This window comes from Sphingopyxis sp. 10G20-10, from assembly GCF_057365075.1.
In genome coordinates this window covers 674,844-1,133,725 of record NZ_CP195117.1, presented here as the reverse complement: position 1 = coordinate 1,133,725, position 458,882 = coordinate 674,844, and the positions used below count along the sequence as shown (strand labels likewise).

The following is a 458,882-nucleotide window of genomic DNA, read 5'->3' as shown; positions in this document are numbered from 1 at the left end:
GCGCGTCTGATATTCGGTGCCATCGGTCATCTTGACCGTGATCATATGATAGGCGGGGTGCAGATCTTTTTTCATTCCGGGCTCCTGTGCCACTGGTTACCGACCAGCATGCGTGAGACTATGCGCCCCTTCGTCAAAAACGGAGGGTCGCGAAGCGGCGTCCCCTAATGGGTGGCGCCTGTTTTGGCAAGTGTCCGCCTCGTCTTTTCCGCCAAAGCGAAGACGGGGTCGCGCGAAAGCCGGCTATTCGCTCGGCGGATCGGCAATCATGGCGGTGAACTGACATTCCGCAGCCAGAACATCGCCCAGCATGGCTTTGCCTTCAAAGCGGCAAATGCTGCGCTTGCTCTGGATGATCGTCGCGTGCAGATCGAGTAGGCATCCCGGCTCGACTGGCTTGCGGAATTTCGCCCCGTCGATGGCCATGAAGTAAACCAGCTTGCCCGACCCGGCCAGACCAAGCGATTCGATCGCGAGGACGCCGGCGGCTTGCGCCAGCGCCTCGACAATCAAAACCCCGGGCATGATCGGGCGGTCGGGAAAATGGCCCTGAAAGAAGGGCTCATTCATCGTCACCGCTTTGACCGCGTGGATCGAGGTGTCTGGCACCATCGACACCACCCGGTCGACCAGCAGCATCGGATAACGATGCGGGATCAGCGCCATGATCCGACGGATGTCCGCCGGACCTTTGGCTCCTGCCGTTTCGCTTCCGTCCGTCATGGCTTAGCGGGACGTCGGCGGCGTCGTGGTGGGCGTGGTCGCAGCCGGCTGACCCTGCGCGGCGCGCGCGGCGTCCATCAACTGCTTGTTCCGCTCTTCAACCAACTGCCCAGCCTGATATCCGGCAGGAACAGCGGTCGAAACATTCGGCAGGATACGGTCGAGTTCGGTCACCACTGCAGCTGTAATGTCGACGTTATTTTCGCGCGCCAGCACCGCATCCGGGTTGAGCAGCAAATCAACCTTGCGCGCGGCCATCGCGGCCTTGATGGCCTCGTTCATACGAACGCTGATCTGATCCTCGACATAGGCGAGCGCCAGATCGACGGGCGCGGTCAGCGTTTTCAGTTCCTGGGTAGCAGAGGCGCGCTTTTCTTGCACGGCTTTGGCTGCTGCCTGAAGGCTGGCCTGATTCTGCGGGGTCTTCTTCGCTTCTTCATTATAACGCGCGATCAGCACGTTGATTTCGGCCTGCAGCGTCTGCGCCCGTGAGTTTTGCTGATCTATCAGCGATTTATAGGTCGTTTCAATCTGATCGGAAGCCGTCTTGAAAGCGTTGGAACGGGCCGCAGCGGCGCGGACATCGGCAACGCCAATCCCCGTCTTTGACTGGGCCATGGCGGGGGCCGACATGATCGGCGATACGGACAGGCTGGCCACGGCGAAAGTGGCGGCGACTAATAGCTTTTTCATCAGAATTGGGTTCCTACGTTGAAAGAAAATCTCTTGGTGTCATCGCCCAGCTCTTTCCGAAGCGCATAGGCAAAGTCGATACGGAAAGGGCCGAACGGCGATTTCCAATTGACGCCCGCGCCGATTGACACGCGCGGTTTCCAGGAATCGCCGAAGAAGCGCTCCTCGAAGGGTTGCAGTGCGGAGAATCCGGCTGGGCAGACATTATAATCACCGGCCGGCGTAACACTGCCGTCAGGGTTGGTGACGGAGGCCTGCGTACCGAATTGCACCGTTCCTGCCGCCGAATCACGGCAGAGGAATTTGGTCAGTCCATCGCTGGGATCACGGAAATTCGCCAAGGTCGTCAGCGTTGGCTGACGAACACCGAACACCGAACCAACATCCAGGAAGATCGAAGGCCGCAGACCCAGTTCTTTGGCGCCGCTGCCGAGTGGAATATCCATCTCGATGCGTCCCTGATAATAAGCACGGCCACCCAGTGCGTCATCAACGCGACCGTTGCGTCTGTCGACATCGGTATTGAGGATCGGGTTTGCCGGATCAGTCAGATCGACATTGCTATAGCGAATGACGCGCGGGCCAACGCCGCGAATATCAAATCCGCGCATTTGCGGCTCGCCAAGGAAAAAGCGGTCGGTCAGCCGAACCTTGTCGCTGGTCGGCGTCGGCCGCCCGCCAAATGGAACAATATACCCGCCCTCAAGCGAGGTGCTCAGGATGAAATTGCTACCCAGATTGAAATGCTTACTGCCAGACAGGCGCGTGCGAACATATTTAACGCTGCCGCCCAGACCCGCAAAATCCTGGCTGAGGGACAAAGCCTGTCCGCGTGTCGGGCGGATGCGGTTGTCGCGATCATCATAGGACAATGTGTAACCGAGCGACGAAGTCGTGCGCGTGCCAATAGCATCACACAGATAGCGGCCCGCAACCAACGGGTCGCACTGATCGCCAAAGAAATAGATATTCCGGTCGAGCGTCACATCATCAAGGCTGATATTATAGCGTCCAAAGAAGGACATAAATTCGGTCAGCGGCACACCGGCATTCAACTGAAACCCTGTCGTGATCTGCTGGAATGTTGTCTGGCGGTTGTTGTTGATGAAGTTGAACGAGTTTAAATCGCGGCGGAAAACGCTGCCGCCCACCGAGATATTGCGGTCGAACAAATAGGGTTCAGTAAAGCCGAGTTCGACCGATTTGGAATAGCTTGAGTAATTGACCGACGCCTGCAGCTGCTGACCCAGTCCACGGAAATTGCGCTGCCGTATCGAGGCCTGGAGCAGGAAGTTCTCAATCGACGAGAAACCGGCAGACAAGGAAAGCTCGCCGGTCGGCTTTTCTTCGACATTGGTTTCCAAGATGATGCGGTCGGGGGCACTGCCCTCCTTGCGTTCGATCTCCAGATTTTCCTGGAAATAGCCCAGGCTGTTGAGCCGGTTCTCGGTCCGCTTGACGCCAAAGCTGTTGAACGCATCGCCTTCGTTCAGGCGGAATTCGCGGCGAATAACCTTGTCCTGTGTCAGCGTATTGCCGTTGACATCGACGCGCTCGACATAGGTGCGCGGGCTTTCAGCGACGTTGAACGTGATGTCCATCGTCCGTGTTTCGGGATTGCGATGGAATTCGGGATTGATGTCGGCAAAAGCATAGCCAAACAGGCCGGCCGTTTCGCTAAGCGAGTCTACCGTATCTTCGACCTGTTTGGCGTCATACCAGTCGCCCTCTTTCATCGGCAGCAACGCTTTCAGCGTCTCCGGTTTGAAGTCCCGCAATTCGCTGTTCACATCGACCTTGCCGAACTTATAACGCTCGCCCTCTTCCACCACATAGGTGATGATAAAGTCCTGCTTGTTGCTGGTAAGTTCTGCCACGGCCGAAATCACGCGGAAATCGGCATATCCGTTCTGCAGGTAAAAAAGCCGCAGCTTTTGCTGGTCATAGGCCAGACGGTCGGGGTCATAGGTCGTATTCGACGACAGGAATGTCAGCAGACCCGCTTCCTTCGTCGCCATTTCGCCCTTTAATTCGCCATCCTTGAATTTCTCATTGCCGATAATGTTGATCTGGCGGACCTTTGATTTCGGCCCTTCGTTGATTTCAAACACAACATCGACGCGATTCTGGTCGAGCGTGACCATCTTGGGATCGACCGTCGCAGCAAAGCGGCCCTGACGCTTATAAAGTTCGATGATTCGCGCAACATCGGCGCGCACTTTCGACCGGGTAAAGATTTGACGCGGTGCCAATTTGATCTCGGGCCGGATCTTTTCTTCTTTAAGCCGTTTATTCCCTTCCAGGATAACACGGTTGATCACCGGATTCTCGGACACCTGAATGGTCAGCGCGCCCTTGTCGTCGCTAATCTGATAATCTTTGAACAATTCGGTCGCTGCCAAATCCTTCAAAGCCTGATCGAGCACCGCGCGATTATAGGTTTGGCCGATGCGCAGCCGCAGATAGGACAGGATGGTTTCGGACTCGAGACGCTGGTTGCCGGTGACCGTGATCGATTTGATTGTCGCCGCTGCGGGAACCGTAGCCTCTGTAGTCTCGATGAGAGGCGGCTTGACGTCTTGCGCCAGCGCCGGGGTGACTGGCCCGGCCAGCATGGTCCCGGCAAGAAGGAGCGTCGCCATCCGCGTTCGCGCCGAAAAATTATTTGATGCCACGCTGTTCATCCCGCAAAAAAATTCACAAAAGCGACAATCCGCATATCTCGGCGAATTGCGCGCACTCCCTGCCCCACTCCGGCTATCCAATCAAGCGGGCGATCCTGTCCCACAGGCCGAATGAGCCCAAATCATTGAAAGTTACGACCAGCATCAGTGTGACAATCGCCACAAAGCCGAATCGAAACGCCCATTCCTGCGCCGCGACCGGTGCCGGACGCCGCCGGATTGCTTCATAGCTGTAAAAAAGCAAATGGCCACCATCCAGCATGGGCAATGGCAACAGGTTGATGAACCCCAGATTGATGGAAATGAAGGCGACAAAGAAAATCAGCGCCGCAACGCCCATGGTTGCCATTTCACCCGACTGCTTGGCGATCCGCAACGGGCCACCCATTTGCTTGATCGATCGCTGGCCGGTGACGAATTGGACGAGCACATTGCCGGTGAGCCGAACAATGCCATAGGTCTGGGAAATACCGCTCTGCAACGCATCCAGTGGTCCGACTGCCGTGAAGACCGGCTCGCCTGAACGAATACCGATGATGGCGCGCTCGCTCTTGTTCCCAAAGCGATCCGTTTCCGAAATTGTCCGCGGACGCAGGGTCAGGTTGAACTGACTGCCGCCGCGTTCAATCTCCAGCTTGGCGGGCGCGCCCAGATCAAAGGCGATCGCCATCGGAATATCATCAAATTTATCCATATCGCGGCCGTTGATGCGCACAATGCGATCGCCGACGCGCAGATCGGCCTCTGCGGCGGCGCTCTTTGCCTCGACAGCGCCAATCACGGGCGGCGTTTGCGGAACGCCATAGGCAAAAGCGAAGGCCGCAAAGATCAGGATCGCGAACAGAAAGTTGGTCACCGGCCCCGCCAGCACAATCAGCGTGCGTTTCCAGACCGGTTGCGCCGGGAAACTGTGCGAACGGGCTTCATCGGGCAGCGACTTCCAACCGGCATCGGGCTGGCTAACCGCATCGCGGTCGCCCGCAAACTGGACATAGCCGCCCAGCGGCAACCAACCGATTTTCCACACCGTCCCGCGCTTGTCGGTCCAGCCCAGCAGTTTGCGGCCAAAACCGATCGAAAAGGCATCGGCCTTCACCCCGCACCAGCGCCCGACAATATAATGCCCATATTCATGCACAAAAACGAGCGGCCCCAGCACCACCAGAAAGGCGAGGATCGTCAGAAAGAAGCCGGGGGATTCAAGCATGTTCAAATCTGTCTACAAATTGCTGCGCGGAGGCCCGCGATGCCGCATCGACACTGAATATGTCCTGAAGCGAGGTCGGCGCGGCGGGGGCTGGCGCATCGAGAACGTGGCGGACCGTATCGATTATTGCGGGAAAGGCAATGCGCCCCGCCAGAAAGGCCGCGACCGCCACTTCATTGGCGGCGTTAAGCTGTGCCGGCCTCGCTCCGCCCTCTGTAATCGCGGCGCGGCAGACAGCGGTGGCGGGAAAGCGGACCTCGTCGGGCGCTTCGAAATCAAGCCGACCGATGGTCGCCAAATCCAGCGGCGCGCAAGGCGTCTCCATCCGTTGCGGCCAGGCGAGCGCACTCGCGATCGGAATCCGCATATCTGGTGAGCCCAGTTGAGCCAATGTAGAGCGGTCGCGAAACTCGACCAAGCTGTGGATCACCGATTGCGGGTGGACGAGGATTTCTATGCGGTCGAGACCGACCGGAAACAGGTGGTGCGCCTCGATCAGTTCGAGGCCCTTGTTCATCATCGTCGCCGAATCGACGCTGATTTTGGCCCCCATCGACCAATTGGGATGCGCGACGGCCTGACTGGGAGACACTTTGGCCATATCGGCGGCACTCATCGTCCGGAACGGCCCGCCGCTTGCGGTCAGGATAATACGCCGCACCTCTGCGATAGATGCTCCGGCGAGGCATTGGAAAATGGCATTATGCTCTGAATCGACGGGCAGGATAGTGGCCCCCGACGCTTGCGCCGCCGCTGTCATCAGCGCGCCCGCCGACACCAGCGCTTCCTTGTTGGCGAGCGCAACATCATGCCCCGCCTCCAGCGCCGCCATCGTCGGCGCCAGCCCCGCACAGCCGACAATCGCCGCCAGCACCAGATCGGTAGGGAGGCGTGCGGCATCAACCAGGGCATCGGCCCCCGCTGCGGTGGCGAGGCCGGTACCGGCCAGCGCATCCTGCAACGCGCCATGCTGATTTTCGTCGGCGATCACGACCAGATCAGGGCGAAACTCGCGCGCCAGCACGGCCAGCGCCTCGACATCGCTGTTGGCGGTCAGCAGCGTCAGTTGCCAAGCCTCTGCATCACGGCGCACCAGATCAAGCGTCGATTTCCCGACCGATCCCGTAGCACCGAAAAGCGAGAGGCGGCGTGTCATGGCTTAACCGATCACCCGCACAGCAAGCTGACCCGTCGCAGTCAACATGCCCAGCAAAATCGCCACCGGAATCAATCCATCGACCCGGTCGAAAATGCCGCCATGCCCGGGAATAATCTTGCCCGAATCTTTAACCCCGGCGCGGCGCTTCATCGCGCTTTCGGCAAGGTCCCCCAACTGCGCGATCAGGCCCACCAGCAGGCCGATCCACAAGGGGATGCCAATGATGTCGGCGCGGTCGCCCAGCGTCGCCCCGACGACCAGTGCGGCGATCATGCCGCCGATCAGGCCCGACCAGGTTTTGGACGGGCTGATGCGCGGGGCAAGGCGTTTACCGCCAAAGGCGCGTCCGGCAAAATAGGCCCCTATATCGGTCGCCCAGACCATGGCAAACACCCACAGCGCCACGGTGAATCCCAGCGTGTCGCGGATCAGCCACAGCCCGCCAACCGTTGCGGCAATCACCACCGCGCCAAGCAGCAGCATCGCCGCGCGGGTGCCGCCGCTCAGCGCCATGGCTTTGGTCAGCCCCAGCCACTCGGCAACCATCAGACCGCCGCCGACGAGCAACAGCGCGGCAAAGGCCAGCCCGCCGAACCACAACGCCGTGGCGGCCAGCGCGACCAGTATGATCGCTGAAAATACACGGACGCCCAAATCAGATTTCGCCGTCGCCATCGTCACAATCCCCCAAAGCGGCGCTCACGCCGCGCAAAATGCTCCAACGCGGCCTGAAGGTCGGCGGGCGCAAAGTCCGGCCACAGTTGGTCGACAAACAACAGCTCGGCATAGGCCGATTGCCACAACAGAAAATTGGACAGGCGCACTTCACCCGACGTGCGGATGAGCAGGTCGAGCGGCGGCATGTCGGCGGTGTCGAGGTGCGCGGCAAAGCTTTCGGTCGTAATCGGCCCCGCCGCCGCCGCCGCATTGGCCGCGCGCACCAGTTCATCCTGCGAACCATAGTTGAGCGCCACCGCCAGCGTGGTCCGGCTATTCCCTTCGGTGCGGCGGATCGCGCCTTCGATCAATTCCACAACGTCGGGTGCCAAGCCGCGCCAGTCACCAATGACCTTCAACCGGACATCATTGGCGGCAAATTCGTCAATATCGCTAAGGATGAAGCGTTTGAGCAGCCCCATGAGGTCGGACACCTCTTCCTCGGGTCGTTTCCAGTTTTCCGACGAAAAGGCATAGAGCGTCAGCGCCTCCAGCCCCATATCGGCGGCGGCGCGCACGACTTTGCGCACCGCTTCGACGCCGGCCCGGTGTCCGGCAATGCGCGGCAAATGGCGCTTTTTGGCCCAGCGTCCGTTACCATCCATGATGATGGCGACATGGCGCACGCCGTGGCTGACCGGCTCGGTCACAATTCCTCCCCGCCGGAAAAGCGGATCAAATGGGCAGCGATGCCGACCCTTGTCACTCGCCCAAAATTTCCTTTTCCTTGTGCGCCGCCGCGGCGTCGATGTCGGCAATCGTTGAGTCGGTCAGCTTTTGCACTTCGGTCTCGTGGCGCTTGCGATCGTCTTCGCCGATTTCCTTTTTGGCTTCATCGGCTTTGAGCATATCCATGCCGTCGCGGCGGACATTGCGCACCGCGACGCGCGCCTTTTCGGCATATTGACCGGCCAGCTTTGACAAATCCTTGCGCCGCTCTTGTGTCATCTCTGGGATGGGCAGCCGTAGCATCTGGCCATCGACAATCGGATTGAGGCCGAGTCCCGCCGACCGGATTGCCTTATCGACAGGTTGGACATTGGATTTGTCCCAGACCTGCACCGACAACATACGCGGTTCGGGTACGCTGATCGACGCCACCTGATTGAGCGGCATTTGCGAACCATAAACTTCGACGGTCACCGGATCGAGCAGGCCCGAATGGGCACGACCGGTGCGCAGACCCGACAGGTCATGCTTGAGCGATTCCAGCGCGCCCGCCATGCGTCGTTCGAGGTCGGGCTTGTCATATTTTGCCATTGTATTTCCTCTCTTCGCGTGGGCGTTTAGGCGTTTCCGGCGGCATCGCCAACCACTGTTGCAACACCTTCGCCAGCCAACACACGCGCCAGATTTCCGGGTTCACGAATGTTGAACACCACAATCGGGATTTGATTGTCGCGGCAAAGCGCCACCGCACTTGCGTCCATCACTTTCAGATTATCGGCGAGGACGCGGTCATAGTTTAGCCGGTCATACCGCACCGCCGCCGGATCCTTTTTGGGATCGGCGTTATAGACGCCATCGACGCTGGTGCCCTTGAACAGGGCATCGCATTTCATTTCGGCGGCGCGCAAAGCGGCGCCGCTGTCGGTGGTGAAAAACGGACTGCCGACGCCCGCCGCAAAAATGACGATACGGCCTTTTTGCAAATGGCGTTCGGCGCGGCGACGAATCACCGGCTCGCATACGGCATCCATCTGAATCGCCGATTGGACGCGGGTATCGACCCCCAGTTGTTCGAGCGCGTTTTGCATCGCCAGCGCGTTCATCACCGTCGCGAGCATACCCATATAGTCGGCGGTCGCCCGGTCCATGCCTTTGGCCGCGCCCGCGATGCCGCGAAAGATGTTGCCGCCGCCAATAACGAGACAAAGTTCCAGCCCGCGATCCTTGGCCGCCTTAACCTCGGCCGCCATGCTGGCGACCGTTTCGGGGTCGATACCATACTGACCACCGCCCATCAGCGCCTCGCCCGACAGTTTCAGCAAAATGCGTTTCATGCCGGGCAGTGCCATGGTCTGTTTTTACCTTTGCAAGGGATTGAATATGCGAATGGCGCGCACCCTAGTGAAGGCGCGCGCCATTGCCAAGCAGACAGCACTGCCAAAGCATCGCAATTCGATATTAATTTAGGCGCCGGCGGCAGCGGCGACTTCGGCGGCGAAATCGCTTTCTTCCTTGGCAATGCCTTCACCCAGCTGAAAACGGACAAAGCCCTTCAGCGTGATGCTTGCCCCGACATCCTTGCCAGCGGCGGCAACGACTTCGGCAACCGGCGTCTTGTTGTCCATGACGAACAGTTGCGACAGCAGGGCATTTTCCTTGCGGAATTTGGCGATGCTGCCGTCGACCATTTTCGAAACAATCTCGGCAGGCTTGCCCGACTGGGCTGCCTTTTCCTCGGCGATGGCGCGCTCACGCGCAACCAGATCGGCGTCGAGATCATCGCCGTTCAGCGCCAGCGGATTAGCGGCAGCAACGTGCATGGCCAATTGCTTGCCCAGCGGTTCGAGCACATCGGCGCCCGCACTGCTTTCCAGCGCCACGAGGACGCCGATTTTGCCAAGGCCGGGGGCTGCAGCGTTATGGACATAGCCGGTGACGATACCTGACGGAACGGTCAAGATCGTTGCGCGGCGCAGCGACTGGTTCTCGCCAATGGTGGCGATATTCTGCGTCAACGCTTCGGCCACCGTGCCACCCGCCGGATAAGGCGAAGCCGCCAGGGCGTCGATGTCGGTGATGTTGCTCGACAGCGCCGCATTGGTCACGTCGGAAACAAAGCCCTGAAACTGTTCATTCTTGGCGACGAAGTCGGTCTCGCTGTTGACTTCGACCATCGCGCCGCGCGCACCATCGGTGGTAACGCCGACCAGACCTTCGGACGCAACACGGCCCGACTTTTTGGCAGCAGCAGCAAGACCCTTGGTGCGTAGCCAATCGATCGAGGCTTCGACATCACCATTGTTTTCGGTGAGTGCTTTCTTGCAATCCATCATGCCGGCGCCGGTACGGTCGCGCAGTTCCTTGACGAGGGAGGCCGTGATTTCAGCCATGGTTGGTCCTTTCAAATAGAGGGCGGCCCAAAGGGGCCAGCCGCGGCGCCGCAGCCAATGGCGGCGTCAAAAGTCTTTGTGATGACCACGGCGGCGGCTGAAATATTTCAAACCGCCGCCGGATCAATCGAGCCCGATGTCAGGCTTCGCTTTTGCTTTCGGCCTCAGCAGGCGCTTCGTCCGCAGCGGGAGCCGCGGCTTCGGCGGGTGCTTCTTCTGCAGCTGCAGCGGCCTTGGCCTTCTTGGCCGGGGCTGCCTTTTTCGCTGCCGGAGCAGCCTTTTCAGCTACCGGTGCGGCTTCTTCAGCTGCCGGAGCGGCTGCTTCAGCTACTGGTGCCGCAGCTTCGGCTTGCACGGCTTCTGCCGGCGGGTTGACCATTGCGCCCAGATCTTCACCCTTGTCGACGCGGGCCTGTTGACCGCCACGCGTGGCCGCCTGGGCCACTGCGTCGCAGTAAAGGCGAATGGCGCGCGCGGCGTCATCATTGGCCGGAACCGGGAACGCAATGCCGTCAGGCGAAACGTTCGAATCGAGAACGGCCACAACCGGGATACCCAGAACATTGGCTTCCTTGATCGCCAGCTCTTCCTTGTTGGCATCGACGACGAACATCACGTCGGGAATGCCGCCCATGTCGCGGATGCCACCCAGCGACATTTCGAGCTTGTCACGTTCGCGGGTGCGGTTGAGCACTTCCTTTTTGGTGAGGCCCGAGGTGTCGCCCGAAAGCTGCTCTTCGAGCGTCTTGAGGCGCTTGATCGAGTTCGAGATCGTTTTCCAGTTGGTGAGCATTCCACCCAACCAGCGATGGTTGACGAAATGCTGACCCGAGGCGCGTGCAGCGTCAGCGATCGGGCCTTGGGCCTGACGCTTGGTGCCGACGAACAAGACCTTGCCGCCAGCGGCTGCCGACGCGGCAACAAATTCCAGCGCGCGGGCGAACAGCGGAACAGTCTGTGACAGGTCCATGATGTGGATGCCGTTACGCGCGCCGAAAATATACGGCTTCATGCGCGGGTTCCAACGGTGGGTTTGGTGGCCGAAATGCGCTCCGGCTTCAATCAAATGCTGCATCGTGACGACAGGGGCCGCCATAATCTTTCTCCTTCCGGTTAGTCCTCTGGAAAGCAAGAACCGGGGTCCGCAAGCGAATGACCCGGCACCGGTTTATGTGCGCCTTCCATGTGGAATGGCGGGGCCGATAAAGAAGTTGGGGCAGAAATGCAAGGCCCTGAAGCCTCATTTTCGTCACAAGCGTCGAGCGGCCCTATCGCGACTTATCGATAAAATGACTCCGTTCGCCGCAAAAGATTGGAGAACATATCATGAACATGCAACAAAATGCGTAACGGAGCCGTACTACCCACAGGTTTCGCAAACAGGAACCAGGAGAATAAAATGTTTCAGGTCGCTGCCTCACTGCTCTTTGTCGCTGCTTGCGGATTCGCTTTAACCGTCATCCTGTCCATGCTGAAAAGCAATGCCGATGCCATAGTGTCGGCGTTGATGGGTGAAGGAGCCTTTGCGGGCACTGCACTGCCGGTAAATGGACCGACCCGCCGCGCTCACGCAACGCGTCGAATCACATTTCCGTCTACAAGTTGCGCCCCGTCATTCGCCGCCAGCCGTTCGCAAAAATTCAGCCGCGCTGCCGCTTGACCTTGGCATAGCTTATCATGCTGAAGGGGATCAGCCCCACATAGACGATGCTGACCACCAACAGGGTCGGCCAGGGCGCGGTGACGAGCGCCGCCCCCAACAATCCCACACCCGCCAGCGCAAATAATCGCCACGACCGCCGTAGCCGGATCGACGACCAACTGTAGGTCGCAACGCTGGAAATCATCAGCAGCGCCACCAGCAGCACCCACGGCATGACGACATACCAGGCGCGGAAAATGTCGAGATCAGACACCAACCACAAATAGATCGGCACAAAAGCCAGACCAGCACCCGCAGGCGCCGGTATGCCAGTGAAATAGCCCGCGGCTTTATGCGGCTGGCTTTCCTCATCAATCATCGAATTGAATCGCGCCAGTCGCAGGGCGCAGCAGATCGCCAGCGCCAGCGCCGCCGTCCAACCGAATTTGGGCGCGTCGGCCAGCGACCACAGAAACATGATCATCGCCGGGGCGACGCCAAAGGCGATCACGTCCGACAGCGAATCCAGTTCGGCCCCAAAGCGGCTTTGCGCGCGCAGCAACCGGGCGATGCGTCCGTCGATACCATCAAGCACCCCGGCAAAGATCACGGCCGCCAGCGCCTTGTCCCATTCGCCGGCAATACCGAACCGCACGCCCGTCAGCCCGAAACAGAGCGCCAATAGGGTGACGGCATTGGGTGCAAAAGCGCGCAAGCTGATCCCGCGGATGCGGCGACCGCCCTGATCGGGCATAGGTCCGTCTGCATCGTCCATATTATTGGCCAACGCCGTCGCGCTCCTCGGCCACGCCCAACCGCGCGATCAGCGTCTCGCCCGCCAGCGTGCGCTGGCCCAGCAACACTTGCGGCGTCGTGCCGGCGGGCAGAAATACATCAACCCGGCTGCCGAAACGGATCAGACCGACCCGCTGCCCCGTCGTCAATTCCTGACCGATGCTGACAAAAGGCATGATCCGCCGCGCGACGAGTCCGGCAATTTGCGTAAAGCCGATTCGCACCCCGTCGGCGCGCTCGACAACAAAATGCTGCCGCTCATTATCTTCGCTCGCCTTATCGAGATCGGCGTTGATGAACTTGCCGGGAATATAAGCGAGCTTGCGCAATGTGCCCGCCACCGGCGTGCGGTTGATATGCACGTCGAATACATTCATGAAAATCGACACGCGCAGCATGGGTTCGTCACCCAAGCCGTCAGGTCCGTTGACCTCAGGCGGGGGCAGGACTTCGGCGATTTGCGTCACCAACCCATCGGCGGGCGAAATGATGAGGTCGGGATCGGTTGGTGTCACCCGCACCGGATCGCGAAAGAATGCGGCAACCCAAATGGTCAGCCCCGCCATCGGCCACGCCAGCGTTTCCCAAGCGAGAAAGGCAAAGCACAGGGTGATGATCACGGCGATCAACAGGAATTTGCGGCCTTCGGGATGAATGGCAGGCCAGCGCCACTTGATACCGCCTCCGGGGCGGTTGCTATGGGAAGATATGGACATGGCTCCTTCTAGAGCCGCCGCCTTGGGCTGACAATGGCATTCGCCTGTCATCCACCGCAACGCGCATCGGTGCCTCGACAGTTGAACAATTGCGCTGCATTGCCTAAGGCCGCGACAATTATTCCACTCCCCCACAGGAAAAGGCACAAGCATGGGCAAGATCAAGGTAGCCAACCCCGTTGTCGAACTCGACGGCGACGAAATGACCCGGATCATCTGGCAATGGATCCGCGAACGGCTGATCCTTCCCTATCTTGATGTCGACCTGCATTATTATGACCTGAGCATCGAAAAGCGCGACGAGACCGACGACAAGATCACCGTCGATGCCGCCAACGCCATCCGCAAACATGGTGTCGGCGTCAAATGCGCGACGATTACCCCCGATGAAGCACGGGTTGAAGAATTCGGGCTCAAGAAAATGTGGAAGTCGCCCAACGGCACCATCCGCAACATTTTGGGCGGCGTCGTGTTCCGCGAACCGATTGTCATGAAGAATGTGCCCCGCCTCGTCCCCGGCTGGACCGACCCGATCGTTATCGGACGCCATGCCTTTGGCGACCAATATCGCGCCACCGATTTCCTCGTCCCCGGCCCCGGCAAACTGCGGCTGGTGTTCGAAGGCGAAGACGGCACGTTGATCGACGAGGAAGTGTTCCAGTTCCCGTCACCTGGCGTTGCGATGGCCATGTATAACCTCGACGATTCGATCCGTGACTTTGCCCGCGCCAGCCTGAACTATGGCCTCGCCCGCAAATGGCCGGTCTATCTGTCGACCAAGAACACGATCATGAAAGCCTATGACGGCCGCTTCAAGGATCTGTTCGAAGAAGTGTTCGAGGCCGAATTCAAAGACAAGTTCGCCAAGGCCGGCATCACCTATGAGCATCGCCTGATCGACGATATGGTCGCTTCGGCGCTCAAATGGTCGGGCAAATTCGTCTGGGCCTGCAAAAACTACGACGGCGACGTCCAATCGGACACCATCGCGCAGGGCTTTGGCTCGCTCGGTCTGATGACCAGCGTGTTGATGACCCCCGATGGCCACACCGTCGAATCCGAAGCCGCGCACGGCACCGTCACCCGCCACTACCGTATGCACCAAGAGGGCAAAGCCACCTCGACCAACCCGATTGCATCAATTTTCGCCTGGACCGGCGGGATCAAGCATCGCGGCAAGCTCGACGGCACTCCCGAAGTGACGAAATTCGCCGAAACGCTGGAGCGCGTGTGCGTCGAAACGGTTGAGGGCGGCCAAATGACCAAGGATCTCGCAATCCTGATCGGCCCCGACCAGCCGTGGCTGACGACCGAAAAATTCTTTGAAGCTGTGGTCGATAATCTCGAAACCGCGATGAACGCCTGAACGAAGCAAATTCCATACGATAGGTAGCTAGCCAACGGCGTGCTGCTTCGCCTAAGACCGTTTCCATGGTGATGGAAACGGACAGTATGGCAATGGGCAATGCGCTGGTGGTGCTGGGCGCCGCTGGCATTGTTATTCCGGCCTTTTCCCGTTTTCGTATCACGCCGGTTATCGGTTTCATTCTCGTCGGCCTGCTCGTCGGACCCTCGGGACTGGGCGCGCTGGCGCATAATTACCCCTGGCTCCGACATGTCACCATCGGGTCGGTCGAAGAAATTGCGCCCTTTGCCGAGTTCGGCATCATTCTGCTGCTATTCTCCATTGGTCTGGAGCTGTCCTTTCGCCGCCTGTGGCAATTGCGCAAGCTGGTGTTCGGGGTCGGCGCGGCGGAACTGGTTGGTTCGGGGGTCATCCTTGGCGGCGCCCTGATGTGGATCGGTGGCTTTCCCACCCCCGCTGCCATGGGGCTGGGTATCGCCCTCGCCCTCTCCTCCACCGCGTTGGTTCTGCCTATCGCGGGGACAAGGTCGGCGGTCGGGCGCGCCGCTTTTTCGATGCTCTTGTTCGAAGATCTGGCGATTGTGCCGATCATCTTTCTGCTCGGCGCTTTTGGTCCCAATGTCACCGGCGATAGCACCGAATTGTTAATCCGGACGTTATGGCAAGGGGCGCTGGTTGTGGCGGTGTTGGCCGTCGCCGGCTGGTTCTTGTTGCCGCGCATTTTTGCGCAGGCCGCGCGCGCCAAAGATCCTGAACTGTTCCTTGCGGCCAGTCTGCTGGTCGTCATCGTCGCATCCTTGGCGACCGCGACCGTCGGCCTGTCACCCATCGTTGGCGCGCTCCTCGCTGGCCTGATGATTGCCGAGACCGAATATCATGGCGAGGTCGAATCGATTACGGCGCCGTTTAAGGGGCTGGCGCTCGGGGTGTTCCTGATCAGCGTCGGCATGGGATTGAACCTCGCCACCATCGCCGATCAATGGCCCCAGCTGATTGCGGCGGTCATCGGGGTGCTGATCGTCAAAGCCGTCGTCACGGCGACGCTACTGCGCTTTTCCGGCGCCCGGCGCGGCACGTCGGCCGAAGTTGGCGTCCTGATGTCCAGCCCGTCGGAAACAACCCTGATCGTCCTCGCCGCGGCACTTGAGGCGCAACTGATTGGCCGCAATACCGCCGAGTTCTGGCAGTTGGTCACCGCGATCGGACTTACCATCACGCCGCTTCTGGCGCGGGTCGGGCATGATTTTTCGCGGCGGATCGAAATGGGGAATGAGGATCCGCAAGCCGGTGAATCACCCGCAGGCCGAACGGTTATCGTCGGCTTCGGTCGCGTTGGACGCACTGTCGCAGAGCTGTTGCAAAAACATGGCCGTGCCTATGTCGCCGTTGACGCAGACATTGACACAGTGGCGGCGGCGAAACGCGATGGATTTGCCATCCGTTACGCCGATGTCGTTCACCCCGGCAGCATGAAGCAGCTGGGAATCGAATTCGCCGAAGCCATTGTCCTGACGATGGATGATCCGGTCCAACAGTTACGGATGACACGGCAGATGCGGCAGCAATGTCCTGAATTGCCAATCATCTCGCGTGCCCGTGACGCCGACCATGCCGCACTGCTTTATCAGGCGGGGGCTTCCGACGCCGTTCCGGAAACACTCGAAAGTTCCTTGCAACTGGCCGAAGCGGTGCTGCTCGACCTAGGCATCGCAATGGGTCCGGTTATTGCGTCCATCCACGATGTCCGCGCGAAACTGCGCCACGACATTATGACCAAGGGCAAATTGGCAAATGAACCCAGGCTGCGAAATATTCGCCCAAACAGCGTACCAAAGGGCAAGCCGGAACCAGACGAGGCGGTGACCTGAATCTTTCCGGCTATTGTCGGGTTATCGCGCTCCCGCCGTCACTCCTCCACCGCTCGCTTTGGCCTCTGCCAACGTCATGCCTTGCGGCAGCACCGCAATCGACCACCGCTTATCAGGTAACAGATAACGCTGCGCCAGCCGCTGCACATCGGCGGATGTGATGGCATTGATATCATCTTCCAGATTGATCGCCGCTGCCGCGATCCGAGGATCGCGCGTGGATCCTTCGAGCAGATACATCCAATAAACATTACCGGTGGACGCCCGCATCACCTGTTCGCGGATCGGACCAAGATTGCGTGCCAATTCATCGGCACTCACCGGCTTGGCGACCAGATCAGCGGCAATCTGATTGGCAATGGTATAGAAGCGGTCAACATCCTTGGGGGCCAGCAAGCTGCCGACCAGCAGATACCCACCGCTGTCGAAACCCGTCGGCCAATGGCTATCGACGGTCGGGCCATAGCTGGCCCCATCTTCGGCGCGCAGCCGATCGAACAGCCGGTCGTTGAATATGGCGGCAAGCACATCGAGGATATGCGAATCTTTTAAAGACGCAATGCCGCCGCTTGTCGGCCAGGCCATCATGGCTGCGGCTTGTCCCTTGTCACCGCGATGAAACGCAATCTGGGGAGTCTTGTTGGGTGCCGGAAACGCAATCTGCTTCCCGCCCATCGGCAAAATCGGCTGACGCGGTTTGAGCGCGCCAAATGTTTGCGCCAGCAATGTCTTGTAATCGACCGAATGCAGGTCGCCAAATATCTCCACCTCAATCGGACCGCTGGCGAGCAAGGGCTCCCAAAAAGCACGGAAGGCTTCGGGCGTCAGCGCCTCGATTGCAGCGCGGTCGGGCGCGGTCCAGCGCGCATCCTTATCGCTGAGCCAACCCTGCATATCGCGATCCAATACCGCATTGGGGGTTGCATCCTGAAGATCATAACCCGTCAGATAGCCAACGCGCATCCGCTCAACCGGCGCGCTGTCCCAACGCGGAAATTCCAGCTTGGCAGCCATGAGGCGCAACTGGTCGGCGAGGTCCGCAGGCTTGCTTTCTGCCGACAGTTCAAAGGCATCATCATCGACAGAAAAATTCATCTGAATCTGCCGACCATTGGTTAGCTGGTCAAAATCATTCTGTCCCCATGGGCCGATACCGCTGGCAATCAGCGCATAGTCGCCGGTCCAAAGCAGGTTTGGCCCTTTCGCCGGAACGCTGCGATACCCGCCACCAAAGCGGACGGTGACACGCACTTTGCCCGGCTCGACCAGATTGTCGGAAATCAGCGCGGTAACTCCGTTGGAAAACTCTATCCGTTGGGCACGCAAGCCAGCCATAGGCGTGTCGCTTTTGATGGTCCCCGGTGTCCCAAGCGATGGCAGTTGGTCCATGCTAACATCGCGGGCCGCCAAACGGTTGCCGTTATTGGCATCGATCGGAGCCTCCAGAGCGGCCTGCAACGTCGCATTGCCGCCCTTGATCGCTTTGGGCGTCGTCAGGATGACCCGTTGGGCGGGGGCGGAAAATATGGCTTTGCTGGTCGCCAGCATGACAGCCGGTGTCGCCGATTTTCGGATCGCGGCGAACATATCAACCTGACCCTGCGGATTCGTGACGGTTTCGCCAATATCGACCGCATGGACCAGATCATCGGCAAGGCTCGTCCCCGGCTCGTTGCGCGCATTCTCCAGCTCTTTGCGCAGAAAAGCTTCGATCTCGTTCGATTCGCGGTCAATATCGGCCTGCGATGGCGCTGTTCTTGTGGCATCAGCGATGACGGCCCGAACGTCAGTCAACGCCGCTTTCCAGTCACCCAGCGGAACAATCTGCGCCAATGTCACGTCGGCGCTGCGGCTGACATATTGCTGTTCGACCGTCGCAACCAAAAAGCTGCCGCCCGAGCGCGCTCGGTTCTCCAGCCGCCGGTTGACCAGCGCTTGCGCCAGAAATTCCAGATAGAGGCGCCGTGTATTTTCGACCGTGTCGATCCGCCTTATCCAAGGACGGACATAGGCGAGCGTCAGGGCGGTTGGCTGATTGGGCTCGACTATCTCTAGTGCGATGGGAGCCTTGGGGTCAGGCGTGCCGAAATCGGGCTGGGGCGGATTGGGTCCGTCTGCCTTCCAATCACCAAAATATTTGCCGATCAGACGAATAAATTCTTCGGTATCACCATCGCCCGCAATGACAACGACCGCGCGATCGGGGCGATACCAACGGTCGTGAAAAGCCAAGAGCTTGTCTGCCCGCGCCGCTTCCAATGACGCTGCTGTCCCGATCGGCGAGCGGTTACCCAATAATTGGCCGGCAAATAAGTGGGCGTTGGTGGCGTCGGCAATGCGTTTCTGCGGACCTTCCGATTCGCGCAGTTCGGACAGCACAACGCCGCGTTCGGCATCGAGCGCACTGTCGGTAATACGCGGTTCGCGTATCATTCCCGCGAACAAGCGCATACTCTCGTCAAGATTGGCGGGCGTTACACTAGGCAAATCAAGCTGGTAAGCCGTTTGGGTCGGGGTGGTTTGGGCGTTGGTGTCGCTGCCAAATGTCACGCCAAACCGCTGCCATATCCGTTTGGCTTCGCCATCCGGAACATTCACCGAGCCGCGAAAGGTGAGATGTTCAATCAAATGGGCAAAGCCGCGTTCCTGTTCGGTTTCGAACATCGAACCAACATCCATACGAACGCGGATGGATACTTGCCCAGGCGGCACGCCATTTTGCCGCACCGCATAGCGCAGGCCGTTCGGTAGAGTGCCGAATTTCCACTCGGTATCGCGCGGAATATCGCTGCCTTCATACAGCCATGACGCGTTTTTCGCCGCCGTTGTCGCATCGGCATCACTGGCCGTTGCCGCCACTGGCAAAAGGACCAGCGCGAGCGTTGCAAAACATGCCAATAGGCGGGAGGAGTGAAAGTGCGAGCGCACAGATAAGATCGTCATCATCCCCCCTTATCGCCTCTGAAGCTGACTCGCCACTGAACTGTCCAAGCCCTTGCCGAATGAAACTCTCCAGCTTAGCGATGGTTCGATGGAAAAAGACGCTCCCCCGATTATCGCTGTGGTTCAAATGACAAGCGGCATCGACGCCGTCGCCAATCTGGCGCTGGTCGATGCAGCGATGGCCGAAGCCGCGGCGGGCGGGGCGGCCATGGTCTTCTTGCCCGAAATGTCGATATTGCTCGATCGTGATCGCGCGCGATCAGACGGGACAATCGTTCGCGAGCAGGATTGTCCCTGGCTTACGGCGCTTTGCGATATGGCGCGACGCCACAGCTTATGGCTGCACACCGGCTCTATGCCGCTGCGAACCGATGACGGAAACAAGCGCCTCAACAGAAGCCATGTCATCGACAAAGAGGGTCGTATTCGCGCCCGTTATGACAAGATCCACATGTTCGACGTCGATCTGCCCACCGGCGAACGATGGAGTGAGTCATCCAGCTATCAAGGTGGAGATTCGATTGTGGTGATTGATACGCCAATCGGACGATTGGGCCTGAGCATTTGCTATGATCTGCGCTTTCCCGAACTCTTTCGCGCCCTCGTCGATGACGGCGCAACGCTGATCGCGGTCCCCGCAGCCTTCACCGTTCCGACCGGAGAAGCGCATTGGCATGTGCTGCTGCGCGCAAGGGCCATAGAAACCGGTTGCCACGTCATAGCCGCCGCTCAGTCGGGCGAACATGCCGACGGTCGCAGGACCTTTGGTCATAGTGTGGCGGTTGATCCGTGGGGCAATATCTTGGCCGAGGGCGGCGCGGTATCAAAGGCAGAATATGAGCTGATATTCGCGACCATTGATCCAGCAGCCACCGACATGGCGCGCCAAGCCATTCCGCTGGATCGCTCCCGCGCGATTCGCAGGGTTGATCTCTAGACGATCCAGATTCTGCTATCGGTGATGGCCATATTGCCGACTGCCTTGAACACAAGATAGGGCGCGCGCATATGCTCCGCCACGGGATGCTTAAACATATGTCCCGGACAGCAAAAAGGGGCCCGAACATAGTCCGAGCCCCCAATGTATATCTTGTGAGTTAAGCCTACGGGCTGGTCGGTTCATTGCTGCTACCGTCGGCAGCAATGATGATACCGGCGATCACAGCAGCTGCAGCCAAAATAGCAAGCAGGATACCGCTGCTACCTTCGAGGTCGCTTTTATCCTTCGCGGTCGCGACCGCGCGGGAATTGCTGGTAGCCTGAGCAGCCGATGCTGCCACCGGGGCCAGAACCAAAGATGTTGCGGCGAGGGAGACCGCAGCTTTCTTGAGTAAATTCATTTTATTCTCCATCCACTGGACTTCTTAAACTTAACGAATCGAAACGCCAGATTTCTCCGTCAGATCATTTCGGCTCAGACTGCTTAAGCTCACTATATTGCAATTGCAACGAAGTTTTTCCCTAAACAGTCATCCCTTAGGGAATTACTAATAACGCATAAGGTTCCATGATAAGACAAATTTATCCGCGGCGAATTTTTTCCAACCGCTCGCTGGTGGTCGGATAGCCCAAATTTCCCGGAATACAAAGGTGGGGAGCATCGTCGCGCTGTTCGATCCACGGCGTTATCAAGCGGGTCGGAAACGCGCTGGCATGGGCCGTAAAGCGTTCGAACGTCGGTGCGCTTGCCAATCGTTCCAGATTACGGCGGGTGGGAAAGATCACCGACACCTCCTCCCGGTTGGCCATAGCCAGCGTTTCGGTCGCGCTGGCCCAGAAAATATGGCTATGCTCCGCCACCTCGACTGTCAGTTCATGACGATGCTCGGGCGCCTCCACCGCAAAGAATCGCGTGTCAAAGGTGCGCGTTTCCTTGAAATTGGGGCACCAGCGGGCAAAGGGCACAAGCGCATCCAACTGCAGCTGTTGCGAACGACTGGCCAGCATGTCCGACATCAGTTCTCCGGCGAGCAGCGCCTTGCGGACCGAGCCGACCTCTTCTTCTTTTAACCCCGGCCAACCCACTGCGAGTCCCGTTTCCTCCAGCGTTTCACGCAGCGCCGCGACCCGCGCCGCGCCTTCACCGTCATCGTCGCGAAAGCCATGGCGCTCGGCCACAACATGGTCGTCGGGATCAACTCGTCCCCCCGGAAAAACGACCGCACCAGCAGCAAAGGCCATCGTGGTCGACCGTTTGACCATCAAAATCTCGTCGGCGTCGGCGCCCTTCGCTGGCCGCATGATAACAAGAGTCGCCGCAGGAATTGCGCCGGGTGGTGGGGTCGGGGGCGGAGTGGCTTCTTCCATGACGATGGCGATAGTCGGACCTTTGCGGCTTGTCATCCTTGCGCTCCGGCTTTGGCTACGCAATATGCAGGCAAGTGAGCAATCGGCGTGGCCATATGTGCGCCATATCCGTTACGTACTCCGTGAGTTTGGCGCTCTGGCTGACCATATCAGACAGCGAACAGGGGAAGTTTAGGTGTTGAATTTTGACGTGCTGATTGTCGGGGGCGGACATGGCGGGGCGCAGGCCGCGATTGGCTTGCTCGGTCAGAAATTCGCTGGCAGCATCGCCATCATCAGCGACGAATCCGAAATTCCCTATGAACGCCCTCCCCTGTCGAAGGAATATTTTGCGGGGGACAAGGAATTTGAGCGAATCCTGCTCCGCCCCGCCAAATATTGGGTCGAACGCGGCGTGACAATGTTGCTCGGCAAGCGCGTCGAGTCCGTCGACCCTGTCGCGCATAGCGTCACCACCGACACCGGCGAGACCATCGGCTATGGCAAGTTGGTGTGGGCCACCGGCGGCCATCCGCGTATGTTGCCGATTCCCGGCGGAGACCTTCCCGGCGTTCAGGGCGTGCGCACCAAGGCCGATGCCGATGCGATGAAGGCGGCGTCCGAAACGGCAGAACAGATCGTCGTCATCGGCGGCGGTTATATCGGGCTGGAGGCGGCGGCCGTGCTAAGAAAAGCAGGCAAGAATGTCGTCTTGCTCGAAGCGCTCGACCGCGTGTTGGCGCGCGTTGCGGGCGAAGATTTGTCGCGCTTTTTTGAAAAGGAGCACCGCGATCATGGCGTCGATCTTCGCCTGTCGGCGCAGGTCGAAGCGATTGAAGGCACCACCCATGCGACCGGTGTGCGGCTTGCCGACGGGACGGTCATCCCCGCCGATCTGGTGATCGTCGGCATCGGCATTGTGCCAGCGGTCGAGCCTCTGATCGCGGCAGGAGCCGAAGGCGGCAATGGCGTGCTGGTCAACGCATACTGCCAGACCAGCCTGCCCGACATTTATGCAATCGGCGATTGCGCGGCGCATGAAAACCACTTTGCCGAAGGGGTCGTCATCCGGCTCGAATCGGTACAAAACGCCAATGATCAGGCCAATGTCGTCGCCAAATCCATCTGCGGCACCGAAGCGCCCTATCACGCCATTCCATGGTTCTGGTCGAACCAATATGATCTGAAGCTGCAGACGGCGGGCCTGTCGACCGGCCATGACCAGACGGTGCTGCGCGGCGACCCCGCAACACGCAGCTTTTCGGTTATTTATTTGAAACGCGGCAAAGTGATTGCCCTCGATTGCGTCAACGCCACCCGCGATTATGTGCAGGGACGGATGCTGGTGACGGCGGGAATCTCCGCCGATCCCGCGCAGCTCGCAGATCCCGAAACGGTGCTCAAAACCCTGATTCCGGCCTAGTACAGCCTCCGAAAAAGCGTTGTTAAGTCACCCGATAGACTGACTTTGTCATTGATCTGGCGTGCCATCCGCTTCGTCGGGCGCCTTCATATCCTTGTCCATGTCGGCGGCGGTCGCCTCGATCTTGTTTTGCGCCTCGTCATAGCGCGTGTCGAAATCGGGCTCCTTCTGACAGGCAGAGAGAGCCAAGGGCACCAAAAATAGACATGGAAAGACTATAAGGCGTCTCATTAATAGTTCTTCTTATATCTAATACTGAAGTTGGTGACCCCCGACCCGCCGGCCTGGCTCAGGACTGACAATGCCCGGGTCAGGCTGATTTCCAGCTGTGTAGCGGTAAAGCCGCGCGCATCGGTGATGATCTCGATATAGATATCATCGGTCAGATATTGCCCCGCCGCCAGCGCGGTGCCGCGCCCCGATGCCTCGTCAGCGCCAAGGATACGCAGTCGGTCGATGCCGGTGGCAGAGCGCAGCTTGCCCAGCGGATTGAGCCCTCCCGAGCCCGACCCGCTCAACGCATTGAGCGACCCCGCCAATTGCACCGCCTGAATGGCCGACAAATTGCCAATCGAGCTTCCGAACAGGATGCGCGAGACAATTTCGTCCTGCGGCAATCCGGGGCTGGAGGAGAAGGCGATTTGCGGATTAAAGGCGCGTCCCGTGACATTCACGGTCACGGTCACATCATCAATATCGTCGTTCGCCGCCAAGGTGATGGTCGGGTCGATCGTCCGACCGCCGGTGAACCGCACGCGCCCTTCGGTGAGGGTGAACGAGCGGCTGGCAAAACCCAATGTTCCGCGGATGAGGTCAAAGCTGCCCGCCATCTGCGGTTCAGCGCTCGTTCCCGTGACGGTAAAGTCGGCGCGCCATTCGCTTTCGAGTCCCATGCCCGAGACATAAAGCTTTTCGGGCGCCGCCAATTCCAGATCGAGCCGGACGAGCGCAAACAGGCCGGGTGCGCGGGCTGCGGGTTCTTCACCGGTTATACGCTGACGCCCGCGCGGCGGCTTGAATCGCACACCCGTGAGTTCGGGAATCTGCGCAGCGCCCTGACGGACCAAAGCATAGCGGGTTTCGGGCAGGCGCAATTTGCCGGACAACAGCGCCGTCTCGCCCGCCTTTTTGGTAATCGCGAGCGTTCCCGTGGCGGTGCCCGACACCGCATCGCTGCGCGCCAGCCGCGCATTGTCGAGCGTCATGCGCACATCCATTGGGTAGCCGCTGTCGGCGGCAAGGCTGATATAACCCTGCCCTGCCACGGTCCCGTTGCCCGCCGTCGCCGTCAGTTTTTCAATCTCCAGCCGGTCGCCTTTGAACTGTCCCTGCACCGCCATATTGGACAGCCGCGTCCCGTAAGTGTGGTTTTCATAGACCAGATTGTTGCCGCGCACGATGCCAGCCAATGCTGGTTGCGATACCCGACCGGAGAAATCGGCAGCGAGGCCAACCGGTCCCGACACGCTCTGATCCGCCTGACCGACAAAGGAAAACAGGGTCTCGGCGGGACCATTATAGCGGATGCCGCCCGACAGCGGTGCCGCCATCAACCGCTCGGTCCACGTACCGCCACTCGGCGGGAGCGGGCGCAGCGAGGCGACTATGCGACCGATGACCGAGCCTCTTTGGCGAAGGATCGCGCGCGCTTCTCCGCCATCGGGCAACAGCTTGCCGACAAAATTGACATCGACCGGATTGCTGACCGCAATCGCCGTGGTGCGGGTGAAATCATCGATGTGCAATCGTGCGTCTGCGCGCGGGAAAGCACTGGCGCTGGCCTGCTCAAAATCGAGGCTGCCCGTTGCCAGTCCGCCCAGCCCCAGATCGGGCGCAAAAGCATTGGCGAGCCGCATGTTGAGTTTTTCCATGCGGCTTTGCAGCTTCAGCCCGTCGCCATAGGTTCCGGCCAGCAGGATATGGCCGCGCCCCATATCCAGCCGGGTAGGCAAAAGCTCATATCCGTCCTTGCCCGGAATGATTCGTGCAGGTGCGCTGGTCTTGAACCGCACGCCGCGCATCCGGCCATCCATCGCCACGCGCCACAAATCGGGTTGCAGGTCGGCATTGGCGGCGACGCGGAATGGCGCACCACTGACCCCTTCGGCCATCAGCTTGGCATGGCCGCGCCCGCCACGATAATCGATCAGCGCGCGCGCCACCGCAATATTGACCGCACCGAAACGCGTTTGTGCCAGTTGGACATCGGCGACGATTTCGGGTTTCTCATATAATATCGCCCGCCCGTCGATAATAGCCGATCCGATGGCGAGCTGCGCGGGGCCGGGGAAGGAATAATTATTGGCGCGCAGGTTGAACACGGCACGCTGCTTGTCGCCTGCGGCGTCCAGCCGGATGGTTCCGCCAAGCCCGTCGGCCTTTGCAGCCAGTTGTCCGGCGAAGGGGCCAGCCGCCGTTTGCTTCACGGCGCCCGATAATCCGATTCCGCCAAATTCGCCGTCATTGACCGTCAGGGTCAGCGGCCCTGCCGCAGTTGCGATGGTCACATCGGCACGTAGCGGACCATAATCGCTCTGCCCCGTCGCGTTGACGCGATAGCCCGCCGGGTCGCCTCTTATGTCGGCGACCAGTTTGGCAAGTCCAACCCCCAGTCCCGGCTTTTCAGCCTTTATGATCGCGTGCGGGTTGGACATCGTGCCCGCGACTTCGACCCCAAGCGGGCCATATTGGGTCGATTGTCCATTGGCGATCAGGTTGATCTTACCCGACGGAGAATAGCTGCCGCGTCCGCCCGTCACCCGCAACGCCGGAGCCGTAAGGCGCAAATTGGCAAAGCGGATAATGCCATCGGGTCCATAATTGACTTGGCTTGCCGCGACGAGATTGCCGCCGAGGAAATTGCGCACGCCATCGTTGAACAGCTTGGTCGACCGCGCGCGCACATTGCCGGTCAGCGCAAAACCGGCCGGGACGCTCTTCAAATCGACGTTGGTCTGAATGTTGAAGAGGCCGACACTTTCGACCCGATAATTGTCGATCCGGCCATCAATGGCGCCGGTATAAAGCCCGGTCGATGTATCGGCGACGAGCACAAGACCGGCGTTAATCCGGTCCGACCGGATGCGCATATTGTCCGACAGGATGCGTGTCCCGTCGATCGCCAGATCACCGGTCATCCGCACATTGTCGAGCTTGCCGCCGGCGACGGTGCCTAACCCGGTAATCCGTGCGGCTCGTGCAGTGACAGGGATTAATATATTGTCGGCATCGACGCGCGCCGCGCCCGCAAGATGCAGCCCTTCGATCCCCATGTCGTTCATGGTCAGCAGGCCAGCGTCGATGGTATAATCGGCCTTGGGCGTTTGAAAGCCCCCGTCGAGTGTCAGCCTTGCCCGCAGGTTGCGACCGGCCAGATTGGGGGCGAGTACCGATGGCTTACGCAGGGCAATGGCCAGGTTCAGCTGGTCATATTCATTGGCGGCCAGATCGAGTCCGCCATTGGTATCAAGCGTAAACGCATCGCTCGACACTTGCCCGTTGATTGCCGCATGGCGTTCCGCAAGCGCAGCAGTCATATTAATCGTGGTGACCGGACCCAGCAGCGCTGCCGTTGGCCCCGAAAACAGTCGCGCAATCCGGGTCGGGCCTTTGACCACGAAGGTGCCGTCGTGTGCGGTGAGTGTCAGTCGCGACAATTCACCGTCGCCCATATCGGCATTGAGCCGGCCGTTCCACGCCGCCCAGTCGCCCTTACCATCAAGCCGGATCGTCAGGGGCTCCTGAGACCCGATCAGCGCCGCCAGCACACCATCGCGCGGCGCATCGACCGCCAGGGTTAGCGCCAGCCGATTGTCATCCGGAACGGCATCGAGCACCAGATCGATGCGATCGCCGCCCGAGCGTTGCGGGGCCGCGACTGTCGCCCCCTTCAACCGGACCTGCGCGCGACGGTCGGCAATATGCGCGCTGCCAGACAGGCGCGCCACCTGCCGCGCGCCCGCCACAGGCGGGTCGGCAATGAAATTCGCAATCTCCAGCTTGCCGATGTCTATGTCATAATCGGGCAACCACGGTTCGTTGCTGGGCGGCACCGTTTTGAATATGGGCAGGCGTTGCAGCGTCACCGTCTCGGCATTGACGTTGCGGACATCGATATGACCGTTGATGAATTTGAACGGCCGCCAGTCGACCTCTGCGCGCGGGACGCGGACAAAAGTGCCTTGCGGGTCCGCAATCGTCAGCTCGCGAAGCGTCATCCGGCCATAGAGCGACCCCTCGATCCGCCCGATGCCGATTTTCATCCCGTTTTCGAATGTCATCGCTTCGATCTGTTTGACGACAAAGCGGCGTCCGGCGTCGGAGTTCAACCCGATGAGGAACAGCGCCACCAGCGCGACGAGCGACAGCAATATAACGCCAATCCCCTTGCCGACGCGCCGGGTAAGGCTGCTCTGGCGCGGTGCGGCTTTACCCTCTGGCGGGGCCTCCACCAAAGCCTCCTCTGCGGGGGGTGTTTTGTCCTTTGCGGCCATCAGAAAGCCTGACCAATCGAGACATAGATATTGATCCGGCTTTCACCCGGCATCCGGTTGATCGGCGTTGCCACATCGACGCGCAGCGGACCGAAATTGGTATAGAAACGTCCGCCAATGCCGACCCCGTATCGGATGTTGGAGAATTGCGGCGTGGTGCTTTCATACACCTGTCCGGCATCGACAAATCCGACAATGCCGTAATTGCCAAAGCGATAGCGCACTTCGGCGGCGCCCTCGTTCAGGCTGCGACCTCCGAGCGGATCATTGTTGGGATCGCGCGGCCCCAATTGCTGATAGCCAAAGCCGCGCACCGATCCGCCGCCACCGCCATAGAAACGCCGCGAGGGCGCAATATTGCTGCGCGATACGCCCTGAATCGTACCCAGACGGAAACGACCGGCCAGGACGACGGAATCGCCAACCGGAAAATAGCCCGTCCCGTCAACCCGCGCGCGGACATAGGGCGAGAACTGACCCTGCAGCGACCCCTCCGGTTGAATGAGCGTGGTCAGCCGAAAGCCCTTGGTCGGGTTGAGAAGATCATCGGACGTATCAAGGCCGACCTGACCATTCAGCCCCGCAATCGCATAGGTCCGACGATTGCGCCGCCCGAGCGCGAAGTCATAATCATCCTCGCTCGTCCCCAACAGTTCGACGCCAAAGGCATAGGTCAGCCGCTTTTGCCAAATGGGGGTGGAGTCATAGCTGACCTTGGCGGACAGCCGCCCCGTATAGGCCTCAAACGCATCATAATTGCTGTGCGATAGATTGGCCGCCACCTCGAACGTTCGGTCGCGCTGCCCCGCGTTCGCACGGCGAAAGGTCAAGCCCGCCCCCTGCTCGCGCGTCCCTGCCACACCCTGCGCAATCAAGGCGCCTTCGGGCGGGAACAGATTGCGATGGGTCCAGCTACCGACGACACGGATCCCCTCCCCCGTGCCATAGCCCAATGTGCCCGCAATCGTCCGCGGCGGCCCCGCATCCTGCTCGACCGCCATGGTGACATATTCGGTGCCATCGCCCGCATCGCTGTCGGTGCGTTCGGGCTGGATCGCGACCGTGTTGAACAGGCCGGTTGCCACCAGCGCCTGCCGCAGGTCATCGACCTTGCGGCTGTCATAAAGTTCGCCGCGTTTAAAGCGCGCCATCAGCTCGATATGGTCGGCATCGAACGCCTCGTCACCGCTGGTCGCGAAACCGCCAAAGCGTGCGCGCGGACCGATATCGACCGGCAGCGTATAGACGCCATCGCCCGTTTCCTGATCGAGCAAAATATCGCGTTGGCCGACGGCGGCAAAGGGATAGCCTTCTTGCGGCAGTGCCACCGCCACTTGCGCTTCGGCACCCTGAACCCGCGCGGCGATAATCGGTTCGCCTATCTGGAGCGCCAGATTTTTTTCGATCAGTCCCGGCGGCACGGTCGGGTCGGCGGTGACGATGATGTCGGACAAATGGAAACGCGTACCCGGCACGACGTCGATCACGGCGGTCAGCGTTCGGCCTTCTTCTGTTCGTTCGCGGTCAATACGCGTCGTCACCTTGGCATCATACCAGCCTTCCGACGCCAGAATGCGCTGCATCAACACGCTGTCCTCGGTCAGCCGCGCGCGAATTTGTGCGACATTGGCCGCTTTGCCCTTTGTATCACGCAGCGCCGAATAGCGTTTGAACTCTCCTGCCATATGGGCGGAGGTCAGGTCATCAGCCGCTTCCAGACCCGTGATCTGTGTCGCATAGCTGATGCTGACCGTTTCGCGATCGACTTCCTCCTCGGCAAAAGTAACCGGGGCGACCTCAAAGTCCGACAGGGGCGGGAGCGGAGCGGCCAGTTCGACATCGCGCACCGGCGCGTCGCCGATCTCCTCCACCGCATCCCCATCGGCCAGTGCCGGCATATTCAGCGGCGGCTCCTGCCCGTCGGCGGGCTTGGCACCGCTTTGCTCGGTCGCCATGCGCGCTTCGAAATCGGCTATCGATTCCAGCGGTTTGGCCAGTTCGGGATCATCGTCGGGGGAAAGCGCCGGAATAGTGTCGTTAAATTCTTCGTCGGGAATAATCTGCTCGACTACAGGCAGGTTGGCATCGGCGGGCGGTGGTGGAATCTCGACCTCCCCCGCGCGTAACATGTCGGGACCCGGAGGAGCCTGGACCGGGGGACTGGCGGGATTGGGCAAAGAAGTTTGAGCCAGAGCAGGCGCAGCCGCCAGCACGCAAAGCAGCATCGCAACACGCACACACCAACGCCTTGATGTGTCGCCATAATCTAGTCCGTTTTGCGGCTGTCCCAGCAACAATATATGGCCGCTTTCTCAATCCAGAGCCCAAAGAAGCCGAAAGTCGAGCGCCAAAAGAGGCAGTACCCACCGAATCTTCCGACCGTTGCAAGACCCCACACAATCATTGGCCAGACTGGCGCGCGGCGCAACCGTCTATTTCGCCAAATCCTTGGATAACAGGGATAAGCTGCAGATGATGTTAAGCGATGCTTTGTTACACACCCTCTGAGGGGTAAATGGTGCCCAGAAGAGGACTCACACCACTTTCTCCATAGCTGAACATATGTGCCTTTTTTCCTTCTATATCACAGAGATATGCATTGAATGAATTGAACATCGTTGAACATTGATTTTCACAATTTCGCATGCCAAAAGGTGGCCTGAAGGGTGGCCTCATTTGTTCGAGTCCCAAAATGCGAAAAGGTGGGCTGGTGCGCTATAACGCGCTTAATCAAATGCAGGCGAAGGCCCATGATGCAGGCAAATATGCTGACGGCCAAGGGCTGTGGTTGTTCAAGCGCTCCAAGACCGCTGGGAAGTGGATTCTTCGATTTGTTGTGAGTGGCAAGCGCCGTGAGATGGGCTTGGGCCGATGGCCAGATGTTACAATCGCTGAGGCGCGGGAAAGGGCTGCATTGGCGCGCAAAGAACTGCGCGACGGCATTGACCCGATTGCAGCGCGGGCACAGAAGCAAGAAGCTCCAGCGGCAGTTACCTTAGCTGAGGCAGCTCAAGGCTGCTTTGAAGCCAAAAAGGTTGAGCTTAAAAACGCGAATGCCCGGAAACGTTGGCTTGGCCTGTTAGAGCAACATGTTCTTCCTAAAATTGGCACAACGCCGATTGAAAAACTCGACCAACATCTGATCAAGAAAACGCTCGAACCAATCTGGCATACAAAGGCCGAGACGGCCCGCAAATCGCTTGGGCATATTGGCCAAACCCTAAAGTATGTAGCAGCACTTGGTTTAAATGTTGATATGCAGGCGACGCTCAAGGCGCGGGCTTTACTCGGCAAGCAAAACCATAAGACGGTTCATATTCCGGCCATGCTGTATGCTGATGCGCCTAAATTCTATAATTGGTTGCGCAGCCTCGATCATACTGCCGCCCTTGCCCTGCGTTTTCTCATCCTGACTGCTGCGCGAACGAGTGAAGTGCGGCTTGCGACATTTGATGAAATCGAGGGCAAAGTTTGGACACTTTCTCCAGAGAGAACAAAAACTGGTCGCGAACACCGCGTGCCATTGACCGATGAAGCATTGGCAGTGGTTGAATGCGCACGGTCTAGATCCGAGAACGAATTCTTGTTTCCAGCTTTGAGAGGAAAACCAATCTCTGACATGGCAATGTCGAGCTTTATGAAACGCGAGGGTTATGAGGCGCGTCCTCACGGCTTTCGAACGACTTTCCGAACGTGGGCCGAGGAAAAGACCGACACGCCGTTTGAGGTCAAAGAGGCAGCGCTGGCCCACGCCGTGGATGCTGGTGTGGTGGGCGCATACCAACGCTCTGATCGACTAGATAAGCGAAGAGTTCTCATGACAAAATGGACGAAGTTTATATCATCATAAGGTTGATCAAAGCAGGAAAGTCATTCCATTTTTAAATAGCTTTCTTTAGGTAAATAGCTTTCTTTAGGAATGATGAAACATTCTTGAAGATAATTTTCTCCTTCGAAGCGTAGCATTTCAACCATAACAGAATCCTGTCCCGTTTCTCGGCCAAAGCTATGGATGAATTCTACTATTCGATAAAAGTTTTTAGAGAAATTATCAGCGTCTAAAAGATAACTATAAATAAGAGTGGTATCTTCTACAACCACCACACCTCCATTCGTAACCCAGCCTCCTTTAGAAGCTGGCATACGTGTGCAACCACCGTTAATTTCTAGCAGCAGTCCGAAAGCTGCATCAATCCAAGTGCCTATGTCACGAACTGGACGGTTGTTAGAATCTCTGTCTGGTAGATAAATGAATATTTTATCAGCAAAGGAGCTATTGCCAACCGCCCCTAACATCTTTCCTATATCCACGACGCCCCCTTAACAGAAAACCGAGCCAAACTATGGCTCGGTTGCTCATCAATAACCTCTTCAAGAGATAGATTTATGATGCTTTGAAGTGATGTTCACAGATGGATGACGTCTGCTGAAAATCTTTTCTGAATTTATGGAAGAGTCAGGGAACTCTCCAGCAATATGACGTTTTTCTGCTTGTTCATTTATACGGGACAATAGCTTTTGCGCCGCACCAGATAATACTGGAGCATTGGACTTATCATAACTACCCGGCTTGATTCCTTGAACAGGCTTAAATTTGCTCATATTCATCTTTTTGGTCCTCCGTGCATGAACACCAGAATGCTTCTGATGCTCATCTCGTTGGACCAAACCGCTGATAAACTTTTTCGCTTTTCTAATGGAATTAGAAGGGGAATGATCGTTACTACGCATTTTCTTAATGACCACGATCACGCGATCTCCAGAAGTCGCAGACTCTAACGCTTCAGCAATATCTTTCTGAATACGCTTCTGACTTACACGGTTCTGCAGACCTTCGACGCGCCTATCGAAAACTATGCTACCTTCATCAAAGTCTATGTCTTTCTCAACTATTCCCAAAATCAAATTCCCAAACCCCAGATTACCAAAGATCGCCAAAATCCTAAAAGGCCATCAAATTTAAATTTAGCATAAATAGCACCAGAAACAAGTTTCTAGAAAAGTCACGCCATCAACCTCCTGATATATGGCCTAAAATATTCTAGCATCCGTCATATGTCGAACCTGCACAAACGAAAACACGCTCTCCGTCATCAAATCCACATCCTCCGGCGTATAACTATCTGCAGGCAAACCTGTTTTCTCATCGTAGAGAAAATCGTATATGCTCTGTCTAAACCCGTCTGATGTGCTTTGCTTAGCAAAGATGCCCTGCACGTCTTCCATGCGGGATTGAATGAGCTTCAACAGGTCAACCGAGACGGCCTTAATCTTGCGAATATCACTCTTCGATAGCTCTGGCTTGCGGAGCATATCGTAGATCGTTTTCTGCTCCTGCGTATCGAAGCCCTCGGCCACATATTCCAACTCTTCTTCCTGCATTTCGGCAGTCAGGCGCATCAACGCCTCAAACGTGGCCTCAATCGTGTTCTTGTCTTTTTCCTTGTTATAGTCGCTCACAATTTCATCAAAGCGCTCTTGGAAATCGGTTCGCAGCGGATTTTCCATCAGCATTTTGCGCAAACGCTTTTCAATGCTGTCTTTCAAATTCTGGACATCGGTTTTCTTCTGCGGGCTTTTTTCAAATTCCTTACGCAGCAGGTCGAAATTGATCTTGGAAATATCGAAGATTTTTTCATCCGAACCGGGATCGGCCTTCACGTCTATCGCTTCGCTGACAATCGCATTCAGCTTTTGGATGATCGCTGATGTGTCTGCGTTCTCGCGGTCGTCCTCCAGCATTTTATAGATGAAGTTGATCGCCTCGTAATCGCGCCGGAATTCTTGAACACCTTTGAATGTCAGACAGGCCTTATATTTTCGGAAAACAGCACGCGCGGAAATCTCGAATTTCTTGCGGCTTTCATCATCGACATTCACCGCCTCTTTGGCGCTAACCAATGCGGCATTTTTGGCTAAGCCAGTCGCTTCATGAAGCGATGCCAGGTCAAAGCCATTGCCTTGCAGTTGCTCCGTTACCAGCCCAATGGCTTCGCGAAGTTCGTCCAGCAATTCTTCTTCGGGATGCAGCGGATCGGTTTCGCCGCCGCCCTCGCCGGGATCGCCTTCGCCGGTGTGCCCTGCGAACGTAGCCAGTGCCTTGCGGAGGTTTTTGAGAATACCGCAATAATCGACGATCAGGCCGTTATTCTTCCCTTCCTTCACGCGGTTGGCCCGCGCAATCGCCTGCATGAGCGTATGGGCCTGTAATGGCTTGTCGAGATAGAGCGTGGATAGCGAAGGCACGTCAAAGCCGGTTAGCCACATCGCGCAAACAATCACGATGCGAAACGGATGATCATCCTTTTTGAATGCCGTTTCCACGTCCAAGCGCTTTGATTGGCCGTTAGCATCGGTGACGGTGAAGCCGTCCTTGATGAGCTTGCGGTGCGGCATAATGTCCAAATCCCATTTACGGAACTTGTCCACCTCGCCTTGCTCATCGCTCACCACGACTGCAATCTCGGTTTCCTGCATCCATGCAATCTGCCGTTTACGCGCCTGCAAATCCTGCTCATCGGTCGCATTTTTCAGATCACGCTCGCGATCCGCAATTTCAGCGGCCCATGCCTCGCCTATAAACCCGTGCATCCGAACGGCGGTGATTTTGTCGATGGCAACATACATTGCCTTGCCGGTTTCCCAGTTGGTGGAATAATGGCCTGCAAAATCCTCCGCGATGTGGCGCAGTCGCTTCTCCGCCGTCACCACATGATATTCGCGCTTGAGTTCATTTTCGAGCTTTGCCGAAACATCGGCGTCTTCAATCTCCGCTTCTTCAATCGCTTTGGCCAGCTTTTCGTTTAGCCCCTCGGCGGTCAGGCCCAGCTTGTCCCCGCGTGCATCATAATAGAGCGGCAAGGTCGCCTTATCCTCAATCGCCCGCTGGAAATCATAGGTGGAAACATAGCCGCCAAAGACGCGCTGCGTAATCTCATCACTGGTGAACAACGGTGTTCCGGTAAAGCCGATGAAACTCGCCCCCGGCAAGGCATTGCGCATATTCATGGCCAGCGTCCCATATTGCGTGCGGTGCGCTTCGTCGGTCATCACGATGATATTGTCGCGGTCGGAATAGCCTTCGCCTTCCTTCACCTCTGCATTGAATTTTTGGATCAGCGAAAACACGAACGCTTTATGCTCGCTGAGCATCTGTTTCAGCTCTCCACCGCTATCGGCACGGCATTTTTCTTTGTCATTATTGGCAAGGCCAACACCCGCAAAAGTCTTGTAAATCTGGTTGTCGAGATCGGTTCGGTCAGTCAGCACAAGGAAGGTGAAATCCCCGCCCAGCTTGCGGCGCACCTTTTGCGCGAACAGCGCCATTGAATAGCTTTTGCCAGAGCCTTGCGTGTGCCAGAACACACCCAACTTACCGTCACGTTCTTTGCGCTCGATGACAGATTGCAGAGCGCGGTTCACGCCCAGATATTGATGGTTCCGCGCCACGATCTTAGCGAGGGTTCCGGCGCTTTCATCAAACAGAATGAAGTTTTCAAACAGGTCTAGGAAATTGGCTTTGGTACAGGTGCCCTTCAGCAATGTTTCCATCTGCACCACGCCCTTGTCACCTTCGGCAAGGCGCTTCCAGTCGCTGAAATGCTCATATTTCGCGGTGATTGATCCGATCTTCGCCTCGATGCCATTGGCCAGCATCAGGAAGGCATTGAAATGCAATGCGTGCGGGATCGTGTCCTTATAATCGGCGATATTGTCTTCATAAGCGCGGCGCAGTGATTTGTCGGGGCGCTTGCATTCCACAAACAACAGCGGGAAGCCGTTTACAAAGCCGATAATGTCCGGTCGGCGGCGATGCGCCACACCGCGCACCCACATTTCGCGAACACACAGGAAATGGTTGTTTTCGGGATTATCAAAATCAAACAGGCGCAGGCGCTTCTTTTTAATCTCGCCGCCTTCATGATAGCTGGCGGTCACACCGTCGCGGATCAACTCATATTTCTCACGATTGGTCGCGACTATCGATTGAAAGCCCAGCGTATCGGTAATCTGGCGCAGCGCATGAGTGTAGGCTTCGTCCGGTAGGCCGGGATTATAGCGGTGAAGTGCCTCGCCAATATAACGGGTGAGCAGCACGTCACGGTCGCTTTTGCGGCCCAAAGTGCCTTCGGGGCCGAATGCCTCCTGATTATATGCATACACGCTTTCCCAGCCGAGCTGCTCGCTCAGGTAGTCGGCCATTGTCTGTTGGGTCAGCGTGTCCTCGTTGTAACTCATACTTCGATTCTACCATCCATTAGGCGCGGGAGTAATAAGTCTCGGGCCTTCACTGCCTGTGTCACTTGGTTTTGCAACTTTGAAATTTGTTCGAAAATCGGTCGAACTTGGTCGTCAAATTCCAAACCAATTTGGTCCGTAGGAACAGCTACTTTATATTTATCAAAACAGCTCGGCTGCACTCGCTGCCTCCCCGAAGATCCAACCATGCTTTTTATGGCAGCGTTCCGAAAACTCTCTTCCCGTGCCAGCAGGTAAACAAAATATCGGCTCACCTTATTTTTGCGTAGAACAATGAACTCTGTCGAACCGCAGGCAACTTCTCCATCATCGAGAAAATTCACGTAACCAGTTTTGCCGTTTTCCAAACAGGGGGTGATGCGCGCGAACACGGTGTCGCCATTTTGAAAACGAACGCCTGTTGGCTTAGTACGCATTTCAAACGTGGCTGGTTCAATGGACAACCCGCTTTCCGAAAGTGCCGCCATTGGGATCATACGAATTTCTTTCTCCCGATCCCAATCTGTCCTTTCATTTATTGAAATTGCCTCAGAAGCTACACAATCTTCCCACCCCTCCGGCACGCCGTCGATGATTTTGGTGTGTTCATGGCCGGGGAAGCGTAAGTGGACGAACCATTCGCGGTAAAGCAGCCGCGCCGCCTCTTCCAACAAAGCAATTCGCCGCCGATTATTCTCAATCAAATCATCATAGGCCGAGAGAATAGATGCGGTGCGTTTTTGTGCCGGGAGTTCAGGATAGCGCAATTTAACTGAATAAGCGTTGCTGCGATTCAACCCGGGCACTGCTGCATCAGAATTCATAGATGAAAGAGGCAAATTTTTGAGCTTATAGTACAGCCATTTTTTGTCGATTTCTTCCTTTGCGGGCTCGGCAAAATACACGGTATCAATAGGGAAAAAATCCCGATTTTCCCAGTAAACAGCGCCAACAGTTCCTTTCCTGCCAACAATGATTCCAGGCCCGTCGACAAGAGCCGTTTTATTTGACCCTACTTCGCCACCCGATCCATAAACCGGAAAGTCTCCAGCAACCCTACTTCTTTCCGGAAGTGATTTTCCGTAATTGAGAGTTGCAATGTCTTCAAGTTTACCGACTTGCCAACTCATACAATCAGCTCTTCAAAATTCTTTTTGATTATCGCTGCCAGCCCTACCGCCTCATCGTTCAGCCCTTCGATCTCGATATGAATATCGCGAAGCGCCTCTTCAAAATCGAAATCCTCATCCTCTTCTTCGGGTGCGACGCCAACATAGCGCCCGGGTGTCAGGCGCCAGTCATTGGCGGCAATCTCTTTGCGGTCCGTCAGCTTCACCAGCCCCTCAACATCGCTTAGTCCGGCATCAGGGAAACGGCTTTGCAGCCATTCGGCTTGGCCGACAAAATAGCGTGCCTGCTTCAGATGCTCGGTCACAAGGTGGCGCTCCGCATCCAGCGTATTCAGCCGCTTTTTGCCTTCCGCTGGCTTTGTGCCATCTGCCACCTCGCCGTCATGCACGCGGCCCGCCATTTTGAAAAAATGGTCAATGCTTTTGGTCAGCGCCTTGGCCTGATCTGCCAACGGATGTAGCGCGTCCGCCGAGGCCAGCATCACCGCATTATCGCGCTTTTTATTATCCCAATGCGCCGCCTTGGCTGCCTTAGCCGCTTTAGTCAGCGCCGCCATATCGACCTTTAATGTCTTGGCCAGCGCTGTTAGTTCATCATCCTTATGCGCTACCGTTACCGCATCCATCGCCGCGACCAGCGAGTCAAAGTCGGTGCTTTGCATTTCCGTGAAGGCGGTTTCTAGATAGCTTTCGACTAGCGCCAGAAAGCGATCCTGCTGCCCGCGATACAGCCAAACAATAGCCGCGATATTCTGCGCCTGTTCGGGCGTAAAATCGTAAATCTTGCGCGTGACTTTACGGAAAATATGTCGCGCATCAATCATCAGCACTTTGTCCCGCATGGCATCGGGCTTGCCTTTATCCATGAACCAAAGCTCACAAGGGACGGAGCGGGTATAAAAGAAATTGCTGCGAATGGCGATCATCACATCCATATCGCCGGTTTTTACCATAGCCTCGCGCACTTTGGCTTCCTGCCCGCCCGCAGACGAGGCTTGCGACGACATAACAATGCCTGCGCGGCCTTCCTTGGACAAATAGCTATGGAAGAATGACATCCAAACATAATTACCGTTGGAGACCTTGCCTCCCTTGTTCACGCCGGGAAGGCCAAAGGACAGGCGCGGATCGTCCTTGATTTTCTCCGCGTCGATCTCGTCCACATTGAACGGCGGATTGGCCATCACGAAATCGGCCTTGCCAATCATCGCGTGCGGGTCTTCGTAATAGGAAATGGCTTTTTGAATATCGCCTTCCAGCCCGTGAACCGCCAAGTTCATTTTGGCGAGGCGGATCGTGGTCGGGTTTTTCTCCATGCCATAAAATGTCACGCGCTCATTCGGGTTTTGCTGCATCCGTTCAATGAAATGCGCGGATTGCACGAACATCCCGCCAGAGCCGCAGGCGGGGTCAATGATCTTGCCGTGATCCGGCTCAATCACATTGACGATGGTTTGCACAATGGAAACGGGGGTAAAAAACTCGCCGCCATCATGCGCCTTTTGGTCGGCAAATTGGGTGAGAAAATATTCGTAAATACGCCCAAAAACATCGCCGTCCGCTTTTTTGAGAGCTGGGTCGTTGAAGGTGCGTAGAAGCTGGCCAAGATCATCGTCGCCCAGTTCTTGATATTCGGTTTTCGGCAGCGAGCCGTCGAGCGATTGGTAGTCCGCCTCAATGCTTTCCATGGCCGCAATGAGAGCGCCCGCTCGGTCGCCTCCGTCAGGTATGGCGACAAGCGCATCAAATTGCGCTTCGGGTTTGAGGAATATCGATCCGCGCTGCGAGAAATCTTCTTTCGTGAGCGGACGGGTGACGCCGCCGCGTGATGGCAGCGTTTCCTCAATCTCAGCCTTCACGCGCAAAAAGCGGCTGTAAGCGTGCCGAAGGAAGATTAATCCCATGACCGGCAAGAAATATTCATTGCTGGCAAAGTTGGAATTGGCCCGCAGGTGATCTGCCACTGACCAAAGCCTTTTTTCGATATCGCCAAATTGCTGCAAGTTGTTGCCCCTAATATATTCTTTTGTTGCTGAATGATTAGACATAAAATCGGAAATTGTCTTGGCATTATAGCCTATTTCGATGAAATCCTCTGCCCTTGGATTGATGAGGCTGCTTTTGCAGCAATGCAGCCCAAAAGCCCCTATTTGGAAGGTTGGTTAGTAGCATCCAACATCTCGCGGAGCTGATCAAAAGTTCGGTCTCGGTCTCGGGCTGGGGCACCACAGAGGACATTAGGGTCATTTTTCATGGCATCGAGCCAATTATGTGGCTCAAAATATACATCTTTTCCGATCACCCGGCGGTTCGGCGAGGCCAATTCGATGATTCCGCGTTTATCCTGCCCGAAAGCCAAGTCATGGCCTGTACAAAGGTTTTTTGCCAGTTCGGCCAAAGTTCTGAGGTGGGCAGCATGGCTGGCGCGATTTGCACCGTTTGAACGCTCAACCCGCAAAGCTTCCTCTTCAATCGCCAGTGCTTTCATCCTTTCGGTATGAGCGTCACGGTCGATCAAGCCATCAATAAGCGCGTCAGTCAGCCGGTTCTTACGATCTGCAAGATTGGCCATCTTTAACGCCCACGCCTTTTCACAATCGTCATTTTCCGTTTGGGCTGCCCAGCGATCAATCTGGCTTATAGCTTCTTCGAAGTTCGCTTCTGTCAGCTGAACGCTTCGCAAAAAGTCTTGCACTGCAATTGTCAGCGTTTCCTCGCGCACAGTCTTGGTGCGGCATTCTGCTGTTTTGCAGCGATAATAGACATGGCTTTTCTGAAGTTCGGGCACCATCGGTGCATCGCATAACCCGCAGCGAAACACCCCTTGGTAGGTATGATTGTGCCGAGTGACCTTTGGCCCGGACTTGCCGGACTTGACGTCTTGGACACGGCTAAACAGCGACGGACTGATCAGTTGCTCATGTACCCCTTGATAGGTCACTCCGGTTCGCTTGATATGGATCACGCCGGTATAGAAGACATTGTTGAGCATGGTTTCGAGACCGCACATCGATAGTTTTTGACCGACGCGATTAGTGAGGCCGCGTTGCTGGAGATGTGCCAGAAGGCTACGCAGCGAATGCCGTCTGGCCGCATATAGTTCAAAAGCCTCTTTCACGAGCGAAGCGCGGACCGGGTCGAGCGTCTTTGGCTTGCCTTTGCCATTGTCGAGATAGCCGATTGGTGCGCGGAATGGATACAGGCCTTGTTTTAGACGTCCATTCATACCCTTGATTGTTTCTTCACGCAGGTTGCGGATGAAGTCAGCGGCGACAACCGCTTGCACATCTGCGGCAAGCCTGCCCCCTCGCGAGCGGAAGTCCAAGCTTTCGGTCACGAAATGAATATCAATACCGGCATCGGCTAGGTCACCAATTCGTGCCCAATCAGTGAGGTTGCGGGCGGAGCGGTCGATCTTGTGAACGATGAGTCCCTGCGCTCGCTTTTGCTGAAGCTCTTTCACCATGGCGTTGAACAGTGAGCGTCCCCGTTTAGCGGCGGTTTCTTTCTCTTCGAACCACTTGGTGATGGTGAGATTATGGCGACTCGCAAAGGCAGTGATGGCTTCTCGTTGCGCCTCCAGGGAAACTCCTTCGCCTTGCTTGACGGTGGAGACGCGAATGTATGCAAAACACCTTGTCATATGTCGTCGTTATCGGACTCCGAATCTACCATATCCTCAGGATTCGTCGAATCACTTGCCCACGGCCAAGTGCCTTCTCGCATATGGCGTTCATAGGTGCGGCGGCAGATTTGCAAATAGGCATATAGTTTTTCGTCCATGGCCATAGTCTATCGATGCTACAGTTATGGCCTAGTCACCACTTTATGCGGATGATCAATGCTGGACGGGATGGGTCTTGGCGGAGAAAGCGCGGCTCTTCTGGCCCGCGATCATCAATTGAACCCAGACATGATAATTGGGTAGATTGATCAAGTTTTGCGTCTCCAATTGACCGAACTGGCGGCAAAAAGTCGGCGCATCGATAGCGCCAAGGCGAAACGCGATGATACTGCCGACATTTCCGAAGATCGCATCCAGTACTCCGGGTTCCAATTGGGAAAGGTGCTGATGGGCCAGCGTCAATGACAGACCGTATTTTCGTGCCTCGGCTAAAACAGAGGCAAAAGCCTCGGTCGTGAAATTGTGAAACTCATCAATGTGAAGCGCGAAGGGGCGGCGCTGTCCTTCAGGCAAGTCAAGGCGCGAGAAAGCGGCATTCATGAGGCTGGAGACGATCAGGCCACCCAGCACATTGGCATTATCATTGCCGATACGGCCCTTAGCCAGATTGATGATAAGTATCTGGCCACCATCCATGATCTGGCGAAAGCGCAGTGGTTGCTCCGGCTCACAAAGGGCAGTCCGCAGCAATGGGTGCGCTAGCAGCGCTCCGAGCTTGTTGGCGATTGGGGCCACGCCGTCAAAGGCGGTGCGGTAGTTCATCCGGCTGTATTCCCGCGTCCAAAACATCTGCACTTGATGGTCAGTAATCTGGGACACGACCTCGCGCCGGAAATCCGGCTCAACATAGAGCCGAATGACATCGCGCAAATCCGCTCGTGGTAACTCCAGCAATGCGAGCAAGGCGTAGCGCAACAGGTGCTCCATTCTTGCACCCCAGGCATCGGCCCATTGTTTCTTCAGAGCATCGATTAGGCCCGATGCTATCAGTGGGCGAAACCGCGCAGACACATGCGTGATCGGATTGTATCCATAGGAACTGCTTGGATCGGCAACATTCCAATAGATATGCTCGCGTTCAATCCGCTGCGACAGGCTCTCGGCCAAGTCACCGTGCGGGTCGATGAGGCAAAAGCCTTGGCCATTCAGCGCATCTTGCATTGCCAGATTGTGCAGCAGGGTTGATTTGCCAGTGCCCGTCTGACCGATGATGTACAGCGAATGCATCCGGTCAGCCTGCGTTATACCAAAGAGCCGGTCACCGTAGCGGTGATAGGCTTCACCTAGCATTGTGATGGGCGTGATATCGGGCATGGCAACATTGTGCGGTGCATTGGTTGGCACAGATAGCGACCACCAAAGAGGTGTTGCCGCTTTTGTGGCGTCTAGCGCGATAAGTGGGAATTCCGATATTCTTCCCTTGGGAATGACGGTCACATCACCACCAGCGCGTCATGGCAGAGACGGAAAGGTTTCACCTTTCCGTTATCTCGAATGGTCATGACGCGCTGGTGGTGATGTATGAAGATGAATATTGGCAGAGCCTATAAAGTGGTGACTATGCGCTTGATTTGGACTGGGTAAAATAGGAGAGGATTTACCAATTTAATCAATCAATTGTATGTCCACACAATTTGGTCTCGACCTGCGTTTGGCACGTCGAAAATCGGGCTTCACCCAAAGTGATGTCGCCCATCTGATTGATAGCCATCAATCAACCATTGCAGCCCTCGAAAACGACAAATGGCTACCGACGATTGAGCAAATCTGCCTGTTCTCTTTGATCTTTGGCCGTTCTTTCGAACATCTGTTTGCCGAACTCTTGGAAAATGGGCGCGCAAAACTGCGTAGCAACCTCTCGTCACTGCCACCGGCAACGGAAGGGCTAGCGATGACCCGCAATCGGGAGGCCAGTATAGAAAAGCTGCAAAGACGATCAGCCGATAACTCTAGCCGCCATGATGCCGATTAGGGTTCTGGCCTTCGCCGCGATCTCCGATCGCATCGGATTGGTCCTGCTCGTTGAAGGCAAGCTTAAAGATTGGCGCACGTCAAAGAGGGCGGCGCGATCATCAATCGAAGCTGCCGGATATGCGCAGAAGATGATCAACTTCTATCAGCCTGATGTGGTGGTAACCGAAAAAGTCTCGGGCCACCATAAAGGCAAAGAGACACGCAAGCTTATCGCCGCCATCGCGATGATTGCAGCGGAGAATTACGTGCTCGACGTCGCTGTGAAGCATCGCCATCCGCATCCCAGTAAATATGAGGAAGCGGAAGCTCTGGTGATGCGCTATCCGGCGCTGCTACCGTGGCTTCCGGTTAAACGAAGATTCTTCGATCATGAACCCCGATCGATACTGCTCTTTGAGGCGTTGGCATTGGCGGACCATGTAGCCCGCAGTCCTGCCGACCGATTGGCGGCGGAGATGTAACGGATAGTTCTCTGACAGTTCCTCATAAAAGGGCGGTGCAATGAGGCGTCGCCCTTTGTTGTTTCGCAAGCGCAGAGCGACTGGCCACCCAATAGCCAAAGACGATCTGCGCTTGCTGGCCGCAGGCCAGTTGATGCCCCATCCCGCAAAATTCGCCTGTTCCAGTCCGGCTGTAAATTGTTGCTGCCGGATAAATCAGGAGAACAAAGATGACGAATGAGAAGGTGGCGCGCATCCGTGCACTCAATGACCGGCTGCGCCGCACGGGCGTTGGCGGAATGATCATGCACACGTCCGGAGTCCATGATCTTGGCGAAGACGTTGTGAGGCAGATCGCTCATGCAGTGATGGCATTCGATGATTTTAGCGCCAACAATGATCCGTATCAGGAACACGATTTCGGTTCTATTGATGTCGATGAAAACAAGTTATTCTGGAAAATCGACTATTATGGCAACGATCTGGAATCGGGTTCGCCCGATCCTGCTGACCCTAGCGTCACAAAACGTGTGCTTACTATCATGCTGGTTGCGGAGTATTAATCCTGACAACCGGCTATGAGCCAAGCTCAGCTTGGCTCTTTTTTTATGGCAATCCGATCTTGAAGCTACCTCGCGGTGAGAGCTGCCATTCGTCGTTTAGCAACGCAGATAATGGCTTTGGCGGCACAAAAACTGGCCCAAAATCCATCCAGTGCTGGAACAGTTGATAGTCGTTTCCATGTGGGAAATGTTTAGCGGTTAGTCGGATCAGGCGTTCCATTCGCGTCCGGTCGCTGGTCACGTTGAGCACCAACATTGGTGCAGAAAGTCGAAGGTGCTTTCGATAGCCGGCAGCTTCAATGTATTCGGCATATTGCAGTAGATGCCGCTCGAAGCTCTTCCGATTGAAACTGGCCGAGGTCACCGGTTCGGTAGCCCGGTCAGCTTCAAGCGCGAAGAAGCGGAAACGGCTGCCGTGGGCGCTTCTGTATTCAAGACCAAACACGGCATCGGGCAGCAAATCTTTGGGATAGACATTGCCGCTTTTCGGGTCAGCGATTTGTGTTGGCCAGCGCAGCTCTACATCGGCCCGCGCCAAAATCTGGCTCTGCGGGATAAAGGCAATGTCGCTTCGCGCCAGACAGGCCAGTTCAATCGAGGCGGTGACGCAGCTGACCATGAGGCTGTGCAGCCACGGCCCGGACCGGGTTGGTTTGATGGTCACCCCGTGATCTGCCAGTGCAGCCAATGCCGCCGGGGCGAGATCATAGACCAGCTGATTGTATCGGCTGTCGATGGTACGAAATTGCTGTGGGGGCCGATTGAGATAAGTCCCGCCGTGCGGTGTACGATCCTCATTGAACAGGTCGGTCAGTCGTTCTTTGGCGCGCTTATCAGATTTGTGCGTTTGCCGACCGTATTCGAGCAAAAATGATGATGGCAAAGGGCCGTGTTCAGCCAGTTTGGAGAACCAAAGCAGGTCGCGCTCTTGCGGCGTTATTCGTTTGCCGGTTGCGCTGGGGCTCAGTCGGTTTCGGCGTCCAATTTGATCGTATTCCATATTGATCCTCATGCGGTGAGGATCAACCATCTAGGCGGGCCGACGCAGACTGTATCCGTGCGGCATTTTCAGCTGTGTTCCGTAGTTTTCATGTATGAGTTGGCTTGAGAAGCGCACAATTTTTTCGGGCCAACAGGATCAATCTTCAAAAGGTAGCTCAATGCCCATTTCTCGCAGCAGCATTCTGCCAAGATAGGAAATCTCAATCCTGCTTTTAAATGCTCCCGCCTTGGTATCAAACTCGGGAATTTGCCCCTTCTTCACCGTCCCAAAGTTTCTTTTGAGCAACCCTAATCGCAAAAGATGTTCCTTACCTAGATCATAAAGTTGGTTTTGTTCGATGACAGCCCGACCGGAGCCAAGTGCGGGAGGTTGCGGCCTGCTGACTGTATCCCATGCGTTTCGGTCGCCACCAGCATATGACCGGCCATAGGCGGTCAAAATAGTCGCTTGGTCTTCATCAATTTGAGCAAAAAGATCCAAAAGGCGTTTGCGCCGGATGGTCTCCGCTTCATCGCCCTCAAGACCTCGTGAAACTATCTCCACAATATTTGAAATGCGCTCCTGCGTTGTGGCGCGAGCAGCTTGAAAGCCGCCTCTTTCAATCAAATCAATTTTCTCTGGATTCTCAAGCGCCGTCTTTAAAGCCCCTCCTTCCATGGCGGACACGCGGGTTTCTAGGGCACGTAAATAGGCGACTATCCGCTCTTGCCGCTGGCCGGGTATGACTTCCGTAACTAACTCCCCAAGCAAACCTCCGGCGAAAGGCACAGCAGCCAATGCACCACGAGCGGCAGCAACAATTTTGTCCTTGTTGTTAGAGTCTAGATCATCGGCCATGCTTATCCCTCTCGCTTCTACCAGCCATCGTTCGGAGTTGTATCGACATGCCCAGGTGGTGGCCTATTAGCAGTCGGCGAGTCTTTTGGCTCGTCCGTTTCGGCAGATGGGGGCTGCTCTTCGCTCTTAGCTTCAGAACAATGCTCATCATCACCCCCGAGCTGTTCGTGATGTATCGCATAACGCTCGCGCATAATGGCTTGCAGCACCCTCCGCTCTGCATCCGTCATCTTCGGCTGGTCTTCCAGATAACCAAAGGGAAATTGAAGCGGCACGGCTTGTTTGGTTTGGCCGCGTATATGCGCGGCAAAACTACCCTTGCCTTGCGACTCAATGAACTCAGCTTGCGTATAAAGCATCGGGGCCAGAGCGCGGGCATCCTTGGCTGATACACCGCCAGCAAACTTAATCGCCGTATTGGCCGAAAAAGCCTCTTGGAGCTTGGGTTCCAACTGTCCGAGATACTGATGCGCCAGCACCATTCCGACATTGAATTTGCGCGCCTGAGCTAGAATTAGCCCGATATTACGGTCAAAATAATCCTGCGCTTCATCGATATATACAAAGGTTGGCACCCGGTCTTTGGTTTGGAGCGTGGCCCGTTCCTGCGCAGCCTGTGCAATCATCGCGATGAAGAAGCGCCCGAATATCTCGGTGCCTTGCTCCTTGAGCAAATCCTTGGCGGCATTGATCAGAATGACCTTGCCAGCGTTCATTTCCTTGAACAGGTCCAGTTTCGAGCGTGGATGAGAAAACATCCGCTCGAAGGTCTGGTTTTCCAGTATTCCCCACAATCGGCGCAACACTTGGCGTTTGGTTTGCTCAAACTCGCGGGATGCAAATTCGGTCTCGAAAAAATGCCGTGAGGTGCCCGACAATTTCGCAATATGCTCGGCAAATTTTACGTGGCTATCCGGCTCCATCAGTTCGCGTAGCGTGTGGATGGTGGCATCGGGAATATGAAGCATCAACCGCGTGACATAGCGGAATATGACATTCTGCTTTTGCGTCATCTGGGCATCGAGCAAAGTGCCCAGCACAAAATCATAGAGTTCCAAAATGCTGTTGATCAGCCGCTCACGTTCCAACGGTGCATAGCCTTGGAGGCGGTCCATACCGACATCGAACAGATTAAGAGATACCGGCCATTCCACATCGCTCGGATCGATGATGACGATTTTGTCATGCAACGGCCCACCCTTGGCAAAGACCGCCAGCTTGGCGATGTTGCGGATAAGATCGCCCTGACTGTCGAGCACAACGACCGAACATGGCTGGCGGATCATAGCGGCAATGTCATGAGCGATCAGATATTGAAGCGTTTGGGTTTTACCATGACCGGACCCGGCAACAATATGCTGATGCTCAAAGCGCGCCTGCTGCGGAATGATGAATTCAATCTGCTGGTCAAACAAGTCGAGCAAGGGGGTGCCGCTCAGATAGGTCGCCACTAAATGCTCGGCATTTTTGGCATCAAACTGTTCGGGCATTTTTGGGGCGCGATTGAAACTGGCTGGGTCGGCCGGGTTGCCGCCAGAGGCTGCAATCAGATTATGTTCGAGCTGGGCCGACAAGCATGTCAGCACGCCCAATTTAGCCAGTTCTTCAGAAAATCCGGTGCGGAGCATCTGGCCAACCACCTCGCCGGGGTCACCGATATTGTCGAGTAAACGAGTAGTGACTGAAATTCCGTCACTTTCAGGGCTGCCGAATTGCAGGCTGGGACAGGCGGAGTAGGTCGGCAACAAAAAGAGCCCAGCCGCATTGCGCAACGCAGGGCAGATGGTCTCAAATTGTTCAACCAAGCTCCGCTGACGGGTTATTTCTTCGCGGATGTCCCAAAGCTCGGCAATAGTGCGGCTTCGCGACCAATCGATGTCTGGCAATAAGAACAGACTATCATAGTCGAACAGCCGCTCTAGCAGGGAATAAACACGCGAAGCCTGCGGGTGATCGGTGGCAAAACCAAGATTGTGCAACAATTCAGTGGCCAAATTGTCGATTAGCAACTGTCGTGATGCACCATCCACCAATCCGGCAGCGCGAAACTGCTCAGTGAGCAACGCATAGTGCTCGCGGACTAAGGTTGCCTCGCTGGGCCGAAATAGGCCGTGAAGGAAGCTATGCACCCGCGCGCCGATGCGCCAAACCATATCAGAAGGCCCGCTGGATCAATTCCCGCGCTTGGTCTTTCGGAAGCGGCTCGATGGTGTGTTGCTCAACCCCATCCCAATGCTTGGCACTTTCCATAAGCTGACGGAACAATGCACTCGCACCCTCAATCCACGCTTCTTTTTTTGCCAGCTCGACCACGCTATAACAAGCAAAGTTCCGGCCATGCAGCAGATCCTTGACGTAAACCGTCTCGCGCCGTTCGTTCATATACAAATAGATCGCAGCAATCCCCGCTACGGCTCCGAATGCTAGACCCGTAGTGCCAGCCAAATAGACAAACAGAGCAGAAGCCAAGATAAAGACTAGCAGACCGCGCCTGAGAGCAGCACGCCATAGCTGGGAATCATCGGCGCCGATCAGAATGGACTCGTCAAATCGATAGCGATCAATCAATGCTCGCTCATCTTCGGTTGGTTCCAGTTTACTCCAAAGCTTGAAGTTGACCCGCCCACTGCTGCCAGACGTCTGCTCTCGTTTGAATAGTAGATCCATCTTACCCCCCGATTGATAGATTGTTTCAAACTGTGACGATTGAAAGATCAGTCAGCCGGGTCAAGCGAAAAGTGATTTGGAGGTTTCACCGGCGAACTACTCGGGTCACGGGCAATTCATAATATTTCTTGGAAGAATATTATGAAGTCGCGCCAAGTTGACCCTGAGCGGCGCGCACAGGTGGCAAGCCATGTGCGGCTATGTCTAGGGATCGGATTCGCGCCGGGATGGGGATAGAGAAACCCATCAAGCAATTACAATTTGATGCTCGTTGAACAATCCCTTTGCTATCAGTTCACCTTTAGTCGCCTCTGGCACTGGGGTAAAAAACAGAATTTTCAGATGCTGTTCGGCGCGAGAGAAGCACACATAGGCGAGCTTCCGGCCGCGCTCATATTGTCCTTCCGTGGGTTCGCCAGCAGTTCCCGGCGTTAGCAATTTAGAAAAGCTGTAAAGGTTCCAGTTGGCTTCAACGTCATCAAAAACCACCAGAACATTACGGTATTCTTCGCCCTTCACACCATGCTGTGTACTGTATGGTGTGTTCTCCCGGATGAAGTCCTGGTAAGCAAAGAGTTCGTCTGTAGGCATGGCAAAAAATCTGTCGGCCAGCCAATCGCCCTTTTCCTCACTGTGTACCTCGTCATCATATTCTTCGTCGCGAGGTGGCCTTGCAAGTTGCTCGGCAAGGCGATCAGACACACGTATCAACCCATTATCTTGACAATAAGCCAACACGTCCTTGGTGGTTGCTGCGCCCCAAATTTCAATCAACTCCTCAAGTTGCACCTTCGACTGGTCAACCATCTCTTTGAGTTTGCGGTTCGCATTGGGGCCATGCGAATCATACGCGGCGCTATTGGTGCGCAAAATGTCTATGACACGTCGGCTTTCTCCGTTGGCAGATGCCTCGATGAGCGGGCAAATGACTTTGAGGAACGGCTTTAGGAGAAGGTGTTCCCCTGCCTCATAATCATCCTGAGCTCGCTGCGAGGCGTATGGTCCGGTGAATAGCTGTTGCAGGCCAGAGAATTTCAAGCGTCTTGCGATCATCTGGCGCACGAGAAAGAGCCTGATTACATCAGTGCGTTCTGCCCAACCCCAGCCTTGGATAGCCTGATCCATTGCCACAAGTGCGCGGTCTAACTGGGCCTCTGAATAGCGCTTGCGTTCGCCTTCGGGGGCTTCCGCCTTAACCAAACGTATCTCCACGCTGCCATCCAATTCGGCGTTTGGGCCAGCGGCTACCTGTGTAACATCGGTCCTGAATGCATTCAAAAACTCGATCACTTGCGGTGAACAGCGAAAATTCTCGACCTTTGTGATTGATAGTCCGCCCTCTGGAGGGGCGAAATCTCCGGCCCTTCCCTCGTAAATCTGCTGCCACGGATCACCGAAATATCCGACCAGTGGCAGCCCAAGTTCTGCACAAGCTTGATTCAAACCTTCAACAATTGGCACGAACGTGTCCTGTGCTTCATCGACAAAGATGTAGGGGTAACGCACACCAATTAGGCGGCGAAAATTCAGTCGTTCGCGGAAAAGGTAACCAGCAATTTCGATAACGTCGTCATGACTCAACTTCCCATTCAGATAGTCGCTGAACGCGGCATCATCGTATGAGAATTGAGGGACGTCTGGGAGGGCAGCTAATTCATTTTGAAGCCTAGCGACCTTCTCCCGCGCCTTGCGCGCTGTTTTGGTGTCTTTGCCGGTATCATCATCGGCAGCCTTGGCTATCAAGGCAGGCAATCGAGAGTTTTGCAGTGCTTCGCGGATATCACGTTGAAATCGACTAATCTCGCCCCATAGAAAGCTGTGAAGCGTTGATACATAATAAAGATCGTCAAACCCTAGCCGTTGGCGAATGACATCAACGGCTCGATTGGTGAATGTGATGCAGGCGATGCGCTGGCCATTTTGACGCAGGGTAAAGCCATGGGTTGCTCTAATTTCGGCAAGGGCATCGACCAGCGATGTGGTTTTTCCCGAACCCGCGCCAGCAACCAGCGCAAAGCTGCGATGGGTTGCAAGGCACTCTCGGACGGCTTCATCTGCAGCAGTTTGGACGTGATCTGGCATAGCTATTGTTGCCCGGTTTCGACCGGGCCATGCAGTCTAACTTCGAGCCATTGAAGTCCTTCGGCGATGTAGGCGGGAACCTGCCAATCCGCATCGCTGGCGAGCACATCCATTGCGAAGTCGGTTTTTTTGAAGCTGCTCGATTTGATGCGGTTGTATATAGCTTCGTAGGCGTCATCGAGTCCCATAGGGATGGCAAGCCGGAGGTTCAACGTGCCGGCACGAAAGAGTTGGAAATTTTGATAGACGAAGGCCTCCTCCAAGGTACGCGGTCGCATGGCGCTCGCTGTGGCACCTTCCGCAACCGTGATTTCCTGCTGAAACGTGACGTATCGACCCCGTTCTTCGTTGTGCTTTTGGTTCGGTGTAACCGCCATCAATTCTGCAACAGTTTTCACTCCTAGAAGCTGCTTCAGAGATGCGTTTGAAGTGAGTGCGCCTAGAAAATCAGCGCGACACGCTGGGTGATTCCCGTCAGGATGAACAGAGTCGATATCGGTCACGATAAGATACGGGATACACAAAAACGACAGCAACTCGTCGAAGCGGTGGGCATATGCACCGCCAATCTCAAGCACGGTGAGATACGACGTCTGCAGTCGGTTTGCGGCTTTGTCTATCATCGTCGGCATTAAGAGTTTCTCTACCGAACCTTCAACCAGCACCGCCGCGTCGGCAAAAAACAAGTCGCAATGGGTCAAACGTAGGTAGCGTTTCAGGAACGCCAACGCCTCTTCCTGAGTAGCTTCCTGACCTTCAACTTCGACAGCAGTCGGTTGAAAATCTCGTAGGGAGTGAACCTGCGTGGCATTCAAAATCTTTGTAGCGTCTTGCTCTTCGCCGTGTAGATGGCAGCGCCTAAAATATCGCACCTTTCCGAACTCAGTAGCGTCCAGAATGTGTGAAGAGTGGGTGGTAACAATGAGCTGCGGAATCCAATCACCCGCATCTTCCGCTTGGGCCGATTGCTTGATCACATCCCAAATGTTGGTGATGAAGGTCTGCTGCACCTGCGCATGTAGGTGAACCTCTGGTTCCTCAATAAAGATGATTTGGCAGAGCGGACGATTCTGGGCAGTGCGAACCCATTGGGAATGGTAGTGCTTCGCCTGAATAGCCATGTAGATAAGGTTTTTGAATCCCAGCCCGTTATAGAGTTCCGGGAGTTCATGGCCTCGACCAGTATCGACATAGAGCAGGTCGGTATTGCCGCGCAGAGCAGTTTCAGGACTCAGCGTCGAGACGATTCGCAACTCACGGTCATTCACCGAAGGCACGCCAATGCCCTTGATAACGCCCATAATCCCAGAAAACTGCTCAGCGTAATGCGCGGTGAGTTGTTGGTTATTTTCGTCGATGACGCGGTGTGCTTCTTCAGCCACCTCCGGTCGTTCAAGATTCTTTTGATAAAATCCGGCGAATGCACTCGATAGCTTATTGCTGCGATTCCGTTCCTCGTCGTCGATGTTTCTTTGGGCATCCACGAAGTCGACACGAACGAGAGTTTGAAGCAGATTCCTGCCCTCATCCTTATCCAATGGTGTTGCTACTACACCTTCGTCGGAAACCTCAAGCGATGCATATGTAATTTCGAAATGTCGATTCAGCTCACTATCGTTGGCAAGAAAAGTAGAGAGCGTCTTTTCCAGCGGCTCCTCTCCCTCTTGGGGGTAAGCTGCTAAGTATGCCTCGCGCAGTTTGGCAGGATCGGGGGTAGCGTAACGCAGTCGAACGCCTAGGCGGTCGAAGTCGTTTAATAAATTGGGTAGCAGCGCAATCGCCCGCCCATATTCGATAGTGTCAGGATCGACCTTAAACCAAATGTCCAGTTCAATTGCAGGTAAGATATCTGCTGCTCCACCTGCACCAAAGGCGTCAAAATCGGCCATTCGAGCGACCGAGAAATCGTAAATTCGGAATTTACGCTGGCCAAGAAAGCATCTGAAAATTGCAGTCGCTGAGGTCTTTCCGCTATTATTTGGTCCAACGAAAACCGTCTCACGTTCTTCGACCCCCGCCGATATATTCTCGAGTCGGCGAAAATTCCTTATATCGATGCGATCAATTTTCATGCGAGTTGTATCCGGTTACTCTGATGATTGGATATACTGCAATAATACGCGAATTTCTATTTGTTGTCGCGTGACAAAAGGGTGGCCAGGCTTGCAATCCCGGCCACCCGCTCCTTCAAGAGGAGTGTCGGTTTGGTTCTTCGCGGCGATCCAACCGTTGCTGGAGCCAATCGAGCACTTCATCCTCAACCCACCCCACTCGGCTCGGGCCAAGGTGTACCCGCTTGGGGAATTGCCCCGCCCTTTCCAATCGTGCGACGTGTTGCGGTGAGTACAAAATTAGCTCCTTAAGCTGACGCTTTGATAGTATCCTCATCACGATATTCCCTTAGAAGGGAGCATCGCGATGCCCCGGTTACGACAATACCCCGAGGTGTCGTGACGGTATCAGGATCGTGGAGACTCGCCAATCGGTGAAATATGTTGGCACATAACGGTTCAGGTCATCGCCCGTACAAGGGTGGCCAGAAAGGTGGTCTAAAATTCAATCCTTTCTGCAAGATATTGAATTTTCACAGTATTCTAAAGAAAATGGTGCCCAGAAGAGGACTCGAACCTCCACGACCTTGCGATCGCCAGCACCTGAAGCTGGTGCGTCTACCAATTCCGCCATCTGGGCACGGGGTAGGAGCGGGCGCTTAGCGGCGACTTGCTTTGCTTGTCAACAACGCTCGGCCCGCGACGAACGATTTTTCGCCTTGTTTGCGCCTTATCGACCAAAAAGCGGGCCATCGGGTCGTTGCACCCCTTGCCCGTCGCATCGCTTCGCGGCATGGGGAGCCATGACCGGCACCATTGAAGCGCAAACCAATCAGGACGGACAGGCATAATGCAAACAATCGACGGCAAATTGGTCACGGTGTTGGGCGGCGGAGGCTTTGTCGGGCGCTATGTTGTCCAGCGGCTTTTGACGCTTGGCGCACGGGTGCGGGTTGCGCAGCGCGATCCGCGCGCCGCTACTTTCCTTCGGCCGCTTGGCGGACTGGGGCAGACCCAATTTGTTGCGATGGATGTCCGCGACGGTGCCAGCGTTGCCCGCGCGATTGCTGGCAGCGATGTCGTCATCAATCTGGTGGGCAGCTTTGACAATATGCAGTCGGTACAGGCCGACGGTGCCGACCATGTCGCAAAGGCCGCCGTCGCGGCGGGGATTAAAACGCTGATCCATATGTCGGCGATTGGCGCCGACCGGAACAGCGCGTCAGCCTATGGCCGCAGCAAGGGCGAAGGCGAGGCGGCGGTGAAGGCCGCATTCCCCACCGCGACCGTGCTGCGTCCGTCGATCATCTTTGGCCGCGAGGACCAGTTCATCAACCGCTTTGCCGCAATGATCCGCATGGCACCGGTCATCCCTGTGATCGCGCCGGCAACGAAATTCCAGCCCGTCTATGTCGGCGATGTTGCCGACGCCGTCGTCGCGGCGTTGACCGATGCCGATGCGGCGGGCCAGACCATCGAGCTTGGCGGGCCGCAGGTTTTGAGCATGGCCGACCTGCTGCGCTGGATTGCCGATGCCATCGGGCGCAAGCCGATGTTTGTCGATGTTCCCGATTTTGCCGCTGCCTTTCTTGCCAGCGGCTTGGGATGGATGCCCGGCGCGCCGATCACCAAGGATCAATGGCTGATGCTGCAATCGGACAATATCGTCGCTGACGGCGGTGGCGGGCTGGCCAGTCTGGGCGTCACACCAACCGCGATGGCGACAGTCGCCGACGACTGGCTGGTGCTCTATCGCAGGCATGGCCGGTTCGGCCAGATGGCGGCTGACTAATCTTCGCCCTACCCCCGTCCAAAGAGCCAGCGCTGGCATAGGCTTGCCGGTGCGGGCAACGCTCCAAACCTCCTCCCAGCGACGACCCTAACCTTCATACAGGATTGTGCATGACCTCCCTCCATTTGCTGCAAGTCATCCTCATCGCGATAATCGAGGGGCTGACCGAGTTTCTGCCCGTGTCCTCGACCGGCCATATGGCGCTGGCGGGCGAGCTGATCGGCTTTACCGGACCAGCCGAAGCCAGCTTTATGGTCATCATCCAGCTCGGCGCGATCCTGGCCGTGTGCGTGGTTTATTGGAAGCGACTGTGGGCGGTGGCGATGGGGCTGTTCACCGAACGCGATGCCCAATTGTTCACGCGCAATGTGTTGGTCGCGGTCGTCCCGTCGCTCATCCTCGGCGTGTTGACCTATAGCGCGATCAAGGCCGCCATCGGCACCCCCGCCATCATCGCGTGGGCACTGATCGTCGGCGGTATCGCCATTTTGATTATCGAGCGCCTGCCCCACCGCAACACGACCACCACCGTCGAAGGAATGCCGTTAAAGGTCGCCATCGGTATCGGCATGGTCCAGTGTCTGTCGTTGATCCCCGGCGTGTCGCGATCGGGCGCCACCATCATGGGCGCGCTGATGTTGGGGGTCGATCGCAAGACGGCGGCCGAGTTCACCTTTTTCCTTGCCATCCCGACGATGGTCGCGGCAACCGCCTATGATTTCTATAAAAATGTCGACAGCTTTCAGACGGGCGACATCACATCGCTGGGCATCGGCTTTGTCGTGGCGTTTCTGGTGGCGCTCGCCGTGGTGCGCGGCTTTGTCGCCTTTGTCGGGCGGTTCGGCTTTGCCCCCTTCGCCTGGTACCGAATCGCCATCGGATCGGCGGCGCTGATATGGCTTGCGGTTAGATAGGGCCGAAACGGTATTAGTTACGTAATAATCTTTCGTCAAATCTGACGATTTCTCCAAAAACTTCAAATTTTAGGACATAATAATTGTCCTACTTTGCGAATCCGCCGTGACAATAGCGGCAGCGCGGTGCATTTGCCCCGGTAACAAGGGAATTTTGCAAATGGCCGCCAAACGCATGTTACAATTTGTCGAACACGACCAAAGCTATCCGGACAAGCGGACAGCCGAAGAGCGTGCGCGCGATTTTCGCGAGATTTCGGAACGCTATCCTGCGGACGATGCCGACGCCCAGGCGGCGCGTTGCTCACAATGTGGTGTGCCCTATTGCGCGGTCCATTGCCCGCTGCACAATCATATTCCCGACTGGCTGAAACTGACCGCCGAGGGGCGGCTGCGCGAAGCCTATGAATTGTCGAACGCGACATCGACCATGCCCGAAATCTGTGGCCGCATCTGCCCGCAGGACAGGCTGTGCGAGGGCAATTGCGTCATCGAATTTTCTGGGCATGGCGCTGTCACCATCGGCAGCGTCGAAAAATATATCACCGACACCGCCTGGGCCGAGGGCTGGGTCGAACCGCTGGATGTTGGCCGCGACACCGGCCAGTCGGTTGGCGTCATCGGAGCAGGTCCCGCTGGCCTCACCGCCGCCGAATATCTGCGCTGTGCCGGGCATGAAGTTCATGTCTATGACCGGCATGATCGCGCAGGCGGATTGCTGACCTATGGCATCCCCGGCTTCAAGCTGGAAAAAGACGTGATCATGCGCCGCGTCGACCGGCTGATCGAGGGCGGTATCCATATCCACACCGGCTTCGATGTCGGCAGCGACGCCACGCTGGAGGAATTGCGCCACAAACATGACGCGATTCTGGTTGCGACCGGCGTTTACAAACCGCGCGAAATTTCACTGCCCGGCGGCGATGCCAAGGGCGTGATTCCTGCACTCGATTATCTGATCGCGTCGAACCGCAAAGGCTTTGGTGACAGCGTCCCCGCCTTTGACGACGGCAGCCTCAATGCCGATGGCAAGCATGTCGTGGTGATCGGCGGCGGCGATACCGCGATGGATTGTGTCCGCACCGCGGTTCGCCAAGGGGCCAAGTCGGTGAAATGCCTCTATCGCCGCGACCGCGCCAATATGCCAGGCTCGCAACGCGAAGTCGGCAATGCCGAGGAAGAAGGCGTCGAATTCGTCTGGCTGTCGGCCCCCGACAGTTTTGTCGGTGGCAAGACGGTCAAACAGGTAAAGGTCGCCGCCATGCGCCTTGGCGCACCCGATGCCAGCGGACGCCGCAGCCCCGAGCGCGACCCGGGTGGCGAGAGCGATCTGCCCGCCGACATGGTGATCAAGGCGCTGGGTTTTGACCCCGAAGACTTACCCCATATGTTCGGATCACTCGACCTCAGCGTCACCCGCTGGGGCACGCTGCGCGTCGACCATCAAACGATGATGACCAGCCTGCCCGGCGTGTTCGCGGCGGGCGATATTGTCCGCGGTGCCAGCCTGGTCGTCTGGGGCATCCGCGACGGGCGCGACGTCAGCGAACAAATGCAGAAATGGCTGAAGGCCAAGGCCGCGGCTGAGAAAAAGGCAGCATGACGATGACCTATTTCCCTACCCCCGAACATGAGCGTCTCGCCAACGAAGGCATGTATCGTCCTGACTTTGAATCCGATGCCTGCGGCGTCGGGCTGGTCGCGGCCACCGATGGCAAGGCGTCGCGCCGCGTTGTCGAGGCGGCGATCGAGGCGTTGCGCGCGGTGTGGCATCGCGGCGCGGTCGATGCCGATGGCAAGACCGGCGACGGCGCGGGCATCCATGTCGACCTGCCGATCCGTTTCTTTGACGATGCGATTGCCGCATCGGGGCACAAGGTGCTGCCGAACCGGCTGGCCGTCGGGATGATCTTTCTGCCGCGTACCGATTTGAACGCGCAGGAACATTGCCGGACCATTATCGAAACTGAAATAATCGACGCCGGTTTCACCATCTATGGCTGGCGGCAGGTGCCGGTGGATGTGTCGGTGATCGGCGACAAGGCGCAACGCACGCGCCCCGAAATCGAACAGATTATGGTCGCCGGACCACTGCCCGACGCCGCCTCGCTCGCCGAGTTCGAAAAGCAGCTTTATCTCGTTCGCCGCCGGATCGAGAAAAAGGTCATCGCGGCGCAGATCGCCGACTTTTATATCTGCAGCCTGTCGTGCCGTTCGATCATCTATAAAGGCCTTTTCCTCGCCGAAAGCCTCTCGGATTTTTACCCCGACCTGACGAACAAATTATTCGAAAGCCGTGTGGCGATTTTCCATCAGCGCTATTCGACCAACACCTTTCCGCAATGGTGGCTGGCGCAGCCGTTCCGCTGCCTAGCGCATAATGGTGAAATCAACACCATCCGTGGCAACAAAAACTGGATGAAAAGCCACGAGATCAAGATGGCGAGCCTCGCCTTTGGTGAGCATAGCGAAGACATCAAGCCGGTGATTCCGGCGGGAGCATCGGACACCGCCGCGCTCGACGCCGCGTTCGAAGCGCTGTGCCGCGCCGGCCGCGACGCGCCGACGACCAAACTGATTCTGGTTCCCGAAGCCTGGGGCAATGACGACACGATGCCCGAGGCGCATCGCGACATGTATCGCTATCTCGCCAGCGTGATGGAGCCGTGGGACGGCCCCGCCGCCTTGGCGATGACCGATGGCCGCTGGGCCGTGGCAGGGATGGACCGCAATGCGCTTCGTCCGCTCCGCTATACGCTGACTTCCGACAATCTGCTCGTCGTCGGCTCCGAAAGCGGCATGGTCCTGCTTCCCGAAGCCAGCGTCCGCAAAAAGGGCCGCCTTGGCCCCGGCCAGATGATCGCGGTCGATCTCGACAGCGGCGAACTTTTCGAAGACCGCGCGATCAAGGACAAGATTGCGGGCGCACAAGACTATGGCGCGCGGGTCAAAGGATTCCGGTCGATGGCCGATCTGCCCAAGGGCGGGCGAAGCACGTTGCCGGAATTTGACCGTCCCGAATTGCTGCGCCGTCAGGTCGCGGCGGGGCTGACGATGGAGGATATGGAACTCATCCTCGCGCCGATGGTCGAGGATGCCAAGGAAGCCATCGGTTCGATGGGTGACGACACCCCGCTCGCGGTGATTTCGGACAAACCGCGTCATGTCGCGCAGTTTTTCCGTCAGAATTTCAGTCAGGTCACCAATCCGCCGATCGACAGCCTGCGCGAGCGGCATGTGATGAGCCTCAACACCCGCTTTGCCAACCTCGCCAACATTCTCGACGAGCAGGGGCAAAGCGAGCATGTACTGGTGATCGATTCCCCCGTGCTGGTCGGCGATGATTGGGACCGGCTGCGCGCCTATTTTGGCGATGCGGTTGCCGATATCGATTGCACCTTCCCTACCGGAGGTGACGCCGCATCATTGCGCGAAGCCATCGCCCGCGTCCGCCGCGAAGCCGAAGATGCGGTGCGCGCGGGGCGCAGCGAATTATTTCTTAGCGATCAGAATATCGGCAAGGATCGCGTCGGCATGGCGATGGTGCTCGCCGCCGCCGCCGTCCACACCCATCTCGTCCGCAAGGGGCTGCGCAGCTATGCGTCGATCAACGTCCGGTCGGCGGAAATTCTCGACACCCATGCCTTTGCGGTGCTGATCGGCGTCGGCGCCACCACCGTCCATGCCTATCTGGCCGAAGCAGCGATTGCCGACCGACAATCGCGCGGTCTGCTCGGCGACCTCAGCCTGGTCGAATGCCGCAAACGGTTCCGCAAAGCGATCGACGACGGTTTGCTCAAAATCCTGTCCAAGATGGGGATCGCGGTCATTTCCAGTTATCGCGGCGGCTATAATTTCGAAGCCGTCGGATTGAGCCGCGCGCTCGTCAACGATCTGTTCCCCGGTATGCCCGCCAAGATTTCGGGTGAGGGCTATCAATCGCTGTTCATCAATGCGACCCAAAAGCATGAGGCCGCTTTTGACACGCGCGTTGCGACCCTGCCGATTGGCGGCTTCTATCGCCAGCGCGCTGGCGGCGAAACACATGCCTATTCGGCGCAGTTGATGCACCTGCTGCAAACTGCGGTCGGCACCGACAGCTATTCATCCTATCTGCAATTTTCGCGAGGGGTCGCCGATTTGCCCCCCGTCTATCTGCGCGATTTGATGGAATTCAACTTTCCGTCCGAAGGTGTGGCGCTGGAAAGCGTCGAGGCGATTACCGAAATCCGCAAACGCTTTGTCACCCCCGGCATGTCGCTCGGCGCACTATCGCCCGAAGCGCATGAAACGCTGGCCATCGCGATGAACCGCATTGGCGCCAAGGCGGTGTCGGGCGAAGGTGGTGAGGCGAAAACGCGCTACACGCCCTATGCCAATGGCGACAATGCCAACAGCAGCATCAAGCAGATTGCATCGGGCCGTTTTGGCGTGAATGCCGAATATCTGGGCGCGTGCGAAGAGGTGGAAATCAAGGTTGCGCAAGGGGCCAAGCCCGGCGAGGGCGGCCAGCTTCCCGGTTTCAAAGTCACCGAATTTATCGCCAAATTGCGCCACTCGACCCCTGGCGTGATGCTCATATCGCCGCCGCCGCACCATGATATTTACTCGATCGAGGATCTGGCGCAGCTCATCTATGACCTCAAACAGATCAACCCGCGCGCGCGGGTGTGCGTCAAGCTGGTCAGCTCGGCGGGCATCGGCACCGTCGCGGCGGGCGTCGCCAAGGCCCATGCCGACGTCATCCTCGTTTCGGGCAACACCGGCGGCACCGGCGCGTCCCCGCAAACCAGCATAAAATATGCCGGCACTCCTTGGGAAATGGGGCTGAGCGAGGTCAATCAAGTTCTCACCCTCAACGGCCTGCGCCACCGCATCCGGCTCCGCACCGATGGTGGCCTAAAGACCGGACGCGATATTGTGATTGCCGCCATTTTGGGGGCCGAGGAATATGGCATCGGGACGCTCAGCCTTGTCGCCATGGGCTGCATCATGGTGCGTCAGTGCCACAGCAACACTTGCCCCGTCGGCGTGTGTACGCAGGATGACAAGCTGCGCGCAAAATTCACGGGCACCCCGGAAAAAGTCATCAACCTGATGACCTTTATCGCCGAAGAAGTGCGCGAGATTCTGGCGCGTTTGGGCTATCGCAGCCTCGACGAGATTATCGGACGCACCGAGTTGTTGCGTCAGGTCAGCCGCGGCGCCGAGCATCTCGACGACCTCGATCTCAACCCCATCCTGGCCAAAGTCGATGCACCCGACAGCCAGCGCCGCTCGCAAGGCGGCGGCCGCAACCCTGTTCCCGACAGCCTCGACGCGCAGATTTTGGCCGATGCCAAGCCCTTGTTCGAACGTGGAGAGCGGATGCAGCTCACATACAATGTCCGCAACACCCATCGCGCCGTCGGTACCCGCCTGTCCGCCGAAATCACTGCGAAGTTCGGCATGAAGGCACTCGATGACGAGCATATCCATGTCCGCCTGCGCGGCACCGCCGGCCAATCGCTCGGCGCCTTCCTGTGTCAGGGCATCACGCTCGAAGTGTTCGGCGATGCCAATGACTATGTCGGCAAAGGACTTTCGGGCGGGCGGATCATCGTGCGCCCCACCGTATCGAGCCCGCTGGTCAGCCAGCACAACAGCATCGTCGGCAACACCGTGCTCTATGGTGCGACGGCGGGCACCTTGCTGGCGGCGGGTCAAGCCGGCGAACGCTTTGCCGTGCGCAATTCGGGCGCCAAAGTGGTTGTCGAAGGCTGCGGCGCCAATGGCTGCGAATATATGACCGGCGGCACGGCGGTCATCCTCGGTTCTGTCGGCTCCAACTTCGGGGCCGGGATGACCGGCGGCATGGCTTATGTGCTCGATGTTGACGGCAGCTTCGACGCCCATGCCAATGGAGAATCGATTGTTTGGCAGCGACTGGACAGCGCGGTTTGGGAAGCCGAGCTGCGCGATCTGGTCGCCGATCATGCCAAATCGACCGGCAGCAAATGGTCGAACGAAATATTGGCCGATTGGGACCGTTGGCAGGGCCAGTTCTGGCAAGTCTGCCCCAAGGAAATGCTCAGCCGTCTCGCCCATCCGCTCAGCGACAAGGCAGAGGCGGTCGCCGCCGAATAATCGTTCAGCCCTGCGAAAGCGTGGTGCATCTATACAGGCGGGGCGTCGGACAACGGTCCGGCGCCTCGCCTCCTTTTGCGCCCCAGAACAGGAGCTTCGTCATGACCCGTTTGACAGTCGTCGCCCTTCCTCTCGCCGCGCTTCTCGCACCGCTATCCGCGCAAGCCGCCGATGGCGATGCCGCCGGTGCCGTTGCGGCGCTGAATGATCCGGCGATGCAAGGCCGCCTCGCCGACACTGTTACCGCCATGGTCTCCGCCCTGATGCAGATCAATGTCGGCTCCATCGCGGCTGTGGTCGGACAGGTCGATCCCGAATCGCGTGCAGCCTATATTCCCGCCGACGCCACTCTCGGCGAAGTCACCGGACATGATGACCCCGCTTATGCCGAGAGGCTGGGCGATGGTGTCTACGCGACGACGCGCATGGCGGGCCGCATGGCCGCCTCGCTCGCGGCACTGGCGCCGGTGCTCAAAGACATGGCCCATGACATGAAGGCGCAATGGGATCTGGAACGCCGCGACCCGCGCCGCTAGATTCCGTTAAATTGACGTCATGACGGACGTCATAAGCGTTGCGCGCGCCGCCCCGCTGCCGCTATGTGCGCGCCATGTGGCAACTCTATCAATATCCCTTGTGCCCCTTTTCCCGCAAAATCCGGCTTTTGCTTGGCGAAAAGGGTGTCGGCTATGAATTGGTACGCGAATCGCCGTGGGAGCGCCGCGACGAATTTGTCGACCTGAACCCCGCCGGACGCACACCGGTGATGGTCGATACGACGCGCGGTGTCACGTTGATCGACAGTATGGCGATTGCCGAATATTTCGACGAAACGGTCGAGAGCAAGGCGATGATCAACGGCACCGCCACCAATCGCGCCGAAATCCGCCGTCTGACCGCTTGGTTCGATCAGGATTTCTATTTTGAAGTCACCGGCCCCTTGTTGTTTGAACGGATGCAAAAGCGCATCGTTCACCGCCAGCCGCCCGACGGAGGGGCGCTGCGTGAAGCGATGAAGGCCGCGAACACCCATCTTGATTATATCGACTATCTGATCGACCATCGCACTTGGCTGGCTGGTGCAACGATGAGCCTCGCCGATCTGGCCGCTGCGGCGCATATTTCGGTGGCCGATTATCTGGGCGGCATCGACTGGACCGGGCACGAACAGACCAAGGGCTGGTATTCAGGCCTGAAATCACGCCCCAGCTTTCGCCCGCTGCTCGCCGAACGGATGGAAGTCATCACGCCGCCCAAATATTATGAAGAAGTTGACTTTTAACGATTTACGAACTCCCCCTCCTTTCCGCTGATCCATCTCTTGAACGACTGGGTTATAGCGGGTGCGACCAGATAATTCTGGTCGGACAGTAAGCAGCCATTGGTACGCCCCCGCATCCAATGACTCTCCGGAGCTATGGCAAATCCGCCGCGTCGTTCTGTCCACAGATTCGCGCGGATTTCGATTAATTACCAATGGCGCAGGCAGGCTAGGCGATCTGCCTAGATACAACCATTTTTCGACCATTAATCTTTGTGGTGCTGGGTAAAGCTAGCTAATATGCTCCGAAATGAAGCAAAATTTTCCATCGCCAGCCAAGGCCGCCGAATTGGTCGAACGCCTTAGCCAGCGTCAACGCGAGTGTCTTTCCCTCGTCGGCCAAGGGCTGACATCAAAAGAAATTGGACGGACTCTATCACTATCCCCATCCACCATAGACAATCATCTGAATGTTGCGACAGAGAAGCTTGGCTGCTCGACGCGCTCGATTGCTGCCAGAGTGCTTGCGATCGCCGAAGAATATCTCTGCGTTTTAAACGCGCAACCGACGATAGCCGGTAATAATCGACATAATGACGATGCCAGACCGGAATATTCCGTCACTCTTATTGATACGAGCGGGCAAAATCATTCGTTGTTGCCGCCCTTCGGGGGGCGAGCCAACCGCGACAGCAAGACGCGGCGGATCCTGCACATCACACTAGTCGCAACCGCAGCAACCATGGCGTTTGCCGCAATCACTATAACCATTGCGGGCATAGTTCAGCTTTTCAGCCAATGAAATTTTTTCGAAAGCATCAACCGTCAATATCGACACAGGGAGACATTCGATGCACAATATCGAAAAATCGGTTGGTGGCGTGGTAGCTGCTGACACGCAGGCGACAATGACATCGGTCGATGCAACATTCCTTGCGCAAGCCAGAATGGCCGCCAGTATCGTCGAAGCCGCAACCGCTTCGGAACTGCCTGCGGGTGTGACGCAAGGCGCAATGAAGGCCGTCACTGATAGTATGTCGCATCTAGTGGCAGGGCGCACCGATTTGATCAAAGCGCTAGGGGAGCTGCAACACATTCAACGCAAGAGCAATCTGAATGAAACCAGTTTCGGTTGCCCGGGCGGATTGCCCAGTTCGGCGACTCTTGAATCAGAAAATTTTAAACAACGGCAATTCACAAGCTAGTTGATTACGAATTCGAACGAATGATACAAATTGCATATTATTTCTATCTTCTATCTGCGCTCGCGATAACGTCGTTCTATGGCAGTTTATCGGAGCGCAGATTTTGCCTGTTTTTGATTTTTTCGACTGCATTGACTCATTATTTTCAAAGCAGCGCAGAATTTCCACTCTATTTATATTATATCATTCCAATCGATTCTTCAATTCTACTCTATGTCTTTTTTCTCGCCCTAACCCACAATAGATTCTGGCCGATCTGGTTTTCCGGATTTGTCACAGTTGGTGTCGCTGCGTCCGTCAGCATCCTGGCCTTCGCATCGCTCAACCCGTTTGTCGTATTTGCGGCGAGCGCCTTTTGGTCGCTCCCTGCACTCGGCTGTATGGCTTACGGAACTTACCAAGATTGGAAATGCTGTCGTCGCTAAACGGGATTTCCAGAGGAATCTGCGGCTTTATGGTTGCCGGTCGTCATGTCGGCCATCGTGCGCTAACCAGATAATTCAACGCCTCACTACCGCCGAGCTTAAACCCCTTTGCGGGCGATGCCGACAGACCGGTGCGATCGATGACCTCCAGCTCCGCACTTTCGAGAAGCGCGGTCAGTTCTTCAGGACGCAGAAATTGATCCCAGTCATGCGTTCCGCTCGGCACCATGCCCAGCCGCTCAGCGCCCTCGACCAAGAGCAGTTTCGACAAAATGGTGCGGTTGGGGGTCGACAGGATCATCAGGCCATCGGGTGCCAGCCGCTCGGCAAGCTGCCCCACAAAGGCCGCCGGATCGCTGACATGCTCAACTACTTCCATTGCCGTCACGAGATCAAACTTGCCGCGCGCCAGCCCGGCCAGCTCGCCGGCATGATAGTGAATATCGAGCCCCTGCCCCTCCGCATGTAGTTTGGCCGCCGCAATATTTTCTGCCGCCGCATCGACACCCGTCACTGCCGCGCCCATCCGCGCGAGTGGTTCGCAGAGCAGCCCTGCCCCGCACCCGACATCAATGGCGCTCCGTCCGTCCAATGGCCTTCGGTCGCGCGTATCCCCGTGCCAATGCGCGTCAATTTGCTGCCGGATATAGGAAAGACGCACCGGATTTAGCCGGTGTAACATCGCCGAACTGCCCTTCGGGTTCCACCAATCTTCCGCCAGCGCACCGAAATGGGCGGCTTCGGCTGGGTTTATCGTTGCTTGTGCGCTTGAATTTGCCATAGCGCTTCCCTAACAGGACCGCGCCCCGCGCCAAAGGGCAATCTCAACAGGAAATGGGGCAAGATGGCACGTATTGTGATGAAATTCGGGGGCACGTCCATGGCGGGCACCGAACGGATTCGAACCGTCGCGCGCCTGGTCGCGCGCGAAGTTGCACAAGGCAATGAAGTTGCGGTCGTTGTTTCAGCGATGGCAGGCGAAACCGACCGGCTGGTCAATTTCTGCCGCGAAGCCAATCCGCGCTTTGATCCGGCCGAATATGATGTCGTCGTCGCCGCCGGTGAACAGATTACATCGGGCCTTCTCGCGCTCACCCTGCAAGCGATGGGCACGCCCGCGCGCAGCTGGCTAGGCTGGCAGCTGCCGATCCGCACCGAAGAGGCGCATTCGCGCGCGCGCATCACCGATGTCGATACCGGTGCGCTATCCGCCGCGATGGCCAGCGGCGAAGTGGCGGTCATTCCGGGTTTTCAGGGACTGATGGGCGATGGCCGCGTGGCCACATTGGGGCGCGGCGGGTCGGATACCAGTGCGGTTGCGGTTGCGGCAGCCGTGGGTGCTGATCGCTGCGACATTTATACCGATGTCGACGGTGTCTATACCACCGACCCGCGCATCGTCGCCCGCGCCCAAAAGCTTGATTATGTAACTTATGAAGAAATGCTCGAACTCGCGAGCGTCGGCGCCAAAGTGTTGCAGACGCGATCGGTCGGGCTGGCCATGAAGATGGGCGTCCGTGTCCAGGTGCTGTCCAGCTTTGTCGAGGGCGACGAAGCCCCGCGTGTCGGCACAATGATCGTCAGCGACGCAGAAATAGAGGAATTGCAGATGGAACGGCAACTGATCACCGGCATCGCCCACGACAAGAATGAAGCCAAGATCATCATCACCCGCGTGCCCGACCGGCCGGGTGGGGTTGCCAATATCTTTGGCCCGCTTGCTGCCGCTGGCATCAATGTCGACATGATCATTCAGAACGTCGGCCGCGACAAGGGCGAAACCGACGTGACCTTTACCGTCCCCAGTGCAGACCTGATCCGGTCCATCGACATATTGGAAGCCGCCAAGGACAAGATCGGGTTCAACCGCATCCTCAGCGACGACAAGGTCGCCAAGATCAGCGTCGTCGGGGTCGGCATGAAAAGCCATGCCGGTGTCGCCAGCACCATGTTCCGCGCCATGGCCGATCGCGGCATCAACATCCAGGCGATCTCGACCAGCGAGATTAAAGTCAGCGTGCTGATCGACGAGGATGAAATCGAGCTGGCGGTGCGCGTGCTGCACACAGCCTATGGACTGGACGCCGACTAGCCGCTCTCACCTAAAGGCGGCGCTCAAATCCTCATCTCCATCTATCCGCGCGCGTAGCGGCGGGGTACTCGCCATTGCCGCTTGCTGCCCTATGCTCCAGCGCCTAAAGCCCCGTCGCTGCTCCTTTTTTGCTGTTCACGGATTTTCACGCATGACCCAAAGCTCCAAAACCCAGGCCCTAATGGCGCGCGGCTGCGAATTGCTCGGCAGCGATTATGCCATATTATGCGGGGCGATGAGCTGGGTTTCAGAACGCAATCTGGTCAGCGCGATCAGCAATGCGGGCGGATTTGGCGTCATCGCGTGCGGCGCCATGACCCCCGAATTGCTCGACAGTGAAATCGCCGCGACCAAGGCGCTGGCGACCAAGCCGTTCGGGGTCAACCTGATCACCATGCACCCGCAACTGATCGACCTGATCGACATCTGCGCCAAGCATCAGGTCGGCCACGTCGTTCTGGCGGGCGGATTGCCCCCCAAGGGCAGTCTGGAAGCGATCAAGGCATCGGGGGCGAAAGTCATCTGCTTTGCCCCGACGCTGGCCATGGGCAAAAAGCTGATCCGCTCGGGCGTCGATGCACTGGTGATCGAGGGGATGGAGGCAGGCGGGCATATCGGCCCCGTATCGACCAATGTTCTGGCGCAAGAGATTTTGCCGACACTGGCCGAAGAAGTGCCGATCTTTGTGGCGGGCGGTATCGGACGCGGCGAGGCGATTGCCGCCTATTTGGAAATGGGGGCATCGGGGGTGCAACTGGGCACGCGCTTTGTCTGTGCAACCGAATCCATCGCTCACCCCAACTTCAAACGCGCCTTCATGCGCGCATCGGCCCGCGAAGCGGTCTCCAGCGTCCAGATCGACCCCCGGCTTCCCGTCATTCCGGTCCGTGCGCTCAAAAATGGGGGCACCGAAGCCTTCACCGCCAAGCAGCGGGAAGTTGCCAATTTGCTCGACAGCGGCGCAGTCGACATGACCGAGGCGCAGCTGCAGATCGAACATTATTGGGCGGGCGCATTGCGCCGCGCTGTCATCGACGGCGACGTCGAAAATGGCTCGTTAATGGCCGGTCAATCGGTCGGTATGGTAACATCGGAAGAGACGGTCGAGTCAATCATCGCATCGCTGGTGCAACAGGCCGACAGCGCATTGCACGCACGAGGCTGATTCGGCATAATAACAACGCTGGATTTCGGGCATTGGGTTATATCCGCCAGATATGGGGGCGGGGGAGTGATTGATGAATAACTGGGGTAAGATTCTTGTGGTGGGCCTGCTGGCAAGTGTTGCCGCCTGCGCGCCGACGCCACCACCATTACCGCCAGCGCCGCCACCAAAGCCGCCGGTCGTTTACGCCCCCTATCGCCCCCTGCCTCCCGGCAATGCTTCTCTGACTCAGATTTTGCCCGGGCGCGGAATTGATGGGCGTTTTATTACCGCGAACAGCGGGCTCACCGGCGAGCGTGCGTTTTGGCAGCTTCGCATCGGACTGAACGTCGCGGCAATCGGCTGTCGCGGGCTGGAAGAGGCCACGCTGGTGTCAGCCTATAACGACATCGTCAAAAAGCACGCAAGCACCATCCGGGCGACCGAAAATTCGGTTATCAAAGAGCTGGGCCGCGAGACCAAAACCAACGGCAAGGCGGCGCGCGACCGGCTTTCGACCCAATTGTTCAACTATTTCGCCCAGCCGCCCGCCCAGGCAGCCTTTTGCAAGACAGCCAATGAGCTGGCGCAAATCGTGGCGACATCGCCCAGTTCCGCCCTGGTCGACAATGCCGCCGCCCAATTGGCGCAAATCGACCAACCCTTTGTCGATTTTTACGAAGCCTATGCCAAATATCAGACCGACGCTGCGGCATGGGATGCCCGCTATGCCCCGGCACCGCCGGTCGCGGCGGCACCGGCCAATCCGCTGACCCCTGTCGATCCTGATACTACCCTCCCCCCAAGCAGCGGCCGCTGACCGGGGCGTATTATAGATCGGTCTAGAACGGACGCGGGAATTTCGCGTCGGGCAATAGCGTTGCGACTTCGCATCTGTTAGCAGGATGGGCCATGACCAACGCCCCTCCCCCTCCGTCTTCAGCGGCCCAGTCTGCGCGGAACATCCTGACCCGACTGCACGAGGTTATGGCATCACGCACGCACGCTCAGGCCAAGCTCAATCAGGTCGTCAACGTGATCGGCGAATGTGTCGATAGTGAAGTTTGCTCGATTTATCTGCTACGCGAAGGCACGCTGGAACTGTTCGCCACCCGCGGCCTTAACCAAGAGGCCGTCCATGTGACCCGCATGGCGACCGGCGAGGGTCTGGTGGGCACCATCGCCGCACAGATCGAGACGCTGAACCTCGACGAAGCCGCCGCGCATCCCGACTTTTCCTATCGTCCCGAAACGGGCGAAGAATTATTCCACAGCTTTGCCGGGGTTCCGATCATTCGTCGCGAGCGCGCGGTTGGTGTTTTGTGCGTCCAGCATGTCGACCCGCGCCGCTATGACGATATAGAGATTGAAACCCTGCAAACCGTGGCGATGGTGATCAGCGAACTGATCGCCAACGCCGACCTGATTGATACCACCGCCAACATCGACGCAGCAGAGGCCGATCAATCGAGCCAACAGTTGGCCGGGCAAAAGCTGGTCAACGGCATGGGCGCCGGCGTCGCCGTCTATCACCAGCCCCGTGTCCACATTGATCATACGGTCGCCGACGATGTCGAGGCCGAACGCCACCGCGTCTATGCCGCATTCGACAAGATGCGCGAGCAGATTGACCGCATGGCGAGTCAGGCCGATTTCGGCGCAGGCGGCGAGCATGAAGAGGTGCTCGAGACATATAAAATGTTCGCCTATGACGAAGGCTGGTCGCGGCGCATCAACGAAGCGATCGACAGCGGGCTGACTGCCGAAGCCGCCATCGAACGCGTGCAGCAACGCACCCGTATGCGGATGCGCCAGATTGACGACCCTCTGCTGCGCGACCGGATGCACGATCTGGAGGATCTGGCGAACCGGCTGTTGCGCATCGTGTCGGGCCAGATGGGGACCGCGGCGCAAATGGGACTGCGACAGGATTCCATCCTGATTGCGCGCAATCTGGGCCCCGCCGAACTGCTCGAATATGACCGGCGGCGTTTGAAGGGCGTCGTGCTCGAAGAAGGATCGCTGACCTCGCACGTCATCATCGTCGCCCGCGCCATGGGCGTGCCGGTGATCGGGCGGGTCCGCGATGTGCGCACCGTCGTTCGCGAAGGTGATATGCTCTTGGTCGACGCCACAGCCGGCACTTTGCATGTCCGGCCTACCCACGGCGTTCACGATGCCTTTGATGCCAAGCTGGAAATTTCGCAAAAGCGGCGGGCAAGCCTCGCCATGTTGCGCGACTTGCCTGCGGTTACCAAGGATGGCCACCCCATCGAATTGATGATCAACGCGGGTCTTCGCGAAGATGTCGGCGCGCTGGATCTGACGGGGGCGAGCGGCATCGGCCTGTTCCGGACCGAATTCCAGTTTCTGGTGTCGGCAACTCTACCCCAGCGCGAAAAGCAGCAACGGCTTTATCGCGATGTGCTCGACGCAGCGGGTGACCGCCCGGTCATTTTCCGCACTGTCGACATCGGCGGCGATAAGTCGCTGCCCTATATGCGCGTCGACAACGAGACCGAGGAAAATCCGGCGATGGGCTGGCGCGCGTTGCGTCTGGCACTCGAGCGCGAAGGATTGTTAAAGGTGCAGGCGCGTGCCTTGCTAGAGGCCGCCGCCGGTCGCACTCTCAATATTATGTTTCCGATGGTGTCGGAGCCATGGGAATATGAAGCCGCACGCGATCTGTTTATCGGGCAACGCGCCTGGTTGGTCAGCCATAGCAAGAAACTGCCTGCCGCGATCCGCTATGGTGCCATGCTCGAAGTTCCGGGGCTGCTCGAAACGCTCGATCTGATGTTGCCGCACCTCGACTTCCTGTCGGTCGGCACCAACGACCTCACCCAGTTCCTCTTTGCAGCCGATCGCGCCCATCCCCGGCTGGCCGAACGCTATGACTGGCTGTCCCCGATCGTCATGCGCTATCTCGCCCGCGTCGTTTCAACCGTTTCAGGGACAAAGGTCGCGCTAGGCGTATGCGGCGAAATGGCCGGGCGTCCACTGGAGGCGATGGCGCTGCTCGGACTGGGGTTTGAACGCGTGTCGATTACACCCGCCGGTGTCGGCCCCGTCAAAGCCATGATCCGCTCGCTCGATCTGGCAACGCTGCGCAAGGACATGCCAGCCATACTCGCCCACCCCACGGCGAACCCGCGCGGTCAGTATCAGGAGTGGGCCGACGCCCATGACGTCGATTTGGGGGATTAGTACCCGCTGATCCTGCGACGCATTACGCCGCTGTGGACGGCGCTTCTCCGCCATGGAACAACGACTTGTTAACCATTCGCTTTTAGCAAGAGGAAACGAATTGTTGGCGATTGGCGGGGTTTTCTTTTGTGAACATGTACACGCGCATTGGGGAGTTCGCTCCCGTCGGCGTTTCCCGGGTCGAAGGGCAACCCCTCGACATTGCGATTCTGTTGCCCTGCTATAATGAAGGGCTTGCCCTTGTCACGGTGATTGAGCGTTTTCGTGCGGCGTGCCCCCACGCCAAAATCTATGTTTATGATAACAACAGTTCAGACAATTCCGCCGAAATTGCCCGTAGCGCCGGCGCCATAGTCCGCCGCGAACCTCGCCAAGGCAAGGGCCATGTTGTGCGTCGGATGTTTGCCGACATCGAGGCTGACATTTACATCATGTGCGACGCCGACGAAACTTATGACGCGGCGGCCGCCCCGGACTTGGTTGACAAGCTGGTCGGCAGCGGCCTCGACATGGTGGTCGGCACACGGATCGACCCCGGCGGCAGCGCCTATCGCCCTGCCCATCGATTTGGAAATTGGATGCTCACCTCACTTGTGCGCACAATTTTTGGCGGCGGATTCAGCGACATGTTAAGCGGATATCGCGTATTTTCGCACCGCTTTGTCAAATCCTTCCCGCTGATGTCGCAGGGTTTTGAGATTGAAACCGAGCTGACGGTCCACGCCCTGCAGCTTGAAATGCCGACCGCGGAAGTGGCAACGCGATTCAAGGATCGGGTTGAAGGGTCCGAAAGCAAACTGAACACGATTTCAGATGGCATTCGCATCCTGTGGACGATCGCCACATTGCTGAAGCAAGAACGTCCGCTTTTTCTGTTCGGAGCAGCAGCATTGGTCTTGCTGAGCCTTTCGATGATGCTCGGATATCCGGTCATCACCGAATTTATGGCATCCGGCACCGTCCCGCGTCTTCCAACCGCAATATTGGCAACAGGGACCATGATCTTGGCATCGCTCAGCCTGTTCAGCGGCCTAATCCTGGACACCGTCACCCGTGGCCGCAAAGAAGCGAAATTACTGCGATATCTTGAGTTGTCTGGTGTCCATGCAATTGTGGGCCATGGTTGAACCGTCTAGGGCTTTGAACCGTTATCACCGGCACCTTGCCGCTGCGACCTTCGGAACGTTCCAGGCATGGCTAACAACATTATCGCCAATGTTGCGGGCACAGCGATGACCCGCAGCGCCAATATTCCCAAGATCACCGGCCCGACGGCGATACCGAGCAATTGCGCGACTGCGGCCCAGCCCCATTCGGTGATACCCATATTTCCGGGAGTCAAAGCTGCAAGAGCCGACCCCTGCACAACAGCAAACCCCCAGCAAGCCGTAACAGGAGTCAACATCGGCGCCACGAGCAGCAGAACGATGACCGAGCGGAGTCCCACAAAAATATAGCGCAAGACGCTAAGCTGAGTCAGCCATGTCGCCACGTCTGGCGCATCGAGTCCCCTGTCATGCGCGAACTGTAGCGCACCCTTCGCTCTGCCAGCGCCGGGCAAGGCAGCTGGCAGCAACCACAAAGCCAAACGCAGTAGGGGTATCTGGCGGAAAAGATGTCGCGCGAACAGTAGAAAAATTGCCATTGCAAGCGCGAGATATGTAATGATCGCGCCAGGCGAAGAACCTGCCATGAACAGACTCAAGCAAAAAATGGCACATAGTAAGAGGATCGCAACGTCGAACAACTGATCATAGACTGTGAGACTCGCGCCCTGAACGAAACTGCCGTCGAGATGTAACCGTGTAGCCAAGCCTCGGACTGCACTATTGGCTATGAAAATGGGGATAAGCTGGCCCACGAGCGCCCCGAATGCTGAGTAAAAGATCAACGTCGACAGACCGACAACCAAGCCGCCCGGACCGGCGATACGTTGTTGCAACAGCCTCCATTTGATTGCGCTGAGAGCCGCCTGCCCGCCGATCGAAACCGTCGCAACGATAAATAAAGTCACTCCATGTTCGCGAATAGGTTGCGCAATGTCCTGCAAGCGTAGTGTGCCGAAATGCATGACAAGGATGATCAGAAAAACAGCGAACAGCATGGCGCAGATCGCACCGCTCCACCGCCTTGCACTCACCTGTCTAAATCCACCTGACGACGCCGGAACAGTCACAAACATGATCCGCATGTAATCACAACAATCGCTTTCCATTTTTATGATAATGCCGATAAGGGCATATGCCGAAAGTCCTGATGATCGCCAGTCATTTCATCGGCCATGGAGGGGGGCTTGAACGCGTTGCCGACGATCTGGCGTGCAGGCTAGCTCAGGATTCACGTTTCGACGTCACACTGGCTGCGCATGGACAGAGTCCCACAGACGCAAATTATACAACGCTGGAACTACGAGCCAGTTCGATAATCGAACGTGCGACCGGCTTGCCTATCCTGTTTCCTCACCCCAGCGACCTTCATTCGCTTATGACGGCGGCGCGGCAAAGCGACGTCATTTTGCTGCACGACAATCTCTATATTGCCAATCTCATTGCGCAGTGGGCCGCACAAAGACGAGCGATCCCAACAATCTTGATCAAGCACACAGGTTGGGTGCATAGTCCGTCACTTCCAATGCGACTTGCCCAATCCCTTGCCAATCGTGCAATATTGGGGCCATCGCTGCGTTCAGCCACGCGCTGCGTCGCCGTTACGGCGGCAAAGCGGGACAGCCTGATTGACTTGGCTGCCGCCAAAGAAATCACTGTTATCGAAAACGGGATCGATACAGAGGCATTTTCACTTCAGGATATAGCCCGCGATATTGATGTGCTGTTCGTCGGTCGGTTCGTGGAAAAAAAAGGGATCGGCCTGATCAATCGCCTAGCAGCGACAATGCCAGAAACAATGTTTCTTTGCGCCGGCTATGGTCCGGCGTTGCCGCAACAATCGAAGGGCGGCAACGTCATTGTGATTGAACAGCCGGACGCAGCCGAAATCGCAGGAATCTATGCACGCGGGCGTGTTACGATTGTGCCTGCCCATACCGAGGGCGCACCACTTGTCGTGCCTGAGAGTCTCGCTTGCGGCACTCCTGTTATCACCAGCACCAGCGCGGCACATCCCATGCTGCCGATTGAAGCAGTCCTGCCAATCAATCTAGATTGGCCGTCAAATATCGTATCCTTGTGGAAAGAAGCGATCATCTCTTCCTTAGCAAAGAAAACAAAGCCTCAGGCATTGCGAGAAGCGGTAATAGAAAATTTTAGCTTACCCGTCATGGCGCGGCGCTACGTTGATTTAATCGAGGAAGTCATCAACATCTGAGTCTTATCATCATTTGATAAAAACGACCTGACAACCCGCGTATCTGAGCCGCCGAGCCAATACTCGATTGGTTTTATCGACAATCACAGGGCCGTGAAAGCCATAATATGACGCGATGGGCATAAACGCCGTGCTGCCAACAAGCGCCACCGAAACAGATGGTTCACAAAGAGACCGCATCATCGCAGAATCTATATTGTCACTAAGCAGACGAACAGGTTTTTTGTTCAAAAAGGGCGGATTAACTACTAGGTCGGCCGAGAAGGAAACATCTTGGCTGCCGACCATAACATAATCAGCGGCTGTCCGATCGATCCGTGCCGATAACCACGCGACAGGTGCATAGAAACTATGTGCCATCCATGCTTGGAGCGGCAACAATAGGATGCCGCCGACAACCGTTGTGCGAACCAGTAGCACTCGCCATTGACCAATATATCCGGGCAATTGCTTCCAGCCATAAATGGCGAGCAAGATCACATTGCCGATTACGCCGTGAAGATAGCGATAACCAAATCCATGGCCCTGATAGGGCAAAATTACGGTCATTATGACGATGGTGATCAAGACACTGCCGAGCAACCCAGCCGCCAATTTATTCTTTCGCACCGCTGCAACGCCAACAAGCATCAATGGGATTAGCAAAAGATGCTGCCATGCCACGAAACGCAAAAGATTGGACAGCATGTTAGCCCACCTTAAGCCGTCGTTTTTTGTGACGGCCGACAGCAAACGAGCCAGATAATCGATGTTGGCGCTTTGGCCCAACTCCGCCAGAGCATCCGCCCTCACCATCGGCGCGATCCAATACGGCCAGCTATACCAAAACAGACCTATCGCCGCATAACCAACAAGATAGAGGGCAGCGCGTCGCCAGTCCCGTTCGAGCAACAATAAAAACAGGATCGGTGCGGCGAACATGGGATGCATAAGTGGCTGGTGAAGGCCGACGGCTACAAAGCCCACAGCCAACGCGACACTGTCCATCGCTATTCGGCGGTGCAGAAACAACCACAACCACACGAGATTTAGCGTGAGATGCCCAGGCATGGCATAGGCGGTCATACCGTTAAAAAGAGTCTGCGCCGACCCAAAATAAAGGAGCAATCCGACAATTGCCGCCTCGCGATCTTCCGGCCAAATCTTCCGAATGCAGCCCCACAAAGCCAGTGCGCCAATGAACAGCATGGCCGGGCCTGTCAGCGCGGGCAGCGCAACAAGCCCAACGATCGCCCGGATGGCAGCATTCAAGGGAAGATAGTCAGAAACCCACGCGCCGCGATGCTCGGCAGGATACATGAACATGGTGTTGAGCGCGTCGGCATGATCGCGCCAGAACACAGGCAGGGGCGCGACAAGGTGGCCACTGGCAAAGACATTGGCGTCAAAGGTCGCCATTTGCTCGTCGCGGCTCATGTCATATCCGGACAGCACCCAATAATGTCCGGCGAGTGCAATCAATGCCATCACGCCGCCAACGAGCATGGCCAAGCGCCAGCTACCCGAAAACTCTGCGTTCGAACCGCGCAGTCGCAAAGTGCAAAGAGCAAGCAGCATGACGCCAGCAAGCAACAGCCAAAGATCCTGCCGATGCAGAAAGAACAGGGTCAGGCTGGTATCCGCTCCAAAGCCCCTTGCCAACACAAGTGCAGCGACGATGAGCGCCGAAAACCGCACGACCGTCAGGCGAGAAATACTCGCCCGCGATGTCTGATCGCTTAGCGTTTGCGCACCGATTTGCTGATTTTCATTCATCTGGACGGGCGTTGCACATTCATGCCTAATTTCGGGTTAAGATAATAGGCTTCACGCGCGCTTTCACGTGCCGAGTGTGCCGGATAAACCTCGCCGAAAATACATCTCGACTCTGCACTTTGTTTACTATATGTTCTCCACCCATTTGTTCAGGAGGACAACATGACTCAATCCTCGGAAACCGCCGCAGGCCAATGCCATTGCGGTGCCATTCGATATTCCATGTCGACACAGGTTGAGCATCATGCGCTGTGCCATTGTCAGGATTGCCGCCGTCATTCGGGTGCGCCGATGGTGGGGTGGGCGCTGGTGAAGCAAAGCGACTTTCAGGTGTCGGGCGAACCCAAAATCTATGTTTCGTCAGAGCATGGCCGTCGTCATTTTTGCGGCGATTGCGGCACAGGACTATTCTATACAAATGACGCCATTTTTCCGGGGATGATTGATGTGCAATCGGCAACGCTCGATGACCCCGCCCTGATCCCGGCTCAGGCGCAAATTCAGACCGCCGAGCGCATTGGCTGGATGGCAAAGCTCGATCAGCTTCCGGTCTTTGAACGCTACCCCCCGATGGATTAGTCTTCGCTGGGACGGGGCTGGCGACGTTCGGCCCACCACGCCATCCGTTCGCCGATGCGCTTTTCAAAGCCCCGGTCGGTAGGGACATAAAAACCCTGCGCCGCCAGGTCGTCGGGCCAATAATTGTCGCCCGAAAATCCATCCACTGCCTCATGGTCATATTGATAACCGGAGCCGTAACCCAAATCTTTCATCAGCTTGGTCGGGGCGTTGAGGATGTTCGCGGGCGGCGCGATCGAGCCGGTGTCCCGCGCCGTTTTCCACGCTGCTTTTTGCGCGGCATAAATCGCGTTGGATTTGGGGGCGGTCGCACAATAGAGGCAGGCCTGCACTATCGCCAGTTCTCCCTCGGGCGACCCCAGAAACTGATAGGCGTCCTTGGCAGCGAGGCATTGCACCAGCGCCTGCGGATCGGCGAGGCCGATATCTTCGCTGGCAAAGCGGGTGATGCGCCGCAGCACATAAAGCGGCTCTTCTCCGGCAACCAACATGCGCGCGAGATAGTAAAGCGACGCCTGTGCATCCGATCCGCGCATCGCCTTATGCAGCGCGGAAATAAGGTTGTAATGACCGTCGCGATCCTTGTCATACACCGGCATCCGGCGATGAAGCAGTTGCGCCAGCGCTGCGGGGTCGAGCGGCCCGGTCACATTCGCCGCGAGCAAAGTCTCCACCTGATTGAGCAAAAACCGACCATCGCCATCAGCACTGGCGATCAACGCCTCGCGTGCCCCGTCCGTCAATGGCAAGCTGCTCGTCGTTTCCTCCTCAGCCCGCTCCAGCAAGGTCGCCATCGCGCTCTCGTCCAACCGATGCAGCACCAGCACCTGCGCGCGCGACAGCAACGCCGCGTTGAGGGCAAAGCTGGGGTTTTCGGTCGTCGCCCCGACCAGCACGACCGTCCCGCGTTCGACATAGGGCAAGAACCCGTCTTGCTGGGCGCGGTTGAAACGATGAATCTCGTCAACAAACAACAGCGTGCGTTGCCCGGCACCCGCCATTTTTTCTGCTTCGGCAAAGACTTTTTTGAGATCGGCGACGCCAGAGAAGACTGCCGAAAGCGGGGCAAAACGCATCCCGACAGCTTCGGCAAGCAAGCGCGCTATCGTCGTCTTCCCGGTACCGGGCGGCCCCCACAAAATGATCGAGGCCAATTGCCCCGCCGCCACCATGCGGCCGATAGCCCCATCAGGGCCGGTCAGATGCTCCTGCCCGACAACTTCGGCCAATGTGCGCGGTCGCAATCGTTCGGCAAGGGGCCGCTGATGATCGTCCGGTGTGCCGTCTGTCGGCATTTCAGCAGGAAACAGATCATCAGCCATCACCCCGTCATCTCGGCTTCATCTGCTTTTGGCGGATCAGGCGCATATAGGTGTCGGCTACGGCCTGATTAATGGCATCCCATTCATATTGACTGCTTTCCAGTAGCGCCGCCGCCCCATGCTCGGCCCGAATTGCTCCATCTTCGCAATAAAGCTGGAGCCGATCGGCAAATTTTGTGATCGATCCGGGGGACACCAGAAAGCCGGTGGTGCCATCCTTTACGATGCTGGCGCTGCCGGTGGCGCGGGCGGCGACAACAGGCAGGCCGCACGCCATCGCCTCCAGCGTCACATTGCCAAAGGTTTCGGTAACCGAGGGGTTGAAGAGCATGTCAGAGGACGCAACCGCGCGCGCCAGATCCGCACCACCCTGAAAGCCGACAAATTTGGCCTTGGGCAGCCGTGATGCAAACCAGTCGCCCGCCGGGCCTTCACCAATCACCACCACATCATGCGGCACGTTGCGGCGGTTCAGCTGGTCGATGGAATCGGCAAAGACATCGAGCCCCTTTTCCATCACCAGACGGCCCAAAAAAGCAATCACCGGAGAATTTTCAGCGATTCCCAAGGACTGTCGCCACGCCAGATCGCGGCGACCGGGGTGGAAAATGTCGCGCTCCACGCCGCGCGTCCAGATGCCGATGTCATAGTTCATCCGCTGTTCGCGCAGCACCTGAGCGAAGGATTCGGACGGCGCGATCAGAGCGTCACAGCGCCGGTACAGCCGCCGCAGCCACGCCACCATGATCGGTTCCAGGAAGGACAGATTATAATAGCGGAAATAGGTTTCAAAGCGGGTGTGAACCGAACAGGCCACCGGCAGCCGCCGCCGCCGTGCCCACGCTGCCGCTTGCCGCGATACGCGGTCGGGACTGGAAATGTGCAGGATATTGGGGGCGAATTGCATCATGTCTTCGCGCACCCGTCCCGACAGGTGCAACGGAATGCGATATTCGGGGCGATTGGGAATCGCCATCGACGGCACACTGACCAGATCGCCGGTCGGTTCAAAATCAGGGTCATCGACCGTCGGTGAATAGACGCGCACTGCCGCGCCCTGACGCAGCAGATAGTCGACCAGACGATTGAGCGCCTTGTTCGCCCCGTCCACGGTCATGTTGTAATTGCCGCTAAACAGGGCGATGCGCAGGTCCGACATTTCCATGACCCGGCGGTAATATTATTGCGCGACAAAGGCAATCATATCGCGCCGGTCCGACCATCCCGAGCCGCTAGCCCGTAAGGGTCGGCGCTGTCACGCCATGATCGAATAGGGTTCGCCCGCTTTCTTGCGACACATCCGCTTTGACACGCGGGTTTCCTCACCCTCGATAATGGCAATGTCGGTAATCGACAGGCATTTGCTGCCGTTGGGCTCGGTATTGAGCGCGGTGATCGTTGACGAACCGCCGACGCCCTCACGGGTCGGGCTGGTCCAGTTGGCGGTCGCGCCGACTTCCTCTTTCTCGGTTACCTCGACCGTTGCAGCGGCGGCGACCTTTTGTTCTTTTTCATCGAGCTGACAGGCGATTTCGCGCACCAGCACCGCTCCGAACAGGCCCGCGACAGCGGTGCCGACGCCCTTCAGCCCCGCCGCGTTACCCGCGACGCTGCCCAGCAGGCCGCCCAAAGCGCCGCCGCGTTTGCGCGACCTTTTACATTTTTTGTCACTGTCGTCTTTGTCTTTGCGTGCGACTTTCTTGCCGCCGTTCTTGCCCTTTGCATCTTCGGCTGCGACTTCACTCTCGGCTGGCTTGGCGGCATAGACCGGCACAGGATAGCCATTACAGCCGGTGTTGAAGCAAAAGCGGTCGGCCAGATAAGCGCGGTCGGTCTGATATTGCGCTTCCATACCGCGATAGGCGGCAAGATTCGCGCCTTCGGGGTCGGACGCGGCATGTTCGGCCATCATCTTTTTATAGAAGGCGTCCTGCGTTTGAGGAGAATAATGCATATTGCCGCCGACTTTGTCGGAATAAAGCGCCGACAATTGGTCCTGATAGACGATCATTGCCTGTCGATAAGGCAGCATTTTTTCTTGGTAATAGGCATCAATCTTGACGGTACAGCTATTGATGTCGGCCGCCTTGTCGAACGGGGCCTCAATCTTCTGATAGTCATCGCGGCAGTCGGGATAGCTTGCGGTGTCGAGCATTGGCCGGGTCGGAAATTCGGGCAGTTGCGGCTCTGTTGCGGAAGGCGGAACATAGGCCTTGTCACCCTCCCCCGCCGCAACGGGTACGGTTGCGCCGGCAACGGGATCGCTATCAGTGGTTTGCCACGCATGGGCCGCCGCGCCGCCACAGAGTAGCAACGTTCCGACCGTAACGGACGTCATCCAATGTCGCCAAGCCATATCCATACCAAACCCCCATTTGCATCGCTAACCCCTATGACCTCCACCCGCAAGTCGGGCAATGCGCTGGGTCACAGTCGCACCACCCCTGGCATAGGGGCGACATTGTCTTGCGTCGGCCAATCGCATATCATTACAAATGGTCAGTCCTAATTGACCGGCGACGAGAGCGGGAGAGAGAGCGGATGCGCCGCTGGATGAAATCACTGACTTTGCTGAGCGCGTTTTTGGCGTGCAGCGCGGCGGCGGCACCCGGCATGGACCCCGATAATCCCACCTGCCCGACAGAACCAAGCTGGTCCACATATAAAACAATGGTGCTGACGCCCTTCAAGCGCAGCGGCGAAACCATCCTGCTGGCCGAAGGACGTGTCGATGCGGGGCTTCCTGACCGGCTGACCAAAGTGCTGGCTGACAATCCCGCGATCAGTGAGATATGGCTGCGGTCGCCGGGCGGCAGCGCCCGCGCAGGCAATGCGGCGGGCATGATCATTCGCAAGCTGGAAAAAGATGTCATCACGCGCATCCCGGCGGGATGGACCTGTTTCAGCGCGTGCAATTTCGTCTTTATGGGCGGACGGGCGCGGATTATCGATCCGGGCGGTCATTTCATGGTCCATATGTTCACCATGACGGGAGACCGCAATGCGATCCAGTCGAGCGTTGCACTAGGAACGGATGCGACCAAAGAACTGATCGGCGACGTCGAACAGGAAAGCGCACTGATGGCGACCGAGGACAATGATTTCCTGATCCGCATGGGCGTTTCGCGCAAATTGCTGTCCGATGTGATGTATCAGCAAAAGGCGGTCGCCTCGGCCGATGGCAACCGCTCAACCCGCCGCTGCCTGACGCTGAAGGAAGCGTTGACCTATAATGTCGTCAATCGTTCGAACGACTGACCGGAGCCTCCAGATCGACGACCAGCGGCGGATGCAGCCGCAAATGATGCACGCGCCGTTCGTCGGCCTTGGTCACTTCCAATCGCCAGCCACTGGAGTGGAGAAGGACTTCGCCTACTTCCGGAACATGACCCGCCAGAACAGCCGATAGGCCGCCGATCGTATCAACATCTTCTTCGACCTCGGCGAGGCGGGGATCGATAAATTCAGCGACATCGTCGAGTTCAGCGCGCGCATCGGCTTCCCAGCAGCCATCTTCGGACGCAACGATCAAGGCCGTGGGTTCGTCGTCATGTTCATCCTCGATCTCGCCAACGATTTCCTCGACCAGATCCTCGATTGTCACAAGCCCCTCGGTCCCCGAATATTCGTCAATGACGATGGCCAAATGGGTCCGCTTGGCGCGCATTTCTGCCAGCAGATCGAGCACGCCCATCGATTGCGGGACATAGAGCGGCTGGCGGATCAGCGTGGACAACGAAGGCGGGTCGCGCCCTTCGGCCAGCACGACGAACACATCCTTGATGTGGATCATCCCGATCACCTCGTCGAGGCTTTCGCGATAAACCGGCAAGCGGCTATGCCCGGCCTCTGCAAACAGCAGGACCAGTTCGGCAAAAGCCGCACTTTCGGGAATGGCGATGATGTCGGCGCGCGGCACCGCGACATCGTCGACTGTCTGTTCACCGAAGTGGAGGAGGTTGCGCAGCATCTTGCGCTCGATGGGGGACAGATCGCCCGTCGCACTGTCTGACGATGCCCCCGTGCTGGCCTCTTCCTCGGCCTCATCAATGACATCTTCGATTTGTTCGCGAAGGCTGGGCTCTTTAGCTCCGTTAAACAACAGGGTACGCAAGCGCGCCCACAGTCCGGCGCTACTATCGTCTTCCGTTCGGTTCGATGATCCCTGGTCGTCCGGCATGGCTAGCGAAATTATCCCGTTTGAAACTGCCTCAACTGGCGTCCGCATATGGATTGGCGAGGCCCAGCGATGCAAGCGCTTTCACCTCTATCTCTTCCATTGTCGTCGCGCTGACATCATCCTGATGGTCATAACCGACCAGATGCAGCGCGCCGTGCATCATCAAATGGGTCGCATGGTCGACAAAGCTGATGCCTTTTTCCTCCGCCTCGCGGGTGCAGGTTTCGCGCGCCAGCACAATATCGCCCAGCAAAATTTCGCCGTCATCGGTGTTTGCCAGCATGTCGAGCAGGTCTGGCTGCACTTGCGGGAACGACAGGACATTGGTCGGCTTGTCCTTGCCCCTAAAATCGCGATTGAGCCGTTGCACCTCTGCATCGTCGGACAGGCGCACCGCGATTTCGACCAGCGGTGCGGCGTCGGCCAGCATCGCATAAGGCGTCATCCTCAACACCGCGGCGACGGCCTCGGACGCGCGGGCGTCCCAGTCGAGTGTTTCGGGCCATGGCGTCGCCACCTGGGTTTCGACGGTCAGCATGGGTGGGCGCGGACGTTTGTGATCATTTCACTCCCCATCGGGATCAGAATAGCCGTCCGGAGAAACGACAGATATTTCTGGCATTGTGCAGCAGGTCCGAGGCGGTTCAAAATATAGCTCATCGTCTCACGCTATCGCGGAGCGATGCACTAAGACAGCGAAAAGAACGCTGAAGCTTGTCCGTTCAGGCTCGGAAGGAGGGCGGTGTTGTCGGCCTACGCACCTTCTCTTAACCATTGGGGCGCACAATTGCCGCATGTTCGGACCGCGAATCACCACCGTTTTTGTCAGCCGCTGGCGCGCGCTGTGGTTTGCGGCGTCAATGTGCCTGCTCGCCTATTGCTCGGTGCCACAGCAAAGCGCAGCGCCTCCCGCCAACAGCGATGAGGCGATTGCCCAGGCGGCGTTCGGCGACGATCCCTTCGCGCAAGGGGCGAACGCGAAAAAGACGGATACGCACAGCATCACCGAAGCCGCACAGGGCGACGATGTAAAGCAGGTGCAAGATCTGCTTGCCCAGCTTCCCGCGTCCTAACAGGCCCCTGCTTCCGCGATAGCGACAGCTCTCGGCCGGGCTTGCCGTTATCGCCATTCCGTCATAGCCTAGCCATTCGTCCCGACTAAGGGAGTCAGAAGGGAGGCCATAATGAAATTTTTGGATGCCTATAGCGAGCAAGCCTATGCTGTGTTGCGTATCGTCAGCGGGTTGTTGTTCATCGATCATGGGCTGCAAAAATTCTTCAATTTCCCGGTCGAGTTTCCGATGCCGCTCAACCCCATGCTGATGGCGGCTGGCGCGATCGAGCTGGTCGGAGGAACCTTGATCGCCATCGGGTTGTTCACCCGCCCATCGGCCTTTGTCGCCAGCGGCATGGCTGCCGTCGGTTACTGGATGGTGCATGGATCAAAGGGACTGTTTCCTATCGCCAATGGCGGCGAAACCATCGCACTTTACTGCTTCATCTTCTTGCTCATAGCCACGCGCGGTGCAGGGATATGGAGCGTCGATGGTGCGATGAAGAAATAGGGCACGCTCAGGCGCAGCGGTAATAGAACTGCCTACGCCCCCTCGCCCTCATAGGCTTCGACGATCCGGCCGACGATGGGGTGGCGGACGACGTCGGCGGCGGTGAAGCGGGTGACGGCGACGCCTTCGACGCCCTCTAGGCGGCTAACCGCGTCGGCGAGACCCGAGGTGGCGGGGATGGGAAGATCGACCTGTTTGGGATCGCCGCACACGACCATGCGGCTGTTCATGCCAAAGCGAGTGAGGAACATCTTCATCTGCGGGATCGAGGTGTTTTGCGCCTCGTCGAGGATGATGAAGGCGTCGGCCAGCGTGCGCCCGCGCATGAAGGCCAAGGGCGCAATTTCAATCTCTCCGCTGGCAATCCGCCGCTCGACCTGCTCGGCGGGCAGGCAGTCATAGAGCGCATCGTAAAGCGGGCGCAGATAAGGATCGACCTTCTCCTTCATATCGCCGGGCAGGAAGCCGAGCCGTTCGCCCGCCTCAACCGCCGGACGCGACAGGATGAGCCGCTGGACGCTGCCGGTAATCAGCTGCGCCACCGCCTGCGCCACCGCCAGATAGGTTTTGCCCGTCCCTGCGGGACCGAGAGCAAAGATGACCTCGTCGCGGGCCAGTGATTGCATATAGGGGATTTGGGCGGGCGAGCGCGGCACAATAGTCTTTTTGCGGGTGCGGATCATCACCGCCGGACGCTCTGTTTTTTCGTGGCGGATAATGCCATCAAGGGTTGGTTGCGCCGACAGGGCGATCACGGCGTCGACCATGCCCGCGTCAATCTCTTCGCCCTTTTCAAGCCGGTTATACAGGCCGGTCAGCACATCCCGTGCGCGCGCCGCCGCTTCGGCCTCCCCCTCTATCTGCACGCGATTGCCGCGCGCCGAAATATAGACGCCGAGGCGGTTTTCGATGGCGACAAGGTTGCGGTCAAATTCGCCGAACAGCGGGCCGAGCAACTGGGCGCGTTCGAAATCTTCCTCTAGCTGGACGCGGTCGCCAGGGGTCGCGGGGATCGCTGGCTCTGCATTTTGGGGGCGTTTCGACATCAGGCCATTTCCGCCATACGCACTTCCGCTCCCAGACTGTTCGGCCCCGCCGAGTTAATGTGAACGTCGACCATATCACCAATGGCAAGACCGGGCGCGATGACATGCACCGATTGCAGCCACGGCGATTTACCGATGAGCTGCCCCTCCAGCTTGCCTTTGCGTTCGAGCAAGAGCCGCGTCGTTTTGCCCAGTGTTGCGGCGTTGAACGCGGCCTGCTGTTCGTTGATCAGCGCCTGAAGCCGTTGCAGCCGCTCGTCCATCACCTCTGGCGCGATCTGATCGTCCATCGTCGCGGCGGGGGTACCGGGGCGGCGCGAATATTTGAAGCTGTAGGCCTGCGCATAGCCGGTGGCGCGGATGATATCGAGCGTGGCCTCGAAATCCCCATCGCTCTCGCCGGGAAAACCGACGATGAAATCGCCCGAAATCGCAATGTCCGGGCGAGCGGTGCGGACGCGGTCGATGATGCGCAAATAACTGTCGACGCTATGGCTGCGGTTCATCGCGGCGAGGATGCGGTCGCAGCCCGACTGCACCGGCAAATGCAAAAAAGGCATGAGTTCGGGCACGTCACCATGCGCGGCGATCAACCCGTCGGTCATGTCGTTGGGGTGGCTGGTCATATAGCGGATGCGCTCAAGCCCGTCCTCGTCGGCCAGCGCGCGGATCAGGCCGTCGAGACCAACGGCGCGGCCATGGTCATCTTCGCCGTCCCATGCGTTCACATTCTGCCCCAGCAACGTGATTTCGCGCGCGCCACCCGCGACCAGACTGCGTGCCTCGGCGATCAGATCGGCGAATGGACGGCTGATTTCAGCGCCACGGGTGTAGGGAACGACGCAATAGGTGCAGAATTTGTCGCAGCCTTCTTGCACCGTCAAAAAGGCGGTGGGGCGCTGACCTGCGCCGCGTTTGGGGAGCGCGGCAAATTTCGACGCGGCGGGCATATCCAGATCGACGGGCTTTTCGCCCTTTGCGACCCTTGCCAGCATGTCGGGCAGGCGGTGATAGGCTTGCGGGCCGACAACAACATCGACGGTCGGGGCGCGGCGGATGATTTCCGCGCCTTCGGCCTGTGCAATGCAGCCGGCGACGGCAATTGTCGGGCGCGAGCCATCGTCGCGTTTCAGCCGCCCGATGTCCGAATAAACCTTGTCGACAGCTTTTTCGCGGATGTGGCAGGTGTTGAGAACGACCAGATCGGGGTCTTCGCCCGGCCCTGCCGCGACCATGCCGTCCTGTTCAAACATTTCGGCCATGCGATCGCCATCATAGACATTCATCTGGCAGCCAAAGGATTTGATATGGAATTTTTTGGGAGGAGTCGCTGTCATGGGCGGCGCTATAGGCGCTTCGCGGACGCAGAGGAAGAGCGGGTGAGCTCTGCCATTTTTTGCGCTATCGCGGCACGGCAGGATTCGGAAATTTCCTTGCGATCCTCGGTCTGCGTTACGGGCAGAACGTCCAGATAATGGATGATAAGGTCAATCCCGCGCGACCGCCCCATCAACCGCTTAAAATTGCTGACGCCATCTTCGGGGTCCTGCCAGCTGATGTCAGCAGCCTCGGCATATTCCAGATAGACCGGTTGGATACGCACGCCCTCTGGCGGCGGAGACACCGCCTGAAACAGCGCTGGGCGAAAGGGGAGCAGCCCCTCACCGGTGCCGGTCGTTGCTTCGGGAAACAGGGTCACGGGAAATCCGCGTTCCAGTTCGTCACGCAGCGAATGGGCCTGCGCTTTCACCTGACGCTTGGCGTCTCGCTGAACATAGATGGTGCGGTTCTGGTCGGCTAGCCAGCCGATAAGCGGCGTGGTTTCCACTTCTGCTTTGGCGACAAAGGCCGCGCGCGCCGCGCCGCCAAGCGCCAATATGTCGAGCCAGCTGACATGGTTGGAGGCGAACAACACGTCACGCTTTAATCGCGTGCCGGTGGTGGCCACCCGCAGTCCGGCGATCCATCCGACCGCGTTCAGAAACGCCATCACCATCGGCGACGGTCGGCCCACGGCGCGGTAACAAAGGTGCGGAACGATCAGGAACAGCAACACAAGCGCCATCGCGGCAAGCCGGATTGCTGCGCGCCAGTTCAGGGCAGACGGTCTAGTCGCGCTTGCGATCGAGGGAGACACCATAAAGCTCCATGCGATGATCGACGAGACGATAGCCCAGCCGTTCGGCGATAACCTTTTGCAACGCTTCGAGTTCGGGATCGACGAATTCGATCACCTTGCCCGTTTCGACGTCGATCAGATGGTCATGGTGCGCCTCGGGCGCGGCTTCATAGCGCGAACGACCGTCACCGAAATCATGCCGGTCGAGAATCCCCGCCTCTTCGAACAAGCGGACAGTACGATAGACCGTGGCGATCGAAATGCCGCTGTCGACCGCCGATGCGCGTTCATACAGCGTTTCGACATCGGGATGGTCCGCCGAATCCGAAATGACGCGCGCGATGATGCGGCGCTGTTCGGTGATGCGCAGTCCCTTTTCATTGCACAGGGCTTCGAGATCGATGTTACCGGTCATTCAGGCCTTTCCAAAGGTGCTGCGATACTCTGTCCTGTTATATGGTGCCCGCGCACATAGAACAAGGGCGACACCATGCGGCGTCGCCCTTGTTTCAATTCAGGCCAAAAGACGGTCAGGCTTTTTTCTTTTTGCGACCACCGCCGCGTCCTTTGGTGCCAAGCCCGATTTGCTTGGCCAACACGCGCCGCTTTTCGGCATATTCGGGCGCGACCATCGGATAATCGGCGGGCAGCCCCCATTTTGCGCGATAATCGTCGGGCGTCATGCCATAATGCGTCATCAGGTGGCGGCGCAGCATTTTCAGCTTTTTGCCGTCTTCCAGACAGACAATATGGTCGGGCTTGATCGACGAACGGATGGATACCGCGGGAACAGGTTTTTCCGGCTCTTTTTCCTCGGCACCCAGCGACGCCAGTGCTGTGTGAACATTATTGATCAAAAGAGACAAATCAGAAATCGCAACGCTGTTGTTACTGACATGTGCAGCAACAATGTCTGCTGTTAGGGTTACCAGCATTTCTGCTGTATCGGCTTGGTCCGACATCATCACATCCTTTTAGTTTGAGACCCACTGCGCGAAGCAAATTTTATATTTTACAGGGAATTCTGCGCACGCAGGAAATTCCTGCCGATTTCTATAGCAGGTTGCAATGCCTTTGTCTGCCCAACTGCTCCTATTTAAGACAAACGCATGGTTATTGCGTCACGCACTTTTCCGTCAGCACCTTTATAATAGTCACTTCTTCTTCCGCATTCCGAAAAACCGCATCGATTATATAGAAAAATCGCATCATTATCGGCGCGCATTTCGAGGAAAAGATCTTCCGCACCATGATCGTGCGCCCATGACTTCCAATCTTCTATCAATAGCTTAGCCAGACCTTTGCCGCGTGCCGACGGGTCGACCGCAAGCAACAACAACTCGCTTTCCGGGCCAGCAATGCGTGTTGCAGAGAAACCGAAGACCTGTTTGTCGACCCAGGCCAGCCGCAACCGCGACGACGGCAAAGCAAAAAGCGTAAGGAGTTGAGCCCGCGACCAAGCTTCGCCAAAGGCGGGATCAAAGGCCGAATCCATGACGCGCATGATCGCGGAAAAATCGCCGACATTGGCCGTCGAAAGCGTGATGGTGCCGGTCATGCCTCGCGCAATCCAGGGCTTCCCGCCATCGGCTTGGCATCGGGCGCGCGACCATAGGTCGGGCTGGGGTCGCCATCGAGCGCCGTATCGGGCAAGCGAAGCAGCGATCTGGCATCGGGCAGGGCTTCGAGCAGCTGACCAAAGCCGCGCCGCTCGACAAAGGCCTGTGCCCGGTTACCGATGATGAGCGCCCCGCTTTCGGCAATCGCCTCTTCGGGCACGCACGACTGCAAAGGGGCCAGTGGGGAAAGGTCGGCGCCGAATGGCTGAACGAACCATTGGCCATGCCCACCCTCCATCACGACCAGCGCTCCATCGGCGGCTGCAACGGCATCGGCGGCGCCCGCCGCGACGAGCGCCAGCGTCGAAAAGCCGCGCACCGGAACGCCCCATCCCAGCCCCAGCGCCCGCGCCGCGGCGACCCCGATCCGAACCCCGGCAAAACTGCCCGGGCCGCAGCCGACAAGGATGCGATCCGCGCGGCCGCCCTCTTCCAGTTCAGCGATCAAGGGCACAAGCCGTTCAGCATGACCTCGGCCGATAATCTCGTGGCGAAAATCCAACACTTGCTGCGAATCAACGAGCGCGACCGAACAAGCCTCGCTCGCCGAATCAATGACGAGGCGGCGCATGTCAGGCGATACGGTTGAAGCGGTCGAAGTCGGGACGCGGGCTGCGCTCGAAGATCGAGGCCGGATCGCCATAGCCAAGCGTCGCGATAAAATTGCTCTTCACGCTGGGTTGGTCGGCAAAAAAGGCCGCGTCGACGGCGTCATTGCTGAACCCCGACATCGGCCCGGTGTCGAGCCCCAGTGCGCGCGCCGCAAGGATGAAATAAGCGCCCTGAAGACTGGAATTGCGAAAGGCTGTCGTCTTGGCCAGCTCGGCATTGCCATCAAACCAGCTTTTCGCATCGGTGTGCGGAAACAGGTCGGGCAGATGATTGTAGAACTCATGGTCCATGCCGATGATCGCCGTGACCGGCGCTTTCAGGATTTTTTCGCCATTGGCGGGCATGGTCAGCGGTGCCAGCTTTTGCTTCGCCTCATCACTGACGCACCAGATGATGCGCGCAGGCAGGCAGTTGGCGCTGGTCGGGCCGAACTTCATCACATCCCAGATCGCAGTGAGCTGATCCTGCGACACCGGTTTGTCGAGATACCCATTATAGGTCCGCGCAGTGCGGAACAATTGGTCAAGGGCGCGGTCGTCCAGCGGCTCGCTCATCGGGTCACTCTCCTGAAACGGGGATGGGTCAGACGGCGTGGACAGCCGTCACTTCGGGAACATAATGTTTCAGCAGCGATTCAATACCGTTTTTGAGCGTCGCTGTTGAAGAGGGGCAACCCGCACAGGCACCCTGCATCTTGAGGTAAACATTGCCCTTGTCGAAACCGCGATAAATGATGTCGCCGCCGTCATTGGCAACCGCCGGGCGGACGCGGGTTTCGATAAGTTCCTTGATCTGGTCGATGATGTCGGCGTCTTCAGGATCATCTGTCAGCCCGTCACTTTCTGCCGGAACGCTGATCCCAGCCGCGCTGCCCGCGTTTAACAATGGCATGTCGGCCAAAAAATGGTCCATCACTATGCCCAGCACATCGGGCTTGAGGTCGGGCCAGGAAACACCGGGGGCAGCGGTCACCGAAATAAAGTCGCGGCCAAAAAAGACGCCGGTGACATCGCCAAGATTGAACAATGCGGTGGCGAGCGGCGAGGCCTCTGCCTCTTCGGGTGTTGCAAAGTCGCGCGTTCCCGCCTCCATCACCGCCCGACCGGGCAGGAATTTGAGCGTCGCAGGGTTGGGCGTAGATTCGGTTTCGATAAGCATGGGCGTCATGTGGGATGCCGTCGCCCTTTGTGCAAGCCACATCGGGCGGCTATGCGGCAAATATGCGTCACTTTTCCCATCATGCCTGTATCGACTGGTCGGGCGCCCGCGGCGAACGCCAGCCCGGAATTGCCGTTGCCGGGGCGACCGGCGCTGGTGCGCCCCAGCTATTGCGAGCGGGGCATCGTTGGTCGCGGGCCGAGATACTTGAATGGTTGCAGCAACTTGCCCTTGATCACACCGACATATTGGTCGGCGTCGATTTCTCGGCGTCCTTTGCCTTTGCCGACTGCGGGGTCTATTTTCCCCAATGGAGCGACAGCCCCGCCGATGCACGCACGCTCTGGGCGCTGGTCGAGCGATTGACGGCGCGTGATCCGCATTTCGAATGCGGCTCCTTTCTCGCTCATCCCGAAGCGCACCGCCATTTCCGCCATAGCCGCGACGATGTCGGTGATTTGTTCGGCACCGGCATCGGTCGATTGCGCCAGGTCGAGCATCACCAGCGCGCAACCAAACAGGCGAATAGCTGGAGCAATTTCAACCTTGTCGGCGCGGGACAGGTCGGCAAGGCCAGCCTGTCGGGGATGCGCCTGCTCCACCGGTTGAGCCCGGTGTTTGCCGTCTGGCCGTTCGATCCCCTGCCCGCATCCGGCCCTGTAATGGTGGAAATCTATACCAGCATGGCCGCACGCGCCGCAGGTGTGGCAGCAGGACGCAGCAAGATCCGCGACGGCCAGATGCTCGACACGGCCCTAGCCGTCCTCGGCTCGCCGCCTGCGGGTCATCGCGGGCCGATCAGCGACCATAGCAGCGACGCCATCCTCACCGCGGCATGGCTGCGCAACGTCGCCGACGATAGCGTCCTATGGTCGCCACCTCTGCTCACCGATACGATTGCACAAACCGAGGGCTGGACCTTTGGCGTAAATTAAAGCAAATGGCGCGGCGATGATGCCGACTTAGCTCAGCTGGTAGAGCAACCGCCTTGTAAGCGGTAGGTCGTCGGTTCGAGTCCGACAGTCGGCACCAGTTGCAATTTAAAACCTATCTGTTTTTGCTCGATAACCCGCAGAAAAGCTGGTACAATTGGATATCGGTCGTCCAACATGTTCTCACTTTGTCTCATGGTAACTCGGCAATTTGGGACCACATAGAGGGGGACCATCCTCAAACGCATCTGGTGGCCCCAAATGTTATCCGTAACTCGTATCCGCTCTCTCAAGCCCAAAGATAAACCATACAAGGTCAGCGACTGCAGAGGTCTGTTTCTACTCGTGCAACCATCAGGCGCCTTGCTTTGGCGCCTCAAATATCGCGCCCATGGCGTCGAGCGGAAGATTTCGCTTGGCCGCTTCCCCGACGTCTCGCTCAAGCAGGCTCGCGACAAGCGCGACGAAGCCCGAGCGAAACTTGAGGACGGCATCGACACTTATATAGAGATGCGTCAGGCGAAGCTCGAGGCCGAACTCTTGGCCGCGAACACTTTTCGCATAGTGGCTGACGAATATATTGCAAAAATGGAGCGTGAGGGCCGCCGTCCGGCGACTTTAAAAAAAGCGCGCTGGTGCCGAGACCTGCTTGGCGTTGAAATCGGCCGAATGCCGGTCGGAACAGTGTCGCCCCACCAACTTCTCGCGGCACTCCAACGACTCGAACGCCGCGGTCTCCATGAGACAGCGCAACGCACGCGGGCTTTCGCCTGCCGTGTCTTCCGTTACGCGATCGCGACGCTACGTGCCGAGCACAATCCCGCCGACGTGTTGCGAGGCGCGCTCACCTCCCCGAAGCGCAAGCATTATGCAGCTATTATAGAGCCGGACGAGGTTGGCTGCCTTCTTCGTGCGATCGAGGATTATCAAGGTCGCCCCGAAACGCGACTCGCGCTTCAACTCATGCCGCATGTCTATTTGCGGCCAGGCGAACTGCGCAAAGGCGAATGGAAGGAAATTGATTATGAGGCGGCCGTTTGGCGCATCCCTGCCGAACGCATGAAGATGAAGGTCCCTCATGCCGTTCCACTGTCCTTACAGACAATCACGCTTCTTAAAGAATTAAGGTCGTTGGAAAATTCGAGTAAATATCTGTTTCCGGCTTATCACAGCAGCCAACGGCCAATGTGCGACGGCACGCTTAACACGGCGTTGCGACGACTTGGCTATACCAAGGAAGAGATGACCTCGCACGGCTTCCGCGCCCTGGCGAGCACCTTGCTCAACGAGTCGGGGCTATGGCACCCCGACGCAATCGAGCGCTCCCTCGCTCATGCTGAACCCGATCGCGTTCGTGCCGCCTATCACCGCGGTTCTCACTGGAATGAGCGCGTCGAAATGGCACAATGGTGGTCGAATTATCTCGAACAACTTCGCAACGGCGCGCAGATCATCCATCCAGCCTTTGGAGCTGCAAGAATAGGAAAATTTGGCAGGTCTTAATCCCCAGACAGGAAGCATCCGCTTCTAAATCTGTTTGAGTCGCCTAGCATCAGTCGTGGCAACCTAGCGGAATGAGATAATTGTTATGAACAGCCGTGCCGCGCGTCACAACAATCAAGACGACTAGCTCATGTTCTTGCGCGCTGCTGCGAAGGCACGGTCGCTTGCAAGGAAGCACTCGAGCATGGCGGGAATGATATGCGCAACGCTCTCAGCTTTCCCATAAACGTTTTCGTATAATGTGGCATAATCGTCCAACGCGGCCTTAAGATCCGGGGTCAATATAATTGTCAGTTTTGCCGGCGTGCGGTCAGGCAGGCGTGAAAGTTTGAGGAGTGGCGCGGTCATTGGTCCGTCCTTATCCATGGCCTCAGCACTAAATCCTTGTGAACAACGATTCTGAGCGGCCAACCGGGGCGCACTTTTAGCGTCGGCTGCACATCGAGATTTCTCACAACCAGTTGATCCCCTGCCCTCGCTCCGCTCTGCTGCGTGGACTGACGGATCGCGCGTACGAGATCGCTTTCACTATTTCCCCAACCCACTTCGGTTCCAACGCCGAGCAATGTCGATAGCGCGACGCCTTTCAGGAGCTGCCATGTGTGGCGATCAATCCGATCGGACAAACCCGCATAGCCCTGGGTGTCGGTTGACGGTACATTGTCGATGCGGATCGATGCGCCGTCGGGCAGAATGATACGCTGCCAGACGACCAGCGCCCGACTCTGTCCGAACGCTACAACGCTGTCATAGCTGCCGATCAACCGCGAACCCTGCGGGATGAGCAAGGTCTGCCCCGTCACACTGTCATAGGCATTTTCGGTGACTTGGGCCGTCACCAGTCCCGGAAGGTCTGAGTTTAAACCCGTGATCAGGCTCGCGGCAATAATGCTACCCGCCTGGAGGGTCCAGGGTGACTCGGGGTCGCGCAGCACATGCGGATTGAAATCAACATCGTCACTGGTGCGACCTACAAGCGCATTCTTCCGCTTCTGTCCGTTGGGATCAGGCGCGTCGTTCGATGCTGGCACCAGATTATCCGCGGCCGTCCGGGCCGAAATGACCGTCGACGGCGCGGAGTTAACGGCACCAGATGCCAGTTGCAGCATGACGCCGGATTCGCGCGCGGAGCGCCGTTCAGCAGCGACACGTTGTCGCTCTGCCTCAGCTTCCTGGACTGCCCGGGTTGCCGCTTCGGCTGCGGGATCGGGCTGCTCTGCCATTGCCATTGCGCGCTGATGGTCGAGGATAGGCTTACCAAGATCACCAGGAAGCGGCGAACCCAGTTGCGGTATGGCATCATAACTGGTCGGCGCGTCCGCCAGCACCTCGGAGGAGGCCTTGGTCGGGAGCTGGACGGGGTCTCGGTCTGTTAGTATCACGTCCATCACAGTGGACTTGAGTGCGAACCAGGTGACACCGGCGAGCGCTGTCGTACCGATCGCGGCGATCATGATGATCGTCCCGCGTTTAAATCGCGTCACCCGTGCCGGACTTGCCCGAAGAACAAGCGTTTCCGGATCGGCTTTGGGGGGCGCTTTCGAGGCGATGTCGGCGGATTCCCCATCATCGGGCTTGGACTCGATCTCTTTCACAAGCCCCTCCTCCGCTTCGGCGCAGCCCGCGTGGAAGACGTCGCGGTGATACGGACAATCTTCTGCTTCTTGCCGCCAAGCCGCAGCTCGGCTGCGGCAAACAGACGGTCGACAATATAATAGCGCCCGGCGACGCGATAATTGACGAGGCTTGCCTCGCCACCCTCACCAATGACGAATAGGGGCGGTGCTTCGCCCACGCTAAGCGTAGGGGCAAACTGGATATAAGTCTGACGACCATCGTCGAAGGCGCGTAAGGGGCGCCATGCCGGTTTATCGCCTGATATGTCATAGTTGAAATTGAGGCTGTCCACCGCGAGACCTGATGCGAGCGGCCGTGCGGCGTCTGCCGCTTCGCGCTGACGCCGAATGGCGATCAGCTCATCCTGCGGGTAAGTCCAGCTGATCGCCGCCATCGCTGCCCGCGCCGTGCTTTCGAGCGCCAGATGATAGACGCGGCGGTCAGTAGAAATCACAAGATTGGTCCGAAGCCCCGCTGAAAAGGGCTTCACCAATATGTGGGTGCGTTTGGCTTCACCGCTGCCGCTGGTCGTGTCACCGACCGTCCAGCGCACCGTGTCGCCCGCCGCCACCGACGTGAGCGTTTCGCCGGGCTGGAGTGCGATATCGGTGACGCGCTCGGGCGCGGCATAGAGGCGATAGAGGATGCCATCGGCAAAGGGGTAGACCTGGACCGCATTCACATAGCCGTTGTTCGTCGGCTCGCGCAGTGCAGCACGGTTTGCGGCGGCCACGCGGGCAGAAGGCGTGGAGGCTCCACGCGCTTCGGTCGCGACGGGCAAGGCGAGCGAGGACAGACACATCGTCAAAATGAGAGATCGGATCATGATATCGTCCTTTCAGGGCTTTGCGGGAGTTTGCTTTCCCCGAGATTCGGATCGAGCGGCGAGCCCGAGGGGATCGTCATGGGACCCAGATCCTCCTGCTGCGGCGGCGATACGCGCGTAGGCGTTGATCGCTTGCGGCGTTCGGGCGTGATGTCGCTGGAGCGTTCAACAGGTGTGTCGAGCTCGCGGCTCCAGTCGATGGCATCGACATAGAGGCCGAGCGGATTCTTCCGCAGCATGTCGGCGGAACGCGGTGGCTGGATCTTGACCGTGACCATCGCCGTCCAGCGCGATGTGCCCGAAAGGCTCCCCCGTTCATAGGATTTCTCGATCCATTTGACCTGGAAGCTGCTATCCGACGCGCGGACCACGCTCGTCACCTGGATCGCTGTGGTTCGCTGTCCGATATCGGCGAACGGATGAACGGCGCGCGCATATTCACCGAGAAAAAGCGCTGCCCTTTCGGTCGCAAAATCATAGGCCGTCAGCCAGTTATCGCGCATCAGCACCGGATCGAGCGATTTCGACCGGATGTTCGAGATGAAGCGCCCAAGATGCCAGGAAATTTGTGCATCGCTGGGCTTATAGTCCGCCGCCACGGGCGCTACGGCGCGCGCCGCGCCGAGCGCATCGACCTCGACCACATAAGGCACGACGCGGCTCTGCATCGACTGCCAAACGAGCGCTGCGGACAATCCGGTGGTGAGCAGCAGCCCACCAAAGGCCATCAGTCGCCAGTTGCGTGCCTGGACGCGGGCTGAGCCGATGCGCTCGTCCCATAATTGTCCGGCGCGCTGATAAGGCGTTTCGGGCTCGGGCGTCCGTCCGTAGCGCTGGATTGCGCGTTTAAATCGCATAGATCAGTCCCTTTCTTTGATATCGGGGGTTGCGGAAGCGCCGCCTTTGTCGCCCCCTTGAATGGTATGAATCGCCATCTGGCGGCGGTGCCGTGCGGTCTGTGTGGCGTGGAGGTTGCGGGCCCAGGCGGGCGCGGCGTCGCTGCCAGAGCCAGACGCTGGCGTGGATGATCGCGTCGATGCAGACGACGCCGACGTCGTGCCGGCGTTCCAGGCCGCTTGGCGGCCGCTCTCGGATGCCGCGCCAATAGGGCTGCCGCCCATATGCTTTGCGGCGGTGCCTCGCGCAGCGGCCGCGATGCCGCCAAGCCCAGCTCCTATGCTCGTCGAGCCGGAAGTTTCCTGACCGAGTTTGTAAGCGGTGGATGCAGCAGATCCCATCGAGGTGCCAGCGCGGATGGCACCGAGTCCGGCACCGGCAGCACCGCGTACGGCGGCCACCGCCCCTGCCCCGCCCATGGCGATCCCGCCAGCAGCGAGGGCGGTTGTCGCGACCGCCGCGCCGGCGCCAAGCTGGGGAGCACCCGCGACAAGGCCTGAGGCGATGCCGGGACCGAAAATCGATAGTCCGAACATGGCAAGGCTCGCGAGCATCAAGGAGACGGCTTGCTCGATCGATACGTCGCCATCGGTGAGCGCACTGGTGAAGTCGGCAAAATAATTGGAGCCGATGCCGACGATGACAGCCAGCACCATGACCTTGACGCCCGAACTGACAATATTGCCAAGCACCCGCTCGGCAAGAAAGGATGTCCGGTTCCACAATGCGAAGGGCACCAGAACAAACCCGGCAAGGCTCGTGAGCTTAAATTCCAAAATCGTGATGAAGAGCTGGATTGCGAGGATGAAGAAGGCAATGATGACGATCACCCATGCAATCATCAGCACGGCGATTTGAACGAAATTGTCGAAGAAGGCGATCGGCCCTACCAGATCCGCGGCTTGCTCGAGCAAGGGGGCTGCCGCCTCGAATCCGGTTCCGGCAAGCCGGCCCGGCATCAGCAGGTCGTGGGCGGTGATGGTTCCGCCGCCTGCGGTCAGGCCGAGCCCGGCAAAGGAGCGGAAGATGATCTCGGATAATGTTGAAAAACTGTTCAGGATCAGTGCGAAGGCGCCGACATAAAGAATTTTCTTGAGGAACTTTCCGATCACATCATCCTCACCGCCGAGCGCCCAGAAGAGCCCGGCGAGCGTGATGTCGATGCCAATCAGGGTCGTGGTCAGAAATCCGACGTCGCCGCCCAGCAGTCCAAAACCGCTGTCGATATAGCGAATGAACGCGTCCATAAATTGGTCGATGACGTTGAGGTCGCCCAAATCGAAAATCCTTGTCGCAAAAAATCAATTCAAAATATGTCGCGGGATCCGGCGGCTATGAGAGGAAAAGCCGCTCAGAATCCCGCGACGGGTCGGCGCTGACCGGGAGCTAGGGACAGCACCGCCCTAGCTCATGGTCGCGGCGTGTAGGCCTTGCCGTCGCCAAGGAAACGGCGCGTCGATGCGCGCGCTTCGCGTTCAATCTGTCCGCGCCGCGCCTGCTCGATCGCTTGTCCGCGAAACTGCGCCGCCATCAGTTGCTGAATCTGGAATTGCTGCTTGGCTGTGAGCGCCAGCAATTGATTGGTGGACTGCTGCGCCTGCAAACTGCCTTCGGCGCCCTGACTTGTGGCAATGATCTGGCTCAGCGTCTGGGCGTCGTCGCGGACATTTTCGACAATCTGGCTTTGGACCCCCATTGTCTGCCGGAACGACGCCATCGCCGTATCGAGCCGCTGCTTCGCAGCGGCCACACGCAGGTCGCGATTCACAAGCTGGTCCAGAGTTTCGGGGAAGAGCTGGCGATAGCGCGCATCCAGTTGTTCGACGCGAAAGTCGATTCCTTTTGCCTGCCCCATCAGCCGGTCGATGTCAGCGAGCTTTTCGCGCAACTGATCAAGCCCGGGGAAGTCAATCCGTTTCAGGTTTTTGCCTTGATTGACAAGCATCTGCGCTTCATTCTGAAGACTCTTTATCTGATTGTTGATTTGGCTCAGCGTCCGCGCCGCGGTGAGCAGGTTTTGCGAATAATTGCTGGGATCGAACACGCTGATCTGCGCCGATGCCGGCGTACTCGACATGCCGACGCCCATGACAAGGGCAGCAACGGCGCCCAAGCATAGCAGGGCGGCGGCGACAGGATTACGGGCTTCATTGATCATCATATTTCTCCTTCTTGGGGGGCTTGGGGGTTTGGAAAATCGCCGAGCAGACCGGACGCCCAGCCCAAATCGCAGCTCTCCAGAAAGAGCTGCGCAAATCTGATCGGGTCGGACGATCTGATGCCTAGCGGGCTGGTTTCTTTCAGGATCGCATCGATGCGCTTCTGCGTCTCGGGGTCGGACGCGCCGCACAACGCAAGCGCGATCGGGCCCAAACCCAATTCGAACAAGCGGTTGCCGCGCGATGATTGGAGATAATATTGCCGTTTGGGCGTGGCCCGACTGACGAGCTCGATCTGGCGGTCGTTGAGACCGAAGCGCTCATAGGCCGCGCGTGACTGCGGCTCGACCGCCCGGTCATTGGGAAGCAGGATCCTTTGCGGGCAGCTTTCGATGATCGCAGGCGCGATCGTCGATTCCGCAATATCTGCCAGTGACTGGGTGGCGAACACCACCGCGACATTGCGTTTGCGCAAGACTTTGAGCCATTCGCGGATGCGCGCGGCAAACAGCGGATGGTCGAGAAATATCCAGGCTTCATCGAGGATGAGCAGCGTTGGCCGACCGGTGAAGCGTTCCTCGAGCCGGTGGAACAAATAGGTCAGAACCGGCGCAACCACAGCGGCATGCCCCATCAGCGCCTCGGTCTCGAAGCATTGGACGTCGGCAATGGCGAGATCATCTTCGGCAGCGTCGAGCAGACTGCCGTAAGGCCCTTCAATCGTATAGGGCGCGAGCGCCGACCGCAGCGCGGTAGATTGCAGCAGCATCGTGAGCCCGGTCAATGTCCGTTCCTCGACCGGCGCACTAGCAAGGTTCAGCAGCGCCGACCAAAGCAGTTCCTTGATCTCGGGCGTCACGACGAGTTTTTCATGGGTGAGCAGCGCGGCGATCCACTCGGCCGCCCAGGCACGCTCGTCGGGCTGGTCGATGTGGCGCAGCGGCTGGAAGGCGATCGCGCGGCCGCCCGTATCACCCTCCCCGCCAAGTCCGAGCGCATGATGCGCCCCGCCCATCGCCAGCACCGCAGCGCGCGCTGAAAATCCCTTGTCGAAGATATAGACCTGGGCATGACGGTAGCGCCGGAACTGGAGCGCAAGCAACGCAAGCAGTACCGATTTCCCGGCACCTGTCGGCCCGACGACAGCCATATGCCCGACATCGCCGACATGGGTGCCGAGCCGGAACGGCGTCGATCCGCTGGTTTCGGCATAGAGCAGCGGCGGACCGCCGAGATGGGTATTGCGCGCAGGCCCCGCCCAAACACAGGACAATGGCATGAGATGGGCAAGGTTCAGCGTATGGACGAGCGGCTGCCGGACATTGGCATAAACCTGCCCCGGCAGCGAACCAAGCCAGGCTTCTACAGCGTTGACAGTCTCGCGGATCGTCGTGAAGCCAAGCCCGTTGATGATGCGCTCGACACTGCGCACCTTGTCATCGGCGCGCGCCCGATCTGTGTCTGCCACGGTGATTGTTGTCGTGAGATAACCGAAAGAGACATGATCGCCGCCTAGCGCCTGCAAAGCGAGATCGGCATCGACCATCTTGTTGTCGGCATCGCTGTCGAGCAATTGCGCCGGTTGATTATACAGGACCTCGCGCAGCAACGCGGTCACCGATTTGCGCTTGTTGAACCATTGCCGCCGTAATTTGGTCAGCGCTTTGGTGGCATCGCTTTTGTCGAGCGCGATAAAGCGCGTCACCCAGCGATAGCCGAAGCTTTGGTGATTGAGCGCATCGAGGATCGCGGGGCGGCTGACATTGGGGAAACCAAGAATTGTCAGCGTGCGCAGATGCTGGTTGCCCAGCATCGGTTCGAGCCCTCCGGTCAGGGCTGTGTCGGCGAGCAATCCGTCGAGATAGAGGGGCGTGTCGGGCACCGCGATTTCGTGACGGCGGTCCGAGATCTTCGCGTGGAGGAAGGTCAACGTCTCGGCGTCGTCCAATGCCCGCGCTTGCGCCATGAACCCCGCCAGCAAATCCAGAGCGCGGTCACTCTCGGCGATAAAGGCGGCGAGCGTCTGCCGCCAGTCGCGACCCTTATGATCGTCGCTGCGTTCGATGAGCGCGCGTCCGGCACGATCCGTCTGATCGGCGGGCGGCATGAAGGTGAGCGTCAGATAGGTACGGCTCTCGAAATGCGCACCGGCATTTTCAAATCCGGCCCGCCGCTCCTCATCGACCAGCCAGGAGGCCGCATCGGGGAAATCGCTTGCGGGATAACCGAGCGCCTCGCGCCGTTCGGCTTCAAAATGCAGCGCCCAGCCTGTTCCGAAGCGTTTGAGGACATTGTTCGCCCGCGCGCACGCCGACACCAGTTCGGCTTCGGTCGCCGATTCAAGGTCGGGACCGCGGAATAGCGCGGTGCGCTGGAAGCTGCCATCCTTGTTGAGTAGGACACCGGGTGCAACCAGCGCCGCCCAGGGCAGATGATCGGCGAGCCTGTCCGCCTTCTGGCGATATTCGCCCAAGTTCAACATGCGAGCCTCAGCATGATAGATATCCTTTCTGCCGCAGATGACGGGTGAGAACGGGCGCGAAATCGGGATCACGCTTCGCCGCGAACACCGCAAGCGTGTGGCCGATCGCCCAAAAAGCGATGCCGGCGATCCATTGCTGCAAGCCGAGCCCGATCGCGGCGGCGAGCGTGCCGTTGATGATCGCAATCGCCCGCGGCGCACCGCCAAGCAGGATCGGTTCGGCAAGCGAACGATGCAAGGGCGCTTCATAGCCTTCGAGGGACTGGCCCCTGCTGTGGCTGACCCACGTCATGCGATGAGCGCCCCGCCGCCGAAGCTGAAGAAGGAGAGAAAAAAGCTCGAGGCTGCAAAGGCGATCGACAGCCCGAAGATGATCTGGATCAGACGGCGAAAGCCGCCAGCGGTCTCGCCGAACGCCAGCGTCAGACCGGTGACGATGATGATGATGACCGCGACAATCTTGGCCACCGGCCCCTGCACCGATTCAAGCACCCGCTGGAGCGGCTCTTCCCAGGGCATGCCCGAGCCAGCGGCATGGGCCTTAGTGGCCACAGTAACCGCAAGGCCAAGTGCGGTTATGAGCAGAAACGGACGATGGTCATCGAGGCGGGACAGGCGCATGGGTCATTCTCCTTGGGTGTTGATGTTGGAATCGGGGATAAGGTCGGCGATCGCATAACCGCCTTGCGCGTCGAGACCGGCGACGCGCGCCAGACCCGACACGCGGCGGGCAAGACCGCGCCCGGAAATGAAGACGATCATGTCGATGGCTTCGGCGATCAGTCGCCGCGGCACCGTGACCACGCTTTCCTGCACGAGGCTCTCGATCCGGTAGAGCGCCGAAAGCGCCGAATTGGCATGCACGGTCGCGATGCCGCCGGGATGCCCGGTGTTCCAGGCCTTGAGCATATCGAGCGCCTCGGCGCCGCGCACCTCGCCGACGATGATGCGGTCGGGGCGCAGTCGCAGCGTCGAACGGACAAGATCGGACATGGCGACAACGCCGGGCCGGGTGCGCAGCGCGACCACATCGCGCGCTGCACATTGGAGCTCGCGTATGTCCTCGATCAGGATGACCCGCTCGTCGAGGGTGCCCATCTCGTCGAGCAGCGCATTGGCGAGCGTGGTCTTGCCCGAGCTCGTCCCGCCGACGACGAGAATATTCTGGCGCTCGACGACGCCAAGCGACAAAATCCGCGCAGCGTCGGCGCACATAATGCCGCCCTCGACATAATCGAGCAGCGTGTAGATGCGCGCGGCGGGTTTGCGGATCGAGAAGCAGGGCGCGAGACTGACCGGCGGTAATATGCCTTCGAAGCGTTCGCCTGCCCCCTGTCCATGCGGCGGCAGTTCTGCCGACACAATCGGCGATGTGGCATGGACTTCGGTGCGGGCATGGCTCGCGACCAGCCGGATGATGCGTTCGACCTGCGCCGGATCGTAGCGCGTTCCGCTATCGATACGGCCCTCACCGAGGCGGTCGAACCGCAATATACCATCAGGATTGACCATGATCTCCTGGGTCAGGGGATCAGCGAGCGCTGCAACGATGGTCGGCCCCATCGCCGTGCACAACATCGCGCGCCGCCGTTCTGCAGATAAAACGCCGGTCATAGGGCGACCTCCGATTGATCGTCAGTGTCGATCGAGCGCTTGCCGCCCGCAATCTGGCGGCCTACCTGGGTCACGAACGCCTCGAAGCGCTCGCGACCGACCGCGCGCGCCGCGCTATCGGCCTCGGGCAACGGCGCCGTCACCATGAGCTGGTAGCGTATGAACAGCGACAGACTCTCGAGCAGCACGTCGATATCGCGCCGCGCCCGGCCAATCTCGCGGCTGATACGATCGAGCCGGCCTTTCACCAGATCATCGATCTCCTTGGTCCCGCGCCGGGCGAGCCAGGCGGTAAGTGCATCGTTGACGATGCCGCTTTTGGTCGCACCGGGCTTGGCAGCGAGCGCATCGAGCGCTTGGGACAACTCGCCGTCGATATAAAGATTCTGCCGCAACTTCATGGCCTGTCACAGCCCCGGCAGCGGGTCGTGCCCGCTGCTCTCGTTGATGCCATAGCCGCGCGCGATCGAGCTCAAGCCCCGCGCCTGATCCATTGCCTTTTTGTCCGTGGCCGGATCCTGTTCGTCCTGATCAGGAGCGAACATATCAAATTGCTTGGGCGCCTCGGGCTTCGGCGCACGCTCAGCGGCGAGCCCCGGATGGCGTTGCTGCTGCAGGCCGCCGCCCTCCCCCGACGCCTCCGTGGCTTCCTCCGACGGCTCCAGTCGCGCATCCTGTTTGCAGGCAAAGCTGCCCCAGTCGTTGGACCGCGCTACGGGCCGGTCGGCATAGCGGGATTTTGACAGGGCCGGTGGCGGCGCGAGGCGGTTTATGAAGTTCGCGTCTTCAAAATAGCGCAGCTTCTTCGCGCGGATCGGGGCCAGACCCGATACCAGAACCAGCTCGTCCGTTTCGGGAAGCTGCATCACCTCGCCCTGTGTCAGGAGGGCGCGCGCGGTTTCCTGGCGGCTGACCATGACATGCGCGAGCCAGGGCGCAAGCCGGTGCCCGGCATAGTTGCGCATCGCGCGCTGCTCGGTCGCAGTGCCAAGCGCGTCGGAAATCCGTTTCGCGGTCCGTTCGTCATTGGTCGCAAAGGCGATGCGGACATGGCAATTGTCGAGGATCGAATGATGCTCGCCATAAGCCCGCTCGATCTGGTTCAACGACTGGGCGATCAGGAAAGCGCGAATGCCGTATCCGGCCATGAAGGCGAGCGCGGTTTCGAAGAAATCGAGCCGCCCGAGCGCGGGAAACTCGTCGAGCATCATCAAGAGTTGATGCTTGCGCTCCCCCGTCGGTCCGCCCTCGAGCCGCTCGGTGAGGCGGCGGCCAATCTGGTTGAGGATGAGGCGGACGAGCGGTTTGGTTCGTGAAATGTCCGACGGCGGGATGACGAGGTAAAGCGAGACGGGGTGATCGCATTCGACAAGGTCGGCGATGCGCCAGTCGCAGCCTGATGTAATTGCGGCGACGGTGGGGTCGCGATAGAGCCCCAGAAACGACATTGCGGTCGAAAGTACGCCCGAGCGCTCATTCTCCGACTTGTTGAGCACTTCGCGCGCTGCAGACGCGACAACCGGATGGACTTTCGGCGCCTTTTTGGTCCCGAGATGATTGGTGGTCATCATCCGCCGCAAAGTCGCGGTGAAGGGCCGCTGCGGATCGGAGAGGAAGGTCGCCACGCGCGCGAGCGTCTTCTCCTCCTCGGCATAGAGAATGTGGAGGATCGCGCCGACCAGCAGTGAATAGGAGGTCTTCTCCCAATGGTTGCGGCGTTCGAGTGCCCCTTCGGGATCGACTAATATGTCGGCGATATTCTGGACGTCGCGCACTTCATATTCGCCGCGGCGCACTTCGAGCAGCGGATTATATTTGGCTGATCGTGGGTCGGTCGGGTTGAACAAAAGCGCATGGCTGAAGCGCGAGCGCCAGCCAGCGGTGAGCTTCCAATTCTCGCCCTTGATGTCATGGATGACCGCCGAACCGGTCCAGCTCAGCAGGGTGGGAATGACAAGACCAATGCCTTTGCCCGAGCGGGTCGGGGCAAAGGCCATGACATGCTCGGGGCCATTGTGGCGCAAATAGCGGTTGTTAAGACGACCCAGGAATACACCGGCTTCGCCAAACATCCCGGCGCGCATGATTTCGCGAGATTCGGCCCAGCGCGCCGATCCATAAGTGGTGACATGGCGCTGCTGCCGCGCGCGCCATAAGGATCCGACAATGGCGGCACCGCAGCCGATAAAGCCGCTCGCGCCTGCGAGTATCCCCGCTCTGTCAAAAACCTGCGGAGCGTAGGCGTTATAATGATACCACCATGGGAATAGGGCCCAGGGTCGATAGACCGGCATGTCGAACAGGTTGAACCAGGGCGACCCAAGCTGCGGCTGGTAACCGAGCATCGCTGCGCACCATTGGGTCGCGCCCCACACCCCCGCGATGACAAGTCCGAACACGATAATGATCTGACCGATAAGCAATTTGGTCGGGGTCATGGGCAAAGCTCCGCCCGAGGGGCAGACGGCCGCTCGGGTTCATGCCCACAAGGATCGGTTCAATTGCTCGCTGTGAAAACTACGGTCTCGACGCGCCACGGCGCGCCATTAAGCGCCAAACCACAGCCTATGCGCGAGTCTCACCCGTTCTGAAGCCTTGCGACCATCCGGAGGTCCTTGCCGATTTCGCGATTCGCCGCCGACAGGTCATTGCGCTTTCACCAGGGTCTCACACTGAATCTGCTCTAAACTCGCCGCCACGCCTCGCTGGTGCGTTCGACAGCCAATCTATCGGCGGGATATTGGGTGACGAGCGCAAAGGCTTCATCGGCGGGCGCATTGAGCCATATGTCATGATCGTCGGTGTGCAAAATGACCGGCATGCGGTCGTGAATGTCGCATAGCTCTTGGGTCGCATCGACCATGACGCCGGTATAGCAGTCGCCCCAAACGTCGGTCGGTCGCCATAGACCTGCCCATGCTGCTATTTCCTGATCGGCAGTGCTGATCCATGTGCGCGTCATCTTGCCCTTTGGCCCTTCGGCTTCGGCAAAAGCGGAAAAGGGGATGAGGCAACGCTGGGCGGGGGTTTCGAACCAATGCCGCCACATGCCGCTTCGCAGCTTGTCGTCGCGGGCATTGTTGACGGGTTTGGGCTTGCTGTCCGGCTTCATCGATTTGAGGCGGAGCGGGAAGCCCCAAGTCATTTGCTGCAAGATGCGTTTTCCGTCAGCTTCGCGCACGACCAAGCCGGGATAATGGGGGTAGGTTTCGCCGGGGGCGTTGATGCCGGTTGGCGCACTTGCCCGAAAATGATCAGCGACTTCCTGCGCGCTATTCTTGTTGGCGTATAGATTGCACATGCCGCGATGATGACGCGCTTGGCTCGTCTGTCAACGCGTCTGCCGCCATTCGCTTGTCGCATGACGCTTGACCAATGTTCCTCTTATGTTCCACTTAGAGGCTCCCCTTGCGAATCGAGCCATGCGACAGCCAGCCACCATTGAGCATCTCTATTTGGACTTTGACGGCTTCTTTGCGTCGGTCGAACAACTGCGCGATCCGTCATTGCGCGGGCGGCCTGTTGGCGTCGTGCCTTATGTGGGCGGGCGAAGCTGCATCATTGCCTGTTCGCGCGAAGCCAAAGCACGCGGCGTAAAGAATATCATGATGGTCGATGAAGCGCAGCGGATATGCCGCGACATCGTGCTGGTGCCGCAAAAGCCCGACCTATACCGACGCGCGCACAATGCGCTGGTGTCCGAAATCAACGCCGTTGTTCCGGTCGATCAGGTGAAGTCGATCGATGAGCTGTCCTGCCGACTGGACGAGGATCAACGCGCCGACCCCGCAGCACTGGGAACGGCGATCAAGCGCGCGATCCGCTATAACATTGGTGCTGCCGTGACCTGCTCCATCGGATTTGCGGCAAACCGCCACCTCGCCAAGATAGCGGGGGGCACGCAAAAGCCCGACGGACTGACCATATGGCGGCCGGGCGATATGCCGGGGCCGCTGCTGCGCGTTCCGCTGGAGGATATACCGGGCATTGGTCGCAGGATGGAAAAGCGGCTGATACGTGCGGGGATAACCGACACGGCGGCCTTTCTGGCGATGCAGCCCAAACATGCCCGCGCGCTATGGCGCAATGTGACCGGCGAGCGGCTTTGGTATGCGCTGCACGGCTATGACATAGAGGCTCCGCCAACCGAGCGCGGAATGTTCGGTCATGCCCGCGTGTTGCCGCCCGATGCCCGCTCGCTAACCGATGCCCGCACCATATCGCGGCTGTTGCTGGTCAAAGCGGCAAGGCGGGTTCGGCGTGCGGGCTATTATTGCGCCTCGCTGTCGCTTTGGATGCAGGGCTATGAGAAAAGCTGGTTCGACGCGATCACGCTGCCTCAGGTCAATGACGATCAGGCGGTGCTTCGCGCGCTGGCAACGCTATGGGACCGTCTGACCCCCAAGCCTGACCGCAATATCAAAATCATGCGGATCGGCGTCACGCTGGGCGATCTGACCCCGGCAAACCAGCGCCAGCTAGATTTCCTGCTCGATGACGACAGCGAGCGGCAACGATGGGAGCGGCTGGGCATGGCACTCGACCGGCTCAATATCAAATATGGCAAGACTGTTGCCAGCGTCGGCTTTTGGCAGCCACCACCGGGCGGCAATGTCGGGGGCAAAATATCGTTCACCCGAATCCCCAGCGGGGAGGATTTCTGGTGAACTGGCGCACCAATATCCAGGTGCTCGATCTGGACCCCGGCGACCGTATCGAGCTGACATGCCGCAAGTGCGGAAATATGCGCTGGCTGACAGCCGAGGAATTGCTGGCACGCAAAGCGGCGTATCGTTTGACGCTTGGCGAAGTCGAGCGCCGCGCACGGTGTCGGCAAAGAGGGTGCAAGGGGACAATGCGCATGGCGATGCCTGCCGATCACGACACGGCGGGTTTTGTCGGGGGTATCGCTTAGCGGCTTAGTGTCGCGCCCGATAGGCTGCGACTTCCGCAGAGCTGATATCGTCAGGATAGCATTTGGGGGATGCGCCCCCTGGCCTGCTCCATGCACTGCGGCCGCCGCACTTCGAACCATTGCTGGTTCTATTATATGGGCAAGGGCAATTGCCCGAGTAGCGCTGAATCGATTCCTTGATGATCTCGCGCTTGATCTCGGCGTCCGACTCTCTGGCAACACTGGGTTGCGCTATTGCGGCGCCTGATAGGACTGCCACAATCAATATTGTCTGTTTTATCATCCCCGCCTCAATGGGCGACCTATAGCGGAAAATAATGAAATATTCGACTCCTGCACCCCCAGAACAATGGCCCAATGCAGTATAGCCAATTGTACATCATCTGATTGCACATCGCCGTTGACAGAATATCATAGCTAACGCTTAACAGAGCGGCAGAGGATCATAGTCATGATTCGGGGGAGATTTTCATGAGAACAGCCGTCTTTATTGGCGCAGTAGCAGCCTTGGCTGCAATGCCCGCATCCGCTCTTTCAGCACAAGAAGTCGACGCCGCGCAAACGGCTCCCAAAACAATCACACTCCCGGTAAATTCGCTCGTTGAAGTGACGCCTTCTGTCGAAATCTCCTCGAAGAAGATGAAAGAGGGCACCACGCGCGACTTTCTTGTGGTCAATGATGTGTCGTATGAGGGCATTGTTATCATCCCTCGTGGTTCGCCAGTCACCGCACAGGTAACATGGAGAACGGGCAAGGGCATCGTTGGTAAATCCGCCAAGTTCGAGCTGTCATTTGATCGGGTCAGGGTAAACCAAGTCGACTATCGTCTTCGCGGAATGCACCGGCAGGAAGGGCGCGGCAATACAGCTGGTGCGCTGCTGGGTGCCGCGATCATCACCGGAAAGTCCGCCACAATGGTTCCCGGTCAAATCGTCAATGTCTTCACGGCTGAGCCCATCATGGTGACAAAATTTCGTTGATCGCCATTCTGCTGGCAACGGTTGTCCCTGCGGGAGAAACATTTGTCTGCACCCCTGTTAGGGTGTGGGACGGTGATGGCCCGATTTGGTGTGCGGAAGGTCCGCGCATAAGATTGTCGGGCATTGCCGCGCGCGAACTGGACGGTTCATGCAGGGACGGCCACCCTTGCCCCGGAGCAGACCCTATTGAGGCTCGCGATCACCTCGCACAGCTTGTCGGAAACATTATTGGCACGTCGCGTGAGGGGCATCTTCTTGTGAAGGGGCCAGCGATGCGCTGTCAGTCGGAAGGCAGCGGCAAGGGAAGCCGGACAGCTGCATGGTGTGTGTCACCTCGCTCCGGCGACCTGTCGTGCGCGATGGTGCGTGATGGATATGCGGCACGATGGGATAGTTACTGGAAGGGCCACCAATGCGGCTAACATCAATCCATAAGGACTGGCTTTGGGGCTTGACTGCGATTGCCTTCCTACTCTGGGTATTTGGTAATGTAGGCTATGCGCTGTGGGTGAGCTGATAGGAAAAAGCATAACGAGCGAGACTATAATTGCGTGAGAAATCTGGACCACTCAGATAGTTGACCCTCACGGCTCCGCTCGAAACTGGCCAGTGAAGTCAGCTTTAACCCCAGCTACGGGCCCACATGATGGCGTGACGGCGATCCTGAACGAGCGGCAAGTTGAAGGAGCGCCGATTGGCGGGCTGAACGGCGGCATCTGGCGAAACGGCAGCCATGCTCACCCTCATAGATGCTGCTCAAAATCCATACTGTAGTGCAGCACGCGAACAATCAGAACTTCGTCAGTCGTTGCCACATAGAATATGACATGGGCTTGCTGCCTGATGCGGCGAAGTTGTGGGGCGATGTCATCCGCGCTTCTGCCAAGGTGCGGATTATTGAGCAGGGAATCGAAACAAGCCTGCAATTGGCTTCGATATTTGCGCGCCTGTTCAATGCCGAACTCGGCAATAGTGTAATCTGCTATGTCGCCAAGATCGCTTGCAGCTCGTCTGCTGATGCGCAGCTCAGCCATTGCCCGAGCTGCTGCGCGCCTCCGCTGCCGCCCAGATTGCATCAAGGGACATGTCGCTGACGCCGCTGTCCAAACCCTCTGCAATGGCCTGCTTCAAGTCGGATAGCTTATTCTGCCCCTCTTGATCGCGGCGCAAAAGGTCGCGAATATACTCGCTGTCATTGGTGAAATCTCCGCGAGCAATCTGGGCCTTTATCCACGCATCCTGATTATCACTAAGTGTGATGGTTTTTCTGATAGTGGTCATGTGTTGCTCCTACAGCGCCATAGTATCATACTATTGGTGCAAGGGGCAATGGGGCAGTGGGCGAGACCACCGCTTTGTTGATGATCCTGATGGCCATAAATGGGCCGATTAAAGACGGTCTGCTTGTGGTGAGACAAGCGGCCAGAGCTGCCATTCCGCTTTGATCGCGCCGTCGGTAATTCCCGCGACAAATCTGACGCTCAATTCTTACACGCTATATGTCGCAATTTGCTCATTCGCCGCGTGTATCTCCGGCGAAAACCAAGACTTCATTCCGACAATAATTTCTCCAGTGCCTTTACTACGAACCGTGCGGACAGCGCGCAGCCATATTCATGATAACGGTCATCTTTGTGCGGATTAGCAAGATCGACGACGGTCTTTGCTGCTAGCGAAATACCACCGCCGTTGAAGAAATCGTGCGCCGCGAATAGTACGGAGGCGACCTCCATGTCGATACCGGCGACCTTTCTCCCCTGACTGCCGATCACGTCGCCTACCGTCTCGTCCGCCACCACTTGCGAGCCGGTCACCATAGGCTGCACTTGGATAGGCGCGCCGCCGATCTCCGAATGGAGCAGGCCTTGACGAAGCTCTTTCGATAAATCGTCGGTGGCCATCTGGCCGAGCACAGTCCGGCAGTGCGGCGGGGGTCCTACCTGCAGCTGATCGTGTTTGAGTTTGCCCTCCACGAACTTGCCGGCCTGATAATTCCAGCTGATGTCCGGAACAATCAGCGCGCCGAGTTCGGTCTCGCCCTCGCGGCCGCCGCAAATCCCCGACATAGCGACAGCTCGCGGGCGGAAGGTTTCGAGAGCGCGCGTCGTGACGATCGCGGCGCTGATCATGCCCGGACCCGGCTGGACCACGATCACTCCCCTGAGGTCGCCGATTCTGGCTTCCTGGCAGTCGAGGCCCTTAACAACTGACGTCTCGCCTATCGTTGCGTCGGTCTGCCGAAAGCCCTGCCGTTCCTTTTCTAGCGCGCAAACGATCAGGAAATCGAGCGACCGGGTGGAGAATGTCTCCTTGAGCTTCTGCGCGAGCGGCGACTTCCAATGGTCGGTCTCGTCGAACTGGATGACCGCGACATTGTGCCGCGCGAAGCTTTCGCGCGCGCTCCCAGCGATGTCGGGGTAGCCGGTCATCACGATCCAAGACGCGGTGCGGCCCGAGAGATGATTTTCGATGAGCTCGCACCATTGGCAGGTCGCGTCGACATCGGATCCGCCTTTGTGCTGCGGCATCACAAGATCGACGATGATCAGGTCGAAACGTCCCTTGCCGAGTTCTATGATCGCGTCGTTGACCGTTGGCGCCTCGACGATCTCGGCATCTTCGATGTCGATGGCGATGCCGACCAGCGCCTTGATCTTCTCCGCCTTCTCGGTGGCGTCTTCTGCAAGCAAAATCCTCAATTCTGATCCCCCATTGCCGCTATCAGTCTGTCTTTCCAGTCTTGGCTATCTTCATCGAAACGGATGACGTCGGCGACATTCATCACCTCATCCTTCTCGACCACCGCCTTGAATTCATCGAGCCGTACATGGCGCCGGTCATATTCGACTGTCGGATACTGGGTCAGAATCGCTACACGTTCCGGACGGTCGCTAAAGGCGAGGAAGAGCAGCACGTCGAGCCCGCCCACGGGCTGCGAATAGGTGTCTATAGCCCCGACCTCGCTCGTATGGCTCGGGATAGCCATGTCGAGGATGACGAAGTCGAATATATGCTCCTCAAGCGTGGCCATCGCGCTTCGGAGCGAGATCGCGCGCGTGATCTCCTCGCCATTCGCCAACGGTTCGACGGCCGCTGCAATCGCATTCATCTTGAAGGGCTCGTCTTCGACGATTAGGATTCTCATTCGACGATACCCGTATAGGGAAAGCGCATCGACACGCAGAGGCTGCCGGTTGGCACCCTATTGCTCTCCATAGTGAAAGAGAGGAGGCTCCGCTCGGCTTCCATTTTCTTGAGTTTGCGGATGCCGCTGAGGCCCTCGACGATATCCGCGCCGTCTGCACCAACACTTCCAGCCGCCTGCATCCGTGACAGGGCCTCGTCGGGGCAGGCCCCGGCTCGCACATCGCTTCTCACGGCAATTTCCAGCACTTGGCCGCTTCCGGAGTTGTAAAGTTCCGCCTTGATTGTCAGCATCCCGGGGTGCGGCCCGTGCTTGGCGGCGTTGCGCACCGCGATCGTCAGGGCGTCATAGACGGTGTAGTAAAGCGAGCCCGAGAGCTTGAGCTCTTTGTCTCCCTCGAAATCGAGCTCAGGGCTGAAATCCTCATATTCGTCATTCGCCTCCTGCAGCACCACTTGCAACACATGACCAAGCTCGGCGATTGGCGAAATATTCGGGGGCTTCTTAAACCACGAGATGACCGTGTTGAAATGATCTGTCAGCGTAAGATTGATCTGCTTTTCAAAACTGATGGCGCCGGCGTTGAACGGGTGATGGCGCATCTTGAACGTGCCGGTCTTGCTTCGGGCTTCGGCGATCGACGCTTGGACGCTTGCGAGCTCCAGCTCCAATATGAGCCAGCAATATTGCTCGATACGCTCGGGTAAGAGCAGGATTCCATGCTCCTTCTGCGCCTGCTCGAAAATGGCGTTGAGGCAAATGAGACAAGTTTGCCATTTGTCGTTGGTGTCGATCTCGGCGCTGATCATCCCATTCTTTTGCGTGGCCTTGTCGTAGAAATGGAGGCGCGAGGCAAGCGTATTGACGGAAGCGGAAAACTCCTCCCGCCAACTCCCATATTGCGCGGCGATTGCGGGCGGAGCGTCAATCTTGGCGACCTCGGGAATTCCGTTGAGGAGCGTGCCTCGCAGGGTGCCGTGCCGTATGCGGCGGCCAAGGAACGAGGCGATCCCATAGTCGGAGTTTTTGCAGAATTCGGCATAGCATTCAGTGATTGACAGCAGCGCGCGCGCAATGGGATTTCGGTGCGCGGTCAGAAACATCGTCTGACGCTTCGCCTTGTCGGTAATATCGGTCACCGGCGGCAGGCGCGGTTCGTCCTGTCGGATGAAATTCGAGAAATCGGCGAGCTTGTTCTGTTCGATCCACTGGCGGAAGCGCACCGCGTCGATGCTAATCCGCGCCTCGTTGATTGCCCCCCGCACGACAGCGATCTTCCGGTCTAGGCGGAGCTGCTTCGCCTTCTCCAGCGACATTTGGTCGCCGCTCTCGTCGGCATGCCATTCGAGCAGCCGCGCGCGCGTTTCATAGACCGAATTGGCGGTTTCCATAAGCAGCGGCATCTGGCTGAGCAGCGTCTCGTCGAGCAATGTTATAAAATATTGGACGATGTGCGGCTCGAGCCCCCTGACCTTCTCTATGAACGCAAGGATGTCACCGTCGTGATGCGCCCGGACATATCGCTGGAACTGGTCCTTGAAACCGAAGCTGTCCTTGGTCGCCGAGCTGTGCGCGCGCAGCAGCGTCTGCAGGATGAGCTTAACGAAGGGATCCGTCGCTGTACTCACCGCCCGCCGCAGTGTCGGCGTCGAAAGTAACCGGTCGACCTCGAAGGTGCGCCCCATCAGCAGCGCCATGGTTTCGGCGCTCATGCGAGAGAAATCGGGATCGTTGTCGCAGACCCAGATCAGCGCGCAGGTTCTCGCAAGCGCGCCGCTTCCCGCTGGCGAAAAGCGCGGGGGCAAGGCCTGGTAGGATGGATTAGTTTCCGGGGTAAGGTCCTCGACCCTGCCCGTACCCTCATAGAAGCGGCGGGCAAACGTGCGACCGCGGCCCGCGCGCTCGTCGCGGAAGCCGGGAATGTCGTAGATCGGCTGCACCGCCGCGCGAAACTCGCGGAACGAGCGATATTCGAGGAATGCTGGGGCCGCGCGGAAGGCTTGCAGGTCGCCATAGGGTTCGTCAGGTCCGAAATAGTCGAAGCGATGGTCTTCCGTGGCGCAGAGTCGCTGCCATGCCGCAACGATCGATGGCGACAGCTCGGGCAGATCGTCGCAGATTCCGAGATCGCGGTGACAGAGGATCGCCATCGCCGCGTCGGTCACGCTGATCTCATAATGCGCATTGATTATCGGCAGCACATCGGCCGGTTCCAGTGCGAGCGGCGCGAAGCAGAGCGAAGATATCTTCTTCGCGATACTGTCCTGCCGCGCAAGCCCGACAAAGTCCCGGAACCGATATTTGAGGTCGAGATAATTGAACTCATTTCCAATCGAGTCGATCATCGCCATGATCCCAAAATTCGGATCGTGGACGCCGTAGGAATCGACCAGTTCCACGCATGCGCGATAGGAAATTGTTTCCTTCGCCGAATAGCCGATGATGAAGGCGGCCTTCCGCGCAAAAGCGAGCGAATGACCGCATTGTAAGACGATCTCGGCGACAAGCGTTGCAATCACCTCGTCGAGGTGCGACGCGATCCCGATGTTCAGAGCTGCGAGCAGATCGAAGGCCGCGCTGATTTCTTCGGCATTCCTGTTGACCCGTTCACCGATGTATTGCAGCGCGATTGCGTCGGGCGGCACGAGCGACATGCCACGCGGCGACTGAAAGGGCGAGCTTGTCGGATTCTCGGGCAGGATATCGAGGTGGCGGAAGAGATTGTCCGAGCGCAGCAGGGAATCGACTTCGCGCAGATCGCTCAGGCTCACGCCTTCCAGTAACTTCGTGAGCGTCGATTGTGCCTCACTGAAGCTCAGACCTCGATTTAGCAACCCCCGCAAAAGCGACCGTGTTTTGAGCTCCTTAATATTTTGAATCGATGCCATGAGACTTCTTTTTAACCACACTGGAAAGTGCAAATATAGGCTGCTTCTAAGTCGAACCGAGTCAATAAGCCAAGCGAGGAAGCTGACATAAGAATTGGCGGCTCAGCCTCTCATCTTTACAAGCTTGAGATCACGCGGAGCGGAGCGCTGTAAGTGTCTAGCAGGTAATTTTCGGTAGCCGCGAGCAGATCGAGCTGCGCCGTGCCGATCGATGATTTCGCAAGACCGGGCTGGACGATCCAGACCCGATGTTCCAGGTCCATAACCTGCCATCGGCCGATCCAGTCGCGGATTTGGTCCAGCCCGCCGCGCTCGAAACGCGATGGCAGCCCATTTTCTGTGCGAAGCTGTTCGCGTTTGCGCATACGTTTCAGTATCCGGACCGGGTAAGTCATCCACCTGATCGACTTTTGCGCTTGTCCGCACACCTCGTAGAGATCGGCAACGCGATTGCCGGCCGCCTCCCCATGAGCATATTTCAAATGATATAGGTCGACCTTTAGACAATCGTCGACTTCACGCATGACGACGATGTCTGCAATCTCGCCGGTGCCGTCATCGTCGAATATCACCTGATGGTCGGGATCTTCGAGCAGCCAGTCGATGATGTGGCGCTGGATCGATTCGGGCCGTTTCTCGATACCCTGCGATTCAACCTTCAAGTCGACATCGCCCCAATCGCGTGGCGTTATCTTCGTCTCGTTGAAGCTTCGGCGCTCTTCTTCACGCGGTATTTTGTATAGCTCGTTCGCAATGAGAAAGTCGCCGTCAGAGAAAAAAATATGCGGCGGATCTTCGGCGAATACTTCGGCCAAAGGCCGTTCTTTCCCAAAAATGATCGAGACGGGTGGCCCATCGATTTGAGGATAGGCTACACCTTCGGCGGTGATCTCGACCCCAAAGGTGGCCTCGGCGCCGGGCGACACCAATTTGAAGCGGATCGGCGCATCTGCATCGAACCCGACAAGCTCGAGTTCGCAATCGAAAAACCCGATGGTGGTGTCAACGCCGCCAAAGCGGAAGGCGATCCTCTCCTCAAGGTTGATCAGAAACTCTTCGGGCCAGTGGATCGCCAGGGCCACCTTTCCCGGCGGACGTGCACTCAGCTGCTCCTGCTTGACGAGGTTACGCAAAAACGCGTCGGTCGCGATACTATTGTCAGTGACCTTGCGGCCGATGTCGCGGCACCATTCGATCCAGTCAGAAAAATCAGCGGCTGACTGCATTGCCCAGAATTTGCCCTTGGCCGAACAGCCGATGGTGCGCTGTCCTTCACCATTATAGCCGAGGCCGAACAGATTGGATTTGCGTTTGCCGCTGTTCTGCGCGTCGGTCAGCTGTGCCGCGATGTCCGACCCGGCAAACATCGTATAGCGTATTTTACGGCCCAATAGGCTGCTGAGGCCGAGGTTCATCAATAGCAGGCGGTTGATCCCGTCAAGCGCCCGGTAAACGATTTCGCCGGCAATCCGGCTAACCTTTTCTCCGCACAACGCCTTCGCCAAGCGTTCGTGAAGATCCTTCGAACGCGTGCTGTTGATATAGAGAAGCTGAGTGTCCTTGTCCCAATGAACCAAATAGAGATTCCACTCGACGTCGGCGACATCCTTTATCGTGCTCCAGCGGACCGGCACGTCCTCACGCGTGACAAAGATGGCGAGGTGTTCGGATTCATTGACCGTGGGGCCGCTATGGAGGGAAAAGGGCGGTAGTCCGTGTTCTAGCTCGTGCGGCCGCCATTCCTCACTTTCGGTACGATAGATAACGGTACTCATCTTGGGGATGAGGGTCTGAAGGGGAATGCCTTCCAGCACTTCTCCAAATCCAGAGATCAGCTCCGCGCGCTTGATCTGTTTGCCGGTTTTCGCGTCGCTCAGCACCTTGAGAAGGAAATTCCAGTCCGCATCTTCGGCGTATAGCGAGCGAAGGCTATCTTCGACCTTGGCCTGTTCGATATTGGCGAAGACGGTGGCATCGCCGATGTGCTTGGCATCACGAGTGAAACGGCCGGTGAATTGCAAGGTGATCGCGACGCTCTTGTGGCGGTCATGAAGTCCGGAGATTTTAAGCTGCGGCAGATCAAACCCTTCGCCGAGCATATCGACACACACGATGATACGGCTGTCGCGCGAGCGGAGACGGGCGAGCGCTTCTTCCTTTTCGGAAGGTTTCATCTGGCTGTGGATGATGACCGGAGAAAATTTACCAAGCTGCGTGCGGTAAAGCTTATGCAGAGCGATCGCGCGCTTGATGTCTCGGGCGCGTGCCATAACGAGATGATCACAACCTTTGCTGAGATCGGCCTCGAGCTGCGCTCCGACAAGCCGCACAATTTCCAGGTCGGCCTGCGCCTCTTCAAATCCTTGCACAGCCCGGAAATTGATCGGTTTGAAATAGCCCTCTTCCTGCGCCTTGCCGAGGGGATAGACGTAAATGAATTTTCCATCGACGCGCCGCCCGTCGGTTCGAAACGGGGTCGCCGTAAACTGAACTACCGTCTTGGCGCCGAACCTCCCCTTGAACTGCTGCCAAGTTTTAGCGGCAATATGATGCGCTTCGTCGATGAACAGGTGCGAGCAAAGCTCGGCCATGCGCGCTTGCACCTCTGGCGTGCACTGACCCGCGACCTGCATCGTCGTCACAACGACATTTGCGCGGGAGAATATCTCGGTGACTTCCTGAGGCGACGTTGGCCGTCCGTCGAGCACAGCGACCACAGGCGTTTCCGCCGTGGGAGCGAGAACTCCGGCATCGTGAAGAATACCAAAGCTCATGAATTTTTCAGCGATCTGGTCCCGCAAGTTTGCGTTAGGCACGACGATCAGGAGACGTTCGAGCCGGACCGCCGCGAGCAAGCTCAGCATGGTTTCGGTCTTGCCGGTCCCAGTCGGCATGACGATTGTGGCAGGTTGAGAGGTTACGCTCCAATGCGCCAGCGTGGCGTAAAGTGCCCCCATTTGCGGAGCCCTAAGTCCCTTCTCGACGATCTCGCCCTGCGCATCGCGAATCTCGCGCCGAAATGTGAAGGCGTCTTTCCACGATGCGCGCGCGCGCTCACAAATGGCACATGCTTCTTCGATGCTTAACTGTGCCGGCTTTCGCGCCGCACCGCGCACCCATTGAATTTGTCCGGCGAGGCTTTTTTCTGACAGATCGGCCTCGGTCACAAAATCCGGCGCGACGAGAATCTGTTCGAACGGCAGTTCAGCAGCCGACTTGCGAGGAAGGAAGAGCAATTTTCCGAAGGGTTCGACGTCCGCAATCAAACCTCGCAGACCGCGCGCTGAATAGCTTGCTAGATGCAAGCTGCGTACGAATGCTTTGGGACCACGCTTCTCTATCGACGAACGAAAGACGCGACCCTTGACTTCAATCTGCTGCGGCACGCCAATCGGCGTGGCCTGCGAGAACAAGTCCATTTTTTATCCCTCGCGTGACGGACTTTTGCCGCCCTCTCCCAGTCGCTAGAACTAGATGATTACGAATGAATTCACCATCCCAGATCACCAAATAATCTTCATATTCTGTTCCAATTTGAACAAATATCGCCTCGGTTGCACCGAATGCACTGTTGCGGCCGTCGTCCGGGAGGAAACAATAAAGCCGTATCGCGGCATGACGTTGCCGGTCATGGTCGAAGCGATCGTCCGGTTTCAGGAGGCACCCGCGTGCTAAGCAACGGCGTAAATGAGGCGCAAAGGAGACTGTCCGTCTTCAGCTCATTAAACGACGTACGACAGGATCGCACCGATTTACGAAATGCTCGGCCCGCCCCGCCCACGCCCAAAGCTCCAACTGATGCCGTCACCGCGTAAAATAGCCGTCACGCTCTTCCCCACCTGGCGAACCAACACGGGTCGCCAAGGCACAAGAGTAAATTCCCGCGACTTCTCGATCAGCGCCAACCGCCCGCTTATGGCGTCGATATGTCGTCTATAAACGCCAGCAATGCGAGTACCTCTTTCAGTCTCGGCGAATGGCATACCCAATTCTCGTGATAGCTGCACGCCCAGACGGCGCATCTCGCGGCGGCGGAGTATATCGATCATGTCGTCCCGATAGGAAATTTGCCCGCGTGATTCTTCGGCAAACCCTTGCGCGATCAGCCATTGTCGGCGACGCGCCAGCGCATCGCGCGCCTCGTGGCCGAACCCGGCGTCGCGCAACGGCAGCGGACCGGCGACGACCAGCTGCTTATCGAGCCAGGTCGCAGCGTCGGCATCGACCAGCTTTTCCAGCGGTAGAGGCGAAAGCGTTTCAAGTATCACGGGTCGGTCCTGCGCTCGCGACACTTCATAGGCGGTCGCACGCGTCAGATGGTTGGGTGCAATGATCCAGCTGCCGTCGGGTTCGCGTGTCACACCGCCCGTCTGCCGCCGCATCGCTTCGAGCCGTCTGACATGGGTTTGGGCAAAGGACTCGCTCGCGTTTGGGTCGTAGCGAAGATGGGCATCAATATCATAGCGCCCCTCATTGGCAGCAGCGACTGCGGCGACAGTGCGATCAGCCTCGCGAAAATCTGGGGTGACCGGCTCGATCCGGACGATCGCGCCATCGGCATGAGGCTCGACATTATCGCCCTTCCCGATCATCACATAGTGAGAGCGTCCATCGGTCGCTTCGACTATAAGATAATGACGGTCGTTAAGCTCATCCGACAGACCGCGATCGATTATGCGGCCGACCAAAGGTCGCGCATCGGATGCGGCAGGGTCATAAATCGTCTGATCGGCCAGCGCTGGCGCTGTATCACGTGCGCTATAGGCACGCTGCATTGTGCGGATGATGTCACCGCGCTCGCCCATGCGGCGCAGCGTATCGGCGAGATCGGGGTCCAAATGCCAGTGACTAGCGCCCATCTGTTCAGCAAGGCCGAGCCGTTCAAGCTTCTTCAGACGCCCCATACGGACGGTCTGATCGAAGGCCCCCTTAGCTGCGGAACTTGCTAGCCCGTGTGCATCGACGTCGCGCAACAATGCACGATCAATACTGGTCAGCCTTTCCGGCTCGACTTCACCACGAAGCTTCGTCAATATGTTGTCGGTCGTGCGCGGCCCGAGATCGATATCGATTAGCTCGGCGGCCCGCTCGCGCATACCTCGGGTGATATATTCGCGGGCGATGATCAAATCTTTGTTGCGATCATCCTTACCGCGCATAATGATGTGGGTGTGCGGATGGCCGGTGTTGAAGTGATCAACCGCCACCCAATCAAGCTTTGTGCCCAAATCCTCTTCCATCCGCGTCATCAAACGACGGGTCAGCGGTTTGAGATCTTCATATTCAGCGCCATCCTCGGGCGAGACGATAAAACGAAACTGGTGGCGATCAGCTGAAGCCTTGTCGAGAAACGTCTTGCCGTCGAGCTTGTCAGCATCGGCGCCATAGAGCGCGCCGCGCCCTCCATCGCGGGTCGTCCCATCGCGCTCGATATAACGTATATGCGCGCGGGCCGCGCCGAACCCCTTCCCCGCCAGCTTCACGATCCGCGATTTGATGATGACGCGGCGCTGACGGAAAGCTGCATAACGGTCACGGCTTCCGAGGACGCGACCGACCCCGGCGCCGCGCCCGATGCGACTGCCGTCGAACCGACTGCGACTAAGCTTACCGGCTCCGCCACGCGCAAGATTGGAAGCCGCGAGGACGCGGTGCAGGAACTTGCGCCCCTTCTTGCTGCCCTTGGCACGCATACGCCCCAGGCGGGGCTCGAAATCATCATCGCTCTTCATGCTGGAGACCGCAAAATAATGGCTTGAACCGTCAGCATGGCTCAGCCGAACGACGCTGAAAACCGGTGCCAAAAAAGGCGAGGAAATCTGCGGGCTAGCCCACCATGTGGCACCAGGAACAAACTCATGGTGCCAAAATCTCTCCAAATTGCTCCAAAAAAGGATGTGCAGACAATGGCTTATGGTGAAGGCTCCCGGAGCCGACACCATTGTTTTATCTTGCCATACGCGTTTCCACCTCCCAACCCCGCCGAAAACCGTCTCTCACGTCCAGTTGCCTGGGAACCCGAGGCAAAAAGAAAGGAGCGACGCTTGCCATGCGTCGCTCCTCAATAGTGCGCCATCGTCACGCTATGGCATAGGCCGCGCGCGCCTCCGATACGCTTCCAAAATGACGTGTTCCCATCATCCCCTGCGCACTGCCATCGCCATCGACGATCATCATCGCTACGAAATATTTGCCTTCAAGCCAGCCCCATATCGCGATCCGGTCCAGCTCTATTTCCTCCTCATCTATGCCCTCATAGGTGCCGGTCCAGCGCTCCTGAATCCGCGCATCCCAGTAAAAATCAATCGCTTCCGCTTCAAGAAATCGCTGCGCCAACGCGGTTCCTGCGCCGCGCCCAAACTCGATTTCCAGGCCCGAAACCAAGGCTTCCAACACGCGATCCGATGCCGCTCCGATGCTGTTATGTCCATTCATGACTTGCTCCTATTCTCTCCCCGAGCGTTCGAGGACATACTCTCGACGACGGGTGGCGGAGCGGCTGTCAGGGCCGCCGGAGCGATAGCGAAGGCGCCGCGTAGCGGCGGCGGAGGAACCGATTTTGTTGCTCAAAAACGAACAAATGCGCGCGCGAAGCGCGCTCCTACTTGCAGCAAAATTGGAGGGGCCGCCGGCCTTGATAGACGCTCCGGCAGCCGTCATGATTGGCCTTGCCGAGACGAGCCCTCCCCAACGCCTGCGGTCAGGATTTCGGCTTTTTGATGAAGAAAATGGGGTCCACAGGCGGGGTGGACTGAGCGCTTTCGCCTGCGTTAACAGATGTCGTACCAGTGACAAATATGAACGGCGGAGACGGCACTCTTGGCTCTATCATGGCCACCCCCGTCACCGTCCGCATATAGGCGACGGTCTCCTCCGGCAGCTGCGCACGCCCCTCCAGATAGGCGCTGTAACGCCCCGGTCCGGCATTATAGGCAGCAAACAGCCCGGGATAGCCGAACCGGTCATACATCAGCCGCAGATAATATGTGCCCGCCAATATATTGTCGCGCGGGTCGTGCGGATTCGGGCCAAGATCGAGCCGCGCGCGCATCGCGGCCCAGGTTCCCGGCATCAATTGCATAAGCCCCATAGCCCCTGCCCGACTGGTGATCGGGTGGCCATGACGAACCGTCCGCCCGCCGCTTTCGGCGCGAACCACGCGCTCGATCCATAGGGCAGGCAAACCGAACCGTGTTGATGCCTCGGCTATATAGGGCTGCCATTGCGCAACAGGATCGGCACGCGACGGCGATGAAAAGAGCAACGCGACGGCGACACCCGCGCATTTCAGCGGAGCCATAAGGGATGCGCCTTCCCGATGATGTCGCCGCGCGCGGTCGGCCCAAAATAGCGTCCGTCAAAAGATTGCGGATCGTCCGTCAGGAGGAGCATCGCCCCATCGCTCAGTATCGTGCAGCCGCGCCACCGGGGCATCGACCGTCCCAATCCGTCAGCGCGCAACCGGGTTGCGACATCGCGTCCGTTTACGAATATCTTGTCTATAGTCGCGCAAATCTGGTCGCCGGGTTCGGCCGCAACGCGCTTGATGAGCGGAACATTGGCAGGGAGATAGCGGCGGCGAGCCGCGAGGCTGCGCCAGGGCTCGGCAAGCTGGGCGACAACCATGTCACCGCGACGCAGCGGCCTGTCGGGCGACACGCGCCACAGGCCGATCGGGGCACTGGCGCTGGCATTCCAGAGGAGGCGCGGACGCGGCGGCATGAGTGCCATTGCGCCAAGCGCAGTGATCAGACTGGCGCAGATAGCAGCCCACCGCAAAAGGCGATGATGGCGAAGGCGTGCAGCGCGGAGTGCATTGCCGACGGGCCGAACTTCTATCTCACGCATCGTCGCCAGCCTCGCTGCGCTGCTGTGACCAGACATCCAGATCGTCAATATGATAGCGGACATGACGACTGTGACGACGATAGCGCGGGCCGGTGCCCGCAGAGCGATATTCTTGCAGCGTGCGTTCGGCAACGCCGAGATAATAGGCGGCCTGCGCCGGACTGAGATACGGCGTCCCTTCACGTGCGTATTTGGCCCGCGTGATTGCGGCCTCGTCCTTGTCTTTGGTCATGGCAAACCCTTTTGAGCGGCGCGGCATCATGCCGCGTGACGCGCTCTCCATGAGCCCGCACCAACACCGGCGGGAGGGTCGAAATAGACATGGCCCAAAATCGACCCTCCTATCCGGCTTGCGTCGATGTTCTATTTATGTTCTATCGTCATTCGCCGCCTGCACTGCGGCGATTCGACAGCGATGGAGATGGAAATTGCAGCATGATGTGCGGCTGCGCGCCGCCGCGCGCGCGATTTACGAGCACTGCTATCCGGGCGAGGAATGGGCACCGCTGGGCTTTGACGAAGCCGAACGCTACCGGACCATCCCCTATCGGCAGGCGGTCGGGGCGGCGCTCGAAGCGCGCGCTGTCCTTGCTGCGCCGGTTCAGCCCGAGTTATTCGAGGTCGCCTGAGAGCGGGTCAGTCGCCTGATAGGTGACGCTCAGCGATGTTTTTGACTTCGGTTTCGAGCATTTCGATGCGCTCAACGAGCCAGGCGAGCTCGGCACCGCTGATCTTGTAATGCGGACTATAGCGCGCGTTGACATAGGCTTGTTGCAGCAATTCGAAGCAACGGCGGGCAAATTTATCATCGCGCGGCCAGACCGGAATGAGATCGCGCGCGATGTCTTCGGCCTTGTCGCGGAGGAAGTTGATCTTGTGCGATTTTGGCGAATAGAGTGACAGAATGTGCAGCACCGTATGGTAGAAATGCTCGGTCGCCTGATGCAGCTGAAAGGCTGCGATGTTATTGAACCCCTGCGAGATATCAAATTTTCCGGTCACCAAGAACTGACGCGCACTGGCATACCATTTATCGAAATAGTCTTGCGCTTCCTTGCGCATTTCCGCTGGAGGCAGCGGCTTTGGCGTATCAAAATCCTGTGTTCCGAGCTGGTACAAAACCACCCCGTCGCGCACAATATCGGTAAAGAAGGGCCGTCCGCGCGACAGCTGAAAATTGACATCACCCAGGCTGTGAACGATCAGCCCGACGGGTGCCGAAAGGCGTTTGGTGATCGCATATTCGCGCAGAAAATGGTCTTCGGCCTTGTACCAATAGTCGATCGGATCGGTCAGCCGCTCGTCGTTGACGACGACAAATATGTCATAATCCGAATAATAGCCCCCCTTGGGATCGGCGACCCAGTCGCCGCGCGCATAGCTGCCGTACAAGATGACCTTGAGGATGCGGCCCTGCTTTTTCCACTTTTGAGTGGCAAGGCTCGTCGCATCCTCGAACTCGGCGAAAAGAATTTCGACGATGCGCTCGAGGTCGCGGCGTTTGCGGTCGGGAAGATGGTCAAGATCGGTTTTCATGTGCCTTGAATCCTAGCCGAATATTGCGCGCTGACAATCAAAAGGATGAGCCCCGCGTCCGCCGGAGCGGACGCGGGGCAGACCGTCAGTCGGCGGGATTCCAGATGACGGCGTAGGTCGCGTCATCATCCTGCCCTGCTGCACGGCCAAGGTTCGCGTAGAGGCGGCGCGGCCCGAACTCGGGAGCCGCGAGGCTCAGCGAGACATAGTCCTTGCCCGAGGCTTCGCCGGTGCGGGTCCAGCCTGCACCGATTTCGACGCCGTCCGAATAGACCCGATAGTCGGGCTGGATGTCGCCATTCTTGCTGCGGTTGGGGCGGATTTCGATGCTCGCGCGGATCGAAAGCGTTTTGAGTTGGCCGACAAAGCCCTCTTCGGGATTGCCGTTCACATAACCGATTGCAGCCATTGTTCGTCTCCTTCTTGGTCGCCGCCGGGGACCATCCCCGGTGCGTGGCGAGAACAAGGAAAGGGGCATGAGACGGTGCACGCACCCGCAGGGCCGCAGCGTTAGCGAAGGACGGCGGCGCGGGATTTTTTTGGGCGCGAAGCGCCACCGCGAGGAGACCGCCAGCGGCGGGCGGGGAAAAAAGTCGCGGGCCGGCGTTGCGGGGGCCGTCGCCCCGTTCCAGGTCGAGCGTCCGGCAACGGGAGGGTCTTGGCGGTGATGAAGGCGATAGAGAAGCTGGATCAACCGGCGTTTGTGAGCGGCCTTATCGAAAAGTCATGGCCAAAGACGCCGTTTCGAGGCAAGGGCTGCCCCGACCGCGAACCAAGCTACTGACGATCCTATGGGGCCGAACGAGCGGTTGTACTTGGGATCGGCGTTCGCGAGGAGGACATGTGACGGAAGTAGCAGTGCAAATTGTCTTCGCAGCCGAGGCCCGCGATCTCGCCACGCTTGCAACGCGAAGCGCCGAAATCTGGGCGGGTCTGGCACTCGATCACGAAGCCCTGTCGGCGCTACGACGCGATGGTCTCGACCCCGCCGCCTTCCGGCTTTCAGGGCCCCATCCCTTTGCCTTCGCATGTGTCGAGACGGACAAGATTGGCGTCACCGCACATGCGCCCGACCGCGAGGCTGCTGAAGCACTGCTCGACCTGTTTCGTGTCGCCTTTCTTCGCCGCCTGCTCGCCTAGCCAATGCAAAAGCCAGACTTATAGGCGCGGCGCCCTCCCCGATAAGGAGGCCGCCGGTGATTGCAGATTATCTGCCAGATTAGTCAGGCTCAAAGGCCGAAGCCATACGCGCCACATCGCGCGCATTTAGCCCGTGCGCGGCCGCACTGGCACGCCAGTTTGCGACGGCGGCCTGAACTTCTCTTATGATTTCGTGCGCGGCAGGTGGCTTTAGCCCGCATTGGCGCGCCATGCCGAGGGCGACGTCGAGCGACGCTCTATCGTCGGCCTCATCTATGGCGAGGCTCAAAATGCGCGGCTTCACGTCCAGCGGTGTCGGGTTCATATCATAGGCCGGTGACAGTCGCCACCCGCCTACACCGTCATAAAGAAAACCATGATTGCGCAGATGATCATCGGTGTTGGAAATCAGGATATTGAAAATGATGCGCCGCCATAGCTGTGCGCAATCCTGCTCGGGCTGCGCGCCATATTGACGGAGCGCATCGACAATCTCCAGATAACTATGCGCTTCATTATCAGCGGCCCCCAGCATCGACATCGCGGACAGAAACGGGATGCGGATGTCGCCGTCACGGTCGAAACGGCGCAGCAATAAAGCGGTGCGATCGGCAACCTGCTCCAACCGCCATATCGGCACCTCGATGCCAGCGCGGCTGGCAAGATCGAGTGCCACCGCCTCCCATTGCATGACGGGATAAGCATCATCGGCTTGCGGGAATTTGGCGATGGAGAGTTGACCTTGAAGATCGAGCACCGAGGCTTTGGCGCGCGCGCCGCCCAGCGATGAGCCAGGGGCAAGGATAAGCCGCAAATCGCTGTCGGTATCGCTATCGGCGGCAACGCGCATGGCGGCGTTCAACAATTCGCCGAGGTGAATGAGCGGCGGGATGTTTGCGTCGTCACCAGAGGCTAGAAAAGGACCATCGGGCGCTTCTTTGAAGCGCAGCGCGCCTTGGCGCGCGATATCACCGACACCCAGAAGATAATCGACTTCGGCCAAACTGCGCGGCGCGCGCGCCTCGGCGGTTGCGCTGCGGCGTTCCTCGCGCTGGATCAGATTGCGCCCCCAACGGTCGGGCGCCGAATCGCCGAATGCGCCAAATAAGGCGCGACCTTGCAACGTATGCTGCGGACCACCGCCGAGCATCAGGGCGGGCTCGAGCGCAAAGCGCGCTGGATTGGCGAGCCAATCGGCATCATATTCAAAAGTGGCGCTTTCGCGGTTTCGGGCGCGGCGCGCCCACAAGCGCCCGACAAAATGCGGAGTCCCTGCCAAATCTACATAGACCAATAGGTCGCGATCGCTCATGACAGCGTCGCGCTTCCGCGCTTGCTGACGCGCACGCGCTGGGGCAATCGCGCTTCGTCAAGCTGCAAGCCAACACTGTCGATGCTGATATCGGCAAGATCTGCAATCCGATCGCTCAATCCCAGAATGAACAGCACGGTGGCATAAACCCCGAGCGACACGCCGGGATCGCCCTGCTCGACCTTCTGCAAGGTGCTGCGCGCGACAAACGCGCGTTCGGCCATGAGCGTCATCGTGATGCGACGGCGCAAACGCGCCGCCTTGATGTCCGCACCAAGTTTGGCCAGAGCACGTTTGACGGGTAGCGGCATGGGGGGTGTCCTTCGCATATCAGCCTCCTTGACCGTTAATATAGGCACAAAGAGTGTTAATGTCCATTTAAACGGTCATACTGCTTTTCATTATGCGACTCTGTGCTTCACAGGACTTCAGAAAGCGGCTCGATTCTCATAGAAGTTTTGGAGCCACTCCGAGATGATAGGTCTATCTGCCTCAAGCCCGCTTTGTCTTCGACAGGATAACCACGCCGACCCTCTCGACAGCAAGGGATGTAGCTTTCATCGTCGAGGCGGCATCAAGCAGCCGCTTGGCTCCCCCCTCTTTTCCCTTTCTCGAAACGGGCCAAGGTCGCCAGGCGACCGTGGCGCGCGACAAAAAATCCATCGCGCCGTCCCGAGCCGTATCACGGCGAGGGGCGGCGCGATGGGACATTCCCCCACAAGCCGGTAGACCGCAAAATATGAAGGGCGGGCGACGGGTCGCCCGCCCTTCCCGTCATGCCGCTAGCGGCGGCCTCTGAACGACAGCGGCTGGCTCGCTCGCCTGTTCATCTTCATGACTTGCATTTGGCCCCGCATCTGGCTCGATATCAGGGTCCGCCATGATAGCGGGCGCAAGATCGGCGGCCAGCTGTTCAGACGCTGCAACGCTCGCAACCCCGCCCCGCATGGTATAAGCGGCGGGCGGAAAAGCCATCCATTTGGGCATCCACGGCGCGACTTTTGGGCGTCCGTTGGTGCCGTCCAGATGGTCAGCGATGATCGTTTTGAGCGCTTTCGCTTTCTCCTTTTCATTGGCACTTGCCACGTCTGCGCCCGCCACTTCGGTCAATATGGCGAGCAAGACGTCGCGGTCGCGCAACTGATCGAAGAAAGCGGCATCGGCTTGCCAGTGATTGAGCATATCGGTGCCCAAATGCACCCCGATGGCTTCGACGGCCTCGCTTCCCGCTTGCAGCGTTTCGCCCATGACAATCGCCACTATCTCGAGCAGCACAGGGTCGGGCAATTCGAGAAGCCGTGCAAAGACGCTGGCGAAAACCGGCTTGTGATAGCCCCCGCCGGTCACGGTCGGCTGCTCGGCGTCGAAACCGAGAACGCCCAGCACCGCGCGGCGCTGCTCGTCGAAGTGAGTCTCGGCAGAGCAGGTTTCGACGCTTTCGGCGATCTCTTCTTTGGGCGCACGCTGGGCCTCGACATCGACACGCCACAAATCCGCATTGGCGATGACATGCGCGAGCATCGCGCGCAGCGCGACATCGCCGCGCCGCGCGAGATCGGCCCGCACCGCCGCGTGACGATGGAGATCGATATAGCGGTTCATCGGCCCCGACACTTCGGGGCGAAGCGGCTTTTCGGGGGCCTCGCCCTTTTCGCCGCGCGACCGCGCCTCGGCTTCTTTGCTGGTCAGATAGGATTCGTGAAATATGACTTCGCCATTGTCGCGAATCTCGACATAGATACGCCCGCCGCTGCGTTTGGGAACATGGGCAAAATCCCACGAGCGGAACCAGTCGCCGCGCTCCATGACGATGACATCGGCCCATCCGTCCTCGATATAGGATGTTTTGCGCGCCTCAATCTCGGCCATTTGGAGCGTCCAAAAGACGTCGCTGTCGGCAAAATAGCGCTCGTCGCCGAACAAGTCGCTGATTATGGCCGCGCCCGATGCCTCGACATCGAACAGAGCATATGGGGCCGCAATCGCGCTTCCCCCGAACAGCCAGGCCTTTAACTGGTGGCCGGTCGGGCAAAAAGCTTCGCTGTCATCGAACAATGCAAGCCACGCCTTTTGCTGGCTTTTCGATGCAAGGGTGAGATGACGCACCGTCGCAGAATCGATCTCGCCGCCGCGATAGAGGGTGCGGATGCGCGGGAGCAAATTGCCGAGCGCAAGGATACGCTTCACCGTCTTCGGCTCGAACCCGAAAATGTCGGCAACCTCATCGACGCTGCGTCCGGCTTTCACCAGCGCGACAAAACTCTCCCATTGGCTGACCTCGTCGGGGTCCAGCCGCGCGAGATTTTCGATCATCGAGGCTTCCAAGGCATCGGCGTCATCGCCCGCGTCCAGAATGGCGCAGGGGAGCGGGCGCACGGTCCCGCCTTCGCGCACCACGGCATTGGCAGCGGTAAAGCGCCGCCGTCCGGCAACAATCTCAAAATGACCGGCTTGGCAATTGGGGCGGACGAGCAAGGGCACAAGAACGCCGCGCGACCTGACGCTTGGCAGCAGGTCGGCAACATCGGGGTCCTTGCCCTTCGCGCGCATATTGGTTTTTGCAATCGACAGCTTGTCTATGTCTAAAAAATCGAGTTTCATCATTCTTGCTCCTTTGCGAGCGCCGGTCCGTCATTTTTCAAAGGGGGGCGGACCGGCTTACTGACGGCGAAAACGCGCCGCCGCGTCAGCTGCCTTTCCCGCTCGGGTCAGGCAGAAGCTGGTCCTGCTTCTTGCGGCGAAGCGCCGCTTCGGCATGAATGATCGACCCCAAGCGCCGCGCGCTCTCGGTCCAGACCGAGAGCGGCGCGAGGCCATCGAAGGCAATATCGCGTTCGATGGCGAGCCCGAACGGGAGCCGCACGGCGGCGATCTCGGCGAGCGAAAAGCTGCCGAGTTCGGGGCAACCAAAGCCGAGATCGGCCAGCCCGAACAGCGTGTCGCCATCGGCGTCGATCTCGCTCGCAAGCCATGTTCCCGCACCAATGGGATTGAACAGTTTCACCACGGGAAACGGATCGAAACGGGTCTCGCGCGCGGCGTGGATGCGGCTGGTCAGCCCGTTGGCATTGAGCGCGAGGCGAAGATTTGTAGGAATGAGGGTCATGCCGCCATCTCCCGCGCCGCGCCGTCTGGGGCGGTGTCATCCTTGGGAGCCGCAAAGCCGAGCAGATAATCGGACGCCTTGCTCGCAAGGCTCGCGGCTTTGAAAATGGCCCGATTGTCGGCGCGCATGATGGCGAGCCATGACCCGATATAGTCGGCGTGGCGCACGGTTGGTGTGATGCCGAGCGCGGCGCACAGATAAGCGCTCGCAAGTTCGGCGCAAAGTTCCTCGCGGCCATAGGCTTGGCTGGCAAAACGGCCCTTCTGGTCGCGGTCGAGCCGCGAGGGATGGCCGGTCCAATGACCCAGTTCGTGGAGCGCGGTGCGATAATAATCGATAGGCGCATGAAAGGCCTGTTGCGGCGGCACCGCGACAAAATCACCGCCCGGTGAATAATAGGCCTCACCGCCGCCGATACGAAAATCGGCCCCGCTTGCGCTGATCAGCGCCTCGGCTTGCGGCAGGACCTCGCACGGTTCGAGCGTATGTTCACGGGCCGTGCAACGCGCTGGCAGTCCCTCGCATTGGTCAACATTGAAGACGGTGAAGCGCTTCAAAAAGGGGATGCCGCGCCTGTCCCCATCGCCGCCTTCAATAGGACCACCCGACGACGCGCCCTTCGCCACCTCGCCCCCGCCCTCGCCTTTGGGGGTGAAGCGCGCGGCATAGAAAATCGTGATGCCCTTCTCGCCCTTCTTCACATTGCCGCCAGCGGCGAGCGCTTGGCGGAAGGTCAACCAGCTTTGGCTCGCAAAATTGCCCCGCACGGCTGCGGCCCAAAGGATGAGGATATTGATGCCAGAATAGGAGCGGCTTGTGTCGACATTGCGCGGGAGTCCGGGCGCAAAGGCGGTCGCATCCCAAGGCTGCACCCAGGGCACCCGCCCCGCCTCGAGTTCGTCAATGATGCTAGCGGTGACCTCGTCATAAAGCGAGACGCGCGCCCCATCGCGGTCGCGGCCCCTTTGCTCGCGCGCGCTACTGCGCGCGCGGCTTGGCGATGGCGCGGGCTGAAACGGGGGTTGCGGATTCAAATCCATGGCTGCGTCTCCCTCTGACAAAAAACCGCCGCAGCCGGCCCCGGACAGCGGGGCGGGCGGCAATTCACGGACAGGGGGACCGCCTCCCGAGGCCAGCGCGCACCCGAAGGGCCGCAACAAAGTGGAGGAGCCGGGCGCAGCCCGGCTTGCGCGATGGCCGGGCGGTCCCAAGGCCGTGCGCCGCCCGCGCCGATGTCCGAGGTGCCAGCCCACAAAAATGTCGCCGCGCGGGATAGCCGCGCGGCGTCACCTGCAGGTCCTTCAGTTCATCCTGCTTCATCCTGTCTCATTTTGGTTGTTCGGGATCCGACAACCACCGCCATCTCGGCGAAGAGAAGTTCAAATCTTCCTGCAAAAATGGGCGGCCGATGCCGCCCAGTCCCCGCCCGCAGGGCAAAAAAGGCGCCCTTGGCGAGCCGCAGACGGGGCGGCGTGCGCGCGGGCCTGTGGGCCAGCCGCCGCCCCGCCAAGACAGCGAGCCAAGAGCGCAGGCGCGGCTATAAAAGCAGCGTGCGACCTCTGGCGGTGCTTGCCGCCGTCAGTGTGCGCTCTTTGCCAGGCCGCGCACCATTGCGATGAACCATGACGCCGCAACATTTGACCGAGCCCCGTCCAAGCGGGCGACGTCAGTGAGTCCGTGCGAATAGCGCAGCAAGGTTTCATTCAAGGCGCTGAACTGCGCGCTTTTCTCGTACCACAACGTAACACTGTCCATATCTAACCAGTTTCAAATGAAACCTTGTTGCATCGCGTTTTCGGCAAGCTATGCTGGCGGTGCATCGGGTGACAAGGCGCACGATGTCGGGCTTGAGAACCCGCTTGAACGACCAGATTCCATCGCCATCCTGCCGGGTGGCCGCTGCGCATGTCCAAGCCATATGGCCAAAGGCGGCGGCGCATATTCAAGTATGTTCTCGACACCCGGCTTCAAAGCCGCCTTTCCGCCCTGTGCGGAAAGGCGGAGGCCATGGATTACGACGACAATGCAACAGCCGCAGTCAACCGAATCTCCGGGAGCGACCCGCTTCCTCCCGACGACTGGGCGGGGCCTGGCGGTGGCGTTTGCGCGGCCACCATCTTCGGCGAACAGCGTCCGCGCCTTGCCCGTTTCTTCAGACGGCGCGCGCCAGCGCAGGATGTCGGCGACCTCCTGCAGGAATGTTTTCGCCGCCTCCTATCGAGCAGCGCTTATCCGCATGTCCTGGCCGAACAACCAGGCGCTTATCTGTTCCGGACGGCGCGCAATCTCCTCGCCGAACATCATCGTACCGACGAACGCCGCATGGCAGCAGACCATCACAGCTATGAGGAGCCCGAGATCGCTGGCCCCGACCCCCATGTCGCGCTCGAAGCGCGCGACCAGATGCGGCGCGTTGCCGACGCGCTCACCCGCCTGAAGCCCAAGACGCGCGAGATATTTCTGATGCACAGGGTCGATGGGCTGAGCTATAGCGAGATCGCCGCAGCCAAGGGAATGAGCGTGAAAGGCATCGAAAAACAGATTGCCAAAGCGATGGTCGCGATCCGGCGGGCGCGGACACAACAACTATGAGTCGACGCGAACAGGACGCCGCGGCGTGGTTTGCACGCATGCGCGGTCCCGACGCTGAGCGCCACCGCGCCGCCTTTGAGGCATGGCGCGGCGATCCCGAAAATGCCCGCGCTTATGCCGATGCCGAAGATGACTGGCTGATTGCCGGGAGCGTGGCCCCTGTCGATACAGGCCCGCGTCCCGCGCTGCGTGCCGCATGGCGACCGGCCCGATCGCATTGGGCCATGGCGGCTGCCCTCCTGCTCGCTCTGACACTCGGACTTAGCTGGTATTGGCAAATCTCTCCACAGAGCCCGCAGCTCGCAGATAAGGGCGCGAGACCCAATATGGTGCGGCTCGCCGACAGGAGCAATGTCTTGCTCATGGATGGCGCGCGTATCGACACGCGATTCTCCGGCAACGCGCGGCGGGTCATCCTGATCGGCGGGCATGCGCGCTTCATAGTGGCACATGACAGCAGTCGACCCTTCACGGTCGTCGCGAATGGCTCGGTAACGACCGCTCTCGGAACCATATTTGAGGTTGATGTTCGCCAACCCCACCCCCGCATCCACCTCATCAAAGGATCGGTCGAAGTCCGCGCGCCGGGAGGCACAGCCGTCCGCCTCGCTCCGGGCGAAAGCGCCGAGGTCGATGGCCCCGAAGCGCATCGCATCCCTGTGCTTGCTAGCCCTGTGGCGGCGACGATGCTCGAAGCCGACACATTGCCGCTTGGCGCAGTGATCGAACGCGCCAACCAATCGAACAAGAACATCATCCGGCTCGCCGATCCGGCGCTCGCCACGCGGCAAGTGACCGGTCGCTTCGATACCGCTGACGGCGCCTTGCTCGCGCGAAAGCTCGCGGCGGCGCTCGATCTGGACCTCGTCGACCAACCCGATGGTTTTCTGTTGCGCAGCAAGCTGAAAAAAGCGGGGGGATAATCGGCCCCCCGACATTTCCCCTTCCAGACGGCCAGAGAGGCCGCGAGGGAGGGAAAAATGCACAACAGGATCACTACAGCACTTCTGGCATCAGGATGTGCGGCAATTGCACTTTATGCGTCGCCGGCTTCGGCTCAGGACACTATACACGACTATGATATCCCAGCGCAGTCCCTTGGTTCGGCGCTGCAGAAATATTCCAAGGTGTCGGGCCGCGAGGTTATCGCCGACGCAGGCCTTGTCGAAGGTCACCGCAGCGGCACTGTCCGTGGCCGATTGCCCGCCGACGTCGCCCTCGCCCGGCTTATCGCTGGAACCGGTCTGACGGTCGACATCGTGGACGGCGCATTGGTGCTCCGGGCCACAAACGGCGGGACGAAGGAATCAACCGACCGATTCGACGACGCAATCATCGTCACGGGCACGCGCATTCGGGGGAGCGGACCAATTGGATCGCCCGTGACAACGATTGACCGCGAAGCGCTCGACCGCAGCGGTCGGTCCACATTGGCCGATTTTATCCAGACACTGCCGCAGAATTTTTCGGGGGGTGCGGCGGAGGCCAATGTTGGGACCACCGCGCGAGGCAATGCCGCGAGCAACACCGGCTACGGCACCGGAATCAATCTGCGCGGATTGGGAACCGGATCGACGCTGACCCTTCTGGACGGGGCGCGTCCAGCCCTTGGCGGCACGTCGGGCGCCTTTGCCGACATCTCGCTCCTGCCTTCGCTCGCTGTCGAGCGCGTCGAGATCCTCACCGACGGCGCTTCGGCCATCTATGGCTCCGACGCGGTCGCCGGAGTCGTCAACATCCGGTTTCGCAATCATTTCGAGGGGGCCGAAACACGCGCCCGTGCGGGCACCGCCGATGGCGATTATAGCGAGGTTCAAGTCGGCCAGCTCCTCGGCACCGCATGGAAGACAGGCCATATCGTTATGGCAGGCGAATATTATCGTCGCGGAAATCTTGCCTCTACAAAGCGCGCCTTTGCAACCGAGGATTTACGCCCCTTCGGTGGCCCCGATTTTCGCTCCAATTTCAACAATCCGGGAACGATCATCGCCGCCAATGGCCAGCATTTCCTGATCCCGACAGGCCAGGATGGGTCGGGTCTGACGCCTGCCCAGCTGATTCCAACCAGTGATTTCAACCGTGGCGACAGCCGCAAGAAGGTCGACATCCTCCCGCAACAGAAAAGCGTCAGTCTTTATGCGAGCGCCGAACAAGAGCTGAGCGATCATATCCGCCTGTTTGCGCGCGGGCTCTATGCGACGCGCAATTTCGAAGCCCGGCGCCGCATCATCGGTGTGTCCCAGCAAATCGTTACGCCTGCCAATCCTTATTATGTCGACCCGATCGGTACCGGCCAGAATATCACCGTCTATTATGACCCGGTGGCCGACTTCGGCCCCGAAGGTGTCCGCGGCAGTGTCAAAGCCCTGAACACCAGCTTGGGCGTCCGCGCCGATATCGGAAGCTGGTCGATCGAGCTCTCGGGTGGATATGGCGTGCAGCGCGAAGGGTATGACGCCGTCAATATTGCCCACCTCATTCGCCTTGCGAACGCGGTCGCCGCGACCGACCGGGCACAGGCGATCAACCTATTCGGTGATGGTGCGGTCAACGACCCAGCCCTCATCGACCGCCTACGCGGCAGCCTGTCGGTCCGAACCCGCTATCGCAACTGGACGACCGCGCTACGCGCCGACGGCAAGCTGTTCACGCTCCCGGCAGGCGACGCGAAGCTCGCACTGGGCGCCGAGTATCGCCGCGACAGCATTACCTACCTCCAGACATTCGATATCGTCTCGTCTGCACCGCAAAGCACGGGCATTCCGGGACTTCCTGACAAGCGCATCGTGAAAGCGCTTTACGGCGAGCTGGCCGTTCCCGTCTTTGATGCGGGCGAGAATTTCCCTGGGACGCTCAGCCTCTCGGCTGCCGGACGCTTTGAGGATTATTCCGACGTCGGCGATAGCGCCAATCCGAAATTTGGTGCGCGATGGGTGCCGTACCCCGGTATCGCACTGCGCGCTTCCTATGGTCGCTCGTTCCGGGCACCTTTTTTCGATGAGCTCGTCGGAACGGCCAATGCGCGTTACCAGACCTTCCGCCTCGCGGACCCGGCCTCACCAACCGGCCAGACCAATGTCCTGCTCCTGCTTGGCTATCGCCCCGATCTTAGTCCCGAGAAAGCGACGAGCTGGACGGCGGGGCTCGATCTCGAGCCGCGCTTCCTGCCGGGCGCGAAGATCAACCTGACATGGTTCGATATCCGCTACAGCGACCGGATCGCGTCGGCGAATAGTTTCCTCCAATCCTTTTTCGCGCGTCGCGACATCTATGGGGGTCTGATTGACGAAACGCCAGATCCAGCAACCGTGGCGGCCTATTTCGCCGACCCGAGCTTCTCGAATGCGATCGGTATCACGCAAGATCAGGTGGCGGCGATTGTTGATGCCCGAACACGCAACCTGTCACGGTCGACGGTGCGCGGTCTCGACTTCAACCTGGCCTATTCCAGACCGATCACAGACGGCAGCGTCAGCCTTTCATTCGGGGGCTCGCGGCTGTTCACGATCGACAACAGGCTCACCGACACAGCGCCCGCGAACAATGTCGTCGGGACGCTCGGAGCCCCTGTGAAGCTGCGCCTGCGCGGCCAGGCTGGCATCATGATCGGATCCTTCGATGCAGGTCTCGGCGTCAACCATGTCGCGAGCTACCGCAATCTGACCGTCACGCCTGTCGAACGCGTAAAGAGCTGGACAACGGTCGATCTCCAACTTGGCATAACCATCGGGGCGCCGCCCGAGCAGAATGATGGCCGCTCGCTCCGCCTGGCCTTCAGCGTGAATAATCTCTTCGACCGCGATCCGCCTTATGCCCAATTTCGCTCGGCCGGAGTGACCCTCGGCTATGACCCCGAGCAGGCAAGCGCGATCGGTCGAAACTTCGCCCTTCAGGCGGTGATCTCATGGTAATCCTCGCCGCGATGCTTGCCCTGTCGTCAACAACGACAAGCAGCGCCAAAGCCGCTCGCGCGCCAGTGAATTCTCATGACCTTGTCGAAGTCGCCGACATCATGGGTCCGCTCCTTTCGCCTGATGGAAAGCGCATTTTATTCCGCGTCAGCCGACCATCGGTGGAAGCCAATGATACGCGGCTTGATTGGTATGTGGTGGACGTCAACGGCGGCAAACCAATCCATGCCGGAAGTGCCGGGACCGTTCGCCACGACGGCGCGGGATCGGTGGCCGAGCAGCGACCGATATGGGATCCGGATTCGAGGGGATTTCGGTTTCTTGGACTCAACGACGGCGTAGTGGCCATCTGGCATTGGCGCGATGGCAAGGGCCTCCGCCGCGAAATTGTCGATCCTGCCAATATCGTCGATTTCAGCCTTTCGGAAGACGGGCGGGCGCTGCGCTTCACGGTTGGTGCCACGCGTGAGGCCGTCGCAGCCGCACAGAAACACGCCTATGACGGCGGTGTCCTTGTCGATGACAGCGTCGATCTCGGCCAGGCTCTCGCCGGCGGGGTTATCGAAGGCGGTCGGCGCATCATGCAGCGCTGGACGCACAACTGGTTTGATCGTGCACAAATACTCTGGGATGCACCGAAAACGGACAAGATTATCGACTTATCGCCCGCATCCAAGGACGCCGGACTACCTATGTTTCCTCGGCCATTGCCCAGACAAGGTCGCACGATCAAACTCGCGAAGGGCGCTCAGGCCGCGATCGAAGGCACTGGCGAGACGACGCAGCTTGTCGTCACCTTCGCCGACGGACGCCGCATCCTATGTGCGGCATCGGCTTGCCGCTCGCCGCGTCTCACCGCGATCGGCGCACGCCCGGGACATGATGAACTCCTGTTGTTCGAAAGGGCGGAAAGTGCACGCGAAAAAATATGGCGCTGGCGGATCGGCGATAAATCGGCACGACTCTTCACCGTCACCGATGGTGTGGTTCGAACGTCAATCTGGCAGGACCGCTGCATTATCGCGGACATTGCGATGGTCTGTGCCGAAAGCCTGCCGACGAGCCCACCGCACCTCGTCCGCATAGATTTTGACGACGCGCACCGAACGGTGCTCGCCGACCCCAATAGCGATCTGCGCGGACGCATCGACGCTGTGGCGACACCGATGCACTGGGCAAACGGCCATGATGGCATTTTACTAAAGCCCAGCGGAGCGAAAGGCCCATTGCCGCTGGTCATCCAATATTATAGTTGCGACGGGTTTCTAAAGGGCGGGGTCGGCAACGAGATTCCCATGCTTCCGCTCGTCGAGCACGGTATCGCCGTGCTGTGCATGGTCGGCAAAGCCCCTGTCGGAGGTCATGATACGCAAGCGAGCTATGGAGTGGCGCTGGAGGCGATCGATACGGCGATCGACCAACTCGCCGCGGCGGGCGAGATCGACCCAGACCATGTCGGCATCGGGGGCCTCAGCTTTGGCGCGACGGTGGTGATGTGGGCGGTTCGCAAGTCGAACCGTTTTGCGGCAGCGACGATTTCATCTAGCGTTATCACACCGCATTATTATTGGTCCAATGCCATACCCGATCGCGGATTTGTAAAAATGCTTCGCGACTTCTGGCAGATCGGCGACCCCGAAAGCGATCCTGATCGCTGGCATCTTGTCTCGCCGGTATGGGACATTGATGCGATCAACACGCCGCTTCTGATGCAGGTGCCCGAATCCGAGGTTCGCAATCTCGTCGAACTCCACACCAAGCTCAAGATTGCCGGCAAGCCCGTCGAACTCTTCGCTTTTCCCGACGAAATCCACATCAAATATCAGCCAGCGCACAAGCTGGCGGTCTATGAGCGCAACCTCGACTGGTATCGGTTCTGGCTGAGAGGCGAACGGGATTCCGATCCTGCCAAGGCGCGACAATATGTGCGTTGGGAACAGCTTCGTGCGGAGCGGACCTTGCCCGCTCACGCACGCTGAATCCGTGCCGGGCGCGTCCCCGTGGCGCCCGGCACGGCTCTTTCCATATCATTTGTCCAGTCTGCGACAGTCTCGCAATCAAACGAGGTTTGACCATCATGTCTGACCAAGGATGGATCGCGCCCAGCGTTCCGTATCAACGATATGCAATATCCTCATCATCGTGAGCGCATCGCCCTTCGTCCGTTCCGTCAGCAACGCATCGATCGCAGAGCAATCGATAATCCCTTCGCCTGCCAGCCAGCCCTCGAGCAGAAACGGACGCAGACGCTCGCGATGAGCCGCGTAGGCAGGGAGAAATAGCGACAATATACGCCCCTTGCTGCGCCGCGCGAGCACGATATCGGGTAGCGAGACACCAAAGGCTTTACGCGCGAGCGCCCGGTTCACACCGCCCTCCCCCCACTGCCAGCTTGGAACGCCAAGCCCGAACTCAACAATCGGCTGGGCGAGAAGCGGTGCGATCTTTGGTATAACAAGCGCCCGGTCATAACCGTCGAGGAAAGGCTGGATCAGCAACAGGTTCAGACCATAATATCGTTGTCCCCGTGCAACGCGCGCGCAGCCGTCACCCCAGGGATGCGGTGGTCGCCCAGCTCCATGTCGTCGCGACAACAGGCTGTTGTCGACTGGCCAGAATGGGGGCTTCATGACCAGCCCCCGAACCATGTGTCGAAGAGCATTCCAGATATTGTCGCCGGTAATCGCGGCCTGATCGGTCGCGGCGCGAAGAGCGGCACGCGGCCCCTCAAAGCGCAGTGCGTCGAGCGCCGGAGCAACCGATGTCTGATAGCCAAATACCCCGTCACCGCCGGTTCCTGAAAATATGGCATCGGCCCCATAATCCCGGGCGCAGGCGAGAAATTGCGCATCCTGCGGCGCGAGCAGTCCGAATCCGCCAGGCCTCACGCGCAACCGCCCATGCGGTGCGAGCGGGTCGGCGGGTTCGCTGGGCAACAACAGTTCAGCGAGCTCGATTCCGACCTGCGCCGTGACAGCGCGAGCATAGATCCGCTCATCACCATCGGGGTTGGTCGTGGCCATGGTTATGGCGCGCCAGGGCTGAGGCCTTCCTGCAAGACAAGCCGCGACAATACTGCTGTCGATGCCTCCCGAAAGTTCGAGTTGGATCCGCCCAAAGCGACCACCCCAAGCCGACACGACGCCCTCTACGACCTCGCGCAACGCGGCGGCCGCCACCCGCTTTGGTGGCTGCGTCGCATAATGCCAGGGCGACCAACTTGCGCCAAGGTGCCGAGAGCCTTTGAGCGAGGCGACTTCGCCCGGCAGAATTTCCTCGACGCCGATGATCGGCGCCCGCGGCCCGCGCAGATGTGGGTAGCGAAGATGGGCATCGACAATCGCCGGATCCGGTCGGTCGAGCGCAAAGCCCAAGGAACGGGCCAGCGCGAGATCGGTAAAGGCACAGCCGCCCACCTTCCGGTCCACCGTCCGGAACAGCGGTGGGCCCGTAACCGGCGAACGTAGCATATGCACCTCGCCCGACCGGTTCATCCAGAACAGCAGGTAATTCCCCCAGAGTTCCGAAATCGCCCAGGCTCCGTCGCTGTTTACGAGCAGATCGGCCTCCGTGACAGTCAGCTGGTGGCACGCAGTGAGATCGGAGCGGCGAAAAGCCCAGCCAATAAGCAACGTGCGGCTCGTCCACGCAGCGGGAAGCGCAGCATCCCCATATGCACGGGCCGCGCCGATCTGTCCGAGCTCGACGGCATCGCCAGACAATGTCCCGATGGCGCGCGGCCCTTCGATCAACGCCATCCGAAGGCTCACAGGCGGAATACCGGTTGATAGTCGGCAACGATAGCGATCGGGTCCGAGAGAAGCAGGCTATCATATTGAACCCAGGCGTGCGCCACGAAAGGGGACATACGGACGCCAAAATAGAGATCCGCAGATATGCCGCGACGCCATAGCGAGCGCGCAAGGGCCAGACTTTCAGGCACACAGAGCCGCCGTAAGGGAACAATCACGCGCGCCCTTTGGTAACCGCGTGCGATAAAAGCCGCTCGCGCTGCAGCTTGTGCTTCACGGCGATCGACATGGGATGACCGTCTGGCAATTTTGTCGCGAAGATGTCGCCAATAGGCAATCGTTGCTGCCAGCCCGCATAAACGCAGCATCGCGCCGGCTTGCAGGCGGAAGTACGCTGCTTCGACAAGGGGCAACGACCCACCAGGATCATTTGCCTCGAGGGCGCACGCCCGAAGTTCAGGCGCCTCAACGGGACACACAGTGGCACCTTCGCCGGCTGTCAGAAGGCGGTGCTTTATGAGACGCTTGATGGACTGATCATGCCCGCCCTGCCCCGTAGCGTTACCGATCGCACAGAGCGCACCAGCCTCGGGTGGGCCGAGCAAAAAATAGCGATCGGCTTTCAGGTCGAGTAATATGGCCTGGCGATCAACGAGGCCGAAGCTCACATGGGAGGGAAGATGATAGTCCATCTTGAATGAGAGGACGCGGCGCTGGGCGCCGCGTCCCCAGCCGTCATTCGGCCGAAAGGCCGCTGTGCGGCACGATGTCGAGACCTTCCGGTTCGGGGAAGGGACCTGCGACACCCAGCGTTTCGACGCTGGCGATGCCCAGTTCTACGATGCCGTCCTCGGCCATATCATTGCGGTCCATGGGACCCTCCTTCGTTGACGCCGCGATATTGCGGCACGTCCAAGGCTAGGAAGGCCGTTCGATATAGCCAGTTTATACGGCGATTATTCTACGAATGTTGTCCGAGCTTCCGCTCGGCTGGCCGAAGACGGAGCGCGACGGCTCCGGCCTGTGCGATACGACGGCGATGAAATTTTTGCAGCAAGCCACGCACTTCCGGCCAGCTTTCCTGCTGAAACGCGCGCTCCATCGCCGCGAGCGCATCAAGGCTAGCGGGGTCTGCTTCGATCTCCGCCCGGCGGAAAACATGGCTCCGGTCAACGAGATTCGCGATGGCATATCGCAATTCGCGATTAGGGGTGAGAAGCGCAATCGCGCGAAAAAGTCGCCCGATTCGCGCGATATAATCGTCCCCCTCCGCCGCACAGACCGGCCCCTCGAGCGACGTGACGCTGCCCGGCGCGCGTAGCGCAAGTCCGAGCAACAGTTGCGACCAGCTATAGAGATCGCGCAGGTCGTTCTCGTTACAGACAGGCTGGCGGAAGCCGTCCTGATGCCAGCTTTCGATGAGCCGTTCCCCGGTAAGCCGGTGCAAGGCATCGCGCACCGGGGTGGCGCTCGCCGCAAGTTCGCGCGCCAGATGCACCGGATCGAGCCGCGCGCCCGGCTCGATCTGGCCCGCCATGATGCGTGCCTTGATTTCGAGATAGACGCGTTCCATCGTCGCGCCCGGACTCATGATCGGATCTCCGCGTCGACGGCCGCTCGTTGCCCTGCAACATGTGCGGCGAGCAGCTCGGCCTGATCGGGCCGCAATGCATCGACCGCCGCCAGCGGATCAACGGGATAGCCGTCGAACAATAGCGACGGGCACTGGCCTTCAAAATTGCCGAGATTAGGGCGATGCTGGGCATAGCCCGCCAGCGCGGCGAGCGCGGGCGGAAAATCCTTCGCAATCTCGGGCGGATAGGCGAGCCACTGATTTTCATAGGGTTTGAGCCATCCGAGGCAATAGCTGGTGATCAGCGCGCGGCGCACAGCCTGACTCGCATTGCCGCCCGCGCCGTGCAAGGTTGATCCAAGAAAGATAATGGCATCGCCGGGATCGGCTTCGGCAATGATCGGATCCCCCGTCGGCGCGCTTGCCAGTGCCGCCGCGCCATGACTGTCGGGCCAGATGCGTGTTGCGCCATTGGCGCAGGTAAAGCGCGTGAGCGGCCACATGACATTGACAAGATATTCGACCTCACCATGCACGGCTTGCCACATATCCTGATCGCGATGCGGAAATTGCGCGAGCGCGCCCGGATGGATCTCGATGGCCTGGGTCAGGTTGAGCTGGACGCGGTCGCACCAGGGACCGAGCATGGTTTCGACAATTTGCGAAATAACAGGATTCAGGACCAGCCCGGCCACACGCGACGAGCGGATCAGGAGACGGCCGAAGCGCTTGGTACGCGCGCCGTAAAAGCCGCCTTCGCAAAAAGGGGTTGCCTCAAACCGGTCCGAAAGATCCGCTTCAATCTCGGCGATGCGGGTCGGCGCGACGAGGCCGCGTACTATGACATAGCCATGAAGAGCCAGCTGCCTTGCCGCATCATCGCCGCAGGAAGCCTGGGTGAGACTCTTGTCCATCCTAAATCTCCTCAGGCAGCTTCGGCAGCGCATGTTTGGGACGTCGGGACTGTGACATCTGCTGCAGATATCCCCGCAGCGGCGAGGCGCGCGATGACAGCGGCGTCGATATCAATTCGCAGCCCCGTCAGCATGCGACCATCGCACCGCTGGGCTTGCCCCAGAGCATAACAATCCCATCCGAAGGTGCGGATCTGTTCGAACCAGGAAAGTTCGGCAACGCCGGTGTAAGAGCCGATGCCATTCTCGAGCGCAAATCGGGCCAGCCCGACCAACAAGGCGTCGCGCGCCTCGCGGCGCAGATTGGCGCCGATCCTGCGCGACAGGCAGAAGCGCGTGATTTCCCATATATCCGCCCCTTGCGGGACAGTCCCGTCAACAAGTTGCGGGTAGAGGCTGTCGAGCAGAGCGGGGCGCGTTGTGGCTAGCAACCGCGCCGACGCAAGATGCGCGCCCGCACGATCGGTAACAATGAGGTAGACGGCTTCGCCGTCGTCGAAATGATCAACTTCAAAGCGCCCCGCCAGCACCGGCAGATCCCATTTGAGCAGATCGACGAAGACCTGCTTGCGCGCTTCGAACATCTCGCGAAGCGCTTTATGTTCCAAATCCCGGTTACGATGATCAACTATGCGAAGCATCCCATGTCTCCCTTGATGGATAAGAGACAGAGGATTTGAGCCGGAAAAATTTGTCCCGCTATACCAAGAAATGGGGGGTCAGCGCGCGGCGATCTCGCCGAAATGGAGGGTTCCGTCGAATAGCGCCCGGACAATCAGCATCCCGCGCGTGTCGGCGTCATAACGTTCGCGCGCATGGCGGATATGATCGACGACTGTCATATGACCGATGCCGAGAATGCGCGAGATCTCCCAGTCTGTCTTGCCGCGCGCGGCCCACAGCAGGCATTCGCGCTGGCGTTCGGTCAGACGCTGGTGCGGCTTGTCGGGCGCCCCGTAGACACGCCGCGCAGCTTCGAAAGCGAAATTTGCGATCGACTGCGCAAATATGAGCGCAGCCGCATCGGGTGTCTCGCCGCGCCGCCAGGCGAAAGAGCATGAGCCATGTGCGTCGCCCGGAACATGCGCCGGGATCGTCAATCCGTCACCGATACCATGCGCCCGCGCGCGGGCGAAGACGGTCCAGTCATCCGGAGCGAGCGGCGCGGATTGAAGCATGTCATGCCAGAAGAAGCCTGCCGCTGTTCGATGGCACAGGCGATGCACCGGGTCATGGACGCCCAGCCGCTGGGTGTCGAACCATATAGCCCATTCGTCAGGATAATTGTGGACCCGCAATCCTGTCCCGGGCGCGCCGAGAAAATCGACATGGTGGCTGAGGGCAAAATAATGGCAATCGAGGTGGCGGCAAACTTCGCCAAGAAGATCTTCAAGATCGGCGGCCACGGTAATGCGCGTAAAACCGTCCGCCATATGCTGGGCCGCGTCAAAAGTCGGCATTGTCATATTGCGAACCAACGCGGCGTTTCAAGCCGTCGCCGTCAGTCCGCCCTTTCGATCGGTCCGCACCGGCATTGGTCTCTCGAGGAACCACCGGGGCAGGATGAAAGGCCCCGCCGCAAATCACACGGCTGAAAAATATACGAGAGGCGTTTATCAGGACGCGTTGGAAATATTTCAACTATATTATGAACATATTATCTGATGGCAAACACCGGCGCACCCGACGGATCGCCCTGCGGGACGAACTGGCAGTCCGCCGGTCCTTACCGGGCGCTTTTGCAGGCCGACCGGCGCGCCTTTGCCTGGGAATGGCTGCGCCGCCACCTCCCCTATCGCGCGGCATGGCGAGATCGCTTCGTTCCGCCGACCGAATTTGGTCTGCTGGCTTATGAAGATCCCAATCGCGCAACGCCCGACGCACGTCCGATTTGGGCCAATGAAGCGGACCCGCAGGTCCTAAAGAGCAGACCGAGGTCGGGTTGCCTCCGGGTGGGCGACATGTTCGACATCAGATGCTTTGCCGATCTTGTTGCGGTGGCCGTGGACGAGAGCGGAACTGAACATTGGCTCTTGAGCGACGGGCAGTGGATGGTGCGGCTCGACCTTCATGACGGCACAATGCTTGGTGGACCGGTGCTCCTCGAACATCATCTCGTCGGCTTCGAAACGGCGGCACAAAAACTGGCTGCCCTCAGACAACTCGGCGCGCTCGCGCATCATGGCGACTTGCCGCCCTCGCTTCGTCCCCGCGAACGTCGCGCGCCGCGCTGGATCCTCGAACTGCGAACCGCCGATGCGCTCGCAGCAGGGGCCACGCAACAGGATATGGCGCGCATCTTCTTCGGGGCCGCGATCGCCAACTCACGCTGGCGCAGCGAAAGCGACTCCTACCGTTTACGCGTCCGGCGTCTGGTGCGCGCGGCCAATACATATCTTGACGACCCCTTCCTTGGGCCTTGGTTCCGATAACGCGTTGACCATAATGCCATATCGGGCAGCACAGAATATGTCCGTATCCTAACAAGGGGTCACCCAACGCCCATCCGCCTGGCAGTCCTGACCATCGTTCCGGTGGTCAGGCCGGGAGACGACGCATGGTTGATCTGACTGTCATCTGCGCCGCTACTATCGGCTTTGCGGTCATCGCCCATGTTGTGTTGGGTGGCGTTGATCTGGTCATCGACGCGGAGGAATTTGAGTAACGGGCAGCGAAAAACTTTGTCGAATTATTTTTGAGGGTTAGTCGTCTCGTCTGCGTATTGAGTGGGGGAATTTATGTAAAAATTTACCCTATAGTATTGAATTCACTAAATTTTCAATTTTCAGAAAATCACTATTGACTTGTATATACAACCAATGCTCTTTGACGGAAATCAGGACAGGGAGCATGAGATGAAAACGAAAACGACACTGCTCGTCGGAGCGGCAATGATGGTCAGCATTTCCACACCCGCCATGGCGCAATCGGATACAAACAACAGCGGTACCGAGGCTTCAAATGGCGCCAGCCAAAGTGATATCATCGTCACGGGTTCGCGAATCAGGCGGCAAGACCTCGCGGGCGTAGGCCCGGCGACCGTCGTATCTGCAGAGCAAATCGAAAACACCGGCATCGTCAACATAGAGACAGTCCTGCAGCGGCTGCCAGCCAATGCCGGTTTCGCCGGCAACCAGACGTCGGCCTATTGGACCAGTAACGGATATGGCACAGCACAGGTGAACCTGCGCGGTCTCGGCATCAAGCGCACACTCGTCCTCTTGAATGGCCGTCGCCTCGTAGCGGGTGGCACCGGAGCAAATTCGTCACCCGATCTTAATATGATCCCTGTCGTCGCGCTTGCACGCACCGACGTCCTCAAGGACGGGGCATCCGCGATTTATGGCGCTGACGCGATGGCAGGTGTCGTCAACCTCGTCACGCGAACCAACTATGAAGGCCTCGGCATCAGTGCACGCTATGGCATCACTGGTAAGGGCGATGGATCAGATTTTTCAGCCGATCTGATCTGGGGCATCCGCAATGATCGCGGCGGCGTGATGATTGCAGCGACCTACCAGAAAACCAGCGCGGTGAATATGGCAAGCCGAGCACCTTGTTCGCTCGCCGAAGTAACACCGGGCTCGCTGTCCTGTGTCAACAGCGCATCGACGATCGGCGGTCGCGCGGTGCTGCCCAATGGTCAACAGATCAACTTCAACCAGACCCCCGGCGGTGACGGCAATTTCTTTGAACCGTACAGCCCGGCAAAGCATAATTTCAATTCGGCGCCTTTCCTCAACGCCGTCAGCCCGGTCGAGCGCATCAGCACAGCCTTTTTCGCCGATTACGACCTCAGCGATAATATCACAGCATTTGGTGAGTTTCTCTACACCTTTCGCAAATCCAATCAGATCGCGACGCCAGGAACGCTCCGTAACCTCGCTATTTCGGCAAGCAACCCGACAAACCCGACCGGCCAAGACATCGTTCTGATCCAGCGCCGACTTGCCGAACCCGGCCCGCGGCAGTTTTTCCAAGAAACCGATACATGGCAAGGAACCTTTGGCCTGCGCGGCAAATTGTCCAACGACTGGGCATGGGAAGTTGCGGGCGCCTTTGGCCGCAACACCGCTGTGGATGGTTCGACAAACATCGCCAATCTCGAGCGCGTTCGCAACTCGATCGATGCTAGCAAGTGCAGCGTGACCGTTGGGGCGGCCATCCCCTGTGGTGATTATCTCGGTGCCGGTGACCTGACACCAGAAGTGCTTGATTACATCCTTTTCACATCGCGAGACCGCGGCGGCAACGAACTGGCGACGGTGACGGCCGACCTTAATGGCAGCCTCTTCGATTTGCCCGCCGGGCCAGTGTCGTTCGCGGCCGGCGTCGTCTATCGCAAGGAAAAAGGCTGGCGCGATCCCGACCCCCTGACTGTGCTCGGAATTGCCAATACCAACCAGCAAGATCCAATTTCAGGGTCGAGCAAAGCAAAGGAAGCCTATCTTGAGCTCTCGGTGCCGGTGCTCTCCGATGCTCCCTTCTTTAAATCGCTGACGCTCGACGGTGCAGTTCGCTATTCGGACTATAATCTTTTCGGTGGCGACTGGAATTACAAGCTGAGCGCCGACTGGAAGATCAACGACAGCGTCCGGCTGCGCGGCACCTATGGCACTGGCTTTCGCATCCCCAACGTCCCCGAATTATTTGGTGGCGTATCCGAAGGCAATCTGACAACGACCGATCCGTGCAGCCGCTATTCGACCAGCGGCAATGCGACCCTGATCGCCAATTGTCAGGCGACGGGTGTGCCTACCAATTATGTTCAGCTGGGCACCTCGATCCTCACGACGGTGGGCGGCAACCAGAATTTGAAACCCGAAAGTTCAACGACCTGGACGATCGGCACTGTGGTCCAGCCAAAGGGACTTGTTCCCGGCCTGTCACTCACCGCCGATTGGTTTGATATCGACATCAAGGATGCAATCCGCGCGATCCCCGGTTCGACCAAGCTTGCCGTTTGCTATGCCAGCACCAATCTTTCCAGCACATTCTGCGACGATTTCACCCGCAGCCCGCTCACCGGCGAAATCACGGCCCTCTCGGCGCAGCCGATTAACACCGGTCGAGAACAGATGAGTGGGCTTGATCTGGGCCTGGTCTACAACCGCTCAATGGGCGATGTTGCCGTTTCGCTGGACATCAACGCCACTTATCTCAACAAATATGTGATCAGTCCCTTTGTTGGCGGCGCCCCGATCCTGTTCGACGGCTTTATCGGTGGCGGCAATGGCGGATATCCGAAATGGCGCGGCTATGGCGTACTAACAGCCGCCAAGGATGGCATCATAGCAACATGGTCAGCCCAGTGGATCGGCGAGGCTACCGATTTCAACGCAGCGCCGGGCGATGTCGGGTACAGCACTCCCAACATCTTTTACCACAATGTCCAATTGGCCTTTGAAGTTGACGAGCGCACGCGCTTCCAGCTTGGCGTCGACAATCTTTTCGACAAGAAGCCCCCCTATATCCAGAGCTTCACTGACGCCAATACCGACACGATGACCTATGATCTGCTGGGTCGTCGATTCTACGTCGGTTTCCGTACCGCCTTTTGATCCGGGGAGAGGATTGGTGGCAAAGATACGCTGGCCGCTGGTTGTCAGACGTTTCCACAAGTGGATAGCGTTATTCGTGGGTCTTCAGGTCCTGTTGTGGACGCTGACCGGCTTTTACATGGTCGTCGTCCATATCGACACGATCCACGGCGACCATCTGGTGCGCGCGCAAGCCCCACAAACCTTTGACCTTACTCGCCTGGTGCCGCCGTCGCATATTGCGGCAGCGGCACCAGGATCATCCGAAATACGACTGCAACGTTATTTCGGCGCACCGGTCTGGCGTGCCGAAACCCCCGAAGGCGCGATGCTTTACGATGCCAAGGTAGGAACCCGTCTGGCGCCTCCGGACGAACGGCAAATTCGGGCACTTGCTCGGCGAATCTACACCGGCCAAGGCAAGATAGTCGCGGTCAAACTTCTCACTACAGCACCGATGGAAATGCAATCGCGGCAGCCCCCATATTGGCAGGTAGAATTTGAGGGCTGGAATCGGCCGACACTCTATCTTTCACCCGAAACCGGCGAGTTATTATCACGGCGCCATGCCCTGTGGCGGATATTCGATTTCGCCTGGATGCTCCACATCATGGATTATGACGAGCGTAGCGACGTCAACAATCCGCTCTTGCGCGTCGCGACTTGGAGTGCATTCGCCATGGCGGTTACAGGTGCCTGGCTCTTGATCTGGTCATTCAAGCGCCGCAAAAGGAAAAAGGCATGAAACGCCCTCGTCTAACGCCGCTTTTCTTTCGCCGTATCCACAAATGGGTCGGCCTGATTCTCGGCCTACAGTTCATCCTGTGGGCGCTTAGCGGATCGGTGATGGCTCTGCTCGACAAAGACGAAGTCGGCGGACATGCCATGGCCGCTGCCCAAGCGCCTCCCCTCCCGGCGGACATTGCGCCCGTCGATTTTGTAACGATAGCCGGGGCCGAGCCTATTTCAGGCATCGTGCTACGCGATCTGGCGGGACAACCCGTCTATGAGCTGGAAACAAAGCATGGCGTACGACTGGCCGATGCCATCACAGGAAAGCCCATAATCGTCGATGCTGCGATGGCAGGAGCGGTGGCGTCGATGATGAACGATTCACCGATCCGCAACACCGCGCTACTTAGCAAGCCCAATCTCGAGGCACGCGATTTCAACGGTGCCATGTGGCGGGTCAATTTTGCCGACGAAGCGAATAGCAGCGCCTATATATCCCAAGCAACGGGCCGATTTCTGGTTATGCGAGGCGATACCTGGCGAACGTGGGACTTCTTCTGGATGCTGCATAATATGGACTATATCAATCGGAAGAGTTTCAATCATCCGCTCATCATCTTTGTGGCATTCGGCGTGCTCTGGCTATCGGGGACCGGATTCTATCTCTTGTTCAAAAGTTTCAGCCGCGTTGATTTCCGCTGGCTGCGCCGTCGCAAAGCGCCTCATGCGAAACAAATAACGTCAGCCTCATAAAGGCCGATTCAGCGATCGCCGACCGAGTGGCTCGCCGATAGCTCGAAACGACTGCCCGGATGCGTCAGCCAAGCATGAGATACCAGCCGCGACCGGCTCCATGTCTTTCTTGTCATGACCAGAACAGGCTCATGCTCAACGAGACCCAATAAGCTGCAAATGCGCTCGTCGGGTATTTCAGCGCGAACACGGTGCTCGAAATGTTCGAGTGGCGCCACACGCGTCAGATATTCATTCGGAGTGGTCCGAGTAAAATCGATATTGTGATAGTCGGGAGCTATTGAGGCAAGCACGAAGCGCTCCTCCAACTGGATCGGTAATTCGGCTTCGTGATGGACGATGATGGAATGGAACAAACGCGTTCCTACCGCCACCTCAAGGAACGACGCCGTCGCGGCCGTCGCGATCTGCGCTTCGTTGAGGATCACACGAGCATAATAGTCATGCCCTCTTTCACGAATCTCTACCGCAATATTACGAATCTCGATCATCTGCCCGATCGGCTTGGGTTCGGCGACAAATGAGCCAATGCCGACGCGGCGCAACAGAACGCCCGCAGTTTGCAGCTCACGTAACGCCCGATTGGCTGTCATTCGCGACACGCTAAACTGCTCGACAAGTTCGGCCTCAGACGGAACACGGTCGCCCGGTTTCAACGAACCTTGGCGAATGGCGTCAGTAAGGAATTGCTTGATCGCTGCATAACGCGGCGAATTATGATCAGTGGACTCTTGTCGCGGTTTGAGAAAATCATTCAAATGCGGATTATTCAGCTGCCCCATAGTTCCAGTCTATATAGGCAAGAATCTCTGTCCGCCATAGCTTCGAGCACCCAAATATTCCGCAAAATTCGCGCTACTAACTGTTCTCAAGATATCGAGTATGCAACCAGTCCATCGGGTAGACCGTAGCGATGGCTTGTCGCGCATTATGGACCGCTCCAAAACATCTTCGTCGCGTAAAGGATGCCCGCGCGCTTCGACTAAGCTGTGGCCTATGTTCAGGAATAATCAAGTTGCGACAAGCAGATAGGTCAGAACTGACATAAATGAGAGCTCGTCGGCTGATACGAACAGGTCCGCCAAGGCGAGCCAATCAACAATGACGGAAAATACTATCGCCCATACCGCTAGACTGGTTCTACAGCGTCCCTGGCACCGCGGATGGATATCCAGAATATGATTGAGCCGATGGCAACAATAAGACCGGCAATCAGAAAATTGTCGGCTGTCGAGTGGCTAATCAACCAAATAGTCAGCAAAAATCCAATTGCTGGGATTGTCAGCCCTCCCCTCAATTTGAACTGACCCTTGTCCGCAGCAATTGTCTTTTCAATCTTTGGTAAAGACGCGATGCACAGAGCGTAGCTCAGCAGCCGAGCGAAGGTGCTAAGCGTAACGAGCCACACAAAGCCCTGACTGACAGCCAAACCCATACTAAAAACGCCGCAGAATAATATCGAGTTCACCGGCACCTTGCCGCGCTCGCTTACCTTGCCGAACCAGGCTGGCAGGCTCCCATCGCACGACAGCGCGAAGGTAAGCCGCGGCGCCGTAAGCAACGAAGTTAGGCTTCCGCCACCAACTGAGAATATAACACCTAACCCAAGGAGCAGCGCGCCTGTCGGGCCCATCAGCCTTTCGGCGACCTCGACAAGCGGCGCGTCGCTTCCACCCAGATCCGGTCCCACCGACACGACGACGAACTGGATGAGAGCATAGCATATCGAAATGGCGACCACCGTGCCAACCAGCGTTCTGGGTATTGCTGAGCGCGCATTGCGTGTCTCGCCGGCGGCAATAAGACTGAATTCAAATCCGATAAAGGCATACATCAGGACAAGCATCGTTTGACCGAGCGTCCCGGTGTCCGGCATACTTGCACCGGTTATGCCGCCCCATTCAATGGTCGGAATACCCACCAGAATCAGCAATGCCAGCGGTGCAATCTTCAAGACGCTGATGATGTAGACGCCCGCCATTCCCGCCCGGACGCCGATGATATTCAATAACGTAGCAAGAGAAATATAGCCGACAATCGCGGCGACGTTCAGGATCCCATATGCCAGCGGCGTCCAGAGGGCAGCCGCATAGCTGACAATGATATTTGCACTGGCCGCAATCGCGGCAACACGGCTCACATAGATCAGCAAGCCGGTTTGGAATCCGACATATCGGCCGAATGCGTGGGTCGTGTACGCGACCGGCCCGCCCGTAATTTCGAAGAAACCGGCGGTTCGCGCGAGGGTGAGCGCAACCGAAAGGATCAAAAGCCCGCAAAGGACAAAGACCCAAGGACTGAAATGACCGGTCTGCGCGATCGCGATCGCCGGCAATGCAAAAATGCCGGAGCCGATCACGCCATTCATCGCAATTGTCGCAACGCCAATCTTGCCAATTTCGCGCCGCAGGCGTGAGTCCGAGGCTGCCGTCTGTTTCATCGGCCATCCTCGACATCGGCAAGTTCCTTATAGCCGTTGGAGGTGGCAACCAGAGCGACCCTGTCGCCAGGCGAGATCATATTGTCTTTCAAGAGCCGTTCAAGCCCGGTGAGGGTCGCGGCCGATGACAGCTCGGCGAAACAGCCATGGCGGGCAAGGCGGGCCTGGTCGCGTGCGACTACCCTGTCATCGACAACCACGGAACCGCCGCCGGTGGCACGGATTGCTTCGATCGCCTGATAGGTGACGGTCGAACCGCCGATCGACGTCAATCGCGTCGTTCCAGGAAACGAGCCCGTTATCTTCTCGCCGCCCAACACCGCGCTGATCCGCGCAAATGGTTCGACTGCGAACAGCCGGGGCAGTGATTTGATCAAGCCCATCGCCTTGAGCTGACTAAAACCCTCTGCGAGACCCCAGATCAGATCACCTCTAGATGTCGGAACCAGAACGGCATCGACCATATCCGCACCAACATCTTCGAAGATTTCAAAGGCGATTGTCTTCAGCCCATCCAAACCGAAATGATTGCTGCCAACGGGCGGGTCCAAATAGTTTGTCGCCGGAAATGCTCCCTCATCCTTCACCATAGTGGCGATAAGTTGCCATCGCTCGAGACTTTCCGACGCCGTGACGATCTCGGCACCGGTCATCGCGATGGCGCGCCGATAGATTGGCGACAATGCGGGCGTCGTGACGATGCGGCACTTCAGTCCCGCAGCCGCTGCATAAAGAGCGAGGGATGCTCCGCCATTCCCGCTGGAAGCAGCGACTATTGTCGTCGCCCCCACATCGCGCGCACGTGTTACTGTCAGACAACTCATCCTGTCCTTGTGCGAGCCGCTAGGATTCTGGCCTTCATTCTTAATAAAGACTGCCGCCATATCCAGCTCATCCGCCAAGGACGAGAAATTCACGCAGGATGTTCCGCCTTCGCCCAACGAGACCCACGACGAATAGGGCATCAAAGCCGCGTATCGCAGCATCCCATGGGCGAGACGATTGCTCAGCGTGGAGGGAAATTCGCTATATTTCGACTTTAGCGTCGATGGCTCACCGCGCCCCATACAGGCAGGACAACCCTCAAAATAGTCTCCGATCGCCAATTCCATTTGGCATTGGATGCAGGAATATCCCGACAGCATCGGGTTAAGCCTATGACCAATTTTGCCAGAAGCGATGCCGCGGCGTTTTGGTTTAGGTGAAATTGATTGCGTCACGAACCGCCCCCGCTCCTTAAAGACCGGAGCCGGTCGAAAGCTGCCGAAAGATCAGCGACCAGGTCGTCGCAAGTTTCGAGACCCGCGTGGACACGGATCAAACTCCCCTCGTCGACCGGTTGGCAACTGCGTTCCGGCACGGGCCAGGCTGGCACGATCAGACTCTCGAATCCACCCCAACTGGCGCCCATCTTAAAGAGATTGAAATGATTGAAGAAAGCGGAGGATTCTTGTGGAGACATGTCGTCAAAGAGGACGCCGAACAGGCCCGTTGCCCCGTCAAAATCGCGTTGCCAGATCGCGTGGCCTGGGTCTGACTCAAGCGCTGGATAAAGCACATGGCGAACTTCGGGCTGCTGCTGAAACCAATCGATGAGTTTCAAGGCGTTGCGCTGGTGGCGCTCCAGACGCACATCGAGCGTGCGCAAGCCGCGATGCACAAGGTAACAATCGTCGGGCCCGACGCAGTTTCCCCAATAACGCGCCGCGTCCTTCAGCCTCCTGAATATTGCTTCGTTCGCAGCGGTCATCGCGCCAAGCATGACGTCGGAATGTCCCGACAGATATTTGGTCGCCGCCGCGATCGACACATCGATGCCATGCTCGATCGGTCGGAAATAAAGCGGCGTGGCCCATGTGTTGTCGATCAAAGTGACAATCTCGCGGGCACGCGCCACTGCGGTGATCGCAGCAACATCGGGCATCTCGAACGTCAGCGAACCGGGTGTTTCAAGAAAGATAGCCCGCGTATTAGGGCGGATCAAAGCGACGATATCACTGCCCACGCCAGGATCGAAATAGGAAACCTCGACGCCCATTGCGGTCAAGACATCATCGCAAAATCTGCGCGTTGAACGATAGACGGTATCGATGACCAAAAGGTGATCGCCTGACGACAGAAACGCCGACAGGCTTAGCGAAATGGCCGCCGTTCCGGAGGAGGTTACCACAGTCCTGTGCCCACCTTCGAGCGCGGCGATTGCTGCCTCGAGGGCAAACGTCGTTTCGGTCCCGTACAGACCATAGATAACGTCATCATAGATGCGGCTATGTCGCACCGTATAAGCTTCGACGCTATCATAGGTGATGGTCGAAGCGCGATGGATCGGAGGGTTGAGCAGTCCCGCCCTGTTCGCGGAAGGCGATCCCGAATGAATAAGATTGGTCATTGCCGACACCCTGTGGGAACGGTGACTATATTCGCCGCGTTTGGCGGTCTCGTCATGCATTATAATTGCCTTCTAAACTCGGTGCTTGCCCAACCAAACTGAAATGTCGCAGAAGCACCAAACAGGGCGCAAACTCTCGTCCTCCCGGGTTCAAATCTGCAACCGGGAGAAACTGCTCACGCCTTGTGCCCAGAGACTCCACGGTCTCAGCTAGCTTGAAACTTATCGAAGTCATTCCTTGCGCCCCCGTTTCAACCTTGGTCTATAACCAATAGTAATAACTTGGGAGAATCTTGGATGAATTTGCGTCAGTTGGAAGCCTTTCGGGCAGTCATGCTCACCCGATCGATCACTCAGGCGGCACATTCGATGCACCTGTCGCAGCCGGCGGTCAGCAAACTGATCGCCGACCTCGAATATGCCATCGGCTTCAAGCTTTTTGTTCGGTCGAAGGGTAGCGCCCTTACTGTGACGCCTGAAGCCGAATATTTTTATCTTGAGGTTGAACGCAGCTTCATTGGTGTCGACGCTCTCAAAAAGACCGCGGGCGACATCCGAAACCTCTCCACCGGCAATCTTCACATCGCGTCGCTGCCAGCGCTCGCCTTCAGCTTTCTGCCCCAGGTAATCCGCGTCTTTCGAAATATGCATCCCGGGGTTTCGATCCATCTCGACACGCATAGTTCGTCTACCGTCCGTCAGCTTGTTGCGAACCAGCAGTTCGATATAGGGCTTGCGTCTCGTGCGCATGAGATGGCGGGCATGTCCTCTAGTGTTTTCCTGCGTTCGGTCGGGGCCTGCATATTGCCTCCGGGGCACCGGCTCGCTGATCGCATCTATATCGAACCAGCTGATCTTGCTGGCGAACCCTTCATATCGCTCATGCACGGCGACCAGACGCGGCGACGTATCGACCGCATCTTCGAGGATGCCGGTGTCGAGCGCAATTTGGTGGTCGAGACGCAATATGCCATCACCCATTGCAATCTCGTGGCGCAAGGCGTGGGTTGTTCGATCGTCAATCCGGCAACCACGATCGACTTTCTGGCCCAAGGGCTTGTCGTTCTCCCGTTCCGACCGCGCATCGAGTTCGAATATCTGCTCAATACCCCATCGTTGCGTCCGCTTTCGCAAACGGCTCTGCGCTTCATATCGACCATGACGCAAGTCAGGGATCGCATGCTCGCGGAAGGTGCTTTTGGCGAGCCGCCAGTTGTCGCAAATCCGGATTAGGCCTCGATCAAGCACAGCGGACGCCAATGTAGCCGCACCGCTGGGAAGCCTTCCAAGAAGACGCCAGCACAAGACATGAAGCGCGCGTAGCTTGGCGGACCATCGAACAATCCTCCGCATATCTTGTCGGCACGAAGCCCGGTCCGCCAAATTGTTTTCTGATTTGTGACAATGGAAACCGGTCAGAATTTCGCCGTGCCACGGACGTACCAGAATCCGCCATTGAAGCCGATCGGAGAGAATCGCAGATATTTGAAACCATTACCGATTTGCGATGGCCGCGCCTCGCGATCCGGATAGTTGTTGAAAATATTACTTCCGCCCGCGGCCAAGGTGAAATTATCGGTCAGCCGATAAGATAGCTCGGCATCGACCAATATCTCTGCCGACCCTGTCTGATCATTGGCTAGATTGGGGCCATAATCGGTCCACTTGCCATAATAGCTCGCGGTCGTTGTGAATCCGATGCGGTCGCCATGATAGTTGAACGACACATTCCCTTTCCAGTTGGGGACGAAGTTTTCCAGCTCGAGCAACCGTTCGCGATCCCCTGCGATGAGCGGACCAGCCCGAGTGACCTTATTTTTGGTGTAGTTGACGTTGGCGCCCAGTGTTGCTTTGCCGTCGAACATATTGAAACCATAGGTGAGGACGGCATCGACGCCTTGCGTTCGGCTGTCGAACGCGTTGCCGAAGAACTGGATCGTCCGGAAATCGCCGCCGCCCGGGATGCCCGCTGCAACCAGCTGATCGCGCTGTGCCTGGGTCAGCGTGAACCCGCCCGACAAGCCAATGCGATTGTCCACCTTGATGTTGAAATAATCGAGTGTGAAGGTCAGCCGCGACGTCGGCGTCAGAACGATACCGGCGGCAATGTTGAACGACTTTTCAGGACGAAGCGGTTTGGCACCAAAAAGTTGCGCAACCGGATTGCTGGGTGATACGATACCGGTGATGAACGGTTGACCCGTAATCGCGTCGATATTCGCAAATGTTGAGGACACGTTTGACTGGCCAGGTGTCGGCGCCCGGAAACCGGTGTTGACCGAACCGCGTACCGCGATGGCATCCGAAAATTCAATGCGGCCATTGACCTTCCAAGTGAATGCCGAGCCAAAGTCTGAGAAATCCTCATAGCGGGCGGCGAGACCGCCACTTAACCAGTTGGCGAGATTGCCTTCGAGAGCCGTATAGGCCGCCCAATTGCTGCGTGAAAAAGTGCCGGCCTGCGAGGGCCCAAGGCCAGGAAAGCCGCTTGAACCCGCTGGCAATCCTACCCGGTCGGTCGGATCGGGGGTGTCGGGATCAAGAACCGATGCGAAGGGCCCCACCTGATAGGATGCGAGTTCACCTGGGGTCACTTCCCACACTTCACGGCGATATTCGAGACCCCCCGCTAGCGTCAGCGGTTCGGCCAATCCGAAATCGAGCGGATAGGTCAAGTCGAGGTTGGCGTTGCTCTCGCGCTGCTCGAGCTTGCCCGTGTCGAATTCAGTCGGCGACAACGGCCCAAGCGACGGGTTGACCGTGTTCGAAAGATGATAGTTGACGCTATTGCGACCATAGGTGCCGCTAAGGTCGTAGGTCAGGTCGCCCACGAGAGTGCCGCGCAGCCCACCGACGAGCGATGAATCACGGATCGTCGCGCTGAAATCGGGCGCAAAGCCGCCAGGAAATAGCGTTCGGAAAGTGAAGCGTGGTCCGCCGGGCGTTTGCGTGAGCGGGACGCTCGTGAACAGTGAGTTGGTGAGCGGGTTGCGATAGAAAAATGCCGTCGTCCCGGCGCTCCAGCTATAATTACCGAAGGCATAAAATTCCATCGTGTCGGTGAGGTTGACGCCGGCGTTGACAAAAATGCGTGCCGCCTCGGATTTGGGATTGCCTGTGCGTTGTGCAGGAACGGGTACGCCTTGAACCCCCATGTCGATAAGCGCCTGCGCGTCTGGCCGCTGGTTTTGCCGCGAAGTGATGCCCGAGTTGCTATATTCAGCGCTAATGTTGACGAAACCGTCCGGCGTGAACGGCAGGCCGATATTGCCCTGGATGAGCACATCCTTGCCGTCACCTTTATAATATTGGCCGTAACGGGCGATCAGGGTTCCACCCTCGCGATCGGTGCGCAACCGGAAATTAAGCACGCCCGCGATCGCATCGGAACCATAGTTTGCCGAGGCGCCGTCGCGGAGAACCTCAAGCTGCTGAATCGCGATCGACGGTATCGTCGCCAGATCGGGTCCCTGCGATCCACGGATATACGGGATGTTGGACAGTTGCACGGTCGCGCCGCGATGCCAGCGTTTACCATTGACCAGCACCAGTGTCTGGTCGGGTGGCAGTCCGCGCAAGCTGTAAGGCCGTGTGAACACCGAACCATCGTTGCTCGTAAAGCGTTGAACATTGAGCGCCGGCACCTGTTGACGCAAAATATCGGTTAAGTCGGATGAGCCTTGGCTGAGCAGTTTTTCCGAACTGATGATATCGATCGGCGTCGGAGACTGCGCGGCGGTCAAATCATTGCGGCGGGTGCCGGTCACGATGATTTCATTGCTCCGATCGGCGTTGGCCGGATCCGCAGGCATGTCCTTCGGCGACGCATCGGCTTCGTGCGCCTGCCCTGTCGTCGCGAGCCCCAACGCAAGGAATGATCCCGTCGCCATCGCCGCTGCTAAATTCGCTTTTCGCTTGGTCATGCTGATAGTCCCCTCCTCGGTAAGCCCTTCGTCTTCGCGAAGTAGCCGTGTGCAATCATCGAAGCGGTGATAAGCGGAAAGGGATCGAGACTCCAAGATAAATGCAGAGTCATTGCATCTTTCGACAAGGTTATAAGAAATTGTTATGGGTTGGTTATGCCCGAATGTCCCTTCTTTGCGGTTTCAGCAAACCAAACTGGACTTCCACCAATCGCCAGCCCCCAGACCCGTACCCCTCACGAGCGCATTGCTCCCCAAAGAGTCGCCACACGGACCAAACATTCGCAGAGGTTCGTTCCTTTACTGCGCCATGCTGCGGAGCGAAAATGGTCGCCCATCGACCTAGGTCTACATTGACAGATGTGGACGCGATATCGCCTCGATCTTTGGAGACCTGCAAAACGCCGTCAATGCCAAGGTTAAACTGCCACCAGGCGTTAGCGTCGCCTATACCGGACAGTTCGAATATATGAAGCGCGCCGAACAACGGATGATGATTGCCGTGCCCGCGACATTGCTCATTATTTTCATCCTCCTCTATCTGATTTTCAAGCGCCTCGACGAAGCGCTGCTGGTGATGGCGACGCTACCGTTCGCGCTCACCGGCGGGCTATGGTTGCTCTATCTGTTAGGCTATAACCAATCGGTCGCGACAGCCGTCGGCTTTATCGCCCTCGCAGGCGTCGCGGCGGAGTTTGGCGTTGTGATGCTGATCTATCTCAAGCAGGCGCTGGCCGACCGCGGGCCGAACCCGGATGGGGCACAAATCGAGGTGGCGGTTCGCGAGGGAGCGCTGCTTCGCGTCAGGCCCAAGGCGATGACGGTTGCGGTGATCCTCGCTGGCCTGTTGCCGATCCTCCTCAGCGGCGGCACGGGGTCAGAGGTGATGCGCCGCATCGCCGCACCAATGATCGGCGGCATGTTCACTGCGCCGCTCATCTCTATGCTCGTCATCCCGGCGGGATATCTGATGCTTCGGCGGCGTTCCGCCAAGGCCAACAAAGGAGAAACAGCATGATGAATAGTGAAATGCATATGTCCGCAGCTATGATAATCGGCATGGGAATTGGCTGGATCGTCGTGCTTGCGTTCCTGATCCTCGGAATTGCGGCGTTTATCAAATATCTGCGGTCGATGTGACCAAGTCGGTGATGAAACGGCAGCAGGGCGCGAACGTCTGACCTGCAAATTCCTTGGCAAATGACGAGTTCGCCGTGCGGGAACAGTTAGTCTTCGAACTCGCACAGCTCCATCTGGAGCCGTGCGGGAACAGATAAAGCGCAGGACCGCGAATCGTCCCGTGGTGACCATCGACAATGCTGTTATGGTCATGCAAGGGGCGTGAGCAGGAATCGTAAACCCAAGGCTCTCAGTGACTGAAGATGGCATCTTGTTTTTCCTTATTGTAGCGCTTCCGATTGCGACGCTATGTGGTGCTTACATATCGGGCGGGCGGCGATCGCGGACGAAATCGCTCATGCCGCACATTTACTTCGGGACAGGAATTGCCCTGTTTGCAGCATCGGTGGTCTGGCCGTTCGAAAACTTGGCCCGCGACAATTTCTTCGTTCATCAGATCGGGATACTCATCGCACGTATCGTAGCGCCAATGCTCGTTATCTTCGCCTATCCTGCGGCGACTCTCGTTCGCGGGCTTCCGCGTTTTGCCCGCACACACCTTTTGAAACCTGTGACGGCGGCCAGATCAACCCGTCTTGTCTGGCGCTGGTTTCGCATGCCAGCGCTGGCGACTATAATCTATATAGCGACCTTATATTTCTGGGAGCTGCCCATGATGCAGGCTCGCGCGATTTTGAGCGCCGAAGTCGGCGCAGCGATGCACCTGTCACTTTTTGCCTGCGGGCTCCTGTTCTGGGGCAGGGTGTTCGATCGCCGCCCGCAACCCCATGGCTTGAGTCATCCGACACGATTGATGATGCTCTGGCTTGCTATTTTGACGCAGATCCTTGCTGGCGCGACGATTACGCTGAAATCTATACCATGGTATTCTACTTACGCTCCAGCCGGTCAATTGGATATCGGACAGCAGCTAACCGTCGAGGCGATCGGTGGCATGACCATTTGGATTCCGAGCAGCGTGGCGACGCTTATTGGACTGATCATCGTTGTCGATATGTGGGGAAGGCACGAAACGCGGATGGATATTCGTCGAACCACCTGGTCGCCTTCAAACTCGGCGATTTTACTCTATCCTGAAACGGCGCGCGCGCTTCGCGCTTCGACCGCCCAAAAGAACCGAAAGCTCGCCCTCTCGATGCTGATGTTTGCGCTATTCATCGTGACCACGGCTTTTGCGACCGCGATTGCTTATCGGCTATCCTGAAAGAATATCGGGATTGTTCAGGCAATTTTCATGCGGAGACTTTCTTCGCCCCAAAGCATTTCCTGGAACAATATCCTCCTCATCTGACTTCAAATCGCCATCGAAAGTCGAATAGAGAGATAATTGTCCGTCACATCGGAAGGGCGATGGACCGCTAAAGCAAGGCCGATCGCTTCCAAGCTAGTCGGTCGGGCGCGGAATCTGCGCGATGATCGTGTCAGCCAAAAAGGGCCCTTCGCCCTCGCTCTAGCCAAATGGCCTCTAGCGCCAGAATCTTAGCGATAACAGCCCGAGTTGCATCAAATTTCTAAACCTAGAATCGAGTCTTCTCCTTCCACATCAACTTCCCATTTTTTTCATGTGACGAGCCCGAGTGTAGCCGCCCAAATGAGAGCGACGCCAAGCACGCCACGATAGATTACGAAAGGCCAAGCGGAAAAACGCTCAAGTACGCGCATTAAACCCCAAATCGCGCCAAAAGCTGAAATTGACGCAACGACAAGACCGACGAGAAGGATGAGCCAGCCGTCGAAAGATAGATGGGCGTTGTAAAGTTCCCAAAGCTCCTTTGCTCCCGCGAGCGCGATTGCCGGCAAACCAATAAGGAACGAAAATCGTGCCGCCTCCTGCCGCTTGAGACCAAGCGCAAGGGCTGCGGCTAATGTCGAACCCGAGCGCGATACGCCCGGTATCAAAGCCCCGATCTGGGCAATGCCCACGATCATCGCGTCAATGACGGTCACATTTTCGAGTGTCCGTCTGTGACGGGAGTAAATCTCTGCAAGCGCCAGGAGGATTGCCATGACGACAGAAGCCCAGCCGATGACTGTGAGTGTTCGCAGCGAGGAACCGCAGGCGTTCAGCCTACTTGACAACACCAAGCCCATCAGACCAATCGGGATTGTCGCAAGCAAAATCCAAAACGAAAAACGCAAATGTCGGTTCTGGTAATCTCGATGCGCCAAGGCGCGAATCGAACCCGTGGCCAACTCGCTCACGTCACTCCAAAAATAGCTGACGACGGCTGCCAATGCTGCAAGTTGCATGGCTGCAGAGAAAGCGGAGCCGGGATCCTGCCACCCAAGCAATGCCGGTACGATCCGCATGTGCGCGGTCGAAGAAATCGGTAGCAATTCGGTGATTCCCTGGACAACACCTAGCAAGGCGACCTTGGCATAGCCCAACGCCACAAATCCGGTGTCGACGCCATTTGTGCAAACTTCCGTCATATGTTCTTCTCTGTTGGCGAGCGCACCTCATATGCGTTCGCATTGACCTCGTGACACAAAATCCGACAGCGCATGCAGCAGGAGATGGAAGCGACCTGGCGTCGTCATCATGATGTCACCATCGATAAACCCGGTGTCCGGTGCGTGCCATAATTCGCGGCGCTGAGTGGTTTGCTGCTGAGCTGCACCCTAAACTCCAGCTCATCTTTGGCTCCGGCATTCACGGCACCGTCTCTGCCCCCACCGCCACGAGACGCACCCGGTCAACGATGTTGCCGGCGCGCGCGGCCATAAAAACATAAGGCGAACCTCTCGATGCGCCTTATGTTTAGCCCAGCACAGCCGAAAAGCCCTGCCGCGATCACCGCTATAATTCCGGCGGGCAATAGTGGTTGCCCCGCGAATAGCTCGCGAACCATCCCGAAGCTAACCCCGGTGCTAGAACCGAGCGTGAGATTTATAAATGGTGCGAACTCCATCGTGCGCGGTGGAGCAATGGCCGAGTTGTGGGTCAGCTGCTTTGTAACAATGTCGAGAGCGAGAGCGATGGCAAGCGCGGTGCCAGCCAGCGCGGCGCGGCGAAGCAAGATAACAGATGATGGCATAATCAGCGCGCCGCGCCGGAAGCAGCGACCTTAGGCGCCGCATGGGCACGCATCATAGCTTCAGATCCCCCTGATAGACCGTCGCGCACAAATGTAGCCTGACCACGGTCGAGTAAGCGAAGGCCATTCAGAACGACCAGCAACGATGCGCCGACGTCTGCAGCGATCGCACCCCATAGCGATGCAAAACCTACCAGCGTCAGTGCGGCGAACAACAGCTTCACGGCGATAGAAAACGCTATATTTTGATGGATGATCGCAAGTGTCGCGCGCGAATGCCGGACCAGCCAGGGAAGCTTTGAGAGGTCGTCGGACATGAGCGCGACATCGGCGGTTTCAATGGCAGCGTCGCTCCCCATCGCGCCCATCGCGATGCCGAGATTGGCCCGCCCCATTGCGGGAGCGTCGTTGACCCCATCGCCGACCATGGCCACGGACCCGTAGCGCCGCACCAAATCCTCAACGGCTGTTACCTTATCACTGGGCAGCAGTTCGGCGCGGACTTCGTCAATACCAGTTTGCATCGCGATCGCCTCTGCCGTCGCCCGGTTGTCCCCCGTGAGCATAACAACGTGTTTGATCCCGGCGCGGTGAAGTGCAGTGACAATGTCCTTCGCCTCAGGTCTGACGGCATCTGCGACGGCTACCAAACCCCAGACTTCATGACCCTCGCCTATCGCGACGATAGTACGACCGGCCTTTGAGAGTTCCTCGGCCCGATTTAGGACCATGTCCGATGTGATGCCTTGCTCGCCGATGTAGCGACGCGAGCCAAGCCATATTTCGCGACCGGCCACTTGACCGGTGACGCCTCGACCGATGATTGCCTGGACAGCTTCCGCAGGCTCGGCGGCGATCCCGATCTCAGCGGCCTTCGCTAAGATGGCGCGAGCAATCGGGTGCGCGCTTCGCGCCTCCAGGGCCGCCGCCAAACCGATAAGATCCTGCTCGCTGCGGCCTCCAAATGGCACGATCTCGACAACCTGAGGCTGTCCTTCGGTGAGCGTTCCGGTTTTATCCATGGCGATGGCTTTGAGACGCGCTGGCGTTTCGAGATGTGTGCCGCCCTTCGCTAGGACGCCTTGTTTCGCCGCACCGGCTAGCGCAGCCACGATCGTCACCGGTGTCGAGATCACGAGGGCGCACGGACATGCGATTACGAGGAGAACGAGAGCCCGGTAGAACCAGACTGCCCATGCATCACCTAAAAGCAGAGGCGGAATAAGGAAGATTGCAATAGCGAGTACCATCACAACGGGCGTGTAGACTCGAGCAAACTTTTCGACCCATTGCTCACTAGGCGCGCGACGGCTTTGCGCCGAACCAACCATACGGATGATTTGGGCAAGTGTCGTGTCATTCGCCGCTTTGGTAGTCGCCACCACAATAGCGCCCTCTCCGTTGATGGTGCCGGCGAAGACTTCGTCGCCCTCCGCCTTGAATATAGGGAGGCTTTCGCCGGTGATCGGCGCTTGATTGACCTCGCTTTCACCGGAGATAACCCGGCCATCTAGGGGCACCTTGTCGCCCGGTCTGACGATGATGCGCATGCCAACACTCACTTCAGCCGCAGGAACTTCGCGCTCGGAGCCGTCCTCGAACCGGACGCCCGCTGTCAGCGGCGCGAGTTCCATAAGCGCTGCCACGGCCCGACGCGCACGACCGAGACTCCACGCCTCAAGCGCAAGTGCCAGCGCAAAAAAGAATGAGACGGTAGCTGCCTCAAACCATGCGCCAATGCCGATCGCGCCCGCGACTGCGATCATCATCAACAGATTCATGTCGGGGCGTAGACGCTTGGCTGCGAGCCATGCCTTGGGAGCGACGTAGCGCGCCGCGCTAAGCACGGCGAGTGCGTAAAGGACCATGCTCGCCAGTGGTGTCGAGCCCAATGCGTGTTCGCCTGCTTCAAAAGCCGCGATCACCCCGCCGCCCAGCCAAGCATGGACAGCAAAGCCTAGCGCCGTAAACAGGCCGCTTGCGATAGTCAGCCTTGACTGCACCCGCTTGCGGCGCTCTTCGGTCTGCGCTTCTTCGCTATCGGTGCCTTCAGTCCATGGCTCGGCGCGCAGACCGGCACGTGCGACTGCTTTCTCGATTCGGGCTTCGAGAGCCGCATCCGGCTTCGTATCGATCGACATTCGGCCGTTGAGGAGATCGAAGGCGAGCTTTTCTTCGCCGACGAGCGGACCAACCTCGCGTCTCAGTGCAGCGACCTCGTCGGCGCAGTCCATGCCATGGATGCGCAATACGATTTGACCAAGAAGATGGGTCGGTATCTGTGGGCTGAGTGCTTCCTGCACCTGTCCCCCGCAGCACATCTCGCCTTCCGCCGATTCAGCGGGTTTCGCTGTGCCTGCCCGTTCTGGCTCCTGCAGGAAATGCGCATGCATTCCGGTCGTCGCGACCGCCCGCTGAATGCCGTCGATTGTCGAGGCGTTATCGGAGTGAACCTCCATGATGCCAGCTTGCGTATCGAAGGACAATCTGTCGTCGCCGCCCACGACAAGCCCCACTGCGGTGCGCAGTGCGCGAACCTCGGTCTGGCAGTCCAAACTTTCGATTTTGAACCGCAGGGAGCGCGAGGTGTTCCGTGTTTCAATAAGAATTTTTGTCATCGCATAATTACCGTGAGTTGAGGCCGGTGCAAAAGGCGTCCGCCGCATTGGGATGTGCTATACAATCTGTAGTCACTACAGAAGCAAGGGGTATCCTTCTGTCATGGCAACCGAACAGGATGATTTTCGAAGAACCGATGCCCGACCCGGCCCCAGGTTAATTCGCAAACGCTTTCCGTTTCTAGGTATGGTCGGTTGGCCCACCGGCGGGATAGTTATCGAGAGCGCCACAATCCGGTATAACTGCAGGTTCGGTTCGCGATCAGCCCGTGTAGAGGACAGAGAAATCTGCCCACTGAACGCGTGAACTTACGCGGAACGGGCAGGCTGTGATGCGCGGGTTTCGCTGGATAGCCGAGTGCGAGCGTTACGGTTCGTCGGTTGAATGATTCCCTGATCAGGACTTTTCGTCGGCCGGACCTGACGGGGAGCGGTGATCGGCCAGGACTTCAATGATCCGGCAGTCGGCGACTTTGCCGTTGGCACACGAGCCAATCATACGATCCAGCTCCTCCTTCAATCCCAGCAGACGTGAGATGCGATCGTTGACAGCGGCGAGCTGGTTCTGGGATATCCGGCTGACTTCCTCACAGGAAGCGTCGGGCATCTCCCTTAGGCCGAGCATGGCCCGGATGGCCACGATCTCGAAGCCGAGTTCGCGCGCATGACGAATGAAGCTGAGCCGCTGAACATCCTCTGATCCATAGAGCCGCCGCCCACTCTCGGTCCTGTCGGGCTTCGGGATGAGGTCGATCCGCTCGTAATAGCGGATCGTTTCAATCTTCACGCGGGCCCGACGGGACAGTACACCAATTGTAAACATCACTAGCTCATCCTGTAGCCACTACAGAATGGGGTAGCAAGCTGCTCGGAGCCTGTGAAGCCTGGAATTTCAATTGCAACCGATGCCCCATCCAGTATCCGTGCTTCAACCTTCGACATGAGAGAAGGCGGCGCATCAGAACGAGAGCCACTACGACATTGACGATCAGGGCAAATGCGGCGTTGCCACGCATTTGCCTGGCCTCGGCGACCGCTGCGTTGAGCGAACGCCGGGCCGCAAAACCGATAACATGCAAAGCTAGCGTACCGAGCAAGAGCTTTGGGTAAGTGCGGCGCGCTCCCTATTGCGCACTCCAGGCAAGCTCCACGACGCCGACGAGGGTGATCGAGCGCAGCGGCCCTGAGCGCTTGGCAGTCGGTGATCAACCAGCCGACGGTCAGTCATGGGTTCATTTATGCCGCATGCATTTAGTGTCGGGGCAAGCAGTTTTGAGACCAACTCAAAAAGCCTTACCGAGGCTTTGTAAGCCGAAACAAACTGATCGCCCCTGTCGGCGTTTGAATGACATGCTTGGGCATCACTATTTCTCCGGAAAGCTCACCCAGTATCTCTTCCAGCGCGCCATCGGCGTTTGGTTGGGTATCCTTCACGCCATCTATGCGCTGTACGGTCCAGCGAAACAAACGACGCATCGTCCGGCTTCGCTGATAAGCATAATCGGCGATGTGCAGCTCGCCGCCGGGCCGCAACGCATCAAACATGGCCCGAAGCCCGATGCATTTTTCCGCCAAGGGCATCTGATGAAACATCAGGCTGGAGACGGCCTTGTCATAATCTGCCGGGCTGCTTGCGGCATCGCGGACGAAACCCTGTCGCCATTCCACATCAATGTCCTTGGCTTCTGCCTTGCGTTCCGCCAGCGCAAGCGCTTCCGGATCGGGATCCAGCCCAATGACCTGGGCTTTCGGCGCCTTCAGTTTCAGCATGATCGCGAGTGTGCCGGTGCCGCAGCCGACATCAAGGATCGTTTCGTCATTGTTCGGGGCAACCTGAGCCAATAGGGCGTCTCGCCAAACGCGTTCGCGTGTTAGGCGGCGTGGACAAATTTGAGCCAGTATCTAGCTGATGCGATATGGACCATGGACAGGAAGCTCTCGGCGAGTTGATCGTAGCGGGTGGCGATTGCGCGGTTGATTTTCAGGCGACCGAAGAAGCGCTCGATCTGATTGCGCTCCTTATAGAGCGCCCTGTCATATTCGATTTTCACCCGCCGATTTGAACGACCCGGAATGACGGGCTTTATATCGCGGCTTGCAAGGTCGGCCCGGATAGCATCGGCATCGTAGCCCTTGTCGGCCAGGAATGCCTTCGGGGTCCGCTCCGGCAGGGCGATGAGCGTGTCATAGGCCTTGCAATCGGCTGCTTCACCGACCGTCAGGTGGAAAGCGAGCGGTCGCCCGAGGGCATCCGCCAGGCAGTGAAGCTTACTGGTGAACCCGCCCCGCGAGCGGCCAAGAGCGCGTCGATGAGTCCCCCTTTTCCGCCCGCTGCCGAGACGTGGGCGCGAACTGTGGTGCTGTCGATGCTGTAGTGACCCGTGTCCGCCATGATCTCGGCCAGCGTCACCGACACCGCTTCCCAGACACCGGCTTCGCTCCAGCGCCGGAACCGTCGGTAGATCGTGTTCCAGTTACCATATTTGGGCGGAACATCGCGCCACGGCGTGCCGCAGCGCAGCCGCCAAAGTATCCCATTGATGATCGAGCGGTTCTGCGCAGGCAGGCGACCACGGCCTCGGTTTACTGCATCAATCGGCAGCAACCCCTTCAAAACACGCCATTCTGCCTCGGTAAGATCGCCTCGGCTCAAACCTGCCTCCAAAAGGCAGCCTTGAATCAAGCACGCAGCAATACGTCAACCAATTTGTCCACGCCGCCTAGCAATCGAATCGCGAGGTCATAAGCCCAAGTGAATTCAGTTCGTCCTAGCGCTGGAGTAAATGACTGTTCCCCATTCTTCGTCTGGCTCATCTCAAGAAACTCGCCATAATAAACGCATAAATGTCGGCATGCCAAAGACCCGACAGCTTATAGTATGATACCATTTTGCTTTCTCCAATATTCAGTTGTTAAATTAAGTCTGGCTGTGCTGGCATACGTTGCGTTCTATTGATCGGAAACCCATCCCTATTAGCTCGTTACAAGAAATTGTCCCATCATTCCGGCGTCTTCATGCTCAAGAATGTGGCAATGGTACATGTACGGCAGGTCGGGATCGGTATATTCCTCGAAACGAAGCAGAAGGCGGACGGTTTCGCCAGGGGCGACCACTACCGTATCTTTCAAACCTTGTTCCGCGGTGTCCGGCTTACGGCCATCGCGGTTGAGGATGCGGAACTGCACGTCGTGAATATGGAAGGGGTGTGCCATCATCGAGGCGTTTTCAACCTGCCAGATCTCCGTCGTTCCAACCTTCACCGTTTCGTCGATCCGCTGCATATCCATCGACTTGCCGTTGATGGTAAATCCCCCGCCGCGCATCATCCCCATGCCCATACCCATATTCAGCACGAACCGCCGCGTTCTTACCGCGTCGGTCGGCTCGATCCGGGGAAGCAAAATCAGTCGGCTCGGCATAGAGATCGCCTTGCGCCTTTGAGCCGAAGGCAGGATATCGAGCGCGGTGAAACGCCGTGCTTCATCCATCATGCCCCCCCGCCGTTCGCCGCCCCTTCGCATTCCGCCATCCATCATGTCTCCGCGGGAATCGCGGCCCTCCCCCATCTCGCCGCCCATTCGGTCGTTGCCGCCGCGCCTGCCGCCGCCTTCCATACCTCCTCCCATCATCCCCATCATCCCCATGGTTTCGATACTATCCGCAAGAAGCGCTATGGGGCGACCATCACTCAGATCGACGACGATCTGCGCGCGCTCACCGGGGGCAAGAACGACGTTGGTCGTACGATATGGCTGTTCCAGGAGACCGCCATCACTGGCGATCTGGTTGAAGCTCCGCCCGTCCTTGAACGCGAACTTGTAGAACCGGGCGTTCGAACCATTGAGGAGGCGGAGACGCAAGAGGTCGCTACGCGCCTCGAATACCGGATCGACCGTCCCGTTGACGAGCAGTGTATCGCCTCTCATCCCCATCATGACAGCGTCCATCGACGTCGAATAAGCAAAGCTGCCATCGCGATTGAAGGCGCGGTCCTGAACGATCAGCGGAATATCATCGACGCCATAATCATTGGGCAGATCGAGCCGCTCGCTTTCGGTATCACGCACATAGATGGCGCCGGCCAAACCTTGATAAACTTGTGGTCCGGCGCGCTGGTGGGCGTGAGAGTGATACCAGAACATCGACGCGCGCTGCTTCACTTCGAAGCTTGGCGACCAGGTAGTGCCCGGCGCGATCGGCTGATGAGGCCCGCCGTCGGCACGTGCTGGCAGATGAAAGCCGTGCCAGTGAACGGTTGCCGTTTCGGAAAGGGCGCTGCTGACGTTCATGCGCACAGTTTCCCCAGCACGCATTTCAAGCGTCGGGCCAAGAAAAGGCTGGTTGATGCCCATCGTGGGTGTATCGACCCCTTCAAAAAAGCGAGACACGCCGGATTGGAGGTTCAGATCAAACGTTCGCACGCCATTTTGGAGAGCGCCCGCGTAGAGTTCCGGTATTAGCAGCGGGTTGCCGACGCTGGAGGAGGTAAGCATAGCTTGACCACCGCCGAGCAATTCTCGGCCGACCAGACCCCCGATCACGAGTGTGCCGCCGCCAAGCGCCACGACACCAAGTAGAGATCGTCTCTTCATCATGGATGTTCCTCCTGAGTTTCATGGGAAAAGGGCCAGTTTTTGCCGCTACCGCTCCAAAGCCGAGTGCGATTATGCTGATCCATATGATCTACGCAAGGAGCCGAAACCTTTTGTAAGCCACTGCCCCTTGCGCTGATGTTCGAAGTGAGGAGAAGCGTGATCGTCAGAAGCTTGCAGCCAGCCTCGTTGCGTTTGTTTGGGTCTAGACGGAAGGCCTCTTCAAATTCGGGCGATCCCCTTATGCCCATTCGCCATGCGAAGTCAGGGGGTCGCCGAAGCCGAACGAGGACGGCATCGGCCGACAAAATTGTTCCGGCTGCACCCTGATGCCAATAGCTGTAATTCAACCGCTTCGGGTCCACGGTATGACTCGCAAAATCGGTGCCGGGATGCCAGTCGCGGTAGCGGTCGACATCGAACAGCAGACGCCACACCCGTGCCAAGGGAACTCCCAGGGACGGCGTGCTAGCGTCGGTAAACATCGCGATGGCACCCTGCCCCGGCTCAGTGGAAATAGTCCCGCCTCACCCGATAGGGATGAGGCGGGTGGACACCGGTAACGGGGGACCACCGGCTCCGAGCTTGTAGGTTGATCATGCGGGAAAGTCCTGCGGCCACGCGGCCTTGCCGCCGATGATCTCGACCGCTTCGAGTGTGACAAGGCCGATGTCAGGCACATCCTTCACCATAGTTGCGAAGGATCGCAGCAAGGGCTCGGTATCGATGATCTCGATCACGACCGCGCGGTCGCTTTCGAGAACGTGCTTTCGATGGAGATGCGCCGAGCGGCCAAAGCCGAGCATCGCTTCGAGTATCGTCACGCCGGCGAGCTTTTGATCGCGGGCGAGTGCGGCGATGAACTCGAACACCCGCTGATCTCCTAAGAAGGCCGATTCATCGGTATAGATGCGCATCAGCTTGAATGTTTGTTCCATGTTTTTCTCCATCATTCGATCGTTGCAGGGACTGGAGCGATGTCTTCGGGTCTTTTGCGGCGCCACCCCCACTTCGTGCCGAGCACAACCTTGGTCAGCGCCGGAAGCACGAGCAAAGTCAATATCGTCGCCGCAATCAATCCGCCTATCACCACGGTTGCGAGCGGCTTCTGCACTTCAGCGCCAGTGCCCGTCGCCAGCGCCATCGGAACGAAGCCGATCGCCGGAACAAAACCGGTCATCAACACAGCCCGCATCTTGTCAGCCATCCCGGCGCGGATAGCCTCGGCCAAGGACAAACCATGTTGGAGCTGTTCGCGAATGGCGGTCATCACGACCAGACCATTAAGAACCGCAACGCCAGCCAGAACGATCAGGCCCACCGCCGCTGAAACCGAGAAATTGATCCCGGTGAGGGCGAGCGTGAAGATCCCGCCGGCAAGACCCAGCGGCACCGCCAGAAAAACCGCCGCCGCGCGGCCGAAGCTGCCCAGTGCCATGAACAACAAACCGAATATGCCGACAAAGACCAACGGCACGACGATCGCCAGCTTCTTCGTTGCCGCCTGCAGGCTTTCAAACTGTCCGCCCCATTCCAGATAATAGCCAGCGGGCAGATTAACCTGCGCGATCTTGGCCTGGGCTTCCTGAACGAACGAACCCGCGTCGCGCCCTTCCAGATTGACCTGCACCGCGATCCGCCGTTTGCCATTTTCGCGTCGCACCTCGTTTAGCCCTTCGGTGAAGCGGATCTGGGCCACTTGCGAGAGCGGGATTTGCTGTCGTGTCTGGCCGTCCTCTTGCGGCAGGAGCACCGGGAGCGTCCGAATGTCATCCAAATTGGTGCGGACCGCATCGGGAACCCGCACTATGATATCGAAGCGGCGATCCCCTTCGTATAAAAGGCCTGATTCCCGGCCACCCAATGCCGCTGCGACGGTGTCGGAAACCTCTTGAACGGTCAGGCCATAACGCGCGATCATGGCGCGATCGAGCTGGACGTCCAGCATCGGCGCCCCACCCACCTGATCGGCTTTGACGCTGCCCGCGCCTGGAATGGCCTGCAATACCCGCACCATTTCATTCGCCGCCAGCGACATTTTGTCGAGGTCGTCACCATAAAGTTTGATCGCGACATCCCCGCGAACGCCCGCGATCAACTCGTTAAAGCGCAGTTCGATGGGCTGGCTGATTTCGTATAGCTGACCCAGTTGACCGCCTGCAGCCTTTTCGATCCGCCGGATAACGTCCGCCTTGGTCTTGACGCCTGCCGGCCACTGGTCCTGCGGTTTCAGGATCACAAAGCCATCCGACACATTGGTAGGCATGGGATCGGTGGCGACCTCGGCGGTCCCCGTCTTCGAGAAGGCGAGCTCCACTTCGGGCAGTTTTTTAAGCGCTGCCTCAACCTTGCGCTGCATGGCCACCGACTGTTCGAGGCTTACCGATGGCACCCGCGTCGAGGCGAGCGCTAGATTTTTCTCGTCAAGTTGCGGGATAAATTCCGATCCCAGCATCCCGAACACCGGCAGCGAGGCCAGAAAAAAGGCAAAGCCTCCCAGAATGAAGGGCCATGGCCGGGCGATTGCCTTGTCCAGAAGCGGGAGATACCGATCCTTGGCTTTGCGGATCAGCCACACCTCTTTCTCCGAGACCCGTCCGCGTATCAGCAGCGCCACCAGCGCCGGAACGAGCGTGATGGCAATGACAAATGCCGCCGCGAGCGCGAGCATGATGGTAATGGCCATCGGGGTAAAGGTTTTGCCCTCGATGCCGGTAAACATCAGCAAGGGTGTAAAAGCCAACAGGATGATCGTTTGCCCGAAAACGGTCGGTTTGATCATAGCCTGCGCGGCGTGCATCGTCTCTTCCAACCGTTCGTGCAACACCAGCAACCGGCCTTCCGCCTCTTGCCGATGAGACAATCTGGCCAGACAGTTTTCAATGATGATCACCGCACCATCGACGATCAGGCCGAAATCGAGCGCGCCCAGGCTCATCAGATTGCCCGGGACGCGAAAGGCGTTCATCCCCATAGCCATCATCAGAAACGAAAAAGGGATAACAAGAACGGCAATAATTGCTGCGCGCCAGTTGCCAAGCAACAGGAACAAGGAGGCGGCAACCAACAGTGCGCCTTCGGTCAGATTGCGTTCCACCGTCCCCACCGTCGCGTTGACCAGCTTGGCGCGATCAAGGACAATCTTGACGTTAATGCCCGGCGGTAGCGTCTTCGCCACCTGGTCGATCTTTGCTGAAACATCCTGCGCAACGGTTCGGCTGTTTTCGCCAATCAGCATAAGCACGGTGCCGATCACCGCTTCCTTGCCATTCAGGCTGCCCGCGCCGGTCCGCAAATCGCCACCGATGCGGACATCGGCGACTTGCCCGACAATCACCGGAACGCTGCCACGCGAGGCGACGACCGCATTGCGAATTTGATCAACCGATCGCACCCGCGCATCAACCCGGACCAGATAGGCTTCGCCCTCGCGGTTGTAATAATTGGCTCCGACCGCCAGATTGGCCTTTTCAAGCGCCTCACCAAGCTCGCTGTAGGAAATGCCGAAATTGGCCAACTTTGTAGGGTCGGGTTCGACGACAAAGGTCTTGGCATAACCGCCGATCGAATCGACCCCGGCCACCCCGGAAACGGATTTCAGCTGCGGTCCCAATATCCAGTCCTGGACCGTGCGCAGATATCCTGCTTTGGCGACATCATCGGTGAGCAGATCGCCCTCAGGCGTCAGATAATTTCCATCGGGCTGCCATCCCGGTTGTCCCGCAACCTTTTTGGCTCCCTTTCCGTCGGGATTGTCAAAACCGACCGTGTACATCACGATTTCGCCAAGCCCCGTTGTCACTGGCCCGATTTGCGGTTGTACGCCATCGGGCAGGCTTCCTGTCGCCTGTCGTAATCTTTCGCCGACCTGTTGGCGGGCAAAATAAAGATCGGTCGATTCCGAAAAAATCGCGGTTACCTGGCTGAACCCGTTGCGCGAAATCGAACGGGTCGTTTCCAGACCGGGAATCCCGGCGAGCGAAATTTCAACCGGATAAGTGACCAGCTTTTCAATCTCGACCGGCGAAAGCCGCGGATCGATGGTATTGATCTGGACCTGGTTGCTGGTGATGTCCGGAACCGCATCAATAGGCAATTTGGTCAATTGCCAGATGCCCAAACCGGCGATGATGAGGAACAGGAATACGACGCTCCAACGGGCCCGGACGGCGAGGGCAATAAGATTGGCAATCATGGCTTATTCCTCCTCGCCCGCGCCCTTGCCGAGCTCGGCCTTGAGCAGGAATGCGTTTTTGACAGCGATCATGTCGCCGCGCTTAAGTCCCTCGCGAATTTCAACCCTTCCGGCGCTGCGCTGACCTATGGTCACGCGACGCGCCCGAAACCCCTTCTCTGTCCGCACGAAAACCACGTCGCGACCGGAGAGCGTTTGCAGCGCTTCTTCTGCAATGACGACGCTGTCTGAGGGTTTGGCGCCCACGCTCGGCATCAGCCGCACACGGACCGCAAGGCCAGGTTGAAGGGTTCCGGTCACGTCGAGCACCGCCGTTGCCGAGCGTGTGTCGCCAGCGAGGCCCGGCGTGACGGCGCGGACACGCGCCTCGATCGTCCGACCGCTGGCGAGCTCGACCACCGCACGGTCGCCCGCCGCTAGACGCTGCGCCTCGGCAGGCCCCACCGCCGCTTCGATCTGCACTTGCGAAGGGTCGGCGACCCGGAACAATTCGGTCTCGGGTTGCACGAAAGCACCAAGACTGACGTTCCCGGCTGTCACCCGACCCGAGATCGGGCTTGCGACGATAACGCTGCTGCCATCGCGCGTAATCTGGGCGGCGGTTGCAGCGGCCTGCGCCCGCCGCGCTTCGGCGCTGGCGACGGCGGCCTCGGCCTGCGCCTGCTCGAGATCCACCCTCGCCGACACTTTTTGTTCGAAGAGGGTCTGTTCACGAGCAAGATTGCGTTGTGCAAGACGCGATCGCGCTGCCGCGACGGACCGATCCGCCGCAATCTGCGCAGCGTCGCGGCTTTGGACGATAGCGAGCGTTTCGCCCGCACGGACGGGATCGCCAAGGCGCTTGAACACGCGGGTTATCGCACCGCCGGCACGCGCGGTGACGACGGCTTCACCGGTAGGCGAGGCCGTTACCGTCGCTTGCGCGATGATTTCCGAACCAAGCCCGCCGGTGCCTACAGCCTCGACGCCGATCTCGGACGAGCGAATGCTGGCATCGGTCATATCCAGATGGTCGGGCATGGCCTCCGGTTCGGCTTGTGCCGTGGCTGCATTTTCAGCAGGCGCTGAGTCAGCGGTGCAGCGCGCCACGGTAAAGCCGGTGGCGGCCGCGAGCGCGATGGCGCCGGCCACGCTGCCGAGCAGCCGCTTGTCTTTCGTGATCATTGCGTATCTCCAGATTCGATGACGTGCGGCAGGGAACCCGGTAATGGCGGGGTCGAGCCGGAATAGTGATGCGATGCAGATATGGACGGGGCGTCGAGGGTCGCGGTCATGGCGCCTGCTCCCCGTCGACCCGTCCGGCCGCTTGACGCGAGAGTTCCGCGCGCGCTTCGGCGCGGTCACGTCTAGCCCTTATGAGAGCAGCCTGCATGTCAGCATAGGCTTGCTGGGCATCGAGATATTCGATGAGCGATGATTTGCCCGCCCGATAGGATAGCTCTGCCAGTCGCACCCCTTCGCGCGCTTGGGCGACGCCGCTGCCTTCAAGCGCCGCGACGCGTGCCTCGGCACTTGCCAGTTCGGCTTCGCTGTTGGCGATCTGGGCCCGTGCCACGATCACGACATTCTCGCGCCGGGCGGTCGCAGCCTGGATATCGGACCTGGCCGCAGAAACATTGCCCTGATTGCGATCGAATATCGGCAACGGTATCGACACATTGGCAATTAAGGCTCTGTCGCCGGTCTCGCGCAACTGGCGCACCCCAATGCCCACCGCAGGATCGACGCGGCCTTCCGCGCGCGCCTGTCCCAATTTTGCAGTTGCGATGACCTGTTCAACTTCGGCGAGTTTTACATCGAGGGTGCTGCGCGGGTCGATCTGTCTCGGTTGCACCCACAAATCGCCATCCCGCAGCGCGGCGGGCGGCGCGTCGGCGCCCAGCGCTGCCGCGAGCGAACGGCGGGCAGACGCTTCGTCAGATTCGGCTGTCCGTAACGCCGCCGCCGCCTGAACGAGGGCAGCATCGGCTCGAAGGCCGCGGAGCGGTGGCTCGTTGCCGGTATCGACCATCACCTGTGCGACCCGGGCGAGCTCGCGTGCGCGAACCTCATTGTCCCGCGCCAGGGCGAGATTGTCGCGCGCCGCAGCTGCGAGCGCAAAGAGATTGCGAACATTGAACCCCAGATCGGCGCGCGCGATCTCCAAGCGATAATAGGCCGCGGCGAGTTCGGCATCGGCAAGCGTCATGCGCGAACGGCGGCGCCCGCCGAGGTCGAGCCGTTGATTTACCGAAACCGTCGTCTCGACGCCGTTGAAACCCGAATAAGGTCCCGTTCCGGCGAAGTTCTCGACATCGATATTGAGGATGGGATTGAACCGGAAACTCGCTTGACGCGCGCGCCCACGCGCGGCCTCGACTTCGGCACGGGCGGCGGCGATCCTTGGCGAGCGCGCTTCGGCTTCTTCAAGGGCTTGAGCAAGCGACAAGCGCGCCGGCAGCGGCCCCGAGGGCATAGGCGCACCGGGCGTGGCTGGCGGCCCGATGTTCTGCGATAGCCTGTCCTGCGCAACGGACGGCGCGGCACCAACGCTCGCCGCAAGCGCCGCGAAAGTCGCGGCGACAAAGAAATTCTTCATGAAAGGGAGACTCCTGACGTACCAAGCTGCATGCCCGACAAAGTCAGGCGCAAATCAAATGGTCGTCAGGCGATTGGGGGTCGAAAGGTCCCGATGAAGGTCGATAGCGGCAATTTGGCCATTAAGAGACGAGGCGCCTCGTCGCGTCGCAATATGTCGCCGTCACCCACAATAACATCGGCAGCGATTCCTACACAGTGACCGTGGCAGCCTTCATAATTTCCCGGCTGCACTCCGTCGTCCGAGCTGGATTTCTTGGATTTTTCGAAGCTGGATTCCTGCGGAGCATAGTCTCTTTGTGCCTCGTGTGACAAACTAAGACCCTGCATTCCTTCGCTAGGTTCCAGCGCATCTGCGATCGAACCCACGACCGTACCGGCCAGCAGAAACAAACTTGCGACGAGGATGAGTATCCGGTTCATTGCAATCGCGCCCCTAGCATCGCCCACACGCATTGAAAAGAAAAACTTTGCTGCGCTACGACCCGCTTCTTCATTTCATTCCATATTAAAACTTGTAACGTTATCACATGGCATGAATTAAAAATATGAAGCAAGTTTTACATGAAAATCTGTTATGTAATATCATTATAAAGAGAAAATTATTTGCAATGATGTGATTTATACTTAATTCACGTACGCGAATAAGATATGAGCAGCGGATAGGGTGACACCGGCGCATTCTTTACATGAAGGAACCGACCATTGAGCGATCATGGCCATAGCCATGCACAGGCTGGCCACAGCCATGCGCCCGCCACTTTTGGTAGGGCCTTCGCAATCGGCATCACGCTCAATATTGCGTTCGTCATCATCGAAGCCGCCTACGGCTTCTTCAGCAACTCGCTGGCGCTTTTGGCGGACGCTGGTCATAATCTCAGCGATGTGGTCGGACTGGCCATTGCCTGGGGCGCGGTCATTCTGGGTAGTAAGCGCCCGACCGATCGCTTCACCTATGGATTGGGCGGAACGTCGATCCTCGCGGCGCTCGCCAACGCTATTCTGCTCCTATTTGCCGCAGGCGCAATAAGCCTCGGGGCCATTCAGCGATTTGGCGATCCCCAGCCTGTCGCCGGGACCACGGTCATGATCGTCGCCGGGATCGGTATCATCATTAACACCGCAACAGCGTTGCTGTTCGTGTCGGGTCGCAAGGGCGACATCAACATCCGGGGGGCTTTCCTGCACATGGCCGCTGACGCCGCCGTATCAGCAGGCGTTGTCATTGCCGGCCTCGCCATTCAATTTACCGGGCTGAACTGGATCGATCCGGTTACAAGCTTGGTCATCGTCGGCGTAATTGTCTGGAGCACCTGGGGATTGTTGAAAGAATCGCTGGCTATGTCGCTGAACGCGGTTCCTAACGGAGTCGACGCGGGCGCGGTGAAAGAACATCTTGCGTCCCGAACCGGGGTGATCCGCGTCCACGATCTCCATATCTGGGCGATGAGCACCACCGAAACCGCCATGACCGCGCATCTGGTCATGCCCGATGCCCATGACCGGGACCGGTTCCTTCACGATACAGCGAAGTCACTCAAGGAGCATTTCGGTATCGGTCATGTGACCCTGCAGATCGAGTGTAACGAAGCAGATTGTGCTTTAGGACCGCACGACGTCGTTTGATCTGGAGTAGAGCGGATGCAAACCATTGCCTTCACGGCCATCCCGCTCCTTGCATTGATCATCGGCGCAGTCTGGACCGTTGTGCGGCGGCCAGGGGCCGCTTTCAAAAGCGGCGTTCAGCACTTCGCCGCTGGCGTGGTGTTTGCCGCGGCGGCAAGCGAAATTCTGCCGGACGTCAAACACAGCGGGTCGCTTGTTGCAGTTGTCATCGGTGCTTCAGCCGGTGTTGCCGCGATGCTGATGATCAAGACAATCGGTCGCCGTGCAACGGGTGTTTTTTCCATCGCCGCTGTAACGGGGATCGACATCCTGATCGATGGCATGGTGCTCGGGATCAGTTTTGTGGCAGGGGCCAGACAAGGGTTGCTGCTGACGATTGCGCTCACCATCGAGGTTCTTTTTCTCGGCCTTACCCTCGCCGGGGAATTGGTCGAAGCAATCCCCTCGCGTATCAAAGTCGTCGCGATTACGGCTGCCATTGGTTTGAGCCTGCCGATTGGCGCTCTCGCCGGAGGCCCAATCGGTGGATTGCCGGCGCCGATTCTCACCGGATTCTATGCTTTTGGCCTGATGGCACTTCTGTATCTGGTGACAGAGGAGTTGCTGGTCGAGGCTCATGAAGAGCCGGATACACCGCTGATCACGGCGATGTTTTTCGCCGGACTTCTGCTCATCCTGATATTGGAAGAGCTCATGCCGAACTGACGCGACGTCTCTCTCGTTGAGCGGTCCCAATGACGGGCAAAGGCACCGGGTCCGATCCCGATCATGTCAGGACCCTATTAAAGGCTGATCATGCGAAGCCGTGGTCCTCACAACTCTTTCCGTCGCAATAGCAATGCGTTGCCGATAACCGAGACCGAGGAGAGGCTCATCGCTGCTGCAGCGATCATCGGGCTGAGCAAGATGCCGAACCAAGGGTAAAGAATGCCGGCAGCGACCGGAACACCCAGGCCGTTATAGATAAAAGCAAAGAACAGATTTTGCCGGATATTGCCCATCGTCTGTTGACTGAGATGGCGCGCCTTGGCGATGCCGCTCAAATCACCTTTGACCAAGGTGATGCCCGCACTTTCCATCGCCACGTCGGTGCCGGTGCCCATCGCAATCCCCACATCGGCCTTGGCGAGAGCTGGGGCATCATTGATACCGTCACCCGCCATTGCGACGATTCTCCCATCCGCTTGCAGTTCGCTGATCACGCGATGCTTGTCTTCAGGTGATACGTTGGCGTGGATTTCGTCGATGCCAATCGCCTTGCCGACAGATTGCGCGGTAGCTTCGGCATCACCGGTTAGCATGACCACGCGGATATTGGCTTTGTGCAGCGCCTTGATCGCCTCCGCTGTGGTCGGCTTGATCGGATCGGCGACGCCGATGAGACCCGCCGGCGTTCCATCGACGGCCACAAACATCACCGTCTGACCTTGGGACTGGCCGTCCTGCGCTTTCGCGACCAGATCTTCGCGCATGGCACCGAGCCGTTCCATCATTTTTTCGTTACCGATGGCGACGCGCTTGCCTTGCGCGGTCGCCTCGACCCCCTCGCCTGTCATCGACTGGAAATCAGTTGCTGCTTGAAACGTCAGGCCCTTGTCCTTTGCGCCTGCGACAATTGCTGCCGCTAGCGGATGTTCGCTTGCCATCTCGATAGCAGCCACAAGCGCCAGCATTTCATCGCCGTCAAAGCCTTGTACCGGCTCGACCGAGACCAGTTTTGGTTTGCCTTCGGTGAGCGTGCCCGTCTTGTCGACAACGATAGTGTCGACCTTCTCAAAGGTTTCGAGCGCCTCGGCACTTTTAATCAAAATGCCATTTTGCGCGCCTTTGCCAGTGCCAACCATGATAGACATTGGGGTGGCAAGGCCAAGTGCGCAGGGGCAAGCGATGATCAGGACGGCAACCGCATTGACTAGGCCGTAAGCCAGTGCGGGTTCAGGCCCCAAAATGGCCCAGATGATGAATGTGGCAACAGCGATCAGGACCACCGCAGGCACAAAAAAGCCAGCAACCGTATCGGCGAGTTTCTGAATGGGCGCGCGACTGCGCTGCGCTTCGGCAACCATCTGAACGATCTTGGCGAGAAGTGTGTCTCTACCCACGCGCTCGGCCGTCATGATAAAACTACCGGTCTGGTTGACCGTTCCGCCGGTGAGATCATCGCCTTCGACTTTGGCAACCGGGATCGGCTCGCCGGTGATCATCGACTGATCAATCGTGCTTGACCCTTTGGCAATGGTGCCATCAACAGGAATCTTATCGCCCGGACGAACGCGCAGGCTGTCACCAGACTGCACTTGTTCGAGCGAAATTTCCTCTTCTGATCCATCCGCACCGACGCGCAAGGCGACTGGCGGAGCCAGTTCGAGTAGCGCCCGCAAAGCACTCGATGTCTGTCCGCGAGCCTTTAGTTCCAGCACCTGCCCTAGCAGGACCAACGTGGTGATGACTGCAGCGGCTTCATAATAAACGGCAACGCCGCCATCATGACCGCGAAACGCTGCCGGAAAAATGCTTGGAAAGAGTGTTGCGACCAGACTGAAACCATAAGCCACAGCGACGCCAAGCCCGATAAGCGTGAACATGTTGAGGTTCATGGTCTTGAGCGAGTTCACGCCGCGCACAAAAAAGGGCCATGCGCCCCACAAGACAACAGGTGATGCCAGCAAGAGCTGTGCCCATTGCGCCCAGTCAGGTGGGAGCAGGCCCGCAAGCGGTTTGCCAGGAATAAGATCGCCCATCGCATAGATGAACAGGGGAATGGAAAACACCGCGCTGACCCAAAAGCGCCTGCGCATGTCGATATATTCCGGATCCGGCCCGGTATCGAGGCTGAAGGTTTCAGGTTCCAGCGCCATCCCGCAGATCGGACAGGAGCCCGGTCCCTCTTGCCGGATTTCGGGATGCATAGGACAAGTATATATTGTTCCTGCCGGAACATCCTCAGAGGTCTCCCTATGCTTTCCGGCAAGGTAATGCTCAGGATCCACAACAAATTTCTCACGGCACCCGGCCGAACAGAAATGATATTCCTGCGTAGCAGGCCGCGCATGATTTGCGGTCTTTTCCGGCTCTACGGTCATACCGCAGACAGGGTCGTGAACTTGAGACGCAGAACGGGAGTGGCGTGATCATGGCCTGCATGATCATTGGGAGACGTGTCAGCCACAATCATTTTCCTTTTAACAGCATGCCGGTGGCCCCTTGTTTAAGCGGGATCAAAATGACGGCAATATACCAGCCATAGGCAAAGCTTCCGGCTGCACCGGCAAGGAATCCAGGCCAGGTGAGCCATCTAAATCCGGGCAACAGCGGAGCCCAAGCTTCGTGCATATGCATCGATTCAGGCATCAAAATACCAAAGCCAATGCAGACGAGATAGCTGAACAGCAAGAAAAGACTCAGTGTCCAACCCCAGACAAGGATTTGACTGCGGATCGAGATGTTGGTCATTTCTATCGCCCTTTCGGAGGCAATACCTCAATGATAGGATGCAAAGACACGCGGTGCCGCGTCACCGAACGCCATGACATGGTAAGGCTGCGTCTGGTTTTGATATTCCATTCCGGGTGAGCCAACCGGCATGCCGGCGACAGCCAGCCCCTTCACTCCGGCAGGTTTGTCCCGCAGCAATCTGGCGATGTCACGGGCTGGCACATGGCCTTCGATCACAAAGCCTTCGACATTCATCGTGTGGCAAGAGCGTAAGGCCTGCGGCACGCCATTAGCGTCTTTCACGGCACTCATATTGTCGCTGTCCCTGATTTCCACACTCTGACCCATATGGCTTTCAATATGACCCACCCATTTTTCGCAGCAGCTGCATCCCGGATCGCGGAACATGACAAGCGGTGCGGCCTGCGCGGCGCTGGTACAAGCGGCAAGCGAGGCGATGAGCAAGGACGCCAGAAGGGGGTGTGCCTTGAGCTTGCGAACATAGTCGAACATCTTCTTCTCCTTCCGATACTGAAAGCTGTCGCTTATGCGGCAGACATTCTCAGAAATTCATATGGCGGAGCCCGCCATGCATGAAGGTGCCGCCCAGAAAGGCCTGTATCAACACCCCGAGGGTCAGCAGCCCCAGCAGCGCAGCGAACAAGCGTTCTTCGCTACGATTGTGGTGAAAGCGACGCAGCCCAGCCCAGGCTAGCAGAACCGATCCTATTGCGACACTCATACCCAGATAACGGTGCGCCGTCAGGATGAGATTGCGGTCGTAAAGATAAAAACCACCCGCAAACCAACCCAAAAATGCGGCTGTCACCGCGCCAAGCGCCCCGATCACCAGCATGATCCGTGCGGCCGAACGCCAGTCCGGCTTGCCGCCTGCAACACCGAAAGCCTCGGCCGCAAAGGCCGCAACAATCATGGCGATCGGAAAATGGATCACCACGATATGCAGCTTACCGAGCCATATGAACAAGCGCTCACCAAAGCTCTTGTCGCTGTTATCGTCTGCTTCGTCATGCCCCATCATGCCGCCATGATCCATCGCGTCCATATGATCGCCTTCTGACACGGCAGGTGCCGATCCACCGGGCATCATCGGCATGGTCCCCTCGTCCATCATCTTTTGCATTTCGGCGCTTTGCGCCGTGTCACCACGGCCCATTGCGTCTTTATGATGGCCTTCGGAAGTTCCGGGGCCAGCGCCCATCTCGGTCGGGTCATTATGCGCAAACGCCGGTGTGCCAAGCGACGTAATGGCTAGCACAATACCCATCAATAGCGTGCGAAATTTCAGAATTGGCATCACAACCCTCCCGGTCATCAAATTTGGTCATTACTTTATCAATGGCCCCCCTGCGGGCCTTGGTCTCCGAATGCGGCCTGCGGGGGATAAGGGCGACCGCACCCGGAGTTTCGATTGTTCTTTAATCACTTGACCTGAAAGGCATATTTTCCGCTGACAACTTCCTTATCGTCACCCGAAGCCATCCACCGCAATTCATATGCGCCAGAGGTCAGCGGCGTCTTCATCATGACCATGACCGACTTGCCGTCTTTTCCCATCATCACCGAAATCGGCATCTTCATCGGTGCGTGATTGGCCATTCCCGGCATTGATGTCATCATCAGTTGCATGCGGGTATTCGCGGGCATGATCTTCTCGTTGAAGACCAGATCTATACGGTTGGTTGGCGCGACCGTGGCATTGGCCGATGGTTTTGCCGAAACGAGACTCGGGTGAGCCAAGACCGGCGTTGCCGGAAGCATGGCAGCAAGGGCAACAGCAAGGGTCAGTCGGACATTATGATTCATGACGTAGATTCCTTCATTGTATCTGTCCTCAATACGCGGTGATTTTGCCCACCCCTCAAAAATAAATATGAGGGCAAGGAGGTCGCGCTTGCGTATAAAGAGCAGAAACGAAAAACAGGACAAAACCGATGTCGCTATCTGACCATGAATTGGACGAGATGCTCGCCAGCCTGCGCTCCGTTCCCTCACCGGAACCGCAGCTGACCGATGACGGGTTTCAGAACAATGTCTGGCTTCGTATTGGCGAACTGGACCATAGACGTGTTTCGCGTCAGAAAAGCCTGCTCGGAGCCATCATTTTCTTGTCTGCCCTCGGTGCAGGTTTTGGAACTAGCCAGCAGCCCGCGATGGCCATGACCCAGACCAATTTATTGATCGGCGGTACCGACTATTCGCCTGCAAACCTGCTTCACCTTTCGCAATGATAGCCCGCTCCATGAAATTCGGACCTCTTCAGATCATATTGTTCATCGTGCTGGCGCTTGGCGCGGGCTGGATTGGGTCCCTTGGTGCGCGACACTGGAGCCAAAGTGACACACCAAATATCGGGATACACAGCTTCGTTCACGAAGAACTTGGCCTCGACAAGACGCAGCAAGCTCAGGTTGAAAAGCTGGAAAATGGGTTCGAGATCAAGAGGAAAGCTCTGGAACTGTCGCTCCGGTCCGCGAATGCCAATCTTGCCGCCGCTATAGAGGAAGAACATCAATATGGACCCAAAGTTTCCGAGGCGATAGAAGCCGTGCATGTTCAGATGGGGCTTTTGCAAAAGGCAACTGTCGAACATCTTTTCCGGATGCGCGCGCTGCTGAAACCCGACCAGCAAAGGGCGTTTGACAAGCGGGTCTCACAGTCGCTGACCAACGGGTCTTGAGTGCCGGTATCGCTGGCCAGCGCGCCAAAGCCGGATACTGTCCTCATCGCGGAAGCTGCAGCGGGCAATAAAGTTGCCTTCAACCTTGTGATGAGCCAGCACGCTCCGCGCCTTCAGAATATCGCGCTGCGACTGATGGGCAATGGTTCCGATGCGGAAGATGCGGTGCAGGAGGCGATGGCGGCGGCCTGGTTCAAGCTGGGCAGTTTCGATCGATCGCGGCCAATCCATCCCTGGCTCACCCGCATCACGGTCAACAAATGTCGTGATAGTCTAAGAAAACGCCGAGTCCGGCAATTGTTCGAGTTTCAGAGCGAGTCTGATGCCGGTTTTATGATAGCCGACGATGCACCCGACCCAAGTGCCGATTTGCAGACACGGCAGGCCCTTGCATTCCTGCAAAAAGAGATTTCCCGTCTGCCCGCGACGTTACGCGAACCCTTTGTTCTGGTCACTTTTGACGAGACCAGTCAGGCCGAAGCCGCCCATATTCTCGGCATATCGGAGAAAGCGGTCGAAACACGCCTGTACCGGGCGCGCAACCGCTTGCGCGAAACATATAAAAAATTTGAGGGGTGAGACAGGTTCCGACGTATTGAAGGGCATATAGCTTTCATTATCAGGAAATATCATGCTCACTCTCCCCCGCCGTCGATTTTTGTCTACCGCCTTGCTTGCTGGTGGAACGGTGGGGCTCGCCTCCGCTATGCCCGCATGGGCGCGAGGGGACATGACCGGCGGATCTGTGCGCAAAGGTATTGATGAGGTTTCCGGGGCCAGCATCGATCTTGCCATTGGACGCGGCCAATTTTCAACCGGCGGACGCAGCGGCCATGCCATTGCTGTGAACGGCACAATTCCCGGGCCGTTGGTTCGTCTTCGCGAGGGACAGGATGTCCGTCTCAACGTCACCAATACTCTCGATGAAGACAGCTCGATCCACTGGCATGGCATTCTTCTGCCGTTCCAGTTTGACGGCGTTCCGGGCGTCAGCTTTCCAGGTATCAAGCCGGGTGAAACCTTCACCGCGCCGTTCAAGGTGCGGCAGAGCGGCACCTATTGGTGGCACAGCCATTCAGGTTTGCAGGAGCAGACGGGGCATTATGGCCCGATCATCGTCGAACCTGCTGGGACAGATCCAGTGGCATACGACCGCGAATATATCGTCCTGCTCAGCGAATTTACGCCGATGCACCCGCATGTCATCATGAAAAAACTCAAGCAAGCCGATGGCTATTTCGATTATCAGAAAACGACCGCCACCGATGATCGCAATCTGAGCGGCAAAGAGCGGCGGATGTGGGGCAAGATGCGGATGTCCCCAACCGACATATTGGACGTGTCGGCCTCTACCTATACTTATCTCATCAATGGGCATGGCCCCGCCGACAATCTGGAGCTGTTATTCATCCCCGGCGAGCGGGTGCGGTTGCGGATCATCAACGGCAGCGCGATGACCTTCTTCAACTTGCGAATTCCGGGACTTCCGATGACGGTGGTGCAGGCTGATGGCCAGAATGTTATGCCAGTTGAAACCGACGAGCTACAGATTGGCGTCGCCGAAACCTATGATGTCATTGTCCAGCCAACCGCAGACACGGCCTTCACCTTTGTCGCGGAATCCATGGACCGTTCGGGCATGGGCATCGCCACGCTGACTCCGCGTGCAGGAATGCGGGCCAACGTACCGGCTCTTCGCGATCCGCCGATCCTGACCATGGCGGATATGGGCATGGCCGGAATGGATCATGGCGGATCAGGCAGTGCGATGGACCCCAATATGGATCATAGCAAAATGAGCTCCGACGACATGGCCAAAATGGATATGAGTGGCGGCATGGCGGGCATGGACATGAGCGGAATGAAAATGCGTGATACGTCGATGCTGCCACCCGATGTCAAAGTCGGCCCCGGCCTCGACATGGTATCAATGAATGCAGCGGACCGTATGGGTGATCCGGGTATCGGGCTCGACAAGGTTGATCACCGCGTCCTCAATTACAAGCAGCTCGCAGCGCTCACGCCGAGCAAAGACCAGCGCAAGGCCACCCGCAACATGCAAATCCATCTGACCGGCAGTATGGAACGCTATATGTGGTCATTCGACGGCAAGAAATTCTCCGCCGTCTCTGATGACCCCATCCGTTTTGCCTATAATGAACGCGTGCGCGTGAAACTGGTCAACGACACGATGATGGCGCACCCTATTCATTTGCACGGTCATTTCTTTGAACTGGTCAACGGACAGATGAACCAACCGCTCAAGCACACCGTCATTGTACAGCCTGGTGGCAGTGCGACCTTTGATCTGACTGCCGACGAAGCCGGTGACTGGGCTTTCCACTGCCATCTTCTCTATCATATGCATGCAGGCATGTTCCAAATCGTTACCGTTGCATCACCGACGGGAGACGACGCATGAGGGCGCTGATTGCAACGCTCGTCATCGGCATTTCCACCCCGGCCCTGGCCCAACATCAGGGTCATGACATGCCCATGCCGGGCATGGATACGCCGGCGCCGAAAGCAAAACCAAAAGCAAAACCGCCACAAAAGCCGAAATCCGCGCCTGTGGCGACAAAGCCTGCTCCGGTAAAACCAAGCGTCAAGCCTTTAGCGAAACCTGCGACCGCCAAAGCCACCGAACCCCCCGCGGACGCCGCCATGTCGATGGACCATGGCACCATGGATCATGGCCCGATGGACGAGCAGTCCATGAGCCCGATGGATGGAGAGCAGCCGCAAAACGCAAGCAGCCCGCAGCAACCCATGCCTGACCTGGATCATAGCATGATGAATCATGGCGCGATGGCTGGGGCGGAGGATGGAGCGGGAGATGGCATGGACGGCATGACCGCACCCATGGCCGACGAGGCCCCGCCTCCTGAAGCAGGAAGCGGACCGGCACGCGCTGCCGATGCGATCTGGGGGGGCGATGCCATGCGCGGCTCCAGGCAGCAGCTAGCGACCGAAAATGGGGGAATGAAATCGCTTTGGGTGATGGCCGACCGCGCAGAATATCGCGTGCGAAACGGCAAGAACGGCTATTTATGGGATGGCCAAGGCTATTATGGCGGCGATATCGACAAATTCTGGTTCAAGACCGAAGGCGAAGGCAGCTTTGGTCAGAAAATCGAAAGCGCCGAGGCACAAGCGCTATGGAGCCACGCCATTGCGCCATTTTTCGATTTTCAGGCAGGCGTCCGTCAGGACTTTGCGCCGCGTGACCGGACCTATGCTGTCGTCGGAATTCAGGGGCTGGCTCCCTATCTCTTCGAGGTTGATGCTGCAGCCTTTCTATCCGACCGGGGCGATGCGACCGCCCGCATCGAGGCGGAATATGATCAGCGGATTACCCAGCACCTGATCCTCCAGCCGCGCGCAGAGCTTAACCTCGCGGCGCAGGATGTTCCCGAATTGGGGATCGGGTCTGGTCTCGATAAGGCCGAACTGGGCATCCGATTGCGCTATGAATTCACCCGCGAATTCGCGCCATATGTCGGCATTGAACGGGAATGGAAAGCCGGACAAAGCGCACGATATGCCCGCGCCGCAGGTGACAAACCGAGTGTCACCAATTTTGTAGTTGGCATCCGATTCTGGTTCTAATGATTATAGGGGAAGTAAATTGAAACACATTGCTTTGGGCCTGGCTTTGGCGATTGCGGCAGTTTCCTATCCGGCTTTATCCCATGAAAAGGAAGCCGCCGCTTCATCAATCACGAGCACAGCTGAAAAGACGCTCGAAGCCTATAGGCACGCAATCGAAAGTCTCGATGGCACCAATATGCAGCAACTTTTCACCGAAGATGCGCAAGTGTTCGAGAATGGCAATGCGGAAGGCAGTTTCAGCAATTACCTCGCCCATCATCTTGAGCCTGAATTGATGGAGTTTAAGAGCTTCACATTCAGCAATGTGACAAGCAACATGACGGTCTTGGGTCACTCTGCAATGGCGTCGGAATCATATACCTACACCATTGAACTAAAGGATGGTCGGACCATCGAACGACAAGGTGTTGCCACTGCTGTTTTGGTGAAGCAGGACGAAAATTGGAAGATTGCGCAATATCATTCATCCTCACGCACACCCAAGAAATAGCTTGGTCTAGGACGAACAAGGGCACTGCTTTTACGACGTTCAGGGTTCAATGGGTCATCAATGATGCGCAGGACCATCGGCATCATGGTGATCGCCAACCATCCCCTGCATCAGTTCATCATGATCCGCTGGCGCGCTGGCGACGATTTCTTTATATTGTCCGGGCGTAAGCGAAGGAAGTTTGTCGACGAACGCAACCATATCCCAGATCAGATCATCGCTGTGCGTTTTCCCCCAGGCAGGCATCGCCGTCAGCTTCACGCCGTGTTTGATCATCCAGAATTTCTGTGCCGCCGAATGTTCGGACATCTTGGCGAGTTCGGGAGCCGCCGGATAGAGGCCCCGACTCATCTCGGTTTTTTCCATGCCTGGCGCAAGATGGCAGCCCGTGCACATCTCGTTATATAGTCCGGCACCGGCGAGAAAGCGTTTCTGGCTCTTCAGATCAGCAGGCGGTTCAATACTGCGCGCATGAACCGCGATCGAGCGATCACGAATATCATCTAGCAAGCTGTAGACGACTTTATTATGCGGCGCGTCTGCGCCGATATTATAAACGCCCATATAGATCAGCACGGCGGCGAACGCAGCGATCACAATCGCAGCGACCGCGATGAACGATAAGCTGGGCAGATGTTTGCCCGCATCAAATTTTCCGGATTTTCTCATCCTATATTCTCCCCGATCGAGAACACGCCCACCTATGACGTCGCGCGGTCTACACATCTATTACGCGCGTCCGAGCCTTACCCCTCATTTCAGTGGAGTGGATGCAGCATCACGATGAACATGGCCACGGCGCGGCCAATCTGCACAGCATATTTTAGTCCGGCCTAAAGCAGGTTTTGCCGAAGTCAGAGGAACCTAACCAGCGCCCAAGTGACGCAATGCTGGATCCAGCGCAACCGCATGGGTGTTCGCCGTTGCATAAGTATCGTTATGCCGAACAGCGAAAACCAATCAAAATTGTCGAGATCAATGGGAGTGCCCCTCCTTACCGGTTTCGGCGTAGTCGTCGGTCCGCCGTTTGGACAAATAATATCTCTCAAAGGCAAAGAATCCTGCGATTCCAGCGAATGAAATTGCAACGATCATTGGATCGCTCGCTACTTTCATGGCCAGAAACGCCCCGAGGACAATCAAATCCAGCATGATCGCGCTTAACAAAACCCATGCTTTCGCGCCAACGTCGTCCTTGAGGTGACGATACACGCCCCAATGGATCACTATGTCCATGACCAGATAAAATATCGCTCCCAAGGATGCTATTCGACTGAGATCAAAAAATGCTGCCAACAGACCCGCCGCGATAACCGTGAATACGAGCGTGTGCTTTTGTATGCCACCGGGCATTCCAAAATGGCGGTGTGGAATCAGCTTCATGTCGGTGAGCATCGCCAGCATACGCGATACGGCAAAAACGCTGGCCAGTAGCCCCGATGCCGTTGCGATGATGGCAACGGCAACCGTGAACCACACGCCATAGTCACCAAAAGCAGGTCGCGCCGCTTCTGCGAGCGCATAATCCTTGGCAGCGGCAATTTCGCTTATGCTAAGAGTTGATCCCACAGCTAGCGCAACGGTCATATAAACGAGCAAACAAATGCCGAGTGAGATCATGATGGCACGGCCGACATTTTTCTCGGGTTCCACAACTTCGCCGCCGCTATTCGTGATAGTGGTAAATCCCTTGAACGCCAATATTGCCAATGCAATCCCAGCGATAAAGCCTGTGGGCGAAGTCCCTCCCCTCGGAGCGCTTTGTGTAAATTCGAATGTGAATCCAGATGTCCAAAGCACGGCAAGAGAAAACATCAATATCCCGCCGATTTTCAAGATGGCGGTGATTGACGAGATCGCGCCGATTATCTTGTTTCCGGCGATATTGACGATGAATGCAAAAATGATCAGGCCTATTGCCAGTATGGGAACGAGCACGGAATCGCGGCCAATGTTGAACAATTGCAGCGTGTAAGTTCCGAAAGTTCTCGCAACCAGACTTTCGTTGATGATCATCGAAAAGGCCATCATCAAGGCGGCTGCTCCGGTGACAGTTGATGGCCCATATGATTTCTTCAAAATCATCGCGATGCCGCCAGCTGACGGATATTTATTGGAGACTTTTATGTACGAATAGGCGCTGAACCCGCTGACTATGGCACCAATCAGGAAGGCAAGCGGGAAGAGTGGACCGGATAATTCGGCGATTTGGCCGGTTAGCGCGAATATTCCGGCCCCAATCATGACACCGGTGCCCATCGCTACCGTACCCGCCAGCGTTAAACTGTTCTTGTTGTATGAGCTGCTTTGCATCATTTGTGCCTTTGAGACGTCCGGGGATTATAGGTGTGGCTGCCGCCGCGCGAACCACAGCGTAATCAATGGAATGAATATCCACATAATTATGGGAACGAGGCCGATGTTCGTGCCGGGCACAAGAGGCATGAGATCGCTATATCGCCAGCCCCAAACCCATCCCCAATCGCGCGGCACAGTGGTGGCTATTCCTTCGAGGATAATTGTCATTCCAAGCCCGATCAGCAGATAGATTCCGATCATCCAGTAAGTGGGGCGCCGTATCCAGTGCCGGTCCCGCTTCAAAATCGAAACCACCGTGTAGGCCAGTAACAAGATCCCAGCGTCTCCAAATGTTGCCCGGGTGCAACCCAAGGTTCGCTCCCAGTGGGTTGCCGACCCCACATCGAAGAATGGCATTTGCAGGGTTTCCCAAATGAAGGACGTAAAAAATCCGAATGTGGCGATGTGAACCTCGGGCTGTTTGTCAAATTTCATGAAGCGCCAATCCTGATTTTGAATGGTGAAATAGAGCCCGATATTGTCGCAAGGCTCAGCATTTCTTCCGTCAGATATCTCGGTGCTACCGATATTCTATCCAATATTATGGCACCACGTATAGTTCTCACTGCCCCGGCTAAAAGACCTCGTCTTTGCGCTAGATCAAATGATTGAACTGAAATCCCGATAAACAAACCCGGTGGGCACGGTTCGCCCGTGTCTCTGAAGGAGAAGAATGATGAGAAACTTACTGATCGCGATAGGGGCCCTGGCGCTGACAGCCACACCAGCCCTTGCTCAAGCGCCTGTCGCCAAGGATGCGCCGAAAAGTGAGATGATGAAGGACGGCATGATGAAGGACGGCATGATGAAGTGCTGCAAGAAGGGCAAGGATGGAAAGATGGTCTGCGAAATGATGGACCACAGCAAGATGGATCATGCCAAAAAAGATACTGCAGCCAGTGATGGTGAGCACAAGGATCACAAGCCGCAATAATCACCGCCAAAATTCGAAGTAACAGGAGGCCGAAATGACCGAACGAACTATAAAAGCCAGTGTCATTCGCTGGGGATGGACCTTGAGCATTTTTTTGCTGGTAAGCTATCTCATCTGCGTGGCTTTTGGCCTCCTCGCACCCGCAGGATTCCATATGCATGAAGCATGGGCGCCGCTGCTGCCGGGCTTTGAATGGCTGACCTTGAGCGGCTTTATTGCGGGGGCGGTAGGGAGCTTTCTTTATGGCTGGTACATCGCCGTGCTGGCGGTGCCGCTCTACCGCTTTTTCGGACGGAATTCTCAAGCCTGAGTATCTATACCTGTCCGATGAGTCAGCGGCGTTCCGCTACGGCAAACAAAGGAGGAACAATATGATAAATAATGGAATGCATATGTCCGCGGGCATGGGTATCATCTGGATAGTTGTGCTCGCGTTTCTGTTACTCGGGATTGCGGCGTTCATCAAATATCTACGATCGAAGTGATCGGTCTGCCTAGCGGACCGGGCCCGATCCACAAACACTATGAACCGTCGCCACGTCGAAATTGACGGTGGCAGTTCATGAGTGTGGTTCAGATGAATTCTTGTCATGAATTCATTTATGCAGATGGCGTGTGCGCCTCATCCAAATATCCGCTTCGCGGACCTTTGCCAAAGCGGTTCCGACCGCCCCGCCTTGCGGATCCAAGGTTCGACAAGCGCTCAAGAGTGGGATTGCTTAGATAGTGCACTACGCACTTGCTAATGAGAACTTGTCGCAAATATCTTGACCTTGAAGCCAAAACATTGCTTAGAACGGCGACATGACTACGCCAGTGAACCCTGCGTCCGCTCACCAATCCACAGCGCCCAATGCCTCCCGGGCAGCGGCACAGCGTCGACCGCTAAAGGGACTGCTGACGATGTTAAGTGCACTCCTCGCCGCTCTGCTGATAGCATTCCCTGCCTCGGCCGCGACAGGCAACGTTCAAACCGCATGGCAACTGCTTGACTATATCGCGGTGGATTATGCTGGCGCGGTCAAAGATGGCGGCGTCATTAGCCCGACCGAATTTGCGGAAATGAACGAATTTTCCGGTACAGTGGCCAAGAAGCTGGCCGCGCTACCCGCCAAGCCCGGACGCCCTCACCTTGTCGCTGATGCCAAGCAGCTGAAATCCCTCATTGCGGGCAAAGCCACGCCGCAAGACGTGGCGAGGCTCGCGCACCGGATCGCCGCCGATCTGCTCAAGGCCTATCCGGTACCCCTCGCTCCTAAATCTGCTCCCGACATGGCCAAGGGTACGCAATTGTTCGTCCAGAATTGCGCCAGTTGTCACGGCGTGTCTGGCAATGGCGAAGGACCCGATGCCGCAAAACTCGCAACACCACCCGTTGCATTCACCGATCGCGAGCGGGCCCGTCAACGCAGCTTGTTCGCACTGCAGCAGGTCATCAGCAATGGCATCGACGGCACCGCGATGCAGAGCTTTTCTTCGCTGTCCGCCGCCGACCGCTGGGACCTGGCGTTCAAGTCTGGCAGCTTCGCATTTCCAAAGAGCTTAGCGCCGCAAGGCAAGGAAATCTGGAATTCGAGCCCGACGGTGCGCAAACAGATTCCGGATCTCGAAGCGCTCGTCGAAATGACCCCGCAGATTCTTGCCGCGACAATCGGGCCCGCCAAAGCAGACGCAGTCATGGCGTATCTGCGGCGGCATCCAGAGATCGTCATGGCGCCCGCGAGAAGGGCGACGTCTCTGGACCTTTCCCGATCAAAGCTGACGCAAAGTCTGCAGGCTTACCGCTCGGGCGATCGGGACGGGGCCAAGACGCTCGCGCTTGCGGCCTATCTTGACGGTTTTGAACCGATCGAACCGGTTCTGGGTGCGCGCGACGCCACACTGTTACGCCATATCGAACGCAATATGGGCGAATATCGCGCCGCGATCGACCAAGGCGCATCCGTCGATATGATCGCTACCCAGGTCGCGGTATTGAACGCGCTGTTCGACGATGCCGATCAAGCGCTGTCCTCGGATGCGACAAGCGGCACGACCACCTTCATTGGGGCCTTTACAGTTTTGCTGCGCGAAGGACTGGAGGCATTGCTGATTGTTGTCGCGATGATTGCCTTCCTCGACAAAGCCGAACGGCGTAACACGCTGCGATATGTCCATGCTGGCTGGGCGGGTGCCCTGATCGCTGGCGGCGTAACCTGGGTCGTGGCGACCTATGCGATCGGCATCAGCGGCGCGAGCCGGGAACTGACCGAAGGGTTCGGATCGATCATCGCCGCCATCGTCCTGCTGTCGGTCGGCATCTGGATGCACGGAAAATCACAGGCCGGCGAGTGGCAGCGCTATATTCACGAGAAGCTGTCTCATGCCCTTAACAAAAGGTCCGGCTGGTTCCTGTTCGGTCTCGCTTTCGTCGTGGTCTACCGCGAAGTGTTTGAGACGATCCTTTTCTATGCCGCGCTCTGGGCGCAAGGGAGCGGCGCGGCAATGTTGGCGGGAGCCGGAACGGCGGCGCTCCTTCTCGGTGCGATTGCATGGGTTATGCTCCGCTATAGCCGAAAATTGCCTATTGCGACTTTCTTCAGATACAGCTCCTGGTTGATGGCCGCGCTCACGGTGGTTCTGATCGGAAAGGGCGTCGCCGCATTGCAGGAAGCCGGGATGATCGACATCATGCCGCTCACAGGCGCGCCACGCCTGTCGATGATCGGCGTATTTCCGACGGTTCAGTCCCTCGGCGCACAGATGCTGACACTGACCGCGATCCTCGTTGGCTTTGCACTCAATCGACGGCGCAAGATACACATAAGCACAGGAGCAAAGGGCCTCAACTAAGGCTCGCATTTGCTTTGACCCAACACGATCCCGATCAAGGCTTTGGTGGTACAGTGCCGACGTGTTGCCCGGAGGATGAGCCGTCGACGAACACCCTCATCCGCTCTACAGCGCTTCCAAAGTTCAGTCTTTTGCTCCGACTTGATCCGTGGCTCCTCTTGACTATCACGCTTTCGGCGGGAACCCGGCATGGCCAATATTATGCGGAAGAGGTCGCCGACTGCCCGCTACCAAGACCGGTTCTCTCATATAACTAACATCGATGCCATGGTCTCCCTGATGTGAGGCAAAGCGTACTATCGCGCAGCGAGATCGGTCGCCTTCGACTTGTAGTAGATCTGCAACATCGACAAGGACTTAAGTCCGGTTATCGCGGCTAGTTCCAAAACATTTGATAGTTTCGGCGCCATAGTCATGGCGACTTCCCTGCGGTTGTCATGAAAATGGATGTGATCCAATCCCGCAGCGCGCTTAGCCTTCAGGAACATTTGTCCGAAATGTCCAGCCTGTACAGGAATATCCGGCTTGTCAGCTTGTCGGTCTTTTATCCTTTTTAGAAGTGACGATGCAGCCTTTGAGAGTGGCACAGCCCTCCCCTCTCCGTTTTGAGTGATGTCGAGATGGGCATAGCGGTCCTCGAAATGCACATCCGACCAGCGCTATGAGAGAATTTCGCCCTTTTGCTTCGCGGTCTCCAACGCGAAGTAGAAGGCTAAGGCTACGGTTCTCTATGCGAAGCCGTTCAATTTCGCGGGCCAAATCTGCTTAGCTAGCGTGGCTACCTGATCAGAGGGTCGATATTGCGATACCCACTTGCCTAGCGTCGATAGGCCAACCCCCAGATCAGCCGCGACACGCCGCCGCGCCAACGGGGTCCGCTTGCGCTCCACCAGAAGCGCGAGGATCATCATCGACTCGGGCGACGATCACACGGTGTTTGGCCATCGACTGTCTCGAACAGTCTACGTTTGCGCCTAAGCTGGTTTCCCCGAGGATACGTTCTTAACGCGCCGCAACGCGCCACTACGCACCTCACTGCATGGAACAGTCTCAATGGCTTGACGCAGGGGCCTGCCCCTTCAACCTTCATCGCAGGGAGCACCACGCAACGTCAGTCAATGAAGGACATAACCATGAAATCTAATCCACCCGATCGCTTCCTGCGGATTAACACTGTGCTCGATCGCACCGGGCTTAGTCGCGCAACGCTCTACCGGAAGATCCAGGCCGGAACCTTTCCGCCGCAGGTCAAGATCTCCGAACGCTGCTGCGCCTGGCGCGAGTCCGAGGTCACTGCCTGGCTCATCGACCCTCACACCTTCACAGTCGACAACCTTCCCCGCGGCTTGCCCTGCCTGGAGTGAGTCTCCGACAAACCATTTCTGCCCGAAACTACACAGCAAATTTCGTGCCATAAAGCGGTGAGGACTCGAACCGATTCCGAGAAAAAATTCTGGGGCCACGGTGGGGCCACAAAAACAGCTGTTAGAATTAACAACAGTAAATCAGATAGTTCCAGCCGAATCTAGAGGACGACAGTCGCACCAGTTGCAATTGGGGGTCTTCAAGCACCCGTTCGGGCACCTCGAATATCGCGCCATCGGCGTTCGGTGCTATGTTATATGGACCGATAGGTCGCCAATTCCATCGATACCACCTGCAATTTGATCGTTGCGTTCGAGGGCGCCAACGCCTGCGGGCGTCCCTGTAAAAATAAGGTCGCCGGGGCTGAGGGCGATTGATTGCGACAAGAGCGATATGATCTGCGGCGGCGACCATATCATCTGGTCAAGGTCGCCATCTTGTCGAATGTCCTTTTGCACTGACAACCATATCCGCCCATGCTGCGGATGCCCGATGGCCGACACAGGATTGATCTTGCCTATCGGTGCGCTTGCATCAAATCCCTTTGCCAGATCCCAAGGGCGGCCTTTTTTCTTGGCTTCGGATTGCATGTCCCGCCGTGTGAGATCGACCCCCACGGCATAGCCAAAAATATGATCTGCGGCGGCGGAAAAGGGGATGTCGCTCCCGCCCTTTGCGATGGCGACCACAAGTTCGATTTCGTGATGCAGGTTGTGCGTTTGCGGCGGGTAGGGAACATCGCGCCCGTCCGGCACAATGGTATCTGCGGGTTTTGAAAAGAAAAAGGGCTGCTCCTTATCGGGATCGCCCCCCATTTCGCGCGAATGCTCTGCGTAATTCTGGCCCACACAATAAATGCGGCGAACGGCAAACCGCTTGTCGGTACCGATGACTCCGACCGAAGGCTGGTCGCAAGGGGGAATGATGAATTGGCGTTCCATCTGCATTTTTCCAGACATTTTCTTGATTTGCCGAGGGGTTCGCCTGAGGCCTATGCCACCAAAACAGGATTCAAATCCATAGGGCTAATTTGACACCTTATCTGAAGGGGGAGCGTAGGACGAGGTCACGCCGACACGCGACATGCGCGGGCATGGCGAATTTCCGATGAACAGTGATTTAGGAAGAAGGTGGGACGATTCTGTTGCCCGGCTCGTCCCCAGCCGCTGGTTTCCGATTCTGTTGCCCGGTTCGGTCCGAACCGCGTTCTATTTGTCTAACTTTCGGCCGTGAGGCCTAACGGTTAGGCAGCCAGAGCGAGTGCTTCGTTATCGTTAGCACCTATTGGTTTTGAGCCTTGAACGGGTTACTCAGCCCGGGCAAAAATATCGTCTTTGAACACACGTCGATCCTGGTTCGGCCCCGTCAGAACCCCGCTTTGCCGAATGGATCGGCGGGATTGTGGTGGAGCCGCCGGGTACTGCCCCCGGGTCCGCTGTGTCTATTCCACGACACCATTTATCACCATAGTCGGTCGAAACCGACATCCCCTATATAGGACGCCCGCCCGCGCTTGGAAAGAGTGCGGACGTGCGAACGTCATTAAATGGCTGAGATTATTTTGATTTCTTGCGCAATTCGTCGCGGATTTCGGTGAGCAGATCGACCTCACTTGGTCCAGCGGGCGGGGCCTCTTCGGCCTTTTTCATGGTCCGGTTCACCCAACGCACCAGCAGGAAAATGACAAAGGCCAGAATGATGAAGTTGATGACGGCGGTCAGGAAAGCGCCATAGCCAATCATCGCCACGCCTGCCTCTTTGAGCGCGGCATAGTCGGTCGCGGCGATGCCGTCGGGAACGGCCCCGAGCAGTATGAACTGACCGGAAAAATCCACCCCGCCGAAAATCCAGCCGACAAAAGGCATGATGACATCTGCGGTGAGCGAGCCGGTAATCGTTGCAAAGGCGCCGCCGATGATGACACCAACCGCAAGGTCCATCACATTGCCCTTGGCGATAAATTCCTTGAACTCACCCAACATATTCATCTCCCTGATTACAGCTGATTTCATCGAAACGGTGCCGCAGTGATTGCGTAAAAGCAAGCAACAACCTATCTAGGTGTCTTGTTGCGGCAAAACGCCGCCCGAGGGAGCCTTATGACCATGACCTATCGTTCTGCCCGCTGGATGATCATCCCCGCCGCCGCCATGACGCTGTCAGCTTGTGGTATCAACAGCGTCCCGACCGCCGAGGAAAATGCCAAGGCCAAATGGGCCAATGTGCAGGCCAGCTATCAGCGCCGCGCCGATTTGATCCCCAATCTGGTCAACACCGCCAAGGGTGCAGCCGGAATCGAAAAATCGACGCTGGAAGCCGTGGTGCAGGCGCGTGCATCGGCAACACAGGTCAGGGTCAGCGCCGATGACCTGTCCGACCCCGCCAAGGCAGAGGCCTTTCGCACCGCGCAGGGCAATGTGTCGAGCAGCCTCAGCCGTTTGCTGGCCACCGTCGAAGCCTATCCCGACCTGAAGAGTCAGGGCCGCTTTGCCGACCTGATGACCCAGCTGGAAGGCACGGAGAACCGGATCAACGTCACAATTCAGGATTATAACAAGGCGGTGCAGGACTATAACACCACCATCCGCACCTTCCCCGACATCATCGGGGCCAAAATCGTCCATGGTGCCAAGCCAATGACCCCTTATCAGGCCGTCAGCCCCAACGCCGACACCGCACCCAAGGTTGATTTCGGGACATAGGATAATGGGTTTGTCCACCCTTTACCGCCTGATCGCCCCCGCCTTTCTGGCGGCGGCGATAACCCTGTCGGCCCCTGCCCTCGCGCAGGATTTCCCCAAGCTGACGGGGCGCGTCGTCGATCAGGCCAATATCATACCGGCCGCCGAAGAAACGGCGCTTACCGCACAGCTTAGCCAACTGGAAAGTGCGACCGGCCATCAAGTCGTCGTCGCGACGGTCAGTGACCTGCAAGGCAATGAAATCGGCGAATATGGGTTCAAACTTGGCCGCGCCTGGGGAATTGGAGGCAAGGATGCCAATGACGGCATCGTCTTTCTGATCGCACCCAACGAACGCCGGATGACAATCCAAGTCGGCTATGGGCTGGAACCGATTTTGACCGATGCCTTGTCGGGCCGGATCATTCGCAATGACGTGACCCCGAAGTTCAAGGCGGGCAATTATCCCGGCGGCATTCAGGCGGGGGTCGATGCAATTGCCGAACAAATCCAGCTGCCGCCAGAAGAAGCTGCGTTACGCGCCCAGCAGGCTCAGACGGCAGAGACGCAGCGTAACAAAGGCGGCAATGTCGGCGGCCTGTTCTTCGTCGGTTTCATTATACTTTTCTTTTTCATCATCCCAATGCTCAGCCGGCGCGGACGACGCCATCGGCGGCACCAACCCTGGGGCGCACCCATCATCATCTGGGGCAGCGGCGACAGCTGGGGCTCGGGTGGCGGGTCGAGTTGGGGTAGTGGCGGCGGCGGTTCAAGCTGGGGCGGAGGCGGCGGCTTTTCGGGCGGCGGAGGCTCCTTCGGGGGCGGCGGCGCTTCAGGCGGCTGGTAGGAGACGGATATGTCCATTCGCAAAATCAGCCATGTCAGCGAGGCCGATCACCAGATCGTCAGTAGCGCGGTTTCGGCCGCCGAACAGCACAGCAACGGCGAGATTGTCACCATCGTCACCAATTTGTCGGACGATTATGGCGACATTGCGCTGGTTTGGGCCAGTGTCATCGCCTTTGTCGCCATGTCGGTTGTGGCGCTGTTCCCCGACTTTTTCCGTGGTCTTTATGACCTGTTGATAGGCGGCTGGAACCATGACCTGACCGCCAATCAATGGTTGGGGATCGTCATCGGCCTCGGCGTCCTGAAATGGATCGGCGTCTGGTTGATCCTGTTGTGGCGGCCGTTGCGGCTGTGGCTGACGCCCGATGCGATCAAGGCGCAGCGGGTGCGCGCACGCGCGGTCGACCTGTTCAAGGTCGGAACCGAATCGCGCACCATGGGGCGCACCGGCATCTTGTTGTTCCTCAGCCTGAAAGAACATCGCGCCGACATTGTCGCCGACGAAGCCATTGCGGCCAAGGTCGCGCCCGAGGTTTGGGGCGATGCGATGCTGGCGCTGGTCGAGCGGGTCCGCGCCGGCGAGCCGGGCGAAGGCATGGCAGAGGCGGTGCGACAAATAGGCATCGTGCTCGCCGAACATTTCCCCAAAAGCGTCGACAATCCCAACGAACTGCCCGACCGCCTGATCGAGCTTTGAGCGCCACGCATGAGCCGCCGCGCGCCCGACACCCCTATTGAAACGCGATGGGAGGGCCGTTTCATTACGGTCAAGCAGCAGGGCAATTGGGAATATGTGTCGCGATCGCGCGGCATCCATGCGGCGGTAATATTGGCCATCGATGATGCACCCGACGGTCGCCACGTCATATTGGTGGAACAATATCGCGTTCCGCTGCAACGCAACTGCCTTGAACTGCCCGCTGGACTGGTCGGCGATGAAGAAGCAGGGGAAACGTCCGAGGTCGCGGGCGCACGCGAGTTGGAGGAAGAAACCGGCTATCGCGCTACCCAATGGACCACCATTGGCGAATTTTTCAGTTCACCCGGCATGGTCAGCGAAAGCTTCACTTTGCTGCGCGCCAGCGAACTGACCAAAGTTGGCGAGGGTGGCGGGGTTTCTGGCGAGGACATCATCGTTCACCGCGTTCCGTTGAGCGGCATTGCCGATTTTGTTACTGCGAAACGCAACAATGGCTGCGCGGTTGATGTCCGTGTAACGATGCTGCTGACGAAGCTGATCCTCGACGCTTAGCGCCCCTTGAACCGCCAGAGCAGCAACGGGCGGGCAAGGAGCAATCCCGCGACAAAGCCGCCGATATGCGCCCAGATCGCGATATTGGCGAAATCGCCACCGGCAAAACCCATCAGCAACTGAACACCAATCCACGCCGCCGCGAGCCAGAGCGCGCGCACCCAAACGCCGGGAATGGGGCCGATATCCTTGACCTTATTGCGGTTAAAGATCAGCGCGAACACCGCGATGACCGCCGAAATCGCGCCGCTGGCACCGATCATCACCACCATCGAACCGGGATCGGCAGCCCATTGGGCAAAGGCACCCGCATAGGCACCCACGACCAGCAAAACCGCCATTGCGGCCTTGCCCAGCGGTTCTTCGAGCTGTCGACCGAGGAACAGCAACACCACCATGTTGAAACCAAGGTGAAGCACGCTGCCGTGCAAGAAAGCGGCGGTGATCGGAGTCAGGATGGCAGGAACAAGCGTCCCCGGCGGCACAATGAGGCCGGTCCCAAAGCGCGCCGGAATGAACCCGCCCGCAATCCAGACTTGCTGGTCCAGCCCGGTAATCAGCAACACGACGAACACTGCAACGCACGCCAGCGCATAACCGGTCGTCAGCGGTGCTTGCGGCGTGTTCATCGCTGCTTACCGGTCAAATGAACTCGATCTTTTGGACGACATAATATTTGTCGCCCGACGGCACGGTGACTTCGATCTCGTCATCGACACGGCGCCCGATCAGCGCGCGACCGAGCGGGCTGTTATAGCTGATCCGTCCGACGCGGGCGTCAGCCTCGGCCAGACCGACAATCTGATATTTCACCGGCTTGTCGTCTTCGTCGAGCAAGGTGACGGTTGCGCCAAAGACGATACGGTCGCCCGACAGCGTTGTCGGGTCGATGATCTGTGCCCGCGACAATTTGTCTTCTAGGTCGCCAATCGAGGCCTCAACTTGGCCCTGACGTTCCTTGGCAGCATGATATTCGGCATTTTCCGACAGATCGCCATGCGCCCGAGCGACCTCGATCGCTTCGACGATAGTCGGACGCTCTACTTTGAACGCGGCCAATTGTGCGGTCAGCTTTTCATAGCCTTCTGCTAGCATCGGCACCTTTTCAACGCTCGCCATGTCTTACTCTTCCTTCGTCAATATTAATCTGTCAGCGAAACTTCGCTGAGCGGCTGCGCCGCAGTCCGTTAATGTCGGGGGGGTGGGGCGATCCTTTAATAATAGTCTTGAAGCGGCTTTACTTCAAGACTGCGCGCACGCAGCGCTCCAATCGCCTGTGTTGCCGCCGCACTGCCCGTCGCCGTGGTGTAATAGGCAATGTCGGCGGCGAGTGCCGAAGCGCGGATGGATTGCGAATCCTGTAGGCTTTGCCAGCCCTCAGTTGTGTTGAAAATCAACTGGATATCGCCATCCTTGATGCGATCGACAATATGCGGACGGCCCTGCGCAACCTTGTTGACCCGTTCGACTTCGATGCCCTGATCGATCAGATAATCTGCGGTCCCGCCGGTCGCCACAACGTGCCAGCCCCAAGCCACCAACTGACGCACCGAATCGATGATTCGCGGCTTGTCGCTATCCTTGACCGACACGAACAGCCGTCCATCGGTCGGCAAACGGTCGCCCGCCCCCAACTGCGCCTTGGCAAAGGCGAGGTTGAAGTCGGCATCAATCCCCATCACTTCGCCCGTCGATTTCATTTCGGGGCTGAGCACCGGATCGGTGCCGGGGAAGCGCGCAAAGGGGAACACCGCCTCTTTGACCGCAACATGCGCGATGTCGCGGTTGATTTTGGGCAGGTCGGCCAGTTTCTCACCCGCCATGACCCGCGCCGCAATCTTGGCGATCGGAGAGCCCACGGCTTTGGCGACAAAGGGGACGGTGCGGCTGGCGCGCGGATTGACCTCGATCAGGAAGACCTCGTCATCCTTGACCGCGAACTGGATGTTCATCAACCCGCGCACCGACAGCGCACGTGCCAGCGCGTCAGTTTGCCGTTCGATTTCGGCAATGATCTCGGCCGACAAGCTGTAGGGCGGGATCGAACAGGCGCTGTCGCCCGAATGGACCCCCGCTTCCTCGATATGCTGAAGCACGCCCGCGACGACCACATCTGTACCATCGCACAGCGCATCGACATCGACCTCTATGGCGTCGCGCAAATAACGGTCGATCAGCACCGGCGATGAACCCGACACTTTGACCGCTGTTTCGATGTAGTTTTCAAGCTGTTCGGGGCCGTCAACGATTTCCATCGCGCGCCCGCCGAGCACATAGGAGGGGCGGGTGAGCACCGGATAACCGATGCGCGCCGCCACTGCGAGCGCCTCTTCACGGCTACGCGCCATACCGTTTTCGGGCTGTTTGAGGCCGAGTTTGTTGATGAGCGCGGCAAAGCGTTCGCGGTCCTCAGCCAGATCGATCGCATCGGGCGAGGTGCCAAGAATCGGGATGCCCGCATTCTCCAGCGCCTGCGCGAGCTTGAGCGGGGTTTGCCCGCCAAACTGGACAATCACACCGACGAGCGTGCCCTTTGACTGTTCGACGGTCAGGATTTCGAGCACATCTTCGGCGGTCAGCGGCTCGAAATAGAGCCGGTCCGACGTATCATAATCGGTGCTGACAGTTTCGGGGTTGCAGTTGATCATGATCGTTTCAAAGCCCGCATCGGCGAGCGCGAAACAGGCGTGGCAACAACAATAATCGAACTCGATCCCTTGCCCGATCCGGTTCGGTCCGCCGCCGAGGATGACGATTTTTTTAGCATCCGACGGGTTGGCCTCGCACTCGGGATCGCCAAAAGTCGGCGCTTCATAGGTCGAGTAAAGATAGGGCGTTTGCGCGGCAAATTCGGCGGCGCAAGTGTCGATGGTTTTGTAAACGGGGCGCACGCCCAGCCTGTGGCGCAGCGCGCGTACCTCGGCTTCGGTGACGCCGCCGGTCATCGCGACGACCGCATCATGGACCAGTCCGCTGCCTCGCGCCGTCGTCTGACGCGTGCCGGGACGCAGATTCGCCGATTGCAGCGCCAGCCCCGCCAGATGCGCATCCGAAAAGCCCATGGACTTCAGGTGCCGCATCCCCACCGCATCGCGCGGCAGTCCGTTTTCGATGACTTCCGCCTCTGCAGCGATGATTTCGGCGATGCGGTCGAGGAACCACATGTCATAACCGACGATGCGGTTGATTTCGGCCAGCGACACGCCCTCGCGCATCGCCTGTGCCGCGACCAGCAGCCGGTCGGGAGTTGCCTTGGCCAGCTCGCTTTTGATCTGGTCATGGCTCGCGCCGACCAGATGCTCGACAACATCAAAGCCGCTAAGCCCCGTTTCCAGACCGCGCAGCGCCTTTTGCATCGATTCGGCAAAAGTGCGGCCAATCGCCATCACTTCGCCAACCGATTTCATCGCGGTCGACAGCACCGCTTCGGCGCCCTTGAACTTTTCAAAGGCAAAGCGCGGGATTTTGGTGACGACATAGTCAATTGTCGGCTCGAACGACGCGGGTGTGACCCCGGTGATGTCGTTCATAATCTCGTCGAGCGTATAGCCGACCGCGAGCTTGGCCGCGACCTTGGCAATCGGAAAGCCGGTGGCTTTCGACGCCAGCGCCGAACTGCGCGACACGCGCGGGTTCATTTCAATGACGATCAGGCGGCCGTCCTTGGGGTTCACGGCGAACTGCACGTTCGAACCGCCGGTTTCGACGCCGATTTCGCGCAGGCAAGCGATGCTCGCGTTGCGCATGATCTGATATTCCTTGTCGGTCAGGGTCAGCGCGGGGGCGACGGTGATGCTGTCGCCGGTATGCACGCCCATCGGATCGACATTTTCAATCGAACAGATGATGATGCAATTATCCTTGGCGTCGCGCACCACCTCCATCTCATATTCTTTCCAGCCGAGCAGCGATTCCTCGATCAGCACCTCGGTGGTCGGCGAAGCGATCAGCCCGCCGCGCACGATCTGTTCAAATTCCTCGCGGTTATAGGCAACGCCGCCGCCGGTGCCGCCCAGCGTAAAGCTGGGGCGGATGATCGACGGCAAGCCGGTGCGTTCGAGCACGGCGAGCGCCTCTTCAAGGCTGTGGGCAATGCCCGACCGCGCGCTTTCCAGCCCGATCTTGGTCATCGCATCGCGGAACTTGATCCGGTCCTCGGCCTTGTCGATGGCTTCGGCATCGGCCCCGATCATTTCGACGCCATATTTGGTCAGCGTGCCGTCGTTGAACAAAGCCAACGCGGTGTTGAGCGCGGTCTGCCCGCCCATCGTCGGCAGCACCGCATCGGGGCGCTCTTTCTCGATGATCTTCGCCACGATCTCCGGCGTGATCGGCTCGACATAGGTCGCGTCGGCCAGTTCGGGATCGGTCATGATCGTCGCGGGGTTCGAATTGACGAGGACGATCCGATAGCCCTCCTCCTTGAGCGCCTTGATCGCCTGCGTTCCCGAGTAATCGAACTCGCACGCTTGGCCGATCACGATGGGGCCAGCGCCGATGACGAGGATGGATTTTATGTCGATTCTTTTAGGCATTATTTCTGTTCTTCTTTTGCAGGCATTTCGTTGCCGACGAAGCCAAGGTCCATGTTTCGGTATTTCGAGTGCCCCAAACCTTCCATCGCGCAACTCACATTCTCGTACTTATCATCGGGATGCGGCTGAAGGCGAAGTCGATTGGGAGCTTTGAACATAAAGAAGTCGGAGGAAACACCGCAACGGGTTGCAATGTCTAGCAATTCCTTGGGCGTTCCATCAGTGGTGATAGCAGGACCGGCAGCGCAGGCCGCCAAAAGCGGCAGGAGTGACAATGCGACCGTCCGCACTATCATTTCAATCCCCCCACGAACTTCTCGAACAGATAAAAGCTATCCTGCGGCCCCGGGCTGGCTTCGGGGTGATATTGGACGCTGAAGGCGTTTTTACCGCTGATCGCGATGCCGCAGTTGCTGCCGTCGAACAGGCTTTTATGCGTTTCAACGACGCCTTTGGGCAGGGTTGCCGCATCGACCGAAAAGCCGTGGTTCATGCTGGTGATTTCAACCACGCCATCCTCACCGCGTTGCACCGGATGGTTCGCGCCGCGATGGCCCTGATGCATTTTCACCGTCTTGGCCCCCGCCGCAATCGCGAGCAGCTGATGGCCAAGGCAGATGCCGAAGATCGGAATATCCTTGTCGAGCAAGCCGCTGATCACCGGCACCGCATAGGCGCCGGTCGCCGCCGGATCGCCGGGGCCGTTCGACAGGAACACGCCCGCCGGTTTGAGTGCGAGCACTTCGTCGAGCGTCACGGTCGCGGGAACCACGGTCACGCGCGCACCGGCACGGACGAGACTGCGATAGATATTATCCTTTGCGCCATAGTCGATGGCGACGACATGGGGGGCATTGTTCCCCTCCCGCAGGCGGGAGGGGTTAGCGGTGGGCGCGTCCTGAGATGCGGGTTTTGAAGTCGGCCCACCCCCGGCCCCTCCCGCTTGCGGGAGGGGAGATGCATACCCCTGACCCAGTGTCCACACGCCCGCATCCCAGCCGCCTTGCGCCTCGCGGCTGACGTTCTTCGCCAGATCAATGCCTTCAAGCCCTGCCCAGCCGCGCGCCATCGCGAGCAGCATGTCGACGTCGAATGTGCCGTCGGGGCTGTGCGCGACGACGCCGTTCGGGGCTCCCGCATCGCGGATGCGGCGGGTGAGCGCGCGGGTGTCGATGCCGGCGAGACCAATCAGGCCCTGCGCCTCCATCCATTCGGGGAGCGTCCATTCGCTGCGGAAATTGCTGGGCGCGGTGGGAAGCTCGCGGGTGATACAGCCGATGGCGGCGCGGCGGTCGCGCTCGACGTCTTCGCTGTTCGTCCCGACGTTGCCGATGTGCGGAAAGGTGAAGGTGATGATTTGCCCCGCATAGCTGGGGTCGGTCAGCACTTCCTGATACCCCGTCATCGCGGTGTTGAAGCAAACCTCTCCCACCCCTGCGCCCACCGCACCATAGCCATGGCCCCACAGGATGGTTCCATCGGCCAGCACGAGCACGCCGGTGGCTCCGGCGGGCGCGGTTTGGGGGCGGTTGTCGGGCATGGCGGGGCTTTCCGTTCAGGAGGCTAAACGGACGACCAAGTAAGCGGCAAAAAAGTGATTCACAATCTATCGAATGTCGAAAGATGCAGCTAAAGAGGTTTCTTTCCAAAATTAGATATGGGGACACGCATGATTCGCGATGAGATCAAGGCTGCGCAGGTTGCCGCGATGAAGGCGGGCGAAAAGACGCGGCTGGGCACAATCCGGTTGATGCTTGCGAAGGTCAAAGACCGCGATATCGAACTGCGCACGGGCACCGCACCCGCCGACGACGATGCCATGGTCACCGATGTTTTGCAGAAAATGGTCAAGCAACGCCGCGAATCGATCGCCATGTTCGAACAGGGCGGACGGCAAGAGCTGGCCGACATCGAAGCCGCCGAAGTCGCGGTGATCGAAGATTTCCTGCCCGCACAACTCGACGAAACCGCCGCGCAAGCGGCGATTGCGGCGATTGTCACCGAACTGGGTGCGGCAAGCCTGAAAGATATGGGCCGCGTGATGGCAGCGGTGAAAGAACGCCACGGCAGCGAGCTCGACATGAGCAAGGCGAGCGGATGGGTTAAGGCGGCTTTGGCGGTGTAACAATGGCGCTTCACGGTGCCTTTTGCCTCCTAAGTTCCTGGGACGGGACGGGAGACTCATGACCCTCACCCCGCAATGGCTGGACGAACTGCGGTCGCGGGTCACATTGTCGACTCTGATCGGGCGGACGGTGAAGGTCACGCGCGCGGGGCGCGAATTCAAAGCCTGCTGTCCTTTTCACAATGAAAAGACCCCCAGTTTCACCATCAACGACGAAAAAGGATTTTATCACTGCTTCGGCTGTTCGGCGCATGGCGATGCCATTCGGTGGATGACCGATCAGCGCGGGCTGTCGTTCATGGATGCCGTGAAGGAATTGGCTGCCGAGGCCGGAATGGACGTGCCAGCGCCCGACCCGAAGGCGGCGCAGCGGCAGGAAGAGCAGAAAAGCCTGCGCGATGTGACCGAGGCGGCGACATTGTGGTTTTCCGAGCAGTTGGCGGGCGGCGATGGCGCGGGAGCGCGTGATTATCTGGTGAAACGCGGGATAAGCGCCGCGACCGCCAAAGCCTTTGCCTTTGGCCTTGCCCCCGACAGCCGGTCGCGGCTGAAGGAGGCACTGCAGCAATTTCCCGTGCCGATGCTGGTCGAGGCGGGGATGCTGATCGCGGTAGATGACAAACAGCCCTATGACCGGTTTCGCGGACGGTTGATGATCCCGATCCGCGATGCGCGCGGGCGCGTGATTGCGTTCGGCGGGCGGATATTGGGCGATGGCGAGCCCAAATATCTCAATTCACCCGACACGCCGCTCTTTGACAAGGGGCGCGTCCTTTACAACCTTGACCGCGCGTCACCCGCATCGCGGCAAACGAACCGCATCGTCGTCGTCGAAGGCTATATGGACGTAATCGCGCTGGCCGAGGCGGGGATCAATGACGCCGTTGCGCCGCTTGGCACCGCGCTCACCGAGGCGCAGATCGGACTGTTGTGGCGAATGGTGCCGGTCCCGGTCCTGTGCTTTGACGGCGATGCAGCGGGACAAAAGGCCGCGATCCGCGCCGCGCATCGCGCGCTGCCGCTGCTGCGCCCCGGATTCAGCCTGGCCTTTGCGACGATGCCGCTGGGTGAGGACCCCGACGATATTGTGCGGGCACGCGGGGCCGATGGCCTGACTGTGCTGCTCGACGAGGCCGAACCGCTGGTGGCGCGGCTGTGGGCGCATGAAGTGGCGGCGACCCCGCTCAATACACCCGAGGAGCGCGCGGCGCTGAAATCACGGCTGATGGCGCTGACCGACGACATACAAGACGCCGATGTGCGCCACCATTATCGCGAGGCGTTCCGCGAGCGACTCGACAGCCTGTTTGCCCGCGAGCCGCGTGGGCAACGACCGGCTTGGACCGCCGCACCGCCGCGTGGCGGCAACCGGCGCTATACCCCCGACCCGCGCCTGCAGCCCCCGCAGGCCGAAACGCGCACGATTGGACAGGTTGGAATCGCCGCGCCGCTGGTCGCCTCACTGATCGGCGGATTGCTGCGCTATCCCGCGGCATTGCGCCGTAATGAAGAGGCGCTGGCCCGAATCGCCATTGCTGATTCGGGTGATGCAGAATTGCTCAATGTGATGCTTGACATCATTTCAGCGCAAGAAGGGCTTGATACCGAGGGGTTGCTTGCCATATTGAAGCCAATGAAAGTGTATAATAGGGCGATGACGTTGCTCAGAGCCGATGGAATGCATTTTTCATTCAATCGCAGGCTGGATAGCGAAACGGATGGGTCAACGGCGCAGAAAGCTGCGGTTCGCGATCTAGACGAATTTATCGGCGTGCTGGTAACGCAGCCTGAAATCCGCGCCCGGCTGGCCGAAGCCACCGCCGATTTCCAGCGCTCGATGGATGAAGACGGATTGGCGCGACAGCAAAAACTGCGCGCGATGGACGAAGATTTAACCCGCCGCCTAGCCGAACTGGCCGACAGCGGGAACCGCGATTGATATTACAGCGTTTGCCTTAGGCAGGGACAGATATGGCCACGAAAAAAGAAACCGCAGACACCGACGCACCTCTGATCGACCTCAACGAGGCCGACATCAAAAAGCTGATCGCGCGCGGCAAAAAGCGCGGATATTTGACTTATGACGAACTGAACAAAGCCCTTCCGCAGGATCAGATGTCGTCCGAGCAGATCGAAGACATCATGTCGGCGATTTCCGACATGGGCGTCAACATCGTCGAAAGTGACGAAGATGTGCAGGAAGAAACCGATGCCGAGGGCGACGAAGAAATCGACGTCACCGCCGGTTCTGGTGCCGCTACGACGCCTGCCGTCGAAAAGAAAAAGGAAACGATCGACCGCACCGACGATCCGGTGCGCATGTATCTGCGCGAAATGGGCGCGGTCGAGCTGCTGAGCCGGGAGGGCGAAATCGCCATCGCCAAGCGCATCGAGGCCGGACGCGACACGATGATCCTGGGTTTGTGCGAAAGCCCGCTGACGTTCAACGCGATTATCGACTGGTCGAACGCGCTGAACAATAGCGAAATGCAGCTGCGCGAAATCGTCGACCTGGAAGCCATGCTGTCCAAGGAGCCCGCTCCCGAGGCGATGGAAGACGACGCCGAGGACAATGGCGAGATCAGCGAGAAAAATGCTGGTGTTTCATTCAAGGACGAGGATGAGGTCGAAGACGAACCCGAAGCCGACAGCGACAACGAGGATGGCGAAGACGGCGAGAATAAGAGCCGCGAAAGCACCGACGATGACGACGAGGACAATACGCTGAGCCTCGCGGCCATGGAAGAATTGCTGACCCCCGACGCGCTGGAAAAATTCGCAGCGATCACCAAAAGCTTCAAGGCCTTTTCGAAATTGCAGGCCACAAGGCTGGAATCGCTGTCGCTGGGCATCGATTTTCCGGCGGCTAGTGAGCGGCGCTATCACAAGCTGCGCGAAGAACTGACGGCGCAGGTCGAAAGCGTCCAGTTCCACGGCACCAAGATCGAATATCTGGTCGATCAGCTGTACAGCTATAACCGCCGCCTGACCGCGCTGGGCGGCCAGATGTTGCGCCTTGCCGAACGTCACAAAGTGCCGCGCAAATCTTTCCTCGACCATTATATCGGCCGCGAGATCGAAGAAAATTGGCTGGAAGAAGTCAGCGGGCTCGACAAGAAATGGGCCGCCTTTGCCGAGCAGGAAGCCGGTGCTGTTGATCGTATCCGGGTCGAGATTAGCGAAATTGCACAGGCCGCAGGCATGAGTCTGACCGAATTTCGCCGCGTTGTGAACATGGTGCAAAAGGGCGAACGCGAAGCCCGCATCGCCAAAAAGGAAATGGTCGAAGCAAATCTGCGCCTCGTGATCTCCATCGCCAAGAAATATACCAATCGCGGGCTGCAATTCCTCGACCTGATCCAGGAAGGCAATATTGGCCTGATGAAGGCGGTCGACAAATTCGAATATCGCCGCGGCTATAAATTTTCGACCTATGCGACCTGGTGGATCCGTCAGGCGATTACGCGCTCGATTGCCGATCAGGCGCGTACCATCCGCATTCCGGTGCATATGATCGAAACGATCAACAAACTGGTTCGCTGCAGCCGTCAGTTCCTCCACGAAAGCGGCCGCGAGCCGACGCCAGAAGAAATGGCCGAACGCTTGTCGATGCCGCTGGAAAAAGTCCGCAAGGTGATGAAAATCGCCAAGGAACCGATCAGCCTTGAAACGCCAATCGGCGATGAGGAAGATTCGCATCTCGGCGACTTTATCGAAGACAAAAACGCCGTCATTCCGGTGGATGCAGCGGTGCAGTCGAACCTCAAGGAAACGGTCACCCGCGTCCTTGCCTCGCTCACCCCACGCGAAGAACGCGTGCTGCGGATGCGCTTTGGCATCGGCATGAACACCGATCACACGCTGGAAGAAGTCGGGCAGCAATTCAGTGTGACCCGCGAACGTATTCGGCAGATCGAGGCCAAGGCCTTGCGCAAGCTGAAGCATCCGTCGCGTAGCCGCAAAATGCGCAGCTTCCTCGACCAGTAACAGCAGCGGGCACCACCTGGTGCCGTTGACACGGAATATCAAACCGCCACATCCGATGAGGGTGTGGCGGTTTTATTCGCCGCTCTTGTCGTGATTTTGTCATGATTTTTCAATATTTGGCGGCTATTGACGGCTACGGAATGATATATACGAAATAATAGCATAATGCCCCAATGTCTGGGACAAAATTACAGATAGAGAATATTGCCAAGCCAGCCAGTGGTCCGCACTCTCCCTATATTTGCGGATTTCGCCTTTTTGGCACGGGCCTTGCTTGGTATTGAAGCAGAAAGTCGGGACAACCCGGCTGAAGAATAAGGACAAGCCACATGGAAACTCCCCGCCCCAATATCTTCCAGCGCCAGGACACGATTTTCGGCATCTGCCAAGCCGTCGGCGAGGATTTCGGCTTTAACCCGAGCTGGCTACGTCTGGCCTTTGTTGCACCGCTGTTTTTCATGCCGGTTGAGACGATTGCGGCCTATCTGTTGCTGGGCGTGATGGTGTTTGTTTCACGCTCGGTTTTCCCAGACCAAAGCGTTGCAGAGCCTGTTCTTGTGGCCGCGACCCCCGCGAAGCCCGCCGCTTCGGTTGCTAAAGCCGAGGAAAAGGAACTGCTTGCCGCCTGACCGCCTTTCCATCCCATACTCCAGTTAGAGACGAAGCGAAGGCAAAGCCGCTTCGTCTCTAACTGGCACAGGTTCGGGGCATTTCTTTCTGGCTCTATAAACGTCGCGTTTACGCCGTTGCCCTATACCCGATCATGAAATCAGCAGGCGAAGGGTCGCATGGACGTCGCCGCCCATGATCGAGGATTGCGCGTTGAGTCAGACAAACGAACAGCAACTGCGGACACCCGGCATTGCCGAAATGCTCGATACGCTTGTCGCGAATGAGGGCACCGGCGCGCATCCGCACGTCAAATCGGGAGCGCTGAGCAAAGGCCCCGATGCGATGCGTAATTTGGCCGACGCCGTGCATTTTCTGTGCATACTTCATGGCCGCTATCCCGGTGTTGTTGAATGCGCCGCACGCAAAGCCGTCGACAAGCCATCGCGCATCTGGCTCGACGAAGCCGCCGCGGCCTTTGCCTTGGAACGCAGCTTCCTGTCACAAATAGCCTCTGCGGTCGGACCGGTGCCCAGCACACAGGGTCAGGATTTGTGCGAAGCAGTGGTTGGCACACAGCGCAAGGCTATTGAAATGCTCGCCGAGTCTGATCGTCGCGGTTGCGCCATTGGCGCCGCCATGGCGTTGACCATCGACTGGCGCACCATCCGCGTCTTGCTCGACATCAGCGCCTCGCGGCTCGACATCACGCCGCCACGCTGCACTTTGCCGGACCTGCGCGATACCGCGCGGCTTGCGACTGCCGTCGCCGACAGCCCGGCGGTCGAACGCGCACTCGCCTTTGGCGCGCAGCAGCTGATTGTGCAGCATCATGGCCTGTGGGACCTGCTCGCCTCCCGCGCCGATAGCCGCGCCAACACGTAAATCCCTGCCGGCACCACCCCTTGCTGAACGCAGGAAGGGCGCAACGTCGCTCCGCTTGCAAGCCCCGTATCACCCAGCTATGCCCCAAACTGATTGACGTTCACGTTAAGGGAAAGGCCGCACCGCGATGCGTTTTGATGGAACCAGCGACTATATTGCAACCGATGACCTGAAAGTCGCGGTCAATGCGGCCACTTTGTTGCGGCGCCCGTTGCTGGTCAAAGGCGAGCCTGGAACCGGTAAAACTGTGCTGGCGGAAGAGATTGCAAAGGCGTTCGATGCGCCGTTGATCACCTGGAACATCAAATCGACGACCAAGGCACAACAGGGCCTGTACGAATATGATGCCGTGGCACGGCTGCGCGATGGCCAGCTTGGCGAAGAGCGCGTCCACGACATTCGCAACTATATCCGGCAGGGTAAATTGTGGGAGGCGTTCACCAGCCCCAAACTGCCCGTGTTGCTGATCGACGAGATCGACAAGGCCGACATCGAATTTCCCAACGATCTGTTGCAGGAACTCGATCGCATGGCCTTCCATGTCTATGAAACCGACGAAACGGTGACCGCCAAGGAACGCCCGATCGTTGTCATCACGTCGAACAATGAAAAGGAACTGCCCGACGCCTTTCTGCGCCGCTGTTTCTTTCACTATATCAAATTTCCCGATCGCGACACGATGCAGGCGATTGTCGATGTCCATTTTCCGGGCATCCAAAAGACGCTGGTGTCGCGCGCGATGGACATATTCTATGACGTGCGCGACGTGCCGGGGCTCAAGAAAAAGCCTTCGACCAGCGAACTCATCGACTGGCTCAAGCTGTTGCTTGCCGAGGATATGCCGCTCGAGATTCTCCAGAATCGTGATGTCAGCAAGGCCATCCCGCCACTCCACGGCGCGCTGCTCAAGAATGAGCAGGATGTGATGCTGTTTGAAAAGCTGGCCTTTATGGCGCGGCGACAGGGCAGCTAAAACTTCCCGGTCACAGTTGGTAGGCGACCTCCAGATCGCCCCAGCGCCGACCGTTGATAAAGGCGGGCATATAGACGTTGCGCACCGTGATGTAGTTGGTGCCATCGCCTTCCTGCCGATAGACCGACATGAAAAAAGGTGCGGTGCTGCGCTTGGCGGCGGCGTCGGTTTCATCGAACAGGATCCGGCCATTGCGGCAATAGGCTGTATCATGCACCAGATCGCCCGTTGGGCTGCGCGAATGGTCGGTGACATGGGTCGGCAGAAAGCCATTCATATCGGCTGCCGACGACATGATGACCGCCGGATGCATGGTGCGAATACGGTCAAACATCGGTCGCCAGTGCGCGTCTGCCCATGGGCATAGGGACGTGCGGAATCGTTCCGGATTGGAATCGGGAATCCGCTGATAATCAGTATCGAACAATTGCTCCATCGTCACTTCGCCGCTAGCAACCGCGCGCTCGGCAATGCCCACCATCTCGTCACGGCAACGCATGGCAAGATCGACAATTTCTGAATCGAGCGGACTGACACCAGCCGATATGACGGCGTTGAACATGCGGTTCGACACATGTTCCATGGTTAATATGCTATCGCGGGTTTCGATTAACGTGCTGCTGTTTTCGCGCACCGAGGTCACGACCGTATCGACAGCCTCGCGCACTTTAGCACCATTGGCGTGAACCATCGCAGAGCTTTGCGCGATCCGGTCGCTTTGATCATCGAGTAGCGCGACCAGATGCGTCGCGTCATGAAGCGCGTCGGTGATCGTTTCAAACTGGCTTTCAGCGCGGCTCGATTGCTCGACGCCGGTCTGGATTTCGGAGACCAGGCCAGCGGCCTCGGTCGAAAGGCTGCCGATGCTGCGGCGGATTTCATCGGTTGCGCTGCGCGTGTTTTGCGCAAGGTTTTTCACTTCAGAGGCGACGACGGCAAAAGTCCGTCCGGCATCGCCCGCCCGCTCTGCCTCGATGGCGGCATTGAGCGCCAACATATTGGTGGTCTTGGCAATCGATTCGATCGACTGACTGACTTGCTGCACCTGTTCCATCACCGCGGCGAAGTTGGTGACATGCTGGCCCAGCCGCGCAATCAGGTCGATCACCGAGCGGAATTCGCCGACAGCGCTGTTCACCCGCTCGGCGCCGCGATCGAGCTGTTCGCAGGCACGCGCTGACAGGATTTTGGCTTCGTCGGTGGAATCGGCGATCTGGCGCTGGTCGGATTCAAGGCTGACGACAAAATCTTCCAGCCGACCGAGCTCGGTAATCTGGCGCTCCATCTGGTCAGTGGCGCGCTCTATCTGTCCCGCGGCATCACTGCAGCCAACGGCCAGTTCTCCGCAGTCACTGGCGACCGACTGATCCAATCCAGTCTCTGCTTTGGCGATAGGTTCAAATTTCATCAGATTACCCACTTTTCATTTGTGCCCGCTATGCCTAAAATTGGTTAACGGCCCGTCAACCGTTTGGGCCTTGCCCCGATGACAGCGGGGAGAGCGCCGCTCTGCCTTCCGTAAACGTAAAGTGAGTTGCACGCGCCGAAGCGACAGGATAGGGCTTCGCCTATGTTATTCGGTTTTCTTGACGAGCTTCGCGCCGCCGGCATTCCCGCCAGTCTGAAAGAGCATTTGATGCTGCTAGAGGCGCTCGACCGCGAGGCCATCGACCGCACGCCCGAGCAATTTTATTATCTGTCGCGCGCCATTTACGTGAAAGACGAGGGCCTGCTCGACCGCTTTGATCAGGTGTTCAATAAGGTCTTCAAGGGCTTGCTCACCGATTATGGCCAGAACCCGGTCGATGTTCCCGAGGATTGGTTGAAGGCCGTCGCCGAAAAATATCTGACCGCCGAAGAGATGGAGGCGATCAAATCGCTCGGCGACTGGGACAAGATTATGGAGACGCTGAAAGAGCGGCTCGAGGAACAGCAAAAGCGCCATCAGGGCGGCAGCAAATGGATCGGCACCGGTGGAACCAGTCCGTTCGGCAATTCGGGCTATAACCCCGAAGGCGTACGAATCGGCGGCGAAAGCAAACATAAACGCGCGCTGAAAGTCTGGGAAAAACGCGAGTTCGCCAACCTCGACAACACCAAGGAACTCGGCACACGCAACATCAAGATTGCGCTGCGCCGGTTACGCAAATTCGCCCGTGAAGGCGCAGCGGACGAGCTTGATATTCCAGGCACAATCGACGGCACCGCACGGCAGGGCTGGCTCGACATCAAAATGCGGCCCGAGCGGCGCAACGCGGTCAAACTGCTTTTGTTCCTCGACGTTGGCGGGTCGATGGACCCGTTTATCAAGCTGTGCGAAGAATTGTTCAGCGCCGCGACGAGCGAGTTCAAGAATCTGGAATTCTTCTACTTCCACAACTGCCCCTATGAGGGCGTATGGAAGGACAATAAGCGCCGCTGGTCCGAACGCCATCAGATGTGGGACATCCTCCACAAATATGGCCATGATTATAAGCTGATCTTTGTCGGCGATGCATCGATGAGCGCTTATGAAATCACCCATCCGGGCGGCAGCGTCGAACATTTCAACGAGGAGTCAGGCGCGGTGTGGCTCCAGCGCATGACCCATGTTTACCCCGCCGCCATATGGCTCAACCCCGTACCCGAAGAACATTGGGGCTACACCCAGTCGGTCAAACTGATCAAACAACTGATGAACGACCGCATGTATCCGCTGAGCCTCGACGGCCTCGACAAGGCGACGCGGGAGCTTGGCCGCAAGCATTAGGCGGGGCGAGCTTCGCTCGCCAACCCACCCCTAGTCGCTCCCTTCCAGGGAGGGAATTTATCCGAACGGCTGATCGATCGATGGCGGCGGTTCGCTGAACCATTTGGGGCCGGTGTCGGTCATGTGAAAGCAATCCTCCAAACGGATGCCGAATTCGCCGGGGATATAGATGCCGGGTTCGTTCGAAAAGCACATGCCCGCTTGCAACGGCGTGGTTTCGCCATGGACCAAATTGACCGGTTCATGCCCGTCGAGCCCGATGCCGTGGCCGGTGCGGTGCGGGGTTCCGGGAAGATTATAGCCGGGGCCATAGCCCAACCCCTGATAATAGGCGCGCACCGCATCATCGACTTTGCCCGCAGGCGTGCCGAGCTTTGCCGCGGCAAAGGCAACGTCCTGCCCTTTGCGCATCTGATCCCAGACTTGCCGCTGGTGCGTATTGGCTTTGCCATAGACAAAGCTGCGCGAGATGTCGGACTGATAACCATGGACGGTGCAGCCGCAATCCATCAGCACAACCTCGCCATCGCGCACTGCTTGCGGCTTGCCCGACCCATGCGGATAGGCACTGGCCTCGCCCAGCAGGATGAGTGCGAATTCAGGCTGGCCGCCAAACGCGCGGGTGGCGTTATTCATGATGGCGCCGATGTCCGCAGGCGTCATGCCCAGTTCGATGCGCGGCGCAGTATGGCGATAGGCGGCGATGGTGATGTCGGCGGCGATTTGCATCAGCGCGATTTCCTTCGCCGATTTGTGCATCCGGCACCCGCGCACTACTGACGCGCCACTAACGACCTCCGCATCGGGCAAGGCGTGCTGCAAGCCATCGACGGCAAAATAACGCACCGTCTCCTCAACCGCGATCTTGCCCTTGGCATGGCCGCGCGCGCTGAGCCATTTGGCGACCGCCGCCAGCGGATTTTCATCCTCGTTCCAGGTCAGCACTTGCGCCTTGACACTCAGGCTTTCGCGCACCGACGGTTCTTCGAAAAAGGGCGTGACGATGGCGACCTCTCCCTCGCGGGTGAGGACCGCGGCGGTCAGCCGCTCGCTGCGCCACCATTCAACACCGGTGAAATAGACAAGACTCGACCCGGGTTCGATGAGCAGCGCATCAATGCCCTGATCCTGCATCAGACGCGTGGCGTGGGCGATCCGCTGAACTCGCTCATCGCGGGTGATCGGGACCGCTTTGGTGGCCAGATTGGGAAGGCTGGGTGCCTCATCCGCCGCCCAGCACGTCATAGGCAATGCAGCCGCTGCCAAGCCAGTCACGCCTGTCGCCGTTAAAAAATGCCTGCGTTCCAAAATCATGTGCTGCCCCTTGTTCCCGTTTGGCTTAGCGATAGAGACTAACAGCTGCGACACTTTCACGCCACGCCGCCTCATCGGGGCGCGTCATTGCGTCAAGGTCGTCGGCTGTCGCGGCCCCATCATCGACCCATAAGCGCAGCAGCGGCGAGCCGTTGATGACGTCGATGGGCAGCTTGCCTAGTTCATATTCATAAGGGAAATCGCGCCAAAGGTCATAGTCGGGATAGAGCGCGCGGATCGCCTTGAACCCCAGCGCCTGAACCCGCCACGGCTGAAAGGCCGCATGGTCATACCATGGCCCTTCGGCGTGGATGTGGGCTCCATTGCACAGCGACCCGACATGTTTGTGAAAGGTCGGTTCGAACCAGATGTCGCGCAATTTGCACCCGCCAAGCCAGTGCGGCGCGATGCGCTGCATTTCGGCAATCACCGCCTTGGCGTCGATATCGGGCGCGCCGAATATCTCCAGCGGACGCGTCGTCCCCCTGCCCTCGCTCAGCGTCGCCCCTTCGAGCATCACGGTTCCGGCATAGGCGCGCGCCATGTTGACGTTCGGCGCGTTGGGGCTGGGGTTGATCCACACGCGGTCCGCGGGCCAGCCACAACCGGGCGCGACATCGGGCTGCCATCCGTCCATTTCGATGACGCGATAGTCGACATCAAGTTTCAACGTATCGACGAACCATTGCCCCATCTCGCCCATCGTCAGCCCATGGCGCATCACCATAGGCCCGGCCCCGACAAAGCTTTCCCAGCCCTCGCGTAGCATCAGTCCCTCGACGGGACGACCGGCAGGATTGGGGCGATCGAGTACCCACACCGACTTGCCATGCTCCGCCGCCGCCTCGAGCATGTAGCGCAGCGTCGTGATGAAGGTGTAGATGCGGCACCCCAGATCCTGCAGATCGATAAGAACCGTATCGAACGTCCCCATTGCCTGCCCTGTCGGGCGGCGCACTTCGCCATAGAGGCTGAACACGGGCACCCCGTGGACGGGATCGTCGAAATCGGGGCTTTCGACCATATTATCCTGCTTGTCGCCGCGCAGCCCGTGTTGAGGCCCGAAAGCAGCGGTGACATTCACCCCCGCGGCGACCAATGCGTCGAAGCTGTGCATCAGATCGGCAGTGACCGAAGCGGGATGCGCGACGAGCGCAACGCGCTGTCCCGCCAGCGGTTGGCGAAGTGCCGGATCGGCGAGAAGGCGGTCGATTCCGAAAAGAACAGTCATGCCGCGTCGGGTGCCCCAAGCGTGAGTTGAAAGCAATCGGGATGATGGAAATCGGGCTTTCCGGGCGGATGTTGCAGCGCCCAATAGCTTTTGGTGCCGTCCGTTTCTTCAACAACGGCGGAGATGGCGGCGATCAGCGGACTATTTTGCCATTCGGGCGGCAGGTCGAGGATCACCTCCAGCGCCAGATGAGACGCGCTGGCGTCCAGTGCGATTTCGGGCGCAACGGCAAGCGGCAGATCTTCGGCACCCGCACGATAATCCGCGAACCGATAAGCCGCCCATTTGCTCGACGGAGCGAAATTGAATTCCAGATAGTCCGGTTCATCACCCCGGCTGAGAAAGAGTTCGCAGCATGTGGTTTGCCACAGGCCGTCGGTGCGGGTGGGGTCGGCTGGATCGGGCAACACAAGGTCTTCGAGCGGACCATCCACATGATAGCGCAACCACAACCGCCCATCTGGCAACTGCTTGACCGTCACCACTATGCCATCGACCCCGTGAACAGGCGTAAGATCGTGGCAGACCAAGCTATGCCCTTCGGCAGGCTGAGGGCGATACGATGCTGGGAATTGTTTCATTCAGGAAGTCCCCATGCTAAGCGCCCTCCCGCCATTTAAGAGAGCATTATGACCCAATATCAATCCGACCTGCTCAACACGCTGTCGTCGCGTGGCTATATCCATCAGACCACCGATGCGGAAGCGCTGGATGCGCTCGCCGCCAAGCAGATTGTGCCTGCCTATATCGGGTTCGATGCCACCGCGCCGTCCTTGCATGTCGGCAGCCTGGTGCAGATCATGATGCTGCGCCGCCTGCAACAGTCGGGGCATAAACCGATTGTGTTGATGGGTGGCGGCACGACGCGGATCGGTGATCCGACGGGACGCGACGAGAGCCGCAAGATGCTCGATGATGCAACGATCGAAGCCAATATCGTCTCGATTCGAAAAATTTTCGAACAATTTCTGACCTTTGGCGATGGCCCCACCGATGCTGTAATGGTCAATAATCACGACTGGCTGAGCCAGCTTGGCTATATCGAATTGCTGCAAAAGGTCGGAACGCACTTCACGATCAATCGTATGTTGAGTTTTGATTCGGTGAAATTGCGGCTTGATCGCGAACAGCCGATGACCTTTCTTGAATTCAACTATATGATTTTGCAGGGTTATGACTATCGCTACCTCGCCCAGACAATGGGCGCGCGGTTACAGATGGGCGGGTCGGACCAGTGGGGCAATATTGTCAATGGTGTCGAGCTGGGCCGCCGGATGGATGGTGCCGAGCTTTTTGGGCTGACGACTCCGTTGCTAACCACCGCTGCTGGCACAAAAATGGGCAAAACGGCGGCGGGGGCGGTGTGGTTAAACGCCGAACAACTGTCCCATTTTGACTATTGGCAGTTCTGGCGAAACAGCGATGATCGCGATGTCGGACGCTTTTTGCGGCTGTTCACCGATTTGCCGCTGGATGAAATTGCGCGGCTAGAAAAACTTGAAGGCGCAGAAATCAACGCCGCCAAGAAAGTCCTGGCCGACGCCGCCACAACCTTGTGCCGCGGCGAAGAGGCGGCGAAGGCCGCTGCCGACACGGCGGCGCAAACCTTTGAAAAGGGACAGATTGGTGGCGATTTGCCGCAGGTTTCAGCCGGCGCGGAGGGTATCGGAATCCTGAACGCGTTGCGCGAACTGGGCTTTGTGGCCTCGAATAAAGAGGCGCGCCGCAAGCTCGAAGAGGGCGCGGTCAAGGTCGATGGCGTTGCCGTTCGCGACCCCCAGTGCCAGATTCAACCCCCCGAAAAGCCCGTCACGCTGAGTCTTGGTGCCAAAAAGCATGGGCTGGTTACGCGCTAAACCGAGCCCGCCCCTTTACGTTTTTTTCAGCTTTGCAGCCGACCGTCTGGAGCACAAAAGCGAGGCGATTAGAAAATGCGTAAGATTGATGCCCATAAAGCCCATTATACGGGGCTGGATCAGCGGATTTCCCCGCGTAGCGACATTTATTGCCGTGTGCCCTTTACCATGCCCGAAGGACGGCAGGAAATGGGGACCTGTGTCAACATCAGCGCCGACGGTTTGCTGATGCGATTCGAGCGCGGATTGGAAATCGGCAATCTGGTTGTCTTTCGGATGCCGATCATCGGCCGGGTCGCGGCCAAGGTCGTCTGGTCGCTGGGCGGCAAGACCGGTCTGCAGTTCGACCATATGATCCCGGTCGAGGATTATTTGCCGATGATCCGCGCCATGGGTGCCCGCACCGAGGTCAATTAACCGCTCCGCAGCAGCGGCACCGCCGCGTCACGTTCAAATAGATAGAGGCACAGGCGCACCGCGTCACCGCGCGCGCCCGTCATCCCGCCGTCACGCTCAACAAACAGGCGCGCATCATCATGCGCCACCGGCAGCAAGCGCACGAGCTGCTCCGCCGTCGCCACCCGATAATCGGCATCTCCCGACTGGCGCAGGCCCAGCAACTCACCACCACCGCGCAATTCCAAATCCTTCTCGGCGATGACAAAGCCGTCATTGGTCTCGCGCATCAGCGCCAACCTTTCGCGCGCGGTTTCGGACAAGGCGGTGGAGCGCAGCAACAGGCACACCGACTGCGCCGTCCCGCGCCCCACCCGCCCGCGCAACTGATGCAGTTGGGCAAGCCCGAAGCGGTCGGCATGTTCGATAATCATCAGGCTGGCGGCGGGAACATCGACCCCGACCTCGATCACCGTCGTCGCCACCAACACGCCAATTTCACCGGCCTGAAAGCGCGCCATGACGGCGTCCTTTTCAGGCCCTTTCATCCGCCCATGAACCAGCCCGACGCGGGCATCGCCCAGTCGGTGACGCAGGATGGCGGCGCGTTCCTCGGCGGCGGCGAGTTCGCTGACCTCGCTTTCGGCGACCAGTGGACAAACCCAATAAGCCTGCGCCCCGCCCGCCAGATGGCGCTCAAGCGCATCAACCACAGAATCGAGCCGTTCAATCGAGACAACGCGGGTGTCGATGGGCATACGGCCCGGCGGCATTTCGTCAATCTGCGACACGTCCATCTCGCCATGATTGGCAAGTTGCAGCGTGCGCGGGATCGGGGTGGCGGTCATCACCAACAAATGCGACGGGCGCACCGCCTTTTGGGTGAGCATCAGCCGCTGGGCGACGCCAAATCGATGCTGTTCATCGACTACGACCAGTGACAGGTCGCGATAGCTTACCGCCTCCTGAAAAATGGCGTGGGTGCCAACCAATATGTTGATGCTGCCATCGGCCAGTCCCATCAGCGTCGCTTCGCGGACCTTGCCCTTGTCGCGGCCCGTAAGGATCGCGAGATTGACCGGTAGGCCGCTGCAGAGTTTTTGCAACGTCGTAAAATGCTGACGCGCCAAGATTTCGGTCGGCGCGAGCAAGGCCGCCTGCGTTCCCGCCTCGACCGCCGCCAGCATGGCGCGCAACGCCACCAGCGTCTTGCCCGACCCGACGTCGCCCTGCAGCATCCGCAGCATCGGCGTATTGCGGGCCATGTCGGCAGCGATTTCCTGCCCCACCCGCTCCTGCGCACCTGTGAGCGCAAAGGGCAATTGCATCGCATCGACCAACCGCCCGTCGCCGACAATCGCGCGGCCTTTGCGGTTGCGCAGCCCTTCGCGGATCAGCATCAGCGCAATCTGGCTCGCCAAGATTTCATCATAGGCCAACCGGTCGTGCGCGGGGGCGTCGTGCGGGCTGGCATGGGCGCGGGTGAGCGCGTCGTGCCATGTCGGCCATTCGCGGCTGCTCACCAACGACGCATCAATCCATTCGGCCAGATCGGGTCGCCGTTCCAGCGCAATCGCGACCAGCTGGCTCAGCCGCGCATTGGTCAAACCCAAGGTCAGCGGATAGACCGCCTCACTGGTAGCGATAACCTCGTCGCTGTCAGGCTCGGTCACATGGTCGGGGTGAACGATCTGGCGCATGTCGCCATAGCTATCGAGCCGCCCCGACACCCGCCGCGCCTCGCCCAGCGGAAATAATTTCTTCGCCAGCCCAGCGGTACGGCCAAAATAGACCAACCGGACATGGTCGCCCGCGCTGTCGAACGCCTCGACCCCAAAGGGCGCGCGAGGTGACCGGCCAGAGCGATAGTCCTGTGCGGTCAGGGTCAGGATAATCTGTTGTCCCGGCTGCGCATCGTCTAGCCGGTCGACGGTATGGCGCGCGATCAATCCGGTGGGCAAGTGGAACAAAATATCGACAACGCGCTCCAGCCCCAGCCGCGTCAACGGCTTGGCAAGCTGCGGCCCGACCCCCTTCAGGTCGGTGAGCGCGGCAAAGAGCGGATTGAGTATCTCTGGTCGCATGGCTAGGGCTTCTCTAGCCCCGAACGGTTCGGCTTGCCCAGCCCCTCCCTTATCCGTTCGTGTCGAGCGGGTTGGGCTAATGTGCGTTGATAGATCAGGTCAAAGGATTAAGAGACCCGCCATGAACGACCGTCTAAAACGCTTGAAATTCCGCGCCTGGCACAGGGGCACGCGAGAGGCCGATTATATGATCGGCGGCTTTTTCGACCGCTATGCCAGTGAATGGGGCGAGGACGAGCTGGTCTGGTTCGAAGCCGTGGTTGATCTGGATGATATCGACATCATGGCGTGGGCGCTGGGCACCGGCGAGCCGCCCGCCCATCTGGACCACCCCGAATTGATCGCCGCGATGCGCCGACTGGATTATATCCCGCTGCCATGACCGTGCCCGCAGCCGACATTTTTGCCGCCATCGGATCGGCAGCCCAGCCGTTGACGCTGGCGCGGGTTGCCGACGGTTTCCTGCCGCTGCTGCTCGCCGATCTGGCGCGCGCCAGTGACAAACGGCTGCTCTATGTCGCGACCGACGATAGCGCGATGCAGGGAATCGCCGACGCCGCACCCTTTTTTGCGCCCGATCTGGTTATCCACCGTTTTCCGGCGTGGGATTGCCTGCCCTATGACCGCGCCGGACCTTCGATGCGGGCGAGCGCCGACCGGCTGGCGACATTATCGGCGCTGCAATTACCGGCGAAACGCGGCGAGTTAATCCTGACCACGGTTGCCGCGATTACCCAGCGCATCCTGACCCCCTTTCGTATTCGCGCGCTCGCCACCAGTCTGGCAGCCGGACAGCGAATAGACCGCGATAAATTGTCCGAGCTGTTGGTCGCCAACGGGTTCGCCCGCGTCGATACCGTAGCCGATCAGGGCGAATTTGCGGTGCGCGGCGGCATCGTCGACCTGTTCCCCGCAGGCGAAGAAACCGGCCTTCGCGTCGATTTTTTTGGCGACGAGATTGAATCGATCCGCCGCTTTGACCCCGCCGATCAGCGCAGCCTTGGTCCTGCCAAGGCGCTGCAACTGCTGCCCGCCACCGAAACCTTGCTCGATGAAGAAACGATCAAGCGGTTCCGCAGCCGCTATCGCGACCTGTTCGGCGGACAAGCTACCGGTGATCCTCTGTATCAGGCGGTCAGCGAGGGACGGCGGCAGGCGGGAATGGACCATTGGTTGCCCTTGTTCGAAGAGCGGTTGGCGACCCTGTTCGACCATATCGACCCGGCAACGCCGGTGCTGCGCGGCCACCGTACAGAGGCGAGCGCCGAAACACGCTTTGCCGCCATTGCCGATTATCATGGCAACCGCGCCGCCGCCGAGGATGCGGTCGGCAGCTATCGTCCACTGTCCCCCGACGCGCTCTATCTGACCCCCGATGACTGGGCCGGGCAAAGCGCAGGCCGTCCGGTCCACATCGTCACTCCCTTTGACATCGCGCCCGCGCCCGGCGTGCTGGACCTTGCGACCTTTTCAGCGCGCGACTTTACTCCCGAACGTGCCGCCGACACCAATGTCTATGCCAAGGTCGCCGACCATCTGGGCGATGAACAACGCAAGGGACGGCGCACGATCATCGCCAGCTATTCGGCGGGCGCACGCGACCGGCTGGCGGGATTGCTGCGCGAACATGGTGTCACCTCGCTGGCCCCCGCCGATGGCTGGCAAGAGGCGCTCGGCACGGCGTCGGATGATGCGGGTGGCGCCACGGCCCTGATTGTCCTGCCGCTCGACAATGGCTTTGCCACCGACGCGATCAGCCTGCTCAGCGAACAGGATATATTGGGCGAACGGTTGGTCCGGCGGCAAAAGCGCCGCAAAAGCGCCGACGCCTTCCTCGCCGAACTGGCGACGCTCAGCGTTGGCGATCTGGTGGTCCATCTCGACCATGGCATCGGGCGTTACGAAGGGCTGACATCGATTCCAGTGGGCAAAAGCCCGCATGATTGCGTCGCGCTCACTTACGCAGGCGGCGACAAGCTTTATGTTCCGGTCGAAAACCTCGACGTGCTGTCGCGTTATGGTGGCGACAACGACGGGGTTGCGCTCGATCGGCTGGGCGGTGAAGCATGGCAGCGGCGCAAGGCGCGGATGAAGGAACGCATCCGCGAGATTGCGGGTGAATTGCTGGCGACCGCGGCGCTGCGCGCGCTACGGTCTGCCGATGTGCTGGCCGCCGATTCTTCTTATCCGGCCTTTGCCGACCGCTTCCCCTATCAGGAAACCGACGATCAGGACCGAGCGATCAGCGACGTGCTGGCCGATATGGCGTCGGGCAAGCCGATGGATCGGCTGGTGTGCGGCGATGTCGGGTTCGGCAAGACCGAGGTGGCGTTGCGCGCCGCCTTTGTTGCGGCGATGGCGGGAATGCAGGTCGCGCTGGTTTGCCCCACCACTCTGCTCGCGCGGCAGCATTTCACCAATTTCGTCGAGCGGTTCAAAGGCTTTCCGGTCAAGATCGGTCGCCTGTCGCGACTGGTCCCCTCCGCCGAAGCCGCGCGCACCCGCGAAGGCTTGATTGATGGTAGCATCGACATCGTCATCGGCACCCATGCGGTGATCACCAAATCGATCGGCTTCAAACGGCTTGGGCTGGTCGTCGTCGATGAGGAGCAGAGGTTCGGGGTTGTCCACAAGGAGCGGCTGAAACAGCTCAAAGCAGACGTCCATGTCCTGACGCTGACCGCAACGCCCATTCCGCGCACGCTGCAAATGGCGATGTCGGGTCTGCGCGAACTCAGCGTCATCCAGACCCCGCCGGTCGACCGGCTGGCAGTGCGCACCTACGTTGCGCCGTGGGATCCGGTGGTTCTGCGCGAGGCGTTGCTGCGCGAACATGATCGCGGTGGACAGAGCTTCTTTATCACCCCGCGCATCAAGGATCTGCCCGATATTGAAGAATTTTTGCGCACCCGTGTGTCCGAAATCAAATATGTCGTCGCCCACGGCCAGATGTCACCCAGCGAAGTCGAAGAGCGGATGGGCGCCTTTTATGACCGCAAATATGATGTGTTGGTATCAACGACGATCGTCGAAAGCGGGCTGGATATTCCCAGCGCCAATACAATGGTCATCCATCGCGCCGACCGTTTTGGACTGGCCCAGCTCTATCAATTGCGCGGGCGGGTCGGGCGGGCCAAAACCCGCGCTTATGCCTATCTGACCACACCCGAGCATGGCGCGATCACCGACACGGCGGAAAAACGGCTTAAACTCCTCGGAGACCTCGACACATTGGGGGCGGGATTCCAGCTCGCTAGCCACGACCTTGATATTCGCGGCGCGGGCAATCTGGTGGGCGATGAACAGTCAGGCCATATCCGCGAGGTCGGCTTTGAACTCTATCAGGCGATGCTGGAGGAGGCTATTCTGGTCGCCAAGGCCGAAAATGCAGGCGCACTGCCACCACGCGAGGCGCTGTCGCCCGTCATCACCGTCGATGCGCCGATCCTGATCCCCGAGGATTATGTCCCCGACCTGCCGCTGCGCATGGCACTCTATCGCCGCCTCAACGACGCTGATGGACGCGCCGGGCTCGATGCCTTTGCCGCCGAAATGATCGACCGCTTTGGCCCCTTGCCGCCCGAAACCGAAAATCTGGTCCTGCTGATGGAAATCAAGTCCAATGCCAAGACCGCCGGCATCGCCAAGCTCGATGTCGGCACAAAGGGCGCACTGGTGGCTTTCCATGGCGATGTCTTTGCCAATGTCCCCGGCCTCATCGCCTATGTCGAGCGGCTGAAAGGGCGGGCGAAGATCCGGCCCGATAACCGGCTGTCGATCAGCGGTGACTGGGTGAACAGCCGCGCCCGCCTGAACGGTGCGCTACAACTGTCCAAAGGATTGGCCAAACTGGCGGCACAGGTCGGATAGCCCGACGTTCAATATGAACAAAAACGCTTCAGCACGTTGAACCGGCGCGCCACGCGGCAGAGCAAGGTCCGGCATCTTGACCGTTTCGGCCAGGCCGGAAGATTGCGCGCGGGCAGACCGAAACGACGCAGCATCGGGTTGACGGTCAAAGCATCAGCTGCAGCCAGACTCCAATCATTCTGCCACGTCAGCGACAATGACACCGTCGGCTCCGCCCCCGCCCGCACCCAATGCGGCGCGGCATAAGGGACATAAAGCGCATCGCCTGGAGTCAGATGATGGACGTTCGCTTGCGATTCATACCCGTCCTGCCACGGCAGCATATTGTCGCCCGCTCGATGATGCGCCTCGCGTCGTTCGAGAGGCAGAAAGGGGAGTTCGGGCGGATAGGTCGCAAAGTCCTTTTCCCCAGCTATCTGGAACAGGATATTATATTCGGCATCGAAATGAAAAGGCGTCAGCGTGCCGGGTGCCGAAATGAAGATGAACCCTTTGAGCGACTGCGAAGGCCCGGTCCGCGAATCGATCACCGGACCAAATTCGGCGATCAGGCTTTGCAGCAGTTCGCGATAGCGCGGCAATTGCTCGACAAAGCGCAGCATAATCCAGTTACAGCCGGTTCCGATCGATTGAATGATGTCGGCCACATCGCCGCCGCCCGATCTGTCCATGGCAAATTCGCTGCCGTTGGCCGCCTGGGCGATACGCCGCTCCACATGCTCAACAGGTAGCTCGCGGGCCGCATCGGCCAGTGCGGACAGAGAGAGGAGCGGATGCCGGACCAACTCATGCCGCACAATGGCCGGCGACAGCGGATAGGCGCTGGCAAAGCTTCCCAAGCTGGATGGTGCCAAATAGCTCATGTCTGATTTTCAAAAATTACGACCTCGACGCTGATTATAGGGCAACGCTGAAAAACCGGTTAAGGGCAGCCGTCAGGCAGAGAGCAACGCGGGAAGGTCACCGCCCGGCACGGGACCAGAGCGCAAAAAGCCCTGCCAGCTCATCACCCCCAGGTCGGCGAGCCGCGCCAGTTGGCCCTCATGTTCGATCCCTTCGGCCACCACAGCCAGTCCCAGCGCACGAGCAAGGTCAACAATCGCGTGTACGACGATACGGTCGCGGTCGCTGCCCTCGATTGTGCGGGTAAAGCCGCTGTCGATTTTCAGATAATCAATCGGCAACCGCGCCAGCAGAGACAAGCTGGAATAGCCGGTGCCGAAATCGTCAATTGCAATCGCACAACCCAGCGCCCGCAATTGGCCAAGCTGGGCCGCTGCGCTTGCCGGATCGGACAGCATCGCCTGTTCGGTCAGTTCCAGCGTCAGGCGTTCGGGATTGACCCCGGCCACTTTCACCATCGCGGCCAGCCGGTCGGCAAAGCCGGGATCGCCAAGATCGGCGGCGGTGATATTGAGCGAAACGCGCAGGCCCGCCAGCGCAGAGGGCCAGTCCGCCACTTCGGTCAGCGCAACGCGGTGGGCATGTTCGGTCAGTTCGCATTCAAGCCGCGCCGCGCGTGCCGCCGTGACCAGCGGCCCTGCTCCCAGAAGGCCAAGATCGGGATGCTGCCAGCGCAGCAACGCCTCAACGCCGGTCATGGCACCCGAGCCCACATCATATTGGGGCTGATAATGGAGGACGACTTCGCCGCGCGACAAGGCCGCTTTGACCATGGCCCCGTCGCGCGCCGCAGCGGGGCGGCCAAGCTGGTCGGCGGCGGTGCGTAGCTGATGCTCGATCGCCTCGTCACCGCTAATCAGCGCCGAGGCGATGCGGATCGCCAGCCGCCCGTGCGGATCGCCAACCATCGGCTCTGCCAGCAAGGCATGAAGCGTGCGTTCTTGTGCGCGCAAGGCAGCAAGCGAAAAAGCGGTCGAGGGAACAACCAGAAAGCGCGGGCCGCCCAATCTTTCGACGCGCGAATCACGCCCGAACTCGTCGTCTGCAAACCCTTCCAGCCGCCGCGCCACTTCTTCGAGCACAGCATCGCCTGCTTCGGTTCCAGCGCTATGGTTGATTCGTGCCAGCTGATCGATTTGAATCAGCAGCACGCCCACCTCTGTCGCGCCGCCGTCGTGCAGCGCGTGAATATGAGGGATGGCGCCATTTGGCGAAGGCAAGTTCTGATTCATGAAGTCCCCATAACAGGCTTTGCTTGCCAAGCCGTTGCTTTGTGCGACAATAGAGGCTCGACACGCAAGAGCCGAAGGAAAGATGGTCCGCACACCCTCCCCCGTGCCTGCTGCGTTGCCCGGTCTGACCGACGGACATGGGCGACAGATCAGTTATTTGCGCCTGTCGGTCACCGACCGCTGTGACCTGCGTTGTCGTTACTGCATGGCCGAGGACATGACCTTTCTGCACAAAGCGGCGGTTCTGAGTCTTGAAGAAATGGCCAAACTCTCCGAACGCTTTGTCGCCCGCGGGATCCGGCGTATCCGCCTGACCGGTGGCGAACCGCTGGTACGGCGCGGTGTCGATATATTGGCCGAGCGGTTGGGCGCGATGATCGGCCACGGGCTCGACGAACTGACCCTGACCACAAACGCCATGCGACTAGCGCAGCATTCCGAGGCCTTATTTGCAGCAGGTGTGCGGCGCATCAACGTCAGCCTCGACACGCTCGACCCCGCGGCGTTCCGCCACATCACCCGTGTCGGAGACCTGAATATCGCTCTGGACGGCATCGCGGCGGCGCGTGCGGCGGGGTTGGCGGTCAAGATCAACATGGTGGCGCTCGCAGGGCTCAACGAAGACCAGTTGCTGCCAATGATCGCTTATTGCGCGCGGCAAGGCTGCGATCTGACGCTGATCGAAACCATGCCGCTGGGCGAGGTCGCCGAGGACCGCAGCGACCATTATATCCCGCTCCACCAGTTTATCGCGCCGCTGAGGCAGGAGCGGGCGATTTATCCGGTCGATCAACAGACAGGCGGCCCTGCGCGCTATTTCGCTGTCGAAAACAGCCCGGTAACATTGGGGCTGATTACGCCGCTGTCGGACAATTTCTGTAGCGGTTGCAACCGCATCCGTCTGACTGTCGAGGGCCGCATCTATATGTGTCTGGGGCAAGAGGATCATGTCGATTTGCGCGCGGCTTTGCGCGCGGGCGGCACAGACGCCGTCGATCCGCTGATCGATCGCGCCCTAGCGGGCAAACCGCGCGCGCATGATTTTCAGATCGGCACTAAACAAGCGCCCGCAGTGGCGCGGCACATGAGTGCAACCGGCGGCTGACCGGACTATTTTTGGGGGACTCCATGCAACGTAAAATCGCGCTCGTCGCTTCATCATCACCTGTGGCCCAAGAGGCCGAGGCGGAATTACGCCCGCTTTATGATTTCGTCGACTTTGCCGAAGCCGACATGTTGATCGCGCTCGGTGGTGACGGATTCCTGCTCCACATGCTCCACCAGATGCTCGACCAAAGGCGCATTTTACCCGTGTTCGGGATGAACCGGGGCACCGTCGGCTTTTTGATGAACGAATTTCGCGTCGAAGCCCTGCTCGATCGCATTTCGGCGGCACATACTTTTATCATCCATCCCCTATGCGGCGACATCACCACTATCGCCGGCGATCATCATATCCTGCCCGCCATTAACGAAATTTCACTGCTGCGTGAAACGCGGCAGGCGGCAAAGCTGGAAGTGCTGGTCAACGAAAGAACGATGCTTGAGGAACTGGCCTGCGACGGCGTGCTGGTGTCGACGCCGGCGGGATCGACCGCCTATAACCTTAGCGCCAATGGCCCCATCCTGCCGCTTGAATCGCAAATGCTCGCGCTCACCCCGATCAGCCCGTTCCGGCCAAGACGCTGGCGCGGAGCGATTGTTCCCGAATCGACGAGCATCCGCTTTAACGTCCGCGAAGCCGCCAAACGCCCGGTCAGCGCGGTCGCCGACCAGCGCGAAATCCGCGATGTGAAAACGGTAAAAGTCACCACCGACCGCACCCGCCCGCTGACCCTGTTGTTCGACCCCGACCAGGGACTCGACGAACGCATCGCCATGGAACAGTTTATCGTCTGACGAGGAAAAGTCGCCGCGTCGCGAACAAGCGCAAAACAATCCTCAAACCCCCTTGCAAAATGCCGCCAGCAAAGGCAAATGGGCCGCCTTGTCCGGTCACCGGACTGTTCCTCGGTAGCTCAGTGGTAGAGCAATCGACTGTTAATCGATCGGTCGTAGGTTCGAATCCTACCCGGGGAGCCATTTATACATCATAACCTATTGTAACCATTAGGTTTTATGATGACCGTCAAATCTAGCCCCACATTTGACCCCACATTCCAAGTCTCCTGTGATCGATGATTTACGTGAACATTTTTCTTCACGAGCAGGTTGGACTTGTACCGGATTTGCGCCGGTCACTTGAGAGTTTAACACTCGATCAAGGAGACCGACGAGATGAAGAAGCATACAGAAGAGTACAAACGCGAGGCTGTGCGGATTGCGCTAACCAGCGGGTTGTCGCGGCGACGTGTGGCACCGGATTTGGGTGTCGGCCTGTCGACGTTGGGCAAGTGGGTGTCGCAGTATCGGCCAGCTGATTTGGTGGCCGCGCTAGCCAAGCAGATTTGGCCCGCGAGAATGAACGGCCTCGCCTGGAGAACCGGATCCTCAAGGAGGAGAGGGATATCCTAAAAAAGGCCACGCAGTTCTTCGCGAGCCAGCGGCCGTGAGGCTCGCGTTCGTGGAGAGCTGGCGCCATATATGGCCGGTGGAGACGATCTGCCGGGTGATGCAGGTTAGTCCTCGTGGCTATCGTTCCTGGCGCACGCGGCCGATCAGCCAGCGTTCCCGCACGGACATGAAGGTGCTGGCTCATATCCGGGAGCAATATAGCCTGAGCCTCGGCAGCGCAGCCTGCCCCGGACTTGATCCGGGGGTCGTCCAAGGATGACGATGGAGTTGAAGGAGGTCGGCCTCGATGTCGGCGAGCGTCGTGTCGGGCGACTGATGAAGATCAATAGGATCAGGCCGGTCCGCACCCGCAGGCACAAGGTTACGACAGACAGCAACCATCACCTGGGTGTTGCAGCCAACTGGCTGGCGGGTGATTTTGTCGCCGACACACCTAACCGTAAATGGGCCGGTGATATCACCTATATCTGGACGCACGAGGGGTGGCTTTATCTTGCCGTCATCCTCGACCTGCATGGCCGCCGTGTCGTGGGTTGGGCGGTCAGTGACAGAATGAAAAAGGATTTGGCAATCAGGGCGCTTGATATAGCCGTTCGGCTGCGCAATCCGCCAGAGGGCTGTCTTTTCCATTCCGATCGCGGTAGCCAATATTGTTCCTATGACTATCAGAAGAAGCTGCAGGTCTACGGCCTGCGTCCATCGATGAGTGGCAAGGGTAATTGCTATGATAACGCCTCCGTTGAGACATTCTTCAAAAGCCTGAAAGCGGAGCTGATCTGGCGGCAAAACTGGCCAACACGTAGGCACGCGGAGGCTGCCATCTTCCAGTACATCAACGGGTTCTACAACACACGCCGCCGCCATTCATATCTGGGCGGTATCAGTCCGCTCGCGTTCGAAGCCAAGGTGGCTTAAGGAGTTAGGTGACCGGCACGAAACCGTTACAAGTCCACAAAGGACCGTTCGCCAATAAGTCGACGAACGGTACTTCGAACACCACCTCAGATCAGGTTAGAAAGTATAACGAAATCCGAAGCGGAAGATGCGTCCGGTGTTCGACACGAGGAGAGTGCGATTCTTCGGCGCACTCCCGAGGGACAAAGACTCGCCCGCGATAGCGTTGGGAACCGGCTCGTCAGCCTCTAGAACGGCATAATCGCGCCGCACAGTATCGAGCAAATTGACCGCCTGAAAGTTGAACTGCAAGCGACGGGTAATGTCGAAGCCGCCCGAAATGTCGAGCGTGTCATAACCCTCTGTGTAGCGTCGCAACCCGCCCTGCTCGGGTGCTGACGACACAAGATAGTCGGATCGACGATTATAAGCGACACGAAGCTGGATTCCGTCCTTCTCGTAAAAGCCGGTCAGGTTAAACGTGTGGTTCGATGTGTTCGGCAGTGGAGCCGCGCGGAACACCTGCGGATTTCCGAGGGCATCGGTGATCGTCTGCTCTTTCAGCTCGGAGTCCGCGTAGGTATAGTTGGCAACAAACCCTAGCCCGCTCAGGATGCCCGGCAAGTAGGTGAAGTTATGCTGCAACGAAATTTCGACGCCTCTCACATAACCACTGCCAGCATTGACCGGACGGTTGAACTGCACAATTTCACATTCGCGCAGCGGGTTCTGAAGCGATAGGTCGAGCACGCGGTTGGGCAAACATTCATTGAGCGGTTGCGCATTGGGCGTATAAGGTAGAAGCAAGGTCGATGCAGTCGGTTCGAAACCGCTGTTAGGATCGAAGAGTCCGTTGGCATCGAATAACAGTTTCCGGAAATCCCGAATATAGAAAGTCTCCGAAACTGTCCGCTCCGCGTCCTTGAGCTGCTTGTTAAAGAGCGCGACGGAAAAGAGTGAATTTTTGTCAAAATACCATTCGACCGACAGGTCGAGATTGTTCGAACGGAACGGGCGAAGACTCGGGTTGCCTGACGTTGCAAAAGAGTTCGAGAATGTATTTTCATTGAACAGAAAATTCGGTCGCAAGCGGTCGATATTGGGACGCGCCATAGTTTTTGATGCGGCAAAGCGAACAACAAGATTCTGCGCTGCAAGCCAGTTCACATTCAACGATGGCAGGAAATTATTGTAGCTGAATGTGTCCGACGCATTGACGGCTTGAAGAGGGACGAAGTTCGGGTCGGTCTGTGCAACAAGATCCGGCCCGAGCACCCCTACGACTGCAGCCTGCGCTGCGGCCAAGGTGGTTGTATTAGCCGGATCCCCAGCGCCAAAATATCCAAAAAAGGCCAAATTTTCAGGGCGTTGTGCAAATTGCAGGAAACTGGGGGACGGTAGTGAACCGCCGCTCACATCAACATTGGTTTTAACCCAACGTCCGCCAAGGTCGCCGAACACTCGACCGTCGGCGAACTCGAAATTGGCGAGCGCATATCCGCCGAAGACTTCAAGTGTTAGATCACGGAAATCGCGGCCGTCGGGAGAGGTGATCCCTGCGTCGCCACGCATCTCCTGAAGCGCGGCGCGAAGCGCGAAAGGATCGAATTTCATAATACCGTCGGTGATGCTGTCTCGGGGAAGTCCGATCTGCTCGCCGAAGCCGTCCCGCAAGGCGCTTTCGCCCGGAACGACAAACGGCAGGATGCTTGCGCGTGGATCGGCGAAAGCAAATCGGTTGAGAAAGGTATTGGTCTGGCGCTGGACGCGATTGCGCTTATCCCATTTCGCGCCGACCTCGATCGACTTGATCGGACCGAATCGCGTATCCCAGTCAACATCAAAGTAGAGGCTGGTAGCCTTGTCATCGATCGCACGGTCGCGCGAGTTGATTGATCCGATATCAAATTCAAACCCGTCATCGACGATAGCAAGATCGGGGTTCGCGCCGTTGGTGCCGCCCTGTGTTCGGTTAGGAACCGTATCGCTCAGAAAGATCGAACAAATGCCGCCGGAAACACAGTCATAACCCTTGGTGAAACCAGGGCGGTTGTCGAAGCCATTAAAGCCATTGTCAAAGCTTGCAGGACCAGCGAGCGCCTGATTTTCGAGCTGCGCGGTTGCGTAGATATATTCATTGTCGCGGCCCTTGCTGCTCGAATGGCCACCAGACAGGTTAAAGGTAAAATCCCCTGCCTTATGCTCTGCATCAAAGCCGAGGACGAAGGTTTCCTCGTAAGTGTCCTCATATTCCTGCACCGGCCGGACATAACCCGGATTGCGGGCGTCGCCCGGTCCGTAGTTAGTCGCTGTCGACCGGTAGCGGAGCAGCGTCGAGTTGGCGGGATCATAAACATTGTCCTGGCCTTCGCGCAGCGGAAAGAATTGAGGTGCAGCGCGGATCGCGAGCTGCGCACGGTCGCGCTTGCGGTTTACATGCGTGTAAGTCGCATCAATCTGAATGTCGGTGTCGGGAGTAGGCTGCCATTGCACCGTTCCCGTGACATTGTTGCGCTGCGTTTCAAAAAATAGCTGGTCATAGGCTACCTCAAAAGGAAGCAGGACGCGGAGCTGATCCTCGGGTGCCGCTCCGCTCTGGTCGATTTGCCCGGTATTGATATTGGTGAGCCCGCCGGTGAACAGAACACCCGTATTGTTCGAGAAAGGGCCAGCGATATTGTTCGTCGCTTCATAGCGCTGGATGTTGAGCGCGTCTGTGCGGCCTGACGTTTGTTCGGACGTCGCGACGAGTGACACGCCGAGTGTGTCATTTGCAAATTTCTCTGACAGCGCGAGATTGACGCGATAGTCGCCGCCAAAGATATCGTCCCCGACGCTGAAACCGGGGTCGGCAAACGGCGAATAGCGTGCCTGGATATCGATCACACGGCGGTCCTTCTTGACGCCGAGCGGCTTGAAAGTCGTCAAGCGGATCGTCGCGCCGAGGCTGCCTTCATTGTCGTCGGCGCTCGCGGTTTTCGCGACCTCGATACGCGATAGGATGTCCGAGGTAAAAGAACTGAAATCGACCGCTTGACCGGCGCTACCGTTCCGGACGTCACCGGCGGCATTGGTGACAGTGACGCCATTGAGGGTGACATTATTGAGATTGGCATCAACGCCGCGAACAGTGACCGTAGAGCCTTCGCCATTGCTGCGCTCGATCGATACGCCGGTGACACGCTGCAGCGCTTCGGCGATATTCTGGTCGGCTGATTTACCTATGTCTTCGGCATTGATGCCATCGACGATATTGCCGGATGCCCGTTTTGCGTCGAGCGCCTCGGCGAGCGAGCGTCGGAAGCCGGTCACGACGATCGTGTCATCATCAGTATTATTTTCGACTGAATCATTATCAGTTTGGTCGGTGCCTTGCTCTTCGACCTGCGCAAGCGCCGGCGTTGCTGCACACAGCAGCGCCGCGGCCGAGGCTGACAGCAGGAGACTGCGATTAAACCGCAACTTAGAGTTCTGATAATATATCTTGGACATGTTACTCTCCCCTATTCGTTACTATTTGCCTTATATTTATCTCCATGCTCGCTACAGTGATGCGAGCGAAGCATGCGACACTCTCAATCCACTTCAAAATGCCTGATAAAATCCGGATCGGGATCAACACCAAGGCCGGGTTTCGTTGGCAGCGCCACACTCCCCCCGCTTTGTTTGACCTGTTCGGAAATCCGCAACGGTTCCTGCAGCAATTCCTCGCGGAACCTGTTCGGCGTTGTGTCATATTCGAGCATCGGCTGGACCGGATGTGCCCCACCGGGAAAGTCCGGCAACGCCGCGAGAAGATGCAGGTTCGTGCCGACCGCAACCGCCGAACCCCAGACATGGTTCACCACGGGGACGAAGTGCGCCTGCGCGAGTGCAAGGACCTTCAGATATTCGGTGATGCCTCCTAGCCCGCAAACTTCGGGCTGAAGAATGTCGACGCAGCGCCCGCCAATAAGGTCACGAAAGCCCCAGCGGGTGAATTCGGCCTCTCCGCCCGCGATATTGATATCGAGCGCTTCGCACAGATCGCGATATCCCTGACGATCCTCGGGCGCGACCGGCTCCTCGAACCAGGCGACGTCGAGCCGTTCGAGCGCGCGCCCAAGCCCGATCGCCTCGCGCGCGGTGTAAGCGTGATTGGCATCGACCATCAGCCCCGTCGCATCGCCGATGGCGTTGCGCACCGCTTCGACAAGTTCAATATCGGCTTTGGGTCCAAGGCCAATCTTCATCTTCATCGCGCCGAAGCCTGCGTCGCGGATCTTCACGCTTTCTTCGGCGAAGCGGCGGGCAAGGTCATTCTTGCGCTGCAGCATCATGCCATAGCCATAGACCTCGATGCGGTCGCGAAACGCACCGCCCATCAGCTGATAGACGGGGCAGTCGCACGCCTTTCCGGCGATGTCCCAGAGTGCAATATCGACGCCGGAGAGCGCCTGGATCGGCATGCCCTTTTGGCCATGATCGCGCAAAAGATTATACACTTTGTGCCAGATGACTTCGCGGTCGCGCGGATCCATCCCGACAATGAGTGGCGCGATGACGCGCTCGACGATCGTCTTGTTGGCAAAGGCCACCGCCCCGCCGCCAAAGCATTCGCCCCAGCCGGTGATGCCCTCGTCGGTCTGAACCTCGACAAGGTGCGCGGTACGCTTCGCATAATATTGCTGCGAATAGCCGAGCTCTTCTTCGAGATCATATTGCAGCACATGACTCTTGATGGCGGTAATTCGCATCAGAGTGTGACCAATGGCATTTTAAAGACCGGCATGATCCGGCGTCTCCCTCTCCCGGTCGCACGGCATGGACCGAATCGACAACACATCTAATTAAACATCATATGTTTCGAAATGCAAGACATCTATTGCTCGCGTGAGCGAACACAGTACGGAATCTCAGGGAATCAAGGTGAAAGGTGGACTTTCGTCGCTCGACAAATGCCCGTCCTTGTTCTTGTCGCGATTGGAAAAGACCCAAAGATAGACGCGCACGATTTCGTCGGCGCTCATTTCGTCGTTTCCGTCAGCGTTGAAACGCTCGAGCGTCAGCTTCTGAAACCCGCCTTCGTTGCCACCGAGCCACTCAGCCGCGGAGATCTTGCCGTTCTTGTCGGCGTCGCGGATCTGGAGCTCGCGCGTCCCCATGAACATCACGAATTCGGCAGGCGAAAGGCGCCCGTCGCCGTCGCCATCGACGCCCGGCTTGAACGGCGACGATGCGTCGGCGCTGGTGCGCGGCGCCGCGACAGACGATTTGACCATCGCGGGCGCACCCAGACGCGGCTCGTCCGACCGGCGCCACGTGCGCACCCAATCGACTTCCATCGTGCTTGGATAGCCATCGGGCGTCGCCGCCGCGGGCACGGGGCAACGCCAAAATCCCCCAGGGCAGTCGCGATAGGTGACATGCGGCGAGCGCAGGCCCAGCGAAAGGGTAACATACATGGGGAGATGCCAATAGAGGTTAGGCTTGCGCGCGACCTCCACACCGTCAATGTACCAGATGACTTCATCCGGTGAAACGCGCGCTCCGTAAACGTGGAAATCGTCGCGCGGATCGAATTTTGCCTCGATCTGGTTCTTGGTCATCTCAGGAAATCCGCCCGGCCGTTTCCAGATTTCCTTACCGCCCTCGATCATACGCATGTGCAGGTTCATATCGATCATTTCAGGTCCGTCGCGACCGACCGCATTCTCGACGAAGCCGCCCTGCTCAAGCTCGACAATATCGACTTCGGAATAGGTTACAGCACCTTCCTTGCGTTCAAATCCGTGCGCTTTATTGGTATCGGCAAGGCTGTAAATCCAGAATGCGGGGCTAGCCCCTGGAAAGGTCGGCACGCCCTTGATGCGCGCTTCATAATACCCATAAGTCTGATATTCTTTCGAGCGGACGATCCCCGATGTATAATAAAGCTGTTGTTCGCTGGGAGCACTTGTATCCGGTGCACGGCGCAATGCACGATGGGGCTTATAGCGGACCGTCAGAAGGAGCTTTCCGTCACCGACCGCCGCATTGTCCGGGTCCCACGTCCAGGGACCCCAATCGCCGACATTGGCATCCCACCGCGAGACGTCAACCTGCTCCCCACCGAATTCGTCTGACAGATTCTGGACCAGTTCCCACCCTGCTTGCTGGTCAGTCGGAAGCAACGGGCGGAGGGGGTCCGAGGCTTGAACACCGCCCGCAAAGGCTATGCTGCTGACGCTTATCGCGATGATCAACGACAGACCTGAAATTTTCATCGCCCGCTCCATCTTCCCTTGGGCGCGACTTAGCGCACCTTGACTCTCTATGATGTTTATAAACATCATATGTTTATAAAATGCAACTAGTCTTTGGCCGACTGTTCGCCGCGCCTACCAGTTCGTATAGGAGCCGTCGGCTTTTTGCATTCGCGGCGCTTCCCAATATTTGAAGCTACACGCTGCAACCGCCTCCTCATTCACAAGAACGCCATGGCCTGAACGGTCGCCGATCGTATAAGCGCAGTCGTCGACGCTAGGGGCGTGATCGAAGAAGCGTGAAAGATCTTCATTATCGCGCAGTTCATAGGGAGCGATTTCATGCGAAAAGAAGTTGGGAATAGCAGCCGCCATTTGCAGCGTCGTCGCCGTACAGATCGGCCCGAGAGGGTCATGCGGCATCACGTCGATATAATGGGCTTCGGCGAAGGCAGCGACCTTCATAGCTTCGGATAGACCGCCTACATTGCACACATCGATCCGAGCGAAGCTAGTAATCCCCTTTTCGATGAGCGGCATGAACTGCCATTTGTCAGAACATTCCTCGCCGACCGCGAAGGGAATATCGGTCATCCGGCGAAGCGCAGCATAGGCCTCGATCGACTGACAGCGAATGGGCTCCTCTAGAAAATCTAGCGTAGCGGGTGGCAGCTTCTGGCAGAAGGATGCCGCCTCGGCGACACTGAGCCGATGATGCAGGTCAATGCCGAGTACAACTGCCTCACCGACCTCTTGACGCACTTCTTTCAGAGCCGCCGTGGTATCGGCAATCGATTTACGGACATTGATGAGCGTCGGGCGTTCGCTTGTGCCGAGATCACCTGCCGCAAGACGGATTGTCTTCCACCCCGCGGCCACAAAGCTTTTCACCTCCTCGATCATCGCATCGTCATGAGGTTTGATACTGGTCACGAAGCAGTCAACGCGGTCGCGCTGTTTGCCACCGAGTAGGCGGTAAATCGGTACATTCAGAGCTTTACCGGCAATATCCCAGAGCGCGATATCTATCGCCGAAAGCGCTGCGGTGAGCACGCGTCCACCTTCGAAATATTGGCCTCGATAGACTTCTTGCCAGATTTCACCAATCCGCGACGGGTCCTTGCCGATTAGGAATTCGCGAAAATGATCGATCGCTCCGACGACCGCTTTTTCGCGGCTCGACAGCCCCGACTCTCCCCAGCCATATAGCCCCTCGTCGGTCTCGACCTTGACGAGACAGAGATTGCGATGGCCGACCCATACTGGATAGGCTTTGATATCGGTGATCTTCATGGTTCCTGTGAATCTCCCCAAGCAAAACTCAATCGCCGAGCGCGTCACATAGCGCCTCGGCTTTGGCTCTCACGGCTTCGACCGAGTCACCGGGTCGATAAAGCTCGCCGCCAATGCCGAATCCCGCAGCACCCGCCGCCATCCATTCCGCGATATTCGACGAACTCACTCCGCCTGTCACGAGAATGCTAACATCATTTGGTAGAACCGACATCAGCGCCTTGAGATGTCCTGTACCATATGTGGTCGCCGGAAAGAGCTTGAGTTGGCGTGCGCCTGCTTCGACCGCGATAAAAGCTTCGGTCGCGGTTGCAACGCCCGGCACCGCAATCATATCAGCCGCGATTGTCGCGCGAATGACGTCGACATTGGTATTAGGGGTCACAATAATCCGACCCCCCGCCGCCTGAACCTTCGCGACCGACACAACGTCGAGTACCGTCCCCGCCCCTGTAATACAGTCGTTTGGCAGCGCGTCGGTCATCGCACGGATAGACGCATAGGGGTCGGGCGAGTTGAGCGGCACCTCAATACAACGGAAGCCCGCTTCGTAGAGCACGCGCCCGATTGGGGCAGCTTCATCGGGCCGAATGCCGCGTAAAATCGCTACTAATGGCGTACGCGCAAGTGCCTGTTTGATGCTTGTCATAACTCTTGTTCCTGCAAGATGAGACTATAAGGCGAGAAAGCCGGCGTGCACTGCGTCCACACCATCGAAAACCCGGCAAGACTGTTCCATGCGTTCGATTGCATGGGCATATTTATGGCACAATGATGGGTCGCCTATCAGCTCCACTCCGGCTGCCGGAACTCCATAGAGATCAAAGGCATTTTGCACGCACGACCCAATAAGTAGCCCCGACAAATAGCTCGGGCCATCTCCTGCGGCTGACCCAAGCACAAGCTTGCGCGTGCGCGTCGAGAAAAGAGAATGTAGCAGTGCGCTTGGCTGGTCGAGAATGACATCGACGCCTTTGATGAAGGTCTCCTTCTCGAACGGCTTGGCGAAAATCACGTCATCCTTGGCGACAAGGATCGAATGTTCCTTAAGCAACGCAAAAAGCTCGCCAGTGAGTGACGTGTTGAAAAACTCCAGGCGCCCGCCCTCCATCCGGCACCATTTGGTGTGCGTACCAGGTAGGCAGAAGAGACGATCAGTCTGCGAAGCTCCCCCATGAGCCGCCAGCCAGCCCAACATCTGCAATTCCTCGCCTCGCATAAGGTCGGGTTGACCCATCGGATTGGTGCAACGCACCCCGGGCAGGATCGCCATCCGGTGACCGCACTGTTCGAATCGCTCGGCTTGATCGGTGAGTTCATAAAGATTGGCCGGGCACGGAAGATACTGCGTCTCGCGCCAGCCTATATTCGATCCGACCATTCCCGCCATCACGATATCAATCTTGCCGTGCTTATCGGTCCATGGCTCGATAGCCGATAACAGAATGTCGGCAATCGGACGATCGAGCTTGGCAATGCCAGCACCGTAAACGACATGTTCGCGATCAGGGACCTGCCCCTTCTCTTCGATCAACATGGCGCGCATTCGACTGGTCCCCCAGTCAACGCCGACATAAGGCCAATTGTGCATGATGACAGTCTCTCCCGTATGCCCTCGCCTTACCATCAAGCCGGGTCTAATTATCATATATCATTCATCATATGTTTGCGAAGGTCAAACTAATATGGCATAGCGCGCGCATTCGCCCAAATATAATTGGTCCCGCAAGTCTATCTGCAGGGACAGGGCAGAGGGAGAGGAAGAACCGATGCTGGCAACCGCCACCCAGCGCAATGCGACGCGCTACGCTTTTATTGCCGCATTTGGCGGTTTTGTTTTTGGTCTCGACGCCGCCAATCTATCAGGCGCGATCCGTTATATCAGCGCGTTGTTCGAACTCGATTCGTTCGAGGTCGGACTGGTTGCGACCTGCTCAATCGTCGGGGTTATCGTCGCGCTCTTTTTCACCGGCTGGTTGTGCGAACGCTTCGGACGCAAAAAAATCCTGCTCGGTATCGCGCTCGCCTATTCGCTGTCATCCATCCTTTCCGCGCTCGCCGTCAACTTCGAAATGCTCGTAATCGGGCGGTTTATCGGCGGCGTCGCTTTCGCGTCGATCACGGTTTCAGCCATGTATATTGGAGAGATCGCACCAGCCGAGCAGCGCGGACGCTTCGTATCGTTGTCGCAACTCCTCATCGTGCTCGGCAGTCTCGTGGCCTTTGTGGTCAATTATTTTTTGATAAAAACACTGCCCGAATCGGCTTTATTCACCGAGCAGAATGTTTGGCGCTTCATGCTCGGTTTCGAATTGATCGCGAACGTGATCTGGGTCGCAGGTCTCCTCACTGTGCCCGAATCACCGCGCTGGTTGATGGCCAAGGGTAAGCAAGACGAGGCTCTCGGCGTCTTCCGCTGCACGATTCCCGACCACCAGATTCCTGCAACGATTGCCGATGTCGAATCGAGCATCATCGAAGAATCGCGGCATCACCCTATCGCCCAGCTTCGGGAGTTTCTAAGCCGTCCCTATGGCTATGTCATCGCGATTGGCACTGTCTATGCGATCGTCCAGGGCGCTACAGGCATGAATGCTGTCCTCTTCTTCGCTCCGATGGTGTTCGAGCAGATCGGCATGAGCGTCGAGGATAGTTTCTTTCAGACCATCATTCTCGGAGCCACGGCCGTTTTGGGGACGATTATCGCGATCCTGTTCATCGAGAAATTGGGACGTCGCTTCCTGACCATTGCCGGCCTTACTCTTATTTTCCTTGCGCACCTGTCAACCTGGCATGGTTTTGACAGCGCCAAATACAGGATCGACGACAATGCGATTGCGGCAATCGCAGAGCAAGGCGTCGATGCGAGCAAGCTGGCTCCGTTGTCCGGAACGACCTATGACAGTGACGTCGCGCTCAAACGCGATCTGGCATCAGTCTATTCGAAGCGGGAATTACCGCTGGTTACAGGACCGGTGATCAATTCGACAATCGACATCAATCCGGTCTTCGTGTTGTTCGGAATTTTCGCTTTCTATGCGGCGTTCAACCTCTCGATCGGCCCTATTATGTGGGTCATTTTCTCCGAAATCTTTCCCAATGCCGTACGCAGCGTCGCAATGCCTTTCGTTGCACTCATACAAACAATCGCAGGCTTCATGATTTCCTATTTCTTCCCCTGGCAGCTCGAGAATTTCGGCGCTGCCTCGACCTTCCTGATTTTCGCCATTATCGCGGGGATTGGCGTTGCAGTGATGGCTTTCATCCTGCCCGAGACGAAGGGCAAGTCGATCGAGCAGCTTGAGCGCGAGCTCGTCAAAGCCTAATCCAATTTCCAACGATTCTGCATGACAGCAGTCAGGGAGAAACACTATGCCGGGACGGCTCGAAGGTCGCATCGCCATCATTACAGGAGGGGCCGATGGAATCGGCCGCGCCATCAGCGATCTTTTCGCGTCCGAAGGCGCACGCGTCTGCATTGCCGACCAAAATGAAGAACTTGGGATGCAAGTTAGTGCAGACATCTCCAGCAGCGGCGGCAGCGTCCATTTCGTCCGCACCGATATCGCTGATGTCGGAAGCATCAGGCAGATGGTCGACGAAACATGCACTCGCTTAGGCGAACCGGACATTCTCATCAACAATGCGGGGTATATCAGCTTCACCGACGACCCGGTCGAGGCGACCCCCGAAACATGGCGTCATATTTTTCAAGTCAATCTAGAGGGCATGTGGGAGTGCAGCCGCGCCGTTCTGCCCTATATGCGCAAGGCGCAGAAAGGCTCGATTGTCAATCTCGGGTCGGTGCATTCCTTCCAGATTGTATCGGGCCATTTCCCCTATGCTGTGACCAAGCATGGCGTAATCGGTCTGACGCGAAGTCTTGCGGTCGAATATGGCCATGAGAATGTCCGCGTGAACGCGCTGTGTCCCGGAATGGTCGAAACGCCGACTGCACTGCGCAGCTGGGCGGCGAGCGAAGACCCAGAAAGCATCCGCAAGGCTGTCGGAGCGATCCATCCGCTGGGACGCAACGCAAGTCCCATGGAAATGGCCTATCCCGCGCTCTTTCTAGCGAGCGACGAGTCAAGCTTCATGACCGGACAATCGCTGATCGTCGATGGCGGTCGATCGGCCTTTTACTCCGATTGATCGGTCGTTCCGTCAGCTTTCCAGTCCCACGGCGTCTCAAATGCATCGCGCGCGGGTTTACGATACCGGTCCATGCGATCGGTATCATATTCCTCATACTTCTGATCGAGCATCCATAGCGGGCGCTGTTGCGTCAGTTCCCATTCGAAAAGCCGCTTGAACATTTCGTGCAGCCGATCGGGAAAACGCGCCGCAATATCGTGCTGCTCTCCCTCGTCATGTGTGAGGTCAAAGAGTTGTGCTGGTCGATCGGCAAAACGAATGAGCTTCCATTCGCCATCGAGCACAGCTGCCCGGACGTCCTTTTTCCAAAAGAGATAGCGGTGCGGCGATGTCTGCCCCGCCGTGCCGACATAGGGAAGGATATTGGTGCCATCGACATTCCGGAGCATAGTCGTATCGCCGCCCGCCGCCGCAAAGAAGGTTGGCAACAGATCCATCGTACTCACCGGCTGGTCATAATCGACTCCGCCGGGCAGACGGGCTGGCCAGCTTAACAGAAATGGCACTCTGATACCGCCCTCAAGATGGTTTGATTTTGTGCCTGCGAGCGGCCAGTTGAGCGACCCATTCTTGTCGGTCGGCCCGCCATTATCATTGGTGAATACGACGATCGTGTTATCGCTCAGCCCGTGCCTTTTGAGCGACGTCATCACCTCCCCGATCGCCCGGTCCATCGACAGCATCATCGCCGCGTAGGTCTTGCGCTTCCCGCTGAGCGAGGGGAAACGCGCAAGATCCTGCTCTGTCGCCTCCATCGGCGTGTGCGGTGCGTTAAAGGCAAGATAGATGAAGAACGGTTTGTCGGCATTGCGATCGATAAAACCGGCCGCTTCGTCGCCTAGCTGGTCGGTCAGATAGCGCCTCGGCTCCTCAAGCTTGCCGAAGCCCCTCTCCATCAGCTTGTCGCGCGCGACTCCTGCATCGTCCGAGCGATAGGCAAAATAACTACGATCACCGCCGCGAAACCCATAAAATTCGTCGAAGCCGCGATTGAGCGGATGGTAGCGGTCGGCATCACCCAAATGCCATTTCCCATACATCGCGGTACGATAACCGCGGCTTTTGAGCAGTTCCGCCATCGTCGTTTCGCCGAGCGGCAAGCCCATATCATCGCCCAAGAACTTTGAATTGGGGCTCATGAAGCCGGGGACATTGATCTCCTGATAGCCGAATTTCTGTTGATAGCGCCCGGTGAGTAAGCCCGCACGGGATGGCGCGCAGGTTGCATCAGTCACATAGCCACGTGTGAAACGGATCGCCTTTTTGGCGAGCGCATCGAGGTTGGGAGTCACAATGTCCTGCGCGCCCTGAAAGCCGAAATCATGATAGCCTGCATCGTCAGAAAAAATGAGAATGATGTTCGGTCGTTCATCGCGCGATTCGGGTTGAGCCTGAGCTGCGGGCGAAGCTGACACTGTCGCGAGCATCGTTGCGCAGAGGGATAGGGTTTTCCTGATCATCGATAGAGTTCGCTCTTTGTTGGGGTTGGGATATGGCCGCAGGGCGGGGCGGCACTAGATCAACGGATCTTCGCCAAATTCGAGGTTGAGCCTTCGGACAGCGTCTTCGAGCAATTTGCTCGTTAGCTTCTCGGCCTTTGCCCCGTCGCGTTTCTCGATGGCATTAGCTACATCCCGGTGGAACGGGATGGAAGCGCCATTTTCGCGCGGATCCTTATTGGTGATCCGCACGCTAATGAGTAGCGCCGAATAGGTCACGCCTTCAATCGCGGCGATGAACTCATTATGTGCAGCATGAAGAATTGCCTTGTGAAACAGGGCATCGGCAATGATGAAACGCTCTGCTGATCCCTGCTCTTCGGCCATGCGGTCACAGGCAAGTTGAATGTCCTGAATTTCGTCATCGGTCGCCCGTTCAGCTGCCCAACGCGCGGCCTTGGGTTCTATCGCCAGACGGATCTCGGCTAGCTGTGCGAGGAATTGCTTGCGTGGCGGCGCGGAGAGGTGCCACGCCATCACATCGTCATCGAGCAGTTTCCAGTTGTTGCGCGCGCGCACATGGGTGCCGATACCGCGGCGGACCGACAACATGCCCTTCTCGACGAGGATCTTCACGGCCTCGCGTACAACGACACGGCTTACCGCATAGCGTTCGGCCAGCGAATTTTCGTCCTCGATCAGTTCGCCGGGCTGAAATGTGCCGGCGACGATCCGCCTCCCCATCTCGCGCGCCATCTGGGCCGGAAGGCTCAACCGAACATTGGGCGTGTCCTTAAGATCATAATAGACGAGTTCGCTCATAATATCTCCACTAAACTAACTCGCTCACCCTATCACATAGATATGATGTTTGTATTGGCCTTATATTGCTTCTATAATTACTCGCGGCTCGGCCGCGCCGCATACCGCTCCTGGAAAACATAATGTGTTACCATGCGCGACCGGATCATCGGAGCGCGCATCGAGACCGATTGCCGCCGTCGTTACAAACAGGTCCGAAAACGTCCTGCCACCAAAGGCAGGACAGGTCGCGCGCGGTGTTCGCGTCTCGAGCCGCTCGACGGGCGCGCCTTCTGGACTGATGCGCAGCACTGCCGAGCCGTCGAAGATCGCGCACCAGAGATGCCCTTCACGATCGACAATCGCGCCGTCGACCGTAATATCGCTCGCAGAATAGTCGAGAAACAGCTCGGGCCTAGCCATCGGCCAACCATCGCCGTCGAGGGCCAGGCGCCAAGTTTTCCGCAGCGCCGAGTCGGTGAAATAGGCGAGTTGACGCGCGCGATCAAAACAGAGCCCGTTGGGAATGCTGATCAGGTCGATCAGCCGGCGAAGTTCGCCACGATAGAAGCGATAGATGCCGCCTGCTTCCTCCTCACCTTCCTTGCCCATGGTTCCGACCCAAAAGCCGCCCCACGGATCGCTCCGGCCGTCGTTACTCCGTGTTGCCGGATTCTCCGCTTCGATCGAGCAGATCGGCGTCCGCGTCCAATCAGCGATAGCAAGTTGGTAAAGGCCGGTTTCGCTCGCGAGCAACATGGTTTCGCGATCGATCCAGCCAAGCGCCGAGATCATTTCGTCGAAACGCTGCTCGCGCGTTCCCTCCGCGCCACGCACCATTAATGTACGCTCGTGGATATCGACCCAAAACAGCTCGCAACGTTCGGGATGCCATATGGGCGTCTCGCCAAGCCCGCAGCGACGTTCGTCGAAAACCCGGGGCGATGCGATATCGACGCTGCCTGTCATTTCGACTTGGTCCGCTCGACAAGCAATGCCAGCTTATCCGCTGCAGGATCGTCGATGGCTTTGAGGCGAGCGAGCAATCGCTGCCGCAATCCGGATAACGTGACGGTATGATGCGGAGAGTTGATCAGATTGACGGTTTCACCGGGGTCAGTCTTCAGGTCATAAAGCTCGTCGAGTGAGTCACCCGGGTTCCACACATATTTAAAATCGCGCGTCCGGAGCGCGCGCAGGCCGAACCAGGAGCCATTATACCATTCATAGGCGTAAAGCGCGTCGTCAGGGCCCTTGTAGGCGGCGCGACCATCAATAATCCCGGCAAGCGACTGACCGTCTATTGGCTTGTCCGGCGTTAGTCCCATCCAGTCGAACAGAGTAGCCGGAATGTCGATAAGCGATACATGATGGTTGACGATGTGGGGAGCAGCATCGGGGTCGCGCATCAGCAACGGAATACGCATCAGTTCATCATAGGCATAGGCCGACTTGTCATAAAGACCGTGCTCCCCGATCATGCTCCCCTGATCACCCAGCAGGACGATGTGAAGATCGTCATAAATGCCTTTCTCCTTTGCCGTGCGAATGAGATCGCCGACCGCGCGGTCGATCATCGCCACCGCACCATAATATTTCGCCCGTGCCTCACGCCAGTCATGGTCAGTCATGTGACCAACATCGTGCCATGGCCACAAGGCATATTCCTGGCTCAGAGGCGTATTGATTCGCGGCGCGAGGTAATTGGATGGAAGCTTTAACTTGTCAGGATCGAACATCGAGGCATAGGGTTCAGGCACACGATAAGGCGGGTGCGGCTGCTGGAAACTCACGACGGCAAGAAATGGCTTATCGTCACGCGCGACCTGGCTAAGGAATTCCTGTCCCTTCCGCACTTTCTCTGCGGTAAAGCTCGTCTCATAGCTGCCCGGCAGCGTTTCATAATATTGATGCTTCTCTTCCCCCGCGTCGCGCTCGCCAGCTTGATATCGCCGAACGGCGGCAAGCGACTCACGCGGTGTATAGGGTTTAAGGGCAGCTTCTTCCTCGACAAAGGCTTCGACATAATCGGCGCCACGGATTTGCGGTCCGCGCTCGCCGAGATGCCACTTTCCGACATAACCGACTCGATACCCGTTGCGACTGGCAGCGCGCAGTAAACCACCCTCATCGTCCCGGAGTTTCGCAAGCCGTGAATGCCAAAGCTCAACATTGTCATCGAGACCAGTCCGGTGCCCCCACCGACCGGTGAAAAGCGCGGCGCGAGAGGGCGAACAAAGCCCCGTCGTGCTGATCGCAAAATCGAACCGCGTCGACTGCGCTGCCAGCGCATCGATATTGGGGGTCGGAACAGGTCCGCCGCGGTAAGAGAAGCTATCAAAGCGCAGATCGTCAAAGAGCAGTATCAGAACGTTCGGCTTGCGAGCCTTTGCGTCCGTCGGTGATGACGCCTTGGGGATGTCCGCGGTAGCCACTGTCCGCGGCTCTTTTGCCGGCGCAACCGCGCAGGCACCAAGCGCAAGACAGCAAGCGAGCGCACGTATTATCATTGTTCAGGACCCTTCCCATTCATTGTAGATGGCGATCGCGCTGCGCTTCGCCATTTGGCTGTTCCACCGCTGCCAGGCCGCATCGAGTTCGCGCGTGCGCTGTTTCTGGTCGTTTCGAAGGTTTTTTTGTTCTCCAATATCGTTTGACAGATCGAACAGCGATTGCTCATCCCGATATGCGACCAGCTTGTCACTGCCGTCGATCGCGGCGCGGCGACCGATCCGCATATTGTCGCGCGTGTCGGCCGGGTAGCGCCAGAAAAGCTGCTGGTGCGGGGCTTCGCCCTTTTTCGCGCCCGTCAGATAGGGAATGAGATTGACTCCATCGAGTGCGTGCCCAGCCGGGATATTGATCCCGTTTACGCCTGCCGCAGTCGCGGCGATGTCGAGCGAGCTTACGCTATACGGATAATTGATTCCTGCCGGAATCCGCCCTGTCCAGCGTATCGCGAAAGGAACACGAACCCCGCCTTCGAACAGGTCGCCCTTTCCACCTCGCAGAGGTAAATTGATCGAGCCGTTGCGGGCACGCACGAGCGGTCCGCCATTATCCGAGAGAAAGAAGATGATCGTATCGTCAGCAAGACCGAGTTCGTCGATCCGATCAAGTAGCTCTCCGACCCCGTCATCGACAGCGCTAATCATCGCCGCATAGGTCCGGCGACGCTCATCGGTGATGTGCTGGAAGCGGTCGAGATATTTTTTGGTCGCCTGCATTGGCGTGTGGGGCGCATTATAGGCAAGGTAAAGAAAGAACGGCTTTTCCTTGTGGCGATCGACGAAATCAACGGCATGCTCCGACAACCAGTCGGTCAGATAGCCCGATGTCGGGATTTGCACTCGCCCGGCCATCAGCCAGCTGTCGTAGAGCTGCCCCCCGTTCTTAGCTTCCTTGATCGGGATATTCCGCAGCCGGTCTAGGAAATAATTGTGGCCGCCGTTGGGGAAGCCGTAGAATTCGTCAAACCCGCGCTCGAAGGGATGGAATTGTTCATGATTGCCCATATGCCATTTGCCCAGAGCTGCACTCGTATAACCCGCTTCATCGAGAATGTCGGCTATGGTATGTTCGGTGAGCGGAAGGCCGGCGGTCGGATCGAGCGGATTTTCGCTGATGTTGAGGTCGTAACCAAAGCGCGACTGGTAGCGACCGGTCAGTAATCCGGCGCGGCTTGGACCACATACAGGAAAGCTCACATAACCGCGATCGAAACGCACTCCTTCGTTTGCGATGCGATCGATATTGGGAGTCGGAATCTCGGTCGAACCATTGAAACCGACGTCAGCATAGCCTTGGTCGTCGGTAAGAATGACGATGATGTTTGGCGGGCGATGGTTCGCATGGGGAGCAAGCACAGCGGCTTGCGATACAGACGCCGGCTTCACTGCTTCGTTTTCGGAGGCCGAACAGCCAGCGAGCCCTATAAAGGCGAAGGTGATTAGGCCCCAAAATGATAAATTTGTTATCTCGCTCATACGCTCACTCCACTCACTCTGCCGGTATCAGTGACAGTTCGTCGAAAAAATAGGTTCCACTGGCCCGTCCGTCCTTGTTGACGAGTGTGATGCGCAGCCGGTCATTCGCACCTGACGCTGATGCGCGCGATAGCCTGATCGGCAAATTCACCCATTGCCCAGACGGCAAGCGGGAGAGATCGATGAGCGGCGACTGATACCAAGGTTCGTCTAGGCCGAACTGGACCATTGCGCGTCCCTCGCCGACAGGCACATAAACGCGAATGTTGAGGATAAAATCCCCTGCGTCGGTCTGTACCGATCCGAATGGCGCGAACACTGTGAGCCTACCCTTGGGTGCCTTGTCTGCCACCAGTCGAAGACTGCGTTTGCCTCCGTAATATTGCCCGTTCTCGACGATTTCAAAATGCTTCGCTGCGGCGCCATCGAAATACCAATCCTGGCGCCATTCTTCTTTGTTGCGGAGTTTTTCAGAATTGCCGGCTGGCTTGTGCCCATATGTAAAGAGCGGACCCTCAAAGCCAAAGAAGGCCCGATCGAGACGCTCGGAGACGCGCTTCTGCCAGACCCGCACATAATCAACTTCATAATCGGCCGGAAGCTCGGTGTCGTGCGGATATCCCAGCCAGGCGAAAATCTCGGAATCGAAGTAAAGCTGCAATGGATTGGTAAGCACCCAACCTTCACCGATTTCGGCGCGGGTCGTCTCGCGGACGAGTTGCCCGTCGACATAGAATCGCAGATATGCCGGATCCCATTCGACGCCGTAAACATGAAAATCATCCGCAACCCGAAATCCAAGCTTATGTTTGAAATTATAAACCTTGTTGAGCGGGACGCCGTCGGCAGCAAATTTGCCTGGTCGCCAATCGTGAATCGCCGCGTTGAGCGTGTCTTCTTCGATCCCGCCGTCACTCTTTTTCGGCCGCCCCATTTGCTCGTAGATATCGAGTTCGGATTCATACCCGAGCGTCCAGAAGGCGCTCGTCATTGCAGCATCGGCTGCCTTGGACCGGACCTCCATATAGCCGTATAGAAAGCGTCGGTTGCCTATCACGCCGCCGGTAGTGACTGGCGCTACGGGATCACCATAGCGCATTCCTCCCTGCGACTCGTCTGCAAAGTCAAAGCCGGGCTCCCATTTCGAGCGGATCTTGAGTTTTCCGTCCTCGACGCGAACATTTTCGGGAACATATTGGGATGGTGCCCGCCCCTTCCAGCCGTTGAACCCGCCACCTCGCCCTTGCACACTCCACTTGTCATGATCGATATCTTCGCCATCGAATTCGTCTGACACCAAGCGATTGAGTACCCAGCCGCCGCTATTCGACGGATCGGACAAAGGGGCTGGACCGCTCGCCCAGACAGCACTCCCTATTCCTATGATATTCGCGCTGATTAGCGCCACCAAGGCCCGCACGCTCCACAGAATATGTCCGCGCCTGTCTCGCATCATGCGATTCCCGCCGACGCAAGCGCGGTGCTGACTCGTTTGACTGCAAAATAGTCGTCCAGCGCCAGATGCGAGCAGTCGACTCCAATCCCCGATTGCTTCAGACCGCCGTGCGGGAGGTTGATCGCATATTTGACGCCATTGACCTGGACCTCGCCAAAGCGCAATGCGCGAGCGCACCGACGCGCACGCTCCGGATCGGCCGTAAAGACATAAGCGGTGAGTCCGGCATCGGTTTCATTCGCTGCCGCCAGCATCTCCTTCTCATCCTCGGGTGATTCCATCAAAGTGACGACGGGGCCGAATACCTCCTCGCGCGCAATACGCATATCGGCCGACACCTGACGCAGGACGGTCGGGGCTAGGTAGGCGCCGACCTTGCATGCTTCGGGAGCGGCTCCCCCGGTCACTATTTCCGCGCCGGCAGCGGTGGCCTCGGCAATTAGCGCCTCGATACGCGTCCGCGCTCCGTGGTCAATCAACGGCCCCATCCCGATCGGCGCGTTCCGGTCGTAGCCCACGGTAACCGAACGCGCTCGCTCAGCGATTATCTGGGTCAGTTCGTCTCGGACAGCCCTCTCGGCAAAGACACGGTTGGGGGCGACGCAGATCTGGCCCGAGTTACCAAATTTCAGCGATGTGATCACATCTGCGGCAAGATCGAGATCGGCGTCGGCGAAAACCAGCACCGGGGCGTTGCCACCGAGTTCCATCGAATAGCGCTTGATCGATGTCGCGCCTGTTTGCATTACGTGAATGCCAGTCGCTGTCGATCCGATCAGCGTGAGCAATGCGGGGATTGGCGACGAGGAAATGCGGTCGCCGATCATCGCGTCGTCACCTCCCACGATGTTCACGACGCCGACCGGCAACCCGATTTCGTGACATATTTGCCCCACCATATAGGCGGATAGCGGGGTTTTTGCCGATGGCTTGATCACGATCGGGCACCCTGATGCGAGCGCCGGCCCAAGTTTGTAAGCGAGGTTCAACAGTGGGAAATTCCAAGCGAGGAAAGCGCCTACGACGCCAATGGGCTCGCGTATGATTTCGTGGCTGTGCGTTCCTTCGCGGTCTTCGATCAGCGTGATGTCGAGCGAGCGAGCGAGCCCGGCATAATATTCGAGACTGTCGAGCAGCATCGAAAAATCCTCGCCCGTCGCTCCCCATGGTTTCCCCATTTCGCGGTGAACGAGGCTGCGAAGCCGGTCCTCTTTCCCGGAGATCGCATCTCGCAGCCGGTCCATCCAGTCAGCTCGTTCATGCCCGCTCAGTGCCGACCAGAGCGGAAAGGCATTCGAGGCCGCCTCGAGTGCCTCGTCAACCTTCTGCATCGACGCCGTAGCGATGCGCCCGACGACCTGATCAGTGGCCGGATTAACGACATCAAGCAACTTGTCCGAGCCCACCAAGTGACCAGCAATATATAGGGGAAAAGCCTCACCCGTCATTCCATCTCCCGCGGTCGTTCCGCCTGTTTGTCGTGGTCGGCAATGGCCTCAAAGCATTTGACCTCACCGGTACACAGTTATAGTATCTGGTAAAACATCATATGTTTCGAGAGTCAACGAGCATTTGGGAGAATGGGTATGAAAAACCATGCTGGCCGCCGGGTAATGGTAACGGCCATGCTCGGTATAGTAGGTTTGGCCGGTATCGCTGCTGGTGCCTGGGCACTCTTGCCAGCCAATCACCGGCCCAACGCAACAGTAGCGCGGCAATGTACATCCCCGATGCCTGCTTATGCGCGAATCGCACCTGGAACCTTCATGATGGGACAGGAGGATGTATATGCGGGCGAGGGTCCGATGCGCAGCGTCTCCGTCAACGGCTTCTGGATCGACCGGACCGAGGTGACAACCGCCGCCTTTGCTCGATTCGTCGCGGCCACAAATTATGTCACGGTGGCGGAACAACCGGTTGATCCTGCTCAGTTTCCGGTACCCGCCGATGCAATCCCTCCGGATATGCTCAAACCTGGCTCCGCTGTGTTCACCGCCCCCGATCGCCCGTCGAACAATTATGCGGACTGGTGGGAATATCGCCCCGGCGCGAATTGGCGCAAACCGCTTGGTCCTCAAGGCGCTGATGCCCAACCCGACCGACCGGTCGTGCATCTCGCCTACGCCGACATGGAGGCTTATGCGCGCTGGCGCGGAGGACGCTTGCCGAGCGAGGCCGAATGGGAATATGCTGCGCGCGCCGGCCATGCCAATTATACCGCGCAGCCCAGCGAAGCGAACAGCTGGCAAGGTGTTTTTCCAGTCAAAGATTTCGCGACCGACGGTTTCGGGGGCGTCGCTCCGGTCGGATGCTATGCTGCGAACGATTGGGGCCTCTATGACATGATCGGCAATGTGTGGGAGGTGACGAGCGATTATTATGCGCCCGGCCACGACCCCGAAAGACCCGCCCGTAACCCACAGGGCCCCTCTGAAAGCGAAGCCTTCGACCCTGCCAATCCGGGGCATGCTTCGCGTGTAATGAAAGGCGGCTCCTATTTGTGCGCTCCCAATTACTGCCAGCGGTATCGTCCGGCTGCGCGTACCGGCCGCGACCCGGGGCTCGGTGCGAGCAATGTCGGGTTCCGGCTGGTCTATGACAGCGAGGAAGCGGCCAGCCATGAAAAATAAAGCCTCGCGTCGCGGGTCACCTTTGCGGCGGCCATGTTTATGATCTCAAGGCGTTCTCTGCTCGCCGCCACTGCGGTTGCGCCCTTTTTGGGCAGCGAAACAACATCTTCAGCTTCGGTATCCGCGCTCGTGGATCTCGCCGGAACTTCGATTCTGATCACCGGTTGTTCGAGCGGCTTCGGCTATTTAGGAGCGCTGCACTATGCACGGTCCGGTGCGACAGTCATTGCCACCATGCGCAATCTTCCGCGTCCAGAAGCCGATCAAATTCGTGCAATCGCCGCCAAGGAATCCCTGACGCTTCACATTGCAGAAATCGACGTACTTGACGAGATGAGCGTCGCCCACGGGGTCAGCGAGGCGCAGCGCATTATTGGCGGCGTACCAGACGTCCTGATTAACAACGCCGGAATCGCAATTGTCGGACCACTCGAAGCGCAGGACATAACAGCCACGCGGCTAATCTATGAAACAAATGTCTTTGGTTACCAACGCATGATCCGTGCAATTTTGCCGGGGATGCGAAAGCGCCGGCGGGGCCATATCGTCAACATGTCGTCACAGTCAGGACGACTCGTCTGGCCGGGGCTCGGCCATTATTGTCCCACGAAATTCGCGATCGAGGCCATGTCCGATACGCTCGCCTACGAGCTGGCCGATCAGGGCGTGGACGTGACCTGCGTCCAGCCTGGCAGTTACCCAACCCATCTCTGGCAGAATCGCGAACGACTGACGAAAGCTCTGAAGGACCGCTCCGACATCGCCCACCTCGAAGGCTATGGCGCGATAAGTTCAGACATGGGGTCGGGTCGCATCACCGAACCGCCCGGCGATCCGGCAGAGGTTGTTGAGGCGATAGCCCGCGCCATTACTACCCCCGCGGGTCACCGCCCGCTGCGCCTGATGCTTGGTCACTGGGGCAATCCACAGGCACCGATCAATGCCGTCAGCCGCGATGTCCATCTCGCCTTTTTGCGCAACACTCCCTTTGGCGAAGCGGCACGGCGCGTCCAACGCGATTAGGGTCAGCCCCCTAGGCGCCGCGACAGCACTATTTGTCAGTCGACCTTCAGCAACAGCACGCCATTGCGGTCGATCGGGAATTGCGATCCCAGCTTCTTGCCCGTCATAAGATTGGTCGCATCGAGCGCGCGTCCATTTCGCGCTTCCAGCCGCAAGGAAGCCGGATTCTTTCCTATATTGAGCGCATTGACGAGCCAACTGCCGTCTGACTGACGCACCGCGCGCCATGTGACGCCCTTGTGAGACGTGCCATTCTCCTCGACAAGGCGAACTTCGGATAGTGCGGGTTTGACGGCTTCTAGCGCCGTCTGCTTGATCGTTTCAAGGTCGGCGCCCTCGTCCATGATAACGAGCTTGCCCGCACTCTCGCGGAGCTTTGTTGCGCGTCGCTTTCCATATTCATCCATCGACAGGCTCTGAGGACTGTCGAAAATGACGGTGCCTCCACCATCGAGATAGGACTGAAGTGCGGCAAACTCGGCGTCGGTCACATATTCGGTGCGATAAACGATGATCGCATCCCACTGGCGATTGTCCTGTTTCGTAATGATCTTCCGCGTAGCGAAGCCGACTGGAAACCCTTCGAAAAACAGCTTTTCATAGAGGTTGAACTGCTCGCTCATATGGGTGCGCTTGTTGATCGCCGACGTCTCGGAATAGAATAGCCGGATTGGTCGCCGCTGCTGACGCAGCGCGATGACTTCCTCGGAAAAGCTGTTGAGGTCCATCATCACCTGTGTGACCGCGTTCGCGACCTGCGGTTGCTGGTTAACCGAGCCAACAAACGACCCGGCAAGCGCCGGATCGAAGAAGTTGAGCTCGCCCTCGAGACGGTCTTCGAATGAACCGTCGGGGTCGCGCGCCCAGAACCAGCCGAGGTTGGCATCCATTCCCTGCAGCGTCGCGAGCCAGTAGACGCTGCGCACATATTCAGGAGTCATGTCCATCTTGCGGAACCATGATGTCGAAAGGAAGTGCGATTCCGAGTTGAAGTGCAGCTTGTCAGGCGCGACCGATTCCAGGAAGTCGTAGGACATGCTGAGCTCTTCCCAGAAATAGGAATAATGCTCTTCCCAGGGCAGCGCTTTGGTGATGCGCAGATCCTTGCCCTCCTGCGCCTTCGCATCGTCTCCAATCATCGATGTGAGCTCGGTGAGAGCCTCTACGTCGATGCCGTGCGACCTTGTATTCTCTGTAAACATGTTCGGCATGATCTTGATGCTGGTATCAGCCCGGGGATTTGCCTTTCGCAACTCGCCTTGAATAAAGGTGAACCAGTCAACTGTGCGGTCCATATTGAAGCGAGACCAGTCATACCAGATCGGCGTTCCGCGCGTCGCGGGGTCGATCGGGATTTCAATCTCGACGGCACCGAAAGTCTTGAACGAAGTGCCCCAATTGACGTTGAGGCGCGCAACGTCGCCCGCATATTTCCGGTCGAGCCAGCTGCGAAACTTGGCAAGGGTATAGGAGGAGATTGCGTTCATCTCCTGGAAGTTCTGGCTCCAATGACCTTTCTCCGAAAACCAGTGCGGCTCGTTGGAGAGAATATAGCCGAGCTGCGTAACCTTCTTGCCGCGCGTCATCTCGCCAGTCTTGCGGGCAATTTTCCCCCAGACTTCACGCGCCAGCGGATTGTCGATGTCATAGCCTGTGAAAAGCGAGCGTCCCTTGCGCACCTCGGGCTCACGCCGCTCGACCCAATCGGGAATTCCCATATTCCAATAGATGAGGAACCCGACATTGGTGTCGGGAATTTCGGAGATATAACTGAGGCGCTCCTCGTCCCAGCTCCCGTCCTCCTTCAGCAGGAAAGAGTTGATGGCGCGATCGTGATCGACATCATAGAGACGCTGCCCTCCGTGATAGATCGCGCCAAGATAATCATTGTAGATCTGGTCGTCGGTGAGCGGACGCCCGACCGATTTCGAGAAATAGTCGTACAGAAATATTGGGCGACCGTTTGAGAAATAGGCATTGTCACCTACCTTGATATTTCCCCAGTCGACCTTGTTGACGGGCCTTCGGACAATCGCACCCGATGTCACACGATCGAGTTCGGCAATTGCGCGATCGAGCATCTGATTCACCTGTTCGCGCTGGAAATCAGGAATCTCGCGCGCCCAGCGGGCGGCATCGTCGGCGTAGGGAGGGAATTTTGAAAAGGCATATTCAACCGGCTTGGGGTTGGCTTCGTCCCAATTGGCGAACTTGAGATACTCGCGCGCGAACCAGAGGGTCGTCTCCTCCCGCGTGACATCATGCCCCGCCATCTTCGCAACAGCCATCTTGTTTTCGAGCGCTTTAATCTTGGTACGCGCCGACTGTTCAAGACCAACAGGGGCCGCGGCCTGTGGCGGCGCAACCGTTACTGCACCATCGGCAGCGCAGCCTGCCAATAATGCACTTCCAAGCAGTGCAGACGTTGTCCATAATAGCGCTCTGCGGCGACAGCTTTTGAGCGCTAGTTTCATTTTAGGTTCCCGACATTGACATAGACGCCACGCCGCAGCGCAACTGATGCAACTTCGCCATTTGTCCAACGCACTTCAGCGCTATCGATCGCTTTGCATTGGCCAAGCCCAATGTGTAGCTCAGGGTTGAAACTTTGCGAGAAAGCGGCCGATCCCGCACCGACCACGCGCAAATATGTTTGCCCGCAAGCTTTGACCGTCAGCAGAGCGCCCGGTGCCTGCGCCTCACCTGAAGGCGACTTGCCAACTCTCGCTCCGACAAAATTTGCCGGGTCTGCCGTTCGGTTGCGAAGCAATTGCCAGCGACCGCGCTCGCTCGAAATAACAAGGTCGAGCGCGCCGTCGGAATCATAATCAAACGTCTCGATCGCGCCGCCGGTCGAGCCGACATCGGGGGAAAGAATGCCGTGCTTCACAGCGCGTTCAAAACGCTTGCCGCCTCGGTTCATCAACAAGATATGCGTGTTCGCGCGTGCCATGTCACCATAGCGGAGCACCCCGATATCGGACCAGCCGTCATTGTCGAAATCTCCGACTGCCGCGCTTGTCGTCTGCTCGTCGATATTGATGCCCATCGCCTTAGTCACGTCGACGAATACCCCGTTCCTGTTTTCGAACATGCGTGCGGGAAGAGCGCGCTGTGGTTCAACGGGCTCGTCAATGTCTACTCCATGTATGGCGGCAGCGAGCCGCGACTGCACCTGGCCGCCGATCCGCCATACGCCGTTTCCGAGGTAACCAATGTAGAGCCCGCCCTCTGTTGTCCCTTCAGGCCAGCCTGCGGCATCGTCAGGGGAGATCGAGAGATCACGACCTGCGTGACGATCACTCACGTCGGCAAGCTTCGTGCGTTCCTTACCAAGATAAATGTCATAATGGGGATAGGTGCGTTGCAAATTTTCTATCTGGAGGTCGCCCACGACATTTTTGATCTCATGCATGAATGGCTTGCGAAAGCTGATGAAGGCAAAGGTACGACTCTCGGGGTCATAATATGATTCGAGGTCAAATTGATGCTCGGCACGCGTCAGGAACAGATCAAGATCGCCGTCATTATCGAAATCGATCTGTGCAACATTCGCAACGTCGCTCGTGTCCGCAAGCGCTCCGAGGATAGCATTGCTCGCATCGGTGAACCCGCCCTCGCCGTCACCGCGAAGAGCAACCATGTTCGCGCCACCATACAGAAGCATGTCCGCGCGGTCATCGCCATCAAAATCGGTTATTGCGACACGGTAGCCGAGCCATTTTGCCTGCGGTAACGTCGCTGCGAAATCGAGTTTCTCTTCCGTGACATTTCGATAGAGGTGATTGGCACCGTCCTGTTGGTCCGCGGTTGGAAAGCCGGTTACGACTAGATCGAGCAGCCCGTCATTGCCGACATCGACAAATTTCACCGCACGTCCACGCCCCTTTTCGAAATAATCGAAGCTATCGCGCGAAACGACTGTCCGGTTACGGTCGATTCGCAGATGCAACGGGCGGCGCGGATTGGCACCGTCGCCTCCACCCTGTGCGACGACAACATCCATCACGCCGTCTCGGTCGAAGTCAGCCGCTGCAAGCCCGTGCAGGTCACCCCCGGCAATCCGATGTGCCCGGCTGAACTTTCCATCTCCCTCATTCCAATAGATTGCAAGACTTCTGCCATGTTCGGTAATGATCAGATCCGGCCGTCCGTCCTGATCGACGTCGGCGATGACAGGGCTGTCCCATTTTTGCCGGCGTTCATTTTCGAACGGAATGGCATCGTCTATCGCAACGAACATTGTTCTAGGCCCAGCGCCGCCCGGGTCCACATCACGCGCTTGAGCAGCCGGATTCGACGCACCCGCCACCGCAGCCAAAGCACCACCAAACATCTTCAAGATCGCTGAAATATCAACGCTTCCAGGCCATCGCAGCATCAATGTCTCTCCATCAAGAGGCTCGATTGCCTCATTCAGAGACCGTGTAGCAGTAACATCATATGTTTGCAATTTTCATACAGGCCCTGTGCCCAAAATCATTAAAATGCTTGAAAAGCACGAGCTTTTTAAATGTTCGCATACAAGGCTCCCAAAGGAGCGCCCCAAAATAATTCCCTCAGACTTCACCGAGATGCAGTCAGCGTAGCAGAACATTGCATTAGCTCGCCACTTCAACCGTTGGACTGACACGAGACAAGCCAGCTGATAGCGAACTTTCCTCTCCGCCCATCTGGTCTTGATGGAGAGGATATGCAGAAAGCCCCGCGTCGCCTCAGTCAGCGGGGTACCAGATGAGCGCATAGCAATCCTCTACGCACTGCCCGGCAGCCCGGTCTAAGTTGGCATAAAACCGACGCGGCCCGAACTCGGGAGCGGCAAGGCTCAACGATACATAGTACTTGCCCGAAGCTTCTCCGGTGAGGATCCAGCCCGCGCCGATGTCGACGCCTTCGAATTAGTCAGGCTAGACGCCATGGAAGGTCATCGCTTGCAGGGAAAACCGTGCAAACATGCGACCTCTGGCAAGGCTTGCCAGTGCCAGTGTGCGCTCATTTGTTGCGACGCCTTGACGATTGACGCTTTTGAAACGCCGATGCGACGAAGATATGTCCCCCCATTCCCCAGGTGGAAGTTAGATAACTCAATCCAGAATGGCGAGGCTAAAATATACCACCGCCGATCGGGTTGGACGGCCTCCTGCATGTCAACATGTGCATGTCAGGGAATTTTCTGAATCTGAACCGGTTGTTGGGTTGAGATAATGTCCAAATCCGTGCCAAACTTGACTTATTGACCGTCAAGCAAAATGCAGTTTCCGATATTTCCCGCGAAAATAGAGCAGCGGGTCGCGGCGCGGTTCGAATATGGCTTTGAGGACACGACCGACGAGGATGAAATGGTCGCCGCCCTCGTGCACGGCATCGCTCGCACATTCAAAGCTGCTGAGCGATCCGGTCAGCACTGGTGTGCCAAATTCGCCAACCTCCCACGGGGTTGCGGCAAAGCGATCTTCGCCTTTACCGGCGAAGCGGTTGGAGGCGGGCTGTTGCCCGATCTGAAGCACATTGACGGCGAAGCGTTCGGCTTCGCGCAAACAGGCCGCGCTGCCCGAATTATTGGCTATGCAAACCAGCAGCAACGGCGGGTCGAGCGACACTGACGTAAAGCTGTTCGCGGTCAGCCCGATCGGCTTTCCGTCGGCCCCCATGGCGGTCACAATCGTTACGCCGGTCGCAAAGCAACCGAGCGCATCGCGAAAGGTTCGCGCATCGGACCCGGCACGAAACTCCGGGGAGCCGCGCGGCGCGCGGCGTTCGAGGAAGTCGATCAGGTGCGCCCCGAGCGCGTCGATGCGGGCTTCGGCCTGCCGCAGCCCCCCCCCCGACAAGGGCGTCCCCTTCAATCAAATCTCCGCCTGACCACGCCAGCCGCAGATACAAAATGGGGCGGCACATTGGTGCCGCCCCAGTCGTGGGACCCGTCGGGAGAGGGGAGAGGACGGATCGGAGTATGTTGCCTTGACGTTTAGCGTGCAGCCATGCGGCTACCGTCGTCCTTAACTTCGGCGACACCAGCAATTTTCAGCGCAGCGCGGAATTGTTTGGCGGCGGCGCGTTCATTGCCGGCTTCGCAGAGCTTCAGGCCGGTGGCGATGAAACGCTGGGCATCCGATTGCTTGCCACCTTCGACGGTGTCAGCAGCGGCGCGAGCTTGTTCGACCAGTGCGGCGCAGCGATAGTCACCGCTGTTAGCCATGGCATAAGCAGGCGACGTCGAAGCCACGAGGCCGGAGAAGGCGAAAACCGAAGCCGCAACAACGGCAAAGGCGGAGGGGAAAGAGCGAAAAGCTTTAAAGTTGGCAGTCATGGGAGAGGTCCTTTCGTTTCGTTGTGCAACCTATTTAGGCGCGCTTGCGCATATAGATAATCCCATATAATCTGCAAGTGCTATGAAGCAGGATTTAACAATCCCCCATGGGGCACTGGACGGGATAGAGGCTTTCCTGCGCGTGGCGGAGCGGCGCAGCTTCTCTGCCGCAGCCCATGATCTGGGGGTGTCGCCCTCGGCAATTAGTCAGACAATCAAAGGGTTAGAGGCCCGCGTCGGGGCGCCCTTGTTCATGCGAACGACCCGCAGCGTGGGACTGACGCAGGCGGGCGAGCAGTTTCTTGAACGGGCCGCCCCCGCCTATCTAGGGCTTGCCAACGCTTATGAAGCGGCACGCAATCTGGGTAGTCGACCAGCGGGCCGTTTGCGGATCAATCTGATGCGCGGCGCCATCCAGCCCTTGTTCGAACCCATATTGGCAGGCTTTTGTGAGGCTTATCCCGACATCGAGCTTGAAATCTTTGGCGATGACGGATTTTCCGACCTGTCCAAAAATGGCTTTGACGCCGGGGTACGGATGAGTGAATCGCTCGATGCCGACATGATCGCAGTCCGGCTGACCGAACCGTTTCGTTTTGTTGTCGCTGGCGCGCCCGCTTATTTCGAAAAACATGGCCGCCCAAAGACGCCAGAGGATTTACGCGACCATCATTGTATCCGGATGCGCATGACGGCGGGCGGCATGATGCCGTGGACCTTTATGACGGGGAACCGCGAAGTAGATATTCCAGTGTCAGGGCCGCTGATCGTCAACGATTTTGCCGCGCTTGTCGTCGCCATCCGCTCGGGAGTTGCGCTTGGTATGCTGGCCGAGCCGACGGCCAAAATGCATGTTGCAAACGGCGATATGGAATTGGTGCTGGTTGAACAGGCGACATCGACGTCGGGGTTATGCCTATATTACCCCAGCCGCACCCAGGTGATGCCGAAATTGCGCGCTTTTATCGATTTTGTCCGCGATCAGCTCGCACGCGGCCTGATCGGCCATTAGTCTTGCACCACTATCGGCGATTCAGTTTGCCGGTTTGGTGACGTCGATCTTTTCCACCCATTCGGGGAAAAAGCTCGGCTCACGGCCCGACCAACCGGGCGCGGTTGCAGCGGATTCGCTGATCGATTGCAACAACACGCGGCGCTTGTCGGGGTGCAGGTGCGGCAGCGACGCGGCGGCACAGAAAGCCCCAGGCAGCCACGGCCGCGCATGGGCACCGAGCAGCCGCTCATACAGAAAGCGATAGGCGGCAAAGCTCGGCAAGCGGTCCTGACCCAGATCAAAGGCCGACACCGCAATCAGCGGTGCCATAAATTGTTCAAGGGCATCGAGGCCACTATCATCCGGAATTTGCGCCCGAATATCGAGAAGGCGTTGATAGACGCGGGCCTGCACGCGGATCGCGGTTTCTTCGATCATGTCGCGCGACCAACGCTCGATCGCGTCGTCGCGCTCCAGCCCGATGTCGAGTGACCGACGGATATAGCGTTGGGTGGCCGCTGGAAAGCTTGCGAATTCCTTGATCTCGGCCAAAGCCAGATCGCCCGCTGCTGGTCCTGAACGCGTCGCCATTCTCGTGCTCCCGCTCGGCACCCGGAGAACCATCCCCCAGGGCCTGCACGCCAATATGTGGCATAAAAGGGGTTAGCGACACGTTAACCATGCCGTTGGCACCTGTTCATATGGCCGAGGGGCGTTGCGCGGTTGCGTTGGCCAGACTAATCATCATGCCCTGATTCCAACGGCACCATGAGGGACCGCCCAATGTCGCACATGCCCCAGCCGGTTATCTCCGCGACCGGCCTGTTTACCCCCGCGGAACATATCACCAACGAAGAATTGGTCGCGAGCTTCAACCGCTATGTCGCGACCTATAATCGGGACAATGCTGCTGCGATTGCCGCGGGCGATGTGACCGAACTGGTTGAAAGCAGTGTCGAGTTTATCGAAAAGGCCAGCGGCATCGGGTCGCGCTTTGTGGTCGACAAGGCGGGCATCCTTGACCCGGCGCATATGGCGCCGCGCTTCGCCGAACGCAGCAATGACGAGATTTCGGTGCTGGCTGAAATCGGCGTGGCTGCGGCAAAGGATGCGCTTGCTCGCGCCGGACGTGACGCGGCTGAAGTCGATGCGGTGTTGTGCGCGGCATCGAACATGCAACGCCCTTATCCCGCAATGGCGGTCGAAATTCAGGACGCGCTGGGCATCGACGGTTTTGGTTTCGACATGAATGTTGCCTGTTCATCAGCGACCTTTGGTATCCAGACCGCCGCCGATTATATCCGCGCCGGACACGCCCAAAGCGTGTTGGTGGTGAACCCTGAAATCTGCTCGGGCCATTTGAACTGGCGCGACCGTGACAGCCATTTCATCTTTGGCGATGTGGCCACAGCGATCTTGGTCGAGGACAAGGACATCGCACCGGCTGGGCATTGGGACATTCTCGGCACACGGCTCAAAACGGTTTACTCCAACAACATCCGCAACAATTTCGGCTTCCTCAACCGCGCCCACGGCGACATCGAACAGGACAGCCCGCGCACCGACAAACTCTTTGTCCAGGAAGGGCGCAAAGTGTTCAAGGAAGTGGTGCCGATGGTTGCCAATGTGATCGTCGATCATATGGAAAAACTGGGTCTGACCGGAACCGATATGCGCCGCCTGTGGCTGCACCAAGCGAACACCAATATGAACCGCCTGATCGCGCATCGCGTCCTCGGTCACGAAGCAAGCGCCGACGAAAGCCCGACGGTGCTCGACACCTATGGCAATACGTCCAGCGCAGGGTCGATCATCGCTTTCCATCTCCATCATGATGATATGGCTGCGGGCGATACGGGGCTGATCTGCTCGTTCGGTGCGGGCTATAGCGCGGGCACGGTGTTCGTCAGGAAGACCTGACCGGCAATCCCGCTTCCGCCAGCCGCGCGTGCGCCTCAGCAATCGTCGCTTCGCCGAAATGGAAGATTGACGCCGCGAGTACGGCGCTGGCTCCGCCTTTGACGACTCCGTCGACCAGATGATCGAGATTGCCGACCCCGCCACTGGCGATCACCGGCACCGTCACCGCATCGGCGATGGCGCGGGTCAGCGCCAGATCATAGCCGTCTTTGGTCCCGTCACGGTCCATGCTTGTGACCAGCAGTTCGCCCGCGCCAAGGTTGGTAAGCCGCACCGCATGGGCAACGGCATCGACGCCGGTGGCTGTGCGCCCGCCATGGGTGAAAATTTCCCAGCGGCCATCGGCCACACACCGCGCATCAATGCTGCCCACCGCACATTGGCTGCCGAAACGGTCAGCAATATCGGCCATCAGTTCGGGCCGCGCCACCGCCGCGCTGTTCACCGCCACCTTGTCGGCCCCGGCGAGCAATAGCGCGCGCGCATCCTCGGCGCTGCGCACGCCGCCGCCTACGGTCAGCGGCATAAAGCAAACGGCAGCGGTGCGGCTGACCATATCGAGCAAAGTGCCTCGCCCCTGATGGCTGGCCGAAATGTCCAGAAAGCAAAGCTCGTCCGCGCCCGCCGCGTCATAGGCGCGCGCCGCCTCGACCGGATCACCGGCATCGCGCAGATCAACGAAATTGACGCCTTTGACTACGCGCCCGTCGGCAACGTCGAGGCAGGGAATGACGCGGACGCGGACGGTCATCCTATCAGCGCCCCACCGCAATCGCTTCGGCCAGATCGAGCCGCCCGTCATAAAGCGCCCGCCCGGTAATCACGCCTTCGATACCATCGGCTACATGGACACGCAGCGCGTGAATATCGCTTATGTCGGCCACGCCGCCGCTGGCGATCACGGGAATATCGACCGCCTGCGCCAGCGCCACTGTCGCCGCGACATTGCAGCCTTTGAGCAACCCGTCGCGACCGACATCGGTGAACAGCAAGGCCGAAACGCCAGCATCCTCGAACCGGCGGGCCAGATCCTCGACGCGCACGTCGGACACATCGGCCCATCCCTCGGTCGCGACCATGCCGTCGCGGGCATCGACCCCGACGATGATCCGCCCGGGCAGGTCGCGCGCCGCTGATTTGACGAATTCGGGGTCTTTGAGTGCCGCCGTGCCGATAATCACCCGGTCGACGCCCAGGGCGAGCCAGCGGTCAACGCCGGCGCGGTCGCGGATGCCGCCGCCGACCTGCACCTTGCCGGGAAAGGCGGCGACAATATTTTCGACCGCGCCGCCATTGACGCTGGCACCGGCAAAGGCCCCGTCGAGATCGACGACGTGCAGATGCGTCGCCCCCGCGTCGGCGAACAGCCGCGCCTGTGCCGCCGGATCGTCGCCATAAATGGTGGCGCGATCCATGTCGCCCTCGGCCAGCCGCACGACTTGGCCAACCTTCAGGTCGATGGCAGGGAAGATCGTCAGGGTCATGGCATGTTCCTAAAGCCCCTCCCCTTCAGGGGAGGGGTTGGGGTGGGGGCTATCGAGGTGGAGCAAGACCAAAGGCCCCCACCCGCTGCAACTAGGCAGCAAGCTGCCGAGTCTCGCTGCCCTCCCCTGAAAGAGCGGGCGTGAACTACGGCCGCCACTTCAAAAACCTTTCAAGCGTGCGGAGGCCATAGCCTTGGCTTTTCTCAGGGTGAAATTGCACCCCGATGATGTTGTCGCGCCCGACGGCGGCCACAAAGGCTCCGCCATGATCGCTGGTCGCCATCACCTCTGCTTCGTCGTTGACTGTAAAATGATAGCCGTGGAGGAAATAGGCTTCACCGGCAGCGATCACCGGCTGCTCAGCCGACGGGGTCACATCATTCCAGCCCATATGCGGGATGCGCAAATCGGGCGCGGGGGTAAAAGGCTTCACGGTGCCGCCAATCCAGCCGAGCCCCGGTGAACGGCCATGCTCTTCCCCCGCATCGGCGAGCAACTGCATCCCGACGCAAATGCCCAGAAAGGGAACAGCGTCGCCACGGACGCGCTGTTCGATTGCCGCAACCAGCCCGCCGATGGCGGACAGACCATTCATGCAGGCAGAAAAGGCACCGACACCCGGCAATATGATCCGATCAGCGCGTACCACCACTTCTGGATCGGCCGTCACATCGACATGCGCAGCACCCGCAGCCAGCAAGGCATTATGAACCGAGCGCAGATTGCCCGCGCCATAGTCGATAAGAGCGATGGTTTCAGCCATGGCTTTGGAACCTAGAGCACCCCCTTGGTGCTGGGAATCGCATCGCCTTTGCGCGGGTCGATTTCGACCGCTTGCCGGAGCGCGCGGGCGAGCGCTTTGTAACTGCTTTCGGCGATATGATGATTATTGTCGCCATAGAGCGTTTCCAGATGCAGCGTGATTCCGGCTGCTTGGGCAAAGCTGGCAAACCAGTGTGGGAACAGCTCGGTGTCCATTTCGCCGAGGCGCTGCTGGGTGAACCCCGATTTCCACACGCAAAAGGGACGTCCCGAAATATCGATGGCGCAGCGGGTCAGTGTCTCGTCCATCGGCGAGTGCGCCTCGCCATAGCGCGCGATGCCGCGCTTATCGCCCAGCGCCTTTAACACCGCCTCGCCCAGTGCCAGCGCGCTGTCCTCGACCGTGTGATGCTGGTCGATGTGAAGGTCGCCCTTGACCGTCATCTTTATGTCGATCAGCGAATGGCGCGACAATTGTTCGACCATATGGTCGAGGAAGCCGATCCCGGTCGAAACGGCATAATCGCCCGTGCCGTCCAGATTAACGGTGATGGCAATGTCGGTTTCGCGCGTTGTGCGCTGGACTTCGGCGGTTCTCATGGCGCTTCCCATAGCACTCACTTTTCGCGGCGCAAGGCGCCTGTCCCCTCTTGACCCCTGCGCCGTCCCCGTTCATCCCCGCAGAATGAGCGACGAAGTCCAAGACAGCCTGATTCCCTATGACGAAATCGTACAGGATGCCCTGCGCGCCGTGGTTGGCCGCGTGCTGCGCCAGATTGTTGGCTATGAAAGCCTGCCGGGCGAGCATCATTTCTATATCACCTTTAAAACTCAGGCCCCGGGGGTTGATATTCCGGCGCATTTGACCGCCAAATTTCCTGATGAAATGACGATCGTGCTCCAGAACCGTTTTTGGGATCTGACGGTCGAGGATGATTTTTTCAGTGTCGGCCTGTCGTTCAATCAGACCCCGTCGATCCTGACCATTCCCTATGCTGCAATTTCGGCGTTCGTCGATCCGTCGGTCGATTTTGGGCTGCAATTTCAGGTCAGTGACGACAGCGCCGATCCCGAACCCCATGACGAAGCCGAAAATGACCATCCACCCGCGACCAGCGACGATGGCTCCAATGTCGTGACGGTGGATTTCGGCAAGAAGCGGTAACGATATGGCCAAGCTCTGGCCTCCGACGCGATTCTGGCAATATTGGGCCTTGGCCGGCATGGTCATATTAACCGCCGCCTTTTGGTGGGGTGTCGAGGGAAGCGCGCTGCATGACGGCGACCGCGTCATCGGACAGATTGCGGATGGCCTGTTGCGGTTCAGCCTGTTGGTTTTGACACCGGCGCTGGTGATGGGTTGGCTGGGCGCCGCCTGGTTTCGGCGAAGAATTGGCGAAAAGGGCTATTGGCAATTGTTGGGGCTGGTCGGAATGATCTGGGCCATCGCGGCGCTGATCGTCCGGATGTTGCTGACATGACCTCCACCCGCATCGAAAGCGATTCGCTGGGCGACATCGAGGTTCCTGCCGACACCTATTGGGGCGCGCAGACCGAACGCAGTCGCCACAATTTCGCCTTTCCGCCACATGAGCATATGCCGATTGCGATTGTCCACGCGCTAGCGCTGGTCAAATGGGCAGCCGCGCGGGTCAATCGCAAGCACGGGCTCGAACCGGTGCTGGCCGATGCGATCGAGGCGGCGGCGGCGGCTGTCGCGGCGGGTGAATATGACGACCAGTTCCCGCTCGCCATCTGGCAAACCGGCAGCGGCACCCAGAGTAATATGAACGTCAACGAGGTGATCGCCGGCATCGCCAACGAGGTTTTGAGCGGACAGCGCGGTGGCAAGACGCCGGTGCATCCGAACGATCATGTCAACAAAAGCCAGTCGTCGAACGACAGTTTCCCGACCGCGATGCACGTGGCGGTGACGCTGGCGATGACAAAGGGTTTGATGCCGGCACTCCGCAAGCTGGAGGATTTGCTGCTCGCCAAGGCGACGGCGTGGAACGATATTGTCAAAATCGGTCGCACCCATTTGCAAGACGCGACGCCGATGACTTTGGGGCAGGAATTTTCTGGCTATTATGCGCAGCTTCGCCTGTGCCGGATCCGGACCGAACCGATGGTCGAACAGGCGATCACACGGCTGGCGCAGGGCGGGACAGCGGTCGGCACCGGTCTGAACGCTCCGCAAGATTTCGACACGGACTTCGCCCGCGAAATGTCGGCAGTAACCGGGCTGACCTTTACCACCGCGCCCAACAAGTTCGAAGCCTTGGCCAGCCATGATGTTCTGGTTGACCTGTCGGGGCGGCTCAACACGCTGGCGGTCTCTCTCACCAAAATTGCCAATGATATTCGCTTGTTGGGGTCGGGGCCACGCGCCGGGCTTGGGGAACTCAACCTGCCCGCCAACGAACCGGGCAGCTCGATCATGCCGGGTAAGGTCAACCCGACCCAATGCGAAATGCTGACGATGGTGGCCGCGCAGGTGATTGGTAATCATCAGGCTGTGACCATTGGCGGGATGCAGGGTCAGCTTGACCTCAATGTTTTCAAGCCCCTCATTGGCGCAAATGTGCTACGATCCATCGAGTTGCTAAGCATCGGCATGACCGGCTTCGCCGACCATTGTGTCGCAGGCATCGAACCCAACCGCGACCGTATCGCCGAACTTGTCGACCGATCGCTGATGCTTGTGACGGCGCTGGCGCCCGAAATCGGCTATGACAAGGCCGCCAAGATCGCCAAACACGCGCTGGATCAGGGGTTGACGTTACGCGAGGCCGCACTGGCCCTCGAATTGGTCGATGCGGCGACATTTGACCGGATGGTCCGGCCTGAAAACATGCTGGGGCCGGAACCGACAGACGAAGGAGGCGTTGAATGACCGAGGTGAAACAGGAAATGCTTGGACGGATCATCAGTGGAATCATCGGCGGCAACATCGCCAAAAGCCACGGCAATCATCGCATTGCCGGGACGATTATTGGCGCGGGCACCCTATTTGCCGCGCGCCGCCTGTTTCCGCAACGCTACGCCTTTCTTGCTGCAACAGCAGCGGCTGCCTATCTGACCAAAAAATGGGCCGACCATGCCCAGGAACGCGAAGCCAGAAAGGCCATAGCCTCTGTAGAGGACAAAATTCGCAACGCAGATGTTGTTGATAGCTATACAGGAACCGGCCAATCCGCCCCTGACGGTGCCAGCATCGGCGATGCCCTGCCCCCGGCGATCCCGCTGCGCAAGACGGTCAACGGGACCGCGATTCACTAAAGGTCAGCCTCCGGCCTGCCAGTCCCTGACCGCTTCTATAGGCGATACCAGCATCAGCACATTCAGCGTCAGATTGTCGCGGATCGCCAAAAGCGTGAAAAGCTCGAACGTAATGGCGATCCCCACCGTCTGCCACCAGCGCATCCGGCTGGCGGCGACAAAACCCAGCATCATGAACGCCGCATCGCTCACCGAATTGAGAATCGAATCGCCGCTATAGCCATAGGCCATGGTGACTTCGCGATAGCGGTCGATGATGACGCTCGAATTTTCCAAAATTTCCCACGCCCCCTCTATCCCAAGCGCGAGGATGAGTGCGACCCATAAGGGTTGGCGCGAGAGCAGCCAGCGCGACAGGCCAAAGAAGATGAAGCCGTGGATGATGTGGCTGAAACTATACCAGTCGCTCAATTGCTGACTGTTCTGGTTCGACTGAACAACGCCATGCCACAGGCTGACCGTTCCGCACGGACAGATGGGCGGGCGGCCCATCGCAAACAGGATGAGCGCCAACGCGAGCAGCATCGCCGCCGCGAGTCCCCAACCCTTGCGCGAAATTCCTGCCATGCCAACGCCCCTTCCCGCTTGACCGGCGGCGGTCATCGCGCAATTAGCCCCCATGACCAAAAGCGTCCAGTTGAACCGTCGCGGCGTGTTGTTCGCCCTGTCCTCGCCATCGGGGGCAGGGAAAACCACCATTTCCAGAAAAATGCTGGCTGCCGACAATGAAATCGCGCTGTCGATTTCGGCGACGACGCGCCCGATTCGTCCGGGCGAGGTTGACGGCGTCGACTATCATTTCGTCGATGTTCCGACCTTTAAACAGATGGTCGCCGACGACGAATTTCTGGAATGGGCGCATGTGTTCGGCCATCGTTATGGCACCCCGCGCGCACGGGTCGAACAATTGCTCGATGCGGGCAAGGATGTGTTGTTCGACATCGACTGGCAAGGCGCACAGCAACTCTATCAAGAGGCTGGCCCCGATGTCGTGCGCGTCTTTGTCCTGCCACCGACGATGGAAGAGCTGGAACGGCGGCTGCGCAGCCGCCAGACCGACAGCGATGAGGTGATCGCGTCGCGCATGGCGCGCGCGGCAAATGAGATCAGCCATTGGGACGGTTATGATTATGTGCTGATCAACGACGATGTCGAAGGCTGTTTCGCCGAAGTCATGGCGATCATGCGCGCCGAACGATTGAAGCGCCGGCGCCAGATCGGTCTGATCGGCTTTGCCCGCGACCTCATTCGCTCAGTGCCAGAGGGCGATCCCGCGACCTGATCAGCCTTTGAAACGATAGCTTTCCAGTTCGGCGCGAAAGCTGTCTTTGATCGGCGCCGACCCCTTGGCATCGGTGCGCACGATTGTCGTGTCGCACAATCCAACGCACACATCATTTTGATAGGCCGCCGACACAATGTCCCAGCTTGCCGTGCCGATCCGCCCGATCCCGCTGGTGACTGTGATCGGGTCCGGGAAATGCCCTTCGGCGATATAATTGACCTCGACGCGCGCGATCAACCATCGTTCGCCCTCGATCCGCATTTTGCGCTCGACGATCAGTTCGCGGTTGAACCGCACCCGGCCATTTTCGAACAAAGCCGCCATGGCGACATTGTTGATATGACCCAGCGGATCAAGATCCTGAAACCGCGTTTCGACACTGGTCGAATAAGGATAGTTGGCGGGGTCGAGCCGCGCCGGGTCGAAACGGGGCATGGGAATACTCCAATTCCCCTCCCGCAAGCGAGAGGGGAGAGGTTGATTTAGCGCGGCGCCATACGGATGGCACCGTCAAGGCGGACATCTTCACCGTTGAAATAGCTGGTTTCGATCATGCACAGCGCCAGCTTCGCATATTCCTCAGGCTGCCCCAAACGCGCCGGATAGGGCACCGATGCCCCCAGCGCATCGCGAACATTTTGCGGCGCACCCGCCAGCAGCGGTGTATCAAAAATACCAGGCAGGATGGTGTTAACGCGGATCGCTTCGCGCGACAGGTCGCGCGCGATTGGCAGGGTCATCCCGACGACACCGCCCTTTGATGCCGAATAGGCGGCCTGACCGATCTGGCCATCCTCTGCCGCGACGCTTGCGGTGTTCACAATCGCACCGCGATCGCCGTCTTCCTGCGGATCGAGGGTCAACATTCCGGCTGCCGATTTGGCGATGCAGCGGAAGGTGCCAACCAAGTTGATCTGGATCAGCCAGTTGAACGCATCAAGCGGAAAATGCTTGATGCTGCCGTCTTCTTTGCTGCGGCTTGCGGTCTTGATCGCATTGCCGGTTCCGGCGCAATTGACGAGGACACGTTCCTGCCCATGAGCTTCGCGCGCCTTGGCAAAACCTGCATCGACGCTGGCGTCGTCAGTGACGTTCACTTCGCAAAAGAGGCCGCCGATTTCGGCGGCGATGGCCAGACCTTTTTCTTCCTGCAGGTCAAAGATGGCGACCTTGACGCCCTGAGCAGCCAGCGCGCGGGCGGTGGCCGCACCAAGGCCCGAAGCGCCGCCGGTGACAACGGCAGATACGGTGGAATCGAGTTTCATTTCAGTCTCCTATCAAAAGCCCTCTCCTTCAATGGAGGGGTTGGGGTGGGGGCTGTCGAGGTTGCGCAAGGCCGATGCCCCCACCCCGCTCGACTATTGGTCCGGCTACGCCGAACCAAGTCTCACTGCCCCTCCCCTGAAGGAGAGGGGGTTATTCTTCTTAAAGTCGTTCGATGATGGTGACGTTGGCTTGGCCGCCGCCTTCGCACATCGTTTGCAGCCCATATTTGGTGCCGCGCGATTCGAGCGCATTGAGCAATGTTGCCATGAGTTTGGTGCCCGATGCGCCCAGCGGATGGCCGAGTGCAATCGCGCCGCCATGGACATTGAGCCGGCCGTGCGACCCGCCCAGATATTTGAGCCATGCCAGCGGCACCGGCGCAAAGGCTTCGTTGACTTCGTACAGGTCGATGTTGTCGATTTTCATGCCGGCTTTTTTCAGCGCGCGTTCGGTGGCGAACAGCGGTTCTTCGAGCATGATGACGGGATCGCCCGCGGTCACCGAAACATGGTGGATGCGCGCACGCGGGGTCAGGCCATGATCCTTGAGCGCCTGTTCCGAACAGATGAGCACCGCGCTCGCCCCGTCGCAAATCTGGCTGGCCGACGCTGCTGTGATGCTGCCACCTTCCTGAAGCAATTTAACTCCGGCAATCCCTTCCAGCGTGGCGTCGAAGCGGATGCCTTCGTCAACGCGGTGAATCACCTTGCCCTCGGGCGTGTCTATTTCGACGCCGACAATTTCCTTGTCGAACAAACCCGCCTCGGTCGCCGCTTTGGCACGGCGATGGCTTTCGAGGGCAAAAGCATCAAGATCAGCCTTGGTAAAGCCGTGCTTTTGCACGATCATTTCGGCGCCCATGAACTGGCTGAACATGATGCCGGGATATTTTTCCTCAAGCCGGGGCGATTTATAATTGCCCATGCCTTCCTTCATATACAGCATCGCGGTTGAGCCCATCGGCACGCGCGTCATGCTTTCGATACCGCTGGCCAGCACCATGTCCTGCGTCCCCGACATTACGCCCTGCGCCGCGAACTGCATCGCCTGCTGCGACGATCCACACTGGCGGTCGATGGTGACCGAGGGGATGCTGTCGGGCAGTTTCGATGCGAGTACGGCGTTACGGCCAAGGTCCATCGTCTGCTCGCCGCCCTGTCCGACACAGCCGGTGATGACATCGTCAATCTTGCTGGTATCAAAATCATTGCGGTCAGCAATCGCGTCGAACACAGCGGCGCCAAGGTCGACAGGGTGAACGCCGGCGAGCTTGCCGCCGCGTTTGCCACCTGCGGTGCGGACGGCGTCTACGATATAGGCAGTGGTCATTGGGGATTCCTTTCGATCAAAAGCCCCTCCCCTTCAGGGGAGGGGTTGGGGTGGGGGCTGTCGAGGTTGCACAAGGCCGATGGGCCCCCACCCCGCTCGACTAAAGGCCCGACTAACGCCGGACCAAGTCTCACTGCCCCTCCCCTGAAGGGGAGGGGCTTAATCCTCAGAGCTTTCGCCCGATGAGTTCCTTCATAATTTCGTTAGTGCCGCCAAATATCCGCGTCACCCGCGCCGCGCGCCACATGCGGGCGATGGGATATTCGTTCATATATCCTGCGCCGCCGTGAAGTTGCAGGCATTTGTCCATCACTTCCCATTGCAGGTCGGTGTGCCACAGCTTGGCCGCAGCGCCTTCCTCGGGCGTGAGTTCCTTTTTCAGATGCCGTGCCAGCGCCCAGTCGAGATGCGCCCAGCCGACCTGCAACTTGGCCTTGAGGTCGGCGAGCACGAAGCGGCTGTTCTGGAAATCGAGCAGAGGCTTGCCGAACACCATCCGGTCGCGCGCGAAGGTGACCGTCTCGTCGAACGCCTTTTGGCTCGATGCCATCGCGGACACCGCAATCGACAAGCGCTCCTGCGGCAGTTCGCTCATCAAATAGATGAATCCCTTACCCTCTTCGCCCAGGCAATTGGTGATCGGCACGCGGACATCTTCAAAGAACAGCTCGGACGTGTCGGCCTCATCCATCCCGATCTTGTCGAGGTTGCGACCGCGCTTGAATCCCTCGCGATCGGCTTCGACGAGCACGATCGACATCCCCTTCCACGCCGGTTCAATCTCGGTGTCGGTCTTGACGCAAACCAGGATCAGATCAGCATTCTGGCCGTTGGTGATATAGGTTTTGGACCCGTTGATGACATAGTGATTGCCATCCTTTTTCGCGGTCGCGCGCATGGCTTGCAGGTCGCTGCCGGTCCCCGGTTCGGTCATCGCAATCGCCGTGATAACCTCGCCCGAAATCATCTTGGGCAGCCAATGCTTCTTCTGCTCTTCGCTGCCATAGCTGTTGATATAATTGACGACGATGTCCGACTGCAGCGAAAAGCCCGTCGCCGCGCCGCCATAATAGGCGCTTTCCTCGTCAACGATGGCGTTATAGCCGAAATCGAGGCCCAGACCGCCATATTCCTCTGACACCGTGGGGCACAACATGCCCAGCGCGCCCGCCTTGGGCCAGATGGATTTGGGGACGATGCCCTCTTCCTGCCACTTCGCCGCATTGGGGGCGACTTCCTTTTGCAGAAACTGGCGCACCGTGGCGCGAAAAGCCTCATGGTCCTCGGTGTAAACCGAGCGCGACAGATTATCGAGCGACATGAAATCCCTTTCCCAGACGGCGAACCGACGCCTTTGGCGAGTCGGCACCCATGATTATGGCACGACTAGGCACAGTCGTTTCATCTTTAGTTGACCTTACGTTTACGTGCACGTCAAGTGGAAATGCCGTTACGGCGGCAATGCGCGCGATTCAACACTGGCCGGACACGGCGGTGCCGCGCTAAACGGGCGGCATGGTTGATCTTCTTCTTGATACCCACGCCCTGCTCGGCGAATTGCCGCGCTGGAGCGCCACCGAACAATGCCTCTATTGGGTCGATATAGACGCCCATCAAATCCACCGCACCGACCCCGAAACCGGCACAGATAAGGTCATGCAGTTGGACCAGCCGGTCGGCTGCATTGCGCTGCGTTCCGATGGCGGGCTGATCGCCGCGATGAAAAACGGATGCGCCCTGATTGACACATGGGGAGCCAAACCCGTGCCCTTTGGTCCGCAACCTCTGACCGACCGGCCAGAACAGAGGTTCAACGACGGCTGCGTAGATGGCGCCGGGCGGCTGTGGGTCGGCAGCCTGACGAGCGACAAAGCCAATCCGCAGGCCCGCCTCTATCGGCTTGATCCCGACGGCATGATGACCGAGATGCTCCACGGCCTGACGACCAGCAATGGCGCGGCGTTCAGTCCCGATGGTCACACCTTCTATCACGCCGACACCCCGACCCATGCGATCCGCGCCTATGATGTCGACCCCGACACCGGCACGCTGGGCGAGGGGCGACTTTTCCACCAGTTCGAACACGGCAAGGGACGCCCCGATGGCGGGACCGTCGATGCCGAGGGTTGTTACTGGTCGGCGCTATGGGATGGCGGGCGTGTGGTTCGCCTGTCGCCCGACGGCGAATTGCTGGCCACTGTCGCGCTGCCGGTCTCCCGCCCCACCATGATCACATTGGGCGGCGCGGACCTTCGCACCGCCTTTGTCACCAGCGCGGGCAAGAATCTGAGCGAGGATGAACGCGCGACGCAGCCACATGCGGGCGGGGTTTTCACGTTTCGCGTCGAAGTGCCGGGGCTCTCGCCTCCCGCTTTCGCGCTGTAACCGGCATTGCTTGCCAGCCGCTGATATATCGGGGTAAGGCACCTGCAAAGGCGGTTTCGCCGGAAAGCCGACCGTTCAGGGAGAAAATTATGTCGCGTCGCCCCCTTCGTCTTGTTCCGTACCTGACCCTGCTGCTTGCATCTTCGGCAATGCTGGCGGGTTGTGCCACCATGGATAGCCAAATGACCAGTGAACCGACAGCAGCCAACGAAGCCGCACCGCCCGCGTCTGACGCCAGCGATAACCCGATGCTTGCCGAATGGACCGGCCCTTTTGAAGGAGTGCCGCCGTGGGACAAGATGAAGCCCGAATTGTTCCCGTCGGCTTTCACCGCCGGAATGGCCGAGGTCAAAGCCCAATATCAGGCCGTTATCGACAATCCCGAAGCGCCGACTTTTGATAACACGTTTGTCCCCCTGATGCTCGCCGGCGATACGATGGACCGGGTTTATGCGATGTGGGGCGTCCAGACCTCGAACAAGTCGAGCGACGCGGTCGAGGCCATCGATGCCGAATGGAGCCCAAGGCTCTCCACCTTCTATACCGAGCTGTCACTCGACCCCAAACTCTTCGCGCGTTTCAAAACGGTGTATGACAATCGCGAAACCAGCGGGCTGGACGCGCAGCAAAAGCGCATTGTCGAACGCGAATATGACCAAATGGTCCGCGATGGCGCCAATTTGTCGGCTCCCGACAAGGCCAAACTTGTCGCGATGAACGCCAAGCTGGAAGGGCTGTTTTCCAGCTTTTCCAGCAAACTGCTCGGCGACGAGAAACTCTATACATTTGTGACGGACAAGGCCGATCTGGACGGATTGGAACCGGCGCTTGTTGCTTCCTTTGCCGCTGCCGCAACCGCCGCTGGCAAGCCGGGCGAATGGGCGATCAAGAACACCCGATCATCGGCGCAGCCAGTGCTGCAAAATGCCACCAACCGCGCGTTGCGAGAGAAAGTCTGGCGCGCCTATGTCAATCGCGGTGACAATGGCGATGCCAATGACACCAATGCGACGATTGTCCAGATTTTGAAGCTGCGTCAGCAGCGCGCCGAACTGCTCGGATTCCGGACCCACGCCAATTATCGCATGGCCGACACCATGGCGAAAACGCCTGAAAACGCGATGGGCCTGATGATGAAAGTCTGGCCTGCGGCGGTCGCCCGCGTCCATGAAGAGGTCGCCGACATGCAGGCGGTTGCCGATACTGACGCCAAGGCCGGTAAGGCTCCCAAGCTGACCATCGAGCCGTGGGACTATCGCTATTATGCCGAAAAGGTCCGCAAGGCGAAATATGACCTCGATGAAAGCGAGGTGAAACCTTATCTCCAGCTCGACAAAATGGTCGCGGCGATGTTCTGGGAAGCCGGACAGCTTTATGATCTCGGCTTTAAGGAAAACACCGGCACGGTTCCGGTGTTCGACCCCAAGGTGCGGACTTTTGAAGTCACCAATCTGAAAACCGGCGCCAATGTCGGGCTGCTCTATCTCGACAATTTCGCGCGCGACGGCAAACGGTCGGGCGCGTGGATGACCACCTATCGCAGCCAGCAGACGCTGGGCGGTCGCCGCAACGTTCTGGCATCAAACAATAATAATTTCACCGAAGGCGCGGACGGCGAGCCGACACTCATCAGCCTCGACGATGCCTCGACCCTGTTTCATGAATTTGGTCATGGCATCCATTATCTGTTGCAGGATGTGAAATATCCCTGGCTCGCCAATGTCCCGCGCGACTTTGTCGAATATCCCAGTCAGGTGAACGAAAACTGGCTGATGACCCCCGAAATATTGTCGAAATTTGCAACGCATTATAAAACAGGCAAGCCGATCCCGCAGGCGCTGGTCGACAAGATTTTGGCCAGCCAAAAATTTAATCAGGGCTTTGAAACGGTCGAATATCTGGCGAGTGCCATCGTCGACATGAAGCTGCACAACCGCACGACGCCGCCGATCGACATCGACGCATTCGAACGCGACACGCTGAAAGAGATCGGTATGCCGAAAGAAATCGTCATGCGTCACCGCCTGCCGCAGTTCGGCCATTTGTTCAGCAGCGACGCCTATTCGGCGGGCTATTACAGCTATCTCTGGTCCGAAACGATGGACGCCGACACATGGGCAGCCTTTACCGAGGCTGACGGCCCGTGGGATCGCAAGGTTGCCGACCGGTTCCGCACCATATTGTTGATGACCGGCAACGAAACCGACCGCGCCGAGGCCTACCGCACCTTCCGCGGGCGCGACCCCGATGTGAAGGCGCTATTGATCCGTCGGGGCTTCCCGACGGGCAATTGATCTGAGTCTGGGGCGGCGGCGTCAATCGGTTGCCGCCCCGCTCTTGTTCGCAAGACTCGCTTCGCCGCGCACTTATCGCTAAAGCGCGCGCCATGAGTGACGATCTGTACGACGATGACGGCCATGAAGCCGCGCCCATGGATATGCTGGCGTCCTATTTCGCCGCGCATGACTGGGCGCACGAGATGGTCAGCGACGATGAAATTGTCGCAACCGCGCAAGGCAGCTGGACCAGCTATGAATTGCGCGCCGTTTGGCGGGCAGAGGACGGCGTCATCCAGTTGCTCGCCTTTCCCGACATTCGCGTCGTCGAGGACAAACGCGCGGTCGCCCATGAGGCACTGGCGCTGATCAACGAACAGCTATGGCTTGGTCATTTTGAACTTTGGTCGAGCAGCGGCACGATCTTGTTCCGCCACGGCATGTTGGTCGGGGCCAATGCGGCGTTGTCAATCGACATCACCGAAACGCTCGTCGAAACGGCGATCGACGAATGCGAACGATTTTATCCGGTATTCCAGTTTGTCCTGTGGGGCGGGAAATCTCCGGCCGAAGCACTGGCCGCGTCGCTCATCGAAACGCGCGGCGAGGCGTAAGACCCTTTCCGATCCCGCCATTTCCGTTCGCCCTGAGCTTGTCGAAGGGCTGTCCTTTTCTTTGAGTGTCGAAATGAAGAACGGTCCTTCGACAGGCTCAGGACGAACGGGCTTTAGGTTTATGTGCTGTCGCTAACGCCGTTCAAACCGCGTCAGTCCCGGCCCCAGATCATTGGCGCCAATCGCCAATGCTTCGCCGCTCCAATCGGCAACAAACACCGATTTCCGACCCAATCCCGCAGGCAATGTCGCTTTATTGCCCTCGATCACCAGTCCGGCTGACGGATTTTTGCGCTCTTCTGCCGCGACGGCGATGAAGGCTGAATAATTTTCCTTGTCGCGTCCCTGAATGAACAGATTATTCGCAATCCGGCCGACCGACCCCGATGGCAGGTCGATCATATAATTGGTTGCGCTGCCCTGCGTATCGTCAAAGCTGTTGTTGCGAAAATCGACCGAGACACCCCGCGATTTGAGATAATGGCCACCATCGCCCTTTTCGAACCGCGACTGGGTGACAATCACCCGCCCGTAAATGCCGGTATAGACACTATGCGCGCAGCTCAGGCCGCGATCACAGCGGCCCAAATGGGAGAAAGTGGAGCGATCGATGCTGAGCGTCGCGCCCTCATCGTCGGCGGTGAGCACGCCTTCTTCACTGTTGCGGAACATGCTGTTGACGATGGTCAGATCGCTTCGTTCCAACCGGATTCCCGCGCCATTGCCATCGGGGACACGCATATTCTGAAACACGATGCCATCGACGCGCGCACCATTGCCACGCAAGACCAGCGCCGCCTTACCCTCGCAGGTCACACCATTGAAAATCGCTTTGCCCGGCTCTGCCGCCACAAAAGCAACGCGCCCGGATTCCTGCACCGCGCATTGGCGATGGACGCCCGATGCGACGCGGATCGTGCCCTGACCGTCACCAATCGCGTTGACCGCATCTTGCAGACGGTCATAGCCGCGCCCCTGTTCGACAACGACATAGGGCGCAGCGCCCGTTTGCGCGGGAACCGGCGTCGGCGCGAGCAGCAAGGGCAAGGCGAGCAACGGCAACATGGGACGACGGAAAGGAAATTTGGCCATGGTTGCGCCTTAGCCGCTTGCCGCCCGCCAGTCGTTTGCAAAGCTGGTTAAAATAGCGCCCGTCCCGTTTCCGGACGACGGGCGCGGCAGCGGTTAATCGAGGTTGGGGCGCAGCCAGCGGCGTGCGGTGTCGAGGTCAACGTTGCGCCGCTTCGCATATTCAAGCAACTGATCCTCGCCCACGCGCGCCACTCCAAAATAGGAAGCGTCGGGATGGCCGAAGTAAAATCCCGACACCGCCGCGGTGGGCAGCATGGCAAAATTCTCGGTCAGCTCCACGCCCGTATTGGCTTCGGCATCGAGCAGATCGAAAAGGATGCGCTTCAAACTATGTTCGGGGCAGGCCGGATAGCCGGGGGCGGGTCGGATTCCGCGATATTCCTCGTGCAAGATCGCCTCTTCGGTCAGTTGCTCATGCGGGGAATAGGCCCATAAATCGGTGCGCACATGCGCGTGCAGCCGCTCGGCAAAGGCTTCGGCCAAACGGTCTGCCAGCGCCTTGAACAAAATGTCCGAATAATCATCCTGATCGGCCTTAAAGCGTGCCAAATGCGGCTCGATACCGTGAATGCTGACCGCAAAACCGCCGATCCAGTCGCCATCGTGACTGATGAAATCGGCCAGCGACATGTTGAACCGGCCTTCACGCTTGGCAATTTGCTGACGCAGGAAGGGCAGGCAGACATGGCGCTCTTCTTCCTCCAGATGGATGATCACATCGTCATCTTCGCGTCGGCACGGCCACAGACCGGCCACGCCGCGCGCGGTCAGCCATTTTTCGGCGACAATCTGGTCGAGCATGGCGCGGGCATCGGCATAAAGCCCGCTCGCGCTTTCGCCGACGACCTCATCCTCAAGAATCGCGGGATAATTGCCCGCCAGCTCCCACGCCCGGAAAAAGGGCGTCCAGTCGATCCAGTTGACCAGATCGGCGATGTCCCAATTGTCAAAGACATGGACGCCGGGTTGTTCGGGCGGCGGCGGGCGCAGATGTTCGTCCATGACAAAGCCATTGGCGCGCGCATCGGCAATCGGGACCAGCGCGCTTTGCCCCTTGTTCGCGCGCACCTCGCGGACATGGGCATAGTCATCCTTATATTTTTTGACATAGGCATCGAGACCGGTGTCGCTGACCAGCGCCGTCGCGACCCCGACCGCGCGGCTGGCGTCGAGCACATGCAGCACCGGCCCGTCATAGGCGGGGTCGATACGCAGCGCGGTATGGACACGCGAGGTCGTCGCCCCGCCGATGAGCAGTGGCAGCGTCATTCCGGCGCGCTTCATCTCTTCGGCAACCGTCACCATCTCGTCGAGCGAGGGCGTGATCAGCCCCGACAAGCCGATAATATCGGCATCCTCGGCCACAGCGGTTTCAAGGATCTTTGACCAGGGAACCATGACGCCGAGGTCAACAATTTCGAACCCGTTACATTGCAGAACGACACCAACGATATTCTTGCCAATGTCATGGACGTCGCCCTTGACCGTAGCCATCACGACCTTGCCCTTGCCCTTGGCACCCGGCTCTTTCGACGCCTCGATAAAGGGCAACAGATGCGCGACCGCTTTCTTCATCACGCGCGCCGATTTGACGACTTGCGGCAGGAACATCTTGCCCGATCCGAACAGGTCACCGACGACATTCATGCCATCCATCAACGGCCCCTCGATCACCTCGATCGGGCGCGGCATGGCCAGTCGCATCTCTTCAGTATCAGCAACAACATGCGCGTCTATGCCTTTGACCAGCGCATGTTCGAGCCGCTTTTCCACCGGCCAATCGCGCCATTCTTCGGCAGCCTTTTCCTGCGCCGGACTGGTGCCCTTATAGCGCTCGGCGAGCGCGATCAGCCGTTCGGTCGGGCTTTCGGCCTCACCCTCGATCCTACGATTGAGCACCACATCTTCGCAGGCATTGCGCAATTCGGGATCGATAGTGTCATAGACATCAAGCTGCCCCGCATTGACAATCGCCATATCGAGTCCGGCGGGAATAGCATGGTACAGAAAAACGCTGTGCATCGCGCGGCGCACCGTCTCATTCCCGCGAAAACCGAACGACAGGTTCGACAATCCGCCCGAAAAATGGACGTGCGGACAGCGGACACGGATTTCCTTGACGCCTTCGATAAAATCAACGGCATAATTGTCATGCTCTTCCAACCCTGTCGCGATCGCGAAGATATTGGGGTCAAAGATGATGTCTTCGGGGGGAAAACCGATGCCTATCAGCAGGTCATAAGCGCGCGCACAAATTTCGACCTTACGCTCTTTCGTGTCGGCCTGCCCGACCTCATCAAAGGCCATGACAACAATCGCCGCCCCATAGGCCATGCACTTTTTTGCCGCCTCGATGAACGGAGCCTCGCCCTCTTTCATGCTGATCGAATTGACGACGGGTTTGCCGGGAACGCACTTCAATCCCGCCTCGATCACTGACCATTTGCTGCTGTCGATCATCACCGGCACACGCGCAATGTCGGGTTCAGCGGCAATGAGTTTCAGAAAAGTTTCCATCGCCGCTTCGGAATCGAGAAGGCCTTCGTCCATATTGACGTCGATAATCTGGGCGCCGTTCTCGACCTGCTGGCGCGCCACCTCGACCGCCGCCGTATAGTCATCGGCCATAATCAACCGCTTGAAGACGGCTGATCCGGTGACGTTGGTGCGCTCGCCGATGTTGACGAAAGTGGCGGAGGAGGGACGGTTTTCGGTCATTTATCTTCCTGATCCTCACCACTCTTGGGGAGGGGGACCGCCGCGAAGCGGTGGTGGAGGGGGCTCTCGTACAAAAACTTGGCTGCTGACCGAGAGCCCCCTCCGTCAGCGCTACGCGCTGCCACCTCCCCGCTAGCGGAGAGGATCGATCACGCCGCCATCGTAAAAGGCTCCAGTCCCGCAAGCCGTGTTCGCACCGGCACTTGCGGCACGATGCGCGGCGGCAGTCCCTTCACTGCCGCTGCCATCGCGGCAATATGATCAGGCGTCGAGCCACAGCAGCCGCCGAGGATGTTGACCTGACCATGTTCGGCCCATTCCCTGACCAGCGCCGCCGTCGTGTCGGGCATCTCGTCATACTCACCCAGTTCGTTGGGCAGGCCGGCGTTGGGATATACCATCAGCAATGTGTCGGCGAGGTCGGACAAGACACGCACATGCGGACGCAACTGCGCCGCACCGAACGAGCAATTCAGCCCGATCGTCACCGGCCGTGCGTGGCGCACAGCATACCAAAAGGCTTCGACCGTATGGCCCGACAGGTTGCGCCCCGACAGATCGGTGAGCGTCATCGACAGCATCAGCGGAAGCTCACGCCCCAGCGACGCCTCGGCCTCTAGTGTCGCAGCAATCGCGGCCTTGGCATTCAGCGTATCAAAGACCGTTTCGACCAGAATGAAGTCGGCACCGCCCTCGGCCAGCGCATCGACCTGTTCGAGATAGACGTCTTTCAATTCATCAAAATCAATCTCGCGAAAACCGGGGTTGTTGACATCGGGCGACAGCGACAGCGTCTTGTTCGTCGGCCCCACCGCCCCCGCGACAAAGCGGCGACGGCCATCCTGTGCAGCAAAGGCATCAACTTCGGTGCGCGCCAGCGCCGCGCTCGCGCGGTTGATGTCGCCGACCAAATGCTGCGCGCCATAATCGGCCTGACTGATCCGGTTGCCGCTGAATGTGTTGGTTGCCACGACGTCCGCCCCGGCATTCAGATAGTCGCGGATTACCGCAGACACGATTTCGGGTCGCGCAAGGTTCAGATAATCACCATTGCCGCGCGGGTCGATGGACAGATCATGGGTCGAACCATCGAGGCCGACATAGGCTTTGCGGTTCTGAAAGGCGGTGCCAAAGGGGCCATCCTTGATCAAGATACGTTCGGCAGCCGCCTCGTTTAGAGCTTCGCGAGCGCCGGTCATGCGGCCTGCTCCTGCTGCGGCGCACGCGGGCGCACACCCAGCATATGGCATATCGCATAGCTGAGCTCGGCGCGGTTGAGCGTGTAGAAATGAAAGTCGCGGACCCCGCCAGCATAGAGGCGCCGGCAAAGCTCCGCCGCCGCCGTTGCCGCGACCAACTGCCGCGCCGCCGGAAGGTCATCGAGCCCCTCGAACAATTGCGCCAGCCAAGGCGGGACATCGGTGCCGCACATCCCCGACATACGCTGAATCGCCGAAAAATTGCTGACCGGCATGATACCGGGGATGATCGGCGCCGAAATGCCGGCCGCCACCGCCGCATCGCGAAAGCGGAAAAAAGTATCGGGTTCAAAGAAGAATTGCGTCATCGCGCGCGTCGCCCCGGCATCCAGCTTGCGCTTCAGATTATCGAGGTCGTCAGCAGCGCTTTTGGCTTCGGGGTGGGTTTCGGGGTTGGCAGCCACCGAGATTTCAAAAGGCGCAATATCGCGCAATCCGGCGACCAGGTCGGCGGCGCAGCTATACCCATCGTCGCGCGCCCGAAAGCGCTCACCCTTGACCGGTGGGTCACCGCGCAAGGCGACGATGTGCCTGATACCGGCGTCCCAATAGGACTGGGCAACCTCTGCAATATCGTCGCGGCTGGCATCAACGCAGGTCAGATGCGCCGCCGCCGGAATGCCGGTTTCCTTGGCGATCCGGGTCACGGTGGCATGGGTGCGTTCGCGGGTCGAACCACCTGCGCCATAAGTTACCGACACAAAGCGCGGGCCAAGCGGCGACAACGTCCCGATCGCATCCCACAATGTTTCGGTCATCTTGTCGCTCTTTGGCGGGAAAAATTCAAAGCTGACGCCAATGTCACCGGCCAGGCCGGCAAAAAATGGTGATGCAGCTGCCCTATGGGCTTCGGACGTCGAGTTTAGATTTGGGGTCATGCCGCAAGCCTTTTACGCTGACTGTCACTGTCGCGCGCGATGGGTGATTGATCTTCGTCGGAGCGGCGGCGGCCCAGCCATAACTTGACCGTTAGCGCACCTCCGTCCAGCGTTTCGGAGCTTTCGAGCATCATGGCGGCCGATGCGAACCAGCCGCGAATCTGAGCATCGGAGAAGCCCAAACGGGCATGGGCGGCAAGCGCGCGCAGATCCTCGTCCTCGTGCGGTGCAAAATCGACGATGAGCAAATGCCCGCCGCCGCGCAGCACGCGGCTGGCCTCTGCGATGACGCGATCGGGCTCATGGGCGAAATGCAGTGCCTGATGGATAACCACGCTGTCGATGCTGGCATCGTCCAGCGGCAGGGACAGAAAATCGGCCTGCACAAGATCGATTGGCACCGGCTGGTCGGCCAGCTTGGCACGCGCAATGCGCAACATTTCTGGGCTGCGATCAAGCGCGGTGATGCGGCGTGCTGTCGCCGCAAAAATCTCTGCCATCCGTCCTGTGCCGGTGCCGACGTCCAGCATATGACCAAGGCGGCGATTGTGCATCATCGCCAACATCGCCGCCTCGACATCGGATTCGGCGACATGACGCGAACGAATGGCATCCCATTCAACCGCATGTTCGGCAAAATAGCGGGCCGCAGCCGCAGCCCGGTCGCTCCGGATCGCCGCCAGCCGCCGCGCATCATGCGCGATCACCAGCGCTTCGCGCGGTGAAAAAGGCCAGTCCTCGGCTTGACGCATCGCCAGCCCAACCGACCCTTCACGCGCAATCCGCAGGAAAACCCAGCTCCCCTCGCGGTGGCGCTCGACAATTCCCGCCTCGGCAAGGATACGGACGTGGCGCGAAACGCGCGGCTGGCTTTGTTCAAGAACGACGGCCAATTCGCCAATAGCAAGCTCCATCTCACGCAGCAGCGCCACGATTCGCAGGCGCGTCGGGTCAGCAAGGGCGCGGAAAATGTCGAGCAACTCAGTCATAAAACATCATATAAAGCTTTCTTTATATCTGGTCAACCAGCCGCTGAGCCGCGAATCCAGCCGCTTGCAGCTTGCTGGCAACGAGACGGACAACTTTTGCCGCGACCATCGACAAAAAGTCCGTTGCGCCGATATTTCGAGCACGGTAGCTCTGGGGGGTCGGCAAATTGCTGGCACGAAATGGTTCGTGCCCGAAATGTCGACAGAGCTATTCACTTGAGAGGGGTATACCCAGATGAAAAAGTCGATCACTTTGTCGCTCGTCCTGGCCGCTTCGCTCGGCCTCGCTGCTTGTGCCGAGAAGGCTTCGGATGACGCCGCGACGACGACCGAAGATACCAGCGCCACGATGGAAGGTGCTGCTGACGGCGCCATGGACGCTGCAGAAGGCACCGCGGACGCAACCGCCGATGCCGCTGATGGTGCTGCCGATGCCGCTACCGGCGCAGCTGATGCCGCTGGCGACGCTGCCGATGCGACTGCCAACGCCGCAGACAAGGCCAAGGAAGCTGCTACCGCTGCTAAGGAAGCTGCTGCCACCGCCAAGGGCGCGATGGAAGAAATGAAGAAGTAAGCCAACCGGCTTCACTTCGACAAGAAAAGGGTCGTCGATCATTGAATCGGCGGCCTTTTTTCTTGCCCTTATTTCACGGATGCGATGTGCAGGCGCGACAGAATCTTGCCAAGTCGGGCCAAGGCCGCTATCGCCGGACCCCAGTGGTCACATTTTCGCCACAAAGAACAAATGCGAAAGGTATTTTCATGCGTAAGATTATTCTCGCCTCGGTTGCCATTGCTGCTTTCAGCCTCACCGCTTGCTCGGAAAAGGCGCAGGACGCCACTGCCGACGCCGGCAACGCCGTAGCAGACGATGTTGCCGCAACCGGCGATGCAATGGCTGACGGTGCAGCAGACGCCGCCGATGCGACTGCCAACGCAGCTTCGGACGCAGCCGACGCAACCAAGGACGCAGCCGCTGGCGCAATGGAAGCCACCAGCGACGCGGCCCATGACGCATCGGAAGAAGTGAAGCACTAAGCTTTCGCTTATTGAATTTAGGGGGGGCGTCGATCAGTGGTCGGCGCCCCCTTTTCATTCGCGGGCAAGACGGTGTAGACGGACGACATGATCGCGCGCGCGCTCCTGCTTTTGATCTCGCTGCTGGTGATACCGGCCTTGTCGGGCTGTAGCCGGACCGACAACGAACCCGGCCCCGGCGGCGTGACCGTCAGCGAGGCCAAAGCACTGGATGACGCGGCCACCATGCTCGAAAGCCGCCGCGACCCTGCCCCACCTGCTGACGACACAGATGCGCCAAAGAAAAGCGGCAGCTAATGTGCATGGCGGGCCGTTGTGACTAACTCACACACGCACTCTATCGCGACAAACACGATAGCTATGCGGCCTATGCGTGGCGGCCCGCGCCCCGACACACGAACAGCACCATGACTGACGAAGCCCCTTCCCCGCCCGCAACGACCATCGTCTTCCTGCTCTTTCCGGGGATCACCCAACTGGATTTTACCGCGCCTGCTCAGGCGCTCGCGCGTATGCCTGGTGCAAAGTTGATTGGCGCGGCGTCCAGTCTGGATCCGATCAAAACCGACAGCGGCTTTTCCATCCTTCCAACGCATGATTTCGCCACTTGTCCGCAGGCCGATCTGCTGTGCGTCCCGGGCGGTCATGGCGTCGCCGACGCGCTGGGCCAGCCAGCCCATATCGATTTTCTGCGCGATCAAGCGAAAGCCGCGACTTGGGTGACGAGCGTCTGCACGGGAGCTTTTTTGCTGGGCCGTGCCGGACTTTTACAGGGCAAGCGGGCGACCACCCATTGGGCCTACACCCAATTGCTGCCGCTCGTCGGGGCAAGCTATGTCGCCGACCGTGTGGTGGAGGACGGCAAGGTCATCAGTTGCGGCGGCGTAACGGCGGGTCTTGATTTCGCGCTGACGCTCATTGCCCGCATCCACGGTGAGCGCGTCGCAAAGGCGGTGCAACTCGCACTGGAATATAATCCCTCGCCTCCGTTCAAAGGCGGGCATCCCGACCGTGCCGCCCCCGACCTGACGACGGGGTTACGCCAGCATTTCTATGCCGCCGCAGCGACGCGGATGGAACGAGCCCTCACCAACTAAAGGGGGACAACGATCAGCCTATCAAAGCCTCAATCTGGTCGATCGTGTCGTTCATCAGCTTGACGATGGCGCGATAAGGGGCCGGGCTGGCCATATCGAGACCGGCGCGCTTCAAAATCTCGACCGGATAGTCCGAACCGCCCGCCTTGAGCACGCCCAGATAAGTGTCGCGCTCTGCCGCCCCGCCGGACAGGATCGACTGGGCAAAATAGGTCGCCGCCGCGATGCAGGTCGAATATTGATAGACGTAAAAGCTGTTATAGAAATGGGGGATATAGGCCCATTCGATGGCATAGTCGGGGTCAATCTCTACCTTTGGCCCATGATAGCGTGTGAGCAGGTCGCGATAGATGCTGGTGAATTTTTCACCCGACAGCCCCTCGCCCGCCTCTCCCTTGTCATGCGCGGCGAGTTCAAATTCGGCAAACATCGCCTGCCGGAAAAATGTCCCGCGCAATCCTTCAAGTTGCTGGCCGAGATAAAAGATCTTCTCTTCCTTGGTCGTCGCCTTTGACAGCATATAGGCGGACAGGAGTTGCTCGTTACAGGTGCTGGCAATTTCGGCGAGGAAGATCGGATAATCCGACATTTCATAGGGCTGGTTAGCATTGGCGAGCAGCGAATGCATGGCGTGGCCCCATTCATGGGCAAAGGTTGTCAGTCCCTCATAATTCTCCCCCAGATTGAGGAGAAGATAGGGGTGCACGTCATAGGCACCGGGATTCATATAGGCGCCCGACGCTTTGCCCGGACGCGGCCATGGGTCCATCCATTTTTTCGCGGTCGAGGTCGCCAGTTCGTCGACATAGGGCTTCCCCAGCGGAGCGACGGCAGCCAGCGTCAACGTCCGCATCTGGCTCAGATCGAATGTGCGATCGAGCGACACCAGTGGCGGATAAATGTCGTAATAATGAAGGTCAGGCAGCTTCAGCAATTTGCGGCGCAGCTCGAAATAGCGGTGCAGCGCGGGCAGACCGGCATTGGTTTCGCGCACCAAAGTCCGATAAACATCTTCGGGGATATTATTCTGCGCGATGGCCGCCGCTAGCGATGTTTTATATTTGCGGGCCTTGGCCTCGAAAATATCACCTTTGACATGCGCGGCATAGGTCGCGCCAAAGCTGTTCTGAAACGCGCCAAATTCGCCCCAATAGGCATCGAACACCGCCTTGCGGTCATCGCGATTGGGGGCATCGCGGTTGAGCGAATAGCCTTGCGCGTCGAGCCGCACTTGATTGCCTGTCGACAAGGTGATGGTCGGCCAAGGAATGTCGCTATTGGCCAGTTGTCCGCGAATATCGGAAAAACCCGACAAAGGGGTTCCCGCCGAGGCCAACAAGGCTTCCCCCTCTGGGGACAAAGTATGCGGCGCCTGGCGCAATGTGTTGCGCAGACTGTGGCGGAATTTATCGAGTCCTGTATCGGTGGCCAGAAAAGCGTCGATCTTGGCTTCGCCCAGACTCAGGATTTCGGGGTCCATCCACGCCAGATGTTCGCTGAAGGTCGTGGCCAGATCGGTCGCCTGACCCTGATATTCCTGATTGGTGGCGACGCGCTGATCCTCGTCGGCTTTCAGGCTGGCATAGGTATAGATGCGATAAATCGTCCGCGTCAGATCGGACACGGCCTGCAAGGCGGTGCGCAGCGCGGCGGCACTATTACCCAGCGTTCCCTTATATTTCTCAAGCTCCGGGGCCGCGGTCAGCGCAGCCTTTCGCGCCTCGTCCCACGCCGCTTGCGACGGATAAATTTCGCTGAGATCCCAAGCGGCCGCATCGGTCTTTGCAGTCGCTTCGGCGGCGCGAACCGCCATCGGCAGGCTGGCCGCTACGGTGGTGATGGCGGATGCGGCAATCATGTCGCGGCGGGACAATTCAAGCATAAAGATTATCCTTCAGCAGCCCTTTCGGGCGGAAGGTGTATCTGTGCGACCATACAGCGCATTTCGCAAGCCTCGCGTGATAAAGTTACACGAGCCAGACATGAAAAAAGGCCAGAGAGTTTCCTCCCCGGCCCCTTTTCGTCAGCCGCAGCCGAGCGGTTGGTGGCTTGGACCTTTAAAAGTCCATGCCGCCCATGCCGCCCATTCCGCCGCCGCCGCCCATGGGCATCGCCGGCTTGTCATCGGGGGTTTCGGCAATGCCTGCTTCGGTGGTGATCAGCAGACCGGCAACCGAGGCTGCGTCCTGCAACGCCGTGCGGACAACCTTGGTCGGGTCGATCACGCCAGCCTTGACCAGATCTTCAAAGACATCGGTCGATGCGTTGAAGCCATAGTTGCTGTCCTTTTGGTCGAACAGCTTGCCAGCGACAACACCGCCGTCAAAGCCCGCATTTTCAGCGATCTGACGCACCGGCGACTGAAGCGCCTTGCGGATGATGTCGATGCCGCGGGTCTGGTCTTCGTTGACGCCGGTCATGCCTTCCAAAGCCTTGGTGGCATAAAGCAGCGCGGTACCGCCGCCGGGGACGATGCCTTCTTCAACCGCAGCGCGGGTAGCGTGGAGGGCGTCGTCGACACGATCCTTGCGTTCCTTCACTTCGATTTCCGATGCGCCGCCGACCTTGATGACCGCAACACCGCCAGCAAGCTTTGCCAGACGTTCCTGCAGCTTTTCCTTGTCGTAATCGCTGGTCGTGGTTTCGATCTGCGCGCGGATCTGTTCGACCCGGCCCTTGATCGTTGCTGCATCACCGGCACCGTCGACGATGGTGGTGTTGTCCTTGTCGATGGTGACGCGCTTGGCCTGGCCCAGCATGTTCAGCGTAACAGTCTCGAGCTTGATGCCCAGATCTTCGCTGATCATTTCGCCCTGCGTCAGGATAGCGATATCCTGCAGCATCGCCTTGCGACGATCGCCAAAGCCCGGTGCCTTAACGGCAGCGACCTTGAGGCCGCCGCGCAGGCGGTTGACGACCAGCGTAGCGAGCGCTTCGCCTTCGATATCTTCGGCGATGATCAAAAGCGGACGGCCCGACTGAACAACAGCTTCCAAAATCGGGAGCATCGCCTGCAGGTTCGACAGCTTCTTTTCAAAGATCAGGATATAGGGATCGCTGAGTTCAACGAGCATCTTTTCCGGATTGGTAATGAAGTAAGGCGACAGGTAACCGCGGTCGAACTGCATACCTTCGACGACGTCGAGTTCGAAATCGAGGCCCTTGGCTTCTTCGACGGTGATCACGCCTTCCTTGCCGACCTTTTCCATCGCCTCGGCAATTTTCTGGCCGACTTCTTCGTCGCCATTGGCCGAAATGATGCCGACCTGAGCGATTTCGGCATTGCCCTTAACAGCCTTCGACTGCGCCTTGATCGTCTCAACAACCTTGGCGGTCGCCAGATCGATGCCGCGCTTCAGGTCCATCGGGTTCATGCCGGCAGCAACCGACTTCATGCCTTCGCGAACGATGGCCTGAGCCAATACGGTCGCGGTGGTGGTGCCGTCGCCAGCCAGATCATTGGTCTTCGAGGCGACTTCGCGGAGCATCTGCGCGCCCATATTCTCGAACTTGTCCTTAAGTTCGATTTCCTTGGCGACGGTGACGCCGTCCTTGGTGATGCGCGGCGAGCCAAAGCTTTTGTCGATGACGACATTGCGGCCCTTGGGGCCGAGCGTGACCTTTACGGCGTCAGCCAGAATGTCGACACCCTTCATGATCCGTTCGCGCGCGTCGCGGCTGAATTTTACGTCTTTCGCAGCCATGTGCTAAATCCTTTCAAAATTTCTTGGGAGGTTCGGTTCAGGCGAGGATGCCCAGAATGTCCGATTCCTTCATGATCAACAGCTCTTCGCCATCAACCTTGACTTCGGTGCCCGACCATTTGCCGAACAGGATGCGGTCGCCGGCCTTGACGTCGAGCGGGGTCACTTTGCCCTCTTCGGACTTCAGGCCCGAACCAGCAGAGACGACTTCGCCTTCCTGCGGTTTTTCCTTGGCGGTGTCGGGAATGATAATGCCGCCAGCCGTTTTTTCTTCGGCTTCGATACGGCGAACCAGCACGCGGTCGTGCAAGGGACGAAATTGCATGGATATTCCTCCAGTTTTGCAATGGATATGCTTTAGCGCTCACCAAGGGTGAGTGCTAACAGCTGGCATATGGGTGGGGGGTGGGGGGGCGTCAACCACCGGCTGGAAAGAAAATCAGATTAAGCCGGCAACAGCCCGAGGCGCGTGCGCATCCGCCACCGACCGAGCAGGAGAACCGCCGCGACGACCAGCCCGACCGCGAGCCCCGCCCACACGCCTAGCCCTGCCCAAGGCGTCCAGAATCCCAAATAGATAGCGGTGCCAAATCCGGCGATCCAATAGCTCGCAACGGCTATGATCATCGGTATGCGGGTGTCCTGTAGCCCGCGCAGTGCGCCGGCCGCTACCACTTGCGCCCCATCGAATAGCTGGAACGCTGCAGCGACAACCAGAAACTGCATAGCAAAGCCGACCATCGCGGCATTTTGCGCCGCATCGACATCAACATAAATCGACAGCACCGCGCGCGGGAACAGCCAAATCAGAATCGCAGTCATCACCATAAACCCAAGCCCCAGAATCAGCGATGCCTGACCCGCAAAGCTGATCCCCTGATTGTCGCGCGCGCCATAGGCGAGCCCGACGCGGATTGTTGCCGCTTGTGCGATGCCAAAAGGCACCTGAAAGGCCAGCGCCGCCACCTGAAGTGCAATAGTATGTCCCGCCAGCTCCGCCTCGCCGATCCGGCCCATCAGAAAGGCGGCGCCAGAAAAGAGCCCAGCCTCGGCCAAAATTGTCAGCCCAATCGGCATACCAATCCGCAACATGTCGACAAAGCGCGACCATTCGGGGCGCCACCAGTTGCCGAACAGCTGATAGCGGCGAAAACGGCGATCGGCTTGAATGACCGCAACATAGGCCGCGAGCATCGCCACGCTGGTAATGATGCTGGACAGCGCCGATCCGGTGAGCCCCAGCGCGGGCATACCCCAATGCCCGAAGACCAAGGTCCAGTTTCCGAGTGCGTTGACCGCCAGCGCTAGCAAGGTGATTCCGGTTGCAATCTTGGGCCTGCCCAGTGCCGACACAAAAATCCTAAGCACGCTGGCTAAAATCGACGGAATCATCGCCCACATCAATATGATCAGAAAGTCCCCGGCGATTGCCGATATGACGGGCGACTGGCCGGTCGCGAGCATGATGCTTTCACCCATCAGGCAAATGGCCATAGCGGCAAGGCCGACCAGCACGCTGAGCCACATCCCCATACGTACTGATCGCCGCACTTCACGCACCGCATGACGGCGGCGCCCCAGTTCAGCGGCGATCAGGGGCGCAGCGGCCCCCACCAACCCGGTCGCCGTCCACATCAAGAGACCAAAGATCGACACCGCCAGCGACGAGGCCGACAGCGCCTCTTCCCCCAATCGAGCGACAAACATCACATCGACGGCATAGACCAGCATCTGCAGCAGATTGGCCGCCGCCAGCGGCCAGGCAAGCGCCAGCATAGCGGGAAATTCCCCGCGCAGACTGGCGGCCGGTTCACTGGTCAAAGGGGCGGCTGGATTCAGCATAGCCGGTCCGAATAGGCGAAGCGGTGATGCGCCTTCAATTCATTTGCGAGCGATTCGACGGATTTCGGGGCGGTGGTGGCAAAATAGCCACAGCCTGCTCAGTCCGAAAAGGCGATGGTCATTTCAACCGCAAAGGCAATAAAGGTCAGGGTCAGGCCGACAACAAACATCCGGTACGCATAGGCCAGAAACCGGTATTTGCGGTTCGCGAGCACCATGCCGTTCTGATACACATCGCGCAGCATGATCTGATACATGCCTTCTTCGGTGACCATGCCGCTTTTCACAGCCTCGATATATTCATCCTCGCTCATTTGCGAAAAGCGCCCGAAGAACAGGATATTGCTGTGGTCTTTACCGTCCCGATAAACCGCTGGCGGCGCTTTGCCGACGCGCGGCAGCACCGCCGAAATCGCCAGCAAAGCCGATAGAAAGGCAAAGGTCGCAAGGATCGTCAATGCCACCGACATCCGGCCATCGCGCGCTTGCCCGATGGAAATGGTAAAGACCAAAAAAGTCGCCCCCATAAGGATCGACGCCTTGTGATCGGCCATTTGCGACAATTGCATCTGGATCAGCTGCGTCGTGCGGACCAGATGGATCGCGTTGGACGGATAGACGCGATCAGGCGGCGATGTCGCATCGCCCGACGAGTCGCTGTTCGTCATATCATCGCTCATTGGGTAGGCCCCTTTTTCCCAAGGTCGAGACACTAGTGATTGCACGATGACTTGGCGCGGGCAAGATGCTGCCCGATTCCCGCCGCAATAGCTTGCCAATGCGAAGGCTTGGCGGCATGTCCGCCGCAACATTTATAAAATGGGACGCCCATCATGAGCAGCGACTTGCGCCAACAGATATATGACCTCATCGCCCCCTTTAACAAAAAGGGCGTCGCGTTGACCGACACGACCAGCTTTGCCACAGATCTGGAGTGGGACAGCCTGACGGTGATGGACTTTGTCGCCGAGGTCGAGGACGCCTTCGATATCATCATCAGCATGAACATGCAGGCCGAAATTGAAACGGTTGGCCAGCTTGTCGATGCCGTGGCCAAGCTTAAGGGCTGAGCGCGTATGACCGATTTGTTTTCAAAGTTCGACCCGCTGATCGAACAGCGCGAAACCTTGTTGTCGACCGGCATCACCGATCCGTTCAGCCTGGTGATGGAAGAAGTGGTGTCGCCGACCGTCGCCATCTGCAACGGTCGTGAGACCATTTTGCTCGGCACCTATAATTATATGGGCATGACCTTCGACGCCGATGTCATCGAAGCGGGTAAGGACGCGCTCGAAAAATTCGGCAGTGGCACCACGGGCAGCCGCGTTCTCAACGGCACCTATCAAGGCCACAAAGAGTGCGAAGAGGCGCTGAAAGACTTTTACGCCATGGATCATGCCATGGTGTTTTCGACGGGGTATCAGGCCAATCTGGGCATCATCAGCACGCTGGCCGGTAAGGGCGACTATGTCATCCTCGACATCGACAGCCACGCGTCCATCTATGACGGCTGCGGACTCGGCAATGCCGAAATCGTTGCCTTTCGTCACAATGATGTCGAGGCGCTGGAAAAACGGCTCAAACGCCTGCCCCCCGAGGCGGGCAAACTGGTCGTGCTCGAAGGCGTTTATTCGATGCTCGGCGATGTCGCGCCGTTGAAAGAGATGATCCGCGTGTCGAAAGAGGCGGGCGCGATGGTGCTGGTCGACGAGGCGCACTCGATGGGCTTTATCGGCAATCATGGTCGCGGCGTTGCCGAGGATCAGGGCGTGATCGGCGATGTCGATTTCATCATCGGTACGTTCAGCAAAAGCGTCGGCACCGTCGGCGGCTTTTGTGTGTCCAACCACCCCAAATTCGAGATCTTGCGGCTGGTCTGCCGTCCCTATGTTTTCACCGCCTCGCTGCCCCCCAGCGTCGTCGCCACCGCCGCCACCAGCATCCGCAAACTGATGCACGGCAGCAACAAGCGCGCGCATCTGTGGGAAAACAGCAAAAAGCTGCATGGCGGCCTGCGCGAACTGGGTTTCACGCTGGGCACCGAGGTGCCGCAATCGGCGATTATTGCGGTCATCATGCCCGACCTCGAACAGGGTGCGATGATGTGGGAAGCGATGCTCAAGGAGGGGCTTTACGTCAACCTTGCCCGCCCGCCCGCGACACCCGCCGGCATGACTTTGCTGCGCTGTTCGCTCTGCGCCGAACACACAAGCGAACAGGTCGACGAGATTTTGAGCCGCTTTGCCACTGCCGGGCGCCGGGTCGGCATCATCGCTTAGATAGCGACCGGCGCGACGAACCTCGCCATTTTCGGGATAGAATGACGCCCGACTCGTTATTCTTTGTCATCGGAGCTTTGCGCGGCGGGCGGCAACCGATAGTTTGTCACCGTGGCAGATGAGGTTCTTCAGGGTGAAACAGAGGCGGGGCGCGATTCAGCGAAAGCGCGCACGCGCTATTGGCTGACCATCGGGCTGGCCGGTATCTTGACCGGTGTCGTGGCTGCGCTGATCCTGCTCTTGTCGCGCGCCAATGAAGATTATGATCATTCGCTTGCCCGGCAAAGTCACAGCCTCGAAGCGATCAGCCTTGCCAAGTCGGTCGAAGCCTCGCTGGCGCGGGGTGAAGCCTCGTTGGCCCGCTTTGCCGTCGGGCTCGACAAGCTGGATGGACGAATTTACCAGCGCGAATGGGGTCTTGGCCGCCAGTATCTGACGCTTTTGCACCGCAATGTGCGCGACAATCCCGAACAATTGGCCAACGTCAACGCGCTTGCCGCCGCGATTGACCGGCGCGGAAGGCTGCTAGGCGACACGGCGCTGAGTGCCAATTACAGGCAGGGTTTGGCGGCCATTTCCAAATATCATGCCGCAGGCCGCGACCCTGATCTGGAAACAATCGACAAATTGCTGACGAAAATTGTCAGCAATGAACGGACATTGTTGAGCCAGCGCAACGAGATTGCCGCGTCCGACCGCGACAGTCTGAACCAGGCCATCTTGCTATTCTCGCTGTTGGGTGCGGGCGCCGCGATTATCGCGATTGCCGCGAGCGTATCGCTGATCCGTGCACAGACCGAACGCCAAAGCGCGTTGCGCGAACAATTTGTTGAAAGCGAACGCGCCGGACAACTGAAAGAAGCCGTCGCCACCCGAACCGCCGAACTGGCCGCCGCCAACGCAGCGTTGCGGAGCGAGATGGCCGAACGCGCTGATACGGAGAACCAACTCAGGCAGGCCCAAAAAATGGAAGCGGTGGGCCAGCTGACTGGCGGCATCGCGCATGATTTCAATAATATGCTGGCGGTTGTCGTCGGCGGGCTGGAACTCGCCAGCAGGTGGCTGGGAGAGGCTCCGGACAAGGCGCGGCGTCATCTCGACAACGCGCTCGACGGCGCCAATCGCGCCGCCGACCTCACACGCCGCCTGCTGACCTTTGCCCGGTCGGAGCCGGCGCGCCCGGAAATGATGCGCATCGACGATACAATCGAAGCCTTTGCCGATCTGATAGAGCGCACTATCGGCGACCGCATCGCGCTGGAGCTTACACTGGCCGCGCCAGGCCGTTGCAGCTGGATTGACCGCCAGCAGTTTGAAAATGCCCTGTTGAACCTGTCGGTCAATGCGCGCGATGCGATGGACGGACATGGCACGCTCGCCATCCGCACCGAAGTCCGCAAAGAGAATGGCAGCGAAAAAATTGCGGTCGAGGTCATCGACACCGGATGCGGCATGGCACCCGACGTCCTGCAACGCGTATTTGATCCCTTTTATACGACCAAGCCAACGGGACAGGGCACGGGCCTGGGCATGAGCCAGGTCTTTGCTTTCAGCCAGCAATCGGGTGGCGACACACATATTGATTCAACCGAGGGCAAAGGAACGCGGGTTTGCATCCTGTTACCAGTCGCCGAACCGGTCGGAACCGAAACCAAGGCGACCCAAACAAAAATCCTGGCGGCCGAGCGCGCCGCCCCGGAATCAGCGCTGTCGATCTTGGTGGTCGAGGATGATAAGCGCGTGCTGACAGCGACGGTCGATGCCGTAACTGAATTGGGGCATAAAACACTCGCCTGCCCCGATCCGCGACAGGCAGAGAAGTTGCTAGAGGAGCATGGCCCCTTCGATCTGATTCTCAGCGATGTGTTGATGCCGGGATTGACCGGCCCCGACATGGTCGCGCAGCTCAAAAAACGCTGGCCCGAAGTTGCCGTGCTGTTCGTGACCGGATTTGCAGGCGATGCCAGCGAGCTATCAAGTTTTGGCGATCATGATGTGCTGCGCAAACCCTTTACCTTGGCTGCGCTTGATCAGGCGATCCGGCGAAGCTGCGACAGCCGCGCACCCGAGGTCGTCGCCGACTAGGGTCAGAGCCCGGTTAGCGAATGGCACCGCTGCGGATGAGGCGGGGCACCAGCGTCAAGGCGGCAATCAGCGGCCAGCGCCTTTGCCACGGCGCGATTTCAATCTTGGTTCCGGCATGGCGATTAATCTTCCACGCCAGATAGTCGATCCCGCCTGCATAGGTGAAACTGGCCTTTGCCAGCCGGACGATGCTCAACAATTTGCCCTCAAGACGGCGGCGTGCCCAACCGCCGCTGATAGCGTGCGGCGCAACATCGGCCAGCGCGGCTGTGCCGAAACGTTGATAGCGGTCGACATCGGCGTCGACGACCGAGCCCGCGCGCCCGCCGCGCTCGGCGCGCAGTTCGACCGAATATGTGAGTTTGAAGGCCCGCCGCCACCGGTCGAGCACAGCCTCGCCGTCGACTGCACCCGCCGCCGCAAGCAGTGTTGGCGCGGCGCGCGCCACCGCTGCCTCGGCCTTTTCGCGCGCGGTATCATCGACCGCCCACACCAGCCGCGACGGTTGGGCAAAGCGCGCCCATACCGACACATTGCGCGTCTCTGGCCCGTTCAGGCGATGAAAATCCCTCTCGGTCAGCACCGCATATTTGGCCATCAGTCCATCGTGCTGAAACGGAAAGACGTTCGGCGGAATCAGGCGGTTCGCTGCCGCCATCCACGACCGGCCATAGGCGTCGCCATAATCTGAAACGATGAGGTAAAAGTCGAGCATCAACCCGTCGAGCTGTGTTTCGCGCAGGCAACTGCCATAGAAAAGCACGGCGCGGGCCGCACCCGGATATGTCGCCGCAATCGCGTTCGCCATCGCCTTGACGCGAGGGTCAACGGGCAAAGCAAGCTCGGTGTGAACGAGCGGTTGCAAGGGGCTGCTTGCCGGCATGGGGCAGCCCTTTCCTAAGCGGCGAGCCGCAGAAAGGGCACGGGCTGGGTCGAGGTCAGGATGATGGGCTTACCCGACAGGGCCTGAAAAATCTCTCCGTCCAAGATGACGTTCGACTGCTCGCCCTCGATCCGGATCTCATCGCCCTGTTCAAAATGCACGCCGGCGAGTGGATTTTGACCCAATGTCCCGCGCCACGTCGCCCCCAACATCCGAAACAAGGCACCGGCACCGCGTTCGACCGCCAGCAACTTCATCTGCCCGCTTGCCCCATGCTGGTCATCGGTACGGATACTGAGCAGCAATTTTTCGAGCGTTGTCACAATGAGCAATGTGAATTTTCCGCGCAACTCGCCTTGCCGGATCAGCGAAACAATCATGGGCTGCGGTTTTGGAGGCAACCGCCCCCCACCAAGGCCCAGCAACATCGCAAACAGCCCCAAGATAGCCGCCAAAAAATGCGACACCCCGTTGGGCAGACCCAACGGATAGATACGGTGACGGCAATAAAGCATGACATCAGCCAAATAAGCCCCACCGAGAAACATGCCGAGAACGGGCCGCGCGCCTCCGCTGTCGAGCGAAATCAACTGGCGCTGGATGACATGATCCTCCAGCCCGTTTTCCACCAGATCGACGACGCGCTGCAGCGCTTTTAACGGGTCGCCTTCGGCACCAAGATCGAGAGCAATCAAATTGGTCTTGCCATTGGGCAGCACCGCAACCGGCGGGGGCGAGCCGCCGAAATGGCCGCCCGAATACAGCTCGGTCAGCGCCGCCTGAACGGTCCCGTCACCGCCGTTGATTACGATAATGCGAGGGGAAACCATCGCAAGGGTGCGGATGGCCTCGCCAATCTGGTCGACGTCTTCGACCTCATAGTGAAAGATTTCGGAGTGGCGCGCGCAATATTCGCGCACCTGTGGCAAAAGCGCGCGATTTCCCGTGGAGCGGGGGTTAGAAAGAAGCGCGACGCTGGCCACTTTATCTCCTAATCGACGGGTTCAAAGGACAAGCCCTGAATATAGTTCAGAGTAACGGGAACGCGCCGGGTCGTATTGCCGACCGCGAAATCCACTTGCGATAGCTTGGGCTTCCGCTTGAAGATGAAATCGGTCAGCTTCATATCGGGGTTGCCCGACAGACCGCCTCCATCACTGCGATCCGATTTGCCATTTCCGTTCAGGTCATGGCGGACCGAGATCACATAATTGCCCGGTTTTTGGACCGGCATACAAACCTGCATCGAACCGGTACGCGAAACCGGCACATCGACCCGTTCCAGCCATTTACGCTTTTCCAGAAACGTCTTTTCGACCGCTGCATAGATTTGCACGCGCACGGTGCCTGTGCGGGCCTTGAATCCTTGCAGATCGACGAGCACGGCCGATGCGTTGCGATTGCACAGCGCCGCCGCCGGTCCAAGCGTCGCACCCTGCGCCGCAACCGGTGAAATAAGTGCTGCGGCACTGCCAACTGCAGCAATTGCCGTTAGAAAAATTTTCGACATGACCTCAATACCTCCAGAGGCTATAGCCATCTCAGCCACGCTGACATGGGTCCCTGTCACCCTTGCATCGGCATATCGGAAACCTTTGCGGCCAAATCATGGTGATAGGGCGACGGAATATTGAAATCAGTACCCGCCATTGACCGCTACATAGCGCGGCTCATCTTCCTGCCCATGGTCGGCACGCTGATTTTATCGGCGATGCTGCTGGTGCTGGAAAAGATGCTGCGCCTGTTCGATTTCGTCGCGACCGAGGGTGGCCCGGTCAGTGTCGTGTGGCGAATGCTGGCCAATTTGATCCCCGAATATCTGTCGCTGGGAATCCCGATCGGGTTGATGCTGGGCATATTGCTGGCATTTCGAAAACTGGCCACCAGCAGCGAACTCGATGTTTTACGGGGGGTTGGCATGAGTTTTGGGCGCCTGATGCGGGTGCCCTTTTTGTTTGCGATCGGGCTCGCACTCGTCAACCTTGCCATTGTCGGCTTTGTTCAGCCCTATGCGCGCTATGCCTATGAAGGGCTGCGGTTCGAGTTGCGATCAGGCGCGCTCGGGGCTTCGATCAAGGTCGGCGAATTTACCAAGCTGGGCAGCCGGATGACACTACGCATCGAGGAAAGCTACAATAGCGGGCGGAATTTGCAGGGAATTTTTGTGCGGGCCATCAATAAGGACGGTCAGCGCGTTTCGGCGACCGCTGCGCAAGGACAGTTTCTGGCGACTGACGACCCCGATACGATCATCCTGCGGCTGACCAAGGGTGTGCTCGTTCATGAATCGCCCAAATTTGCGACGCCACGCGTTCTGACCTTTGATAATCATGACCTGCCGATTCCGCTCCCCAAGATAGAGGCGTTTCGCACCCGTGGAGGCGCTGACCGCGAATTGACCATTCCCGAACTGTTTATCGTCGGCAATGACAAGGCCGAGCCACTAGCCACACGCCTGGAATCCCGCGCCAATTTTCACTTTCGAATCGCCGAAGTGGCATCAATGTTCCTGATACCCCTGATCGCATTGGCGCTCGCAATCCCACCCAAGCGATCAACCTCTTCGCTCGGCGTCTTTTTGTCGATCGTGCTGCTCGTCACCCAGCATAAGATCAATGAATATGCCGAAGCCTTGGGCGCGCGCGGCACAGTTGACCCGATCATAGCGCTGTGGGTGCCTTTCCTGTTGTTCACCGCGCTGGCGGTGTGGATGTACTACACCCTTGCCCATGTTCCTGGCGGGCAGCCGATTGGCGCGCTCGAAAAGGTCGCCTCCAAAATCGGCGAGCGTATTCGCGCCTTCATCCGCCTTTTCCAGCGCAAGCCGCGCTTAGCGTAAGGGCGGAAAAGCCACATGCATCAACTCCATTTTTTCCCCTCACGCACCATGGCTGTCTATGTCGGCCGCCTTTTTCTGGTGCGCAGTTTTGCGATTTTATTTGCCCTCGTCATCATTCTCCAAACGCTGGACCTGCTGGGCGAAAGCGGCAAGATTTTGGCCGTTGCCGGCAATGGCGATTCCGATGTGTGGCGCTATGTGGGTTTACGGATTCCACAGATTATCGAGACGTTCCTGCCCTTTTCGGTGCTTCTCGGCACCATTTTAACGCTCGCAACGCTGAACCAGAATAGCGAAGTGATTGCGATGAAGGGCGCGGGCATGTCCGCGCACCAAGTGTTGGCTCCGCTGTTTCTGTCGGCGCTGCTGGTCGCGGTCATCAGCTTTGCCTTTAACGAGCGTATCGTCACGCGCGCCAATGCGTCGCTTTCTGCCTGGCAAAAGGTCGAATATGCGACCGTCCCACCCGACAGCGGTGTCCGCAAAGACATTTGGGTACGCGACGGCGACAATCTGATCAATGCCGCAACGGTCGAAACCAGCGGCAAGACCATCAAACTCAACACAATTGCGATCATCGAACGCAAGGGCGGAATTTTGTCATCCATCCTCTATGCCGACAGCGGTCAAGAAGTGACCGGCGGGTGGGAGCTGACCAACGCACGGCGTTTCATTCGCCGATCGGGCACCGTCGTGCCACTAGGGACCATCATCGCAGCAAAGGGTGTCCGGCCAGATCAGTTCACGCTGGCGCAGGTCGACGGCGACGAATTGCCTTATTTGCAATTGCGCAGCGCCATCTCTGATCTAGAGGTCGCCGGTCGCCCCGTGGATTCATTAAAGGGCGTTTTGTGGCACAAGATTTCGGGGCCGCTATCAGCGATTCTGATGCCCTTGCTGGGCGCGGTCGCGGCCTTTGGCCTTGCACGATCCGGCAAGCTGTACGTCCGTGCCATCCTCGGCATGGTGCTCGGCTTTGCCTATTTCGTTGCGGATAATTTCGCGCTCGCGATGGGCGACCTTGGCGCTTACACGCCCTTTCTGGCGGCATGGGGTCCGTTTATCTTATTCGCGCTCATCGGTGAGATGATCCTCATCCGAACCGAGGAATAGGCGTAACGCGCGATCAGGCCGCGCGCGCCGACCCCGCCATTAACCGCGACACCAGCCCCGCCAGACCGCGGTGATTGGCCCCATGATATTGCGAATCAGAGGGCAGCGATGCCTTCAACCGCCGATGCGCTTCGCCGAGCGAATGATAGGGCAAGGCCGGAAGCAAGTGGTGGAGCGCATGATAGCGCAGCCCGACTGGCGCCCATAATTCGGGCAAAAAGCCCGGTGGCGGCACATTGACGCTATCAAGGAATTGCGCGGTCACGGTCAGCACCGCTCCGTCATTTTCCCATAGATGCGCAACCAGCGTCCGGATCTGGTTGAGCACGACACTTGCCGACATAATCGCAACGACAATCAGGGCCGTGCGCAAGGGCAGCCAGCCGTAAGCCACGGCCATGATAAACAGCGTCGACCAGACCCAGGCACCCGCTTCTTGCCAAGCCCATTCCCGCCGGAATTCCCCTTCGGGCGGGCGACGACGGAACATGGGGTTGATGACCAGCCCCGAATAACGCTCGACAACCAGTCGGCGCAGCGACGGGATGACCAGCGACAAGGGCGTTAGCACCGCATAACGAAACAGGAGAGCCACCGGCGCGAAAGTCGCGGCAACCACGAACAACGGCACCGTCCACGGCTTCATCAGGGCAAGCGGCAGATATTCCGGGTCTTCCACGGTGCCATAGCGAGTCCGGTTATGATGCAGGCTGTGGACATTTTCATACATGAAGGACGGGATGAGCAAAGGCACCCCGATCAGGACATTCCATGCCAGGCGAAAACCCGGCAGCGCATTTTTTCGGATATGGGTCAGTTCGTGGATAAAGCTGCCCGCACGATAGAGGGCGAGCACGGCAACCAGTCCAGCGGCCAGCATCCACGGCGTCGACGGGGCCAATATGGCCGCCGCGACACCGGCATAGCCAATCAGCGTGGAGCCAAGGAAATCACCCCAATATGTACGGGCGCTGGGCGCGACCAGATCGCGCGTCAGCTCCGACGCGGCGCGAATCATCGCCATATCGTCGGCAATCGCCGCTTTGGACACTGGCGCGGACGCGCCTGCCACCGGAGTGGCTGCGCTGTCAGCAAGGGGGGTTATCGTGGTCATGGCGGCGTCTTCATCATGTTTTCATGGCAGCATCATGGCCAAAAGCGGGTCGCCACGATGCAGACAATGTCCTAATGGCTCGGTTCACCGATATAGTCTTTTGCTTTCAGGAAACCAGATATGGTCGCTCATTCGGCTGAAGCCATCCACATCACAGCCGTTGAAACCAAGGCAGATCGCCGCGAGTTTGTCGAACTGGCTTTTCGTTTGAATCGCGGCGATCCGGCCTGGGTTCCCCCGCTGAAAGGCGAAGTCTTTGCGCTCATCGACCCGCGCAAAAACCCATGGTTCGAACATGGCAAGGCGCAATTATTCCTCGCGCGACGCGGCGAGCGTACGGTTGGACGGATCAGCGCGCATATCGACACGCTCGCGCTAGAACAGCCCGTCGAACAGGGAATGGGTCCGGGAACGGGAAATTGGGGTCTGTTCGAGGCAGAAGATGCCGAATCCTGTCAGGCCCTGATTTCCGCCGCCGAAGACTGGCTGCGCGAACAAGGTATGCACCGCGCACTCGGGCCGCTGTCGATTTCGATATGGGATGAACCTGGTTTGCTAATCGGGGGTTTTGAACAGCCGCCTACGATCATGATGGGTCATAACAGCCCTTTGTATCGCGGCTGGATCGAAGCTTCCGGCTATCAACCGGCCAAACAATTGATCAATTATGATGTGCCGGTTCGCGATGGCTTTCCGCCTCTGGTTGAACGCATTGTCGCCGCTGGTGAAAGAAATGCGCGAATCACTGTGCGACGAGTCGACAAAAAGAAGTTTGATACCGAAGCCAAGCTGATCATGGGATTACTCAACGATGCATGGTCCGACAATTGGGGCTTTGTTCCGCTGACCGACAGCGAAATCGCATTCGTCGGAAAAAAGCTGAAGCCACTGGTGTTTGAGGATTTTATTCGCGTCGCCGAACTGGATGGCGAGCCGGTTGCCTTCATCATCGTGCTGCCCAATATCAACCAGTTGCTGATCGACATGAACGGATCGCTGTTACCCTTTGGCTGGGCGCGCCTGCTTTGGTGGCTACGCAAGCCAAAGAGCAAAACTTTGCGCGTGCCGCTGATGGGCGTAACCAAAAGCCTGCAAAATAGCCGCATGGCCAGCCAGCTCGCTTTCATGATGATCGAATTTATCCGCCGCGATGCCGTGCGGGACTATGGCACCGAACGCGGCGACCTGGGCTGGGTTCTCGACGATAATCAGGGGATGAATGCCGTCGCCAAGGCGATCAACGCAACGCCCAATCGCGTCTATCAAATCTATGACAAGTCTCTGACGTGACGCGCTAAACCTGCTGCAGTACAAAGGCTTGAGCAACAGCCCGCCTCAGCTCAGCTTAGTTCCACCCAAGTTGGCGCATGGTCGCTCGCCTTTTCCTTGCCGCGCGTCGCGCGATCGACCCCGACGTCAACCAGACGATCGGCCAGTGCGGGGCTGAGCAAGGCATGGTCAATTCGAAAGCCATGATCGCGCTGCCACGCTCCAGCTTGATAATCCCAATAGGTCCAGATTTGCCCGGCGGGATGACGGCTGCGTAGCGCATCCGTCCAGCCATCACCGAGCAGCCGAAACCAGGCGTCGCGTGATTCGGGCTGCATCAAGGCGTCGCTGGCCATCACCGCAGTATCCCACACATCGTCATCATGAGGAATGACATTGAAATCGCCGGTCAATATCGCTGGCACTTCTTCGGCCAGAATCGCGCTGGCACGGTCTCTCAGCCGCTTCATCCATCGCAATTTATAATCGAATTTGGGGCCGGGTTGCGGATTGCCATTGGGTAGATAAATGCTGGCGACACGAATACCGTCGATGTCGGCCTCCAGATAGCGCGAATGATCGTCCTCTGGCTCACCCTCAAGCCCTCGCTGCACCTCGACCGGTTGGCTTCCGCGCGCGAGGATGGCGACGCCGTTAAAGCCCTTTTGTCCGTAGTATAGCGCGCCATAGCCCGCTGCTTCGATTTCCATTTTGGGGATGGTCTCGTCGCTCGACTTCAACTCTTGCAAACAGGCGATATCGGGCTTGGTTTCGTCCAGCCACTCGACCAAGCGCGGCAGGCGCGCCTTGACGCCGTTAATGTTGAAAGTCGCTATTTTCATGTGGGTTTAGACAGAAAAGCTGGAGCCGCAACCGCAGCCAGAGGCCGCATTCGGGTTCACCACTTTGAACGACGAACCGCCCAGCGAATCGACGAAATCGACCGTGGAACCACGCAGCAGGTCAATGCTCACCGCATCGACGACCAATTTTACACCATCGGTTTCGGCAATCACATCATCGCTGTCGATCGCCTCGGCCAGATCAAAACGATAGGTAAAGCCCGAGCAGCCGCCGCCATCGACCGCAAGCCGCAACGCCGGTTCGGCACCGCCCTTGCGTTCGGCAATCCAGCGCACACGTTTTGCCGCAGCGGGGGACAGAATGATATCGGCGGTGTCTATACTCATGGCATCAAGATAGGCGCTTGGCCGCAAATGAAAAGGGCGCTGGGATGGTTTCCCACCCCGCGCCCAGGTTCATGCCAAGAGGGATTGGCAGCTAGTTATCTCTCAATCGCCGTCTGGCCCGCCAATCGCGGGCTTATCGTTCCCGGCCAGCGCGGCAAGCACCACCTGGTCGGTTTGCACGAACGGCAACGGGTTAACCGGCGAGCCATCGATACGAATTTCATAATGGAGGTGGTTGCCCGTCGAACGACCGGTCGAGCCGACATAACCGATGACTTCGCCGCGTTTCACCTTTTGTCCCGAATGAACAATGAAAGACGACATATGGCCGTAACGCGTCTCGATGGCGTTACCATGTTCGATTTCGACATAATTACCATAGCCGCCAAGCCGCTGGGCGCGACCGATAATTCCGTCGGCGGTGGCATGAATCGGTGTGCCGCGCGGGGCCGGAATGTCGATGCCATTGTGGCGCGCAATCTTGCCGGTAATCGGATGGACGCGCATGCCATAAGAGGAAGACAGCGACATAGCCTCAATCGGCTTGCGCGAGGGTACCGCGATGCCAATGCTGGCAGTAAGTCCGGTATCAAGCTGCTTCCAAGCTTGGAAAATCGCATGGGCTTCGCTGTTGTCACCGACACCCGGAACCGACGCATCAAAGCTGTCGTCATCGGGTTCGTCGGGAACATTGACGCCAACGTCGGCGCTGGTTTCGGCGGCATGAACAGCCGGTACAGCCAGACCCATCATCGCTGCTGCGATAAAAAGGCTGCCCGTATGGAACCTGTCCCGGAAAAGAGAGTTTTTCACGTATCGACCCCGCATGTTACCTTGTCGCCAACAGATTTCACCTCTGTCGGTGCTGGTGATTTTTGCTTTGGATGGAAATTCATCCCGCCCACAACCCTGTGTGTAGGCAGCCGGTTTACGAAGCAATAACCGCATAGAAATCTTGCGTCAGACCGGCGTCGAGACGCGCCGAGTCGTTGAATGGTGGCTTTAAACCCCCGCGAAACCGCTCTTTTATTAACTTTTTCCAAACTATTTCGGGCACGACCAACCGTTCGTCGCACAGCCAGCGGAACCATGTTGTCCCCGCGCGGACATGCCGAATCTCGTCATTATAAATGCGCGACAAGATCGCCGCCGAGCGATTGTCGCCCGTCGCTTCAAAGCGCGCAATCATCGTCGGCGTCACGTCGAGCGCGCGCGCTTCGAGCACCATCGGCACCACGGCGAGCCGCGCCAGCGCGTCATCGGCGGTGTCTTTCGCGGCCTCCCACAGACCATCATGCGCAGGCAGTGCGCCATAATGACTGCCCAGAGCGTGCAGTCGTCGGTCGAGCAGAGCAAAGTGCATCGCTTCGTCAGCGGCTACCGCAATCCAGTCGTCGATGAATTCGCGAGGAAATTCGCTGCCGAAACGCCCGATCAGATCGACCGCCAGATCAATAGCGACAAATTCGATATGCGCCAGCGCGTGCAGCATCGCGATGCGACCCCGCAGTGACCCGCCCTGCCCGCGCCGCGGCATATGGCGCGGGGCCAGCAGCACGGGTTCGACCGGTCGCTCAGGTTCATCGGGCATGGCGACATCGCAGCGATGCAGCAGCCGGCCCTGCCGCCAGTCACGCGCCATCGCCCGCGCTGCGCGGCGCTTCGCCGCGGGATCGGCGGTTTGCATGACGCCAAGCGCCGCCTCGCCCAGCGTTGCGCCCGCCATGGTCACAGGGCTTGGGCAGCCTCAAGCACCGCCTCGGCATGACCTTTGACCCGCACCTTGCCCCATTGCTGGGCCAGCTTGCCGTCGGCACCGAACAGGAAGGTCGATCGTTCGATACCCATATAGGTGCGACCATAATTTTTCTTTTCGACCCAGACGCCAAAGGCTTCGCACATCGCGCCATCCTCATCCGAGGCAAGGCGGACCGTCAGGCCATATTTGTCACGAAACTTGCACAGTTTCGCGGGCGTATCGCGCGACACGGCGATCACTTTCGCGCCCAATTTGGCGAAATCATCGGCGCGCACGGTAAAATCCTGCGCCTCGACCGTGCAGCCCGGCGTATCGGCCTTAGGATAGAAATAGACAATCAGCGGCGCACCGACGAAACCGGCCAGATCGAGCGGCCTTTCGTCGGCATCGACCAGTTTCCCAGCGGGTATCCCATCGCCTGTTTCAAGCCTGCTCATCATTATGTCTCCTGCGGAATGTCCGGGTGCGCGTCTCGAATCGACGCCCACCAATCGGCGACCAATTGCCGCGCCTGTTCATGCGCGGCAAGCAATACTGTCCAGTTTTCCTGCCCGCACGCCCCCGCCACGACCTGCTGCGCCGCCTCGGTCGTCGGTTCCCCCTCGGGCGCGGTCAGGCGCAGCATGACAAGCAGACGTGTCAACAACGCCTGAGCGTCCACAATGCCCGTATCGACAGTCCCTTCGCTTTGCAGACACGCCAGCGCCGTCCCAATGTTGGGGGTCTGACACCGGCCCGTCGCCAGCTGCGTGACCTGAAGCGCGAACTCCAGATCGATGAGACCGCCCGGCCCTGCCTTAACGTCCAGCGGCCCCCGCGGCGGCTTATGCGTGGCGATCTTGTCGCGCATTTCGCTGGCATCCTGCACCAGTATTGTGCGGTCGCGCGGCATGGTAAGCATATCGGAGATGATCCGCGCCACCTCTGTTCGGGCGGCATCCGATCCATAGACGGGACGCGCGCGGAGCAAGGCCATATGCTCCCACGTCCAAGCATTTTCGCGCTGATAGCGTTCAAAACTGTCCACCGTGACCACGAGCGGCCCCTGCGCGCCCTGCGGTCGTAGCCGTGTGTCGACATCATAGAGCTTACCCGCCGCCGTCGGCACCGACAACGCCGCCGTCACCCGCTGCGCCAGACGGTTATAATAGCTGGTGGCACCCAAGGAACGCTTGCCATCCGATTCCGCCAGATAATCGCCGGTGAACAGGAAAATAAGATCAAGGTCGGAAGCATGGGTCAGCGCGCGCCCACCGAGCCGCCCCAATGCCAGCACGACCAGTTCGCTATCGGGAACGCGGCCATGCACCTCTTGAAATTCGGCGACCGCCGCATCGGACAGCACGACCAGCGCCGCTTCGGCCAGATCGGCATAGCCCGTCGCAATCAACAGCGGATCGGTCGATCCGGTCACCAGTTGCGTCCCATAGGCAAAGCGCCGCTCGCCAACATGGTCGCGCACCCGGTCGAGCAACCGTTCATAATCTAGCCGCGCCAGCCTCGGTGCCCATTCGGCGAGCAAGGTTGCGCAATCCGCCGGTTCATCAAAGGCGCGCGAATCAATCAAACCCTCAATCAGGTCGGCGCGCACCGCCAACGCCTCGGCAAGCGCGGGGGCCAGCGCCAGAATGCGGGTCGCAATCCGTGCCAGCGCCGGTTGCGCGGCCAGCAGATGAAAGAAATTGACCGCGCTGGGCAGCGCATTGACCAGCGCGTCGAACCGCACCAGCGCCGCTTGCGGGTCGGGGGCGATGCCCAGCGCACGCACCAGTTCGGGAAGCACCGCCTCCAGCGCCTCCAGCGCCGCCGGACTACGCAGCGCCCGCGCTCGCCCGCTGCGCCAATCGCTGATACACCGCACCGCCGCATCGGGCGGATCGAAGCCCGCTTCGACCAGCGCGGCGGAAAGGCCGGACTCCGCTTGCGGCAAGCCCGTAACCGCAGCGCGTTCGGTGACCAAACGGTCATAATAAGCGGCAACTTCGGTCACAACAGGACGCAGCATATCTAGCAGCGCCGCCCCATCCGCCAACCCGTCGAGTTTCGCGACTCCATCCAGCGCCGCGCCCGCGCTCGGCAGACTGTGGGTTTGCTGGTCCTCGACCATCTGCAACCGATGTTCGATGCGGCGCAATATGGCATAATGATCGCGCATCCGCGCCGCAACGTCTGGTTCGATCCGCCCGGCCTTAGCCAGCGCCGACAGAGCATCGACCGTCGCCGGCACCCGCAGTGCGGGCTCGCGTCCGCCATAAATGAGCTGATGTACCTGCGCGAAAAATTCGATCTCGCGAATACCGCCGCGTCCGCGCTTCAGGTCATAGCCGGGGCCAAACGCCTGCCCTTGCGCAAAATGGTCGCGGATGCGGTCACTCATCGCGCCGATTTCCTTAAGCTGGCGAAAGTCGAGCGACCGACGCCAGATGAAGGGATTGATCGCGGTCAGAAAATCCGCGCCAAGGGGCTTGTCGCCCGCCGACGCACGGCTGCGGATGAAGGCCGATTGCTCCCACGGCAGGGCTTCGGATTCATAATAGGAAATGGCGGCATCGACCGGCAGTACGATCGGCGTCACTTCGGGGTGCGGGCGCAGCCGCAAATCGACACGCAGAACATGGCCATCGACGGTGCGGGCCGACAAAATCTCGACCATCCGGCGCGCAATCCGCACCGCCGATTCGTCGGGGTCATCGCGCGAACGGCGTGGCATAGTGTCGGGGTCGAAAATCAGGATCGGATCGATGTCAGAGCTATAATTGAGTTCATAGCTGCCAAGCTTGCCCAGCGCGATGACGGCCAGCCCTTGCGGTTTTTCGTTCGGCACACGTTCGGCAAAGGCCGCCGTCAGCGCCGCATCGCAGGCTTGGTCGGCAAATTCCGCCAACAGGCGCGTCGTCGTCGCGACATCATGCTCGCCCGACAAATCACCAAGTGCGAGCAACAAGGCAATCCGCCCGCGCCAATGGCGGAGCGCCGCCATAATATCGGCCTCCCCCGTCGGCGCACCACAGCCAGCCAAGGCTGCATCACAACCTTGTTCGACAAAAACGGCCACATCATCGGGATAAAGCTCTGCCAGACGCGCCAGAAAAGGCGCGTGAGCCTGCAATCGTTCAAGCGCGCTCTGGCGCACGGCGGAACTGACTAGGAGCAAAGCGGCGGCCATAACCGCCCCTATCGGGCCACTCGGGCCCGCTGACAAGGGTCGGGTGTGTGCCTATCAGGCGGGAACGGTCGCCTCATCAAAGAACAGCGCCTGCGAAATGGCCGCACGCAGGGTCGCGGGTTGATAGGGCTTGGTGAGCAAAAAGGCAGGTTCGGGGCGGTCGCCGGTCAACAGTCGTTCGGGGAAAGCGGTGATGAAAATCACGGGCACCGCCATTTCGCCCAATATCTCCTGAACCGCTTCGACCCCCGAGCTATTGTCGGCAAGCTGGATATCCGCGAGCACGAGAGTCGGTTGATGCTGCATCGCTTCGGCCACAGCTTCGCGGTGGGTGGCCGCAACGCCGACCACTTCATGCCCCAGATTCTGGACAATCATCTCTATGTCCATGGCGATGATCGGTTCATCCTCGATAATCAGGATTCGCGCGCGCGTCTGACGGTCGATTTCGGCCATCGCTTCGTCAACCAGACCCTGCACATCGCCGGTATCGCAGCCAAGAATTACGGCGGCATCAGCAGCTTTGAAACCTTCGACCGCGGTCAACAAAAGCGCGTGGCGCGCGCGCGACGGAATCGGCCGCAACCGCGCGTCGGCAATCGCCAAATCGCTGGGCACATTTTCGTCTCCGTCGGCGTCGTCCATAGAGACGGCATCAAAATGACTCTGCGCCAGCCGATAGAGCTCGACACGCAGATCTGGAACATTTTCGATGTCGCCGGGACTCTCGACCAGTTCCTCCAACATGCGCGCTACCACGGCATCGCCGCTTTGCTGGCTGCCTGATATCGCGCGGCCATAGCGCCGAAGATAGGGAAGATGGGGAGCGACCGCTTGACCCAATGACATATTCAACCTCCTGATGCGGGCTTTTGCCCTCGCGAATTATCGTTCGAAACCGTGTCGTTAGCGAGAAAAAATGGGTGCAAAAACAGCCCCCCGCAGATTCTCTGTCCTGAGTCGGAACGATTCATCGGTCAATTGGTTTCCCAGATATGATTGAATCATGCCATTGCGATTTTCGTCATAGCGTGGTTATCGCTTGCCATGCCTAACGGAATCTTAGCCAATGTCATCTGAAGACGGGACTCCCCCGCAAAAAATTGGTGGGGACGCGAGGGAAAGGGACGATGTCTCGCAAGAGGCCGCAACAATTGTGCAGAAAAAATCCAAAAAACCCGACCAGCCCAAGAAGCGTCAAAAAGGCCATGACGTCAATCAGGCCCTGCGCCGCGCCTATGAATCGACGATCGACGAAGTGATCCCGCCGTCCATGCTGGACCTGCTCAACAAATTGAATTGAACCGCAGCGCGGGTCATGCCTTGCGGCGATAGCGTCCGTCAAAATTTGTTTGAAAAGCCGCGAACCGCCCCTGCGCGATGGCGTCGCGCATCGCCTCCATCAACTGCTGATAAAAATGCAGATTATGCTGCGTCATCAGCATCGCGCCCAGCATCTCCCCCGACCGCACCAAATGGTGCAGATAGGCGCGCGTCCATGTGGTGCAGACAGGGCAAGCACAGCCTTCATCGAGCGGTGATTGGTCTTCGGAAAATTTGGCATTACGAATATTCAGCGGTCCCGACCAAGTGAACGCCTGACCGTTGCGCCCCGACCGGGTGGGCAGCACGCAATCAAACATATCAACCCCGCGGGCGACGGCGCCGACCAGATCGTCGGGCTTTCCGACACCCATCAAATAGCGCGGCCGGTCAAAGGGCAATTGCGCGGGCGCATAGTCGAGCACGCCGAACATCGCCGCCTGCCCCTCTCCCACCGCAAGCCCACCGATGGCATAGCCGTCAAAGCCGATGTCGGTCAGCGCTGCCGCCGACCGCGCGCGCAGACCTTCGTCGAGCGAACCTTGCTGGATGCCAAACAGCGCCGCCCGCGAGGCATGGGTATCGTCTGAATCAAAGCCCGCGCGGCTGCGCGCGGCCCAGCGCATTGATCGCTCCATGCTGGCCTCGGCGCGGCTGTCGTCGACGTCGGCGGGCGGGCATTCGTCAAACGCCATCACAATGTCGCTGCCCAAAAGGCGTTGGATTTCCATCGACCGTTCGGGGGTGAGCAGGTGGCGCGACCCGTCGAGATGGCTTTTGAACGCCACGCCTTCTTCGCTCTGTTTGGTGAGCGACGACAGGCTCATGACCTGATAGCCGCCGCTGTCGGTCAGGATCGGGCGATCCCAGCCCATGAACCGGTGCAACCCGCCTAGCCGCGCGACACGCTCTGCTCCGGGGCGCAACATCAAATGATAGGTGTTGCCCAGCAGGATGTCGGCGCCAGTCGCGCGCACCTCGGCAGGGCGCATACCCTTGACCGTCGCCGCCGTACCGACGGGCATGAAAGCCGGCGTGCGAATGGTTCCGCGCTGCATCTCGATCGCCCCAGTGCGGGCCGAACCATCGGTGGCGGAAATGCTAAAGGCGAATCTGTGGGTCATGGCGCGGCACGCCTATGCCGAGGCCATCGGTAAAAGTCGAGCGGCGCGGCCTCTCCGCTTCACCGTCCTGGCCCTAAGCCTCTTTCCAATCGCTCGTGGTCGTAAAGGTCGGAAGGGTCATGCTGCTCGTCGATTGGGTGGCCGCTGCGATCAGATAGGGTGAGACACGGTGGCTAGTGCACAACCCGCCATTGCCATCGCTGACCAGCGGGCGTTCAAACTCAACGCCCTGTTGATGTTTGATCGAACGGCGCACGGTCGATGTCGCGAGCTGCCCTTCGCCAAAATCGATGACAAATTGCGTTCCGAGCGGCACATCGAGCAAACCTTCGATAAAGGCCCCCGTCGCCGACAGGTTACGAATGACCACGGCATAGCGATGATTGTCGTGGATGGCCGCGACTTTGCGGAACAGGGTGAAGCGGTCGTTGCGCTGTTTGGCTGGTCCCGCGGGCTTGATCGTCCAAGATCCCGCCTCGACATGTCCGAGTAACTCTTCCTGCGGCACCGACTTGCTATAGACAAAGCCTTGGACATGGCTGACATTGAGCTTGCGTATCAGTTCGAGCTGATCGAGCGATTCAATGCCTTCCGCCGTGGTTTCCATGTCCAGCGCTTCGGCCAGCGCAACAATCGCCGCGATGATCGCGCCATTGCGCGACCCCGGCTCCGTCGCGCCCTGAACAAAGCTCTGGTCAATCTTGATTTTGTCAAAAGGCGCCGACTTCAAATAGGATAATGAAGAATATCCGGTACCGAAGTCATCGAGCGCCAGCCGCACGCCCAGATCCTTGAGCGCGGTGAACATTTTGTTGGTTTCTGCCGAATCAGACAGAAATACGCCTTCGGTGATTTCCAGCTCCAGCTGGTCCGGCGGCAAGCCTGTCGAAGACAGCGCGTTCGAAACGACTTTCGGCAGATCAGGGTTGGCAAATTGGATCGGCGAAACATTGACCGCGACGCGCATTTCCCCCGGCCAGCGCGCCGCATCGCCACATGCTTTTCGCAACACCCATTCGCCAAGATCCCAGATTAAATTGGCCTCTTCGGCAATGGGAATGAATACCGAAGGTGAAATCTTGCCACGTTCGGGATGGGTCCAGCGTACCAGCGCCTCCATGCCGGTGACTGTGTCGGTCTTGGCATTGACGACCGGTTGATAACTGACCTCCATCTGCCCCTTCGTCACCGCATCACGCAGATCATCCTCCAGCGCACGACGATCTTCTGCCGACTGGTGAAGGTCGCTGGAATAGAAACAGAATCGCCCGCGCCCGTTGCCTTTGGCGCCATAAAGCGCAAGATCGGCGTTGCGGACCAGATCATCACTGCTGTTGCCGTCAAAGGGGCTGATCGCAATGCCAATGGACGCACCGATGATGCAGCGACTGCCCTCTACCGAATAGGGTTGCGACAGGCTGGAGATGATATCCGACGCCAGATCGCCCAATTTACCGCGATCTTCCCGATCGGGCAGTAAAATCTGGAACTCGTCGCCGCCAAGTCGGCTGACAAGTTTGCGATCACCGACAATTTTGAGCAGGCGCTCTGCGACTTGTTTCAACAGGGCATCCCCGGCGGGGTGGCCCAATGTATCATTGACTTGCTTAAAGCGGTCAAGGTCGAGCAGCATGATCGCACAACTGCGCTGATTCTGGACAAAGGCCGATAGTGTCGAATCAAGCGTCTTGGACATGCTGAACCGGTTGGCAAGGCCGGTCAGCGAGTCATACATGGCCAAGCGCGAGGCGTCCTCCGCAGAGCGGCGCTGGGATGTGATGTCCATCCCGCTACCGCGATAGCCGGCAAAGCGCCCGCGCGTATCCAGATGCGGCTGGCCCGATACGGCCCACCAAACCTCTTCCTCTGCGGCTGCCGCCCGCAAGGGGAGCATTTCGAATTTGGATTGTTTGGTCAGGATGAAAGGAAGGGTGCGTTGCCGCTCTTCACGACTGCTGATCGGCAGGAACAAGTCGACGAGCGGCTGTCCAAGCAGGTCGGATAGTGGCTTGCCCAATTGTTCGGCAATCGATTCGGACAAATAGGTCAGGCATCCGTTAGCATCGGTTGACCAGAACCAGCCCTGTCGGCTTTCTTCGAAATTTTTGAGGAGCAACAAGGCTTCCTGGGTCTTGAGCGTCGGCACAAAGGCTGTTTCCGACTTGCCCCGTCGCGCGCCCAACCTGCCCAAGAAACCACCGCGACCGCCGCTGTCTGACAAAGCCGATGCGTCGTCAGGACGAACTTCAACTGAATCGTCTTGCGGAACGGAGAAAGGTGATTCCATTAGGTGAAACTTCTGGTTCGTGTTGAGTAACCGTTAGTCTTTGCCTGATCGGAATTGCTAAAACGTAAAGAAGTCAATCAAATGTGCCAGCCTGGGACAGGCCCCCACATCCCCTGCGCGATGCGGTTTACCCCGGCAACAACAGGCTCGCATCGCCGTAACTGTAAAAACGATATTCGGCGTCAATGGCATGGGCGTAAGCCGCCTGCATCACATCCAACCCCATCAGCGCACTAACCAACATGAACAAGGTCGATTTAGGCAGGTGGAAATTGGTCATTAGGCCATCGATGGCCTTGAACCGATAGCCGGGCGTTATGAAGATGCTGGTGTCGCCTTCAAACGGTTGAATCTGGTCATCCTCACCTGCGGCACTCTCCAACAAGCGAAGGCTGGTCGTACCAACCGCGATCAGCCGTCCGCCCTTGCTACGCATCTGATTCAGTCGCTCGGCGGTTGCCGCATCGATGCGGCCCCATTCGGCGTGCATCACATGATGGTCGGTCTCGTCGACCTTGACTGGAAGAAAAGTTCCGGCCCCGACGTGCAGCGTCAGCGTCTCTGCACCGACCCCCACCTTGGCCAGAGCGGCAAGGAGGTCCGGGGTGAAATGTAACGCCGCCGTTGGCGCGGCCACGGCACCATCTTCACGCGCAAACATGGTTTGATAATCGGCGCGGTCCGCCGCATCGGTCGGTCGCTTGCCTGCGATATAGGGGGGCAACGGCATGGTGCCCGCGCGTTCGAGCAAAATCTCGACCGGCTCGTCACCCGCGAAGGCCAGTATGAAACTGCCATCGGCCAGTCGCTCCTCGGCCATCGCGCTGACGCCTTGACCAAAATCGACGATTTCGCCGACCCGCAACCGCTTGGCGTTGCGCACAAAGGCCTGCCACCGCCGAAGGTCCACCCGCTTGTGCAGCGTCGCCCCGATACGGGCGTCGCCACGCCGCCCCTCGAGCTGCGCTGGGATCACCCGCGTATCGTTGAACACCAGACAATCGCCCGGTCGTAGCTGCGACGGCAGATCACGAACGCCAGCATCCGACACAGCAGCGCCCGCAACGACCAGCATCCGCGCCGCATCGCGCGGACGTGCCGGACGCAGCGCTATACGGTCATTGGGAAGATCAAAATCAAAAGCGTCGACGCGCACGGTTGTTCGCGCCCGTCTGCTTATTGCGGAAGCGGAGCGTTCAGGTCGGCGGCGCTTACCGGTGCCGGGGCCGGCTGCGCTTCGGTCAGAGCCGACGCCGGGGGCATGGGGATGTTATCGGCAGCAACCGAAACCTGCACCATGCGCGACATGACTGCTGGCGGTTCGCCGCGATGGATGGCGTCGACATATTGCATCCCTGAGACGACCCGACCAAAGGCCGTATAGTGATGATCGAGGCTGAAACGCGGCTGGAGCATGATGAAAAACTGGCTGTTGGCGCTGTCATCGTCCGCCGCACGCGCCATCGAAACAGTGCCGCGAAGGTGCGGGGTATCGTTGAATTCGGCTTTGAGGTTCGGCAGCTTTGATCCGCCCTGCCCAGTCGCGGTCGGATCGCCGGTTTGCGCCATGAAACCGTCGATGACGCGATGGAATTTCAAGCCGTCATAAAAATGGCTGCGTGCCAGTTCCTTGATACGTTTGACATGTTCGGGGGCGACATTGGGATAAAGCTGGATGACCACGCGGCCACCCGTCGAAAGATCAAGGTCCAGCATATATTCGGGATTGCCGATATATTGATCCGGCGTCATCGCAGGAACCACCGGCGGAGCGGCTTCTTCGGTCGCGGTGACTTCGGTGGTTTGCGCCGTGCTGTCAGTCTCTTGTGCGGCAACAGGTGCCACCAACCCTAGCGCAAGCAGGGACAGAAACAGGGGGCGAAGTGAGAGGATCATGCTGGTACGGCCTTCATAAAATAGTGCAAATTGCGCCCCGGATGGGAGGCCCTAGCTGGAAAAAGCTGAACGCTCAATGGATGGGATGATCAACTGCCCTGTCGCAACCCGCGCTCGTCGATGCGCGCAACAACCTGATCGCGCACTGAAGGCGTCACAAATTTGCTGATATCGCCGCCAAATAGGGCAATTTCCTTGACCAGACGCGACGCGATGGGTTGCAGGCAGACATCGGCCATCAGAAAGACCGTTTCGACGCGATCATTCAATTGCTGATTCATACCGGCCATTTGATATTCATATTCAAAATCGGCGACAGCACGCAATCCGCGCACGATGACAGAGGCGCCTTCGCGCTCGGCAAAGTCCATCAGCAGCGAGTTAAAGCCGACCACATCGACATTCCCTGGAATGCCTTCCACTTCGCGCCGCACCATGTCCATACGTTCATCATCGTCAAACATCGGCGATTTCGACGGATTGGTTGTCACCCCGATAATCAGCCGGTCGACCAGTTTTGCTCCACGCCGAATAATGTCCATATGGCCCAGCGTGATGGGGTCAAAGGTTCCGGGGTAAACACCAATTCGCATCATCGATCCCTTTCCACCACATAGCGGGCTATCGCGCGCAGCAAGGCAGCCTCTTCACCAAAGCCTGACAAATGGCCGACCGCTTGATCGACCAACGCCGTCGCCTGTTCGCGCGCACGTTCCAGACCCATCAGCGTGACAAAGGTCGCTTTGCCCGCCGCCTGATCCTTGTGCAGGGCCTTGCCCGCCCGCGACTCGTCACCCTCGACGTCCATGATGTCATCAGCGATCTGGAACGCGAGGCCGATGTCGCGGGCATAGCCGCGCAGCGGGGTGCGTCCTTCGGGCGGAATGCGTCCTAGAATCGCCCCCGCTTCAATCGAAAATCCGATCAAAGCGCCGGTTTTCAATTGCTGCAGCCGCGTCACGGTCGGTAAATCGAACTGCGCGGTTTCGGCTGCAATATCCATCATCTGGCCGCCCGCCATTCCCGCCGGTCCCGCCGCCCGCGCCAACTCGCGCGCCAACTCACCGCGCACAAAAGGGTCGGTATGCGTCACAGGATCGATCAGCCATTCAAAGGCCAGCGCATGGAGCGAATCGCCCGCAAGCACTGCAGTGGCATCGTCAAAGGCCTTGTGAACCGTTGCCTTTCCGCGCCGCAGATCATCATCGTCCATGCAAGGCAAATCGTCGTGGATCAGCGAATAGACATGGATCGCTTCGACCGCGGCGCCGACACGGAGAGTCAGGTCGCGGTCAACATGAAAGAGATCGCCCGCCGCGCAGACCAGCAAGGGCCGCAAACGCTTTCCGCCACCAATGGCGGCGTAGCGCATCGCCTGATAGAGGCGGTCGCGCGGATCGGCCGGCACCGCCAATAACTGATCGAACAGACGGTCAATTGCCGCTGCGACATCGGCCTGCGCGGATTGGAGCATCTGCGCGCTTGCGGTCGCTCCATCCTCTGCGCTGGCCCCCACAGGCTCAGCCCTCGCCAAAAGGCTGGGTGCCGCTTGGCTCGCCATCGGCGCCCAAACTGACCTGTTCGATCCGCGCCTGCGCCGCCGCTAGCCTGGCTTCGCAATGCTGGCGGAGGGCGTGGCCACGTTCATAGAGCGCAACCGATTCCTCGAGGCTGACATCGCCGCTTTCAAGACGCCGGACGATGACTTCGAGTTCACTCATCGCCGCTTCGAACGACAGCGAAGCGATGATGGGGGCGGCGTCTGTTGCGGGAGCATCGGTCATGGCCCTGCTTTGGCCTTTTGCCCCCCATGCGGTCAAGCTTGACGTGGCGCGGGGTCGCGATAGGCTCCGCCGATGTTCATTGGCCATTATGCCCCCGCGCTGGTCGTCGCCACGCGACCCAAGGCTGCCAATCTTGGCACGCTGTTTCTGGCCGCGCAGATTGTCGACATTGGTTTTGCGACCCTATTGTTTCCGGGGATAGAGGCGATGCGGATCGTCCCCGGCATGACGGCGATGAACCCGATGGACCTTTATTATATGCCCTATACCCACAGCCTGCTCGGCGCGCTGCTGTGGGCGGCGGGCTTTGGTGCAATAGTGTGGGTCGCGACGCGCAAGCGCGCGGCGGCGATAGGCGCGGCGTTGGTCGTCGTGTCGCATTGGTTCCTCGATCTACTGGTCCATATTCCCGACCTCACCCTCTTTGGCGCGCCGCCTAAGCTGGGTCTGGGTCTGTGGAACCACCCGCTAATTGCCATGCCGCTAGAGATTGCCCTTATCGGCGGCGCGCTCATCTTTTATGCGCGGCATACAAAGGCACCGCTGGGCAACCGGCGTTTGTGGATATTGGCAGGGCTGTTGGCCCTGTTTCAGGCTATCGACTGGTTCGGCCCCAAAGAGGCAAGCTTTTCGCTCGCGGTACCGGCAACCATGCTGGCCGCTTATGCCGTTTTGACGGTCGCTGGCTGGTGGGCGGGCCATCATCGTCAGCCCGTTTCGGCGCGCGATTGATCGACAAAGAGCCAGCGGCGGCGGTGCGGATGCTGACTTTCCTGTTCAATGGGGGCTAGCAGCTTTGTGCCTGCACCGCTAAAGGCCGCGCATGCCAAATTCAGCCGAACCCATCACGCCCCAAACCGTCGCCGACCACGGCCTGTCACCCGAAGAATATGATCGCGTGCTGCACGCGCTCGGGCGCGAACCCAATCTGGTCGAACTCGGCATATTTTCGGTCATGTGGTCCGAGCATTGCAGCTATAAAAGCTCGCGCCTTCACTTGTCGAAATTGCCGACCAAGGCACCATGGGTGATTTGCGGACCCGGCGAAAATGCGGGAGTTATCGACATTGGCGAAGGGCCGGACGGCAAGAAGCTCGCCGCCATTTTCAAGATGGAGAGCCACAACCACCCCAGCTATATCGAACCCTATCAGGGTGCGGCCACCGGCGTTGGCGGCATTTTGCGCGACGTGTTCACCATGGGCGCGCGCCCTGTCGCCAATCTCAACGCGCTCCGCTTTGGCCGTCCCGACCATCCCAAGATGAAGCATCTCATCTCTGGCGTGGTGCGCGGTATCGGTGGCTATGGCAATTGTGTCGGCGTGCCAACGGTCGCTGGCGAGGTGAATTTCCACAAAGCCTATGACGGCAATATTTTGGTGAACGCGATGACCGTCGGCGTCGCCGAGCAGGACAAAATTTTCTATTCCGCTGCCAGCGGCGTAGGCAATCCGATCGTCTATGTCGGGTCGAAAACCGGCCGCGACGGCATTCATGGCGCGACCATGGCGTCTGCCGACTTTGCAGAGGATGCCGAAGCAAAACGCCCAACCGTGCAGGTTGGCGATCCTTTCACCGAAAAATTGCTGATCGAGGCGTGCCTCGAACTGATGGCGTCGGACGCAATTGTCGCGATTCAGGATATGGGCGCGGCGGGGCTGACCTCTTCGGCGGTTGAAATGGCGTCCAAAGGCGGCGTTGGTCTCCACCTCAAGATGGACGATGTGCCGCAGCGCGAAGCGAATATGACCACCTATGAAATGATGCTGTCTGAATCTCAGGAACGCATGTTGATGGTGCTGAAACCCGGTCGCGAAGATTTCGCCGCCGCGATCTTCAAAAAATGGGAACTGGATTTCGCGGTCATCGGAACCGTCACCGACACGGGACGCATGGTGTTGGAGCATCATGGCGAAACCGTTTGTGACATCCCACTCGCGCCGCTCGCCGATGACGCGCCGCTCTATGAGCGTCCGCACGTCCCGACACCCAAGCAAGCGCCGCTGACGAATGTACCCGAAACCACCGACGTTGCGGCGGACCTGCTCACCTTGATGGGAACGCCCGACATCGCCTCACGGCGCTGGATCTGGGAGCAATATGACAGTCAGGTCGGCGCCGACACGCTGCAAATTGGCGGCGATGCGGCCTTGGTGCGGATTCATGGCACCAACCGTGCGCTGGCGATGACCACCGATTGCACCCCGCGCTATTGCTATGCCGACCCCGTCGAAGGCGGCAAGCAGGCGGTTGCAGAGGCCTATCGCAATATTAGCGCAGTTGGCGCCTTGCCGCTCGCGGTGACCAACTGCCTGAACTTTGCCAATCCGCAGCGTCCCGAGATCATGGGACAGATCACCGGATGCCTCGACGGTATGGGACAGGCGTGCCGCGCTCTCGACTTCCCGATCGTCTCGGGCAATGTCAGCCTGTATAATGAAAGCAAGGCCACCGGCGGCGGCAGCGCGATCCTTCCCACCCCGGCGATCGGCGGAGTCGGCGTCATGGACGATCTGACCAAGGCGGTCGGCATCGGTTTCAAACGCACCGGCGACATTGTTCTCGCGGTGGGCGAACGCATGGGACATCTGGGCCAGTCGATCTGGCTGCGCGAAATTCAGGGCCGCGAAGAAGGCCCGCCGCCCCCGGTTGACCTGCGCGCCGAACGCCGAACCGCAAACTTCATCCGCAATGCCATCAATCAAAGCTGGGTCACCGCCTGTCACGACGTCTCCGACGGCGGCATGGCGGTGACGCTCGCCGAAATGGCGCTGAAGACCGACATCGGTGTGCTGATCAGCGAAGAACAACCGTTCGGTGTCGCCGAGAGCTTTTTTGGCGAGGATCAGGGTCTGTATCTGGTTACCGTTTGCGACACCTGTCTCGCCGATTTTCTGGCCTCCGCGCACCGCGCCGATGTGCCGGTCGATCCGGTTGGCCGCACGATCAAGGACAAGATCGTCTTTGAACTGCCCGACAGCGATCACAGCGTCAGCCTCGCCGATTTGCGGAGCGCGCATGAAGGATTTTTCCCGGCGCTGATGGCGTGATGGGTTCGATACCGAGTTGATATGACCGCTGACTGGATTTTCCCGCTTTTACATTACAGCGGGCATTTCCTGATGCCATTTGCGCTCGGCTGGCTTTTTTGGCGAACGCATTGGCAGCGCGCTGGCTGGATCAGCGTCGCAACCAATTTGATCGACCTCGATCATTTGCTTGCCAGCCCGATTTTCGATCCCGACCGGTGCAGCATTGGATTTCATCCCTTGCACAGCGGCTGGGCCGCAATCGTCTATATCCTGCTGCTCTTTATCCCATCATGGAAATGGCGCGCAGTGGCGGTGGGATGCCTGTGGCATCTGACCGTCGATAGCGGCGTTTGCCTGACCTTATAAATCGAAGGTCAGACGCGCCAGATTTCCGCCCTATCAGGCCGGCGCAGCGGCCATGAAATTATAGGGATCAATGCCGCGACTGCGATAGGTTTGATGCGCCTTCTGATACAGGGTCGGCTCGGCGATATTCAGCCTTTTGCGCGCCGCATCAAGCGGTTCGGCAAGCAGCGCGCGAATATCCTGATCGACGATGGACTGCGCCGCTTTGCCGCATCGTTGACCCTGACGGATTGCGGCAATCACCGGCGCTCTGGTCTTGACCTGTCGTGACAGGTGCAGCCCGCCCAGATAGGCGATGAAGAAATTGCCCAGATTGCGGGTCTGACCATAGGTGAAACCCAGCACGCACTGTTCCCCCAGCGCGTCGCGGCCATAACCGGTCAGGATATGAAACAGGTCATGCGTATCGCGCAGACGGTCACCATACCATTGAATCTGGTCGTTAAAGACCGGGCGATCACCGCGCATCTTTTCGCTTTCGGCGACAAGCCCGGCGGCAGACAGACCCTCGCGCTGCATGAATTCGACATAGGTGCGACCGACTGTGCCTGCGGGCAGTTTTTCCAGCGCCGCATGATCGTCAAGAATCGACGGCAGGCCGGGCTCGCTCGCCATCAGGCGCTGGCCACGCTCGCTGTCGATAAAGGCTTTGGCTTCGGGCACGAACCCCTTGCGCGGCAGACATTCAAAGATGTGGAACACCTGTTCGGTGTCTTCCTTGTCCTTGATGAGCTTGCGGAAATGGCTGAACGCCTTGAACGGGCGAAACTTGGGCCGCTCGCGGGCGGGGTGGGAAAAGATGGTCGGCGTCATGGCGAGTCTCTTTGCGGTTAGTCGATGAGAATAAGATAGCCTTACTGACATGAATGTCAATATAGCATTAACGGGACTAGCGGCAAAGCGCGGTGACGGTTAAGCAAACGGCCATGCAACCTCATGCCACCATCCCCTACACCGCCCTGCCCGTCCTGACCGACGCCGAGCGCATTGCCGCCGCCGAGGCCTTTCGCGACCATATTGCGGCACGGCGCAGCTGCCGCATGTTCACCGATACGCCCGTGCCGCGCGCTGTGATCGAGGCCGCGATCATGGCCGCCGGAACCGCACCCAATGGCGCCAACCATCAGCCCTGGCATTTTACCGCCATATCCGCGCCCGACACCAAGCATCGCATCCGCTTAGCCGCCGAGGAAGAAGAGAAGGTTTTTTACGCCAGCCGCGCCGGTCAGGAATGGCTCGAAGCGCTGGCGCCGCTAGGCACTGACGAGGATAAAGAGTTCCTAGACATCGCGCCCTGGCTGATCGTCGCCTTCGGGCAGCGCCGTGGCGGGATCGAGCCCGACGACAAAAAGCAGAATTATTATGTCACCGAAAGCGTCGGCATTGCGTGCGGACTGTTGCTCACAACCTTGCACAGCGCGGGGCTGGCCACGCTGACCCACACGCCATCGCCGATGGGGTTCTTGCGCGACATTTGCGGGCGCCCTGCCGACGAAAAACCCATGATGTTGATCGTCGTCGGCCATCCCGCCCCCGACGCAACAATTCCGGTGCAAGCAACGCGCAAGAAACCCCTCGACCAGATGTGCAACTGGCTCTAGCCTTCCCAACAGGGGAGGCTTTTCATGAACCAATCCGCTCTCGGCAATCGTTATGTCAGCCTCGATGCCATTCGCGGCGTCGCGGTCATGGGCATTTTGGCGATGAACATTGTTGCCTTTTCCCTGCCGACCAGCGCCTATTTCAATCCGGCCGCGGGGAGCGGCCCCAGCACATCGGACCTTGCCACCTGGGCGTTTAACTTCGTCTTTGTCGATTCCAAGATGCGCGGGCTGTTTTCGATATTATTCGGCGCCAGCACATTGCTGGTCATCGAACGCGCCCAGGCGGACGGGCGCGATGCGATGCGGACCCATTATGCGCGGATGCTGTGGCTGGGGCTGTTCGGCCTCGCCCATTATTATTTCATCTGGTTCGGCGACATCCTGTCGCTCTATGCCGCGTGCGGGTTGTTGCTGTTCCTGTTCCGCGACACCTCTATTCGAGGCCTGTTGATTTGGGCCGCCGGCTTCCTCTTCATCAGTATGGCGCTGCTGGGATCAAGCTGGCTATCCTTTGCCCTGTTGGAGGCGGGGCGGCTTCCCCCCGAAGCGGCCAAGAGCATGGCCGGAGCACTGGTCGAATTTCAAGCCGAAATGGGCGCTCACTCCGCAAACTATGGGCCTGACCTCGCCCATTATCTGGGCAGCTATCGTGACATTGCGGGGCTACGCATGGGCGACAAGGCGGCGGACCCGATTGTCCAGACATTGCTGTTTTTGTGGGAGACCATGGCGCTGATGCTCGTCGGCATGGCCTTGTACAAATCGCAGATGCTAACCGGTGAGTGGAGCGCCGCGCGCTATGCCAAATGGGCGCGGCGCGCTTTCCTGATTGCCATTCCACCACTCGCGCTGATCGCATGGCACACGCAGCAATCGGGGTTTGACGCCGTCACCGTCTTTGGCGCGAGCATGGTCTTTTCCGCTCCGTTCGATATCCTGATGACGGTCGGCTGGGCGGCGCTGATCATGTTGTTGATCCAGACGCGCGCCAGCGATGCCGTGCGCGCGCGGTTCGCCGCGACCGGGCGCATGGCGTTCACCAATTACCTCACGACCTCGATCGTGATGACCACCATCTTTTATGGCTATGGCCTCGGCCTGTTCGGCAGCGTGTCCCGCGCCGGCCTTTATCTCTTCTGTTTTGGCATGTGGGCGGCCATGTTGATCTGGTCCAAGCCGTGGCTCGACCGGTTTCATTATGGTCCGCTGGAGTGGTTGTGGCGCAGCCTGTCGCGCGCTGCGTTCCAACCGTTTCGCCGTGCCAGCGCGAACGCGCCGACCTAACCGCCCATCACCCGCGCCCGACCCGCGCGACCAAAGCCGCCTGCGCGTTTCTGGACAAGAGGATTACATTCGGCTTCAAGCGCCGCCAGCGTTTCCTCGAACAGAGAGCGTAGCGTCACCACGCGCGGCAAATATTCTTCGGGTGATATTTGCAGTTCGACACAGCGGCGCGCGAAAACCTCTATCTGTTCGGCAAGACTCGCCAGCTTCTCGGCACCAAATTGACGCGATTCGCCTTTAAGCGTGTGCGCAGGCATCACCAGTCCGCGTGCATCCTGATTACGCATCGCGTCTTCGATGGCCGCGACCGATTTGATCCCGTCCTCACGAAAATAGCCCAAAATGCGCACAAATGCGCCGCCCAACTGGGCTCGGGTCGCCCGATATTCGTCCCAATCGACCAAAGTCTGTTCCAATTCTCCGCCCCTTGGCTTGCTAGCACTACAATAGGGTCCCACGACCATATGGCCCAAGGAGAGTAAAAAAGGCGTTACGGACATTTACGGGGTCAGGCGGAAGCCGACCGATGGGCGTCAACTGCGGCGGACATCCCACTGCTGGACATCGGCCATAGAGGCCAGCGGTTGCACATCCCAGCCCTGTTGCGCGGCAAGCGCGGCGATTTCGCGGGCGGCCTGTGGATCGTCGGCCATCAAGGTAACGTGCGTTTCGCTGCGCATTGCGCGGGCCAGCCGCAGCGCGGGCCACGGGCAGCACATCCCGCGGGTATCGACGACGGAAGCCGCTTCGCTGGCCCCCGCCTCATTCGTCATAGGGATTGCGCGTGCTGCGGAAATTGAGCCGGATCGGCACGCCCTGAAACCCCAATTCTTTTCGCAGCCCGTTCACCAGATAGCGTTGATAGCTTGCAGGGAGCGAATCGGTACGGCTGCCGAACACGACAAAGGTCGGCGGTCGGTTGCGCGCCTGTGTCACATAGCGAAGCTTGATTCGCTTGCCACCCGGTGCCGGTGGCGGATTGGAGGCGACAGCGCTTTCGAACCAGCGGTTGAGCTTGGCAGTGGAGACGCGCTGGGTCCAGATGTCGCGTTGTTCGAACGCAACCTTGACCAAAGTATCGATACCCCGGCCAGTCGCGCCCGAAAGGCTGAGCAGCGGCACGCCCTTGACCTGACTGAGTCCATCCTCAAGCGCGGCGCGGGTGCCGTTGAACTGCGAGCTGGGATCGCCCGCGACATCCCATTTGTTGAGCGCGACGATCAGAGCGCGCCCTTCTTGCAATACGCGGTCGGCAATTTTCAGATCTTGCGCCTCTAGCCCGACGGTCGAATCGAGCAACAGGACGACAACCTCGGCGAAATCGACCGCGTGCATCGCATCGGCGACCGACAGCTTCTCCAGTTTTTCCTGAACTTTGGCGCGCTTGCGCATTCCGGCGGTATCAAACAATTGCAACTGGCGCATCCCGCCGCCGTCATCCCATTGCCAGTCGATGCGGATCGAATCGCGCGTAATCCCTGCTTCTGGTCCGGTAATCAGTCGGTCCTCGCCGATCATGCGGTTGATCAGCGTCGATTTACCCGCATTGGGGCGCCCCACGATTGCGAGTTTGAGCGGGCCGTCCTCTTCATCATCGACGCTGTCGCCGTCGCGCAATTCCTGTTCAGCGTCATAGGCATCGATGATCGGACGCAGGACGTCGAACAGTTCGACCACGCCTTCGCCATGTTCGGCGCTGAGAGCGACCGGATTGTCGAACCCCAGCGAATAGGCTTCGAGCAGGCCGTTTTCGCCCTGTTTGCCTTCGGCTTTGTTGGCGACAAGGATGATCGGCGTATCTTCGCTGCGCAACCAGCGGGCTATTTCCTCGTCGAGCGGGGTCACGCCAGCGCGCGCATCGATCATGAACAGCGCCGCATCGGCCTCTCGCACCGCTTTTTCGGTCTGCACCCGCATCCGGCCGGGCAGCGTCGCCGCGTCCTGATCCTCAAACCCCGCCGTATCGACGATGCGAAACTCCAGCCCCAAAAGCTGTCCGTCGCCTTCGCGCCGGTCGCGCGTCACCCCTGGCTGGTCATCGACCAGCGCCAGCCGCTTTCCGACCAGCCGATTGAACAGCGTCGATTTGCCGACATTGGGTCGACCGACAATGGCGATCGTCGCGGATCGCGCCATCTTGTTTATCCCATTCACGCGTCGGCCAGCACAGGCCGGACAAAATCATCAGCGCCAGGCGGAAAGCCGCCCGTCATCCTGTAAGATATACAGAATATTATTCGCGACCACAGGCGGCTGCGAAATCGAGTTTTTGAGGTCCGTCGTCGCCAGCGTCGATCCGTCGGCTGGTGAAAATTCGGCCAGCTGACCCTCACTGTTCACGGCGATCAAACGGCCACCGGCCAGAATCGGTCCGGTCCAACGAATCGGATCCTTCTTTTTCTTTTTTGTTTCGACGCGGAACCGCTGCAACTGCTTGAGCCAGCGAATCTTGCCGGTGGCGCGGGTTACACACAGCAATTTGGCATCATCGGTCATCACAAAGACCCATTCACCGACCACATAAGGGGTCGAAATTCCGGCAATCGAAATTTCCCAAGTGCGTTGGCCCGTGACCAGTTCATAGCTGGCCATGCGACCGCCCTGCCCCAGCGCGAACACCCGGCCGCGGTCGACCACCGGATCGGCGTCGACGTCGCTGAGGGTCGATACGGACAAGGACATGCTGGTCCGTGCCAGCGCGTCTTCCCATAGGTCGCGGCCATTTTCATAACGATAGGCCTGCACTTCGCCCGAGGAAAAGCCTGCGACAATCGAACCCTGACCAGCGGCGGGCGACGCGGCGCCAAAGACGCTACCGGGCTCAGTGGAGGCCGTGGCCTGCCACAAAACGGCACCATCGGCAGCGTTAAGGGCATAAATCTGGTTGTCCTGGGTAATCACATAAACGCCGCCAAAGGCAATTGTCGGCGCGCCGCGCAGCGGGCCAGCAGGCTTTACCTTCCAGATCACCGATCCGTCAGCCACATTCAACGCGGCCACATCACCAACCCCGCTGGTGGCATAGACCACCGAGCCGTCCACGCCTGCACCGCCGCCAAACAGCGAATCTTTGAAATCCTTGCCCGTGCTGCCGATGGCCGTGCGCCACAACAGGGCACCCGTATCAGCAGCAAAGGCCGATACTTGCGCATCGGTATCGACAACAAACAAGCGGTTGTCGGCGATTACCGGCGACGTCGACAGGCGCTGCTTGGTAGTGCTGCCGCTGATGTCAGCGGTCCAGAGGCGGCTGCGCGTCGCAGCCAGAGCGACATTCCCTATCGTCTTGGAGGCATTGCCCCCCGATTGCGCCCAATCGACATTCACGACCGGTTCGGGAAGCACGACATCGACATTGGCGATGGCCGGATCAACCTTGATGCTGGCATCATTTGTCAGAATGGACACACGCTCGCCAACTGTCGGTGTGTGCGGGCCACCTTTGCCCTTGAACGCCGCGCACCCAGCCAAAGGCAGGGACATTATTGCAGCACAAATTATCAGACGCCGTTTCAGCATATTATTTTGCTTTCCCATTTGTCGCGGGCGGCGCAGCTTTTGCCGTCGCGTCATCCCCATCCTTTTTTTCGCTTTCCGCTGCCCGGTCGACAACGGCATCGACGCCCAACATGCCAGCCATCTGAACCGCGCGCGATTGCAGCGATTTGGGGATGTCGGGAAGCTTGGCGATCCGTCCGTAAAGCGACCCCGCTTCGTCGGTCTTGCCGGTTTGATAATAAGCCACGGCCAGCAATTCGGCGGCGCTCGGGAACCAACTGGAGATCGGGTCCTTGGCGTCGACGATCGGTTTCATCCGGCTGATCACCTCTTCGGGTTTCAGCGTGTCAAATTCGATGGCCGTTTTGCGAACCAGCGCCATGTCACGCAGCGAAGAATCGATTTTCGGATCGCTGGCAACGCGACCGAGCAACGCCGCTGCGGCTTGCGTATCGCCGGTTTTCAGCTTCATATTGGACTGTTGAACCAACGAAATGGCGCGATAGGCATCGTCGCCGTCGGTTTCCAACCCTTGCAGCATCTTGGTCGCCGCGCGCGGTTCATTGCCTTTGACCTTGTCATAGGCAGCAATCAGCGTTTCGGCATTTTCGCCGCGTTTGACCTCTTGTTGGTGCTGCCAATACACCCAGCCACCAAAGCCGAGCAGGGCAGCGACGACAGCAGCCACCAGCAAAAGCCCGAAACGCCGCCATATATTGGCGATCTGGTCCTGGCGGACAGCTTCATCAACTTCTTGTAATAACGCGCTATTTTCGGTCGGGCTCGTGGCCAATCAAACCTCCATCATATTCAACAGGCTGTGGGCACAAGACCCGTCGGCGGCTTCCATAGCCGTGGCACCCGAAAAGGCCAAGCGATTCACTGGATCAGGTAATCTGCACGCAGGACTAGCCGGGGTAGATTTGATCGGCGGTCGGGAATGAACGAGACCTGACTTCTTCGGCATAGCTGCTGACCGCCGTCTCAACGACCGATGCCATATCATGATAGCGTTTGACGAATTTGGGGACGCGTTCGAACATCCCCAGCATATCCTCTGTCACCAAAACCTGACCGTCACATTGCGCCGACGCGCCGATGCCGATGGTCGGACAATCGACTTTATTGGTAATCTCAATCGCTATCGGTTCGAGCACGCCCTCGATCACCACCGAAAAAGCGCCAGCCTGTGAAACGGCAATCGCATCATCGACGATAGCGCGCGCCTCTTCGTCACTTTTCCCGCGCACGCCATAGCCGCCCATGATGTTCACCGCCTGCGGGGTCAGCCCGACATGGCCCATCACCGGTATGCCGCGCTGTGCCAAAAATTCGATGGTCGGGGCCATAACGGTGCCGCCTTCCAGCTTGACCGCGGCGGCGCCGGTTTCCTTGAGCAAGCGCGAGGCGTTGGCAAAGGCCTGTTCGGGGCTGGCCTCATAGCTGCCGAACGGCATATCGACGACAACGGCGGCATGATAGCTACCACGCACTACCGCTGCGCCATGCAGCGCCATCATTTCCATCGTCACCGCCACCGTGTGCGGCAGCCCGTAAATCACCTGACCCAGCGAATCGCCGACGAGCAGCAAGTCGCAATGCGGGTCCAGCAGCTGCGCCATCCGCACTGTATAGGCCGTCAGCATGACCAGCGGCTCGCCACCCTTGCGCTGGCGGATGCGCGGGACAGTCAACCGCTTCATGGGCTGGGGGGTCGGATTGGCACGGCTGGTCGACGTGTCATAGGTGAGTGTTTTGGGAAGTGTGGACATGGGGGCGCGGTCTAGCCGTTAATCGGGTCCGGCAAAAGCGCTTAAGCCAGCGATGGGAAGATGACTTGACATTATGTATGATATATTTAACATGGTGTTATCAAAACTTCACTGGAGCCGCTGCCATGTCTTTCCGCGAAAAAATGCACTGGGTCGCCTTCATTGCGATATTCCTTGCCTTCGGCTGGTATTTCCTCAGCTTCCCTTGGGGCGTGGTCAAAGGGCCTGCCGCACTATGGGCCGCTGGAGGAATGTTGATCCCGCTGACGCTCGGCATCATCGTGGTGATGACCATCGCCACCATCATTCTGGCCATCCGCAATCGCGGCGAAGTTCATCTGGCCGAGGATGAGCGCGACCGCACGATCCACTGGCGCGGCACGCATCTGGCCTATTATCCGATGGTCGTCGGCACGTGGAGTTGCATTGGCTTGCTGTTTGCAGGCGTCGATGGTGCCATTTTACTCAATCTGTTGCTGGCAATGGTCGTCGTTGCAGAGCTGATCCGCATCGGATCACAAATCTGGCTCTATCGGCGCGCCTGACATGGCCAAATTACCGATAGGAAATGATATTCGCACCCTGCGCTTCCTCGCAGGAGAGATGACGCAGGCCGATCTGGGCGAGCGAGTCGGCGTCACCCGCCAGACCGTCGCGGCAATCGAACAGGGGCGCTATTCTCCCTCGCTAGAGGTCGCCTTTCGCATCGCCCATGTCTTTGCCAGGCCGCTCGAAGAGATATTCCAGTGGCAAGAGGACAAGGATTAGGCGCGGGTCAGCGAATTTGCGCCCGCACCGTCGCCACCGCTTCGCGTGGGTTATCGCTGAACAATCCGTCGATGCCCGTCGCCAGATAGGCGCGGATTTCCAATGCCAGATTACCATGACCCGCCGGATTGATGCCGCCTTTGTCGGCGAGCGGCAGAAAATAATTCTCGCGGCGAAAGGTCCAGGGGTGAACTTTCAGCCCCGCCGCATGGGCATCGGCGACCAGCGATGTCGGCTCGCCCAGATTGCCGACCATCGTGCGCGGAATGATCATCGTCTTGTTGGGACCGATGCCGTCAGCATATTGTGCCACCGCCTGTAATCCCGCCGGTGTCGCCATGTCGGCATAGGTCATCGTCGCATCATCGGCGGGGCCGCCTTCGCCGTCCATCAACTGGATCAGCGGCAGGTCGCTCTTGGCCCGTAATGCCTTTAAGTTGCCGACCTCAAAGCTCTGAATAAACACCGGCGCGGAGCGGCCATGATAACCAAAACGGTCGAGCAGCGCGAGCATTGGCCCCTCGTGCGGCAAGCCAATCGACGCGAAATAGCTGGGATGCTTGGTTTCAGGATAGACGCCGACCACATGGTTGCGACCCTTGTTCACGCGGGCCAACAGCTCCAAAATCTCTTCAAATGTCGGGATGTCATATTCATCGTCATGTGACGTGCCGCGCAGGCGAGGCAGACGTTCGCGCGCGTGCAGCGTTTTGAGCTCGGCGAGCGTGAAATCCTCTGTGAACCAGCCTGTGACCTTGTGGCCGTCGATGCTCTTGGTCGCGCGGCGGTCGGCGAATTCGGGATGGTCGGCAACATCGGTGGTGTCGCTGATGTCATTTTCGTGCCGCGCCACCAGCACGTCATCCTTGGTCAGCACCAGATCAGGCTCGATGAAATCGGCGCCTAGTTCGATCGCAAGCTGGTAACTGGCCAGCGTATGTTCGGGACGCTCGCCCGACGCACCGCGGTGGGCGATGATGACCGGCGGCTTGCCATCAAGGGTCGGTTGGACGGACATAGGCTCAGCCGCGCAGCCCGCCGGCAACAAGGCCAGCGCCAGCAAAAACTGCCTCCACACCCTCATGCACCAAAACGGTCCTGCCAATCGGCTTCCTTGAATCCGACGCTGATCGTTTCGCCCGCTTCGACCACCGGACGGCGGATCATCGCCACTTGGTCGAGCATCAGTGTCTTGGCGCGCGAGGCATCCAGATCCTGCTTTTGCGCATCGGGCAATTTGCGAAATGTGGTGCCGTTGCGATTGAGCAATTTTTCCCAGCCCAGCGCATCGATCCACCGCTGCAGCCGCGTATCGGTCAGGCCGTCCTTGCGTAAATCATGAAACTGATGCGCCACGCCCTGCGCGTCGAGCCAGCGCCGCGCCTTTTTTACTGTGTCGCAATTGGGAATGCCGAAAAGAGTCACTGTCATGTCGCTATGATAGCGATTAGCTCTCGGCAATGCGAGTGTTTGCGCTGGCCAATTTGCCACGCAGTGCGCGCGCGAACCCTTCATGCAGAGCGGCGGCAATGCTGGGGTTTGCGGCAAGATAGCTGCGTAGCGCCTGCGCGGGCACAAACCACAGCCGGGCATTGGTCGCGAGCAACACGGTGCCGGTGGCATCGGTGCCATCCATGACCGTTGCCTCGCCGATTAAATCGCCACCCGACACGCTGCCGACATCGGCCTTGCTCCGCCGAATTGTTGCGGTCCCGTCGGCGAGGTAAAAGAGACTCGGCGCTGCGTGATTTTCGCGAATCAAAATCTCACCGCGCCGCGCCGATATCCAATAACCCTGATCGATCAAGCGGCGCGCGTCGCTGGGACTCAGGGTCGAAAAATGCGCATCGCGCAGCTGTTGTTCTTCATCGGTGAAACGCACATTGGAATTTTGGAACAGCGTGCGGGAAATCTGCAAAAGGTTCACCACCAAGATCAACAGCAGGATGAAGCCAAAGATGAAACGGTCATAAAACCAGAAACTTGCGACCATCTCGACCAGCATGACGGCACAAATGCCGGCGCGCACTATTTGCGTCCGCGTCGACAAGGACGCGAAAAGGAGCAGCAGAAGCGCAGCATAGCCTAGCCATGCGAAGTCAAAATTGGTCGTTCCATACATAATGCAAGAGACCTGTTTTTATCTTATGGCCCACACGTAGCAGCGAATGTCGGCTTGGCGACCCCCAAGTCGATCCACGATATCGCCTTTTCGGTACGATTAGTAACAGTTTCGACCGCGCAAGAAAAGCATTGGTGCGCGATGGCGCCATTCTTGCTAATTTCCTTGCCCTTGCCTCAGCGGCTCGAACGCGCCATGTGAGCGCGCGATTCGGATAATGGATGGATGATATGACGAAGAAATGGCAACCGCACAGCTGGCGTGCACAGGAAGTGCGGCAACTGCCGACCTATGCCGACGCCGACGCCCTTGAGGCGGCAGAGCTGGAGTTGAGCAATTATCCGCCGTTGGTGTTTGCAGGTGAAGCCCGCGACTTGACCGATGAGCTGGGCAAGGTGGCGGCGGGCAAGGCCTTTCTGTTGCAAGGCGGCGACTGCGCCGAAAGCTTCGCCGAATTTCACCCCAACAACATCCGCGACACGTTTCGCGTGCTACTGCAAATGGCGGTGGTGCTGACCTTTGCTTCCAAAATGCCCGTGGTGAAACTCGGGCGCATGGCGGGCCAATTTGCCAAGCCGCGCTCGGCCGACATGGAAGAAATCGACGGCGTATCGCTGCCCAGCTATCGCGGCGACATCATCAACGACATCGCCTTTGCCGAGGCGGGGCGTCAGCCCGATCCGCGCCGGATGATCAAAGCATATAGCCAGGCCGCGGCGACGCTGAACCTGCTGCGCGCCTTTGCCAACGGTGGCTATGCCAATCTGCGGCAGGTCAACGCCTGGACGCATGATTTCATGGACCGCAGCCCCTGGGCCAAAAAATATGAGGAAACCGCCGGGCGCATTTCAGAGGCGTTGGCGTTTATGGAAGCGTGCGGCGTCACGCCCGAAACCGTGCCGCAAATCAAAGGCACCAGCTTTTTCACCAGTCACGAGGCGCTGCTGCTCCCCTATGAGCAGGCCCTGACGCGACAGGACAGCCTGACCGGCGGCTGGTACGACACTTCGGCGCATTTCCTGTGGGTCGGCGACCGCACTCGCTTCGAAGGGTCGGCGCATATCGAATATCTGCGCGGTATCGGCAATCCGATCGGTATGAAGTGCGGCCCGAGCCTAGAGCCCGACGCGCTGCTGCGCCTGCTCGACACGTTGAACCCCGACCATGTGCCGGGCCGGATGACCCTGATCACCCGCTATGGCCATGACAAGATCGAGGCGGGGCTGCCCAAGCTGGTGCGCGCGGTCAAGCAATCGGGCCATCCGGTGGTCTGGTCATGCGACCCGATGCACGGCAATGTCATCAAGACCAACAATGGCTATAAAACCCGCCCGTTCGAGCGTATTTTGGCCGAGGTGCGCGGCTTTTTCGCGGTCCACCGCGCCGAAGGAACGCATGGCGGCGGCATCCATATCGAGATGACGGGGCAGAATGTCACCGAATGTACGGGCGGGGCGATGGACGTCACCCAAATGGATCTGGCCGATCGCTATCACACCCACTGCGACCCGCGGCTCAATGCCGGTCAGTCGCTGGAACTCGCCTTCCTGCTCGCCGAAATGCTCAATCAAGAGATGGTCGAGCGGGCGAAAGCGGCGGCATGAGCGAGCGGCGGGTCATTGTTCGTCGCGAAGTCATTCGCAACGGCGTCGGTTTTGGCAGTGCGCTGGCAATGGTCATCAGCTTCACCACGCATCATTCGGTGCTGTGGGCGATCATCCACGGCATATTCAGTTGGTTCTATGTCGGCTATTATCTGCTGACGCGTTAATCGCACCTATTTTGCAGGCCATGCTTTGATACTGGCAAAGGCGCGGCCTAGTGCGACATGTAAATCGGCATCCTCCGCCGCACCGCCCAGCGGAATCGCCGTGCTATATTCATCGCCGGGTTGGTGATAATCGCCTTCGAGAAATTTCTCGAGCAACACCATATCCGAAAAACTGCCCCCGACCATCAGCGATACCACGCCTTTTTTCCCAAGCGCCCATCCGTCCTGACGGCCAACAAAGGCATCAGCCTCACCATCCGCATCAATTTTGCGTCCCAATCGGGTCGCGACTTTGCGTACCATGGCATCATAGGCCGGACGACCGCGCCCAATCGTCGCCACAGGCGTCCCGCGTGGAGAAATAGCGATGGTATCGATATTAAGCGCAACGGTGATGTCTTTTAGCGGCACGACCGGATGCGCAGCGAAATAGGTAGCACCGAGCAGGCCGCGCTCTTCGGCGGTCGTTGCCATGAAATATATGTCGCGGTCGGGTCGCGGTCCGGCGGCCAGCTTTTTCGCCACCTCAATCAGCACCGCAATCCCGCTAGCATTGTCGACAGCGCCATTACAGATCCGATCCGCCGCGCCTTCGGGGCGGCAAATGCCCAGATGGTCCCAATGCGCCAGAAACAGCACCGCTTTTCCATCGGGATGCGCGCCGGGCAATTTGGCGATGATATTGTGGCTGTCATACGCGCGAACGTCGGTGGTGGCGGACAGGTCGGCCGTTATCGGCAAATCGATTCCACGATAGTCGGGTGACTGGGCCGCCGCCATTGTGGCATCGCTCGACATGCGCGCTTTGGTAAGCAGCGCATCGGTCGCTTCCAACGACAAAAAGCCGCTGATAGCCGGCCCGGTCGTCGCCCCGGCGAGCCGTGTCGACTTTTTGTCCACGGCGTTTCGCAGCGCTTTCCAAGGCACGGCGTCAGTGGTGATCACCAGCACCGCCGTCGCCCCTGCGTCTGTGAGCATCTGGCGGCGCGTGCGATAAGTCGGCAGATCTTTGCCAAACGGTGCATTGCCCATCAACATGATCGCCAGCTTGCCATCGACGTCGGCGTTTATCTTTCCGTCGCCATCAATGCCAAAGCCGACATAGATTGCTGGCAGCCCCTCAAGCGCGACGGACGGTCCGCTTCCGCTGAGGATAATGCCATCATCCTCGATCGTAAAATCGCGGCCATTTACCTTGAAATTGGCGGTTCCGCCGGCCGACCGGCTTTCGACCAGCGGCACCGGTTGAAGCCATGGCGTCGCGCTGCCCGATACCGGCACCAGTCCAGCCTGCGCCCAGGCCGCGCTGACATAGGCGATGGTTCGATCCTCTCCCTCGCTCCCCGGCGCGCGTCCTTCAAAGGCATCGCTGGATAGGATGCGGATGTGCTCACCAAGCTCGGCTTCGGCGACCGGCGTCTCAGCCGGTTTCTGGGCATAGGCCGACGCGGATAAGGGCGCGGCACAAAGGGCGAGGGCGGCAAAGACGGCACGAAACTGTGTTATCTGCATGAGACGGACATGGCAGTTTCCCCTTGGGCAGGCAAGATGGTGCGCCAGAAGGACGAGCGAAAATCGGATCATCATATGCGCTTTAGGCTGGCGCTTGGCCGTCAATACCGCAATATATGGTCCATTCACATCGCGAGCCGCAGCGCATTCATGCGGATGAGGGGAATTGATATGGGTTATGGATTTGCGATCGCAGTGGTGGTGCTGGCTGTATTCTTTCTGGTCTGGGCGCTGACGCCCGTCCGGCAGGGTTTCAGCTACACGATCGAGCGTTTTGGCCGCTACACGCACACCGCGCAGCCGGGGCTGAACTTTATTACGCCATTTTTCGACCGTGTCGGCCGCAAGGTCAACATGATGGAGCAGGTGCTCGACATTCCGGGGCAGGAAATCATCACCAAGGATAATGCGATGGTCGCCGTCGACGGCGTCGTCTTCTTTCAGGTGCTTGATGCCGCCAAGGCCGCCTATGAAGTCAGCGACCTCTATTTGTCGATTATGAACCTGACGACGACCAACCTGCGTACCGTGATGGGCGCGATGGACCTTGATGAAACGCTGTCAAAGCGCGACGAGATCAACGCGCGGCTGCTGCATGTCGTCGACGATGCAACGACGCCGTGGGGGATCAAGATCACCCGCGTCGAGATCAAGGATATCCGCCCGCCCGCCGATATTTCCAATGCAATGGCGCGACAGATGAAAGCCGAGCGTGAAAAACGTGCCAACATCCTTGAGGCCGAAGGAGCTCGCGCTTCCGAAATTCTGCGCGCCGAGGGTGAAAAGCAGGGTCAGATCCTGCAGGCCGAGGGCCGCCGCGAAGCTGCGTTCCGCGATGCCGAAGCCCGCGAACGCGAAGCAGAGGCAGAGGCCAAGGCAACCCAGATGGTGTCCGACGCCATTGCGGGCGGCAATGCGCAAGCGATCAACTATTTCATCGCGCAAAAATATGTCGAAGCGATCAGCGAATTTGCCACCAGCCCCAATGCCAAAACCATCTTGTTCCCGGTCGAGGCCACGCAGCTGATCGGCACGCTAGGCGGGATTGGCGAACTGGCTCGCGATGCCATCGCCGGTAACAAGGACAGCTGATATGGCCGACTGGATCAACACGATGGAGCCGCACTGGATGTGGCTGTCGTTCGGCGTCTTGCTCGCTGCCGCAGAGATTGTCGCACCGGGCTTTTTCCTCGTCTGGCTGGGCGCCGCTGCTATCGTCACCGGCGTCGTGACATGGCTGTTGCCGATCGGCATCGCTTGGCAGCTTGGTATTTTTGCCGTGCTGTCGATTGTGGCGCTTTACGGTGGACGCAAATGGCTGCGCGATAATCCGATTGAGACCACCGATCCGCTGCTCAATCAGCGCGGCGGGCGACTGGTCGGCGAAGTGCTGACGCTCACAACAGCCATCGAAAATGGTCGCGGTCGTGCGCAGGTCGGCGACGGTCAATGGCCGGTGCGTGGTCCCGATGCCGCGATTGGCGCGAAAGTGCGGGTGGTGAGCGCCGAAGGCGGAATGCTGGTGGTCGAAGCGGTTTAAAGCTTTTGATCCTCCCTGCTTGTGGGAGGGGGGATTTTGGTTACGCAGCGCGCACTCGCCTATATACATCGACGACTTCGGGCAGCACCTCACTCGTGCCCATGACCTCGAACCCCAGTTTTGCAGCAACCTTTTCCGATGCCGCATTGCCGGGGTCGATGATGCAACGCACTTCGGTTGTGTCCAGATGGGCGTCGGCCCATGCTAGTGCTGCGCCCATCGCCTCGGTCGCCAGCCCCTTGCCCCAATGGTCGGCGTCGAACGCCCATCCGGCCTCGGGCACGCCCTCTAGCTCGGGGATACCGCGGCCAAAATAGGACAGACCGCCCATACCGATCAGCTGGTCACTCGCCTTGTCGGCGAACACCCAATAGCCAAAGCCCATCACCGGCCACAGCCCTGCCGACGACAAGAATTTTCCCCAACTGACGTCGGGCGCGCGCGGTCCACCGCCGATGAATTGGGTCACGCGCTCGTCGGCCCACATGGCGACATGGACATCCTTGTCGGACAGACGGTGCGCGCGCAGCCGCAGGCGCTCGGTTTCCAGGACCGGTGGGGCAGTAAACATTGTGCTGCGCTATCAGCGGCTCAGTCGGTCGGCAAGCCCCTCAGGCTGTGACCAATTCTTCCTTGGGCATTACCGCGTCGGCATAGTCGCTTTCATGTTTTTTGATCAGCGCGCGGTCGTCATGGTTCCACGGGTGAAACCCCGGCATGAAATAGCTGACCCAGGGAATAAAGCTGCGACGGAGCACTCCGGGGGTGCCGAGTAGATACCACCAAATGCGGGCCGTGATACGCCAGCCGGTCAGGCCGTCCTGTTTTAACAACGCCTTCATGCCCTTCACGCGGCGAGGCCAAAAGCGCAAGGTGACGAGCAGCATCATAATCGATTTGACCTTCCACCGCTTCCAGCGGCTCCAGTCCTTGGTGGCGTGCAGCCATGTGTCATAGGCGACGCCCTTATGCTCGATTTCCTCGATCGCGTGCCATTTCCACAGCGACGCCCATTCTTCTTCGGCGCCTGCGTACATTTTGTCATCGCGCAGCATCACCGACGCCATCATCGCGGTATAATGTTCCAGCGCGATGGTCGCGGCCAGATTGACGATGGCGGGGCGCGATTTGATGAGGTCGAGCACATGGCTGACGTCGGCTTCGAGTTCCGACAGATCATAACCGGCCTCGGCCACCTTACGGTTGAACACCACATGTTCGCGGCTGTGGATCACTTCCTGCTGGGTAAAGGCCCGAATCTCGCCCGCCAGTTTCTCGTCCACGCCGTCGCGATGCGCCTTCACCGCTTCGATGAACATCGCTTCACCGCGCGGGAATGTTACCGACAGCGCGGTGTGAAAAGCTGTCCCGATCGGGTCGCCATTCAGCCACCAACGACCCTGTTTTTCGGCGCGGCCAAAGCGCCGATCGCGTGGGGTAATCGACAAATCCTTGGGCGTCGGAGAGAGCGAAAGACTGGACATATGGGTTTCACCGTCGAAAAGGGGTTGGGCGCCAACGCGCTATGGGTCGCAAATAGGGGTTACTTACATAAATGTCAATAGTGAAGAAGCGCCTGAGTCCAGAGGAAAGCCGGTCTGCGGCGCTAGAGGCTGCGCGGACCATCCTGATCGAAATGGGGCCGCAAGCGGTGACGTTAAAAGCTGTGGCGGCGCGGGTTGACCGCACCCACGCCAATCTTTTGCACCATTTCGGCAGCGCGGCGGGATTGCAAAAGGCGCTGGCCGCCTATCTGGCCAAGACCGTCTGCGCGACAATCGGTGCCACGATGGCGGCCTCCCCTCCCGGACAGCGCAATGTTCGCGAAATTGTTGATCTGGCCTTTGATGCCTTTGACAGCGGCGGCGCGGGGGCACTCGCGACGTGGATGGCGGCGACGGGCAATGACGACGCACTCGATCCGATTATCGAAGCAATCCACCAGTTGATCGACGGCATGTCGCCCGACGCGCATGAAAAGCGCCTGATGCACGAAGACACGCTGGCATTGGTGCTGATGGCGATGGGCGACGCCCAGCTGGGCGGTGCGATGGCCAGCGCACTTGAATTGCCGCGCGATACCGCGCGCGTCCTGGCGACCGAGTTGATTACCGGACGCATCGCGGCCTTCTGGGCCGCGCAGGGCGGCAAGGCATCGGGCTAAGCGGCTAGCAATTTTATTATGCAGCGCCTAAAGGCGCCGCTCCCTTCTCCGTTCACATCGAGCGAAGTCGAGATACCCCTCGGCCTTGCGTCGTGTCGCGGGGTGTTTCGACTTCGCTCGACACGAGCGGGATTCGATGGGTAATTTTTCGTTTCCGCCCTATAGGCCTCACCATGCATTTCCTCGATCAAGCCAAGATATATGTGAAATCCGGCGACGGCGGCCCCGGTGCCGTCAGCTTTCGGCGTGAAAAATATGTCGAATATGGCGGCCCCGACGGCGGTAACGGCGGCAAGGGTGGCGACATTATCTTTGAGGCGGTCGAGGGGCTGAACACGCTGATCGACTTTCGCTATACCCAGCATTTCAAGGCCAAGCGCGGAACACCGGGATCGGGCCGCGATCGCACCGGCGGCGGCGGTGATGACATTATTATCAAGGTTCCGCTCGGCACCCAGATATTGGCCGATGATGAAGAACGCAGCCTGCTTGCAGACCTGACCAAGGTGGGCGAGCAAGTTGCCTTTCTGCGCGGCGGAGATGGCGGGCGCGGTAACGCCAGCTTCAAAAGCAGCACCAACCGCGCCCCGCGCCAACATGGTCCAGGCTGGCCGGGCGAAGAAATGTGGGTCTGGCTGCGGCTGAAGCTTCTCGCCGACGCGGGACTGGTCGGTCTGCCCAATGCAGGAAAATCAACCTTTATCAACGCCGTCAGCAATGCCCAGGCCAAGGTCGGCGCCTATGCCTTTACGACATTGCGACCACAATTGGGCGTCGTCAGCCACAAGGGGCATGAATTTGTCGTCGCCGATATCCCGGGTCTGATAGCCGGTGCCGCCGAAGGAGCGGGGGTTGGCGACCGATTCCTCGGGCATATCGAACGCTGCCGCGTCATCCTCCATCTGGTCGATGCGCATGACAAGGATGTCGCAACCAGTTATCGCGTCGTCCGCGATGAACTTGATGCCTATGGCGCCGGACTGACCGAGAAAAAGGTCATCGTCGCGCTCAACAAAGTCGATACCCTTGACGAAGAATTGATCGCCGTGCTGTCGGCCGAACTGGCCGAAGCCAGCGGCGCACCGGTGATGGCGCTGTCGGGTGTCAGCGGCGAAGGGGTGGAGCCTGTGCTCGACAAGCTGCTAGAGGCCGTGCGCGGCGATGTGGACGGTGGTGGTAGCGAACCAGACAAGGACTGGTCGCCAGTTTAAAGCTTGCGCCGTCGCGATTCACGTGCATTATGTTGCAATGCACAATAAATCTCAATCTTCGGCAAAGGCGCACTGGCTATGAGCGAGACGCGCCTCGTGCTGATCGAAGCGATTGTACGAAAGCTGTCCATACGGGCGCGTTACAACGGCTCCGTCATGAAACTGGCGCCGCATTTGCTGTTTGAGCGTCACGGAAGCCTGTTTCTCGGCGCATTGAACATGGGAAAAGATTGGCGATCCGATGACGAACGGCGTCTCGGCCATTTCAAACTCGACGGCCTTGGGGCGGCGGAAATCATGGACGAAACATTCGATCCTTTGCCATCCTTTCAGGCAACACCACCACAGGCCGATGACAAGATTGTCCTCGCCATTTGATCGAAATGGTTCGCGCTAGCTGTCAGCCGGGTATCTGACCCGCCATCCCGAATTGATGCGTCGCCGAATAAGGATGATCGATCACCGCAACCACACTAACAGCGATCAAAAGCACGAGTAACGCAAATCCGGCAAGGCCGAAGGCGAGGAGCTTATTGGCCGGCCGCGATGCCGCGACCATGTCACGCCCGGCACGTGTGCGCCGGTCGACGGTGCGCGTCTCCTCGACGCTCCAGCGATGGATAATGATCAACGCCGCGACGCCGAACATCATCGAACCGGGGATCCACATGATAACCCCGCCCGTCTGTTCATCGGTCAGCATCGAAACATGCCACATATGTCCCAGCGTCAAATAGGCGGAATAGAGCGGGATGGTTTTAAGTGACAATATGGTGCCGAGCACAATATTGCCCAGCGCCGCCGCGACAAACATCGCAAGTCGCGTCCCAAGCCCGGCGCCCTGAGGTGCGGCACGGTGATCAAACAGCACCGAAAAGAAGATCAGGCCGGTGGTCAGCAGGCTGATGTGCCACAGATAATGAACCGGTTCGTTGAGGATCGCGACATCGTGCCAATAAGGCAGCATCCAAAAAAAGCTGGCGGAGAGGAACAATAGAGTCGCAACGAGAGGGCGCCGCAGGAAAGAGATGATCGCGCGCAGCCAGCCGGTGGAGGCGAAGAATTTGCTTACGCCCTTTGGCAGCCCACGCACAATCGCCGCCTGCGGCTGCGCCAGAAAGATCAGCATCGGCGCCACGGTCCGCAACAGCATATGCTCGACCTGATGGACAGCGAAAACATGATCGGCAAGTTGTTCAACCGGCGAGATTAACGCGATAAACAGCGCCAAAAGCCCCCCGTAGAAAGACGCGACACGCCAGCGGTGACGGGTCAGTCCATGCCGACTGCCGCGCCAATAGATCAACGCAAGTATGACAAGACTGATCAATATTTCGGGGGACAATTGCCACATCGTCCAGGGCGACGTGTCGACCGCGACATGGTCCCCGTGCGCAGCAGCAGGGGTTGCGAATAGCAGGAATATGCCCGCCATCATCCAGCGTCGAAAAAACATAGCGGCTCCATAGGTCGTCCTGTGGTCATTGCAAGCCGTTTGGACCCAGGGCACGCAAATCACATATTCGCATTGGCGCGCCAATTGCAGTAGGCTATCTACGCTTTCATGATATTTCCTCCATCCTCCTGTCCTCGCCTCATCGTCAAAATTGGTTCGGCCCTGCTCGTCGATTCTGAAGGCGCGGTTCGGCGCGAATGGCTGGCCGGGATCGCCGCCGATATCTGGGCGCGGACGCAAGAGGGACAAGAGGTCGCGGTCGTGTCCTCGGGCGCAATTGCACTTGGCGCGCGGCGGATGGGGCTGGCCAAAGGCGGACGCGCTAGCCTCGAAGATGCGCAGGCCTCTGCCTCGGTGGGGCAGATTGCGCTGGCGGAAGTCTGGGCCGAACTGCTTGGCGCCCACGGCCTGACAGCAGCGCTGATTCTGGTGACGCTGGGCGATCTGGAGGATCGCCACCGCTATCTGAACGCCAGCGCGACGCTCGAACGGCTGTTATCGCTGGGGGTCGTGCCGGTCATCAATGAAAATGACAGCGTGGCAACCGCGAATCTGCGCTTTGGAGACAATGACCGGCTGGCCGCCCGCGTCGCCCAGGCTGCACGCGCCGATGGTGTGGTCCTGCTATCCGATGTCGACGGACTCTATACCGCCGATCCGGGCAGCAACCCCAAGGCCAAACGGCTCGACGTCATCAAACGAATCACACCCGCGATCAAGGCGATGGCGGGCAGCGGATCGGCATCGGGCATGGGGTCAGGCGGCATGGCATCCAAGCTGGAGGCCGCCCGCATCGCAACGCGCGGCGGCATCGGCCTGATGATCGCCAGCGGGTTGATCGACCATCCGTTGCGCTCTGACGGCGGCAGCTATTTTGTCCCCAAGGCCAAGGCATCGGCGCGCAAGGGCTGGCTTGGAGGACGACTACGCATTGCCGGCTCCATTCAAGTCGACGCTGGCGCAGAAAAAGCGCTCCCGCGCGGCAACAGCTTGCTTGCTGCTGGCGCGCGCGAAGTGGTCGGAAATTTCAAGCGCGGCGATGTCATCGATATTGTTGGCCCGCTAGGTAACAGCATCGCGCGCGGGCTGGCGGAATATGACGCCGTTGAAGCGCGCACATTGTTGGGTTTACGCAGCGAAGAACAGGAAAAGGTGCTGGGTTATGCCCCGCGCAGCGCGCTCGTGCATAGGGACTATATGGTGCTGCTGTGAGCAGCGGGGACGACATGCCCTCTCCTACGCTTGCGATGACCGGTGCGACTGGTTTTGTCGGTGGGGCAACGCTGCGCCTCGCGGTCGCCAAAGGCTGGCACGTCCGCGCCCTCACACGCCGCCCACAGCCGGAGCAAGCCGGTGTGACTTGGGTCGCGGGGGCGCTGGACCAACCCGATGCCCTTGCCAGTCTTGCGACGGGAAGCGACGCCCTTATGCACATCGCCGGTGTCGTCAATGTGCCCAGCCGCGCGGCATTCGAAGCCGGTAATATCACCGCGACCGGCCATGTCATCGACGCAGCGCGCGTCGCAGGGGTTACACGCTTCATCCATGTCTCTTCGCTCGCCGCGCGCGAGCCCGACTTGTCCGACTATGGCTGGTCCAAGGCACGTGCCGAAATATTGGTCCAGGCCAGCGCGCTCGACTGGACCATCGTGCGCCCACCCGCCGTCTTTGGCCCCGGCGATACCGAAATGCTCGACTTGTTCCGTATGGCCGGACGCGGCGTGGCGCTCTTGCCGCCATCGGGACGTTTGTCGGTGATTGCGGTGAGCGAACTTGCGCGTCTGCTCGTCGCCCTCACCGCCGAGCGCCATATTAGCATTGGCCAGACCTATGAACCCGACGACGGCCATGCGCGCGGCTGGTCTTACCGCAGCTTTGCCCGCGCCATCGGCCGCGCCGTTGGACGCCGCCATGTCTCGACGCTAGCGGTGCCGCGGCTAGTGCTCAAAGCGGGAGCGCGCGTCGACACCTTTGTCCGCCGCAGCCGCGCCAAATTAACCCCCGACCGGGCGCGTTACATCGCGCATCCCGACTGGGTAGTTACCGAAGGCGCCGCGCCGCCCGCCACCTTGTGGCAACCCGAACTAAAAACCAGCGATGCGATGGACGAAACCGTCCGCTGGTATCGCCGCGAAGGCTGGCTTTAGACCGCAAGTCGTTGGCCCCCTTGCCATGGCCCGTCGGTCGAAGCGAATATTGCCAAGCGCGCGCGCGGCGACTACGCGTAAATCATGACAGACAACACGACAGCGACGCCCACCGACGGCGCAAACCCTTGGGCCATTCCCGTTCGCAAACCCCTCCCCGGTGACAACAAGGCCAAAAAGGGAAACAGCTTTCCACGCAAAGTCTGGAACCTGCTCGTTGCGATCAAGGACGGGTTGGCGCTGGTCTTCCTGCTGCTTTTCTTTGTCGCCCTGTTCGGAATTTTCTTCTGGTCGCCCCAATGCCTCGCTGCCTGTCAGCAAGGGCGCTCTGGTGCTCGACCTCGACGGTGTGATCAGCGAGCAGCCGTCCGAAATTGACCCGCTGGCGCTGCTGACCGGCGCAGGTGGGCCGCAGATACGTGAAATTCGCTCACGCGACGTTGTGCAGGCCTTGAACACCGCCGCGACCGATGACCGCGTGAGTGCCGTTGTTCTCGACCTCGACCGCTTCCTCGGTGGCGGACAGGTGTCGCTGGCCGATATCGGCAAGGCTCTCGACACCGTGCGCGCTGCGAAAAAACCGGTGCTTGCTTACGCCACCGGCTACAGCGCCGACAGCTATCAGCTCGCGGCTCATGCCAGCGAGATCTGGGCCGCCCCGATTGGCGGTGCGATGATCGCCGGTCCCGGCGGATCACGCCTCTATTACAAAGGCTTGATGGATAAGCTGGGCGTCACTGCCCATGTCTATCGCGTCGGCACCTTCAAGAGCGCCGTCGAACCCTATATCCGCAGCGACCAGTCACCCGAAGCCAAAGAGGCCGATCTCGCCTATGCCAGCGAGTTGTGGGACAATTGGCTGACCGAGGTCAAAAAGGCGCGCCCGCAGGCCAAGATTGACGCCTTCATCGCCGACACTGTCGGCGCTGTGCGCGGCGCCGGAAATGACCTTTCCAAAGCCTCGCTTGCAGCAGGACTGGTCGACAAGGTCGGCAGCCGCATGGATTTCGGCCAGCGCGTTGCCGAAATCAGCGGCACCGAGGATGACCAGCAGCCGTGGGATTATAAGGCCATTCCGCTCAAAAACTGGGTCGCCGCCAATCCGCCCAAAGAACCGGGATCAGCCATTGCGGTTGTTCCGATTGTCGGCGAAATCGTCGATGGCGACGCGCCGAACGGCCATGCCGGTGGCGACACTATTGCCCAGCATATCATCGACGCTGCCGACGATGATGGCGTCAAGGCGCTGGTGTTGCGCGTCGATTCGCCCGGCGGATCGGTCATGGCGTCCGAAGAAATCCGTCAGGCGTTGCTCGTCGCCAAGTCCAAGAAGCTGCCGATTGTCGTTTCAATGTCCAACGTCGCGGCGTCGGGCGGCTATTGGGTTTCGACCCCGGCCGACCGCATCTATGCCGAGCCTGAAACCATCACCGGCTCGATCGGCGTCTTTGGCATCATGCCCGGTTTCGACAAGGCGCTGGCCAAGCTCGGCATCGGCGCCGACGGCGTTGCCACCACCCCGCTGTCGGGCCAGCCCGATCTGTTCGGCGGCGTGAGCGACGAGTTTAACCAGCTGGCACAGGCGAGTGTCGAAGATATTTACGCCCGTTTCACCGGTCTGGTCGCCAAGAGCCGCAAGCAACCGCTGGAGAAGATTCAGGCCATAGCCGAAGGGCGCGTCTGGGCTGGCGGAACCGCGCGTCAATTGGGTCTCGTCGATCAATTTGGTGACCTGAACGACGCGATGAAGGCCGCGGCCAAGCTGGCCAAAGTCGATGGCGAATATCACGCCAAATATTTCGAGAATGAACCCAGCGAGTTTTCGCAATTGCTCGCAGGCCTTGCCAATAAAGACGATGCTCAGGCCTCCATCCCGCGCGGCTGGTTCGGCCTCGCCGCGATGAACCGCCAATTGACCCAGCAGCGCGTGTTGCAGGACATGGACATGCTGACGCGCAGCGGGTCCATTCAAGCCAGCTGTCTCGATTGCCGCGCCTATACGCCGATGGCCCCGCGACCCGTCAGCGCCGAAAGCAAGGGCTGGCTGGCTGCGCTCGGCGTGTTGATGCGCTAGGTTTTTCGCCGTTTGCGCTGACGCACAAACAGCATCACAAAACCGAGCGCCGCCATCAACAGGCTGAATGCGGCAAAGCCGATCAACAGCGAATGGTGCGTGTCTTCGCGTTCCTGCAAATCCATGATGTGCAGACCCCAAAACACATCATAAGCGCGCCAGAACCGCGTCCGAAGCGCCAGCAACTCGCCCGTGTCGGCATCGACATAGGCATGAAGACCGTCGGCATAGACGATCTGCCACGCCGGACGCCCGCGCCGCAGTTCAAGCGGATTGGCGTCGCGGGCAAAGCGCCGCACGGAGATAATCTTGCCCGGCGATTTGAGCGCCGCATCGGCAATGGACCGCGCATCAGCGGCTGAAACGGGGGGCAAGAGTGCGCCGGTTCGGGCATCGGCGGCGCGGCTATCCTTGTCGCTAAAACGGATCAGCCATACCGGCCGATCACCACGCATTTCCAGCTGAAGCCCGGCGACAGGGCGACCATCAAACTGCGGCGGTGTCGCCACCAGATTAGCAGGCACGTCCATCGGCGCGTTTCGCAAATCGCTGCCGCGCACCTCCTCGATCGGCTTGATCACCATGATCAGCCCAGAGAGCGTCCACAATATAATCGGCACACCAACCAGCCAGCCCAGCCAGATGTGGACCTTCATCAGCTTGGCGCGCGTCCCCAGTCGCGACCAGGTCATGCCGGTACAGAGACCGCCTTTGCATGGTTGGCAATCGCGTCAGCCAGTGTATCGACCAGCGCCAAGGGCAGGTCATGCCCCATGCCGGGGATAAGCAACAGTTCGGCGCCCGGGATCGTGGCGGCGGTGTCACGCCCGCCCTCCACCGGCACCAACGGGTCGGCTTCGCCATGAATGACAAGTGTGGGCGCGCTGATCGTCTTCAACAGCGAGCGCCGGTCGCCATCGGCCACAATCGCCGCCATTTGCCGCGCCACGCCTTGCGGGTACCAGCCGCGTTCATAATCGCTGCGGACGCGGCGTTGCAGGCGCTCTTCTTCGGGGGGATAGGCGGGGCTGCCGATCACGCGCGCGGCGCGCACCGAATAGGCGACCATATCTTCCTTGTCGCCGCTCGACGGGCGATTGGACAAAACGCGCATCGCCTCTTTGCTGCCACCCGGCAGGCGGCGGTTACCGGTCGTCGACATGACCGAGGTCAGCGACAACACGCGCTCGGGATAACGGGCCGCAATATGCTGTGCGATCATCCCGCCCATCGATGCCCCGACAATATGCGCGCGTTCGACGCCCAGCTCATCGAGCAGCGCCATGCCATCGGCGGCCATGTCGGTGAGGCTGTAGGCACTACGCGGTTTGAGCCCGACCAGCGCTTTCACGAACATCCATTTGATATTGGGCACCCCCGCCGCATCGAAGCGCGTCGACAGGCCGACATCGCGATTGTCATAGCGGATGGTGCGAAAGCCGTGCGCGACCAAGGCGTCGACAAACTCTTCGGGCCAAAGTGTCAACTGCCCGCCTAGTCCCATCACAAGCAGGATCACCGGCGCATCGCGCGGTCCCTTGTCCTCATAGCTTATCGAAATTCCATTGGCGGTGGTGCTGGCCGTTGTCATTGGGTCCGCTCTCCTGTTGCGATCATCACCCTAACTGACACAGCCGCTCAGTCTCTGCCAGCCTTTCCGGCGCTATAGACGGGAAGCGCGAGTTGCCAACGGATGGCCGCCCCGCGCAAGGCAAAGCCCGCAACCGCGGCAAGAATCGCCGCCACACCGGTCGCAAGTCCCATCCACAGCAACAGCACATACAGCCCCGACGCCAGCGCCGCGGCCGTCACATAAAGCTCTGGCCGCACGATAATCGACGGCACACCGGCCATCATATCGCGAATAATCCCGCCGACACAGCCGGTGATTACCCCCATCAGCAAGGCGGGGACCGGCGGAACGCCCCAGGCAATCGCCTTGGCCGTTCCGAACACACTGTACGCCGCAAGCCCCACGGCGTCGGCCCATTCCATTAGCTGTCCGTGCCACCAGCGTTCGGGTGTGATCCAGACGATCAGCGCAATGGCAATACACACGGCAGCAATCGCACCGTCCTGAACCCAGAAAACCGGCGCACCGATCAGCAAATCGCGAACGCTGCCCCCGCCAACCCCTGTGATCAGCGCAAAGAAGCTCGCGGTCACCAGTGTCTGCCGCAACCGCACCGCCATCAACGCGCCGGTCAGCGCAAAGATCGAAATGCCCGCAAGGTCGAGCAGCCGGATGAGCACCGCATTGTCGACGCCCAGAAGGTCGGCGATCATATCAGATGTGGATGGGCTTGCCCGTCACCGCCATGGCGGCTTCCTTGACCGCCTCGCTGTGCGTCGGGTGGGCGTGGCAGGTATAGGCGATGTCTTCGCTGGTCGCGCCAAATTCCATCGCTTGCGCGGCCTGCGCGATCATGGTGCCGGCGACACTGGCGATGCACCAGACGCCGAGCACACGGTCGCTCTTGGCATCGGCAATCACCTTCACAAAGCCATCGGGTTCGTGATTGGTCTTGGCACGGCTGTTCGCCAACATCGGGAATTTGCCGACCTTGATCTCGCCGCGTTCCTTCGCTTGTTCTTCGGTCAGGCCGACACCGGCGATTTCGGGCATCGTGTAAACGACCGACGGGATGACATCATGGTTCACAATGCCCGTCTGTCCGGCAATATTTTCGGCGCAGGCAATGCCCTCATCCTCGGCCTTGTGCGCGAGCATCGGGCCGGGAATGACGTCGCCAATCGCCCAGATGCCGCCAACTTTGGTGCGAAACTCATGATCGGTTTCAATCTGGCCGCGCTGGTTGACCTCCAGCCCCGTCTTGTCGAGACCAAGGCCGTCGGTGTTCGGACGACGCCCGATCGACACGAGGACGACATCGGCCTCCAGCGTCTCGGCGTCGCCGCCAGCGGCAGGCTCCAGCGTCAGCACGGCCTTCTTGCCTTTGACGGTTGCCTTGGTGACTTTGGTCTTGAGCTTGAACTCAATGCCCTGTTTTTTGAAGATTTTGTTCGATTCCTTGCGGACATCGCCGTCCATACCGGGCAAAATCTGGTCGAGAAATTCGACACAGGTCACTTTCGCGCCCAGCCGCCGCCACACGCTGCCCAGTTCCAGCCCGATAACCCCGCCTCCGATGACGACCATATGCTCCGGCACTTTGGCAAGCTCGAGCGCACCGGTGGAATCGACGATGATCTGCTTGTCATTGTCGACGTCAACACCGGGAAGCGGCGTGACGCTGGAACCCGTTGCGATAATGATGTTCTTGGCGCGCACAGTCTTGCCCGCAACCTCGACCGTGTCGGCAGAGGTGAATTTGGCATAGCCTTTCAGCCAGTCGACCTTGTTCTTTTTGAACAAAAAGGCGATCCCGCCGGTCAGCCCTTTGACCGCTTCGGTCCGCTGGCCGTGCATCGTGTCGAGGTCGAGCTCCGGCTTCACCTTGATGCCCATTTTGGCCATCGTTCCATTCGCCGCCACGTCAAAATATTCCGAGGCATGGAGCATCGCCTTCGACGGGATGCAGCCGACGTTGAGGCACGTGCCGCCCAGCGTTTCGCGCCCTTCGGCACAGGCGGTTTTCAGCCCCAATTGCGCCGCACGGATCGCCGCGACATAACCGCCGGGACCCGACCCAATTACCAGGACGTCATAATCATAGTCAGCCATAATCTACTCCATTCACCACCCCGAATATTGACGGGAAGGCGGAATCACATATCGATCAACAGGCGCGTCGGGTCCTCAATCGCTTCCTTGATGATCTTCAGGAAGGTCACCGCTTCGCGGCCATCGATCAGGCGATGGTCATAGCTGAGCGCCAGATACATCATCGGGCGTATGACGATTTCGCCATTCACCACCACCGCGCGGTCCTCGATACGGTGGAGGCCGAGCACCGCCGACTGCGGCGGGTTGATGATCGGGGTCGACATCAGCGATCCGAACACGCCGCCATTGCTGATGGTAAATGTGCCGCCGGTCATGTCGGCCATCGTCATCGTGCCGTCTTTGGCGCGCTTGCCGAAATCGCCGATCGTCTTTTCGATGCCGGCAAAGGACAGGCTTTCGGCGTTGCGGATGACGGGGACAAGCAGCCCGTTGGGGCCGCTGACCGCAACCGACACATCGACATAGTCGTGATAGACGATCTCTTCGCCGTCGATCTGACCGTTGACCGAAGGAATATCCTTCAGCGCCAGACAGGCGGCTTTGGTGAAGAAGCCCATGAAGCCCAACCGGACGTCATGCTTTTTCGCGAACAAATCCTTATATTTGGTCCGCGCCTCGATCACCGCCGTCATATCGACGTCGTTGAACGTGGTGAGCATCGCAGCGGTGTCCTGCGCCGATTTCAACCGCTTGGCGATGGTCTGACGCATCCGCGTCATCTTGACCCGTTCCTCGCGGCGACCCGGCGCACCGCTTGCGGCAGGCGCTGCCGATGGAGCAGGCGCAGACGCGGGGGCGGCACTGTCGGGCGCGCTATTGGCGGCGGCGAGCACATCTTCCTTGGTCAGGCGGCCGTCCTTGCCGCTTCCCTTGATCTTGCTGGGGTCCAGACCATGTTCGAGCACCAGACGGCGCACCGCCGGTGACAGGGTCGTGACGCCATCATGGGCATCGCTCGACGCAGCCGCAGGAGCGGGAGCAGCTTCAGCCTTTGCAGCGGGCGCAGGAGCAGGGGCCGGAGAGGCGGCGGCTTGGCCGCTCCCTTCCTCAACCGTCGCAATGACCGCGCCGACCGCGACTGTGTCACCTTCGGCTGCGAGCTGTTTACCCATCACACCGGCACTGGTCGCCAGCACCTCAACCGCCACCTTGTCGGTTTCCAGGCTGGCGATGGGCTCATCGACCGCCACCGCATCGCCGGGCTTTTTCAGCCACTCGCCGATGGTCGCTTCGCTCACGCTTTCGCCCAATGTGGGGACTTTGACTTCGCTGCTCATAACTTCTTCTCTCATCCGTTCCCGCGATAGCAGGGACATTAAGGTCTATTTCTTCTTCCGCCGAATTTCTGCCCGCACACTCAGCCCCAGCGCGTCGGCGACCAACGCCGCCTGCTCGGTCTGGTGGCGACTCATCAGCCCGGTGGCGGGCGACGCCGCCGCCGCGCGTCCGGCATAGCGTGGCCGCAATTCGGAGTGTCCGGCCTCTTCCAGGCTTTCCTCGATTAGCGATTCGACATGGAACCAACTGCCGTTATTCTTTGGTTCTTCCTGCGCCCAGACCACTTCTTCAAGATTTTTCATCCGCTTGAGCCGGACCGCCAGTGCCTCGCCGGGGAAGGGGTAAAGCTGTTCGATCCGAACGACACTCACATCATCTAGCTCTGCGGTATCGCGCGCTTCCATCAGGTCATAGGCGACCTTGCCCGAACAGAGCACCAGCCGCTTGATCTTGGCATCGGCGGGTGGGGTCATGTCGGACAATATCCGCATGAAATGACTGTCGCCCAGAAAATCATCACGCTTGCTGACCGCCAGCTTGTGACGCAGCAGCGACTTGGGCGTCATGATGATCAGGGGCTTGCGGAAATCGCGCAGCATCTGGCGGCGCAGAACGTGGAAATAATTGGCCGGCGTCGTGATGTTGCACACTTGGATATTGTCGCCCGCGCAAAGTTGCAGGAACCGCTCCAGCCGTGCCGAACTATGCTCCGGCCCCTGCCCCTCATATCCATGCGGGAGCAGCAGGACGAGCCCGTTGGCCCGCAGCCACTTGGCCTCTCCGCTGGCGATGAACTGATCGATCATGATCTGAGCGCCATTGGCGAAGTCGCCAAACTGCGCTTCCCACAGCACCAGCGATGTCGGGTCGGCCATCGCATAGCCATATTCAAAGCCGAGCACGCCATATTCCGAAAGCGGACTGTCGAGCACTTCGAACCGGCCATGCGGCAGCGTGGTCAGCGGGATATATTTCCGCTCGTCGGTCTGGTCGACCCACACGGCATGACGCTGGCTAAAGGTGCCGCGCCCCGAATCCTGACCCGACAGACGGACCTGATAGCCTTCACTCAGCAAAGTGCCGAACGCCAGCGCCTCGCCGGTTGCCCAATCGAATTTCTCGCCCGATTTGACCATCTCGGCGCGGGCGTCGATGACGCGATGCAAAGTCTTATGCGCATCCAGATCATCGGGGATGGTTGTGATCGCACGTCCCACAGAATCGAACAATTTACGCTCGACTCCGGTGCCGACGTTGCGGCGGGTACTGCCATCTTCCTTTGGCGCATAAAGGCCCGACCAACGTCCGGCGAACCAGTCGGCCTTGTTGGGTTTATAGTTTGCCCCCAGCTTGAATTCGCTTTCCAGATGATCGGTGAATTCGGCGCGGTGTGCCGCGACAAACCCGTCTTCGATCATATTCTCGCCAACCAGTCGCGATCCGAAAATCTCGCTGACCGGCGGATGCTGGCGAATGACCTTGTACATCAAAGGCTGGGTAAAGCTCGGCTCATCGCCTTCGTTATGGCCAAAGCGGCGATAGCACCACATGTCGATGACGATATCGCGTTTGAACTGCTGGCGATAATCAATCGCCAGCTTGCAGGCAAAAGTCACCGCTTCGGGGTCGTCGCCATTGACGTGCAGGATCGGCGCCTGGACACCCTTGGCGACATCGCTGGGATAGGGCGACGAACGAGCGAACTGCGGGCTGGTTGTAAAGCCGATCTGATTGTTGACGATGAAATGGATGCAGCCGCCGGTATTGTAGCCGGGAACATCGGAAAAGCCGAAACATTCCCAGACAATTCCCTGCCCTGCAAAGGCCGCATCGCCGTGGATGAGCACGGGCAGCACCTGCTCATGCTTTTCCAGATCGTCGCGGTGAACCTGTTGCGCGCGCGCCTTGCCGAGCACGACCGGATCGACTGCCTCAAGATGTGACGGATTGGGGACGAGCGACATATGGACGCTGATCCCGTCAAATTCGCGGTCGGTCGAGGTGCCGAGATGATATTTGACGTCACCCGACCCGCCGACGTCCTGCGGATTGGCCGAGCCGCCCGAAAATTCGTGAAAGATGACGCGGTAGGGTTTGGCCATCACATTGGCGAGCATGTTCAGCCGTCCACGATGCGCCATGCCGTACACGATTTCGCGGACGCCATATTGGCCACCATATTTGATGATCGATTCCATCGCCGGAATCATCGCTTCGCCGCCGTCGAGCCCGAAACGCTTGGTTCCGACATATTTTTTGGCGAGGAATTTCTCCCATTCCTCAGCCTCGATCACCTTTTTCAGGATCGCTTTTTTGCCTTCGGGGCTGAATTCGACGCGCTTGTCGGCGCCTTCCATCCGGTCCTGCAGGAAACGCCGCTCTTCGACATCGGCGATATGCATATATTCGAGGCCAACATGCCCGCAGTAATTGGCCTGCAAGATCGCCACAATCTCTCGCACGCTGGCTTTTTCCAGGCCGAGCGCCCCGCCCGTATAAACGGGACGATCCTGATCGGCGCCGACAAAACCGTGATATTCGGGGGTCAGGTCAGCGGGTATCTCATGCTTGGTCAAACCCAGCGGATCGAGCTGCGCCGCCAGATGGCCACGCACGCGATAGGTGCGGATCAGCATCAGAGCCTGAATCGAATCCACCGCCGCGCGCTCAACCTCGGCATCGCTCAGCGTTGTACCAGCCTTCGCCGCTGCCGCCTTGACCGCGACCTGCATCTGCTGCGGATCGAGCGCCGCGGTCCAGTCATCGCTGTCGATCAGCGGCCAACCCGGCGTCGCCCAACTCGGCCCTGCCTGCACTTCGTCCACATCAAAACTTTGTCGTTCGAGGGTCATTTTATATTCCACTCACACAGCGAATGGCCCGGGGAGGGGCAAGACAGGAACGCCCAGCGGCAACGGATGTTGCCTCAGGGCCGCTCCGTTACACGCGTTCCTTGAGCACCTCGGCCAATGTGGTCCCCAGCTCCGACGGGCTGGCCGAAACGGTGATGCCGGCGGCTTCCATGGCCGCGATCTTGCTATCCGCATCGCCTTTACCACCCGATACAATCGCACCGGCATGACCCATGCGACGCCCCGGAGGCGCGGTGCGTCCGGCAATAAAGCCCACCGTCGGCTTTTTGCGGCCGCGCTTGGCTTCGTCGATCAAGAACTGCGCGGCTTGCTCTTCGGCGTCGCCGCCGATTTCGCCGATCATGATGATCGATTTGGTGTCGTCATCACCCAGAAACAGTTCAAGGCAGTCGATGAAATTGGTGCCGTTGACGGGGTCGCCGCCGATGCCGACCGCCGTCGTCTGGCCAAGGCCGACGTTCGTCGTCTGGAACACCGCTTCATAGGTCAGTGTGCCCGAACGCGAGACAACGCCGACGCTGCCCTTTTTGAATATACTGCCCGGCATGATGCCGATCTTGCATTCATCGGGGGTCAGCACGCCGGGGCAGTTGGGGCCGATCAACCGCGATTTCGACCCCGAAAGCGCACGCTTCACCTTCACCATATCGAGCACCGGAATGCCTTCGGTGATGCAGACGATCAGTTCCATCTCGGCATCAATCGCCTCGAGGATCGAATCGGCGGCGAACGGCGGCGGCACGTAAATGCAGCTGGCGGTCGCACCGGTCGCGGCCTTGGCCTCTGCGACGGTGTTAAAGTTCGGCAGCCCGATGTGCACCGTCCCGCCCTTGCCCGGCGTCACGCCGCCGACCATTTGCGTGCCATAGGCCAGCGCCTGTTCGGTATGAAAAGTGCCGGTGGCACCCGTCATCCCTTGCGTGATGACTTTGGTGTTCTTGTCGATCAGGATGGACATTTATTGCGCTCCAAATAGTGTTTTTAAGTCTATGCCGATGCCAGCGAAATTTGGCTGAAGAAGCACAGCTCGACCGACACGGTCGGCCAATGAGCGCCCTTTATCACTAAGCACGTCAAGCCGATCTGCGCGGAAGTTTCTTAGCGTTAAACCTTTGTCGAGATCGTCAAAAATGGATCCAATTATTTTAAGGAAATCATCGGGGTTCGTACATGCCGACTTCAAAGGTATTAGTGCGATATCGGTCAATTTTTCAGCACTTCCTTCTTCCGTTTCGTTTGACCCAAAATCGTTCGACGAAAAATAGCGAGGATGCGTATGAGTAATCAGAATTGCAGGGAGGATATCCGTCGCATCATGGCCGCAAACCTGATGCCAATCGAGAACCTCATTTGCAAAATGAACGCCTCGCCCACTCATCACCACAACTGCACCCGTTTCAGAAGCTCTCGCAGATAAGTGAACAAAATTATCACGAAATAGATTTTCGTAAGGACCTGAGGGCCAGCCATAATCTAACAGGTAGATGTAGAGACTGCGATCACCTGTTGGGAGTTCGCGCATAGTATTTACATACAGCCCCATGGCTAGCCCTCCAATTTTCAAGTCACGCCAGTGACGATTCCAGCCCCCTACAAGCCACCAGCAGCTCCTTCACCGCATCGACCGACTTGTCGAAGTTTGCCTTGGCCGTGTCGTTCAGTGCGATTTCGACAACGCGCTCGACGCCATTCGCGCCGATCACCACCGGCACGCCGACATACAGGTCATCGACGCCATATTGGCCGGTCAGGTTTGCCGCAGCAGGAAGGACGCGCTTTTTGTCCTTGAGGAAGCTTTCGGCCATCATGATCGCGCTCGTCGCGGGGGCATAAAAGGCCGAGCCATTGCCGAGCAATTGCACGATCTCGCCGCCGCCCGAACGGGTGCGCTGAACGATCGCGTCGATCTTGTCCTGCGTCGACCAGCCCATTTTGATGAGATCGGGAATGGGGATGCCCGCGACGGTCGAATATTCGATTACCGGAACCATCGTGTCGCCATGCCCGCCCAGAACGAATGCGGTGACATCTTCGACCGACACATTGAATTCATCGGCAAGGAAGTGGCGGAAGCGCGCGCTGTCGAGCACGCCTGCCATGCCGACGACCATATTGTGCGGCAGGCCCGAAAATTCGCGCAGCGCCCACACCATCGCGTCGAGCGGGTTGGTGATGCAGATGACGAAGGTGTTCGGGCAGTTGGCTTTGATGCCTTCGCCCACCGCTTTCATGACTTTCAAATTGATGCCGAGCAGGTCGTCGCGGCTCATGCCGGGCTTGCGCGGAACGCCTGCGGTGACGATCACCACATCGGCACCGGCAATGTCGGCATAATCGCTGGTGCCTTTCAGCGCCGCATCATAGCCTTCGACGGGTCCGGCCTGCGACAGGTCGAGCGCTTTGCCCTTGGGCATACCCTCGGCAATGTCGAACAGGACGATGTCGCCCATTTCTTTCATCGCGGCGAGATGCGCCAGCGTTCCGCCGATCATTCCGGCTCCGACCAAAGCGATTTTCTTGCGTCCCATGGTGCGCGGCACTCCCTTCGTGGCAAGCCCAGCAATATGAACAAACCGGCGGCGCATGGGCCAAAGCACCACACCGGTCCCAAGACTGGCGACGCCCTACGCCGATTCCCGCACGGAAACAACCGACAAAGGACGCAAAATCCACCTTTTTCTGCAAATAGTTCGCAATCGCATTACGGGGTCGCGCGCCTGACCGGACACGCATATTTATTGCGTTTTACAGACAGAAGCGTAAATGCGTCGGCGGCGGACATGGGGCGTGCCGCGCCACTTCGGGGCAAGAGCCCCTGTTCAGGATCGGGGAACCCCGCCATGTCCATCCGTCTATCCACCTCTACCGCCCTGCTCGCGGCCTCGCTCAGCATCACTGCACCGGCACAAGCCAGCGACAAAGGCTGGGACGACGCCGGCTCTGTAGCGCGCGATGCGCTGGTCGTTGCGGCCTTTGGTGTCCCCGCCGTGCAGGGCGACTGGGACGGGGTGTTGCAAGCGGGCGGCAGCATCGGCGGCGCGGCGGTCGTCACCTATGGTCTAAAAGAAGCATTTCCCGAACGCCGCCCCGACGGCAGCGACCGCAAAAGCTTTCCGTCGGGCCACACGTCCATGTCCTTCGCCGCCGCCGCGACGCTACATAACCGCTATGGCTGGCAGGTCGGTGTTCCCGCACAGATCGTCGCCGCCTTTGTCGGGCTCAGCCGCGTCGAATCGCGCAAGCATCATGTCCATGACGTGCTGGTCGGGGCCGCCATCGGCGAAGCGTCTGGTTTCCTCATCACCCGCAAGGCCAGCGACCGCGTGCAATTCTTCCCCTGGGGCGACAGCAAGGGCGGCGGCATCGCCATGACGATGCGCTTCTGAACTTCGCCATGGGCGTCCTTTACCAATGATTATGGCCGCGCCGCTATTGTCGGCCCGTGACCCAAGCCATCATCAGTTTCGACACCGAGCTTTCCCCGCGTCTTTACCAACAGGGCGCCGACGCGCGCGCCAATTTCGAAAGCTCGGTACTGGGCCGGTGCGAAGAGGGGGAATATGGCATCCATCACCAGATGGACCGGCTCGAAAACCATGGGCTAACCGGCGTCTTCTTCGTCGATCCCATGCCCGCGCTGGTTTATGGACCGGCTGTCATTGCCGATATGGTCGAACCCATCGTCGAACGCGGACATGAGGTTCAGCTCCATATCCACACCGAATGGCTGGCCTTTGCCAAATCCAACCCGATTGCGCCATTGGAAGGGCGCAATATGGGCGACTTCCCGCTCGAGGCGCAGCGCGAACTGATCTGGCACGCGCGCAAGCTGCTGATCGCGGCGGGCGCACCCGATCCGATTGCTTTTCGAGCCGGAAATTTCGGAGCCAATGACGATACATTGCGCGCGCTTGCCGCACTGGATTTCGAATATGACAGCAGTTTCAATCCCGCCTATGTCGATCAGGACTGCAATCTGTCGCTCGACCCCACCAATTTGGGTGTCCGCATGCACCATGGCATGTGCGAAATCCCGATCAGCGGGCTGATGGACCGCACCAACAGTTTTCGCCCTGCCCAGCTTTGCGCCATGTCCGAAGAAGAGATGCGCGATGCACTCGACCATGCGGCGGCATCAGGAGCAATCCAGTTTTCGGCCTTCAGCCACAGTTTTGAGCTGCTCAGCCGCGACCGCAGCATACCCAACCCGATGCTCGACCAGCGGCTGGAGGATCTATGCGCCACCGTGGCCAACGACCCGCGCATCCACAGTGGCGGCTTTGCCGACCTGCCCGAAGCGCCGCACCGACCGGGCAAAATCCGCGTTGCCTATCCCAAACCGCTGCGAACTCTTCGGCGAACGGTGCAACAAGGCATAAACTTCCTGCGATATGAAGCCCGGATATTGCCGCGAATCTAGAGGCAGGATACTGGCCTTATTCGGCTTCACCATGCCCCAGCGCCAGATAGGCATCCGACTGCATTTCGGCGAGTCTGCTGGCGGTGCGTTCAAATTCAAACGCTCCGTCGCCCGCAACATACAGCGCATCGGGCATCGCGGCGGCGCTGGCCAGCAATTTGACCCGATGCTCGTATAACGCATCAATCAGCGTCACAAAGCGCGCCGCCTCGTTGCGATTGTCCGGTCCCATTTGCGGGATGCCGACGATGATGACGGTGTGGAACTGCCGCGCAATCGCCAGATAATCTGACGCGCCGCGCGCCTCCTTGCACAATCGCTTGAACGAGAAAACCGCAACGCCTTTCAGCGCCTTGGGAACATGCAGCATCCGTCCGCCGCCCACGTCCAGCTCCAGCGTCGGTACATGCGCGCGATCTTCCGGCGGATAATCGGTCAGGCGGAAAAAGGCCGCCGAGAGCGCGGCGCTGGCGGCATCGTCGGCGGGAACAAACCAGCGCGCGCCATCGCCCAGCCGGTCGCGGCGATAATCGGTCGGCCCGTTGAGCCCCAGCACGTCGAGCTTTTCCTCGACCAGCGCGATGAAAGGCAAAAAATGTTCGCGGTTGAGCCCGTCCTTATAAAGGTCAACCGGCGGACGGTTCGAAGTTGCAACCACCGTCACCCCGCGATCAATCAGTGCGGTGAACAGTCGCGAGAGGATCATCGCATCGGCGCTGTTGTTAACCACCATTTCATCAAAGGCGAGGCAGCGCACATCGGCGACCAAAGCGTTGGCGACCAGCGGAATCGGATCGCCGCTCTCGCTCTTTCGCACCTCGCGCATCCGCGCGTGGACATCGAGCATGAAGGCGTGGAAATGCACCCGCCGTTTGCGGTTGATGGTCAGCGCATCGTAAAACAGGTCCATCAGCATCGACTTGCCGCGCCCGACCGCGCCCCACATATAAACGCCGCGCGGCGCATCGGGCTTCTTGCCCGTCAACCGCCAGAGCAGACTGCCACGCGGCGGCACCGCTTCAAGCTCGGCTTGCAGGATATTGAGCCGTTCGGCGGCGGCACGCTGTTCGGGATCCGGCCTGAGTTCGCCGCCCGCAACCAATGCGTCATAAGCCGTCAGCACCGTCATGTCAGGGGACCGGCGCGGATACGGAGGGCGTTTTGCTCGCCTTGCGGATGGTGCCGGCGAAGGTCAGCACGATATGGCTGTCGTCATCGCTCTGCACCACCAGCCCGCGCAGAAAGAACAACCGCCCCGTCTCGCGCACCTGTTCGACAATGGCATCAAGCGGCTCGCCCAACCGTCCTGCACCCACGAACTGCGTCGACAGATCGAGCGTCACCGAATGACCGGCGTTCAAGGAACCGAATTGATGCGATGCGGCGAACAGCGCAATATCGACGAGCGCCAGCGTCACCGCGCCATGAACATTGTCGCCCAAATTGCTGTGCTTGCGCGTCGGAACCATACGGACCCGCGCGCGCGGGCGACCGTCGGCGGTCGGCGATTCCAGCCGCACCGACAAGGGTTCGATAAAGCTATTGAAACGGCTCTGGTCCTTGAGATTCCAGCTGATCCAGTCGCCGTCGAGAGTTTCCGCGTCAAAATGCTCGGCGCGGATCGGTTCTTCGATCCCGTCGTTCATGGTCTTGCCCTCATCGGCACAACATTGTCATCTTTGAACACCCCGTCATTGCGAGCGTAGCGAAGCAATCCAGAACGGTCTTGCACAACTCTGGATTGCCGCGTCGCCTTCGGCTCCTCGCAATGACGAAACCAGCCAATGGCATTCGAACCTAAACCGTCCGCTCTGCCGTCATCTTCTTGATCTCGGCAATCGCCCGCGCGGGATTCAATCCCTTGGGACAGGCATTCGCGCAATTCATGATCGTGTGGCAACGATAAAGGCGGAAGGGGTCTTCCAATTCGTCGAGCCGCTCACCGGTCAGTTCATCACGGCTATCGGCCAGCCAGCGATAGGCTTGCAACAGGATCGCCGGTCCCAAAAACTTGTCGCTGTTCCACCAATAGCTGGGGCAGCTTGTCGAGCAACAGGCGCACAAAATGCACTCATAGAGCCCGTCGAGCTTCTCGCGCTCTTCGGGAAATTGCAGCCGCTCCTTACCGCTCGGTGGCGGGGTTTTGGTTTTGAGCCAAGGTTCGATCGACGCATATTGCGCATAGAAATGGGTGAAATCGGGGACCAGATCCTTGATGACTTCCATATGCGGCAGCGGCGTAATCTGGATGTCGCCCTTGCAATCCTCGATCGCGGTCGTGCAGGCGAGCCCGTTCTTGCCGTTCATATTCATCGAGCAACTGCCGCAAATGCCTTCGCGGCACGACCGGCGGAAGGTCAGGCTTGAATCCTGCTCGCTCTTCATCTTGATCAGCGCGTCGAGCACCATCGGACCGCAATTGTCGGTGTCGATTTCAAAGGTGTCGAAACGGGGGTTTTCCGCCTTGTCGGGATCATAACGATAGACTTTGAACTTGCGAACCTTGCCCGCACCCTCGGCCTTGTGGGTCGTGCCGCCTTTTTTGATGCGGCTGTTTTTGGGCAAACGAAATTCGGCCATGATGCAAAGTCCCCTAAGTCCGGAAAAGCGGTCCGTTCGCGTCGGGCCTAATCCCATTGAACGCAGACGACAAGGCCCGACGGCGCAATTTGCCCGACAAAGCAAGGCGGTTCCGGATTCAGCGCGCCCTCATACTCCTATTTTGCTTTGGTGAGATATCGCCGTGTTTCTGCAGTTCCCCCCGCGCGGCTTCGCGGCTAAAGCGCAGGCCAGATGAACGAGATACCCGACCAAAATTTATCCGGACCGGCCGACAAACCCGAAGGTGTGACCAATCGTCAGGTCGCGCGCGGGCTGGGTACGACGATATTGGCGCGCATGGGTGCGCTGATCGAAATTGTCGCGCAGCCGCTTTATGTGCTGATGTTCGGTCTTGCGGGCTATGGTCTTTATGCCGTGTTGTGGGCGGCCATCAACCTGCTCGAGAATATATTCGATCTGGGCATGACCACCGCGATGCAGCGCACCGTCCCGCAATCGGCCAGCGATGCCGAAGCGGCAGCGGCGTTGCGCACCGCGATCATCGTTGGCGTCGGCCCGTGCCTGCTGGTCGCGGCGATTGTCGCCTATTTCGCTCCCGAGCTTGCCCCCTTGCTGAACGTCGCGGCCAAGGATGAGTCACTGGTTGCGCCGTCAATCCGCATGTTCGTCTGGGCGCTGCCGCTATGGGCCTTTGTCGAAATTGCCACCTCCGCGATGCGCGCGCGCATGGTGTTCGGGGCCGAAATTCGCCTGCGTATCCTGTGGGAACAGATTATCCGCCTCATTTTGGCGGCGCTTTTCTTTGCCGGCGGGCTGGGTCTCACGGGTCTGTTCATCGCGCATATGTGCTCGCTGACCATCACCGCGCTACTCAGCGTTCGGCTGCTCGCGCGCTATTATGATTTTGGGTCGCTGACCAAGCGCCCTTGGGCGCCGCCGGTTGCCATCAACACCTTTTGGGCGGGCCTGTCGATCCTGCCGTCCAACGTGATTACCCGTCTGTTCGGTGATGCGCCCGCGCTGATCCTCAACCTGTTGATCCCCGGTGCCGCCGGTGCCAGCGCCGCCGGCCTGTTCACCATCGCGCGCAAACTGTCGAGCGTTGTGCAGCTCGTCCGCATTGCCTTTGTCTATGTGCTCGCTCCGTTGGCGGCGAGCGCCGAGCGCGAAGACCGCGCGCAGGTCGCGGGCATTTATGCCTATGCGGTGCGGTTGATCATGGTCATCGCTTTGCCGCTCGCCGCCGTACTCGCCGCGGGCAGCGCGTCGCTGCTCGGCCTGTTCGGTCCTGAAGCCAAAATTGCGCAAGGCGCGGTCATCATCCTGCTCTTTGCCCGCGCGGTCGAGGCTGTTGTCGGAACATCCTTGCCGGTGCTTCAGGTCGTTGCCTCCTTCCGCCACCAACTGACCGCCAGTTTTGGCGGTGTCGTGGTGGCCATTGCGGCTGGTTTCCTGATCGTCGATCATATGTCTGTCCTGACCGGGGTCACGCTCGCCATGGCGATCGGATTGGTCGTGATGGCTGCGATCCCGATGGTCCAGCTCTGGCTGATCGAGAAAATCAGCCCCTTCGACCATCAGTTTTCGGGGGTCGCGACCAAGAGCCTGCTGGTCGCGCTGGGTACCGGCAGCGTCGCACTGCTGGTCAGCCGCTTGCCCGACGCCATCGCCCTTCCCCTGATCGTGTTTCTGGCCGTAGGGGCGATCTGGATCTCGCTGCGCAGCGCGTTGCCGCTGGCCGATCGCCAATCGCTCGGCAAGACCGCGCGCCGCCTGCGCCTCGTTCCTGCCGTCACCGATAGCCCGCCAGTTGACGCATAGCCCCTATCGCCGCTAATGGCGCGACCTTCTGCGCCACCGGTCTTGAACGGTGCGCCTCTTTTGGATGGCCTTACCCATGTACCAGACCGAACTCGCCCAAAGCGGCAAGCGCCTGTTCTTCATTCGTGGCACCTATATTTACATCACCATCGCAATCGCGACGCTGATCGCGTGGTGCAGCCGCGATGTTGGGCCGTTCGCCAGCGCTGCCGCCAATTGCGCCTGGTTCTGGATTTCCTTTGCCGTCGCCGCATCGGGCGCACTGGTGCGAGTGTTCACCAGCGGTTGGGCAGCTCTCGGCACATCGGGCCGCGCCAAAGTTGCCGCCGAAGCCAGCGAGCTCAACACCACCGGCCCATACAGCTTGGTTCGCAATCCGCTCTATGTCGGCCGCATTCTCAACTTCACCGGCATCGCCATGCTGTCGGGAAGCTGGGTGTTCGGTGCAATTGTCTTCCTGCTGGGCGTCCTGATCTACGAACGCATCTCGATTTACGAAGAAGAGTTTCTGCGCGAAAAATTCGGGGCCGCTCATGCCGCATGGGCCAAAAATGTCCCCGCGCTGCTCCCCCGCTTGTCGGGTTGGGTAAAGCCCAAATATGCGTTCTGGTGGAAACGGATGATCTGGCGTGAACAGAACAAACTGTTCCTGCTCGCCACCGCCGTCTTTCTGACCTGGTTTGCGCGCATCGGTTTTGACACCGCCGCCATAGCCGCCGATCAATGGGGCTGGGTCTATGCCTATGGCGCATTGGTCGTGATCCGCTTTTTCATCGGCGGATTGAAAATGATCGGTTTCTTCAAAGAATTGAGCTGAGCGATATGGCGGTAGAGCCGCTTGCGCCCCTGATTGCGGTGGTTGGTTGTGACGGGTCGGGTAAGTCGACGCTGTCGGCGGACCTACTGTCGCACATCGCCGAAACGCGCCCCGCCGCGAACGGTTATCTGGGCCTCGGCTCGGGCGAGCAAGGCCGGAAGATTGGAGCGATTCCTCTGATCGGTCGACCGCTCCATCGCTGGCTCGATGGTATCGCCGACCAATTGCGCGAACCCGAAGCCCCGATCCCCGGTCTGCTTGCGGCGCGCTATGCCCTGCGGCGGTCGCGCAAGCGTCGGGCGCGTTTTGAGACTGTTATCGACCTGCGCCGTTCGGGAAAGACCGTTGTCACCGACCGCTATCCGCAGATCGAAGTGCCGGGATTGCACGATGGCCCAATCATCGCTGGCCGGACCACCGACCCACGCCTCGCCGCGCTCCAGACCGAGGAACGCCAGCTTTATGCCGAAATGGCGGCCTATGTTCCAACGCTGGTTATCCGGCTGCATGTCGATGTCGACACGGTGATGGCGCGCAAGCCTGACCATGACCGCGCCCTCATCACCCGCAAGGTCGCGACCGTCCCCGACCTCCATTTCAACGGCGCGCCGATGATCGACCTCGATTCGACGATGAATTATGCCGAGGAACTGGCGCTGGCCATAGCGGCGGTCGATGAGGCTTTGGTCGCGGCCTAATCGCCCGCGCGACGTGTCGCCAATATCTCTTCGATCAAGGCAATGTCGGCGGGCTTGTCGGCATCAATGCAGGCCTCACCCTCGGGCATAGCGACAACGCGCACCTTCAGGCCAAATCGCTGACCAGCCCGCGCAATCGCCTGATGGATCGTCAGCAATCGCAGCACCGCGCCCAGCAACAACCACGGCCCAAACGCCGCAACGATTTTAAGGCCCTTTTTGCGGTCGCGCTCGATACGGCTCCAGAAATCGAGCAGCGGCAACACGCGGCGCCCGCGCAGCACAAACATGTTTGCACCCGACCACCAGCCGCCGCGAAATTTCAGCCACGTCCGCCGCGACTGCGGATAGCGGGCGCGCAGGGTCGCGCGCTCGACCATCGCCACCGCCACATCGGCATCACCCACCCCCGCCACGAAATCGGCAATCATCGCAGGGGTCAGCAACACATGATCGGCGGTGGTCACAAGCACCGGCGCATCATCGGCGGGTAAGGTGGCGGCGATCGACGAACTGATCCCGCTGCCTGAATCGACAAAGGTCACGTGCGGCAATTCGGCAAGCGCGGGATCGGCGGCCAGTGCCGCGCTATCCTGCGCCAGAACGCTGATGCCGCCAATCAGGGGCGAGGCGTGGAGCGCGCGTATGACATGCAGCAACATCGCCTCTCCCGCGACCGGCAACAGCGCCTTGGTCGCCACCCCGCTGCCCGACAACAGCGGGTCGGCACCTGGCCGGCTGCCCGCCATAACCAGTGCTGATAGGGGCGCGGTCACTTTGATGGTGCAGGGGCGGGCGACGCGGGCACAAGCTGCTTTGCGGTCACGCCGCGCAGAAAATCCGTCGCCTCGGCCAAGATCGGACCTTTGTACCGCAGCGGCTTGGTCAGTGCCATGACCAGATCATTGTGCGTCAGCCCGGGATATTCGCGCAAGATGACCGATCCGCCAACCTGTTCCATCGCCGCCGCCAACCGCACACTATTGCGCGGGCGAACCACCGTGTCGGCCGTCCCTGCCGCCAACCATAGCGGCGGTGCATCGGGGCGGACGAAATGGATCGGCTGCGTCTTTTCAATCGGGCGAACGTCGCCCATCGCCACATCGGCGCGGCCACCTTTTTCGAACGGGAAAAAGTCATAGGGGCCAGCCAGTGCCGCAACGCCGCGAATGACGCGGGCATCGCTGCCCGCCGCTTTCATCCATTGCGGGTCGAGCGCCAGCATCACCGCATTATAGGCCCCCGCCGAATGGCCCGACAGCGCCAGACGCGATGGATCGCCGCCATAATCGCCGATATGCCGTTCGGTCCACGCGACGGCGGCGGCGCTGTCGTTCAGGAAATCGGGCCAATGTCCCTTGGGAACCAGACGATAATCGGGGATGACGGTGACAAAGCCTTGTTGGGCAAAAGCGCGTCCGGCAAAGCCGTAATCATCGCGCTCTCCGCTGTACCAGCCGCCGCCATAGATAAAGACTAGCACCGGCAGCTTGTCGCCCTTTTTGGTCCCCGTCGGCACCCAGATATTCAACTTTTGCCGCGCGCCCTTGCCGTATCGCAGCCCCGACACTTGCAGGGTCGCTCCCTCGCTATCGCCAAGCAATTTGTCGCCCATGTTCAGCGACCAGGCACCCCAAGACACCACCAGCCGCGTGACCCCGCCAAACAGCAGGAACAGCAGCGCCGCCACAATGACAAATTTGATCATCCGCCTTGGTCCCTTGCTTTTCGCCGCTGTCATCTTCGCTTGCCTTCGCGCCGCCCGAATGCCTAGTGTCGCGCAGCGCCCTACAGCCGATAGGATGAGCGAAGCAAGCAGGGAGAGTGAAATGGCAACGACGAAGCAGGCAAGTGGCTGGGGCAAACGCATCGGCAGCGCCGCGCTCCTCTTTTCGGCGGTCGGCATGGCGCTCGCCATTGGCGGTGCGCTGGCGGCCTATTTCGGTATCGTTGACCCACTGACCGGCTTTAAGCAGCTATTTTCGGCCACCTATCTGGCGCTTGCGGGCGGCGCACTGGCGCTGGTTGCGATGACCATCCATGTCGTGCGCCGCAGCGCGTCGATGAAGTCGGTCGGCCTGGCGTTCCTGATCTCTGTTTTGCTGCTCGTCTATGTCGGCATGTTCCGCAACAAGGCGCAGACCGTGCCCGCCATTCATGATATTTCGACCGACCTTGCCGACCCGCCCACCTTTACCAAGCTGGCCATACGCAAGGACAATCTGGCCGTTGTTCCCGATGGTGGCCGCGCCGATATGAAGGCGCTTGCCCCCGCCGCACGCGTCGCCGCGTGGCAGCGTGAGGCCTATCCCGATATTGCGCCGCTAACCGTCACGGGCAGCGTGGCCGATACCGTCACCAAAATCACCGATCAGGCCAAAGCGCGCGGCTGGGTCATTGCGGTCAGCGATCCCTCCGCCGGTCGTGTCGAGGCGACCGAAGCGGTGTCGCTCTATCGCTTCAAGGACGATATTGCCTTTCGCGTCCGCCCCGACCCCGCAAACCCTGCCCAGTCGATTGTCGACGCCCGCTCGGTCAGCCGCGTCGGGGTCAGCGATGTCGGGGTCAACGCCCGCCGCATCCGCGCCGCGCTTGCCGAGCTAAAGGGTCCATGACAGGAGGCCGGCCTTGCTAACCAAGGGCGATGATTTTCCGCTCCATCAGACGAGCGAGCCCGTCGCCTTTGCGGGCGACAACCGCAATTTCTATGACCGCTATTTCTTCAACGGCACCAACCCCGACGGCAGCCTGTTTTTCGCCGCGGCGATGGGATTTTATCCGCAGCTAGGCATCGTCGACGCCAGCTTTTGCGTCATTATCGACGGCGTTCAGCACAACCTCCACGCCAGCCGTCGCTCGGGCGGAGAGCGGCTCGATCTCTTTGTCGGCCCCATCAGCATCAGCATCGACGTTCCGCTTGAACAGGTGACGGTGAAGGTCGCGGCCAATGATGGCCCGCTGACCGCCGAGCTGCGCTTTACCGGCCGCCATTTCCCGATCGAGGAACCGCGCTTCATCCGCCGCAACGGCACCCGCCTGTTCATGGACTATACGCGGATGACGCAAAACGGACATTGGGCGGGCTGGCTTTCGTGCGACGGCACGCGGGTCGATCTGGACAAGAACTGGACCGGCACCCGCGACCGGAGCTGGGGCATCCGTCCGGTCGGTGCCGCCGAGCCGCAGCCGCCGCCAGAGGGTAATTTCAACCAGTTTTTCTGGCTGTGGACGCCGTGCAATTTCGTTGACCGCTCACTGTTTTTTCACAGCAATGATGATGGTGACGGCAACCCCTGGAATCGCCGCGCGGTGCTGATCGGTGATGACGGGACAGAACAGCATTTCGATGATGCCCGCTTCACCATCGACTGGCACAGCGGTACCCGCCGCATCGCCGCGATGCGCGCCGACCTTGGCGCCGGACGTCATCTGACACTGACCCCCGGCAATCAGATTTTTGCCATGAGCGGGCTTGGCTATACCCACCCGACTTGGGGTCATGGCATCGACCATGGCGGCGACGCGGTTGCACATGACAGCCATAGCGCGGACGAACGTCGATGGGGCAATCCGCTGGCCATGCATGTTCAGGCGCTTGTCACCGCCGAACTGGTCGACGGCACCACCACGCATCGGGGGGTCGGCGTTCTCGAACAATTGTTCGTGGGACCGCACGCCGCCACGGGCCTGACCGGCCTGATGGACCCTGCCCCTTGAGCTTTCCGACCAGCCCCGACGCGATGACATCGGCGTGGCTGGCGGCAACTCTAGGACAACCCGCATCGGCCCTGCGCCGTTTCACGGCATCACCGGTTGGCACCGGTCAGATGTGCGACAGTTTCCGCCTGACGCTCGATTGGGCTGACGCCCCATCGGACGCGCCCGCCACGATCATCGCCAAATGCCCCAGCCATGATGCCGCCAGCCGCCACATCGCCGCGCTCACCGGCACCTATATCAAGGAAGTCAGTTGGTACCGCGAACTGGCACAAGACAGCGGCGTCGCGACCCCGCATTGCTATTTCGCCGCGATTGAACCCGACGACGTCGAATTTCTGCTGCTGCTGAGCGATCTCGCGCCTGCCGATCAAGGCGATCAGCTTGGCGGCGTGTCGCTACCGGCGTTGTTACCCTGCATCGACGAAGCGGCAAAGCTGCACGCGATGCTGTGGAACAGCCCACGGCTCGACACGCTGCCGTGGCTGGCGCGCGACAACAGCGACCTTGTGCGCTCGCTGTTCCCCACGCTCTATGCCGGGTTTCGCGAACGCTATGCGGGCCGCCTCGCGCCCGATGTCCTTAACGTCGGCGCGGGGCTCGTCGACCGGCTCGACGCCTATTTGTCGCGCCACCCCGCTGCGCGCACCATCGTTCACGGCGATTTGCGGATCGACAATATCCTGTTTGCGCCCGGCGGCGCGCAATGCTGGTTCGTCGATTGGCAGACATTGGGACGCGGCAGCGGCGCTGCTGACCTGGCCTATCTGATCGGCACCAGCATCGCCGACCCGACGACGCGGGCAGCGGCGGACCGCCCCGCCTTTGACCATTGGCTCGCGGGTCTTGGCGCGGCGGGCATCACCCCCGATGCCGAAGCCTTGTGGACCGACTATCGCATCGGCGCGCTCAGCGGCTATTTTATGGCGGTCTTTGCCTCGATGAATGTTGAACGGACAACGCGCGGCGATGAAATGTTCGCCGTGATGGCCGAACGGCCCGCACGACAGGCACTGGAGCTGGGGAGTTTGGGGCTGCTGTGACCCCTATTCGTCACGAGCCCCGACAAGCAGCGCGATCAACCCGATCATCCCGCCATAGCGAAAGGCCGAACCGAGCGCGGCGTCGCGCATCACATCGGAGCGCCAAAGCTCGAACCATGTTTCGGCAATCACGATCCAGCCGGTGAACAGCATGAAAACCGCAAGCGCACAGCCCGCGAGCGCCAACGTCTTGGCAGTGGCAAAGACCGCCGCATCACCCGCCCGCGCCTTCCACATCCGCCAAGCTCCGGTCAGGCACAACAGCGCCGTCGCCAGCTTGAGCGTCGGGATGAGAGCCGCGCCTATGGTGATGACAAGTGGACTCGTCGTGGCCCGCCAATCGTCGGCTCCGCCGTCGAATGTCGTCATGGACACGGTCGCCGACACCGCGCCCGTCGTTCCGTGCCAATCCATAAGATTACCGAAAGCGCCCAGCAGTCCCCACGCCGCGACGCTAACGACCAACAAAATCTTCATAATGCGTAACATGATCAGTCCCCCCCGATCCGAAGCTAGGATAGGGTGGAAACGACGCAAAGCCATTTTTTGCACGACGCCATGTCGAACGCGACGATTTGGAACCGTAGCATTGGCCACGGGTATCATAAGGGTCTAACATCTGGATTGATCCAGACGTCACATTTGAACAGCCAAGGAGACGCATATGTCGAGTGAAGGACTGCACGCACCACGGGAGCGTTTGAGCAAAAAGACGCTGTCGATGCACCATGCGATTGTATCGCTGATGGAGGAATTGGAGGCAGCGGACTGGTATCAGCAACGCGCCGACGACTGCGAGGACGAAGCGCTCAAAGATGTGCTGCTGCACAATATGCGCGAAGAAATTGAACATGCCGCGATGGTGCTCGAATGGCTACGCCGCAACAGTCCCGATTTTGACAAGGAACTGCGCGAATATCTGTTCACCGAAGGCGATATCGCCGGCCACGAAGAATCGGCGACAAAGGGCTAAACACGCAAGCCGTCGATCACGGCGACCGGACATGCAAAAAGGGCGACCCATTGCTGGGCCGCCCTTTCCGTTTTCTCCGTCCGTCGACGAAGGAAAGTGGTTAGCGCTTCGAGAACTGGAAGCTGCGGCGGGCCTTGGCCTTACCATATTTCTTACGCTCGACCGCACGGCTGTCGCGGGTCAGGAAGCCGGCCGATTTCACTGTACCGCGCAGCGCGGGTTCAAAGCGGGTCAGCGCCTGCGAGATGCCGTGAAGAACGGCGCCCGCCTGGCCCGACAATCCGCCGCCCTTGACGGTGGCAACAATGTCATATTGGCCAACGCGATCGGTCAGGCCGAAAGGCTGGTTGATGACAAGGCGCAGCGTCGGACGTGCGAAATACACTTCCTGATCGCGGCCATTGACGGTGATTTTCCCCGTGCCTGGCTTCAGCCAAACGCGCGCGATGGCGTCTTTACGACGGCCGGTCGCATAGGCGCGGCCCTGTGCATCGACGATTTTTTCGCGCAACGGCATGGTGCTGACCGGCGTTGCGGTTGCGATGGTGGATTCACTGCCTTCAACGGCACCACCGAGATCCTTGAGATCGGTCATGGTCTGTTCGTCGGCCATTATGCACCCACCTTGTTTTTGCGGTTCATCGACGCGACGTCGATTACTTCGGGGTTCTGCCCTTCATGCGGATGGTCGGTGCCGGCAAAGACGCGCAGGTTGCGCATCTGCTGACGACCAAGCGGACCGCGCGGGATCATACGTTCGATGGCTTTTTCCAGCACGCGCTCGGGAAAACGGCCTTCCAAAATCTTGGCGGGCGTCGTTTCCTTGATGCCGCCGGCATAGCCGGTGTGCTTGTAATAGACCTTGTCGGTCATTTTCTTGCCGGTGAACTTTACCTTGCCCGCGTTGATGACGATGACATTGTCACCGCAATCGACGTGCGGGGTATAGCTCGGCTTGTGCTTGCCGCGCAGGATGCTGGCGATAATCGATGCGACGCGGCCTACAACCAGACCGTCGGCATCAATCAGCACCCATTTCTTTTCGACCGTCGCGGCATTGGCCGACTGGGTCGTTTTGGTCAGCGCCTTCATCATGGCGACCTCCTCAAACGATGGATGATGGCAATTGACCTGGGGTCAACCACCCGAAACAGCAGCGCCGCCCGGTCCAAACACGGACTCAGCGGCGCTTCTGAGCGGCCCAATGGCGTTCAATACGCGCAAAGTCAAGTCTCATGCGGCTTTGCTGACGGGTATTATAATACCCTACAATCATCTGCGACGCGCCTTTGGTCGGCCAAGCCTCCCCCTGATGCGGTTACGCCCGCTATCAACCGACAGCGCTTTGGCCGCCAATCCGGTGCAACCCTGCGGCAACGGTCGCGACCAATATGGCGCCGATAACCTGATGCAGGACGGCAATCCACAGATGAACCCCCGTCACGGTGGTCAATATGCCCAGCCCAATTTGGGTGGCCACGACTGCTAGGGTCAGGCTGGCCCAACCACTCGCCTGCAACCGCCACAATCGGCGGGCCAGCAACAGCAGCGCCGCGGCCACCAGCCACGCCCACCAGCGATGCAGAAAGAATATCAAGAAAGGATCATTGGTCAGCGCCGACCAGACACCATGCGACCAGTCGATACCTTGCGGCACAAAATGACCGTTCATCAACGGCCAGTCGCTCGCCACATATCCGGCATTCAGCCCGGCGGTCCACGCGCCGAGCAACAGCTGGACCGCCAGCATCGCGGCCACGCCAACCGCCGCCAGCGTCAACCGCGCCGGTCGCGATGTTGCAGGATTCCGGTGCAGCGCCGACAAATCGCGCGCGGTCCACACCAACCCGCTGAGCAGGAACAGCGCGGTCAGCAAATGGGTCGCCAGACGGAAATGGCTGACATCGGTGCGCACCGACAGCCCCGATTCGACCATCCACCAGCCGATCGCCCCCTGCAGCCCGACCAGCGTCACCAGCGCAAACAAGCGCCAGCCATAACCCGCCGGAATGGCCCGCCGGAACGCATACCAGGCGAGCGGCACAAGCAGCGCAAAACCTACCAGCCGCCCAAGGATGCGGTGCAACCATTCCCAAAAGAATATCGCCTGAAAAGCGGACAGCGACATGCCCGCGTTAATCTCGCGATACTCGGGGATCTGCTGATATTTATGAAATTCGTCCAGCCAGTCGGCATGGGTCAGCGGTGGCAAGATGCCCGATACGGGTTTCCATTCGGTAATCGACAGCCCGGATTCGGTGAGGCGGGTAATGCCTCCCACCGCCACCACTGCGATCACCAAAAAGGCCACACACCAGAGCCAGCGCGCCAGTGCGGCTGGACGCGGCCCCGAACGAAATGCCAAAGCAGAATCTTGCGTCATGGCCGCCCTATCGTCGCTTGCCGCGCCCGAGGCAAGGGGCCGCATCGGAGCAACGATAAAATTCATGGCCGCGACAGGTGGGCATTGGTAAGCGGACGACATGCGGCGCTTTTTCCTCACCACATTCGCGACTTGCCTGTTGCTGGGAACGCTCGGTCAACCGGCGCAGACCGCTGCCGCCGAAAGCAGCGAAGGGGTCGCAGACGAGAGCCCATATGCCGAACTCCGCTCTGATGAACAGCGCGTCGCCGCCATCGGATTTCGCCTGACCACCGCCAATGCGCGCTGGTGCCCACAGCTTGCGCCGCAACTCGGCTGGATATTGGGCGATCCCCGGCTTTATGATTCGGCCCAATGGCCCGCAGCCCAGAAAATCTATGACGCCGGCACCGCTGACACGCCTTTTATCGCCGCTCTCGCCCCGAATGGGCCGGCCGCATTGGCAGGTTTAACGGGCGGAATGGCGGTCGCGGCTATCAATCTGACCCCCCCGGCAGCCCCCACCGACGACCCCTTCACCCGCATCGACGGTTTTGAAACCGCCGTGTCAGCGCTGCCGCCAACAGCGGACATCAGCATGACCGATGCCAGCGGCACCGTGCATCATCTGACTCCCGTGGCAGGCTGCGCCAGCGATTTTCGCGTTGATGCAAAGGACAATCCGACGGGTTCCGCCGATGGGCGGCTGGTCCAGATTTCGGCGGGGCTGGCCGATTATGCGAAGGATGATGATGAACTCGCAGCGGCGGTCGCGCATGAACTGGCGCATAATATTTTACAGCACCGTAAACGGCTGGACGCCGCCGGAGTGAAACGCGGCCTGTTTCAGCAATTCGGACGCAGCGCACGGCTAACCCGCCAGACCGAGGTCGAGGCCGACCGCCTGTCGGTCTGGTTGATGCAGGCGGCGGGCTATAATCCGCAAGCAGCGGTCCGCTTTTGGGAGACATTCGGGCAGCGTAACGGCGCGGTCCTGTTTCAGGCGGGCACCCATCCGCGCTGGCGCGCGCGGGTCGCCGCGCTGCAAAAGGAAATCGACACGATCAACAGCATCAAGGCACGAGGCGGTGATATGCACCCGCCGCTGATCGATGCGCCGCCGCCTCTGAAATAGGCGCGCGCGCGACCGGACGCACCAAATCGCGCAAAGACTTTGCCGAATTAGGCGAATCGAATTCCCGCACGACATCATGGACAAGGCATCATCGCGGCGGCTTCCCATAATCGCAGTTCATGGTTATGGCCAACGGCATGAAACCAATCCGCAAAGCCGTCTTTCCTGTCGCCGGTCTGGGCACGCGATTTCTGCCCGCGACCAAGGCCATTCCCAAGGAAATGCTGCCGATTGTTGACCGGCCTCTGATCCAATATGCGGTGGATGAAGCGCGCGAGGCGGGGATCGAACAGATGATCTTTGTCACCGGTCGCGGCAAAAGCGCGATCGAGGATCATTTCGACATCGCGTTCGAGCTGGAAAAGACCATGGCCGAACGCGGCAAGGATTTGTCGGTGCTCTTGCCCACCCGGCTCGGCCCCGGCAATTGCGCCTATGTCCGACAACAGGAACCGCTCGGCCTTGGCCATGCGATCTGGTGCGCGCGCGCTATTGTTGGCGATGAACCTTTTGCGATTTTCCTGCCCGATGAACTGATGCACGGATCGCCCGGCTGCATGAAGCAGATGGTCGATGCCTATCATCAGGTCGGCGGCAACCTGCTCTCGGTCCTTGAAGTGCCCCACGAACAAGTATCAAGCTATGGCGTCATCGACCCCGGTGCATCCAACGGCGCGTTGACCGAAGTAAAGGGGCTGGTCGAAAAGCCCGCCATTGACGCGGCCCCCTCCAACCTCATCCTGTCGGGACGCTATATCCTGCAACCCGAAGTCATGCGCGTGCTGGAAAGCCAGGAAAAGGGCGCGGGCGGCGAAATCCAGCTCACCGACGCGATGGCGGCGATGATCGGCACCCAGCCGTTCCACGCCGTCACCTTTGCCGGTCAACGCTTTGATTGCGGGTCAAAGGCGGGCTATATCCAGGCCAATCTGGCGCTCGCGCTCGAACGCCCCGACCTTGCCGACGAAGTGCGCGCTTTTGCGGTCGATTTGCTGAAATAGCGCGAAGTCAGGCGGAGCTTATGTTGCCCCCGCCTGACCAATGCGCCTCAAACGCCAGCGATATCCGGCTTGGATTCAGCATCGGCACCCAATGTGCGATACAACCAGCCCCCGGCCAGCCCGCCAACCAGCGGGGCGAGCCAGAACAGCCATAATTGCTGCAACGCCAGCCCGCCGACCACCAGTGCCGGACCCGTGCTGCGCGCCGGATTGACCGACGTGTTGGTCACGGAATCGCAATCAGATGGATCAGCGTCAGCGCCAGACCAATGGCCAGCGGCGCAAATCCTGCCGGTGCGCGTCCGTCGGTCGACCCCATGATGATCCACAGAAACGCGGCGGTCAGCACAATCTCGATCACCAGCGCCGATATGATGTCATAACCACCGGGCGAGCCTGCGCCATAACCATTGGCGGCCAGACCATTGGTAGCAATGTCATAAGTCGGACTCCCGCTCGCGACATAATAGAGCAGCAGCGCCGCGATGATCGCGCCGACAACTTGCGCCGCAACATAGAGCGGAATGTCGCGCGCCTCGAACCGGCCGCCAGCCCATAGCCCGACTGTCACCGCTGGATTCAAATGGCAGCCCGAAATATGGCCGATCGCATAAGCCATGGTGACAACCGTCAAACCAAAGGCCAGCGCCACGCCCAGATAGCCGATCCCGACATTGGGAACTCCCGCCGCCAGCACGGCGGCACCGCACCCCCCGAACACCAGTCAGAAAGTGCCGATCATCTCGGCCAAACCCTTTTGCATATTGGTCATAATCGTCCCTCCCATTGTCGGCGGTCGCGATAAATGACCGCCTTACCGACAGCTTAGAGTCAGAATCCACCAAATGCACGTTCGCGCTTTGCCGTCTGGTGTCGCGGTTGTGGCCGGTTCAGCCTTTCTGGTCTAGGGAACAGACTTGCAAAGTCCCTGCTACCGACCGGAAAGCCATATGATGCGCGCGCAATTCCTCATCCTCATGCTCTCGCCGTTGGCGCTTTCCGGCTGTGTCAGCACAGTCAAATCCATCGTCACCGCGCCGGTCAAGGTCGTGGGGAAAGCCGCCGACTGGACGACGACCAGCCAGGATGAATCCGACCGTAACCGCGGCCGTGCCATGCGCGCGCAGGAAGAACGGCTGGGCAAGCTATCGCGTCAGCGCGACAAGGCCAGCGCCAAATGCCGCAAGGGCGATGAGGATCAATGCCAGCGCGCCGAAGTCCTCGACCATGAAATCGAAGCCGAAATGTCCGCTCCGCGTTAGAACCCAGTTCTAATGAACCTTGCGTCCCGCCCACACGACGCGCCCCACCAGTTGCACCGTCTCCATCGCGAGGTCGGGATAGCTGGGATAATGCGGGTTATCGCTCGTCACCGCGATACGCCCCGGACCCGGCGCGCGGGCAACACGTTTGACCATCAGCATGTCGTCGAGCCGCAGCACATAGATGCCATCGCGGAGCCGCGCCGCCGCATCGCCGCCGTCGACCAAAATATCGTCGCCATCACCCAGCGTCGGCGCCATCGAATCGCCCTCGACCCGAATGATGCTGAGCACGCGCGGATCGGCGCCCAGTCCGCGCAGCCATTTCAGGTCGAACGCGACTTCGCCCTCGACCGCTTCGCCATCGACGCTCGCTCCTGCGCCCGCCGACGCCCCGATCGCCAGCTTGGGAACCAGCATCATGTCGCGGCCACGCGGTCGCGAAGGAACCGCAACGCGCTGCATCGGCCCGCCCAGCAAAGCCTCTGACACGCCCAGATAGGCGGCGATTCGTGCGCGGTCCTGCTCGGCCAGACGGCGCGGCGAACCGCGTTTGATATATTGTTGGATATAGGCGGGGTTGCGCCCGATCACCGCCGACAGCCGCGCATAATCAAGCCCGCGCTCTTGCAACAGGCGGTCCAGCGTCACGCGGGGATCAGAGGCAGCTTGGGTCACGGATCATCCTTTCGTCCTATTTTCATACCAAACGGATTTTTCCTAGACAAGTAGGAAATTGACTATCAGATAGGAATTATCCTATTTCACGACTCGCCCGCTTTGGCGACTTTCAGGGAGGAACAAATGGAACGCAGCCTGTTGCAACGGATCGACGCATTTCTGAAAGAATTGACGATGCCGCCCACCGTATTCGGGCGCCGCGCAGTAGGCGATCCACGGTTGGTCGGCGACCTTCGGCGCGGGCGTGAACCGGGGCGTCGCCTTATCTGTCGTGTTGAACATTTCATGAACATTTGGCGCGCCGAGTGTCAAGCCGGGCGCGTTGCCCCCATCGGCGATGCGCGGACTCGGTCGGCGCGCGCGGCGGAGAAGGTCTGATGCGCCATAGCCCCGCCTACCCGTCCCGCCCGGGCTGCCCACACCGCCGGATGCGCCGCCTGCTGGCAGAGGCATTGGGAAAAGGCCGCACCCTATCCGAAAGCGGATTTCGCCCTTGGGCGAGTGCCAATTTTGTCGGAGCGCGTCATTATTTCGACTGCTCTCCGGCGGCGGAACCCTGCGCCGAATCGCGCGCTATGCTCGAACAAAGATTATCGACGATGGAATGGCCACTCGCCGGTCATATTGTCGCGGATCTGGCCGTTTGCGATAGCGCCAGCGGCGGCGAACCACCCGCATTTCGCATCGAAATATTGACCGTCGAGGATTGATGCCCGCCCGCGGGCGTGCCGGACCGGCTCAGTTGACGGCGCTGCGTGCCATGCGTTGCAAGGTGGAGAGCGCGGCTTCGAGGGCAAAATCGATGGGTGGCTCATCATCTTCATTGGCCGCCTCGGTCGTCAGATGCTTGGCCGAACTGCCATCGCGGATCTTGCGGCGACGTTCCATGCCCGATTCAAAACGCGCCACCATGGCCCCCAGCGAGGCCGCATTTTCGGTCGGCTCCACCGTTTCAAGCTCCGCCAGAGCGGTCGCGGATGCGGGCGGCACATCCTCTGGCGGCGCAAGGTCGCCAAGCAGGAACGGCTCGCTGTCATCATCGGCCAACTCGGCGAGTGTCAGATCGGGCAATTCCGTTTCGTCCTGGTCCGTCTCGACACCAGAATTGTCATCATCGAAGCCCAGATCGTCACCGCGATCATCCTCCACCATTTCGGACAGGTCGCGACCAAGCGTTGGGCCTAGCCCACCAGCGGGCAAATCGCGCGCGGCGCGAATGGGCGGACGCGGGGCATCGTCGGGATGCCGGTCGGCGCGGCGGCGTAGCAGCGCATCCCCGTCATCATCCTGTTGTTTCGCACGCGCAGCAATCCGGCGGTTCATCGCCCCGTTGCCCTGCACTTCGGGTTTGGTCATCGCCAGCGCGACAAGCACCGCCAACAGGCCGGCAATCAACGCCATGCCTATCGCGAGCGCCAGCCGTCCGGCATCGCCAACCGGCGGCACGAACAGCGACGACAGCCGGTCGAGATAGAGGTTCCACGCCAGCGTGCGCACCCACGCCATCGGCATCACGGCGGCGAACAGGAAGGTCAGAGCGACCCCGCCCAAGGCAGCAGGCAGCGCCGGACGGAAGCCGCGCATCAGCGCCGCCGCCTTGTTCAGCCATGATCCAAAATCAAACTTAGCCATTGCCACCACTTCAGTGTCCTCGTTCAGGACATTGTCCCTCATCATGTTCAAGCAGCAAGCGATGCGGCATTTTGCCGCAACAATCGCTGGTAAACAGGTTCGTAACGTAAAATGTTTGACGACCAGTTACGATGTTTCTCGACAAATTCACGGGCCGTCTGGCGACGCTCTTGCCAAGTTTCACGGGCCGAAAGCAGCGCGGCCAGCGCCGCCGCAATCGCCGCCGGGTCATCGGGAGCGAACAGACTGCCGGTGACACCATCCTCGATCAGTTCGCGGTGTCCGCCCACATCGGACGCGGCGACCAGCTTGCCCTGCGCCATCGCTTCCAACGGCTTGAGCGGTGTGACCAGATCGGTCAGCCGCATTTGTTTGCGCGGATAGGCCAATATGTCGATCAGCGAATAATAACGCTCCACCTGATCGTGCGGAACACGGCCGACGAAATGGATGCGCGCGGCAACCGGCGACGCTGCTGCCTGAGCCTTGAGCGCCGCCTCCATCGGTCCACCACCGACAAGCAGCAATTGCGCCTGCGGCTGCTCCGCGACCAGCGCCGGCATCGCCGAAATCAGGTCGTCGATACCCTCATAATCATAAAAGCTGCCGATAAAGCCGATGACCGCATCGCCCTCGCCCAGCCCCAGCGAGGCCGCCAGCGCCGCATCACGCGGCAAGGGTGCGCCAAAAAGGTCCAGATCAACACCATTGGGCGACACCACAATCTTGTCGTCGGCAACCCCGCGCGCCATCAGGTCACGCCGCAGCCCGTCACAGATAACCGCAACGGCATCGGCCGATTTGACCGCATGGGTTTCCAACTGGCGGGTCAGGAAATAGCGCGCGCTGCCTTCGCGCCCCGTGCCATTGCCCACCGCCGCATCTTCCCAGAAGGCGCGGATTTCATACAGCACCGGAATATCGCGCCGCTTGCCGACCCGCAGCGCCGCCATGGCGTCGAGCACCGGCGAATGGGCATGGAGCAGGTCGGGTTTCCACGCATCGACCAGCGCATCAATCCGCGCCGCCAGCGCCCCAATTTCGCGCCATTCGCGGATTGGCGAATGCGCCGGCGCAATCGGCGGGGTGCGATAGAATGTCAGCCCGTCGACCGTTTCGCTGTCCGGCCCCGGATCGGGGTGGCGAACGCCCGTCACCCCCGCGACGTCCCAGCCCTTGGCCAGCTGCGCCTTCATCAGCGCGCGTGTGCGGAATGTATAGCCGCTGTGCGCGGGCAAACTATGGTCGAGAACATGCAAAATACGCGTCATATTCTCCGCGCTTTGCCAGAGAAGCCTTAACGCCGCGTCAACCCCGTTCGGTTAGGACCCACAAGTGCGGTCCTTATATCCGCGCCGCGAACAGGAAAGCCGCACCGCCCCATGGTTGACAATTTTGCCATCGGACTGACCCATGCGCTGATGGCGATTGCCTTGTGGCGCCTGCTCTATCGCGACGATCTCGACCGCGAAGTCACTCCGCGCCAGCAATGGACCAGCCGCAAACAGGCGAATGAGGACGCGGCGCAAGATGCGTGACATCGCCTTCATCGCCTTTCTGTTCGCCTTTATCGGGGTCGGCTTTCGCAAGCCGTTTCTGTTCGTGCTTTGCTATTGCTATATCGACATCGTCGCCCCGCAAAAGCTCAGCTATTATCTCATCAATTCGATCCCGATTTCGCTGATCGTCTTTGGGCTCGCCATACTTGGCTGGCTGACCATCGACGACAAGCGCGATACACGCTGGTCGGGACAGCAATCCATTCTCGTGCTTTTGCTGATCTATTGCGGGCTGACGACGATGCAGGCCGACTTTCCGGTCGAGGCGCTCGATAAATGGGATTGGGTCTGGAAGGCGTTGCTATGGGCCATCTTCCTGCCGCTCACTCTCCGCACCCGGTTACGCATAGAGGCGCTGGCGCTGATCATGCTGTTGGCGGCAGGCTCGATTGCGATTTCGGGCGGCATCAAAACTGCGGTCAGCGGCGGCGGCTATGGCACGCTGGAACTGTTACTCAGCGAAAATTACGGCCTCTACGAAGGCAGCATCATGTCGTGCGTGGCAATTGCCATCATTCCGCTGATCCTCTGGTATCGCAAACATGGCACCATCTTTCCGCCCGACTGGCGTGTGTCGGCCTTTTGCTATGCGCTATGTTTTGCCTGCATCCTGATCCCCATCGGAACCGAGGCGCGGACCGGCCTGGTGTGTCTGGTTGTCGTCGCCGCTTTGTCGCTGCGCGCGGTCAAGCATCGTTTTCTCTATGCCGGGATCGCCGCCGCGTTGGCGGTCGCGTCCATCCCGTTCCTGCCGCAAAGCTTCACCGACCGGATGGAAACAATCCGCAACAATAAATCCGATGAATCGGCCTCGACCCGCCTCGCCGTGTGGGCATGGACGTGGAATTATGCAAAGGACAATCCGTTCGGCGGCGGGTTCAACGCCTATATCCAGAACCATATCCGGGTCGAACTGTCGGCGGGAAAATATGATCCCGATGCCCCGATGAGCGACGAACCCACATCCTATACGGATAAATCGCGCGCCTATCACAGCAGCTATTTCGAGATGCTGGGCGAACAGGGCTATCCGGGCCTTGCGCTATGGCTGTTGCTGCACATCAGCGGCCTCGTCCAGATGGAGCGATTGCGGCGACGGTATCGCACGACGCGGCGGGCCGAGGAGCAATGGATTGCCCCCCTCGCCACCGCGCTCCAGCACGGCCATGCCTCCTACCTTGTCGGGTCGCTGTTTGTCGGCATCGCTTTTCAGCCCTTCATCTACATGATGCTGGCGCTTCAGATGGGGCTGGCGACCTATTGCCGCCGCCGCGAGCGGGAGGCCGGATGGCGCCCGCTCACCGCGCGTCCGGCGATGCGACCGGTGACGCCGCAATTGCCCGCCTCCTCTTAAAACAAGCAGAAACGGAACCTTGGCGCACATAATGCGCTAGGTCGAAGAGGCCGCTTCGCGCACCCCCGCGCCGTCATCCCCCCCAATTGCGGGGTGCGTCGGCCTTGATATCACGCTATGGCGCCAAAATATGATGGCTCGCTATCGAACAAGAGGATTGATGTGCAAAAATTCTGGCTGACGACCGCCGCTTCCCCCAAAACCGAATTGCCTCCCGAAGAACAGTTGCGCCTTTGGTGGCACGACAGCCTGGCCTGGGTTGACAGCCACTGGTTGCAGATCGGCATTGCCATCGTCGCCGGGCTGCTCATCTATTTCGCCTTGTCCTTGCTGCGCCGCTGGGCGCTCAGCCATGCCCGCAAAACCAAAGGCGAGTTGACGCTCACCGAAATCATCTTGCGCGTCGTCCACAAAACCAAATCATTGGTCCTCGCAGTCGTATCTGTTCGATTGGTCGCTGGCTATGCCGATCCGCCCACGCTGCTGATGCATGTCATCGACCTGATCTTTATCGTCGCAGCGGTCATGCAGGTTGCCATTTGGGCGCGCGAGATCGTGCTGGGCCTGATTCAGCGCCGCGCTGACGAGGGCGACAATGAAACGCTCGTCAACGCGATGGGCATCATCCGTTTGCTGATCAGCATTGCGCTGTTCGCGGTGGCCGCGATTGTCATTCTCGCCAATCTGGGGGTCAATGTGACCGGGCTGGTCGCTGGTCTTGGCGTCGGCGGCATCGCCATCGGTTTGGCCGCGCAGGGCATATTCTCTGACCTGTTCGCGGCACTGTCGATCATCTTTGACCGCCCGTTCCGCAATGGCGAAACGATCAAATGGGACAATACCATCGCAACCGTAGAACGCATCGGTCTAAAAAGCACGCGGCTGCGGTCGGTCAACGGCGAATTGCTGATCGTCTCCAACACCAATTTACTCAGCAAGGAAATTTCCAATTTCGCGCATCTCAGCCGGCGGCGGATCGAGCTGCCGGTCGGCGTCATCTATCAAACCAGCCCCGACATGCTGCGCGCCCTGCCCGCCCTGCTGCAAAAACAGGTCGAGGATGCGGGGCATGAATTTGTCCGCTCCAGCTTTACCGGCTTTGGCGATTCCAGCCTGAATTTCGAACTGTTGTTCGATGTTCACAGCGACAATTACAACATTGTCGCCGCCGCACGTTCGGACGTCGGCGTCCATATTTTCGACGCCATGAGCAAGGCGGGCTATGACTTTGCCTATCCGACCCAAACGACCTTTACCGCGGCCCCGGACGGAGAGATGATTCTCCCCTATGCCGAAAGCATCACGATGAAGCCGCCAAAGGGGACCGCCCCCAAAGCGGGCTGACGCTACGGCGCGGGCGGTGCAGCGCATGGCCCTTGTGCAATACGGCCTGACAGGCCTAAAAAGCGGGCCTTCACACGCTTTGTCAGGGGAAAATATATGGCCACCATCACGCCGCAAGAGATGCAGGCCAAAGTCGGCGAGCATCTTGGCACGTCGGAATGGGTGCTTGTCGATCAGGATATGATCAACAAATTTGCCGATGCCACTGGCGACCATCAATTCATCCATGTCGATGTGGAAAAGGCCAAGCAAACCCCGTTCGGCGGCACCATCGCCCACGGTTTCCTGACCCTCTCGCTGATGCCCAGGCTCGGCGCCAGCACCGATGGCCCCAAAGTCGGCGGCGTCAAAATGGGCGTCAATTATGGCTGCAACAAAGTGCGCTTCCTGTCGCCCGTCCGGTCGGGCAAGCGCGTCCGCAGCCATGTCAAATTGCTCGAACTTATCGAAAAACGTCCCGGCCAGTGGCAACAAACCACCGAAGTGTCGGTCGAAATCGAAGGCGAGGATAAGCCTGCCCTGATCGCCGAATGGATCAGCCAGTTTTTCGTTTAGGCGGCTTCCTCCCCAGCTAAGGCCCCTCCAAACGCAACCAAAAGGAAATTCATCATGCGTGACGCCGTCATTGTCTCCACCGCCCGCACCCCGCTCGTCAAAGCCGGTCGCGGCGCATTCAACAACACCACCTCGCCGACCCTTGGTGCCTTCTCGGTCAAGGCGGCCGTCGAGCGCGCCGGTCTTGATGGCGGCGAAATCGACGACGTCGTCTTTGGTGCCGCGATGCAGCAAGGATCGCAGGCCCCCAATGTCGCGCGTCTGATCGCGCTGCGCGCCGGCCTGCCCGTCACCGTCCCCGCCATGTCGATTGATCGCCAATGCTCGTCGGGCCTGATGACCATCGCCACCGCCGCCAAGCAGATCATCACCGACCGCATGGACATTTGCGTCGCGGGCGGGGTCGAATCCATCTCGAAAGTCAGCGGCAGCGGCAAGGTTTTCATCGAACCCGACGCCGAACTGATCAAGATGCACCCCGACACCTATATGCCGATGATCGGCACCGCAGAGGTTGTCGCCAAACGCTATAATATCAGCCGCGAAGCGCAGGACGAATATTCGCTCCAGTCGCAGCAGCGCACCGCCGCCGCGCAGGAAGCGGGCAAGTTCGACGATGAAATCATCGCTTGTCAGGCCACCATGGCCATCAAGGACAAGGAAACGGGTGAGATCAGCTTCAAGGACGTCACCGCCGACAAGGATGATTGCAACCGCCCCAACACCACGCTCGAAGGCTTGGCATCGCTCAAACCGGTGATGGGCGAGGGCCACACGATCACTGCGGGTAACGCCAGCCAGCTCAGCGACGGGTCATCGGCCTGTGTCGTCATGGAAGCCAAGGTCGCCGAAAAACGCGGCCTGACCCCACTCGGCCGCTATGTCGGCATGGCGGTTGCGGGTACCGAGCCGGATGAAATGGGCATCGGCCCCGTTTATGCCATTCCCAAGCTGCTCGAACGCTTCGACCTCAAAATGGACGATATCGGCCTGTGGGAACTCAACGAAGCCTTTGCCGTGCAAGTGCTCTATTGCCGCGACAAGCTGGGTATTCCGGGCGACATTTTGAACGTCAACGGCGGCTCGATCTCGATCGGCCACCCCTTTGGCATGACCGGCGCGCGCTGCACCGGCCACGCGCTGATCGAGGGCAAGCGTCGCGGCGCCAAATATGCCGTCGTCACCATGTGCATCGGCGGCGGCCAAGGTGCCGCCGGCCTGTTCGAAATTTTCTGATGCCACTTGGGGTCGGGCCGGTCCATTAGGGCCAGCCCGACCCTTTAGGGCCATTGCGCGCCCTGCGGGGGAGAGTGATTATGAGTGCCATCGGCGTTATCGCGATATTGCGCGTGCAATCCGGCAAGGAAGCCGAATTTGAATCCATCTTCGCCGAACTCGTCGCCGCCGTCCATGCGAACGAAGCAGGCAACAGCTATTACCGCCTGTTCCGCACCGACGATAGCGGCGTCTATAAAGTGCTCGAATGTTATGACGATCAGGCGGCTCTTGAAGCCCACCGCGCATCGGATCATTTCAAAAGCATCGGCGCACGCCTCGGCCCCTGCATGGCCGGAGCACCCGAAGTGGAAACGCTCGGCGCAGTTTAGCTTGGGGGAAGACAGAATGGCATGAGGCCGAGGGGATGCCCTATGGCGGCGTGTGGCATGGCTTTGCCCAGATCGCCGAGAAAGTTTTTGGCCCCATCGGCGCGCAAGTCGACGGCTTCTCCGCCACCCCCGGTGAAATCCTGCCGCTAGGCGACAACCGTGCGGTCGCGTTCGGCGTCTATCGCGGCGACGGCGGCAAGGTCGCGACGCCTTTTTGCCATGTCTGGACTGTGCGTGACGGACGGATGAGCAAATTCGTCCAATATGCCGACACCCATTTATACCGCCAACAGACGGGGCTGCTCTAGGCCCGCCCCTCAAATCTCCGCTATTTCTCCGGCCCGATCCCCCAACACATAACGCGGCCCCGCCCCGCGCTGCGCCGCCTTGTCGTGGACATTATACAGCCCGCATTTTTTCAGGCTCAAACAACCGCAACCGATGCAGCCGTCGAGCAGGTCGCGCGTCCGCTCCAGCGCCGCAATCTGTCCGCTGATCCGTGTCCGCAACCCTTGACTGATCCGCGTCCAGTCGGCGGCATTGGGGGTGCGTCCAGAGGGAAGCTGCGCCAGTTCGGTGGCGATCTCGTCCAGACTCATCCCCAATTGCTGCGCGATCAGGATGAAAGAGACACGGCGGATGTCGGCGCGCAAAAACCGTCGCTGCCCGCCTGCGCTACGCAAGGCTTCGATCAACCCCTTGGCTTCGTAAAAGCGGATCGCCGACACCGCGACCCCCGTCCGCGTCGCCAATTCACCAATCGCGATCAGGTCGCGTTTGTTCATTGCCTTTCCCTTCGATTACAATGCCATGTCTCACGCAGCGGGTCGCAAACCATGCGACAGAAAATTCCTCTTGACCTAAACCTAACTTGAGCTTGCATAATCATCGCGTCAACCCGAATCGAAAGGCTTTCCCCATGACGCAACCGTTTATCGAGCATGTGAACATCACCGCCAGCAACCCCGACCGCAGCGCCGCACTGATGACCGCGCTGTTCGGCTGGAAGGAGCGCTGGCGCGGGCCGTCGCTCAACGCGGGGACCACCATCCATGTCGGCAGCGAAAGTGCCTATATCGCCTTTTACACCGGACCCGACGGCCAGCACGCCAACGTCCGCTACCCCAAGGGCGAGCCGCTCCAGCATATCGGCATACAGGTCGACGACATCGACGCCACAGAGGCGCGCGTCATCGCCGCCGGTCTGACCCCGTTCAGCCACGGCGATTATGACCCCGGCCGCCGCTTCTATTTCCTCGATCACGACGGCATCGAATTTGAAGTCATCAGCTATGCCACCCCGAAATCGGGCGGATAATCGCAACATATCCCCTCCTGTGGCGTTGGTTTGATAACATCCACCCACAGGAGGCCCGCACCATGAGCAACGACATCAAGACCAAATTCTGGATATCCCTCTTCGACAGCCCGCATCTGATGGTCGGGCTCGAAGGCCAGCACGGCCACAGCATCCCGATGAGTGCGCACCTCGACAAAGAGGCGCACAGCGCCTTCTGGTTCTTCACGCGCAAGGACAATCGCCTCGCGGGCGGCGGCCCGGCGATGGCGCAATTCGCCGCAAAGGATCACAGCCTGTTTGCCTGCATTTCCGGCACATTGGTCCCCGAAACCGACCGCGCCATACTCGACAAATTATGGGATAACAGCGTCGAGTCCTGGTACGAGGGCGGCAAGGATGACCCCGAACTTCTGCTCTTGCGATACGACCTTAAAGATGCGGAAATCTGGACTTCCGACCCCAGTCTCAAGGACACATTCAAACTTGCCACCGGAATGGCGATAACAGCCAGCGATCTGGGTCAGCATGTCAAAGTGGCATTATAGACACGGCGCGCAGTCTTGCGACTCTCGCGCAGCAATCCGACCGCCTTCGTAGCTGAACCCGCACGTCCGGTCGCGCGCCAACAACGCGGCCCCGTCAAGGTCCACCCATGTCGCCCGCTGCGCCAGCGCAAAGGCGGGCGCAATGCCCAGACTGGTCGACAGCATACAGCCGACCATCAGGTCCAGCCCCGCCGCTTCGGCGGCATCAGCCAGCGCGATTCCCTCGGTCAGCCCGCCCGCCTTGTCGAGCTTGATATTCGCCACCTGATAGCGCCCGATCAGCTGCGGCACATCGGCGCGGGTGTGGCAGCTTTCGTCGGCAGCGAACGCAATTGGCGACGCCACCCCATCGAGCAACGCATCGCGCCCCGCCGCGACCGGCTGTTCGATCAGCGCGACCCCGAACGGCAGCAGCGCCGCCGCTTCGGCAGCGACATCGCACTCGGTCCAGCTTTCATTCGCATCGACGATCAACCGCGCATCGGGAGCGCCCGCTCGTACCGCCGCGACCCGCGCGCGGTCCCCCTCACCCGTCAGCTTGAGCTTGAGCAGCGAATAGCCCTTCGCCACCGCGCGCGCCGCCGCATCGCCCATCGCGTCGGGCCGGTCGAGCGAGATGGTAAAGGCGGTCAGCAACGGTTGCGGCGACGGCAGTCCTGCCAATTCCCATACCGGCTGACCCGCCGCTTTCGCTTCGGCCTGCCACAAAGCACAATCAAGCGCATTGCGCGCCGCCCCCGCAGGCAACAGAGTGGCCAGACTCTTACGGTTCAGCGGCTGCCCAGCCAGCGTCCGAACCGCATCGCGACACGATTCCGCACTCTCGCCATGATAATAAATCGGCGTGCCCTCGCCGCGACCCGTCACCCCGCCGCCTTCCACGCTGGCCACCACGACATCGACCTGAGTCTTGGCCCCACGCGCAATCACAAAGGCTCCGTCGACCGGCCAATGTTCGATGCCCACGCTTTTCAGTTGGAAGTCCATGGCATCGCCTTATGATGCCTCGCGATGGTCGGCAAATCTCTTGCAACGCGTATTGGCGAGCTGGCCCACCGGCTGGCCATAGAAGCGCACGCCGCATGGCTCGCCGCGCGCGATCCGCGCGTACCGATGATCGCGCGCCTGCTCGCGCTCGGCGTCGGCGCCTATGCCCTGTCGCCGATCGACCTCATCCCCGATTTCATTCCGGTGCTCGGCTGGCTCGATGATCTGTTGATCGTACCGCTGGGGCTATGGGCAGTACGCCGCATGATACCCCGCGACCTATGGGCCGAACTCCACGCCGCCGCCGAAATCGCCAGCGAGCGTCCATCCAGTCGGCTGGGCATGGCGATCATCCTCATCCTGTGGGCATTGTTGTTATGGATCGTCTATTGGAGCGTCCGCACCTCGCCCTGGCATTGATCCAGCCGCCGAAACGGCTCCGGAAAAGGCGCAACCCGATCAATCAGTGGCTATTTTCCGCTTGAAATAGTGAAAGGGAATCCAGCTCGACACATAGGTCCATCCTGCTTTTTCCATTTCGCCCAACATCGCGACGGGTCCAATCCGTCGGCGATATTCCCACTGATCGGGGGTCGACCGAAACACCAGCTTTAGGGCGCCGGTCCGCATAAGCTCGTTCCCCTTGCGTCCCTCATCGCGCAAGATACTCATTTCGTTAAACGCCGTCGCGCCAAGCCGGACAATCTCTTCCCCGTCGCTGGCGTCCCGATCATCGTCAGAATCGATCATGCGAAAGCGTTGCTGGGCCGCCTGTTTGGAGATGCCCAGCGCATCGCCAATCTCGGTCCAGGTCAATCCCGTCCGGCGCGCCGCATCGATCCAGCGATGGAGACTCAGTCGCCCTTCATCGGCGACAAGATGGGCGACGATAATGGCGTCCGCGAAGCCCTCGGTCGTTTCGCCGGTAAAAGGGGGCTCGTGACTGCTCGCCCAGTCAAGAACCAGAGCCGATGTCTTCTCGCGGATTTTCTGTTGTTCGGTAATTTTCATCTTGTCCTCCGTCAAGTTTATGTTGACGATTCGTCAATGCATTATTGACTGCATCGTGTCAAGACTTTGTTGACGAAGGCCAGCGCCTAGCTCTGACAAGAATTTACACCTACTGTCATCACCATGCCCATTGGTCAGATCATCACCGTCAACGACAGGATGCAGACGGATTACCATTATGAACTGACGGCCCCGACCGGCAAAGATTTTGCAGCGGACTTCACGCCCTTTTTCTCTCCGCAAGAGATGCTCGAAATGGGCGTGTTCGAGGGCAAATATTGCAATGATTGCCGCGATGAATTTCCGGCCAGCTGGTTCGACAAGGCAAAAATCAGCGACACGCCCGACCCCGACCTCAACTATTTCGGCATCAAAAGCCGTCAGCCGCTCAGCGTGTGGCAGGAAAAGGGCTGGATATATGGCCCCGACCCGCGCGGCTGGTTTCAATGGTATTGCCGCTATTATCTCGGCCGCCGGCTGCCGGACATCGATGCGATACAGATTAAGCGCTGGCGCGGCTTCGCGCGTCATGCGGGGCAAATTCGCGCCAATTGCGCCCCGGGCGACATATTCTGCCGCCCGCGCCAGCGACAGGCGCTGCTACAATGGTCCTATGACCCGTTGATTTAGCGCCCGTCCTTGCGGCTCAGCCGCCGTGCTTGCGGATCCAGCCTTCAACCACCGGGGCAATGTCGTCGCGCCATTTGCGGCCGTTGAAAATGCCATAATGGCCGACGCCCTTGGCCATCAGATATTTCTTGTGCGTCGCGGGCAATTGTTTGGCCAGCGTCAGCGCCGCCTTGGTCTGGCCGATGCCTGAAATATCATCGCGCTCGCCCTCGATCGCCAACACCGCAATGTCCGTCATCGCCGCCGGATCGACAATCCGTCCGCGATGGACATATTCCCCCTTGGGCAGCAAATGGCGCTGGAACACCACATCCACGGTTTGCAGGTAAAATTCGGCGGTCATGTCGCACACCGCGCGATATTCGTCGTAAAAATCCTTGGTCTTGTCGGCGCCGTCGCCGTCGCCATCGACCAGGTGCCGGAACATTTCCCAATGGCTCATCATATGATTGCCAAGGTTCATCGACATGAATCCGGCCAGCTGCAGGAAGCCGGGATAGACCCGCCGCCCCGCACCCGGATAATAGGCCGGAACCGTCGCAATCACATTTTCGGAAAACCAGGCATAGGGCCGCGTCGTTGCATGGGTGTTGACCGCCGTCGGCGCCGCGCGCGTGTCGATCGGCCCGCCCATCATGGTCAGTGTTTTGGGGCGGCACTTATTCTTGTCGGCGGCCATCAACGCGGCGGCGGCATAGCTGGGCACCGACGGCTGGCACACCGCCAGCATATGCGCGCCGGGGCCGATATGCTCCATCCAGCCGATCAGATAATCGACATAATCATCCAGATCGAACTTGCCCGCCGACAGCGGCGCATTGCGCGCATCGCGCCAATCGGTGATCCACACATCATGGCCGGGCAACATGCGCTCGACCGTCCCGCGCAGCAGGGTCGCATAATGACCCGACATCGGCGCAACGATCAGCAATTTAGGCGCATCCTTGCTGCCTTTATGCTGGAAATGCTTGAGCTGGCCAAAGGGCTTGCGCGCTTCGATGACTTCGGTGACGCGCACCATCTCGCCATCAACCTCGGTTTCATACAGGTCAAAACCAGGCTTTCCGCGCGGCGCTGCGGCATGGGCAAAGACTTCCAGCGCCGATCCGAACATCGGGCTGCCCCCGAAATATCCCAGCGGATTCGCTGGATGTTGGATGACCTGCGCGCCCGCCGTCGCCATCGCGCTTGCACCGGCAAGCCAGCTCTTTTGCAGGTCAAAGGCATGATATAGCATTGAAATTTATTCCTGATCTCGTCGCAGTGCGCGGATCGCACCCCCGTGTTTGGCCCGCAGTTTAGGGCTTCAGTCTCATTGTGCAATGCATCATTTTGCCGAACTTCATAGACTTTGAAGCGGGCCGCCACTTTGCGACGTTGAGCGGTGACAAAGAGGCTGCTAGAGGCATCGGCGATGGCAAAACAAACCGCTACGTCCGCCCCGCCCCCAGCGTCCGATGCAGCCGAACCGCGCTCCCGTAAGCTGGGGAGCCTACGGATGATCTGGGACCATACCCGACATTATCCCGGTCAGCTGGTCATTGCCGCCATTGCGCTTGGCGTCGCGGCCTTCGCGACCCTCGCCATTCCCTATCAATTCAAAACCATGATCGACAGCGGCTTTGTCGCCGGCGGCGGTGATGTGTCGCCCATTTTCCGTGTCTTTTATGTCATAGTTATCGTGCTCGCCTTGGCGACCGCGACGCGCTTTTACTTCGTCAGCTGGCTGGGCGAACGCATCGTCGCCGACATTCGCCAGGCGGTGCAAAGCAACCTACTGCGCCTCGCCCCCGCCTTTTTCGAAGAAAATCGCCCGTCGGAAATCGCTTCGCGGATGACATCGGATACCGCGATCATCGAACAGGTGGTCGGCACCACCGTTTCTGTCGCGCTCCGCAATGTCGTGATGGGGATTGGCGGTATTGCCTATCTTTTCTGGCTCTCACCAAAATTGACCGCGGGTATGCTGCTCGGCATTCCGGTGATTGTCCTGCCGATTGTCCTGCTCGGCCGGCGTCTGCAAAATCTGTCGCGGACCAGCCAGGATCGTGTCGCCGACATTGGCGCTACCATCGCCGAGCAATTGGGCGCGATGAAAATCGTTCAGGCCTTTGGTCAGGAAACGCGCGAAGCCGGTCGCTTCACCACCGCAGTAGAGGCCAATTTCGCCACCGCCCGCCGCCGCATTCGTTTGCGCGCCATGATGACCGCCATTGTCATCGGATTGCTGTTTGGGGCCATCACGACCCTGCTCTGGTATGGGGCCACAGACGTTGCAGAGGGAAAATTGACCGGCGGCACAATCGCCGCCTTCGTGCTGGTCGGCGGCCTTGTCGCCGGTGCTTTTGGCGCGCTGACCGAAGTTTATGGCGACTTGCTCCGCGCGGCCGGTGCGGCCGAACGGCTCAGCGAGTTGCTTCACGCCGAAGCCAGCATCGCCGCCCCCGCCCATCCGCGCGCGCTACCCGAACCATCGCGCGGCGAGCTGGAATTTTCCGGGGTTGAATTTCGCTATCCGACCCGCCTCGACACAGCGGCGCTAAAGGATTTCTCGCTTGCGATCCGCCCGCAGGAAACCGTCGCCATCGTCGGCCCGTCGGGCGCGGGAAAATCGACGCTGTTCCAGCTCGCCCAGCGCTTTTACGATCCGCAAGCGGGCACCATCAGCATCGACGGCGTGCCGCTGACCGAGGCCGATCCTGCCGACGTCCGCGCGCGCATTGCCATGGTGCCGCAGGAAACGGTGATCTTTGCGGCCTCTGCGCGTGACAATCTGCGTTATGGCAATTGGAACGCCAGCGACGACGCGCTGTGGGAAGCCGCACGCAGCGCCAATGCCGAGGAATTTTTGCGCAAACTCCCCGACGGCCTCGATACGTTCATGGGCGAAGGCGGGGCGCGCCTCTCGGGCGGGCAGCGCCAGCGCATCGCCATCGCGCGCGCGCTGCTGCGTCAATCACCGCTCCTGCTTCTCGACGAAGCCACCTCGGCGCTGGATGCCGAGTCCGAACGGCTGGTGCAGGATGCCATCGACCGGCTGATTCACGACCGCACCACCATCGTCATCGCCCATCGCCTCGCGACTGTCCGCGCCGCCGACCGCATCATCGTTATGGACGACGGCGCGATTGTCGAAGAAGGCAAGCATGACGATCTGGTCGCCGCCGACGGCCTCTATGCCCGCCTCGCGCGCCTGCAATTTCAGGACAATCTCGCGGTGGCATAAGCCACGCATCACCTCCCCCACCATCAAAGGATCACATCGGATGCTGCACAGCCAGACCGTCCCCGCCTACACCAACGCGCTCGGCGCGCTTTCGGGTCAACTCGACAAGACGCGGGCTTGGGGTGCCGACAATGGCAAGGATGAGACGCAATTGATGGCGGCGCAGCTTGCACCCGACATGTTCCCGCTTTCGACCCAGATCCGCTTTTCCTGCACGCAAGCACTTCAAGCGGTGACCCGCCTCGGCGCCACGGGCGCGCCGGAATTTGCAGAAGATGCGACGGATTTTGCGGGAATGAAGGCGCAGATTGCGTCCGCAATCGACTTTCTGTCGGCGCTGGATCCGGCCGCGCTGGGCAGCGACGACACCCGCACGGTCAGCTTTGACTTGCCCAATGCTATGGCGTTCGACCTCAGCGCCGCCGACTATGTTCGCGACTGGGCGCTGCCGCAATTCTATTTCCACATCATGGCGGCCTATGCCGTGATGCGACAGGCTGGTGTGCCGCTCGGCAAAGCCGATTTTGCCAGCTATATGATGCGCCACCTGCGCCCCGGCACCATGCCGACCGGCTGACAGGTCACGCGTGGGTTAGGCCACGCTAGATCAGATTGCGATACGCGTGAATCCCCGGAAAGGCGATGCTTTCGCTCCCGTTGCGCCGGATTGCGCCAATCGCCTGATCGACGCGCAAATATCGCGCCCGGGCGTCGGGTTCCAACAGGATCGTGGCCGGTTCAGCCCGCGTTGAGGCGGCCTTCACCAGCTGGCCCAGCTGCGCCAGATCGACGGCGTCATCATTCCAGCGGATGATGTCCGATGTGTCGATTGTGACATGATTTTGGTCGGCAATCGGCAACATCGGACCATCACTGGGCAGGGTAATATCGACCATATGGTGCGGCGGCGGGGTGGTGATGATGAACATCACCAGCATGACCAGCATGACATCGATCAGCGGCGTTGTGTTGATGATCGGATCGGCATCGGGGCTGGTGCGAAAGATACTGCGGCGGCGGCGCATCACGTCTCTCCCATCTCGGGGAGCGGAGCATCTGCGGCGTCGCGTCAGGCGCCCGTTACCCCATTGATACAGGGCTATCACATGATCCTGATTGCCCTAGATGTGATGGTATAACATAATTTTCACATTGCAAGATCAATTGCAAAAACGCGCGCCAACCTCAGCCTGCTTCCAATATCTGTTCCTGCGCCACAAACCACGGCTTCGTTTCTCGGGCGACGCCATCGCCTGCGCGCCAAGAGCCGCTCGCCCTACACCCATAAAGAAAGGGCGACACCTTACGGTGCCGCCCTTCTTTTCGTTCCATCCCGTTCGGGAGTGGAAACCGCTCTTACATGCCCGAGTTGGGACCGTAAGTGATTTCCACGCGACGGTTCTGGTCGTTGCGCACGCCATCGGGCGTATCAACGGCCGGACGGCTTTCACCGAAGGCTTGTTCGCTGATCGAGCCATCGCTGATACCGCGAGCCGTCATATAGCTGCGGGCCGCATCAGCACGACGCTGCGAGAGACCGACGTTATACTTGGCCGGACCCGACCGGTCAGCGTGACCTGCCAGCATGACCTGCTGCCCCGTGCAACCACGGTTGTAAGCGCTGATGGCGTTGTCCAGCGTCGCCGCCGCTTCGGGCGTGATATTCGACTGATCCCAGTCGAAATAGACGATGTACGGGCCAGGCGCACACACCGGAGCCGGCGGAGGCGGCGGAGGCGGCGGGGGAGGCGGCGGAGGCGGCGGCGGCGGCGGAGGTGCCGGAGCCGGAGCCGGAGCCGGACCACCAAAGTTATAGGTCAGCGTTCCGAGCAGCGAATGCGAACGGAAACGGGTCGACACGTTGCGACCAACCTGATCAACCAGATCGACATTGTCGGCGTTGAAGAAGCGATACTTAAAGCCAACGTCCCAATTGCTGGTCAAAGGAGCGCGAATGCCCGCAATGGCCTGCCATGCAAAACCGGTGTCCGAGTCATTGATGAACGGACCGGCGAAAACCGGGGAAACGTCAACGCGAGCCACACCGGCACCACCGCCAACAAAGCCCTGGATGCCGTCGTCGTCACCAAAGTCGAACATGCCGTTCGCCATAAAGCTCAGAGCGCTGACATCACCGTTCATAGCCGTACGGCCCGTAAACAGAGGTCCTGCACCGTTAGCAGATTGCGGAATGCCAGGAGCATTAAATGCGCCGGAATCAACGCTAGCTTGGCGATATCCGACTTCGACTTCGGCGCGGAATCCGCCAAAATCATAACCTACAGTACCCTCGAAATCATAACCAGTGTCATGATCCAGCGAGCCTGCATTGTTGATCGTGCCAATATCGAGGTTCAAGTCCTCGACCAGCATGGCACCTCCACCGACACCCACATACCAGGAGTCGTCGCGCGCCAAGGCAGGCGACGCTAGGGCTGTGGAGGCCAACGCCACGGCGACGGCAAGCTTCCTCATAGTAAATTCCCCTTTCAATTGAGATATAGTTCTCGACAGACGTCCTACTCGTGCCTTTGGTTCCGTGCAAGACAACAAATCGCAAATCTGTTGCTAAAAAGTCGCACTCTGGGCCATTGCAGAAGAAAATTCAGCCCAAAATCAACAAGCCTTGGCTAGCGAGCGCTCCAAACAGGGCATTAATGGCGTCTCGAGAGGCCGAATCAACAGTCGCACCGCCGGTAGGGGCTGCCAAAACTGGAGGAACGACCCAGCTATCGCTCTCGAACCGCAGTATTTTCCTATCCGAGAGCCGCACACATCGCATTCCGGGTCGCGGTGCAACAAAACGCCAGCCCCCGTCACTCCACAGCGCGATCGCGTTATCCTGTCCGGCCCAGTCCCCCGTTGCGCCTCCGCCAACAATCCAGCACTGCCCCGGCGATGGCGCCAAAGGCGGCGTAACCTGCGGTCCCGCTTCACAACTGCATTGGACCAGCGCGTCGATCAACGTCAGCGCTTCATTATGCGATATTTCTTTCTGCGCCTGCCCGACAGACAAAAATGGCAGGCCAAATCGGGCTGAAGTCTGCGGATCGGTCATTTTCTCATTCTCCCAATAAAATGCCTTGAATCAGAGGATTGCCATCATCAGCGGTAAGGAGAGGGCATAATCCCCCACCTGCCTGATCTCCGCGACCGTCCCCGCCGGAATGGCGGCGCGGTCATCGGGCGACAGATACAGCGCGTTGGTCGGGCTATCCCACGGGCCGATACCGCTCACCGGCGGCGACAGGCTGATCCGCCACGCCTCCCGGCTTTCGCCCAGACCTGCATCGACAAAATCGCGCCATAACAGGCCCATCCGGCTCCGCCGCACCCAGCGCAGCGTTGCGCCGCCACTGCCGTCAGACACCATCTGCCCATGCACAGGCGACAAGGGGCGCAGCGCGATCTGGGTATCGGGGACGGCCAGCTCGGTCATCTCCGTCGCATTGCGCGCCGCCCATTCGATCTGACTCTCCCCCGACGCCGCCCTCAGCGCCGCCTCGGCGGGCAACAGGACAAGCGCCGGATCATCGAGCAAGACAAAAGGCGCGCCGGCCGCATGTGGTCCAGCCTCAACTTCGGTCCCACCACGCCCGCGCAGCAAGTGTGACAAGCGCCACCGCCCATCCCCCAGCGGCGCAGCCTCACCAAACTGGATCAGCTCGCCGCCAATCATGGCGCGGTTTGCGCCCGCCCAAAGCCGATCCTCACTCACCGATTCCAGCGTCATCGACACATTGACCAACGCCACGTCGACGCTGTTCACCCTGTCCATCACCATTGTCGATCCACGCGGCAAAGGCGCAGACAAAGACCCCAGCGCCGTCGCCGGACGCGCCAGCCCGATCGGCTCGCCCGGCGCATCGGGCGCGGGCACAAACCACAGGTCGGCGCCGCGCCAGCCGTCATTGCTTCCGGCGGCGGCAACCATAATCTGCGCCGCGCTCGCCGCCTCGATGCCCAGACCCGGAACATCGAACAATTGCACGGTTCCCGTCGCCGCTGGCCAGTCGGGCGCAACCACTGCATCACCCGGCGCGGCGCTCGCACCACTTTCGCCCAATGGTTGATAGCGCCGCATCTCCAACGTCACCGCTGCGTCTTTGACCGACCGGCTAGCCAGCACCCATTTTGCTTCCGCGCCCACATCTGTCGCCACCACCGCGCCGACCGGCAGCGCCAGCGCCGCCAGATCACCCGCGACCTGCACCCTTTCACGCCCGTCACCCGCCGCCGCGCCCAGACGCATCGCCAGCGCCCGCGCTGCTGACGCCGCCAGCACTGCGGGCAAATCGACCCGCTGCTCACGCGCCCCGCCGCCAGCGACCGCAGCCGTCTGCTGGCCTAGCTGATAATCACGCGCCGGTTCATAATGACGCAGCCTTATACTGCCGGGCAGCGCACTCAGCGGACGGCGCTGTCTTTCGATAAAATCCTTGTCTTCCAGCGCCCTGCCCGCTGCCAAAAAACCGTCCATCGCCAGTGGCTCCCCCGCCAGCGCGGGCGGCGCAATCCGCCAATCATCCGCACCGCTCACCAGCCCCATCGCATCGGCATCGACCAACGGAGCAATCGCATCACGCAACCGGTCACCCGATGCGGCATAGCCATCGACCAGCAACGCCCCCGAAAATCGCTCCGGCTCCTGCGCCAACAGGCCCGCAATACTCCCGCTATCGACCGCCCCCGCATCACCCTCGACCTCGAAGGTCAACGACGGAATCCGGTTGCCGAAACTCGCCAGCTCCAAATCCTCGAACACCGCATAGGCCAGCCCGCGAAACGCGCTCGCCGACGCCATGCCCACCGCCGACGCGATCAACGGATCGACCGCCTGATCCTCGCTCCCGTCATAAAACCGAAAGACACAGCGCGCCTGAAACGCCCCGCTCGTCCCGCGCAGCAAATTGCCGTCGGCCCAGATGCGCCGGATCGCGCCAATCGGCCGCGACGACAGCGCCACCGCCAGCGATACCGAATAGCTATAGTCTGTGACCGAAGGCCGCCCCTTGCCGCCGCCGCTCTTGGCCTTGCGCTCGATCAGGTCGGTGGCCCAGATCACGCTTCCCGCAACGCGCATCGTCCCGAACAACTGCGGGATTTGCACGCCATAGGTCGACGCCTGCACCTTCAAATCGGCCAGTCGCGGACCCTCGCGCCCCTTGGGCTTGAAAATCTGCGCATCGACCTGCTGCCCCAACGCCGCCCCCACCGCCGCCCCCACCGGCCCGCCCAGCACCCCGCCGACGACCGTCAACACCAAAGTCGCCATCGCCAACCTCCTATAATATCATTAAATTCAGCTGCTTTTGGGCATAGGCCGCAGCCGCCACCGCCCAGTCGCCCGCGCCGCATCATCAAACGGCGCTTCAACCACCCGCCGCAATCCGGCATGGGCATGAATCAAGCTCTCACGCCCCAAAACCCCAAGATGAAACTGCCGCGCACCCATTTCCAGCAACGCCACATCGCCGACGCGCAAAGGCTCGACCGTCTCCGCCAATCCGGCCCCACGCAACGCCCCCGCAATCCGTTCCCGCGACCATCCCCGCAGCGGATAGCCGCGCGGGCGCACCAACTTCACGCCCGCCACCGCATAGGCCGCCCACACCAGCCCGACACAGTCCACGCCTGTCGCCGCATCAAACCCTTGCGCGCGAAACCGCACCCCGACCATCGCCCGCGCCGCCGCAAAGACGGCCTCGCCCACTTCATCCACCGGGATAGCGCGTCAGCAAATCATTGCCCGGAAGATGCGCCTCGCCGCGAAAATTCACCGCATTGGCAAAGCGGTCGCGGCAGGTCGAAAGCTGTTTGTCGCACCCCTCGACCAGCCGCACCCGCACCGGCAATTCCAGCGCAAAGGGCGGCACCTCGGCCAATTGCAACACCGCGCCGTCATGCCCGACAATCGGGCTGCTGAGCCCGCACCCGCGCCCCGTCAGCCAGACCAACGCGCCAAAGGCCAGATCCGCGCTCATCGCCGTGGCCAGCGTCGCCGCCCGCCCGTCCATCGCGACAACCTGCCCGACATGGGTGCGCGGCGACAGGTCAACACGGCACGCCCGATCACCCAGCGCCGCACGACAGCTTGGCGATGTTGCGGGGCACACCGGCCGGTCGAGCGTCCCCGTCACCCCCATCAACTCCGCTGTAAACGCCGCGCCGCGCCGCTCGACCGTCCCCAGCTCGCCGCGCGCCACCACCACCGGCGAGGGTGCGGGATTGGTCCAGTCCACCACCATCAGCACCAACCGCGCGCCATCCCACCGACCCGCATCCAGATCATCACCGGCAATCGCACCGCTGCTGATCGCGCCTTCCAGATCCATCGTGCCTGCATCTAGGCTATCGCTCGTTTCCAGCGCCGACGGCTTCATCCCCGGCGCTGCCCGATAAATCAGCCCATCAAGCAGCAGATCGCGATCATGCGAGGTCAGCCCGATGACGACCCCGTCGCGCCGCGCCAGCCGCCAGCACCACGCCAGCGTCACCACCGCTTCACGCAGCCAGTCGGGCGCCGCCGTCAGGCCCATGCTCACCATGGCGACCGCACCTCGACCAGCGGCACATGCGCCAGCTCACCCGCCAAAAAGGTCGCACGACTGACCTCCAGCTGATCCTCGGCAAAGCGCACCGGCACATCGAACAAAAAGCCCGCGCTGACCGCAAGCCCCGCCGCCGGAGCCGCCTCCAACAGCACCTCGCCCTCCGTCGTCAGCGAAAATGCGTCGGTCTCGACACCATCCACCGCCACCCGCACGCTTCCCGCTACCGGCAGCCGGATCGCCCGCACCTGCGCCTCGCCCTCAACACCATAGTTTTTACGCAAGCCGAATAGCCGTCGACTGCCGTCACCAACCCCCAAAATCTGGTCGAGCGGCCCCGCCTCCGCGCCATCCCCCGCCGAACTCGCATCAAAGGGATCGCGAAACCGAAACCCCCGCGCCGCGCCGCGCCGCGCGCGGAAAAACTCGCTCAATCGCCGCACATCCTCTTCGGAGCGCACCCCCGGCCCCGCATCATAGCGCATCCGCGCATCGGCCCACTCGCTCGCGCGCTGCTCATGCCCGCCGGGCGAGCTCACGATCTGGGTCGAAAATTCGGTCACCACCAGCGCCTCGAGCCCGATTGCCAGCGGGAAATCCACCGCATCAAAAGCCTGCACATCGCCCTCCTCTTCACCCGCAAAAGTCACAAAGCCGTCGCGCGCCACCTGCGGCAGCGCCCAAAGGAACGTGCGCGCCACACCCGCCCGCCCCGCCTCATCCGCCGCCTTGGCAATCGCCGCCCATTGCCCGCGATCTTCGGGGTTCAGCACAAAGCCCGAAAAATAATGCTGCCCATCAACCGGATAGCCCAGCCGCGCCGCCATCGCCGCGCGCGCACCCGCCGTCTCGGCCCCGCGCCCGCCGGTCACCCAGTCATAATCCTCCAGCTGCAACACATCGAACGCGGGCGACGCCCATCCCGTCGGCACATTGGCGCGCCGCACCTCGGGAGCATCAGGATCGAGCGCGCCGGGCAGATAGACCAGCACATGGCTAACCAATTCCGCCGCGCCCGCCTCCTCGCGCGCCGCCACAACCAGCCCCGCACTCGAAGCCGCAAGCAACACGCCCAGCGCATCGAGCATCGCCCGCTGCCCCGCATCCAAACTCCCGCGCACATCGGCAATCGCCACGCCGACACCGCCCAGCGCAGCGGTCGTCGCGGCGTCATAGGCGTAAATCCTGCCGCCCGCGTCGACCCACCACCACGGCTCACCCACCTGAAATTTCAGCGCCAGCCCCGCGTCCCCCCCAATCGCCACAAAGGCCCGCGCCACCTGCTGCAAATATCCCATCGCCGCGCTATTGGCGGGCGATAACAAGGTCGACGGCGGCACCCATCCGGTCAGCGCAGGCGCACCGCCCGCATCGCGCTGCTTCCAGTCGTTCCAGCAATAATCGTCCAATACTTCATAGGACAGCGACCAGATCACCCCCAGCCCCGCCGCCGCACATTCCGCCGCAAAGCCGCGATGCCACGCCGCCGCCGGACCATTGAGCACCCCGCCCGCCAGACTGACATAAAATCCGCCGCCCAGGGCTTCGAGCCGCATATAATGGCTCATCCCGACATAATGGACGACATCGCCGCGATAGCCCAATTGCACCATCTGCCGCACCAGCCGCGCCGGAGTCAGATTGTAACTGTCGTCATATCCGCTCGCGATTCCAACGCCATGTTCGGGCATCACCACATCGCCCAGCGCCAGCACCGACCCCGATCCGGTCACGCTTATCTCGCTCATCTCGGCCCAGCCCTCGACCGGCGCCGACAACACTCCGTCGCTGCCGTCATAGGAAGGCGGCACCAGCGAGATAAACATCCGGTCGATATCACCCGCCCACACCGGGTCCGCCTCGCCCGGCAGCAAAAATCCGCCGTTCAGCGCGTCAAAGTCCAGGCTGACCTCCGCATCCTCGCCCGACCCCACGGCATAATTCCACAATCGCACATACCAGGACCGCGCCGCGCCGCCCGCATCGCGCCCCTCGATGGTCAGCGTCGGCCCATGCAGCGCATCGAGCCCCTTCACCCCGCCCGACCGCCAGCGAAACGCCAGTTGGCAATGCCGGAAATCGCGCCGCGTTTCATAGGCGAGCAGGGGATGGTCCCAGCCGTCCTCGGCCTCCCAGATCAACCCCGCCAGATCCTGCTTCTGGTAAAAAACCGCATCGACGCGCAGCGACGTTGCGCCATTCGTCACCACGCTCGCCATCATCGGCCGCGCAAAATTGACCGTCCAATAGCGCGGATCAAAGCGTTTCAACCACGTCGTGCGATGATGGTCTTCGGCACGCGCCAAGGCCCAGCCCATCACGCGTCCCCCTCCGCCACCGCACGCCGCACCGCGCGCGCAATCTGCCGCCCCGTTTGCGCCAGCCTTTGCGGCTCTGCCCCCGCCTGCCCCTGCACATTCACCGTAATCGCAATGTTGCGCGCGCCGCCGCTGCCCACCGCCTCAACCCGCCCGCTCGACGTCGGGACAAACAGCTCCGGCCCGCGCTCGCCGACGCGATAGGCGCGCCCCGCGCTCACCGGCCCGCCCGTCGCCCGACCCGGCGCCCCGAACAGCGCCAACGCCAGCGACGACCCCAGCCCCAGCAAGCCGCCACCGCCGCTCTGCCCCTTGCCGCCACCCAGCAAGCTGCCGATCCCGCCCGAAATCGCCGCGCGGGCAATATCGGCCATCGTCGACAGCGCCAGCCGCTTCAGATCCTCAAACCCCAGCTTGCCGGTGCGGATCGCACGGCTCAACGCCCGCTCGATCCCGCGCCCTGCCGCTTCGGCGCCCGACACCAGCGGCCCGCCCAGTTCGGCGCGCATCGCCGCAATATCGCGCCGGAACCCGCTGGTGTCGGCGCGCACCGCCACCACCATTTCATCAATCGCATCGCTCATCGGGAAATTGCTCCATCATCGCCGCCAGCGCGCCGCGCTCCAGCACCACCGCCGCCTCATCCTCGACCCAGCCGCCCAGAACCGCCGCCACATCGGCAGGCGTCGCCGCCCAAAACACCTCGGGCAACCACCCCGCCACCCGCGCCATCACCCCGCACAAACGAAGCGCGACAGCACTGATTTTCCCCTCCCCTTCAGGGGAGGGGCAGCGAGACTTACCAGCTTGCTGGTTAGTCGCAGCGGGGTGGGCTCCTCGCCCTCGCGCAACGCCGCAAGCCTCGCGGTCAAAACCACCCACACTTACCGTCCCGACAAAATCTGGCCCAGCAAGACGCGCAGCGCCGGCGTCACCCCCGCCAGCCCCGCCTCGACCACGGCCGCCCCCACATCCTCGCGGCTCAGCCCGTCGGGCCGATCCCGAACGCAATGCCAGAACAGCGCCGCCAACTCGGCCAGCGTCAGCCCGCCCTCCGCCGCCCGCTCGACCAGCGCAAACAACGGCCCCAGCTCAGCCTCCGCCGCCACCAACGCGCCAAAGCTCGGACGCAGCACCAGCACATCATCACCAACGCGCAACGCCGCCTCGCCGCGCAAGCCATTCGCCGCCGCGCTCACAGGCTGACCACCGCGCCGCTCGATTCCAGGCTCAGCGTGTAATTGCGCTCGCCATTATAATCGCCGGCATAGTCCAGCCGCGTGACCAGAAACCGCCCCTGCATCCGCTCGCCGCTTTCGAAACTCAGTTCATAATCATCGATCGCCCCCGACAAAGCATGGCCGCGCAGCCGGACTTCGGCATCCGATCCGGTAAAAATCCCCGCCGCGCTCACCGAAACCGACCGAACACCGGCTCCCGACAGCAATTCGCGCCAGCCGCCGCTGTCCTTGGTGGTGACATTCACCGCCTCGCCATTGACGCTCAACTGCGTCGTCCGCAGCCCCGCGACGGTCTGAAAGGCTGGTGTCGTCGCACCATCACCAATCTTGAGCAAAAAAGCGCTCCCATTCTCGATTGCCATCCTCTATTCTCCTCACAGAAATTCCATCGACACGGGGAGTCGCACGATGATTTTTGCTCCAATACTTCTGTCTTTGGCCGCCGCCGTCGCCACGCCGTCGCAAACGGTCGACACAACACGGGTCGGCTTCACAAAGTGCCTGCGCGTCCACATGGTAAAATCGCTCGACGCCAAAATGTCGGACAGCGATTATGAGGCAGCGGTGAAAACCGTCTGCATCAAGGAGCGCGATGCCTTTCACGCCGCTGTCGTCGCCCTCAATCGCGCAACGGGCTTTTCCGCCGCCGATGCAGAGGAAGACGCCAATGATCAGGTCGATGATTATTACCTGAATTTTGGCGATAAATTCATGGACTATGCCGCCACCAACACGCGCCCGGCAGACTAAGGCTCAAACCGCCACCAGAAGGCGGCACCGCACGACCCAGTTTTGGCGCCAGCCTCCCCTTTTATCGCGCGCAAATCGCGTGCGGATGGTGCGCGCGCCAACGATCGTCCAGCCCGCCGCCACACCGCGCAACAAAGCCGGCATCGCGTCAACCCGCGCCGCCGCCGCTCCGTTCAGGCTGTCCCCCACGCCAACCAACAAGATCGACAAGCGCATTTCGCGCCCCGCGCGATCCTTGGTCCCCCAGTCGCGCCCCTCAACCTCGCCGATGGCGACAAAGGGCGGCGTCGCGCGCGGCGGTTCACCGTCGAACACGCCCTGAACCAGCCCGCCCAGCACAGCATCGCCCTGCAACAACGCCAAAGCCCGCTCCCGCACTGCGGCCTCCGCGCTCTGCACCGCGCCCGTCATAACGTCAGCCCCACGCGCCGCCACGGCTGCCACAGCGCGGTGATGATCGTCGGCGGTTCACCGCCCACCGCATCGCGCGCGGCATAAAGATGCGCCACCATCCGGATGATTCCTTGCCGCAGGGCGTCGGGCACAGCCTCTGTGGTTTCGGCCAGCCCCGCCCGATAACCGATCCGCACCCGCGCCGCGCCGGTCGTCTTCAGGATACGAACCGTCGCCAGCCCGTCGCGCGCAATCGTCACATCATAGTCGGCAGGCGCCAGCGCCAGTTCGGCCTCTTCACCCGGCAAGGCGATGACCGTATCGACCGCGACCACAGGCCGCTTGCATAGCCGCAGGACAACAGGCCCGACCGGCATCTCCTCCTCGATGCTGCGCTGGATCAACCATTGGCCGATAAAGGCCTCGCAGATGTTGGTCGCGGCACCGATCAGCGCCGTGATAATCGCATCTTCGCCACTCGCCCCCAGTCGCAACCAGGCGCGGGCTTCGTCCAGGCTGACGGGCGTCTCCCCTGTCGGGATACTCACAACCATCATCACTGCTCCAACCGGGTCGGCGCATACGGTCCATCGACCTGCCCGTCACTCAACATCATCCGATTGCTCACGCGCGCCAGATCGGCAAAAAAGGGAGTCGGCATGGCTCACCATCCTCTCGAAAGGACATAAAAATGGCCCTGTCCGCGCAAGGCGGCAGGGCCTGTTCAAAAGGCAGAAAATCGGGGTCGCTAATCTGATTAGCGAGAGAGAATATGATGCCCGGCCTGTCCCCTTGGGGGGGGGTGAGGGGAGGCCGGGCCGGGCACCAAATCACCGCCTAGGTGGCGGCGAATTTCATCAGCTTGATAGCTTCCGAATTGACCAGCGCACCACCGACCCTTTTGGTTGCATAGAAATGCACAAAAGGTTTGTTGCTGAACGGATCGCGCAGGATGCTGGTCCCGCCGCGGTCGGCGATCAAATATCCGGCGCGGAAATTTCCGAATGCAATGCCCAGGCTGTCGGCCGCCACATCGGGCATGTCCTCGGCCTCGACCACCGGATAGCCCAGCAAAGTCGCCGCCTGCCCCGCAACCATTCCCGGCTGCCAGATAAACGCCCCGTCGCTGGTCTTGAACTTGCGGATCCGCGCCAGCGTGTCCGAATTCATGACCCAGCTCGCGCCCTGACGATAGGGCGCGCGCAACGCATGGACCAGCTCGACCAGTCTGTCCTGCGGGTTCGACGCCGCAAAAGCCCCCGCCGCGCCGCTCGCCACATATTGCAACGTGCCGAATGCGCGCACCGCATCCTTCTCGTTGGTGCTGGCATAATCCAGAAAGCCCTTGGGCCGGTTGGTCCCGTTGCCCACGACAAACGCCGACCCTTCGGCCACCGCAAATTCGCGCGCAATCTCGTCGGCCAGCCAGCCCTCGACATCGAACGCCGCATCATCCAGCATCGCCTGACTCGCCGCCGGATTGGCGTAAAGTTCACCCGTTGGCGGCGCGATTTCGGCAAAGCTGCGCGTGTCGGTTTCGGGCCGCGCCGCCGTTTCACCGACCCAGCCCGCCGCCGTCGCGCCGGTCGCGACCAGCTTGCGATACCCGCTCGTCCCCGTCTGCACCACGGTCGCAAGACTGCGGATCGGCGACAGCGATTTCAGCGTCGCCGCTATCGTCCCGTCAATTTCGCGCGGCACCGCATAGCCCCCCTCGGCTCCGCTATCCCCCGACAGGCTTTTCATCTCGACGCCGCTATCCACCCCGCGCCGCAAATAGCGGTCAACAAAGGCGCTGCGCGCCGGATCATCGGCCTTCGCCCCATCCAAAGGCAAACGCCCCGCCGCCAGTGACTGCGCCGCCACCTGTGCCTGCAGTGCCGACACCGAAGCCTTCAATTCATCCACGGCCTCCGCCGCCAAAACCGCATCAAACGCCCCATCCAACGCATCCGCCTTCACTTCCATATCCAATTCCATACCCGTCACTCCTTCATTGAACCATCTTCCCTCCCCCTTTGATGGGGGAGGGTTGCGAAGCCTTGGCGCTTGCCGCCTAGGCGAAGCTGGGTGGGGGTGAGGCGACCTCTCGACCATCACCAACATCCACCGCAATCACCCGCGCGCATGGCTGCATTGGCATCGCCACCAAACTCACCTCGGCCAGATCGAGCGCCAGCAATTCGCGCGGATTATTCCCCCGCGCCGCTTTCACCCGATACCCAAAGGACAATCCGTTCAGCGCCCCGCGCGCCACCAGCCCCGCCGCCGTCACATCCGAAACCCGCGCCACCACGCGCAGTCCCCGCGCATCCTCGGCCAGCGTCTCGATCACCCCGATCACCGCGCCCGACCGATGCTGCCACAGCAAAGGCACCCCGCGAGTTTCCCGCAAACTCGCCGCAAAAGCCCCCCGCCGCACCACATCCCCGCCCCGGTCGACCCGATCAAATATGGCGGCATAACCCGCGAACCGAACGCCCCCCTCCCCTTCAGGGGAGGGGTTGGGGGTGGGGGCCGCCGATCTAAGCGGCTGCTTCTGTTCACGCGGAAACGCGAAGGCGCGGAGAAGATATTGCGGCAGCATATTTTCTGCCGTTCGTCCTGAGCCTGTCGAAGGACCGCAATTTCTTTCAACCGTTACAGAAAAAGGATAATGCCCTTCGACTGCCTTGCAGGCACTCGGGACAGGCTCCGACATGCTCGGCACGAACGGGGAAGCGAAAATTCTCCGCGCCTCCGCGTCTCCGCGCGAACCAACTTCCGACCGCGCCAAACTCACCGCAGCAACCCCATCAGCCCCAGCTTCACCGCAATCCCGACCACCAGCGCCGCCAGCACCCCGCGCACCGCCCAGTCGACCGCCGCTTTCCACGCGCTCTTCTTGGCATCGCGCCATGCGCCGAGCAGCTGGCGCAGATCGCCAATGTCATCGCGCGCCGCCTCATCGGCCAGCCCCAGCCGCGCCAGCGCCCGCCGCGCCCCCAGCTCGCTCGCTTCCTCGATCAACGCGCGCAGCACCGCCGCATCACCGACGCCGGGCACACCGCTCCCTGCCTGCGCGACCAGCCGCGCCAGCATATCTTCATCCTGCATATCTCTTTCCTTTATCGTCGCCTGTGTGAAAGGCGGAGGGCAGCCCTAAGCCACCCGCAACATCGCCCGCTTTTCCTCGCGGGTCAGGAAATCCGCCCCCGACACTTGCTCCCACAACGCCATCCGGTCCTCCGCCAGCGCCGGCACCTGATCCAGATCGACGCGCAACTCCGCGCCCTCGAACCGGCCGCGCATCCCTTGCGCGATCCCGCCCAATATCTTTGCCGCCAACGGCAAGATGGTCAGCCGCCACAGCGCCCGATTGGCTTCCTTGTAATTGGCATAAGTCGCATCACCGGGCAGGCCGAGCAGCATCGGCGGCACCCCGAACGCCAGCGCAATCTCGCGCGCCGCGCTATGCTTCAGCTCCAGAAAATCCATGTCGGCGGGCGACAGGCTCAGCGCCTGCCACTTCAGCCCGCCCTCGAGCAGCAAGGGCCGCCCCGCATTGGCCCCGCCCGCAAAACTGTCGGCCAGTTCGGCGCGCAGCCGGTCGATCTGCTCGGGCGACAGTGGCATCCCCTTGTCGCCCGGATCATGCACCAGCGCCCCCGAAGGCCGCGCCGCATTGTCGAGCAGCGCGCGGTTCCACGCCGTCGCCGCATTATGCGCCGCAATCGCCCCCGCCGCGGCCTCCAGACAGCCCGCGCCATAATGATCGTCGAGCGGATGCAGCATCTTCAGCGGCACCACCGCCGTCCGCCCCGCGCCATCCTCGGCGGGCAGCACCACGCTCGCCCCGCCCACGCGATAGCGATAGGCCACCGGCCAGCCGCGCGCGTCGGCCTCGACCGACACCCGCTCGGGCCGCAAGGCATAGAGCGCCCCCGCCGCGCCGCTCCCGTCATCCAAAATCTGCACATAGCCATTGCCGTGAAGCAGCAAGTGCGACGCCAGCGTCTCGACCAGTCCCTGCCCCGCACTCGTCGCCCCGACCAGCGCCGCCAAAGCCGGATCGCTCGCCACCAACGGCGCCGACCCCACCCCTTCCGCCACCAGCCGAACGCTGCGCTGGACAATCGGATTCGCCAAATATCCCGCCCGCACCTGCGCCTCCCACGACAAGGGCGCGGGCGAAGACCACCCCCCATACACCCGCGACAAAGCAGGCCGCGCCGCACCCGACGCCGCCTTCCGGCCAAACCAGTTCATATCATTCTCCTGTTTTCGAATGTCGCTGCGAGACAAACGTCTAGAATAAGCAACTCGACTTGCTTAGGCTGATTTTGGTGTTACGCGCCTTAAATTGATTTCATTTCACTTTGTGAATGATACAATGTGATCGGCGAACTTCTGCGGAGAGATGTTTGACTAAAATAATTCCGCTTGAACTAGGTCCGCTACCAGTCGAAGCAATTAATCGGACCCTTGGATTAGAACTCGAAAATGCAGATGTCCGCATGACAGTTGCAGCCCAAATTCACGCGAAGAGAAACCATCCGGCTGACTTTCCAGTGTGCCTGCCTTTTGTAGCGGAAGTGATTGCAAATGCCCTCTATGTTCGAGACGATTTTCGGAATGACGGAAAAATTGAATTGGTAGGCAATCCGCTCGGTCTAGAGAACTGGCTATTGATAGCTGTTTCCATTTTTATAGGACCGGATGGCTGCTACAATATTGCCTCATTTTACCCTGTATCTCAAAAGAAGATTGATGACAGGCGGAACAGCGGGCATCTTAAGCGACTAATTTGAAAGAAAAAGGCTCCCTGATTTCTCAGGGAGCCTGAATGGCTTTAGCCGGGCTGCCCACCCCCGGATCTCTTTCCTCTTTTCAGAGGTACTTTACCAACCTAAGTTGGTGCGTGAGGAGGCTGTTCTCACCTCTAAAGCCGAATCATTCTGCATTATACATACAGCTTGGTTGACTAAGTATGAACATTGAGACTTGACTTCAAGCACAGCGCGCGCTAGCCTCTGCTGCGCTTGTAAGCGCAGCAGAGGCTAGCGCGCGCTGTGCTTGATGACTAACCTGCGGGCTACGAGACAGGACATTCCAGGAATTTGTAAAAAGAAACAATTTAGGAAAAATCCTATTCAAACCCGCCGCACCCCCGGCGCGCTTCCCTTGCGCAGCCCGTCCATCAACGCCGTCAGCGCCCAAACGCACGCATCGGCGCGGTCGGGCGAGCGGCTGGGGCCGACATAGCCGCCGCCGATCTGCATCCCGCACAATTCATCCTCAAGCCGCGCGAACACCCCCGCATGGACCACCGCGCCGCGTTCATAGGCCAGCGCCACCGGCTCGGCGCGGCGCGTCTTGCTGGCGCCCGCATGGACGGCGCGCACGGGCAGCGTCACATCGGCCTGGCGCAGCGTGTTCGTCACCATCTCGCCGCCCATATTGCTCTCGGCCACCACATGGTCCGCCCCCCACCGCTGCGCCGCCGCCGCGACGGCAAAGGCCCAGCGCCCCGGCGTCGCCTTTTCGACGCTTACATCCTCCAGCACCGCCAGTCGCCCGTCGCGCAAGGCCGCCGCGACGATAATCCCGCACGCATCGCCGCGCGACGTCGCGGGCGGATCGACGCCGATCACGACGCGGCCCAGCTTGCCCACAGCATCCGCCGCAATCCGGCACGCCTCGATCATCGCCCGCGTCCACAGCGCGCCCTCGACATCGGCCAGCAATTCGCCGTCCAGCTCCTGCCGCCCCAGCCGTGTCCCGCCATAGGTTTCGATCATCGCGGTGACGAAACTGGGCGGCAGGTGCGGATTGTCCGCCGTCCGCCCCTCGGTCGTCACGCACCCGCGGATGGCCTCGATCCGTTTCATCAGCGGAACGGGGCGCGGCGTCGTCGTCACCAGCACCCGTGGCCGCTCACCCCGCCGCATCCCCAGCATCAGATTGTCCCACGTCAAATCGCCCTTGGGCCATTTGGCCAGCTCGTCGCACCAGGCGGCATGATGTTCCGGCCCGCGCAGGTTTTCGGGCGCCCCCGCCGAATAGAGCGTCGCGATCGCCCCCGACGTAAAATGCAGCTCGCGCAACCGGTAATGCCAGCGCGGATCTTCGTCGCCGCGCGCCACGGATTTCAGCCCGCTCGGCCCCTCGATCATCACGCGCATCCCGTCATTTTCGTTCGCCGCGATCAACGCGATGCGCGCCGCCGGATTGGCCCGCGCCACCTCGCTCACCCATTCGGCCCCCGCGCGCGTCTTGCCAAAGCCGCGTCCGGCGCGGATCAGCCACACCGGCCAGTCCCCCGGCGGCTGTTTCTGTCCCGCATGTGCCCATAAAAACCAGCGCTCGTTCAACTCCTCGATATATTTGCGCGGCATGTCGGCGATCAACTTGCATCGCTCGGCAAAGGTCAGCGACAGCAAGCGGTCGAGGATCGTTTCGTCCGGCCCCACCTTTAACCGCTTCAACCAGCGCGCCATCACCGCGTCTCCCTGTCGTCCGCTTTACGGGGGAGCTTCGCCCGTTGCCGCTCGATCACCGCGATTTTGCGCAGGATATAATCGTCGGTTTCTTCGGCAGTCGGTCGCTGCGCCTGACGAAGCCGCACCGTCTTTGCCCGACCGCCCGCCACGCTGGCGCGATGCTTGTTCAACAGGTCGATCGCCTGCGGAATCGTCATCGCCGGACCGGTAAGCCCGCCGCTTGAGGGCGGGTCAGCCGCGCCCGCGCCGGCCTCTGCAACGTCCGGCGCAACGTCCGGTGCAACGTCCGCGCCGCTCTCAACCTCAACCTCAGCCTCTGCCGTTGCGCCGCGACCGGCGGTTTCAATCGCCATCTGAACCAGCAAGGTTTCGAGCAGCACATAGCCTTCGCACAGCGCCGCCTGCCATTGCTCGGCGAACAGCGGGTCGCGCCGCCGGATCTTGTACGGCGTCGAAGCCGCAATGCCCGCCACCGCCGCCGCGCGCCGCACGTTGCAACTGATCGCCAGCTCATCCAGAAAGGTCTGGCGTTGCTTCGCCGTCGTTTGCCAATGCGGCCGCTTGCGCCGCATCACCGCCCGCGCGCACCCCGCCCCGATCGCCTCCTCCATATCGCCCGCCTCTAAACGCAAAAAGGGCCGCATCCCCCCTCCGCAACAGAAGGGGCACCGGCCCGACTCGCAATTCTTCATGATGTCTGACATGTGCCATATCAGCGTGACGATGTCAACAAAAATAACCTATATGGTAAATCAATCCTCCCCACTCGTGAGGAGGTGGCAGTCGCGCAGCGGCTGACGGAGGGGCCTCACGCCCTAAAACCAAACCAGAAACAAAACCCCGTCCTTGCGAGCGTAGCGAAGCAATCCAGAGCCTGCGTAAACCGCCCTGGATTGCTTCGCTACACTCACAATGATGCCCGCATTGCTCAGAAGGGCTGATTTCTTGGAGCGGGTTTCATGTTGCGTAAAGATGGAGTTTGCAAGTCGGCGCGAATCGCCGCAAGCTTGACAATTAGTTGACTGCTTTGTGACATCGATTTTTTCGAAAACCCCAGACATTAGGTGAAGTAAGTGTTCCAAGTAAATCGAGCCGAGAATAGGCTGACAAAACTGGCGAAGACAACATTTTCCAAGGCGGGTTTGCGCGAAAGAGAACACCTTCAAGAATGGCTTGCGACTACACCAAATGCGCTAGGTGATGCCATCGAAGAAGAGATCCTTATTATTCAAAAGGAATTTGACGGGTTTGACGGCACCCGCGAGCGCCTAGATCTATTGGCTTTGGATCGGAGTGGTCAGCTTGTAGTAATTGAAAACAAGCTTGATGACTCAGGGCGAGATGTTGTCTGGCAAGCACTTAAATATGCCGCATATTGCTCAAGTCTTAAAAAAGCTGAGATAATCACAATCTTTCAGCTGTACCTCGACAAGAGTGGTGGTGGTGACGCTGCTTCGACAATCTGTGACTTCCTCCAAGAGGATATGCTTGATGAGATTGTCCTGAATGAAGGAAATGACCAGCGGATTATCTTTATCGCTGCCAATTTTCGTAGGGAAGTGACATCAACAGTCCTTTGGCTGCGTGAGCACCAGATTGACGCTCGGTGCGTAAAGGTTTTACCTTATTTGTTTGAAGATGAGCTTTTGATTGATCTGCAACAGGTGATCCCAACGGCCGAGGCTGCTGACTACATGATCCGAATGGCTGAAAAGGATACCGAAGAGAAGTCCGTTAAAGGTGCTCAGCGTTGGAGCCATGAAATGCGGTACGCTTTTTGGGAAGACCTGCTGGAATATTTCAAAGCTGAGCAATTGGAGCGCTGGCAGAATATCTCTCCGTCTCGCGAACACTGGCTGACTTCAACCATTGGAGTTTCTGGATGCCGCTTGGTACTGATATTTTTGAGACAAGAGATTCGCGTTGAGCTATGCTTTGATCGTCAAAATAGAGTCGAAAACAAATGGCTATTTGATCAACTTCATAGTCAAAGGTCTAACATTGATTCTGAGATTGGTGAGGAGCTTGAATGGCGTCGAAATGACGACAGGAAGGTAAGCATCATTCATTGTAAAAAGTTGGTTCAGGGATACAGTAAAGAGAATTGGCCAGAAATGATTGCTTGGCTCAGAGATCATTACAATAAGATGGAAGCAACATTTGTCTCAAGAGTTAGTGATCTTTCCGAGAAGATGAAATCAGCCGTTTGATCATCGGAATTTCGGGGATACAAGAATTTCGGGGACACAACAAAAATTTCGGGGACACAATATTAATTAGGCTGTCATATCCTAATCAATCACCCCTACCCCCCCTCACCCAACTGCGGCGGGCCATGAAATTGGGTCCAGTCCACCGGACAGTCTTTCACGATTTGGGTTTTGCTGTCGCTGCCGTTCGATATCCAGCAATCGTCGAACACCGAACAATAACAAACGCGCACTTTCAGGTTCAACCGTTCCTTTTCGAACCGCGTCCACACCTCGGCGGGCACCTTTGTCGGGTCGATCTGCGCGAACATCAGGTCATCGCCCGGCCGCAACACCTCCCCCACGATGCTCGCCATCCCCAGCGACAAATGTCGGGCGTCGTCCGAACAACAGGCGCCCAGCAGGTCGCGAAACCCCGTAAAGGCGCGGTTGCGATAGCGGATTTCCAGGCCCTTGATCGTCGCGGGGCCAACGCCCTTGTTGGTCAGCGACAGCCGGATCAGCGGCGCGCCGTCGGCGGACCGGTTCGACGTTTCATAGGAGATATGCGGCCACACGCTCGCAATCTGCATCTTCTCGGTCGCCTCGGCCCCGACAAAGGTGAAATAGGCGACCGCGACCGACAACAGGAACGCCGGCACCGCGACCAGAAAATTGCTCACCGCCAGCAGGGGCAGGAATTTCAGCGCGCGTTGTACCGACGCTTTCGCGCCCGTCCCCGCTTGCCCCGCCAGCTGTTCCTCCAGCCGCGCCAACCGCGCCTCGACCCCCGACACAGGGCCGGGATCAGGCGTGCCGCCTCGGTCAGAAGGAGCGCTCATGGCCATTGGGGTGCCCCTGTTTCAGGCCGAAAGCAAGACGGAAAAACAGGCGGTCAGCAACGCCCATTTGCCCAATCTGTCCATGACCAATTTTAAAATTCCGCTCAGCATGTTAGGCCATGGCCAACACCCCTAGCCTCCCACCTCCACAGGAATGAGAATTGCCCATGCGCCTTGCCACTGCCGCCGCTCTTTTGCTCGCCACCCTCGCCGCACCCGCTGCGGCGCAGGATGCCGCCCCCGCCACCATCTCCGCCGATCAACTGACCGCGACGGTGCGGACGCTGGCGTCGGACCAGTTTCAGGGGCGCGCACCGGGGACCGTGGGCGAATATCGCACGACCGGCTATCTGATCGGGCGGTTGCAGGCGCTGGGGCTGGAGCCCGGCGGGGTCGACGGCGGCTGGACCCAGCCGGTGCCTTTGCTCCACACCCGCCTCGGCACGCCGACCGCGCTCGAATTTGACCATGACGGCAGCGCGCAAAAACTGGCGAACGGCACCGACATCTATGTCTCGACGCTGCAACCGAACGACGTCGCGGCGGTGGATAACGCGCCGCTGGTCTTTGTCGGCTATGGCGTCACCGCGCCCGAACGCGGCTGGGACGATTTTAAGGGACAGGATCTGAAGGGCAAAGTCGCCGTCTTCTTGGTCAACGACCCCGATTTCGCCGCCGCCAAGGGAGAAGCGGTTGCGGGCACATTCGGCGGCCGGACGATGACCTATTATGGCCGCTGGGTGTATAAGTTTGAAGAGGCGTCGCGGCGCGGTGCGGTCGCCGCGCTCATCATCCATGAAACCGAGGCGGCGGGATATGGGTGGAATGTGGTCGAAAGCCCCGGCGGCGAAAATTACGACATCGTCCGCCCCGCCGATCAGGTCACCAGCCTCGCGCTGCAGGGCTGGATTTCGGGCGACACCGCGACCAAATTATTCTCCGGCGCCGGACTCGATCTGGCCAAGCTGCGCGCTGCGGCGCGGACCAAGGCGTTCAAGCCCGTTCCGCTGTCCGGCGTGACGCTGAAAGCCGCTTATCCGGTGACGCATGAAGTTGTGCAAAGCCAGAATGTCCTCGCCAAAATCCCCGGCAAGACGCACCCCGATCAGGTCGTGATGTTCGGCGCGCACTGGGACGCCTATGGCGAGGGGCCGCCCGACGCCGACGGCCATATCTATCGCGCCGGTGCCAATGACGACGGGCTGGGCGTCGCCGGACTGCTCGAAATCGCGCGCCAGTTCAAACGCCAGCCCGCGCCCGACCGCAGCATTGTCTTTGCCTTCTGGACCGCCGAAGAACGCGGGCTGCTCGGCTCCGAAAGCTATGCCACCCACCCCATCTATCCGCTCGAAACCACGGTCGCCAATTTGACCCTCGACATTTTGCAGACCGCGGGCCAATCGCGCGACGTCATTTTGGTCGGCAAGGGACAAGACAGCTTAGAGGATGACCTTGCCCGCTTCGCCGCCAAACAAGGCCGCACCGTGTCGCCCGAAAGCCTGCCCGAGCGCGGACTTTTCTATCGTGCCGATCATTTCAGCCTCGCCAAACGCGGCGTCCCCGTCCTCCTTTTGATGGGCATTGCGGGGGCCAGCGATCTGGTCGACGGCGGCAAGCCGGCGGGACAGGCGTGGGTCGATGCCTATACCGGCAAATGCTATCATCAGGCGTGCGATGCGTGGAGCAAGGACTGGGATTTGGCGGGCGCGGTGCAGGATATTTCGGTGCTTTACGACATCGGCAATGATCTGGCTTATTCGACCCGCTGGCCGACATGGAAAGACGGGTCGGAGTTCAAGGAGCTGCGCGACAAAAGCGCCGCCGCGCGGTAACAGGTCGCTAACGCCCCGCCGCCCAAGCAAAGGACCCGCCTATGCCGATCATGGCCGCCCGCCTCTATCGCGATGGTCAGCGCATACGCGATCTTGAACAGGACGAGGCGATTCCGGAGGATTGCGCGGGGGGCGAGTTTTTCTGGCTTGGCCTGTATGAACCCAACCCCGACGAACTGGCGCGCATCGCGCTGCGCTTTGGGCTCCATCCGCTCGCGGTCGAGGATGCGCTCAAGGCGAACCAGCTTCCCAAGGTCGAGGTTTATGGCGAGCAATTGTTCGTCATCACGCGCACCGCGCATCTGGCAGAAGACGGCGACGACATCGCGCAGGGCGAGACCGCGATTTTCGTCGGCGCCAACTTCATCGTCACCGTCCGCCACGCCTCTGCGCGCACGCATGGTCAGGTGCGCGAAAAGCTGGAGGCCAATCCGGCGCGGCTGGCGCATGGGCCGGATGCGGCGCTGCACGGCGTCATCGACTATATCGTCGACAGCTATTTCCCCGTCATCGACACGATCGAAGAGGCGGTGCTCGACATGGAGGATCGCGTCACCGAAACCTCGCTCGACGCCGCGCAGATCCGCCATTTGCTGGCACAGCGGCACGAACTGATCCGCTTTCAGCGCATCATCGGGATGATGACCGATGTCGTCGGCCGCCTGACGACGCTCGACCTCCCCTGCATCGACGAATCAACCCGCCCCTTCTTCCGCGACATCCTCGACCACCTCGCCCGCGCCGAATTCCGCCTGACCGGCCTCCGCGACATCATGGCCAGCGTAATCGAAACCAACGGCCTACTAGAACAACAACGCCAAGGCATCATCACACGCCAACTCGCCGCCTGGGCCGCGATCCTCGCCGTTCCGACGGCCATCGCCGGCATCTATGGCATGAACTTCGCGTTCATGCCCGAACTGCACTGGCGCGCTGGCTATCCGCTGTCCATCGCGCTGATGGCGAGCGTCTGCTCCCTCTTATACTGGCGCTTCAAACATATCGGCTGGCTCTAAAGCAACGACACATGTGGAGGGGTCATCCCAAATCATGGCTCAGCTCAATTCAGCACCCTTGACGTAATCCCTCTTTCCTCCGACTGCCATTTCGTGCAAGAGCGCCGCGATGACATCATCCTCATCACAGAATCCTATCGATCCCGAAACTGTCGCACTCGTCGATAGCGTAATCGCAGAGCTACAAAGCCGCTTCAAAAAGTCGGCCAACGCGCTCAAATCGGCGATTGCCGCTTATGTCCATGATGGCACGTTGCCACCTGCCGATGCGGCCGCAACCGGGTTGTTCGACTATCCCGCGCTACGCCTCAAAACATCGGGCGATCTGCGCGAAGGTCAGGATGGCCATAGCTTTGCTTTTGGCCGCATTGACCGCGGCGGCGAATTTGTCACAACCGTCACGCGCCCTGACCTGTTCGCCGACTATCTGCGCGAACAATTGTGCCTGCTCGCGCGTCACTATGATGTATCGATGGAGGTCACGCGAACCGGTCAGCAAATCCCCTTCCCCTATGTACTCGACGCAAGCGACGGGTCCGACATGGGCGAGGTCACACCACTCGAACTCGCCCGCCATTTTCCGACCACCGAGCTAGCAGACATCGGTGATGAGCTGGCCGACGGATTGTTCGGGATGGACCCGACCGCAGACCAACCGCTTGCCTTGTTCGACGCGCTGCGCACGGACTTCAGCCTCGCGCGCCTGCGCCACTATACCGGCACCGCGCCTGAGCATTTCCAACGCTATATCCTGTTCACCAACTATCATCGCTACGTCGATGAATTCGTCGCCTGGGCGGCGTCTAAAGTCGGGCAAGGCCATTATACGGCTCTCGCCGGCGCGGCGGGGCTCTATGTCGATCAGCCCGGCATCAACGCCAGCGCGCTCGTCGCCGACAGCGCATGGCGGCGGCATCAAATGCCGGCCTATCACCTGATTGCGCCCGGTGGCGGCGGCATCAGCCTCGTCAACATTGGCGTCGGGCCTGCAAATGCCAAGACAATTACGGACCATCTGGCTGTGTTACGACCAGAGGCATGGATGATGATCGGCCATTGCGGCGGCCTACGCCCCAGCCAGCGGATTGGCGATTATGTGCTCGCCCATGCCTACTTGCGCGACGATCACATCCTCGACGCCGTGTTGCCGCCCGAAATTCCGATCCCGCCTATTGCCGAAGTCCAACAGGCCCTAGCCAACGCGGCCGAGCGGGTGTCGGGAACCAGTGGCGCCGACCTCAAACGGCGGATGCGTACCGGCACTGTCGTCACCACCGACGACCGCAATTGGGAATTGCGCTTTACCGATTCGGCACTGCGCTTCTCCCAATCACGGGCAATCGGCATCGACATGGAAAGCGCCACCATCGCCGCGCAGGGCTATCGCTTTCGCGTGCCCTATGGGACGCTGCTCTGCGTCAGCGACAAACCGCTCCACGGCGAACTCAAACTGCCCGGTCAGGCCAATCGCTTCTATGAAGAAGCCATCGCCGCACATCTTCAGATCGGTATACAGGCCTGCGAACAATTGCGAGACGAGGGTGCCAAACTCCACAGCCGCAAATTGCGTGCCTTCAACGAACCACCGTTCCGATAGCATTCCGTTAAAAGGCTCGCGCGGTTCACGGCGACGAAGCCGAAAAAATAGCCGGGAAGTTTCCCTCCCGGCTATCAAATCCCTAGCTCCGGGTCGTTACCAACCCGACGGATGCCCCTCATTCTGTTTGTCGAGCCAAGCCTTTAGCGGCGCGAAATATTCCATCATGGCCTTGCCCGACATTTCTCGGGTGCCGGTAAAAGCTTCAAGCGCGTCGGGCCAGGGTTTTGACGCCCCCATCTCCAGCATCGCATTCAGCTTTTGGCCGACTTCCTTGTTCCCATAGAAGGAACAGCGATGGAGCGGCCCCTTCCATCCAGCTTGTTCGCACGCGGCTTTGTAAAACTGGAACTGCAGGATGCGTGCAAGAAAGTAGCGCGTATAGGGTGTGTTGGCGGGGATATGATATTTGGCACCCGGATCAAAGGCATCGGGGCCACGCGAAACCGGCGGAGTAATCCCTTGATATTGCAAGCGCAACGCGTCCCATGCGGCATTATAGCCTTTGGGCTTGATCGTGCCGTCGAACACGCCCCAGCGCCAGCGATCGACAAGCAGGCCGAACGGCAGAAACGCCACCTTGTCCATCGCCTGACGCAACAGCAGGCCGGTATCCTTGTCGGCACTCGGCACATCCTTGGCGTCGAGCAGGCCGATATCGACCAGATATTGCGGGGTGATCGACAGCGCGATGAAATCGCCAATTGCTTCGTGGAAACCGTCGTTGGCGCCGTTCAAATAGAGATAGGGCTGCTTGTTATAGGCACGCTGATAGTAATTATGGCCCAATTCGTGGTGGATGGTGACAAAGTCATCACTGTTCACCTTGATGCACATTTTGATGCGGACATCGTCCTTATTATCGATGTCCCAAGCCGAGGCATGACACACGACTTCGCGGTCGGCAGGCTTGGTAAAAAGACTGCGCTTCCAAAATGTGTCGGGAAGCGGGGCGAAGCCCAGAGAACTATAAAAATTCTCGCCCGCCTTTACCATGTCTAACGGCTTTTCGCCTTTGGCCTTGAGCAGATCGCCAATGTCATAGCCCAGATCGCCAGAGCCCTCGGGTGCGACGAGCGGATAGATATTGCCCCATTCCTGCGCCCACATATTGCCCAGCAAGTCGGCGCGGATCGGTCCCGTTTTGGACTGCACCGCATCGCCATATTTTTCGTTCAATTTCCAGCGCACATAGGTGTGCAGCGCGATATAGAGCGGCTTGACCTCTTGCCACAAACGCTCGGTAGTCGCGGCAAAGTCCTGCGGCGACATGTCATATCCCGACCGCCACATCGCGCCGGTATCGGCAAAGCCCAGTTCCTTGGACCCTTCATTGGCGATGCCGACCATGCGCGCATAGTCATCCTTCATCGGAGCGCCGACATTGTCGTTCCAGCTTGTCCACATTTCCTGATACTCGGCGGGCGTACGCTCAAGATTGCCCATTTCGGCCTCAATGTCTGAGCCAGAGATGGGCTTGCCGTCGAGTGTGCCTTTGCCTTTGCCATATTCGGACGATAATTTGGTCGCGATCCGGTTCAATTCGGTGGCCGCGCCCGGCGTCGTCGGGGCGGGCAGCACCAGTCCGTTGCGCAAGATATCTAGCTTGCGCTTGGTGTCGGCGCTCAAGCCCGGCGCGCGGGCATATTTCGCCGCTTCCAGCGCATATTTGACCGACTTTTCGGTGCCGACGGCGTTAATCCGCGCCGCCATGGCATCGGTATCATCGGTGATGAAGTTGTAATTGACCCAGTTCACCTGACTCGCCTCGACCGAATAATCGAACAAGTCCTTTTCGGCTGTGGCGACAAAGGCATCGGCTTCAGCGGCTGTCGGGGTCGCCTCGGCTGCGGCTGGTTCCTTGCCCTTTTCTTCTGCGGCAAAGGCGGGCGCGGCTGTGGCGAGCGACAAGGCCAGCGACAGCGTCGAAATCATAACTTTCATGGGGGTGCAGATCCTCTGTTGACTGTGGGGCGCTCTGCGGCGCGATGGCGGCAACTTGGCCGCAGCAGCGAGCGCGGTCAAGCCGTGAGAAAAGTCGCCATCGCTTCGCCCATCGCCGCTTCGGTAACGCTCGACATATGTGTACCCGGGATGGTCACGCGCCGCGCATCGGTCAAAGCCGCCGCCAGCTCGCCCGCAGACCCATTATCCTCATCCTGATCGCCGCACACAACCAGCGTCGGCATTGTCAGCGCGGCCAAGGCATCGGGCGCGGTGTCGGTGAAACTGTCGAGCAAATGACCAGCGGCAATCCGGTCAATCTTCATCGTCTTCATAAACTGGATCGCCATCCAGACACCGTCGCCGCGTTTGGCGGTTTCATAATCGGCGATGACGCGCTTGAAAAATTCGCCCCGCCGCTTCCAGCCAGCGAGTCCGGCCAATCCCATCCCGCCCAATATCAACCGGCGCGGCGTCATGCCCGCGATGACTGCCCGAACGCTCGTCCGCGCGCCCAGCGAAAAGCCCCCTAGGTCAAATTGGGATAGCGCCAGATGCGCGACCAGATCCTGCACATCCTGAACCAGCACATCGGGGGGATAATGGGCGGCGTCATGCGGGGCGGCGCTGTCGCCATGCGCCCGCAGGTCGGGCATGATGACGCGAGAACCGGCCTCAGCAATGCGCTTTGCATGACCAAATTTGATCCAGTTGACCTCGGCGCTGGAGAACAAGCCATGGAGAAGAATCACCGGCGCACCCTCTCCCAACTCTCGCCACACCAGTTGCCCACCGTCACGCGCCGCAAAACGATGCGTTGCAATGCTCACTGCGATGTCCCTTCGGTCTTAGCCCAGCGGTCCTTCAGCGGAGCATAATCTTCGGAACGCATCGAGGGCAAAGCTTCCCCTGCCGTCCAGCCGTGCAAACGACTTTCGGTGCCGAAGTGGCTCGTCAGCGACAGCAACTCGGAATGATCGACCGCTCCAACGGTCAAATCCAGTTTGGGACTGTCCGGATAGTCAAAGCTGAGCGGTGTGCCGCAGGTCGCGCAAAATCCGCGGCGACCAAAGGGTGACGACATATAGCTTGCTCGCTCCGCGCCGCTCCATGTCACACTATCTTTGGGGACATTCCAAAAGGCGGCGGCAACATTGCCGACCGCGCGCTGGCACATACGGCAGTGACAATAATAGGCATCGCGTTTGGGGTGGCTGCATCGAAAGCGCACCGCGCCGCATTGACAGCTGCCGGTCATGACATCGCTCATCGTTTTGCCAGTCCCTTTTGCTCCATACGCCAAACGGCCATCTCTATCCGGTCCTGACCAAAGAAGGGTTCGCCGTCGATCACCAGCGTCGGAACGCCCCAGTGACCGGCCAATTCCAGAGAGATCTGATTGGCGGCGATCTCTGCGTCGAGGGCTTCGGCATCTGACACGGCCTCGGCATCCAGTTCGGCAAGGTTGAGTCCGGCGCGCTGTGCTGCACCAGCCAGATGGTCGCTTTCGTGCCAGTTTTCGACGCCGCCCCAGATCATCGGCGCAACCTCGGCACTAAAGGCGAGACTCTTCCCGCGACGCGATGCCGCCTGGCCAAGACGCGTCAGGCGAAAAATATAGGGCTGCTCGGCGGCAATCTCGCGGGTCATGATATTCTGGACAATCGGGTCGGGACGCGGCGGACCAAAAGCGATGCCTTGAAACTGCGCCACCCGCATCATGTCGCGCATCGTATAACCCAGCCAGTTAGGATGATTGCGTTCAAAGAAATCGGGCTGGCGGATCGCCAGCGGATAGACGGGGCGCAGGTTGATGACGAGGTCATGGCTCTCGGAAAGCGCACGATAGCGACCGATGGCAAGATAGCTGTAGGGCGAGCGGAAGGACCAGAAAAGGTCGGCATGGAGTGTCATGGCCCCATCCTGCCGAAAATTGCACGGGGTGCAAGATAGGGCCGCAAAATTGCGGAAGGTGGCAAAGGTGCCGCGCAGGGTTGAAATCATTAGTAGCTATAGTTATTATATCGCCTGCTATGTCAGAAACGATCGGATTCCTGCTCAATGATACCGCGCGGCTGTTCCGCCGCGATTTTAACGCGCGCGTCCGCGATTGCGGAGTCACCGCGTTGCAATGGCGAATGCTGATGTATCTGCGTCGCAATCAGGGAATCCGGCAGGGCCCGCTTGCCGAACTTATCGAAGTTGAACCAATCACCCTGTCGCGGATGATCGATCGGCTTTCCGATGCCGGACTGGTCGAGCGCCGCGCCGACCCCACCGATCGCCGCGCCTGGCAACTTTATCTGACCCCCCGTGCACAACCCATGCTCGACGGGATGCGCCTGACCGCCGAGGCGCTCAACGCCGAAGCGACCGAAGGAATGAGTGACGCCGAACGCACCCAATTGGGCGCGCTGGTCGAGCGCGTACGCGCCAATCTTTCCCGCCGAGAAAACAACACAGAGGCATAAATGGACACGCTCTCCCCCTCCCGTCCCGCCAAAGAAGAAGGTGCCCCAGCCATGCCCAGTGCAGCCCCCAAGGCCGAGCCGGTCACCGCCGCCCCGCAACCCCAGATCGCAACACCGCCGAAATGGCGTGTGCGCCTGATGATGTTCGGCCTGCCGCTGGTGCTGATCCTAGCCGGCAGCTGGTACTGGCTGACCAGCGGCGGATCGGTGTCGACCGACAATGCCTATGTCCAGATGGACAAGGTGTCGGTGGCATCCGAAATCGGCGGCAAGATTACCAAAGTCGCGGTCAAGGACGGACAGGATGTCGTGGCGGGACAATTGCTGTTCCAGATCGACCCCGAACCCTATCGCCTGTCGGTCGCACAAGCCGAGTCGGCAATTAACGCCGCGCAGGTCAATGTCGGGTCGCTGTCGGCGAGCGCGCAGTCAACCGGCGTCGATATTGCCAAGGCGCGCGAAGATATTGCCTTTGCTCAGTCGACCTATCAACGTCAGGCCGCGCTGATGGCCAAGGGGTTTACCACCAAAGCATCCTATGATGCGGCCAAACATGCGGTCGAACAGGCGCGGGCCAGCCTGCGTCAGGCCGAAGCCGATGCCATCGAAGCGCGCGCCAAGCTGGCCACCGGCGGCGGCAGTGCCAATCCGCAGGTCGAGGCCGCCCGCGTCCAGCGCGCACAGGCCGAGGTTAATCTGGGCCGCACCGAAGTACGCGCACCCAGTGCCGGCCGCATCACCCAGTCGGACCGGTTGCTGGTCGGGCAGATGATGGTGCAGGGTCTGCCCGCGGTAACGTTGGTCGATACCGCCCACCCCTGGGTCGAGGCCAATTTCAAGGAAACCGACCTTGCCAATATGAAGCTGGGCCAATGCGCCGAGATGCGTTTCGACGCCTATCCGGGGCTCCATGTCAAAGGCCATGTCGCCGTCATCGGCACCGGAACCGGCAGCGAATTTTCCATCCTGCCCGCCCAAAACGCGACCGGCAACTGGGTCAAGGTGACGCAGCGGGTTCCGGTCCGCATTGCCTTTGACGAAGTGCCGTCGCGCGCCATGATCGCGGGCCTGTCGACCGATGTCGAGGTCTTCACCGACGGTCGCTGTAACTAGTCACGCGGCATGGCGAGCAAGGCCCTCCCCCGTCGCCCCGCACCCAAGGCGACCATCGTCGACGAGAGCCGGCCGCTGCACGAACAAGTGCGCTATCGCGGCCTGTTGACCGTTGCGGTGATGGGCGCGTCGATCATGCAAATCCTGGACACGACGATTGCCAACGTCGCGATTCCGCACATGCAATCGAGTCTGGGCGCGACCAGCGAAACCGTGAATTGGGTCCTGACCAGCTATATTATCGCCAGTGCCGTGGCGATGCCGATCACAGGCTGGCTCGCCGACCGGATCGGGCGCCGCAACCTGTTCCTGTTCGCCGTCACCGGTTTCATCATGGCGTCGATGGCGTGCGGCGCGGCCCAGACGCTGGAGGAGATGGTCCTATTCCGTTTCCTGCAAGGCACAAGCGCGGCCTTTATCGGTCCGTTGTCGCAATCGGTGATGCTCGACATCAACCCGCCCGAACGCCATGCGCGGGCCATGTCGATCTGGGGCATGGGAATCATGATCGGACCCATTTTGGGACCGATATTGGGCGGGTATCTGACCGAAACGGTCAGTTGGCGCTGGGTTTTTTATGTGAATTTGCCGGTCGGGCTGGCGACTCTGGCGCTGATGTGGGCGTTGCTGCCCTCCACCGGAAAAAGGGAGCGCAAGTTCGATCTGACAGGCTTTTCGATGCTCGCCCTCGGCCTTGCCTCGTTGCAATTGATGCTCGACCGCGGGGCTCAGCAGGACTGGTTCAACAGCGTCGAAATCTGGATTGAAGCGGGCGTTTCCCTGTCCTGTTTGTGGATGTTCGTCGTCCATCTGGTGACCGCGCGCAACCCGTTGTTCAACCGTCAAATGTTGTCCGACCGCAATCTGGTCACGGCACTGGGGTTCATGGTCGTGATTGGCGTGGTGATGTTTGCCTCGATGGCGCTGTTGCCCCCGATGTTGCAGCGTCTGTTCGACTGGCCGGTGATCGACACCGGTCTGGTGCTGGCGGTGCGCGGGGTCGGAATTTTGATGAGCATGTGGGTCGCGGGACAATTGCTGGGCAAGGTCGACGCCCGCTGGCTGGTCGGGACCGGGCTGCTAATCGCGGCCTATTCGCTGTGGATGATGAGCCATTGGTCGCTGCAGATGGGAGCATGGCCGGTTGTCACCAGCGGACTGGTGCAGGGACTTGGCATGGGCCTGATCTTCATCCCGCTCAACACCATCGCCTTTGCAACGCTAGGCCCCGCCTTTCGCACCGACGGATCGAGCCTGCTCAACCTGTTTCGCAGCATCGGGGCGTCGATCGGCATCTCTATTGTCACCACTTTGCTGGGGTCCAATACCCAGCGCAGCCATGAAGATCTGGTCGCGCATATCACCAGCAGTTCCATCTCTGCAATTGATCCGTCGACGATCGACCGGTTCGGACAGGCAGGCGACGCCGCGGCCCAAATGGCCAATGCGATGATCAACCAGCAGGCCGCAATGGTTGCCTATATTGACGATTTCTGGGCGATGATGTGGGTGACTTTGTTGTCGGTGCCTCTCGTCATACTGCTTCGCCCGCCGCAGCCCGGCGGCGAAAAGGCGTCGGCTGCGGATATGGGGCATTAGAAGGGACTTGAGGTGGAGAGGACATTCTGGGGTGGTGAGCAGACGCATGCACTGGCTCAGCATGTCACGCTAAATTGGGCCGCCCGGTATAGGCCATTACAAGCCGGAAGACCGCCCAGATAGGGCCGGTAATCGCCGCCGCAACCATCGCCCGGGCGAAATCAGGTTGATATAGCAGCAGTGTCTCAATTGATCCGCCAAACATCTGCGGAATGAGGATCATGAGAGCAAAGGCCAACACAAGCATCGCGAGCAGCGGGAACCAGAGGCTGAAGAGTCCAAAAGCTCCCGACTTCGCCCTAATTTTTATGCGATTGAGGTAAGCCCAGATGATGCTTGCAACAAAACAGACCGGAAGCAGCATAACCATCAGATATGTCATCTTCGGCCAGAGCCGTAGTCCCTCGCCCGTATAGTCAAGAGCAAGTGCTTTGGCCGTAATCCCTTTGCGCAATTGCAGGTTGTCACCAAAGCCAATCCCGCCATTGGCGTTGACCAACACGATCACGCCTTTGCTTTCGGAAGGCAAAAGGGTTGCGAGGGTTTCGGTTCCCGGCACCAGTCCGCTATGGGATGCAGTCCCTGCTTTGGCGTCGATGAACCAGCCGAGGCCATAAAAGGGAGATATCTTGCTTGCCGGACGAAGCATTTCGATTTTGCTCGCTGCGCTGATGATGTCGTCTTTGCCGTTCACCATCATCGCCAGATACAGCGCCATATCGTTTGCGCTGGCAAGAACACCTCCGGCGGGCGCGCTCACGCGCCCTGTTCGATTTGCGCGATAGGGTCGGTTGCCGCCGAACCATGGCCGGTGTCCAACGGCCATCTTGCTTGTTGGTCCTCCGTCAGAAACCGAGCTGTTGACCATATCGAGCGGCGCTAGAATCTTCGACTCGACATAGGTCGCGTAATCCTCACCGGTCATTTTTTCGATCAGCGCACCCAGTATGATGTAGTTCGCATTTGAATATTCCCAAGTAGTTTCAGGAGAGTGGGCGGCATCCCACTGCGCGATGCGCGCAACATAATCGGCAATGTTCATGTCACTCGCGTCTCGATCCTTATGCAGGCTGTTACCCTGAACCGTGGAATATCCGCTTGTGTGGCTGAGCAATTGGCGAACCGTTATTATGCCGGATCGACGTCCCCGAAACGCATCGAGGTAGGTAGCTATACCGGCATCAAGGTTGATCCGCCCCTGTTCGACAAGCTGCATGATCGCAAGGGCGGTAAAGCTTTTTGAAATCGACCCTATCAGAAAGGGCGTGTCCGAAGTGATCGCTTCATCACCGTCAGCGTCGACCATGCCGCGCACACCAGAACGGATTTGGCCATGGTCGACAATAGCATAGGCAACGCCCGGCGCTCCAGAAGCTGGCCATTCGACGTCTATATACGTATCAAGCGAAGCGCCTTGCTCACTCGCTTGAACGGCAACGCTGAAAATTAACGCAAAAATAGCGAAAAAGAACCGCATACATCCCCCATAAGAAAGAGGCTAGCATCAGCATTGCCGATTTTCAAACTGCCCGCACGGAGGTTCAACTGGCGTTTTACCAGCCCTCCGGCAGACATCCTGATCCTTCGTCATCCTGATCGCGACACAGGATGACGGTGGAATGCATCACCCCTTCTTTAGGTGCCGCCGCCCCAACAACTCAGCAATCTGAACCGCGTTGAGCGCTGCGCCTTTGCGCAAGTTATCGCTGACGCACCACAAGTTGAGGCCGCTTTCGATCGTCGGGTCCTCGCGCACGCGGCTGATGAAGGTGGCGAAATCGCCGACGCATTCGACGGGGGTGATGTAACCGCCATCCTCGCGCTTGTCGTGGAGCACCACACCGGGGGCTTCGCGCAGAAGGCGCTGGGCGTCCTCGGTCGACAGTTCGTCCTTCATCTCGATATTGATCGATTCGGCATGGCCGACGAAGACGGGAACGCGGACGCAGGTCGCCGTCACCTTGATCTTGGGATCGAGGATCTTTTTGGTTTCAACGACCATCTTCCATTCTTCCTTGGTCGATCCATCGTCGAGGAAGCTGTCGATGTGCGGAATGACGTTGAACGCGATCTGCTTGGTGAATTTCTGCACATCCTTTTCGTCGCCGACGAAAATCTGACGCGTCTGGTTCCACAGCTCGTCCATCCCGGCCTTGCCCGCGCCGCTGACCGATTGATAGGTCGAGACGACAACGCGGGTTATCGTTGCCGCATCGTGCAGGGGTTTCAGGGCGACGACCATTTGCGCCGTCGAGCAGTTGGGATTGGCGATGATATTGCGCTTTTTATAGCCGTCGATGGCGTCAGGGTTCACTTCGGGGACGATCAGCGGCACATCGGGTTCCATGCGATAGAGCGAGCTGTTGTCGATGACGACGCAGCCGGCGGCTGCGGCCTTGGGTGCGTGAATTTTGGTCGCGTCGCTGCCGATGGCGAAAATCGCCATGTCCCAGCCGCTCCAGTCGAAATTTTCGATATTCTGGCATTTGACCGTTCTGCCGCTGTCGCCGATTTCGACTTCTTCGCCCTGGCTGCGCGAAGAGGCGACTGCCGCCAGTTCATCAATGGGAAATTCGCGCTCGACCAATATGGCCAGCACTTCGCGCCCGACATTGCCCGTCGCACCCGCGACCACGATCCGATAACCCATGAAAGATACCTGCCTTTTTTAGATATATTGAAACGAAAAACGACCAGTTCTGCCCTGTGGCGGAACCGGTCGTTTTGGAAACATTTTTTGCTTGGGTGGGGGAGAGTTTCCCTTAAGCCTCGCTTTTGGCTTCCGACCGGTTGTCACGGCGTTCGGCAATACGTGCCGATTTGCCGGTACGGCCGCGCAGATAGTAAAGTTTCGCACGCCGCACAGCACCCTTACGGATGACGGTAATATTGTCGATGCTGGGCGAATAGAGCGGAAACACACGCTCGACGCCTTCGCCGAACGACATTTTGCGCACGGTGAAGTTGGAGCCCATGCCCTTGTTCGAACGGGCGATACACACGCCTTCGAAGTTCTGGACACGGGTGCGTTCGCCTTCGACAACCTTCACGCCGACTTTCAGCGTATCGCCGGGGCGAAAGGTCGGAATAGCCTTGTCGGCTTTGGTAATTTCTTCGGCTTCAATTGTCTGGATGAGGTTCATGTCCTCTATTCCTTCTTCTTTTGCGGCGCGCCAGAGGCAGGTCGGTCCCGAGCATCGATATGACGCTCCCAAAGGTCCGGCCTGCGTAACCGTGTCTGATCCTTCGCCTGTTGTTTCCGCCAGGCGGCGATCTTCGCATGATCCCCCGATCGCAGCACTTCGGGGATCATACGCCCTTCCCATATAACAGGTCGGGTGTAGTGCGGATATTCGATCAAACCGTCCTCGAACAATTCATCATCACCACTAGCAGCCGCGCCCATTACGCCGGGAAGAAGCCGAATGCAAGCGTCGAGCAGCATCAGCGCCGCCATCTCTCCGCCCGACAGGATGATGTCGCCCATGCTGGCCTGCTCGATTTGCGGACGCGCATCAAATAATCGTTCGTCAAAGCCTTCAAACCGCCCGCACAGGATGATCGCACCGGGACCAGCAGCAAGGCGGCGGATGCGGGACTGGGTGATGGGCGTCCCGCGCGGGGTCATGGCGAGGATGGGCAGCGCGGGATAGGCAGCCCCGGCATCATCAACCGCAGTGGCCAGCACATCGGCGCGCAGCACCATCCCCGCACCGCCGCCCGCCGGCGTATCATCGACGGTGCGGTGCTTGTCGCTCGCATGGTCGCGGATATTCCGCGGCGCACAGGCCCATGTGCCGCCCTCGAGCGCACGCCCCGCCATACTGTGCCCCAGCGGACCGGGGAACATGTCGGGATAAAGGGTGAGCGGAACTGCGGTGAAGGTCATGGTCCCCCTCTTTGGCAATGCGCGGTGCGAAGGCAAGTGGCGCGTATCGAACATGGCAACAAAGCAAAACCAGCATTAACCAAAAATCAGGGGCTTACCCCCAAAGCTATCCCCCGCAGAAAGGCGATGAATGAAGCGCCCATGGGGAAAATATCTGGCTTTTGGCGCGGTACTGTCGGGTGTCGCGATGCCTTTGCACGCACAATCGAGCTTTGCGATGCACACGCAGATGGGCTGGGACGGTGTGCTGACAGGCGTCTTTCTGGGCCTGCTGGCCTTTTCCATTACCTATAATGCCGCCTTCTTTGCGCTTTTGCGCGAGCGGTTTCTGGTCTGGCAAAGCGCCCGCGCGCTCGCCTATCTGGCATTGGTCATTGGCCTTTCACCACTGATGATGGGGCCGCGGCTTACCGCCGATAGTTTTGCCCGCGCCGGGTTGAACTGCATCCTGTTCGACGTTGCGATTGTCATATCGGGACCGTTTCTGCGCAGCTATCTGGAGCCCGGCACAATTGGTCCGCGCCTATACCGCCTGCTCGGCTGGCCACCCTTTCTGATTCTGGCGACGACCCCCGCGATGCTGATGACCGACTGCCCGCCCGCCTATTTGGCGCTGCGCGATCTGTTGCTCGTCGGTTTGCTGCTTTTGTGCGCGATTACGGTTGTGGTCGCCATCAAAAGGGGAAGCCGCACCGCGCGCTATCAGGCGGCGGCGTGGAGCGGAATTGCAGCAGTTTTCGCGATCAGCCTGTTTCATGACATCATTCTGGGCCGCCCGTTCGAGAATCTGTTGTTCGCACTATTCCCGGCGCTGGGGCTGGAGGTCATTCTGACCGCGCTCGGCATATTGGACCGCCTGTTGCGTCTGCGCCGCGAGCGCGAGGATGCCCGCGCCCATGCCGAATCGTTGCGCGTCATCGCGAACACCGATCCGTTGACAGGTCTAGCCAACCGCCGCGCCATCGAGGCCGGCTTCAACAACCCGCGTCCTGTGGCCATTGCGGTCATCGACCTCGATCATTTCAAGGCGATCAATGACCGGCACGGCCATGATATCGGCGACAAGGTGATTTTTGCCGCCGGCGTTGCGCTGGCATCAGGTCGGGCGGCCGCCGGACGGATCGGCGGAGAAGAATTTATCCTGTTGTTCCATAGCGACGCCAGTCAAGTGGCGGAAGAGGCCGAACGGCTGCGCGCACGCATCAGCACCCATGTCGCGCAAATGGTGCCATCGGTCGATGAACATGTCACCGCGAGCATGGGTGTTGCCTATATTGCGGAAGAGACTCGCTTTAACAGCGCAATGAAAGCCGCCGACATCAGCCTTTATGCGGCAAAGCATGCCGGTCGGGACTGCGCCGTCATCGGACCCGCGCTGGCAGCCTGAACGGCGGCAGACTTATTCTTCGACAAAGTCCGCGTTGATCGTCACGCCGTCGTCATCCCACATCGGCACCGCCAATTCGGTCATCGGCACCATGAAGCGTTGGGGTTTTTTGCCCGATTGTGCGGGGCGTTCGATTTCGAGCAGATCGCCTGCCCCGAAATTTTCCACGGCAACGACCTGTCCAAGCGCCCCACCGTCAGTCGAAACACACGCCAGCCCGATCAGGTCATGATGATAATATTCGCCCTCGGCGAGCGGCGGAAGCGCCGAGCGCGGGACGGTCAGCACGGTTCCGCGCATAGCCTCTGCCGCGCTGCGGTCGGTGATTTCGGTGAACTGCGCTACCGCGCCCTGATTGGCGGGGCGGATGGCGCGCAGCGTCAGCACCCTGTCACCGACATGGAACTGGCCATAGGCGCGAAGGCTGTCCGCCCCTTCGCCAAATAATTTCAACCGAACCTCGCCCCGCACCCCATGCGCGCCAGCGATGGCGGCAAGTGTGACGAGGCGATCAGCGCGACTAAGCCCCTCCCCTTCAGGGGATGGGGTGGGGTGGGGGGTGGGGGGCGTAGGCGCTCTTTTGCGAGCCCCCACCCCCGGCCCCTCCCCTGAAGGGGAGGGGGGAGTTACCATTTAGCCTTCAGCCTTATCTTCGGTCTTTTCTTCGGCGGCTTCTTCAGCCGGTGCGGCTTCAGCTTCCGGAGCGACGGGGCCGCCTTCGGCAACTGCTTCAGCTATCGCGGTGGCGTCTTCTGCCGGGGTTTCGGCGGGGACGTCTTCGGCGACGGCATCGGCAACCGCTTCAGCGGTTTCTTCGGATTTCACCGAGCCGGTGGCATCCAATTCAGCGCTGGTCTCATCTGCGACGGGAGTTTCAGCCGCAACTTCTTCCACAGCCGCCGCTTCTTCAACAACTTCGGGCTCGGGAGCCGGGGCAGCCGCCGCTTCCTTGGCAGCTTCTTCGGCAGCAGCGGCCTTGGAGGCGCGCTCTTCAACACGTTCCTTGGCTTTCTCGCCCGGGACGGCCTTGTTGGGGTTGTTGCGCGCAGCACGTTCCTTGAGACCAAGGGCGTCGAGGAAGCGGGCGACACGATCGCTCGGCTGGGCGCCAACGCTCAGCCAATGCGAGGCGCGTTCGGCGTCGAGCTTCACGCGTTCTGGATTATCCTTGGCGAGCAGCGGGTTATAACTGCCGATGCGTTCGATGAAGCGGCCATCGCGCGGCATTCGCGAATCGGCAACGACGATTTTGTAATAAGGGCGTTTCTTGGAACCGCCGCGTGACAGGCGAATAGTGGTAGCCATGATGTTATCCTTTTCTTTTCAAATCAATTTATTGGTTGGAATCATTTTTTCTTGTTAAGCAAATTGGCAAGATCGGGTGGCATTCCGCCGCCGCCGAGCCCCGGAAGGCCGCCGGACATTCCGCCCATACCGCCACCCATGCCGGGAATCCCGCCGCCCTTGCCGAACAGAGCACCGAGGCCCTTGAGCCCGCCCATCTTGCGAATCTTCTTCATCGCCGTGCCCATTTCCTGATGCATTTTGAGCACTTTATTGACCTGTTGGACCGAGGTTCCCGACCCCTTGGCGATGCGAATCTTGCGCTTGGCGTTGATGATGCCGGGCTTGGCGCGCTCAGTCGGGGTCATCGACCCCATGATGGCGTCGAAATGCACCAGCACCTTGTCGTCAGCGCCGCCCTGCGCCATCGCGGCCTGCGCCTTTTTGATCCCCGGAATCATCGCCGCGAGCGCCCCGATGCCGCCCATGCGGCGCATCTGGTTGAGCTGGGTCCTGAGATCGTCGAGGTCAAACTGGCCTTTGGCCATTTTGGCCGCCATCGCCTCGGCCTCTTCGGCCTGGATGGTTTCAGCAGCGCGTTCGACTAGGCTGACAACGTCGCCCATGCCAAGGATGCGGTTGGCGATGCGTGACGGGTGAAAGATTTCCAGCGCGTCGAGTTTTTCGCCGGTGCCCGCAAATTTGATCGGCTTGCCGGTGACCGCCCGCATCGACAGCGCCGCACCACCACGCGCATCGCCGTCCATACGGGTAAGCACGACGCCGGTCAGCGGCACCTGATCGGTAAAGCGCTGCGCGACCTGCACCGCGTCCTGACCGGTCAGGCTGTCGACGACGAGCAGCGTTTCGGCAGGCGCCGACACCTGCGCCACCGCCTGCATCTCGTCCATCAACTGCTGGTCGACATGGAGCCGGCCCGCGGTATCGAGCATCAGGACGTCAAAGCCCTGCAGCTTCGCAGATTGCAGGGCGCGCCGCGCGATTTCGACCGGGCCTTGCCCGGCGACAATCGGCAGCGTCGCGACATCGACCTGCGTGCCCAGCGTCGCAAGCTGTTCCTGTGCCGCCGGACGATTGACGTCGAGCGACGCCATCATCACCTTTTTGCCCTCTTTTTCCTTGAGGCGCTTGGCGATTTTGGCGGTGGTTGTCGTTTTACCCGACCCCTGAAGGCCGACCATCAGGATGATCGCGGGTGGGCTGACATTCAGGTCGAGCTCGGCGGCTTCGGAGCCCAGCATTTCGCTGAGCGAGTCGCTGACAATCTTGACCACTTGCTGACCCGGCGTAACCGAGCGCAGCACATTCTGGCCGATCGCCAATTCGGTGACCTGGTCGACAAAGCTGCGCACGACGGGCAGCGCGACATCGGCCTCCAACAAGGCGATTCGCACTTCGCGCATGGCCGCGCGCACGTCCGCCTCGGTCAGCGCACCGCGACCGCGCAGCTTTCCGAATACATCGCCCAGTCGTTGGCTGAGACTGTCGAACATGACGCTTCCAAACCCTTCCTGACAAGCCGCAACGCAAAACACGCCGGTGAGCGAAACCTCGCCAACCAGCGGTATCCGTGGACAGTGTTTCCGTCGCGGATGTCGATATGTCTGGTCCCAATTATGGACCGAGCGGCGTGGGCTTTACGCAACTACCCCGCAAAAGGCAAGCGGCGGCGGCAGAGTCTTTGCCCGCCATCTTAACCCAAATTACACGGCTCCCCTGCCATGAAAGGAACCTTATGGTGGGGACCAGACAAGATGCAGACGGAAAAAGCGGAAAAAATGCACGACAGCAATGAAAGTGCCAAACGTGACATCGTCGCCGGCGGCATTGTCGTCGCGGCCGTTTTGCTGTTCATCGGCACCGGCAGCACGGCCCTGCAAGCGGTCGTCCGCACGCTGGCCGGCTTTGGTGGCGGCATCGACAATGTGCTGTCCGCGACTTTGGTGCTCAATGTGGCGCTGATTCTGTTCGGCTGGCGCCGCTATGACGATTTGAACCGTGAAGTGCGCGAACGCACCGAGGCCGAACAGCGCGCGCTCTATCTTGCCGACACCGATGCCCTGACCGGATTTCTTAACCGCCGTGCGATGATGGCGATGGGCCACAAAACCGTGGCGGAGGCGCTCGACGCAAAACGTCAGATGGCGCTGTTCTTGATGGATCTGGACCATTTCAAGACGGTCAACGACATTCACGGCCATGCCGCGGGTGACCAAGTTATCAAGGCGGCGGCGCGGCGGATCGCGACGATCATGCCCCCCAATACGATTTTGGCGCGGCTTGGCGGCGATGAATTTGTCGCTTTGCTGGTCTTTGACAAGCTCGCGCGCGATCAAATCGACTCGCTCGCCGGACAGATGGTCACATCGTTCGAAGTGCCGATTACCTATGACAATCAAGAGATCCGCGTCGGCGCCTCGATCGGAATTGCGCATATCGGCGAAGACGCCGCATCGATCGATATGCTGATGCGTCAGGCCGATATCGCCATGTATAACAGCAAGGCGCAGGGCCGGAACCGCTATTGCTGGTTCGAAAAAGGCATGGAAATGGCGGTCAAAGCGCGCAACCAGATCGAGGTCGGAATCCGCGAAGGCCTGCCGCGCGGCGAGTTCCTGCCCTATTTCGAACCGCAGGTCGACATCGCCAGTGGCACTCTGGTCGGCTTTGAAATGCTGATGCGGTGGGATTCGCCCCAATATGGCATGATCGCACCCGACAAGTTTATCCCGATTGCCGAAGAAAGCGGGCTAATCGGCGAATTGTCGCTGCACGTCATTCGCAATGCCATGGAAATCGCCAAAAGCTGGGATCCCTCGATCACACTCGCCGTCAATGTTTCGCCGCAACAGTTGAAGGACCCATGGTTCAGCCAGAAGCTGACCAAATTGATGGTCGAAACCGGATTTCCTGCCAGCCAGCTAGAGGTCGAGATTACCGAAAGTTCGCTGTTCGAGAATCTGCCGTTGGTCCGTTCGATTGTTACCAGCCTGAAAAATCAGGGGGTATCGCTCAGCCTCGATGATTTTGGTACCGGCTATAGTTCGCTGTCGCACCTGCGCGCGCTTCCCTTTGATCGCATCAAGATCGACCGCAGCTTTGTCGCTTCCATGGCCGAAAGCCATGATGCGTCCGCGATCGTCGTCGCCATCGTCCGTCTGGGCGAAAGCCTGTTGATGCCGATCACCGCCGAAGGGGTGGAGGATGAAGCCACCGCCATCGAGCTGGCGCGGCTGGGCTGTGCCAAGGCGCAGGGCTGGCATTATGGCAAGGCGGCATCGGCAGCTGAAACACGCCGCCTGCTCGCCGGACGCGGGTTGCTGCGCGAACCATACACGCCCGAGGTAAGCGAAGCCTCGACGCCAGACACCGACGCTGACGCCACTCCGAAACGGCGCAGCGCCTAGACTTCGCCCCCATCGCCTCTTACATGCGCGGGCTATGGTTGACCGCTTCACCAAGATGCACGGGCTCGGCAATGACTTTGTCGTGATCGATGCCCGCGAAACGCCCGTCTCCATGTCGGCGGCGCGCGCGAAGGCGATTGCCGACCGCCGCCACGGCATTGGCTGCGATCAGCTGGTGCTGCTCGAACCCTCGACCCATGCCGACGTAAGGATGCGGATTTTCAATGCCGATGGCAGCGAGGTCGAGGCGTGCGGCAATGCAACCCGCTGTGTCGCGACGCTGTTGGGCCATAGCGCGACGATCGAAACATTGGGGGGGCTGCTGCGCGTCACGCCGGGCGATGGCGGGGCCGAGGTGACATTTGACGAACCGACATTTGATTGGGAGCATATCCCGCTCGCCATGCCGATGGACACACGCGACATGCCCGTCGCCTGGGACGAGCTGGAACATGGCGCCGCGGTCAATGTCGGTAATCCGCACATCGTCTTTTTCGTTGCCGAGGCCGATGCCGTGGCGCTGACCGATTTGGGTCCACAGATAGAGATGGACCCGCTGTTCCCCGAACGTGTCAACGTCAATGTCGCCAGCCTCGACGGCCCCGACCGTCTGCAACTGCGGGTGTGGGAACGCGGAGTCGGTCTGACACAGGCTTGCGGCACCGGTGCTTGCGCCACCGCCGTAGCAGCGATCCGCGCCGGACTGGTTCAGTCGCCGGTGACAGTCGCGCTACCTGGTGGCGATCTGATTATTCGCTGGGAAGCAGGCGGCGGCATTGCGATGAGCGGAGCGGCTACGCGGGTGTATGACGGCACGACCGACTGGGCGCAGTTCGGATGAGCGCAGCGGAGGTGGTAAATTTCGGGTGTCGGCTGAACATCGCCGAGGGCGAATCTGTCCGTGTTGCAGCACGCGATGCGGGCGCACGCGACACTATCATTTTCAACAGCTGCGCGGTCACCGACGAAGCGGTGCGACAGGTGCGGCAATCGGTGCGCCGCGCCAAGCGCGAACATCCCGAAGCGGCGATTGTGGTGACGGGATGCGCGGCAGAGTTGGAGCCAGCACGCTTTGCCGCCATGGGTGCGCGGGTGGTGGCCAATGATGCAAAGGGACTGGTCGAAAGCTATCGCAACTCAACCCCTGTGTCCCCGCGAAGGCGGGGGCCCATCACCGGTGGACCCGATCTTGCGCCGACCGGTGATAGGCCCCTGCCTTCGCAGGGGCACAGGACTATGCCCTATACCCCTGCCCTGTCGGGTGCCGATCATGCCCGCGCCTTTCTGGGCGTGCAGACGGGTTGTTCGCACAGCTGCACCTTTTGCGCGACGGTGATGGCGCGGGGGACCGCGCGCTCGGCAACCATCGCATCGGTCGTCGAAGCAGCGCGCACCGCGATAGAGCGCGGACAGCGTGAGATCATCCTCACCGGTGTCGATCTGGCAAGCTATGGTGATGACAGCGGCACAAAGCTGGCGGCGCTGGTTGAGGCGCTACTCAGCCTGCCCGGTCTTGAGCGGCTTCGGCTGTCATCGCTCGACCCCGATCGCATCGACGATGCGCTGTTCGCCCTGTTGACGCAGGAGGCGCGGGTGATGCCGCATATCCATTTGTCGCTACAAGCCGGAGACGACATGATTTTAAAGCGCATGAAGCGCCGCCACTGCCGCGCCGATGCGGTGGCAATCGTCGGGCGACTGAAAGCCGCGCGCAGCGACATCACCATCGGCGCCGACCTGATTGCCGGTTTTCCGACCGAGGATGACGCGATGTTTGCCAATACGCTGGCGATGATCGATGATTGCGACATCATCTTTGGTCATATTTTCCCATATAGTGCGCGCGGAGGCACACCCGCGGCGCGGATGCCGGGGCAGGACCGCGCCGTCGCCCGCACCCGCTCCGCGCGATTGCGAACTGCCAATGCGGAGCGCCGCCACGCCTGGCTCGACACATTGATAGGAAGCCAACAAAAAATGCTGGTCGAACGCGATGGATTGAGCGGCCATGCCGAAAATTTCGCCTCGCTGCGCCTGTCCGACCCGTCCAGGTCCGGTGCAATCATCGCTGTACGCGTGCTCGGCCGCGATGGTGATCAGCTGATGGTTCAGGAGATGGCCGCATGAGTGCTGGCAGCTGGAGTGACCGCCTGCTCGGCGGGTTGAAACGGACATCGGAACGCTTGAGCGAGAATTTGTCGGGGCTGACCGGCAAGCCGAGCCTTGACGCCGCCGACCTTGATCGCATCGAGGATGCGCTGATTACCGCCGACCTTGGCCCCGCGATGGCGGCGCGTATTCGCGAGCGCCTGTCGGCCAAGCGCACCGGCCCACTCGATGCCGATGGCTTGCGGCAGATTGTCGCCGAAGAAATTGCCACCGCGCTCCGTCCCGTCGCCGAGCCGCTGGAAATCGATGCCTTTCCGCGCCCGCAGGTCATTTTGGTGATCGGGGTCAACGGTTCGGGCAAAACAACGACCATCGCCAAGCTGGCGCATCTGTTCCAGGAACAGGATTATGGCGTGATGCTAGTCGCGGGCGACACCTTTCGCGCCGCCGCCATCGGCCAGCTGAAAATATGGGCCGAGCGGCTCGGTGTTCCGATCATTTCCGGCCCCGAAGGCGGCGATTCAGCAGGCATTGTGTATGACGCGGTCAAGCAAGCCACCGCGACCGGCATCGATGTATTAATCGTCGACACCGCCGGACGCCTGCAGAACAAACGCGAGTTGATGGACGAACTCGCCAAGATCAAGCGCGTGCTCGGACGGCTCAACCCTGCGGCGCCGCATGATGTTGTGCTGGTGCTCGACGCCACAACCGGCCAGAATGCGCTGTCGCAGATTGACGTGTTCCGCGAGGTAGCCGGAGTCACCGGGCTGGTGATGACGAAGCTCGACGGCACCGCGCGCGGCGGCGTTCTCGTTGCAGCAGCGGAGCGCCACGGCCTGCCCATTCACGCCATCGGCATCGGCGAACAGATCGACGATTTACGTCCCTTTGACGCCGATGAAATCGCCGCCATCATTGCAGGAAATATTCGATGACCGAAACGCCGCCCACCGGCCCCGAACCCATCGCCGTTGCGCCCAAGGCGGGCGGAGGATGGCTGAGTTTTGCCATCGACTTTGGCCCTTTGCTGATATTCTTTCTGACCTTCAAATTTTCATCGGACGGAGAGGGCAGCTTTGCCGCAACCACCGCCGCCATCCAGGCGACTGTCGCCTTCATGGCCGCGATCAGCGTGTCGATGATCGTGTCGAAATGGAAACTGGGCAAGATTTCTCCGATGCTGTGGATTTCGGGGATATTGGTGCTCGGTTTTGGCGCGATGACCATTTATTTCCACGATGAGGGGTTCATCGTCCTCAAACCGACCATCATTTATGTCGCCTTTGCCGCACTACTGCTCGGTGGATGGATGCTTGGCAAACCGATGCTCAAATTCCTCCTGCAATCGGCGCTCGATGGAGTCACCGAACGCGGCTGGATGCTGTTGTCGCGCAACTGGGGCCTGTTCTTCGCCGCCCTCGCGATTGCCAATACGGTAATGTATGTCATGTGGCGCGGCGGCAGCCTCAGCTTTGATGCCTGGCTGACGATCAAGGTCTGGGGCATCACCGCTGTGTCCTTTGCCTTTGCCCTGTCGCAATTGCCGGTGATGATGAAGAACGGCCTGTCGGTGAAAGAGGCTCCGGCGGACGATATAGGACAAGCTTGAGCGAATATCCCTGTGGTGGCATAGGTTGACCTAGGCACTTGGGTCGTTGGTGCTGATAATCGAGAGGGGATAAAAATGGGCAAGTTTTTTGGCAACTTACATGCCGTCATGGTCGCGGGGCTGATTTTGGCCGTCGCCGTCATGTGGGCTTTTGCAGACAATACGGCGGTCGACGTCAATTCGGTGACCCGCTGGCTACACGTCTTTTTCGGCATCTTGTGGATCGGCCTGCTCTATTATCTGAACTTTGTACAAGTTCCGGTGATGCCGAGCATCCCGGCCGAATTGAAACCAGCCGTATCGAAACATGTCGCACCCAAGGTGCTGTTCTACTTTCGCTGGGCGGCCGCATTCACTGTGCTGACCGGGCTGATCGTCGCTGGTGTCACTGGCTATCTGCATCAAGCGATGACGCTGTCGGCAGTTGATCCCAAATATCAGTTAATTGGCATCGGTATGTGGTTGGGGCTCATTATGGCGTTCAATGTCTGGTTCATAATCTGGCCAGCGCAAAAGAAAATATTGGGACTAGTCGAAGCCACTGACGAGGAAAAGGCCAAAGTCGGACCGCGCGCACTTTACGCCAGCCGCACTAATGTCCTGCTGTCAATACCGCTGCTCTATTGCATGGTCAGCGCCAATCTAGGCTGAAGCCTAGGCAACGAAAGAAAAGGGCGTTTCGGGAAACCGGAGCGCCCTTTTTTATATTCCCCTCCCGCAAGCGGGAGCGGGCGATTAGTCGCCAACCGCATCCTTGTGCATCCGGCCGTTGAGCACATAATGCGCCACGCCAGCCTGCATCCCCGTCGCCATGGTGTCATCGATTTCGCGCACGCGGCGGGCGGGGGTTCCGGCCCATAACTCACGCGACGGAATTTCCTTATGCTCGGTCAGCAGCGCGCCCGCCGCCAACATCGCGTCGCTGCCGATATGCCCGCCATTCATTACCGTCGCCTTCAGCCCGATAAAGGCGCGGTCATCGAGCGTACAACCGTGGACCATCGCCATATGGCCGATCAGCACATCTTCGCCGATGATCGTCGGATAGCCGTCGGGACGGTGCGGCGTCGGACCGTCACAATGGACGATGCTGCCGTCCTGAATATTCGTTCGCGCGCCGACGCGAATATGACTGACATCGGCACGCAGCACGCAATTATACCAGATGCTGACGTCCTCCCCGATGGTGACATCGCCTATAATCCGGCATCCCGGCGCAATGAAGGCGCGGGGGTGAATATCGGGCGTCTTGCCATTTACAGTGATGATCGAAACGTCGCGATAGCTCATTCATTTTTCCCAATCAGATGGCCCCATAGCATAATCGGCAACGTCGAGGCATAATCATCGGTCCAGCGGGTAAAGCCCGCCCGGTGCTCGAGCGGCACCCACACCCCGTCCCCTGCCGCTTTGTCGCGCGGCTGGATGCCGCCGGTCAAGGCTCGCATCCGCGCCGGTGTGGCGGTCAACGCGACCCAGTTGGATGCGGTAAGCGCCTTGTCCTGTTCCAGTCCGTTGATCGGATCCATACGGATCGCCGCCGCCCAGCCGCGCGCCCGCGCTTCTGCTGCCAAAACGGGTTCGAGATCAAAAAAGCGGTTGGAGATATGGATGAGCAAGATGCCATCGGGTTTGAGCGCGCGGGCATAAACGCTGATCGCCTCACGGGTCAGCAGATGGAGCGGAATGGCGTCGGACGAAAAGGCGTCGATCACCAATATATCGAAACTGGCCGGTGGCTGATGGGCAAGCTGAATCCGCGCATCGCCAACGATGATCGGCGTATCGCCCGCGCATCGCGATAAAAAGGTGAATTTGCTAGGGTCGCGCGCGATATCGACCATGGCAGGGTCGATTTCAAAAAAGGTCCATTGCGGGCCCGGCTGGCGATAGCAGGCGAGCGTTCCGGCCCCCAGTCCGACGATGCCGATCGCCGCCTTTGGCCCCGCCAGCGCCTGGGCTTTGGATAGAGCCAGCCCGACGCCGGATTCTGGACCATAATAGGTGGTGGCGTCGCGTTGATGACCGGCATCGGTGCGTTGGACCCCGTGCAAAGTCGTCCCATGCGCCAGCCGTCGCTGGTGACGGGCTATATCGTCCGTGATTGTATAGACACCAAAATAGCTGCGCGTTCGCAGGCCATCGGCGGTCTTTTCCAGCGTATCGACACCGCCAACCCCCAGCATCAACAGCAGCAGCGACAAGGTATAGGCCCAGCGCCATTCAATCACGAGCAAGCCGACGAGCAAAATCACCCCCGCCCAAATGCCATTGGTACCATTGAACGTCGCGTCCCAATCGGACACCAGATGCCAGCAGGCAAAGGTTGATAAGAGCAGAAGGCCCACAACAATGGGGCGCGGCGACGTAACTCGTAACCATCGGTTCCAGGGCAGCAGCGGCGGCAGAGGCAACAGCAGCGCCGCCCCCAGCGCCAGAATCGGATGTTCATAAACCCAGTCGAACAGCAAGGGGGCGATCAGTGCCGCGAACAATCCGCCCAGCACGCCGCCCGCCGACATGACGAGATAGAAAAGCGTAAGATGTTCCGGCGGGGGACGCAGGTGATGGAGATAGTCGTGCAGCGCGGTCGCAACCACGAACAGCATAACCAGGCTCATCAACGCGACCAGCATCGATCCGCCGCCAGTGCTGAGAAGCGCCTGCCCGCCCGCGATCAGCAACACCGCAGGAGCGATGGTCAGGAATGTCTGTTTGAGCCGCTTGGCAGTCGAAAAGGCAATGACAAAGCTGAGCAGATAAAGGCCGAGCGGCAACACCCACAACAAGGGCATGGCGACAATATCGGTTGTGAGATGCGTCGTCGTCGACAGCATCAGCCCCGACGGAACCGCTGCTATCACCAGCCAGTGAAGTTGGCGGCGAATCGTCGGGCGCGGCGGTGCTTCGGCGGTCGGTGTCTGCGATTCCCCCTGCCCACGCCAACGCGCCGCCGCGCTTATGATGACGAACAGGAACAGCACCGCATAGCCAATCGACCAGCCCAGACTTTGCGCCGCCAGCGGTAAATTGGGTTCGACCAGCGCCGGATAGCAGATCAGCCCGCCAAAACTGCCGAGGTTGGAGGCGGCGTAAAGGATATAGGGATCGCCCGCACGCGCATCGGCGGCGAACCAGCGCTGCATCAGCGGGGCCTGTGCCGACACCGCAAAAAACACCGGTCCAATCGACGCGGTCAGCAATAGGGGCACCCAAAAAACCTCGGTTCCAGGAGTCGGCGCGGCCATATGCGCGATGCCGACCGGCAGCCACAGCGCGGCCAGCAATAACAGGCCGACATGGATCATCGCCTGCCGCCGCACCGCAAAACGCGCCAGCCAGTGGGCATAGGCATAGCCGCCGAGCAGCAGCGCCTGATAGACCAGCATCGCGCTGTTCCACACCGCGGGCGCACCGCCCAACCGCGGCAACACCATGCGCGCCACCATCGGCTGAACCATGAAGAGCAAGAAACTGCCGACAAAAATAGTCAGCACAAAAAGCCATCTGCGGGACGTGCCCGCTGCAAAATTCGACGTCACTGCATCCCCCGCCTGTGGCCCGTTGGTCAATATCCAGCTATTCTTGCAACAATCGCGCCGCGTGGAGCGCGTGATAGGTCAGTACGCCCGATGCCCCGGCGCGACGAAAGGCAAGCAGTGTTTCGAGCACCAGCGCATCGCGGTCGCCCGCGCCTGCCGCGGCCGCGGCCTCGATCATCGCATATTCGCCCGACACCTGATAGGCAAAGACCGGCACTTCAAAGCGTGTTTTGACCGCGGCCAAAATGTCGAGATAAGGCAGTCCCGGTTTCACCATCACCGTGTCGGCACCCTCCGCCAGATCCATCGCCACCTCGCGCAGTGCCTCGTCGCGATTGGCGGGGTCCATCTGATAGCCGCGCTTGTCGCCTTTCAGCAATCCGCACGAGCCCACGGCGTCGCGGAACGGTCCGTAAAAGGCCGAAGCATATTTGGCGGCATAGCTCATGATCTGGACATGGCTGAAACCTTCAGCCTCCAGCGCCTGACGGATCGCGCCGATGCGGCCATCCATCATGTCGCTGGGCGCGATGATATCGGCCCCGGCGCGCGCCTGATTGAGCGCCTGATCGACCAGCACATCGACGGTTTCATCGTTGAGAACCAAGCCCGCGTCATCAACCAGACCATCCTGCCCATGACTGGTATAAGGGTCGAGCGCGACGTCGGTAAGGACGCCGATGTCATCGCCCAGTGCATCCTTGATCGCCGCAACCGCGCGGCACATCAGATTGTCGGGATTATATGCCTCGGCGCCATCCTCGCTGCGCCGGTCGGGCTGGGTATAGGGAAAGAGCGCGACGCAGGGGATGCCGACGGCGACCGCGTCGCGCGCCCGCGCCACAATATGATCGACCGACCAGCGCGACACACCGGGCAGGCTGGCAATCGGCTCCTCGACAGACTGGCCATCGCAAACAAACAGCGGCCAGATCAGATGAGCAGGCGACAGGCTGGTTTCGCGCACCATCGCCCGGCTCCAAGCCGTTCGGCGGGTACGGCGCAGCCGCAGGTTGGGGAAATGAGCGTTGGTCATGCCGCCGTGCATAGCCGCGCTTCGTCCAGTCGCAAATGGATATCGCACCGCGCCGGGCGACTTAGAGCCCCGCGCCCTCGCGTTTCGATGCAACGGCAGAGAGCGAACCCAGCCGCGGTGCTTCGACGGTCTTGGCCGCCATGGGGGCCAAGGCCGCGCCGGGAGTGACCGAGGTCAGTTCTTTGATCCGTGCCCGGAAATTCGCCAGTTCTTTGCCCTCCAGCAAGGCGCGAGTGGTGAAAGAAACCGACGAGGGATTGACCGGATGACCATTGCGATACACCTCAAAATGAAGGTGCGGCCCGGTCGCAAGGCCAGTCGAACCGATATAGCCGATGACCTGACCGCGGCTGACGCGCTGACCTGCACGCACGGCAATCCGGCTCATATGGCCATAGCCAGTGCCCAGCCCGTTGCCGTGATTGAGTTTGACATAATTGCCAAAGCCGCCGTGCCGACCGGCAATGGTGACCACACCATCGGTGACCGCATAGATCGGGCTGCCATAGCCACCCGCAAAGTCGATGCCGGCGTGCATCCGTTTATAGCCCAAAATCGGATGCCGCCGCATCCCATAGGTGGAGGAAATCCGTCCACGTGACGGGCGAACCATCCCGCCGCGCTGTTCGCCGACGCCCGACGCTTCGAACCATTGGCTGCGCCCGTCCTTGTTCCATTCGAGCATCGACAGCTTTGGTTTTCCGTCACGGATCAATCCGGCGTAAAGCAGCTTGCCGGTCTCGCTTTCGCCGGTTTCGGCGCGGCGATAATCGACGATGATGTCATATTGATCGCTCGCCCTGATATCGCTGCTGACCGAAATCTGCTTTCCGATCACCCGCAAATAGGCCTGAATGGCGGTCGCGGGAGCACCGGCGGCGCGCGCCGAACGATACAGGCTGTCACCTACCCGACCGCGAATCCGCAGCGGGGTGTTATCGACCGAGATCGGAATGCGCCGCATCACCAGCCTATTATCAATCCGCTCCATCTCGACCCGCAGGTTGAACCGAGCACGCAGCGACAGCGCCTCTACCGGGCGCGGCATGGTGCGGACGGCGCGGCGACCAAGCAACAGGTCGATGCGCGTTCCCGGCGCGATGTCGGATAGCGGCAAAGCGGTCGCCAGTTGGTCGGCAACGGCGCGCGCCTCTGTACTGCCAACGCCTGACCGTTCGAGCAGGCGTGAGAAACTGTCGCCCTGGCCCAAAACCGCGGTCAATTCGATTTGCGGGCGTTCGGGGGCCTGTGCCAGCGGACGAACCACATCGGTCGCCGCCATATGGCGGCCGGTGTCGCCACCGAGTGCCAGCGGCACAATCATTTGCGCGCGCGCCTCGTTAAAGTCGGCGGCATCATAAGCCGGAGCGCCGCCGATCTGAAGCGGCTGCATTCCCGGAAAAGTCGCAATCGCCACGCTGCAAAGCAACAGCAGCGTCGCAAGCCCACGCCACCAATGGGCCGAACCGATATTCTCGCCAAGATCGGGTACAAGGTCGAGATTTGCGAGCCAATCGCGGGTCGCGTCCAGTCGGCCAGCAACCCCGCGGCCAGCGGTGTCAGCGCCGGTTCCGGCACGACCAAAGGGGAGCGCCTGCGACATCGCCAGCGACGCGGCGTTGCCTGACATCCCCGCAATGGGTTCGTGACGCTGAAACACTGGTGCAACCCCCATTCGACCGCAAAATTTCGGGCGCTAGGCGCCACCAATTCCCGTATCGATAATATTCTCGACCTCTGGTCTGTAAACAAAGGCCGTTAAAGTCAATTTAATGAACCCGCGTCCGATTCGCCTTGCGACGAGCCGTGGCACGGTCGCGGTTGGGTGTTGATAATCCACAGAATCGGCAGCAATCTGCGCCGCAATGACGATCAGTTGTTGCGCGCATCGCGCCATCATGCCAGCTTCACAGTCAAGATTATGCCGCCGCCATCTCCCCATCCCGTCAAGGCCGTCCTCGGCCCGACCAACACCGGCAAGACCCATTTGGCGGTCGAGCGCATGTGCGCGCACTCCAGCGGAATGATCGGCTTTCCCCTGCGGTTGCTGGCGCGCGAGGTCTATGATCGCGTCGTGGCGATCAAGGGAGCGTCGCAAGTCGCCTTGGTTACCGGCGAAGAACGCATCATCCCGCCCGACGCCCGCTATGTGCTCGGCACGATGGAGGCCCTGCCCGTCGAGCGTGATGTCGCCTTTGTCGGGATCGACGAGGTCCAATTGGGCACCGACCCCGAACGCGGCCATGTCTTTACCGACCGGATGCTGCGCGCACGTGGCCGCGAAGAGACAATGATATTGGGTTCGGCTAGCCTGCACGGGTTGGTGCGCGAGCTGGTCCCCGAGGCCGAAATCATCACCCGCCCGCGTTTTTCAACGCTGAGCTATGGCGGTATATCCAAGCTGTCGCGACTACCCAAACGCTCCGCCGTCGTCGCCTTCTCGGCAGAAGAAGTCTATGCCATTGCCGAGATGTTGCGGCGCTTTGCCGGCGGCGCGGCGGTGGTTATGGGAGCCTTGTCTCCGCGCACCCGCAATGCGCAGGTCGAGATGTTTCAGGCCGGTGAGGTTGACTATCTGGTCGCCACCGATGCCGTGGGCATGGGGCTCAACCTCAATGTTCAGCATGTCGCCTTTGCGAGCCTGCAAAAATTTGACGGGCGGCGACAGCGGCGGCTGACCATAGCCGAAATGGCACAAATCGCCGGACGCGCCGGTCGGCATCAACAAGACGGTAGTTTTGGCACCATCGGCCAGCCGCAGGGCGGCCTGACCCCCGAAGAAATCAGCGCCATAGAAGGGCATCATTTCCCACCGTTGAGCAGCCTGTTTTGGCGCAATCCGCAGCCCGGATTTGACACGCTTGCCACTTTGCAGGCCGATTTGGTGCAACTGCCCGACCACCCCGCCTTGCGCCCCGCGCCCGAGGCGGTGGACATGGCGGTGCTCAAACATCTGGCCGACGATCTGGAGGTGCGGGCACGCGCCGACGACCCCCAGGCGGTCGAACGATTGTGGGATGTTTGCGGACTTCCCGACTTTGAACAATTGGGGGCGGAACACCACAGCCGATCCGTGTTGAAGCTATGGCAATGGCGCACCAGCGGTAACGGCGAGATTGATCCCGAATGGTTCGCCCGCCGACTCGCGCGGCTCGACGATGTCGAGGGCGATATAGACCAGCTGGCGAGCCGGATTGCCGCCGTGCGTTCGCTCTGCTTTATCGCCCAGCGCGGCGACTGGATTGCCGATGCGGCAGGCTGGACCGCGCAGACGCAGGATCTGGAAACGCGCTTATCCGACGCACTGCACGCGGCGTTGGCGCAGCGTTTTGTCGACCGGCGGTTGGCGCTGTTGATCCGCGATGCCGGTCAGCGCGACGCCGCCTTGCCAGTTGCGGTCGCCGCCGATGGCACCGTCGCAGTCGATGGCGAAGCGATCGGGACGCTGCACGGCTTTCAGTTCAAGGTTGATCCAGTGGCGCGCGCCAGCGATCATCGCCTGCTACTCGCCGCTGCCGACAAGCATCTGCGCGCCGAAATGACCCGCCGCGCCGCCGCTTTGGCCAATGCCGAAGATACGGCTCTGACGCTGGTCAGCGAAACGGGGGAGCCGCCGCGTCTTGCCTGGAACGGCGATGTCATCGCCACGCTGGCCAAGGGCAGCGCGCTGGTTCAGCCCGCCATATTGATCGAACCCGCGCTGCGACGGCTGGAGGTTGCGCAGGTGCAGGCGATTGTCGAGCGGTTGCAACTGTTCGTCAGCTCGCAGCTCTCTCGCCACGCCACCCCGCTTGCCGCCATGACCGAGGCGGCTGGCGACCTGTTCACGCCGCCGCGCGTCCGCGCGCTGCTCGCCGCCATGGCTGATAGCGGCGGGCTGATCGCGCGCACCGAAGTCGATAGCCAGCTGTCCGCAATGACCCCCGATGAGCGCCCGCTGCTGCGTAAGCTGGGGCTGACCATCGGCTCGCTCGACCTGTTCCACCCCATCCTGCTGAAACCCGAAGCGGTGCGATGGCGCGCCGCGCTGCTCGCCGCGCAACAGCTTTCGCCCGTTCCGGCGCTGCCGCCGCAAGGCGCGGTATGGCAAAATCAGGGCGAGGCGATCAGTCTTGCGATAGCGGGTTTTCGCCGTTGCGGCACCGGATGGCTGCGCATTGATATGGCTGAAAAACTGGCCCGCCAAGCCCATGCCGCACGGATGCAGGACGCAGCGCCGCCGTCACAGCCTATGGCCGACGCCGATCCCGACGGGCATGGCAGCGATACCGAAGCCGGGATGGATGCCATCGCAACCACATTACCACCGCCCGGATTTGCCATCGATCCGGCGCTCGCGACCTCGCTCGGGCTTGATGAGGCGGCGCGGCGCGCGCTACTCTCTGCCTTTGGCTTTCGCGGAGTGGGCGACCCGATGCTGAATCGCTGGCGATGGTCGGGGCGGCTCGGGCGCCCGCCGAGCAAGCACGGCAAAGCGGGCAGACCATCCGCCCACAAGCCCAGCCGCGATTCGTCGAATCCTGCCACAAAAGGCAAGCCACAGCGCAAGCCACCGGCTCGGTCGGGCAAGCCCAAGCGCGGCCCGTCGGGGTCACCGCCGGGGCGCCGTACACGACCGGCACCGCGCGGGCCTTCGCCCAACAGCCCCTTTGCCGGTCTGGCCGCTTTGCTCGCCGACGCGCGCGAGGATTGATGGGAGCGCGCGCCGCCCCGTCAGACCCCACGCCGCCCGCGACGATCCGGCTCGACAAATTGCTATGGTATTTGCGCTTTTCGCGCTCGCGCAGCCGCGCACAAGCGCTGGCACTGGCGGGGCACATCCGGCTCGACGGACGGCGCGTAACGCGCGCGTCCTGTGCCGTTCATGTTGGTCAGACGCTGGTGCTGCCTGTTGGTGAAGCGATTGAGGTAGTGCGCCTCGTCCAGCTGCCGAAACGGCGCGGATCGCCACAAGCGGCGCGCGCCTGTTACGACCGGCTGGCCCCTTCTTCGCCTTCGGCCCCGCGCCCGGCGGCTATTAAAAGTGATTCGCAACTGTCACCAAGCATTGACGCCGCCGCGCCGGGCGGCATAGGGAGCGGTCAACAGCAACCATCGGATGGCCACCGCGCCACCGCCAAGGGGAGTCCAGAGCCATGACCTATGTCGTCACCGATGCCTGTGTACGGTGCAAATATATGGACTGTGTCGAGGTCTGCCCTGTCGATTGCTTCTATGAGGGCGAGAATATGCTCGTCATCAACCCCAGCGAATGCATTGATTGCGGGGTTTGCGAACCCGAATGTCCGGCCGAGGCCATTTTGCCCGACACCGAAAACGGGCTGGAAAAATGGCTGGAAGTGAACACCAAATTCAGCGCCGAATGGCCGAACATCACAACCAAGAAGGACAGCCCCGCCGACGCCGATGAATTTAAGGGCGTCGAGGGAAAATTCGAAAAATTCTTCTCCGCCGAACCCGGCGAAGGCGACTGATGAACGACTCTATCTCCCCTCCTCTTTAGGGGAGGGGAGCGAGACTTGGTGCGGCATCGCCGGGCCTAGAGTCGCAGCAGGGTGGGGCCAGCGGCCTCGCGCAAGGCCGCTGGCCCCACCCCCAACCCCTCCCCTGAATAGGAGGGGCTTAAGAAGACCTCTTGAAACCGGTGGACGGGCCGCCGATGTAGGGGGACGGTGGGGCCTGCCTGTCGGTTCGCGACGGGCCATCCCGGACAATGAAGGACTTTTTCGATGATCGATCCGTTGAGTGCACTCGTTCCCATGGTTGTCGAACAGACCAGCCGCGGCGAACGCAGCTTTGATATTTTTTCCCGGTTGCTGCGCGAACGGATCGTTTTCGTTACCGGCGAGGTCGAGGATAATATGGCCTCTCTGATCGTCGCTCAATTGCTGTTCCTTGAATCGGAAAATCCGAAAAAGGACATTTATATGTACATCAACTCGCCGGGCGGGGTGATCACCTCGGGCATGGCGATTTACGACACGATGCAATATATCCGTCCGCGCGTCGGCACGGTGTGCATCGGTCAGGCGGCATCGATGGGCAGCTTTTTGCTCGCCTCGGGCGAGCCCGGAATGCGCGTCGCGCTGTCGAACGCCCGCGTCATGGTTCACCAGCCGTCGGGCGGTGCGCGCGGTATGGCATCGGACATCGAGATTCAGGCGCGCGAGATATTGCGCATCCGCAAGCGGATGAACGAACTCTACGTCAAATATACTGGCAAAAAACTGGCCGAAATTGAAAAAGCGATGGATCGCGACACGTTCCTCGAGGCGGATGAAGCCAAGGACTTCGGAATCGTCGATCAGGTTTTTGATCGTCGCCCGGCAGCGGTCGATGGCGATGCGGGCGACAAGACGGACACCAGCGGAGATGACAAAAAAGCCTAAGCTACGCTGGCCTGCCAGCTTTGTTTGCAAGGCCTTGGTAACCGCGTTTCTTGACCCCATGGTCGCGCTTTTTGTCGTAATGAGACAGAGAAATCTGTCACCCAATTGCCATATTGTAATTGGGTGACCGTCGGTTAGGATGACAATCATACCGTCAGCGGGGACGGTAACGGATATGCGGCGGGGCGAAATCACCCCATCGCCAAAAGGAATTTTATGACCAAGCTCTCGGGTTCAGACAGCAAGAGCACGCTTTATTGCTCCTTCTGCGGCAAATCGCAGCATGAGGTGCGCAAGCTGATTGCCGGACCCACCGTGTTCATTTGCGATGAGTGTGTCGAGCTGTGCAACGACATCATCCGTGAAGAGATCAAGGGTGGCAGCGCCGCCCGCAAGGATGGCGCGGTTCCCACCCCGCTGGAAATCTGTCAGCATCTCGACGCTTATGTCATCGGTCAGGCCACCGCCAAGCGCGTGTTGTCGGTTGCCGTGCACAATCATTACAAGCGTCTTGCCAATGCAGGACGCGGCGATGATGTCGAACTGGCGAAATCGAACATCTTGCTCGTCGGCCCGACCGGCAGCGGCAAAACTTTGCTCGCCCAGACACTCGCCCGTTTCCTCGACGTCCCCTTTACCATGGCCGACGCGACGACGCTGACCGAAGCCGGTTATGTCGGTGAGGATGTCGAGAATATCATTCTGAAGCTGCTCCAGTCGTCCGACTATAATGTCGAAAAGGCGCAGCGCGGCATCGTCTATATCGACGAAATCGACAAGATCAGCCGCAAGGCCGAAAACCCCTCCATCACCCGCGACGTATCGGGCGAAGGCGTGCAGCAGGCGCTGCTCAAGCTGATGGAAGGCACGACCGCAAGCGTTCCCCCGCAGGGCGGGCGCAAGCATCCGCAGCAGGAATTTCTGCAGGTCGATACCACCAACATCCTCTTCATCGCCGGCGGCGCTTTCTCCGGCCTCGAAAAAATTATCGGCGACCGCCTGCAGGGGAAGTCGATCGGCTTTGGCGCGCATGTCGCCGGCCCCGACGAGCGGCGTCAGGGCGAAGTGCTCAAACAAATCGAGCCCGAGGATTTGCTGAAATTCGGCCTGATCCCCGAATTTGTCGGTCGCCTGCCCGTCATCGCGACGCTGGAAGATCTGGACGTCGATGCACTGGTCAAGATTTTGGGCGAGCCCAAGAACGCGCTGGTCAAACAATATAAAAAGCTGTTCGACCTCGAAGAAGTCGCGCTGACCTTTACCGACGACGCGCTGGTTGCGGTCGCCAAAAAGGCGATCGAACGCAAGACCGGCGCGCGCGGACTGCGCTCTATTGTCGAGGCGATATTGCTCGACACTATGTTTGACCTTCCAGACCTCACCGATGTCGTCGAAATTGTCGTCGACAAAGATGTTGTCGAAGGCCGCAAGGACCCGGTGCGTGTCTATGCCGACAAAGCAAAGGTCGAGGCTGGCGACGCCGCCTGAGTCGTTTTGGACGGCGAATATTGTTGCATTGCAGCAACAGTTGCTGGAAAAAACGCATTCCCTGCTGTGGATAACTTCACCCAGACAATGGAAAACCCTTGTTTTTCGTTGCCCATTGCTGCGGGCAGCCCCCCCCGGACTTGCGCTGTCACAATCATGCCATAGAGGGACGTCAGGGGCTCGGTCAGGTCGCGGCGTTGGACTGCCATGATCGCCGAATGCCAAACCACATTAGGGGGATATCCTGTCATGAAACTTCGAAATATGCTTGTCGCTAGCGCAGCGACCCTTCCCATCGCGTTCCTTTCCACCGCCGCATTTGCACAGTCGACCGGCTCGGTTGATTTCGACAATGAAATCGTCGTCACCGGCTCCAGCGCGACCGATGTTGCCGGCATCTCGGTTCCCGACACATCGAAAGCCAAGTCGGTTCTGAGCCAGGAAGTGATTGCCCGTCAGAACCCAGGCCAGACCATCCTCGACACGATCAACCTGATCCCTGGTGTCAGCTTTCAGAACAATGATGCCTATGGCTCGTCGGGCGGCCAGCTGACCATTCGCGGTTTTTCGTCCGACCGCATCAGCCTGACCTTTGACGGCGTGCCGCTGAACGATTCGGGCAACTATGCAATTTATTCGAACCAGCAGCTTGACCCAGAAGTGATCGAACAGGTCAACGTCAACCTGGGTACGACCGACGTCGACAGCCCGACCGCTGCCGCAACCGGTTCGACCGTCAACTATCGCACCCGCCTTCCCGGTGAAGATTTTGGCGTCAAGGTTTCCGGCTCGGCTGGTCAATTCAACTTTTTCCGCATCTTTGGCATGGTCGATACCGGCGAGTTCACCCCTTGGGGCACGCGCGCATTCATCTCTGCCTCGACCGCGTCGAACGACAATCCGTTCAACAACTACGGCCGCATTCGCAAGCAACAGTATAACGCCCGTGTCTATCAGCCGCTCGGCGACAATGGCGATTTCATTTCGATCGCTGGTAACTACAACGAAAACCGCAACAATTTCTTTGGTTCGGTGTCGTTGCGCAATGACCGTGCGGTTCCGTCGGGTTTCCCGCAGTCCACCGACGAACGCAAATATAACATCAACTTCCCTTGCACCGTCAGTCAGGCCGCGACGCCGGGCGTTGCTGATCTGACCAACGGCTGTGGCACCGAATTCGACCGTCGCTACAATCCGTCGAACACCGGCAACATCCGCGGTGCGTCAAAGTTCACACTGACCGATGGCGTCATCCTGACGGTCGATCCCAGCTATCAATATGTGAAGGCCAATGGCGGCGGCACGACCAATGCACGCGAGCGCCTGAACAATGGCCTGACCGGCTATATGGGCGGTCGTCCCTATTTCGGGATGGACCTGAACGGCGACGGCGACTTGCTCGACGAAGTCACCGTCCTGACCCCCAGCCAAACGCGTACCGACCGTTATGGTGTGATCGCCAACTTGCGCTGGGACATCAACGAGAACCATACGGTCCGCGTCGCTTATACTTATGACCGCGCGCGTCACCGTCAGACCGGACAGGTCGGCCTTCTGCAACTGAACGGCGAACCCTTTGACGTGTTCCCGATGAACGACCCGCTGACCGACGCCTCCGGCGCCGTGCTGATGAAGCGTGATCGTCTATCCTACGCCATCCTGTCGCAGGTTTCGGGTGAATATCGCGGCACCTTTGCCGATGGCCGTTTGATCACGACAATTGGTATCCGTGCTCCTTTCTTCAAGCGTGACCTCAATAATTACTGCTTCACCACCAGCGAAACCGGCTTTGTCGATTGCTTTGGTGCCGGCGACCCGCGCAACGCGGTCTATGCCGCCGCCAACCCCACCAACTTTGATGGGTCGGTGCGTCAGGGACCGCAGCAGCGCGTGCTGAAGTATAACAAGGTGCTGCCGAACGTCGGCCTGTTGTTCAAACCCAACAATCAAATGTCGGTGTTTGCCAACTATTCCAAGGGGCTTCAGGTTCCCGGCACCGACTCGCTGTATAATGCCTTCTACTTCGCGCCCAACACCTCGTCGGCAAGTCCGGCCCCTGAGACGACCGACAATTTCGATCTGGGTGTGCGCTATCGCAGCAGCCAGATTCAGGCGCAGGTGTCGGCATGGTACACCAAATATGATAACCGTCTGGCTTCAGCCTATGACCCGGTGACCGATAAAAACCTGTATCGGAACCTGGGTCGTGTCGACAAATATGGTGTCGACGGCAGCATCGCATGGCAGCCAATGCCACAACTTGCCCTTTATGCCTTTGGTTCTTACCTGAAGTCGAAGATCAAGGACGATGTCCAATCGGGTACGGACGCCTTGGGCAACCCGGTTTTCACCCCTACCGCTGGCAACCGTGAATCAGGTGCGCCGATCTATACCTATGGTGCGTCTGCACGCGGCACAGTGGGTCCGGTCGAACTGGGTATCACGACCAAACGCACCGGGGGTCGTTATCTTTATGACACGAACCTGCCTGTCGTCATTGGCGGCACCCAAGTTTATGGGGCCAAGACCCCTGCCTATTGGCTGGTCAATCTAGACGCACGTATAGGTCTCGATTTTGCCGGCCTTGGCGACCAGACCTTCTTCCAGCTCAATGTCTATAACCTGTTCAACAAACTTTATGTTGGCAGCTTTTCGAGCTCCCTGGAACAAAGCTCGCGCCCGCCGTTCGCCCAGATCGGCGCCCCGCGCACGATCAGCGGAACGCTGACCGTCGGCTTCTAAGCCGCTACGGTCACGGACAAAAAGGGGCGCGGGGGGGAAACTCCCGCGCCCTTTCTTTTGGTCCGTCGATATCATGCGCGGCGCTGGTGGTGCTAGTCGGCGGCGATGCGGCGGGCGGTGTCCTGAACCAGCGCAATCATATTGGGGACGCCCTGTGTCCGGTTCGACGATAGCTGCCGCGTCAACTCAAAGGGCGCGAGCGCGGCGGTGATGTCCATCTGCGCGACTTCGCTGGCGGGTTTATCCTGCACGGCGCTCAGCACCAGTGCGACAATGCCTTTGGTAATCGCGGCATTGCTGTCGGCGAGGAAGTGGAGACTGCCGTCATCCTGCGGCACCGGATAGACCCAGACGCTGGCCGAACAGCCACGCACCAATGTCGCGTCGGTTTTCAGCGGGTCGGGCATAGGATCAAGGTCACGGCCCAGATCGATCAACAGGCGATAGCGATCATCGCTGTCGAGAAAGTCATATTCTTCGTAAATGTCGGACAGGGTGCGCATGATCTGCGCCCCTGCCACAGTCGCCTTTAGAGGTCGACCCCTGCCGCAATCGCTTCGAGCTTGCGCAGCCGTTCCTTCAGGTCGGCAATCTCGATGCGCGAGCCGGCGTGCGGGACGTTGGCGTCGCCCTGGGTGGCCGGTGCATGGGTCTGCACCAGTTCCTCACGCTTGAGCGCAATCCAGTCGCGCCAGCCGCGCAGCGCCACCATACTGATGAACGCAAGGGCAGAAAGGGTCACCGCAAGCAAGAGCAGGTTAGCAGTGATTTCAGTCATGATGTTGGCCATGATATGACTCCTTTATCATCGCGTCACGGATTGGCGCGGTCGCGCAACTGTTCGATTTCAGCGTCAAGGCTGACCGCGCGGTTGGTGTCGGTGGTGATCCGTTCCAGCACCTGGATACGGTCTTTGAGAGTGCGGATTTCGGCCTGAAGAGCGCGGGTTTCGGCGCTATCAACAGGCGCGCTATATTGATTGTCGCGACGACCGCTGTGACCGTTATATCGGGCGCGCAATACGCGGCCGATGGTCACAATGAGCACGATTGCAATAACCATTTCAAACGGGTTCATCGGGGAGGTTCCTTCTTGCTATCGGGTCAGTTGAGCGGCGCGTCGCGCAGCTTTTCAATTTCATCGGAGACGACGACGCCTTTGTCGGTGGCGATGCGTTCCAGTACGCGGACCCGTTCTTCCAGCTGGGCGGTGTGCGCCGCATATTGCGCCGCCTTTTCCGCGCTCATCTCTGATTGTTTGTCGAGCATATGGCGCTGATGCCGCGTCCAGATGGCGAGCCCGCCAATGATGAAGGGGGCCAGCGGGATGAGAATCCAGATTTCATCGCCCATGATTAGTTCCTCTCAATTCGCTGGGCGCCGCAGCGCCTCTATCTCGTGGCTCAGCCCGTGGCCGCTGTCGGTCACGATGCGTTCGACGACTGCCAGCCGGTCCTTGACCGACCCCAGTTCGGCGCGCAGTTGGGCATTTTCCTGGCTGATCAGCTTGACCCGTTCCATCGCCTCGTTGCTGGTCTTGGGATAGACCGCCTGTCCCCAGGCGCCGTCGAGCGGATAGCCGTTCTTGATCCGCAGCCAAGTGGTGGCCACCCATCCGGCCACGACCAACCCGATGCCGATTGCAATCAGCGGTGCAAATTCCATGATAAAAGTCGTTTTGTCCATCTGTCTTCCCCTGGCTCAGCGCAGTTGATCAATTTTGTCGGATAGCTGCGCCGCCACGCCATTGCCGTCCGTTGCGATCCGTTCCAGAACCGAGAGCCGATCTTCCAGCCGAACAATCTTTTCAGAGAGCTTGGCATTATCATCACTCAACAACGCAATTTTTCGATCAGCGTCGGGGTCGTTTCGATGAACCGTGCCGCCCCATTCATTCTCGATCGGATAGCCGTGCTTCGCCCGGATCCATGTCGTTGCCATCCAGCCCAATATCGACAAGGCGATAATAGCGATGACAAATCCTGGTCCACCCCAACTCATAATTCTTCTCCCTGTTGGCCAGATCGATCAGCGCAGGCTGTCAATCTCGTCGGCGAGCCGACGGTTGTGGCTGGTATAATATTGTTCAATATCGGCGAGGCGGCGATCCATCTCGCGAAAGCGCGATTTGATGTCACGGGTCGATCCACCCGGATTGCTGCGCACGCCTTGCCAGAATTTGGCTTCCTCGTTCGACCCGTAAAGGGCGAAAGGTTTGGGGGTGCCCATCCAGGCGACCATCCAATAAGCGATCAGCGTCCAGGGAAAGCCCCCCATCAAGGTCAGGAGCACCGCCCCAACGCGGACCCACATGGCGTCAATCCCGCTGTAATCGGCGATCCCGGCACAAACTCCGCTCCATTTGGCGTTTTGTTTGTCGAGATAGAATTTGGTGCGGCTGGCAGACATGTCAGTTCCTCCTGGTCATTGCGAGTTGCGCCAGTTCCTCATCGCTGCGAACCGCGGGGCGGAAATCGGGATGGTCGGCGGTAATGATGCGTTCGATGGTGTGCAGACGGGCCTCTAGTCGGCGGGCAGTGTCGTACATTTCATCGAGCAGTTGCTCATCTTCTCCGGTCAGCGTCTTCGCCTGTTTCCACTTGGTGATATAGTGGAGGATAAGCCACGGCAGACCGAGGAAGAGTGTTCCGATGACGATCGGAACGATGATGATGTCGTCCATCGATCTTCCCCTTATTTCTTGTTGGCGTGGGCAGCTTTGAGGGCGGCCAGTTCATCGGCAACCTTGTCGGCGGACTGCAACTCGGCGATTTCCTCATCGAGCGACTTTTTATAGCCAAGGCTCAGCGCATCGGCGCGGCCCTCGGCATCATCGACGCGGCGTTCGAGAACATCAAAGCGCGAGAAGGCATCATCGACGCGGTCACCATTGGTCATCTCGCGCAGTTTGTAGCGGTTTTCAGCGCTTTCGAGGCGATTGACGACGCTCGTCTGGCGCGTCCGCGCTTCGCTGAGCTTTTTCTGCAGCTTGGCGATATCGGCTTCATAGCCCTTGAGGGCATCGTCGAGCACGCCGACTTCGGCTTTCAGGCGGTCGGCCATGTCGCCGGCCTTTTGCTTTTCAACCAGCGCCGCGGTGGCGAGGTCTTCGCGGTCCTTGGACAGCGCAAGCTCGGCCTTTTCTTTCCAGCTGTCCTGGAGGCTTTCGAGCTTGGCGATGTGGCGGCGCATTTCCTTTTGATCGGCAATGGTGCGCGCGGCTGATGCGCGGACTTCGACCAGCGTTTCGTTCATTTCAAAGATGATCTGGCGGATCATTTTCTCCGGATCCTCCGCCTTGTCGAGCAAGTCGGTAACATTGGCGGCAATGATATCGCGGGTGCGTGAAAAAATACCCATTGTGAAACTCCTGTCGAGAACTGAGACTAAATTCTTGTTTGAAAAATACTGGTGCCGGGACGGGGCAAGGGGGGAGAGTGCCCCGGCACCAGCGCCGGTCAGGCCAAGGGACTGACCGCCGGGGACGTTGCAGCGGCCATCACATACGACGTGGCCACAGAGCCAAGGTCGCTTGCGAGAACATGGGGCTGATCGATCACGCCGACGAGAATGGCCAGCGCACCAACCGCGCTGAGCGCGAATGTAGCAGCTTGGGCAAACAAGTTTTTCATGATCCTATCTTCCTCATTTTTCACTGCCCGACACTGGGATGCGTCGGTTCACACAAAACTGTGCATAAGCCGTGCCAATTGCTCCGAAGCACGGAAATACGTGTGAATCGCCGCTGAATCATCAGCCTCAGTCGATTTTACTTGCCAATCAGCGGGAAATTTTGCCAATCATTGGCAAATGGAGCGCGAAACCCAATTTATC

430 protein-coding genes, 3 tRNA genes, 1 other RNA gene and 8 pseudogenes (2 of these 442 cut by a window edge) are annotated in these 458,882 nt (G+C 59.3%); 169 read left to right on the top strand and 273 right to left on the bottom strand.

The window, feature by feature from the left end; translation table 11 throughout:
* From rpmE to ACR3XE_RS05440, 14 genes are all read right to left on the bottom strand, one after another.
* Positions 1-75, bottom strand: the beginning of a protein-coding gene (rpmE, locus tag ACR3XE_RS05505) for a 50S ribosomal protein L31 (RefSeq protein ID WP_473698612.1). Its footprint begins 153 nt before the window's first position; 75 of the gene's 228 nt are visible here — the first part of the coding sequence; the start codon lies at positions 73-75; its stop codon lies off the left edge, out of view.
* A gap of 168 nt (positions 76-243) precedes the next feature.
* The gene (fabZ, locus tag ACR3XE_RS05500) at positions 244-723 is read right to left on the bottom strand and encodes a 3-hydroxyacyl-ACP dehydratase FabZ (RefSeq protein ID WP_473698613.1); all 480 of its coding nucleotides are present in this window, start codon (positions 721-723) and stop codon (positions 244-246) included.
* A gap of 3 nt (positions 724-726) precedes the next feature.
* Positions 727-1,416 (bottom strand): OmpH/Skp family outer membrane protein, encoded by a 690-nt coding sequence (locus ACR3XE_RS05495; RefSeq protein WP_473698614.1) that lies wholly within the window; start codon positions 1,414-1,416, stop codon positions 727-729.
* A complete protein-coding gene (gene bamA, locus ACR3XE_RS05490; RefSeq protein WP_473698615.1) occupies positions 1,416-4,058 on the bottom strand; it encodes an outer membrane protein assembly factor BamA in 2,643 nt (880 codons plus the stop codon). Before bamA ends, ACR3XE_RS05495 begins: the two co-directional genes overlap by 1 nt.
* Before the next feature lie 115 nt (positions 4,059-4,173).
* Entirely contained in the window at positions 4,174-5,307 is a 1,134-nt protein-coding gene (gene rseP, locus ACR3XE_RS05485) for an RIP metalloprotease RseP (RefSeq protein ID WP_473698616.1), read from the bottom strand.
* Entirely contained in the window at positions 5,300-6,463 is a 1,164-nt protein-coding gene (locus ACR3XE_RS05480) for a 1-deoxy-D-xylulose-5-phosphate reductoisomerase (RefSeq protein WP_473698617.1), read from the bottom strand. Before ACR3XE_RS05480 ends, rseP begins: the two co-directional genes overlap by 8 nt.
* A 3-nt stretch (positions 6,464-6,466) precedes the next feature.
* The gene (locus ACR3XE_RS05475; protein ID WP_473698618.1) at positions 6,467-7,141 is read right to left on the bottom strand and encodes a phosphatidate cytidylyltransferase; all 675 of its coding nucleotides are present in this window, start codon (positions 7,139-7,141) and stop codon (positions 6,467-6,469) included.
* Positions 7,142-7,143: 2 nt separating this feature from the next.
* Positions 7,144-7,833, bottom strand: coding sequence for a polyprenyl diphosphate synthase (gene uppS / locus ACR3XE_RS05470; protein WP_486185966.1), 690 nt, complete (start codon positions 7,831-7,833; stop codon positions 7,144-7,146).
* Positions 7,834-7,885: 52 nt separating this feature from the next.
* A complete protein-coding gene (gene frr, locus ACR3XE_RS05465) occupies positions 7,886-8,443 on the bottom strand; it encodes a ribosome recycling factor (RefSeq protein WP_473698619.1) in 558 nt (185 codons plus the stop codon).
* 26 nt (positions 8,444-8,469) lie between these two features.
* Positions 8,470-9,201 (bottom strand): UMP kinase, encoded by a 732-nt coding sequence (gene pyrH, locus ACR3XE_RS05460; protein ID WP_473698620.1) that lies wholly within the window; start codon positions 9,199-9,201, stop codon positions 8,470-8,472.
* A gap of 114 nt (positions 9,202-9,315) precedes the next feature.
* Positions 9,316-10,242: a translation elongation factor Ts gene (gene tsf / locus ACR3XE_RS05455; RefSeq protein ID WP_473698621.1), complete on the bottom strand. Its 927-nt coding sequence runs from the start codon at positions 10,240-10,242 to the stop codon at positions 9,316-9,318.
* Positions 10,243-10,381: 139 nt separating this feature from the next.
* Positions 10,382-11,338, bottom strand: a complete 957-nt coding sequence (gene rpsB / locus ACR3XE_RS05450; protein ID WP_473698622.1) for a 30S ribosomal protein S2 — start codon at positions 11,336-11,338, stop codon at positions 10,382-10,384.
* 544 nt (positions 11,339-11,882) lie between these two features.
* Positions 11,883-12,659: a CDP-alcohol phosphatidyltransferase family protein gene (locus ACR3XE_RS05445; protein ID WP_473698624.1), complete on the bottom strand. Its 777-nt coding sequence runs from the start codon at positions 12,657-12,659 to the stop codon at positions 11,883-11,885.
* 1 nt (position 12,660) lies between these two features.
* Positions 12,661-13,395, bottom strand: a complete 735-nt coding sequence (locus ACR3XE_RS05440) for a phosphatidylserine decarboxylase (protein ID WP_473698625.1) — start codon at positions 13,393-13,395, stop codon at positions 12,661-12,663.
* 151 nt (positions 13,396-13,546) lie between these two features.
* On the opposite strand from ACR3XE_RS05440, the gene ACR3XE_RS05435 reads away from it, so the two are divergent.
* Together ACR3XE_RS05435 and ACR3XE_RS05430 are read left to right on the top strand one after the other, a co-directional pair.
* Complete coding sequence (locus ACR3XE_RS05435) at positions 13,547-14,761, top strand: NADP-dependent isocitrate dehydrogenase (protein ID WP_486185965.1); 1,215 nt, start codon at positions 13,547-13,549, stop codon at positions 14,759-14,761.
* 65 nt (positions 14,762-14,826) lie between these two features.
* Positions 14,827-16,629 carry a cation:proton antiporter domain-containing protein gene (locus ACR3XE_RS05430; RefSeq protein WP_486185964.1) on the top strand — a complete coding sequence of 601 codons (1,803 nt, stop codon included), beginning with the start codon at positions 14,827-14,829 and terminating at the stop codon, positions 16,627-16,629.
* 21 nt (positions 16,630-16,650) lie between these two features.
* Here the strand turns inward: ACR3XE_RS05430 and ACR3XE_RS05425 are convergent, their stop codons facing one another.
* Positions 16,651-19,575 carry a M16 family metallopeptidase gene (locus tag ACR3XE_RS05425; protein ID WP_486185963.1) on the bottom strand — a complete coding sequence of 975 codons (2,925 nt, stop codon included), beginning with the start codon at positions 19,573-19,575 and terminating at the stop codon, positions 16,651-16,653.
* Between the two features lie 85 nt (positions 19,576-19,660).
* Here ACR3XE_RS05425 and ACR3XE_RS05420 point away from each other — a divergent pair, with 85 nt between their 5' ends.
* Positions 19,661-20,509 carry a carbon-nitrogen hydrolase family protein gene (locus ACR3XE_RS05420; RefSeq protein ID WP_473698627.1) on the top strand — a complete coding sequence of 283 codons (849 nt, stop codon included), beginning with the start codon at positions 19,661-19,663 and terminating at the stop codon, positions 20,507-20,509.
* 166 nt (positions 20,510-20,675) lie between these two features.
* Here ACR3XE_RS05420 and ACR3XE_RS05415 read toward each other — a convergent pair whose 3' ends face one another.
* Complete coding sequence (locus tag ACR3XE_RS05415; protein ID WP_473698628.1) at positions 20,676-20,924, bottom strand: hypothetical protein; 249 nt, start codon at positions 20,922-20,924, stop codon at positions 20,676-20,678.
* A gap of 169 nt (positions 20,925-21,093) precedes the next feature.
* Complete coding sequence (locus ACR3XE_RS05410) at positions 21,094-21,915, bottom strand: NUDIX hydrolase (RefSeq protein WP_473698629.1); 822 nt, start codon at positions 21,913-21,915, stop codon at positions 21,094-21,096.
* A gap of 139 nt (positions 21,916-22,054) precedes the next feature.
* Here ACR3XE_RS05410 and ACR3XE_RS05405 point away from each other — a divergent pair, with 139 nt between their 5' ends.
* Entirely contained in the window at positions 22,055-23,281 is a 1,227-nt protein-coding gene (locus tag ACR3XE_RS05405; RefSeq protein ID WP_486185962.1) for an NAD(P)/FAD-dependent oxidoreductase, read from the top strand.
* A 48-nt stretch (positions 23,282-23,329) separates the two neighbouring features.
* Here the strand turns inward: ACR3XE_RS05405 and ACR3XE_RS05400 are convergent, their stop codons facing one another.
* From ACR3XE_RS05400 to ACR3XE_RS05390, 3 genes are read right to left on the bottom strand one after another with little or no spacing between them, the layout of a single operon-like run.
* Positions 23,330-23,512: a hypothetical protein gene (locus ACR3XE_RS05400; RefSeq protein ID WP_473698630.1), complete on the bottom strand. Its 183-nt coding sequence runs from the start codon at positions 23,510-23,512 to the stop codon at positions 23,330-23,332.
* The gene (locus ACR3XE_RS05395; protein ID WP_473698631.1) at positions 23,512-27,774 is read right to left on the bottom strand and encodes a translocation/assembly module TamB domain-containing protein; all 4,263 of its coding nucleotides are present in this window, start codon (positions 27,772-27,774) and stop codon (positions 23,512-23,514) included. The genes ACR3XE_RS05400 and ACR3XE_RS05395 overlap by 1 nt, the downstream gene beginning before the upstream one ends.
* Entirely contained in the window at positions 27,774-29,999 is a 2,226-nt protein-coding gene (locus ACR3XE_RS05390) for an autotransporter assembly complex protein TamA (RefSeq protein WP_473700358.1), read from the bottom strand. Before ACR3XE_RS05390 ends, ACR3XE_RS05395 begins: the two co-directional genes overlap by 1 nt.
* 485 nt (positions 30,000-30,484) lie before the next feature.
* On the opposite strand from ACR3XE_RS05390, the gene ACR3XE_RS05385 reads away from it, so the two are divergent.
* On the top strand, positions 30,485-31,624 hold the full coding sequence (locus tag ACR3XE_RS05385; RefSeq protein ID WP_473698632.1) for a tyrosine-type recombinase/integrase: 1,140 nt from the start codon (positions 30,485-30,487) through the stop codon (positions 31,622-31,624).
* 20 nt (positions 31,625-31,644) lie between these two features.
* On the opposite strand, the gene ACR3XE_RS05380 is transcribed toward ACR3XE_RS05385, so the two are convergent.
* The 7 genes from ACR3XE_RS05380 to ACR3XE_RS05350 form a co-directional block, all read right to left on the bottom strand.
* Positions 31,645-32,085 carry a hypothetical protein gene (locus tag ACR3XE_RS05380; protein ID WP_473698633.1) on the bottom strand — a complete coding sequence of 147 codons (441 nt, stop codon included), beginning with the start codon at positions 32,083-32,085 and terminating at the stop codon, positions 31,645-31,647.
* A 60-nt stretch (positions 32,086-32,145) separates the two neighbouring features.
* Positions 32,146-32,712, bottom strand: a complete 567-nt coding sequence (locus ACR3XE_RS05375) for a hypothetical protein (RefSeq protein ID WP_473698634.1) — start codon at positions 32,710-32,712, stop codon at positions 32,146-32,148.
* A 93-nt stretch (positions 32,713-32,805) separates the two neighbouring features.
* Positions 32,806-35,976 carry a type I restriction endonuclease subunit R gene (locus ACR3XE_RS05370; protein WP_486186016.1) on the bottom strand — a complete coding sequence of 1,057 codons (3,171 nt, stop codon included), beginning with the start codon at positions 35,974-35,976 and terminating at the stop codon, positions 32,806-32,808.
* A 32-nt stretch (positions 35,977-36,008) separates the two neighbouring features.
* Positions 36,009-37,142 carry a restriction endonuclease subunit S gene (locus ACR3XE_RS05365; protein WP_473698636.1) on the bottom strand — a complete coding sequence of 378 codons (1,134 nt, stop codon included), beginning with the start codon at positions 37,140-37,142 and terminating at the stop codon, positions 36,009-36,011.
* Positions 37,139-39,190, bottom strand: coding sequence for a class I SAM-dependent DNA methyltransferase (locus ACR3XE_RS05360; protein ID WP_486185961.1), 2,052 nt, complete (start codon positions 39,188-39,190; stop codon positions 37,139-37,141). Before ACR3XE_RS05360 ends, ACR3XE_RS05365 begins: the two co-directional genes overlap by 4 nt.
* A gap of 98 nt (positions 39,191-39,288) precedes the next feature.
* Entirely contained in the window at positions 39,289-40,785 is a 1,497-nt protein-coding gene (locus ACR3XE_RS05355) for a recombinase family protein (RefSeq protein WP_473698638.1), read from the bottom strand.
* Positions 40,786-40,980: 195 nt separating this feature from the next.
* Positions 40,981-42,264, bottom strand: a complete 1,284-nt coding sequence (locus tag ACR3XE_RS05350) for a type IV secretory system conjugative DNA transfer family protein (protein WP_473698639.1) — start codon at positions 42,262-42,264, stop codon at positions 40,981-40,983.
* Positions 42,265-42,448: 184 nt separating this feature from the next.
* Between ACR3XE_RS05350 and ACR3XE_RS05345 the strand changes: the two genes are divergently transcribed.
* The 3 genes from ACR3XE_RS05345 (at position 42,449) to ACR3XE_RS05335 (ending at position 43,804) form a co-directional block, all read left to right on the top strand.
* A complete protein-coding gene (locus ACR3XE_RS05345; protein WP_473698640.1) occupies positions 42,449-42,799 on the top strand; it encodes a helix-turn-helix transcriptional regulator in 351 nt (116 codons plus the stop codon).
* A complete protein-coding gene (locus ACR3XE_RS05340) occupies positions 42,786-43,262 on the top strand; it encodes a hypothetical protein (RefSeq protein WP_473698641.1) in 477 nt (158 codons plus the stop codon). Before ACR3XE_RS05345 ends, ACR3XE_RS05340 begins: the two co-directional genes overlap by 14 nt.
* A gap of 209 nt (positions 43,263-43,471) precedes the next feature.
* Positions 43,472-43,804, top strand: coding sequence for a DUF3768 domain-containing protein (locus ACR3XE_RS05335; protein ID WP_473698642.1), 333 nt, complete (start codon positions 43,472-43,474; stop codon positions 43,802-43,804).
* 43 nt (positions 43,805-43,847) lie between these two features.
* Here the strand turns inward: ACR3XE_RS05335 and ACR3XE_RS05330 are convergent, their stop codons facing one another.
* The 8 genes from ACR3XE_RS05330 to ACR3XE_RS05295 form a co-directional block, all read right to left on the bottom strand.
* Positions 43,848-44,804: a replication-relaxation family protein gene (locus ACR3XE_RS05330; RefSeq protein WP_473698643.1), complete on the bottom strand. Its 957-nt coding sequence runs from the start codon at positions 44,802-44,804 to the stop codon at positions 43,848-43,850.
* 138 nt (positions 44,805-44,942) lie between these two features.
* Positions 44,943-45,644 (bottom strand): hypothetical protein, encoded by a 702-nt coding sequence (locus ACR3XE_RS05325; RefSeq protein WP_473698644.1) that lies wholly within the window; start codon positions 45,642-45,644, stop codon positions 44,943-44,945.
* A 17-nt stretch (positions 45,645-45,661) separates the two neighbouring features.
* Positions 45,662-47,797 (bottom strand): type IV secretory system conjugative DNA transfer family protein, encoded by a 2,136-nt coding sequence (locus tag ACR3XE_RS05320; RefSeq protein ID WP_486185960.1) that lies wholly within the window; start codon positions 47,795-47,797, stop codon positions 45,662-45,664.
* 1 nt (position 47,798) lies between these two features.
* Positions 47,799-48,311, bottom strand: coding sequence for a hypothetical protein (locus ACR3XE_RS05315; protein WP_473698647.1), 513 nt, complete (start codon positions 48,309-48,311; stop codon positions 47,799-47,801).
* A 246-nt stretch (positions 48,312-48,557) separates the two neighbouring features.
* Positions 48,558-50,393 carry a UvrD-helicase domain-containing protein gene (locus ACR3XE_RS05310; protein ID WP_486185959.1) on the bottom strand — a complete coding sequence of 612 codons (1,836 nt, stop codon included), beginning with the start codon at positions 50,391-50,393 and terminating at the stop codon, positions 48,558-48,560.
* Positions 50,394-50,395: 2 nt separating this feature from the next.
* A complete protein-coding gene (locus tag ACR3XE_RS05305) occupies positions 50,396-52,465 on the bottom strand; it encodes an ATP-dependent nuclease (protein ID WP_473698649.1) in 2,070 nt (689 codons plus the stop codon).
* A gap of 115 nt (positions 52,466-52,580) precedes the next feature.
* Positions 52,581-52,781 carry a helix-turn-helix transcriptional regulator gene (locus ACR3XE_RS05300; RefSeq protein WP_473700359.1) on the bottom strand — a complete coding sequence of 67 codons (201 nt, stop codon included), beginning with the start codon at positions 52,779-52,781 and terminating at the stop codon, positions 52,581-52,583.
* Between the two features lie 216 nt (positions 52,782-52,997).
* Positions 52,998-53,084 (bottom strand) — tRNA-Leu (locus ACR3XE_RS05295).
* A gap of 210 nt (positions 53,085-53,294) precedes the next feature.
* Between ACR3XE_RS05295 and ACR3XE_RS05290 the strand changes: the two genes are divergently transcribed.
* The 8 genes from ACR3XE_RS05290 (at position 53,295) to ACR3XE_RS05255 (ending at position 63,742) form a co-directional block, all read left to right on the top strand.
* Positions 53,295-54,236: a complex I NDUFA9 subunit family protein gene (locus tag ACR3XE_RS05290; protein WP_473698650.1), complete on the top strand. Its 942-nt coding sequence runs from the start codon at positions 53,295-53,297 to the stop codon at positions 54,234-54,236.
* A gap of 110 nt (positions 54,237-54,346) precedes the next feature.
* Positions 54,347-55,150, top strand: a complete 804-nt coding sequence (locus ACR3XE_RS05285; protein WP_473698651.1) for an undecaprenyl-diphosphate phosphatase — start codon at positions 54,347-54,349, stop codon at positions 55,148-55,150.
* A gap of 160 nt (positions 55,151-55,310) precedes the next feature.
* The gene (locus ACR3XE_RS05280) at positions 55,311-56,753 is read left to right on the top strand and encodes an NAD(P)-dependent oxidoreductase (RefSeq protein WP_473698652.1); all 1,443 of its coding nucleotides are present in this window, start codon (positions 55,311-55,313) and stop codon (positions 56,751-56,753) included.
* Between the two features lie 2 nt (positions 56,754-56,755).
* A complete protein-coding gene (gltB, locus tag ACR3XE_RS05275) occupies positions 56,756-61,276 on the top strand; it encodes a glutamate synthase large subunit (RefSeq protein WP_473700360.1) in 4,521 nt (1,506 codons plus the stop codon).
* 101 nt (positions 61,277-61,377) lie between these two features.
* A complete protein-coding gene (locus ACR3XE_RS05270) occupies positions 61,378-61,812 on the top strand; it encodes a hypothetical protein (protein ID WP_473698653.1) in 435 nt (144 codons plus the stop codon).
* Between the two features lie 74 nt (positions 61,813-61,886).
* Complete coding sequence (locus ACR3XE_RS05265; RefSeq protein ID WP_473698654.1) at positions 61,887-62,558, top strand: glutathione S-transferase family protein; 672 nt, start codon at positions 61,887-61,889, stop codon at positions 62,556-62,558.
* Positions 62,559-62,847: 289 nt separating this feature from the next.
* On the top strand, positions 62,848-63,339 hold the full coding sequence (locus tag ACR3XE_RS05260) for a helix-turn-helix domain-containing protein (RefSeq protein WP_473698655.1): 492 nt from the start codon (positions 62,848-62,850) through the stop codon (positions 63,337-63,339).
* A gap of 49 nt (positions 63,340-63,388) precedes the next feature.
* The gene (locus ACR3XE_RS05255; RefSeq protein ID WP_473698656.1) at positions 63,389-63,742 is read left to right on the top strand and encodes a hypothetical protein; all 354 of its coding nucleotides are present in this window, start codon (positions 63,389-63,391) and stop codon (positions 63,740-63,742) included.
* A 468-nt stretch (positions 63,743-64,210) separates the two neighbouring features.
* Here the strand turns inward: ACR3XE_RS05255 and ubiG are convergent, their stop codons facing one another.
* Positions 64,211-64,948 carry a bifunctional 2-polyprenyl-6-hydroxyphenol methylase/3-demethylubiquinol 3-O-methyltransferase UbiG gene (ubiG, locus tag ACR3XE_RS05250; RefSeq protein ID WP_473698657.1) on the bottom strand — a complete coding sequence of 246 codons (738 nt, stop codon included), beginning with the start codon at positions 64,946-64,948 and terminating at the stop codon, positions 64,211-64,213.
* Between the two features lie 63 nt (positions 64,949-65,011).
* On the opposite strand from ubiG, the gene ACR3XE_RS05245 reads away from it, so the two are divergent.
* The 5 genes from ACR3XE_RS05245 to ACR3XE_RS05225 all read left to right on the top strand — a co-directional run bounded on the left by ACR3XE_RS05245 (position 65,012) and on the right by ACR3XE_RS05225 (position 71,737).
* A complete protein-coding gene (locus ACR3XE_RS05245) occupies positions 65,012-66,259 on the top strand; it encodes an aspartate kinase (protein ID WP_473698658.1) in 1,248 nt (415 codons plus the stop codon).
* Positions 66,260-66,410: 151 nt separating this feature from the next.
* On the top strand, positions 66,411-67,424 hold the full coding sequence (locus tag ACR3XE_RS05240; protein ID WP_473698659.1) for an NAD(P)H-dependent flavin oxidoreductase: 1,014 nt from the start codon (positions 66,411-66,413) through the stop codon (positions 67,422-67,424).
* Positions 67,425-67,497: 73 nt separating this feature from the next.
* Complete coding sequence (locus ACR3XE_RS05235) at positions 67,498-68,223, top strand: hypothetical protein (protein ID WP_473698660.1); 726 nt, start codon at positions 67,498-67,500, stop codon at positions 68,221-68,223.
* Between the two features lie 92 nt (positions 68,224-68,315).
* A complete protein-coding gene (gene ptsP, locus ACR3XE_RS05230) occupies positions 68,316-70,610 on the top strand; it encodes a phosphoenolpyruvate--protein phosphotransferase (protein ID WP_473698661.1) in 2,295 nt (764 codons plus the stop codon).
* Between the two features lie 134 nt (positions 70,611-70,744).
* Positions 70,745-71,737: a glycosyltransferase family 2 protein gene (locus tag ACR3XE_RS05225; protein WP_473698662.1), complete on the top strand. Its 993-nt coding sequence runs from the start codon at positions 70,745-70,747 to the stop codon at positions 71,735-71,737.
* Positions 71,738-71,742: 5 nt separating this feature from the next.
* Here the strand turns inward: ACR3XE_RS05225 and ACR3XE_RS05220 are convergent, their stop codons facing one another.
* Positions 71,743-72,825, bottom strand: a complete 1,083-nt coding sequence (locus tag ACR3XE_RS05220; protein ID WP_473698663.1) for a hypothetical protein — start codon at positions 72,823-72,825, stop codon at positions 71,743-71,745.
* A gap of 26 nt (positions 72,826-72,851) precedes the next feature.
* Between ACR3XE_RS05220 and ACR3XE_RS05215 the strand changes: the two genes are divergently transcribed.
* The gene (locus ACR3XE_RS05215) at positions 72,852-73,934 is read left to right on the top strand and encodes a glycosyltransferase family 4 protein (protein ID WP_486185958.1); all 1,083 of its coding nucleotides are present in this window, start codon (positions 72,852-72,854) and stop codon (positions 73,932-73,934) included.
* A 9-nt stretch (positions 73,935-73,943) separates the two neighbouring features.
* Here the strand turns inward: ACR3XE_RS05215 and ACR3XE_RS05210 are convergent, their stop codons facing one another.
* A complete protein-coding gene (locus ACR3XE_RS05210; RefSeq protein ID WP_473698666.1) occupies positions 73,944-75,689 on the bottom strand; it encodes a hypothetical protein in 1,746 nt (581 codons plus the stop codon).
* A 162-nt stretch (positions 75,690-75,851) separates the two neighbouring features.
* Between ACR3XE_RS05210 and ACR3XE_RS05205 the strand changes: the two genes are divergently transcribed.
* Positions 75,852-76,268 carry a GFA family protein gene (locus ACR3XE_RS05205; protein ID WP_486185957.1) on the top strand — a complete coding sequence of 139 codons (417 nt, stop codon included), beginning with the start codon at positions 75,852-75,854 and terminating at the stop codon, positions 76,266-76,268.
* Here the strand turns inward: ACR3XE_RS05205 and ACR3XE_RS05200 are convergent.
* The 3 genes from ACR3XE_RS05200 to ACR3XE_RS05190 form a co-directional block, all read right to left on the bottom strand.
* Positions 76,265-77,590, bottom strand: a complete 1,326-nt coding sequence (locus ACR3XE_RS05200; protein ID WP_473698668.1) for a replication-associated recombination protein A — start codon at positions 77,588-77,590, stop codon at positions 76,265-76,267. The genes ACR3XE_RS05205 and ACR3XE_RS05200 overlap by 4 nt on opposite strands.
* Positions 77,591-77,597: 7 nt before the next feature.
* The gene (locus ACR3XE_RS05195; protein ID WP_473698669.1) at positions 77,598-78,755 is read right to left on the bottom strand and encodes a glycosyltransferase family 4 protein; all 1,158 of its coding nucleotides are present in this window, start codon (positions 78,753-78,755) and stop codon (positions 77,598-77,600) included.
* Between the two features lie 90 nt (positions 78,756-78,845).
* Entirely contained in the window at positions 78,846-79,928 is a 1,083-nt protein-coding gene (locus ACR3XE_RS05190; protein ID WP_473698670.1) for a hypothetical protein, read from the bottom strand.
* Positions 79,929-80,143: 215 nt separating this feature from the next.
* Between ACR3XE_RS05190 and ACR3XE_RS05185 the strand changes: the two genes are divergently transcribed.
* Positions 80,144-80,848: a COG3904 family protein gene (locus ACR3XE_RS05185; RefSeq protein ID WP_473698671.1), complete on the top strand. Its 705-nt coding sequence runs from the start codon at positions 80,144-80,146 to the stop codon at positions 80,846-80,848.
* On the opposite strand, the gene ACR3XE_RS05180 is transcribed toward ACR3XE_RS05185, so the two are convergent.
* Positions 80,829-81,770, bottom strand: a complete 942-nt coding sequence (locus tag ACR3XE_RS05180) for a hemolysin family protein (RefSeq protein ID WP_473698672.1) — start codon at positions 81,768-81,770, stop codon at positions 80,829-80,831. The two genes, ACR3XE_RS05185 and ACR3XE_RS05180, sit on opposite strands and share 20 nt — an antisense overlap.
* 31 nt (positions 81,771-81,801) lie before the next feature.
* A complete protein-coding gene (gene ybeY / locus ACR3XE_RS05175) occupies positions 81,802-82,308 on the bottom strand; it encodes an rRNA maturation RNase YbeY (protein ID WP_473698673.1) in 507 nt (168 codons plus the stop codon).
* 256 nt (positions 82,309-82,564) lie between these two features.
* On the opposite strand from ybeY, the gene ACR3XE_RS05170 reads away from it, so the two are divergent.
* Together ACR3XE_RS05170 and ACR3XE_RS05165 are read left to right on the top strand one after the other, a co-directional pair.
* A complete protein-coding gene (locus tag ACR3XE_RS05170) occupies positions 82,565-82,843 on the top strand; it encodes a hypothetical protein (protein ID WP_473698674.1) in 279 nt (92 codons plus the stop codon).
* A gap of 111 nt (positions 82,844-82,954) precedes the next feature.
* A complete protein-coding gene (locus ACR3XE_RS05165; RefSeq protein WP_473698675.1) occupies positions 82,955-83,335 on the top strand; it encodes a DoxX family protein in 381 nt (126 codons plus the stop codon).
* A 32-nt stretch (positions 83,336-83,367) separates the two neighbouring features.
* Here the strand turns inward: ACR3XE_RS05165 and ACR3XE_RS05160 are convergent, their stop codons facing one another.
* The 9 genes from ACR3XE_RS05160 to ACR3XE_RS05120 form a co-directional block, all read right to left on the bottom strand.
* Positions 83,368-84,381 (bottom strand): PhoH family protein, encoded by a 1,014-nt coding sequence (locus tag ACR3XE_RS05160; RefSeq protein ID WP_473698676.1) that lies wholly within the window; start codon positions 84,379-84,381, stop codon positions 83,368-83,370.
* A complete protein-coding gene (gene miaB / locus ACR3XE_RS05155) occupies positions 84,381-85,718 on the bottom strand; it encodes a tRNA (N6-isopentenyl adenosine(37)-C2)-methylthiotransferase MiaB (RefSeq protein WP_486185956.1) in 1,338 nt (445 codons plus the stop codon). The genes ACR3XE_RS05160 and miaB overlap by 1 nt, the downstream gene beginning before the upstream one ends.
* 8 nt (positions 85,719-85,726) lie before the next feature.
* On the bottom strand, positions 85,727-86,521 hold the full coding sequence (locus tag ACR3XE_RS05150) for a lysophospholipid acyltransferase family protein (RefSeq protein WP_473698677.1): 795 nt from the start codon (positions 86,519-86,521) through the stop codon (positions 85,727-85,729).
* On the bottom strand, positions 86,490-86,915 hold the full coding sequence (locus tag ACR3XE_RS05145; RefSeq protein ID WP_486185955.1) for a Fur family transcriptional regulator: 426 nt from the start codon (positions 86,913-86,915) through the stop codon (positions 86,490-86,492). The genes ACR3XE_RS05150 and ACR3XE_RS05145 overlap by 32 nt, the downstream gene beginning before the upstream one ends.
* A 115-nt stretch (positions 86,916-87,030) precedes the next feature.
* Entirely contained in the window at positions 87,031-87,462 is a 432-nt protein-coding gene (locus ACR3XE_RS05140) for a Ros/MucR family transcriptional regulator (RefSeq protein WP_486186015.1), read from the bottom strand.
* A 134-nt stretch (positions 87,463-87,596) separates the two neighbouring features.
* The gene (locus ACR3XE_RS05135) at positions 87,597-88,058 is read right to left on the bottom strand and encodes a GNAT family N-acetyltransferase (protein ID WP_473698679.1); all 462 of its coding nucleotides are present in this window, start codon (positions 88,056-88,058) and stop codon (positions 87,597-87,599) included.
* The gene (gene tsaB / locus ACR3XE_RS05130) at positions 88,055-88,690 is read right to left on the bottom strand and encodes a tRNA (adenosine(37)-N6)-threonylcarbamoyltransferase complex dimerization subunit type 1 TsaB (protein ID WP_486185954.1); all 636 of its coding nucleotides are present in this window, start codon (positions 88,688-88,690) and stop codon (positions 88,055-88,057) included. The genes ACR3XE_RS05135 and tsaB overlap by 4 nt, the downstream gene beginning before the upstream one ends.
* 1 nt (position 88,691) lies before the next feature.
* Positions 88,692-89,285 carry a malonic semialdehyde reductase gene (locus tag ACR3XE_RS05125; protein WP_473698681.1) on the bottom strand — a complete coding sequence of 198 codons (594 nt, stop codon included), beginning with the start codon at positions 89,283-89,285 and terminating at the stop codon, positions 88,692-88,694.
* Positions 89,286-89,313: 28 nt separating this feature from the next.
* A complete protein-coding gene (locus ACR3XE_RS05120; RefSeq protein WP_473700363.1) occupies positions 89,314-89,889 on the bottom strand; it encodes a NifU family protein in 576 nt (191 codons plus the stop codon).
* Between the two features lie 62 nt (positions 89,890-89,951).
* Between ACR3XE_RS05120 and ACR3XE_RS05115 the strand changes: the two genes are divergently transcribed.
* The 3 genes from ACR3XE_RS05115 to ACR3XE_RS05105 all read left to right on the top strand — a co-directional run bounded on the left by ACR3XE_RS05115 (position 89,952) and on the right by ACR3XE_RS05105 (position 92,324).
* Entirely contained in the window at positions 89,952-90,824 is an 873-nt protein-coding gene (locus tag ACR3XE_RS05115; protein WP_473698682.1) for a hypothetical protein, read from the top strand.
* A gap of 21 nt (positions 90,825-90,845) precedes the next feature.
* Positions 90,846-90,921: transfer RNA gene (locus tag ACR3XE_RS05110), tRNA-Thr, on the top strand.
* 161 nt (positions 90,922-91,082) lie between these two features.
* Positions 91,083-92,324: a tyrosine-type recombinase/integrase gene (locus tag ACR3XE_RS05105; RefSeq protein WP_473698683.1), complete on the top strand. Its 1,242-nt coding sequence runs from the start codon at positions 91,083-91,085 to the stop codon at positions 92,322-92,324.
* Positions 92,325-92,447: 123 nt separating this feature from the next.
* Here ACR3XE_RS05105 and ACR3XE_RS05100 read toward each other — a convergent pair whose 3' ends face one another.
* The 13 genes from ACR3XE_RS05100 to ACR3XE_RS05040 form a co-directional block, all read right to left on the bottom strand.
* The gene (locus ACR3XE_RS05100; RefSeq protein WP_473698684.1) at positions 92,448-92,672 is read right to left on the bottom strand and encodes a DUF2274 domain-containing protein; all 225 of its coding nucleotides are present in this window, start codon (positions 92,670-92,672) and stop codon (positions 92,448-92,450) included.
* Entirely contained in the window at positions 92,669-93,919 is a 1,251-nt protein-coding gene (locus tag ACR3XE_RS05095; protein WP_473698685.1) for a TraB/TrbI/VirB10 family type IV secretion system protein, read from the bottom strand. The genes ACR3XE_RS05100 and ACR3XE_RS05095 overlap by 4 nt, the downstream gene beginning before the upstream one ends.
* A complete protein-coding gene (trbG, locus tag ACR3XE_RS05090; RefSeq protein WP_473698686.1) occupies positions 93,916-94,767 on the bottom strand; it encodes a P-type conjugative transfer protein TrbG in 852 nt (283 codons plus the stop codon). The genes ACR3XE_RS05095 and trbG overlap by 4 nt, the downstream gene beginning before the upstream one ends.
* Entirely contained in the window at positions 94,764-95,624 is an 861-nt protein-coding gene (gene trbF / locus ACR3XE_RS05085; RefSeq protein ID WP_473698687.1) for a conjugal transfer protein TrbF, read from the bottom strand. Before trbF ends, trbG begins: the two co-directional genes overlap by 4 nt.
* A gap of 3 nt (positions 95,625-95,627) precedes the next feature.
* A complete protein-coding gene (gene trbL / locus ACR3XE_RS05080) occupies positions 95,628-96,941 on the bottom strand; it encodes a P-type conjugative transfer protein TrbL (RefSeq protein ID WP_473698688.1) in 1,314 nt (437 codons plus the stop codon).
* A 131-nt stretch (positions 96,942-97,072) separates the two neighbouring features.
* Positions 97,073-97,825 (bottom strand): P-type conjugative transfer protein TrbJ, encoded by a 753-nt coding sequence (gene trbJ / locus ACR3XE_RS05075; RefSeq protein ID WP_473698689.1) that lies wholly within the window; start codon positions 97,823-97,825, stop codon positions 97,073-97,075.
* The gene (trbE, locus tag ACR3XE_RS05070) at positions 97,822-100,305 is read right to left on the bottom strand and encodes a conjugal transfer protein TrbE (protein ID WP_473698690.1); all 2,484 of its coding nucleotides are present in this window, start codon (positions 100,303-100,305) and stop codon (positions 97,822-97,824) included. Before trbE ends, trbJ begins: the two co-directional genes overlap by 4 nt.
* A gap of 7 nt (positions 100,306-100,312) precedes the next feature.
* A complete protein-coding gene (locus ACR3XE_RS05065; RefSeq protein WP_473698691.1) occupies positions 100,313-100,597 on the bottom strand; it encodes a VirB3 family type IV secretion system protein in 285 nt (94 codons plus the stop codon).
* Positions 100,594-100,926, bottom strand: a complete 333-nt coding sequence (locus ACR3XE_RS05060) for a TrbC/VirB2 family type IV secretion system protein (RefSeq protein ID WP_486185953.1) — start codon at positions 100,924-100,926, stop codon at positions 100,594-100,596. The genes ACR3XE_RS05065 and ACR3XE_RS05060 overlap by 4 nt, the downstream gene beginning before the upstream one ends.
* 3 nt (positions 100,927-100,929) lie before the next feature.
* On the bottom strand, positions 100,930-101,919 hold the full coding sequence (trbB, locus tag ACR3XE_RS05055; protein ID WP_473698692.1) for a P-type conjugative transfer ATPase TrbB: 990 nt from the start codon (positions 101,917-101,919) through the stop codon (positions 100,930-100,932).
* Positions 101,916-102,320 (bottom strand): CopG family transcriptional regulator, encoded by a 405-nt coding sequence (locus ACR3XE_RS05050; protein ID WP_473698693.1) that lies wholly within the window; start codon positions 102,318-102,320, stop codon positions 101,916-101,918. The genes trbB and ACR3XE_RS05050 overlap by 4 nt, the downstream gene beginning before the upstream one ends.
* A gap of 6 nt (positions 102,321-102,326) precedes the next feature.
* Positions 102,327-104,357: a conjugal transfer protein TraG gene (locus ACR3XE_RS05045; protein WP_473698694.1), complete on the bottom strand. Its 2,031-nt coding sequence runs from the start codon at positions 104,355-104,357 to the stop codon at positions 102,327-102,329.
* A gap of 245 nt (positions 104,358-104,602) precedes the next feature.
* Complete coding sequence (locus ACR3XE_RS05040; RefSeq protein WP_473698695.1) at positions 104,603-105,220, bottom strand: SOS response-associated peptidase; 618 nt, start codon at positions 105,218-105,220, stop codon at positions 104,603-104,605.
* A gap of 121 nt (positions 105,221-105,341) precedes the next feature.
* Between ACR3XE_RS05040 and ACR3XE_RS05035 the strand changes: the two genes are divergently transcribed.
* The 3 genes from ACR3XE_RS05035 to ACR3XE_RS05025 all read left to right on the top strand — a co-directional run bounded on the left by ACR3XE_RS05035 (position 105,342) and on the right by ACR3XE_RS05025 (position 107,815).
* Positions 105,342-106,586: a Y-family DNA polymerase gene (locus ACR3XE_RS05035; protein ID WP_473698696.1), complete on the top strand. Its 1,245-nt coding sequence runs from the start codon at positions 105,342-105,344 to the stop codon at positions 106,584-106,586.
* Complete coding sequence (locus ACR3XE_RS05030) at positions 106,583-106,834, top strand: hypothetical protein (RefSeq protein ID WP_473698697.1); 252 nt, start codon at positions 106,583-106,585, stop codon at positions 106,832-106,834. The genes ACR3XE_RS05035 and ACR3XE_RS05030 overlap by 4 nt, the downstream gene beginning before the upstream one ends.
* Before the next feature lie 471 nt (positions 106,835-107,305).
* Positions 107,306-107,815, top strand: coding sequence for a hypothetical protein (locus ACR3XE_RS05025; RefSeq protein WP_473698698.1), 510 nt, complete (start codon positions 107,306-107,308; stop codon positions 107,813-107,815).
* A gap of 743 nt (positions 107,816-108,558) precedes the next feature.
* Here the strand turns inward: ACR3XE_RS05025 and ACR3XE_RS05020 are convergent.
* The 11 genes from ACR3XE_RS05020 to ACR3XE_RS04970 form a co-directional block, all read right to left on the bottom strand.
* On the bottom strand, positions 108,559-108,849 hold the full coding sequence (locus ACR3XE_RS05020; protein ID WP_473698699.1) for a type II toxin-antitoxin system RelE/ParE family toxin: 291 nt from the start codon (positions 108,847-108,849) through the stop codon (positions 108,559-108,561).
* Positions 108,842-109,096 (bottom strand): type II toxin-antitoxin system ParD family antitoxin, encoded by a 255-nt coding sequence (locus tag ACR3XE_RS05015; RefSeq protein ID WP_473698700.1) that lies wholly within the window; start codon positions 109,094-109,096, stop codon positions 108,842-108,844. Before ACR3XE_RS05015 ends, ACR3XE_RS05020 begins: the two co-directional genes overlap by 8 nt.
* A 269-nt stretch (positions 109,097-109,365) precedes the next feature.
* Positions 109,366-110,514: a 5'-methylthioadenosine/S-adenosylhomocysteine nucleosidase family protein gene (locus tag ACR3XE_RS05010; protein ID WP_473698701.1), complete on the bottom strand. Its 1,149-nt coding sequence runs from the start codon at positions 110,512-110,514 to the stop codon at positions 109,366-109,368.
* A complete protein-coding gene (locus ACR3XE_RS05005; protein ID WP_473698702.1) occupies positions 110,511-110,960 on the bottom strand; it encodes a response regulator in 450 nt (149 codons plus the stop codon). Before ACR3XE_RS05005 ends, ACR3XE_RS05010 begins: the two co-directional genes overlap by 4 nt.
* The gene (locus tag ACR3XE_RS05000) at positions 110,957-113,848 is read right to left on the bottom strand and encodes a hypothetical protein (RefSeq protein WP_486185952.1); all 2,892 of its coding nucleotides are present in this window, start codon (positions 113,846-113,848) and stop codon (positions 110,957-110,959) included. The genes ACR3XE_RS05005 and ACR3XE_RS05000 overlap by 4 nt, the downstream gene beginning before the upstream one ends.
* A gap of 116 nt (positions 113,849-113,964) precedes the next feature.
* Positions 113,965-117,267, bottom strand: a complete 3,303-nt coding sequence (locus ACR3XE_RS04995) for a DEAD/DEAH box helicase (RefSeq protein ID WP_486185951.1) — start codon at positions 117,265-117,267, stop codon at positions 113,965-113,967.
* A 333-nt stretch (positions 117,268-117,600) separates the two neighbouring features.
* Entirely contained in the window at positions 117,601-119,580 is a 1,980-nt protein-coding gene (gene rlxS, locus ACR3XE_RS04990; RefSeq protein ID WP_473698706.1) for a relaxase/mobilization nuclease RlxS, read from the bottom strand.
* Positions 119,581-119,926: 346 nt separating this feature from the next.
* A complete protein-coding gene (locus ACR3XE_RS04985) occupies positions 119,927-120,283 on the bottom strand; it encodes a hypothetical protein (RefSeq protein WP_473698707.1) in 357 nt (118 codons plus the stop codon).
* A gap of 265 nt (positions 120,284-120,548) precedes the next feature.
* Positions 120,549-121,148, bottom strand: a complete 600-nt coding sequence (locus ACR3XE_RS04980) for a lytic transglycosylase domain-containing protein (RefSeq protein WP_473698708.1) — start codon at positions 121,146-121,148, stop codon at positions 120,549-120,551.
* Positions 121,136-121,696 carry a S26 family signal peptidase gene (locus tag ACR3XE_RS04975; protein ID WP_473698709.1) on the bottom strand — a complete coding sequence of 187 codons (561 nt, stop codon included), beginning with the start codon at positions 121,694-121,696 and terminating at the stop codon, positions 121,136-121,138. The genes ACR3XE_RS04980 and ACR3XE_RS04975 overlap by 13 nt, the downstream gene beginning before the upstream one ends.
* Positions 121,689-121,928, bottom strand: coding sequence for a helix-turn-helix domain-containing protein (locus tag ACR3XE_RS04970; RefSeq protein WP_473698710.1), 240 nt, complete (start codon positions 121,926-121,928; stop codon positions 121,689-121,691). Before ACR3XE_RS04970 ends, ACR3XE_RS04975 begins: the two co-directional genes overlap by 8 nt.
* A 196-nt stretch (positions 121,929-122,124) precedes the next feature.
* On the opposite strand from ACR3XE_RS04970, the gene ACR3XE_RS04965 reads away from it, so the two are divergent.
* Complete coding sequence (locus ACR3XE_RS04965) at positions 122,125-122,325, top strand: hypothetical protein (protein ID WP_473698711.1); 201 nt, start codon at positions 122,125-122,127, stop codon at positions 122,323-122,325.
* Positions 122,326-122,332: 7 nt separating this feature from the next.
* Here ACR3XE_RS04965 and ACR3XE_RS04960 read toward each other — a convergent pair whose 3' ends face one another.
* Together ACR3XE_RS04960 and ACR3XE_RS04955 are read right to left on the bottom strand one after the other, a co-directional pair.
* Positions 122,333-123,232: a HEPN domain-containing protein gene (locus ACR3XE_RS04960; RefSeq protein ID WP_473698712.1), complete on the bottom strand. Its 900-nt coding sequence runs from the start codon at positions 123,230-123,232 to the stop codon at positions 122,333-122,335.
* 85 nt (positions 123,233-123,317) lie between these two features.
* Complete coding sequence (locus ACR3XE_RS04955; RefSeq protein WP_473698713.1) at positions 123,318-123,641, bottom strand: DUF736 domain-containing protein; 324 nt, start codon at positions 123,639-123,641, stop codon at positions 123,318-123,320.
* Positions 123,642-124,075: 434 nt separating this feature from the next.
* On the opposite strand from ACR3XE_RS04955, the gene ACR3XE_RS04950 reads away from it, so the two are divergent.
* Entirely contained in the window at positions 124,076-124,372 is a 297-nt protein-coding gene (locus tag ACR3XE_RS04950; RefSeq protein ID WP_473698714.1) for a hypothetical protein, read from the top strand.
* 79 nt (positions 124,373-124,451) lie between these two features.
* On the opposite strand, the gene ACR3XE_RS04945 is transcribed toward ACR3XE_RS04950, so the two are convergent.
* The 5 genes from ACR3XE_RS04945 to ACR3XE_RS04925 all read right to left on the bottom strand — a co-directional run bounded on the left by ACR3XE_RS04945 (position 124,452) and on the right by ACR3XE_RS04925 (position 129,830).
* A complete protein-coding gene (locus ACR3XE_RS04945; protein WP_473698715.1) occupies positions 124,452-125,684 on the bottom strand; it encodes a type II toxin-antitoxin system HipA family toxin in 1,233 nt (410 codons plus the stop codon).
* On the bottom strand, positions 125,681-126,013 hold the full coding sequence (locus ACR3XE_RS04940) for a helix-turn-helix domain-containing protein (RefSeq protein ID WP_473698716.1): 333 nt from the start codon (positions 126,011-126,013) through the stop codon (positions 125,681-125,683). Before ACR3XE_RS04940 ends, ACR3XE_RS04945 begins: the two co-directional genes overlap by 4 nt.
* 445 nt (positions 126,014-126,458) lie before the next feature.
* Complete coding sequence (locus ACR3XE_RS04935; RefSeq protein WP_473698717.1) at positions 126,459-128,288, bottom strand: ParB/RepB/Spo0J family partition protein; 1,830 nt, start codon at positions 128,286-128,288, stop codon at positions 126,459-126,461.
* A gap of 82 nt (positions 128,289-128,370) precedes the next feature.
* A complete protein-coding gene (locus ACR3XE_RS04930; protein ID WP_473698718.1) occupies positions 128,371-128,790 on the bottom strand; it encodes a DUF2958 domain-containing protein in 420 nt (139 codons plus the stop codon).
* Positions 128,787-129,830 carry an ArdC family protein gene (locus ACR3XE_RS04925; protein ID WP_473698719.1) on the bottom strand — a complete coding sequence of 348 codons (1,044 nt, stop codon included), beginning with the start codon at positions 129,828-129,830 and terminating at the stop codon, positions 128,787-128,789. The genes ACR3XE_RS04930 and ACR3XE_RS04925 overlap by 4 nt, the downstream gene beginning before the upstream one ends.
* 967 nt (positions 129,831-130,797) lie before the next feature.
* Here ACR3XE_RS04925 and ACR3XE_RS04920 point away from each other — a divergent pair.
* Genes ACR3XE_RS04920 through ACR3XE_RS04905 form a run of 4 tightly spaced genes read left to right on the top strand, consistent with a single transcriptional unit; the run spans position 130,798 to position 137,272 of the window.
* Positions 130,798-131,382 carry an RNA polymerase sigma factor gene (locus tag ACR3XE_RS04920; RefSeq protein ID WP_473698720.1) on the top strand — a complete coding sequence of 195 codons (585 nt, stop codon included), beginning with the start codon at positions 130,798-130,800 and terminating at the stop codon, positions 131,380-131,382.
* Positions 131,379-132,305: a FecR family protein gene (locus ACR3XE_RS04915; RefSeq protein ID WP_473698721.1), complete on the top strand. Its 927-nt coding sequence runs from the start codon at positions 131,379-131,381 to the stop codon at positions 132,303-132,305. Before ACR3XE_RS04920 ends, ACR3XE_RS04915 begins: the two co-directional genes overlap by 4 nt.
* Positions 132,306-132,362: 57 nt before the next feature.
* Positions 132,363-135,293, top strand: coding sequence for a TonB-dependent receptor domain-containing protein (locus ACR3XE_RS04910; protein WP_486185950.1), 2,931 nt, complete (start codon positions 132,363-132,365; stop codon positions 135,291-135,293).
* Complete coding sequence (locus ACR3XE_RS04905) at positions 135,287-137,272, top strand: Atxe2 family lasso peptide isopeptidase (RefSeq protein WP_473698724.1); 1,986 nt, start codon at positions 135,287-135,289, stop codon at positions 137,270-137,272. Before ACR3XE_RS04910 ends, ACR3XE_RS04905 begins: the two co-directional genes overlap by 7 nt.
* A 96-nt stretch (positions 137,273-137,368) precedes the next feature.
* On the opposite strand, the gene ACR3XE_RS04900 is transcribed toward ACR3XE_RS04905, so the two are convergent.
* The 7 genes from ACR3XE_RS04900 to ACR3XE_RS04870 all read right to left on the bottom strand — a co-directional run bounded on the left by ACR3XE_RS04900 (position 137,369) and on the right by ACR3XE_RS04870 (position 142,998).
* On the bottom strand, positions 137,369-139,051 hold the full coding sequence (locus ACR3XE_RS04900; protein ID WP_473698725.1) for an asparagine synthase-related protein: 1,683 nt from the start codon (positions 139,049-139,051) through the stop codon (positions 137,369-137,371).
* Between the two features lie 8 nt (positions 139,052-139,059).
* Positions 139,060-139,737, bottom strand: a complete 678-nt coding sequence (locus ACR3XE_RS04895) for a lasso peptide biosynthesis B2 protein (RefSeq protein WP_473698726.1) — start codon at positions 139,735-139,737, stop codon at positions 139,060-139,062.
* A gap of 43 nt (positions 139,738-139,780) precedes the next feature.
* Positions 139,781-139,918, bottom strand: a complete 138-nt coding sequence (locus tag ACR3XE_RS04890) for a benenodin family lasso peptide (protein ID WP_473698727.1) — start codon at positions 139,916-139,918, stop codon at positions 139,781-139,783.
* A gap of 88 nt (positions 139,919-140,006) precedes the next feature.
* Positions 140,007-140,636 carry a GntR family transcriptional regulator gene (locus tag ACR3XE_RS04885; protein ID WP_473698728.1) on the bottom strand — a complete coding sequence of 210 codons (630 nt, stop codon included), beginning with the start codon at positions 140,634-140,636 and terminating at the stop codon, positions 140,007-140,009.
* Positions 140,633-141,532 carry a phytanoyl-CoA dioxygenase family protein gene (locus ACR3XE_RS04880; protein ID WP_473698729.1) on the bottom strand — a complete coding sequence of 300 codons (900 nt, stop codon included), beginning with the start codon at positions 141,530-141,532 and terminating at the stop codon, positions 140,633-140,635. Before ACR3XE_RS04880 ends, ACR3XE_RS04885 begins: the two co-directional genes overlap by 4 nt.
* Before the next feature lie 11 nt (positions 141,533-141,543).
* Complete coding sequence (locus ACR3XE_RS04875) at positions 141,544-142,173, bottom strand: acyl-homoserine-lactone synthase (protein ID WP_473698730.1); 630 nt, start codon at positions 142,171-142,173, stop codon at positions 141,544-141,546.
* Between the two features lie 78 nt (positions 142,174-142,251).
* Positions 142,252-142,998, bottom strand: a complete 747-nt coding sequence (locus ACR3XE_RS04870) for a LuxR family transcriptional regulator (RefSeq protein ID WP_473698731.1) — start codon at positions 142,996-142,998, stop codon at positions 142,252-142,254.
* A gap of 198 nt (positions 142,999-143,196) precedes the next feature.
* Between ACR3XE_RS04870 and ACR3XE_RS04865 the strand changes: the two genes are divergently transcribed.
* The 4 genes from ACR3XE_RS04865 to ACR3XE_RS04850 all read left to right on the top strand — a co-directional run bounded on the left by ACR3XE_RS04865 (position 143,197) and on the right by ACR3XE_RS04850 (position 148,557).
* Positions 143,197-143,964, top strand: coding sequence for a DNA -binding domain-containing protein (locus tag ACR3XE_RS04865; RefSeq protein ID WP_473698732.1), 768 nt, complete (start codon positions 143,197-143,199; stop codon positions 143,962-143,964).
* Positions 143,965-144,387: 423 nt separating this feature from the next.
* Positions 144,388-147,093 carry a TonB-dependent receptor domain-containing protein gene (locus tag ACR3XE_RS04860; protein WP_473698733.1) on the top strand — a complete coding sequence of 902 codons (2,706 nt, stop codon included), beginning with the start codon at positions 144,388-144,390 and terminating at the stop codon, positions 147,091-147,093.
* A 16-nt stretch (positions 147,094-147,109) separates the two neighbouring features.
* Positions 147,110-147,817: a PepSY domain-containing protein gene (locus ACR3XE_RS04855; protein WP_486185949.1), complete on the top strand. Its 708-nt coding sequence runs from the start codon at positions 147,110-147,112 to the stop codon at positions 147,815-147,817.
* Positions 147,814-148,557 (top strand): PepSY domain-containing protein, encoded by a 744-nt coding sequence (locus ACR3XE_RS04850; protein ID WP_473698735.1) that lies wholly within the window; start codon positions 147,814-147,816, stop codon positions 148,555-148,557. The genes ACR3XE_RS04855 and ACR3XE_RS04850 overlap by 4 nt, the downstream gene beginning before the upstream one ends.
* Positions 148,558-148,565: 8 nt before the next feature.
* Here the strand turns inward: ACR3XE_RS04850 and hutC are convergent, their stop codons facing one another.
* From hutC to metC, 4 genes are all read right to left on the bottom strand, one after another.
* Positions 148,566-149,339 (bottom strand): histidine utilization transcriptional repressor HutC, encoded by a 774-nt coding sequence (gene hutC, locus ACR3XE_RS04845; protein WP_473698736.1) that lies wholly within the window; start codon positions 149,337-149,339, stop codon positions 148,566-148,568.
* Positions 149,340-149,686: 347 nt separating this feature from the next.
* Positions 149,687-150,997, bottom strand: coding sequence for an APC family permease (locus ACR3XE_RS04840; protein WP_473698737.1), 1,311 nt, complete (start codon positions 150,995-150,997; stop codon positions 149,687-149,689).
* Positions 150,994-151,962 carry a pyridoxal-phosphate dependent enzyme gene (locus ACR3XE_RS04835; protein WP_486186014.1) on the bottom strand — a complete coding sequence of 323 codons (969 nt, stop codon included), beginning with the start codon at positions 151,960-151,962 and terminating at the stop codon, positions 150,994-150,996. Before ACR3XE_RS04835 ends, ACR3XE_RS04840 begins: the two co-directional genes overlap by 4 nt.
* Positions 151,963-152,213: 251 nt before the next feature.
* The gene (metC, locus tag ACR3XE_RS04830) at positions 152,214-153,386 is read right to left on the bottom strand and encodes a cystathionine beta-lyase (RefSeq protein WP_473698739.1); all 1,173 of its coding nucleotides are present in this window, start codon (positions 153,384-153,386) and stop codon (positions 152,214-152,216) included.
* A 297-nt stretch (positions 153,387-153,683) separates the two neighbouring features.
* Here metC and ACR3XE_RS04825 point away from each other — a divergent pair, with 297 nt between their 5' ends.
* The gene (locus tag ACR3XE_RS04825; protein WP_473698740.1) at positions 153,684-154,619 is read left to right on the top strand and encodes a LysR family transcriptional regulator; all 936 of its coding nucleotides are present in this window, start codon (positions 153,684-153,686) and stop codon (positions 154,617-154,619) included.
* A gap of 182 nt (positions 154,620-154,801) precedes the next feature.
* Here ACR3XE_RS04825 and ACR3XE_RS04820 read toward each other — a convergent pair whose 3' ends face one another.
* Complete coding sequence (locus ACR3XE_RS04820; RefSeq protein WP_486185948.1) at positions 154,802-157,309, bottom strand: TonB-dependent receptor plug domain-containing protein; 2,508 nt, start codon at positions 157,307-157,309, stop codon at positions 154,802-154,804.
* A gap of 310 nt (positions 157,310-157,619) precedes the next feature.
* On the opposite strand from ACR3XE_RS04820, the pseudogene ACR3XE_RS04815 reads away from it, so the two are divergent.
* The 3 genes and pseudogenes from ACR3XE_RS04815 to ACR3XE_RS04805 all read left to right on the top strand — a co-directional run.
* Positions 157,620-158,327, top strand: a pseudogene (locus tag ACR3XE_RS04815) (efflux RND transporter permease subunit); the annotation flags it as partial.
* Positions 158,324-158,449 (top strand): hypothetical protein, encoded by a 126-nt coding sequence (locus ACR3XE_RS04810; RefSeq protein ID WP_473698743.1) that lies wholly within the window; start codon positions 158,324-158,326, stop codon positions 158,447-158,449. The pseudogene ACR3XE_RS04815 and the gene ACR3XE_RS04810, both read left to right, overlap by 4 nt.
* 232 nt (positions 158,450-158,681) lie before the next feature.
* Entirely contained in the window at positions 158,682-159,653 is a 972-nt protein-coding gene (locus ACR3XE_RS04805) for a cytochrome c oxidase assembly protein (RefSeq protein ID WP_486185947.1), read from the top strand.
* A 356-nt stretch (positions 159,654-160,009) separates the two neighbouring features.
* Here ACR3XE_RS04805 and uppP read toward each other — a convergent pair whose 3' ends face one another.
* The 12 genes and pseudogenes from uppP to ACR3XE_RS04745 form a co-directional block, all read right to left on the bottom strand.
* Positions 160,010-160,882 carry an undecaprenyl-diphosphatase UppP gene (gene uppP / locus ACR3XE_RS04800; RefSeq protein WP_473698745.1) on the bottom strand — a complete coding sequence of 291 codons (873 nt, stop codon included), beginning with the start codon at positions 160,880-160,882 and terminating at the stop codon, positions 160,010-160,012.
* Positions 160,883-161,489: 607 nt separating this feature from the next.
* Entirely contained in the window at positions 161,490-164,105 is a 2,616-nt protein-coding gene (locus ACR3XE_RS04795) for a heavy metal translocating P-type ATPase (protein WP_473698746.1), read from the bottom strand.
* Between the two features lie 397 nt (positions 164,106-164,502).
* Positions 164,503-164,928 carry a MerR family transcriptional regulator gene (locus tag ACR3XE_RS04790; RefSeq protein WP_486185946.1) on the bottom strand — a complete coding sequence of 142 codons (426 nt, stop codon included), beginning with the start codon at positions 164,926-164,928 and terminating at the stop codon, positions 164,503-164,505.
* A 470-nt stretch (positions 164,929-165,398) separates the two neighbouring features.
* On the bottom strand, positions 165,399-165,995 hold the full coding sequence (locus tag ACR3XE_RS04785; protein WP_486186013.1) for a class I SAM-dependent methyltransferase: 597 nt from the start codon (positions 165,993-165,995) through the stop codon (positions 165,399-165,401).
* Positions 165,977-166,710, bottom strand: a pseudogene (locus ACR3XE_RS04780) (IS5 family transposase). Before ACR3XE_RS04780 ends, ACR3XE_RS04785 begins: the two are co-directional and overlap by 19 nt.
* A gap of 368 nt (positions 166,711-167,078) precedes the next feature.
* Complete coding sequence (locus ACR3XE_RS04775; RefSeq protein WP_486185945.1) at positions 167,079-168,701, bottom strand: multicopper oxidase family protein; 1,623 nt, start codon at positions 168,699-168,701, stop codon at positions 167,079-167,081.
* Complete coding sequence (locus ACR3XE_RS04770) at positions 168,698-169,183, bottom strand: SRPBCC family protein (protein WP_473698751.1); 486 nt, start codon at positions 169,181-169,183, stop codon at positions 168,698-168,700. Before ACR3XE_RS04770 ends, ACR3XE_RS04775 begins: the two co-directional genes overlap by 4 nt.
* A 111-nt stretch (positions 169,184-169,294) precedes the next feature.
* Positions 169,295-169,636 (bottom strand): DUF190 domain-containing protein, encoded by a 342-nt coding sequence (locus ACR3XE_RS04765; protein WP_473698752.1) that lies wholly within the window; start codon positions 169,634-169,636, stop codon positions 169,295-169,297.
* 11 nt (positions 169,637-169,647) lie between these two features.
* Positions 169,648-172,893, bottom strand: a complete 3,246-nt coding sequence (locus tag ACR3XE_RS04760) for an efflux RND transporter permease subunit (protein WP_473698753.1) — start codon at positions 172,891-172,893, stop codon at positions 169,648-169,650.
* Between the two features lie 3 nt (positions 172,894-172,896).
* Complete coding sequence (locus tag ACR3XE_RS04755) at positions 172,897-174,057, bottom strand: efflux RND transporter periplasmic adaptor subunit (protein WP_486185944.1); 1,161 nt, start codon at positions 174,055-174,057, stop codon at positions 172,897-172,899.
* Positions 174,058-174,163: 106 nt separating this feature from the next.
* Complete coding sequence (locus tag ACR3XE_RS04750) at positions 174,164-175,471, bottom strand: TolC family protein (protein WP_473698754.1); 1,308 nt, start codon at positions 175,469-175,471, stop codon at positions 174,164-174,166.
* Between the two features lie 65 nt (positions 175,472-175,536).
* Positions 175,537-175,893, bottom strand: a complete 357-nt coding sequence (locus tag ACR3XE_RS04745; protein WP_473698755.1) for a hypothetical protein — start codon at positions 175,891-175,893, stop codon at positions 175,537-175,539.
* 282 nt (positions 175,894-176,175) lie between these two features.
* On the opposite strand from ACR3XE_RS04745, the gene ACR3XE_RS04740 reads away from it, so the two are divergent.
* Both ACR3XE_RS04740 and ACR3XE_RS04735 read left to right on the top strand, forming a co-directional pair.
* A complete protein-coding gene (locus ACR3XE_RS04740) occupies positions 176,176-177,096 on the top strand; it encodes a cation diffusion facilitator family transporter (protein ID WP_486185943.1) in 921 nt (306 codons plus the stop codon).
* 15 nt (positions 177,097-177,111) lie between these two features.
* Positions 177,112-177,801, top strand: a complete 690-nt coding sequence (locus ACR3XE_RS04735; RefSeq protein WP_473698756.1) for a ZIP family metal transporter — start codon at positions 177,112-177,114, stop codon at positions 177,799-177,801.
* Positions 177,802-177,908: 107 nt separating this feature from the next.
* Here ACR3XE_RS04735 and ACR3XE_RS04730 read toward each other — a convergent pair.
* The 5 genes and pseudogenes from ACR3XE_RS04730 to ACR3XE_RS04710 form a co-directional block, all read right to left on the bottom strand.
* Positions 177,909-180,218, bottom strand: a pseudogene (locus ACR3XE_RS04730) (heavy metal translocating P-type ATPase); the annotation flags it as partial.
* Positions 180,219-180,267: 49 nt separating this feature from the next.
* Positions 180,268-180,549 carry a hypothetical protein gene (locus ACR3XE_RS04725; protein WP_473698758.1) on the bottom strand — a complete coding sequence of 94 codons (282 nt, stop codon included), beginning with the start codon at positions 180,547-180,549 and terminating at the stop codon, positions 180,268-180,270.
* Between the two features lie 27 nt (positions 180,550-180,576).
* Positions 180,577-181,044: a DUF411 domain-containing protein gene (locus ACR3XE_RS04720; RefSeq protein ID WP_486185942.1), complete on the bottom strand. Its 468-nt coding sequence runs from the start codon at positions 181,042-181,044 to the stop codon at positions 180,577-180,579.
* Between the two features lie 49 nt (positions 181,045-181,093).
* A complete protein-coding gene (locus ACR3XE_RS04715; protein ID WP_473698760.1) occupies positions 181,094-181,849 on the bottom strand; it encodes a DUF2231 domain-containing protein in 756 nt (251 codons plus the stop codon).
* A gap of 125 nt (positions 181,850-181,974) precedes the next feature.
* Positions 181,975-182,481 (bottom strand): copper resistance CopC family protein, encoded by a 507-nt coding sequence (locus ACR3XE_RS04710; RefSeq protein WP_473698761.1) that lies wholly within the window; start codon positions 182,479-182,481, stop codon positions 181,975-181,977.
* 5 nt (positions 182,482-182,486) lie between these two features.
* Here ACR3XE_RS04710 and ACR3XE_RS04705 point away from each other — a divergent pair, with 5 nt between their 5' ends.
* From ACR3XE_RS04705 to ACR3XE_RS04690, 4 genes are read left to right on the top strand one after another with little or no spacing between them, the layout of a single operon-like run.
* Positions 182,487-182,783: a hypothetical protein gene (locus ACR3XE_RS04705; RefSeq protein ID WP_473698762.1), complete on the top strand. Its 297-nt coding sequence runs from the start codon at positions 182,487-182,489 to the stop codon at positions 182,781-182,783.
* An 11-nt stretch (positions 182,784-182,794) separates the two neighbouring features.
* Positions 182,795-183,232 (top strand): periplasmic heavy metal sensor, encoded by a 438-nt coding sequence (locus tag ACR3XE_RS04700; RefSeq protein ID WP_473698763.1) that lies wholly within the window; start codon positions 182,795-182,797, stop codon positions 183,230-183,232.
* Positions 183,233-183,811 carry an RNA polymerase sigma factor gene (locus ACR3XE_RS04695; RefSeq protein WP_473698764.1) on the top strand — a complete coding sequence of 193 codons (579 nt, stop codon included), beginning with the start codon at positions 183,233-183,235 and terminating at the stop codon, positions 183,809-183,811.
* Between the two features lie 52 nt (positions 183,812-183,863).
* Complete coding sequence (locus ACR3XE_RS04690) at positions 183,864-185,654, top strand: copper resistance system multicopper oxidase (protein WP_473698765.1); 1,791 nt, start codon at positions 183,864-183,866, stop codon at positions 185,652-185,654.
* 61 nt (positions 185,655-185,715) lie between these two features.
* On the opposite strand, the gene ACR3XE_RS04685 is transcribed toward ACR3XE_RS04690, so the two are convergent.
* Positions 185,716-185,874, bottom strand: coding sequence for a hypothetical protein (locus ACR3XE_RS04685; protein ID WP_473698766.1), 159 nt, complete (start codon positions 185,872-185,874; stop codon positions 185,716-185,718).
* Positions 185,875-185,896: 22 nt separating this feature from the next.
* Between ACR3XE_RS04685 and ACR3XE_RS04680 the strand changes: the two genes are divergently transcribed.
* Together ACR3XE_RS04680 and ACR3XE_RS04675 are read left to right on the top strand one after the other, a co-directional pair.
* Positions 185,897-186,841: a copper resistance protein B gene (locus ACR3XE_RS04680; RefSeq protein ID WP_473698767.1), complete on the top strand. Its 945-nt coding sequence runs from the start codon at positions 185,897-185,899 to the stop codon at positions 186,839-186,841.
* A gap of 19 nt (positions 186,842-186,860) precedes the next feature.
* Complete coding sequence (locus ACR3XE_RS04675; RefSeq protein ID WP_473698768.1) at positions 186,861-187,334, top strand: YybH family protein; 474 nt, start codon at positions 186,861-186,863, stop codon at positions 187,332-187,334.
* A 57-nt stretch (positions 187,335-187,391) separates the two neighbouring features.
* Here ACR3XE_RS04675 and ACR3XE_RS04670 read toward each other — a convergent pair whose 3' ends face one another.
* The 3 genes from ACR3XE_RS04670 to ACR3XE_RS04660 form a co-directional block, all read right to left on the bottom strand.
* Entirely contained in the window at positions 187,392-188,003 is a 612-nt protein-coding gene (locus ACR3XE_RS04670) for a c-type cytochrome (protein ID WP_473698769.1), read from the bottom strand.
* A gap of 306 nt (positions 188,004-188,309) precedes the next feature.
* Positions 188,310-189,650, bottom strand: coding sequence for an APC family permease (locus ACR3XE_RS04665; RefSeq protein WP_473698770.1), 1,341 nt, complete (start codon positions 189,648-189,650; stop codon positions 188,310-188,312).
* A 24-nt stretch (positions 189,651-189,674) separates the two neighbouring features.
* Positions 189,675-190,127 (bottom strand): hypothetical protein, encoded by a 453-nt coding sequence (locus ACR3XE_RS04660; RefSeq protein ID WP_473698771.1) that lies wholly within the window; start codon positions 190,125-190,127, stop codon positions 189,675-189,677.
* A 238-nt stretch (positions 190,128-190,365) separates the two neighbouring features.
* Here ACR3XE_RS04660 and ACR3XE_RS04655 point away from each other — a divergent pair, with 238 nt between their 5' ends.
* The 3 genes from ACR3XE_RS04655 to ACR3XE_RS04645 all read left to right on the top strand — a co-directional run bounded on the left by ACR3XE_RS04655 (position 190,366) and on the right by ACR3XE_RS04645 (position 193,458).
* Positions 190,366-190,626, top strand: coding sequence for a hypothetical protein (locus ACR3XE_RS04655; protein WP_473698772.1), 261 nt, complete (start codon positions 190,366-190,368; stop codon positions 190,624-190,626).
* Between the two features lie 34 nt (positions 190,627-190,660).
* Positions 190,661-190,936, top strand: a complete 276-nt coding sequence (locus tag ACR3XE_RS04650; RefSeq protein ID WP_473698773.1) for a DUF5676 family membrane protein — start codon at positions 190,661-190,663, stop codon at positions 190,934-190,936.
* A gap of 593 nt (positions 190,937-191,529) precedes the next feature.
* Positions 191,530-193,458: an FTR1 family protein gene (locus ACR3XE_RS04645; RefSeq protein WP_473698774.1), complete on the top strand. Its 1,929-nt coding sequence runs from the start codon at positions 191,530-191,532 to the stop codon at positions 193,456-193,458.
* A 296-nt stretch (positions 193,459-193,754) separates the two neighbouring features.
* Here the strand turns inward: ACR3XE_RS04645 and ACR3XE_RS04640 are convergent, their stop codons facing one another.
* Positions 193,755-194,105, bottom strand: coding sequence for a tyrosine-type recombinase/integrase (locus tag ACR3XE_RS04640; protein ID WP_486185941.1), 351 nt, complete (start codon positions 194,103-194,105; stop codon positions 193,755-193,757).
* A 486-nt stretch (positions 194,106-194,591) separates the two neighbouring features.
* Between ACR3XE_RS04640 and ACR3XE_RS04635 the strand changes: the two genes are divergently transcribed.
* On the top strand, positions 194,592-194,822 hold the full coding sequence (locus ACR3XE_RS04635) for a helix-turn-helix transcriptional regulator (protein WP_473698776.1): 231 nt from the start codon (positions 194,592-194,594) through the stop codon (positions 194,820-194,822).
* Between the two features lie 249 nt (positions 194,823-195,071).
* Here ACR3XE_RS04635 and ACR3XE_RS04630 read toward each other — a convergent pair whose 3' ends face one another.
* The 3 genes from ACR3XE_RS04630 to mscL all read right to left on the bottom strand — a co-directional run bounded on the left by ACR3XE_RS04630 (position 195,072) and on the right by mscL (position 196,805).
* Entirely contained in the window at positions 195,072-195,764 is a 693-nt protein-coding gene (locus ACR3XE_RS04630) for a fumarylacetoacetate hydrolase family protein (protein ID WP_473698777.1), read from the bottom strand.
* Between the two features lie 227 nt (positions 195,765-195,991).
* Positions 195,992-196,347: a transfer-messenger RNA gene (gene ssrA, locus ACR3XE_RS04625) on the bottom strand.
* A 32-nt stretch (positions 196,348-196,379) separates the two neighbouring features.
* Positions 196,380-196,805 carry a large conductance mechanosensitive channel protein MscL gene (gene mscL / locus ACR3XE_RS04620; RefSeq protein ID WP_473698778.1) on the bottom strand — a complete coding sequence of 142 codons (426 nt, stop codon included), beginning with the start codon at positions 196,803-196,805 and terminating at the stop codon, positions 196,380-196,382.
* Positions 196,806-196,922: 117 nt separating this feature from the next.
* Between mscL and ACR3XE_RS04615 the strand changes: the two genes are divergently transcribed.
* From ACR3XE_RS04615 to ACR3XE_RS04600, 4 genes are read left to right on the top strand one after another with little or no spacing between them, the layout of a single operon-like run.
* Entirely contained in the window at positions 196,923-197,525 is a 603-nt protein-coding gene (locus ACR3XE_RS04615) for a LemA family protein (protein WP_473698779.1), read from the top strand.
* Positions 197,526-197,529: 4 nt separating this feature from the next.
* Complete coding sequence (locus ACR3XE_RS04610) at positions 197,530-198,351, top strand: TPM domain-containing protein (RefSeq protein ID WP_473698780.1); 822 nt, start codon at positions 197,530-197,532, stop codon at positions 198,349-198,351.
* 9 nt (positions 198,352-198,360) lie between these two features.
* On the top strand, positions 198,361-199,050 hold the full coding sequence (locus tag ACR3XE_RS04605) for a TPM domain-containing protein (RefSeq protein WP_473698781.1): 690 nt from the start codon (positions 198,361-198,363) through the stop codon (positions 199,048-199,050).
* A gap of 9 nt (positions 199,051-199,059) precedes the next feature.
* Positions 199,060-199,605: an NUDIX hydrolase gene (locus ACR3XE_RS04600; RefSeq protein ID WP_473698782.1), complete on the top strand. Its 546-nt coding sequence runs from the start codon at positions 199,060-199,062 to the stop codon at positions 199,603-199,605.
* On the opposite strand, the gene ACR3XE_RS04595 is transcribed toward ACR3XE_RS04600, so the two are convergent.
* The 5 genes from ACR3XE_RS04595 to carA form a co-directional block, all read right to left on the bottom strand.
* On the bottom strand, positions 199,602-200,234 hold the full coding sequence (locus ACR3XE_RS04595) for a rhomboid family intramembrane serine protease (protein WP_473698783.1): 633 nt from the start codon (positions 200,232-200,234) through the stop codon (positions 199,602-199,604). The two genes, ACR3XE_RS04600 and ACR3XE_RS04595, sit on opposite strands and share 4 nt — an antisense overlap.
* 13 nt (positions 200,235-200,247) lie before the next feature.
* Positions 200,248-200,724: a transcription elongation factor GreA gene (gene greA, locus ACR3XE_RS04590; RefSeq protein WP_473698784.1), complete on the bottom strand. Its 477-nt coding sequence runs from the start codon at positions 200,722-200,724 to the stop codon at positions 200,248-200,250.
* A 95-nt stretch (positions 200,725-200,819) separates the two neighbouring features.
* Positions 200,820-204,140 carry a carbamoyl-phosphate synthase large subunit gene (gene carB, locus ACR3XE_RS04585; protein ID WP_473698785.1) on the bottom strand — a complete coding sequence of 1,107 codons (3,321 nt, stop codon included), beginning with the start codon at positions 204,138-204,140 and terminating at the stop codon, positions 200,820-200,822.
* Positions 204,140-204,436 (bottom strand): hypothetical protein, encoded by a 297-nt coding sequence (locus ACR3XE_RS04580; protein ID WP_473698786.1) that lies wholly within the window; start codon positions 204,434-204,436, stop codon positions 204,140-204,142. The genes carB and ACR3XE_RS04580 overlap by 1 nt, the downstream gene beginning before the upstream one ends.
* Positions 204,433-205,680: a glutamine-hydrolyzing carbamoyl-phosphate synthase small subunit gene (carA, locus tag ACR3XE_RS04575; RefSeq protein ID WP_473698787.1), complete on the bottom strand. Its 1,248-nt coding sequence runs from the start codon at positions 205,678-205,680 to the stop codon at positions 204,433-204,435. The genes ACR3XE_RS04580 and carA overlap by 4 nt, the downstream gene beginning before the upstream one ends.
* 129 nt (positions 205,681-205,809) lie before the next feature.
* Here carA and ACR3XE_RS04570 point away from each other — a divergent pair, with 129 nt between their 5' ends.
* The 6 genes from ACR3XE_RS04570 to ACR3XE_RS04545 all read left to right on the top strand — a co-directional run bounded on the left by ACR3XE_RS04570 (position 205,810) and on the right by ACR3XE_RS04545 (position 212,719).
* On the top strand, positions 205,810-206,265 hold the full coding sequence (locus ACR3XE_RS04570) for a GatB/YqeY domain-containing protein (protein ID WP_473698788.1): 456 nt from the start codon (positions 205,810-205,812) through the stop codon (positions 206,263-206,265).
* Positions 206,266-206,323: 58 nt separating this feature from the next.
* Positions 206,324-208,204 carry a DNA primase gene (gene dnaG / locus ACR3XE_RS04565; RefSeq protein WP_473698789.1) on the top strand — a complete coding sequence of 627 codons (1,881 nt, stop codon included), beginning with the start codon at positions 206,324-206,326 and terminating at the stop codon, positions 208,202-208,204.
* 32 nt (positions 208,205-208,236) lie between these two features.
* Entirely contained in the window at positions 208,237-210,252 is a 2,016-nt protein-coding gene (rpoD, locus tag ACR3XE_RS04560) for an RNA polymerase sigma factor RpoD (protein ID WP_486185940.1), read from the top strand.
* 329 nt (positions 210,253-210,581) lie between these two features.
* Positions 210,582-210,881: a PspC domain-containing protein gene (locus tag ACR3XE_RS04555; RefSeq protein WP_473698791.1), complete on the top strand. Its 300-nt coding sequence runs from the start codon at positions 210,582-210,584 to the stop codon at positions 210,879-210,881.
* 175 nt (positions 210,882-211,056) lie between these two features.
* On the top strand, positions 211,057-211,746 hold the full coding sequence (locus ACR3XE_RS04550) for a DUF6975 family protein (protein WP_486185939.1): 690 nt from the start codon (positions 211,057-211,059) through the stop codon (positions 211,744-211,746).
* A gap of 127 nt (positions 211,747-211,873) precedes the next feature.
* Complete coding sequence (locus tag ACR3XE_RS04545; protein WP_473698793.1) at positions 211,874-212,719, top strand: AAA family ATPase; 846 nt, start codon at positions 211,874-211,876, stop codon at positions 212,717-212,719.
* A gap of 10 nt (positions 212,720-212,729) precedes the next feature.
* Here the strand turns inward: ACR3XE_RS04545 and ACR3XE_RS04540 are convergent, their stop codons facing one another.
* Positions 212,730-214,127 carry a methyl-accepting chemotaxis protein gene (locus tag ACR3XE_RS04540; protein WP_473698794.1) on the bottom strand — a complete coding sequence of 466 codons (1,398 nt, stop codon included), beginning with the start codon at positions 214,125-214,127 and terminating at the stop codon, positions 212,730-212,732.
* A gap of 162 nt (positions 214,128-214,289) precedes the next feature.
* On the opposite strand from ACR3XE_RS04540, the gene ACR3XE_RS04535 reads away from it, so the two are divergent.
* Positions 214,290-215,468, top strand: a complete 1,179-nt coding sequence (locus ACR3XE_RS04535; protein WP_473698795.1) for a vWA domain-containing protein — start codon at positions 214,290-214,292, stop codon at positions 215,466-215,468.
* 57 nt (positions 215,469-215,525) lie between these two features.
* On the opposite strand, the gene ACR3XE_RS04530 is transcribed toward ACR3XE_RS04535, so the two are convergent.
* The 3 genes from ACR3XE_RS04530 to ACR3XE_RS04520 are packed head-to-tail and all read right to left on the bottom strand — an operon-like array spanning position 215,526 to position 218,594.
* The gene (locus ACR3XE_RS04530; RefSeq protein WP_473698796.1) at positions 215,526-216,782 is read right to left on the bottom strand and encodes a M24 family metallopeptidase; all 1,257 of its coding nucleotides are present in this window, start codon (positions 216,780-216,782) and stop codon (positions 215,526-215,528) included.
* A gap of 25 nt (positions 216,783-216,807) precedes the next feature.
* Positions 216,808-218,013, bottom strand: coding sequence for an exo-beta-N-acetylmuramidase NamZ family protein (locus ACR3XE_RS04525; RefSeq protein ID WP_473698797.1), 1,206 nt, complete (start codon positions 218,011-218,013; stop codon positions 216,808-216,810).
* The gene (locus ACR3XE_RS04520) at positions 218,010-218,594 is read right to left on the bottom strand and encodes a DOMON-like domain-containing protein (protein ID WP_473698798.1); all 585 of its coding nucleotides are present in this window, start codon (positions 218,592-218,594) and stop codon (positions 218,010-218,012) included. The genes ACR3XE_RS04525 and ACR3XE_RS04520 overlap by 4 nt, the downstream gene beginning before the upstream one ends.
* A gap of 48 nt (positions 218,595-218,642) precedes the next feature.
* Here ACR3XE_RS04520 and tyrS point away from each other — a divergent pair, with 48 nt between their 5' ends.
* Positions 218,643-219,869 (top strand): tyrosine--tRNA ligase, encoded by a 1,227-nt coding sequence (gene tyrS / locus ACR3XE_RS04515; protein ID WP_473698799.1) that lies wholly within the window; start codon positions 218,643-218,645, stop codon positions 219,867-219,869.
* 75 nt (positions 219,870-219,944) lie between these two features.
* Positions 219,945-220,286 carry a PilZ domain-containing protein gene (locus ACR3XE_RS04510; RefSeq protein WP_473698800.1) on the top strand — a complete coding sequence of 114 codons (342 nt, stop codon included), beginning with the start codon at positions 219,945-219,947 and terminating at the stop codon, positions 220,284-220,286.
* Here the strand turns inward: ACR3XE_RS04510 and recG are convergent.
* Positions 220,283-222,349, bottom strand: coding sequence for an ATP-dependent DNA helicase RecG (gene recG / locus ACR3XE_RS04505; protein WP_473698801.1), 2,067 nt, complete (start codon positions 222,347-222,349; stop codon positions 220,283-220,285). The two genes, ACR3XE_RS04510 and recG, sit on opposite strands and share 4 nt — an antisense overlap.
* 121 nt (positions 222,350-222,470) lie before the next feature.
* Between recG and ACR3XE_RS04500 the strand changes: the two genes are divergently transcribed.
* Entirely contained in the window at positions 222,471-222,731 is a 261-nt protein-coding gene (locus ACR3XE_RS04500) for a succinate dehydrogenase assembly factor 2 (RefSeq protein ID WP_473698802.1), read from the top strand.
* The gene (gene mfd, locus ACR3XE_RS04495; protein WP_473698803.1) at positions 222,728-226,219 is read left to right on the top strand and encodes a transcription-repair coupling factor; all 3,492 of its coding nucleotides are present in this window, start codon (positions 222,728-222,730) and stop codon (positions 226,217-226,219) included. The genes ACR3XE_RS04500 and mfd overlap by 4 nt, the downstream gene beginning before the upstream one ends.
* A gap of 8 nt (positions 226,220-226,227) precedes the next feature.
* Here the strand turns inward: mfd and ACR3XE_RS04490 are convergent, their stop codons facing one another.
* Both ACR3XE_RS04490 and ACR3XE_RS04485 read right to left on the bottom strand, forming a co-directional pair.
* Positions 226,228-227,082: a cupin-like domain-containing protein gene (locus ACR3XE_RS04490; protein ID WP_473698804.1), complete on the bottom strand. Its 855-nt coding sequence runs from the start codon at positions 227,080-227,082 to the stop codon at positions 226,228-226,230.
* A 72-nt stretch (positions 227,083-227,154) separates the two neighbouring features.
* Positions 227,155-228,354: an EAL domain-containing protein gene (locus ACR3XE_RS04485; RefSeq protein ID WP_473698805.1), complete on the bottom strand. Its 1,200-nt coding sequence runs from the start codon at positions 228,352-228,354 to the stop codon at positions 227,155-227,157.
* Positions 228,355-228,436: 82 nt separating this feature from the next.
* Between ACR3XE_RS04485 and moaA the strand changes: the two genes are divergently transcribed.
* The 4 genes and pseudogenes from moaA to ACR3XE_RS04465 all read left to right on the top strand — a co-directional run bounded on the left by moaA (position 228,437) and on the right by ACR3XE_RS04465 (position 231,783).
* Positions 228,437-229,459 carry a GTP 3',8-cyclase MoaA gene (gene moaA, locus ACR3XE_RS04480; RefSeq protein WP_473698806.1) on the top strand — a complete coding sequence of 341 codons (1,023 nt, stop codon included), beginning with the start codon at positions 228,437-228,439 and terminating at the stop codon, positions 229,457-229,459.
* A 23-nt stretch (positions 229,460-229,482) separates the two neighbouring features.
* Positions 229,483-230,253, top strand: coding sequence for an NAD kinase (locus tag ACR3XE_RS04475; protein ID WP_473698807.1), 771 nt, complete (start codon positions 229,483-229,485; stop codon positions 230,251-230,253).
* Between the two features lie 108 nt (positions 230,254-230,361).
* Positions 230,362-230,436 (top strand) — tRNA-Asn (locus ACR3XE_RS04470).
* A 195-nt stretch (positions 230,437-230,631) separates the two neighbouring features.
* Positions 230,632-231,783: pseudogene (locus tag ACR3XE_RS04465) on the top strand (IS3 family transposase).
* A gap of 96 nt (positions 231,784-231,879) precedes the next feature.
* Here the strand turns inward: ACR3XE_RS04465 and ACR3XE_RS04460 are convergent.
* From ACR3XE_RS04460 to ACR3XE_RS04435, 6 genes are all read right to left on the bottom strand, one after another.
* The gene (locus tag ACR3XE_RS04460) at positions 231,880-235,254 is read right to left on the bottom strand and encodes a TonB-dependent receptor (RefSeq protein ID WP_473698808.1); all 3,375 of its coding nucleotides are present in this window, start codon (positions 235,252-235,254) and stop codon (positions 231,880-231,882) included.
* Between the two features lie 83 nt (positions 235,255-235,337).
* Positions 235,338-236,498 (bottom strand): mandelate racemase/muconate lactonizing enzyme family protein, encoded by a 1,161-nt coding sequence (locus ACR3XE_RS04455; protein WP_473698809.1) that lies wholly within the window; start codon positions 236,496-236,498, stop codon positions 235,338-235,340.
* A gap of 159 nt (positions 236,499-236,657) precedes the next feature.
* On the bottom strand, positions 236,658-238,007 hold the full coding sequence (locus ACR3XE_RS04450; RefSeq protein WP_473698810.1) for a family 16 glycosylhydrolase: 1,350 nt from the start codon (positions 238,005-238,007) through the stop codon (positions 236,658-236,660).
* Positions 238,008-238,121: 114 nt separating this feature from the next.
* Entirely contained in the window at positions 238,122-239,279 is a 1,158-nt protein-coding gene (locus ACR3XE_RS04445; protein ID WP_473698811.1) for a mandelate racemase/muconate lactonizing enzyme family protein, read from the bottom strand.
* Positions 239,280-239,307: 28 nt separating this feature from the next.
* Entirely contained in the window at positions 239,308-239,928 is a 621-nt protein-coding gene (locus tag ACR3XE_RS04440; RefSeq protein WP_473698812.1) for a 2-dehydro-3-deoxy-6-phosphogalactonate aldolase, read from the bottom strand.
* A gap of 24 nt (positions 239,929-239,952) precedes the next feature.
* Positions 239,953-240,870, bottom strand: coding sequence for a 2-dehydro-3-deoxygalactonokinase (locus ACR3XE_RS04435; RefSeq protein WP_486185938.1), 918 nt, complete (start codon positions 240,868-240,870; stop codon positions 239,953-239,955).
* 178 nt (positions 240,871-241,048) lie between these two features.
* Here ACR3XE_RS04435 and ACR3XE_RS04430 point away from each other — a divergent pair, with 178 nt between their 5' ends.
* Together ACR3XE_RS04430 and ACR3XE_RS04425 are read left to right on the top strand one after the other, a co-directional pair.
* Positions 241,049-242,605 carry an MFS transporter gene (locus ACR3XE_RS04430; RefSeq protein WP_473698814.1) on the top strand — a complete coding sequence of 519 codons (1,557 nt, stop codon included), beginning with the start codon at positions 241,049-241,051 and terminating at the stop codon, positions 242,603-242,605.
* 46 nt (positions 242,606-242,651) lie between these two features.
* Complete coding sequence (locus ACR3XE_RS04425) at positions 242,652-243,431, top strand: glucose 1-dehydrogenase (protein WP_473698815.1); 780 nt, start codon at positions 242,652-242,654, stop codon at positions 243,429-243,431.
* Here ACR3XE_RS04425 and ACR3XE_RS04420 read toward each other — a convergent pair.
* The 7 genes from ACR3XE_RS04420 to ACR3XE_RS04390 form a co-directional block, all read right to left on the bottom strand.
* Complete coding sequence (locus tag ACR3XE_RS04420; RefSeq protein ID WP_473698816.1) at positions 243,419-244,894, bottom strand: sulfatase-like hydrolase/transferase; 1,476 nt, start codon at positions 244,892-244,894, stop codon at positions 243,419-243,421. The two genes, ACR3XE_RS04425 and ACR3XE_RS04420, sit on opposite strands and share 13 nt — an antisense overlap.
* Before the next feature lie 54 nt (positions 244,895-244,948).
* Positions 244,949-245,695 (bottom strand): FadR/GntR family transcriptional regulator, encoded by a 747-nt coding sequence (locus ACR3XE_RS04415; protein WP_473698817.1) that lies wholly within the window; start codon positions 245,693-245,695, stop codon positions 244,949-244,951.
* A gap of 60 nt (positions 245,696-245,755) precedes the next feature.
* Positions 245,756-246,643 carry an SMP-30/gluconolactonase/LRE family protein gene (locus ACR3XE_RS04410; protein ID WP_473698818.1) on the bottom strand — a complete coding sequence of 296 codons (888 nt, stop codon included), beginning with the start codon at positions 246,641-246,643 and terminating at the stop codon, positions 245,756-245,758.
* Positions 246,640-248,109, bottom strand: coding sequence for a sulfatase-like hydrolase/transferase (locus ACR3XE_RS04405; protein WP_473698819.1), 1,470 nt, complete (start codon positions 248,107-248,109; stop codon positions 246,640-246,642). Before ACR3XE_RS04405 ends, ACR3XE_RS04410 begins: the two co-directional genes overlap by 4 nt.
* A gap of 78 nt (positions 248,110-248,187) precedes the next feature.
* Positions 248,188-249,570 carry a sulfatase-like hydrolase/transferase gene (locus ACR3XE_RS04400; RefSeq protein ID WP_473698820.1) on the bottom strand — a complete coding sequence of 461 codons (1,383 nt, stop codon included), beginning with the start codon at positions 249,568-249,570 and terminating at the stop codon, positions 248,188-248,190.
* Positions 249,571-249,673: 103 nt separating this feature from the next.
* Entirely contained in the window at positions 249,674-251,002 is a 1,329-nt protein-coding gene (locus ACR3XE_RS04395) for a family 16 glycosylhydrolase (protein ID WP_473698821.1), read from the bottom strand.
* A gap of 110 nt (positions 251,003-251,112) precedes the next feature.
* The gene (locus tag ACR3XE_RS04390) at positions 251,113-252,564 is read right to left on the bottom strand and encodes an aldehyde dehydrogenase family protein (RefSeq protein ID WP_473698822.1); all 1,452 of its coding nucleotides are present in this window, start codon (positions 252,562-252,564) and stop codon (positions 251,113-251,115) included.
* 132 nt (positions 252,565-252,696) lie between these two features.
* Between ACR3XE_RS04390 and ACR3XE_RS04385 the strand changes: the two genes are divergently transcribed.
* Together ACR3XE_RS04385 and ACR3XE_RS04380 are read left to right on the top strand one after the other, a co-directional pair.
* Positions 252,697-253,746, top strand: a complete 1,050-nt coding sequence (locus tag ACR3XE_RS04385) for a formylglycine-generating enzyme family protein (protein WP_486185937.1) — start codon at positions 252,697-252,699, stop codon at positions 253,744-253,746.
* A 39-nt stretch (positions 253,747-253,785) separates the two neighbouring features.
* Positions 253,786-254,769: an SDR family oxidoreductase gene (locus ACR3XE_RS04380; protein ID WP_473698824.1), complete on the top strand. Its 984-nt coding sequence runs from the start codon at positions 253,786-253,788 to the stop codon at positions 254,767-254,769.
* A 35-nt stretch (positions 254,770-254,804) separates the two neighbouring features.
* Here the strand turns inward: ACR3XE_RS04380 and ACR3XE_RS04375 are convergent, their stop codons facing one another.
* The 5 genes from ACR3XE_RS04375 to ACR3XE_RS04355 form a co-directional block, all read right to left on the bottom strand.
* Entirely contained in the window at positions 254,805-257,168 is a 2,364-nt protein-coding gene (locus ACR3XE_RS04375; protein ID WP_473698825.1) for an alpha-amylase family protein, read from the bottom strand.
* Positions 257,169-257,239: 71 nt separating this feature from the next.
* Complete coding sequence (locus tag ACR3XE_RS04370; RefSeq protein ID WP_473698826.1) at positions 257,240-259,012, bottom strand: CRTAC1 family protein; 1,773 nt, start codon at positions 259,010-259,012, stop codon at positions 257,240-257,242.
* Positions 259,013-259,484: 472 nt separating this feature from the next.
* Positions 259,485-259,652: a DUF736 family protein gene (locus ACR3XE_RS04365; protein ID WP_473700364.1), complete on the bottom strand. Its 168-nt coding sequence runs from the start codon at positions 259,650-259,652 to the stop codon at positions 259,485-259,487.
* A gap of 357 nt (positions 259,653-260,009) precedes the next feature.
* Complete coding sequence (locus ACR3XE_RS04360; RefSeq protein ID WP_486185936.1) at positions 260,010-260,600, bottom strand: flavin reductase family protein; 591 nt, start codon at positions 260,598-260,600, stop codon at positions 260,010-260,012.
* 137 nt (positions 260,601-260,737) lie between these two features.
* Positions 260,738-261,079, bottom strand: coding sequence for a hypothetical protein (locus ACR3XE_RS04355; protein WP_473698827.1), 342 nt, complete (start codon positions 261,077-261,079; stop codon positions 260,738-260,740).
* Positions 261,080-261,161: 82 nt separating this feature from the next.
* Here ACR3XE_RS04355 and ACR3XE_RS04350 point away from each other — a divergent pair, with 82 nt between their 5' ends.
* On the top strand, positions 261,162-262,091 hold the full coding sequence (locus tag ACR3XE_RS04350) for a LysR family transcriptional regulator (protein WP_473698828.1): 930 nt from the start codon (positions 261,162-261,164) through the stop codon (positions 262,089-262,091).
* Between the two features lie 21 nt (positions 262,092-262,112).
* Here ACR3XE_RS04350 and ACR3XE_RS04345 read toward each other — a convergent pair whose 3' ends face one another.
* A complete protein-coding gene (locus ACR3XE_RS04345; protein ID WP_473698829.1) occupies positions 262,113-262,664 on the bottom strand; it encodes a hypothetical protein in 552 nt (183 codons plus the stop codon).
* Positions 262,665-262,856: 192 nt separating this feature from the next.
* Between ACR3XE_RS04345 and ACR3XE_RS04340 the strand changes: the two genes are divergently transcribed.
* Positions 262,857-263,993: a beta-ketoacyl-ACP synthase III gene (locus ACR3XE_RS04340; RefSeq protein WP_473698830.1), complete on the top strand. Its 1,137-nt coding sequence runs from the start codon at positions 262,857-262,859 to the stop codon at positions 263,991-263,993.
* Here the strand turns inward: ACR3XE_RS04340 and hisF are convergent.
* The 4 genes from hisF to hisB all read right to left on the bottom strand — a co-directional run bounded on the left by hisF (position 263,980) and on the right by hisB (position 266,839).
* On the bottom strand, positions 263,980-264,744 hold the full coding sequence (gene hisF, locus ACR3XE_RS04335) for an imidazole glycerol phosphate synthase subunit HisF (protein WP_473698831.1): 765 nt from the start codon (positions 264,742-264,744) through the stop codon (positions 263,980-263,982). The two genes, ACR3XE_RS04340 and hisF, sit on opposite strands and share 14 nt — an antisense overlap.
* A gap of 4 nt (positions 264,745-264,748) precedes the next feature.
* On the bottom strand, positions 264,749-265,477 hold the full coding sequence (hisA, locus tag ACR3XE_RS04330) for a 1-(5-phosphoribosyl)-5-[(5-phosphoribosylamino)methylideneamino]imidazole-4-carboxamide isomerase (protein WP_473698832.1): 729 nt from the start codon (positions 265,475-265,477) through the stop codon (positions 264,749-264,751).
* A 145-nt stretch (positions 265,478-265,622) separates the two neighbouring features.
* Positions 265,623-266,240, bottom strand: a complete 618-nt coding sequence (gene hisH, locus ACR3XE_RS04325) for an imidazole glycerol phosphate synthase subunit HisH (protein ID WP_473698833.1) — start codon at positions 266,238-266,240, stop codon at positions 265,623-265,625.
* 11 nt (positions 266,241-266,251) lie between these two features.
* Positions 266,252-266,839: an imidazoleglycerol-phosphate dehydratase HisB gene (hisB, locus tag ACR3XE_RS04320; RefSeq protein WP_473698834.1), complete on the bottom strand. Its 588-nt coding sequence runs from the start codon at positions 266,837-266,839 to the stop codon at positions 266,252-266,254.
* 85 nt (positions 266,840-266,924) lie between these two features.
* Here hisB and ACR3XE_RS04315 point away from each other — a divergent pair, with 85 nt between their 5' ends.
* Genes ACR3XE_RS04315 through ACR3XE_RS04300 form a run of 4 tightly spaced genes read left to right on the top strand, consistent with a single transcriptional unit; the run spans position 266,925 to position 269,521 of the window.
* Positions 266,925-267,404 (top strand): SspB family protein, encoded by a 480-nt coding sequence (locus ACR3XE_RS04315; protein ID WP_473698835.1) that lies wholly within the window; start codon positions 266,925-266,927, stop codon positions 267,402-267,404.
* Positions 267,405-267,408: 4 nt separating this feature from the next.
* A complete protein-coding gene (locus tag ACR3XE_RS04310; RefSeq protein ID WP_473698836.1) occupies positions 267,409-267,720 on the top strand; it encodes a hypothetical protein in 312 nt (103 codons plus the stop codon).
* A complete protein-coding gene (gene fumC / locus ACR3XE_RS04305) occupies positions 267,717-269,135 on the top strand; it encodes a class II fumarate hydratase (protein ID WP_473698837.1) in 1,419 nt (472 codons plus the stop codon). The genes ACR3XE_RS04310 and fumC overlap by 4 nt, the downstream gene beginning before the upstream one ends.
* Positions 269,132-269,521 (top strand): hypothetical protein, encoded by a 390-nt coding sequence (locus ACR3XE_RS04300; protein ID WP_473698838.1) that lies wholly within the window; start codon positions 269,132-269,134, stop codon positions 269,519-269,521. The genes fumC and ACR3XE_RS04300 overlap by 4 nt, the downstream gene beginning before the upstream one ends.
* A gap of 3 nt (positions 269,522-269,524) precedes the next feature.
* Here ACR3XE_RS04300 and ACR3XE_RS04295 read toward each other — a convergent pair whose 3' ends face one another.
* Positions 269,525-270,088, bottom strand: coding sequence for a DUF2585 domain-containing protein (locus tag ACR3XE_RS04295; protein WP_473698839.1), 564 nt, complete (start codon positions 270,086-270,088; stop codon positions 269,525-269,527).
* Between the two features lie 52 nt (positions 270,089-270,140).
* Between ACR3XE_RS04295 and gmk the strand changes: the two genes are divergently transcribed.
* The gene (gene gmk, locus ACR3XE_RS04290; protein ID WP_473698840.1) at positions 270,141-270,803 is read left to right on the top strand and encodes a guanylate kinase; all 663 of its coding nucleotides are present in this window, start codon (positions 270,141-270,143) and stop codon (positions 270,801-270,803) included.
* On the opposite strand, the gene ACR3XE_RS04285 is transcribed toward gmk, so the two are convergent.
* From ACR3XE_RS04285 to ACR3XE_RS04270, 4 genes are all read right to left on the bottom strand, one after another.
* Positions 270,804-271,241: an acyl-CoA thioesterase gene (locus tag ACR3XE_RS04285; protein ID WP_473698841.1), complete on the bottom strand. Its 438-nt coding sequence runs from the start codon at positions 271,239-271,241 to the stop codon at positions 270,804-270,806.
* A 47-nt stretch (positions 271,242-271,288) separates the two neighbouring features.
* Positions 271,289-272,071 carry an SDR family NAD(P)-dependent oxidoreductase gene (locus tag ACR3XE_RS04280; protein ID WP_473698842.1) on the bottom strand — a complete coding sequence of 261 codons (783 nt, stop codon included), beginning with the start codon at positions 272,069-272,071 and terminating at the stop codon, positions 271,289-271,291.
* Between the two features lie 160 nt (positions 272,072-272,231).
* On the bottom strand, positions 272,232-273,401 hold the full coding sequence (locus tag ACR3XE_RS04275) for an acetyl-CoA C-acetyltransferase (protein WP_473698843.1): 1,170 nt from the start codon (positions 273,399-273,401) through the stop codon (positions 272,232-272,234).
* A gap of 166 nt (positions 273,402-273,567) precedes the next feature.
* Positions 273,568-274,722: an acyl-CoA dehydrogenase family protein gene (locus tag ACR3XE_RS04270; RefSeq protein WP_473698844.1), complete on the bottom strand. Its 1,155-nt coding sequence runs from the start codon at positions 274,720-274,722 to the stop codon at positions 273,568-273,570.
* A 194-nt stretch (positions 274,723-274,916) separates the two neighbouring features.
* Here ACR3XE_RS04270 and ACR3XE_RS04265 point away from each other — a divergent pair, with 194 nt between their 5' ends.
* The 3 genes from ACR3XE_RS04265 to ACR3XE_RS04255 all read left to right on the top strand — a co-directional run bounded on the left by ACR3XE_RS04265 (position 274,917) and on the right by ACR3XE_RS04255 (position 278,676).
* Positions 274,917-275,786 carry an SMP-30/gluconolactonase/LRE family protein gene (locus ACR3XE_RS04265; protein WP_486185935.1) on the top strand — a complete coding sequence of 290 codons (870 nt, stop codon included), beginning with the start codon at positions 274,917-274,919 and terminating at the stop codon, positions 275,784-275,786.
* A 182-nt stretch (positions 275,787-275,968) separates the two neighbouring features.
* Positions 275,969-278,080: a M3 family metallopeptidase gene (locus tag ACR3XE_RS04260; RefSeq protein ID WP_473698846.1), complete on the top strand. Its 2,112-nt coding sequence runs from the start codon at positions 275,969-275,971 to the stop codon at positions 278,078-278,080.
* A 92-nt stretch (positions 278,081-278,172) separates the two neighbouring features.
* Positions 278,173-278,676: a type III secretion system chaperone family protein gene (locus ACR3XE_RS04255; RefSeq protein ID WP_473698847.1), complete on the top strand. Its 504-nt coding sequence runs from the start codon at positions 278,173-278,175 to the stop codon at positions 278,674-278,676.
* A gap of 132 nt (positions 278,677-278,808) precedes the next feature.
* Here ACR3XE_RS04255 and ACR3XE_RS04250 read toward each other — a convergent pair whose 3' ends face one another.
* The 5 genes from ACR3XE_RS04250 to ACR3XE_RS04230 form a co-directional block, all read right to left on the bottom strand.
* Entirely contained in the window at positions 278,809-279,768 is a 960-nt protein-coding gene (locus ACR3XE_RS04250) for a right-handed parallel beta-helix repeat-containing protein (RefSeq protein WP_473698848.1), read from the bottom strand.
* 93 nt (positions 279,769-279,861) lie between these two features.
* A complete protein-coding gene (gene metH / locus ACR3XE_RS04245) occupies positions 279,862-282,486 on the bottom strand; it encodes a methionine synthase (protein ID WP_473698849.1) in 2,625 nt (874 codons plus the stop codon).
* Positions 282,487-282,635: 149 nt separating this feature from the next.
* The gene (locus ACR3XE_RS04240; RefSeq protein ID WP_473698850.1) at positions 282,636-283,685 is read right to left on the bottom strand and encodes a homocysteine S-methyltransferase family protein; all 1,050 of its coding nucleotides are present in this window, start codon (positions 283,683-283,685) and stop codon (positions 282,636-282,638) included.
* Complete coding sequence (metF, locus tag ACR3XE_RS04235) at positions 283,682-284,623, bottom strand: methylenetetrahydrofolate reductase (protein WP_473698851.1); 942 nt, start codon at positions 284,621-284,623, stop codon at positions 283,682-283,684. Before metF ends, ACR3XE_RS04240 begins: the two co-directional genes overlap by 4 nt.
* Complete coding sequence (locus ACR3XE_RS04230) at positions 284,620-285,612, bottom strand: ArsR/SmtB family transcription factor (protein WP_473698852.1); 993 nt, start codon at positions 285,610-285,612, stop codon at positions 284,620-284,622. The genes metF and ACR3XE_RS04230 overlap by 4 nt, the downstream gene beginning before the upstream one ends.
* Positions 285,613-285,847: 235 nt before the next feature.
* Between ACR3XE_RS04230 and ACR3XE_RS04225 the strand changes: the two genes are divergently transcribed.
* The 4 genes from ACR3XE_RS04225 to ACR3XE_RS04210 all read left to right on the top strand — a co-directional run bounded on the left by ACR3XE_RS04225 (position 285,848) and on the right by ACR3XE_RS04210 (position 287,747).
* On the top strand, positions 285,848-286,186 hold the full coding sequence (locus ACR3XE_RS04225) for a hypothetical protein (protein WP_473698853.1): 339 nt from the start codon (positions 285,848-285,850) through the stop codon (positions 286,184-286,186).
* A 188-nt stretch (positions 286,187-286,374) separates the two neighbouring features.
* A complete protein-coding gene (locus ACR3XE_RS04220; protein WP_473698854.1) occupies positions 286,375-286,650 on the top strand; it encodes an entericidin EcnAB in 276 nt (91 codons plus the stop codon).
* 87 nt (positions 286,651-286,737) lie between these two features.
* Positions 286,738-286,947 (top strand): hypothetical protein, encoded by a 210-nt coding sequence (locus tag ACR3XE_RS04215; protein WP_473698855.1) that lies wholly within the window; start codon positions 286,738-286,740, stop codon positions 286,945-286,947.
* 110 nt (positions 286,948-287,057) lie between these two features.
* A complete protein-coding gene (locus ACR3XE_RS04210; protein WP_486185934.1) occupies positions 287,058-287,747 on the top strand; it encodes a DJ-1/PfpI family protein in 690 nt (229 codons plus the stop codon).
* Positions 287,748-287,760: 13 nt separating this feature from the next.
* Here the strand turns inward: ACR3XE_RS04210 and pepF are convergent, their stop codons facing one another.
* The 5 genes from pepF to ACR3XE_RS04185 all read right to left on the bottom strand — a co-directional run bounded on the left by pepF (position 287,761) and on the right by ACR3XE_RS04185 (position 293,973).
* Positions 287,761-289,629 carry an oligoendopeptidase F gene (gene pepF, locus ACR3XE_RS04205; protein ID WP_473698856.1) on the bottom strand — a complete coding sequence of 623 codons (1,869 nt, stop codon included), beginning with the start codon at positions 289,627-289,629 and terminating at the stop codon, positions 287,761-287,763.
* Between the two features lie 175 nt (positions 289,630-289,804).
* Complete coding sequence (gene groL, locus ACR3XE_RS04200) at positions 289,805-291,451, bottom strand: chaperonin GroEL (protein WP_473698857.1); 1,647 nt, start codon at positions 291,449-291,451, stop codon at positions 289,805-289,807.
* 37 nt (positions 291,452-291,488) lie between these two features.
* Positions 291,489-291,776, bottom strand: a complete 288-nt coding sequence (gene groES / locus ACR3XE_RS04195; protein ID WP_473698858.1) for a co-chaperone GroES — start codon at positions 291,774-291,776, stop codon at positions 291,489-291,491.
* Between the two features lie 119 nt (positions 291,777-291,895).
* Positions 291,896-293,293, bottom strand: coding sequence for an MATE family efflux transporter (locus tag ACR3XE_RS04190; protein WP_473698859.1), 1,398 nt, complete (start codon positions 293,291-293,293; stop codon positions 291,896-291,898).
* A 98-nt stretch (positions 293,294-293,391) separates the two neighbouring features.
* Positions 293,392-293,973: a Pycsar system effector family protein gene (locus tag ACR3XE_RS04185; protein WP_473698860.1), complete on the bottom strand. Its 582-nt coding sequence runs from the start codon at positions 293,971-293,973 to the stop codon at positions 293,392-293,394.
* Positions 293,974-294,126: 153 nt separating this feature from the next.
* Here ACR3XE_RS04185 and ACR3XE_RS04180 point away from each other — a divergent pair, with 153 nt between their 5' ends.
* The 3 genes from ACR3XE_RS04180 (at position 294,127) to ACR3XE_RS04170 (ending at position 297,657) form a co-directional block, all read left to right on the top strand.
* Positions 294,127-294,363 carry an acyl carrier protein gene (locus ACR3XE_RS04180; protein WP_473698861.1) on the top strand — a complete coding sequence of 79 codons (237 nt, stop codon included), beginning with the start codon at positions 294,127-294,129 and terminating at the stop codon, positions 294,361-294,363.
* A 6-nt stretch (positions 294,364-294,369) separates the two neighbouring features.
* Complete coding sequence (gene spt / locus ACR3XE_RS04175; protein ID WP_473698862.1) at positions 294,370-295,572, top strand: serine palmitoyltransferase; 1,203 nt, start codon at positions 294,370-294,372, stop codon at positions 295,570-295,572.
* 111 nt (positions 295,573-295,683) lie between these two features.
* A complete protein-coding gene (locus ACR3XE_RS04170; RefSeq protein ID WP_473698863.1) occupies positions 295,684-297,657 on the top strand; it encodes an ATP-binding protein in 1,974 nt (657 codons plus the stop codon).
* A 13-nt stretch (positions 297,658-297,670) separates the two neighbouring features.
* Here the strand turns inward: ACR3XE_RS04170 and ACR3XE_RS04165 are convergent, their stop codons facing one another.
* From ACR3XE_RS04165 to ACR3XE_RS04155, 3 genes are read right to left on the bottom strand one after another with little or no spacing between them, the layout of a single operon-like run.
* Complete coding sequence (locus ACR3XE_RS04165) at positions 297,671-298,540, bottom strand: hypothetical protein (protein WP_473698864.1); 870 nt, start codon at positions 298,538-298,540, stop codon at positions 297,671-297,673.
* A gap of 14 nt (positions 298,541-298,554) precedes the next feature.
* Positions 298,555-299,523, bottom strand: coding sequence for a diacylglycerol/lipid kinase family protein (locus ACR3XE_RS04160; protein WP_473698865.1), 969 nt, complete (start codon positions 299,521-299,523; stop codon positions 298,555-298,557).
* Positions 299,524-299,531: 8 nt separating this feature from the next.
* Positions 299,532-300,050, bottom strand: a complete 519-nt coding sequence (locus tag ACR3XE_RS04155; protein ID WP_473698866.1) for a DUF2141 domain-containing protein — start codon at positions 300,048-300,050, stop codon at positions 299,532-299,534.
* A 120-nt stretch (positions 300,051-300,170) separates the two neighbouring features.
* Between ACR3XE_RS04155 and lptF the strand changes: the two genes are divergently transcribed.
* Both lptF and lptG read left to right on the top strand, forming a co-directional pair.
* The gene (lptF, locus tag ACR3XE_RS04150) at positions 300,171-301,379 is read left to right on the top strand and encodes an LPS export ABC transporter permease LptF (protein ID WP_486185933.1); all 1,209 of its coding nucleotides are present in this window, start codon (positions 300,171-300,173) and stop codon (positions 301,377-301,379) included.
* A 15-nt stretch (positions 301,380-301,394) separates the two neighbouring features.
* On the top strand, positions 301,395-302,492 hold the full coding sequence (gene lptG, locus ACR3XE_RS04145; protein ID WP_473698867.1) for an LPS export ABC transporter permease LptG: 1,098 nt from the start codon (positions 301,395-301,397) through the stop codon (positions 302,490-302,492).
* A gap of 13 nt (positions 302,493-302,505) precedes the next feature.
* On the opposite strand, the gene ACR3XE_RS04140 is transcribed toward lptG, so the two are convergent.
* Positions 302,506-303,606: a fatty acid desaturase family protein gene (locus ACR3XE_RS04140; RefSeq protein ID WP_473698868.1), complete on the bottom strand. Its 1,101-nt coding sequence runs from the start codon at positions 303,604-303,606 to the stop codon at positions 302,506-302,508.
* Positions 303,607-303,726: 120 nt separating this feature from the next.
* Here ACR3XE_RS04140 and ACR3XE_RS04135 point away from each other — a divergent pair, with 120 nt between their 5' ends.
* The gene (locus ACR3XE_RS04135) at positions 303,727-304,896 is read left to right on the top strand and encodes an N-acetyltransferase (RefSeq protein ID WP_473698869.1); all 1,170 of its coding nucleotides are present in this window, start codon (positions 303,727-303,729) and stop codon (positions 304,894-304,896) included.
* A gap of 50 nt (positions 304,897-304,946) precedes the next feature.
* On the opposite strand, the gene xth is transcribed toward ACR3XE_RS04135, so the two are convergent.
* The 7 genes from xth to ACR3XE_RS04100 all read right to left on the bottom strand — a co-directional run bounded on the left by xth (position 304,947) and on the right by ACR3XE_RS04100 (position 311,839).
* Positions 304,947-305,717 (bottom strand): exodeoxyribonuclease III, encoded by a 771-nt coding sequence (gene xth, locus ACR3XE_RS04130; protein WP_473698870.1) that lies wholly within the window; start codon positions 305,715-305,717, stop codon positions 304,947-304,949.
* Between the two features lie 6 nt (positions 305,718-305,723).
* Positions 305,724-306,065 (bottom strand): iron-sulfur cluster insertion protein ErpA, encoded by a 342-nt coding sequence (gene erpA / locus ACR3XE_RS04125; RefSeq protein ID WP_473698871.1) that lies wholly within the window; start codon positions 306,063-306,065, stop codon positions 305,724-305,726.
* 102 nt (positions 306,066-306,167) lie between these two features.
* A complete protein-coding gene (locus tag ACR3XE_RS04120; RefSeq protein ID WP_473698872.1) occupies positions 306,168-306,818 on the bottom strand; it encodes a M23 family metallopeptidase in 651 nt (216 codons plus the stop codon).
* Between the two features lie 175 nt (positions 306,819-306,993).
* Positions 306,994-307,791, bottom strand: a complete 798-nt coding sequence (locus ACR3XE_RS04115) for a ferritin-like domain-containing protein (protein ID WP_473698873.1) — start codon at positions 307,789-307,791, stop codon at positions 306,994-306,996.
* Positions 307,792-307,793: 2 nt separating this feature from the next.
* Positions 307,794-308,261 (bottom strand): peroxiredoxin, encoded by a 468-nt coding sequence (locus tag ACR3XE_RS04110; RefSeq protein WP_473700367.1) that lies wholly within the window; start codon positions 308,259-308,261, stop codon positions 307,794-307,796.
* 2 nt (positions 308,262-308,263) lie between these two features.
* Positions 308,264-310,990, bottom strand: coding sequence for a bifunctional [glutamine synthetase] adenylyltransferase/[glutamine synthetase]-adenylyl-L-tyrosine phosphorylase (locus ACR3XE_RS04105; RefSeq protein ID WP_473698874.1), 2,727 nt, complete (start codon positions 310,988-310,990; stop codon positions 308,264-308,266).
* Between the two features lie 54 nt (positions 310,991-311,044).
* Positions 311,045-311,839: a response regulator gene (locus ACR3XE_RS04100; protein WP_473698875.1), complete on the bottom strand. Its 795-nt coding sequence runs from the start codon at positions 311,837-311,839 to the stop codon at positions 311,045-311,047.
* 307 nt (positions 311,840-312,146) lie between these two features.
* Between ACR3XE_RS04100 and ACR3XE_RS04095 the strand changes: the two genes are divergently transcribed.
* A complete protein-coding gene (locus ACR3XE_RS04095) occupies positions 312,147-312,293 on the top strand; it encodes a NepR family anti-sigma factor (RefSeq protein WP_473698876.1) in 147 nt (48 codons plus the stop codon).
* 13 nt (positions 312,294-312,306) lie between these two features.
* Here the strand turns inward: ACR3XE_RS04095 and tgt are convergent, their stop codons facing one another.
* The 7 genes from tgt to ACR3XE_RS04060 all read right to left on the bottom strand — a co-directional run bounded on the left by tgt (position 312,307) and on the right by ACR3XE_RS04060 (position 319,404).
* Positions 312,307-313,437, bottom strand: a complete 1,131-nt coding sequence (tgt, locus tag ACR3XE_RS04090) for a tRNA guanosine(34) transglycosylase Tgt (protein ID WP_473698877.1) — start codon at positions 313,435-313,437, stop codon at positions 312,307-312,309.
* A 73-nt stretch (positions 313,438-313,510) separates the two neighbouring features.
* Complete coding sequence (locus ACR3XE_RS04085) at positions 313,511-315,724, bottom strand: putative bifunctional diguanylate cyclase/phosphodiesterase (RefSeq protein ID WP_486185932.1); 2,214 nt, start codon at positions 315,722-315,724, stop codon at positions 313,511-313,513.
* Positions 315,725-315,851: 127 nt separating this feature from the next.
* On the bottom strand, positions 315,852-316,880 hold the full coding sequence (gene queA / locus ACR3XE_RS04080; RefSeq protein WP_473698880.1) for a tRNA preQ1(34) S-adenosylmethionine ribosyltransferase-isomerase QueA: 1,029 nt from the start codon (positions 316,878-316,880) through the stop codon (positions 315,852-315,854).
* A gap of 20 nt (positions 316,881-316,900) precedes the next feature.
* Entirely contained in the window at positions 316,901-317,620 is a 720-nt protein-coding gene (locus ACR3XE_RS04075) for a peptidylprolyl isomerase (RefSeq protein WP_473698881.1), read from the bottom strand.
* Positions 317,621-317,709: 89 nt separating this feature from the next.
* Positions 317,710-318,213, bottom strand: coding sequence for a pantetheine-phosphate adenylyltransferase (gene coaD / locus ACR3XE_RS04070; protein WP_473700368.1), 504 nt, complete (start codon positions 318,211-318,213; stop codon positions 317,710-317,712).
* The gene (locus tag ACR3XE_RS04065; RefSeq protein WP_486185931.1) at positions 318,213-319,094 is read right to left on the bottom strand and encodes a polyprenyl synthetase family protein; all 882 of its coding nucleotides are present in this window, start codon (positions 319,092-319,094) and stop codon (positions 318,213-318,215) included. Before ACR3XE_RS04065 ends, coaD begins: the two co-directional genes overlap by 1 nt.
* A gap of 46 nt (positions 319,095-319,140) precedes the next feature.
* Entirely contained in the window at positions 319,141-319,404 is a 264-nt protein-coding gene (locus tag ACR3XE_RS04060; RefSeq protein ID WP_473698882.1) for an exodeoxyribonuclease VII small subunit, read from the bottom strand.
* Between the two features lie 72 nt (positions 319,405-319,476).
* On the opposite strand from ACR3XE_RS04060, the gene ACR3XE_RS04055 reads away from it, so the two are divergent.
* From ACR3XE_RS04055 to ACR3XE_RS04045, 3 genes are all read left to right on the top strand, one after another.
* On the top strand, positions 319,477-320,136 hold the full coding sequence (locus tag ACR3XE_RS04055) for a hypothetical protein (RefSeq protein WP_473698883.1): 660 nt from the start codon (positions 319,477-319,479) through the stop codon (positions 320,134-320,136).
* Between the two features lie 91 nt (positions 320,137-320,227).
* A complete protein-coding gene (gene purL / locus ACR3XE_RS04050) occupies positions 320,228-322,453 on the top strand; it encodes a phosphoribosylformylglycinamidine synthase subunit PurL (RefSeq protein WP_473698884.1) in 2,226 nt (741 codons plus the stop codon).
* 21 nt (positions 322,454-322,474) lie between these two features.
* Positions 322,475-322,801 (top strand): DUF6122 family protein, encoded by a 327-nt coding sequence (locus ACR3XE_RS04045; RefSeq protein ID WP_473698885.1) that lies wholly within the window; start codon positions 322,475-322,477, stop codon positions 322,799-322,801.
* Between the two features lie 33 nt (positions 322,802-322,834).
* Here ACR3XE_RS04045 and ACR3XE_RS04040 read toward each other — a convergent pair whose 3' ends face one another.
* Positions 322,835-323,614, bottom strand: coding sequence for a Coq4 family protein (locus ACR3XE_RS04040; protein ID WP_473698886.1), 780 nt, complete (start codon positions 323,612-323,614; stop codon positions 322,835-322,837).
* Between the two features lie 113 nt (positions 323,615-323,727).
* On the opposite strand from ACR3XE_RS04040, the gene ACR3XE_RS04035 reads away from it, so the two are divergent.
* Both ACR3XE_RS04035 and ACR3XE_RS04030 read left to right on the top strand, forming a co-directional pair.
* On the top strand, positions 323,728-324,402 hold the full coding sequence (locus tag ACR3XE_RS04035; RefSeq protein WP_473698887.1) for a nitroreductase family protein: 675 nt from the start codon (positions 323,728-323,730) through the stop codon (positions 324,400-324,402).
* Between the two features lie 24 nt (positions 324,403-324,426).
* Positions 324,427-325,689 (top strand): DUF418 domain-containing protein, encoded by a 1,263-nt coding sequence (locus ACR3XE_RS04030; protein ID WP_486185930.1) that lies wholly within the window; start codon positions 324,427-324,429, stop codon positions 325,687-325,689.
* Here ACR3XE_RS04030 and ACR3XE_RS04025 read toward each other — a convergent pair.
* The 6 genes from ACR3XE_RS04025 to panB all read right to left on the bottom strand — a co-directional run bounded on the left by ACR3XE_RS04025 (position 325,686) and on the right by panB (position 330,959).
* A complete protein-coding gene (locus ACR3XE_RS04025; protein WP_473698889.1) occupies positions 325,686-326,105 on the bottom strand; it encodes an Hpt domain-containing protein in 420 nt (139 codons plus the stop codon). The two genes, ACR3XE_RS04030 and ACR3XE_RS04025, sit on opposite strands and share 4 nt — an antisense overlap.
* Positions 326,106-326,222: 117 nt before the next feature.
* The gene (locus tag ACR3XE_RS04020; RefSeq protein WP_473698890.1) at positions 326,223-326,462 is read right to left on the bottom strand and encodes a sulfurtransferase TusA family protein; all 240 of its coding nucleotides are present in this window, start codon (positions 326,460-326,462) and stop codon (positions 326,223-326,225) included.
* On the bottom strand, positions 326,452-327,825 hold the full coding sequence (gene der / locus ACR3XE_RS04015) for a ribosome biogenesis GTPase Der (protein ID WP_486185929.1): 1,374 nt from the start codon (positions 327,823-327,825) through the stop codon (positions 326,452-326,454). Before der ends, ACR3XE_RS04020 begins: the two co-directional genes overlap by 11 nt.
* Positions 327,826-327,873: 48 nt before the next feature.
* Positions 327,874-329,208: an outer membrane protein assembly factor BamB family protein gene (locus ACR3XE_RS04010; RefSeq protein ID WP_486185928.1), complete on the bottom strand. Its 1,335-nt coding sequence runs from the start codon at positions 329,206-329,208 to the stop codon at positions 327,874-327,876.
* Between the two features lies 1 nt (position 329,209).
* Complete coding sequence (locus tag ACR3XE_RS04005; protein ID WP_473698892.1) at positions 329,210-329,980, bottom strand: tetratricopeptide repeat protein; 771 nt, start codon at positions 329,978-329,980, stop codon at positions 329,210-329,212.
* 115 nt (positions 329,981-330,095) lie between these two features.
* Positions 330,096-330,959 (bottom strand): 3-methyl-2-oxobutanoate hydroxymethyltransferase, encoded by an 864-nt coding sequence (panB, locus tag ACR3XE_RS04000; RefSeq protein WP_486185927.1) that lies wholly within the window; start codon positions 330,957-330,959, stop codon positions 330,096-330,098.
* Between the two features lie 125 nt (positions 330,960-331,084).
* On the opposite strand from panB, the gene ACR3XE_RS03995 reads away from it, so the two are divergent.
* Both ACR3XE_RS03995 and ACR3XE_RS03990 read left to right on the top strand, forming a co-directional pair.
* Positions 331,085-331,504 carry a hypothetical protein gene (locus ACR3XE_RS03995; protein ID WP_473698893.1) on the top strand — a complete coding sequence of 140 codons (420 nt, stop codon included), beginning with the start codon at positions 331,085-331,087 and terminating at the stop codon, positions 331,502-331,504.
* A gap of 1 nt (position 331,505) precedes the next feature.
* Positions 331,506-331,727, top strand: coding sequence for a helix-turn-helix transcriptional regulator (locus ACR3XE_RS03990; protein WP_473698894.1), 222 nt, complete (start codon positions 331,506-331,508; stop codon positions 331,725-331,727).
* A gap of 7 nt (positions 331,728-331,734) precedes the next feature.
* Here ACR3XE_RS03990 and ACR3XE_RS03985 read toward each other — a convergent pair whose 3' ends face one another.
* The 3 genes from ACR3XE_RS03985 to ACR3XE_RS03975 form a co-directional block, all read right to left on the bottom strand.
* Complete coding sequence (locus tag ACR3XE_RS03985) at positions 331,735-332,745, bottom strand: glycerophosphodiester phosphodiesterase (protein WP_473698895.1); 1,011 nt, start codon at positions 332,743-332,745, stop codon at positions 331,735-331,737.
* 62 nt (positions 332,746-332,807) lie between these two features.
* Complete coding sequence (locus ACR3XE_RS03980) at positions 332,808-333,158, bottom strand: ArsC family reductase (RefSeq protein ID WP_473698896.1); 351 nt, start codon at positions 333,156-333,158, stop codon at positions 332,808-332,810.
* Positions 333,159-333,174: 16 nt separating this feature from the next.
* Positions 333,175-333,756 (bottom strand): Crp/Fnr family transcriptional regulator, encoded by a 582-nt coding sequence (locus ACR3XE_RS03975; protein ID WP_473698897.1) that lies wholly within the window; start codon positions 333,754-333,756, stop codon positions 333,175-333,177.
* A gap of 323 nt (positions 333,757-334,079) precedes the next feature.
* On the opposite strand from ACR3XE_RS03975, the gene ACR3XE_RS03970 reads away from it, so the two are divergent.
* Positions 334,080-335,453 (top strand): class II 3-deoxy-7-phosphoheptulonate synthase, encoded by a 1,374-nt coding sequence (locus ACR3XE_RS03970; protein WP_473698898.1) that lies wholly within the window; start codon positions 334,080-334,082, stop codon positions 335,451-335,453.
* The gene (locus ACR3XE_RS03965; protein ID WP_473698899.1) at positions 335,450-335,620 is read left to right on the top strand and encodes a hypothetical protein; all 171 of its coding nucleotides are present in this window, start codon (positions 335,450-335,452) and stop codon (positions 335,618-335,620) included. The genes ACR3XE_RS03970 and ACR3XE_RS03965 overlap by 4 nt, the downstream gene beginning before the upstream one ends.
* A 6-nt stretch (positions 335,621-335,626) precedes the next feature.
* Here ACR3XE_RS03965 and ACR3XE_RS03960 read toward each other — a convergent pair whose 3' ends face one another.
* Positions 335,627-337,132 (bottom strand): M28 family peptidase, encoded by a 1,506-nt coding sequence (locus tag ACR3XE_RS03960; RefSeq protein ID WP_473698900.1) that lies wholly within the window; start codon positions 337,130-337,132, stop codon positions 335,627-335,629.
* Between the two features lie 171 nt (positions 337,133-337,303).
* Between ACR3XE_RS03960 and ACR3XE_RS03955 the strand changes: the two genes are divergently transcribed.
* Both ACR3XE_RS03955 and ACR3XE_RS03950 read left to right on the top strand, forming a co-directional pair.
* Positions 337,304-338,224 carry an SPFH domain-containing protein gene (locus ACR3XE_RS03955; RefSeq protein WP_473698901.1) on the top strand — a complete coding sequence of 307 codons (921 nt, stop codon included), beginning with the start codon at positions 337,304-337,306 and terminating at the stop codon, positions 338,222-338,224.
* Position 338,225: 1 nt separating this feature from the next.
* The gene (locus ACR3XE_RS03950) at positions 338,226-338,672 is read left to right on the top strand and encodes an NfeD family protein (protein ID WP_473698902.1); all 447 of its coding nucleotides are present in this window, start codon (positions 338,226-338,228) and stop codon (positions 338,670-338,672) included.
* A gap of 40 nt (positions 338,673-338,712) precedes the next feature.
* On the opposite strand, the gene ACR3XE_RS03945 is transcribed toward ACR3XE_RS03950, so the two are convergent.
* Together ACR3XE_RS03945 and ACR3XE_RS03940 are read right to left on the bottom strand one after the other, a co-directional pair.
* Complete coding sequence (locus ACR3XE_RS03945; RefSeq protein WP_473698903.1) at positions 338,713-339,243, bottom strand: GNAT family N-acetyltransferase; 531 nt, start codon at positions 339,241-339,243, stop codon at positions 338,713-338,715.
* A 40-nt stretch (positions 339,244-339,283) separates the two neighbouring features.
* Positions 339,284-340,156, bottom strand: coding sequence for a metal-dependent hydrolase (locus ACR3XE_RS03940; protein ID WP_473698904.1), 873 nt, complete (start codon positions 340,154-340,156; stop codon positions 339,284-339,286).
* A 71-nt stretch (positions 340,157-340,227) separates the two neighbouring features.
* Here ACR3XE_RS03940 and ACR3XE_RS03935 point away from each other — a divergent pair, with 71 nt between their 5' ends.
* From ACR3XE_RS03935 to ACR3XE_RS03925, 3 genes are all read left to right on the top strand, one after another.
* Positions 340,228-340,836: a TetR/AcrR family transcriptional regulator gene (locus ACR3XE_RS03935; RefSeq protein WP_486185926.1), complete on the top strand. Its 609-nt coding sequence runs from the start codon at positions 340,228-340,230 to the stop codon at positions 340,834-340,836.
* Positions 340,837-341,009: 173 nt separating this feature from the next.
* Positions 341,010-342,047, top strand: a complete 1,038-nt coding sequence (gene obgE, locus ACR3XE_RS03930; RefSeq protein WP_473698905.1) for a GTPase ObgE — start codon at positions 341,010-341,012, stop codon at positions 342,045-342,047.
* A 78-nt stretch (positions 342,048-342,125) separates the two neighbouring features.
* On the top strand, positions 342,126-342,425 hold the full coding sequence (locus ACR3XE_RS03925; RefSeq protein ID WP_473698906.1) for a WYL domain-containing protein: 300 nt from the start codon (positions 342,126-342,128) through the stop codon (positions 342,423-342,425).
* A 22-nt stretch (positions 342,426-342,447) separates the two neighbouring features.
* On the opposite strand, the gene ACR3XE_RS03920 is transcribed toward ACR3XE_RS03925, so the two are convergent.
* Positions 342,448-343,503, bottom strand: a complete 1,056-nt coding sequence (locus tag ACR3XE_RS03920; RefSeq protein WP_486185925.1) for a cytochrome c oxidase assembly protein — start codon at positions 343,501-343,503, stop codon at positions 342,448-342,450.
* A 108-nt stretch (positions 343,504-343,611) separates the two neighbouring features.
* On the opposite strand from ACR3XE_RS03920, the gene proB reads away from it, so the two are divergent.
* The 3 genes from proB to sppA all read left to right on the top strand — a co-directional run bounded on the left by proB (position 343,612) and on the right by sppA (position 347,724).
* The gene (gene proB, locus ACR3XE_RS03915) at positions 343,612-344,715 is read left to right on the top strand and encodes a glutamate 5-kinase (protein WP_486185924.1); all 1,104 of its coding nucleotides are present in this window, start codon (positions 343,612-343,614) and stop codon (positions 344,713-344,715) included.
* A gap of 14 nt (positions 344,716-344,729) precedes the next feature.
* Positions 344,730-345,650, top strand: coding sequence for an NAD-dependent epimerase/dehydratase family protein (locus ACR3XE_RS03910; protein ID WP_486185923.1), 921 nt, complete (start codon positions 344,730-344,732; stop codon positions 345,648-345,650).
* A 331-nt stretch (positions 345,651-345,981) separates the two neighbouring features.
* Positions 345,982-347,724 (top strand): signal peptide peptidase SppA, encoded by a 1,743-nt coding sequence (sppA, locus tag ACR3XE_RS03905; RefSeq protein WP_486185922.1) that lies wholly within the window; start codon positions 345,982-345,984, stop codon positions 347,722-347,724.
* Here sppA and ACR3XE_RS03900 read toward each other — a convergent pair.
* From ACR3XE_RS03900 to mdh, 9 genes are all read right to left on the bottom strand, one after another.
* Positions 347,721-348,416, bottom strand: coding sequence for a PepSY domain-containing protein (locus ACR3XE_RS03900; protein ID WP_473698910.1), 696 nt, complete (start codon positions 348,414-348,416; stop codon positions 347,721-347,723). The two genes, sppA and ACR3XE_RS03900, sit on opposite strands and share 4 nt — an antisense overlap.
* A complete protein-coding gene (locus tag ACR3XE_RS03895; RefSeq protein WP_473698911.1) occupies positions 348,413-349,315 on the bottom strand; it encodes an alpha/beta fold hydrolase in 903 nt (300 codons plus the stop codon). The genes ACR3XE_RS03900 and ACR3XE_RS03895 overlap by 4 nt, the downstream gene beginning before the upstream one ends.
* Before the next feature lie 47 nt (positions 349,316-349,362).
* Positions 349,363-350,010 carry a trimeric intracellular cation channel family protein gene (locus ACR3XE_RS03890; RefSeq protein ID WP_473698912.1) on the bottom strand — a complete coding sequence of 216 codons (648 nt, stop codon included), beginning with the start codon at positions 350,008-350,010 and terminating at the stop codon, positions 349,363-349,365.
* Position 350,011: 1 nt separating this feature from the next.
* Positions 350,012-351,409: a dihydrolipoyl dehydrogenase gene (gene lpdA, locus ACR3XE_RS03885; protein WP_473698913.1), complete on the bottom strand. Its 1,398-nt coding sequence runs from the start codon at positions 351,407-351,409 to the stop codon at positions 350,012-350,014.
* A gap of 44 nt (positions 351,410-351,453) precedes the next feature.
* The gene (gene odhB / locus ACR3XE_RS03880) at positions 351,454-352,689 is read right to left on the bottom strand and encodes a 2-oxoglutarate dehydrogenase complex dihydrolipoyllysine-residue succinyltransferase (protein ID WP_473698914.1); all 1,236 of its coding nucleotides are present in this window, start codon (positions 352,687-352,689) and stop codon (positions 351,454-351,456) included.
* 45 nt (positions 352,690-352,734) lie between these two features.
* Entirely contained in the window at positions 352,735-355,542 is a 2,808-nt protein-coding gene (locus tag ACR3XE_RS03875) for a 2-oxoglutarate dehydrogenase E1 component (RefSeq protein WP_473698915.1), read from the bottom strand.
* 88 nt (positions 355,543-355,630) lie between these two features.
* Positions 355,631-356,521 carry a succinate--CoA ligase subunit alpha gene (gene sucD, locus ACR3XE_RS03870; protein WP_473698916.1) on the bottom strand — a complete coding sequence of 297 codons (891 nt, stop codon included), beginning with the start codon at positions 356,519-356,521 and terminating at the stop codon, positions 355,631-355,633.
* Positions 356,522-357,085: a hypothetical protein gene (locus ACR3XE_RS03865; RefSeq protein WP_473698917.1), complete on the bottom strand. Its 564-nt coding sequence runs from the start codon at positions 357,083-357,085 to the stop codon at positions 356,522-356,524. It abuts the gene before it with no gap.
* A 43-nt stretch (positions 357,086-357,128) separates the two neighbouring features.
* The gene (gene mdh / locus ACR3XE_RS03860; protein WP_473698918.1) at positions 357,129-358,091 is read right to left on the bottom strand and encodes a malate dehydrogenase; all 963 of its coding nucleotides are present in this window, start codon (positions 358,089-358,091) and stop codon (positions 357,129-357,131) included.
* Between the two features lie 312 nt (positions 358,092-358,403).
* Between mdh and ACR3XE_RS03855 the strand changes: the two genes are divergently transcribed.
* Both ACR3XE_RS03855 and ACR3XE_RS03850 read left to right on the top strand, forming a co-directional pair.
* The gene (locus tag ACR3XE_RS03855) at positions 358,404-358,949 is read left to right on the top strand and encodes a phosphatase PAP2 family protein (RefSeq protein ID WP_473698919.1); all 546 of its coding nucleotides are present in this window, start codon (positions 358,404-358,406) and stop codon (positions 358,947-358,949) included.
* Positions 358,950-359,005: 56 nt separating this feature from the next.
* On the top strand, positions 359,006-359,983 hold the full coding sequence (locus ACR3XE_RS03850) for a polysaccharide deacetylase family protein (protein WP_486185921.1): 978 nt from the start codon (positions 359,006-359,008) through the stop codon (positions 359,981-359,983).
* 16 nt (positions 359,984-359,999) lie between these two features.
* Here ACR3XE_RS03850 and zapE read toward each other — a convergent pair whose 3' ends face one another.
* The 3 genes from zapE to ACR3XE_RS03835 all read right to left on the bottom strand — a co-directional run bounded on the left by zapE (position 360,000) and on the right by ACR3XE_RS03835 (position 362,563).
* Entirely contained in the window at positions 360,000-361,112 is a 1,113-nt protein-coding gene (zapE, locus tag ACR3XE_RS03845) for a cell division protein ZapE (protein WP_473698921.1), read from the bottom strand.
* Position 361,113: 1 nt separating this feature from the next.
* Positions 361,114-361,629 (bottom strand): PaaI family thioesterase, encoded by a 516-nt coding sequence (locus ACR3XE_RS03840; RefSeq protein WP_473698922.1) that lies wholly within the window; start codon positions 361,627-361,629, stop codon positions 361,114-361,116.
* Between the two features lie 151 nt (positions 361,630-361,780).
* Positions 361,781-362,563 carry a succinate dehydrogenase iron-sulfur subunit gene (locus ACR3XE_RS03835; RefSeq protein WP_473698923.1) on the bottom strand — a complete coding sequence of 261 codons (783 nt, stop codon included), beginning with the start codon at positions 362,561-362,563 and terminating at the stop codon, positions 361,781-361,783.
* Positions 362,564-362,776: 213 nt separating this feature from the next.
* On the opposite strand from ACR3XE_RS03835, the gene ACR3XE_RS03830 reads away from it, so the two are divergent.
* The 3 genes from ACR3XE_RS03830 (at position 362,777) to ACR3XE_RS03820 (ending at position 365,881) form a co-directional block, all read left to right on the top strand.
* Positions 362,777-364,366: a lipopolysaccharide biosynthesis protein gene (locus tag ACR3XE_RS03830; RefSeq protein WP_473698924.1), complete on the top strand. Its 1,590-nt coding sequence runs from the start codon at positions 362,777-362,779 to the stop codon at positions 364,364-364,366.
* Positions 364,367-364,442: 76 nt separating this feature from the next.
* Entirely contained in the window at positions 364,443-365,183 is a 741-nt protein-coding gene (locus ACR3XE_RS03825; RefSeq protein WP_473698925.1) for a methyltransferase family protein, read from the top strand.
* A 5-nt stretch (positions 365,184-365,188) separates the two neighbouring features.
* A complete protein-coding gene (locus ACR3XE_RS03820; protein WP_473698926.1) occupies positions 365,189-365,881 on the top strand; it encodes a nucleoside/nucleotide kinase family protein in 693 nt (230 codons plus the stop codon).
* Here the strand turns inward: ACR3XE_RS03820 and ACR3XE_RS03815 are convergent.
* Positions 365,878-366,630, bottom strand: a complete 753-nt coding sequence (locus ACR3XE_RS03815; protein ID WP_473698927.1) for an NTP transferase domain-containing protein — start codon at positions 366,628-366,630, stop codon at positions 365,878-365,880. The genes ACR3XE_RS03820 and ACR3XE_RS03815 overlap by 4 nt on opposite strands.
* Positions 366,631-366,653: 23 nt before the next feature.
* Positions 366,654-367,589, bottom strand: coding sequence for an alpha/beta hydrolase (locus ACR3XE_RS03810; RefSeq protein ID WP_473698928.1), 936 nt, complete (start codon positions 367,587-367,589; stop codon positions 366,654-366,656).
* 121 nt (positions 367,590-367,710) lie between these two features.
* Between ACR3XE_RS03810 and ACR3XE_RS03805 the strand changes: the two genes are divergently transcribed.
* Genes ACR3XE_RS03805 through ACR3XE_RS03795 form a run of 3 tightly spaced genes read left to right on the top strand, consistent with a single transcriptional unit; the run spans position 367,711 to position 370,641 of the window.
* Positions 367,711-368,496: a DUF1499 domain-containing protein gene (locus tag ACR3XE_RS03805; RefSeq protein WP_473698929.1), complete on the top strand. Its 786-nt coding sequence runs from the start codon at positions 367,711-367,713 to the stop codon at positions 368,494-368,496.
* Positions 368,497-368,509: 13 nt separating this feature from the next.
* Entirely contained in the window at positions 368,510-369,598 is a 1,089-nt protein-coding gene (locus ACR3XE_RS03800) for an Rv3169 family protein (RefSeq protein WP_473698930.1), read from the top strand.
* Entirely contained in the window at positions 369,595-370,641 is a 1,047-nt protein-coding gene (locus ACR3XE_RS03795; RefSeq protein ID WP_473698931.1) for a phosphotransferase family protein, read from the top strand. Before ACR3XE_RS03800 ends, ACR3XE_RS03795 begins: the two co-directional genes overlap by 4 nt.
* A 3-nt stretch (positions 370,642-370,644) precedes the next feature.
* On the opposite strand, the gene ACR3XE_RS03790 is transcribed toward ACR3XE_RS03795, so the two are convergent.
* Entirely contained in the window at positions 370,645-371,130 is a 486-nt protein-coding gene (locus ACR3XE_RS03790; protein ID WP_473698932.1) for a DUF2165 domain-containing protein, read from the bottom strand.
* 175 nt (positions 371,131-371,305) lie between these two features.
* On the opposite strand from ACR3XE_RS03790, the gene ACR3XE_RS03785 reads away from it, so the two are divergent.
* A complete protein-coding gene (locus ACR3XE_RS03785; protein ID WP_473698933.1) occupies positions 371,306-371,614 on the top strand; it encodes a ferritin family protein in 309 nt (102 codons plus the stop codon).
* A gap of 100 nt (positions 371,615-371,714) precedes the next feature.
* On the opposite strand, the gene rpsI is transcribed toward ACR3XE_RS03785, so the two are convergent.
* The 3 genes from rpsI to ACR3XE_RS03770 form a co-directional block, all read right to left on the bottom strand.
* On the bottom strand, positions 371,715-372,227 hold the full coding sequence (gene rpsI / locus ACR3XE_RS03780; protein ID WP_473698934.1) for a 30S ribosomal protein S9: 513 nt from the start codon (positions 372,225-372,227) through the stop codon (positions 371,715-371,717).
* Entirely contained in the window at positions 372,227-372,706 is a 480-nt protein-coding gene (rplM, locus tag ACR3XE_RS03775; RefSeq protein ID WP_473700371.1) for a 50S ribosomal protein L13, read from the bottom strand. The genes rpsI and rplM overlap by 1 nt, the downstream gene beginning before the upstream one ends.
* A gap of 238 nt (positions 372,707-372,944) precedes the next feature.
* A complete protein-coding gene (locus ACR3XE_RS03770) occupies positions 372,945-373,997 on the bottom strand; it encodes a COX15/CtaA family protein (RefSeq protein WP_473698935.1) in 1,053 nt (350 codons plus the stop codon).
* A 100-nt stretch (positions 373,998-374,097) separates the two neighbouring features.
* Here ACR3XE_RS03770 and ACR3XE_RS03765 point away from each other — a divergent pair, with 100 nt between their 5' ends.
* Together ACR3XE_RS03765 and galU are read left to right on the top strand one after the other, a co-directional pair.
* On the top strand, positions 374,098-375,111 hold the full coding sequence (locus ACR3XE_RS03765; protein ID WP_473698936.1) for a M48 family metallopeptidase: 1,014 nt from the start codon (positions 374,098-374,100) through the stop codon (positions 375,109-375,111).
* A 137-nt stretch (positions 375,112-375,248) separates the two neighbouring features.
* Positions 375,249-376,112, top strand: a complete 864-nt coding sequence (galU, locus tag ACR3XE_RS03760; protein ID WP_473698937.1) for a UTP--glucose-1-phosphate uridylyltransferase GalU — start codon at positions 375,249-375,251, stop codon at positions 376,110-376,112.
* Positions 376,113-376,159: 47 nt separating this feature from the next.
* Here galU and aqpZ read toward each other — a convergent pair.
* A pseudogene (gene aqpZ, locus ACR3XE_RS03755) lies at positions 376,160-376,836 on the bottom strand (aquaporin Z).
* A gap of 226 nt (positions 376,837-377,062) precedes the next feature.
* Here aqpZ and ACR3XE_RS03750 point away from each other — a divergent pair.
* A complete protein-coding gene (locus ACR3XE_RS03750; protein WP_473698938.1) occupies positions 377,063-377,374 on the top strand; it encodes a hypothetical protein in 312 nt (103 codons plus the stop codon).
* Between the two features lie 9 nt (positions 377,375-377,383).
* Here ACR3XE_RS03750 and ACR3XE_RS03745 read toward each other — a convergent pair whose 3' ends face one another.
* On the bottom strand, positions 377,384-378,052 hold the full coding sequence (locus ACR3XE_RS03745) for a S24 family peptidase (RefSeq protein ID WP_486185920.1): 669 nt from the start codon (positions 378,050-378,052) through the stop codon (positions 377,384-377,386).
* 126 nt (positions 378,053-378,178) lie between these two features.
* On the opposite strand from ACR3XE_RS03745, the gene ACR3XE_RS03740 reads away from it, so the two are divergent.
* Together ACR3XE_RS03740 and ACR3XE_RS03735 are read left to right on the top strand one after the other, a co-directional pair.
* Positions 378,179-378,433, top strand: a complete 255-nt coding sequence (locus tag ACR3XE_RS03740; RefSeq protein WP_486185919.1) for a hypothetical protein — start codon at positions 378,179-378,181, stop codon at positions 378,431-378,433.
* Complete coding sequence (locus ACR3XE_RS03735; RefSeq protein ID WP_473698940.1) at positions 378,433-378,765, top strand: hypothetical protein; 333 nt, start codon at positions 378,433-378,435, stop codon at positions 378,763-378,765. The genes ACR3XE_RS03740 and ACR3XE_RS03735 overlap by 1 nt, the downstream gene beginning before the upstream one ends.
* 28 nt (positions 378,766-378,793) lie before the next feature.
* Here the strand turns inward: ACR3XE_RS03735 and ACR3XE_RS03730 are convergent, their stop codons facing one another.
* Together ACR3XE_RS03730 and ACR3XE_RS03725 are read right to left on the bottom strand one after the other, a co-directional pair.
* Positions 378,794-379,687: a hypothetical protein gene (locus tag ACR3XE_RS03730; RefSeq protein WP_473698941.1), complete on the bottom strand. Its 894-nt coding sequence runs from the start codon at positions 379,685-379,687 to the stop codon at positions 378,794-378,796.
* A gap of 47 nt (positions 379,688-379,734) precedes the next feature.
* A complete protein-coding gene (locus tag ACR3XE_RS03725; protein WP_473698942.1) occupies positions 379,735-380,958 on the bottom strand; it encodes a TIGR04063 family PEP-CTERM/XrtA system glycosyltransferase in 1,224 nt (407 codons plus the stop codon).
* Positions 380,959-381,069: 111 nt separating this feature from the next.
* On the opposite strand from ACR3XE_RS03725, the gene ACR3XE_RS03720 reads away from it, so the two are divergent.
* From ACR3XE_RS03720 to ACR3XE_RS03690, 7 genes are all read left to right on the top strand, one after another.
* The gene (locus ACR3XE_RS03720) at positions 381,070-381,225 is read left to right on the top strand and encodes a hypothetical protein (RefSeq protein WP_473698943.1); all 156 of its coding nucleotides are present in this window, start codon (positions 381,070-381,072) and stop codon (positions 381,223-381,225) included.
* Positions 381,218-382,600: a putative O-glycosylation ligase, exosortase A system-associated gene (locus ACR3XE_RS03715; protein ID WP_473698944.1), complete on the top strand. Its 1,383-nt coding sequence runs from the start codon at positions 381,218-381,220 to the stop codon at positions 382,598-382,600. The genes ACR3XE_RS03720 and ACR3XE_RS03715 overlap by 8 nt, the downstream gene beginning before the upstream one ends.
* A 117-nt stretch (positions 382,601-382,717) precedes the next feature.
* Positions 382,718-383,944, top strand: a complete 1,227-nt coding sequence (locus ACR3XE_RS03710; protein WP_473698945.1) for a mechanosensitive ion channel family protein — start codon at positions 382,718-382,720, stop codon at positions 383,942-383,944.
* 96 nt (positions 383,945-384,040) lie between these two features.
* Complete coding sequence (locus ACR3XE_RS03705; RefSeq protein ID WP_473698946.1) at positions 384,041-384,499, top strand: MaoC family dehydratase; 459 nt, start codon at positions 384,041-384,043, stop codon at positions 384,497-384,499.
* Between the two features lie 54 nt (positions 384,500-384,553).
* Complete coding sequence (locus ACR3XE_RS03700) at positions 384,554-385,735, top strand: acetyl-CoA C-acyltransferase (RefSeq protein WP_473698947.1); 1,182 nt, start codon at positions 384,554-384,556, stop codon at positions 385,733-385,735.
* Positions 385,736-385,815: 80 nt separating this feature from the next.
* Positions 385,816-386,106, top strand: a complete 291-nt coding sequence (locus ACR3XE_RS03695; RefSeq protein WP_473698948.1) for a putative quinol monooxygenase — start codon at positions 385,816-385,818, stop codon at positions 386,104-386,106.
* Positions 386,022-386,414, top strand: a complete 393-nt coding sequence (locus ACR3XE_RS03690; RefSeq protein ID WP_486186012.1) for a nuclear transport factor 2 family protein — start codon at positions 386,022-386,024, stop codon at positions 386,412-386,414. The genes ACR3XE_RS03695 and ACR3XE_RS03690 overlap by 85 nt, the downstream gene beginning before the upstream one ends.
* Positions 386,415-386,423: 9 nt before the next feature.
* Here the strand turns inward: ACR3XE_RS03690 and soxR are convergent, their stop codons facing one another.
* The gene (soxR, locus tag ACR3XE_RS03685) at positions 386,424-386,891 is read right to left on the bottom strand and encodes a redox-sensitive transcriptional activator SoxR (RefSeq protein WP_473698950.1); all 468 of its coding nucleotides are present in this window, start codon (positions 386,889-386,891) and stop codon (positions 386,424-386,426) included.
* A 134-nt stretch (positions 386,892-387,025) separates the two neighbouring features.
* Here soxR and ACR3XE_RS03680 point away from each other — a divergent pair, with 134 nt between their 5' ends.
* Both ACR3XE_RS03680 and ACR3XE_RS03675 read left to right on the top strand, forming a co-directional pair.
* Entirely contained in the window at positions 387,026-387,424 is a 399-nt protein-coding gene (locus ACR3XE_RS03680; protein WP_473698951.1) for a VOC family protein, read from the top strand.
* Positions 387,425-387,486: 62 nt separating this feature from the next.
* Positions 387,487-387,951, top strand: coding sequence for a pyridoxamine 5'-phosphate oxidase family protein (locus tag ACR3XE_RS03675; RefSeq protein WP_473698952.1), 465 nt, complete (start codon positions 387,487-387,489; stop codon positions 387,949-387,951).
* On the opposite strand, the gene dgcA is transcribed toward ACR3XE_RS03675, so the two are convergent.
* Positions 387,946-388,938 carry an N-acetyl-D-Glu racemase DgcA gene (gene dgcA, locus ACR3XE_RS03670; protein WP_473698953.1) on the bottom strand — a complete coding sequence of 331 codons (993 nt, stop codon included), beginning with the start codon at positions 388,936-388,938 and terminating at the stop codon, positions 387,946-387,948. The genes ACR3XE_RS03675 and dgcA overlap by 6 nt on opposite strands.
* 24 nt (positions 388,939-388,962) lie before the next feature.
* Here dgcA and ACR3XE_RS03665 point away from each other — a divergent pair, with 24 nt between their 5' ends.
* A complete protein-coding gene (locus ACR3XE_RS03665; RefSeq protein ID WP_473698954.1) occupies positions 388,963-389,358 on the top strand; it encodes a YkvA family protein in 396 nt (131 codons plus the stop codon).
* Positions 389,359-389,397: 39 nt separating this feature from the next.
* Here ACR3XE_RS03665 and ACR3XE_RS03660 read toward each other — a convergent pair whose 3' ends face one another.
* On the bottom strand, positions 389,398-389,949 hold the full coding sequence (locus tag ACR3XE_RS03660) for a hypothetical protein (protein ID WP_486185918.1): 552 nt from the start codon (positions 389,947-389,949) through the stop codon (positions 389,398-389,400).
* Positions 389,950-390,072: 123 nt separating this feature from the next.
* Here ACR3XE_RS03660 and ACR3XE_RS03655 point away from each other — a divergent pair, with 123 nt between their 5' ends.
* Entirely contained in the window at positions 390,073-390,579 is a 507-nt protein-coding gene (locus tag ACR3XE_RS03655; protein WP_473698956.1) for a hypothetical protein, read from the top strand.
* A gap of 16 nt (positions 390,580-390,595) precedes the next feature.
* Here ACR3XE_RS03655 and ACR3XE_RS03650 read toward each other — a convergent pair whose 3' ends face one another.
* The gene (locus ACR3XE_RS03650) at positions 390,596-391,816 is read right to left on the bottom strand and encodes a polyhydroxyalkanoate depolymerase (RefSeq protein WP_473698957.1); all 1,221 of its coding nucleotides are present in this window, start codon (positions 391,814-391,816) and stop codon (positions 390,596-390,598) included.
* Positions 391,817-391,993: 177 nt separating this feature from the next.
* On the opposite strand from ACR3XE_RS03650, the gene ACR3XE_RS03645 reads away from it, so the two are divergent.
* The gene (locus tag ACR3XE_RS03645; RefSeq protein WP_473698958.1) at positions 391,994-393,805 is read left to right on the top strand and encodes an ABC transporter transmembrane domain-containing protein; all 1,812 of its coding nucleotides are present in this window, start codon (positions 391,994-391,996) and stop codon (positions 393,803-393,805) included.
* A gap of 40 nt (positions 393,806-393,845) precedes the next feature.
* Positions 393,846-394,382, top strand: coding sequence for a DUF1993 domain-containing protein (locus ACR3XE_RS03640; RefSeq protein WP_473698959.1), 537 nt, complete (start codon positions 393,846-393,848; stop codon positions 394,380-394,382).
* A gap of 25 nt (positions 394,383-394,407) precedes the next feature.
* On the opposite strand, the gene ACR3XE_RS03635 is transcribed toward ACR3XE_RS03640, so the two are convergent.
* From ACR3XE_RS03635 to ACR3XE_RS03585, 11 genes are all read right to left on the bottom strand, one after another.
* A complete protein-coding gene (locus tag ACR3XE_RS03635; RefSeq protein WP_473700372.1) occupies positions 394,408-394,830 on the bottom strand; it encodes an ExbD/TolR family protein in 423 nt (140 codons plus the stop codon).
* A gap of 331 nt (positions 394,831-395,161) precedes the next feature.
* Entirely contained in the window at positions 395,162-396,280 is a 1,119-nt protein-coding gene (locus ACR3XE_RS03630; protein WP_473698960.1) for an OmpA family protein, read from the bottom strand.
* A 130-nt stretch (positions 396,281-396,410) separates the two neighbouring features.
* Positions 396,411-396,863: a DUF2793 domain-containing protein gene (locus ACR3XE_RS03625; protein WP_473698961.1), complete on the bottom strand. Its 453-nt coding sequence runs from the start codon at positions 396,861-396,863 to the stop codon at positions 396,411-396,413.
* A gap of 30 nt (positions 396,864-396,893) precedes the next feature.
* Positions 396,894-399,080 carry a phage tail protein gene (locus ACR3XE_RS03620; protein WP_473698962.1) on the bottom strand — a complete coding sequence of 729 codons (2,187 nt, stop codon included), beginning with the start codon at positions 399,078-399,080 and terminating at the stop codon, positions 396,894-396,896.
* A gap of 27 nt (positions 399,081-399,107) precedes the next feature.
* Positions 399,108-399,527 carry an NlpC/P60 family protein gene (locus tag ACR3XE_RS03615; protein WP_473698963.1) on the bottom strand — a complete coding sequence of 140 codons (420 nt, stop codon included), beginning with the start codon at positions 399,525-399,527 and terminating at the stop codon, positions 399,108-399,110.
* Positions 399,520-400,353: a DUF2163 domain-containing protein gene (locus ACR3XE_RS03610; RefSeq protein WP_473698964.1), complete on the bottom strand. Its 834-nt coding sequence runs from the start codon at positions 400,351-400,353 to the stop codon at positions 399,520-399,522. Before ACR3XE_RS03610 ends, ACR3XE_RS03615 begins: the two co-directional genes overlap by 8 nt.
* A complete protein-coding gene (locus ACR3XE_RS03605; RefSeq protein ID WP_473698965.1) occupies positions 400,347-402,674 on the bottom strand; it encodes a DUF2460 domain-containing protein in 2,328 nt (775 codons plus the stop codon). The genes ACR3XE_RS03610 and ACR3XE_RS03605 overlap by 7 nt, the downstream gene beginning before the upstream one ends.
* Positions 402,674-403,258, bottom strand: a complete 585-nt coding sequence (locus tag ACR3XE_RS03600) for a tail tape measure protein (protein WP_473698966.1) — start codon at positions 403,256-403,258, stop codon at positions 402,674-402,676. Before ACR3XE_RS03600 ends, ACR3XE_RS03605 begins: the two co-directional genes overlap by 1 nt.
* A complete protein-coding gene (locus ACR3XE_RS03595; RefSeq protein WP_473700373.1) occupies positions 403,242-403,376 on the bottom strand; it encodes a phage tail assembly chaperone in 135 nt (44 codons plus the stop codon). The genes ACR3XE_RS03600 and ACR3XE_RS03595 overlap by 17 nt, the downstream gene beginning before the upstream one ends.
* A gap of 182 nt (positions 403,377-403,558) precedes the next feature.
* A complete protein-coding gene (locus tag ACR3XE_RS03590) occupies positions 403,559-403,873 on the bottom strand; it encodes a gene transfer agent family protein (protein ID WP_473698967.1) in 315 nt (104 codons plus the stop codon).
* Positions 403,870-404,277, bottom strand: a complete 408-nt coding sequence (locus ACR3XE_RS03585; protein WP_473698968.1) for a phage major tail protein, TP901-1 family — start codon at positions 404,275-404,277, stop codon at positions 403,870-403,872. The genes ACR3XE_RS03590 and ACR3XE_RS03585 overlap by 4 nt, the downstream gene beginning before the upstream one ends.
* 46 nt (positions 404,278-404,323) lie before the next feature.
* On the opposite strand from ACR3XE_RS03585, the gene ACR3XE_RS03580 reads away from it, so the two are divergent.
* The gene (locus ACR3XE_RS03580; protein WP_473698969.1) at positions 404,324-404,665 is read left to right on the top strand and encodes a ribosome-binding factor A; all 342 of its coding nucleotides are present in this window, start codon (positions 404,324-404,326) and stop codon (positions 404,663-404,665) included.
* Positions 404,666-404,668: 3 nt separating this feature from the next.
* Here ACR3XE_RS03580 and ACR3XE_RS03575 read toward each other — a convergent pair whose 3' ends face one another.
* The 6 genes and pseudogenes from ACR3XE_RS03575 to ACR3XE_RS03550 form a co-directional block, all read right to left on the bottom strand.
* Entirely contained in the window at positions 404,669-405,076 is a 408-nt protein-coding gene (locus ACR3XE_RS03575; RefSeq protein WP_473698970.1) for a DUF3168 domain-containing protein, read from the bottom strand.
* Positions 405,073-405,615, bottom strand: coding sequence for a head-tail connector protein (locus ACR3XE_RS03570; protein WP_473698971.1), 543 nt, complete (start codon positions 405,613-405,615; stop codon positions 405,073-405,075). Before ACR3XE_RS03570 ends, ACR3XE_RS03575 begins: the two co-directional genes overlap by 4 nt.
* Before the next feature lie 280 nt (positions 405,616-405,895).
* Positions 405,896-407,038: a phage major capsid protein gene (locus ACR3XE_RS03565; RefSeq protein WP_473698972.1), complete on the bottom strand. Its 1,143-nt coding sequence runs from the start codon at positions 407,036-407,038 to the stop codon at positions 405,896-405,898.
* A gap of 76 nt (positions 407,039-407,114) precedes the next feature.
* Positions 407,115-407,558: pseudogene (locus tag ACR3XE_RS03560) on the bottom strand (HK97 family phage prohead protease); the annotation flags it as partial.
* A 278-nt stretch (positions 407,559-407,836) separates the two neighbouring features.
* On the bottom strand, positions 407,837-408,154 hold the full coding sequence (locus ACR3XE_RS03555) for a DUF6127 family protein (RefSeq protein WP_473698973.1): 318 nt from the start codon (positions 408,152-408,154) through the stop codon (positions 407,837-407,839).
* A 45-nt stretch (positions 408,155-408,199) separates the two neighbouring features.
* A complete protein-coding gene (locus ACR3XE_RS03550) occupies positions 408,200-409,306 on the bottom strand; it encodes a phage portal protein (RefSeq protein ID WP_473698974.1) in 1,107 nt (368 codons plus the stop codon).
* Positions 409,307-409,461: 155 nt separating this feature from the next.
* On the opposite strand from ACR3XE_RS03550, the gene ACR3XE_RS03545 reads away from it, so the two are divergent.
* Positions 409,462-409,848 (top strand): hypothetical protein, encoded by a 387-nt coding sequence (locus tag ACR3XE_RS03545; protein ID WP_473698975.1) that lies wholly within the window; start codon positions 409,462-409,464, stop codon positions 409,846-409,848.
* Between the two features lie 342 nt (positions 409,849-410,190).
* Here ACR3XE_RS03545 and ACR3XE_RS03540 read toward each other — a convergent pair whose 3' ends face one another.
* Both ACR3XE_RS03540 and ACR3XE_RS03535 read right to left on the bottom strand, forming a co-directional pair.
* The gene (locus ACR3XE_RS03540; protein WP_486185917.1) at positions 410,191-411,537 is read right to left on the bottom strand and encodes a DNA-packaging protein; all 1,347 of its coding nucleotides are present in this window, start codon (positions 411,535-411,537) and stop codon (positions 410,191-410,193) included.
* Entirely contained in the window at positions 411,537-412,172 is a 636-nt protein-coding gene (locus ACR3XE_RS03535; RefSeq protein WP_486185916.1) for a hypothetical protein, read from the bottom strand. The genes ACR3XE_RS03540 and ACR3XE_RS03535 overlap by 1 nt, the downstream gene beginning before the upstream one ends.
* 441 nt (positions 412,173-412,613) lie before the next feature.
* On the opposite strand from ACR3XE_RS03535, the gene ACR3XE_RS03530 reads away from it, so the two are divergent.
* A complete protein-coding gene (locus ACR3XE_RS03530; RefSeq protein ID WP_473698977.1) occupies positions 412,614-413,750 on the top strand; it encodes a DUF4268 domain-containing protein in 1,137 nt (378 codons plus the stop codon).
* A 95-nt stretch (positions 413,751-413,845) separates the two neighbouring features.
* On the opposite strand, the gene ACR3XE_RS03525 is transcribed toward ACR3XE_RS03530, so the two are convergent.
* Positions 413,846-414,571 carry a hypothetical protein gene (locus ACR3XE_RS03525; RefSeq protein WP_486185915.1) on the bottom strand — a complete coding sequence of 242 codons (726 nt, stop codon included), beginning with the start codon at positions 414,569-414,571 and terminating at the stop codon, positions 413,846-413,848.
* A 167-nt stretch (positions 414,572-414,738) separates the two neighbouring features.
* Here ACR3XE_RS03525 and ACR3XE_RS03520 point away from each other — a divergent pair, with 167 nt between their 5' ends.
* The 3 genes from ACR3XE_RS03520 (at position 414,739) to ACR3XE_RS03510 (ending at position 419,016) form a co-directional block, all read left to right on the top strand.
* Positions 414,739-416,403 carry a M28 family metallopeptidase gene (locus ACR3XE_RS03520; protein ID WP_473698979.1) on the top strand — a complete coding sequence of 555 codons (1,665 nt, stop codon included), beginning with the start codon at positions 414,739-414,741 and terminating at the stop codon, positions 416,401-416,403.
* A gap of 41 nt (positions 416,404-416,444) precedes the next feature.
* Positions 416,445-417,419 carry a magnesium and cobalt transport protein CorA gene (locus ACR3XE_RS03515; protein ID WP_473698980.1) on the top strand — a complete coding sequence of 325 codons (975 nt, stop codon included), beginning with the start codon at positions 416,445-416,447 and terminating at the stop codon, positions 417,417-417,419.
* A gap of 109 nt (positions 417,420-417,528) precedes the next feature.
* Entirely contained in the window at positions 417,529-419,016 is a 1,488-nt protein-coding gene (locus ACR3XE_RS03510) for an AMP nucleosidase (RefSeq protein ID WP_473698981.1), read from the top strand.
* Between the two features lie 96 nt (positions 419,017-419,112).
* Here the strand turns inward: ACR3XE_RS03510 and ACR3XE_RS03505 are convergent, their stop codons facing one another.
* The 4 genes from ACR3XE_RS03505 to ACR3XE_RS03490 all read right to left on the bottom strand — a co-directional run bounded on the left by ACR3XE_RS03505 (position 419,113) and on the right by ACR3XE_RS03490 (position 422,874).
* Positions 419,113-420,960, bottom strand: a complete 1,848-nt coding sequence (locus ACR3XE_RS03505) for a M2 family metallopeptidase (RefSeq protein ID WP_473698982.1) — start codon at positions 420,958-420,960, stop codon at positions 419,113-419,115.
* Positions 420,961-421,037: 77 nt separating this feature from the next.
* Positions 421,038-421,790 (bottom strand): alpha/beta fold hydrolase, encoded by a 753-nt coding sequence (locus ACR3XE_RS03500; protein WP_473698983.1) that lies wholly within the window; start codon positions 421,788-421,790, stop codon positions 421,038-421,040.
* A complete protein-coding gene (locus tag ACR3XE_RS03495) occupies positions 421,787-422,230 on the bottom strand; it encodes a GFA family protein (protein WP_486185914.1) in 444 nt (147 codons plus the stop codon). The genes ACR3XE_RS03500 and ACR3XE_RS03495 overlap by 4 nt, the downstream gene beginning before the upstream one ends.
* Positions 422,227-422,874: a 2-hydroxychromene-2-carboxylate isomerase gene (locus tag ACR3XE_RS03490; RefSeq protein ID WP_473698985.1), complete on the bottom strand. Its 648-nt coding sequence runs from the start codon at positions 422,872-422,874 to the stop codon at positions 422,227-422,229. Before ACR3XE_RS03490 ends, ACR3XE_RS03495 begins: the two co-directional genes overlap by 4 nt.
* Before the next feature lie 119 nt (positions 422,875-422,993).
* Here ACR3XE_RS03490 and ACR3XE_RS03485 point away from each other — a divergent pair, with 119 nt between their 5' ends.
* Genes ACR3XE_RS03485 through ACR3XE_RS03475 form a run of 3 tightly spaced genes read left to right on the top strand, consistent with a single transcriptional unit; the run spans position 422,994 to position 426,143 of the window.
* A complete protein-coding gene (locus ACR3XE_RS03485) occupies positions 422,994-423,431 on the top strand; it encodes a MarR family winged helix-turn-helix transcriptional regulator (protein WP_473698986.1) in 438 nt (145 codons plus the stop codon).
* Positions 423,432-423,482: 51 nt separating this feature from the next.
* On the top strand, positions 423,483-424,544 hold the full coding sequence (locus ACR3XE_RS03480; RefSeq protein ID WP_473698987.1) for an HlyD family secretion protein: 1,062 nt from the start codon (positions 423,483-423,485) through the stop codon (positions 424,542-424,544).
* Positions 424,545-424,553: 9 nt separating this feature from the next.
* Entirely contained in the window at positions 424,554-426,143 is a 1,590-nt protein-coding gene (locus ACR3XE_RS03475) for a DHA2 family efflux MFS transporter permease subunit (RefSeq protein ID WP_486185913.1), read from the top strand.
* A 64-nt stretch (positions 426,144-426,207) separates the two neighbouring features.
* Here ACR3XE_RS03475 and ACR3XE_RS03470 read toward each other — a convergent pair whose 3' ends face one another.
* The 4 genes from ACR3XE_RS03470 to trmD all read right to left on the bottom strand — a co-directional run bounded on the left by ACR3XE_RS03470 (position 426,208) and on the right by trmD (position 430,032).
* On the bottom strand, positions 426,208-427,620 hold the full coding sequence (locus ACR3XE_RS03470) for a serine hydrolase domain-containing protein (protein ID WP_473698989.1): 1,413 nt from the start codon (positions 427,618-427,620) through the stop codon (positions 426,208-426,210).
* Between the two features lie 147 nt (positions 427,621-427,767).
* Positions 427,768-428,793 (bottom strand): aspartate-semialdehyde dehydrogenase, encoded by a 1,026-nt coding sequence (locus ACR3XE_RS03465; RefSeq protein WP_473698990.1) that lies wholly within the window; start codon positions 428,791-428,793, stop codon positions 427,768-427,770.
* A gap of 112 nt (positions 428,794-428,905) precedes the next feature.
* Positions 428,906-429,286 (bottom strand): 50S ribosomal protein L19, encoded by a 381-nt coding sequence (gene rplS, locus ACR3XE_RS03460; RefSeq protein WP_473698991.1) that lies wholly within the window; start codon positions 429,284-429,286, stop codon positions 428,906-428,908.
* Between the two features lie 5 nt (positions 429,287-429,291).
* Positions 429,292-430,032, bottom strand: a complete 741-nt coding sequence (trmD, locus tag ACR3XE_RS03455; RefSeq protein ID WP_486185912.1) for a tRNA (guanosine(37)-N1)-methyltransferase TrmD — start codon at positions 430,030-430,032, stop codon at positions 429,292-429,294.
* Between the two features lie 130 nt (positions 430,033-430,162).
* On the opposite strand from trmD, the gene ACR3XE_RS03450 reads away from it, so the two are divergent.
* Positions 430,163-431,419 (top strand): GGDEF domain-containing protein, encoded by a 1,257-nt coding sequence (locus ACR3XE_RS03450; RefSeq protein WP_486185911.1) that lies wholly within the window; start codon positions 430,163-430,165, stop codon positions 431,417-431,419.
* A 12-nt stretch (positions 431,420-431,431) separates the two neighbouring features.
* Here the strand turns inward: ACR3XE_RS03450 and rimM are convergent.
* The 3 genes and pseudogenes from rimM to ffh form a co-directional block, all read right to left on the bottom strand.
* Positions 431,432-431,932, bottom strand: a pseudogene (gene rimM / locus ACR3XE_RS03445) (ribosome maturation factor RimM); the annotation flags it as partial.
* 330 nt (positions 431,933-432,262) lie between these two features.
* Positions 432,263-432,724 (bottom strand): annotated as a pseudogene (gene rpsP, locus ACR3XE_RS03440) (30S ribosomal protein S16); the annotation flags it as partial.
* Positions 432,725-432,765: 41 nt separating this feature from the next.
* The gene (gene ffh / locus ACR3XE_RS03435) at positions 432,766-434,217 is read right to left on the bottom strand and encodes a signal recognition particle protein (protein WP_486185910.1); all 1,452 of its coding nucleotides are present in this window, start codon (positions 434,215-434,217) and stop codon (positions 432,766-432,768) included.
* 261 nt (positions 434,218-434,478) lie between these two features.
* Between ffh and ACR3XE_RS03430 the strand changes: the two genes are divergently transcribed.
* The 6 genes from ACR3XE_RS03430 to ACR3XE_RS03405 all read left to right on the top strand — a co-directional run bounded on the left by ACR3XE_RS03430 (position 434,479) and on the right by ACR3XE_RS03405 (position 440,503).
* Positions 434,479-436,131, top strand: coding sequence for a putative bifunctional diguanylate cyclase/phosphodiesterase (locus ACR3XE_RS03430; protein ID WP_473698997.1), 1,653 nt, complete (start codon positions 434,479-434,481; stop codon positions 436,129-436,131).
* Between the two features lie 34 nt (positions 436,132-436,165).
* Positions 436,166-436,972: a diaminopimelate epimerase gene (gene dapF / locus ACR3XE_RS03425; RefSeq protein ID WP_473698998.1), complete on the top strand. Its 807-nt coding sequence runs from the start codon at positions 436,166-436,168 to the stop codon at positions 436,970-436,972.
* Positions 436,969-438,258, top strand: a complete 1,290-nt coding sequence (locus tag ACR3XE_RS03420) for a MiaB/RimO family radical SAM methylthiotransferase (protein WP_473698999.1) — start codon at positions 436,969-436,971, stop codon at positions 438,256-438,258. Before dapF ends, ACR3XE_RS03420 begins: the two co-directional genes overlap by 4 nt.
* Positions 438,255-439,178 (top strand): signal recognition particle-docking protein FtsY, encoded by a 924-nt coding sequence (ftsY, locus tag ACR3XE_RS03415; protein ID WP_473699000.1) that lies wholly within the window; start codon positions 438,255-438,257, stop codon positions 439,176-439,178. The genes ACR3XE_RS03420 and ftsY overlap by 4 nt, the downstream gene beginning before the upstream one ends.
* On the top strand, positions 439,175-439,852 hold the full coding sequence (locus ACR3XE_RS03410) for an inner membrane-spanning protein YciB (protein ID WP_473699001.1): 678 nt from the start codon (positions 439,175-439,177) through the stop codon (positions 439,850-439,852). Before ftsY ends, ACR3XE_RS03410 begins: the two co-directional genes overlap by 4 nt.
* Before the next feature lie 75 nt (positions 439,853-439,927).
* Positions 439,928-440,503: a urate hydroxylase PuuD gene (locus ACR3XE_RS03405; protein ID WP_473699002.1), complete on the top strand. Its 576-nt coding sequence runs from the start codon at positions 439,928-439,930 to the stop codon at positions 440,501-440,503.
* 84 nt (positions 440,504-440,587) lie between these two features.
* On the opposite strand, the gene ACR3XE_RS03400 is transcribed toward ACR3XE_RS03405, so the two are convergent.
* From ACR3XE_RS03400 to ACR3XE_RS03385, 4 genes are all read right to left on the bottom strand, one after another.
* The gene (locus tag ACR3XE_RS03400; protein ID WP_473699003.1) at positions 440,588-441,142 is read right to left on the bottom strand and encodes a gamma carbonic anhydrase family protein; all 555 of its coding nucleotides are present in this window, start codon (positions 441,140-441,142) and stop codon (positions 440,588-440,590) included.
* On the bottom strand, positions 441,139-443,313 hold the full coding sequence (locus ACR3XE_RS03395) for a spermidine synthase (RefSeq protein ID WP_473700376.1): 2,175 nt from the start codon (positions 443,311-443,313) through the stop codon (positions 441,139-441,141). The genes ACR3XE_RS03400 and ACR3XE_RS03395 overlap by 4 nt, the downstream gene beginning before the upstream one ends.
* A 118-nt stretch (positions 443,314-443,431) precedes the next feature.
* On the bottom strand, positions 443,432-444,430 hold the full coding sequence (gene hemB / locus ACR3XE_RS03390) for a porphobilinogen synthase (protein WP_473699004.1): 999 nt from the start codon (positions 444,428-444,430) through the stop codon (positions 443,432-443,434).
* Positions 444,431-444,491: 61 nt separating this feature from the next.
* Positions 444,492-446,090 carry a peptidoglycan DD-metalloendopeptidase family protein gene (locus tag ACR3XE_RS03385; protein ID WP_473699005.1) on the bottom strand — a complete coding sequence of 533 codons (1,599 nt, stop codon included), beginning with the start codon at positions 446,088-446,090 and terminating at the stop codon, positions 444,492-444,494.
* 261 nt (positions 446,091-446,351) lie between these two features.
* Between ACR3XE_RS03385 and ACR3XE_RS03380 the strand changes: the two genes are divergently transcribed.
* From ACR3XE_RS03380 to ACR3XE_RS03355, 6 genes are all read left to right on the top strand, one after another.
* Positions 446,352-449,123 (top strand): helicase-related protein, encoded by a 2,772-nt coding sequence (locus ACR3XE_RS03380; RefSeq protein ID WP_473700377.1) that lies wholly within the window; start codon positions 446,352-446,354, stop codon positions 449,121-449,123.
* On the top strand, positions 449,123-449,569 hold the full coding sequence (locus ACR3XE_RS03375) for a S4 domain-containing protein (protein ID WP_473699006.1): 447 nt from the start codon (positions 449,123-449,125) through the stop codon (positions 449,567-449,569). Before ACR3XE_RS03380 ends, ACR3XE_RS03375 begins: the two co-directional genes overlap by 1 nt.
* Complete coding sequence (gene fdxA, locus ACR3XE_RS03370; protein ID WP_473699007.1) at positions 449,566-449,904, top strand: ferredoxin FdxA; 339 nt, start codon at positions 449,566-449,568, stop codon at positions 449,902-449,904. The genes ACR3XE_RS03375 and fdxA overlap by 4 nt, the downstream gene beginning before the upstream one ends.
* Positions 449,905-450,159: 255 nt before the next feature.
* A complete protein-coding gene (clpP, locus tag ACR3XE_RS03365; RefSeq protein WP_486185909.1) occupies positions 450,160-450,819 on the top strand; it encodes an ATP-dependent Clp endopeptidase proteolytic subunit ClpP in 660 nt (219 codons plus the stop codon).
* A 216-nt stretch (positions 450,820-451,035) separates the two neighbouring features.
* Complete coding sequence (clpX, locus tag ACR3XE_RS03360) at positions 451,036-452,307, top strand: ATP-dependent Clp protease ATP-binding subunit ClpX (protein WP_473699009.1); 1,272 nt, start codon at positions 451,036-451,038, stop codon at positions 452,305-452,307.
* A 249-nt stretch (positions 452,308-452,556) separates the two neighbouring features.
* Positions 452,557-455,049, top strand: coding sequence for a TonB-dependent receptor (locus ACR3XE_RS03355; RefSeq protein ID WP_473699010.1), 2,493 nt, complete (start codon positions 452,557-452,559; stop codon positions 455,047-455,049).
* A 92-nt stretch (positions 455,050-455,141) separates the two neighbouring features.
* Here the strand turns inward: ACR3XE_RS03355 and ACR3XE_RS03350 are convergent, their stop codons facing one another.
* The 10 genes from ACR3XE_RS03350 to ACR3XE_RS03305 form a co-directional block, all read right to left on the bottom strand.
* Positions 455,142-455,552, bottom strand: a complete 411-nt coding sequence (locus ACR3XE_RS03350; protein WP_473699011.1) for a SufE family protein — start codon at positions 455,550-455,552, stop codon at positions 455,142-455,144.
* 26 nt (positions 455,553-455,578) lie between these two features.
* Entirely contained in the window at positions 455,579-455,839 is a 261-nt protein-coding gene (locus ACR3XE_RS03345; protein WP_473699012.1) for a hypothetical protein, read from the bottom strand.
* A 23-nt stretch (positions 455,840-455,862) separates the two neighbouring features.
* Complete coding sequence (locus tag ACR3XE_RS03340) at positions 455,863-456,126, bottom strand: hypothetical protein (protein WP_473699013.1); 264 nt, start codon at positions 456,124-456,126, stop codon at positions 455,863-455,865.
* A gap of 26 nt (positions 456,127-456,152) precedes the next feature.
* The gene (locus ACR3XE_RS03335) at positions 456,153-456,401 is read right to left on the bottom strand and encodes a hypothetical protein (protein ID WP_473699014.1); all 249 of its coding nucleotides are present in this window, start codon (positions 456,399-456,401) and stop codon (positions 456,153-456,155) included.
* A 12-nt stretch (positions 456,402-456,413) separates the two neighbouring features.
* Positions 456,414-456,734, bottom strand: coding sequence for a hypothetical protein (locus ACR3XE_RS03330; RefSeq protein ID WP_473699015.1), 321 nt, complete (start codon positions 456,732-456,734; stop codon positions 456,414-456,416).
* 15 nt (positions 456,735-456,749) lie between these two features.
* Positions 456,750-457,049 (bottom strand): hypothetical protein, encoded by a 300-nt coding sequence (locus ACR3XE_RS03325; protein WP_473699016.1) that lies wholly within the window; start codon positions 457,047-457,049, stop codon positions 456,750-456,752.
* Between the two features lie 27 nt (positions 457,050-457,076).
* Positions 457,077-457,457, bottom strand: coding sequence for an envelope stress response membrane protein PspC (pspC, locus tag ACR3XE_RS03320; RefSeq protein WP_486185908.1), 381 nt, complete (start codon positions 457,455-457,457; stop codon positions 457,077-457,079).
* Position 457,458: 1 nt separating this feature from the next.
* The gene (gene pspB / locus ACR3XE_RS03315) at positions 457,459-457,731 is read right to left on the bottom strand and encodes an envelope stress response membrane protein PspB (RefSeq protein ID WP_473699017.1); all 273 of its coding nucleotides are present in this window, start codon (positions 457,729-457,731) and stop codon (positions 457,459-457,461) included.
* 11 nt (positions 457,732-457,742) lie between these two features.
* The gene (gene pspA / locus ACR3XE_RS03310; protein ID WP_473699018.1) at positions 457,743-458,408 is read right to left on the bottom strand and encodes a phage shock protein PspA; all 666 of its coding nucleotides are present in this window, start codon (positions 458,406-458,408) and stop codon (positions 457,743-457,745) included.
* Positions 458,409-458,506: 98 nt separating this feature from the next.
* Positions 458,507-458,680 carry a hypothetical protein gene (locus ACR3XE_RS03305; protein WP_473699019.1) on the bottom strand — a complete coding sequence of 58 codons (174 nt, stop codon included), beginning with the start codon at positions 458,678-458,680 and terminating at the stop codon, positions 458,507-458,509.
* A gap of 178 nt (positions 458,681-458,858) precedes the next feature.
* On the opposite strand from ACR3XE_RS03305, the gene pspF reads away from it, so the two are divergent.
* On the top strand, positions 458,859-458,882 hold the start of the coding sequence (gene pspF / locus ACR3XE_RS03300; RefSeq protein ID WP_486185907.1) for a phage shock protein operon transcriptional activator. Its footprint extends 1,014 nt past the window's final position; the window shows 24 of its 1,038 coding nt (coding positions 1-24); the start codon lies at positions 458,859-458,861; its stop codon lies off the right edge, out of view.

Bases quoted from the DNA above. Each gene is read 5' to 3' on its own strand.
- fabZ (WP_473698613.1), bottom strand. From the start codon at position 723: ATGACGGACGGAAGCGAAACGGCAGGAGCCAAAGGTCCGGCGGACATC.
- ACR3XE_RS05495 (WP_473698614.1), bottom strand. From the start codon at position 1,416: ATGAAAAAGCTATTAGTCGCCGCCACTTTCGCCGTGGCCAGCCTGTCC.
- bamA (WP_473698615.1), bottom strand. From the start codon at position 4,058: ATGGCGACGCTCCTTCTTGCCGGGACCATGCTGGCCGGGCCAGTCACC.
- rseP (WP_473698616.1), bottom strand. From the start codon at position 5,307: ATGCTTGAATCCCCCGGCTTCTTTCTGACGATCCTCGCCTTTCTGGTG.
- ACR3XE_RS05480 (WP_473698617.1), bottom strand. From the start codon at position 6,463: ATGACACGCCGCCTCTCGCTTTTCGGTGCTACGGGATCGGTCGGGAAA.
- ACR3XE_RS05475 (WP_473698618.1), bottom strand. From the start codon at position 7,141: ATGGCGACGGCGAAATCTGATTTGGGCGTCCGTGTATTTTCAGCGATC.
- frr (WP_473698619.1), bottom strand. From the start codon at position 8,443: ATGGCAAAATATGACAAGCCCGACCTCGAACGACGCATGGCGGGCGCG.
- pyrH (WP_473698620.1), bottom strand. From the start codon at position 9,201: ATGGCACTGCCCGGCATGAAACGCATTTTGCTGAAACTGTCGGGCGAG.
- tsf (WP_473698621.1), bottom strand. From the start codon at position 10,242: ATGGCTGAAATCACGGCCTCCCTCGTCAAGGAACTGCGCGACCGTACC.
- rpsB (WP_473698622.1), bottom strand. From the start codon at position 11,338: ATGGCGGCCCCTGTCGTCACGATGCAGCATTTGATTGAAGCCGGAGCG.
- ACR3XE_RS05445 (WP_473698624.1), bottom strand. From the start codon at position 12,659: ATGGACGATGCAGACGGACCTATGCCCGATCAGGGCGGTCGCCGCATC.
- ACR3XE_RS05440 (WP_473698625.1), bottom strand. From the start codon at position 13,395: ATGTCCATATCTTCCCATAGCAACCGCCCCGGAGGCGGTATCAAGTGG.
- ACR3XE_RS05435 (WP_486185965.1), top strand. From the start codon at position 13,547: ATGGGCAAGATCAAGGTAGCCAACCCCGTTGTCGAACTCGACGGCGAC.
- ACR3XE_RS05430 (WP_486185964.1), top strand. From the start codon at position 14,827: ATGGTGATGGAAACGGACAGTATGGCAATGGGCAATGCGCTGGTGGTG.
- ACR3XE_RS05425 (WP_486185963.1), bottom strand. From the start codon at position 19,575: ATGATGACGATCTTATCTGTGCGCTCGCACTTTCACTCCTCCCGCCTA.
- ACR3XE_RS05420 (WP_473698627.1), top strand. From the start codon at position 19,661: ATGGAAAAAGACGCTCCCCCGATTATCGCTGTGGTTCAAATGACAAGC.
- ACR3XE_RS05415 (WP_473698628.1), bottom strand. From the start codon at position 20,924: ATGGAGAATAAAATGAATTTACTCAAGAAAGCTGCGGTCTCCCTCGCC.
- ACR3XE_RS05410 (WP_473698629.1), bottom strand. From the start codon at position 21,915: ATGACAAGCCGCAAAGGTCCGACTATCGCCATCGTCATGGAAGAAGCC.
- ACR3XE_RS05400 (WP_473698630.1), bottom strand. From the start codon at position 23,512: ATGAGACGCCTTATAGTCTTTCCATGTCTATTTTTGGTGCCCTTGGCT.
- ACR3XE_RS05395 (WP_473698631.1), bottom strand. From the start codon at position 27,774: ATGGCCGCAAAGGACAAAACACCCCCCGCAGAGGAGGCTTTGGTGGAG.
- ACR3XE_RS05390 (WP_473700358.1), bottom strand. From the start codon at position 29,999: ATGCTGCTTTGCGTGCTGGCGGCTGCGCCTGCTCTGGCTCAAACTTCT.
- ACR3XE_RS05370 (WP_486186016.1), bottom strand. From the start codon at position 35,976: ATGGCCGACTACCTGAGCGAGCAGCTCGGCTGGGAAAGCGTGTATGCA.
- ACR3XE_RS05365 (WP_473698636.1), bottom strand. From the start codon at position 37,142: ATGAGTTGGCAAGTCGGTAAACTTGAAGACATTGCAACTCTCAATTAC.
- ACR3XE_RS05360 (WP_486185961.1), bottom strand. From the start codon at position 39,190: ATGTCTAATCATTCAGCAACAAAAGAATATATTAGGGGCAACAACTTG.
- ACR3XE_RS05355 (WP_473698638.1), bottom strand. From the start codon at position 40,785: ATGACAAGGTGTTTTGCATACATTCGCGTCTCCACCGTCAAGCAAGGC.
- ACR3XE_RS05345 (WP_473698640.1), top strand. From the start codon at position 42,449: ATGTCCACACAATTTGGTCTCGACCTGCGTTTGGCACGTCGAAAATCG.
- ACR3XE_RS05340 (WP_473698641.1), top strand. From the start codon at position 42,786: ATGATGCCGATTAGGGTTCTGGCCTTCGCCGCGATCTCCGATCGCATC.
- ACR3XE_RS05335 (WP_473698642.1), top strand. From the start codon at position 43,472: ATGACGAATGAGAAGGTGGCGCGCATCCGTGCACTCAATGACCGGCTG.
- ACR3XE_RS05330 (WP_473698643.1), bottom strand. From the start codon at position 44,804: ATGGAATACGATCAAATTGGACGCCGAAACCGACTGAGCCCCAGCGCA.
- ACR3XE_RS05325 (WP_473698644.1), bottom strand. From the start codon at position 45,644: ATGGCCGATGATCTAGACTCTAACAACAAGGACAAAATTGTTGCTGCC.
- ACR3XE_RS05320 (WP_486185960.1), bottom strand. From the start codon at position 47,797: ATGGTTTGGCGCATCGGCGCGCGGGTGCATAGCTTCCTTCACGGCCTA.
- ACR3XE_RS05315 (WP_473698647.1), bottom strand. From the start codon at position 48,311: ATGGATCTACTATTCAAACGAGAGCAGACGTCTGGCAGCAGTGGGCGG.
- ACR3XE_RS05310 (WP_486185959.1), bottom strand. From the start codon at position 50,393: ATGCCAGATCACGTCCAAACTGCTGCAGATGAAGCCGTCCGAGAGTGC.
- ACR3XE_RS05305 (WP_473698649.1), bottom strand. From the start codon at position 52,465: ATGAAAATTGATCGCATCGATATAAGGAATTTTCGCCGACTCGAGAAT.
- ACR3XE_RS05300 (WP_473700359.1), bottom strand. From the start codon at position 52,781: ATGAGGATACTATCAAAGCGTCAGCTTAAGGAGCTAATTTTGTACTCA.
- ACR3XE_RS05290 (WP_473698650.1), top strand. From the start codon at position 53,295: ATGCAAACAATCGACGGCAAATTGGTCACGGTGTTGGGCGGCGGAGGC.
- ACR3XE_RS05285 (WP_473698651.1), top strand. From the start codon at position 54,347: ATGACCTCCCTCCATTTGCTGCAAGTCATCCTCATCGCGATAATCGAG.
- ACR3XE_RS05280 (WP_473698652.1), top strand. From the start codon at position 55,311: ATGGCCGCCAAACGCATGTTACAATTTGTCGAACACGACCAAAGCTAT.
- gltB (WP_473700360.1), top strand. From the start codon at position 56,756: ATGACCTATTTCCCTACCCCCGAACATGAGCGTCTCGCCAACGAAGGC.
- ACR3XE_RS05270 (WP_473698653.1), top strand. From the start codon at position 61,378: ATGACCCGTTTGACAGTCGTCGCCCTTCCTCTCGCCGCGCTTCTCGCA.
- ACR3XE_RS05265 (WP_473698654.1), top strand. From the start codon at position 61,887: ATGTGGCAACTCTATCAATATCCCTTGTGCCCCTTTTCCCGCAAAATC.
- ACR3XE_RS05260 (WP_473698655.1), top strand. From the start codon at position 62,848: ATGAAGCAAAATTTTCCATCGCCAGCCAAGGCCGCCGAATTGGTCGAA.
- ACR3XE_RS05255 (WP_473698656.1), top strand. From the start codon at position 63,389: ATGCACAATATCGAAAAATCGGTTGGTGGCGTGGTAGCTGCTGACACG.
- ubiG (WP_473698657.1), bottom strand. From the start codon at position 64,948: ATGGCAAATTCAAGCGCACAAGCAACGATAAACCCAGCCGAAGCCGCC.
- ACR3XE_RS05245 (WP_473698658.1), top strand. From the start codon at position 65,012: ATGGCACGTATTGTGATGAAATTCGGGGGCACGTCCATGGCGGGCACC.
- ACR3XE_RS05240 (WP_473698659.1), top strand. From the start codon at position 66,411: ATGACCCAAAGCTCCAAAACCCAGGCCCTAATGGCGCGCGGCTGCGAA.
- ACR3XE_RS05235 (WP_473698660.1), top strand. From the start codon at position 67,498: ATGAATAACTGGGGTAAGATTCTTGTGGTGGGCCTGCTGGCAAGTGTT.
- ptsP (WP_473698661.1), top strand. From the start codon at position 68,316: ATGACCAACGCCCCTCCCCCTCCGTCTTCAGCGGCCCAGTCTGCGCGG.
- ACR3XE_RS05225 (WP_473698662.1), top strand. From the start codon at position 70,745: ATGTACACGCGCATTGGGGAGTTCGCTCCCGTCGGCGTTTCCCGGGTC.
- ACR3XE_RS05220 (WP_473698663.1), bottom strand. From the start codon at position 72,825: ATGGAAAGCGATTGTTGTGATTACATGCGGATCATGTTTGTGACTGTT.
- ACR3XE_RS05215 (WP_486185958.1), top strand. From the start codon at position 72,852: ATGCCGAAAGTCCTGATGATCGCCAGTCATTTCATCGGCCATGGAGGG.
- ACR3XE_RS05210 (WP_473698666.1), bottom strand. From the start codon at position 75,689: ATGAATGAAAATCAGCAAATCGGTGCGCAAACGCTAAGCGATCAGACA.
- ACR3XE_RS05205 (WP_486185957.1), top strand. From the start codon at position 75,852: ATGACTCAATCCTCGGAAACCGCCGCAGGCCAATGCCATTGCGGTGCC.
- ACR3XE_RS05200 (WP_473698668.1), bottom strand. From the start codon at position 77,590: ATGGCTGATGATCTGTTTCCTGCTGAAATGCCGACAGACGGCACACCG.
- ACR3XE_RS05195 (WP_473698669.1), bottom strand. From the start codon at position 78,755: ATGGAAATGTCGGACCTGCGCATCGCCCTGTTTAGCGGCAATTACAAC.
- ACR3XE_RS05190 (WP_473698670.1), bottom strand. From the start codon at position 79,928: ATGACGTCCGTTACGGTCGGAACGTTGCTACTCTGTGGCGGCGCGGCG.
- ACR3XE_RS05185 (WP_473698671.1), top strand. From the start codon at position 80,144: ATGAAATCACTGACTTTGCTGAGCGCGTTTTTGGCGTGCAGCGCGGCG.
- ACR3XE_RS05180 (WP_473698672.1), bottom strand. From the start codon at position 81,770: ATGCCGGACGACCAGGGATCATCGAACCGAACGGAAGACGATAGTAGC.
- ybeY (WP_473698673.1), bottom strand. From the start codon at position 82,308: ATGCTGACCGTCGAAACCCAGGTGGCGACGCCATGGCCCGAAACACTC.
- ACR3XE_RS05170 (WP_473698674.1), top strand. From the start codon at position 82,565: ATGTTCGGACCGCGAATCACCACCGTTTTTGTCAGCCGCTGGCGCGCG.
- ACR3XE_RS05165 (WP_473698675.1), top strand. From the start codon at position 82,955: ATGAAATTTTTGGATGCCTATAGCGAGCAAGCCTATGCTGTGTTGCGT.
- ACR3XE_RS05160 (WP_473698676.1), bottom strand. From the start codon at position 84,381: ATGTCGAAACGCCCCCAAAATGCAGAGCCAGCGATCCCCGCGACCCCT.
- miaB (WP_486185956.1), bottom strand. From the start codon at position 85,718: ATGACAGCGACTCCTCCCAAAAAATTCCATATCAAATCCTTTGGCTGC.
- ACR3XE_RS05150 (WP_473698677.1), bottom strand. From the start codon at position 86,521: ATGGTGTCTCCCTCGATCGCAAGCGCGACTAGACCGTCTGCCCTGAAC.
- ACR3XE_RS05145 (WP_486185955.1), bottom strand. From the start codon at position 86,915: ATGACCGGTAACATCGATCTCGAAGCCCTGTGCAATGAAAAGGGACTG.
- ACR3XE_RS05140 (WP_486186015.1), bottom strand. From the start codon at position 87,462: ATGTCGGACCAAGCCGATACAGCAGAAATGCTGGTAACCCTAACAGCA.
- ACR3XE_RS05135 (WP_473698679.1), bottom strand. From the start codon at position 88,058: ATGACCGGCACCATCACGCTTTCGACGGCCAATGTCGGCGATTTTTCC.
- tsaB (WP_486185954.1), bottom strand. From the start codon at position 88,690: ATGCGCCGCCTCGTCATTGATTCGGCGAGCGAGGCTTGTTCGGTCGCG.
- ACR3XE_RS05125 (WP_473698681.1), bottom strand. From the start codon at position 89,285: ATGAGCGAGCCGCTGGACGACCGCGCCCTTGACCAATTGTTCCGCACT.
- ACR3XE_RS05120 (WP_473700363.1), bottom strand. From the start codon at position 89,889: ATGCTTATCGAAACCGAATCTACGCCCAACCCTGCGACGCTCAAATTC.
- ACR3XE_RS05115 (WP_473698682.1), top strand. From the start codon at position 89,952: ATGCGTCACTTTTCCCATCATGCCTGTATCGACTGGTCGGGCGCCCGC.
- ACR3XE_RS05105 (WP_473698683.1), top strand. From the start codon at position 91,083: ATGTTATCCGTAACTCGTATCCGCTCTCTCAAGCCCAAAGATAAACCA.
- ACR3XE_RS05100 (WP_473698684.1), bottom strand. From the start codon at position 92,672: ATGACCGCGCCACTCCTCAAACTTTCACGCCTGCCTGACCGCACGCCG.
- trbG (WP_473698686.1), bottom strand. From the start codon at position 94,767: ATGATCCGATCTCTCATTTTGACGATGTGTCTGTCCTCGCTCGCCTTG.
- trbF (WP_473698687.1), bottom strand. From the start codon at position 95,624: ATGCGATTTAAACGCGCAATCCAGCGCTACGGACGGACGCCCGAGCCC.
- trbJ (WP_473698689.1), bottom strand. From the start codon at position 97,825: ATGATGATCAATGAAGCCCGTAATCCTGTCGCCGCCGCCCTGCTATGC.
- trbE (WP_473698690.1), bottom strand. From the start codon at position 100,305: ATGTTGAACTTGGGCGAATATCGCCAGAAGGCGGACAGGCTCGCCGAT.
- ACR3XE_RS05065 (WP_473698691.1), bottom strand. From the start codon at position 100,597: ATGACGTGGGTCAGCCACAGCAGGGGCCAGTCCCTCGAAGGCTATGAA.
- ACR3XE_RS05060 (WP_486185953.1), bottom strand. From the start codon at position 100,926: ATGCGCCTGTCCCGCCTCGATGACCATCGTCCGTTTCTGCTCATAACC.
- trbB (WP_473698692.1), bottom strand. From the start codon at position 101,919: ATGACCGGCGTTTTATCTGCAGAACGGCGGCGCGCGATGTTGTGCACG.
- ACR3XE_RS05050 (WP_473698693.1), bottom strand. From the start codon at position 102,320: ATGAAGTTGCGGCAGAATCTTTATATCGACGGCGAGTTGTCCCAAGCG.
- ACR3XE_RS05045 (WP_473698694.1), bottom strand. From the start codon at position 104,357: ATGACCCCGACCAAATTGCTTATCGGTCAGATCATTATCGTGTTCGGA.
- ACR3XE_RS05040 (WP_473698695.1), bottom strand. From the start codon at position 105,220: ATGTGCAATCTATACGCCAACAAGAATAGCGCGCAGGAAGTCGCTGAT.
- ACR3XE_RS05035 (WP_473698696.1), top strand. From the start codon at position 105,342: ATGCGACAGCCAGCCACCATTGAGCATCTCTATTTGGACTTTGACGGC.
- ACR3XE_RS05025 (WP_473698698.1), top strand. From the start codon at position 107,306: ATGAGAACAGCCGTCTTTATTGGCGCAGTAGCAGCCTTGGCTGCAATG.
- ACR3XE_RS05020 (WP_473698699.1), bottom strand. From the start codon at position 108,849: ATGGCTGAGCTGCGCATCAGCAGACGAGCTGCAAGCGATCTTGGCGAC.
- ACR3XE_RS05015 (WP_473698700.1), bottom strand. From the start codon at position 109,096: ATGACCACTATCAGAAAAACCATCACACTTAGTGATAATCAGGATGCG.
- ACR3XE_RS05005 (WP_473698702.1), bottom strand. From the start codon at position 110,960: ATGAGAATCCTAATCGTCGAAGACGAGCCCTTCAAGATGAATGCGATT.
- ACR3XE_RS05000 (WP_486185952.1), bottom strand. From the start codon at position 113,848: ATGGCATCGATTCAAAATATTAAGGAGCTCAAAACACGGTCGCTTTTG.
- ACR3XE_RS04995 (WP_486185951.1), bottom strand. From the start codon at position 117,267: ATGGACTTGTTCTCGCAGGCCACGCCGATTGGCGTGCCGCAGCAGATT.
- rlxS (WP_473698706.1), bottom strand. From the start codon at position 119,580: ATGAAGAGCGATGATGATTTCGAGCCCCGCCTGGGGCGTATGCGTGCC.
- ACR3XE_RS04985 (WP_473698707.1), bottom strand. From the start codon at position 120,283: ATGAATGGACATAACAGCATCGGAGCGGCATCGGATCGCGTGTTGGAA.
- ACR3XE_RS04980 (WP_473698708.1), bottom strand. From the start codon at position 121,148: ATGGCTCCGCTGAAATGCGCGGGTGTCGCCGTCGCGTTGCTCTTTTCA.
- ACR3XE_RS04975 (WP_473698709.1), bottom strand. From the start codon at position 121,696: ATGCGTGAGATAGAAGTTCGGCCCGTCGGCAATGCACTCCGCGCTGCA.
- ACR3XE_RS04970 (WP_473698710.1), bottom strand. From the start codon at position 121,928: ATGACCAAAGACAAGGACGAGGCCGCAATCACGCGGGCCAAATACGCA.
- ACR3XE_RS04960 (WP_473698712.1), bottom strand. From the start codon at position 123,232: ATGAAAACCGATCTTGACCATCTTCCCGACCGCAAACGCCGCGACCTC.
- ACR3XE_RS04955 (WP_473698713.1), bottom strand. From the start codon at position 123,641: ATGGCTGCAATCGGTTATGTGAACGGCAATCCCGAAGAGGGCTTTGTC.
- ACR3XE_RS04945 (WP_473698715.1), bottom strand. From the start codon at position 125,684: ATGAGCGATCGCGACCTATTGGTCTATGTAGATTTGGCAGGGACTCCG.
- ACR3XE_RS04940 (WP_473698716.1), bottom strand. From the start codon at position 126,013: ATGCGAAGGACACCCCCCATGCCGCTACCCGTCAAACGTGCTCTGGCC.
- ACR3XE_RS04935 (WP_473698717.1), bottom strand. From the start codon at position 128,288: ATGATGAAACTCGATTTTTTAGACATAGACAAGCTGTCGATTGCAAAA.
- ACR3XE_RS04930 (WP_473698718.1), bottom strand. From the start codon at position 128,790: ATGACCCTCATTCCTACAAATCTTCGCCTCGCGCTCAATGCCAACGGG.
- ACR3XE_RS04925 (WP_473698719.1), bottom strand. From the start codon at position 129,830: ATGGATTTGAATCCGCAACCCCCGTTTCAGCCCGCGCCATCGCCAAGC.
- ACR3XE_RS04920 (WP_473698720.1), top strand. From the start codon at position 130,798: ATGGATTACGACGACAATGCAACAGCCGCAGTCAACCGAATCTCCGGG.
- ACR3XE_RS04915 (WP_473698721.1), top strand. From the start codon at position 131,379: ATGAGTCGACGCGAACAGGACGCCGCGGCGTGGTTTGCACGCATGCGC.
- ACR3XE_RS04910 (WP_486185950.1), top strand. From the start codon at position 132,363: ATGCACAACAGGATCACTACAGCACTTCTGGCATCAGGATGTGCGGCA.
- ACR3XE_RS04905 (WP_473698724.1), top strand. From the start codon at position 135,287: ATGGTAATCCTCGCCGCGATGCTTGCCCTGTCGTCAACAACGACAAGC.
- ACR3XE_RS04900 (WP_473698725.1), bottom strand. From the start codon at position 139,051: ATGGCGTTGATCGAAGGGCCGCGCGCCATCGGGACATTGTCTGGCGAT.
- ACR3XE_RS04895 (WP_473698726.1), bottom strand. From the start codon at position 139,737: ATGGACTATCATCTTCCCTCCCATGTGAGCTTCGGCCTCGTTGATCGC.
- ACR3XE_RS04890 (WP_473698727.1), bottom strand. From the start codon at position 139,918: ATGGACCGCAATGATATGGCCGAGGACGGCATCGTAGAACTGGGCATC.
- ACR3XE_RS04885 (WP_473698728.1), bottom strand. From the start codon at position 140,636: ATGAGTCCGGGCGCGACGATGGAACGCGTCTATCTCGAAATCAAGGCA.
- ACR3XE_RS04880 (WP_473698729.1), bottom strand. From the start codon at position 141,532: ATGGACAAGAGTCTCACCCAGGCTTCCTGCGGCGATGATGCGGCAAGG.
- ACR3XE_RS04875 (WP_473698730.1), bottom strand. From the start codon at position 142,173: ATGCTTCGCATAGTTGATCATCGTAACCGGGATTTGGAACATAAAGCG.
- ACR3XE_RS04870 (WP_473698731.1), bottom strand. From the start codon at position 142,998: ATGACAATGCCGACTTTTGACGCGGCCCAGCATATGGCGGACGGTTTT.
- ACR3XE_RS04865 (WP_473698732.1), top strand. From the start codon at position 143,197: ATGGCAAACACCGGCGCACCCGACGGATCGCCCTGCGGGACGAACTGG.
- ACR3XE_RS04860 (WP_473698733.1), top strand. From the start codon at position 144,388: ATGAAAACGAAAACGACACTGCTCGTCGGAGCGGCAATGATGGTCAGC.
- ACR3XE_RS04850 (WP_473698735.1), top strand. From the start codon at position 147,814: ATGAAACGCCCTCGTCTAACGCCGCTTTTCTTTCGCCGTATCCACAAA.
- hutC (WP_473698736.1), bottom strand. From the start codon at position 149,339: ATGGGGCAGCTGAATAATCCGCATTTGAATGATTTTCTCAAACCGCGA.
- ACR3XE_RS04840 (WP_473698737.1), bottom strand. From the start codon at position 150,997: ATGAAACAGACGGCAGCCTCGGACTCACGCCTGCGGCGCGAAATTGGC.
- ACR3XE_RS04835 (WP_486186014.1), bottom strand. From the start codon at position 151,962: ATGCCCTATTCGTCGTGGGTCTCGTTGGGCGAAGGCGGAACATCCTGC.
- metC (WP_473698739.1), bottom strand. From the start codon at position 153,386: ATGACCAATCTTATTCATTCGGGATCGCCTTCCGCGAACAGGGCGGGA.
- ACR3XE_RS04825 (WP_473698740.1), top strand. From the start codon at position 153,684: ATGAATTTGCGTCAGTTGGAAGCCTTTCGGGCAGTCATGCTCACCCGA.
- ACR3XE_RS04820 (WP_486185948.1), bottom strand. From the start codon at position 157,309: ATGACCAAGCGAAAAGCGAATTTAGCAGCGGCGATGGCGACGGGATCA.
- ACR3XE_RS04810 (WP_473698743.1), top strand. From the start codon at position 158,324: ATGATGAATAGTGAAATGCATATGTCCGCAGCTATGATAATCGGCATG.
- uppP (WP_473698745.1), bottom strand. From the start codon at position 160,882: ATGACGGAAGTTTGCACAAATGGCGTCGACACCGGATTTGTGGCGTTG.
- ACR3XE_RS04795 (WP_473698746.1), bottom strand. From the start codon at position 164,105: ATGACAAAAATTCTTATTGAAACACGGAACACCTCGCGCTCCCTGCGG.
- ACR3XE_RS04790 (WP_486185946.1), bottom strand. From the start codon at position 164,928: ATGTTTACAATTGGTGTACTGTCCCGTCGGGCCCGCGTGAAGATTGAA.
- ACR3XE_RS04775 (WP_486185945.1), bottom strand. From the start codon at position 168,701: ATGATGAAGAGACGATCTCTACTTGGTGTCGTGGCGCTTGGCGGCGGC.
- ACR3XE_RS04770 (WP_473698751.1), bottom strand. From the start codon at position 169,183: ATGTTTACCGACGCTAGCACGCCGTCCCTGGGAGTTCCCTTGGCACGG.
- ACR3XE_RS04765 (WP_473698752.1), bottom strand. From the start codon at position 169,636: ATGGAACAAACATTCAAGCTGATGCGCATCTATACCGATGAATCGGCC.
- ACR3XE_RS04760 (WP_473698753.1), bottom strand. From the start codon at position 172,893: ATGATTGCCAATCTTATTGCCCTCGCCGTCCGGGCCCGTTGGAGCGTC.
- ACR3XE_RS04755 (WP_486185944.1), bottom strand. From the start codon at position 174,057: ATGATCACGAAAGACAAGCGGCTGCTCGGCAGCGTGGCCGGCGCCATC.
- ACR3XE_RS04750 (WP_473698754.1), bottom strand. From the start codon at position 175,471: ATGAAGAATTTCTTTGTCGCCGCGACTTTCGCGGCGCTTGCGGCGAGC.
- ACR3XE_RS04745 (WP_473698755.1), bottom strand. From the start codon at position 175,893: ATGAACCGGATACTCATCCTCGTCGCAAGTTTGTTTCTGCTGGCCGGT.
- ACR3XE_RS04735 (WP_473698756.1), top strand. From the start codon at position 177,112: ATGCAAACCATTGCCTTCACGGCCATCCCGCTCCTTGCATTGATCATC.
- ACR3XE_RS04725 (WP_473698758.1), bottom strand. From the start codon at position 180,549: ATGACCAACATCTCGATCCGCAGTCAAATCCTTGTCTGGGGTTGGACA.
- ACR3XE_RS04720 (WP_486185942.1), bottom strand. From the start codon at position 181,044: ATGTTCGACTATGTTCGCAAGCTCAAGGCACACCCCCTTCTGGCGTCC.
- ACR3XE_RS04715 (WP_473698760.1), bottom strand. From the start codon at position 181,849: ATGCCAATTCTGAAATTTCGCACGCTATTGATGGGTATTGTGCTAGCC.
- ACR3XE_RS04705 (WP_473698762.1), top strand. From the start codon at position 182,487: ATGTCGCTATCTGACCATGAATTGGACGAGATGCTCGCCAGCCTGCGC.
- ACR3XE_RS04700 (WP_473698763.1), top strand. From the start codon at position 182,795: ATGAAATTCGGACCTCTTCAGATCATATTGTTCATCGTGCTGGCGCTT.
- ACR3XE_RS04690 (WP_473698765.1), top strand. From the start codon at position 183,864: ATGCTCACTCTCCCCCGCCGTCGATTTTTGTCTACCGCCTTGCTTGCT.
- ACR3XE_RS04680 (WP_473698767.1), top strand. From the start codon at position 185,897: ATGTCGATGGACCATGGCACCATGGATCATGGCCCGATGGACGAGCAG.
- ACR3XE_RS04670 (WP_473698769.1), bottom strand. From the start codon at position 188,003: ATGAGAAAATCCGGAAAATTTGATGCGGGCAAACATCTGCCCAGCTTA.
- ACR3XE_RS04665 (WP_473698770.1), bottom strand. From the start codon at position 189,650: ATGATGCAAAGCAGCTCATACAACAAGAACAGTTTAACGCTGGCGGGT.
- ACR3XE_RS04660 (WP_473698771.1), bottom strand. From the start codon at position 190,127: ATGAAATTTGACAAACAGCCCGAGGTTCACATCGCCACATTCGGATTT.
- ACR3XE_RS04655 (WP_473698772.1), top strand. From the start codon at position 190,366: ATGATGAGAAACTTACTGATCGCGATAGGGGCCCTGGCGCTGACAGCC.
- ACR3XE_RS04650 (WP_473698773.1), top strand. From the start codon at position 190,661: ATGACCGAACGAACTATAAAAGCCAGTGTCATTCGCTGGGGATGGACC.
- ACR3XE_RS04645 (WP_473698774.1), top strand. From the start codon at position 191,530: ATGTTAAGTGCACTCCTCGCCGCTCTGCTGATAGCATTCCCTGCCTCG.
- ACR3XE_RS04635 (WP_473698776.1), top strand. From the start codon at position 194,592: ATGAAATCTAATCCACCCGATCGCTTCCTGCGGATTAACACTGTGCTC.
- ACR3XE_RS04630 (WP_473698777.1), bottom strand. From the start codon at position 195,764: ATGGAACGCCAATTCATCATTCCCCCTTGCGACCAGCCTTCGGTCGGA.
- mscL (WP_473698778.1), bottom strand. From the start codon at position 196,805: ATGTTGGGTGAGTTCAAGGAATTTATCGCCAAGGGCAATGTGATGGAC.
- ACR3XE_RS04615 (WP_473698779.1), top strand. From the start codon at position 196,923: ATGACCATGACCTATCGTTCTGCCCGCTGGATGATCATCCCCGCCGCC.
- ACR3XE_RS04610 (WP_473698780.1), top strand. From the start codon at position 197,530: ATGGGTTTGTCCACCCTTTACCGCCTGATCGCCCCCGCCTTTCTGGCG.
- ACR3XE_RS04605 (WP_473698781.1), top strand. From the start codon at position 198,361: ATGTCCATTCGCAAAATCAGCCATGTCAGCGAGGCCGATCACCAGATC.
- ACR3XE_RS04600 (WP_473698782.1), top strand. From the start codon at position 199,060: ATGAGCCGCCGCGCGCCCGACACCCCTATTGAAACGCGATGGGAGGGC.
- ACR3XE_RS04595 (WP_473698783.1), bottom strand. From the start codon at position 200,234: ATGAACACGCCGCAAGCACCGCTGACGACCGGTTATGCGCTGGCGTGC.
- greA (WP_473698784.1), bottom strand. From the start codon at position 200,724: ATGGCGAGCGTTGAAAAGGTGCCGATGCTAGCAGAAGGCTATGAAAAG.
- carB (WP_473698785.1), bottom strand. From the start codon at position 204,140: ATGCCTAAAAGAATCGACATAAAATCCATCCTCGTCATCGGCGCTGGC.
- ACR3XE_RS04580 (WP_473698786.1), bottom strand. From the start codon at position 204,436: ATGATAGTGCGGACGGTCGCATTGTCACTCCTGCCGCTTTTGGCGGCC.
- carA (WP_473698787.1), bottom strand. From the start codon at position 205,680: ATGCCCGACAACCGCCCCCAAACCGCGCCCGCCGGAGCCACCGGCGTG.
- ACR3XE_RS04570 (WP_473698788.1), top strand. From the start codon at position 205,810: ATGATTCGCGATGAGATCAAGGCTGCGCAGGTTGCCGCGATGAAGGCG.
- dnaG (WP_473698789.1), top strand. From the start codon at position 206,324: ATGACCCTCACCCCGCAATGGCTGGACGAACTGCGGTCGCGGGTCACA.
- rpoD (WP_486185940.1), top strand. From the start codon at position 208,237: ATGGCCACGAAAAAAGAAACCGCAGACACCGACGCACCTCTGATCGAC.
- ACR3XE_RS04555 (WP_473698791.1), top strand. From the start codon at position 210,582: ATGGAAACTCCCCGCCCCAATATCTTCCAGCGCCAGGACACGATTTTC.
- ACR3XE_RS04550 (WP_486185939.1), top strand. From the start codon at position 211,057: ATGATCGAGGATTGCGCGTTGAGTCAGACAAACGAACAGCAACTGCGG.
- ACR3XE_RS04545 (WP_473698793.1), top strand. From the start codon at position 211,874: ATGCGTTTTGATGGAACCAGCGACTATATTGCAACCGATGACCTGAAA.
- ACR3XE_RS04540 (WP_473698794.1), bottom strand. From the start codon at position 214,127: ATGAAATTTGAACCTATCGCCAAAGCAGAGACTGGATTGGATCAGTCG.
- ACR3XE_RS04535 (WP_473698795.1), top strand. From the start codon at position 214,290: ATGTTATTCGGTTTTCTTGACGAGCTTCGCGCCGCCGGCATTCCCGCC.
- ACR3XE_RS04530 (WP_473698796.1), bottom strand. From the start codon at position 216,782: ATGATTTTGGAACGCAGGCATTTTTTAACGGCGACAGGCGTGACTGGC.
- ACR3XE_RS04525 (WP_473698797.1), bottom strand. From the start codon at position 218,013: ATGACTGTTCTTTTCGGAATCGACCGCCTTCTCGCCGATCCGGCACTT.
- ACR3XE_RS04520 (WP_473698798.1), bottom strand. From the start codon at position 218,594: ATGAAACAATTCCCAGCATCGTATCGCCCTCAGCCTGCCGAAGGGCAT.
- tyrS (WP_473698799.1), top strand. From the start codon at position 218,643: ATGACCCAATATCAATCCGACCTGCTCAACACGCTGTCGTCGCGTGGC.
- ACR3XE_RS04510 (WP_473698800.1), top strand. From the start codon at position 219,945: ATGCGTAAGATTGATGCCCATAAAGCCCATTATACGGGGCTGGATCAG.
- recG (WP_473698801.1), bottom strand. From the start codon at position 222,349: ATGCGACCAGAGATACTCAATCCGCTCTTTGCCGCGCTCACCGACCTG.
- ACR3XE_RS04500 (WP_473698802.1), top strand. From the start codon at position 222,471: ATGAACGACCGTCTAAAACGCTTGAAATTCCGCGCCTGGCACAGGGGC.
- mfd (WP_473698803.1), top strand. From the start codon at position 222,728: ATGACCGTGCCCGCAGCCGACATTTTTGCCGCCATCGGATCGGCAGCC.
- ACR3XE_RS04490 (WP_473698804.1), bottom strand. From the start codon at position 227,082: ATGAGCTATTTGGCACCATCCAGCTTGGGAAGCTTTGCCAGCGCCTAT.
- ACR3XE_RS04485 (WP_473698805.1), bottom strand. From the start codon at position 228,354: ATGAATCAGAACTTGCCTTCGCCAAATGGCGCCATCCCTCATATTCAC.
- moaA (WP_473698806.1), top strand. From the start codon at position 228,437: ATGGTCCGCACACCCTCCCCCGTGCCTGCTGCGTTGCCCGGTCTGACC.
- ACR3XE_RS04475 (WP_473698807.1), top strand. From the start codon at position 229,483: ATGCAACGTAAAATCGCGCTCGTCGCTTCATCATCACCTGTGGCCCAA.
- ACR3XE_RS04460 (WP_473698808.1), bottom strand. From the start codon at position 235,254: ATGTCCAAGATATATTATCAGAACTCTAAGTTGCGGTTTAATCGCAGT.
- ACR3XE_RS04455 (WP_473698809.1), bottom strand. From the start codon at position 236,498: ATGCGAATTACCGCCATCAAGAGTCATGTGCTGCAATATGATCTCGAA.
- ACR3XE_RS04450 (WP_473698810.1), bottom strand. From the start codon at position 238,007: ATGAAAATTTCAGGTCTGTCGTTGATCATCGCGATAAGCGTCAGCAGC.
- ACR3XE_RS04445 (WP_473698811.1), bottom strand. From the start codon at position 239,279: ATGAAGATCACCGATATCAAAGCCTATCCAGTATGGGTCGGCCATCGC.
- ACR3XE_RS04440 (WP_473698812.1), bottom strand. From the start codon at position 239,928: ATGACAAGCATCAAACAGGCACTTGCGCGTACGCCATTAGTAGCGATT.
- ACR3XE_RS04435 (WP_486185938.1), bottom strand. From the start codon at position 240,870: ATGCACAATTGGCCTTATGTCGGCGTTGACTGGGGGACCAGTCGAATG.
- ACR3XE_RS04430 (WP_473698814.1), top strand. From the start codon at position 241,049: ATGCTGGCAACCGCCACCCAGCGCAATGCGACGCGCTACGCTTTTATT.
- ACR3XE_RS04425 (WP_473698815.1), top strand. From the start codon at position 242,652: ATGCCGGGACGGCTCGAAGGTCGCATCGCCATCATTACAGGAGGGGCC.
- ACR3XE_RS04420 (WP_473698816.1), bottom strand. From the start codon at position 244,894: ATGATCAGGAAAACCCTATCCCTCTGCGCAACGATGCTCGCGACAGTG.
- ACR3XE_RS04415 (WP_473698817.1), bottom strand. From the start codon at position 245,695: ATGAGCGAACTCGTCTATTATGATCTTAAGGACACGCCCAATGTTCGG.
- ACR3XE_RS04410 (WP_473698818.1), bottom strand. From the start codon at position 246,643: ATGACAGGCAGCGTCGATATCGCATCGCCCCGGGTTTTCGACGAACGT.
- ACR3XE_RS04390 (WP_473698822.1), bottom strand. From the start codon at position 252,564: ATGACGGGTGAGGCTTTTCCCCTATATATTGCTGGTCACTTGGTGGGC.
- ACR3XE_RS04385 (WP_486185937.1), top strand. From the start codon at position 252,697: ATGGGTATGAAAAACCATGCTGGCCGCCGGGTAATGGTAACGGCCATG.
- ACR3XE_RS04380 (WP_473698824.1), top strand. From the start codon at position 253,786: ATGATCTCAAGGCGTTCTCTGCTCGCCGCCACTGCGGTTGCGCCCTTT.
- ACR3XE_RS04370 (WP_473698826.1), bottom strand. From the start codon at position 259,012: ATGTTCGTTGCGATAGACGATGCCATTCCGTTCGAAAATGAACGCCGG.
- ACR3XE_RS04355 (WP_473698827.1), bottom strand. From the start codon at position 261,079: ATGACTGCCAACTTTAAAGCTTTTCGCTCTTTCCCCTCCGCCTTTGCC.
- ACR3XE_RS04350 (WP_473698828.1), top strand. From the start codon at position 261,162: ATGAAGCAGGATTTAACAATCCCCCATGGGGCACTGGACGGGATAGAG.
- ACR3XE_RS04345 (WP_473698829.1), bottom strand. From the start codon at position 262,664: ATGGCGACGCGTTCAGGACCAGCAGCGGGCGATCTGGCTTTGGCCGAG.
- ACR3XE_RS04340 (WP_473698830.1), top strand. From the start codon at position 262,857: ATGTCGCACATGCCCCAGCCGGTTATCTCCGCGACCGGCCTGTTTACC.
- hisF (WP_473698831.1), bottom strand. From the start codon at position 264,744: ATGACCGTCCGCGTCCGCGTCATTCCCTGCCTCGACGTTGCCGACGGG.
- hisA (WP_473698832.1), bottom strand. From the start codon at position 265,477: ATGACCCTGACGATCTTCCCTGCCATCGACCTGAAGGTTGGCCAAGTC.
- hisH (WP_473698833.1), bottom strand. From the start codon at position 266,240: ATGGCTGAAACCATCGCTCTTATCGACTATGGCGCGGGCAATCTGCGC.
- hisB (WP_473698834.1), bottom strand. From the start codon at position 266,839: ATGAGAACCGCCGAAGTCCAGCGCACAACGCGCGAAACCGACATTGCC.
- ACR3XE_RS04315 (WP_473698835.1), top strand. From the start codon at position 266,925: ATGAGCGACGAAGTCCAAGACAGCCTGATTCCCTATGACGAAATCGTA.
- ACR3XE_RS04310 (WP_473698836.1), top strand. From the start codon at position 267,409: ATGGCCAAGCTCTGGCCTCCGACGCGATTCTGGCAATATTGGGCCTTG.
- fumC (WP_473698837.1), top strand. From the start codon at position 267,717: ATGACCTCCACCCGCATCGAAAGCGATTCGCTGGGCGACATCGAGGTT.
- ACR3XE_RS04300 (WP_473698838.1), top strand. From the start codon at position 269,132: ATGACCGAGGTGAAACAGGAAATGCTTGGACGGATCATCAGTGGAATC.
- ACR3XE_RS04295 (WP_473698839.1), bottom strand. From the start codon at position 270,088: ATGGCAGGAATTTCGCGCAAGGGTTGGGGACTCGCGGCGGCGATGCTG.
- gmk (WP_473698840.1), top strand. From the start codon at position 270,141: ATGACCAAAAGCGTCCAGTTGAACCGTCGCGGCGTGTTGTTCGCCCTG.
- ACR3XE_RS04285 (WP_473698841.1), bottom strand. From the start codon at position 271,241: ATGCCCCGTTTCGACCCGGCGCGGCTCGACCCCGCCAACTATCCTTAT.
- ACR3XE_RS04280 (WP_473698842.1), bottom strand. From the start codon at position 272,071: ATGAAACTCGATTCCACCGTATCTGCCGTTGTCACCGGCGGCGCTTCG.
- ACR3XE_RS04275 (WP_473698843.1), bottom strand. From the start codon at position 273,401: ATGACCACTGCCTATATCGTAGACGCCGTCCGCACCGCAGGTGGCAAA.
- ACR3XE_RS04270 (WP_473698844.1), bottom strand. From the start codon at position 274,722: ATGTCGCTCGATAATCTGTCGCGCTCGGTTTACACCGAGGACCATGAG.
- ACR3XE_RS04265 (WP_486185935.1), top strand. From the start codon at position 274,917: ATGGTTGATCTTCTTCTTGATACCCACGCCCTGCTCGGCGAATTGCCG.
- ACR3XE_RS04260 (WP_473698846.1), top strand. From the start codon at position 275,969: ATGACCAGTGAACCGACAGCAGCCAACGAAGCCGCACCGCCCGCGTCT.
- ACR3XE_RS04255 (WP_473698847.1), top strand. From the start codon at position 278,173: ATGAGTGACGATCTGTACGACGATGACGGCCATGAAGCCGCGCCCATG.
- ACR3XE_RS04250 (WP_473698848.1), bottom strand. From the start codon at position 279,768: ATGGCCAAATTTCCTTTCCGTCGTCCCATGTTGCCGTTGCTCGCCTTG.
- metH (WP_473698849.1), bottom strand. From the start codon at position 282,486: ATGACCGAAAACCGTCCCTCCTCCGCCACTTTCGTCAACATCGGCGAG.
- ACR3XE_RS04240 (WP_473698850.1), bottom strand. From the start codon at position 283,685: ATGACCGGCGCTCGCGAAGCTCTAAACGAGGCGGCTGCCGAACGTATC.
- metF (WP_473698851.1), bottom strand. From the start codon at position 284,623: ATGACCCCAAATCTAAACTCGACGTCCGAAGCCCATAGGGCAGCTGCA.
- ACR3XE_RS04230 (WP_473698852.1), bottom strand. From the start codon at position 285,612: ATGACTGAGTTGCTCGACATTTTCCGCGCCCTTGCTGACCCGACGCGC.
- ACR3XE_RS04225 (WP_473698853.1), top strand. From the start codon at position 285,848: ATGAAAAAGTCGATCACTTTGTCGCTCGTCCTGGCCGCTTCGCTCGGC.
- ACR3XE_RS04220 (WP_473698854.1), top strand. From the start codon at position 286,375: ATGCGTAAGATTATTCTCGCCTCGGTTGCCATTGCTGCTTTCAGCCTC.
- ACR3XE_RS04215 (WP_473698855.1), top strand. From the start codon at position 286,738: ATGATCGCGCGCGCGCTCCTGCTTTTGATCTCGCTGCTGGTGATACCG.
- ACR3XE_RS04210 (WP_486185934.1), top strand. From the start codon at position 287,058: ATGACTGACGAAGCCCCTTCCCCGCCCGCAACGACCATCGTCTTCCTG.
- pepF (WP_473698856.1), bottom strand. From the start codon at position 289,629: ATGCTTGAATTGTCCCGCCGCGACATGATTGCCGCATCCGCCATCACC.
- groL (WP_473698857.1), bottom strand. From the start codon at position 291,451: ATGGCTGCGAAAGACGTAAAATTCAGCCGCGACGCGCGCGAACGGATC.
- groES (WP_473698858.1), bottom strand. From the start codon at position 291,776: ATGCAATTTCGTCCCTTGCACGACCGCGTGCTGGTTCGCCGTATCGAA.
- ACR3XE_RS04190 (WP_473698859.1), bottom strand. From the start codon at position 293,293: ATGCTGAATCCAGCCGCCCCTTTGACCAGTGAACCGGCCGCCAGTCTG.
- ACR3XE_RS04185 (WP_473698860.1), bottom strand. From the start codon at position 293,973: ATGAGCGATGATATGACGAACAGCGACTCGTCGGGCGATGCGACATCG.
- ACR3XE_RS04180 (WP_473698861.1), top strand. From the start codon at position 294,127: ATGAGCAGCGACTTGCGCCAACAGATATATGACCTCATCGCCCCCTTT.
- spt (WP_473698862.1), top strand. From the start codon at position 294,370: ATGACCGATTTGTTTTCAAAGTTCGACCCGCTGATCGAACAGCGCGAA.
- ACR3XE_RS04165 (WP_473698864.1), bottom strand. From the start codon at position 298,540: ATGCCGGCAAGCAGCCCCTTGCAACCGCTCGTTCACACCGAGCTTGCT.
- ACR3XE_RS04155 (WP_473698866.1), bottom strand. From the start codon at position 300,050: ATGTCGAAAATTTTTCTAACGGCAATTGCTGCAGTTGGCAGTGCCGCA.
- lptG (WP_473698867.1), top strand. From the start codon at position 301,395: ATGCATCAACTCCATTTTTTCCCCTCACGCACCATGGCTGTCTATGTC.
- ACR3XE_RS04140 (WP_473698868.1), bottom strand. From the start codon at position 303,606: ATGACCACGATAACCCCCCTTGCTGACAGCGCAGCCACTCCGGTGGCA.
- ACR3XE_RS04135 (WP_473698869.1), top strand. From the start codon at position 303,727: ATGGTCGCTCATTCGGCTGAAGCCATCCACATCACAGCCGTTGAAACC.
- xth (WP_473698870.1), bottom strand. From the start codon at position 305,717: ATGAAAATAGCGACTTTCAACATTAACGGCGTCAAGGCGCGCCTGCCG.
- erpA (WP_473698871.1), bottom strand. From the start codon at position 306,065: ATGAGTATAGACACCGCCGATATCATTCTGTCCCCCGCTGCGGCAAAA.
- ACR3XE_RS04120 (WP_473698872.1), bottom strand. From the start codon at position 306,818: ATGATGGGTCTGGCTGTACCGGCTGTTCATGCCGCCGAAACCAGCGCC.
- ACR3XE_RS04115 (WP_473698873.1), bottom strand. From the start codon at position 307,791: ATGGCGGGCGCAACGCTGGGCGAGGCGGCGCTTGGCGTCATGCAAACC.
- ACR3XE_RS04110 (WP_473700367.1), bottom strand. From the start codon at position 308,261: ATGAGCAGGCTTGAAACAGGCGATGGGATACCCGCTGGGAAACTGGTC.
- ACR3XE_RS04105 (WP_473698874.1), bottom strand. From the start codon at position 310,990: ATGGCCGCCGCTTTGCTCCTAGTCAGTTCCGCCGTGCGCCAGAGCGCG.
- ACR3XE_RS04100 (WP_473698875.1), bottom strand. From the start codon at position 311,839: ATGTCATTGGGTCAAGCGGTCGCTCCCCATCTTCCCTATCTTCGGCGC.
- tgt (WP_473698877.1), bottom strand. From the start codon at position 313,437: ATGACCCACAGATTCGCCTTTAGCATTTCCGCCACCGATGGTTCGGCC.
- ACR3XE_RS04085 (WP_486185932.1), bottom strand. From the start codon at position 315,724: ATGGAATCACCTTTCTCCGTTCCGCAAGACGATTCAGTTGAAGTTCGT.
- ACR3XE_RS04075 (WP_473698881.1), bottom strand. From the start codon at position 317,620: ATGATCCTCTCACTTCGCCCCCTGTTTCTGTCCCTGCTTGCGCTAGGG.
- coaD (WP_473700368.1), bottom strand. From the start codon at position 318,213: ATGCGAATTGGTGTTTACCCCGGAACCTTTGACCCCATCACGCTGGGC.
- ACR3XE_RS04065 (WP_486185931.1), bottom strand. From the start codon at position 319,094: ATGCTCCAATCCGCGCAGGCCGATGTCGCAGCGGCAATTGACCGTCTG.
- ACR3XE_RS04060 (WP_473698882.1), bottom strand. From the start codon at position 319,404: ATGACCGATGCTCCCGCAACAGACGCCGCCCCCATCATCGCTTCGCTG.
- ACR3XE_RS04055 (WP_473698883.1), top strand. From the start codon at position 319,477: ATGTTCATTGGCCATTATGCCCCCGCGCTGGTCGTCGCCACGCGACCC.
- purL (WP_473698884.1), top strand. From the start codon at position 320,228: ATGCCAAATTCAGCCGAACCCATCACGCCCCAAACCGTCGCCGACCAC.
- ACR3XE_RS04045 (WP_473698885.1), top strand. From the start codon at position 322,475: ATGACCGCTGACTGGATTTTCCCGCTTTTACATTACAGCGGGCATTTC.
- ACR3XE_RS04040 (WP_473698886.1), bottom strand. From the start codon at position 323,614: ATGACGCCGACCATCTTTTCCCACCCCGCCCGCGAGCGGCCCAAGTTT.
- ACR3XE_RS04035 (WP_473698887.1), top strand. From the start codon at position 323,728: ATGCAACCTCATGCCACCATCCCCTACACCGCCCTGCCCGTCCTGACC.
- ACR3XE_RS04030 (WP_486185930.1), top strand. From the start codon at position 324,427: ATGAACCAATCCGCTCTCGGCAATCGTTATGTCAGCCTCGATGCCATT.
- ACR3XE_RS04020 (WP_473698890.1), bottom strand. From the start codon at position 326,462: ATGACGAATGAGGCGGGGGCCAGCGAAGCGGCTTCCGTCGTCGATACC.
- der (WP_486185929.1), bottom strand. From the start codon at position 327,825: ATGGCGCGATCCGCGACGATCGCCATTGTCGGTCGACCCAATGTCGGC.
- ACR3XE_RS04010 (WP_486185928.1), bottom strand. From the start codon at position 329,208: ATGCTGAAACGGCGTCTGATAATTTGTGCTGCAATAATGTCCCTGCCT.
- panB (WP_486185927.1), bottom strand. From the start codon at position 330,959: ATGTCCACACTTCCCAAAACACTCACCTATGACACGTCGACCAGCCGT.
- ACR3XE_RS03995 (WP_473698893.1), top strand. From the start codon at position 331,085: ATGTCTTTCCGCGAAAAAATGCACTGGGTCGCCTTCATTGCGATATTC.
- ACR3XE_RS03990 (WP_473698894.1), top strand. From the start codon at position 331,506: ATGGCCAAATTACCGATAGGAAATGATATTCGCACCCTGCGCTTCCTC.
- ACR3XE_RS03985 (WP_473698895.1), bottom strand. From the start codon at position 332,745: ATGTCCGTCCAACCGACCCTTGATGGCAAGCCGCCGGTCATCATCGCC.
- ACR3XE_RS03980 (WP_473698896.1), bottom strand. From the start codon at position 333,158: ATGACAGTGACTCTTTTCGGCATTCCCAATTGCGACACAGTAAAAAAG.
- ACR3XE_RS03970 (WP_473698898.1), top strand. From the start codon at position 334,080: ATGACGAAGAAATGGCAACCGCACAGCTGGCGTGCACAGGAAGTGCGG.
- ACR3XE_RS03965 (WP_473698899.1), top strand. From the start codon at position 335,450: ATGAGCGAGCGGCGGGTCATTGTTCGTCGCGAAGTCATTCGCAACGGC.
- ACR3XE_RS03960 (WP_473698900.1), bottom strand. From the start codon at position 337,132: ATGCAGATAACACAGTTTCGTGCCGTCTTTGCCGCCCTCGCCCTTTGT.
- ACR3XE_RS03955 (WP_473698901.1), top strand. From the start codon at position 337,304: ATGGGTTATGGATTTGCGATCGCAGTGGTGGTGCTGGCTGTATTCTTT.
- ACR3XE_RS03950 (WP_473698902.1), top strand. From the start codon at position 338,226: ATGGCCGACTGGATCAACACGATGGAGCCGCACTGGATGTGGCTGTCG.
- ACR3XE_RS03945 (WP_473698903.1), bottom strand. From the start codon at position 339,243: ATGTTTACTGCCCCACCGGTCCTGGAAACCGAGCGCCTGCGGCTGCGC.
- ACR3XE_RS03940 (WP_473698904.1), bottom strand. From the start codon at position 340,156: ATGTCCAGTCTTTCGCTCTCTCCGACGCCCAAGGATTTGTCGATTACC.
- ACR3XE_RS03935 (WP_486185926.1), top strand. From the start codon at position 340,228: ATGTCAATAGTGAAGAAGCGCCTGAGTCCAGAGGAAAGCCGGTCTGCG.
- obgE (WP_473698905.1), top strand. From the start codon at position 341,010: ATGCATTTCCTCGATCAAGCCAAGATATATGTGAAATCCGGCGACGGC.
- ACR3XE_RS03925 (WP_473698906.1), top strand. From the start codon at position 342,126: ATGAGCGAGACGCGCCTCGTGCTGATCGAAGCGATTGTACGAAAGCTG.
- ACR3XE_RS03920 (WP_486185925.1), bottom strand. From the start codon at position 343,503: ATGTTTTTTCGACGCTGGATGATGGCGGGCATATTCCTGCTATTCGCA.
- proB (WP_486185924.1), top strand. From the start codon at position 343,612: ATGATATTTCCTCCATCCTCCTGTCCTCGCCTCATCGTCAAAATTGGT.
- ACR3XE_RS03910 (WP_486185923.1), top strand. From the start codon at position 344,730: ATGCCCTCTCCTACGCTTGCGATGACCGGTGCGACTGGTTTTGTCGGT.
- ACR3XE_RS03900 (WP_473698910.1), bottom strand. From the start codon at position 348,416: ATGACCTGGTCGCGACTGGGGACGCGCGCCAAGCTGATGAAGGTCCAC.
- ACR3XE_RS03895 (WP_473698911.1), bottom strand. From the start codon at position 349,315: ATGACAACGGCCAGCACCACCGCCAATGGAATTTCGATAAGCTATGAG.
- ACR3XE_RS03890 (WP_473698912.1), bottom strand. From the start codon at position 350,010: ATGATCGCCGACCTTCTGGGCGTCGACAATGCGGTGCTCATCCGGCTG.
- lpdA (WP_473698913.1), bottom strand. From the start codon at position 351,409: ATGGCTGACTATGATTATGACGTCCTGGTAATTGGGTCGGGTCCCGGC.
- odhB (WP_473698914.1), bottom strand. From the start codon at position 352,689: ATGAGCAGCGAAGTCAAAGTCCCCACATTGGGCGAAAGCGTGAGCGAA.
- ACR3XE_RS03875 (WP_473698915.1), bottom strand. From the start codon at position 355,542: ATGACCCTCGAACGACAAAGTTTTGATGTGGACGAAGTGCAGGCAGGG.
- sucD (WP_473698916.1), bottom strand. From the start codon at position 356,521: ATGTCCATCCTGATCGACAAGAACACCAAAGTCATCACGCAAGGGATG.
- ACR3XE_RS03865 (WP_473698917.1), bottom strand. From the start codon at position 357,085: ATGCGCGAACTCCCAACAGGTGATCGCAGTCTCTACATCTACCTGTTA.
- mdh (WP_473698918.1), bottom strand. From the start codon at position 358,091: ATGGGACGCAAGAAAATCGCTTTGGTCGGAGCCGGAATGATCGGCGGA.
- ACR3XE_RS03855 (WP_473698919.1), top strand. From the start codon at position 358,404: ATGTCCATCCGTCTATCCACCTCTACCGCCCTGCTCGCGGCCTCGCTC.
- zapE (WP_473698921.1), bottom strand. From the start codon at position 361,112: ATGACGGTGCTGACGGCTTATGACGCATTGGTTGCGGGCGGCGAACTC.
- ACR3XE_RS03840 (WP_473698922.1), bottom strand. From the start codon at position 361,629: ATGAACGACGGGATCGAAGAACCGATCCGCGCCGAGCATTTTGACGCG.
- ACR3XE_RS03835 (WP_473698923.1), bottom strand. From the start codon at position 362,563: ATGGCCGAATTTCGTTTGCCCAAAAACAGCCGCATCAAAAAAGGCGGC.
- ACR3XE_RS03830 (WP_473698924.1), top strand. From the start codon at position 362,777: ATGAACGAGATACCCGACCAAAATTTATCCGGACCGGCCGACAAACCC.
- ACR3XE_RS03825 (WP_473698925.1), top strand. From the start codon at position 364,443: ATGTACCAGACCGAACTCGCCCAAAGCGGCAAGCGCCTGTTCTTCATT.
- ACR3XE_RS03820 (WP_473698926.1), top strand. From the start codon at position 365,189: ATGGCGGTAGAGCCGCTTGCGCCCCTGATTGCGGTGGTTGGTTGTGAC.
- ACR3XE_RS03815 (WP_473698927.1), bottom strand. From the start codon at position 366,630: ATGGCGGGCAGCCGGCCAGGTGCCGACCCGCTGTTGTCGGGCAGCGGG.
- ACR3XE_RS03810 (WP_473698928.1), bottom strand. From the start codon at position 367,589: ATGATCAAATTTGTCATTGTGGCGGCGCTGCTGTTCCTGCTGTTTGGC.
- ACR3XE_RS03805 (WP_473698929.1), top strand. From the start codon at position 367,711: ATGGCAACGACGAAGCAGGCAAGTGGCTGGGGCAAACGCATCGGCAGC.
- ACR3XE_RS03790 (WP_473698932.1), bottom strand. From the start codon at position 371,130: ATGTTACGCATTATGAAGATTTTGTTGGTCGTTAGCGTCGCGGCGTGG.
- ACR3XE_RS03785 (WP_473698933.1), top strand. From the start codon at position 371,306: ATGTCGAGTGAAGGACTGCACGCACCACGGGAGCGTTTGAGCAAAAAG.
- rpsI (WP_473698934.1), bottom strand. From the start codon at position 372,227: ATGGCCGACGAACAGACCATGACCGATCTCAAGGATCTCGGTGGTGCC.
- rplM (WP_473700371.1), bottom strand. From the start codon at position 372,706: ATGAAGGCGCTGACCAAAACGACCCAGTCGGCCAATGCCGCGACGGTC.
- ACR3XE_RS03770 (WP_473698935.1), bottom strand. From the start codon at position 373,997: ATGACGCAAGATTCTGCTTTGGCATTTCGTTCGGGGCCGCGTCCAGCC.
- ACR3XE_RS03765 (WP_473698936.1), top strand. From the start codon at position 374,098: ATGCGGCGCTTTTTCCTCACCACATTCGCGACTTGCCTGTTGCTGGGA.
- galU (WP_473698937.1), top strand. From the start codon at position 375,249: ATGAAACCAATCCGCAAAGCCGTCTTTCCTGTCGCCGGTCTGGGCACG.
- ACR3XE_RS03750 (WP_473698938.1), top strand. From the start codon at position 377,063: ATGATGCGCGCGCAATTCCTCATCCTCATGCTCTCGCCGTTGGCGCTT.
- ACR3XE_RS03740 (WP_486185919.1), top strand. From the start codon at position 378,179: ATGGAACGCAGCCTGTTGCAACGGATCGACGCATTTCTGAAAGAATTG.
- ACR3XE_RS03735 (WP_473698940.1), top strand. From the start codon at position 378,433: ATGCGCCATAGCCCCGCCTACCCGTCCCGCCCGGGCTGCCCACACCGC.
- ACR3XE_RS03730 (WP_473698941.1), bottom strand. From the start codon at position 379,687: ATGGCTAAGTTTGATTTTGGATCATGGCTGAACAAGGCGGCGGCGCTG.
- ACR3XE_RS03725 (WP_473698942.1), bottom strand. From the start codon at position 380,958: ATGACGCGTATTTTGCATGTTCTCGACCATAGTTTGCCCGCGCACAGC.
- ACR3XE_RS03720 (WP_473698943.1), top strand. From the start codon at position 381,070: ATGGTTGACAATTTTGCCATCGGACTGACCCATGCGCTGATGGCGATT.
- ACR3XE_RS03715 (WP_473698944.1), top strand. From the start codon at position 381,218: ATGCGTGACATCGCCTTCATCGCCTTTCTGTTCGCCTTTATCGGGGTC.
- ACR3XE_RS03710 (WP_473698945.1), top strand. From the start codon at position 382,718: ATGGCGCCAAAATATGATGGCTCGCTATCGAACAAGAGGATTGATGTG.
- ACR3XE_RS03705 (WP_473698946.1), top strand. From the start codon at position 384,041: ATGGCCACCATCACGCCGCAAGAGATGCAGGCCAAAGTCGGCGAGCAT.
- ACR3XE_RS03700 (WP_473698947.1), top strand. From the start codon at position 384,554: ATGCGTGACGCCGTCATTGTCTCCACCGCCCGCACCCCGCTCGTCAAA.
- ACR3XE_RS03695 (WP_473698948.1), top strand. From the start codon at position 385,816: ATGAGTGCCATCGGCGTTATCGCGATATTGCGCGTGCAATCCGGCAAG.
- soxR (WP_473698950.1), bottom strand. From the start codon at position 386,891: ATGAACAAACGCGACCTGATCGCGATTGGTGAATTGGCGACGCGGACG.
- ACR3XE_RS03680 (WP_473698951.1), top strand. From the start codon at position 387,026: ATGACGCAACCGTTTATCGAGCATGTGAACATCACCGCCAGCAACCCC.
- ACR3XE_RS03675 (WP_473698952.1), top strand. From the start codon at position 387,487: ATGAGCAACGACATCAAGACCAAATTCTGGATATCCCTCTTCGACAGC.
- dgcA (WP_473698953.1), bottom strand. From the start codon at position 388,938: ATGGACTTCCAACTGAAAAGCGTGGGCATCGAACATTGGCCGGTCGAC.
- ACR3XE_RS03665 (WP_473698954.1), top strand. From the start codon at position 388,963: ATGGTCGGCAAATCTCTTGCAACGCGTATTGGCGAGCTGGCCCACCGG.
- ACR3XE_RS03660 (WP_486185918.1), bottom strand. From the start codon at position 389,949: ATGAAAATTACCGAACAACAGAAAATCCGCGAGAAGACATCGGCTCTG.
- ACR3XE_RS03655 (WP_473698956.1), top strand. From the start codon at position 390,073: ATGCCCATTGGTCAGATCATCACCGTCAACGACAGGATGCAGACGGAT.
- ACR3XE_RS03650 (WP_473698957.1), bottom strand. From the start codon at position 391,816: ATGCTATATCATGCCTTTGACCTGCAAAAGAGCTGGCTTGCCGGTGCA.
- ACR3XE_RS03645 (WP_473698958.1), top strand. From the start codon at position 391,994: ATGGCAAAACAAACCGCTACGTCCGCCCCGCCCCCAGCGTCCGATGCA.
- ACR3XE_RS03640 (WP_473698959.1), top strand. From the start codon at position 393,846: ATGCTGCACAGCCAGACCGTCCCCGCCTACACCAACGCGCTCGGCGCG.
- ACR3XE_RS03635 (WP_473700372.1), bottom strand. From the start codon at position 394,830: ATGCGCCGCCGCCGCAGTATCTTTCGCACCAGCCCCGATGCCGATCCG.
- ACR3XE_RS03630 (WP_473698960.1), bottom strand. From the start codon at position 396,280: ATGAGGAAGCTTGCCGTCGCCGTGGCGTTGGCCTCCACAGCCCTAGCG.
- ACR3XE_RS03625 (WP_473698961.1), bottom strand. From the start codon at position 396,863: ATGACCGATCCGCAGACTTCAGCCCGATTTGGCCTGCCATTTTTGTCT.
- ACR3XE_RS03620 (WP_473698962.1), bottom strand. From the start codon at position 399,080: ATGGCGACTTTGGTGTTGACGGTCGTCGGCGGGGTGCTGGGCGGGCCG.
- ACR3XE_RS03610 (WP_473698964.1), bottom strand. From the start codon at position 400,353: ATGGTGAGCATGGGCCTGACGGCGGCGCCCGACTGGCTGCGTGAAGCG.
- ACR3XE_RS03605 (WP_473698965.1), bottom strand. From the start codon at position 402,674: ATGGGCTGGGCCTTGGCGCGTGCCGAAGACCATCATCGCACGACGTGG.
- ACR3XE_RS03600 (WP_473698966.1), bottom strand. From the start codon at position 403,258: ATGAGCGATGCGATTGATGAAATGGTGGTGGCGGTGCGCGCCGACACC.
- ACR3XE_RS03585 (WP_473698968.1), bottom strand. From the start codon at position 404,277: ATGGCAATCGAGAATGGGAGCGCTTTTTTGCTCAAGATTGGTGATGGT.
- ACR3XE_RS03580 (WP_473698969.1), top strand. From the start codon at position 404,324: ATGATTTTTGCTCCAATACTTCTGTCTTTGGCCGCCGCCGTCGCCACG.
- ACR3XE_RS03575 (WP_473698970.1), bottom strand. From the start codon at position 405,076: ATGACGGGCGCGGTGCAGAGCGCGGAGGCCGCAGTGCGGGAGCGGGCT.
- ACR3XE_RS03570 (WP_473698971.1), bottom strand. From the start codon at position 405,615: ATGATGGTTGTGAGTATCCCGACAGGGGAGACGCCCGTCAGCCTGGAC.
- ACR3XE_RS03565 (WP_473698972.1), bottom strand. From the start codon at position 407,038: ATGGAATTGGATATGGAAGTGAAGGCGGATGCGTTGGATGGGGCGTTT.
- ACR3XE_RS03555 (WP_473698973.1), bottom strand. From the start codon at position 408,154: ATGCAGGATGAAGATATGCTGGCGCGGCTGGTCGCGCAGGCAGGGAGC.
- ACR3XE_RS03550 (WP_473698974.1), bottom strand. From the start codon at position 409,306: ATGAACTGGTTTGGCCGGAAGGCGGCGTCGGGTGCGGCGCGGCCTGCT.
- ACR3XE_RS03540 (WP_486185917.1), bottom strand. From the start codon at position 411,537: ATGGCGCGCTGGTTGAAGCGGTTAAAGGTGGGGCCGGACGAAACGATC.
- ACR3XE_RS03525 (WP_486185915.1), bottom strand. From the start codon at position 414,571: ATGAGCGCTCCTTCTGACCGAGGCGGCACGCCTGATCCCGGCCCTGTG.
- ACR3XE_RS03520 (WP_473698979.1), top strand. From the start codon at position 414,739: ATGCGCCTTGCCACTGCCGCCGCTCTTTTGCTCGCCACCCTCGCCGCA.
- ACR3XE_RS03515 (WP_473698980.1), top strand. From the start codon at position 416,445: ATGCCGATCATGGCCGCCCGCCTCTATCGCGATGGTCAGCGCATACGC.
- ACR3XE_RS03510 (WP_473698981.1), top strand. From the start codon at position 417,529: ATGACATCATCCTCATCACAGAATCCTATCGATCCCGAAACTGTCGCA.
- ACR3XE_RS03505 (WP_473698982.1), bottom strand. From the start codon at position 420,960: ATGAAAGTTATGATTTCGACGCTGTCGCTGGCCTTGTCGCTCGCCACA.
- ACR3XE_RS03495 (WP_486185914.1), bottom strand. From the start codon at position 422,230: ATGAGCGATGTCATGACCGGCAGCTGTCAATGCGGCGCGGTGCGCTTT.
- ACR3XE_RS03490 (WP_473698985.1), bottom strand. From the start codon at position 422,874: ATGACACTCCATGCCGACCTTTTCTGGTCCTTCCGCTCGCCCTACAGC.
- ACR3XE_RS03485 (WP_473698986.1), top strand. From the start codon at position 422,994: ATGTCAGAAACGATCGGATTCCTGCTCAATGATACCGCGCGGCTGTTC.
- ACR3XE_RS03480 (WP_473698987.1), top strand. From the start codon at position 423,483: ATGCCCAGTGCAGCCCCCAAGGCCGAGCCGGTCACCGCCGCCCCGCAA.
- ACR3XE_RS03475 (WP_486185913.1), top strand. From the start codon at position 424,554: ATGGCGAGCAAGGCCCTCCCCCGTCGCCCCGCACCCAAGGCGACCATC.
- ACR3XE_RS03470 (WP_473698989.1), bottom strand. From the start codon at position 427,620: ATGCGGTTCTTTTTCGCTATTTTTGCGTTAATTTTCAGCGTTGCCGTT.
- ACR3XE_RS03465 (WP_473698990.1), bottom strand. From the start codon at position 428,793: ATGGGTTATCGGATCGTGGTCGCGGGTGCGACGGGCAATGTCGGGCGC.
- rplS (WP_473698991.1), bottom strand. From the start codon at position 429,286: ATGAACCTCATCCAGACAATTGAAGCCGAAGAAATTACCAAAGCCGAC.
- trmD (WP_486185912.1), bottom strand. From the start codon at position 430,032: ATGACCTTCACCGCAGTTCCGCTCACCCTTTATCCCGACATGTTCCCC.
- ACR3XE_RS03450 (WP_486185911.1), top strand. From the start codon at position 430,163: ATGAAGCGCCCATGGGGAAAATATCTGGCTTTTGGCGCGGTACTGTCG.
- ffh (WP_486185910.1), bottom strand. From the start codon at position 434,217: ATGTTCGACAGTCTCAGCCAACGACTGGGCGATGTATTCGGAAAGCTG.
- ACR3XE_RS03430 (WP_473698997.1), top strand. From the start codon at position 434,479: ATGCAGACGGAAAAAGCGGAAAAAATGCACGACAGCAATGAAAGTGCC.
- dapF (WP_473698998.1), top strand. From the start codon at position 436,166: ATGGTTGACCGCTTCACCAAGATGCACGGGCTCGGCAATGACTTTGTC.
- ACR3XE_RS03420 (WP_473698999.1), top strand. From the start codon at position 436,969: ATGAGCGCAGCGGAGGTGGTAAATTTCGGGTGTCGGCTGAACATCGCC.
- ftsY (WP_473699000.1), top strand. From the start codon at position 438,255: ATGAGTGCTGGCAGCTGGAGTGACCGCCTGCTCGGCGGGTTGAAACGG.
- ACR3XE_RS03410 (WP_473699001.1), top strand. From the start codon at position 439,175: ATGACCGAAACGCCGCCCACCGGCCCCGAACCCATCGCCGTTGCGCCC.
- ACR3XE_RS03405 (WP_473699002.1), top strand. From the start codon at position 439,928: ATGGGCAAGTTTTTTGGCAACTTACATGCCGTCATGGTCGCGGGGCTG.
- ACR3XE_RS03400 (WP_473699003.1), bottom strand. From the start codon at position 441,142: ATGAGCTATCGCGACGTTTCGATCATCACTGTAAATGGCAAGACGCCC.
- ACR3XE_RS03395 (WP_473700376.1), bottom strand. From the start codon at position 443,313: ATGGTTCAGCCGATGGTGGCGCGCATGGTGTTGCCGCGGTTGGGCGGT.
- hemB (WP_473699004.1), bottom strand. From the start codon at position 444,430: ATGACCAACGCTCATTTCCCCAACCTGCGGCTGCGCCGTACCCGCCGA.
- ACR3XE_RS03380 (WP_473700377.1), top strand. From the start codon at position 446,352: ATGCCGCCGCCATCTCCCCATCCCGTCAAGGCCGTCCTCGGCCCGACC.
- ACR3XE_RS03375 (WP_473699006.1), top strand. From the start codon at position 449,123: ATGGGAGCGCGCGCCGCCCCGTCAGACCCCACGCCGCCCGCGACGATC.
- fdxA (WP_473699007.1), top strand. From the start codon at position 449,566: ATGACCTATGTCGTCACCGATGCCTGTGTACGGTGCAAATATATGGAC.
- clpP (WP_486185909.1), top strand. From the start codon at position 450,160: ATGATCGATCCGTTGAGTGCACTCGTTCCCATGGTTGTCGAACAGACC.
- clpX (WP_473699009.1), top strand. From the start codon at position 451,036: ATGACCAAGCTCTCGGGTTCAGACAGCAAGAGCACGCTTTATTGCTCC.
- ACR3XE_RS03355 (WP_473699010.1), top strand. From the start codon at position 452,557: ATGAAACTTCGAAATATGCTTGTCGCTAGCGCAGCGACCCTTCCCATC.
- ACR3XE_RS03350 (WP_473699011.1), bottom strand. From the start codon at position 455,552: ATGCGCACCCTGTCCGACATTTACGAAGAATATGACTTTCTCGACAGC.
- ACR3XE_RS03345 (WP_473699012.1), bottom strand. From the start codon at position 455,839: ATGGCCAACATCATGACTGAAATCACTGCTAACCTGCTCTTGCTTGCG.
- ACR3XE_RS03340 (WP_473699013.1), bottom strand. From the start codon at position 456,126: ATGAACCCGTTTGAAATGGTTATTGCAATCGTGCTCATTGTGACCATC.
- ACR3XE_RS03335 (WP_473699014.1), bottom strand. From the start codon at position 456,401: ATGGGCGATGAAATCTGGATTCTCATCCCGCTGGCCCCCTTCATCATT.
- ACR3XE_RS03330 (WP_473699015.1), bottom strand. From the start codon at position 456,734: ATGGACAAAACGACTTTTATCATGGAATTTGCACCGCTGATTGCAATC.
- ACR3XE_RS03325 (WP_473699016.1), bottom strand. From the start codon at position 457,049: ATGAGTTGGGGTGGACCAGGATTTGTCATCGCTATTATCGCCTTGTCG.
- pspC (WP_486185908.1), bottom strand. From the start codon at position 457,457: ATGTCTGCCAGCCGCACCAAATTCTATCTCGACAAACAAAACGCCAAA.
- pspB (WP_473699017.1), bottom strand. From the start codon at position 457,731: ATGGACGACATCATCATCGTTCCGATCGTCATCGGAACACTCTTCCTC.
- pspA (WP_473699018.1), bottom strand. From the start codon at position 458,408: ATGGGTATTTTTTCACGCACCCGCGATATCATTGCCGCCAATGTTACC.
- ACR3XE_RS03305 (WP_473699019.1), bottom strand. From the start codon at position 458,680: ATGAAAAACTTGTTTGCCCAAGCTGCTACATTCGCGCTCAGCGCGGTT.